Here is a 449,820-nt window from a genome sequence, read left to right on the forward strand (position 1 = left end):
ATCGGCGACACCTTGGGCGTCTCGACGATCGCATCGACCGTTTCGTTGATCAGCATCTGTTGCGCATGGCCCGTCGTCGGAGAGAACCGGACACGCCGCGCCATACGCCCTCCCGTGCTCTCCGAAAGTACGGGGATGCCTTCACGCGATAGAAACTGAGTGGCGAAAATGACGTTCGACTGACCGATGTCGCGCAAATTGTCCGACATCCGCGCCCCACCGAAGACTTTTGCCTCGAGCGCGCCGCGCGACGCACCCGCCTTCAACAGCCCGTTGATGAGAAGCTCCATCAAGTGGATGCCGTATTTGTGCGTTCCGCCGCTCGGATGCTCGCCCGGCAGCAGGAAGTGGTTCATGCCCCCGATGCGCGCCCCGCGATCGCAAAGGCAGACCGCGACGCAAGACCCGAGCAAGGTCGAAATTGTCGCCCGTCGGTCCGAGGAAATCGCGAATTCACCCTGAATGACCGTGATGGATCTCGCCCGTTCGTCTCCAACTGCCGCCATCTAGTGACCTACCCTGCTTGTCGTCACGGCGCAGGCCGCCAACAGCGCCGGGCCGATCCGATCGATCGGCAGCTTCTGCCGCGCGGCGCCCATTTCCCATGCGACGCGGGGCATTCCGTAGACAACCGATGTCGCCTCGTCCTGCACGATCGTCTCCGCCCCCGCCGCAGACAAGGCCTTCAAGCCCACTGCCCCGTCTCGCCCCATCCCTGTCAGCAAGGCCGCCGCGACCCGTCGCCCTCGCGGCACTGCCGATCGGAACAACACGTCAACCGATGGCCTGTGGCCACTGTAATGAGCTCCCGGATCAAGAGCGGTTATGAGCTTTCCTTTCTGCGAGAGCGCGAGGTGCGCCTGATCCCCTGGGGCAAGGTAGATGTGCCCAATCCGCGCCTCTTCACCATCGGTCGCCGCTGTAACCTTGGCAGCGACACTCCGATCGAGAAGGCTGATCAGACTGCTGACGAAGCGGCCGCCGGTATGCTGGACGACAAAAGTCGGCGGACAGCTGACCGGGAACTGACCGAGGACCGTGAGCAGCGCATCGACGCCCCCCGTCGAAGCCCCGATAAGCACGATCGCGCCGTCACGGAAAGTGGGCGTGCGTGATCGCGGTTCCGCCGGCATTGTCGCCTCGGTAACAGGAAGCCGCACTGTGCCCTCGCGCCCGAACCGCGGCAGGGGCCGCGAGGCTGCCGCCCTCACCCCGACGACCAACTCTTCAGCATCGGCTGCCTCATTCAGCGAGGGCAGACCGTCGGTGAGCGGAGAGACCGGCCGGACGTCGTTATCCCCCTCGAGCAGGATGCAAGCGACATGAAGCGCAGAGAACAGCGCACGCATGACCTCGAACTCGGGCGCGGAGGCCATCTCGCGCGACAACAGAACCACGTCTGGAACGAGGTGCTCTACTGCCGTGTAGAGCTCCGTCAGATTGCAGGCGACGGCCAGCAGATCAAGCCGATCGACACGTTCGAACCGCGCCGACAGCTTGGCCCGCCGAATGGGGTTCTGATGGGCGAGCACTAGTCTCAATGGTCACCTGTCGCCTTGGCGGTCCAAAATCTGACTGCTTGGGTTCCCCGCCGCCCCGCACAGGGCGACGGCTCAGAAGTTCTGCCAGACATCGCTGGAATCCGCGGCCGTGACGGGTGCCGGAGCCGGATAGCTTCGAGTCGTTTCGCCTACTGCCATGGGAAGCGGCGTCCGAATGCTGACATCGTCGCCTGCACGGACGCGGAAGCGAGCCACGACGTCCGAAAGCTCACGTGCCTCTTGGGACAGGGAGTGCGCCGCAGCGGTGCTCTGTTCCACCATCGCCGCGTTCTGCTGGGTCACCTGGTCGAGGTTGGTGACACCGGTGTTGATCTCGGCCAGACCTGTCGCCTGCTCCACTGTGCCGCGGGTGATTTCAGTCACAAGGTCGGAGATGTGATTTACCCGTTCGACGATCGAGACCAACGCCTCACCAGCCTTGCCGACGAGCGTCACGCCCTCCTCCACCTGATGAGAAGACCCTGAAATCAGGGACTTGATCTCTTTCGCTGCGTCGCTCGACCGCTGCGCGAGCGCCCGGACTTCGGATGCGACGACCGCAAAGCCCTTACCCGCCTCCCCAGCCCGGGCGGCTTCGACCCCTGCGTTAAGCGCGAGAAGGTTCGTCTGGAACGCGATATCGTCGATCACACCGATAATCTGCGAAATCTGTTCCGAACTCTTTTCGATCTCCGTCATCGCGGAAACTGCCGACTGAACGACAACACCGCTCGCCTCGGCATGTGTTTTGGCATCGTTGACGATCGTCTCGACTTCCCGCGCGCCGTCCGCTGCGGAGTTGACCGAACTCGTCAGCTCATCGAGCGCCGCCGCCGTCTCTTCAAGTGTCGCAGCCTGGGTTTCGGTCCGCCGGGAGAGGTCGTCGGACGCCTGGCTGATTTCGCCTGCGCCCGTGTTGATGCGCGAAGCATTCTCGACCACCGTCTCGATCATCTGGCGCAGTGTCTGAATCGTCTCGTTGAAGTCTGCGCGAAGCTGTTCATATTCTTCTGGAAACGCAGACTCGAGCTTTCTGGTCAGATCACCGTCCGCGAGATTGCGCAGTGAAACACTAAGCTGTTCGACTACTGCCTTCTGGTTCTCCTGAGCCGAGAGCCGTGCTTTCTCCACTTCGTCGGATTTGATCAGCTTGTCGCGGAATTTCATCAGTGCTTTAGCGATGTCACCGATCTCGTCTTCGCGGTCAGACGCGCGGAGGTTCAGATCATATTCTCCATCGGCGACCTTGTTCATTCCGTCGCGCACTCGCGCCAGCGGAATTGTAATCGTACGCGCAACCGCAAGCGAAATGAAGAGTACGATCATCACACAGATCGCAATCTGGATGACCAGCATCAATTCAATCCGCCTTGCAGAGGCCACGATTTCCGACATGTCTCGCTCGACAATCAGGGACATCTTGGTCCCTAGGAACTCCAGTGGGGCGCTGACGGCAGCAACAGTCTGGCCGTTCAAACCTGGAATGCCGCTGCCATCGAAACTCTCGCCACTCGCACCGGCGCGAACTTGTGGTAGATCAGGCAGTTGATCGAGGATTCCAATATCCTCGACAAAGCGTGAAGGTGTCCGTGTCCGGCCATCGGTGCCGATCAGATAGGCGTCGCCCGTCTCCCCAAGACCGGTATCGGTCGAGACCACCTCCATCAGGCGTTCGACAGGCATCTGATATGCCAGAACGCCGACAAACTCCCCGTCGCCGTCTTGCACAGGTGCGGCGATGAAGCTCGTCGGGGCGTTCATACTGGGCGCGTAGGCTTCGAAATCGACGAAATGAACCTGTCCCGGACCGCCATCGCGCGCCGCCCGAAACGCACGACCGAGCCCCGTCGTAGCGTAAGCGCCACGTTCCAAGTTGGTCGCGTAATCCGCCTCCTTGTAGACGGTGTAGATCACCGTACCTTCCGGATTGATGAGAAAGACGTCATAGTAGCCAAATGTCTCCATGAGGTCTCTGAAGTAGGGGTGATATTGACCGTGAATTACCGAGTAGGCACTCGTGTCATCCGCTCGCTCAAGGAGATGTTTCGCCCCCGTCTCATTCGGATTATTGTCGATATAAAGGGACTGGAGTGTATCCTTGATATCGCCCTCGAGTTGACTCGCCGCCGCGGTGAAACGCGAAATGGCAAATGCCGTTTGGGGGCTGCTGGCCTGGCTCAGCAGCTCTTGCCGGATGTTGTCCAGCGACGCCTCCAGGCTTCGCTGATGGCTTTCTGCGACGTCCGATAGCGACGTCAGCGCATCGCGGATCAGAACTTGACGGAACTGGAAGAAGCCGACCCCTGCATTACCAGTTGCGACGAGAATGCTGAGCAGAACGAGCATCGCAGGTAGCTTTACCGAAAGCCGAATATTGTCGAATTTGCGCATCTGATTGTCCTTGACTGCGCCCCGCGATGTGCGGGCGGGCTTCATCATTACTACTTTGGAGCATTGGGAGTTAATTTGTGGCTAAGGCGGAGCAGAATTCTTCAGAGAGTTTGTTTTTACACCAAACCCCTAGAATAGAGTGATCTCTGCGCAGTCGGCTTCAAGATCACTGGATGGCCCCACACCCCTGAGACGCTCTTTCATGGCGGCGAGCCTCACGAGCTGCAAGGCTGGTGCGAGATCGACATGAGCGCCACCTTGATCGTACAATTCCGCCAATTTTACCAAGAAGCGCCTGAGTTCGATCACTGATTGGACAAGCAAGTCCATTTTCTGAAGGTCAGCCTGTAGCGCTTTATCGTCATTGCCGGACTCACCGTCCCGCAAGATCGCCGCCTCCAGGATCGAAAGGTCGCGAGCGATCTCGCCAAGCTCGTCCGCGACTCGACCGATCACCGGTCCGGGACTTTCACTTTCAGGCGCTGTCGTCATAGCCGCCCGACGACCCGTTCAATGCAGGTCCGCATTGAGTCTGTGGTGAACGGTTTCTTGATCATATTGTTCAATCCAAGCGTCTGGGCCTTCTGAATCAGTTCACGGTTGGGACTCCCGGTCACAAGAATAAATCCAATCTTTTGAGTGGATTTGGTCTGACGTAGTGCAGCAAGGAATTGCAGCCCGTCCATGTTCGGCATGTTGAGATCCGACAAGACCAGGTGGACCGGGCTTGCGGCGAGTTTGGCCAGACCGGCTCGTGCGTCGCTTTCGGCCTGAACATGCCAAATACCGATCTCTTCCAGCGCTTGCGTGATGAGGCCGCGGCTCGTGGACATGTCATCAACTACCATCACTCGAAGGGTTTCCTTGAGGCTCATCTGGTCACCTGTTTCGTGGAGGATCGGCGGTAGGACGTGATACCTGCGCTTTGAAGGTCGGACGATGCCGGGCCAGTGATCCGCTCGGAGTGTCCGATGAACAGCAGGGCCCCGGGTTCCAGCACCGGTACGAACCTCGACCACAACTGCATCTGTGTATCCTTGCCGAAGTAGATCGCCACGTTGCGACAGAAGATCGCCTGGAACGGGCCACTGATCGGCCACTCCCGGACGAGGTTCAATTCCGCGAAACTGATCAACTCCTTGACGGCACCGGAGATGGCATATCGCTCGCCGGTAGCCCTGCAGGTATATTGCTTGCGAAAACGGTCCTTCAGACTCTGAATTTCGTCCTCACCATAATCACCTTGGCGGGCTCGCGCGAGGATCGTCGGATCGACATCGGTCGCAAGAATTTTGATGTCATAGTCAGCGGCATCGGGCATTGCATCTAATAACGAGAATGCAATCGAGTATGGCTCCTGCCCAGCGCTGCAGCCGGCTGACCAGAAGCGAACTCGGCCACCTTGTTTTGCGCGCGCTATCGCGTTTGGCAGAACCTCTTTACGGAATTGCTCAAAGTGATGATCTTCGCGAAAGAAATGTGTTACGTTCGTTGTCAGCGCGGAAAGCATTTCCATCTGTTCCACTTCGCTGCCGGGCTTGTCGAGCAGCGAAAGATATTGCGAGAAACTGCCAAGTTTCAGAGCTCGCAGCCGGCGTGACAAACGCGAATAGACGAGCGGGCGCTTCGCAGGTTGTAGATCGAGACCGAAATTGCGGCGCGCGAGGTCCGCGATCGCCGCGAATTCGCTGTCCTTCAGCATGAACTCTTCCCCCGGTGGTCGGGTGGTCGCCATTGTCATGCGGCACCTTCACCTGCTGCCAGGACGATGCGGCTAAGGTCAATGACGCGGGTCATGCCATCTTCGACCGGAATCACGCCGAGAATGCAGGACGTCGTGTCGTCCTGACGGACGTTGGGCGTTTCCTGAACCGCATCGGTTCGGACGCTGAGAATTTCGGAGACGGAATCCACGAGCAGGCCAACGGTCTGACCTCGAACCGCGGCGATGATGATGACATGGCGTCCAGTCGGCGAGATGCGCCCCAGACCCAGTTTTGCGGCGAGGTCGAAGATGGGGATTACGGCGCCGCGCAGGTTGATGACGCCAAGGACATGTTCGGGACTGTGAGGAAGGATCGTCACCGGGGACCAACGGCGGATCTCGCGGATCTGGGTAATCTCGATGCAGAAGCTCTGCTCGCCCGCGACAAAGGTCACGAACTCGATGAATTCGCTGTCTGCAAGCTCTGCCGTGTCAGCCATTTGCGACGTCCTTTTCTTGCCAGGTTTCAGTGAGTCTCCGATGCACCGCGTTGCCGGAGGCTGCGACGGTATCGGGGTCGATGATCAGGGCGATCTTGCCGTCACCCAGAATGGTCGCGGCGGAGACGCCGGGAATGTTGCCGTAGTTGCCCTCAAGGCTCTTGATGACCACCTGCCGCTGGTCGGAGATCCCGTCGACGGCCAGAGCGCAATGCTGCGCGCGTTCTGTCTGGATCAGGAGGAGAACCTGGTCATTGACCTCGGCGAGGGCGCTGGTCTGGCCGAGCGACGACGCCACATCGACGATGGGGACGTAGCTCCCTCGAATGGACAGCAGCCAGCCGCCGACACCGAAACGATGAAGGTCGCCGGGGCCGGGTCGGATCGTCTCGACGATTGAAGCGATCGGCACCACCATCGTCTGGCCGGCCACGTTGACGACCATGCCGTCCATCACCGCGAGCGTCAGCGGAAGGACGATTGAAAAGGTGGTGCCTTCGCCCTGCACGGTGGAGATCGTGACGCGACCGCCGAGCGAATGGATTGCGGTTTTCACCACATCCATGCCGACACCCCTGCCGGAAAGGGCCGAGACCTCGGCGGCCGTCGAGAATCCGGGCATGAAAAGCAGGTCGTCGATCTCTGCCGGGGCGAGATCGGCATCGGGCGGGATCAGGCCCTTGGAAACAGCCGTCTCGAAGATCCGCTCCCGGTTGAGGCCTGCGCCATCGTCGGACACCTCGATCAGGACGGAGCCGGAGCGGTGAAAGGCGGCAAGGCGGATCGTGCCCGTTGCGTCCTTGCCGGCAGTCTTGCGACTCTCCGGGGATTCCAGGCCATGGTCGATGGCGTTGCGGATCATATGGGTCAGCGGATCGGCGAGACGTTCGACGACGGTCTTGTCGACCTCTGTGCCTTCCCCCTCTGTCACCAGTCTTGCGGTCTTGCCCGTCGCCTCGGCCGCTTCCCGGACGATGCGGGACATCCGCTGGAACAGCGGTTTGACGGGCTGGGCGCGAATGGCCATCACGCCTTCCTGGATTTCGCGGGCGAGAAGTTTGTAGTCTTCCAGCTCAGTGGACAGGCCGGAGCCGGACGGCAGGCCCATCTCTTCGATCCGCTGCGAAATAACAGCCTGGTTGATGATGAGTTCGCCCACCGTATTGATGAGGCGGTCGACGCGGTCGAGATCGACGCGCAGCGTCGGCTTCGGACCGGCCGGGGCGGACTTGTCCACCGGTTTCCGTTCCTCGGAGACCGCTTTGGGAACGACCTCTGCGACGGAGGCGACCGGATCCGGCTCGGGCGCCATTGTCGGCGGCAGATCGTCGACGGGGCCGATGTGGAGATCACACAGACCTTCGACGAACTCGAAGACTTCGTGGATTACATGCTCAGGCTCTGACGTCTGCAGGGTCAGCGTCCAGTCAAAGGCGGGCGCTTCCCAGTCAAGCTGGTCAAAGTCACCGAGTGCGGTGAGGTTCGCCGTGACATCGAGCGTGCCGAGCTGGGCGAGCGCCTCGAACAGGAGGATCGGTTCATGGCCGTTGGCATAGAGACCGCGAGCCGGCCTGAAGGTCAGGCGATATGTCTTCGCGACCTCTTCGACCGGCGGCGTATCGAGCTCGATCGTGAGAGCCTCGAACACGAACTCTTCTTCGGGTGGGGACGCCTCCGCCGCCGTCTCTTCGATACCAAGGAAGCGGTTCAGCTCTGCCAGCAACGTCGCGGACGCCTCCCGGTCGTACTCCGCGTCGAGCCGGTTGGCCTCGACGATATCGGTCAGATGATCGCCGGCGCGTTGCAGCACGCGCATCAGGTCGGGTTCGATCGGCAGTTCGTCGGAGCGAACGCGGTCGAGCACGGTTTCGAACCGGTGCGCGAAGTTCACGAGGTCGTCGAGCCCGAAGGCCCCGGCGCCGCCCTTGATCGAATGGACCGCGCGGAAGACAGCGTGGACTGTCTCATCATCATGAGTGCCGGCGGACATGGCCGACAGCCCCTCGACCAGGGCGTCGAGGAGATCTTCGCATTCCTCGAAGAACGTGTCGCGGATCGACCCAGACATCGCTCAGACCCCCGTCACGCGTTTGAGCACGTTGACGAGCGAGGTGTCGTCGAACGGCTTCACGATCCAGCCGGTGGCGCCGGCATCGCGGGCGCGGGCCTTGAGCTCCGGCGCGCTTTCGGTGGTGAGCACGAGGATCGGCACCGAGCGGTTCACATCGCCCTTCCGGATCGAATCGATGACACCGAAGCCGTCAAGCTTGGGCATGTTGATGTCCGTGATCACCACGTCGGGTGCGACATCGGGAAACTGTGCCACGCCATCGACACCGTCGACGGCCGAGCTGACGTCGAACCCCGCATTCTCGAGGCAGGCGCGCAGAAGCTCCCGGATGGTACGGGAATCGTCGATCGCGAGAACCCTGGGCTTCATTGCGCATCCTCCGTTTGGAGGACTGCGGACGTGAGGCCAAGCGTCGCGAGACCGCTTGCGAACGCCTCCGACGGAGTTGCGACCTCGAACGGATGACCGTCACGCGCCCATTGTCGCCGCGCAGTGGCGACAAGCAGGGCCAGCCGCGTGCTGGTCCGGGTGACCTTGTCGGCGGCGAGGGTCACGGGCTGCCCCCGTGCGGCGACGAGGAAGTCGTGAACCTGCGCGCAGGCATCATGTGTCGCGGTCGGCGGCAAGTCGAACGACTGGCGCTGGCTGTCCATCGGGCGCTCCTTCAATCAGTCAGAACCGGCCCGCGCCACATCCGACGGCGCGCCGTTTCAAAGCTGACTAAGGGGCGGACCTTAATAATCCGTTTTTACCGGACATCCGTTTCTGCGCTTTTCGCGTCCGCAGACGAAAACGGCCCGCCGAAAAGGGCGGGCCGCACGTTGAATTCAAAGGGAATTCAGTCCTTGTTCATCCTGTTGTCGATCAGGTCATCGACGACCGACGGATCGGCCAGCGTCGAGGTGTCGCCGAGCGCGCCATAGTCATTCTCGGCGATCTTGCGCAGGATGCGGCGCATGATCTTGCCCGAACGGGTCTTCGGCAGGCCGGGCGCCCACTGGATGTGGTCGGGTTTGGCGATGGGGCCGATTTCGGTGCGGACCCACTTCTCCAGGTCCTTCTTCAGCTCGTCCGTCGGCTCCACCCCGTTCATCAGGGTCACGTAGCAGTAAATGCCCTGACCCTTGATATCGTGGGGGAAGCCGACGACCGCGGCCTCTGCCACGTCGGCATGGGCGACGAGGGCGGACTCGACCTCCGCAGTGCCCATCCGGTGACCGGAGACGTTGATGACGTCGTCAACGCGCCCGGTGATCCAGTAATAGCCATCCTCATCCCGGCGGCAGCCGTCGCCGGAGAAGTAATAGCCCTTGTATTGCTGGAAATAGGTCGACTCGAACCGCTCGTGATCGCCCCAGACGGTGCGCATCTGACCGGGCCAGCTGTCGGCGATGGCGAGCACACCCTCGGCCGGGTCGCTCTCCACGATCTTGCCGCTCTCAGGCTCGAGAACCACGGGCTTCACGCCGAAGAACGGCAGCGTGGCCGACCCCGGCTTGGTCGCGACGGCACCCGGCAACGGGGTGATCATGTGGCCCCCCGTCTCCGTCTGCCACCATGTGTCGACGATCGGCAGGCGGCCCTTGCCGATGTTGTCGTTGTACCAGTTCCAGGCCTCCGGGTTGATCGGCTCACCCACGGTGCCGAGCACCTTGAGCGAGGACAGATCGCACTTCGCCGGGAACTCCGTCCCCTGCCCCATCAGCGCGCGGATCGCGGTCGGCGCGGTGTAGAACTGGTTGACCTTGTGCTTCTCGATCACCTGCCAGAACCGGCCGGCGTCGGGCCAGGTCGGCACGCCTTCGAACATCAGCGTGGTCGCGCCGTTGGCGAGCGGGCCGTAGAGAATATAGGTGTGGCCGGTGACCCAGCCGACGTCGGCGCCGCACCAGAAGACGTCCCCATCGTGATAGTCGAAGGTGAACTTCTGGGTCATCGCGGCATAGACGAGGTAGCCGCCCGAGGTGTGGACGACGCCCTTCGGCTTGCCGGTCGAGCCGGAGGTATAGAGGATGAACAGCGGATCCTCGGCGCCCATCGGCCGCACGGGACAGTCTGGCGCGACGTCCGCCATCATCGCCTTCACGTCGACATCGCGACCGTCGATCCACGTGGTCTGGTCGCCGGTATGCTTCACCACGAGGCAACGCACCTTGTCGGAGCAATGCAGCAGGGCGGCATCGGCGTTCGACTTGAGCGCGGTGCGCTTGCCGCCACGCGGCGCGGTATCGGCGGTGACGACGACCTTGGCGCCGCAATCGTTGATCCGGTTGGCCAGCGCGTCAGGGCTGAACCCGGCAAAGACGACCGAGTGGATCGCCCCAATCCGCGCACAGGCGAGCATCGCATAGGCGGCCTCGGGGATCATCGGCAGGTAGATGATGACCCGGTCGCCGCGCATCACGCCCTGCGCAAGCAGAACGTTGGCCATGCGGCAGACCTTCTCGTGCAGCTCCCGGTAGGAGATGTGCAGCGTCTCGTCCGCGGGATCGTCCGGTTCCCAGATGATCGCGGTCTGGTCGCCGCGCGTCTCGAGATGGCGGTCGATGCAGTTCGCGGCGACGTTCAGCTTGCCGTCCTCGAACCACTTGATCGACACCTTGCCGAACTCGAAGGAGGTGTCCTTCACGCGGGTGTAGGGCTCGATCCAGTCGAGGCGCTTGCCCTCTTCGGCCCAGAACCCCTCGGGGTCGGAGATGGAGCGATCGTACATCTCCTTGTAGCGGGCGGCATCGACATGGGCGCCGCCGGTGAAGTCGGCGCTCGGCGGATAGACGGCAGGCTCTGTCTTGACGTCGGTGTTCATCGTCTCCCCCCTTGTGGTTTCGGGCCTCGGCTGTGCGGGTCGGCCCCTCCTCCGGGGCTGTTCGGACCGTCACCTCCGACGGCAGGCAATAGAGACCTGCCGTGAAAAAATGTATACAAGCGCCCGTTTTCGCAAGGTTATCCTGTAAACGCTTTTTCTCGCGGAAGCAGAAAACCGTAAAGCATTTTACCGAACGCCCCGATACCCTTGAAATAGCAGGAAGTTCGGCGCCGTCCAACGGGGCCGACTGCCCAATTCCTCAGCAACCGACCCGTCAGAAGCAACTTCCCGCATGTCACGCATTGTCAGCCGACGTTCGGCTGCTAAGGTCAATGACATGAATGACCGAGAACCGTTCGACGAAATGTGGGGCAGTGGCGAGGGGTTGCGAAGCCCCTACGGCACTTTCAGCAACTGGTTTGAGGGCGAAGACGCTGCCCGATTGCGCGCGAAACAGCGCGAGGCGGACGAGTTGTTCCGCCTCTCGGGCATTACCTTCAACGTCTACGGCAAGAAGGAAGCCGAGGAACGGCTGATCCCCTTCGACATCGTGCCGCGCATCATTTCGGGCCGGGAATGGCAGAAGCTGTCCCGTGGCATCGACCAGAGGGTGCGGGCGCTCAATGCCTTCCTGCACGACATCTACCACCGGCAGGAAATCGTTAAGGCCGGCCGTCTCCCGCAGGAGATGCTGGCCAAGAACGAGGCGTTCCTGCCCCAGATGATCGGCATGACGCCGCCCGGCGGGGTCTACACCCACATCGTCGGCATCGACCTCGTCCGCACCGGCGACGACCAGTTCTACGTGCTCGAGGACAATGCCCGCACGCCCTCAGGCGTCAGCTACATGCTGGAGAACCGCGAGACGATGCTCCAGATGTTCCCGGAGCTGTTCTCCAAGACCCGCGTACAGCCAGTGTCGGACTACCCGCGCAACCTGCGCCGCTCCCTCGCCGCCTGCGCGCCGCCGCAGACGCGGGGCGAACCGACGGTCGCGATCCTGACGCCCGGCATCTACAACTCCGCCTACTTTGAACATGCGTTCCTCGCCGACCAGATGGGCGTCGACCTCGTCGAGGGGCACGACCTGCGGGTGATCGACGGCCGGGTCGCGATGCGCACGACCAAGGGCTACAAGCCGATCGACGTGCTCTACCGTCGCGTCGACGACGACTTTCTCGACCCTCTGAACTTCAACCCCGACTCCACGCTCGGCATTCCCGGCATCATGGACGTCTACCGCGCTGGCGGCATCACCATCGCCAACGCGCCGGGCACCGGCATCGCCGACGACAAGGCGATCTACAGCTACATGCCCGACATCGTGGAGTTCTACACCGGCGAGAAGGCGATCCTGCAGAACGTGCCGACGTGGCGCTGTAACGATCCCGACTCGCTGAAGTACGTGCTCGACAACCTGTCGGAGCTGGTGGTGAAGGAAGTCCACGGCTCGGGCGGCTACGGCATGCTCGTCGGCCCGGCCGCCTCCAAGAAAGAGATCGCGGCCTTCCGCGCCAAGCTGGAAGCCCGGCCGAACAATTACATCGCCCAGCCGACCCTGTCGCTCTCGACGGTGCCGATCTTCACGCAGAAAGGCCTGTCGCCGCGCCACGTCGACCTGCGCCCCTTCGTGCTGGTCAGCCCGGAGGGGATCAAGATCACCCCCGGTGGCCTCACGCGCGTCGCGCTGAAGAAGGGCTCGCTGGTGGTAAACTCCAGCCAGGGCGGCGGCACAAAAGACACCTGGGTACTCGAGGACTGACGAATGCTGGGCAAGACGGCAAACGGCCTGTTCTGGATGTATCGCAACCTTGAACGGGCAGAGAACACCTCCCGACTGGTGGAAACGGGTGAGCGGATCGCGCTGACCCGGTCGGGCGATCATGACGATGAATGGGGGTCCATCCTCCAGACGACCGCCACCAAGGGCGCCTACCTCCAACAGCGCGACGAGGTGACGAAGGACTACGTGGTCGACTGGTTGCTGCGTTCGCCGGACAATCCCTCGTCGGTGATGTCCTGCATTTCCGCCGCGCGACAGAACGCGCGGATGACACGCACCGCCCTGACGGGCGAGACGTGGGAGGCGATGAACGGCTGCTACATGGCGCTCAAGGAAGCGCTCGCCCGCAAGGTGACCGAACGCGACCTGCCCGCCGTGCTGAAGCTGATCCGCCAGCGCACCGCACTGGTGCGTGGTGCGACCCACGGCACGATGCTGCGCAACGACGTCTATGACTTCGTGCGGATCGGGACGTTCCTCGAACGCGCCGACAACACCGCGCGGATCCTCGACGTGAAGTACTACGTGCTGCTGCCCTCGTCCTTCGCGGTCGGATCCAGCCTCGACAACGTGCAATGGGAGACGATCCTGCGCTCAGTGTCGGCGCGCGGCGGCTACCGGATGGTGCATGGCGACACGGTGACGCCTCGCGACATCGCCCAGTTCCTAATCCTCGACAAACGCATGCCGCGGAGCCTCAACTTCTGCTGCTCCAAGATGCGCGACAACCTGAACTACCTCGTGTCCGACTACGGCTTCCGGCCCGAATGCTGGGGCCAGATCGACATGCTGGTCCGGCGGTTCCTGACCCACAAGGTCGATGCCATCTTCGATTATGGCCTGCATGAGTATATCCAGACGGTGCTGACCTCGCTCAGCGAGTTCAGCCGCCAGATTGAAATCGACTACAGGTTCTACGAGTGACCATGCGCCTGAAGATCAGCCATACGACGCGCTACGCCTTCGAGCGCCCGGTCTCCTACGGGTTCCAGCAACTGCGCATCACGCCCAAGCCGGTGCGCGCGCAGTCGGTGCTGCACTGGACCACGACGATCTTCGGCGGAACGAAGGAACTGGCCTACGAGGATTACAACAACAACCGGGTGGAGCTCATCAGCTTCGACCGCCATGTCGAGGAACTGACGATCCGCGCAGAGGGCGAGGTCGAGATCGCCGAGACCCACGGCGTCGTCGGCCCCCACTTCGGTCCGGCGCCGCTCTGGCTCTACCAGCGCACGACGAAGCGGACCCGCGCCGGCGCCGGCTGCCGCGCGCTGCTGAAACAGGTCGAGGGCGACACCTTGTTGTCGCGTCTGCACTTCCTTTCCGCGCTTATCCTGGATGAAGTCGCCTACGAGACGGGATCGTCGACCTCTGACTCCTCTGCCGAAGATGCGATCACCGAGGGCAAGGGCGTGTGCCAGGACCATGCCCACATCATGATCGCCTGCGCGCGCGAGATGAAATTGCCCGCCCGCTATGTCTCGGGCTACCTCATGCTCGACGATCGCACGGCGCAGGAAGCGACCCACGCCTGGGCCGAAGCCTACCTCGAAGGTCTCGGTTGGGTCGGATTTGATGTATCTAACGGCATTTCGCCGGATATTCGCTACGTGCGTGTCGCAACTGGTATGGACTATGCCGAGGCGGCCCCAATAACTGGAACACGAGTCGGCGGAGAGGGTGAGTCTCTCTCGGTCGAAATAGAAGTGGCACAGCAGTAAGAGCCCTGAAATGACCTATTGTGTAGGCCTGTTCCTCGACCGGGGGCTGGTCTTCATGTCCGACACGCGCACCAACGCGGGTGTCGACAACATCTCCACCTTCCGGAAGATGTTCACGTGGGAGAAGCCGGGCGACCGGTTCATCTGCCTGATGAACTCCGGCAACCTTGCCACGACCCAGGCCGTCGTCAGCTTGCTGGAAGAACGGACGAAGCCGCACAACGACCGCGCGCCGACCCTGTTCGCCGCGCCCTCGATGTTCCAGGTCGCACGGCTGGTGGCCGACACTCTGAAAGAGGTCATCTCCAACCACGCCCAGACCGGGCAGCGCGCCGACAGCACCTTCAACGCAACGCTGATCCTCGGCGGCCAGGTCGCGGGTGGCCCGCCTCGCCTGTTCCTGATCTATCCCGAAGGAAACTTCGTCGAGGCCGGCGAGGATACGCCCTTCTTCCAGATCGGCGAGACGAAGTATGGCCGCCCGATCCTCGTCCGCTCCTTCGATCCCGCGATGAGCTTCGAGGCGGCGGTGAAGCTGCTTCTCGTCAGCTTCGACTCGACGGTGAAGGCCAACCTTTCCGTCGGGCTGCCGTTCGACCTTCAGGTCTACGAGAGCGACAGCCTCCGCGCCGGCAGCTCCACCCGGATCGAGGCGAACGATCCCTACTACCAGGCGATCTCCGACGGCTGGGGCGAAGCACTCAAGAGCGCGTTCGACAGCCTGCCCGACTTCACCTTCGACTCCGATCCCGACTAGGCCCGCCCGCCGCCGCCCCCTTGTGATCGCCGCCGCGCCGTCCCACAAACGGCGGGTGGAACGAGGAGAGTGCGCATGACGATCCGGATCACCCGCATGGGCGCCGAGGGGCTGCTCCTCGACGCTGCGGGGGGCAGTTTCTCCGAACAGGTGCAATCCCGCATCTTCGCCGTCGCAGCCGCGCTCCGCGACCGGCCCGGCGTGTCCGAGATCGTGCCGGGCATGAACAACCTGATGATCGAGGCCGACGCGACCCGCCTGCCCGGCGACGCTGCAGAAGCGCTGCTGCAGGAGCTCTGGACCGACGCGCCCGAAGCCACGACCGGCGGGGCGGAGATCGAGATCCCCGTCACCTACGGCGGCGAGATCGCCGAGGATCTCGACCTTTGGGCCGATCACGCCGGCATGACCCGCGACGAGGCGATCCGCCTCCATTCCGAGGCGACCTATTCGGTCGCCGCCGTCGGCGCGATGCCGGGGTTCGGCTATCTCTCGGGTCTCGATCCGCGCCTCGCGATGCGACGTCGCAAGGTGCCGCGCGGCAAGCTGCACGAGGGCTCCGTCATCATCGGCGGTGCGCAGGCCGGGGTCATGCCGACGACCGCGCCGTCCGGCTGGCACGTCATCGGCTTCACCGAGGTCCGCCTCTTCGACCCGCACGCCGACGATCCCTGCCTGTTCCACCCCGGCGACCGGGTTCGCTTCACCGTCAAGGACATCCTGCCGTGATCGAGATCCTGAAGAGCGGCCCCGCCAACGCCATCCACGACCTCGGCCGTCCCGGCCTGCTGCATCTCGGCATCAGCCGTGCCGGTGCGATGGACCGCCTCGCCTTCGCGCTCGGCAACGCGCTGCTCGGCAACCCGCCCGGCGCGGCGGCGATCGAGGTAGCGATGTTCCCCTTCCGCGTCCGATTCGAGGCCGACACCTGCATCGCGCTCACCGGCGCCGACGCAGAGGCGAGCCTCGACGGTCGCCGCCTGCCCCCCGCCTGGGTGCTGCCGGTCAAGGCCGGGCAGGAGCTGACGCTCGGCGGCACCGACATAGGCGCACGCGCCTACATCTCAATTGCAGGCGGGATCGATGTGCCCGAGGTGCTCGGCTCCCGCTCCACCGACCTCAAGTCCGGGTTCGGTGGGCTCGACGGGCGCGGCCTCGCCAAGGGCGACCGGCTGCCCATCGGCGCGAGCGACCTCGCCCTGCCCGCCTCCGGCCACGGTCCGCTGCTGCCCGATGACGTGGCTGCCTTCTGGCAATCCGGCGCGACCACCGCAGAGGTCCGCATGATCCCCGCCGCCGAACATGACGACTTCACCGAAGACTCGCGCTCGGCCTTCTTCGAGACCGACTGGCTCATCACGAACGAGGCGAACCGCATGGGCTATCGCCTCGAGGGGCCCGACCTGACGACAACCGAGGATATCGAGCTGTTCTCTCACGGACTGCTGCCCGGAACCGTACAGGTGCCCAGATCCGGACAGCCGATCGTGCAGCTCGCCGATGCCAACACCTGCGGCGGTTATTGCAAGATCGGCGTGGTGATTGCCGAGGACCTCTGGAAGTTCGCACAGTTCCGCCCCGGCGGCACGCTGCGGTTCCGGACCTGTTCCGTGGACGAAGCCCTCGAAGCCCGCACTGCGCGCATGGCGTGGCTCGACGGCATCCGCGCTCAGTCGAGCGCGACCACGGCGGCGGCGTAACCCACCAGCGCCCCGTCCTCGCCCAGGACCTCGGCCACGGTGCCGCTCGTCTCCGCGACGACGGGCACCAGCTGCCCCGCCGCTTCGACGAAAGCCACGTAGTCACCGGCCTCGACCCGGTCGCCGACCGAAACCTCCGGCGCGGACCGTTGCGGATGCACCAGTCGCAGGACGCCGAACTCCGCCGTCTTCACGACCGTCCGCTCCGGCACCTCGGCCACCGGCGCCGCAGCAGGCGCGGCAACCGCGCCGCCCCGCTTCAACAACACCCGGATGCCGCCCGTCTCGCGCTCGATCTCCGCAAGCCCGTCATCCGACAGGCGTGCCGCCAGGGCCTCGATCTCCTCAAGCGTCATCGTCTGTCCCCCAGAGCGTCCCGGCCTCGATGATCGCCTCGAGGTGATGAATGTCGAAGCCCCCCTCGGCGAAGCCCGGCTCGTCCATCAGCCGCATCTGCAAGGCGGCGTTCGTCACCAGCTCCCCGCTGTCGAGCTCCGCCAACACGCCCTTCATCCGCGCGATTGCTTCCGCCCGGTCGCGGCCGTGCGCGATCACCTTGGCGACCAGAGAGTCGTAATGCGGCGGCACTTCGTAGCCGGGGTACAGATGGCTTTCGACCCGGATGCCCGGCCCGCCCGGCGGCACCCATTGGTCCGCAACGCCCGGCGCGGGGGCGAAACTGCGCGGGTCCTCGGCATTGATCCGGCACTCCACCGCGTGGCCGTCGAAGGTGATGTCGCCCTGCTCGAATGGCAGCGGATGGCCCTGCGCGACCCGGATGCCCTCGGCGACGATGTCGACGCCGCTCACCATCTCGGTCACGGGATGTTCGACCTGCACCCGGGTGTTCATCTCGATGAAGAAGAAGTCGCCGTCCTCGTAGAGGAACTCGAACGTGCCCGCCCCGACATAGCCGATTTCGCGGCAGGCGGCGGCGCAGCGCTCGCCGATCTCCGCCACGACCTCGCGCGGGATGCCGGGCGCGGGGGCCTCCTCGATCACCTTCTGGTGGCGGCGCTGCATGGAGCAGTCCCGCTCGCCCAGCCAGACGGCGTTGCCGTGGGTATCGGCCAGCACCTGTATCTCGACATGGCGCGGATGTTCGAGGAAGCGCTCGGCATAGACCTCCGGGTTGCCGAAGGCGCGGCCGGCCTCCGCCCGCGTGGTCGACACCGCCCCGGCCAGATCACCGGCGGAGCGCACGATCCGCATGCCACGTCCGCCACCGCCACCGGCGGCCTTCACGATCAGGGGAAAGCCGATGTCCTCCCCGATCCGCGCGATCTCGTCCGGGTCCTTCGGCAACGCCCCGTCGGAGCCCGGCACGCAGGGAACCCCGGCCTCCGTCATCGCGCGTTTCGCGGCGACCTTGTCGCCCATCGTGCGGATCACGCCCGACGGCGGACCGATGAAGGTCAGCCCCGCCCGCTCCACCGCCTCGGCGAAGTCCGCGTTTTCCGACAGGAAACCGTAACCCGGATGGATCGCGTCCGCCCCGGTCAGCTCCGCCGCCCGGATGAGGCGTGGAATGGACAGGTAGCTCTCCGCCGAGGCCGCAGGCCCGATGCAGAGCGACCGATCCGCCAGCGCGACATGCCTGAGCGACGCATCCGCTTCCGAGTGTACAGCGACCGTCGACAGCCCCAGTTCCCGGCAGGCCCGCAGGATACGCAGGGCGATCTCACCCCGGTTCGCGATCAGAACGGTGGAGACCATCAGCCCGCCCCGAGCGTGAACAGCAGGTCACCCTTGGCGACCATCTTGCCGTTCTCCACGTGGATCGTTTCGACCACACCGGCCTGCTCGGTTTCCACTTCGGTGAACATCTTCATCGCCTCGAGCAGCCCGAGCGTCTGCCCCGCCTCGACCTTGCTGCCCTCCTCGACAAAAGCCGGCTCCTCCGGCGAGGGCGCACGATAGAAGCAGCCGGGCATCGCCGCGCGCACTTCGATCCCCGACGACGCGGGGGCCTCGGGCGCAGCCGCCTCGACCGGCGACGTGGTGGCAGGCACGGACGCGGTCGCCCCGCCGAGGACGAGCCGGATGCGCTCGCCCTCCGCCTCGTATTCCAGTTCCGACAGGCCCTGCCGTTTCATCAGCGCGATCAGCCCGTCGATGAAGTCACGATCCATGAGACACTCCGTTATCCGCGCCATCCTGTCCCTGACCGGCGGGCTCCGCAAGGCACCCTTCCGCCCGGCATCCCGATGTGGTCTGCTGCGCCCGAACGCCCTGCCCCAAGACGGAGGACCCCATGAGCAGAACCCTGAGCGTCGACCTCAACTCCGACATGGGCGAAGGCTTTGGCACCTGGAAGAAGGGCGACGACGCCGCGATCCTGAAGATCGTGAGCTCCGCCAACGTCGCCTGCGGCCTGCATGCCGGTGACCCGGAGATCATGGTCGAGACCTTCCGCATGGCCAAGGAGAACGGCGTCGCCATCGGCGCGCATCCGGGCTTTCCGGACCTCTGGGGCTTCGGCCGCCGCCCGATGCCCTACACGCCGGGCGAGATCGAACGCCTCGTCGCCTACCAGATCGGCGCGGCGCAGGCGCTAGCGTCCTACGCGGGACATGAGATCACCTACGTCAAACCGCACGGTGCGCTCGGCAACATGGCCGGCGCGGATCGCAAGATCGGCGACGCCGTGACCCGCGCAATCCTCGGTGTCGACCGCTCGCTCGTCTCGCTGTCGATCGCAATGGGGGCGCAGGATGTCTCCGCCCGCGAGGCCGGGCTCACCGTCGCGTCCGAGATCTTCGCCGACCGCGCCTATACCGAGGAGGGGCTGCTGGTCTCCCGCTCCGAGCCCGGCGCGGTGATCCACGATGCCGAGGCCGCCGCCGCCCGCGCGGTACGCATGGTCAGGAACGGCGCGATCGAGACGGTCTCGGGCCAGCGGCTCGAGACGCCGATCGACTCGATCTGCGTCCACAGCGACACGCCGACCGCGGTCGCCATCGCGGCCGGGGTCCGCGAGGGGCTCGAGGCAGCCGGGATCGCGGTCAAGAGCTTCATCGAGGGAGCGCGCGCATGAAACTCGATTTCCTTGTGGGCAGCTATTCCAAGGCCCCCGACGGGGGCATTTTCCGCGTCGAGGCCGACACCGACGACCTCGCCTCCGCAACTGTCACGCTCGCCGCGCCCGCCGATGAACCCTCGTGGATCACCTGGACGCCGGAGCGCACGCACCTGATCGCGGTCGAGGAACGGCTGCTGGAGGACGCGCCGAAAATCCACGCCTTCTCCGCCACCGGAAACGCGCTGACCCCGACCGGCACGGCGCCACTGCCGGGAATGCAGGCCTGCCACATCGGCGTCCACCCGCATCACCCGCTCGCGGTGAGCTGCCACTACGGCGACGGGTCCTTCGCGCTCTGGCAGGTGGCGGGCGACGGTCTGCCGCGCCAGCGACAGTCGCTGCGGCAGGAGGGCTCCGGCCCGAACCGCGACCGGCAGGACGGGCCGCACGCCCACTTCTGCGCCTTCATAGATGGCGGAGACGGTTTCCTCGTTGCCGATCTCGGCTCCGACGCGATTCACCATTACCGGCTGGGCGATCCCGCGACCGATCCGGCGGCGAGCTACGTCGGCAGCATCGCCCTGCCCCCCGGCTGCGGCCCGCGACATTTCACGGTCGAAGGCGAGGGTGCCCGCCTGACGGTCGCCTGCGAGCTGGACGAGACCTTGCGGATCTACACCCGCGACGGCGACGGCTGGACCGCCGCGGGCACGGTTGAGCCGTTCGGCCCATGCGATGTCGAAGGAGCGATCTCCGCGATCCGGCTCAGCGAGGATGGTAAGTTCCTCTACGTGGCCGGGCGCCGCCAGCGCGAGGTCGCGGTGCTCGCCACCGGTCCCGGCCTGCCGGAGGTCGTCGCCCGCACGGAGGTCGGCGGCCGCACGCCGCGCGACATGGTGATCGCCCCGACAGGCAGCCTGCTGATCGTCGCCAATCAGGACAGCTCCGCTCTGACCTTCTTCGCCCGCGATCCCGACAAAGGCACCCTGACCCGCATCGGCGGAGACGTTGCTGTGCCGACCCCTTCCTGCATCCTGTTCTGAAAGGACCCGCCATGCCGACTCTCATCGACGCCATCGACCGCCTCGACGCCGGGGACTGGGACGGAGCCCACGACATCGCGCAGGACGACGACAGCAAGGACGGCGCGTGGCTGCACGCTCACATCCACCGGGTGGAAGGCGATCAGGGCAACGCCGCCTACTGGTATTCCCGCGCAGGCCGCGCGCCCTTCACCGGCACGTTCGAGGAAGAGCGTGCCGAGATGCGCCACGCCTTCACCGGCTGAGCCGCTCCCTCATCTGGCCCGAAATACTCCCGCCGGAGGCATCGCTCAGGTCGCCTGCTGCCATTCCGGCAGCGGGAAAAGACGGTCGTAGAGCCAGTTGAAGCCGAACGCGTAGACCACGTAGAACAGCGCAAACGACACATCCATCACCAGCGCCTGCCACAGCGTCACGCCGAGATACCAGGCGATGAAGGGCATCAGCACGAGCAGCAATCCCAGCTCGAACAGCAGGGCATGTGCGACGCGGACGCGCGGGCTCTTCAGCGTGGTGCCCGTCAGGCTCTTCAGCACGATGTCGAAGCCGAAATTGTAGGCGAGGTTCCAGACCGTCGCGAGCGTCGCGCTGACGACCCCGACGACACCGATGTCATGGACCGGCATGTCAAAGACCACAGCGCCAAGCGGCACGACGAGGATGAGCGCGATCAGCTCGAAACTGAGGGCATGACGAAGACGGTCGAGGGGGGAGCGCATGCGGCGACCTCACGTTGGCTGCCGGGTCGTCCCGGCCTCTGGTCCATGATGGGGAGGTCGTCCTCGCTTCTGGGCCATATGGGACAGGCACCCGACGGGGGCAAGTCCGCACAAGACAAAACGCCCCCGGATCGCTCCGGGGGCGCTTTGACGTCAGGCTTGGCCGATCATTCCGGCAGGGCGTAAGCCACCATGTAGTCGCCGATCGGCGTCTCCATGAAGTGATGCCCCGTCGCGGCGATCATCACGTACTGGCGGCCGTCGATCTCGTAGGTGATCGGGTTGGCCTGCCCGCCTGCGGGCAGCACGTCGGACCAGACCGTCTCACCCGTCTCGATGTCGATGGCACGGATCAGGTTGTCCGTCGCGGCGCCGATGAAGACGAGGCCACCGGCGGTGATGACCGCGCCACCGTTGTTCGGCGTGCCGATGTTGAACGGCATGTAGGACGGGATGCCGAACGGGCCGTTGCGGCGCGCTGTGCCGAGCGGACGGTCCCAGACGGTCTCGCCCGTTTCGATGTCGATCGCGCGGATGCCACCGTAGGGAGGACGCACGCAGGGCATGCCGGTGTACTCGTTCCGCCAGCCGGCGTTCACGTTGATGCCGTAGGGCGATCCGGCCTGCGGATCGGCGGCCCCTTCGGCACCCGCGCTGCCTTCACCTGCCTGCTGCTCGTTGATCGGAACGGACGTCACTTCGTCCCGCGGCACCAGCCGGTTGTAGTTCGGCACATCGTTGTAGTTGGCGATGATGAGCCCGCGCTCGGGATCGACCGCGACGGAACCCCAGTCGGACCCGCCGTTGTAGCCGGGGTACTGGATCCACGGCTGGTCGGAGGACGGCGGCGTCAGGTAGCCGTCGTAGTTCGCGCGGCGGAACTGGATGCGGCACCAGAGCTGGTCGATCGGCGTGAAGCCCCAGGCGTCCCGCTCCTCGAGCGGCTCCATCCGCAGCGTGTGCCATGCGGAAACCGGCTGCGTCTCGGAGATGAAGTCCGGCTCGATCTCGCCGAGCGAGGGGGCCTCCACTTCGTCCACCGGCGTCAGAGGTTCACCCGTCGCGCGGTCGAGGATGTAGATGTCGCCCTGCTTGGACGGCAGAATGATCGCCGGCGTTCCCTGATAGTCGATCAGCGTCGACTGGCTGCCGAGGTCGTAGTCCCAGACGTCGTGGCGCACGGTCTGGAAGCTCCACTCCACCTCGCCCGTGGCCGCGTTCAGCGCGACCAGCGACGTGGCAAACTCGTTCTCGGCCTCGGTCCGGTTGGAGCCGTAATAGTCGACCGAAGAGTTGCCCATCGGCAGGTAGACCATGTCGAGCTCTTCATCGCCCACGGCTGCGGTCCACATGTTCGGCGTACCGCGCGTGTAGACTTCGCCCTCGGCCGGGCCGTCGGAATTGTCCGGGTTGGCGAGGTCCCAGGCCCACTGGAATTCGCCGGTCAGCACGTCGTAGCCCCGGATCACGCCGGATGGCGCATCCTCGGCCTGCCCGTCCTTCACCTGCGCGCCAGTGATGAGCACGCCGTTCACGACGACGGGCGGCGCGGTCACGGCATACCAGCCGGGAACGCGTTCGCCGATGTCCTGCCAGAGGTCGACGGTGCCATTCTCGCCGAAGTCCTCGCACGGCGCGCCGGTGGCGGCGTCGACCGCGACGAGTTTCGCATCGAGCGTTCCCTCGATCACGCGGGTGGCACAGATGTCACCCTCGGCGGCCTCGGGGTTGGTGTAGGCGGTCACGCCCCGGCAGGACGCGGAATAGGGGATCGCCTCGTCCGGCACGCCGGGATCGAAGCGCCAGTTTTCCTCGCCAGTGGCGCCGTCGATGGAAATCAGGATGTTCTTCGCGGAGCAGAGCAGCAGGTCGTTGCCGAGCTTCAGCGGAGTCGTCTCGGCGGCATACTTGCCGTCGGCGGCTTCGCTCGGCATGTCGCCGGTGCGGAAGACGAAGGCCTGCTCGAGCTCGCCGACGTTCTCGGCGGTGATCTGGTCGAGCGGCGAGAAGCGGGTCGCAGCGGCATCGCCACCGTAGAACGGCCAGTCAGCACCGACATCGGGCAGAACCGACGCCATGGACGCGTCGGGTGCCGCATCGGCCTCCTCCGGCGCCTCGGCGGTATCGGCATCTTCGGCTGTGGAGTCTTCGGTTGCAGCCTCTTCGGAAGCGTCTGCTTCCGTTGCGTCTTCGGCTTCGGGTTCGTCTTCGGCCTCAGGCGCGGAGTCCATTTCGGCTGCCGGCTCTTCGGCTTCGGGCGCCGCGTCTTCAGCGGGCTCCTCGGCCTCTGCGGCGGCGGGTTCTTCGGCCTCCGGTGCAGCGTCGTCTTCGGCCTCGGGAGCATCTTCGGTCGCGGCGTCCGCTTCCGGAGCGTCCTCGGTCACCGCGTCGCTCTCGGCCGCGTCGGTTTCCGTGGCTTCGGTCTCGGGGGCCTCTTCGTCGTCGACGACCTCCTCGAGCGGCTCGGCCGCGTCTTCGGTGGGTTCGACCGCCTCGGCGGCGGGCGCGTCCTCGGTGGCGGCGTCGGGCGCGACCTCGTCCGTGTCAGGCGCGGCGTCGGTCGCGGGGGCTTCTGTTGTTGTGTCGTCGGCGGGTTCGTCCTGCGCCATCAGCACCGCCGGCGGAGCGGCGAGCGTGGCGACGAGGGCGATCATCGATACTGAGCGATAGGACATCGGCGTGACTTTCAGTTCGGGAATGTTCAGCGGCGGCGGGCGAGTGCGGGAATGCAGAGCAGCACGAGCACCAGGATCAGGGTCGGCGCGACGAGGCGGGGCAGCTGTGCCCACCAGTCCATGCCGACTTCCCAGAACGCCCAGACCACGGTGCCGCCCCACGTCAGCAGGAAGACCCAGACCGCAGCCATGCTGCGCATGTTCAACAGAACGCCCGTCACGACGAGGCCAGCCCCGGCGAGGCCATAGTACCAGCTGCCACCAAGCGCGATGAGCCAGACGCCAAGCGCGAAGATGATTGCGCCGAGCAGGATGCAGATCCACCCGAGCAGCGTGACGGCCCAGCCGCCGCCTCGGGTTGAGTGGGAGGTAATGTCAGTCATGGGCGCCTCTTGAATTCGGACATCGGCGGCACTCCGCCGGTTCCACGGAGTGTCCGATGACTTAACGGAGAGGTCAGGGAACCGTTCCGTCCTGCGACAGAAAGTCTTGCGGAAAGGTCCGTTTATCCGACGAGACGGATGATGAGGGTGATCCCGCCAGCGATAAAGAAGAATGCGAACAGCGCGAACAACCCGTCCCGAACCAGCAACGAGAGCGAGAACAGGACCACCGCCGCGCCGATGATGGACGACGAGAAGGGCACGAATTCCAGCAGCGGCATGACCGATCCGCAGATCAGACAGGCAAGCTCGGTGATCCAGTTGAACGGCTTCTTCACCAGGAACGACAGCCGTTCCTTCGTCCAGCGGTCGAGGAAATCCGCCGGCTTCTTCATGTAGCCGATGCCCTTGGTGAGCTTCTCGGTCTCGACCGTGCGGCGCATCAACCAGTCCGGCAGCCACAGGTGATCGCGGTTCAGCAACATTTGCACCGAGACGAGCGCGATCAGCAGGCCACAGAGCGACGAGAACAGCGGGATGCCGGACAACGGGGTGACAACCGCCAGCGCGGGCGCCATCAGCACGGGCACGAAAGAGGCCTCGCCGAGGCTTTCGACCACTTCGCGCATACTGGTCTTTTCGCCGGTCGCCGCCCGCTCGAGGCTGTCGACGACGCCCCGTACGGAATCGATGGCACCGTCGTTCGCTTGATCTGGCGTTTTCATTCTTGCGAAACCTCGTCGCCTTCCGCCGGTTCCAAGCTGGCGAACCACGCGGCGAGCGCGTCGATCTCCTCGTCCGTCAGCTCCTCGGCGGCGATGGTCATCTTCTCCGACCCGGTCCTTCCGCCGTCCCGCCAGAGGCGGAGCTGCGTCGCGAGGTAAGCTTCGTCCTGTCCCGAGAGCGACGGGAAGCGCTGCGCCTCCGTCTGGCCGGGTCCGTGGCAGGCCGTGCAGGCGGGCACATCGTTGCTGCCGCGCGTGGCGAGCGTCTCTCCCTCGGCGGAGCCTTCGCCCGCCGGGCGCTCGATCGGCGTCTGCGCGAAATACTCGGCGAGATCGAGGTGGGCGGTCTGCGGCACGTCCGTCGCGGCCTGCTCCATGATCCCGCTTTCGCGGTCGCCCGCGTGGTAGGCCTGAAGCTCCGCCGCGATGTAGTCCGCCGACAGGATGTCGAGGCGCGGCACGTGGCTGTCGACGTCGATGTGGCAGCCCGCGCAATAGCCGGCCCCGGCCGGTCCGTCCTCGCCGACTTCGGTCAGGGCGCGCTGTGCCTCGGGCTCGATGCCCTCTTGCACGGCGACAAGGTAGGCCACGACGGGCCAGACTTCCTCTTCCCGGCCGACGCCGGGCCAGGCGGGCATGCCGCTCATCTTGATGCCGTTGTAGACGATCCAGTGAAGCTCGTTCGGCTCCCAATCTTCGACCGCGTCGTAGATGTGGGGCGGCGCGGGCAGCATCGCGCGCATTGTCGCTGTACGCTCTTCTCCGGGGACGGAGTGGCAGTCGGCGCAGGCACTGTCATAGTGCCGCGCGCCGAGTTCGATCATCGCCGGATCGGACAGGTTGTCCGGCACCTCGTCCTCGGGCATCGCCCGCAGCCCGACGGAGTTGCGGAAGGTCGAGTGCAGCACCCAGCTGACGCCCGGCCAGTGCCCCACCTGCGCGGACACGTTGTAGAGGCCGAAGCCCACGACGGCGCCGCCGCCGATGGCGCCGAGCAGGGCGAGCACGCCAAGGGTGCGCAGGACCATCTTCATGCCGTGGCCTCCTCCTCCGACAGGGCGCGCGAGGTCAGCCAGAGCCCCGCCACAAGATAGACCGGCGTGCCGACCGCCAGCATGATCATGCCGCCGAACTGCTGCGCGGAGACGTTCGGCTCCGTGCCGCAGAAGGCATAGTAGAGGTCACGCGGCGCGAGGATCAGCAAGGCGCCGAGCAACGTCATGTGCATCGACGTCAGCAACAGCCCCCCTGCCCCGGCGAGCGGATGCGTCGCCCGAAGGCACCCGGCCCAGACCAGCAGACCGACGACGAGAAAACTCGCCTGTTCGGCGACGAAGGCCGCATTTTCCGTCCGGGCGGCGCCGTGCAGGCGCGGCAGGTGCCAGCCCCAGACGACCGCGAACTCGAGCACCGCCGCCATCAGCGGCGCAATGGCCAGCAGCGCGCTGACCTTCGGCAGGCCGAGCACCAGCAGCGGCGCGACGATCGCGACCAGAGCCATGTGACGGATCATGTGGACCGGGAAGCCGGGCCACCACGTCTCCATCGGCAGCAGCCAGACCATCGCCAGCAGCATGATGCCGATCATCAGGAAGCCGGGCCGAACGCTCATGTGCAGCCTCGCAGCAGCACGAGCGGCATCGTCACGTAGACCACGCCGATGAAACTGATGATGGCCAGCAGGAACGCCGCGTGCCCGAGGAACTGGTGCCGGTCTTCCGCCTCGCCCTCGGGGTTGGAGAAGTCGCCGGTGTTGGTCACGTCCCACTGCCGGAACGACCGGAAACCGACCCACGCGATGCTGGCCAGCGCCACCACCGACATGAGGATCAGCGCGAGGCGCACGCCATCGGTGCCGCCCGCCTTCTCGCAGGCGATGGCGATGGTGCAGTAGCAGACGAGGAAATGCGCCGCCCAGATCACCGGCGCGGCGGTGATGCGGATCAGGCTCTCGGCCTCCTCGCGGAACTCGGCGCGCTCCTCGTCGCGGCGGGGCTGGCGTTCCTCGGTCATGACAGCACCATCGGCGCGAGGCCCATCACGCCGCCGGCGACGAGAACCGAGATCGCGTGGAAGTGCAGGAACAGCGTGACGTTCCAGATGTCGGCGTCATGGCGCGGGGTCATCTTGCCGAAGACACTCCCCGCCAAACAGTAGAGCTGCATCACCACTGCAACGGCAGCGTGCGCGACGATCCAGATGGTGATCGCGCTCATCACGGCAGGGTAGACGTGTTCCTTGCCGTCGAGGTGCAGCACGGAGAAGACGAGCGACGCGCCGCCGATCGCCGTCGCCACCGCCGCGACGCCGAGCGCGATGCGCGTGGTCGACAGGTCGCCGGCGCGGTTGCGGTTACGGGCCAGCAGGCTCAGCGCCCAGCCGGCAAGGATACCGACAACCGCGAGCAGCACCAGCCACCCGGTCGGGCCCGCCGCACCCTCGGGCGGGAAGTCCTCCTTCGCGGTCCAGTAGAAGAAGAAGCCGAAAATCACGCTGGAAAAGGCCGTGGCATCGCCGAGCATGGTGATCCACATCGCCCACCAGCCGACCGATTTCGGCCCCGACGCGTAGGTCGGCAGCCGGAGGCCGAGGCCGGCATCCTTCATCTCTTCCTTCGGCGGCCACGCCGTATCGGACCAGAGCCACCAGATGATGAAGCAGGCCGCGATGATGCCGCAGGCGACCGCCGGCTCATAGAAGCCGAAGGTGGGGAAGATGAAGCAGCCGCCGGTGAAGCCCGCGGCCCACAGAGTCTTCCACGTCGGGCCGGTGACTGTCTGGATATAGAGCGGTTCCGCGTCGATCACGCTGGTGATGATCGTCTCGCGCGTCTCTTCGCTCGCGTCGGGCAGGTAGTAGCGGCCCGCGTCCATCCGCTCGACCAGCTTGGGCTGGTCCCACAGCGGGTAGCGCGAGGTGATGTGCGGGATCGATCGCACGCCCCACGCCTCTTCCGGGACGTCGTGGCTCCATTCCAGCGTGCCGCCGCCCCACGGGTTGCGCGGGATCTGAGGCTGCTTCGTCTTGGGCCGGATCAGGTCGAAGACGAAGACCGCGAAGCCCGCCGCGATGACGAAGGAGGCCACGGTCGACAGCATGTTCAGCCAGTCCCAGCCGAGCCCGCCGGGATAGGCATAGATCCGGCGCGGCATGCCGAGCAGGCCGGTCAGGTGCATCGGCAGGAAGGTCATGTTGAAGCCGATGAAGATCAGCCAGAAGGCCCATTTGCCGAGCTTCTCCGACAGCATCTTCTTCCGGATGAAGGGGAAGAAGTAATAGACCCCCGCGATGATCGGGAAGACCATGCCGCCGAACAGCGTGTAGTGCAGGTGCGCAACGACGAAGTAGCTGTCGTGCGCCTGGAAATCGAACGGCGCGATGGCGAGCATCACACCCGTCAGGCCGCCCGCCGTGAAGATGGCGAGGCCGCCCGCGATCCAGAGCATCGGCAGGTTCACCTTCACCCGGCCCACCATCAGCGTGGCGAGGAAGGCGAAGATCTGGATGCCCGTCGGGATCACCACCGCCTGCGACGCCGCCGAGAAGAAGCCGAGCGAGATGTTCGGCAAGCCCGTCGTGAACATGTGGTGGACCCAGAGCCCGAAGCTCAGGAAGCCGGTGCCGACGGCGGACAGCACGATCCACGAATAGCCCAGGATCGGACGCCGCGCGACGGTCGGCACCACCATCGCCGCGATGGCAATCGAAGGCAGGAAGACGATGTAGACCTCGGGGTGGCCGAAAATCCAGAAGAGGTGCTGCCACAGCATCGGGTCGCCGCCCCGCGTCGGATCGAAGAACGGCCAGTCGAGCGAGCGTTCGAGTTCGAACAGGAAGTCGCCCGCGATCAGCGGCGGGAAGGCGAACAGGATCATGCCGCCCACGACCATCACGTACCATGCGTAAAGCGGCATGATGTTCACCCGCATCCCCGGCGGGCGACACTTGAGCGAGCCGACGATCAGCTCGACCGCCGCGGCGATCGAGGCGACCTCGATGAAGGACAGCCCGAGAAGCCAGATATCGCTACCCGGCCCCGGGTCCTCGGTCGCGAGGGGCGGATACATGAACCAGCCCGCGCGCGGCGCGATGTCGAAGAAGATCGAGGAAATGACGAAGATGCCGCCGATCAGGAAGCACCAGTAGCCGAAGGCCGAGAGCCTCGGGAACGGCATGTCCCGCGCACCGAGCAGCGCCGGCAGGATCAGGATCGAGATCGCTTCGAAGATCGGAACGGCGAAGAGGAACATCATCGCCGAGCCGTGCATGGTGAACAGCTGGTTGAAGCGGTCCGCCGAGACGAGGTCATTCTCCGGCACCGCGAGTTGCAGGCGGATCAGCAGCGCCATCAGCCCCGCCAGCAGCATGAAGCAGAGCGCGGTGAGCGAGTACCAGACGCCGACCTCGGTGTTGTTCACTGCCGACCAGTAACGCCAGCCCTTCGGCGTCTCCCACGCCTTCTTCAGCCGCGCCGTCTGTGCAGCAGAAAGGGCGGGATCGACCGGTTCGGCCAGCATCGCCTCGGTCGGCGGGTAGGGTCCGACGGGCGCGCGCTGGTCGGGTTCCTTGCCGGAGGGGGGCGGGGTTTCTTCGCGATCAGTCATTCGAGGGCCACCAGGTATTCGGCGAGCGCCTGCGCGTCCTCGTCCGAGAGATAGTCGTAGGACGGCATGTCGACCTCCGGCTTCAGGTCGCCGGTATGGCGCACCCAGAGGTCCATGTTCTCGAGCGAGGCCCCCATGCGGCCGGCGCCGATGGTCTGGCGGGTGCCCACGTGGGTGAGGTCCGGGCCGACCTGACCGACATGCTCCGTCCCGCGCACCTGGTGACAGGCGCCGCAGCCCTCGCGGTCGAAGATCGCGGCACCGGGAAGCGTCGCCGCCTCGGCCACCGCGTCGCCCTGCTCGGCCTCGAGCCAGGCGTCGAAATCGTCAGGCTCCATCGCCACGGCCTCGAACGCCATCCAGGCGTGGCTTGCGCCGCAGAACTCTGCGCACTGGCCGCGGTAGGTTCCGGGCAGTTCGGCGCGGAGCGACATCCGGGTCTCGCGGCCGGGGAACATGTCCATCTTGCCACCGAGCGAGGGGATCCAGAACGAGTGGATCACCCGGTCGCTGTCGAGCAGGAACTCGACCCGCTCACCGACCGGCATTCGGATCTCGTTGGCGGCGATGATCGGCTCTTCCGCGCCCTCGGGCCAGTATTCGATGCGCCACCACCATTGCTCACCCCGGACGCGGACGGTCAGCCCGTCCCCCTCCTGCCGCTGGTCGGGAAGGATCGACAGGCCCCACGCGAGCAGGATGCCGATCAGCACCGTCGGCATCAGGATACCGCAGACGATGACCATGCCGTTCGCCAGCCGGGCCTTCATCGACCCGGTATAAAGCCGTGTGACGTAGAAGAACGCGCCGTTCAGCAGCAGCCAGAGGATGACCGCCGCGACGAGCATGACAATGAATAGTGTGAAGAGGACAGAAGCGTCCTCACCCCCGCGCGAGAGGGCGCTCTGCGGCCCGGAACAGCCCGAGATCGCAAGTGCTGCGATCCCCGTGGTCAGCCGCCCCGTGGCGCGTCGTCTTGATGTCATGTTGGGGCGACCCCTCGTCCCGGCATCCTTTATCGTGATGCCAACATCCGACGGGTCGCTCCGGTTCCCGAAAATTTACGCCAACCGATTGATCGGCAAATGTTTCGCGCGCGAAACATCCTGAGGTTGTGCGCCCCTGACGCCCGCGTCAGAGCTCGATCTGGATCTTCACGTCCGTCGGCTTCGCCTCGACCGCGCGATCGAAGGCCGTGATGCTGTCCTCGAACGCGTAGGTCGCGGTGATCAGCGGTTTGAGGTCGACCTTGCCGGAGGCGATCAGCGCGATGGCGCGGTCGTACACGTTGGCATAGCGGAAAACCGTTTCGAGCCGGAGTTCCTTGGCCTGCAGGCCCACGATGTCCATCGGCACCGGTTCGACCGGCATGCCGACCATGACCGCCGCCCCACCCGGCCGGGCGAGGTTCGGCACGTCCAGAACCGCCGGCGCGGCGCCGGAGCATTCGAAGACGATATCGGCACCCCAGCCGTCGGTCAGCGCCGCCACGGCCTCCTTCGCGGTGGTGTCGCCGAGGTTGGCGGTCGTGATGCCGTCGTACTTGCCGATGATGTCGAGCTTGGGTTGCGCGAAATCCACGACGAGCACCTGCGCGCAGCCTCCCGCAAGCGCGGCGAGCGCGGTCATCATGCCGATCGGCCCGGCGCCGAGCACGACGGCGATGTCGCCGGGCCGGATGCCGGCGCGCAGCGAGGCCTGCATGCCGATGGCGAAGGGTTCGACCATCGCGGCCTCGGCGAAAGTGACCTGATCGGGCAGTTTGTAGGTGTAGCTCCCCGGGTGCACGACCTCCGGCGCGAGGCAGCCGTGGATCGGCGGCGTCGCCCAGAAGCGCACGGCGGGGTCGACGTTGTAGATGCCGAGCTTGCTGGCGCGGCTGTTCGGATCGGGGATGCCCGGCTCCATGCAGACGCGGTCGCCCGGCTTGAGGTGGGAGACGTTCGCGCCGACCTCGGCCACCGTGCCGGAGGCCTCGTGGCCCAGCACCATCGGCTCGTTCACCACGAAGTGGCCGATCTTGCCGTGGGTGTAGTAGTGCACGTCGGACCCGCAGACGCCGACCGTATGGATCGCGATACGCACGTCGTCGGGGCCGAGCTCGTGCGGCATCTCGATGTCCCGCAGGGCGAGACGTCCCTTCTCCTCGAGTACCAGCGCGCGCATGTCCATGACCTCCCCGTTTGATGTCGCCCCCGGAGTGCGACCCCGGCGCGGAAAGGTCAATGCCTCCGAACGATCAGACGGCGAGGACGACGGGCCCGTTGGCGACCGTCTCCACCGCGACCTCGGTGTCGTAGAGGCGGGACAGGATGTGCGGACGCATGATCTCCTTCGTCGGCCCCTCGGCGGCGAGGCGGCCGTCCTTCAACGCGATGACGTGGTCGGCATAGCGGGCCGCGACGGTGAGGTCGTGCAGCACGATGACCACAGTGCGCCCGGCGTCCGTCTCTTCCCGCGCAAGGCGCATGACGCTGCGGGCATGGGCCGGGTCGAGATTGTTCAACGGCTCGTCCAGCAGGATCACCGGCGTCTGCTGTGCCAGCACCATAGCCAACAGCGCGCGTTGGCGCTGGCCGCCCGACAGGGTGTCGAGATGGCGATCGGCGACCGCGCCGAGTGTCAGCCTCTCCACCGCGCGGGCGACGATGCGCGCGTCCTCCGCCGTGCGCCGCCCCTGGCTGTGGGGGTAGCGGCCGAACTGAACGAGCTCCTCCACCGTGAGGCGGGGGGCGATGTGGGTGTCCTGCCGCAGGATCGACAGCGTCAGCGCGAGCTCGCGGTGCGCGTAACTCGCAATCGACTTCCCTCCGATAGACACTGTGCCCGCCTGCACAGGCTCCAGCCGGCCGAGCGCGGCGAGCAGCGTCGACTTGCCAGCACCGTTCGGCCCGACGAGCGCGGTGAGCCGACCTTTCGGCACGGTGGTCGTGATGTCCTTCAACACGGGCGACCCGGAGAGGGAAACCCGCAGACCTTCCACGTCGATCATCGCACGCTCCGTCTGAAGATGAGGTAAAGAAACGTCAGCCCGCCGAGCGCCTCGATCACCACCGCGACGGAGGTCTGCAGCCCGAGAATCCGCTCGAACAGCGTCTGGCTGCCGACCAGCAGCGTCGACGCGATCAGGGCGGAGACGGGCAGCAGAACCGCGTGACGGTAGGTGCCCGCGACCTGCCGCGCGATCGCGGCGGCGAGCAGGCCGAAGAAGACCACGGGCCCGACCAGCGCCGTCGACACGGAGACGAGCAACGCGATGGCGGCCAGCAATCGCCGCGCCTCCCGGTCGTAGTCGAGGCCGAGCGACAGGCTCTTGTCCCGGCCGAGCGAGATGACGTCGAGCCGCCGGTGCCGGGCGAGCAGCCAGCCGCCGACCGCCAGCGTCATCGCCGCCGCAACCCACGTCAGAGCGGGCTCGACCACGTTGAAGCTGGCGTAGCTCGCAGACTGCGCGATGGCATATTCCGACGGGTCGATCATCCGCGCTAAAAGCGCGGTGAGGCTGCGGAACATGATGCCGAGGATCAGCCCCGTCAGCACCATCCGGGCGAGGTCGCGGGCGTCCTTCAGCAGCGCTCCGAACAGCAGCATCGCCGCGCCGGTCATCACCGCTGTTTCCGCCGCGAACTTCACGAACGGGTCGAGCGTCGCGAAGCCGAGGCCCGAGAGCGTGAAGACCAGCCCGGTCTGGATCAGCAGGTAAAGCGCGTCGAACCCCATAACAGAGGGCGTCAGGATGCCGTTGCCCGACAATGTCTGGAAGGCGACGGTCGACAGTGCGATGGCAGTTGCGACGGTCAGCAGCGCGACCAGCTTCGTGCCCCGAAAGCCGAGCACGAAGCCCCAGTCGCCACGCGCCCCGACGGACAGGTAGGCCGCCGTCACCGCCAGCAGCGCGATGCCCGCCATCGCGAGCGTGCGGTCAGTTGCGGGACGGGCGAGCATGAAGCATCCAGAGGAAAAGCGCCGCGCCAACCACGCCGAGAACGGTGCCGACCGGGATTTCGAAGGGGAACCGGATCAGCCGCCCGATGATGTCGCAGGCGAGCACCAGACCCGCCCCTGCAGCCGCCACCAGAGGCAGCGTGGTGCGCAGATTCTCTCCGACCATGCGGGCGACGAGGTTCGGCACGACGAGGCCGACGAAGGGGATCATGCCAACCGTCACGACGGTCAGCGCCGTGATGACCGACACGATGGCGAGGCCAAGCGCCATGACACGCTTGTAGTCGAGCCCGAGGCTCTGCGCTGTCGCTTCGCCCATGCCGACGATCGTGAAGCGGTCCGCGAAAAGGTAGGCCGCGATGCAGAGGATCGCGCTGAACCAGAGGAACTCGTAGCGCCCGATCATCACGCCGGACAGTTCGCCACCCGTCCAGATGCCGATCAGCTGCAGGAGGTCGCGCTCATAGGCGAGGAACGTCGTCAGCGCGCCGAGGATGCCACCGTAGACGATGCCGGTGAGCGGCACGAGCAACGGGTCCGCCGGCGGCAGACGCCGTACGAGCGCGAGAAACCCGGCGGTGCCGATCAGCGCGGTGATCGTGGCGGCCAGCATCTTGAGCGGGATCGAAGCACCCGGCGCGGCCAGCGTGACGAGCAGCAGGCCGAGCGCCGCCGCCTGTGCCGTACCCGCAGTCGCCGGTTCGACGAAGCGGTTGCGGGCGAGCATCTGCATGATGACGCCCCCGACGGCGAGCCCCGCCCCCGCCAGCATCGCCGCCGCCGTGCGCGGCAGGCGGCTCGCGAAGACGAGCCAGGGCTCCGCGCTCAACGACGCGACGCCTGTCAGGACGCTGGCGATTGCCAGCGCCCCGAGCAGGCCTAGAGTGGTCGCAAGTTTCACGAATTGCTGCCGAAGGCGCTCCGGATGGTTTCGAGCGTGTTCAGCGTGGACTGCGCGCCACCTCCGGTGATGTAGAGTTCGGCGGAGTTCAGATAGATCACCTGCCCGGTTTCCCACGCCGTCGTCTCGCGCACGAGCGCGTTGTCGAGCGTGGCCTCGGCGCTCGGCCCTTCCTGGCCGATGGCCGCGCCGCGGTCGATCACGAAGAGCCAGTCGGGGTCGATCTCGCGGATGAACTCGAAGGAGATGGCCTCGCCGTGGGTCGTGTCGTCGATGTCCGACGAGGCTTCGGGCAGTCCGGTCGCCGTGTGCAGCCAGCCGAAACGCGAGGCGGCGCCATAGGCGGAGACATTGGTGCCGTTGGTCATGACGATCAGCATGTCCCCCTTGTCGGCTACGGCATCCGCCGTCGCGTCGAGCGCGGAGTCGAGCTCGTCCCGCAGGTCCGCGGCGGCGTCCCGAAGGCCGAAGATCTCGCCGTACGTGTCGATCCGCGCGAGGATCGTGTCGAGCTGGCCTTCGGTCGGGATCGTCATGTCGAGCGTCGTCGCGAAGTCCGACAGCTGCGGCACAACCGCAGAGGACCGCCCGCCAGCGATGATGAGGTCGGGCGAGAGCGCGTTCAGCGCCTCGAAGTCCGGCTCGAACAGGGTGCCGATGTCGCCTTCATACTGCGACAGCCGCTCGAGGTAGGTGTTGTTGATGGACGCCGTGACCTCCACCCCCAGTGCATCCAGCGTGTCGAGCGCGGCGAGGTCGTAGACGGCGACGCTGCCCACTGGCGTCTCGACCTCGACGGGACCAGTGGCGGTGTCCACGGTCACGGTGTCGGCAAAGGCGGGACAGGCCAGCCCGGCGAGGGCGAGCGTAAGAAGGGGACGATTCATGAGGGTCTCCGACGGACGTTCCAGTTGAGTCGAGTATTTTGGTAAGTTATTGCTCCGGAGGGGTCCAGAGCGTTTCTTATAAAAATAGTCGGATTATATTTATGTCCTGATTTCCAGGTCTTGCCCGTCGATACCAAACAGCACATGCGACCTGCAGCGGCGGCGCGAGCACGTCTCGCACAAAGTCGACGCGCAATATTCGGCGCGCGCCGGGTGGGCCGCGCTGCCAGCTTGGGCATCGGTCCTGCGCGGCTGGGACGACGCTCGAAGTCGAAGTGAGCGCTGGATCAGGCAGGGCTCGACCGGGCGAAGGCAATCCGTCGACGACCATCCGAAGCGTTTCGCCTACCGAGAGAGGGCGAGGTGATGCCCCGACAGAGCTGAGCTTTCCCGCGCTGTCCGACGGCTGTCCGGAACCGGACACCTGACGCGTCGACCGGTCCGGTTGTCGGATCGCTGCCGGGACGGCTAGCGAAGCGCATGAGGTTTCCCCCTGCCCGCCCGCACGCCGGATGACGGCCATAGATCACGTTCCACGGCGCGGCCGTGCCGCCGCGCGGGGCATGGTGTGGAGCCTCGGGCAGAATGCCCTTACCACTTTGGTGACCCTGCTGGTCTTCGCCGTCACCTCTCGCACTCTGGGGGCGGAGGCGTTCGGGCGCGTGGCGCTCGCGACGAGCCTTATGACCTTCGCCCTTGCCGCCGCCCCGGTGGCCTTTGCCGAAGCGCTCGTTCAGGCCGACCGCCTGACAGACCGCCAGCTCGACGCGCTGTTCTGGTGCGCGGGGGCGGCCGGGATGGTCCTGTACCTGGCGGTCTGCGCGGTCGCGATGGTGGTGGCCGACCGGACGACCCTGCCGGAGATCGCGTGGCTGACGCCGGTGATCGCGTCGCGGGTGCTGTTCGAATGCTTCGCCATCGTGCCGACCGGCCTTCTGCAACGGCGCATGGCGTTCCGGACCTTGGCGCTGCGGCAGCTGGCGGGGGTGCTGGCGGGAAACGGTCTGTGCCTGCTGCTGGTCCTTGGTGGTGGCGGCATATGGGCGCTGGCGCTGAACGGGCCGGCGACCTCGCTCGCCGGGCTGCTGGTTCTGGCCGCCGGCGCTGGCTGGCGTCCGTCAGGGCTTGCCAGTCCCGGTCACCTCAAGTCGGTCGCGCGCTTCGGCGGCTTTGCCTCGGCAGTGCGGGCATTGTCGATCCTGCGACTCGATCAGTTGGTGCTGGGCCTATTCGCGGGGCCGGTCGCGCTTGGGGCGTTCTACTTCGCCAACCGCATCGTCCAGATCGGCAGCGGACCGGCGTGGGGCGCGCTCGGCCCTGTGACGCATGCGCTGCTGTCACGCTGTCGCGGCTCGCCCCCACAGCTGAGGGAGGGCTACTTGTCCGCTGCCTTCGCCGCGACCACGCTGGCGGTGCCGCTGTTCGGCGGGCTGTGGCTGGTCGCGCCCATCGCGGTGCCCAATCTGTTCGGGACACAGTGGAGCGAAGCCGTGCCGGTCCTGCGGGCGCTGTGCCTGACCGGAGCACTCGGGTGTTTCGGCGCGGTCAACGGCGCGTCACTGTCCGCCCAGGGGCGGGTCGGCGCGTGGTTCGCCTACCAGTCGGCGCTACAGGCCCTGCGCCTTGTCGTCCTCGTCCTGCTGCTGCCGCAGGGGATCGGGACCGCGACGATGGGCTACGCGCTCGCCGGGGCGGTGCTGTGGCCCGTCGCAACCACCCTTGCCGCGCGCGCCTGCGGCGTGAGCATCAGTCGGTTGTTCAAGGCCGTCGCCGCACCGCTACTGGCCGGGGCGGCCGCCCTTCTCATGTCGTCGGTGGGGGTCGCTGCCGCAGCCGTCGCCTTCGTAACCGTGCTGACCGTCGCCGGCTGGCCTAGACTGGGGGAGATGCTGCGATCACTGCGGTCTCAGGGATAGATCAGATCGCGCAGCGCCCGCGCCGTGTCGATGCCGCGCTGCCGGTTGGTGGGCTGGTCGTAGTGGATTCCGTCCGTCTCGAACGTCGCGCCGGCGGGGCGCGGGACGTAGGCGCAACGGCTGAACTCCAGCGGTTCGCCCGAGCCGGTGGCGAGCCCCTGTTGAAGGGCAACGAGCGCGGCGAGTTCGGTATCGACGACCGGATCGCCGCCGATTTCGGAGATCACGACCGGTACATCGCCCCATCCGGGCTCTGCGCGGCAGGCTTCGATCAGGGCCGGCGCGGCAATCGACCACTCGGCGCGCTTGCCCGCACCGGTGTCGCTCTCCCCCTGGCAGAAGACGATGCCGCCCATCACCGACCCGGCTGGTGCATCGGTCCAGACCTTGCGGGTCTGCAGCCAGAAGTTGTCGACCGCGTCGGGCGTGAGGCTGTCAGCACGCCATGCGGCGTAGTCGCCACCGAAGCCTCCGCCGGCATGGCCCGTGGCCACGAAGACGATCGTGTAGTCCGCCGGCACGACCTTGCGCAGCTCGCGCAGGAAGGCGCCGCTCGGCCCGCCGCCGGCGTTGATCGTATGGTGCACGATGGGGTCGACGGCCAGCATCGGCTCTCCGCAGCCCGCCCCGTCGAGGCTCGCACCGTAACTCGCGTTCGCAAGGCTCGGGATAACGACGCATCCTGGCACCGGCGTGTCGAAGTCCGGGTCCGCCGTCGCCGCCGCGCCGACCCAGTTCGACTGGGCGATGCAGGTCACGATGAACCACTTCTGGGCCAGAAGCGCGGTCAGGTCAGTCATGTGGATCGCCTCGACAGTGCCCGAGGTCGCGGGATTGAAGGTCACGACCCCCCGGACGGCCGCGCCGGACGCCGTTGTGACACAGCCCTGCCGCCACCCGGTCAGCGCCTTTGCATTGGCGTTCGTAGCTCCTTCGGAGCTGTCGATGCCCGCCTTGCCTCCCGACAGCGCGGAGATCAACGCGAGGATCGACACTCGGTGCCCCGCCGCGACTGTAGTCGGGGTCAGCGGCCCGACTCCGCGGACCCTGGTGTTGGTTCCGTCGCAAATGGCCTGACCGCCCGAGACGGTGATCGCCGGCTCGTCCTCCTCGACCGCCCAACTGTTGGTATCGTCCGCCTCTGCCTGCGCCGGCGCGAGGAGCGTGCCGGGGAAGTTCGTGGGCGGCACGGCCGGCATGGTGAATCCGAAGAGGCCGGGTGGTGGCGGCGGTGCCTCCGTCCCTCCTGTTGCCAATGTGCCCGATACGCCCAGCCCGATCGACAGCATTCCGACCCTCCACTCATCCGGGGATTGCAATTGATACAATCCGACATTAGCCATGAGTGCGTTAACAAGTGCCGCCCGCCTCGGGCGTTGCGCCGTAGTGTTCGGGCTTGAAGAGTTGGACTGGCTGCCGCAGATCGACAGACTTGCCGCTCTGCGGCGCCGCTTCTCTGACCGGCCGGCCGTGCGCTATCAGGTGCTGGGCGAGCGCTGTTCTGGGACCAATTTCCTCGACCGTCTGATCGCCGAGAACCTGCCGGTCGCCCCCGCCCATGCCGTGCGCTGGAAACACGGGTTCCCGGATTTCATCGCCGCCCCGGCCGACGTGGTCTTCGTGGTTATCTTCCGAGAGGCCTTGGGCTGGATTTCAAGCCTTTATTCAAAGCCTTGGCATGCAGACCCGCAACTTCGCCGGCACGGGTTTTCCGAGTTCATCCGGGCGAAGTGGCGCTCGAGTGTCGACGACCACCGCCATTTCAGGCTGTGGCGAGGCGATTCCCGGGTGGGCCAGCCGCTGAATGCCGACCTGCACCCGCTGACGGGTCAGCCCTTCAACTCCGTTTTCGAACTGCGCGCGGCGAAGATGGCCGCGCACCTGTCTCTGCCCCATCGCGGCGCGCGCGTCGTGTTCACCACGCTTGCCGAGGCTACCGCCGACCCCGCCGGCGTCATCAAGGCTGTTGCGGCAGCCTGCAACATCGCTCCACCCGGTGAGGTGAAGGTACCGGAGGGCCATTTCGGCTGGACCTGGGAAGAGCGGCGCGTCACGCCTGAGCGCAAGACCGACATCATCACCCCCGAAGAGCGCGCTTACATCCTGTCCCGTCTCGACTTGGCGCAGGAACGCCGCGCCGGGCTCCATTATCCCGTGCTATCGTCGGTTTCGTAGAACTTTCGCGATTTGTCCCGCCAGTGCCGCGGTCCGGCCCGGATGCGCGCCCCACAGCGCTGTGATCCTCGCCCCTGCAGCAGCGGGAGCGCGAGATGGAGCATTGGATTTCACCGCAGGCCATTACGGTCGGGCAGCTTGGACAGCCGTGGACGGAGCGTGACTGGCTGGCCGCGACCTGGGGAAAGTCGCCCCTCATGGATTGGAGCGCAGACAATGTCGAACTCGCGGATATCGGCCTGACGCTCCTCCTCGATCAGTCGATCGACGGCGGTGCGCCGTTTGAAGGCGCCGAAATTCAGTCCCGCGCCGTCGCCACGACCGGGACCTGGAGCTGGCTGGCGCAGGTGCCGGAGATGGTCGATGGCGCGGTCTTCGGCATGTTCGTGTTCAAGGCGGACTGGCGCAACGATCCATGGATCGAGTTCGATTTCGAGTTCGTGGGCGCGCGGACCGACGCCGTACAACTGACCGTCCACATGGAGAACGCGTCCGGAACGCATGTCACCAACCTCTCACCAGTGGTGATCCCGCTCGGCTTCGACGCCTCCGCCGCGCCGCATCTCTACGAGATCGACGTGGGCACGGGCGTGACCCGCTTCCTGGTCGACGGGCGCGAAATCCACAGCTTTTCGGCCGGCGACATGCCCGGCGACCTGTGGTCGACTGGTGATCTGCGCGCCTTCACAAGCCTCTGGGCGGCGCAGCCATCGCTTTCTGACTGGACGGGGGATTGGGCCTGGCCGGGATCGCCGCTCGCTGCCCAAGTCGAAGGGGTCTGGACGCCGGCATCTCCATTTTCGCTGTCGTTCGAAGAGCTTACGCCGACGCAATCTGCGGCCACCACCGGGGGGCGCCTTCGCGGCGGGGGCGGCGCCGACGTCTTGGCGGGCTCGGGGGATAGGGACATCGTGGACGGCTTCTCCGGCGCGGATGCGCTCGGCGGGGGCCCGGGTGACGATCATTTGCGGGGCGGCGACGGCGACGACTGGCTCGACGGTGGCGAGGGTGATGACCGACTGTTCGCCGGTCACGGCGACGATCTGCTGACCGCAGGCGACGGCCGGGACGTGCTTCGCGGCGATGCCGGACGGGACCTGCTTCGCGCCGGCGCCGGCGATGACCGGCTGTTCGGTGGCGACGGAGACGATCAGATGTCCGGCGGCGCTGGCCGGGATGTCCTCAAGGGTGGCGACGGCGACGATTTGCTGGAGGGCGGCGCGGGTCATGATGTTCTCTGGGGGAACGACGGTGCGGATGTGTTCCGGCTCGACGGGGATGCATCTGACCGGATACGCGATTTTTCCATCACGGGCGGGGACTTGCTCGACCTCCGCTCGCTTCGGGCCGAAGCCGACCAACTGGAGCTCGCAGGCCGGGGCGAATGGCACCGGCTGCTGCTTCACTCGGACGGTGAGGTCAGCGAACTGGCAACCTTCGATATCGAGGACGCGGGTCGGATAAGTCTGGCCGAGCTGATCGAGGCGGATTGTCTGCTACTTTGAGGCAACTTTTCAGTAACTGGATTTCGCTAAGATTGTCGCATGTCATCGCGCAGCCCGGATCTTGTCTCCGTCATCATGGCGAACCGCAACGGTATGCCTTGGCTGCCGGACGCGGTCGACAGCGTCCTTAGTCAAAGCCACGCCTCGATGGAGCTCGTCGTTGGCGACGATGCGTCGGATGATGCCAGCGTCGAGTACCTCGAACGGCGGAGGATTTCGGACAATCGTCTGAGAATAGTCAGACTGCCGGAGCCGGGTGGCCCTTCGGCCGCACGCAATGCAGCAATTGCCGCATCAGTTGGTGACTGGATCGCGATTTGCGACTCCGACGACCTGATGGTGCCCGATCGGCTGGAGGGTCTTCTTCGCCATGCTGCGGCCTCGGGCGCGGACATGGTCGCGGACGACATGGTTCATTTTTCAGCCAGTCCGATGCGCAGGGCAGCGACCGTCCTCGGTGAGCTGGCCATCCCGTCGAACAGGCTTATCGGGACAGGGGATTTGCTCAACCAGGATCGCCTTGGCTACCTCAAGCCACTGATCCGGAGAGAAATTGTCCCGCGATCCACTTATGATCCGGCATTGTCGATCGGGGAGGATTATCACCTGTATCTTCGGCTCTTGGTCGACGGCGCAAAGTTCGAAATCGTACCGGGATCGGGATATCTTTACCGGCGCCACGCAGCGTCGTTATCTCATCGGAGCCGGCCGGATCAGCTTCGAAAGCTGGCGTCGGCACTAAGCGAGATTGAGGTGGGCGAGGATCAGGCGAGCCTGGCTAGACGGGTTCGGGACCTTCGGCGGGCGGCAGACGTGGAGCAATTCGCTATTGGCGTGCGCGACCAAGATTTTGGTGCCGCCTTCTTCAGCCTTCGGCAATCACCCTTGGCGTGTGTCGGTTGGATAACAGGCCAAGTCGGGCACCGTTTGAGCCAGACTTTTCCAGCATCGATACGACCGCCCTTGGAGCTGTCGATCTGTGAAGGGCGGCCGGTAGATCGAAACCGCATGATCCAACTTCCACCGAAGGAACCCGGCCGAGCAAGACTTGCAGCTTACCTCTGTTTTGAAGCCTCTCGCCGGCGTCTGACCCTGTCGCCGACAACCGACAAATGCGAGACATTCTGTCGATTGGTCCCGATGGCGAAGGTCATCCCGACTGGTCAGACCGACCAGTCCGCGAACTCTTGCCTGGTCAAAGCCCTGAATTGCGCCGCGTCGGCGCGAACGCCCTGAGCGATCTTTTCCCTCAAATCCGTATCGACTTCTGGAACTTTCGAAGAATTCGATGCGAGCGCGGCCTTCAATCGTATCTTCGCGTCATGAGGAACCCAGCGCCTCGCAAGCCGCCCCACCCCTGTTTTCCGAAACGAGAAGAACCAATCCGGAATACCGGCAAGTTCGGCTGTAGAATTGGCTTTACTCGGTGGCATCCAATTATCTTCGACACCCAGAAAACTGGCGAGCCTCGCTCGTTCTTCTCCTTCATTTCCGAAGAGTCGCACTTGATCCAGAACCATGAATCGTTCGATCGGAAAGCACTCAAGCCAGGCACGAAGCTGCAACGCATAGCTGGACACTTCGATCAGGTGAGAGATGTCAGGCACTTCGCCAGCCGCGTCGGAGCGCGTTGCATGGTGGTGCTGAGATACCGCTCTATTCACCGGATCGCGTACGAGATAGATGAATCGGCAAGCCGGGGCGACAGTTGCAACCCGCTCCGGCACAAATGGAAAACTGAGGCATTTCGAGTAATTGGGCGACACCTCGACCCTGAGTAGGTCGTGGTCGGAGAACCGCCTCCGATACCATCGCTCCCCTTTTTCCCAGACGTCTCCGCCAAGAAAGAAATCGACCTCCTTCTCATTCGGCACCGCGATCTGATCGTGCGCGGTGAACATGCGATGGAGGCTTGTCGTGCCGGCCCGCATCGCGCCGATCACGATCACATCGACCGGATCTCGTTGCTGCATCGGCACATCCTCCACGAACGAGGGATATCTTGCGGTTATTAAACCTCCCTTAACGCGCGATCTGTATCGAGGGCTCATCAACACGGGGCCAAGCATGCAGAACACGCCGACGAACCCGGCAGACGGTCGCGAAATCATCGATCTCGGCGCTTTGCTTGCAATGGTCTGGCGCGGCTTCGCGGTGATCCTCTTCTTCGGCGCAGTCGGCTTCGGGCTAGCCCTGACCTATGCAAAGGGCCTGACGACACCGTTATTTGCTGCGACGGCCGAACTCGTGCTCGAGACGAGAGACGAGAAGATCGTCGATATAGAACAGGTGCTTGGCCGAATCTCCACCGACGAGGAGGCGATCCTGACCGAGGTTCACATCCTGGCGGGTCGCGAGCTTGCCGCGCAGGTCGTGGATGAACTCGAGCTTGCTGACGATGTCGAATTCAACGGCGAGTCACCTCAGTCCGGCCTTGCTGATTTCCTCGCTAGCCTGAGATCGAGAGGAGAAACCGGCACTCTGCCGGACCCCGAGGTGTTACGCGAACACGCAATCGAAACACTGCGTGCGAGGACGGAGGTCCGCAATGTTCCCGGCACCTACGCCTTCTCGATCGAGGTGCTGTCAGCGGACCCGTCCAAGGCCGCTGAAATCGCAAACTCCTACGCGATGATCTACCTCGAAAATCAGCGTGCTGAGTTGTTCCGGGCGACCGAACAGGCGTCCGATTGGCTGGCGGTCCGGGTGGCGGACCTCGCCGCGGATGTTGCCCGGGCCGAAACCGCTGTCACGTCTCTCAAGTCAGAAGCGAGTTTTGCAGACGAGGCGCACCTTCAAGGCCTGGAGAGGCGGCTCCTGCGTCTGAGAGAAACGCTGATCGAGCGACGCGCTGCGCTCGAGGCGAAACAACGGCAACTGGATATCCTGCAAGAGCCCGACCGGCTTGCAGCAGGCGCGCAGGTACTCGTGGTGTCGGGGCTGGATCGGGATCAGGCGCTCGCGCAGGTGCGCTCGGAAAGGGCCGAACTCTCGGCGCAGACCGCCGCCATCGAGACTTCGGTTGGCGATCTGCAGCGGCAGATCCTCCTGCAGACGGAGGCTCTGACCCGCCTGGACAGCGCCCAGAGGGATCTGGAGTCGAGCAGGCTGCTCTACGAGAACTTTCGCGATCGATTACGCGAAACGGCTGTTCAGCAGGGCATCCATCAACCGGACAGCCGGATCATCGAGTACGCAGTGGCCCAGCGCTTTCCGGTTGTTCCCAACCTGCCCTACAGCCTCGGTGTGGGGGCAGTCGTCGGGGCGCTTATTGGTGGAGCGTTGACGATCGGATGGCAAATCAGCGTGTCCCGCATTCGATCCAGCGGGCAGGTCGCGACGCTGACCGGTGCCCCTGTCCTCGCGCAGATGTCCAGGTTGCCCAAGGACCTCGACGACTTGAAACCCGGCACGCCGGCAGGAGAAGAGTTGCGGAATCTGCGAACCTCTCTGCTTCTGCGACGTGAGACGGCACAAGTCATTCTCGTCGCATCGGCCGAGAGCGGCGATGGCAAGACAACCATCTCGGCTGCATTGGCCAAGAGCTTTGCCGAGGTCGGGCGCCGCACGTTGCTTGTCGATTGCGACCTTCGTCGCCGCCAGGCGTCCGCCAAGTACGGGCGTCGTGGGATCATGGGCGGCTTCGCTGATGTCATCCTTGGTCGGACCAGCCTCGACCAGTCGGTGATACGAAGCTCGATGGAAGGCGTCGATCTGCTACAGGCGGGCGGCTCCGGCTATGCGGCGGCAGACGTGCTGAGCCGGGGCAACGTTGCCGATGTTCTGACCCAGGCGCGCGGCAGGTGGGATACGATCATCCTCGACACGCCGCCGATCCTTGCCGTGCCCGACGCTCGGTTGCTGGCTGGGCACGTGGACTCCCTTCTCCTCGTCGTTCGGTGGAATCGCACGCGGCGCAGGACGCTGGCGACCTGCCTTGATCGGCTCCGGCAAAGCGGCCACGGCCCGGATGCGATCGTCATGTCGCGGATGGGCGGTCGCCATGGGGTGCGCGGACCTTATCGCCAGACGATCCGGCGATATGCGGTTGCCTGACATCGCTCGCCCACCTCCAGGTGGCCGCAATCATGAATGTCGACGTGTTGTGAAGGCTGAACAATGCCGGCTCGGCGAGGCCGGAAACCGCGAAGAGACAGACAAGAAACAGGAAAAATGCGCTCGTGACAGTGCCGTCGCGGCGGAACCAGCTGATGCAACGTTTCAATGTCGCCAGGATCAGGACGAAAGCCGGAACGGTTCCAAGCAGTCCGACGCCAACGAGGAGCTCGAGGTAAGCATTATGAAAGATATTCAGGCGATGATCGACGGCGAACTGAAGCAGGGTCCGCTCGTCCGATGGCACAGTCCAGAACGCTCCGTAGCCCATCCCCCCGATCAGCCTTGATCGGGCCAACTCGATCGCCTGCAGCCAGATGGAAGTCCGGCCAGTGAGAGTTTCGTCCTTTCCCAAGGCAGTGAGGGTAATGCCGACGACGTCAGTTTTGGCAAGAAGGAGCCAACCGACCGCCAGGATTGGAACGAGGATCGCCACGACTGGCAGAAGGTTCCGCGTTGTCGGCGAGCGACGGATGGCCAGAAGCAGAAGGAGACATGGCAACGATGCATAAAGCAGCAGGCCGCTGGCGCTATGGGCCAGTCGAATCATCGGAAGAAGAGCGAGGGCGAGGATCAAGCCAAGCGGCATCACGCGCCAGTAGGCGCCGAGGGTGATGCAGGCGAGTGCTGCCAGCACGAGGCTGAGCGCGAGCGGGTTCTTGTGAATGAAGGGGCCGATCAGGCTCCCCTCCGAAATCGCGGGGGGACCGAAGCCGGTCGTGAACATGAGGAACGTCAGAATGGCTCCGGAAATCCACAGACCACAGGCCAGAAGCATCACGCGCCAAGGCGGCAGAAGTTCGGCGAGCAGAAGTCCCATGACCATGGTGCCGGCCAGTTGCAGAGACCGATACGCGGTCTCCGGCGGATTGACGCTCCAGAGCGTCGTGAGGAGCGCGAACATCGGCAGGAGGAGAACCGGCCAACCCGTGCCCATGAACCGGAGCGAAGAGGCCCGATCGCGGACCAGCAGGGCCGCAGTCCAGACGTAGAGCACCAAGAGCAAGTAGGGTTGCAGGCCGAAGCGATGCGTAAGGCCGGACCCGATCAGGAGGAGCAGAAGTGCATACCAGTCTCGCCATCGTTCCGGTGTCCGATCGGGCGGCCGATAGAGAGAGTTGTCGTTTCCGCCAGTCTGCATTCGTCGATCCGGGGCCGACTGAATTTTGGGAGAGAGCTCTTTTGCGTCAACGCCCCGAGGCATTTCACAGTCCATCGACGGCGGCCTTGGTGGCGACGCTCTTGGAAATTCGCGGCATACGCACAGCGGCACGGCAGCGAGCAGATGAAGGGATGGCATCCATTCGTTCATTCGTAGATCCGGATACCAGATGATGCAACTTAAGGATGTATCATCAAAAAACTTCAGCCTTGCGTTGCATGGCGCGCGTGGGCTCTTCAGCCTGATGGTCCTGCTCTATCATCTCTGGAATTCCGGGCTTTCGACGTGGGTGATGCCTGCTCCGATCAACGAGCTGCTTTATGCGTTCCGGTTTGGCGTCGAGCTGTTCTTCGCGGTAAGCGGCTACGTCATCGTGCGTTCGGTCGCGCGGGCGGCGTCGCCCGCAGCGTTCCTGCGGGACAGGGCGACGCGGATCTATCCGGTGCTGTGGGTCGCGGTTCTGGTGTTCCTGCCACTCGGCATTCTGGACAGTCGCGAGGAAATCCTGCGGGTCCTGGAACCTCCCGCGCTTTTGGTTCTGGCGACGGTCGGGAACATGTTGGCGCTGCCGCCTGTATTGCCAGTTCCGCTGTTCTATCCCCCGGCATGGACGTTGGGGTTGGAGGCGGCGTTCTACGCATGTTGCGCGGCATGGCTCGCGCTGCGGCCGGGCGTGGGGAGAATGCTGGTCCTGGTGGTCGGGCTCTGCTTGATCTGGTGGCACCCGCGCGCGGCGTTTTTCCTGTGCGGCGTTGCGGTGGCCCTTTTTCCGCGAACATCGGGACGCCATTGGACGTTGCTTTGGCTGCTGGTGTTTCTGTGGGCTTGGTCCGGGCCCTTGCCGCCGGGGCTGGTCGAAGTCAGGCTCGCGGATTGGTCTTCGGACGACTGGCTACGTGGTCTGATCGCGGCGGGGGCCGTGACCATCATGATCGGCGGCATCGTCAACGGGTCGGGCCCGCTTTCGACGTGGCTGCGGCGACCGACGATGATGTGGCTCGGAACCGTGAGTTACAGCCTGTACCTGTGGCACCCGATCGTCCTCGGTGTGGTAAAGGAGGCGATGTATCGCACCGGACTTGCGAGTTTCGCGGGGCCGGCCGCGATGCTGGTGCTGGCGATCGTGGTCGTGCCTGTTAGCCTCGTCGTTGCCGAGGTCAGCCATCGCCTCCTCGAAGTACGGTTGACGCGCTGGCTGCGGCGATCGTCGCTCACGCCGTGGCGGGCTGCAGAGTGAGGCGGCGGTCGCGGGCGGCGATGGCCACGGCGACGAAGCGGTCCAGCTCATTCGTTTCGGCGAACAAGCGGGACGGCAGGGAGAGGACGTGACGGCGACAGGCGTGCAACCTGTCGGCCGTCAGTGAGTCGATAAGTGTCAGCAGGGCATCCGGGGAGGCGTCGTCGATGGACCACCCCTGCCCCGTTGCGCTGATCCGGCGGGCGGTTTCTGTGCCGGAAACGGCGATCAGGGGGCAGCCGTGCCAGCCAGCCTCGTAGACGCGGTTGGGCAAGAGCAGATCGGAGTTGCCGCCACGTTGCCAGAGATCCTGCGCCCAGACGACATCGCACTCGGCATAGGCGGCTGGAAGGCCGTGCGGATAATCGTAGGGACCCGTGGCAATGACATTCGGCAGCGCGTTGATGCGCGCGTCGAAATCGGGAAGCGCGTGTCGGTGGACTTTGCCTGTGATGCGCAGCTCGATCTCCGGACGCGCGGTGGCGACCGACAGAAGCAGATCGAGGGATGCGGGACAACGTATCGAACCGATCCAGCCGAGGCGGAGTGGACCGGATCGCGGCGGTCCAGACGGAGGGCGGCTGGCGCCCGAAGGAAGGCAAAGCTTGTTCTCGAGCAGGTGCCACGGGCCGGCGTGGCGCTGAACCGGCCAGAACCAGCGGTGATAGAACGCGGGCGACGACAGGCAGAGGAGGTCCACCCGGCGCAGCGCGGCGCGTTCGGCGGCTCGCGCCAGACGTGCGCGACGGGAGGTGCCCTCGAACAGCCCATGAATGTCGAGGACCTCGTAGACGAGGCTCGCCGCCGGCGCGTGACGCATGAGCGCGCGGCCGAGCGCGAGCATATCGAAGTTTCGTGCGAGGATGATGTCGGCGGCCCGGGCCTCTGCCACGAGGGAGGGCCACGACCGCGCCGACCTCAGCAGTAGGTGCAGGGCGCGTCGGCAAAGCTGGTTCTGAGGGATAGGACCGAGGTCGATGTTGGGCCAGTCGATCTTTGGCGCCGGCCCCTTGCGCAGCGAGGCGGATCGGACGTCATGCCCGCCATCGGCCAGTCCGCGGAGACGGCGGAGTTGGGCCGCATCGCGGAGGTCGGGGACCAGCGCGAGAATACGGGCCATCAGCCGCGCCGCGGGAGGGCCGCCCCGACGGCTGCGCCGGCGTGAAGCAGGCCTCGCAGCAGCCAGAAGTTCCGGCGGGTCGCGAAGGTCACGCCCAGCGCAGCGCGCAGCCCGCAGTAGATGGCCTTCGGGACGGCGGAGGCCACAAGGGCGAGGCGTTCGACCGGGCGGCGTGCACCGATCGCGTGGCTGCGCCCCATGCGGAAGCGGCGCCGGGCGAGCCAGCGGAAGCTGAGGCGGGACGAGGCGACGGGCTCCAGCAACTCGGCTTCGGGGCAGATGGCGAAGCTGGCGCCCCTGCGGGAGAGCTCGAAGAACCAGGCAGTATCCTCACCCCCCGTGGTGCCGAGCGCAGGATCGAAGTCGATGTCCTGCCACGCTGTTCCGGCGAAGCGCACCAGCGCATTGGACGTATGCGCGGTTTGGAGCGTGGCGCCGGCGCGCAGGACAGGACGGTTCGAGTGCAGATCGAGGTCGCGCATCCAGTCGGACGCCTCGGGCGGGTATAGCGCGCGCGCGGGACCCGAGACGACATCGGCGCCGGTGGCACGCGCCGTCGCCATCAGCTGGCAGAGCCAGTCGGGTTGGGCGATCTCGTCGTCGTCAATGAAAGCCAGCCAGTCCGCCCGCAGTGTGCGGGCCGTCGCGAGGCCGGCCGTTCGCGCGACGGAAATGTTGTGCGCCGGGGCGTGCCGATACTTCACCGGCCAGCTGCGCGTTGCCCCACGGATGAGGTCGCGGGCCGACGGGGTACGGTCATTGTCGATGACGACGATGGTGATCTCGCATCCCTCGGGGGCCCTGAGCCGAGAGAGTGACGTGAGGGTGCGCAGGACCGAGTGGCGCCGGTGCGTGCAGAGGCAGACGAGGACGCGCTCGACCATCAGGCCGCATCCTCTTTCGGGCGCGGCCCCACGAGCAGAGTCATCGCGATGCCCCTTCCCGTTCCGAGCAGGAAGCCGATCGCCCAGCCGAAATGGATCGCGCAGAGTGCGGGGCCCGCCCAGAGGCCGTCAGGTCCGATCCGCAGCGCGCTGACTATTGCGGCCCCGGAGACCACAAGAATGTAGAGTGCTGGCCATGCGAGTGCGGGTGGCCAGACCGTCGCAAGGGTCAGCGTGGCGAGCATCAGCAGCAGGTTCACCACCGGTAGCATCTGACGCAGGCGGGGGCGGATGCGGTGCTTGGCGACGGTGGCGGCGCGACCGCGACCGTAGTTGAAATATTGACGGCACAGGCCGCTCAGCCTTGCGCGGGGGTGATAGGTCATGCGGATCGCGCCATCGAGCCAGATGCGCCCGCCAGCCGCGGCGAGGCGGAGGTCGAACTCGGCATCTTCATTCTGGGCGAATGCCGCGTCGTAGCCGCCGATCCGCCGGAACCAGTCGAGGTCCATCGCCGCGTGGTGGCCGTGATCGACGTAGCCGGACGCGGTGCCACCGCGATGGGCGGCGCCGCCCGAGCCAAGGGGCGTGTCGAGGATGAACGCCGCGCCGCGGGCGAAACCGGTCTGGCCGAGCGAGTCCATCGGCACGACGACCGAGGCGCAGTCCCGCTCTCTCAGGCGGTCGACGAGGCGGGAGACGTAGCCCGGTGGATATTCGGCGTGAGCATCACAGCGGACGAGGACAGTGCGCCCGGAGCCGAAGCGCGCGACCGCGCGATTGATCCCGGCCGACTGGACGCGCGCCGGGTTGTGCAGCAGGCGGACCTGCCCGGCGGGACGGCTGTTGGCGATGCGGCTGACGATGTCGCAGGTGCGATCGGTGCTGCCGCCATCCGCGACGATGAGCATTCCGCCACCCGCGGCAGGCGGGATACCAAACACCTGCTCGTCGGCGAGGAGCCGCAGGACGCAGCTTTCTATCGTGTCGGCCTCGTTCAGGGTCGGGATGACGACGAGGACTCGGTCGAGACTGTCAGAGGCTGTCTCCGTCTCGAAGAAGGGATTTGACCCGTCGGGCATGGTTGTCCGCGCTCCTTCCGCCTGTGCAGGGCCGGGGCACGAATGTGCCGGGGGCCGTTGCGACGGGCTTCAGGATAGGGAAACCGGGCCGAATGGGCGGACGTGTTGGGGGACGATCGTCAGGTAGCGGACAGGTGTCGGCCAGCGGGCAAGCCAGGGCGCGACGGAAGGAAATAATACCTTGGAAACAGACACCTACGCGGCATCAAGGTTAACACCTCGGCAACGGCAATGAAGCGAGTGCTGACCGCTGATTAACGGTTCGGCAACGGACCTCAAATGGGCACGCAACTGGTGCGGGCCCCTGGTCTGGGAACAAGAAAAAGCCGCCCGGGAGGGCTCCCGGACGGCTGTCTCAATTCGCTTTGCGAGTCGCCTCAGGCGGCGCGGCCGCGACGCGGCCGGCGGCGCTTGGCGCTGGCCGGTTTGGAGGCCGGTTTCGCAGCCGCGGCGGGCTTCTTGCCGCCACCGCCACTACCACCCCGACGACGCTGACCGCCGCTCGGCCCGCGACGATTGCTGCGCTCGCCCGCGCCACGCTCGGGGCGGGAGCCGCTGGCGACCGGGATCTCGATCTTCATCAGCTTCTCGATCTGGTAGAGCAGATCTCCCTCGTCCGAGGCGCAGAAGGCAATTGCCTCGCCCTCGCGGCCGGCACGGGCGGTGCGGCCGATGCGGTGGACGTAGTTGTCGGCAACCTCGGGCAGGTCGTAGTTCACCACGTAGGAAACGCCGGGAATGTCGATGCCGCGCGCGGCGACATCGGTGGCGACGAGCGTGGTGATCGTGCCATCGCGGAACGCCTTGATGGCGCGGTCACGCTGGCCCTGGCTCTTGTTGCCGTGGATCGAGGCGGCGTTGTAGCCGTCCGCCACGAGGCCCTTCATCAGCTTCTCTGCACCGTGCTTGGTGCGGGCGAAGACGAGGGTCAGGGCGTCGGGGTCGCGGGACAGAACTTCGCGCAGCTTGCTCGGCTTGGCGGGTTTCTCGACGAAGTGCACCGACTGGGTGATCTTGTCGGCGGCCTTGCCGGGGGGCGAGACCTGCACCTTGCGCGGGTTGGTGAGGTAGGCGCTGCTCAGCTCTTCCATCTGCTTGGGCATGGTGGCGGAGAAGAGCATCGTCTGGCGCGGCGTGCCGAGCTTCGGCGCGATGCGGCGCAGCGCGTGGATGAAGCCGAGGTCGAGCATCTGGTCGGCCTCGTCGAGGACGAGGTGCTTCACCGTGCGCAGGTCGACGGAGCCGCGATCCATCAGGTCGATCAGCCGGCCCGGGGTGGCGACGAGGATGTCGGTACCGCGCGACAGCATGTTGATCTGACGGCCGATGGACTGGCCGCCGACGACAGTGACGACACGGATCGGCGTGCCGTCCGTGAGGGTGCGCAGGCTGTCGGCGATCTGGTTCACCAGTTCCCGGGTGGGTGCGAGGATCAGCGCCTTGGCGGTCTTCGGCTCCGGCTTGCCGCGCGCGGCGAGCAGGTGGTCGATCAGCGGCAGCCCGAACGCGAGCGTCTTGCCGGTGCCGGTCTGGGCGAGGCCGAGGATGTCGTGACCTTCGAGCGCCAGCGGAATGGCCTGGTTCTGGATCGGGGTCGGCTCGGAGAAGCCGGTGCGCTTGAGCGCGTCGTTGAGTGCCGGCTGGAGGCCGAGCATATCGAAATCGAACAAGTCTTGTCCTTTCGTCCGCGCAGCCGTTCCAGCGCGCGGCGGAGTCCGGGGCGCGTACATCGCGACCCGTCGAGGGTGGCGCGCGGCCTTCAGTCCAATGCGGGCTTATCCCGCGCGGCCTGGCCGTCGCGTCGAGAACCCTGCGTGATGGGGAACCGGAGATTGGGGGCGCTGGTGGATCGAAAAGCGATCCGGCATGCTCACGCGGCAGCGCAGCGTCAGGAGGCACATGCGCCTCCTGACAGTGCAAGTCAAGCCTTTGTCGGATCAGTCGAGCGCGATCACCTCGTGCGCGCGTTCGGGATCGGGCGGCAGCACGGCGTTCTTGAGCGCCAGGGAATAGGGGTGCTGCGGGTTGTCGAGCACCTCGCGGGCATCGCCCTGCTCGACCACTTCGCCGGACTTCATGATGATGAGCCGGTCGGCGATGTAGTAGGCCGTCGCGAGGTCGTGGGTGATGTAGATGATCGTCACGCCCAGCCGGTCGCGCAGGTCGCGGAACAGGTTCACGATCGACATGCGCAGGCTGGCGTCCACCATCGACACGGGTTCGTCCGCAACGATCAGGTCCGGCTTCGGGATCAGCGCGCGGGCGACCGCGATCCGCTGAAGCTGCCCGCCGGACAGTTCGTGGCTGTAGCGCCCGCGCACCTCCGCGATGGACAGGCCGACCTGCTGCATCGCCTCGTCGGCGATCGCCTCTTCCTCCTTCCGATTCTTTGCCTTGCGGAAGCGGCGGGCGGTCGCGAACAGGTAGGAATCGATGCGGGTCAGCGGGTTGAACGCCTCGAACGGGTTCTGGAAGATCGGCTGCACCCGCGACATGAAGGCGATCCGCTCCTTGTTGCTGCGCTTGTTCGACATGTCCTCGCCATGCACGCGGATGGTGCCCGACGAGGGCTCCTCGCTGCCGAGGATCATGTTGGCGAGCGTCGACTTGCCGCTGCCGGACTGGCCGACGATGGCGAAGACCTCCGGATTGTCGTCGTCGAGGGTGAAGCTGACGTCCCGCACCGCGTGGACGATACGGTTCGAGAACAGCCCGCCGCTGCGAAACTGCTTGGACACGTGGTCGAGTTCGAGAACCTGGGTCATGCGATCTTGGCCTCCCCCGCACGCCAGCAGGCGACGCGGTTTTCTCCGTGGCGCCCCTCAAGCGGTGGCGCCTCCTTGCGGCAGCGGTCGATGGCGAGCGGACAGCGCGGGTGAAAGCGGCAGCCGCTCGGCGGGTCGGCGAGGTTCGGCGGCCGTCCCGGCAGGCTGGTGCGCGCGCTCTTGTCGCCGATCCGCGGCAGGGACGAGATCAGGTGCACCGTGTAGGGGTGCTGCGGATCCCGGAAAAGCTGCGTCGTCGGCCCCTCCTCCACGATGCGTCCGGCATAGACGATGCCGATCCGGTCGGCGATCGTGGCGTGAACGGACATGTCGTGCGTGACGAAGACGATGGAACTGTCCTGCTGGCGCTGGACCTCCTTGATCATCTTCAACACGTCGCGCTGCACGATCACGTCGAGCGCAGTCGTCGGCTCGTCGGCGATGATGAACTCCGGCTTGCAGACGGTGGCGAGCGCGATGGTCGTGCGCTGGCGCATCCCCCCCGACAGCTGGTGCGGGTAGGCATCAAGGATCGCCGGGTCGAGCTGCAGCTTCTTAAGGTGGGTTTCCACCGCCTCCCAGAACTGCGCCTTGGGCATGTTCATGTGACGGTAGGCGAAGTCGAGGAACGACCGCCGCACCCGGCGCACCGGGTTCAGCACGCTCATCGAGCCCTGCATGATGTAGCTCAGGTGGCGCCAGCGCAGCGACTGGTGATTCACCGACTTGTCGTAGATGTCGACCGTCTCACCGCCGAACTGGTAGCGGACCGATCCGTCGACGATCTTGAGCGGCGGCCGGATGGCCCCGGCGATCGCCTTCACCAGCGTCGTCTTGCCGGACCCGGATTCCCCGGCGAGGCCGTAGACCTCCCCCTTGCGGACCCGCAGGGTGGCGCCGTCGACGGCGCGCACCTCGCGGGTGATGCCGTAGCCGTCGACCATGAAGTAGGCCTTGAGATCGTCCACGGTGAGGACGTCGCCCTCGGCCACGGGCCTGTTGCGCATCTCTATCACGCGACACCTCCCATCCGGTCGAGCCGGCTGCGCGGGTCGACATATTCATTGACCGACATCGCAAGCATGAAGAGCCCGAGGAACAGGATCACGATGGAGAGGATCGGGAACGCGATCCACCACCAGATGCCGGAGATGATCGCCTGGTGCTGGTTCGCCCAGTAGATCATGCCGCCGATGCTGGGGCGGTTGATGTCCGTGAAGCCGAGCACCGACAGCGTGACCTCGAGGCTGATCGCCCAGATCAGGTTGTTCATCGCGGTGAAGAACACGATCGGCAGGACGTAAGGCAGATGTTCGCGCACCAGGATGCGCCACGTGCTCATGCCCGAGAAGACGCCGTGGCGCGTGAACTCCCGGCTGCGCAGGCTGAGCGAGACGGAGCGGATCAGCCGGCTGTCATAGGTCCATCCCAGGAGCGCGGCGCAGACGGCGAGCAGCGGCCAGGTCATCTCTTCGCGCAGGACGAAGTAGACCAGCAGCAGGATCGGGATGTTGGGCAGCGCAATGAAGGTGTCGTTGATGGACATGAGGATGCGGTCCGCCCGGCCACCGAGGTAGCCCGACACCATGCCGACCGAGATCGCGATGACCCGGCTCAGGATGGTGACGGTCAGGCCGAAGGCCATGGTGTTCCAGACCGCCTCGGACAGTTGCCAGAGGACATCCTGACCGCGCGAGGTGGTGCCGAACCAGTATTCCGTCGAGGGCGGCATGTCGGGCGGCAGGAGGTAGAGGTTGTAGCCCGGGTAGGGCGTCCAGAAGTGCGCCGAGGCGAACACGAGGACCAGCAGCGTCAGCGTGAAGCCGGCGAGGAACTCGGTGTTGTAGCGCAGAAGGTCGCGGATGACTTTGAACATGTTGGATTATCCCAGCTTCACGCGCGGATCGATGAGCGGATAGAGGATGTCGATCAGCAGGACCGCCACGGCGACGGCGAAGATCGAGATCGTGGTGACGCCGAGCACGAGGCTGTAGTCGCCCCGGTAGATGCCCTGGATCAGCAGCCGGCCCATGCCGGGGTAGTTGAACAGGAACTCCACGATCACGGTGCCGCCGAAGATCTGGCCGAGCTGCATGGCAAGGCCGGTCATCTGGGGCAGCATCGCGTTGCGTGCGACGTACTGGCTGAAGATCGTGCTGCGGCGGACGCCGCCGAGCTCGGCGTAGATGACGTGGTCGTCGGTCACGATGTTGGAGACCAGCGAGCGCATCCCGATGAACCACCCGCCCAGGCCGGCGAGAACCAGCGACAGCGCCGGCAGGAACCCGTGATAGAGAACCGAGCCGATGTAGCTGAGGTTCAGGCCGATATCCATGTTCATCCGGGCGCCGCCCGAGATCGGAAAGATCGGGAAGATGTAGCCCAGCAGGATCAGCAGGATCAGGCCGAGGAAGTAGTGCGGGATCGGGTTGATCGTCATGATCGCCATGCCCAGCACCTTCAGCGCGCGGTTGTGGCGGAAGTAGCCCGCCAGCGCGCCGACCACGTTGCCGATCACGAAGGTGATGAGGATCGAAGTGACCAGCAGCCCGACCGTCCAGGGCGCGGCGTTGGCGATCAGCTTAGAGACGGGGGTCGGGAAGGCGGACAGCGAGGGGCCGAAGTCGGCCCGCAGCACGCGTCCCCAGAAATTCAGGTACTGTTCGAACAGGTTGCCCTGCAGGCCGTAGAGTTCGGCCAGGGCCTCCCGCATCATCTCGACGGCGCGGGGATCGCTGGCGCCGAAGCTCGTAAGCTGGGTCAGCGACTGCTCGACCGGGTCGACCGGTGATAGGTTGGTGATGAGAAACGCCAGCGTCACGCCCGTGAAGATCACGAAGACGAACTGCATGAAACGCTTCAGGATATAGGCTGTCAGACTGCTCATCTCTCGCGTGCCGCCCTGCGCTTTGTGTCCCGGAGGGAGAGGCGGCGCCCCGTGGCGCCGCCTCCCGTTGGTTCAGGTCGTCAGGCCACCGTTACTCGGAGCCTGCGGGCTCCAGCTCGACAACCATGTACCGGATGTTCGACCAGAAGGGGCCGGACGCGGAGTACGGGTCTTCGATGCTCGGGTAGCCAGTCCAGTAGGTCGTGTCGAACGGCGCGAACTTGTTGTAGGCCATCAGCGGGATGAACGGCATCTCGTCGACGGCGAGCTTCAGGTACTCCATGCCGAGTTCGGCGACCCTCGGGCTGTCGAAGGGAACGGTACGGTTCTCCTCGATGATCTCGTCGAGCTGCTCGTTCGCCCAGCGGTTCAGGTTCCGCGGGGGCTGGCTTTCGCCGAGCGGGACGAGGAAGTCCGAGTGGTAGCTTTCGAGGAAGAAGCTCAGGTCGGGATGCCCGCCCCAGGTTTCGACGGTCCAGAAGATCGCCGCCTCGTAGTCCCCCACGTCGAGCCGCTGGGTGTGGGTCGGACCCGCCACCACGACTTCGGTCGGGATGCCGTTCAGGCTCCACTGCTGGGCGATGATCGTGCCGGCACGGGCCAGCGTCGGGATGTTGTCGCCCTCGACCTGGAGCTTCATCTCGAACGGCTCGCCGTCGGGCGTGAGCCATCCGTCACCCTGCTCGGTGAAGCCGGCGGAGCGCAGAAGCTGGGCTGCTGCCTCCGGATCCTGCTGCCACCAGCCGAAGCCGAACATCTCCTTGCGGAGTTCCGGGTCCTCGGGGATCGAGTCGCCCCACTGCGGCCCGACGAGCTCGGCGATCTGCTGGGCGATGTCGGGGTTGTAGGGCTGGACTGTGCCTTCGCCGGTGTCGAGTTCGTAGTCGGCGAGCCAATCCTGCATCGGTTCGTAGTAGTCCGGGATCGCCGAGCCGGTAGGCGGCACGGACAGCGCCGCGATGTTGGCCGCGCCCCGGTAGGAGCCCATGGAAACCGCCCGGATGTCGATGAGCAGCGCGAGCGCCCAGCGCACCTTGGGATCGGACAGCTTGTCGAGCTGGTTGTTCAGCAGCACCGACGGCAGCGTCGGGTCGGGGTGCGCGAACGGGAAGCCGGGGAGCCACTGGGTCGTGCTGTCGGCGGCGTCGCGGGCGATCGTGAACATCCCCTCGGGCGCGATATCGTTGATGACGTCGAGGTTGTGGTTCAACTGTTCGATGACCCGGGCGTCCGGGTTACCGGCGGTGCGGTAGACCACGTACTTGACGGCCGGGGCCTCATCCAGCGTCATGCCGATCGACGTGCGCTCCCAGTCGTCGCGGAGCCGCCAGATCGCCCACTGCCCGTTCGAGTCGTAGTTCTCGAGCACGTAGGCCGAGAGCGACACGGGCGGGTTGAACGTATGGCTGAGCGGATCCTCGACATCGGCGAAGACGTGCTCGGGCATGATCCACGCCGCGTTCCAGCGCACGGTAAAGAGCGTGTGGAAGCGCGAGTTCGGCGCCTTGAGGTTGAAGACGACGGTGTGGTCGTCCGTGGCCTCGACCGACTCCACGTTGATGGTGAACGGCGCCGACCAGTTCATGCCGGGGTTGTCGATCTGGGTCTGAACCGTGAAGACGAGGTCGTCGGCCGTGAAGGGCTCGCCGTCACTCCAGAAGATGCCGTCCTTCAGTTCGACCGTCATCTGGGTGAAGTCGTCGTTGTACTGCGGGCGCGACGCGGCGAGCGCGTTCTGCCAGGCACTGTCCCCCGACCCTTCCGGGTTGATGAACCAGAGCGTGTCGGCCGACAGCTGCTGGTTCCCGTTCGGGTTGGCGCCGCCACCGGGCGCCCAGAGGTTGAACCAGTCCGCGTTCTGCGCCGCCGGGCCCTGGATGATCAGGGTTTCTTCCCGTGGCAGACCGGCGATGAAGTCTTGCGCGGCAACGGGTGCGGCCCATGCCAGGGCCCCGATTGTCGCCAATAGCAACCTGCGAAGTCTCATGTTTCCTCCCTAAAGGCCCCCTCCCTGCATGGTCCGCAGCGACCGGCCTCCTCCTTTGGTGCGTGCGAAGCGTGTCTCGCAGGGCATTTATTGACAATACATTGCGTTCAGACAACGGATTTTATGAGCCATTCAGACTAGACGCTTGTTTTTGCTTATAAGAAATTTTTCAGCACTGTTAACAATGCATGTGATTGTTGACAATGTTGGTCGTCTCGTCGAAGAACAAACGGACGCCGCCCGGAAGTCGCGGCACCACGGGAATCGCGCGCTCCGAGGAACGGGCCGCACCAAGGAGGAGGACATCTCATGCCCGGACAGGGACAGGTCACGATGCAGGTGGACGCGAGCTCGAAGCAGGGCAGCTACCACCCGATGTGGAACTGGTTTGGCTACGACGAGCCGAACTATACCTACACAGACGACGGCAAGAAGCTGTTGCGCGATCTCGCCGCCGCGTCGGGCACCGCGCCGCACATCCGGACGCACAACCTGCTGACCTCCGGTGACGGCGAAGCCTCGCTGAAGTGGGGCTCCACCAACGCCTATACCGAAGATGCCGATGGCAACCCGGTCTACGACTGGACGATCATGGACCGGATCTTCGACGCCTACGTCGAAGCGAACACCACGCCCTTCGTGCAGGTCGCCTTCACGCCGGAGGCGCTGTCCGACGATCCCGGCCCCTACCGCCACTCGTGGTCGTTGGAAGACACCTATTCGACCATCATGACAGGCTGGGCCGCCCCGCCGAACGACCTCGACAAGTGGTATGGCCTCGTGAAGGCGTGGGCCGAGCACTTGGTCGAGCGTTACGGCCGCGAGAAAGTCGTGACCTGGCCGTGGGAATGCTGGAACGAGCCGGACGGTCACTACTGGAAAGGCACGATCCCGGAATATTGCGAGATGTTCGCCGCCACGGTTCGCGCGGTAAAGGACGTGCTGCCCGAAGCGCGGGTCGGCGGGCCGCACACCTGCGGCGCGCACGACAACCCCAAGGCGCAGACCTTCCTGCGCGGCGTGCTCGACTACGTGACCGAGCACGAGGTGCCGATCGACTTCATCGCCTTCCACGCCAAGGGCCAGCCCAAGCTGAAGGACGGCGAAGTGCGGATGGGCGTCGCGAAGCACCTGCTCGACATTCGCGGCAACCTCGAGATCATCGCCGAGTATCCGCCGCTCGCGAAGCTGCCGGTCATCATCGGCGAATCCGATCCCGAGGGCTGCGCCGCCTGTTCCGCCCGCGTTCATCCGCAGAACGCCTACCGCAACGGGCCGCTCTACGGTGTCTACGTGGTCGAGAGCATGATGCGCACCTACGAGTTGTCGCGGAATTCCGGCATCCATATCGAGGGCGCGGTGACGTGGGCCTTCATGTTCGATGGCCAGCCGTGGTTCGACGGCTTCCGCGATCTCGCCACCAATGGTGTCTGCAAGGCGGTGCTGAACGCGTTCCGGCTCATGGGCAAGCTCGACGGCGACTGGATCGCGGCGGAGAGTGACGGCGCGCTGCCGCTCGATCAGATCCTCGACCAGGGGGTGCGCCGGGCGCCGGACCTGAACTGCGTCGCGACGCGCGACGACACGGGCGTCAGCGTCCTGTTCTGGAACTACCACGATGACAATGTGGTCAACGACGGCGACACCGCCGAAATCACGCTCGACCTCTCGGGCCTGCCGGATGGCACCCTGACGCTGCGCGAGTTCCGGATGGACGCGGACCACGGCAACGCCTTCGGCGTGTGGCAGGACATGGGATCGCCGCAGGATCCGTCGGCCGAACAGCTGGAGAAGCTCCACGCTGCGTCCGAACTGCCGGTCATCGCCGAGGCGAGCGAGACTGCGCACAGCGGCAAGCTGACATACGGAACCTCCCTCCCGCGGCAGGGGGTCGGTCTCTTGCGGATCGACTTCTGAAGCGGGCCGACGGGGCCGGGCGGTCAGTCCCGGCCCCGTCCGGAGGTTCACGGCCAGTTGCGCCCGGGCGCGGCAACCGGCACAGATAACCCATGAAGGACGGCAAGATGGCGAAGGATCTCGGCAACGAGGAAGAGGCGGTCGCGCGCGCGATCGAACACGACATCATCTTCGGCCGCCTCGGACCCGGTGAACGCCTGCGGGAAGAGACGATTTCCCGGGAGAAGGACGCCTCGCGCCACCACGTGCGGCAGGCGCTGATGATCCTCGAGAGATCGGGGATCGTCTCGCGCGAGCGGAACAAGGGGGCCCATGTCCGCGCCTATTCCGCCGACGAGGTCCGCCAGCTTTACGACGTACGCGAGATGCTGACCCGGCAGGCCGCGCTCAAGATCGACCTGCCCGCCAGCGCCACCGACATCGCCGAGATGCAGGCGCTCCAGGCGCGGTACGAAGCGGCGATCGAAAGCAACACGCTGCCCGAGATCCACGCGACGAACGATGCCTTCCACGTCGGGTTCTTCTCGCTTTGCCGGAACCCATACCTCGTCAACATGCTGAAGCGGGCGATGGACATGACCTATGTCATCCGCGCCGCGAACATGGGCAATCCGGACCAGCTCGCCTCGGCCCGGGCGGAGCACCGGGCGATGATCGCGCTGCTTGCGGGGACGGATTCCTGGGCCCTGTCAGAACTTTGCGTTCAGCACCTCCGGCCCAGCAAGAGCCACTACCTCAAGCGGCTCGAGGCGGAGGAGAGTGAAAGCCGGACATCGCGTAGGCCTGCTCGACAAGCGCAAGAGACCTGAGATTGTCTTCGACCTGGGCGCGGAAATGATCGGCCCCCTGCCCTGTCGCGACCGCCTCCACGAAGGCCGCGATCGCGTCACGATAGGCAGCCGTGTAGTTCGCGGCGAGGTCGGGGCGATCCTCGGCAAGCGTCTCGTCCCTACGGAACAGGGTCAGGCGGTCGCCCTCGAGCCGGATCGCGCCGTCAGTGCCCTGGAGTTCCAGCTCGTCCGACAGGCCACCGGGTTGCCCGTGCGTGCGGAAGTCGCCGATCAGCGTGACGGCGGCGCCCGAGTTGGTCCGCAGCAACATGGTCGCGCGGTCCTCGCCCTGCAATTCGGCGGTGTCGTTGCCAAGGACTGCGGCCAGCAGCTCCATCTCACCGACGATGGAGCGCACGGTATCCACATGGTGGATCAGCACTTCCATCAGCAGCATCCGCGACAGGCCCGCCAGCATAGGCTGCCGTGTCAGTGCGGGCAGCGCGCCGGTTTCGTCCGGCAGGAAGCCCGAGGTGCGCGCCAGCAGCGTCGCCTGGCGGAGCCGGCCGATCCGACCTTCGGCGACCCACTCGCGAATCCGGGCGAAATGGGGGCGGTAGCGCCAGTTCTCGTGAACCATAAGCCGTGCGTCGTGTGGAAGCCGGTCGACCAGCGCACGCGCTTCCTCCCACGTGGGGGCCAGCGGTTTCTGACAGAGCACAGGAAGGCCGGCGGCGACCGCACGCTCAACCGAGGCCGCGTGGTGTTCGCGCGGATTGGCGACGTCGACCGCGTCGACCTCGACCGCCGCCAGCATCTCGGCATCCGAGGCGAAGGTCCGTGGCACGCCCCAGCGCTCTGCACGGTCTGCCCGGACGGTCGGATCGGGATCGGCGAGGGCCGTCACCTCGACCCGGTCTCCGAGCTCGCCATAGGCGCGAAGGTGATGTTCAGTGACCCATCCGGCCCCGACGAGGGCGATCCGCAGCGGCTGCATTGGCGACAATTCCCTTTATCATTGTCAACACAATCCTGCTATTTTGCCCGTATGCAGAAATCAACTGGTCATTTTGTTGACAAAACCAAAGTGAGCCGACAATCTTGAGGCAAGACACGGAGGGAGGAGATACCATGCATTGCACCGGCCTGTGGCCCCCGGCGGCAACCCCGTTCCGCGCCGACCTGAGCGTCGACACGGCGGCTTTGGTGCGCCACTGCGAGACGCTTCTGGCGGATGGCGCGAGCGGCCTCGCCCCCCTCGGCACGACGAGCGAGGCCAACAGCCTGACGCTGGAGGAACGCCGCGAGGTGCTCGACGCGCTTCTCGCCGCGATCCCGGCGAAGAAGCTGATGCCGGGCACCGGCGCGTGCGCCCTTGGCGATGCGATTGCGCTCAGCGGCCATGCCGCACGCGCAGGCTGCGCAGGTGTGCTCCTGCTGCCGCCGTTCTTCTACAAGGGCGTCGGCGATGACGGGCTGTACGAGTACGTCGCGCGGGTGATCGACGGCGTGTCCGACGACCGGCTGCGCGTCTATCTCTACCATATTCCGCAGATGGCGGGTGTCGGCTGGTCGCTCGACCTGATCGCGCGGCTGCGCACGGATTTTCCCGACATCGTGGTGGGGCTCAAGGACAGTTCGGGCGACTGGGACAACACGAGCGCGATCATCGAGGCGAACCCCGGCTTCGCCGTCTTCCCCGCGAACGAGGCGCACCTGTCTGACGCCATTCCGCTCGGCGCGGCAGGCTGCATCTCGGCCACCGCGAACGTGAACGCAGGAGGTATTTCCAGCCTGATCGCGGCGTTGCAGTCGGGCAAGGACGCGACCGAGTTGCAGAAGGACGCGACGCACAAGCGGCTGGCCGTCACCGCCGGGCCGCTGATCCCGGGGATCAAGGCACTGCTGGGCCTGAGCTATAGCGATGCCGACTGGTCCATTGTCCGGCCACCGCTGACGGCGATGGGGCGCGCGGATGCCGAGGCGCTCCAAGCCAAGATGTCGACCGAAGCGATGACCTCGTGATGAGCGGCAAGGGAACGGGACTGGCCGGACGGCTCACGGCCTACGGCGACGAGGGCTTCGCGAAGTTCCTGCGCGAGACCTTCCTGCTGGCGCGGGGCTACGGGGCCGACGACCTCGACCGGCCGGTGGTGGCGATCTGCGACACAGGATCGGACTTCAACCCCTGCCACGCCACCGCGCCGCAACTGGTCGAGGCGATCTCGCGCGGGGTGTCGATGGCCGGCGGGCTGCCGCTGGTCTTTCCGACGATCTCCCTCCACGAGAGCTTTGCCCATCCGACCTCGATGTTCCTGCGCAACCTCATGTCGATGGACACCGAGGAGATGCTGAAGGCGCTGCCGCTCGATTCCGCGGTGCTGATCGGCGGCTGCGACAAGACGATCCCGGCACAATTGATGGGCGCGATCAGTGCCGACGTGCCGACCCTGTCGGTCACGGTGGGGCCGATGCTGACCGGCAGCAATGAGGGCACGCGGCTTGGGGCCTGTACAGATTGCCGGCGGCTCTGGACGGAGCATCGCGCGGGCGCGATGAGCGACACTGAACTGCGCACCGCGCAGTCGCAGCTGATGGCGTCGCACGGCACCTGCATGGTGATGGGCACCGCCAGCACGATGGCCTGCATCGCCGAGACGCTGGGCTTCATGCTTCCCGGGGGCGCAAGCATCCCGGCTGTCCATTCCGAGCGTCTGCGCCATGCCGAGGCCTCTGGCCGCCGCGCGGTCGAGATGGCGCGCGGCGCAGGGCCCCTGCCCTCTTCCCTCGTCACCAAGGCCAGCGCGCGCAACGCGGCGGTGGCGCTCCAGGCGCTTGGCGGGTCCACCAACGTGACGATCCACCTCGCCGCGATCCTCGGCCGCGCCGGGGTGACGCTGGATCTCGAGGAATTGGACGAGATCGGGCGCAAGACGCCAATCCTCTGCGATCTGAAGCCGGTCGGGCGGCTCTACATGCAGGACTTCCACGCGGCGGGCGGCTTCCCTGCCCTGCTGCGCGAGCTGGCCGAGGCCGGGCATTTCGACGCCGACACGACGAGCGCCGACGGGCGGCAATGGTCCGAAGTGCTGGACGACTGGCCAGCGTGGAGCGACACGACCATCATCCGCAAGGCCGCCGACCCGGTGGTCGAAGGCAGCGCGATCGCGGTGCTGCGCGGCAGCCTCGTCCCCGGCGGGGCGATCCTGAAACAGGCCGCGATGAGTGCGCATCTGCGACAGCACGAAGGGCCTGCACTGGTGTTCGACGGGCTGGAGGATCTGGCTGCCCGCATCGACGATCCCGATCTCGAGGTGACGCCCGACCACGTGCTGGTGCTGCGCAACATCGGCCCCGTCGGCGCGCCGGGCATGCCGGAAGCAGGGTCGATCCCGATCCCGCTGAAGCTGGCCCGCGAGGGGGTGCGCGACATGGTGCGGATCTCGGACGCCCGGATGTCCGGCACTGCATATGGTGCGGTTGTCCTGCACGCGTCGCCGGAAGCCGCCGTCGGTGGACCTCTGGCGCTGGTCCGGGACGGCGACCGCATCCGGCTCGATACGGAGGCGCGGATGCTCGACCTGTTGGTCGACGAGGATGAACTGGAGCGGCGGCGCGCCGAATGGTCTGCGCCCGAGGTGCCCGCGCGGGGCTATGCCAAGCTGTTCGTCGAGAGCGTCCAGCAGGCCGAGCATGGCTGCGACTTCGATTTCCTCGTCGGCACGGACGGCGCTCGGGATGAGTGACACCGGCTGGGACTGTCATGTCCACGTGATCGGCGACCGGCGGCAGTTTCCCTTGTCGCCGACGCGCGGCTACGAACCGCCGCACGCCCCGCTCGATGACCTTCTCGGCCACCTTGACAGGCTGTCGATCGCGCGCGCCGTGATCGTCCACCCGAGCGTCTACGGCTTCGACAATTCCTGCCTGATCAACGCCTTGGTCGGATCGAACGGGCGCTGTCGGGGGATCGCCGTGCCGGACCCGGAGAGCACACAGGACGATCTGTCAGTGATGGACCGCGCCGGCGTGCGGGGGCTGCGGTGCAACCTGGTCAATCCGGGCGGGCTGACGCTCGACCAGACACGGGGCTGGTGGGACTGGATGCGAGGGGCCGGATGGCACCTTCAGTTGCAGATCGACGCCACGAAGACCGACATTGCTTCGCTGCTGAATGAGCCGGGACTACCGCCGGTCGTAATCGACCATATGGGCTATCCGCCGCGCGGCACCGGTCCCGAGGGGATCGCCCCCTTGGTCGATGCCGTGAAACAGGGCCGTGTCCACGTGAAACTGTCGGCGCCCTATCGGATCTCCGCCGAGCCCGCACCACATCGGGACGCGTTGGCGCTCGCTGCCGCATTGCTCGACGCGGACCCCGAACGGTGCCTTTTCGCGACGGACTGGCCGCACACCGAACTGGCGGAGCCGCCGATGCCGGACGCAGACTGGCTCTCCGAAATCCGGACGCTGGCCGGCGACCGATGGCAAGCGATGCAGAATGCCGCCGAGGCGCTCTACGGCCGCTAGATCCGTTCCCCTTCGTCGAGGGCTTTCAGGATCTCGGCGGCGGAGGACAAAGCCCCGTCTCGCTTCTCCTCCGACATCCGCTCCCACGTTCGATACATCTGGGCCATCCGGGGGTTTCCGTCGAACTGGTCGCGGTTGCGGTGCAGGAAATCCCAGTAGAGCGGGTTGAACGGACAGGCCCCCTCGCCGTGGCGTGTCTTCACGTCGTAGACGCAGCCGCGGCAGTAATCCGACATCTTGTCGATGTAGTTGCCCGAGGCCGCATAGGGCTTCGACCCGACGAGCCCGCCGTCGGCGAACTGGCTCATCCCGATCACGTTCGGCGCCTCGACCCATTCATAGGCATCGGCGTAAATTTCGAGGTACCATTCGTGAACCTGATGCGGGTCGATACCGGCGAGGAGCGCGAACGTGCCAGTGACCATCAGGCGCTGGATGTGGTGGGCATAGGCCTCCTCCAGCGTCTGGCCGATGGCGGCGGACATGCAGGCCATGTCGGTCTCCGCCGTCCAGTAGAAGCCGGGCAAGTCGCGCTTTGCCTTCAGATGGTTGCGCGACGTGTAGTCCGGCCCTTCGAGGTCGTAGATACCGCGCACGAATTCGCGCCAGCCGAGGATCTGGCGGATGTAACCCTCGGTGGCGTTCAGGGGGGCGTTGCCGTCGCGGTATTGCGCTTGCGCCTGTTCGCAGATCTCCAGCGGGTCGAGGAAGCCGACGTTCATGTAGATCGACAGGATCGAATGGTACAGGAACGGCTCGTCCTGCAGCATCGCGTCCTGGTAGTCACCGAATGAGGGCAGCGCCTCCTTCATGAACTTGGACGCGGCGCGCTTCGCCGCGGTCGCGTCGGTTGCGAACCAGAAGGGGCGCAGGGTGCCGGGGTTGTCCGCGAATTCGCGCTCCACGAGGTCGAGCACCTCTTCCGTCACCGCGTCCGGTTCATGCTTCATGGGCGCGGGCATCAGCAGGTCGCGTTTGGCGGGCTTGCGGTTCTCCTTGTCATAGTTCCATTCGCCGCCCTCAGGGTCGTCGCCGTCCATCAACAGGCCGGTCTTGCGGCGCATCTCGCGATAGAAGAACTCCATCCGCAGGCTCTTTCGACCCTCGGCCCAGTCTCGGAACATGCCCTGAGGCGTGATGAAGCGGTCGTCCGGCAGCGTCTCGATCGACAGCGGACAATCGTCCAGCGCCTGCCGCAGCCGCCATTCGCCGCATATCGTCGCGATGACGCCATCGGCGTCGTATTCCTTGTGGCGGCGCATCAACTCGCCGCAGATCGAACGCGCGGTGTCCGCGTCGTCGTACCGGCCGTAGGCGACGGTCCAGCCATCCTCTTCCAGCGCGGCGGCGAACTTGCGCATGGAAGCAAAGATCAGGGCGATCTTCTTCTTGTGGTGATTGACGTAGGTCGCCTCGTCCCGGACCTCGGCCATCACGACGACGTCGCGCGTCCGATCGCCCTCGCGCAGGGCAGAGAGCGTCGGTGTCAGCTGATCGCCGAGCACCAGGATCAGACGCGGTGCTACCATTCGATGCGACTTCCGTCCCATGCGAAGAAGCCGCCGGTGTCTTCGGGCCTGCGGTCGGCGATGACCTTCAGCAGGTTCCGGGCCGCCTCGTCCGGTGTGACGGAGGGATGACGGCCGAGGTACTTCTCGGTCAGCGGTGTCGCCACGGTGCCCGGATGCAGGGCCAGCACGATGGCTTCGGGGCGCTTGCGCGCGATCTCGACGGAGGCCGAACGCACGATCTGGTTCAGCGCAGCCTTCGAGGCGCGGTAGCCGTACCAGCCCCCCAACCGGTTGTCGCCGATGGAACCGACGCGGGCGGAGAGCGTCGCGAACACTGCCCTGCCCTCGCGCGCCAGCTTCGGGGCGAAATGCTTGAGCAACAGCGCGGGGCCGATCGTGTTGACGGCGAACTGCCGCGCCATCGCCTCGGGGTCGATGTCGTCGAGCGATTTCTCCGGGCCCTGCCCGTCGATCTCGAGCGCGCCTGTCACGTCGAGGATCAGCTCGAACGGGCCCTCGATCCGGTCGGCCGCGTCACGGATCGACGCCTCGTCCGTGAGATCGAGCCCGTCCTGCGAGCGGCTGAGCGTTGTGAGGTCCGCCTCGCCGAGCGCCTCGACCAGCGCGGACCCGATGCCCCCACTCGCGCCGATCAGCAGGGTTTTTCCAATGTCTGTCGTCATGTGGCGGAGTTAGTCCGCCGCGCGGGGGCTTCCAATTAGAGCGGACGAATTCAGGCTCCCTTGGAGCTGATCGCGCCACCCCTCAGGCACTGCGCACCGCCTCCAACTCCATCGACGCGGTGGCGCTGTCGTCTTCAGCGGTGAAGAGCGGCAGGCGAAGCAGGAAGGTGCTCCCCTGTCCCAGCTTGCTGACGACAGAGACGGAGCCGTCCTGCAGGGATGCGAGCTCCTTGGCGATGCTCAGGCCGAGGCCCGTGCCGCCGGCCTTGCGGGTGGCCGTGCTGTCGACCTGATGGAACGGCTCGAAGATCCGGTCCAGCTCGTTCGAGGCGATGCCGGGACCGTCATCGGTCACTGCGATGTCGACGTGGGAGTCGGTCGTGGTCATTACGACCGACACCACGCCGCTTTCGGAGAACTTCACGGCGTTGCCGACGAGATTGAACAGGATCTGCTGGCTGCGATGCGTGTCGGCAAGCAAGGTGCAGTCCGCAAGCTGGACCTGCAGGTCGATACCCTTCTGCGCGGCGACGCTTTCCATCTGGTCGGTCACCGTCGACACCATCCGGGCGCCGTCGCAGGCTTCGAGGTCCATCGCCAGCGTGCCGGACGACAGTTTGGAGAAGTCCAGCATCTCGTTGATGAGGAACAGGAGATGCCGGCCCGATTGATCGATCCGCATCATGCGGGCAGCGACGTCGTCGAACAGACCTTCGACCTGATCGCCCGACTGCCGCCAGACGATCTCGTTCCGCTTGAGCGCGGTCACGAGTTGCCGCGCCTTCGAGGATTCCGCGAACTTCATGCCGAGGCCCGAGTAGCCGAGAATGACGGTGAGCGGCGTCCTGAGCTCGTGGCTCAGCACGTTCATGAAGTCGGTCTTCGCCTTGTTCGCGCTTTCGGCCGCCTCCTGCGCCTGCTTGACGGCGGTGACATCAACCCGGATGCCGACAAGCATGCCATCCTCGGAGCGGCTTTCGGAGACGTGATACCAGCGCCCGTTGGAGAGCTGCTGTTCGAAATCGGAATTCTCGGACAGGTGGGCCTTCATGCGCCGCTCGAACCATTCTTCCTCGCGGCCCACGGCCTCGGGATACTGGCCGACCGAGAGGCCGTGGCGCAAGATGTCCTCGAACCGGACACCGGGGCGGATCACGTCCCGGCATTTGTCGTACATGCGGTAGAAGCTGCTGTTGTAGACGACGAGCCGGTCTTCGGCGTCATACATCGCGAAGCCGCCATCCAGCGCCTCGATCGCGCGGCTGAGCTTGGCCTGCGCCAGTTGGCGGGTCCGGCCGAGATGCAGGATGTACCATGTCGCGGCCAGCGCCAGGAGGCAGGTCATCAGGATGACGAGATTGTTCGGCTCGACGGGCGAATTGCTGGCCCAGCCGCCCTTGGGCGTCGCCAGCATTGACCATGCGCTGCCCGCGTAGTCGAAGTCGATCTGAACTGGGTCTTGAAGGGAGGACGCGGCGCTGTTGCCGAACAGGCGCAGACGCAAGCCATCCTGATCGGGCTGGCCGATGACGACGATGTCATAGTTCTCGAAGCTCGCGTCGAGGCCGGACGCCTCGAAAGCCGCCGTATGATCCAGGACGATCGAGATGATGCCCCAGAGCTGCCGTTCGCCGTCGGCCCCGTCCAGAAAGACGGCCTGGCGGAGGATGGAGCCGACATTGCCCTGCACGAGCGAGATCGGCCCGAAAAGCCGGGTCTCCCCGGAATCGATCGTCTCGAGCACACCGGGATACTGCTGGGCGCTCGTGGTATAGTCGAAGCCGCGGACCGCCTCGTTGCCCTCGACCGGGTAGAACATGTCTACCCGGAGGTCCGGCGCGAGCGCGATGTTGACGATACTCTCGTCGCCCTGGCGCAGCAGCGCGCCGAGGTCGTCGACGTCGTCTTGCGTGAAATCCGGATTCTCGCGGACGGCGGCGATGAACTGGGCAAGGATGACGACCTTGTCGAAGATGCTCTCCTCGATCTGCTCGCGGACTCCGATCATCTCCTGCGTCGTCGCGAGGCGCTGCTGTTGCAGCTCCTCCTGGTGGGACAGGCTGGAGAGCTTGAGGCCGACGAGGCAGACGATCACGGTCGCCGTCGCCATCAGGGCGAACAAATCGCGCGTGAACAGCCATTCGACCCAGGCAAGAAGCCGGCGCGCGCCTGTCGGCCGAGGGTGTTTACGCGTCACAAGGGTTACCTTTCACCTGTTCCGTCCGGGCTTCTTCAGACCCGAGCCGCGTTAAGATTTCATGCCGATTGATGGCCACCGTGGCGCAAGGATCTGTTCTTTTCTTGGCAGTGCGAGCGAAATTGTGCCTTTTCGATGCATCTTTCGCTGCAGTGGCACGATCGCGCTACAGTTGCAGGCTAAGACAGATCCTCGCGCCGCCCCTACGTCCCGATGAAGTCCGAGCGGCGTTCGAGGAGGGCGGCGCAGAGGTAGTCGACGAACAGGCGGATGCGGCGGACACGGCGGAGGTCGGAGTGGAGGAGCACCCAGATCGACCGCCGCTCGTCGAGGACCGTGCCCGGCAGGCGCTGGAGTTCCGGGAAACGGGTCTGCACCCATGCCGCCAGAAGCGCCATGCCGGCCCCGGCGCGAGCGAGGTGGAGGTGCATCTCCGGGTCGGGGATGGAGTGGCGGATGCGGGCCTCGGGGAACGGAGAATTCTGGATGATGGACAAGAGCTCCGGCACCGGGCCGTATCCGATCCAGTCCAGTCCACTGCCTCTTGGACCCGCCTTCGGCAGCATTCGGTCGATGTAGTCCCGGGAAGCAAAGATGCCGATCGACGCGGGGAAGAGCTTTCGGCCGACGACATCCTCGTCAACCTCAGCGACGCTGCGGACAGAGACGTCGGTTTCCAGCCGGGAGATGGAGTCGATCCCGTAGGACAGCTGAAGTTCGATCTCGATTTCGGGATAGAGCGCCGCGAAGTCGGCGAGCACCGGGGCGAGCATGAAATGCGCGGTCATCGGATCGGCAGAGAGCCGGATCAGGCCGGAGGCCTCCCGATCGAGCCCCTGAACGGCGTTGAAGCCCTGCAGCAGCGATTGCTCCGCCTCGAGCGCCTGGGGCAGAAGCGTGCGCCCGGCGGCGGTCAGGTGAAAGCCGTCGGCGCCGCGGCGGAACAGCTGCACGCCGAGTTGCGCCTCGAGCGCTTCGATCTGGCGGCGGACCGTCGCATGGGTCGCGCCCTGCTGGTCTGCGGCCGCACGAAGCGAACCGTGGCGCGCCACGGCGAGGAACGCGGGGAGAGATTTCCAATCCATCATGGGTGGAACATTTTCGATCCACTATGGGCCATTTCTGGCAATTCTCGTAAATTTTGTGATCCGCTATGTCAGCCTCGTCAACCCGAGAAAGGACGAAGACGATGCAGCACGAGACCCAGACCCTGAAAGCTTGGAAAGTCACCCGCTACGGCGGTCCCGAGATCCTCGCCCCCGTCACCCTTCCGATGCCGACACCAGGCGCGTCCGAGGTCCTGATCCGCGTCCGGGCCTCTGCCGTCAGCCGGGCCGACGGGCTGATGCGGGCGGGGCTGCCGCGGTTCGCGCGGCTCTTCCTCGGGCTCCGCCGCCCGCGTCACGATCTCGTCGGCACCTGTCTCTCCGGCGAGGTGGTCGCCGTTGGCGCGGCCGTCAGCCGGTTCTCCGTCGGGGACGTGGTCTATGGCATGTCGGGTCTGAGCTTCGCCGCCAACGCGACGCATATCGTCATGCCGGAGGACGGGGTGCTGATGCACAAGCCCGACACGCTGAGCCACGAGGAAGCCGCGGTGATGAGTGACGGCGCTGTTACGTCATTCAACTTCCTGACGGAGATCGCGCAGCTGCGCCGGGGTGAGAAGGTGCTCATCCTCGGCGCCGCCGGCAGCGTCGGTTCCGCCGCCGTTCAGATCGCAGCCGCTATGGGGGCCGAGGTTTCGGGCACCTGCAGCGCGCGGAATGCCGGGCTGATCGCATCCCTCGGGGCGACGCGTGTCATCGACTACGCCACGGAGGATTTCACCCGGGCGGCAGAGCGTTACGACGTGATCTACGACACGCTCGGCGTCAGCTCATACCGGCAGGCGAAAAGAGCGCTCACGCCGGATGGGCGCTATGTCTGCCCGGTTCTGGACGTCGTGCTGTTGGTTGCCGTGCTGCGCACGATGCGCTCGACAGCCCGAAAGGCGCGGTTCTCCGCCACCGGTATGCTCAAGTCCGACAGGCTGCGGGCGATGCACCGTCAGCTTCTCGACCTCGTCGAAGCGGACAAGTTCGCGCCGGTGATGGACCGGACCTATCCGCTGGACGAACTCGTCGAGGCACATCGCTACGTCGACGGCGGACACAAGCAGGGGAACGTGGTGGTGGTGTAAAGGCCTTCATCTCAGGCCTTGCAATGTAAAACGATCGTTTTACCTGTTGCTCAGGACCCGCCAAGGAGGCCGAGATGGACAAGACCGCCACCCTTATCACTGCAGCCGAAAAGCTCTTCGATCGGCACGGATACATGGCGACCGGCATGGACCGGCTGACCGAAGCCGCGCAGATGTCGAGCCGGACACTCTACAAGCACGCCGGCAGCAAGGCGGAGCTCATGGCAACGGTGCTTCGGGAGCGCGACAGGCGATTCATGGCGCAGCTTGACGTAGCGAGTGTCGATGCGCTGTTCGCCGCGCTGGCCGACTGGATCGAGACAGAGGGCGCGCGAGGCTGCTTCTTCCTCCGCTCTCGCGCGGAGACGGGCGGTGACACGCCGGAAATCGCGGACGCCGTGGCGGCGCACAAGACCACGTTCCGCCACCGGGTGGGAGAGATCGTGTCGGCCGAGCTTGGCCGGGACGATCCCGATCTGACAGAGCAGATCATCGTCCTGATCGAGGGTGCGACCCATGCCGCGGTCTATCGCGGTGCGGTATCGGTGAGGGCCGCGCGGGCCGCGGCCGCAGTCCTGATGGATGGAGCACGGACATGAGTCCCGCCATCCGGATCGGAACCGTCGGCTTCGGCCTCATCGCCGTCTGTTACGGCTTCGCCCGCTTCGCGTTCGGCCTGTTCCTGCCGCAGATCGACGCCGAACTCGGGCTCGGTCCGGCGCTCAGCGGCATCATCTCCGGCGGGGCTTTCGCCGGCTATTGCGTCACCATACTCCTCTCCGCCGCACTGACCGAACGGATCGGGGCCCGGCCTGTGGCTGTGAGCGCGGCCCTCGTCGCGGCCGTTGGCATGGCGGGGATCGCGCTCGCGCCGACGCCGCTGACCCTCGCAGTCGCGGTGGTGGTGGCGGGATCGAGCACCGGCCTCGCCTCTCCGCCCATGGCGGCAGCCGTCGCGGGCGCGGTGGCGAAGGGCCGGCAGGACCTGACGAACACCGTCATCAATGCGGGCACCAGCGCGGGGGTCGCCCTGTCGGGGCCGATCGCGCTTGCCATCGCGGGGCAGTGGCGGCTGGCGTTCGGAGCCTTCGCGGTTGTCGCACTTGTGCTGGCCGTCGCCGCCGCGCGCTTGCTCCCGGGCGCACGCGGGGAGACCGGCGCTGCGGGCCTGCCGCATCTGTCGGGCGCGGTGCAGCGCCTGATTGCGGCGTCGTTCCTGATGGGCGCGGCAAGCACGGCGCTCTGGTCCTTCGGCGGGCAGCTCGTGTCGGAACATCTCGACTGGGGAGCGACCGGAACCGGCATCCTGTGGAGCCTCATCGGCGCCGGCGGTCTCGCCGGCGCGTGGGCCGGCGCACTCGTGGCGCGCTACGGGCTGGACCGGGTCCATTGGGCGTTTCTCGGACTCATGGCCCTGTCGATCCTCGTCGTCGGCTCGGGTCAGTCTCCGGTCCTGACGCTCGCAAGCGGAGCGATGTTCGGCGCTGCCTACGTCATGCTGACAGGGGTTTACCTGGTCTGGGGCGTGCGCGCCCTGCCCGACCGTCCCGCGACGGGGCTGATGGTCGGGTTCCTGACCATCGCCGTCGGTCAGACCGCTGGCGCGCCGCTGTTCGGCCTTGTCATGGAGCGGTCGGGACCAGCTACCGCCGTCTGGACATTTGCCGCGATCTCGATCCTCGCGGGCGTCTTTCGCGCGCAACGGATCACCTCCGCCGCATCTGCGTGAACGACGTCGGCAACCTTGCTAGCCGACCTTGCCGTCGAGCTCGTCCGTGATGTGGATGCGGATGATGTCGTCGAAGGAGGCGTCGGCGCGGAAACCGAGAGACTCGGCGCGCTTCGCCTCGAACCCCTCCGGCCAGCCGGCGACGATCCCGGCGATCGTCTCGTCCGGCTCCCGCCGGATCAGCGAGGTCGCCTTGTCTCCTGCGACGCGGCCCAGCGCCTCGATCTGTTCGCCCACGGAGGCCATGATGCCCGGCATCGAAAGGCACCGGCGCGGGCCGAGTTGTTCGGTGTGGAGCGCCGCCGCGTGGACGAGGAAATCGACCGCGGTGCGAGGGCTGGCGAACCAGTGCCGCACGGTGTCCGCGACCGGCAGGACTGCTTCCTGCCCGACGAGCGGTTCGCGCAGGATGCTGGAGAAGAAGCCGGAGGCCGCCTTGTTCGGGAGGCCGGGACGGATGCAGATCGTGGGCAGGCGAATGCCGATCCCGTCGACCAGCCCACGGCGGGAATAGTCGTTCAGCAGCAGCTCGCAGATCGCCTTCTGGGTGCCGTAGCTGGTCAGCGGCGCGCGGACGAATTCGTCCCCGATCGGTGTCGGGAACGGGGCGCCGAAGACTGCGATGGAAGAGGCGAACACGAACCGCGGGCGATAGCCGTCGCGCTCGTGTTCCGCGCGGATCGCTTCGAGCAGGAGCCGCGTGCCGTCGAGATTGACGGCGTAGCCCTTCTCGAAATCCGCTTCCGCCTCGCCGGAGACGATGGCGGCGAGATGAATGATGATGTCGGGCTTCCGGCCGATCATGGCCACGACGTCCGCCGGATCGCAGAGATCGAACGTCACTGTCTCTACCGGGAAGGCCGCCTCCGGGCCCTCCGGCGCGACCGTGTCGGCGAGTGTCAGACGATCGATGTTCTTGCCGTCGATCTCGCCCGTCGCAGCCAGCCGCTGCGAAAGCTTGCGGCCGATCATTCCGGCCGCCCCCAGTACCATCACGTGCATGTCGTCTCCTCCTCGCGCCATGTGGCCCGAAGGCGGAACGGGTTACAACATCGGACTGGCCGGTGCGGTCATTCCTTGTTCAGGTTGTATTTCATGATCCGACCGTGCCGGCCGTCCCGGTCCCGTTCGACGTCGTAGACATCGCCGTCCACCACCCCGTGCGCTGCAATGGCGGCCTCGATCCGGGCGCGGTCCTCGTCATCGAGTTTCACGTCGAACAGACGCGCGTGCCGGTCGAGGTGCCCGCCGTGGCGCACACCGACGATGATGCCGGAGACCGACGGATCGTCGAGCATAGCCCGCATCGCGACCGACGCGATGTCGGTGTCGTGCTTGTCCGCGATCTCTCGCAGTAACCGGAGGAACGACTGGAACACCGACCAGCCGCCGATGTCGTCGATGATGAGCTTGTACTTCGTCAGCGACCGGTTCTCGAGCTCGCCCTCCGGTTCCGCCACGCCGAGCCAGCGGTCCGACAGGAAACCGCCCGCGACCGTGCCGTAGCAGAGCACGCCGATGTTGCGCTCGGCGCAGAGGTCGAGCATCCGCTTCACCGGGCGGCGGTCGATCAGCGAATATTGCATCTGGATCGAGGTGACGTCGAAGCCGCTGTCGGCGAGTTCCGCCATGCAGGTGCTGTTGAAGTTCGTCGTGCCGAGCCGGTCGATCTTGCCCGCATCGCGGAAGTCGCTGAGCCATGATGCCACCTCGAGGTAGCGCGGCACCGCGAGGTCCCACCAGTGGAACTGGACGAGGTCCAGCCGCTCCGCCCCAAGCCGGGAGAGCGAGCGGTCTATCGTTTCCTGTACGTCGGCCTTCGTGAGGCCGGACAGCCGTCCGAGATCGGGCACGCACTTGGTGTGGACCTTCAGCCGGTCGAGCAGGTCCGTCCGTCCCGCCGCCCTGGCGTCGCGTCGGAAGGCACCGATCAGCTCTTCGACGCCGGTGTAGATGTCGGCGCAATCGAAGGTCGTGATCCCCGCCTCCATGTAATCATACATCTCGCGCACGGCCTGGTCGCGGTCGATCTCCCCATGCCCGCCGGCGAGGTGCCAGCCCCCCTTGATAAGGCGGCTGATCTCGTAGCCGTCGGCGAGGGTGGTGCGTTCGATTTCGGTCATTTGTCGTCCTTCAGGTCGTCTGGAAGCGGCACGGCGGTCGTGTCGGCATGGCTGAAGCGGCGCTTGCCGATCCGGGTGATCCGCAGGCGCGTGGGGCAGTTCGGATCCGGACAGGCACAGGCGGCGTCGGTGCTCATCCAGTCGTTCGGGTGCGTTTCGCGCTGCTTGGCCGCCAGCAGAGGCAGCACGGCGGCGAGCGAGTAAATCGAGAAGCCCTGTCCATCAGGCAGGTGCAGCATCTCGCCACGCAGTTCGAAATAGTCGCCCTCCTCGCCACAGTAGATGCGACCGGGACCGGCGCGGACGACTTCGACGCGGAGGTCGTAAAGTTCGAACTCGTCGCTCATCCGGCTGGTCTCAGCTTTGGACGGACGGCCTCGATCGCGTCGAGCATCGACGCGCCGAGCCGGGCACAGCGGTCTGGGCTCCAGCCCATGTCGGGGTCGGGGTCGCGGTGGCAATCCTTGAAGGGCATTTCCAGCAGGATCGACAGGCAGTCGAACTCCTCCGCGATGGAATTCCACGCCATGCGCATGTCCGCCTCCGCCGGCGGGCCGCCGGGATAGGGGTCGGACAGGCTGTAGGCCGGTGTCGCCTTGCCCAGTGCCGTCGCGAAGTCCCTGAACAATCGGGCCAGCCGGTCGGAGCGCGACGGGATCTCGAGCGGGCCGCCGAGGAAAATGTAGGGCAGTTCCTCGTCGCCGTGCGCGTCGAGGCAGAAGTCCACGCCCTCTGCCCGCATCCGTTCCCGCAGCGCCGCGACCTCGGGCGCCGTCTCCGGATCCGTCTCCCGCCACGCGCGGTTCAGGTTCATGCCGCGCGCGTTCATCCGGGTGTTGCCCCTCAGGCAGCCGTCCGGGTTCACCGTCGGCACGACGAAGATGTCGAGCGTCTCGCAGAGGTGCCGGCCAAGCCCGTCCGCCGGGTCGAGCAGCCGTTTGAGAAGACCCTCGGCGAAGAAGCCAGCCATCGTCTCCGACGGGTGCTGGCGGCCGATGATCCAGGCCTTCGGCTTGCCCTCCCCCGACGTGCCGATGCGCAGCAGGTCGATGTCGTTGCCGTCGGGCGTCGTGGTGAGCGTTTCCAGCCGACAGCGCGGGTCGTTCACCGCGCGGGCGATCATCGCATCGTGCCGGGCCATCGGAAACGGCGGATAATAGGCGATCCAGACGGTATCGCCGACAGGTTGCGGGAACATGGTGAAGGTCCCGTCGGAATAGCTTGCATCGGACCGCCGCCAGTTGGCGAGGTCGTCGGACACGAAGGGGCGGTAACCGGTCCAGCAGTCCGGCACCTCCTCCCGCCCGGCAAGGCGGGACAGGTCCGACGCGTTCTCGATCGAAACTTTCAGGTCCCGCCCCCGGACGCCCGAGACCCGCAGGTAGAACCAGTTGAAATCGGGCGAGTCACCGTCCGGCCGGAGCCGAATGCGGACGTGATCGCCGTCGATCCCGGTCAGGATGGCGCTGCCGCCTTCGAAGCCGGTGCTGACGATGATGGGCGTTGTCATGGTTAGGGCCTTCTGCGTCTGCGATGCGTGGTCTGCGCTTGGGGCCGACGTTAGGGGACCTCGGCAGCGAGCGGAAGGTCGGCACGCCCGGCTTTCGCAGGGTCAGGCAACAGTGCTTTTCCACCCTGCCCTGCGGCCAACAACGAGGGAGGCGTGATGACATCGCGGCGGCTGATCGGCAGGCACCGTCTTTAAGTCGTGCCTTGCCTGGCGCTGGATACCCGGCCCTGCGGGGCACGGAACTTGGAGACGCGAAAGGTCGTGCCTGGACCATCGGACCAATCGCATGCGATGTCACGCCGGGGTTTCCTGTCCTGCGTGGCTCGCACCGCCGCGAAGGAGCGCGATCCCGACGGCGATGAACCAGGCGATGGCGCCAAGACCGAACACGGCGCCGGCAACCTCTCCCAGCGGCGGCAGGATCGTCAGCAACCCCGCGGCCCCACTGATCGCGCCGATGCCGGCGGTGAGGCGGCCGAAGATACCGCTCGCCAGCGCGGCGAGGCTGACCGCAAGGATCCACGCGCCGCCGGCGATCTCGTTGCCGCCACCGAAGCCCAGTTCGACCGCGTGAAGAGTCTGCCACAGAGAGGCGGCTGCCTCGGGGTCGGCGGCGAGAGCGTAGGTCTGTTCGACGGCGACGTTGGCGATCATCCCGGCACCAAGGACGAGTGTCGCCCAGATCACGCCGAGCGTTCCGGTCAGCACTGCGGCATCGGGCCGCGAGACGGCGATCTGCTGGCGCAACGCGACGACCAGCACCGCAAGCGCCAGGGCGTTCACGACGTAGATCGCGGTATTCCACGCGATCATCACGCCCGGGCGGTCCGCGATGAAGGCGACGACGGCGGCCGTGTCGATGTCGCCGGTGCCGAAGCCCAGAGGCGCGAACACGGTCACGACCATGGCGAAGCCGACAAGGTAGGTCGCGGCACAGGTCAGGGCGGCGAGGCCGCCGGCTTTCAGAAGAGTCATGAACGTAGTCCTTTCGATGTGTGTGCCGCTTCGGCGGCAAGAGTTGCAAAATGGTCGGTGAGACGCCGCGTCCCGAAACGGGGCGCGACCATATCCATCCCGAGCGCGGTCAGGAAAAAGCTTGCGGGGCCGCTCACCCGGCGGGGCAGGATCGGCAGGGTGGCGAGCGCGATGCGCCGCAGGGCGTCCGGCAGATGGGTGATGCGCGGCTCGGACCCGAGGGCGGCGAAGGCGGCGCGGGCGATCTTGTCCTGCGTCATCACGTCGGGGCCACCGATCTCCGCGCTGCCAAGCCCGGCCTCCGTCGCGTCGGCGATGGCCGTGGCGAGGTCGGCACCGTGAATGGGGTTGAGACGCTGCGACCCGTCGCCGAACAGCCAGACACGGCCCCGTCGCGCCATCGTCAGGACTTCGCCCATGTCCGAGAAATAGCCGGTCGGCGCGATCACCGTTGCGGGCATGTCGGAGGCAAGCAGCGCATCGACGAAGGCGGACTTGGCCTCGACGAGGGGCACGCCCGACATCGCCGAAGCGTTCAGGACATGCACATAGGCGAAACGCCCGACGCCGGCCGCTTCGGCCTCGCGCAGCAGGTTCAGGTTGGCCTGGTAATCGACCTCCCGGTAGCCGAGCCCGTCGGTCTGTCGGGTGATGCCGAGCGATGAGACGACGAGATCGACGCCGTCCATGATCCCGCGCAGCGTCTCGGGCCGTGTGGCCTCCGCCTCGACGAGTACATCGGCGAGCCCCTCGCCCCGGGCGGTGTCACGAACCAACGCGGTGACATGGTGCCCGCGCCGCGCGTATTCGGCGCAGAGGAAGCGCCCGAGATAGCCGGTCGCGCCGGCAACGAGAACGTTCATGGCTTGTCTCCCGTGGTCAGGACAGGCCCACGCCAAGCGCGGCGACGGCCATGAGGAAAAGGACCGGCGTCCAGAGCAGGCGCTCCGGGCGGGACGGGCTTGCGGCGTTGGCGGCCAGCGACAGGAGCGTCAGCGCGACCGCGGGCCAGAAGATCGGCGTCAGCTGCGCCGCGCCGATCCCGGCCCGGGCGAGCACTGCTCCGGCCATGGTGCAGAGCAGCGCGGCCTGAACCATCGCCAGCGCCCGCCAGGCGGGCGGCAGACGGCCGGGAAAGCGGCCGCCGACCGTCAGCCGGCCGAGCGGCGCACCGGCGGCGTTGGCGAGATGCATCAGCAACGGCAACGCCGCCAGCCCGGCATAGGCGAAGGCGAGAACCTGGATCATCGGCCTCTCTCACCACCACCGGGAGAGGCGGACAGGCAAGGAGCGGCGCACCGAGCGCGTCGTTCCCTCAGCTAGGCCCACGTCGCCCCAAAGGCGCCGTGGCGGATAGGTGCTTCGCCATGCGGGCTGGCGCGGCCCACCGGTCAACAGGTGATGCAGACCGGTCATTCGGGTTTGGATGTCGTTCATCGCGCCCTCACTCAGTTGACGACCGCGTGGCCGCGGCCGCGCAGGCAGTTCAGGACAATGGTTTCACGGGTATCGCTGGCCTCGGACAGGCCCATCGCCGTGCCGGCCAACGCGCCGGCAACAGCGCCGCCGAGCGCATCGCCTTCGTCATCGACCTCGCCCAGTATCCCGCCGATCCCGGCGCCCATGGCTGCCGCCGCCATCGTCTCGTGGTTCAGCTGCGACTGGCTGCGCGCAAGATTGCGGCATGCGGAAAGGTCGCTCTGGAACTGCATGGTCGGCGGCCCGTCGAGGATCGGGTCCACATCAGTTCCCATCTCCGCGCAGGCGCCCAGCAGGGCTGTCAGGCAGAGCGGCGCGATCATTATCGGTTTCATGTCGTGTCTCCTTCGACTGTCGGTCTTGTCGAGGGAGTGCCTAGCCGTCAGACCCCGGCAGCGGCATGACCGCAGAGATCAGCGGATTGACCTACGGCATCATTCGTTCATCCAAGCCGTCGGGCTCGACCCGGTCCAGCGCCGGAACGCCCGCACGAAGGCCGAGGCCTCGGAAAAGCCCAGGAGGTAGGCGGTCTCACCCACCGACACCTTGCGCGTGCCGAGGTAGTCTATCGCCATCCGGCGGCGCAGCTCGTCGTGAACCTCCGCGAACGTGACGCCTTCCTCCTTCAGGCGGCGGTAAAGCGTCTGGCGGCTCATGCCGAGGTCCCGGGCGATCCGGTCCATCGACATCGAACCTTCGTGCAGGTCGGAGAGCATCCGCGACTCTACGGAAGAGCGCACGGTGTCGTTGGTCGCGAGGTCCTGGAGCAGCGCGTCGGCGTGGCGAGTGAAGACGCCGAAGACGTAGTCCTTGCCGCCATCGAAAGCTTCGTCGAGCCAGACCGGATTGATCCGCAGCGCATTGCGTGCCGCCCGGAACGTCACCGGCACGCGGAACAGCTCGGGGTAGCGGTTCGCGTGCGGCGGCGGGGCATAGGTGACCTCGAGCGCCTGCTCGAACGGGTATTCCGGCGCGGAGCGGCGGAATTCGGAAATGAACCGCGCGAAGCTCGCCTCGATCGCCATCCAGTCGCCGTCGCTGGGGCTGTTGTCCACCAGCCAGACAGCGTCCGCCTCCCGGACCAGCTCGAACCGGTCGCGGCCGCCCGGGATCGGTACGTCCGCCATGAGCCTTGCATACCGGTTGAGCTGGCCGAGGCTGTGCGGAAAAGAGGTCGAGGCATGAACGATCTGGCCGACGATCGACATCGTCTCCAACCGGGTCTCCAGCACGTGGCGCAGCAGAAGCGAGGTGTCGCCCGTCGTCTCGATCCCGGCGGCGATGAGCGCATGGTACGCCGCGACCGGGATGCGCGCATCCTGATCCGCAAGGTCGTTCTCCGCCAGACCCGAGGCCGCCAGCAGTCCGTCGCGCGGCGCACCTTCACTCACCGCATAGTCGAGGAAGGCAGCCGCGAAACCGGCGGCCATGGTCTGATCGGACATGCGGTAGTCCTCCGGGGTCAGGATCGTGATGCACCCGGTCATGTCGTCACCGAACCGGTGCCGGCAGAATGTCAGAAGACATGACGTTAGGACACCCCAATGCTGGCTGGCATAGTTGCGGTGCCCTAATTCCGGACCACTGGTCGCCAAGCTCTCGCGCCGCGGGAATACGATCGAGCCTGCAGAAATCTCCGTAGACCGCGTCAGTTCAACAGCGTCAGGATCACCGTGAGCTGCCGATCAGGTGGAGGGACTGAAGAAGAAGCGGAGCATCTCGGCGCTCGCATCGGGACCTTTCGGATCGGTGTAGCTTCCCGCGGACTGTCCGCCGGACCATGCGTGCCCCAGGCCCTCCACGATCCAATGCTCGACCGCTTCGGAACCGGTCTCGTCATAGGTCGTGCAGCGTCGGTAAGATCGCCCGCCAGCGGTGCCCGAGGTCTCGCTCTGAACGCTCTGCCCCGGGCCGCCCTCCAGCGCCTGCCGGACGATCTGTTCGCCGTTCGTGGGATGAACCGTGTGATCGGCATCGCCATGAAAGACGATGGTGCGCGTGCTCGCCGTGCGCGGGGCACTGTCCGCCCCGCGTCCGGCCATGGCCGCAAAGGCAGTGGGTATGTCCTTCGCCGCGCCGGCGGGCAGACCGGAATGGGCACCAACTGCCTTGAACAGGTCCGGATAGGTTCCGCCAAGGATGACGGCCATGGCCGCCCCTGCCGACAGGCCCGCGACGAAGACGAAGTCCTCCGGCACGGCATGTCGTGCGATGACCTCTCGCGCCAGACCGGCAAGGATGGCGGGCTCGCCGCGGTCGCGCCTCTGGTCGCCACGGCTGAACCAGTTCCAGCAGGACTGCGCGTTGTCGCCGCGCGACTGCTGCGGATAGACGACGACGAAGCGATGCTGCTCGGCGAGGGCGTTCATGCCTGTGCCGGCGGCGAAGTCTTCGGGCGTCTGCGTGCAGCCATGAAGCATGACCACGAGGCCGGTAACCCCGTCTTGCGCCGAAGCAGGCACATATGTGCGATAGCGGCGCGTGCCGGCGGCACAGGAGAAGCTGTCCTCGTCAAAGCGCGCCCCGTCGGGAAGGTCGGCGGTCTGCGTTGCGGGCCGGCCTTCAGGCTGAAGGCGGGACATCAGCCCGGACAGCGCCGAGGTCAGCGTTTCACTTCCGCTGATGGGCGGCACGGATGCCGGTCCGGCCGTCAGACCGTGCTGGGCAAGCGTGCGTGTGACGAGGTCATTGGCCGAGTCAAATTGCGCGGCGCGCGTTTGCCCGGTCGCCGCGCGCCATGCGCCGGCGTTGAAGTTGATCATCTGTTCCGTCCTTGTGAGGGCCGCCGCTACTGAATGCGGTCGGCCAGGGCCTTCTTGATGTCCGGGGAAGCCTGAAGGCTGCCGAGAACGGTGATCGAGCCGATGGTCGCCCGGGCGAGGTCGGGCGTGACGTCTGCGTGGATGCGGGCAAGCCCCACCACCTTGATATGCAGAATCTCGCCGGCCGCGCGGAGCTGCTCAAGCTCTGCCCGGCCGAAGTCCCGAAGACCGAGCTCCATCGTGTGGCGCTCGATGGAGCGGTCGACGGCCTCTCCATGCGTGTCGAGTTGCTTGCGTATCGCGGTGCGGATAAAATCGCTGCGGTTCGAGTAGAACCCCTCCTGCACCAGAAGATCGACGCGACCGAGGTCGACGAAGCCGAGATTGATCGTGATTTTCTCGTTGTCGGGTTGCCTGTCCCGGAGCTGTCTCACCTCGGCCATTCTTCTATCTCCATCCACATGGATGGTATATGGATGATTTGACTGGCGCCACAAGACCGACTGTCGAGTTTGCTTCGAATTTCCTCAACACTCCTCCCGGAGTACGTCTTCGGAAAGGTGTCTCATGGTCCGGGCACAGCGGTGCTCGAGCTCGGGATCGGCTCGATCCAGTAAGTTCTGATCGGGTCGGTATTGGTTCCCGCGGCATACTCTGCTCTCAAAGCGCTTTGAGGCACCAAGGGCGGAATAGCGGGCATGAAACACCTTACGATAGACGAGCTGACAGGCCTTCTTACCCGGATCCTGGCGGCTCACGGCGCTGCACCTGGCGTGGCGGAGGTGCTGGCCCAACGCTGCGCCGCCTGTGAGCGGGACGGCGCAATCAGTCACGGTGTGTTCCGCATCCCCGGCATCGCACGCACTCTGGCCGCCGGCGACGTCCATGGAGAGCTTCGCCACGAGGTAGAAGACCCTGCCCCGGGCGTGCTGCGCGCCGATGCGAAGGGCGGCTTTGCCCAGCCGGTCTTCGAGGCCCTGCGACCGCGCTTTGTCCAGAAGGTGCGCGACACCGGCATCGCGGTGCTTGCGATCCGGAACGCGCATCACACCAGCGCGCTTTGGCCGGACGTGGAGCCGCTGGCGGAAGAGGGGATGATCGCGTTGGCAGCCGTCAATTGCTTTGCTTGCTCGCTTCCGTTCGGGGCGAAGAGCCCGGTGTTCGGAACAAATCCCTTCGGCTTTTCGGCACCACGGGCGGACGGGCCGCCGATCACCTTCGACATGGCGACGACAGCGATGTCGCATGGCGACATCCAGCTGGCCGCGCGAGACGGACGGGCCGTGCCAGAGGAGACAGGCACCGGGCGGGATGGCCTGCCGACCACCGATCCTCAGGTGATCCTCGACGGCGGCGCACTGTTGCCGTTCGGCGGCCACAAGGGCGCGGCGATCAGCATGATGGTCGAGCTTCTGTGTGCCGGGCTCGGCGGCGGGGCACTATCTCTCGAGACCGGATCGAGCTCTCACGAGGGGGTGTTTCCGTCGATCACGGGTCTGACGGTGATAGCGATTGATAGCCGCCATTCTGCAGGCGGCTCGTTTGCACAGCGCGCCGCGGACCTCGTTCATCTGATGGAGGATGCAGGCATCAGCCGACTGCCGGGACAGAAAAGGCATGACGCCCGCGCGACGGCAGCGGCGCACGGCATTCCGTTGACCGACGAGACATGGTTAAGCCTCCTGGCCCTCGAAGACGGCCGCCGGGGCAGCTAGCACTTCAACGCCTTTGCCACAGGCCAAGTGACGGCATCTGACGCAAGTCGTTCAAACGGGTGGAGTCTTGCCTCGAATTGCTGATATATCTATCGGATAGACGTGGCGCGGGACGCCAAGGCAATCGACGGGTTCATCATGAGTGACAGTGGGACAAAACGACAGACCGGCGCCGCGGCGGCCCGCAAGACGGGCAACCGACCTGCCCGCAACCCGTCGCTGACCGAAACAGTCTACCAGAAGCTGCGCTCGGACATCCTGTCCTGTCGACTTGAGCCGGGACAGGAAATCATCGAGGCCGAGCTCGCCGAACAGTTTCAGGTCTCGAAGACCCCGGTGCGCGAAGCGCTTGCCACGCTGCGGCAGGAGCGGCTGGTGCGGACCTTCCCCCGCCGTGGCTACCAGATCGCACCGATCACTTTTGGCGACATGAACGAGCTGTTCGATCTGCGCACCATCCTCGAGGCCGGCGCGGCAGAACTCGCCTGTGACCGGATCACCGATGACGAGCTGGACGAGCTGCGCGCGCTGGCGACCACCGATTACGACCAGGATGCCGAGCCGACGATTGAGGCCTTCATCGCCGCGAACCGGGAATTCCACCTCGGCATCGCACATGCCGCGCGCAACGAACGGCTGATGTCCTTTCTCACCCGCCAGATGTCCGAGCTTGAGCGTTTCTTCTATCTCGGTGCGCAGCTGCGGGACGTGAACAGCGAAACCAACACCGAGCATCTCGAGATCGTCGAGGCGCTGGCCCGTCGCGACCGGCAGGCCGCGCACGAATTGATGGTCAGGCACAACAATGCCACGCGACAGGGGCTGTTCCAGTCGCTCGCGACGTCGCACCAGATGGGCAAGATCGGCATCTGACATCGCCGCCTCACGGCAACGACCAGACTAGGGCCCCGGCTGAGCAAGCCGGGGCCCTTTTGCTTTTCAGGGTGCTGTTAGAGCACTCACGCCCACGCCGAACTGCCAGTAATTTACCCACCCCACGAATATTAGCATGATTGACAGCGTGAAATATCAATTACAACATTACAGCAACTACACACGAGATATCTGACTGTTCCCATGACCCTGAAAACTGAAGCAACCCTGATCGTCCATGGCCCTCCCGGCAGCGCTCCGCCCGTGATGGCCGACGCCCTGCGACGTGCTCAGGCCGAAGTCCTGCCAGAGCATCCACCGCTGTCATTGCGCCCGATGGGGGACGATCCGGGCGTTGACAGCATGGAGTTCATGGCCACCAAGACAGGTCAGACCGACCTTATCTCGACCTGCACCCCGGTCTTCATCCAAGCGCCACTTCTGCGGGGCATGGAGCTGACGCACCGCGACCTGACCCCTATCGCACGGCTGGTCGCCGATCGCTTCTTTCTGGTCGTCCGCACCGATTCGGGTTGGGACGACATCGGTGCCTTCCTTGATCATATCAGGGCGAATACCACCCGCACGGGCGGCTATTTTCTCGGCGGGATCAACCACCTTCTCTCCCTGGCCATAGCCGACCAGACAAAGGCCGATGTTGAGTTTATCGTCACCGAGAGCGAACCGGCCGTCTGGAACGCGATGATCGAAGGTCGCATCGACTGGGGTGTCGGCGTCGCCGCCGAGATACTCCCCCACGTCGAGGCCGGCACGATGAAGGTCCTCGCAGTCTTCGATGAGAACCGCCGCCCGGCCTTTCCGAACACACCGACACTTGCCGAGGCCGGCGTCCCGGTGACGTTCCAGCTGTGGCGCGGCCTGATGGCGCCCGGCGGCCTAAGCGAAGAGGCGCAGGCCGACTGGCACGAACACTTCGCGACCCTTCGCGATAGCGCGGCCTGGCGCGACTACCTGACGCGCAACGGCCAGGAGGACGCCTGGCTTCCCGGAGAGCCATTTCGCGATTTCCTGGAAGCAGAGTGGGATTGGTACGAGCGGCACCTCGGTCTCGCCGGACTGCTCCCGAATACCTGACGCCACCCCCGGACCCTGAGAGAAGGAACCTACGGAATGTCGAAGACCATACTGATGACGACCGCGGCCGCGACCGCGGCACTGCTCGCGGCACCATTGCAGGCGCAGGATGACGCCAGCTCCGCGTTCGAAGAGGCGATAGGCGCACCGCAGCCGGTCACCAACTACCCGGACCCCTGGCCCTTGCAGAACCTGATCGAGGACGGGGTCCTCACAGTCGGCACGACCGGGTCGTCCCCGCCGCGGACCTTCGTTGATCCGAACTCCGGCGAGCTGACCGGTTCCTACGTCGAGCTGTTCGAGAAGTTGGCCGAAGACCTGGGTCTCGAGATCGAATTCGTCCAGTTGGACTGGGCCGGCATTCTGCCCGGCCTCGCCGCCAACCGGTTCGACCTGGCCTGTGATGGCGCCAGCTGGAACCCCGAGCGTCTCGGTTCCGATCAGTTCCTGATGACCTCGCCCACCGGTCTGAACGCCACCGTGGGGATCACGACCTCCGACACCGGGCTGACCAGCTTCGACGACGTCGCCTCGGGCACGATCGGCGGCGTGCGCGGCGAGATCTACTTCGAAGGCGCGCAGGAAGCCCTGCCCGACGCCGAGGCGGTCGACTTTCCGGGCCTTCAGGAATCCCTGCTCGGCCTTATGAACGGCCAGGCTGAAGTCATCGTGATGAACCTGTCGAACGCGCTGAGCGTGATGGAGGATTCGCCGATGGCCGAAGACCTTGTGCTGGTGGGCCCCGCGCTCGAGGTGTTTCCGCAGTCGCTGTGCGTCAACCCGAACGAGCCGGACCTGCTGGTCGCGGTAAACACGCTGCTCGGCAACTACCGCGCGGACGGGACGCTATCGGAATTGATCGGCAAGTACGCAACGTCGACCGCGGAAGTCGATCTCCTGAACCGCATCGGCTACTGATCGACGTCGGCCTTGGACTTCAGTTCCATACCACAGGCGATGCCAGCGCTCCTCAAGGGGGCGCTGGTGACGCTGCAACTGACGGGTGCAGCGCTTCTGCTCGCGACTCCACTCGGTGTCGTGCTCGCCCTGCTTCGCAGCGCGCCCTCGGCAACGGTCCGGGGCACGGTCGCGGGACTGAGCTGGATCTTCCGGGGCATTCCCCCGCTCCTCTTGTTGTTCTTCTCGTTCTTCGGTCTGCCAATCCTCGGCCTGACCCTGGATCCGATGGCGGCCGCGATCCTCGCGATGACCGCCTACACCTCCTTCTATTTCGCAGAGGCGTTCGCCTCGGGTTTGCGGAGCGTGCCGCCGGGACAATGGCAGGCCGCCGCGGCTCTCGGGCTGTCGCCCGGGCGGACGCTGATCCGTATCATCCTGCCGCAGACCATCCCCGCCGCGCTGCCGCCTTACATCTCGCATGCAACCGAAGTGCTGAAGGGCACAGCGCTGGCCGCCGCCGTCGCAGTGCCCGAACTGACCTCCGCCGCGCGAAAGGTCTTCGTCGTCAACTACCGTCCCCTCGAGGTGCTGATCGTCGCCGCGGCAATCTACGCGGTGATGGATGGCCTTCTCGTTGTGCTTCAGATCATGGGCGAGCGCTGGTCCGCGCGTCGCCGTGGACGGGGATGATCCGATGACATGGTCGATCATAGAACCCTATCTGCCCGACCTCTGGGAGGGCTTCGTCACGACCATCTGGCTGTCGGTGCTGACGCTGGGCGCTGCAACGCCGATCGCATTGGCAATTGCGCTGGCGCGCCACCTTGGGCCGCGTTGGCTGTCGGTAGTGCTGGGCATCTTCGTGAACCTTGTCCGGCTACTGCCAGCACTGATCGTGCTGTACCTCGTGTTCTACGGCTCACCGCAACTGGGCGTCCGGTTTCAGCCGCTCACAGCGGCAGCGATCGGGCTGATCGCGATGGGCGCGGCCTACATGAGCGAGGATATCCGCGGCGGCCTGGCCGCCGTGCCACAGGGGCCGCTGACCGCCGCCGCCGCGATCGGCCTGTCCCGCACCCACACGATCCGGCGCATCCTGCTGCCGATCGCCCTGCCGCTGACGATCCCACCCTACATGACCCGCGCGATCATCATGGTGAAAGGCACGTCGCTGGCGTCGCTCGTTTCGGTCTCGGACCTGACGGCCGAGGCGACGAGAGCCTCTTCGATCACGTACCAGCCCTATGCCTTCGTGGTGATCGCAGGGGCGCTCTACCTCGCCATCAACGGGGTGCTCGCCATCGTCCAGATCCTGGCCGAGCGGCACTTCCGGCGTCGCTATAGAATGGCTTTGTGAATGCCCCAACAGATGATCTCCGCCCGCAATCTCGTGAAACGGTTCGGCGACTTCACCGCGCTGGACGATGTCTCGATAGACGTTCCCGAGGGGCGAGTCTGTGCCGTGATCGGCGCGTCCGGGTCGGGCAAGTCGACACTTTTGCGCTGCATTAACCAGCTGGAGCCGACCGAGTCGGGCGAAGTCCTGGTCGACGGCAAGCGGATCGGCTGGACCGAAGGCCGCAACGGCCCGCACCGCGCGAGCGAGCGCGACCTGCGACTCCAGCGCGCTGACATCGGGATGGTGTTCCAGCATTTCAATCTCTTCCCGCATTTCAGCGTGATGCAAAACCTGATCGAGGCCCCGATGGCCGTTCGCGGCCTGTCCCGCGCAGAAGCGCGCGAGCGCGCCTCCAATCTGCTGGCAGAGGTTGGGCTGGAAGGGCGCGAGGATGCCTTTCCTTCCGAGCTCTCAGGCGGTCAGCAGCAGCGCGTCGCGATCGCGCGGGCACTGTGCATGGAACCCAAGGTGATGCTGTTCGACGAACCGACCTCCGCACTCGACCCCGAGCTGGTGGGCGAGGTGCTGCGGGTCATGGAACGGCTGGTGAAGAAAGGAATGACCATGATGGTCGTGACTCACGAGATGGACTTTGCGCGTGACGCCGCCGACCGGATCGTCTTTTTCGACCAGGGCAAGATCGTGGAAAGCGGCTCGCCGGGCCAGGTTCTCGACTCGCCCGAGCACCCCCGAACGCAGGCTTTCCTCAGCCGCCTTCTGCGAGTGCGGACATGACCGGTGCCATCCTGACCCCGGACGAGCGTCGCACGCTCGAGGCGCTGCACGATCGCCTTTTCCCCACGTCGGACCCGACCGAGACAACGGCCGCGCAGATCGGCACGGTCGCCTATGTCGAGTCGGCGCTCGGCGATGCCTACGCGAGGCATGCGCCGCTGTATCGCCAGACCCTCGCTGCGCTCGACCAGAGCGCGAGTGGCAATTTCGCGGAGCTGCCCGCGGCCGAGAAGGACCGGCTGATCGCACTGCTCGAGGCGGACGAGCTTCCAGGACTGCCAACACCCGACGGACACAGCGCCTTCGACTTGGTCTGGCGGCACCTGCGTGAAGGGCTGTTTTCTGACCCGGCCCACGGCGGCAATCACGGGATGGCCGGCTGGGACGAAATCGGCTTTCCCGGCGCCCAATTCGGCTACACCGAGGCGGAACAGACGTTCGGCCGGCCGGTGACACGCAAGCCGCAGCCGATGGCCGAACTGTCGCGGGACGCCCGGCTCGACTCTGCACCACCGACACAACCGGCCGGAGCGCCGATCGAGGAGGCCGACGTCGTCATCATCGGCGGCGGCTTCACTGGCAGCTTCATGGCGCATCGGCTGGTGAAGTCGGGCCTGAAGGTCGTCATCCTCGAAGCCGGTTCGCCCCGGCACGGCCGCGAACACGCGATGGACGAGCTTTCGGCGACCGCATTCCGCAATGAGGGCGGCGCCGAGAAGTTCAACTCCGAGGTCCCGACCTGGCGGCTATCGCCGGACACGCCAGCGCGTCCCGCCTCGATGAGCCAAGGGCTCGAGACCCGCCTCGGCGGCAACTCCGTCGCCTGGGGCGCCGTGGCGATGCGCTTTTACGAAGATGATTTCGAGGTCCGCTCGAAAACCGTCGCCCGCTACGGCGAAGACCGGATCCCCGAGGGCGCCGCGCTGGCCGACTGGCCACTGTCCTATGCCGACCTCGCGCCCTACTACGACGCGGCGGAGGACCTCTTGGGCGTCAGTGGCCATGCCGGGGGCAGCCGCGACGCGGGACGCAACCGGGGCAACCCGTTCGAGGGGCCACGCTCGAAACCCTACGACATGCCGGCGCTTCGGCGTTCGGGTCTCGGGGCGAAGTTCGCGGAGGCCGCCGAGGGGCTCGGCTATCATCCGTTTCCGCTGCCGGCCGCTATCCTCACCGCGCCCTACAAGGGGCGGCATGCCTGCACCTACTGCAGCTTCTGCTCGCGTTTCGGCTGTCACGTCGACGCCAAGGCCTCGGCCCAGAACACGGTCCTGCCCGAGGCGATGGCCTCCGGCCTGCTGACTATCGTGACCGGCGCCCGGGTGACCGAGATCGTCACCGAGAACGGCCGGGCCATCGGCGCCCGCTACCTTGATGCCCGGGGGCAGGACCATATCCAGCGCGGCCAGCAGGTGATCCTTGCGACCTATGCTTTCGAGAACGTGCGCCTGCTGCTGCTGTCGCGGGACGCAGAGCATCCGGACGGACTTGGCAACAACCGCGGCCAGGTCGGACGCTATTACATGACCCGCCAGCAGCCGTCGGTCTTCGCACAGTTCGAGGGCACACCGATCAACCGCTTCATCGGACCGACGGCCCAGGCGCAGGCGATCGCGGATCTGTCGTGCGATCACTTCGACCACGGCGACCTCGACTTCATCCGGGGCGGTCGGATCGCTGTGTTCAATCAGTTCCTGCCGATCGAGGCCTCGGCCGTCCTGCCTCCGGACGTGCCCCGCTGGGGCCGCGCGTGGCGCGAGTTCTTCACCAGAAACTACAACTCGATCTCCATGCTTTTCATCGACCCGGAGATCCTGCCAAGCGACAACAATCGACTGGATCTGGACGACACTCGGACCGACGACCTTGGCCGTCCCGTGGTCAGGATCACCTTCGACATCGGCGAGAACGAGAAGAAAATGATCCCGTGGCTGCAGGACCGCGCGGAAGAAATCGCGACCAAGATGGGAGCGACCCGGACCTGGCGCCGTCCGGCGCTGACCGGGCCAATCTCGACCCACGACACCGGCGGAACGCGGATGGGTCACACCGCAGACGGCTCGGTCACCGACGGATTCGGGCGGGTTCACGACACGCCGGGCCTCACGGTCGTCGGCGGGTCGTCCTTCGTGTCGCTGCCGCCGGTTAACCCTGCGCTGACCATTCTGGCGCTGTCGTTGCGCGCAGCTGATGCGATCGTCGAGGACCTCGCCAAGCACCGCATGGAGGAGACGACATGACCCAGCACGACGTTATCGTTCTGGGCGCCGGCGTGATCGGAGGTTTCATCGCTTGGAACCTTGCGCAGCAGGGGGCCGCGGTCGCCGTAGCGGACCCGGCCGGGCCCGCCGCGCGTCCCTCTGCCAGCTGGGCCAGTGCCGGTGGACTGCGGTCGCAGGGGCGGCACGACGCGGACCGGCCCGTCACCCTGCGCGCGTCCGAGCTTTGGGCCACGATGTCAGACAGACTGGGTGCCGAGCTCGAGATCTCGTTCGGTGGGCACCTCCACCTCGCCGAGACCGAGGACCAGGTGCCGGACATTGAGGCGAGGATCGCCGCGGACAGTTCCAAGAATATCGCGATCGAACGGCTGAACGGCCGACAGATCGCCGAGATCGCGCCGATTCTGGCGCCCGGTATGGCCGCCGGCGCCTTTACCCCCGGCGATGGTCAGGCCCATCCCGGCCGCGTTGCGGAGGCGCTGTCCCGTGCGCTCGGTGAATTGGGCGTCGAGCGCCATTTCGGCCAGCTCGCCAGTCTCGTGACCGAGGGCGAACGCGTTGTCGGGGTAGATATCAAGGGCGGGCCTGCCCTCCGGGCGCCGGTCACGGTCGTCGCCTGCGGCGCCTGGTCGGCCAAGCTGATCGAACCGCTGGGCCTGCAGCTGCCGGTGCGTGCGCGCGGGCTGCAGATGGTCCTCTCGGACATCGACTCTGCCGGGCGTCTCGCTCCGACTGTCACCGCTGTCGGCCGCAACCTGTCGCTGAAACAAGTCCGCTCGGGCGCGTACATGCTGGGCGGGCGCTGGTTCGGACGACCGACGGGGCGCGGCCTCGAGACCGAACCGCTGGATGCCCACGTCGCCGCCCAGTGGGCCGGCGCGGCAGCGCTCCTGCCACGATTGTCGAGACACCGGATCGCCCATGCTTGGGCCGGTACCGAAGCGCAGTCGATAGATGGCAACCCCTTCATCGGGCGGCACGGCCCGCCGGGGCTCTACCTGGCATTCGGCTTCTCGAACCACGGTTTCCAGATCAGCCCCGCAATCGGAGAGCTGATCGCCGGCGACATCACCGGGGACCGCGACGAGCCGCTTCTGGCCCCTTTCAGCCCCGCGCGACCCGGACCGGGCCCAGCGGCAGTTTCCACGTTCCAAAACGAATCAATCTTGCAGACGGCCTGACCAGATGCCCGACTTCCCCACCCTCCTGAGCCCGATCACTCTTGGCGGATGCGAGATCCGAAACCGGGTCTGCCTGACCGGCCACGGCACCGGGATGCCGACGGACGGCACCCCGAACGACCAGATGATCGACTATTACGAGGAACGGGCGAAGGGCGAGGTCGGGCTGATCATGCTCGGATCGCAGCAGGTGCACCCTTCGTCTCCCGGGATTACAGGGCTGCTTTGCAACTACGACGACGCGATCATTCCCGGCCTCTCGCGATTGGCGACGCGCGTTCAGCAGCATGGCACGAAGGTCTTCGGCTACCTGTCGCACATGGGGTTCGCGACATCCGCGCGGCCGGTGCCGCTCTGGTCAGCGTCTGCCGACTACGAGGCAAAGTACGGCGAAGTCGCGCACGAGATGACCGTTCAGGAAATCGCCGAGGTGGTCACCGCACATGCCGACGCGGCCGCGCGCTGCGTCGAGGCCGGGCTGGACGGAATCGAGGTTCATTGCGGGCACGGGCTTCTCGTTCAGCAGTTCCTGTCACCACTCACGAACCACCGGACCGACGCCTACGGCGGGTCCGAGGAAAACCGGAGCCGCTTTGCCGCCGAGATCCTCTCGGCCGTACGGCGACGGATCGGTCCCGATGTCCCGCTGGGCATCCGCTGTTCGGGGGACGAGCTCGTGCCCGGTGGCCTGACTGGCGTCGACATGGCACGCATCGTGCCTCGGCTCGTCGCCGCGGGCGCACTCGACTATGTCGATGTCAGTGCCGGGACGGATGGCAACCTCGTCTCGAACATGCTGCACGAACCTCCGATGGGTCTGCCGCCGGGGCCGTTCCGCTCTCTATCGCGGCAGTTGAAAGAGTCGCTCGACATCCCGGTCATCCACGGCACCCGCATCCACACGGCAGAGTTCGCCGAAGACATGCTGGCGCGCGGGGACGCCGACATGGCGGGGTTCGCGCGCGCCCTGATCGCCGATCCGTATCTGCCCAGGAAAGCGCGCGAGGGCGCGGCCGGGCGCATCACGCCCTGCATCGCTTGTGAGCAGGCATGTTTCGGCCGGCTATACCGAGGGCGCGCGATCAGCTGCATCGGCACACCTGCGACAGGGCGCGAGGCACGTATGGCTGCCCCTTCACTGGCCCAGGCACGACGGCGCGTGATTGTCGTCGGCGCAGGCCCGGCGGGGCTTGAAGCGGGGCTGGTCGCGGCACGGCGCGGACACGACGTGACAGTACTCGACGCTGCAGAGGTTCCGGGCGGAATGCTCGACCTCGCTCGCCGACCGGTCGGGCGCAGCGAATGGTCCCGCCTGATCGAGCACAAGGTCGAAGAACTGAAGGCTACCGGCGGCACGCTGCACCTTGGCAGGCGCGCCGATGCCGAAGGCCTCGCCAAGGCTGGAGCCGATCACGTGATCCTCGCCAGCGGCGCGCGGCCCCGGGCCTGGAAACTCCCCGGCGCAAGCGAAAACACGGTGCTGTCCCTCGAAGAGGCCGTGCGGGACTGGTCCGAAGGGGGCGACCGCATCGGCCGGCGCGTGCTGATAGCCGACGAGATGAATCGTGCGCCGGGCCTTGCCCTCGCGCTGAGCCTTGCCCGATCGGGCCACGAGGTCTCGCTCTCCACCCCGGCATTCCATGCCGGTCAGAACCTCGAGATCCAGAACCTCACTTATTTTCAACGTGAATGCCTGACAGCCGGAGTCACCTTCTTTCCGACCGTGGTGCCGATCCGGATGGAGGGAGACGAGGTCGTGTTGCACAACCTGATGACCCGAACCGAGACGATGCGCCTTGCGTCGGACACTGTGGTGGCCGTTGTACCGGGCCTGCCTGACACACACCTCGGAAGCGCGCTGACCGAGGCCGGGATCTCGAACCGGACAATCGGCGACGCCTACGCGCCGCGCGATGCAGAAGCAGCAATCCTTGAGGGTCACGAAGCCGGGCTCGCGTCATGAGCGAAATCGGCTCTCTTTGGGAACAGATCGCCCCGGCGGGGCCGGCATGCCCGCCGCTGGATGGTGATCGCAAGGCCGACCTCGTCGTTATCGGCGGTGGATTCCTTGGTCTCTCGACCGCCCTTCATGCCGCCAAGGCGGGGCTCGACACCGTCCTTCTGGAAGCGCAGGAGGCCGGTTTCGGCGCATCCGGGCGCAACACCGGCTTCGTCGTGCCCTCGCTGAAGAGCGCCCTTGGGCCGGCCGAGGTCACGCGTCTCATGGGGAAGGAACACGCCGAACGGCTGCTGCGGCTGGTCGCGGGGTCCGGCCGGACCGTGTTCGACCTGATCGAACAGCATGGCATGGACGTCCCCAGGGCGCAGAACGGCTGGCTGCAGCCGGGTCACTCGGCGGCGGCGGACAAGATGCTGAAAGGCCGCCTGCCGGCCCTTCTCGAGGCCGGCGTCGATGCGGATTACCTCGACCGGGACCAGATGCAGACCCTTTCCGGGATTCCAGGGCTGCATGGCGGACTGAGGGTTAAGTCTGGCGGCCAAATCAATCCGCTGGCCTATGCACGGGGCCTTGCGCGCGCGGCGCAGGCGGCGGGCGCGACGATCCATGCAGGATCTGCGGCGACGGCGCTGACCGAGGACGGCGCGGGTTGGCGCGTGACGACGCCCGGTGGCACCGTCGAGGCTCGGCAGGTTTTGCTTGCCACGAACGCGATGACCGGCAACCTGTCTCGCCCCATGCGAAACGGGATCGTTCCGGTGACGATCTTCCAGGTCGCCACACAGGTCCTGCCTGACGAGGTCCGGGCGCGTATCCTGCCGGCGATGGCTCCGGTGGCCGACACCCGCCGCCACACATTCGCGCTGCGATGGTCCGAGGACGGGCGCTTGATCACCGGCGGTATGGTCGTGCCATTCGGCAACCGGATGGAGCGGGCCCGGCGAGGCTTCCTGTCGCGCATCCGCCAGTTCTGTCCTGACCTCCCGCCACTGCGCGCCGCAGCCTCCTGGACCGGAACGATCGCGGCGACGATCGACGCGCTGCCGCGGATGGTCCGGTTCGGGCCCGGCCTGTACGGCGCAATCGGCTGCAACGGACGCGGCGTGGCGCTGACCTCTGCTCTCGGGGCAGAGATCGCGGTCCTGATGACCGGTCGCACGACAGAGGCCGACTTTGCCCTGCCGGTCACCGATCCGAGACCGCTGCCGCTACCGCAACTCAACGGCCTCGCGCCCCATCTTTGGCTGCCTTGGAGCAGCCTGCTCGACCGGATCGAGGCCGGGCGCAGCGCCACCACACATCAAGACAAGAAGGAACTCTGAACATGAGCGAGAACGGAAAGATTCAATGGTCGCGCCAGGAAGACGTGGACCTGACTTGGGTGCACGAGGGCAAGGAATTCAGCCACCGGCTGATCACCCAGAAACTGCACGGCGCGCCGATGTCGTTCCACATCACGACTTACATGCCGCATTTCGAGGTCATGGTCGAAGGTGACGGCCTGCACGAGGTGGTGCTTTACTGCTTGCACGGCTGGTCGACCCAGACGGTCGAGGACACCGGCGAGACCCGCGAATTCAAGCAGGGGGACGCCGTCTACCTCCCGAAAATCTACCGATACCGCCACGTGATCGGAGAAGCGGGGCTGGTCGTGGCGGTCTGCTCGGTCCCGTCCAAAGAAGCGGGCGACATGTAGGCCGATGCCGGCTCGTTTCCTGACTGACCCGGCTGAGGCGGGCCGCGCGCCGGACATCGTCGTGGCAGGGGGTGGCATCGTCGGGCTCGCCACCGCCTTCTTCCTGTCCCGCGCAGGCCTGCGTCCTCTCGTGATCGAGCGGCTGCCCGCCCTCGCGATGCTGGCCTCGCGCCGATCGGGCGAAGGCGTGCGAGCGCAATGGGAGCTGCCATCGAACATCGAGCTGGCGCGGGCCTCGATCGACATCTACGCCGGGTTCGAGGCGCTGACCGGCCACACTGCCGGTTATCGCCCGATCGGCTATCTCTACGGCAGCCGTACCGAAGCGGGCGCCGGACGGCTGGCCGCCCGGGTCGACCGCCAGCGGGAGGCCGGCCTCGACGACGTCGAATGGCTGACTCCAGAGGCGGCGCGCGACCGTGTTCCGACCTTGTCGCCCGAGGTCACGGGGGCCGCCTTCCGCGCGGGGGACGGGGTGATCGACATAGGGTCGATTATCACCGGTTACCTGGCGGGCATGAACGCCGACATCGTGACGGACTGCGACTTGCTTCATATCCGCGAGCGGGTCGGGGGCGTCACGCTCGAAACGAACCGCGGCGCGATCGACACTGGGTCGCTGGTGCTGGCTAACGCCGTCCGCTGCCCAGGCATCCTCGCGTCGCTGGGCGTCGCGCTGAAGTTGCGGCTGTCCCGCTCTGCCATCCAGTACGTGACGCTCGACCGGGTGCCGGCGGACCACCCGGCCGTGGTGGACGCCGACCTCGGATCATTTTGGCGGCCCGACACGAACGGCGCGCGGATGACCGCCTCGTTCCGCTCGACGCTGTTTCTCGACAGGCTGACCGACGACCCGCCCGTCGGCGCCGACTATCTTCAGCACGCCATCCGGACCGTCTCGCCGCTCACGCCCTTCTGGGGCGAGCGCGCGGCGGAGATCAGCGGTGGCCACCTGCGGAGCGGCAGCTTGCTTGTCACTGCCGACGGGGGCCCCCTGGTCGGTCGGCTGACTGGGCACGACAGGATCTTCGTCAACACCGGCTACGGCGGGCACGGCGTGATGATGAGCCCCGAGGCCGCCCGCCTTCTTGCGGACGAAGCGACGGGCGGAGCGGCATCCCGCTGGTCGCCCGCCCGCTTCGACGACGGTTTCATGCCACCGGCAGAGCCGATGACCGTGAACCTCGCATCAAACAGGGACTAGGAAAGACATGACCACCCACATCGGTGTCGTCACGACGGGCCACGGCCCTCGTGACGAATACCTGCATTACCACCGCATGTTCCTCGAGACGCTTGGCGCCGATGTCCGAGTCACAGTGCGTCACATCTACGAGGACCTGACGCTCGACGACCTCACGCCACACGAGGTCGACAAGAGCGTTCCGAACCTGGGCGCGCACGTCCATGTCCCCGGCGCAGTTGGCAACCACATGGGCGACGGCTGGGAGCACCGCTTCTTCGACCTCGATTTCGCAACCGACCTGGTACAGCTGACCATCGACCGGCTGGAGGAGGAGGACGGTGTCGACATCGTCCTGCTCGCCTGCGCCGCCGAATTTCCGACGGGCCGGATCTCCGCCGGGACGCTGCTGATACACCCGCGTGAGATCATGTTCGGGATCGCCGAGGGCATCGCTCACGGAACCCGCCGCAAGCCCCGGATCGGTGTCATCGTCGACGCCGAGCACGCCGACCATGACCGTGCCGACTGGAATAGTCGTCCCTTCGCCGACCAGATCGAGCTTGTCGTTGCGCCGATCGATGGCGCGTGGATCGACGCGGCCCGTCAACTTGGCGCAGCGAACGTCGAGTTCGCCTTCTTCTTCGGCTACGGCGTCGGGCTCGCCCCCTTCGACGCGCGGGACGAGATCCCGGCACTCGAGACGGCGATCGGCGCACCGCTGATCCTGCCGCACAGGGCCACCGTCCTGCACATGCGCAACCTTGTCGGGCCGGCGATGGCCGACCTCGATCACCTTCCCCAAGGATGGAACAAATCATGACCGATCAGACACCGCGTCACTACGCGCCCCGCCACCTTATCTGGTCCGAACTCACCCGCGCGGAGCTGGCCGAAGCCCGGGACAAGGGCGCCATCGTTCTGATCCCTACTGGCTCGATCGAGCAGCACGCCGATCACCTGCCGGTCGAGACTGACGCCATGCTCGCCGCCGCCGTCGCCGAGATGGCTGCCGCCCGGATGACCGACACTCCAGTGATCGTCGCGCCTGCCGTCAGCTTCGGCTTCACTCCGCACCACTTGAGCTTTGCCGGGACGATCTCGCTGCGGCTCGAGACCTATGTCGCCATGCTGACCGACGTCGCGAAATCGATCATCGACAGCGGTTTTCCCCGCGCGATGTTCATCAACGGGCACGGCGGCAACTCGGCGCCGCTGCGGTCTATCTGCGGCCAGCTGACAACCGATGGCTACCCGGTCGGGATGGTCGATTACACCGCGCCCTCCGATCCGGCGTTCCGCGAATTCATGAAGGGCGGCCTGTCCCGGCAGGGCCACGCCTGCGAACACGAGACCGCGATGATGATGGACCTCGCCGGCGAAGAAACCGCGGCGTTGGTCGAGACGCGGCTCGACGGTCTGCCGGCGCGGCTGATCCAGCCCTGGATCGCGCCGGGTCATCCTGACGACCCGATCACCGATTACGGCGCCGGTTGGGCTGCAATCTTCCAGTCGGACGATTGTGGTTACTGGGGCGATCCCGGCGTGGCGACGCGCGAAACCGGCGCGTCGCTGACGGAGGTCACCGTCGCCAGCCTGGCCGAATTCTTGGAGAAGTTCGCCCGCACGCCACTTCGCGCCGGGGTCGCACGCGATCCGGCGAAGCCAGGGATCGCCCAGCCGACGGTTGGCGGGGCGTCGAAACCATGACCGGAACCGATGTCCTAGTCACCGGGGCCGGGGCTGTCGGTGGTTACGCGGTGGAGTTTCTCGCGCGGCGACCGGAAGTGCGCAGCATCGTCATCCTCGACCGGGACGGCGATCGGGCAACCGGTGTGGCGTGGCGGGCCACCCTCGGCGCTCTGCAGGAGGGCAAGCATGTCAGCATCAATGGCGTCGCCGTCGATCTTGCCGATCGTGACGCGACCGCCGAGGTCATCGCACGCTTCGCCCCCCGGGTCATCTTCCACGCCGCGACCCTGATCACGGTGCCCGAGATGGCGCGCGGCCTGCCGCCCGACGATTTCGCCAGAGTGCGGGCGTCGGGAATGGCCGGCTTCCTTGCCGCGCATCTCGTGCTTGGACTGTCGGTGCAGGCGGCGATTGCCGAGACAAGTCTGAACACCTCCCTCATCACCGCCCCGTTCCCGGACTTCGCGAACCAGGTGCTCGCCCGGACCGGGCACGCACCGCTGACGGGGATCGGCAACGTCGACAACATGGCGGCGGAGCTTCAGGCCGCGGTTGCGCGTAAGCTGGGTATCTCTGCCCTGTCGGTGCAGCCATTGATCGTGGCGCACCACAGCGTCGCGGAGTGGTTCCAGCGCTCGGGCTCGGCCGGCGCGGCGCCTTGGCATGCGCGCGTCAGCGTCGATGGGGTCGACATCTCGGAGCAGCTGGATCTCGACGGGTTGATGGCCGAGAGCTCGGCACGCATTCGGCCTGTCCCGCAGGAGAGCCGCACCGCGGCCTCCGGCGTCAAAGCGGTACTCGCGGCACTGCGTGACGACGGGACTTTCCTGCACGGCGCCGGTCCCGCCGGTCTGCCGGGGGGCTGGCCGATCCGGCTCTGGGCCGACCGGGTCGAGGTCCTGCCGGTGCCCGGCATAGATCGGCAGGCCGGGATCGAGACCGCGTTGGCGGGGCAGCGGAAGGGCGGCATCGAACAGATCGAAGAGGACGGCACACTCATCGCCACCGAGACCTGTGCGGCGATGATGTCCGACCTGTTTGGCGTCGATGTCTCGCGCATCACGCCCGCCGAGATTCCCGAGACCGCCATGGCCCTTCGCCGCGCGCTCTCGGCGCGGATCGCGGCCTGACATCGTAAAGCAGGACGACGAGAATGACCGGTCCGCGACTGGCAGACTGATTTCAGTTTTGCCGGTCAGGCGTGCAATGCCCGACCCTAACCGAGCGCCTCGAATGACAGGCGGCGCTCCACCCAATACTGGAAACGGATCAACGCTCCGTTGAGGATCAGGTAGACAATTGCGATCACGGTCAGCACCTCGAAGGGGCGATATGTGGTCGAGATTATCGCCATGCCCGCGCCGGTCAGTTCGGTCACCGCGACCAGGCCGGCCAGCGAGCTGCCCTTCACGATCAGCGTCAAGTTTGAGGTCAGCGGCGGCATGATTGTTCGGATCGCCTGGGGAACGATAATGCGCCTCAGTATCATCGCGGGTGGCATGCCGAGGGCGCGCGCGGCCTCTTTCTGGGTCGCCGGGACGGCACGCAGACCCGCGCGAATGTACTCGAGGTTGTAACCGGTTGCCGACAGGGTCAGGCCGGCGATCGCGGCGGGAACCGCATTCATGTAGATGCCGACCTGCGGCAGACCGTAGTAGCTGAGAAACAGCAGTGTCAGGGCCGGTGTGGCGCGCATCGCCCAGCTGAAGCCGGCGGTGACCCGGCGCAGCCAGACCACATTGCTGTCGCGCATCACGGCGAGCGGGAAAGCGAAGGCGACCGAGAGCACGATCGTCGCCCCGGCCACCCAGATGGTGGTCAGGCCGGCGCGCCACAGCATGCCGGCGTTATCGATGATAATGGTCCAGTCCATCATGAGCCTCCGGTCGGTGGGCCGTAACGCCGGCGCATCCACCCGCTGAGCAGGGTTTCACCAACCATCACGGCACTGGCGATCGTGGCGTAGACCACGCCGGCGAAGAGTATCAGCGTCAGCGGGTCCTGCGAGATGGCAAGGCTCTGTCGGGTGACCATCATCACCTCTCCGACCGAGATCGCCGAGGCGAGCGACAGCATCTTCACGTTTCCCGCAAGGAAGGTCGCCCAAGGCGTCACGGCGATCCGGGCCATCTGAGGCAGAACCACGCGGCGCAGCGCCAGACCGCGCCCCATGCCCAACGCCCGGCTGGCTTCCCGAAGACGGGGATCGATCGACCGCAGCGAGGCCCGGAAGATCTCCGCATGAAAGGCGATACCGATCAGCACGAAGGCCAGCAACGCCGATCCGATGGATCCAAGATCGACGCCCAAATAGGGCAGCGCGAGGTAGCAGAACAGAAGGACGACTAGCTCGGGCAGCCCCCGGAACACCCAGGTGTAGACCGACAAGAGACGCGCGCGTCGGCCCTCGGTCAGGACGGCGAGTGTCAGGCCCAGGGCTGTGGCGATGGCCGTGATGAGTAGGAACATCCAGATCGTTAACCAGATCGCCCCAAGAAACCGGGGGAATTGCGAGGCCAGGACATCCATCAGTCGGACACGCGCTCGACGAATTGGCGAAGCTCGGGGGTTTCGGGATTGGCCAAGACGACCTTGGGATCACCACTTTCGCAGACAAGGCCCTTGTGCATGAAGATCACCCGGTCGGCGACCTGCCGGACGAAACCCATCTCGTGACTGACGGAAATCGTCGTCATGCCTTCCGAGGCAAGCTGGCGCATCACCGACAGGACCTCGCCTTTCAGTTCGGGGTCGAGCGCCGAGGTGACCTCGTCGAAAAGGAGCGCCTCGGGCCGCATGGCGAGCGCCCGGGCAATCGCGACGCGCTGCTGTTCACCGCCTGACATTTGATGCGGATAGGCCGCCTCACGGTGCGACAGGCGCACCTTCGTCAATAGCTCGCGCGCCTCTGTCGTAGCCTCGGCCCGGTCGCGGCCCAAAACCATCACCGGCGCTTCGATGATGTTCTCGAGAGCAGTCATGTGGGGAAACAGGTTGAAGCTCTGGAAGACCATCGACACTTCGGTCCGGTACTTCAGCAATGCCTTCTCGGGCAACTTGGTGCGGACGCCGTTGCGGTCGACCCAGCCAACCTCCTTGCCCTTCCAGTAGATCCGACCGCCGTCAGGCACGATCAGCAAGTTGAGACAGCGCAGCAGGGTCGACTTGCCCGACCCCGATGCGCCGATGATGGCCACGACCTCGCCCCGGCGGACCGAGAAATCGATGCCCTTCAGGACATCCTGATCTCCCAGCCGCTTGGTGAGGCCGCGGACATCGAGGAGCACCTCAGCTTCTGACATGGATCCGCTCGGGCCACGCAGGCGTCATGAGCATGCGCGCGTTGAACACGTTCAGCACGTTCGGCGTCACGGTCGGGCAACCAAGCCGCTCCGAGATATCTGCCAGCAGCGTCTCGGGATCATGCGGCGCGAGGCCGTCGCCGTAGCCCCAGATCAGGGCAAGGTCGAAGGGGCCCTCGGGGGCGAGCTGGTCAAGCGCCTTGCCATCGGCGATACCGATGCCGAAATGGCTTTCGACCTTGTCCATCCAGGGCTGCGACGTCCAGGTCGCACGGTCCTGGTCAATGTGCCACTCGGTTGGCAGGAGCAGGGCCAGCTTCAGCCCACCGCGAACCTCGGCCTGGCGCCGAACCAGGTCAAACATGAGCTGGTAGGGCAGCAACAACGGCACCGGGCAGCTTAGGGCGCCTTCCGGATACATCTCCGCGCAACACATAAGCACCATATCGACGCCTTCGGCCACGTGGGCATCGATGCAAGCCTGCGCCCGTTCGAGATACCAGGTCTGGCCCACGAAGATCTCTTCCCAGCCAGCGCCCATGCGTCGGTCATCGGGCGTATCGTTGTGAACGTAGCAGCCGATGCCGAGCCCGTCCGAGGGGCTGATCTCGTGCTCGGCGATCTGCTCTCGCGTGAGGCCATCGAGACAGGCTTTTTCGGTTACGGTCACCTCGACACCCATCGCGGCTAGCGCGTTCTCGTGAAAGCTGACGTACTCGTTGCGGGGGCTTTGGCCGGTGGTGATGATGCCGATCTTGAGTGGCATGTCGGTTCCTTCTGACTTGGAGAGTGTCGGCGAGAGTTGCGTCCCGCCGACAGAGGGGGCTGCCGATCAGCTTGGATCAGGCGGCATCTGGGTGAAGTCGACGGGCTGACCGAAATACTGCTCGATCAGCGCGTTGAGGGTACCGTCCTCACGGTACTGAGCGAGCAGAGGCTCGATCGCCTCGGCCAGCGCCGGGTCGTTCGGGGAAACGGCGATGGACTGCGTCTTGGGTGAGCGCACCTCGGGAAGGACGGTAATCTGCTCATCGTTGGCGGCGAGGTAATTCGGCCCGAGGTAGTCCATGCCGATCCAGTCGATGCGACCGTTCTTCAGGTCGAGCGACAACTCGGTCCAGCCCGGATACTCGGCGACCGTTCCGAGGCAGTCCTCGTCCAGCGACGCGCGGATCAGGTCGATCTCGGCAGAACCGCGGACCACGCCGACGGCCAGGCCGCAGATATCGTCCCATCCCTGGATCTCTTCGTTCGAGGTAAGCTTGGTCACGGCGACGCCGTTGATGATGTAGGGCGACAACATGATCAGGTCGTCGGACGCGAGGCGATCAGCAGTTCGGGTCACGCCCGAAGATACGACATCGAAACGGTCGGCCACGAGGCCGGGCAGCAGGCCCGACCAGTCGAGTTGCCGGAATTCAACCTCGACCCCGAGGTCCTCGGCGACCTTCTCCATTACCGCTATGTCGAAGCCGTCGAGCTCGCCGTCGCTACCGATCATCGTAAAGGGCGGGGCAGAGCCGGTCGTGCCGACTACGATCGTGCCCTCTTCCATCAACTGGTCCTGGAATTGTGCTTGGGCGGGGCCGCTGATCAGCGCGCCGATCACCGCTGCAATCGCGAGCTTGGTCTTGTCAGTCATTCGAGCCTCCATGGTTTGTGATATATTTGTGAAATATCCCAAATAGGAAGGCAATTATTTCTGCGATTGTCGGGGGGAACTTTCGCTCCCCCGATCAAATTTTCAGCGGTTCGCCTGTCAGAGGTTCTTCAGGAGTCCGCCGTCTGCCCGGATCATCGATCCGGTGACGTAGGAGGCGCGCGTCGACGCCAGGAAGGCCACCACGGCGGCGAACTCTGCCGGGTCACCGTAGCGCCCGGTGGGAATCGTGGCGCGCGACGCGGCGGCGACGTCTTCGGCGCTCTTGCCCTGGGCCCTCGCCTTTCCCGCATCCAGTTCGGCGACACGGTCGGTACCGATCCGGCCGGGCAAGACCATGTTCACGGTAACCCCCAGCCCAGCGACCTCCGATGCCAGCGTCTTGGACCAGCCGGCCATCATGCCGCGCACACCGTTCGAAAGGGCGAGGTTCGGGATCGGCGACTCGATACCGGAGGACCCGATGGTCACGACCCGGCCGAAACCGCGTTCAGTCATACCGGGGACAAGTGCGTTGGCGATCGTTACGATCGGCAGGGCCATCGACTCCCAGGCTGCCTGCCAGTCTTCCACCGGTCGGCCGAGGGCCGGTCCCGCCTTCGGCCCACCGCAATTCGCGACAAGCACGTCGATTTCCGTGGCTTTCATTCGCTCGCACAAGGCGGCGACGGATTGGGGGGAAGAAAGGTCAAGCTCGACCGGGATGACCCGGCCCTCGGGCAGGTCGGCAGCCCAGTCCGAGATCGCACCGGTATTGCGCGCAGCGGCATGGACTTGCGCGCCCTCGAGCGCGAGCTCACGGGCGCAGGCCGCCCCGAGGCCCCGGCTGGCCCCGAGCACGAGTGCAGTCTTGTCAGCGAGTCCCAGATCCATCAGCCCAGCTCCTTAAGTCGTTTTTCCTGGCGATCGATCAGGCGATCGACCTCGGCGGCGGATGCCGCGTCCAGCATCGCGCCCGGCTTGCGCAGCGCGGGGCTTGCGATGACGCCGCGACGGGCAAGCACGTGCTTGCGCACTGCCAGCCCGAGACCCGGCTGGCTTTCGTAGCGGACAAGCGGCAAATAGGCGTCGAAGACGTCCTGCGCCCTATCCATGTCACCTGCCTTGGCGAGGCGCGTGACCTCGACCATCATCTTCGGGAAGCCGAAACCGGTCATCGCGCCGTCGGCACCGCGCGCCACCTCCTCGGGCAGGAACAGGCCAGCGTTCCCGCAGAGGATCGACAGCCGCCGCTGGCCGGCGGCCTCGTCGGCGCGGATTCGGGCGATCTTGGCAAGCCCCGGCCAGTCCTCGTGCTTCAGCATCTTGATCGATGGCATGTCACGGATGATCCGGGACATGACGTCGTCGCTGATCTTCACGGACGTCGCGAGCGGGAAATCCTGGAGCACGACGGGGGTGTCGTCGCCAAGCGCCTCAATCACCTGGCCATAGTAGGCGTGGATCTGCGGATCGGTCTTCAGGCTGGACGGCGGCGCGACCATCGCGCCGGCAGCGCCCATGTCCATCACTGCCCGCGACAGGTCGCGGATTGCCGCGAGGCCGGGCGCCGAGACGCCGACCACGACGGGGCGCCCCTCGGCTCGTGTGATGACGCGGCGCGCGATCTCGACCGCCTCGGGCTGGGTCATCTTGGGCGCTTCGCCCATCATCCCGAGGATGGCGAGGCCGTCAGCCCCGTCCTCGAAGTAGCTGTCAGTGACCCGATCGAGGCTCTCCCAGTCGATCTCTCCATCTGGATGGAATGGCGTCGCCGATATCACGAAGACGCCCGAACTGTTCTCATTGATGAGGCTCATGCCAGATTTCTCCTTTCGGCGTACCAGCCCCCGGTCGCGCGCTTCACGACGCGGCCTGCACCGGGAGAGTTGACGATGGTGCTGCCGTCCCAACCCGGCGCGCCCCGCAAATAGGTGGCGACGACGCGAACCGAGAAGGTCTCCCCGTGGAACGGGCTCCAGTTCAGGCCGTCGTGGGCTTCGGCCTCATCCCATTCGGTCTCTTCCTCGGCGAGCACGGCGAGATCGGCCTCGAGCCCAACACGGATGGACCCCTTCCGATCGGCGATCCCGAAGAACCGGGCTGGCCGGGCGCAGAGGAAGTCGGCCGTCATGCGTGGCGCGTCGTGGCCCCGTTTACGCGCCAGGGTGAAGAAAGAAGGCAACAGCGTCTCGAGACCTGGAATCCCGGCACCCGCGTCGAAAATCGACTCGGTGAGCTTGTTGTCGATCGGCCAGGATGAATGGTCGGACGAGACAAAGGCGACTTTGCCGGTCTCGAGCGCGCGCCAAAGCCCCTCGATGGCACCGGGCCGGATTGGCGGGTTCACCTTCATGCGCGCCCCCAACCGCTCGCCATCTGCGGCGGCGTCGAACCAAAGGTAATGAACGCAGATTTCGCCCGTTGCGCGGGCTCCCATTGCCGCGAAACCGTTGGTTAGCTCGAACCCGTCCGCGAGCGTGATGTGGACGGGGTGGGCATGAGCCCCGACAGCCTGTCCCAGCGCGTAGAATTGCGCGGTTGCCGCAAGCTCGGCAGCCGGCGGGCGCGACGTCGAATGCGCCTCGATGCCCTCGATACCGGCCTCGCGAGCCCGCGCCATACGGGCATGCACGATCTCCTGATCCTCATTGTGAAGCCCAAGCGGCAGGTCGCTGGCAGCCAGGGCCTCGAAAAGATCGAGGGTCAGATCTTCGCCGATCCGGGGGAAACGGGTCGGGCTGCTTTCGAAGGAGGAAATCTTGAAGGCGACGGCGCCGCGCTGGATCAGATCCCTGACGTTGTCGACCCCCGCCTCGCGGGTGACCGTCGCATAGAGCGCCATGTCCGCGTGCGCATAGGTGCCGACGGCATCAGCTTTCTCATCGAAGCGCTCGATGCGGTCGAGCGGGACGGGATTGTCGTAGGGCATATCAACGAGCGTCGTGACGCCTCCCGCGATGGCCGAGCGTGTCGTGTCTTCGATGCCTGGCAGACCCTTGTAGCTGGTGGCATGGGTCTGGCCGTCGACGACACCGGGCAGGATCAGCGCCCGACCGTGGTCGTCGATCTCTGCGGCGGCCGGCGCGCGCCCCTGCCCGATCGCGGCGATACGGCCGTCCAAGATGGCGATCCAGCCGTTCTCGATCGTCGCGTCCTCGGCGACGACGGTTCCCTTCACGATACGATCAAACATGGGGTTGCGGCCTCACCCAGCCGATATCGAGTGCAGCCACGGCATCGGCCACCGCGGCCTGAACGGGATCTATGACGATGCAACCGGTTTCCTCCTGAAGGCGCTCGCGCTGCTCGCCCATGCCGGCGCAGCCGAGCACGAGCACATCGGCGCCGTCCTCTTCCCGGAGCTGGCGACCGACCGCGGCGATCCGCGACGCTGCCCGGTCTGCATCGTTCGCCTCGGCGACCGACATCTCCACCGCACGATCACCGCCGAGGCGGGACAGGATGCCCATACGCTCGATCATGGCGCGGTGCCGCGAGATCGAGGACTGACCGAGTGAGATCACTCCGAACCGCTGTCCCAGAACCAGCGTCCGTCCGTAGGCCGACTCTGCGATGCCGAAGACAGGCTTGCCGGCCACCTCGCGCGCTTCGGTCAGCCCAGGGTCCGAGAAGCAGGCAATGACGCAGGCATCGGCCTCGACCGAGCGGACCCAGTCCGCTGCCTTGGGTGCAACCGCGCGGACATCTTCGTCGGTCTCAATACCCTTAGGGGCGGACGTCAGGGTGTGACAGTCGATCTGGTGATCGGTCAGAGCGACCTGACGCTCGAGGCAACGCGCCATCGAACGCGTGACCGCCTCGGATGAATTGGGATTGAGAACCGCGATTCTCATTGAAGGCACCTCCAGCCCATCGGGCATATCAACTATTGTTCTCGTGATATTTTACACGACAGATCACGTCAACCAATGAGGGCGGCTGCTTGCGTCACAATGACGAATGCGCTCGCACGAGCCTATTGATGAGGCACGCAACTGGCAGATACATACCCGGCCTTCTGTAGAACCTGCCGTAGTTACAAGCCATCGAGGCCGCACAAAAAATTGGCGACCGCCGGTCAATTCGCAAAAACTTCTCGCAACATTGCTGATTGTTCGCCTACAATCTTGGTGATCGACCGTCAGATATATCATAAGCCGACTCGAGTCGCATTCAAAGAGGGAGACTTTTCCATGACCGTACCGAACCGTGTCACCGCTGTCCTGATGACCGCGTTGCTTGCCGGGCCCGTGGCCGCGCAAGGCACCGCAGAAGACGGCGTGGTCAACTTCGCAGCCGACTTCGCCGCTGCGCCGAACCAGTTCATTCGCACGGATGGCGAGATGGACGGCCTGAACGTCGACATGTGCGGCGCCGTCGCAGAGAAGATGGGCGACGAGATCGAATGGACAAACCTCGCCTTCCCCGGCCTCGTGCCCGGCCTGCAGGCCAACCGGTTCGACGCTATCTGCACTGCGATCTTCATCAATCCCGAGCGGCTTCAGATCATGAACATGATCTCCTACGTTCAGTGGGGCGAAGGCCTGATGGTGCCCGAGGGTAACCCGGCCGGAATCTCCTGCGAGGCCGAGATCGGCACTCCGGAAAGCTACGAAGCCTGTTTCGACGGGCTGGCCGGAATGACGGTGTCCGTCGCCGCCGGTGGCACGACCAACACTCACTTGGTCGAGCAGAGCGACCGCATGGAAGAGGCGGGCCTTGATCCGATCGACATCCGCGCGTTCGACAGCAACTCCGAAACAATTCAAGCCGTGACGGCAGGCCAGGCCGACGCCGGCTATCTGAACGACCCGCAGGCTGCGTACTTCATCTCCAGTTCGGGCGCGCCGTTCGAAATGGCCTTCACCGGCTTCGCCGCGAACCAGCTGGCGATCGCCACGCTCAAGGACAACACTGAGCTCGCCGATCGCATCCTTGCCGCGCTCGAAGAGCTTCGAGCCGACGGCAGCTATGACGAGATCGTCGAGACTTGGGGCGTCGCCGCCGTGCCCGAGTTCGTGCTGAACCCCAGCGAATGAAGCGATGGGCCGGCCCCGGCCAGATCCGGCGCCGGCCCTGACCTGCAGACGACCCGGGACCATCGATGGACTTCTCGACCGACATATTCCTCGACTACCTCACCCGCCCCGAGTTCCTCTCGGCAGCGGGCGTGACCCTTGCAGTAGCGGTCGCCGCCCAGCTGATCGGCATTGCAGTGGGGCTGGTGCTCGCACTGTTCGGAATGTCCCGCTACGCACCGCTGCGCTGGTTCACCCACGGCTACATCTGGCTGATCCGTGGCACGCCACCGCTCGTGCAACTGATGCTGCTCTATTTCGGCCTGCCGCAGCTTGGCATCCGGTTGACGGTGCTTCAGGCGGGCTTGATCGGCCTCGGGGCCTATGCCGGCGCCTTCATGGCCGAGATCATCCGCTCGGGACTGGCGTCCGTCTCGTCTGACCAGATGCAGGCGGCGCGCTCCATGGGCTTCTCGCGCCTTCAGTCGATCCGCTACGTCGTGATGCCCCAGGCGCTTCGCGTGATGCTGCCGCCGTTCGGCAACGAGTTCGCGTCGATGATGCGGACGACGTCGCTACTGTCGGTGATCTCGTTCGAAGAGCTGCTGCGTGTGACCCGGATGGCGATCAACGAGACCTACCGCGTGATCGAGCTCTACTCCGTCGCGGCGGTCTACTACCTCGCGATGTATTCGCTCTGGCTGTTCGTGCAGGCCTACCTCGAAAAGGCGGCCCGTCGCGGCGTAACCGCCCGGCCCGCGACCGCCCCCACGGAAATCAAAGGCGCCCAGTAGCGCCGAATTCTCCAGGACAGACATGTACAATATCATCCTCTTCGGCTGCGGCGCGCTAGGAACCCGGCTGCTTCGCGTGCTCGAGAACGACTATGCCGCGCTGAACGTTGTCGGAGCCATCGACACAGCGCCAAACCTCGCGGGCAGCACGCTTGGCTCGGCCTGCAACTCTGGCCGTTTCGCGGACGTGACGATCTCGCCCGACCTGGACAGCTGCCTTGCGGGACTGGAGACGACACCCGCTGCCTTCATCCACATGACCGAGTCGAAGCCGGCTCGGATCGAGGCTCAACTGCATAACGCGCTCGACCGCGGTATGAACGTGATCTCGGCCGCCGAGTCGATGTTCTATCCCGGCCTCCGCTTCCCCGATTTCTCGGCCCGTCTCGACGCACGCGCGAAAGAGCTTGGCCTGACTGTGACCGGCATGGGCATCAACCCGGGCTTTTCCTATGACACTGTGCCGCTTCTGCTGGCCCGCAGCACCAGCGCGATCAGCGCCATTCGGATCAAGCGTACGATCGATGTGACCGGCACCGGACCCGGCGACATCGAACATGTCGGCTATGGCCTCACGCCCGAAGATTTCCGCGCCGGAGTCGAGCGCGGCGACATCGTCGGCCACATGGGCGCGCCGGAATCTCTCGCCCTGCTGGCCGAGTACCTCGACATGGAGCTCGACCTTGTGACCGAGAGCTGGGACCTGCAGACCGCCGAGATGGATGTCGACAGCGGCGATCCGACGCTCGGCATCCTGCCGCCCGGTCGGGTCGTGGGGATCACACAGCACGCGAAGGGCCATGCGGACGGCAAGGTCGTCCTGCAGACCAGCCTGTCGATGTTCTATCGCCCCGAGACCTTCGGCCTCACAGAGTGCGACGAGATCGAGATCGACGGCAACATGCCGGTCCGAATGCGGATCGAGCCAGCCCTCGAGTCGCTGTTCGGCGCATCGAACGTCCTTGCGAGCACAATCGTTCCCGCGATCGAGGCAGCACCCGGCCTGCTGTGCGGCCTCGACCTTCCGGTCGCGACGCACCGTTCTGACGGGCGCTATGCCGTCGACTCGTCCCGGGATCTGAAGCCGGGTCACGTGCCGCTGACCCGCACCAGAGGCTGATCGCGATGCAGGGCTTCGATCTCCAGGCCTTCCTGGGCTTCGTCTCCTCGCCGCTGATGGCGAAGGCGGCGTGGGTGACCATTTGGGTCGCGGTCGCGGCCCAGACGATCGGAACAGTGCTTGGAACCGGCCTGGGGGTCGCACTGACCTCTGGCCGACCCTGGCTGACCTGGCCGGCCCGGACCTACCTGTGGGTCTTCAAGGGAACGCCACTGCTGGCGCAAATCCTGTTCTTCTACTCGGCCCTGCCGCAGCTGGGTCTGCCGCTGGGCCTCATCGCAACCGGCCTGCTCGGCCTCGGCCTCAACGAAGCGGCACGCATGGCGGACATCGTGCGTTCGGGATTGATGGCAGTGCCGGACACCCAGCGAGAAGCGGCAGCCTCGCTTGGCCTTCGCCCCTCGGTCGCGTTCCGCAAGGTGATCCTTCCGCAGGCGGTTCGGACCATCCTGCCGCCGCTCGGCAACAACTTCGCCTACATGATCAAGGCGACATCGCTGCTTGCAACCATTTCGTTCGCCGAGCTCTTGCGCATGTCTCAGCAACTGGCCCAGTCGACGGCCCGCCCGCTCGAGGCCTATCTCGGCGCGAGTGTCTGGTACCTGGTGCTGATCTCTGTCTGGACAGTCATCCAGAAGTACCTCGAACGTCACTTCGCCCTGAAGGAGTCGATGGAGGCCAGCGACGACACGGGCCGCGCGATGCGCGCCCCGACCGGCAAGGTCGAAGCTCGCGTCGAGGTGCCCCGGTCCTCTGCCGAGGTTGTCATCGAGGCCACCGGCGTCAGTAAGAGCTTCTCGGGGCACATGGCGCTACACCCCACCGATCTTGAAGTTCGACGCGGCGAGGTGGTTGTCGTGCTTGGACCTTCCGGTTCCGGCAAGAGCACCCTGCTGAGAACGCTAAACTGGATCGAGGCGGCCGATGACGGCGATGTCTGGATCGAGGGCAAGAGCCTGGCCTGGACTGAGGGGCGCAACGGCCGGCGGCGCCGTCCGGAGCGCGAGATAGACCGAATTCGCCAGAGGATCGGCATGGTCTTTCAGAACTTCGCGCTGTTCCCGACCTATACCGCCCGCCAGAACGTCGCGCTTGGCCTGATGCGCCTGCGCGGCGTGAAGCGGGCCGAGGCCCTGTCACGCGCTGACGACCTGCTCGCGCGCGTCTCGCTCGGCGACAAGACCGAGGCCTTCCCGATCGAGCTTTCCGGTGGCCAGCGACAGCGCGTGGCGATCGCCCGCGCCATGTCGATGGAGCCCGTCGCGCTTCTCTTCGACGAACCGACCTCCGCCCTCGACCCCGAAACGGTCGGCGAAGTCCTGACCAGCATGACCGATCTCGCGAAGGCCGGCGCCACGATGGTCATCGTCACGCATGAGCTCGGGTTCGCGAAGAAGGCCGCAGACCGGATCGTCTTCATGGAAGACGGGCACAAGATCATGGACCTGCCGGTCGACCGCGCCTTCGCCCCGGACGCCCCGCCCCGCTTCCGCGCGTTCCTCGAGCTGGTCGACGCAAAACCACAGTCCGCCTGAACCGTGGGCGGGTGCTCGGGATGTCTTGCTTAACCTGGGGGGCTCTCGTCGCTTGGGAACTGCCCGCCCAAAAACTGCAGGATCAGCAATAGGACGCGACGGCGGCTCGGCCCACCGCAGGGAGGAACCCTTGTTCGCGGAGCGTCCCCGCGAACCGACGCAACACCTTCCGTGCCGAGGTGGTCCGGGCAGTACGGGAGCTAGACCCACTTGCCCCCCCCCTACCCTCACACAGCGGAATTCGGCGAAATACTCCGCTGCCAAACTCCAGCCAAACAGTGGGACCATTAGCGGGCCCAGATTTACGGTGGTCGTCACTTTTCAGGACATAATGGCGGAGGGGATGGGCCTCAAATCCAACCTTCTCCACCCAGAAACCCAATAATTGCTACCCAACCGTGACGCCAAACACCGCTCCCACCGCTGCTGTCGCAGCCATTGCGAGAGCGCCCCAGAGGGTGACCCGCGCGGCGCCCCGAACGACACCAGCGCCGCCGGCGGAGGCGCCCAGACCGCCGAGGACCGCAAGGCCGACGATCGTCGATGCCGCCACGAACAGCGCGATCGACGTTTCGGGCGCCAATAGAACGACGATCAGCGGAACGACCGCACCCAGGGCGAATGTTAGAGCCGAGACCAGCGCCGCCTGGATCGGGCGTGCCGTCACGGTCTCGGAGATGCCGAGTTCGTCGCGGGCATGCGATCCGAGCGCGTCGCGTTCGGTCAGCTGGTGGGCCACCTTCTCCGCCAGGTCGCGATCCAGCCCCCGGTCAACGTAGATCCGGGTGAGCTCCTCGAGCTCTGCCTCAGGCGTTTCCGCCAGCTCGCGGGTCTCGCGGGCAAGATCGGCTTGTTCCGCATCGGTCAGGGAACTGACCGAGACGTATTCTCCTGCCGCCATGGACATCGCACCGGCCACGAGGCCAGCCAGCCCCGCGATCAGGACCTCCGGCTTTCCCGATCCTGCCGCGGCGACGCCGACAACGAGGCTCGCAGTCGACACCAGTCCGTCGTTGGCTCCGAGAACGGCGGCCCGCAGCCAGCCGATGCGATGCACCATGTGGATTTCGGAATGCGAGAGGCGGCTCATGGCGTGGCTCCTTGCGCGATGTCGGCCTGCCCGGAGGAGACAGCCTTTGGATTCGGGATAGTGGGCTCATGGGGCGCGATGCGCAGCGCGCGCAGGGCGTTCAGGATCACGGCGACGTCGATGATCTCCTGCAGGAGCGCCCCCTGCACCGGAGTGAGATAGCCGAAAGCCGCGGCGATCATGCCCATGACCGACAGCCCGATCCCGGCGACAACGCTTTCGACAGCGATGCGGCGCGCACCGCGCGCAATCTCGATCCCCGGCCCGAGCCGGTCGATACGGTCGACGAGCAGCACGACGTCTGCCGCCTCCGCCGATGCAGCGGCTCCGCGTGCGCCCATCGCGACACCCACATCGGCCGCTGCGAGAGCCGGCGCGTCGTTGACGCCGTCGCCCACCATCATCACGGGCCCGCGCTTGCGCTCGGAGAGAACCAGCAGAACCTTCTGGTCGGGCGTGAGCCCGGCGCGCAGCCCGTCGAGGCCAAGCCCCTCGGTCACGCGCTCAGCCACGTCCGCGCGGTCGCCGGTGGCGAGCAGGATACGCGCGATGCCCTCGCGGCGCAGACCGTCGAGCATGGCGCCCGCACCCTCGCGCAGCGGATCGGACATCACGAGGTGCCCTGCCATTTGCCCGTCGACGGCGACGGCGACGAGAACCGAACCGGCGGCAATGGCGGAATGATCGCCCGGCTGGCGCCCCACGCGCGCGGCCACGAAGCCGTCGCCACCGACGATGACCTTCCGGCCCTCGACATGGCCCACGACGCCTTCACCCGGGATCTCAGCCACGTCCGACGGAACCGGCAGCGTGAAGCCGCGCGCCTTCGCGGCCGCAACGATGGCCTGCGCCACGGGGTGCTTGGACGCCTGGTCGAGCGCTGCAGCGAGGCGCAGTATGTCGTCCTCCGCCATCCCGTCGTGGCTATCGATCGAGACGATCTGCGGCCGGCCGTCCGTCAGCGTGCCGGTCTTGTCGAGGATCAGCGTTCGGATGCGCGCCATCGTCTCGAGCGGTCCCGCGCCCTTGATCAGCACCCCGAAATGCGCGGCACGCGACAGCCCGGCCACCAGCGCCACCGGCACGGCGAGGATCAGCGGACAGGGCGTGGCGACAACGAGCACGGCGACGGCCCGGATCGGATCGCCGGTGAACCACCAGGCCGCGAAGGCGATGCTGACCGTGACCGCGAGAAAGCCCAGCGACCAGCGGTCGGCCAGCCGCGACATCGGCGCCTTCGAGGCCTGCGCCTCCTCGACCAGCCGGACGATCCCGGCATAAGTGCTGTCCTTGGTTTCTCTCGTCGCCGTCAGATCGAACGCCTCGCCTGCGTTTGTGGAGCCGCTCATGGCTTCGGCGCCGTGGGCGAGGCGCACTGGCAGGGACTCGCCCGTCAGCGCTGAGGTGTCGACGAAGGCCGTCTCCGAGGCCACCGTGCCGTCCACCGGCACCACGTCGCCCTGACGTATCAGGAGGCGGTCGCCGGGCGCGATGTGGTCGAGCGGGATCTCCTCCAGCCCGCCGTTGCGGTGCCGGGTCGCGGTCCGCGGCACGCGGGAGAGGAGGTCGTGCATCTCGCGCCGGGCGCGGCCTTCGGCGAAGGCTTCGAGGAATGTGCCGCCGGAATACATCACCGCGACCACCGCCGCGGCGAGGGTCTCGCCGAAGACGAGCGCCGCCGACATCGACAGCGCTGCGACGATATCGAGGCCCACCTCGCCGGAGCGCAGGCTGCGCAGGATCTCGACCACGAGCGCGGCGAGCGCTGGAACGACGCCGGCGATCCAGATCAGGTTCGCAGCGTTGGGTCGGCCGGAAAAGTAGAAGACAAGTCCCGCAAACAGGCCGGTCGCGGCAATGAGCAGGATAGCGGTCTTGAAGCGGTCAGTCCTTGTCGTCTCCATGCGGCCTATCTCCCCTCTGCAGGGGTAATCGCCGCTGGCTCTTCGGAAAAAAGTCGTCCGACTCCCACGCCCCTCACGCTCCCGCAATCTTCGCGCAAGAGGAACAGGGCGTCGAGCCCTTCTTTTCTTGCGAGTTCGGCCCCTTTGCCGAGACCGAGCACCATGGGCGCCGTCGTGCAGAACGGCTTCGTCGAGAGCTTCAATGGCCGACTGCGGGACGAGTGCCTCAATGAGCACCTGTTCTCCAGCCTGACCCAAGCCCGCCAGTTGATTGAGGCCTGGCGCGAAGACTACAATCACCACCGCCCGCACACGAGCCTCGAAGGACTCACCCCGCGGGAATACTTCAACAGGTCAGAAAAGGACCAAACCCGGAACAGAGCTAACTTCTGAACGAGGACATAAAGGGGAGCATGTATAAACTGCCTTCCCCTGCAAGTGATTTGTCGATGCGCCGCTGACCCTGCTTCTATGTATTCGGTCTTTCTTCGGGGCCGGTCGATTTGCCCCTGACCAAGATGGGAAGTCGCGCGTCCTGTGTCTCGTTAGCTCATCGGCACTTCAGGGGCCATGCTCCCCATCAGACTGACAAGACGCCGATCGGTCGTTGGTCCATCTCCTCCTCGCTCGCAGATTCCTTTGTCCAGTTGCGCGTTTGCCCGACTACAGGCCGCTCATGGCATTCGGCCGATATCTCTCACCCTTCGTCAGAACAGCCCAGGCAATACGCGCCATCTTGTTGGCCATGGCGACCGCCGCGACGTTCACGTGCGCTCGCTCCTTCAGACCGTCTGCCCAAGCCGTTATTGGCGACGTCCTGTCGCGCACGAGATGCAGCACCGTCCGGGCTCCGTGGATGAAGAGCTTGCGCAAATATCGATTGCCATGCTTCGAGATGCCAATCAGCTTGGCTTTGCCGCCTGTCGTGATCTGCCGCGGCACCAAGCCGAGCCATGCGGCGAGATCACGCCCCTTGCCAAAGCTGCTACCCGTGCCGACGGCTGCAACAAGTGCCGTCGCGATCGTGGGACCTATGCCGGGGATTTCCATCAGCCTCTGCATATCAGCATCCGTCCTGGCCAGCGCCTTGATCTCGGCATCGATGGCCGCGACCCGATCATTGATCACGCCCAGTTCGGACGCCATGTCGGTCACAAGCAGGAGCATTCGGGGTGAAAGATCGGCAGTGCCCTCTGCGGCCAATCTGGCCAGTTCCTTTTGGAAGACATGGCGCCCTGTTCCTACCCGGATGCCGCGCTCCATAAGGAAACCGCGGCCCTGGTTGATCAAGCGCGTCCTGTCCGACACGAGACGCTCCCGCGCACGGTGCAAAGCCTGAAGGTCGAGCTGTTCTTCCGATTTGATTGCAACAAATGACATCGTTGGACGCGTCGCGGCTTCGGCAATGGCTTCAGCATCACGGTCATCGTTCTTGTGAACCTTCACATAAGGCCGGACATACAGAGGCGACATCAACCGAGGGTCATGCCCCTTTTGAAGGCAGAAGCGCCCGATGTGATGCGCCCCGCCGCAGGCTTCCATCGCAACGACGCACGGCGGAAGCGTGTCAAGAAAGTCCAGCAGCCGATGCCGCTGGAGACGTTTGCGAAACACGACCGCTCCCGCTTCATCCAGCCCGGCAAGACTGCAAACGGTCTTGCCCAAATCTATGCCCAGAACCTTGATGTCCATCAGATGCTCCTCTCTCCACCTATGCCCGCCACGGTAGCAACGGGTTGGTGGGAAGGCAGTTCATCCCATTAGGTCACTTCATCTTCGCTGTCCGCACCCCGAACGGGCGCAAACCCACCAACCACCGCCTCGTTCTTGATGGAATTTTCTGGATTGCCCGAACCGGGGCACCATGGCGCGATCTTCCCGGGGAGTTCGGCAAATGGTCGAGCGTCTATCGGCAATTCCGGCGCTGGACGTTGGCAGGGCTCTGGGAGGACATCATGGAGGCCCTGAACCAGAGCGGATCCGTGCCAAGTGCCCTGCAGATGATCGACAGCACCGTGATCCGCGCCCACCATCAGGCAGCGGGCGCTAAAGGGGGACTCCGCGACAGGGTTTCGGCCGTTCTCGAGGTGGCTTTACGACCAAGATCCACCTCCTCGTCAATGCACACGGGCTTCCCATGAGGACAGAGATTACGCCAGGCCAGACGTCAGACTATCTCGGCTTCGATCTGGTGATGGCGGATAATCTGCCCCGCCCGAGTGTGCTGCTCGCGGATCGCGGCTACGATGCAGACAAGATCAGAGACGGCATGGAGGGGCGCAACGTCCTGCCCGTGATACCGATGCGCAAGTCTCGCAAGAAGCGGATTGGTGTCGATCGCTCCCTGTATCGCCTGCGTAATCTGGTCGAACGCTGCTTCAACAAACTCAAAAACGCCAGGCGTGTCGCGACCCGCTACGACAAAACCGCGGAAAGCTTCCTCGGCTTCATTGACATCACGTCGATCCGTCTCTGGATTCGCCATTTGTCAACATGACCTAGGCTACATCAGCCCCATGGAGTTCGAAGCCCGCGCTATGCTAGCTTAACCCGATGTCCACGAAACCGGCAGCAGCTCATGATGAAGCATAACGACGCCACGCTTTGATCGCAGCTCTATGTAAGCCATGTCAAAGGGCCAAGCTGTTCATCAGCCGTGGTGTGGCTGAAACCGCGCCTTGCCAGACGCAGGCCGAATCTCTTGCAGCCCTTGCCCCCGGCCCGCTCGAGCTGCGGCAAGAGCCTGACCGCAATCACCTGAACTTGGTGTTGGACCTCGCCGACCCTGACAAACCGCCGGGTTGGCGCCCTGCCGATATGGTCGCAGACAGCTAGGCCGCCTCAACCTCCCGCGATCTGGCCGCTGGCAAAGGCCAGCATCGCGGCCGATGATCGGATGGCATGACGCGCCTCGACCTCGGCGATCTGCGCATCATAGAGCAGGCGCAGCGCCGTATCGACCTCGCGCACTGTCAGCAACCCCTGATCGGCCATCGAGCGTGCGGCGTCATAGGTCACACGCGAGGTGCGGACCAGATCACCCGCCGCCTGATTGGCGGCCAAAGCCGCCTTCAGCGCCTCATAGGCGGCGATGATTTCACCCTCTGCGCTGCTGCGCAGGTATTCGGCCTGCGCCAGAGCGGCATTGTGGTCGGCCTGCGCCGCCTCAAGCCGCATGGCGCGGGCATTGCCGTCCCAGATCGGGATGTTCACGCCGACAAAGACCCCGCCGAAATCGCGGTCGCTGGCATGGTCCAGCCCGACCGGCACCCGGTCATCGCTCAGTTGCCCCGAGGTCCAGCGATGGCCGAGCGCGGCGCTGGCGACGATCTGCGGCCGGAACGAAGCCTCGACCAAGGCCACATTCGCCTCGCTGGCGCGGGCGCGGGCAAAGGCGGCCTGCAGATCGGGGCGGCGCGAGAGCGTATCGGCAAGGAAGCGGTCCAGCTCGGCCGGGGGCCGCGCGGGCAGGGCCAGCGTGTCGCCCGGATTGATGCCGATGCGTGTCGCGGGCGACAGTCCGGTCAGGGTGGCCAGCCGGACGTTGGCGGCGGCGGTTTCCGCCTCGGCGCGGGTCAGGTCAAAGCGCGCCTGCGAGACCAGTTGCCCGGCCTGCGCCTCTTCGGTGACGGTCGCCAGCTCCTGCGCGCGCCGCGCCTGCGCCATGGCGGCGATCTCGTGCGCGGCGCTCAGACGGGCGCGCTGGATGCCCTCGCGCGCCTGCGCCGCCTGCAGGTCGTAATAGGCCTGCGTGACATTGTGGATCAGAAGTTGATGCACGCCGGTGAAGGCGACATTGGCGGCAAAGGACAGCTCTTCGGCCCCGGCGCGGGCAGCATCGCGGCGGCCAAAGTCGAACAAAAGCCAGCGGACCGAGACCGATGCCGTGGTCACTCCGATATCGCCGGTGACATTGCCCTGCGGCAAAAGCCCCAGCCCGTCCTCGATCCCCGCCCCTTCGGCACGCTGCCAGCCGGTGAGGATCTGCGCCGAGATCTGCGGCAGATAGCTCGCCTCGACCAGCCCGACCGCGGCGGCGGCCTGCCGCGTCCGCTCCCATGCGGCGCGGGTCTCGGGATTGTTGCGCTGCGCCATATCGATCAATGTCGCCAAGGCATAGGTCTGGCCGGGCTGCGCGCTTGGGCGCGGCGCGGCATCGGCCATGACCCGGCTGTCCGGGGCTAGCAGGAACCCGCTCTGCCCCGGCGGCGGCGCATCAGGCGAGGCCGGGGCCAGCGACGCGGTATCCGGCGGCGCGCAGGCTGTCAGCATGACCAGCCCGCAGGCCAGAAGGGCATTATGCGGCTTGGACATGATCGCCCTCCTTCGCGTGGCTCTGTCTGAGATAAAAGTGCAGCTGAGCCGTGGCCTCGGCAAGTTCCTGCGCCAGCCCCGGTTGCCGCTCAAGGACGGCCAGCCCGGCCAGTCGCCGCGCGCGGGCCAGAGGTTCGCGCAGCCGCGCCACTTCACGGCCATTGGTGGCGGGCGGGTTTGATGCGAGGGCCGCAGACAATTCCGCCAAAGCCGCCTGCGCATCATCGCGCGCATGGACCGGCCAAAGTGCGGTGAAGACAAACCAGACAACCGCGCTGCCGAACAGGATGCCGATGATCCGGCTCAGGCTCGCGTCGATACTCGCCGGGGGTGAGAACCCGGCCAGCACTACCAGATAGAAGCAAAGCGCCATCTGCCATCCGGCATAGGACACCCGCTCGCCGCCCAAGGCGATCCAGGCTGCGACGAAGGTGACGGCGCCGGTGACGATCAGCAAATGGCCGATATCGGTCATCCACGGCATCAAAAGCGTCATCACCAGAATTCCGGCGACCGCGCCGATCAGGCAACCGATCAGCCGCAGGGCCAGCCGGTGATGCGTCTCGCCGCGCGAGCCGAGGGCCACATAGAACACAGTGATCATCGCCGTATGGATCGAAAAGAGGTTGAAGGCCGCGTAAAAGCCATAGGTGATCAGGACGGCGACAAGGCACTTCAGTGCGAAGCGCAGGTGGCGCGGATCGCTGAAGGCATCTGGCCGGAAGAGCGGCGCCTTCTCGGGCGCTGACGACCCGGAGGATGCGCGGGGAGCGGCACCCGCCTCGGCCAGAGCCAGCCGGAAGTAGCTGTCGTCATCGGCGCGGGCGAGAGCCTCGGCATCGGCCCCCCGTGCCGCGCCAAGGATGCGGGCGAACTTCAACCACTCGTCGCTGCGCGCCAGCCCCTCGTCCAGAAGCCTCTGCGCCTCGGGCGTATGGGGCACGTCACTGGCGGCCTCTCGCCGTGCGATCTGGCGGCGCAACAGCACTTCGGGCCGGACACCGGCCAAAGCTGCCCAGACCGCCATCAGCCCCAGTGGCAGGACCAGCACCACCCACATCCAGCGCATCGCCTGCGACATGAGTTCTGGCACCGGGATCAGATCGACCAGCGTCAGCATGAAGGCAAAGACAAATCCCGCCGTCGCCGCCAGGGGACCAAGCCGGCTGGCCTGCGACAGGAACATGCCGAGAAAGGCAAAGCCGGCGATGGCGGCCAGCCGCAGCATCGGATCGCCCATCACCGCATTCAAGAGGGGGATCGCCAGGAGGATCGCCAAAGTCGCGGCGGCGCTCAGCCGGACAGCGGTCATGATGCTGTCACCTGCGTTGTCGCGGTGGGCGAAGAACAGGATATAGCAGGAGAGCGCCGCCTCGGGCACCCGCATCGCCATGGCGAGAAACACCGTCACCATCACCAGCCCGGTCAGGGTCAATGCCCCGCGCAGCCGATCCGCCCGATCCTCGCGCGCGATGCGTTCTGCGAATGTCTCGGGCGGGGTGGTGATGGCAGGGGCAATGGCGGTGGCAACGCTCATTGGCCGGTGCCGCTTTCCCCGACCGCGCCTTCCTCTGGCCCGATGATGCGGACCGAGACCGAAGCGCCCAGCCGCACCAGCCCTTCCGGCGGATGCTCCAGCTCGATCTCGACCGGAAAGCGGCGGGCGGCGCGCACCCAGTCCAGCTTGCTGGCGACCAAGGGCAGGCCCAAAAGCTGCGCCTCTTCCGAGGACCGCACGCCCCAGCCGATGCCACCGACCACGCCCTCGATCATCAGATCCGGCGCGGCCAGCAGGAACACCCGCGCCCGGTCGCCGATGCGGATGTTCGGCAGGTCGGTTTCGCGGAACAAGGCGCTTACCCGCCAATGGCTGTCGTCGATCAGCGAGAACAGCGTGACGCCCGAGACCACGAATTCGCCCGCCGTGAGCGTCATCCCCGCCAGCACACCGTCGGTCGGGGCACGCACCTCGGTGCTGCGCAGGTTGCGCTCGGCCAAAGCAACCGAGGCGCGGGCGACATCGACCTGTGCGCGGCGGGTGTCCAGCGTGCCGACAAAGGCGTCTGTCCCCTGCGCATGGCTTTGCGACTGCGCCAAGGTGACCGTGGCATCGCGCAAGGCGGTCCGCGCGGCATCGACCTCTTGCGCAGTGACATAGCCCTGCGCCAGCAAGGGTTCGAGCCGGTTCAAGGTCTGCTGCGCCAGTTCCAGATTGGCGGTGGCGCGCTCGATCTGGCTGTTGGCGACATCGGCGTTGGATTGTTGCAGCGCCAGATTGCCCTCGCCCTGCCGCAGCTCGGACTCTGCCGCGGCCAATGCCGCGCGCGCCTGATCGAGTTCCAGTTGATAGGGCTCGGGGTCGATGCGGAACAGCAGATCACCTGCGGCGACCCTGGCGCTTTCGCTGACGGCGACCTCGATCACCAGACCGGGCACGATGGCGGAAATGCCGGTGACCGGGGCACTGATCTCAGCGGCATCGGTCGAGGGGTGGCTGGCCGATTGCCGCCATGCCCAGACGGCGGCAGCGGCGGCGGCGAGAGCCGTCACGAGGACCACAAGGCGAAGGATAGCGCCGACCCAGGGGCGCGGAACTGGCGAAGGCGTCTCCGACCGTGACGGCGTGACCTCCGCCGATTGAGACGGCGAAGCCCGGCCATCATCCTGATCCGTCGATACGGCAGGACCGGCACTGACCTCGGGCGGGTGCTCCACGGGGTCCGGAAGTGCAGTGCCGGCAACACCCTTGCTATCAGCTGTGGCATTTGCCTCCGGCACCGGAGCGGTGACCTGCGGCTTGGGCTCGTCCTGCGCGGCGCTCATCCATAGCTCCCGATCCAGAGGTAATTCATGCCGATACCGGCCAAGAGGGCCACGGCGGGATAGAAGACGGCGGCGGCTGGCAGATGCCGCGACAGGCCAGTCAGCACGAGGGTCTCGCGCAGGATCAGCGCCACACCGACCCCGGCCAGCGCCGCAAAGATCCAGACCGGAAAGGACGAGCCGAACAGGCCGATGATGGTCGCGCGCGGGGTCATCTGGCACCTCCAAACATGGTCTTAGCCGTTGTCCGTCGTCGAATGATTTGGAACAGCCGCGCTGATTTTGTAGCGGATGGCTTGGGCTCATCGGTTTCAGGCTATGCCACTTGACGCTGGTGGCTCAAGCGGCGGTTTTGGATGGTCTGCTGTTTGATGCGCCTCCTTTCAGCCAAGATGGTTTCACCGCGACCAAAGTAGACGTCAGCTGGGGTTAGGTTGCTGATGCTCTCGTGGTAGCGATTGTTGTTGTAGTGATCGATGAAGGCGGCGATGGCTGCTTCGAGTTCGCCCTCGAGGAAGTAGTTTTCCAGCAAGATGCGGTTCTTCAGGGTCTGGTGCCATCTTTCGATCTTTCCCTGTGTCTGGGGGTGCATTGGTGCGCCGCGAATGTGCTTCATGCCTTTGTCTTCGAGATATTCTGCCAGATCAGCAGCGATGTAAGACGAGCCATTATCGCTGAGCAGCCTGGGTTTGTGCAGAACCTTGGCGCTGACGCAGCCTGACGCTGCCAAAGCGATGTCGAGCGTGTCGGTGACATCCACGGCCCGCATGTTGCCGCATAGCTTCCAGCCGATGACATAGCGGGAGTAGTCGTCGAGGATCGTGGACAGGTAGAACCAGCCCCAGCCGACGACTTTCAGATAGGTGAAGTCAGTCTGCCACATCTGGTTTGGCGCCGTAGTCTTGTCTTTGAACTCATCGGCCGCCTTGATGACGATGTAGGCCGGGCTGGTGATGAGGTCGTGCGATTTGAGCAGCCGGTAGACAGAAGCCTCTGAGACAAAATACTTTTCTGTGTCAGTGAACCGGACCGCCAGTTCGCGCGGCGACAGCTCGGGCTCCTCAAGCGCCAGCGCCACGATCCGATCCCGAACCGCATCGGGGATGCGGTTCCAGACCCGGGAAGGGGAAGATGGCCTGTCCTCCAACCCCTCGGGCCCATGTTCGACGAAGCGATCATACCACCGGTAAAACGTGGTGGGTGGGATGCCGATCTTGGCTAGGACGTGTTGACAAAAGGGATTCACATCGGGCTTTGATCATGATTCAAGCTGGTATCTGCGATGGAGGCCAGTTTGGCACGAGCCCTTATGTCGGACGAGGAATGGGCGTTCTTTGAGCGCTTCATCTTCGCTGTCCGCGCCCCGAACGGGCGCAAACCCACCAACCACCGCCTCGTTCTTGATGGAATTTTCTGGATTGCCCGAACCGGGGCACCATGGCGCGATCTTCCCGGGGAGTTCGGCAAATGGTCGAGCGTCTATCGGCAATTCCGGCGCTGGACGTTGGCAGGGCTCTGGGAGGACATCATGGAGGCCCTGAACCAGAGCGGATCCGTGCCAAGTGCCCTGCAGATGATCGACAGCACCGTGATCCGCGCCCACCATCAGGCAGCGGGCGCTAAAGGGGGACTCCGCGACAGGGTTTCGGCCGTTCTCGAGGTGGCTTTACGACCAAGATCCACCTCCTCGTCAATGCACACGGGCTTCCCATGAGGACAGAGATTACGCCAGGCCAGACGTCAGACTATCTCGGCTTCGATCTGGTGATGGCGGATAATCTGCCCCGCCCGAGTGTGCTGCTCGCGGATCGCGGCTACGATGCAGACAAGATCAGAGACGGCATGGAGGGGCGCAACGTCCTGCCCGTGATACCGATGCGCAAGTCTCGCAAGAAGCGGATTGGTGTCGATCGCTCCCTGTATCGCCTGCGTAATCTGGTCGAACGCTGCTTCAACAAACTCAAAAACGCCAGGCGTGTCGCGACCCGCTACGACAAAACCGCGGAAAGCTTCCTCGGCTTCAATGACATCACGTCGATCCGTCTCTGGATTCGCCATTTGTCAACATGACCTAGAACCAGCAGCTTCAAGGGGTTTGAACACTATGATGCCAGTTTGACTTCAATCCCAAGCCCTCGGGGCGGCGGCTGCGGCATCTCGGGCGCGGCGTTGCTCCAGCGTGCAGGGCGAGGTGGCTATCGCGAGGCGGAACTGGCCCGGATGGACTGACCTGCCATCGTCGAACTGCAGCGAATACTTGCCGCTCGTTGATAGCGTGGATCAGTGAACCGGGTCCGGCTATAAGCCGCGGCCGAGGCGTCTGGCGCTTCCTCAAGGGTGTCGTTCGGTCCAGGTTTCAGCGGCACGCCCGTGCCTGATCGCGCAACACGGCATAATCGCCCAGCATCCGCGCAATCACAGAGCCCTCTGGCGTCGCCGTAACCTCCACTGCCGCTCGCTCCTGTTCAGCATGGCTGTACTCTACCACCGGCGGACAAGGTCCCGCCGCCTCAGAACCGCCCATCGCGCAGGCGGTGAGCCAGAGCATCCCGATCAGCAGGGCGGTTGGCCGCGGCGTCAAGCATTTGCCGATTGATCGCATCGTTTCTCTCCCGTGTCTCAAGTTGCTCAAAAGCACGCCCGGCGCGCTCGCCTGCGCGGCGAAGGTTAAAGGTGAACAGGGCGACGGTGAGTGTCGCGAGCGCGACTCCCACCAGGCGTCGCGTTGCTGGCCGGGCGAGGCGCGCGGCCAAAATCTCGGCACCCATCAGCGCCGCCCCCGCTTCCAGTCATCGAGCCGCGCCCAGACCGCGACCGCGATGCCGCCGAGAGCCACCGCGATGAACACCCAGCGGAGCGTATCGAGATACGGGACCAGCGGCAGGATTGCGGTCTGAGTTTCGGCCAAGACGCTTTGCGCAACCTCGACCCCCGCTGCGCCCAGCGTCGCGACGCCTGCCGCGCCACCGCCTTTCATCGTGCGGCTGTCGACCAGTGCCTCGCGAGCGAGCGGGGTTTCCGCCGCGAACGCCGTCGCCCGGACCGGGAACCGCTCGCCCCATTGCCGTGCCGGGCCGAGGTCGACATGGATGAACCCCGAGCGCGGATAGAAGCCGAAGCCGAGGAACCCCACCTCGCGCGCCGCAGCCTCGAAGGCTGCCGGGTTGTGGTTTGACATGGCGATGTCGAAGGCAGCGCCGTCGAGGTGTTTCGAGCGGGTCGCGCCGCCGACGGCGCTGTTGTGTTCAGGGCTGCGATAAGCGGACCGGACAATGAGCGGCTTGCCCAGCCGGTCGCGCAGCGCCTGCAGCTTGTCGAGCGCCGGCTCGTTGATCAGCAGCTTACCGGTGCCCCTGCAGGCGATCTCGGCGGGGGAGAAGTTCGGCCAGCGCCAGGCGCTCTCCGGCACGTCGCGCCAGTGGCGGTGGAAGGTAGTAGTCATGGGGGTCCTCCGAAAACGAAAAACCCGCCTCGAAGGCGGGTCATTGCGGGCTGATGAATGGGGATAGGGAGCGGCTACGGGCTACCGCCGAAGATCTTGAGCTTGATCGCGATCCCGGCCAGCAGCGCCAGCATGACGGCGGTGGTGATCATGCGGACGGCGGTCTGCATGGCGGTGCGGCGCACCAGGCGGATGCAGTCCACCAGCGAGCGCAGATCGCGGATGTCGAGCGCGGCCTCGTCGCCGTCGAGGCCGACATCGGCGAGAGCGCGCTTCGCGCCTTCCTCTGCCGCCCGCGTCAGGATCGCCTCGAGCTCGGCGTCGGGCATGCGGACGTAGCCCTCGGATCGGGGTGGGTTCATCAGGGTCCTCCTTCCGCCGCTCAGCCGATCTTGCAGCCCCAGAAGGACGTGTGATCGGCGGCGAACTAACCGTCCGCTACCAGGAAATACCTCTGCAGCTCGACGGTATCGCCCGCCGTCAGCGGGACCATGGTCTGATGCCAGATCGCGGTGGCGAGCGAGACGTGGGTGGCGGAGATTTCACCAAGGGAGCCGCGGATTTCGGTCGTGCCGTTCAGGACGAGCTGCCCGCAAATTCAGGCAGTCGTGCTGGCGTTGACCTTGTAGAGCAGCGTTGCGCCGAAGAGGTAGGTGCCGTCGACCGGGCGCCACGAAATGGTTGTTCGCGGCGTCGAAGGCCCCCTGAGCGTTATGGTCAGTGTTGTTGAGGCCGATCTTCGTCCAGGTCCCGACGCCGACATAGTTGTCGTAGCTGGTGTACGTCTTGACGCGCGGCAGCCGGGGCTGATCGACGATCCCGTTAGCGTTGTCGACGCTGAGCCAGTCGAAAAGGTGCTGACGTCGGCCGAGCCACTCAGCTGATCCTCCCCAACAGATTACGGACGTTCGACACATGCCACTTCCCGCCTCGTCTGGTTCGCATGCCTCGAGCGTTCAACTCGTCGGCAAGGGCCCGCAGGGACGTGTGACCGGCCTGTTGAATGGCGCGTACGATGGGGGACAGCGCCATGGCGAAGTCATTTGCATTGCCCGCCACAGTGACCCTCAGCGCTTCTCCGCCCTTGGCCGCCCGCCTGAGCGCCGCGGCCCCGTTCGGGTTGCCAAGCTTGACCCCGCGCGCCTTGGCCGCCGCCAGCGCTTCCTTGGTGCGCCGCGAGATCGCTTCGCGCTCCTGCTCCGCCACCAGCGCCATGATCCCGACCGTCAGGTTGTTGGCCTCCGGCATGTCGCAGGCGACGAACCGGACGCCACTGTCGCGGAGGGTGAGCAGCAAGGCGGCGTTGCGGCTCAGACGGTCGAGTTTGGCGATGACCAGCGTTGCGCCGGTGAGACGGGCCAGGTGGAGCGCCTTCTCCAGTTCGGGCCGGTCGTTCTTCCGTCCGCTTTCGACTTCGGTAAAGCGGCTCAGGATCAAAGCCCCCTGCCCTGACGCATAATCGTCGATCGCCTTTCGCTGCGCCTCGAGCCCCAGGCCCGACCTGCCCTGCCTGGCCGTCGAGACCCGCTCGTAGGCAATGAGCCGGAGGATCGGGGCAGTATCGTTGACCATGTACACACCTGCCTGACGTTGGTTGCGCAGGTGTGTACATCGCTCCGATGCCGCCGATCTCGTAGTCGTTTCTGCTCTCAGAGGCGCTCGCAATCCGCATCGAGCGTCAGCCCGGCCGGCTTGTCCTCGACAGGTTTGCCGTCCTTGTCCCGCAGCGTGCCGTCAGGCCCCCGCCAGACCAGTTCGATCCGGTTCAAGGTCGCCGTGCCATCTTCCGCCATCACATCGGACAGGCGCGTCCGGGAGGTCGGCGTGATCCCGAGCTCCGCCATGTAGCGCCCCATCAGCTCGAGCTGCTTGTTGGCGATCGCGATCCAGGGCGACTGCTGAACGTAGCCCGAAGGTGTCTTGATCAGCCTGGGGGTCTCTCGTTGTTTGCGGACCGCCTCGGCCCAGAGACTGTAGGATTGGCAATAGGCGGCGAAGGCAGCGCGGTCCGCCACGGTGAGGATGCCCGCCTCGTGGAGCGTGCGCGCGAGCCGACGCCACTCCTTGCGCGCATCCGCGTCGAGGTGGTCCGGACAGCGCGGCACGCCACCCTCCTTGAGCCGCGGCGACATCGACGGCTTGAGCTTTGGCCCGCGTCTCATGTCGTGCGGTCCGGCGCCTCGACGCCGATCCTCTGTTTGCGCTCTGCAATCTGGTCGAGCAACTTCGCCAGCGCGTCCGTGGCCTGGCCCTTGTGCGTTACGCTCGTCTCGCCGGAATGCTCGATGCCGGACGTCTCCTGCCAGCCCGCCTGTGTCTTGAGATAGAAGATCGACGAGGTGGTGCAGCCGGCACGGGCCTTCTGGAGCAGACCGTGGGCCACGTGCGCGATGGCCTTCGCCTTGCCCCTTTTGTAGTGCGCAAGAACTTCCGGGTCGCGCTCACAGATGGCACGGAAGGTATTGCGGGCGATGCCGAAGTAATCGGCGATCTGCTCCTGGTTCAGCAAGGCGGCGAGCGTCTCGACCTCGGAGCGCTGATGATCGTCGAGGGTGATCGGCGGCCGCCCCATCTCACGCTCCCTTTGCCGTGCAGCGGTCGAACAGGCGCCGCAGCGCGTAGCTGCGCACCAGCGATACCGCCGTGAAGGCGAGGCCCGTCAGCACCATTTGCCGGTGTTGAGCTTCAATGCCGACCAGGGGGAACACGGCGAACTGCGTCGCAAGCGCGACGCCGTAGCCGATCACGACGTTCGCGATCGCCTCAACGAGAGACATCCGGCGCTGCTGGCTCATGCCACCGCCTCCCCGCGTCGCCCGATCGCGGTCTCGGTGAACGTCGCTCCTCCGGACAGTACAGCATCCTGACCGGTGAAGGCCTGCCACCGCATCACGGCGACATCGACATAGGCCGGGTCCAGTTCCATAGCATAGCAGACCCTGCCAGCCGTCGCCGCCGCGATGAGGCTGCTGCCCGACCCGGAGAACGGTTCGTAGACCGCCTGCCCCGGGCTCGAGTTGTTCAACATCGGCCGGCGCATGCACTCCACCGGCTTCTGCGTGCCGTGAACGGTGACGGCATCCTGGTCCCGGTTCGGGATGGTCCACAACGTGGATTGCTTGCGGTCGCCGGACCAGTGCCCTTTGCCGCGGACAGCATACCAGGCCGGTTCGTGCTGCCAGTGATAATGGCCGCGGCTCAGGACGTGTCGGTCCTTGGCCCAGATGATCTGGCTGCGGATATCGAAGCCGGTGGCCACAAGACTGTCCGCCACGGTGGTCGCATGCAGCGCGCCATGCCAGACGTAGGCGACATCGCCGGGGAACAACGCCCAGGCCTCACGCCAGTCGGCGCGGTCATCATTGGCGACTTTGCCTGTGCGCTTGGTCTTCGATGCGCCGGTCTCGTTCCGCCAGGCCGGATCGTAGTTCACGCCGTAGGGCGGGTCGGTCACCATGAGATGCGGCGTGACGCCATCGAGCAACCGATCGACGTCAGTCTTGCTGGTGGCATCCCCGCAGAGCAGCCGGTGCTGGCCCAACATCCAGAGATCGCCCGGTCGGCTGACAGGATTGGTCGGCGGGTCCGGCGTTACCTCCTCGCCATCCTGAGCCTGTCCACTCGCCAGCAGCGCATCCAGCTCCGCCCCGTCGAAGCCGAGACTGCCAAGGTCCACGCCGAGGTCTCCGAGGTCAGCGAGTTCGAGGCCGAGCAACTCCCGGTCCCATCCCGCCTGCTCCGCCAGACGGTTGTCGGCCAGGATGTAGGCCCGCTTCTGCGCCTCCGTCAGATGCGCCAGTTCGATCACCGGGACGCTCGGGAGCCCCAGCTTCCGCGCGGCCAGCACGCGGCCATGCCCTGCGATGATGCCGCTGTCGCCATCGACCAGCACCGGGTTGTTGAACCCGAACTCCCGGATCGACCCGGCGATCAGCGCGACCTGCGCCTCGCTGTGCGTGCGGGCGTTGTTGGCATAAGGAACCAGGTCCGCGACCGGCCGATGTTCGATCGACTGGGCTCCGATCGGCCCGCCTACCCGCTCTGCCAGTGCCTGCGCCATACCCCCGCTCCGGTAACTCTCGGCTGTTTGCCTGCCTCTCTCGGAGATCATATCATGGCGCCTAAACCCCTGTCACCGTGACGAAAAACGACAATGAACGACATGAGAAGACAAGGCGGAAGAAAATGGAGTTGAAAGCGCAGAGCTCCAAAACGTCAATAATGATGACCTTATTCGGACTTCCACCCAGAAAGCGGACCGAGCGCAACTTCGATTTCGGCGCGCGCTACACCGACATCCCGATCGAGCCAAAGAGCCGTCTGCCAAGATCGCCCCCGGCCGGATCTCCGGTAGGCTGCCGATTTAAGCGACATTCCCCTATATATGTTATAAGGAATTTGTCGCTTAAATCCTGCTCTTTCGAACGCCTTTTGAGCCTGCTTCTCGTTGTCGAAGAGGTGCGGATGCAGAGCTACTGCATCGGCTGGGCTGTCCACGGCAACGCCAGCGAGCAGCATGCGCTGCACGATGTCCGGCTTCACGCTGTCCCAGTTTACGACGCTGTCATGGACGAGCGGCAGCGCCACGTCGGCCAAGACGTGCACCTCCAGCGGATCTGCTTCCGTCCTATTGACCCCGCGGCCTCGACCGATGTCTTGGATCAACTCGTCGTCACAGATCGCAGCGCGGACGATCTCGGCGACCTCATCGTCATGCCTCAGGACCCGGACGGCCCGGCTGGACCCGTCGCGCATCCGTACCGCACTGGTCTGCCAGCGGTACTCTCCGTCGGCCACGAGGTCGAAGAGTGCGGCACAGGGCGCAGGCAACTGACTGTCCCTGGGCAAAGGCCGGCCGATGATGAAGATGCCCCGGACGTCCCTGAAGCCGTCGAGCCCTGCCAGCGCGTTGAAGTGCCCGGTGACCACGCCCGGGATGTCCGAAAAGGCGTCCTCGATCGCCTTGTAGGTCACGACCAGGATCGTCCCGGGTGCCAGCCGGCGGGTATGCCAGCGAACCTGATCGACGCAATCGGAGAGGTTGCGGCCACGTCGAGCGTTCTCGTCGGGCGCCGCTCGATCGTCGGGCACGATGGCCGACTTGCCGAACCGGCCGGTCACGAGATGCAGGCTCATGTGCGGCGCAGCGGCCTCGATGATCCTCGTCTTGAGTCCTGGCAAAAGTCGCGTGGCGATGTCGTCGCGCAACGTGGCGTCGAGGTGCAAGACCGGCTTGTCGACAAGATCGTCGTCGATCGCAACAGCACCGATCATCTTGATGCTGTGGCTCTCGCCGTCCAGCTCAACGCGCAACTGTGCAGACGCCTCTCCGCCGCTGTCGAGAAGGTTCGCCGCCAGTTGCCAAGCCCGCGCGAGGGACCGCAGCCGTTCGTTACGGGCTGCGGCAGCAAACGCAGCGCCGCGCGCTGCCCCTGTCAGGCACGGGATCAATCCCGGATCGGACATCATCGACAATTCCATCCGGATTGCCTCGATGCAATCCCGCGACGAAAGACCCGCCTCGACAAGGCAGTCATGACGCACCGGTCCAGTTCCGCTGAGACCCAAGGCTCGCTGCAGCTTTTGACGCAGTGCAAGATGATCGGCCCGTCGAATAGCAGCCCGGCGCTTCTCCATCCCCACTCCAAGACGAGGGAGAAGGTCGATCGTCAGTGCCTCGACATTCAGGGAGGTCGTGGTCCGAACGGCCCGAGCCCAGCAGCCCTCGTCCACGATGATTGCAGCGATCGTGGACGCATCCACCGCAAAGCCCGTATAGAGCGCATCGTAGGGGGCCACGACCACGTCCGCTGCCCGGACCTCGTCGCGGTTGCTCTGCTTGAGCCAGTCGTGGAAATGGCTGCAGGTCAAACCGCCCTGCCCTGCGCAGACCGTGGTCTGCGGATCGGCGCCCGCATTCAGGGCCGCCCGCATGGCTTCGGTGTCCCGGCACATCGGCGCTTTCAGCACCGGGTGCATGCGTTCGTGCCCTCGCAGGACGGCCGCTCTCAGGCCAAGCTCGCGCCAGGCCTCCGCGGTCTCTTCAGCCAGTGCGTGGGACGGCGCAAAGACGAGGAACCGATGGGGTAAACCGAGCGCTTCGAGTTTGCCACGCAGTTCCATGAACTGCCGCCGCGCAATGGTGCTCTTCCCAAGCCCGGTCGTGGCCCGGAGGCCGATCGGGACCGGCTCGACCGGGCTCTCTGCAGAATGATGATCGAGAACTGTCCTGCAGAATGCGGCGATCTCGGTCTCGAGCGTGGCCCGCGCCTGGTCGGCGCTCAACGAGGGTGCGACGTAGTCCGCCTCGATACTCGCCGATTGCCGCGGCGGCAGGACCCCCCGCGCCTGAAGCCGCAGTTTCTCGCAGACCTTCTTGAGAGCATCTCCAAAGGACCACGCGCGTCCTCCATCCTGGCGCGGCCGTGACAGGTCGGTGGAGGCCAGGAAGCGCTCCCAGACCGTTTCGGCAATCCGATCTGGCCCAAGATCGTCGTCACGGTCGAGGGCGTCGTGGACAGCGTGGTAGGCAATTCGCGAGAGCCAATCGTCCCGGCCATCGACGACCTTGCCCGCCCCGTCTCGAACGATGCCGCTGGCTCGAGCGCCACCGGATCGGCCGGTCTTGCGACCGCTGCCCGACCGTGCCCCCGGTCGCGACATCTCGGGAATGAACGCCCGGGCCTCTGCGACGAAGGCGGTCATTCCGTCCTGGTCGACACCTGGCAGCTCGTCGAGCGGGACATCGAGCGGTGTCTCACCGAGCGGCCAGCCATACGGCCTGCCGGTGCCGGGGTGCTGACCGAACGCCACGAATTGCTGTCCGGCGCCGAGGACCTCGAGCGGCTTCACGTCGATCTTCGGAAACGGCTGCTCCGTACGGTAGAGCAGCAGTCGCTTTGGCCATTGCCCGACACGGATGAGCGTGGTGCCGAGGCGCTCAAAGGCCAGAGTCTGCGCCTGGTGCGCAAGATCGGGGTCGAGGATGTCGATGTCCAACCCGACGAGTGTGCCGGTGCGGAGCCCTATTCCGCAGGCAGGATAATCCCGGGCCCATTGCTCCACCCGGGCCGCATCTATTGTCACCTGCGACCAGCGCGAGACTGCCGGCGCCTTCTGACCGCGTCGGATCGGAAGTGGCTCGTAGCCTTGCTCCAGGAGTGCCGGCGCATGGGTCTCGAACCAGCGCATGCCAAGCGGGCCGCCACTGGCAGCCTGCCCGGTTTTCCCCATGTTCGGCGGATCGGAGCGGCCTCCGTCCACCGCGCTCTCCTAGCCCGGCTCGCGCTGGCGACGCTCATACGCCAGCACCTCGTCACGCGGGTAGAGGATGCGCCCGCCAATCCGCAGCCAGCGCGGCCCGAATCCCTCGGCCCGCCAGCGCTGCAAGGTTCGCGTCGTCACGCGCCAGTGCTCCGAGAGTTCCCGTTCGGTCAGGCGAGGTGGGAGTTCAGCCTGATCTGGCGACGTCATGACCAGCTCCCCAGAAAGTCGCGGAGGGTATCGCGCTCCGCCTCCTCGATGTCCTTCAGGCGTTCGAGCTCAGCAAGCGGCAGGCGGCGCTCGATTGCCTCCCTCACAAGCGCGCGCAGGTCGTCCGGCGGGATCGCATCCAGCTCCGCTGCAATGTCATGCGGCCAGCGCCGGTCGGCCGGGGACTTTCGTTTGGGCGGACGGGTGGGCAGCGAGAGGTCCCTGACCTGTCCGAGGTTGAGCCCGAGATGTTCGAACGCGACCTCGACATCCATCTCCTCGGCGAACCGTTCGACCTTGCTCTGGAGCGACCGACATGCGTCCTGGCCGGCTCGGTCGAAGTCGTAGAGCGCGAGGATCACGAGCCGCTGACCGGTGCCCCGCTGCATTTCGACCGCCTCGTAGGCAAATGTCTCGGACGTGAAGCCGACCGTGCACATGAGGGGCACGTCGTACTCGGCGGTCACCGGATATATGACGCCGGCAAGCGCGGACTTCTCCAGCCAGACCTCCACCGTCTCGTGCTGATCGGCCCAGAGGCTCTTGCGATAGAGGCGCACGGTGTCGGACAGCGCCTCCTCCCAGCCATCGAAAGTCCGGGGCTTGCGCATGTAGCGCGTCGCGTCCGAGATCGCGCTGTAGGGCATGCGCCCGGCCTGGCGCAGCTTCAGCACCTGCGACTGGACCTTCCGGTATCCGTTCTCGGTCTTCTCGATCCCCGGAAGCGCGGCGACCTCGGCCTGGTAATAGAGGCCGCGAACCGTCACCGGTGCATGCGCGGTGGCGTAGCTCACGAGAAACGCCTCGCGCTCGGCCATCTCGGCCTTCGTCGCCCGGCTTTTTATCGTGCTGGCACCATAAACAGGATCGGCGGCGCTCATGACGACGCTCCCGATCGGGCCGCTGGCCTGCGGAACACCATGTAGAGCGCCTGACCGTCATCCGTGCGCCCGCCGTCCTCGACCAGGTAGGTTCGTCCATCCTCGAGCAGCATGCCGAAATCCCAGGCCCCGAAGAGCCCGGGAAGTCGCTCGAAATCGTCCTCGATGATCCGGATATCCATTGATCCGTTCCCGCAGCAACGCGTGCCCGCTGCACGCTCAAATGGGAAAAGCCGGAGGGAGGTCGGGATTGGGACATCTCACTCGGACATCCTTTTGAGCCGGACGAGCGCGCGCTGGCAGCGCTTGCGGATCGCGTCGTGGCTGACACCGAGATGGTCGGCCACCTCCTTCTGGCTGTAGCCGGCCAGGTGGACCGCTGCGAGCAGCGCCCCGTCCTTGCCATGGCTCGCGATCATCGCATCGATCACGACGTCCGCGCTGACCTCGTCGTCTGAAATCAGATCGGGCACGACGTCGAGATCCACGGCAGACCGTGTTCGGCCGCTGTCGTCCGACCAGTCACGCCGGATGTCCCGCTCGACGTTCCGGAGCAATGTCGCCGCGACCCTGCGAACACCCCCGGGGTCAGCGTTGCGAATGGCGATTGCCAGGCGCCCGACCAGGTCCGCGTCGATCACGTCGTCGCGTGCAAAGCGAAGAAGGCGGCTTCGGATGGCGGTCAATCCCGGCCAGAGCGCGAGGATCATGATCTCCGTCGCGACGGTGCCGTCGCCGGCGTCGAAAACCGCGCGACGCAGTAGGTCCCGCAGTACGTCGTTCTTCTCGTCGGGCGGGGCGTCGCTGCCGTGAAGCCAGCCGAGAAGATGACCCGGGTCGCGGAACCCGTCGAGCGGGCCGCCTTCCTGGGCCAGCTTGTGGAAATTGACGATGTTGGAGTGCCGGGTCACGGACCGGGCGAGCTGCGCGTGGAGCGCGGACCAGTTTGAGGACACGAGATGCCTGGGCTATGGCCGGGCATCTCGCGCCTCTCATCGGGCCTTGGTTCGGGCGTCGTGCGCCTCTGCAGATTGTCGGTGGTCTTGGTGGCGTCAGGCCGCCGCGGCAGCCCGGGCCCGGTTCAGCGGGTGGCGTCAGGCCGCCGCGGCGGCAGCGCGAACCCGGTTCAGCGTTCCGCACCCCTTGCAGGTCGCGGACGCCGGCAGGCTCGCCATGTATTCGTGACGCCGCTCGAACCTGATATGGACATCATGTCCGTGGATTCGGCCCAGCAGCCGGCCGCAGCAGTTGCAAAGCCAGTCGTCGCCACGGGGGCGCTGGACCCGCCGCGTCACCGGGACGCCCTGGTTCGTGTAGGTGTGCTCGTTTCGTGCCATGTCGGTTTCCTTCCGTTAGGTCGGAACCTTGGAGCACACCGTTTGTCAGAGGGTCTCAGCAGGCACTTAAGACGAATGTCAGATTAGCTGGCCAGAGGACAGCAGAGCCGCCAATGCCGCGAGGCATGGGATTTCTCAAGGTAGACGTTGTTGATCGACCTCCACAACGCAGCCGGGAACGCATTTTGCGGCGACCTTGAACTCGTCCCGTCCATCAGGTCACGGGTGGGAACATCTGGTCGTCCGGCATTTGCCGCATCAACGAGGCGTCCGAAGATCATAATCTGGTTGAAGGCGGAGAGCGGCAATGGCGGAAGTCCCGGGACGATCACCGTCGCGGAATAAGCTGTGTGACGAATGACTTGGGCCTTTTGCCCCCCGCCAAGCAATGTGCGGTTCGCCCGGAACTCGCGATCTATGATGTCCAAGGTCAGCCGGGTCTCCCCTTCGCCGTCCATCAGCCGATCGAGATGCAGAACGACATTCGGGCCGAGATAAGGCGTCTCGATCTTCGAGGACGTCAGTACGATACCCGGACCAGCCGTGTGTCGGGCTCGGAGCTCGATGTCGACCGTGGTTCGCGGTTTGTCCGTTGAAATGCCGTGCGCAAAGTAGATCGGGTGGAGTTCGTCATCGATGCCCCGGTACCCAAGAAGAAGGAGGTTCTTGTTCTGGGATGCCCGGTCCCTCCTGATCAGCGCTTCATCCACGGACCTGATGATGTCCTCGATCAGCAGGCCGCGGTCGATCCGGTACATCGTGAAGTCCTCGCCCGACACATCGCCGGCGTCCTCGCCGAAACTGCCTTCCAGGCGCACGTGTCCCGGCTTCATGCTGGCGCCGACCTCATGCTCGACATCCTCGATGACGACGATCGACTGCCGAGACTTGCGCTCGAGGATTGCAGCCTCCTTCAATCGCTCGAGGTCGAGGCCGAGAGTTCCGAGGGTAGCATGGCTGATGAGCTCTTCGGGGTATTCCAGCAGGTCCAGCAGTGCCTCGGATTGCCGCCTCACCTCGACGGGTTCCAGTTGCCGGAATCCCTTCTGGATGCCCCAGAACTCCAGCAGGCGCCGCCCGAGATCGCGTTCTTCAGGATCATGTTTGGACCGCACGTTGGAGCGATTGCCTTCGGTGACAATCAGGTTGAGCGATCGATCGGATCGGTCACCATGCAATCGGTATTCCACTGCGATGACGACCCGGCTGAATTGCTTGTGCCGGGCAAATATGTTGCCGTGACCAAGGAAGCGCTCGGCCACGCGCTCGATATCGTCATCGACGCCGACTTTCAGTGACAGGCTTCGGCTCCAGTTTCCCAGCCGAAGATTGACTTCCGTGACGGCGGCGCGACGAACGTCGACCCCGTCCAAGTCCGGCGCAGGCAGGGTGAGCGAAGTCTGGAAGCGGCTGAGGTCATAGTTCTTCCAGGTCAGAGGCTTTTTCGAGAGGTCCTGACCGAGAACGACCTCGGCGAACGTCTCTGCCGTAGTCAGTCGGACGGCCCGGTGATCGGAGCAGATTTCGATCTGCCGCGTTTGCGGCGTGAAGATCATGATCGCCTCTTCAGAGGGACGAAAGAAGCGAGGCTCGCGTCGACCGGACTCGGTGTGGTGGTAAACATTGGAGAGCGGTCCACCAGTCCGCGCGATCAGCAGAACCGACGGGAAATGATCGCGTACCTCTGGAAGGTCCGCGACGGATACAGAGACCTTGGTCCGGAGCGACAACCGCTCTTGCAGGGCTCGAGCAAGCCGCTCCGTGTCCACCGCGTCGCAATCGATGCTCTGAACGGCATCGAGATCGACCTCGAACGCAGAATAGAACCGTCCGTGATCGCGATGACGTCGCGCTCTGTCGAACCCTTCGGCGTCTCGGAACAGTTCGGGATGAGAGGCAAAGACCCATAGGCTCCGAGCCAGCGGCCCGGGCGGCGCGTCTTCGAACACCAAGATCGCCTCGTGATGGAGGCGTTGCTCCACGATGGTCCGGAGCGAATGCTGGCTCTTCTCTCCCGCAAGACCGCGGAGGCGTTTGCACGTCTGATCAATATGTTTCAGCAGATCGGGCGCCAGGTTCTCGATCCACGAGACCAGGCGTGTCTCGGGCTCCTCTCCGCCGGCATTCGCTTGCAGCTCCTCTGGCGGATCTAGTCTTGGCAATTCCGGGTGATCAGTACGCGCGAATAGCGAAATGACCGCGGCACTCGGCACTTCGGAGAGAACCGCTTGGATATCCTCACTCAGGGTTTCTTTTTTTCGTGTCATTGTGTCCGCCACCAATTGAGTGCGTTCACACAGGTTCTCGCCCAAAACTGATTCCGCCAAGTCCGAAAAATCGGACTATTCTCGCTTCGGCCATGTCCCAGTTCATGTCGCCAGGCGGCTTTGGGCTTGTATGAGAAACCCACTCCCACCCCACCACCTTCGGCCTCTCGAACGCCGCTCCGAGCTTTGCCGGCTGCTGGCCCTCGGGCTCGTTCGGCTCCATGCGCGGAACCGGCAACTCTCTGCGGAAAATGGAGAATTTTCGCTACACTCTCCGCCCAACCAGAGCGGTGATGCAACTCCAACCAATCGGAGAGACGCATGACCGATCCCATCCCCGCGCGACTGGCCGCCCTCAAGACCACGCCGACGCCCGACCTGAAGCAGCAGTGGCGCGACCTGTTCGACAGCGAGCCGCCGCCCTTCAATCGCCGCTATCTGGAGAGCCGCCTCGCCTACCGCATCCAGGAACTGGCCTACGGCGGCCTGAAACCCGAGACGATCCGGCGGTTGGAGCGGCTGGGTGAGGACCTGGACGGTGGGGATCGCCACAAACGCTACATCCGTACGGATCGGATGCCCATCGCCGGGACGCGGTTGATCCGGGAGTGGCAGGGCGTGGAACATGTCGTCACCGTCACGAAGGACGGCTTCGAGTGGCAGGGGCGCCCTTATAAATCGCTGTCCGCCATTGCGCGCGGCATTACCGGCACGCGCTGGAATGGCTGGGTGTTCTTCGGCCTCAAGAACCAGAGGGGCCGGACATGACCGAGGTCAAGATCAAGCGCCGCTGCGCCATCTACACCCGCAAGTCCTCCGAGGAAGGGCTGGATCAGGAGTTCAACTCGCTGCACGCCCAACGCGAGGCCTGCGAGGCATACATTGCCAGCCAGCGCTCGGAGGGCTGGGTGCTGGTTCGCGATCAGTATGACGACGGCGGAGTCTCCGGCGGCACGCTGGAGCGCCCCGGCCTGCAGCGCCTGCTGGAGGACATCGAGGATGGGCTGGTCGACGTCGTGGTGGTCTACAAGATCGACCGCCTCAGCCGCTCGCTCGCCGACTTCGCCAAGCTGGTCGAGGTGTTCGACCGCAACGGCGTGACCTTCGTCTCCGTCACGCAATCCTTCAACACCACCACCTCGATGGGGCGGCTGACGCTGAACATCCTGCTCAGCTTCGCCCAGTTCGAGCGGGAGGTCACGGCTGAGCGCATCCGCGACAAGGTCGCCGCCAGTCGGAAGAAGGGCATGTGGATGGGCGGGGTGCCGCCCTACGGCTATCGGGTCAAGAACCGGAAGCTGGTGATCAGTGACGAAGCCGCCGAGCACGTCCGCTGGATCTTCGCCCGCTTCCTCGAAATCGGCTCCGGCACGGAATTGGCGCGCGAGGTTACCAAGCGCGGCATCCGGACGCCACGGGGCAACCAGATCGACAAGAAGTACCTCTACCGGATGCTGAACAACCGAGCCTACATCGGCGAGGCGGTCCACAAGGGCGACAGCTACCCCGGCGAGCACGACGCGATCATCGACCGCGAGACGTGGGACCGCGTCCACGCCATCCTGCAGGAGAGCCCCCGCAAGCGCGCCGCCCGCACACGCGCCGAGACGCCCGCGGTGCTGAAGGGGCTGCTGTTCGGACCCGACGGCGCGGCCTTCTCGCCGACGCACACCCGCAAGGGCGGGAAACTCTATCGCTACTATGTCAGCCAGACGGTGCTGAAGCACGGGGCGGGAGCTTGTCCGGTCGGGCGAGTTCCAGCGGGTGAGATCGAGGCCGCCGTGGTCGACCAGCTCCGTACCGTGTTCCGCCAGCCTGAGATCGTGGCAGGGACGTGGAAGGCGGCCCGGGCGCATCACGGTGATATCGCCGAGACAGACGCGCGCGCGGCGTTGCAGCAACTCGACCCGCTGTGGGTCGAGCTCTTCCCCGCCGAGCAGGCGCGCATTGTCACGCTGCTGGTCGAGCGCGTCGATATCGGCACGAACGGGCTCAACTTCCGGCTCCGGATGGACGGCCTCGGAGGGCTCGCGCGCGAGATGCTGTCTGGCAGCTTCGGAGCAGCGTCATGACCCGCGCGACGGCGGTCCCCGAGACGGTCACAATCCACGTGCCATTCCGCATCGTGAAGCGCGGCGGGCGCAAGGAGATGCAGGTGCCCACCGACACCCGCGCTCATCATCATCCCGACGATGCCTTGATCAAGGCGCTGGCGCGCGCCTTCCGATGGAAGCGCATGCTGGAGTCGGGTGAGTTCGCCACCATCGCCGAACTGGCCGAAAGGGAGGGCATCGCGCCCTCCTACATGACCCGGGTCCTGCGTCTGACGCTGCTTTCGCCCGACATCGTCGAGGCGATCCTGGACGGGAAGCAGGGGCCGGAGGTGACGTTGGCGCGGGTGTTGGAGCCGCTCTCGCTAGAATGGGCGGCGCAGGGTTCGTTGCTTCGACAGGCTGAATTGCCTCCGAACCACTCTGCGGCGAGGTACATTCCGGGGGATTGACCCGCCGTGCGATATAGCATACATAACAAACATGACACAATCACACGCCATTGCCGCCACGCTGCGCGCCATCCGCGCCGAGCTCGACCTTACGCAGGAGCAGCTCGCTGAGCGGCTCGGCGTATCTTTCGCCACGGTCAACCGCTGGGAAGGCGGCGCCAACCTGCCCCAGAAGGCCGCTCGCGCCACCATTGCCGCTCTCGCTGAAGAGGCTGGGGTGGACATGGCGGAAGCAGGATCCGACGACATCGCCGCCGCCGAAAAGGTGACGCGCCGCCGGGCAGGAACACGTTCGGCCACTCCGTCCACGAAGTCCATGGAGCAGATGCTCTGGGATGCCGCCTGCTCGATACGGGGCGAGAAGGACGCAGCCAAGTTCAAGGACTACCTTCTGCCGCTGCTCTTCCTGAAGCGACTGTCCGACGTGTTCGACGACGAGATCGCGCGCCTTGCGGAGGAGTACGGCGACCGGGATACCGCCCTCGAGATTGCCGAGGATGACCACGAACTCCTCCGGTTCTATCTGCCGCCCGAGGCGAGATGGGCCGTGATCAGCGGTCGGCAGCCCTATGAATGGCCCAACGATGACCAGGGCCGCCCCACCCGCCCGAAGGATATCGGAGAGCACCTGACCAAGGCGGTGCGCGCCGTTGTGCGGCAGAACCCGTCCCTGTCCGGCGTCATCGACGTGGTCGACTTCGCTGCGGAGCGGAACGGCGAGCGAGACATCAATCCGGCCAAGCTGCGCGAGGTGGTCGAGACCTTCTCCGACTCGCGCTACCGGCTGGGCCTTGCCGACGTGCAGCCCGATTTCCTCGGCCGCGCCTACGAGTATCTGCTGCGAAAGTTCGCGGAGGGGTCGGGCCAGAGCGCTGGCGAGTTCTTCACGCCGACCGAGGTCGGCTTCCTGATGGCGCACATAATGCGTCCCCGCCCCGGCGAAGAGTGCCACGACTACGCCTGCGGCTCGGCCGGCTTGCTGGTGAAGCTGCAGCTGGTCGCGCGCGAGCTCGATCCCACCAGCAAGGTGCCCGTCAAGCTCTACGGCCAGGAACTGACCGCCGAGAGCTACGCCGTCGCCCAGATGAACGCGATCATCCACGACATGAGCGTCGAAATGGCGCGCGGCGACACGATGATCAATCCGAAGTTCAAGACGCCGGACAGCAAGATCCGCACTTACGACATCGTCGTCGCCAACCCGATGTGGAACCAGCCGTTCAACCCCGACATCTTTGCCGATGACCCGTTCGACCGGTTCCGGACGCAGGGCGGCGCGACCACGGGCAAGGGTGATTGGGCGTGGCTGCAGCACACCATGGCTTGCCTCGGCGACCGTGGCCGGGCGGCGGTGGTGCTCGACACGGGTGCCGTCACCCGCGGTTCGGGCTCGAAGAACGAGGACAAGGAGCGCAACATCCGGAAATGGTTCGTTGACCGCGATCTGATCGATGGCGTGATCCTGCTACCGGACAACCTGTTCTACAACACCAGCGCCGCAGGCGTGATCGTGGTTCTGTCCAATCGCAAGCCCGCCGCGCGCAAGGACAAGATCGTCCTTTTGAACGCCTCGCGGCGCGTGCAGAAGGGGCGGCCGAAGAATTTTATCTCAGAAGACGATATCCGCCCGCTCGCCGCTGCCTATCTGAAGGGTGAGCCAGTGGAAGGCGAGATCGCGGTCATTACGCGCGAGCAGGCGGCGGAAGCGGACTACAACCTCAGCCCCGGTCGCTGGGTTTCCCAAGCGGACGATATCGCGCAGCGGCCGATCAAGGATATCGTAGCCGAACTGCTAAAGCTGGATGACCAGACCAGGGACATCGACGCGTCGCTCGCGAAGATGCTGGTTCGGCTGTGATCAACGAGGCATGGCCCCTTCGCCCCTTGGGCGAACTGTTCGAGATCCGCGCGGGCAAGACAATGTCAGCGGCTGCCCGCGACGGAGCCGAGAAGACGCCGTTTCTGCGGACATCCAACGTCCTGTGGGACGAGATCGACCTGACCAAGGTCGACGAAATGGCGATCCCTCCGCGCGAACTGAGCGGGAAGCTCCTCCGTCCGGGCGACCTTCTGGTATGCGAGGGAGGCGAGATTGGCCGTGCGGCCATCTGGAACGGTGAGCAGGATGTCATGTCGTTCCAAAACCACCTGCACCGCCTCCGCCCGTTGGCGGACGACGTCGATCCCCGGTTCTACGTCTACTTCCTGCAATGCGGCTTCACCCAACTGGGCATCTTTGAGGGCGCAGGGAACAAGACCACGATCCCGAACCTTTCGCGGAACCGCCTTGCCGCGCTTGACGTGCCGCACCCTGACGTTGACGAGCAACGCTACGTCGTTCGCGCGCTGGCGCGCGTGCGGGACGCGATGAAGCTGCACGATCGCAGCACCGGTCTCGCCCAGGACCTCAAGCGCGCGGCGATGCGGGCGCTGTTCACGAAGGGCCTGCGGGGCGAGGCGCAGAAAGAAACCGAGATTGGTACGGTGCCGGAGAGCTGGGACGTTGTGGAGTTCGCTGAAGTCCGGGAGCGCCTGCAGTACGGTACTTCGACACGGTGCACCTATGATCCTACCGGGTATCCCGTGCTGCGGATCCCCAACATAGAGCCTGGGCGTGTCAATGCGGCCGACATCAAGTTCGGAACGCTCCGCAAGGACGAAGCGAAGCGGTACCTGCTCAAGGACGGCGACCTGATCTTCATCCGCACGAATGGCGTCATTGAACGACTTGGGGCCTGCGCCGTCTTCGCGGGTGAGCCAGAGGGCGCGCTCTTTGCGTCGTACCTGATCCGGGCGCAATTGAAACTGGACCGGGTTGATCCGTATTTCGCCGCCCACTTCTACGGGTCCGAACTCGGCACCAGCATTGTCGCGGGGCGTGCGACGCCCGCCGCAGACGGCAAGTACAATCTCAACACGGGCACAATTGATAGCCTACCACTCCCCTTGCCGCCCACGGTAGTTGAACAGCGCGAGATCGTTGCTGTCCTCGACGCCATCGACCGGAAGGTCGACCTGCACCGCCGCAAGCGCGCCGTGCTGGACGAGCTCTTCAAGGCGCTGCTGCACAAGCTGATGACCGGGGAGATCCGCGTCGCCGACCTCGACCTTTCGGCGCTGACCTCGGATCCCGCCCCCGCCCCGAAACCGACCGCCACGGAGGCCGCATGACCAACAGCATGACTGACGCCCTGTCTCCGCTGGCGAGTCGCATGCCGCGGATCGTCCGCGAACACGAGGTGCTGCGCGTCGCCGGGTGGATGCCGGGCGACGACCCCGCGGGTGTTGCCAACGCCGCCATCGGAGAAGTGCTCAGATGGGCGCAGCGGCGCTGTGGCGGCCAGCTGCCGCCGGAAGCCTGGGAGCGCAAGTCCTTCGACTACCTGTCGGGCGGGCGGAACAGCAACTGCGTGCATCTCCAGTCCGGAACGTCCGACCTCTGGGCCATCCGCGCCGACGACCCGGATAAGACCGTCGCCGAACGGGTCTGGACCACCGAGGTGGTCGTTGGCCTGCTGCCCGACCAACCTGCGAAGTTCAGCGCCCGATTGCTGGTCAGCACGCCCGAAGCCGACCTGCAGATCGATCCGCACACGCCAGGTTTCATCCAGCAGGTCGTCGAGAATTGCAGGCTGATCAGCGGCCGGAAACTTCTCTCCGTCGCGCCGGCGGTCCACGAGACCGAGGCGGACGCCGAAGACCTGATCGACCATCTGATCGATCCATCCAGGCAGTTGCCCATCTTCGTGGTGACCCTTGCCGAAGACGGACAGGCCGATCATCCGACACTCGACACGGCCGCCCTCAGTCGCGCCACGCTCGGTGTCGGGCATGTTGCGCTACTTCACCCCGCGGCGACCTGGCGACTGACCGAACGGTTCGGGAAGTTCAAATCGGTTTTCGGCGGCGCGGCGCGGGTCTATCTGCCGGGCTTTTCCGATGATGCCGATCCCTACATACATCGGCTCGTTCTCGCCAATCAGCTGGACACGGCCGAGGGCGCCGAGCGGGCAACTAGCTGGATGCGGCAGCTGGCCGCGCAGGAAAGCATCCTGCGAACGAAACTCGGCCGCGATGTGCTGCCCTTCGCGGCGATCCGCAACGCCAATCTGCAACTGCGCCAGCAAAATCTGCGGAACGAGGATGCCAGCGCCAGCGACCAGCTCGCTGCCGCCAACGACCGGATTGATGCACTTGAAAAGCAAGTCGCTTCGCTGGCCTCGGAACAAGACTATTACATTGCGGAATACGAGAAGGAGCGGGCGCGCGCTGAACTCTCGGAATCCCAGGCACAGAAATCCGCCTACCGCATTCAGCACCTGACAGACCAGCTGAAGGCGAAGGGCGATGATCCCGATCAGGACATTGCCATTCCTGCAAGCTGGCAGGAACTGCCCGCATGGTGTGATGAACGATTGGCAGGCCGACTGGTTCTGACACCTAACGCACATCGTGGTGCACGGAATCCGGTATTCACAGATGTCGAGACAGCCGCGCGATGCCTGCTGTGGCTGGCGTCGGAATGCAGGGACCAACGCATCAACGGCGGGGGCGGATCGATCAACAACGTGACGATCATGGATGGCATCCAGAACGCTTCCTGTGGCGCGGACACCTACGAGTTCGACTGGAACGGTCGCAGGTTCTCAGCCGACTGGCACATCAAGAACGGTGGAAACACACGCGATCCGATCCGTTGCCTGCGCATCTACTACTGCTTCGACCCGCAGACACAGCAGATCGTGGTGTCCGACATGCCTGCGCACCGCCGGACAGGTGCGACATGAGCGAGATCAGGATCAGCGAAGCGGGCACCGTCCAGTTCCCGATGGTGAACCACGCCGCCGGCATCGGCTGGACGCCGATCGCGCCCGAGGTCGCGAAACAGAAGCGCGGCGGCGAGGCCGGCATGATGCTGCGCGACGAGCTGGAAGCGGCTCTGGCCAGGTTCAATCCGTGGATGACGTCTGACGCCATCCGGCAGGTGATCGAAAAGCTGGAGGCGATCCCGCCCACAATCGAGGGCAATCGCGACATGCTCGCGTGGTTGCGCGGCGAACGGCAATGGTACGATGAGGGCGAAAAACGCCACCGCCACGTCCAGCTCATTGATTTTGGGCGTCCGAGCGAGAACGTCTTTCACGTCACTTGGGAATGGAAACTGAAACCGCCGGCGCGCAACGGCAACCGGGCGGATGTGATGTTCGTGATCAATGGCGTGCCCGTCTGCATCGTCGAGCACAAGAACCCCAAGGACGGCGGCGCCATTGATCGGGGCGTGACGCAGCTGAAGCGTTACGAGAAGGAGACGCCCGAGCTGATCGGCACGCCGCAGCTCTTCAACGTCACGCATCTGCTCGACTATTGGTATGGCGTGACCTGGAACGCCAACCGACGCTACATGGCGCGCTGGAAGCAAAAGCCCGAGGAGACCTACAAGTTCGCGGTTCAGGCATTCTTCGAGCCCACCGACTTCCTGCGCACGCTCCGCGACTGGATCCTGTTCTATGTCGAGGACGGCGAGACGCGGAAATCCATCCTGCGTCAGCACCAGCGTGTTGCTGTCGACAAGATCGTCGAGCGGTGTGAGGACAAGGCCAAGAAGCGTGGGCTCGTCTGGCACACACAGGGCTCCGGCAAGACCTTCACCCTGATTACCGCCGCACGCCTCATCCTTGAGGACAAGGCGCGCTTCCAGAACGCCACCGTTATCCTAGTGGTAGATCGCACCGAGCTCGAAGGCCAGCTCAAGGGCTGGGTCGAGAAGCTGCTCGGCGAGATGCAGAGCCAGGATATCCCGGTCTGGCGGGCCAACTCCAAGACCGAGGTGCAGGATCTCCTCAAGACCGACAAACGCGGCCTGATCATCTCGATGATCCACAAGTTCGAGGGAATCGATAAAGGCGCCAACACCCGGGAGAACATCTACATCTTCATAGACGAGGCACACCGCTCGGTCGCCAAGGACCTCGGCACCTACATGATGGCCGCGGTCCCGAACGCGACCATCATCGGCTTTACCGGCACACCGATCGCCAAGACGGCGCAGGGTGAAGGCACATTCAAGATCTTCGGCACCGAAGACGAGCAGGGCTATCTCGACAAATACTCGATCCGCGAGTCGATCGAGGATGAAACCACGCTCCCCATCCGCCACACCATGGCGCCGAGCGAGATGACTGTGCCGGCCGAACGGCTGGACAAGGAGTTCTTCGAGCTCGCCGCCGCAGAGGGCGTGACCGATATCGACGAACTGAACAAGGTGCTCGACCGCGCCGTTGGCCTCCGCACCTTCCTTACTGCGGACGACCGCGTCGAAAAGGTCGCCGCCTTCGTTGCCGAGCACTTCAGGGAGAAAGTTCATCCGCTCGGTTACAAGGCGTTTCTGGTAGGCGTGAACCGCGAGGCCTGCGCCAAATACAAGCGGGCTCTGGACAAGCTGCTGCCGCCCGAGTGGTCAGAGGCCGTGTACACGGACAATGCAGCGGACGTGGTTGACCGCCCACTGGTGGCCGAGGTTCAGCTATCGCCGGAACGCGAAGCCGATGTGCGGCTGCTGTTCAAAAAGCCGAACGAGGATCCGAAGATCCTGATCGTCACCGACAAGCTGCTGACCGGCTACGACGCGCCACTACTCTACTGCATGTATCTCGACAAGCCGATGCGCGACCATGTGCTGCTGCAGGCCATCGCTCGGGTGAACCGGCCCTATGTCGATGCCAATGGTGTGCAGAAGCGGGTGGGCCTCGTCGTCGATTTCGTGGGCGTGTTACGCGAGCTGAAGAAGGCTCTGCAGTTCGACAGCTCCGATGTCAGCGGCGTGATCGAGGATCTGGACCTCCTGCTCCAGGATTTTCTTGGCAGGATCGAGAAGGCGAAGGGCGCCTATCTCGAGGTCGGGGACGAGGGCAGCGCCGACGAGAAGCTGGAGAAGCTGGTCTATGGTCGGTTTCTCGACCCTGAGCCGCGCAAAGCATTTTTCGAGGCATACAAGGAAATCGAAGCCTTGTGGGAGATCCTGTCGCCGTCGCCGGAACTGCGCGACCACATCACGACTTTCAAGCGCCTCGCGCAACTCTATGCCGCCGTGCGGAATGCTTATGCCGACCGAGTAGGCTACCTCGCCGACCTTGCCTACAAGTCGCGCCGCCTTGTCGAGGAAAGCGCGACGCAGGAAGGGCTCGGCAAGCTCACCAAGACCGTGACCTTCGACGTCAAGACGCTGGAAGGCCTGCGCGGCGAGCCTGGCTCAGATGAGGGCAAGGTATTCAATCTCGTGCGCGGGCTCCAGAAGGAGATCGAGGACGAGGCAGATACAGCGCCGGTTCTGCAGTCGCTGAAGGACCGAGCCGAGCGGATCCTGAAGGATCTGGAGAATCGAAACACCACTGGCCTCGCGGCCATGGACATGCTGGCGGCGCTGGCAAAGGAAAAGGAGGAGGCGATCAAGGCCGCCAAGGATAGCGGGCTCTCCGCGCGAGCGTTCGGTGTCTACTGGAACCTCAAGGACGACGAACCTCTGCGTAACGCCGGCATTTCTGCAATGGAGCTGGCGCGCGACGCGGAGACGGAGATGCATCGTTTCCCGAACGCCAGGGTCAATGACGACGAACGTCGGAAGCTGCGCGCTACCCTCTACCGCCCGCTGCTCGGGCTCGGCAAAGAGGATCGCGGTCGGGTTGTGGATGTGGTCCTAGCGATCCTGCTAGACGGCGATCACGATGCGGAATCCTGAAGACCGACGCGCCTATCTCCGTCACCGCGTCGATTACTGGTGCGAGCGTCTGAGAGCGACCCCGCGCATCGTCCGGATCCAACGCATGACGCGCAAGTGGGGATCATGCTCGACCGGCGGCATCATCACGCTTGCCGAGGACCTCGCCGATCAGGAGACTTGCTTCCAAGACTTCGTGATCGCACACGAGTTGCTGCATCTGCGGATTCCCAATCATGGCAAAGTCTTCAAGGCGCTGATGACTGCGCATGTGCCGCAGTGGCGCGACCACGACAAGCACCGCTTGGCCGGTAATCGGTCAGGGGTTTCTCGATGATCGGGCAGCGCCACGCAAGCTCTACTCGAAGACCGAATGCACTTCCCAAATCGCTTTGGCACCCACACAAAGGTTCGATTTCTGTTCCTTCTCGAAAAGTGTCCCTGAAATCGAAGTGCTCAGCAGGTAGCGGATTAAATTACTCTATTTCAATGGCTTAAAAGAAATTCACCAAAACGGCGCAGTCATCAGGTCGGGAGAATATTGGCACAGAGAGAACGCTTCCGGCCCACCTGGCGGCGGGCTCGGTGCTCAGCCTCTGCCGCATAACCCTCGAAAACAACGAGAAAATCCGGTCGCAGCCGGATAGGGAGAACGCTTTCGCGGGGGCAAGTGGCGGAGGAGGTGGGATTCGAACCCACGGGACGCTCTCACGCCCAACGGTTTTCAAGACCGCCGCAATCGACCACTCTGCCACTCCTCCGGACCCGGGGAGGGTTAGCGGCAGAGTCGCGATTCTGAAAGGTGTGACGCGATGAGGGATGGCCGCCAAAAGAGGGGGCCGGTCAGCGCTGGACTCTTTCAAAACAGCTCTGTTGACGCTATGGTCGCGTCAATCGCGGCATTTGAGCACGTGATCCTGAACGAGCAGCAGGTCCGGACAAACAGGGCCGCGCGGCGCAAAGGCCGCAGCATTGAGGGACATCGAGATGACAGGCACCCGATTTACGGCAACCGGTTTCACCCGCTACGGCCTTGTTCTTGCAGCAGGCCTGACGCTCGTCGGCTGTGGCGAGAACGGTCAGCTGAACATGCCCTTCTTCCCGACGCGCTCGGGCGACAGCCTTGACGGGTCCGCCTCCAGCGGCTCCGTCCAGCTTGTCGAGCGGGACGTCGAGGCGCCGGAAGTGTTCCAGGTGACGGAAGCCGGCCTCTGGGACGGTCGCCCGTCGCTCGGCGGGGTCTGGGTCGCGCATCCGGACGTCGACGAGCCGGAACGTGTCATCATCCGCAACCGCAGCAACGGCCAGTTCGTCATCGGTGCGCTGTTCCGGCGTGAGCGGGACAATCCCGGCCCCGAGCTGCAGATCTCGTCCGACGCCGCCGAGGCTCTCGGCGTGCTGGCGGGCGCTCCGACGGAGCTGAACGTGACCGCGCTGCGCCGCGAGGAAGGTGCCGGTGGCGCGGATGCCGCGACGCTGAGTGCCGCGCCGTCCGGCGCCGAGGGTGCGCTGGACGCGCCGAGCTCGGTCGAGACGATGGCGCTCGACCCGATCGCCAATGCCTCCGCCGCAATCGACGCGGGCGAAGCATCGCAGGCCGGCACGGTCGAAGTCGCCGCGGCACCGCCCGCCCCGGAACCTGCGCCGCCTGCCCCCGCTCCGGCGCCGGCCACGTCGAGCTCGCTCGAGAAACCCTACATCCAGATCGGCATCTTCTCGATCGAGGAGAACGCCGACGGCACCGCCGACCGGATGCGCAACGCCGGCATCGTGCCGACCGTGCTGGCACAGGAAAGCCAGGGCCGCGCCTTCTGGCGCGTGGTCGTCGGACCTGCGCGCGATACCGCCGAACGCGCGGAGCTGCTCGAAAAAGTGAAGGCACAGGGGTTTGCCGACGCGTATGCCGTGACAAACTGAGTCCACGCTCGACCGGCCTGCGGGTCGGCGGACCACCAGATCGAAGGAATGTTGTCCCCGCCATGAGACGTCGTCACGCCGCCCGGTTGTTTCTCTCCCTGCTCCTGATCCTCGGCACCGGCCTGTCCGCCGTCGCCCAGAGTTTCGATACGCGGGCACGTGCGGCTTACGTCTTCGACCAGACGACGGGAACGGTCCTGCTGGAGAAAGACGCCGACGTGCCGCTGCCGCCAGCGTCGATGTCCAAGCTGATGACGCTCTACATGGCGTTCGAGGCGATCGCGCAGGGCCGGCTGCAGACGGACGAACGACTGCAGGTGTCCGAGCACGCGATGTCCTACGGCGGCTCGACCATGTTCCTCGACACGACGGACCGGCCGACGGTGGAAGACCTGCTGCGCGGTATCATCGTGCTGTCGGGCAACGATGCCTGCGCGGTGATCGCCGAAGCGCTCTCGCCCGACGGGACCGAAGCCGGCTTCGCCCGGCTGATGACCGAGCGTGGCCGTGAGATGGGTCTCACCAACTCCACCTTCGTGAACTCGAACGGCTGGCCCGCCGCCGGGCACCGCATGTCGGTGCGTGACCTCGGTGTGCTCGCCGACCATATCATCACCGACTACCCGACGTTCTACCCGCTGTTCGCCGAACAGGAGTTCGAGTTCGACGGTCGCGCGCCGACGAACACGCGCAACCGCAACCCGCTCCTGTCGCTGAACATCGGCGCGGACGGCCTGAAAACCGGTCACACTGAGGAAGCCGGCTATGGCCTCGTCGGGTCCGCCAAGCAGGGCGACCGCCGGATCATCTTCGTCATTTCCGGACTGTCCTCGACCGCCGAGCGTGCCGAGGAGAGCGAGCGCATCGTCAACTGGGCATTCCGCCAGTTCGTCCAGCGCGGTGTGACGGAAGCCGGCACCCGCATAGCGGAGGCCGAGGTCTGGATGGGTGCGCAATCGACGGTCGGCCTGACGGTGACCGAAGATGTCGAGCTGCTGATGCCGGTCCTCGATCAGGAAGGCATCACGGCGGAGGTCGTCTACACCGGCCCCCTCGAAGCGCCGATCGAGGAAGGTGCCGAGATCGCCGAGCTGCGCATCACCCGCGAGGGATTGCCGGACGTGAACCTGCCACTGGTCGCCGAGTCCGCCGTCGCGCGGGGCGGCTTCGGCCAACGAGTGCGCGCCGCGGCCTTCGTCCTGTTGCACAAGGTCGCGCCCGAAGCCGACCTCAGCGCTCTGCCCGGTGGCGGAGCCTGAGCCCCGCGCCCCGGGCGAGCGCGGGCGCTTCATCACCTTCGAAGGGATCGACGGCAGCGGAAAGTCGACGCAGGCCCGCCGGCTGGCCGCGTCCATGCCCGACGCGCTGCTGACACGGGAGCCGGGCGGGAGCGCCGGCGCGGAGGAAATCCGCGAGCTGGTGCTGACCGGCGATCCGGGCCGCTGGTCGCCTGAGACGGAGCTGCTTCTGTTCACCGCCGCTCGGCGGGACCATCTCGAGAAGACAATTCGCCCTGCCCTCGCAGACGGACGGACCGTGGTCTGCGACCGCTTCGCCGACAGCACCCGGATTTACCAGGGCGCCACGCGCGGCAATCTCCGTGCGAAGGTGGACCAGCTTCATGCGCTGATGATCGGGACTGAGCCCGACCTGACCTTCATCATCGACATGGACCCCGCGACCGCACTCGCCCGCGGGATCGCGCGTCCCGACGCCGAGAGCCGGTTCGAGGAGTTCGGCCTCGACCTCCAGACCCGCGTACGAGAGGGGTTTCTGGAGCTGGCGGAGCAGTTCTCTGACCGGTGCATCGTCATTGATGGCGGGCGGGACGAGGATAGCGTGGCAGAGGATATCGCCGCGCGGCTCGCCAGCCGCTGACCGAGGGGGCTTTCCCGAAAAGCGCCCCCACAGCCCGATTGCACTTCCCCGGCCAAGGCGCGACAACCGATCCATGAGCGACGCCGCGACCCTCCCAGAACCCGACCGCATCGAAGGCGCGCCGCATCCGCGTGAGACGCCCGAACTCTTCGGTCAGGCCGCGGCCGAGGCCGACTTCCTCGCCGCCTATGGGTCTGGTCGGTTGCATTCGGGATGGCTGCTGACCGGGCCCCACGGCGTGGGGAAAGCGACGCTGGCATGGAAGATCGCCGCCTTTCTGCTGGCAGAACCAGCGGATACGGGCAGCGGCCTCTTCGGTGCGCCGCCGGTGCCGGACCGGCTGGGACTGCCGGACGACCACCCCGACATGCGCCTGATCCTCGCCGGGGCGCACCCTCGCCTGCATTTGGTGCGCCGGGGTCCGAACGATCGGGGCGACCAGCTGTCAGCCGAGATCCGTGCCGACACCGTGCGGGGCATGAAGCGGTTCTTCCAACTCTCTGCGACCGATGGTGGACGGCGCGTCGTGATCGTCGACGCGGCGGACGAAATGAACGTCACCGCCGCGAACTCGCTCCTGAAGGAGCTCGAAGAGCCGCCGGCGCGCACGACGATCCTGCTCGTCTCGCACCAGCCCTCGCGCCTGCTCCCGACGATCCGCTCGCGTTGCCGCGAACTCCGCCTCTCGCCGCTCTCGCCAGAGGACATGGCCAGCGCCCTTGCGCAGGCCGGCGTCGAGACGGAGGAGACGGCCGCCCTCGCCGCTCTCGCCGGCGGGTCGGTCGGTGAGGCGATCCGGCTGGTTCGGCAGGACGGGCTCGCCCGCTACGCCGAGCTTGTGGAGCTGTTCTCCACCCTGCCGCAGTTCGACCGGGCGCGGGCGCTGAAGCTTGCGGACGGCTGTGTCGGCAAGGCCAATGCCCTTCGGTTCGAAATGACTCTCGACCTGATCGACCTGTTCATCGCCCGTGCTGCCCGGACCGGCGTTGCGGGAGAGCCGGCGCTCCAGGGCGCATCGGGAGAAGCACGCCTGCTCACACGCCTCAGCCCGGACGCGCGCGCGGCCCGGGGATGGGCCACCCTGTCGCAGGAGCTGACGGACCGGTCCCGACATGGCCGGGCGGTCAACCTTGACCCTGCCAGCCTGATCCTCGATATGGTCTTCAAGATCGAAGACATGGCGCGCGAAACAGCCGCCACCGAGGCCAGGGCATGAGCACCCAGACACCGCCAGAGATCGTCGACAGCCACTGCCATCTCGACTTCCCCGACTTCGAGGGGGAGCGCGAGGCAATCATCGCGCGCGCCGCCGAGGCGGGCGTGACGCGGATGGTGACGATCTGCACCCGGCTTCGGCAGGAACCGCAGGTCCGCGCCATCGCGGAAGCGAACGACGCGGTCTTCTACGCCGCCGGCACGCACCCGATGAGCGCCGCGGAAGAGCCGCTCGCCACGGTGGATGAACTGGTGAGCCTCGCCAAACATCCGAAGTTCGTGGGGATCGGAGAGACGGGGCTCGATTACCACTACACCGCGGAGAGCGCGGAGATTCAGAAGGACTCTCTGCGTATCCATATCGACGCCGCGCGCGAGACCGGACTGCCCCTCATCATCCATGCCCGCGACGCGGACGAGGACATGGCGCGCATCCTCCGCGAGGGCTACGAGAACGGCCCCTATGCCTGCGTGATGCACTGCTTCTCCTCCGGGGCCGATCTGGCCAAGGCGGCGCTGGAACTTGGCTTCTACCTCTCGATGTCGGGCATCGCGGCCTTCCCGCGCTCGACGGAGTTGCGGGAGATTTTCGCCGCCGCCCCCGTCGACCGCATCCTCGTCGAGACGGACAGCCCCTACCTCGCCCCGCCGCCTCACCGCGGCAAGCGCAACGAACCCGCCTACTCCGCCCATACTGCGGCTATCGGCGCAGAGGTGTTCGGCCTCGATTACCCGGACTTCGCGCGCCAGACCTCCGAGAATTTCGACCGCCTGTTCAGCAAGGCCGCGGCCTGGAGCGGGACCGCCTGATGGCGAAGATGAGCGTCCGCATCCTTGGCTGTGGCTCTTCCGGGGGTGTGCCGAGGCTTGGCGGTCACTGGGGCGACTGCGACCCGAACAATCCCAGGAACCGACGGACACGCTGTTCGCTTCTGGTCACGCGGGAGAGCGACGAAGGCGTGACCCGCGTCCTGATCGACACGCCGCCTGATATGCGCAACCAGTTGCTCGACGCCGGCGTCGGACGGCTCGATGCCGTGATCTACACGCACGCCCACGCGGACCATGTTCACGGGCTCGACGACCTTCGTCAGATCGTCTTCAACACCAAGGTGCGGCTGCCCGTCTGGGCTGACGGCGCTACATCCGACGCCCTTCTGTCGCGCTTCGGCTATGCCTTCGCGGCGCCCGAGGGCTCGCCCTACCCGCCCATTCTCGACCTGCACCATATCGACGGGCCGGTGACGATCAACGGCGCGGGGGGAGCGCTGACCTTCGATCCGTTCGAGGTCGGTCACGGCTCCATCGATGCACTCGGCTTCCGTTTCGACGGCGTGGCCTACCTGCCGGACGTCGCCGAGATCCCGGACGAGAGCTGGCCGAAGCTGAAGGACCTCGACTGCTGGATCGTCGACGCGTTGCGGCGTGAGCCCCATCCGACGCACGCCCATCTCGACCGGGCGCTCGACTGGATCGCGCAGGTTTCGCCCAGACAGGGTGTGCTGACGAACATGCACATCGACCTCGACTACGAGACGGTCGCAGCCGAGACACCAGATCACATCCAGCCCGCCTATGACGGGCTGACGCTCGAGTTCGAGGTGGCTGACTAGGTGGCCGCGCTTCTCAACGTCATCCTGCCGGTCTTCCTTGTCATCGGGTTCGGCTACGTGGCGGTCTGGCGCGGTTACTTCACGGATCAGGGTGTCGACGGGCTGATGAAGTTCAGCCAGAACTTCGCCATCCCCTGCCTGCTGTTCCGGGCGATCTCGACCCTCGACCTTGGCCAGAGCTTCGCCGTTCCGCTGCTGGTGAGCTTCTACGCGGGCGCGGTCGCCGGCTTCGTCTTCGGCATCCTCGGTGGGCGCTTCCTGTTCGGACGGCCGTGGGAGGACAGCGTCGCCTTTGGCTTCACGGGCATGTTCTCGAACTCCGTGCTGCTCGGCCTGCCGATCATGGAGCGGGCCTACGGGGCTGAGTCCCTCGCCAACAACTTCGCCATCATCGCGATACATGCGCCCTTCTGCTACTTCGTCGGCATGACGGTCATGGAGATCGTCCGGTCACGCGGGGCACCGGCACGACACCTGCCGATGAAGGTCCTGAGGGCGATGTTCTCCAACGCGCTGATCGTCGGGATCGCGCTCGGCTTCGTGGTGAACCTCGGAAATATCCCACTGCCCGACGTTTTCCTCGACGCGGTGGACCTGATGGTTCGGGCCTCGCTGCCGACGGCGCTGTTCGGGCTGGGCGGCGTGCTCTACCGATACCGGCCCGCCGGGGATATGCGCGCGATCCTGTTCGTTTGCTCATTGAGCCTGATCCTGCACCCGGCGATCGCCTACCTGATCGGGACCTGGTGGGGACTGGACGACGGGGCCCTGCGCTCGATGGTGGTGACGGCATCGATGGCGCCCGGGGTGAACACGTACCTGTTCGCCAACATCTACGGGGTGAGCCGGAGGGTCGCGGCGTCCGGGGTGCTGATCGGCACGGCGCTGTCGATCCTGACCGTCTGGTGCTGGCTGGCGGTGTTGCCGTAGGCGCGCCCGAAATTGGGACGATTGTCCAGGCTTCGATCACGACCGCCGACCCGCATTAATGATTTCTCAAGACAGCCCCTGTTATCAAATTTTCGGCGAAAATTTGGGGTCGTCGGTCCCCATGTGGGATTGGTCGGCCCTATATGAAAATGGCCGGCTGGGTCTCCCCGCCGGCCAATTCATCGTCGTTCCGCGTCGGTCGGTCAGCCCGGGCTCAGGCCCCGCAGCCGCTCGGACCGGCGGCGCAGCAGCTCCACCGTCGTCAGCAGGATGATCGAGAAGGTCACGAGGATCGTCGCAACGGCGAGGATCGTCGGCGAGATCTGCTCGCGCAGACCGATGAACATCTGCCACGGCAAGGTCTTCTGTGCGGCCGCACCGACGAACAGCACGACGACCACTTCGTCAAACGAGGTGATGAATGCGAACAGGCCGCCCGAGATCACACCCGGCAGGATCAGAGGCATCTGCACGGAGAAGAAGGTCTTCACCGGCCCCGCGCCGAGGTTCGCCGATGCTCGGGTCAGCGACCGGTCGAAACCGACCAGCGTGGCCGTCACCGTGATGATGACGAACGGAATGCCAAGCGCGGCGTGCGCGAGGATGACCTTGATATAGCCCGACAGCGTCTGACTGAACCCGAGGTTCTCTTCCAGCCAGTTCCCCATCGCCGAATAAAAGAAGAACATGCCGGTGGCCGAGATGATGAGTGGCACGATCATCGGCGAGATCAGGATCGCCATGATCGCCTGCCGGCCGGGCACGTGGCTCTGGCTCAGGCCGATGGCGGCGAGCGTGCCGAGCGAAACCGCAATGATCGTCGCAAAGGGCGCGATGATCAGCGAGTTGCGCATGGCCAGCTGCCAGTCGCTGTTGTTGAAGAAGTCCCGGTAGTGGCGGAGCGAATAGCCCTCCGGATCGAAGTTCAGCATCTCCGGCGTGAAGGTGAAGAAGTTCTCCGCGTTGAAGGAGAGCGGGATCACCACGAGGATCGGGGCGATCAGGAAGAAGAAGATCAGCCCGCAGATGAACCGGAACGCATTGTGCCAGAGCACCTGGCCCGAGGTCGAGTAGGGCGGAACGCCGGCGCGGTATTCGCCCGTGGTCAGCCAGAATGCGACCCAAGTCAGGACCGCGCCGATCAGCAGGCCGCTGACGAGGCCGGCGAACATGCCGACGATCAGACCCGCGACGCCGCAGAACGCGATGCCAGCCAAGCGGCCCTGTGTCCGCTTGCCCTCGAAGAAGGTTCCGGCCGCGTAGGCGAAGCCGGCCCCGACGATCGCGCCGAGGATCAGGCCAAGTAGCCCGCTCCCCGCGGCGTTTCCTGCGACGTAGCCGAGGATCGCCCCGAGCGCGCCGGTGATCGGCATTGCGAAGCTGTAGAGGCTCCGGTCGTCCTTGACCATGTTGGCCGGATTGGTGACGTCGGCCATGGCTCAGCCCCCGAGTTTGACGTTGTCGATGCCCACGATCCGGTCGTAGAGCCAGTAAAGCAGCAAGACCACCGCGAGCAGGATCGACCCGAGCGCGGCCGCGAGGCCCCAGTTCAGCGAGGTCGAGATGTGGTAGGCGATCCGGTTCGAGATGAAGACACCCTTGGTGCCCCCGACGATCTCGGGCGTAATGTAGTAGCCGATCGCCATGATGAAGACGAGGATCGACCCCGCGCCGATGCCGGGTACGGACTGCGGGAAATAGACCCGCCAGAACGCGGTCCAGTTGGTGGCGCCCAGCGACTTCGCCGCCCGCAGGTAGCTCGGCGGAATGGTCTTCATCACCGAGTAGAGCGGCAGGATCATGAAGGGCAGCAGGATGTGCGTCATCGCGATGATCGTGCCCGTCTGGTTGTTGATCATCACCAGCCGGTTGGCGTCGGAAATCAGCCCCATCCAGACCAGCAGGTCGTTGATGACCCCCTGCTGTTGCAGCAGGACTTTCCATGCCGAGGTCCGCACCAGAAGTGAGGTCCAGAACGGCAGCAGGACGAGGATCATCAGGACGTTCGCAGAGCGAAGCGGCAGGTTGGCGAGCAGCCACGCGATCGGATAGCCGAGCGCGATACAGCTGAAGGTGATCGCCATCGACATGACCAGCGTCCGGATGAACAGCGTCTGATAGACGGACTCGTTGTCCGGAACGGCTTGAACGCCTTCGGGTGTCAGCCGGTGGTCGGTCGCCGCGACGAAGTAGCCCGAGGTGTAATCAGAGGAGAACGCGTCGATGATCGCCCAGACGCTCGGGTCCATCCAGTCCTCGTCGATTTCCTCGAACGCGGCCTGATAGTCGAACGGCTCCAGACCTTCGGCGACCCCTGCCGCGTCCTCCAGAAGCGAGGCGCTCTCACCCGAGAAGGACGAGACGAGATCGGGGTTCGCGGCAAGGTCTTCGTAGAGAGAGAGATAGACGATGTTCCACGGCTCTTCGTCGGAGGGGCTGTCCTCGTCCTCGGAGCGGATCACGCGGGCGAACTCGCCGTACATGTCCGAAGTACGCGGGAGGGCATCCTCGACACCGTCTGCGAACTTGAAGCGGGGCGGCAGCTCGTCGAAGCCGCGGCCGACCTCTTCACCACGCGCGACCCAGTCGGCGTTCGCGGTCTGCCAGTCTTCACTGTCGAACAGGCTGACCCAGGTGGCCGGCTCTTCCCACAGCTCGTTGGCCTCGACAAAGGCGTCGGTGTAGCCCTCGCCGAAGTCCTCGACATCGCGACCGGCCTGCCGGAAGAGCGAGGACATCCCCGTGCTCTCGTAATTCAGTCGGGTACCGACGCGCGTGTGGTTGCGCATCTCGGAAGCGACGACGAGGTCACGCGTCATCGCTGAATAGGTCGCCGCAGAAGGCAGTTCGCCGCTCTGGCTGTCCCAGTCGTCCAGTGTCTGGATCGTGCGGGGCAGCGTCTCGCCGACGATCTGGTTCTCGACGGAGCGGAACAGCATCTGCGCGATCGGCACCACGAAGGTAATCATGATGAACAGCAGCAGCGGCGCGACCAGCATCAGCGCGCGGATCTTCTGCCGCCGCAGCGCACGGTTCAGGGATTGCTTCAGAGGCGTGCCGTCGGCGGCAAGCATCGGGCCGCTGGAGTCGCTGTCGGCGATACGGAGCCCGTCGTCCGGTGTCGGCGCTACAGTGCCTGTGGTCGCATCGGTCATGTGCTCTCTTTCAACTTCGGTCCACGCGGCTTTGGCGCGGTGTCATCTGTTGCGGCCCTGACGGTCCTCGCGGAGCGGAACGGCGGCATCACCGCCGCTCGGCACCGCGGTCGGCTCAGGTGCCTTCCACCAGCAGCATGTCGCTTTCGGCGTTGTCGATCCGGATCCTCGCGACCTCCTGGTATTCGGGGGAATAGAAGGCCTTTTTCGCAGTCTCGTAGTCGGGAAACTCGACCACGACGTGCCGTTGCTTGAGGCTGCCCTCGGCCACTTCGGACTCGCCACCGCGCACGATGAACTTGCCACCGAACCCTTCGAGGATCGGCGTGTCCCGCGCGACGTACTCCTTGTACGCCTCAGGATTCGTTACCGTGATGTGACCGATGATGTAGCCCTTGGGCATGTCGTGTCCCCGTCCCAGTCGGAAGAGTAACAGGACGGGCCGTAGCCCGTCCTGCCAAAGGTCGCTTACTGCGCGAGCCAAGCCTGGAAGCGTGCGTCCAGGTCGTCGCGGTAGTCAGCCCACCACTCGTAGTTGTAGACGAACGAGTTGGAGGTGTTCTCCGGGTTGGTCGGCATGTGCGGCGCCATGTCGATGCCCAGCTCGGCGTGGGTCGAAACCAGCGGAGCCGAGGATTCACGGGCCGGACCGTAGGAGATGTAGGCAGCCTGATCGGCCAGACGCTGGGTGTCTGTGGCGAACCAGACGAAGTCCAGCACGCGGTTCAGACGCTCTTCGTCGAGGCCTTCCGGAATGATCCAGCCGTCAAGGTCGAACACCTGCGCGTCCCAGAGCATCTCGAAGGGCTGGTCCTGCTCTTCGATCGCGGAGAACCAGCGACCGTTGTAGGAGGTGCCCATCACGACTTCGCCGTCGGCGAGAAGCTGCGGCGGCTCGGCGGCGGCGGACCACCACACGACCTGGTCCTTGATGGTGTCGAGTTTGGCGAAGGCTTGCGCCTGGCCTTCCTCGGTTTCGAGGGTGTCGTAGACTTCTTCGAACGGCACACCGTCACAGATCAGCGCCCACTCGAGGTTGTTGATCGGGCGACGCTCGAGCGTCCGCATGCCCGGATAGGTCTCGGTGTCGAACATCGCACAGATCGAATCCGGAGCCGGCGCGTCTTCCGGCAGCAGGTCCGGACGGTAGGCGGCAGTGGTGGAATAGGCGATCTGAGGGATGAAGCAGTCGGAGACGAGCATGTCGCCGAAGTCATCCTCGGCGGAGGTGCCGTCGGGCGCCGGGGCCATCGTGTCCTCGACGTCGATTTCCATCGCGAGGCCTTCGTCGCAGAGACGGATGGCATCGGAGGCGACGACGTCGACGAGGTCCCACGTGATGTTGTCCGCTTCGGCCATGGCACGCAGGCGCGCAACGGCTTCGGCGGAGCTTTCGTCCCACGTCACGGAGACGTCGGGGTTCATCTCGAGGTAGGGCTCGACATAGGCCTTGAGCTGGCTGTTCTGGTAGGCGCCGCCCCAGCTGACGATCGTCATGCTGTCGGCCATCGGCTCGCCCGCGACGGGGCTTTCGGTGGCTTCCTGTGCAACCGCAGTCCCGGCAGCAAGCGTCAGCGCGCTTGTGGCCATCAGGAACTTGGTGAGTTTCATAGGTATCTCCCGTTTTTTACCCGGATCAGTAGTTCGTTCGATGCGGTGGTCCGGGCAACCGGCGCATCGTTGCACACGCACGCTCGCCGTCAGGCGTCGAGCGCGCGGCAATCTTCGGGGAGCCAGCCGATCTCGATCTGGCTGCCCGGCGTCAGACGCACCTGGTCGGGCGCGTTCCGCGTCTTGATGACGAAATCCTCGTTGCCCGCGACCCGGAGGCGCGTGCGGAAGATGTCGCCCATGTAGATGAACTCGAGGACCTCGGCCTTCAGGGTATGGGCACCCTCTTGAAGCCGTTCCTTGTTGTATTCTACGCGCTCGGGGCGGATCGAGACCTTCGTGCGGTCGCCGACCGACGTGACATTGACCGGCTTGGCGTCGATCACGTCACCGCTGTCGAGCTTCACGACGCAATGTTCGCCACGAAGCTCCTGGATGACACCTTCGAGCGTGTTGTTCTCACCGATGAACTGGGCGACGAAGCTGTTCTCGGGCGCTTCGTAGAGCGTGTCCGGCGCCGCGAGCTGCTGAATGCGGCCGTCGTCGAACACCGCCACGCGGTCGGACATGGTCAGCGCTTCGGTCTGGTCGTGCGTCACGTAGACCACGGTGATGCCGAGTTCGTGGGCAAGGTTCGTGATCTCGAACTGGAGCGTCTCGCGCAGCTGCTTGTCGAGCGCGCCGAGCGGTTCGTCCATGAGCACCAGCTCGGGTTCGAACACCAGAGCGCGGGCAAGCGCGATCCGCTGCTGCTGACCACCCGAAAGCTGGGCGGGGCGACGGCCCGCGAAGGAGCCCATCTGCACCATGTCGAGCGCGCGCTTGATCTTGGCCTCACGGTCGGACTTGCCGATCTTGCGCACTTCCAGCGGGAAGGCGAGATTTTCGGCCACCGTCATGTGCGGGAAAAGCGCGTAGTTCTGGAAGACCATCCCGATCCCGCGCTTGTGCGGCGGGATGTTGTTGATGGGTTTACCGGCCAGCTTGATCTCGCCGTGGGTCGCGGTCTCGAACCCCGCCAGCATCATCAGGCAGGTGGTCTTACCCGACCCCGATGGACCGAGCATCGTTAGAAACTCGCCCTTGGGCATCGAGAGGTTCAGGTCTTTCACGACGAGTGACTCGCCGTCGTAGCTTTTCTGAACACGTTCAAACGCGACGAATGCCGTGTCGCTGGCTGTATCGGCCAAAAGGCGCTCCCTGAAGATTTCCGACGGTTGGTCCGTCTGTATCGGCCATGACTAAAGCGGAGCGGGACAGGCATTGCAACCGGTTCGTCGGAAATCGCTAAAATCGCGGTCAAGTGGCGCGAAATCAGGCACTTGGCAAATCGTCGCCGACCAAAAAATGCCCAATTGTCGCGGTCACGTGATGCTTCGCGACTCGGTGCAAGGGAAAATCCGGCTCGCGCAAAGGATGTGTCGAGGAAACATCATTTCGCCTTTGTGTTGGGTAATAGGAGCCCCGGACCCCGTGACAGCGAACCACGAATTGGACAGGATGTCGGCCAAGGGTTCCGGCAGACGATCCTGGCAAAACTTAAAGTTTGGGGCGCAGTCTCCATGAACAATGTAGCGTCATTTGCGCGCGCTGTGCTGATTGCACTCCTCGGCGCGGTGACCATAGCCACGTACATGATGTCGAGCGAGGCCGCGCGCGATCGCCTCGTGACGTCGTTCGACCAGTCGACCGATCGTGGCCTCGCCACGCTGGAAAGCCGGCTCGCGCAGCATGAACGGGCGCTCTTCGTGACGCGCATGTTCCTCGACAGTTCCGACGATGTCACCGATGCCGACTGGAGCAGCTTCGCCGGGTCGCTGGAGCTTGCCGGACAACTGCCCTCCATCACCGCACTCGCCTATGTTGAAGAGTCCGGGGATGGCCTTTCCATCACGCGCCTCGCGATGGAATCCGGCAGCGATGGCTTCGCGGAGGCTTTGATCGGCAGCCCTGAATTCCGTCAGGCTGCGGAAGCGAGCGCCGAGGAGAACGCGGTGCGCCTCACCCCCCCGATCGACGGTGCGATCGCGATGGTGCTGGCGCGTGCGCCGGCGGACAGCGCGACCGACCCCGGCTGGATCATGGCACGCGTCGATCTCGACGCGCTCTTCGCGTCGATCGGGGAACACCCTTATTACGCCCTCAACATCGTCGACCGTGCCTCCGGCCGCCCGCTTATCGAAGCGGATGGTCTGCCAGTGTCCGAGCCCCTGGTCACGCGATCCATGACCGTCCCGGTGAGTGGCCGGGACTGGCGGATGCATTGGGTCAGCACGGATGCCTTCGAAGCTGATCATCGCGACAATTCTGCGTGGATCGTCCTGGCCGCGTGTCTCTGTGTCTGCGGCCTGATCGGCACCCTTCTCGTCGTGGTCGCCCGGCACGAAATGGCAATCCGCAAGACGGTCGAGCTGCGCACGCGAGAGCTGACAGCGCGCGAGGACCTGAACCGCTCGATCATCGACAACGAGATTTCGGCGATGCTCATCATCGACGACGACGAAGTGGTGATCGGCGGCAACGACGCCGCCGCACAGCTTTTCGGGTTCGAGCGGGACGAGCTGGACGGCATCCCGCTTCGCCGCCTGATTCCGAGCCTCGCCTCGACCGAGCGTCTGTCCGCCTCCATGGTGGAGGGGCGGTCGCGGTCGGGCGACACGTTGTTCCTCGACTTGCAGATCAACTACTGGCGGACATCGGGCGATGTGCCGCGCGCGACCGTGCTGATCCGCGACGTCTCCGAGCAGACCCGTACCTCCCGCAAGCTGACCGAGAACGAGCTCCGCTCAAACCGGGCGTTGCACGAAGGTGAGATCGGCGTCTTCGACATCAACCTGACCACTGGCCGCTCCATCGCGTCTGACAGTTGGTTCGCCCTCATGGACGTTCACCCCGACGAGGTGAAAGTGAACCCGCAGGCCTTCTTCCACGCCCGCATCCATCCCGAAGACCGCCACATCGTCGAGACGGCCGACAAGGATTGCATCGAAAGCCGGACGGAGCGTTCGATCAGCGAATATCGTATCAGGGCATCGGACGGCAGCTGGCGCTGGATGCGCTCCGTCGCATCCGTCGTCGAGCGGGATGCAAACGGCAAGGCGCTGCGCCTCCTTGGCGTCCAGAGCGACATCACCTCGCTGCGTGAGGCGCAGTCCGCGCTCCGCCAGAGCGAAGAGCGGTTCCGCATCTTCCTGTCCCACGCGCCTGTCGGCATGGCGGTCTTCAACCGCGACGGATATTTCGTGGGCTTGAACGAAGCGATGGTGAAGCTGACCGGCTATTCGGAAACGGAGCTTCTGAGCATGCGCTTCCGCGACCTGATGGAAGATTGCGAGGTCGCCTCGATCCTCGACGCAATCGCCAAGCAGCAGCTGAGCCGGACCCAGGGTTACCAGGGCGAACACCGCATCCTCGGCAAGTCGGGCGAAGCCCGGTGGGGCCTCGTGAACATCTCATGGACATTCGACGTGGACCGCACCAGCGATGTCTACATCGTGCAGATCCAGGATATTTCCGAGCGCCACGAGATCGAGCGCCTGAAAAGCCAGTTCGTCGCCACCGTCAGCCACGAGCTGCGCACACCTCTCACGTCGGTGAAGGGTGCCCTCGACCTCATCACCGGCAGCATGTCGGACAAGCTGCCGAAGTCGTCGCTACGCCTGCTCGACATCGCGACGATCAACACCAACCGGCTCATCAATCTCGTGAACGACATCCTCGACCTCGAGAAGATCTCGGCCGGGCGCATCGATTTCCACTTCGAACCGGAGAGCGCGAATCTCCTGGTCGAGTCAGCCGTCAGCCAGACCCGCACCTTCGCGATTCAGCATGATGTCCATCTCAACTGGCGCGCGCAGCCCGACGATTACGAAGTGCTCGCCGACGCCGGACGGCTGAACCAGGTTCTCGTCAACCTGATTTCGAACGCGTGCAAATTCTCCAAGCCCGGCGGCAAGGTCGAGCTGTCCTTCGCGCCCTCGGGCGACATGATCAAGTTCATCGTCCGAGACGAAGGCGTCGGCATTCCTGCCGCAAAGAGCCACCTCATCTTCCGCCCCTTCCAGCAGATCGACGGGTCCGACACGCGCGAACGCGGCGGCAGTGGCCTCGGCCTGAACATCTGCCGCGAGTTGCTCGAACGGATGGGCGGGTCGATCGACTTCGCCAGCAAGGAAGGCCAGGGCACGACGTTCTGGTTCTGCGTCCCGAAAGCCCCGCCGCAAGCGGCGGGCCTGCCCGAGTCTCTTCAAATCTCCGAAGGATCGCTCGAGGAACTGGCGCCAGTTCGCCTTTCCCTGTCCGAGCCGAACAGCGATGAGCCGGCCGAAGGATCACAGCGAATGCGCATCCTGCACGTCGATGCAGACGATCGGTTCACACGGATGGTCAGCCAATGGTTCGACGGGGGCGCCGACGTCACAGCAGCACATTCGCTCGACGTGGCGCTGGAAGAAATCCGTAACGCCTCGTTCGATGTCGTCCTGATCGACCACAATATGGTCGAGAGCACCCCCTCCCCCATCGTCGAGGAGCTCGGCAGCCGTCAGCCGGCTGCGAAGATCGTGCCGCTGAACTGCCAGGGTGGTGACCTCTTCTGCACGGGACCTTCGCCCTATACCGACGGCACGGAAGACATTTCGCGCTCGCTTGATCGGATGCGGACACAGCTGAGGTCGGTGTCCTGAACGCGCTGCCTCATATCCGACCTTTTTCGAGCAAACTGAAACCCAAGTGGGCAATTACCCATATTTCAAGCCAAGGGGCAGCCAGGCAATTATATGTTCGCCGCCCACCTTCTGAGGCCATTTCGGTCCGTTGGCTGCGAGATGGAGATGGGATGAGTCGCAAGCTCACCAGATACGCGCGGGCCATTAGCCCGGTCGCAATCTTGTCGGCCTCGCCGGCGCTGGCAAATGTCGCCGAGCCGGCGTCGATCGCCAACGGGACCTATTGGTATGGCGCATCGATCTTCGCCATTGCAGCCGGAATTTTCGTCGCCCGCTACCGCAAGGACGCCATGCAGCGCAGCCGGACGGAAACGGAACGCGATCTCACCCATCAGGTCGAGGCATTCAACGATCATACGATCGTTCTCGTCGGCGACGAAAACCTATGTATCAGTTACATCAATGATCGCTTCCTGGAGACGACCGGCTACACCCGAACCGAGCTGATCGGACGACCGACCTGCTCCATCTACGTCGAAGAGGATCACCACCAGCACGCCGAGATCGTCGAGGCGCTTCTCGCGGGATCGAGCTGGACTGGCGAGACGCGGCTGCGCTGCAAGGACGGCAGTATACGCTGGACACAGACGACAATCCGCCCGCGGCTTGGCGAAGACGGCAAGCTGAAGGGCACGATCGGCATCCGCACCGACATCACCGAAGTGAAGGAAGCCGCGGTCTCGCAGGACCTCATCACTGCATTGCGGCACCTGACCGACCACGTTGTGATGATCGGCGCATATTCGTCACGGGTGCTCTACCTGAACGACAGCGCGATGGAGCTCTTCGGTTGGGACGAAGAGACCTACAAGCAGAAGTACATGTCGGACATCGAGTTCGACTTCGACCGTCGGGAACTCGCTGTCATCATCAACCGGCTCCGTCGGGGTGAGGCGAGCCATCTCTACTACGAAACGCGGATGCACGACCGCCCATTCCGGGCCACCATCCAGATGTTCGTGCCGACCTCGGGCGAGCCGCGGATCATCGCGCTGCTGCGCGATCTCTCCTACCAGGAGGAAGTCGACAAGGCGAAGAGCGACTTCATCTCGACAGTGAGCCACGAACTCCGCTCGCCCCTGACATCGATCAAGGGCGCCATGGGCCTGGTGCTGTCCGGCGCGACGGGCGAGATGCCGGAGAAATCCCGCCAGCTCGTCGAGATCGCGCATCGCAACGCCAATCGGCTGATCCTGATCGTCAACGACATCCTCGACCTCGAGAAGATCGCGGCCGGGCGCATGGACTTCAACATGAAGCCCCACGATCTGCGCGACCTGCTATGGGAAGCGGTGGAGGCGAATGAATCCTTCGCAGCCCGCTTCGATGTGACCATCCGGCTCGAAGGAGTCGACCACCCGAGCATCGCGTCGTTCGACATGGACCGTATGCTGCAGGTGATGAACAACCTGCTGTCCAACGCCGCCAAATTCTCCCGCCCAGGCGGCGAGATCGTCGCGACGCTGTCACGGCAGGGCCGGCATTTCAGCATTGCGGTGCGCGACAGCGGCGTGGGCATACCGAAAACCGCCCTCAACCGGATCTTCGAACGTTTCCAACAAGGCGGCCATTCCGAACCCCAGGGCCTGCGCGGCTCCGGCCTCGGCCTGAGCATCGTGAAAGCGATTGTTGAGCATCACGGCGGCACAATCGACCTCGAAAGTCAGGAAGGTCTCGGCACTACGGTCAGTTTCACGCTAGAGCCTGCCAAGACCGCAGAGTTGCCAAACACATTGCTGGTCGGCAACAGATAGCGGACCGATTCAGCCGAGGACGGGCATAATGACAATTCGCATTCTTCACGTTGAGGACGACGACGACATCCGCGAGATCGCAAAACTCTCGCTCGAACTCGATCCGGAGTTTGAAGTGAAGCAATGCGCAAGCGGTCCCGACGCGCTTCAGTGTGCGTCGGATTTCGCGCCGGACCTGTTGCTGATGGACGTGATGATGCCGGGGATGAGCGGCGAGCAACTGCTGACCGAGCTACGCCTGCTGCCGGGGTTCGAGACGACACCGGCGATCTTCATGACCGCCCGTGCCCAGCCGAACGAAGTCCAGAGCCTTCGGGAGCGCGGCGCGATCGAAGTGATCGTGAAGCCGTTCGATCCGATGACTCTCGCCGACCAGATCCGCGACTGCTACAATTCCGCAAAGTGATGGGCTGACGCACGGCCTTCAGGCGGCGTCGCCCAAGCGACCCGGCTCAGGCCGCGTCGCAGTGAGTGATCGACAGGTTCAGGAACCATTCGAGCGCACGGGACAATGTCCCTGCGTCCCCGAAACCGGCTTCGCGCGCTTCGAGGAACAGGATCTCCACGTCGCGCGCGGCATCGCCGAGCTCACGTAGCCCAAGCGTGCCGGCTGCACCGGCGATCTTGTGGAGGATGTCCTCGGCCTCGCGTACATCTTCTGAGGTGGCGCGCTTGGACGAGAGCCTGAGGTTCAGTTCCTCGAGACGATCATGACGATCAACATGCACCCGCAGGAACGCGGCTCGCACCCGCTGCATGGCAGGCGAGTCGGGGCCTAGGTCGTTCATGCGCTACGGTCCAGATACCAAACCCCCGTCGGCTTGCGCTGAACCGCTTCGCGTGCGGCCTGCTCTGCCGTTTCGTGAGCTTCGGCGAGGGCGGAGATCGCACGCTCGCCCGCATGCCACGTCAGACGGATCACCTTGCCGGGCGCGACGCGGACATTCAGCGGTTCGCCGTTGCTGAGGTGAAGCTCCATCTCGCGGATCGTGCGGTGCACGTAGTCGAGGAACTTCTTCAGGTCGGGCGACCAGCCCCCTTCAGTCACGCAGACGAACGTACCGTTGCCGACGTAGGAGATCAGGAACTGGTGCGGCTTCATGCAGTCCGACAGCGCCTCTGAGACGTCGACGATCATGCACTGGAAGTCGAAGACCGACAGGTTCTCGTACAGTTCCTCGATCTCGCGGATGGAGAAGCCGAAGACGCTGGAGCCGAACAGGTCCTTGCGCGACAGCTGGGTGACGTAGTTTTCCAGCGCCTGGAACTCGATCACGCCATCGACGTCGCGGATGTCGAACGGCTCGTGCAGCGGCGCACCGGCATGTTCTTCAGTAAGGTCGCGGGCCCGTTCGGTCGCGAACAGCTTGGAGGTCACGCGGCGCCGCTCGTTGACGAGGCCCGCGACGAGGCCGAGCCGCGCACGCACTTCGTTCATCTCGAACGGCTTGTTGAGGTAATCCGTAGCGCCAGCCCCGAAGGCGGCGTCGATGTAGCGCTTCTCCGACATCGCGGTGATCATCAGGATCGGCGACTTGCGATACTCGTCCCGGCTCCGGATCTCGCGGCAAAGTTCGATGCCGTCCATGCGGGGCATCTGGATGTCGAGGAGAAAGCAGTCGAACTCATCACCGTCGCCGATGAGCTCGAGGGCCTCCGCTCCCGATTCAGCCGTTTGCAGGGTGTGTTCGCCGATCGAACCGATCAACTCTCCGAGCAGTTCGAGGATGATCGGATCATCATCAACGGCCAGAATTCGCATATTATTGTCCTTGCGTCGGTTTTCAGCGCTGAGCCCCGAATATCGGATGAGCCGTGCCCTTCTGCGCCTCAAGACCAAGCTGACCCCGAATTCGGGCAAAAGTTGGGAGCCGTTAAGAAATTTGTTAATAGCTCATAAACAACCTAGGGTTGATTTGCTTGGGTCGAAATTCGGAGGGGCTGCTACAGAAATGACAAAATTACCCCATAACTTTGAACGAAATCGAGGGGTCCATCCGGTGAGTCATTCGGCCAGACAACTTCGCGTAGGTTCAACTGATACGAATAATTTACGGTCAAAACGTGCCGCACATTAACTTTTAGACCACTTTGGGGCATTTTGCCGCCACATTGTTCAACTATGGGTTTTTCAGCGTCGGTCTGTTTCTAAACGGGCATTAAAGGCGCCGAAAAAGCAAAACCCAGAATGGGAGAGCAGGCATGAAATTGATAAGCATCGTCCTCGGCGCGTTCGTCGCGGGCATGGCCTCTACGGCAATGGCGCAAGACACCCTTCTGACGGTGGAGAGCGCCACCGGCGAGCAGGTCGAATACACGATCGACGACCTCGAGGCGCTGCCGCAGGTCGAGTATGTCACGATGAACCCCTACATCGATTCGCCGTCGTCGTTCAGCGGTCCCCTTCTGCGCGATCTGGTCGAGGGAGTCGGAGAGGACGAACAGCTTTCACTCGTCGCAATCAACGATTATTCCGTGGAAATTCCGATGGGTGACGCGATCAATTACGACGTCATCGTCGCGACCCGGCTCGACGGTCACCACATGTCGGTCCGCGAGAAGGGGCCACTGTGGGTGATGTATCCCTTCTCCGATCATCCCGAACTCAATGACTCGATCTACAATGCCCGACTGATCTGGCAGCTGGACACCATCGTCACGCCATGATCGCGAAATTGATCCGTTTCAGATGGGTCCTCTTCATGGTGCTCATCCTGGGGCTGCTCTTTTCCGCCGCGAGCCTCGGGACGCTGCGCGGCCGGATGGAGTCGCTCGGGGCGCAGAGCCCGACAGGGCCCGTCTGGTTCGTGACAGGTGTGGAATTCGACCTTCTGCGGTTCGAGCAGTCCGTGTCCTCCTACGTCCTGGGGCAGAATAACGCCGACGAGGTGAACCTGCGCTTCGACATTCTCTGGAGCCGCGTCGACACCGTGCGCTTCGGCGAGGTCGGTCGCAAGCTTCGCGCGATGAACGTCGAAACCGATGATTACACCACGCTTTACGAAGCGCTTCAGTTCCTCGAGGAGCGTGTCGTAAATCTTCCCAACATGTTCGACCCGGCCGACCGGGACCTCGTGGTCGGCATCCTTGAAGAGATCCGCAGGTTCAACGTGCCGATGCGGGACATGTCGCTCGACGTGCTCGAGGCGACGAGCCAGGAAACCAAGGGCTGGCGGGAAACCCTGCTGCAGATCGCCGAGCTCAACTCCATCATCGGCATCGCGATGGCCCTGTCGGTGCTACTTCTGGTCGTGGTCTTCGGGCTCGACAGCGTGCAGTCGCGCCGGACGCTGCGGGAGAAGGAGAGCCTGCTGGCCGAAGCGCAGGCAGCCAACGTCGCCAAGTCGCAGTTCATCTCGGTCATCAACCACGAGCTCCGCACCCCGCTGTCGTCGATCAAGGGCGCGATTTCCCTCATCAACGGCAACGCCGTCGGCGAGGTGCCGGAACGCTTCCGGCGCATGCTCACGCTGGCGGAGCGCAACTGCAATCACCTGATCCAACTGGTGAGCGACCTGCTCGACGCCGAGAAGTTCCGCGCCGGCAAGATGAGCTACAATTTCGAACAACTGGCCCTCGCCCCGTTCATCCGCCAGTGTGTCGCCGCGAACCAGAGCTTCGCCGAAACCTTCGGCGTCCGTATCGAGGCCGGCAAACTGGATGAGAACGTCTGGATCTTCGCTGACGAGAAGCGTCTCAGCCAGGTCATGACCAACCTGCTGTCCAATGCCTCCAAGTTCTCCAACACGCACGGCACGGTCGTGGTGAATGTCCGGTCCGACGAAGGTACCGCCGAAATCAGTGTGCAGGACTTCGGGCGCGGCATCCCGAAGGATTCGATCGGCAAGCTGTTCGAACGGTTCTACCAGGTCGACTCGTCCAACGAGCGGGAGCGCGGCGGCACCGGGCTCGGCCTCAGCATCGTGAAGTCCATCGTCGAGGCGCATCAAGGCACCCTCAAGGTAGAGAGCGAAGTCGGCCTCGGCACCACCTTCAGCATCCGCTTCGAGCAGGTTGAGGCCGCACGGCAACCCCTTGAGGCTATTTCCGCCTGACGTCGCCTGATCCCGGGACATGGGCCCGGATTTGCGGTGATTGTCGGCCCCGTGAAACAACAGGGGCCAACCATGATCCATTCCAGACTTCCGGGGCTGACCGCCCTCCTCCTCGCCGGCGCGACCTGTCTCTCCGCCGAAGAAGTGCGTCCGAACGTCGATTTCGACGGACAGGTCGAAGAGCCGGGCAGCGACCGGGCCGCGATGCAGGACGTCATGTTCGACTTCGCCGCAGCCTGGGCGACCTGTGACGCCAGCTACATGGAGCGGTCTTTCGACGCCGGCGTACAGTTCTCCTACCCGACCACCTCGATCGAAGGGCTCGACGCGATGCTCGCCGATCTCGAGCTGTTCTGCGGACAGGCGACCGACACCAGCTTCTACTTCCCGGCGGATGCCTTCTACATCGACACAGAGACCGGCCGCATCGCCGCCGAGGTCCAGTTCCGCACGATCCAGCGCGGCGCCCGTCAGGTCGTGAACGACGTGTGGGTCGCCACGGTCGAGGACGGCAAGGGAACCATTCTCAAGGAATATCTGGACGGTCGCGTGAAGGACCTGCAGGCGCTCGGCGTTCTTCAATATGAGGAAAGCCCCGAGTTCCTGACCCCATGGCCACCGCGCACGGAAGAGTGGGAAGCCTGCTTCCCCATCGCCCGCGCCGCGCCGATCAACACGTGCCCCCCGACAGAGTGAGGCAAGGCGCCGGGCAGGACCACCCTGCCCGGCCGTCTACCCGGCGAGTGCCGGCGCGGCGGGTCTCAGGCGGCGCCAGACCAGCGCGCCGGTCGCGAAGCAGGTCAGTTCACCCAGGGTTGTGACCAGCCGGAACAGGATTGCGATCAGCACCGCGCTCTCACCCGCCCCGATCGCGCCGAGCAGCGCAACGACCACGGCCTCTCGCGAGCCAAGGCCACCCGGTGCCCCTGGCGTCGCGTAGCCGACGATCCACCCGGTCAGTGCGACCGCGGCCGCCAGCAGCACCGGAGCGCTGCCGACAAGATTCACGATCATCGCGAAGATCAGGCCGAGGAGCAGCATGAAACCGGTCGCGAGCAGCACCGGTGCGGTCAGCGCGGCGAACCGCTTCGCGACCGGGCCGATACGGCTCATAAGCAGCAGCCCACCGATCAGCGCAACCGATCCAACGGCGATCAGGGGCCGCGCCCCGTCGAGCAGCGGCAACCCCTCGAGCCGAGCGAACGGCAGCATCAGAGCGAGCGCGACTACGGCCCCGACCGGCGTGACCAGAAGCTCCAGCCCTGTCGCGCGAGCAATGGCCCCGTCCGTCAGGCGACCGCCCCGCAGCCAGAGCGCCCGTCCGACGATGTGCATGACGTTGCCCGGAATGTAGCGGGCGATCTGCGTCGCGGTGTAGGAGCGATAGGTCCGCTGCCGCCCCTCGGCCCCGAACAGTCCGACGATGCGGTGCCAGCTTTCGGCCAGCAGGAACAGCACCGCGCCGTAGACGACGCCCAGCGTGATGAACGCTCCGACGACTGCCGGTCCCGGCCGCCAAGCCGCGATGGTCGGCCAGTCTTCCGCGAATTGCCGCGCAAGGAACCAGAGCGCAGCAGCGACGACGACGTAACCAGCCGGGCGCGCGAACCGTTTCATAGACGCGAGGCCGCGGGGCATCAGTCGTTCCGGGTCAGCAGCGTCGTCTCGTCCGGGTAGGGCAGTGACGGCGTAAGGCCCCGCAGCACGCGCGAGGCCAGGCCGCTGGCCGCGATGGCACGGCGATAGCGCGCGCGGCCGGTGTTGTCGAAGACGATCATGCCACCGGGGGCCAGGTGGTCCGCCGCGTGCCGCAGACAAGCCGCTCGGGCGCGGCCGTCGATGACGATCACGTCGTATGTCTGGCCGTCGGCGCCGATCGCGCTGGCATAGGCCTCGAAGCTGGTGCCGGCCTCACCTGATTTCTCGGAAATGTAGATCGGGTCGACCGACGCCTCGGCGTCCGGCTCCACCAGGCGCAACTCGACCGGGGCAAGTCCATCGACGCCGGAGAGACGACCACTGACCAACCCGTGCCAGCCGGCGTGATGCTCCACGCTGGTGACGGAACCGGCACGGCGGGCAAGCCAGACCGTACTCGCCCCCGAGCCGTACTCGAACACGCGCGCACCGGGGCGGGCGGCGAGGAAGGCGTCGACCTCATCGATGGCCTTGTAGCTCCACCAGGGAACATCCAGCGCCACGAGACCGTCAATATCATGGATGGCAGCGAGGCTGCGCGCCCAGTGGGCGATCCGCGATTGCTCGCGTTTGCGATCGAGCCAGTCGGCGATCCCGGTCAGGTCGGTCAGACCGCCGTAGATGCGGGCCAGGCGGATGTAGCCGGCTTTGGCGAATGTTGCTGTCGTCATCTGCTCGTCCTCGTTCAATCGTTTCTTGGCGGCCGACAGATTTCGTCGACTCGTTGGGGCGAGAAGCCCTTGGTCTCGGCAAGCCCGTGGCAGTACTCCTCTGACCACGGGGCGAAGAACGTCTCGGCCCGCTCCGGGAACTGCGCCCGATAGGCGCGCGCGGTCCGCTCGTTCGTAACGAAGCCCGCGACCAGCAGGCCGATCATCAGGATACGTCCGGTCGAGGACAATCCTCCGGTCGCGACCCGAGGCGTCAGAGCGGCAATGCCGACGACCGAAAGTACCGCGAGGAAAGGCCACAGGTCCACGTGATAGCGGAGCGTGATGGTCGCATAGGCCAATGTGAGACCGACTGTAGCAACCGTGCCGATCAACAGCCCGGCCACCGGACGCCCGTAGCTCCGCAGCGCGCCGATGCCGAACACGGCGACCGCGACCCAGATCGTCCAGAGAGACAGCAATCCCCCGCCCGGATACTCGATCCGCACGTATCCGACCCGGTCAGTCATGGTCTCACCATGCGCCCGCCGCAGCGTTTCGAATGCGCCGGGGAACAGGATTTCGGAGGGCATCGCCGTGTAGACCAGCAGGTTCGGCAGGATACGGCCAACGTTGAAGCGGCCGTGCTCTATGAAGGTCTGGGGACGTGCCATGTCGGGCGTTTCCCAGCCCCAGTAGGTCGAACCATACTGCACCGCGCCGTCTTCGAACGTGCCGTGGGCCTGCCCCTCCTGTCCGAAGCGGGCATTGTTCAGCTCTAGATAGGAGAGGCCGCTGGCGAACAGGATCATCATCGCGAGAAGCGCCGAACGCAGAGCGGCACGACGCTCTTTCAGCAGGGACCAGCCGGCTGCGAGGCTCGTGGCGAGGTAGAGCCCGATCGCGACGTTGGGACGGGCGTGCAGGCTCAGTGCGGCGAGCAGGGCAATCCAGACGAGCGCGCGCGTCAGCGATCCGCCGTCGAGGGCAGCGCGCACCCAGAGGAACGCGACCCCGGCGCTGATGGCGAAAGCGAGCGCGATAGGTTCGTGGTAGAAGGAATGGTTGGAAACGAGGATCAGCCCCGGTCCGCAGAGCCAGATCGCCGCCGCGAGGATACCGGCAAGGACCGGCGCGCCACGGCCAGACTGGGGCCATGCCCATGCGGCGACCTTGAGGAAGGTTGCGTGCCAAAGCGCCGTGCCGACAGAAGCCCAGAGCCAGATCGACGGCCCGGCCAGCGAGGTGGTGTCGAGATCGACGAAGGGGGCGAACAGCGCCCGCGTGATAAGTGGTGCCAGCCCATGGTAGAATTGCGCGGTGCCGTCGGACGTGTAGTGGCCTTCCAGCCGGATCACCCGCGCCGGCAGGTCGAGATGCCCGTCGAGCAGCGCGAGCCACGCCTGGTCGTAGATGTGAATGCCGAAATTCTGCTGGTCCATCGCGCCGACCATGACTGCCACGACGGCATAGGCGAGCGCCCCGAGCAATGCGCCGATCAGCGAGACCGCGACGACCGGAGACACCGCGGCGACGCGGGGGCGATCGAGGTCAGCGCTCAGCATCAGACTCGCTCGCGATCTGCACATCTGTCGACACGCCGGCCGGGTCGAGGCGGCGCATGCGGATCAGCAACTCCTCCGTCAGGCGGCGGTTCGTGGCGATCGTGTCGCTCAGGAACGCGATGACGATGGTGATATAACCGGCAAGCAACAGGACACCGCCAAGCACGAGTGACTGCACGTGGCCGTCCCCCTGCCCGATGGCGAAGAAATAGAGAAAGCGCAGGATCGGCAGGGCGCCGAGCGCTGCCATCACAAGGCCGACGCTCATGAAGGTGCGCAGCGGGCGATACATCACGCAGCTGCGCAGCATGGTGACGACCTGTCGGGACATGAACTGCTTCGTGGATTTGAAGAGCCGCGACGGACGGGTCGCGGCGTTCACCCGAACCGGCACCGAGGCGACAGTCAGCCCGCGCTGGCCGGCGTGGATCAGGGTTTCGACCGTGTAGGAGAAGCGCGTCATCACGTTGATCGACAGAGCGGCTTCACGACTGTAGGCGCGGAAGCCGGTCACGGCGTCGGGCACCTCGATCTCGGCAAGGTTGCGCACGACGCGGCTGCCGAGCTTCTGGAGCGCCCGCTTGCCACGCGAAAAGTCCCGGTTCTCCCCCGGACGTCGGTCGCCGAGGACGATATCGGCCTGCCCCTCGACCACCGGACGTACAAGGTCGGGGATCGAGCTGCCGCAATATTGGTTGTCGCCATCGGTATTGACGATGATGTCGGCCCCCGCATTCAGGGCGTTGTCGATCCCGGCCTGAAAAGTGCGGGCGAGGCCCTTGTTGCCCTTCTGGACAAGGATATGCTCCACGCCGAGCCGGCGGGCGACTTCGACCGTCGCATCGGTTGAGCCATCGTCGATGACCTGGATTTCGACGGTCGCGATGCCCTCGATCTCACGAGGGATACCGGCGATGACGGAAGGCAGCGTCGCTTCTTCGTTGTAACAGGGGATCTGGACGATCAGCTTCAGTGGCTTCGTCGCGCCCGGGGAAAATTCCCGCGCGGCGCTCGCGCCCTGCCGTTCGAACCTGTCGAATCTGTAAGTCATCGTCTTGCCCAGCCCAGTGTCGTGCGGCGAAATAAGCCGCGCTCAACAGACTGTTTCACAGTGAATGTGGGCGCGAATGTGGTTCTATCTGTGAAATCGGAGGGCCAAATGCGGCAGCTGGTCGGGCTTTGCCTGCTGTCTCGCATGGCCTTGAGTTAGGCTCAGCTTAATCTAAAGGCAGCGAGACGCTCCTTTTTCCAAAGTCAGTTTCAGCAGACAGTGCTCGTGAAGATTACACGCGCTACAGCGCGCCAGATTGAGGAGAAGTACATGTCGGTCGAAAGTGTGGACGTGCTCGTCGTCGGCGGCGGTCAGGCCGGGATCGCGATGAGCGAGCATCTGCACCGCCATGGGATCCCGCACCTTGTCCTCGAGCGTGACCGCATCGCGGAAAGCTGGCGGACCCGTCGATGGGACTCGCTCGTCGCGAACGGGCCAGCGTGGCACGACCGTTTTCCGGGGCTCGAATTTCCTGGCACGCCCGGTGCTTTCGTCCCGAAAGAGGACGTCGCCGATTATTTCGTCGCTTATGCCGAGAAGATCGCCGCCCCTGTCCGGACCGGCGTCGAAGTCCGCGAGCTTCGCCGGATCGATGGCCGGCCGGGCTTTCGCGTCACCACGTCGGAGGGCGTGATCGAGGCGAACCACGTCGTCGCCGCGACTGGCCCGTTTCAGGTGCCGGTCATCCCCGACATCGTGCCGGCGGACTCCGGCGTCACGCAGCTCCACTCGGCCGACTACCGCAACCCCGGGGCTCTGCCCGACGGGGGCGTGCTCGTTGTCGGCGCGGGAGCGTCGGGCGTGCAGATCGCGGAGGAACTGGCGCACTCGGGCCGCAGAGTTCACCTGTCGGTCGGGCCGCACGACCGGCCGCCTCGCAGCTATCGCGGGAAGGATTTCGTCTGGTGGCTTGGTGTGCTGAACAAGTGGGACGCCGAAGCGACGCCGGGGGCGGAGCATGTGACGATCGCGGTCAGCGGTGTAGACGGTGGCCACACCGTCGACTTCCGCCGCCTCGCCGCGCAGGGCGTGACGCTGGTCGGGCGGACGGACGGCTGGGCAGACGGCACGCTCACCTTCGCGCCCGACCTGGCCGCAAACATCGCGAAGGGCGACGCCAATTACCTCGCCGTTCTGGACGAGGCCGACGCCTTCGCCGAGCGCAACGGGCTGGACCTTCCCGAGGAGCCGGAAGCGCGGCGCATCGACCCCGACCCACCCTGCGTGACGAACCCGATCCTGTCGCTCGACCTTGCGGCGGAAGGGATCACCTCTATCATCTGGGCGACCGGCTACCGTCTCGACTACAGCTGGCTGAAGGTCGACACGTTCGACGAGGAGGGAAGGCCCCGCCACACGCGCGGCATCTCGGAAGAGCCCGGCATCTACTTCCTTGGCCTCCCTTGGCAGACGCGGCGCGGCTCTGCCTTCATCTGGGGCGTGTGGTACGATGCCGGTTATGTCGCCGACCACATCTCGAAACAGCGTACCTACATGGCCCTCGCCCCGCTGAAGGCGACCACGGCCGAAAACGCCTGACCCACCCTCAAGACGGAGCGCCAGATGGCCCACACCCGCATCCGCAAATTCAACACGCGGGACACCTACCCCGAGCAGAGCCTCGACAATGATCTCTGTCAGGCCGTCGTGACGCGCGGCGGCAGCACGGTCTGGTTGCGCGGCCAGTGCCCGCAAGACCTCGACACCGCGAAATCCATCGACAGCCACGACCCGGTCGAGCAGACGCACAAGGTGATGCAGAACATCCGGCAACTGCTGGAAGAGGCCGGCGGATCGATGGAGCATCTGGTGAAGGTCGTCGTCTACATCACCGACGTCCGCCACCGGGAGGCCGTCTACCGCACCATGGGCGAATATATCAAAGGTGTGCATCCCGTATCGACAGGCCTCGTCGTGCAGGCCCTCGCCCGGCCGGAGTGGCTGGTCGAGATCGACGGCACCGCCGTTATCCCGGACTGAGGAGGCAGGCACATGACATTCTCCCTCGTCGCCCGCTGTTCGGAGTCCGGCATGTTCGGGATGGCAATCTCCTCCTCGTCGCCCGCCGTCGCCGCGCGCTGTTCTTACGCGCGAGCGGGCGTCGGCGCGGTCGCGTCCCAGAACGTGACCGACCCCACTTTGGGACCGAAGATGCTGGACCTCCTGAAGTCGGGGCTGTCCGCACCGGAGGCCCTTGCCCGGATAACCGCGGAGACGGACTTCATGGAATATCGCCAGTTGCTCGCCGTCGACGGGCAGGGCCGGACCGCGATCCATTCGGGACCGCGCGCGCTCGGCACCTGGAGCGAGGCTCAGGCGACCGACGTCGCCGCTGGTGGCAACCTGCTGGCAACAGGCGATGTGCCACAACAGATGGTCGACGCATTTCTCGCCAGTACCGGGCACATCGGCGACCGGCTGGTTGTGGCCCTTCAGGCCGGACAGAAGGCGGGTGGCGAGGCCGGCCCGGTTCATTCCGCCGGCCTGCTCATCGTCGACAGGGTCGCCTGGCCCGTAGCCGAACTGCGCTGCGACTGGACGGAAGAAGATCCGATCGCCTCCGTCACGCGGGCGTGGGACGTCTACAAGCCGCAGCTCGACGCCTATGTGCAGCGCGCGATCGACCCGCGCGACGCCCCGTCCTACGGCGTGCCGGGCGACGAATAGCCCGCCGTCCTGTCCGAAGGCGCCCAACCTGACGACGTCCGACGAACGAGGATCAGAGACTTCGGATGCCCCTACGCTTCACCCTGCGACAGCTCGAATATCTCGTGGCGGTTGGCGAGTCCGGCTCCATCGCGCGGGCGGCCGAAAAGGTGAACGTGTCGTCCCCATCGATCTCTGCTGCGATCGCCCAGCTCGAAGAAGAGTTCGGCCTGCAATTGTTCGCACGGCGCCATGCGCATGGCCTCACCCTCAGTCAGGCCGGGCGGCGGTTCCTAGAACAGGCCAAAACCGTGATCGCAGAGGCCGAAGCCATGAACCGGCTCGCGGGTGAGATCCGAGGGCAGGTCCGGGGGCCGCTCGACGTTGGCTGCCTGCTCACTTTCGCGCAGATCGTGCTGCCGCATTTGCGACGCAGCTTCTGCGCCCGTTATCCGGAGGTGGAGTTTCGCCAGTTCGAACGGGATCAGCAGGCACTGTTCGCCGGCCTTCGCAATGCCGAGCTCGACATCGCGCTGACCTACGACCTCGACATCCCCGACGACCTCGAGTTCGTGCCGCTGTTCCACCTGCCGCCCTACGCGCTGCTGCCGGACAATCACGAGCTCGCCAACCGGCGCAGCGTTGATGCGACCGAACTTGCCCCCTACCCCATGGTGCTGCTCGACCTGCCGCACTCCGCCCCTTACTTCCTGTCCTTCTTCGCCAACGCCGGCGTGACGCCGAACGTGGTTGAGCGCACGCGCGACATGGAAGTGATGAAGTCGATGGTCGCGAACGGGTTCGGCTACTCGATCGCCAACATACGCCACGCGTCAGAACGGGCGGCGGACGGCAAGAAACTGCGCTTCGTCCCGCTCGAAGGCGAAACACGACCGACGCAGATGGGGCTTGTGATGATGCCGAGCACCGGCAACCTTTTGACAGTCCGGGCGCTGATCGACCATTGCCGCGACACCCTGACCCCGTCCCTGACGCCGGGACTCAAGTTCTGACGAGCCCCGGCCGACAAGGAGAGCGCTCCATGACGACGACAGACCTCCTCGCCCGGCTGGTTGGCTTTCCGACGGTCAGCGCTGACAGCAATCTGCCGCTGATCGACTGGGCTGAGGGCTACCTCGCCGACTGCGGTGCGACCACCTGGCGGCTGCCGGACAGCAGCGGGCAAAAGGCCGGTCTCTTCGCGCGGATCGGACCGGGCGACCGACGGGGCGTCATGCTCTCGGCACATAGCGATGTCGTGCCGGTCGACGGCCAGACGTGGCATGGTGATCCCTTCCGGCTGACCGCGCGGGACGGTCGCCTGTACGGGCGCGGCGCGACGGACATGAAGGGCTTCCTGGCCGCCATGCTGCGTGTCGCCGCCAAGGCGGCGGACCGTGACTTGCGCGAGCCGCTGCTCCTGTCGATCTCCTACGACGAAGAAGTCGGCTGCCGCGGCATTGCCGACATGATCGGAACGCTAGAGACGACCGTCGGCCGGCCGCGCCTCTGTATCGTGGGTGAGCCGACGTCGATGCGGATCGCGCTCGGCCACAAGGGCAAGGCCGCCTATCGCGCCTCCTGCCGCGGAACCGCCGGACATTCCGCCCGCGCCCCGGATTTCACCAATGCGCTTCACCTTGGCGCGGACTTTCTCGGCGAACTGCGCGCCCTTCAGGACCACCTCACCACCTCCGGCGCTCGGGACGAGGCCTACGATATCGCCTTCTCCACCGTCCATGCGGGCCGGATGGCAGGCGGCACGGCGTTGAACATCGTGCCCGACCTCTGCACGCTCGACTACGAGATCCGCCACTTGCCCGCCGACGACCTGCTACGGCTCGAAGACCGGCTGGCGCAGGCGGCGCGCCGGATCGGCGGCGATCGGATCAACATCGACAAGGTAAACGCCTATCCCGGCCTCGATGTCGCGCCATCCCACCCCGCGGTCGCGGAGTTGGCGAACCTTATGGACGATCCTGTGACGACCAAAGTCGGTTATGGCACGGAGGCTGGCCATTTCGACGCCATCGGCGTCCCGACCCTGGTCTGTGGACCCGGCGACATGGCGCAAGGGCACATCGCCGATGAGTTCATCGAGGAAAGTCAGCTCGCCGCCTGCGACCGGATGCTCGACCGGCTGCTAGACAGCCTGACCGCTTAAGGCCGCTCCGCAAACAGGAAGCCGGTGTTTGCGTGAACGGGATTCCTGGCGCGGCGCACCACGAACCCCTCTGACCTCAGGCACGCGATCAGCTCATCGCTTGTGTGGTTGGTGAGCGCCTCGTGGTATTCCAGCGCAATACGGTCGACACGGTGGAGCTGATCCGCCCCATTCAGGATCAGGTCGAACTCTCCGCCTTCACAGTCGATCTTCATGAAATCGCAACGCCTGCCCGGTAGCCTGTCGAGGATCCGTGCAAGGCTCGTCGCTTCGATGCCCTCGCCGGGGCCGAAGACCTGCATCCCGGCGCGCGCCCGGCCCGGCAACAAGGCGCGCGTGCCGTCACGGGCGGCAGCGGCTTCGTTATGGATTGTCGCGGTCGTGATGCCGTTGCGGCGCAGATTGCGGCCAAGCAGAGCGAAGGAGTCCGCGAAGGGTTCGTATGCGTGGACCACGCCATCGGGCGCGAGCGATGCGGCAAGGACAGTGAAATCGCCCAGCCCCGCCCCGATATCGAGGATCCTCCAGTCCGGCGCCGGCTCCGCGAAGTCGCGGAAGTAGTCGCGGTCGAGGCAGGTCTCCTTGACCACCCATGCATCCATCGGTTCGCGCACTTCAAAAGAAAGCCCGGTGCGGCGCAGTGTGATCGTGGTCGGCACCACGCGCGACGGGACCAGAAACAGGGCGATGGTGGACAGCGGCGCGCGCAGACCGGTCAGCAGCGTCACTATGGACCTGCTGTAGTAGCCATACTTGCGGAGCGCGCGCTTCATGGGATCACCTCGCCGAACGGCACGCGGCCGCAAGCCCCTGTCGGGCTTGGACTATCCGCTCTCGAAGGAGAAGAATGGTGCGGTCGAGAAGACTCGAACTTCCACGGGAGTTACCCCACAGCGACCTCAACGCTGCGCGTCTACCAATTCCGCCACGACCGCACTGCCTTGGCTTGGTGCGCGGTTCTCTACCGACTCGGTCGGCGGATGTGAAGCCCTATTTTGCCACTGCGCCACCACGTCAGCATGACGAGTGTCAGACCGGTCGCGATCACCACCCAGCCGAGCCACGTCGCCTCGCCGAAAAGGACGCGTGACATGGTGCGGCCGGGCAGCACGGTGAAGAGCCCACCGATGCCGAGCGCCTGGAAATAAAGGGATTTCATCGCACGTCCGTGCTCTCTGCCCCGCCCGGCGATCAGGTGGCGGATCGCGTCGACAAGACCGCCGAGGACCAGGATCGACAGCAGGTGGATCGGGCCGAAGGGACCGATCACGGCAAGCCCGTTGATGAAAAAGCCCGAGATCGCGAGCGTCGCCATCGACGCGACCCATGCCGCGCCCGCCGTCATGTGAAGCCCGTCCCGACTGCGTCGGAATAGCGCCAGCGGCCCGAGGGCGATCGCCAGCAGCGCTGCGGACACATGGATCTGGATCGCGGGCGGAGCAGCGAGGAGAGGTGTCAGGGTCATGTCTTGCCTCCTTGTCGGGCGAGCTTTGGATTGGCACCTTGCTGGCGAATGCCGCTCCGGCCCCGCAACCGCGCTTGCGCGAACGAAAGGCGAGACGTCGTGAATCACCCCGGTCCGTCACTGGCGCTTCGCGAAGTGCGGGAGCATCTGTCGCAGCCGAAGACCCTGATCGGGATGGTCGGGGTCGCCGTGATCCTCGGAATCAGCGGACCGTTCGAAACCGGGCAATACCCGGTTGCCGGGCGTCTGGCCTACTGGGCCGGCGTCGTCGCCGCGACCTACGCGACCGGCGTGTTCTGCGGTACGCTGCTGGCCCCGCGCCTGTCGCGGTTGGCCAGGCCCGCGCGCGTCGCGCTCATCGGCCTCGCGACCGGCCTTGCCGTCACTCTGGTCGTCGCCGCTGTCAACCTTGTGCTCCTTGGAATGGACGTGCCGACCTTCGCGGAGAGCGCCCGCTTCACCCTGTCCGTCGTCGCGATCTCCATCGCGGTCACTGCAGTGTCGGTCTACCTGTCGTCGGACACCGACCACAAAGCTGGCAGCACGCAGGACGGCCCATTGATCCTGTCGCGCCTGCCGCTTGAAAAACGCGGCCAGCTTCTGTCGCTTTCCGCGGAGGACCATTATGTGAGGGTCCGCACGAACCGGGGAGAGGAACTGCTGCTCATGCGACTGGCCGATGCGATCCGTGAGACGGGACAGACCGAGGGGCTTCAGGTCCACCGGTCCCACTGGGTCGCGACCGACGCGGTTCGGGCCGTGCGCCGCTCTGGCGACCGGGCAATCCTGACGCTCACTGACGGTGCGACGGTCCCCGCGAGCCGCACGAACCTGCCGGCCCTCAGGAACGCCGGCCTGCTGGAACGTCGCTGAGATGGTCGAATGGCTCACCTCTCCCGGCCTCGTCCCTTACGAGATCGCCGAGGCCGAGATGGAAGCCCGCGCGAATGCCATCGCCGCCGGCGAGGCGGGCGAGGCGATCTGGCTGCTGGAACACCCTCCGCTCTATACCGCCGGCACATCGGCGCGCGCCGATGATCTGACCGATCCCGACCGGTTCCCGGTCTACCCGACGAAGCGTGGCGGACAATATACCTATCACGGCCCCGGCCAGCGCGTGGCCTACGTCATGCTCGACCTCACGAAACGGGGCCGCGACGTGCGCCAGTTCGTCCGGCAGCTCGAATCGTGGATCATCGCCACGCTGGCAGAGTTCAACGTCACCGGCGAGCGTCGCGAGGGCCGGGTCGGTGTCTGGGTCGTCCGCAAGGACCGGCCCCTGACGGCCACCGGTCAGCCGCCCGAGGACAAGATCGCCGCGCTCGGCATCAGGCTCCGCAAGTGGGTGTCGTTTCACGGCATTTCGATCAATGTCGAACCGGATCTCGACCATTTCAGCGGCATCGTGCCCTGCGGAATCAGCGAACACGGCGTGACCAGTCTCGTCGATCTCGGCCTGCCGGTGACGATGGAAGACGTCGACGTCGCCCTGAAGAAGACATTCGCCGAGGTGATGGGCTGACGCGACCTATTGCGCCGCGAGCAGCTCCAGCCGGTCCGGCATGGGCGGACAGGCCGAGGCCTCCTCCTCAGGCGTCATTTCCAGCTCCGTCGACACGACGACGGTGAACCGGATGCCGCCGGGGCCGAAGGTCGGCTGCGTGGTGGCGATGGCCGTGGGGCGGAAGCGCGCCTGCCCGCCCAGCGACGGCACCTCGCGGCAAGCGTCACGCCAAAGGTTCAGAAGTGCGCCCCTCAGGACGGGCCGGCCAGCGACGGCCTCCGCCCGCTCCTCGAGTCCTCGGGCGAAAGCGCGGTCGAGGTCGGGTTGCAGCGTTTCGCCGATGTCGATGCCGAGCCCGAGGAAGCCGATCTCAGCTTCTCGGATGCGGGCCCGCCCCGTCGCGTCGAGCGCGATCGTCCAGTCGGGACGAAAGACCGGACGGCTGCGAACCTCCGCCCGCACTTCGAGGTCGATCGTCTCGCTCATCATGATTCCCGCCAGACGGCCACGCATCTCGGCTTCGCCCTGGATCACGGCGGATACGTAGAAGCCCTTGTCCTGCGTCGGCCCGACCGAGAGATCCGTCACCTCCGCCGACCAATCGATGCGGTCGTCACGCAGGCTGTTGGACGGGTTCTGCTCCCGGCCTTCGTAAACGGGGCGGATGTCCTGTTCGATCAGCAGTCGAAGCGCCTCAAACGGCACTTCGAGCGAAGCGGAGACGTGCGTTCCGGGCGAGTCCATCCGCTCCGCAACGGTGTCCGGCGCCGCCGGCGACGCAAGGAGGCAAAGCCCGAGAGCGATCCGTTTCATCAAAAATACCTTTTGCTTCAATGAGACAGGTGTCGCCCGAACTGGCAAGTGACACCGTGACCCCTAAAAAATTCCAACTCTCAGCATTTTTTTCGCGAAATTTGATCTGGATCAAGTTTTGGCCAGATTTGTCGCATTAGGTTCGCCCCGGCGATCAGGTGCAGCCTGCGACCGGAAACGGACCTGCGGCCGCCAGATCGCTGAGGGGACGGCTTAGCCGGATGCTTGGGATTGAGGGGTCTCGAGCGTCCGGCGGCCTATTTCATACCCCTTCTTTTTCACCTGTTCCGTATGCCTGCGCCAAAATGACCGTCGATGGACGCGTTCCCGCAGTTGCCCAAGCACGTCCGAGGCCTTAGAAAGCGGGTCCAAAGACAGGGACGACTCTGCTCCGTCGCTCCCCGGTAACGAGACCATCGGAGACAGCCTAATGGCAGACGCTACGCTTCACGGACACGGGCACGAGGACAACAGGAGTTTCTTCACGCGCTGGTTCATGTCCACGAACCACAAGGACATCGGCATCCTCTACCTGTTCGTGTCGGGCTTGGTCGGTCTTATCGCCGTGCTCTTCACGGTCTACATGCGCATGGAGCTGATGCATCCCGGCGTGCAGTACATGTGCCTCGAAGGCGCGCGGTTCTGGCCCGCCGATCCGGGTGACTGTACCCCGAACGGCCACCTCTGGAACGTGATGATCACGTACCACGGCGTGCTGATGATGTTCTTCGTCGTCATTCCGGCGCTGTTCGGCGGCTTCGGCAACTACCTGATGCCGCTGCAGATCGGCGCGCCGGACATGTCGTTCCCGCGGCTTAACAACCTGTCCTTCTGGCTTTATGTCACCGGTGTCTGCCTCGGCCTCGTCTCGCTGCTGACGCCCGGTGGCGACGGTCAGCTCGGCTCTGGCGTGGGCTGGGTCCTGTATCCGCCGCTCTCGACGTCGGAAACCGGCATGTCCATGGACTTCGCGATCTTCGCGGTCCACGTCTCCGGCGCTTCGTCGATCCTCGGTGCGGTCAACATGATCACCACCTTCCTGAACATGCGCGCGCCCGGCATGACGCTGCACAAGGTGCCGCTGTTCGCCTGGTCGATCTTCGTCACCGCCTGGCTCATCCTGCTGGCGCTGCCCGTGCTCGCCGGCGCGATCACCATGCTGCTGACCGACCGCAACTTCGGAACGAGCTTCTTCCAGCCGGCCGGTGGCGGTGACCCGATCCTCTACCAGCACATCCTGTGGTTCTTCGGTCACCCCGAGGTCTACATCATCATCGTGCCGGCGTTCGGCATCATCTCCCATGTCGTGGCGACCTTCTCCAAGAAGCCGATCTTCGGCTACCTGCCGATGGTCTACGCGATGGTCGCGATCGGCGCGCTCGGCTTCGTCGTGTGGGCGCACCACATGTACACCGTGGGCATGTCGCTGACCCAGCAGAGCTACTTCATGATGGCCACTATGGTCATCGCCGTCCCGACGGGCGTGAAGGTCTTCTCCTGGATCGCGACGATGTGGGGCGGCTCGGTGGAATTCCGGACGCCAATGCTCTGGGCCTTCGGCTTCCTGTTCCTGTTCACCGTGGGCGGCGTCACCGGCGTGGTGCTGTCGCAGGCCGGTGTCGACCGTGCCTACCATGACACCTACTACGTGGTCGCACACTTCCACTACGTGATGTCGCTGGGCGCCGTGTTCGGCATCTTCGCCGGGATCTACTTCTACCTGCCGAAGATGGCGGGCCGGATGATCCCCGAGACGCTTGGCAAGATCCACTTCTGGGCGATGTTCCTCGGCGCCAACCTGACGTTCTTCCCGCAGCACTTCCTCGGCCGTCAGGGCATGCCCCGCCGCTACATCGACTACCCGGAAGCTTTCGCGACCTGGAACCTTGTGTCCTCGATCGGTGCCTTCATCGCCTTCGCGTCCTTCGTGTTCTTCATCGTCGTGCTGTTCAAGACGCTGCTGGCACCGAAGAACTCGACCGCGAACAACCCGTGGAACGAGTGGGCCGACACGCTGGAGTGGACGCTGACGTCGCCGCCGCCGGAGCACACGTTCGAAACGCTCCCCAAGCAGAGCGACTGGGACAAGGGCCACGCGCACTAAGCGCGATCCTTAACCAGGAATGACAAAGGCCCCGGAGGCGATCCGGGGCCTTTTTTTCTTGTCAGGCGGCGCAGCCCGAGGCGGTTGGCACTGATTCCGAGGCGAGGTTCTGGCACCAGCCTTCCACCATGCGGGACAGCTCGCGATGGACCGCCGTGCGCCAAATCCGGGGCCACAGCCCCCCGACCGATGCCTCGACCTGCACACGCGTGCCGCCAGCCACGTCGGAGAGCGACCACAGCACGCGTTCCTGCCGGGTCACGCCGTTGCCGCGCCAGCCGAGCGACGACTCCGGCTCAACCGTGGCGAGGCGCGCACGGATCTGCTGCCCGCCGATCATCAGGTCGAACTGGGTCCCCTGCGCGACCTCGGATTCGATCCAGACGCCCTCCACCCCCGGGCACCACAGGGGCCAGGCCGGGATATCGGACAGGACGGACCAGACTGCCGCACGGGGCGCGGCGACCACGACCTCTGCCCCGGCCCGGACAGGCGCGCGACGGTCGATTTCGAAGATGGACATTCAAGTGACCTCACCGCGTCCCGACGCAGGCCGGACCACCCGGCGCAAGGGGACGCGCGGCAAGCATCTGGGTGCGCCAGGGGTGCGGCGCAAGGCCCCCGGTCTTGACTTCGACGGCGAGAGACCGAGTCTTGGCTGGATTGGCACAGATCGGCTCATGCCCTACGAATGGACCTCTCCTCCCGGTGCCACGGACGCACCCCGGGCCGAGCTTCAGCTCTGGCCGTACCGGTCCCTGCCGCGCCGGGGGATGGTGATTTTCATCGGCATCACGGTCGCGCTCGTCTCGCTGCCGCTTCTGGCCGTCGTCGGCTCGCCCGTACTCTGGGGGCTACTGCCGTTCATCGTCGCGGCGATCGCCGGGCTTTGGTGGGCGATCGAGCGGAGCTACAGCGACGGCAGCGTGCTGGAGACGCTGCTCGTCTGGCCCGACCGCGTCACCCTGACCCGGCGCAATCCGCGCGGCCCCCGGCAGGACTGGGAAGCGAACCCGTACTGGGTTGAGGTCTGCCTGCACGAAGACGGCGGACCGGTGGAAACCTACATCACCCTTCGCGGCGCGGGCCGGGAAGTGGAGATCGGGGCGTTCCTCACGCCGGAAGAACGGAAGGCCCTCTACCCCGAGTTGCGGCGCGCGATGACACGGAACCCGGTCTGATCCAACGGGGCGTGCTGCGTCCCGACCCGTGCGGGCCGGACCAGTCGCGCCGTCTTTCAGGCTGACCGGGCGAGGACCTCGCGCAGAACCTCTTCGGCATCGCGTCCGTCGGGTACGCCGTCGTCGCGCAGCAGGAAATGATAGTAGAGATAGTGCAGGAACCGCTGCCGGAGGTCGACGTCAGGATCGGGCGGCGGCTTTCCCAGCGCCGCGGCAGTGGCGTCCGAACTGCCAGCCCGCTGCACCAGACCTTCGATCCCGTAACAGGCCTCCCCGAGGACCAGCACCGGCTTGCCAACGGCGAGCGCCTCGATCCCGACGGTCGAGTTGATCGTCATCACCCTAGACGCGCCCGCGATGAGCGCCGCCGTGTCGGCCCCGTTGCGGAACAGGACGCGCGGATGCGGCGTGACCCGCGGCTTCACCAGACGCCGCGTGTTGGGATGTTCCTTCACCACGAAAGTTAGAGCGGGCAGGCGATCGGCCAGACGGGCAAGCTCCGCATGAAACGCCATCATGTCCGCAATCCACGGCGATTGCCGGGTGATCTGACTGTCGCTTTCGACCTGGAACGGCACGAAGACGTATGTGCCGGGCAGCGCGTCGACCTCATCCTTCCCGTGCTTGCTCACCCGCACCGAGGGGACGAGGTCCAGAGGTCGCTCGTCCGGCTGGTAGGCGCGGTAGAAATCCGGATCGCGCGGCAGCGTATTGTCGGCGTTGATGCCCTGCGGGTCGGCCTGGACCGTTCCCCGGAAGTAGCCGTTCTCGAGGAAAATGCGGCGGCCCGGCCCCGCGACATCGGCCAGCGCACTGTCGGGCAAGTTGAAGCCGTTATGGACCAGCGCAATCGCGTCCGGCCACGTCTTCCAGATCTCGCGCAGGCGCGCTTCGGCGAGTTGCGCGTGCCGTGCCTTGCTGGCGTGGTAGGCTTGGCGCAGCCAGTCGAGCCGGCCGAGCATCGGGTACTGCGCGACCTTGCGCAGCACGTTACCCTCGGCCTCCGCGAAGTGGTGCGGCTCGGGCGGACCGGGCACCAGCCCCTTGCGCGCCCGATCGGCTGCAACCCAGCGTTTGAGGTCGGAGTGACGGGCGGGCACGACCAGGAGGCGATCGCCAAGCGCCTCGCGAAGCCTGGTGAACTTCATGCGCCCCGTGTCGGCGACGGAGCGGACCATCACGAACTTCGGTCCCTGCGCCGTCATCGTTGACCCGTCATCGGCGGCGCGCCCGGCCCTAGCCGAGCCGCTCTTTCACGCGGGGACCGACTTTGCCGAAATCCATCTGGCCGGTATAGCGCGATTTCAGCGCGCCCATGACCTTGCCCATGTCGCGGATGCTCTCGGCGCCCGTTTCGTCGATCGCGGAGGTGATGGCGGCGTCCGCCTCCTCCTCGCTCAACTGGCGGGGGAGGAATTCCTCGATCACGCGGGCTTCCTGTTGTTCGCGCTCGGCGAGGTCGAGACGACCCCCTTCCTCGTAAGCGCGGGCACTTTCGTTGCGCTGCTTGACCATCTTGCCGAGGATGCCGAGCACTTCCTCGTTGCCAACCACGGCGGGGGCGTTTTCCTCCCCCGTGCGCAGGGCGATCTCGCGATCCTTTATGGCGGCGGTGATCAGCCGGAGAGTGGAAAGCCGCTCGGCCTCTTTCGAACGCATTGCGTCCTTCAGAGCCGCGCTGATCCGGCTACGCATATCCATATGTTCCTAATCCTTCGTGAAGCGCGTGAGTGCGCGCGTCTCAAGCCCCGCACTTTACTCTTCACCGTCGCGGGAGACAACCGCGGCGCGGCCTTGACGGCACGTTCCGACAGTCCTACGAGACCAACGATTTGCCGGCAGCATGGAAGGTTGGAACGATGAGCGAAACGATGACACGTCCCACCGCCTGCCTCGCCCTCGCCGACGGCACGCTGTTCTTCGGCAAAGGCTTCGGGGCGATTGGCCTGACGACCGCCGAACTCTGCTTCAACACCGCGATGACGGGCTACCAGGAGATCATGACCGATCCCTCCTACGCCGGGCAGGTCGTGACCTTCACCTTCCCCCACATCGGCAACGTCGGCGTGAACCCGGAAGATGACGAAACCGCGGACCCGGTGGCCGAGGGCATGGTGGTCAAGTGGGACCCGACGGAGCCCTCGAACTGGCGCGCGGCCGAGTCGCTGACACCGTGGCTCGAACGGCGCGGCCGGATCGGGATCGGCGGCGTCGACACCCGCCGGCTGACTCGGGCGATCCGCCAGCAGGGCGCGCCACATGTCGCGCTCGCGCATGACCCGGATGGCAACTTCGACATCGATGCGCTGGTGAAGGCCGCGCGGTCGTTCAACGGTCTGACCGGACTCGACCTCGCCAAGGACGTGACCTGTGCGCAATCCTACCGCTGGGACCAGACGAAGTGGGCGTGGCCGAACGGCTTCGGCACGCTGACCAACCCACGGCACAAGGTCGTCGCGATCGACTACGGCGCCAAGCGCAACATCCTGCGCAACCTCGCCTCCACCGGCTGTGACGTGACCGTTCTTCCGGCGTCCGCCACGGCGGACGACGTGCTGGCGCTCGCCCCCGACGGGCTGTTCCTGTCCAACGGCCCGGGCGACCCGGCCGCCACGGGTGCCTACGCCGTCCCGATGATCAAGGAAGTGCTCGACCGCTCCGAGATGCCGGTCTTTGGCATCTGCCTCGGCCACCAGATGCTGGCGCTCGCGCTTGGCGCGCGGACCATCAAGATGAACCACGGGCACCACGGCGCCAACCACCCGGTGAAGGATCTCGAGACCGGCAAGGTCGAGATCACCTCGATGAACCATGGCTTTACGGTGGACAGCCAGACCCTGCCGCTTGGCGTGAAGGAGACGCACGTCTCCCTCTTCGACGGGTCGAACTGCGGGATCCGCATGGACGGCCGCCCGGTCTTCTCCGTGCAGTATCACCCGGAGGCGAGCCCCGGCCCGCAGGACAGCGCCTACCTGTTCGAGCGGTTCACCGACGCGATGGTGAAGCGGGCCGAGACCGCTTAAGCTGATCGAAAGACTTCTGGTGCAGGACATCCGGGCTGACCGGAGTGTCCTGCCATGTACCGTGCCCAAAAGTTCGTCGAGACCGAGCTGCCTCCGCTGGAGTGGGGGCAGGATATCGGCTGGCTTCTGGTCGCGGAAGGCTGGCTGAGCGCTGACACGCTCGCAACCCTTCAGGCTGAACGCCTGCGGCGGGATGTCCGACTCGCCGATATGCTGCACATTCGCGCCGGCGTGCCCCGATCCGCCATCGCGGAGGCGGAGGCGCGGCTTGCTAGAACCACGCTGGTGGATCCGGTCGACCTTCCCGCCGATCCCCGACTTCTCCTCGCCGTCGGTCCGGCCTGGTGCGTGCAGAACGGCATCCTGCCATGGCGGCGTTCGGGCGGCGTCACTCTCGTGCTTTCGGCGCGGCCGGACCTGTTTCCGGCGTGCGAGGGGCGGCTTCAGACGGCCCTCGGCCCGGTCCGGATGCTGGTCGCAGACGAAGACCTCCTTCAGCAGGCCATCCGGCAACTGGCAGACCCCGCGCTCGCCTTCCGGGCGGAAACGCTGGTCCCTGACGAGGAAAGTTGCCGCAATTGGCGCGCTGGCGGGGGCGCGGCATGGTTCGGTCTGATCGTTTTGTCGCTGATCATCGCGACCATGCTCTCGCCGGGGCCGGGGCTTGGCCTGTGGATCGGGGCGGCGGCGCTCCTCATGGCGCTGCATACCGCCCTGAAGTTCGCTGCGACCCTTGCGGCGCTGCGCCGTCCGCGCCCGTCGTCCGGCGTCGTGCCGGCCCGATTGCCGACCGTGTCCATCATGGTCCCACTGTTCCGCGAAAAGGAAGTCGCGCGCCAGCTCGTCACCCGGCTCGGCCAACTCGACTACCCGGAGGAGCTGCTGGACATCCTGCTGATCCTGGAAGCCGACGACGACGCAACGCGGCAGATGCTGTCGCACGCCGACCTCCCCGCGAACATGCGGATCATCGAAGTGCCCGACGGCTCGGTTCGGACGAAGCCACGCGCAATGAACTACGCCCTGCCCCATGCGCGTGGCAGCATCATCGGTATCTACGATGCCGAGGATGCGCCGGCACCTGACCAGATACGGACAGTTGTCCGAACTTTCGCGGAACGCGGCCGGCAGGTCGCCTGCCTGCAGGGCGGCCTCGATTTCTACAACAGCGATGCGAACTGGATCGCGCGGTGTTTCGCCATCGAATACGCGACGTGGTTCCGCCTGATCCTACCCGGCCTCGCGCGCCTTGGGCTGGTGGTGCCGCTGGGGGGCACGACCCTGTTCCTGCGGCGCGACGCGCTGGAGGCTCTCGGCGCATGGGACGCGCATAACGTCACCGAAGATGCCGACCTCGGTCTGCGACTGGCCCGCCACGGCTACCGGACAGAGCTCATCGACACCGTGACCCGGGAAGAAGCGAACTGCCACGCCCGGCCCTGGGTCAGGCAGCGGTCGCGCTGGCTCAAGGGCTACGCGATCACCTACCTCGCCCACATGCGTCAGCCGCGGCAGCTTTTCCGCGACCTCGGTCTGCGCGGCGGCCTGTCCGTCCAGCTGATCTTCCTCGGCACTGTGGCGCAGTTCGCGCTCGCGCCCGCGCTGTGGTCGCTCTGGCTGCTGGCGCTTGGTTTCGGTCACCCGGTGGTCGGCGTCATCGGTCCCGGCGCCATGACCTGCCTGATCGCGCTCTGTGTCGTCGCGGAAGCAGTGAACATCGCTCTTGCGCTCGTCGCGACGCGCCGGGCGGGAAAGCCGTCGCTTGGCCTGTGGGCCCCGACGATGATGCTCTATTTTCCGCTGGCGACGCTCGCCGTCTACCGTGCGCTGTTCGAATTGCTGACCCGGCCGTTCTACTGGCACAAGACAGTGCACGGCCTTTCGGACGCGGCGCTCAGCCCTGTGCCTCCGCCGCCCGCGCATCGAGCTTCAGACGTGTTACATAGGCGTTCGAGATATGATCCCGCAGCGCGAGATAGGCCGCGTCTCCGTCACCGGCCGCAATCGCCGTGACGATCGCAGCATGTTCGCGAAGCGTATCCTGCGACCGCCCTTCGGCCGAGATCGAGGTCGTCGCCAAGAGCGCCATGGACCGATGCACGAGGTCGAGCTGCTGGATCAGGAAGCGATTGTGACTTGCGAGGTGGATTTGCCGGTGAAACCGCCGGTTCGCGCGGCTCATCGCGTCCGGATTGCCGATCAGCCCATGATCGGCCTCCAGCATGTCGCGCAACACGCGGACCTCCTCCGGCGTCGCGTGTCGCGCCGCAAGCCGGGCGGCGAGGCCTTCAAGCTCCCCCCGCACGACATAGAGCTCGGACAATTGCGAATGATCGAGGGAGGACACGATCAGCGACCGTCCGTCCCGACGCAGCAACGACTGGGTCTCGAGCCGCTGCAATGCTTCGCGGATCGGGGTGCGGGAGACGCCGAACCGCTCGGCCAGCTCGCTCTCGACCAGCCGGTCGCCGGGTCGATAGACCCCGGTGTCGATCGCTTCGAGGATCAGCTCGTAAGCGTCGCGCTGCTGTATCCGGCTGTCGGCCATCGGCCCTCCCTTCAAGCCCGTGGACCTTACGCCCCCGCAAACATCGACGGCAAGCACGTTGCCCACCCCCGCGAGAGCAGGCATGAGGAGGCCATGACACAAGGTGATTTCGACCACGTCCGTGTGTGGGTCTTCGACCTCGACAACACGCTCTACCCGCCGGCGATCCGGCTCTTCGACCAGATCGAGGTGCTGATGCGCAACTACGTGATGCGCGAGATCGGTCTTGATGAGGCCGCCGCCGATCAGTTGCGCCGGGACTACTGGAAGGACCACGGCACCACGCTCGCCGGGCTGATCGCGGAACATGGCGTCGACCCGGATCCGTACCTCGCCGAGGTTCATGCGATCGACTTCTCCGTCCTGCCCGCCGATCCGGAACTCGCCGCGCGCATCGATCGGCTGCCGGGCCGCAAGATCGTCTACACCAACGGCTCACGCCCCTACGCGCTCGACGTCCTCGCCGCGCGGGGGCTCGGCGACACGTTCGACGCCATCTACGGGATCGAGCACGCGGGCTACCTGCCGAAACCCCAGCAGGCCGCGTTCGAGGCAATCTTCGCGCTCGACGGGCTGTCTGCGACCGAGGGCGCGATGTTCGAGGACGACCCGCGAAACCTGCGGGTGCCGCACATGATGGGAATGCGCACCGTCCATGTTGCGCCGGAGCCGGCGCCGGCCGATCACATCCACCACCACACCGACGATCTGTCGGCCTTCTTGTCGCGGCTGGTCTGACGGGCCTTTCCCGCACCACCGACCCGGCCTAGGTTTCGCGCCATGACAGACCGGTTCGATATCGTGATTTCCGGCGGTGGCGTCGCCGGCCTGACTGCCGCGGCGGCGTTCGGCACCGCAGGCTTCCGCACGCTCTGCGTCGATCCTGCGCCGCCCGTCACGGATGAAAAGACGCCGGGTGCGGATTTGCGCACCACGGCCTTCCTGCAGCCCGCACGCGCAACGCTGGACCGCGCCGGAGTATGGAACCGGCTCGCCCCCTTCGCCAGTGCGCTGCGTGTGATGCGGATCGTCGACGCCGGCGGCACCGATGCAGAGCCGCGGGTCACGCGGGATTTCGCGTCGGACGAGCTTGGCGACGTGCCCTTCGGCTGGAACCTCCCCAACTGGCTGCTGCGCCGTGAATTGCTGGCCCGGCTGGAGGAACTGCCGACCGTCGACTTCCGCCCCGGCACCGGCTTCGCCCGCGCCGTCACCCGCACGGGCGAGGCGATCGTCACGTTGTCCGATGCCACAACGTTGCGGACGGACTTGCTGATCGGCGCGGACGGACGCAATTCGCCGGTCCGCGAGGCCGCCGGGATCGGCGCGCGCACCACGCGCTACGGCCAGAAGGCCGTGACCTTCGCGGTCACGCACGACCTCCCGCACGACGGTGTCTCGACGGAGGTGCACCGCACCGGCGGCCCGTTCACGCTGGTCCCCCTGCCCGACCGCGACGGCCGCCCCTGCTCGGCCGTCGTATGGATGGAAGCTGGGCCGGAGGCGCTTCGTCTCGCCACCATGCCCGAACCCACTTTCGAGGCAGAGGCGACCGAGCGGAGCGCCGGCCTGTTGGGTCCGCTGACCCTGGCCTCGCCGCGCATGGTCTGGCCGATCATCAGCCAACTCGCCGATCGGATGGCGGGCGAGCGGATCGCGCTGATGGCGGAGGCGGCACACGTGATGCCGCCGATCGGGGCACAGGGCCTGAACATGAGCCTCGCCGACCTCACCTGTCTGCTCGACCTCGCCGAAGCCCGGCGCGATGACCTCGGCAGTCGGGCGATGCTCGACACGTACCAGCGGCGCCGGCATCCCGAAGTGCAGTTGCGCCTGCGCGGCATCGACGCCCTGAACCGTGTGTCGATCGCCGGCGGGCCGATGATCAACGACCTGCGCGCCCGCGGGATCGAAGTTCTGCACGGCATCCGGCCCGTGCGGCGGGGCCTGATGCGTCTCGGCCTCGGCGCGTCCTGAACGGCTCTGCACCGGCGCACACTGACCTTGCGTCGCGGCAACGATTTCCCGGTCAGATCCGCCTTTCGGCAAGCTGACCTTAAGGTTAATTGAGCGGCACGAGACTGCGCCCCTCAGCGCAAGTCCGAAGCCAGAGGCGCGCCTGCCAGATGCCAGATACAACGATCCTGCTGAACGGTTTTTCCGTTCTCGACCGCTTCGCGGTGAACACCCGCTCGAATGGCGGCTACCTCGACAAGGGGGTGATGGAGGTCAGCAACGGCCGCCTCGCCTTCGGCGAAGACGCCATCGTCACGATCGACGTGCAGAACGCCGATGCCAACCTCGAGGTAAGCGGCAGCAGCGGCATCACCGGAATCAAGGTCTACGCGAGTGCGGAGGATTACCGCGCCGGCGTCGTCCAGTATTCCTACGGCCCGATGAACCCCGGCCAATCGGCGAACGTGCAGTCTGACGTCAGCGGGCTCGGCGATACCTACATGCGGTTCAACGCCAACGTGCTCGTCTCGTCCGACGCGGGTGCGCCGCGGCTCGACCAGTTGCTTGTCTCGTCCACCGACTTGCGGCCTGCGACCACGGGCGACACCGTGACGTTCGACCGGTACACCGACGTCGATTTCAACGAGAACGGCGAGATCGACGACGGCACGACCGAAGTCGCAAACGGTATCTTCGCGTCCGAGAACAACGAACTCGCCGCGATCTGCTTCGCACGCGGCACGATGATCGTGACGCCGACCGGCGAACGCGCGATCGAAGACCTGTCCCCTGGTGACCTCGTGATGACGCTCGACGAGGGGCCGCAGCCGCTTCGCTGGGTCGGCGCACAAGAGATGCCGGGCACAGGGATGAACGCGCCGATCCGCATCAGGGAAGGTCACCTCGGCACGGCGCGCGATCTCCACGTGTCGCCCAATCACCGCCTGATGATCGAAGGGCACGTCGCCGAGATGCTCTTCGGAGAGACCGAAGTTCTGGTCGCGGCCAAGCACCTGGTGAACGGCACGACGGTGCAGCGCGAGCCACGGGCGTGGGTGTCGTACCACCACGTCATGTTCGATCGGCACCAGGTGATCTTCGCTAACGGCTGCCGCGCCGAAAGCCTGTTCCCCGGTGAGCAGGCGTTCTCCTCGCTCACGCCGGACGCGCGCGCGGAAGTCGAACGGCTGACCGAAGACCGCCCGAAGGCGACTCTGTCACGCTACGCCCTGTCCGGATACGAGGCCGTCGCGCTCGGCCACTAGATCGGGCCGGGCAACCGCTCCTCCGTCAGAAGGACGTTCGCCTCGACATTGCCAACACCGGGCAGCGTCATGATCCGCCGGCGCAGCACGCGCTCGAAATCGGCGAGGTCGCGAGCGATCACGCGCAGCCGGTAGTCGTATAGCCCGAGCATGTGTTCCACCCGCTGGACCTCGGGAATGGCCGTCACCGCACGTTCGAAATCCTCGAGGCTGACGCGCGCCCGTGTCGACAGCTTCACGCCGAGGAACACGGTCACGCCGAAGCCCAGCTTCTCCGGATCCAGCCGCAGCATCTGTCCCGCGATCACGCCCGCATCCTCCAGCCGCCGGATGCGGCGCCACGCGGCAGGCTGGGACAGGCCGACGCGCCGGCCAAGGGCGCTCGCGCTTTGTCGGGCGTCCTGTTTGAGCAGGCGCAGCAGCTTCCGGTCGAGGTCGTCGAGTTCGATCACACCGGCACCTCTTCCTGATGTTTCACGGTCGAGAGCGTCAGCAGCGCCTCGATGTCAGCGACATGGGGCAGCGTGAGGATCCGCTCGCGGTAGACCTGCCGGTAGTGCGCCATGTCCCGCGCGATGACTTCGAGCCTCAGGTCAACGCGACCGAGGAAGGCCTGCAATTCGATCGCCTCGGGGATCGTGCGCGCCTCAGCCATCAGCACGTCGAGCGCCGTCGGCACCGTCTTGTCGACCGTGATCCGCAGCGACACCCGCACATGAAAGCCGAGCGCAGCCCAGTCGATCAGCGCCTCGCGACCCGCAATGATGCCGTCCGCTTCCATCCGCTCGATCCGCCGCGCCGCGCGGGCCGGCGTGGTGCGTGCCCGCTCCGCCAGTTCCTGCACGGACAGGGTCGGTTCGGCCTGCAACTGGCGCAGGAGGCGGCGGTCCACGTCGTCGAGCATGATAGTTCCCGTTTCGGCCAGATCAGCGAATGATATTCGCCGATCTATATCCATTTCACGCGTCGACACCACTCGATTTCACCACAACCGAAGGTATGGTGCGCGCCACAAGAACAAACTTCTAGGAAGGATCGAACCCATGCGCGTCTATTACGATCGCGACTGCGACGTGAACCTCATCAAGGACATGAAGGTCGCCATTCTCGGCTACGGCTCCCAGGGTCACGCACACGCGCTGAACCTGCGCGATTCCGGCGCGAAGAACGTCGCCGTCGCCCTGCGGCACGGCTCCCCGTCCAAGGCGAAGGCCGAGGCCGAGGGCCTTCAGGTCATGGGAATCGCCGAAGCCGCCGCCTGGTGCGACCTGATGATGTTCACAATGCCCGACGAGCTGCAGGCCGCGACCTACAAGCAGTACGTGCATGACAACCTGAAAGAGGGCGCGGCAATCGCCTTCGCGCACGGCCTGAACGTTCACTTCGGCCTGATCGAGCCGAAGCCTGGCGTCGATGTCATCATGATGGCCCCCAAGGGCCCCGGCCACACCGTGCGCGGCGAATACGTCAAGGGCGGCGGCGTTCCCTGCCTCGTCGCCGTCGACAACGACGCGACCGGCAAGGCGATGGAAATCGGCCTGTCCTACTGCTCCGCCATTGGCGGCGGTCGCTCCGGCATCATCGAGACGAACTTCCGCCAGGAATGCGAAACCGACCTCTTCGGCGAGCAGGCGGTGCTCTGCGGCGGCCTCGTCGAACTGATCCGCATGGGTTTCGAAACGCTGGTCGAAGCCGGCTACGAGCCCGAGATGGCCTATTTCGAGTGCCTGCACGAGGTGAAGCTGATCGTGGACCTGATCTACGAAGGCGGCATCGCGAACATGAACTACTCGATCTCCAACACCGCCGAGTATGGCGAGTACGTCTCCGGCCCGCGCATCCTCCCCTACGAGGAAACCAAGAAGCGCATGAAGGACGTTCTCACCGACATCCAGACCGGCAAGTTCGTGCGTGACTTCATGCAGGAAAACGCCGTCGGTCAGCCGATGTTCAAGGCGACCCGCCGCCTGAACGACGAGCACCAGATCGAACAGGTTGGCGAGAAGCTCCGCGCGATGATGCCGTGGATTTCCGCCGGCAAGCTGGTCGACAAGGCCAAGAACTGATCGGACCCGACGGGGTGCGATGGAAGGGGCGTCCGGCAGCGGGCGCCCCTTTTTGCGTCGCGCTGCAACCCGGCCTCCCCGCCCGCGTTCGATCCATGCTATCCCCGTCGCGTTCAAGGAGGAGACCCGCATATGGACTACGAGACGAAGAGCCTGCCCGCCCAGACCTATCTCTACGTGTCGCGGGAGTGTGCCTTCGACGGCGCTTCCATCGCGTCGGCGATGGACAGTGCGATGGAGGAACTCATCAACGGCCTGATCTCGGACGGGATCGCCCCGGCCTCTCCCCCGATCACGGTCTACCACGAGATGGGCGGCGACAAGCTTCGCTTTCAGGCCGGCATCTTCGTGCAGGGAGAGGATGCAGCGAAGGCGACAGCTCCGCTGAAGATCGGTGAACTGCCCGAGGGCGAGGCCGCGACGGCCACGCATGTCGGCTCATACGCCGACCTGAACGGCAGCCACAAGGCGCTCTGGGCCGCGATGGAGCAGGACGGCCACACGCTCGGCTGGCCGGTGTGGGAGCATTACATCGACGACCCGCGCGAGACGGAAGAGGCCTCCCGACGGACGACCCTCTGGCGGATGATCGGCTGAAGCCTGTGCGGATCGTCGTGCTGACCGGTGCGGGCGTCTCTGCCGAAAGCGGCCTTGGCACATTCCGCGACCGCGATGGCCTCTGGAGTCGCTACGCGATCGAGGACGTGGCAACGCCGGACGCCTATGCCCGCGATCCCGCCCTTGTGCATGACTTCTACAACATGCGCCGCCGCGAAGCCGCGCAGGCCCGGTCGAACGCCGCCCATCATGCGCTTGCGCGACTTCAGCAATCGACGCAGCACGAGGTCACGCTCGTCACCCAGAACGTCGATGCCCTGCACGAGGCCGCCGGCGCGACACCGCTTCACATGCACGGCCAGCTCGACCAAGCCCTCTGCGCCGCCTGCGCCCACCGTTGGCCCGCCCCGATGGAGATGTCTCCGGAAACGCCTTGTCCGTCCTGTGGCGGGGCCACCGCGCGCCCGGATGTCGTGTGGTTCGGAGAGATGCCTTACGCGCTCGACGCAATCGACGCTGCGTTGACGTCACCGGACCTCTTCGCAGCGATCGGGACCTCCGGGCAGGTCTATCCCGCCGCCGGCTTCGTCGATGTCGCAGCCGCGAGCGGCGCGGAGACGATCGAGCTCAACCTGGAGCCGACATCGACCCGTTTCGACGATCACCGCCTTGGCCGGGCGACCGAGGTCGTGCCCGCATGGGTCGGCTCACTGGTTCAGTAGAGGTCCCATTCATCCGCCTGCCGCAGCTCACCCGTCGCCTGCCAGGCGACGCGCAGCCGGGCGACGCGCGTGTCGCCCCACGTGCGGAAGACGATCTTGAACCCCTCCCGGGTCACATCCTCCGCCTTGACGTCGGCCCGGATATTGGCGTCGTTCGAGATGTCCCACATCGAGATCGACACCATGACCACCGGCTCAGAACGATAGGATTCGGAGAAGCGGACGTGCGAGGACATCTCGCGCGCGCCCTCACCGGTCCACATCTCTCCGCCATGCTGAAAGTCGGAGAACAGGATCACGTCCCCGTGGTCGAGGCCGATGAGGTGATTTCGTAGTCTTCGCATGCGTTCCGTCCATTCCTCGTCCGAGCTAGTGCGCAATTCGGACAAAACTATGGTCAGCCTCGTACTGTTTCGGCCGCAGCACCAACGTTCTTGCCATTTCTGAGGGCATTGGCCGCTCTTCGGGCGGTTCGCGCCAGCCGGATGCACGGCGCATTGGACAAGACAAGACACGCAGGTGACGATTGGTTCAAGCGATCTGCAACGCCCTGACGAGACACCGGAAAAGGAGCCCTTCATGATCCGTACCATCGCCACCCTGACCCTCGGCCTGCTGCCCGTGGCCGCCCTCGCGCAAGTCACGGAAACGGACGTGACCTTCCAGTCCGACGGTCAGGACGTCATCGCCACCCTCGCGCTGCCCGAGGGGGCGCCGGCGCCGGTTGTCCTGCTGCTGCATGGCTTTTCCGGCAGCCGGGACGAGGTGATGATCGAAAGCGTCGGAGAGGGCATCTTCGAACGCACCGCGCGTCTGCTCGCCGAAGACGGCTACGCAAGCCTGCGCATCGACTTCCGCGGATCGGGCGACAGCATCGCAGACATGAGCTACGCCGAGACGACGTTCGAAACGCAGGTCGCCGACGCGCTGGCGGCGATGGACTACCTGGAGGGGCTGGACGAGGTTTCGGGCGAAGACCTCTACATCATCGGCTGGAGCCAGGGCGGCGCCGTCGCGACCGGCGCGGCCGGGCGCAGCAATACACCCGACGCAGTGGCCCTCTGGGCGGCAGTCGCCGACCCGGTTCCCGTCTATTCCGGCATCCTGGGCACGTCGATGGTCGAGGAAGGCAGGGCGATCGCCGGGGACGAAAATGTCTCGATGACCCTGCCCTGGGGCGCCGAACTGGTGTTGAACGGAACATTCTTCCAGTCGCTCGCCACCTATTCGCCGACGGAGGAGATCGCCGCTTACGACGGGCCTCTCTTCGTCGCGCAAGGCTCGCTCGACACGACGGTTCCGCCGGGCAATGCGGACCTGCTGCTCGAAGCCCACGAGGGCGAGGAAGACTTCTGGGGCGCGGAGATGGACCACGTCTTCAACGCCTTCTCCACCGTCGACACGCTCGACGAGATGGTCGCGGCGACGGCGGCTTATTTCGACGCCCACTGACGACAGCGCCCAACTCGCCCCTCTTCGGGCTGAAAATATTCCCGCCGGAGGCAGACCGCCGACTGTAACGCTCCAGCAGGCCGGGACCGCGCGTGGCCCGTTGCAAGGCGGCCGCAGGAGGCCGGAGGCGCAAGGCGCAGGCCGACAAAAAAAGTGCGGCCCCGGAGGGGGCCGCACCTTGAGGTCACGATGTGAGCGGGATCAGAGGTTGGACTGGTTCGGGCTGAGCCCGATATGTCCACCGATCGCCACCATGTCCGACAGCAGCTTCGCCGCGTCGTCGACCGGGCCGGGCTCGTTCTCGAACGTGTCCTTGGCCTTGTCGTGGGCGCGCTTGGCTTCGGCGACGAGGCGGTCGTAGACCTCCTGCGTCACTTCTTCCCGCGGCAGCGCCTGCTCGGCCAGCACCGAAACGCCCGACGCACCGATCTCGGCAAAGCCGCCGACAACGACATATTCGTCGGTGCCGCCGGAATGCACGGCGCGCAGGATGCCGGGCCGGAGCGTGGTGATCGTCGGCGCATGGTTGGCCATCGCCGTCAGGTCGCCGTCCGCTCCCGGGATCTGCACCTCGGTCGCCTCGAGCCGCGCAAGGCGCCGCTCGGGACTGACGAGGTCGAAGGTGAAGTTCTCAGCCATGAGGCCCCCTTATGCCGCGGATGCGGCCATGCGCTCGGCTTTCGCCACGGCTTCCTTGATGCCGCCGACCATGTAGAAGGCCGCTTCCGGAAGGTGATCGTACTCGCCGGCCACGACGGCCTTGAAGGAGGAGATCGTTTCTTCCAGCGGAACCTGCACACCGTCGGAGCCGGTGAAGACCTTCGCGACGTCGAACGGCTGGGACAGGAAACGCTGGATCTTCCGGGCGCGGGCCACGGTCAGCTTGTCCTCTTCAGACAGTTCGTCCATGCCGAGAATGGCGATGATGTCCTGCAGCGACTTGTAGCGCTGAAGGATCGTCTGCACTTCCCGGGCGACCTGGTAGTGCTCTTCGCCGACGATCTGCGGGTCCATCAGGCGCGAGGAGGAGTCGAGCGGGTCAACGGCCGGGTAGATGCCAAGCTCGGAAATCGCACGGGACAGAACCGTCTGCGCGTCGAGGTGGGCAAAGGTCGTGGCCGGCGCCGGGTCGGTAAGGTCGTCTGCGGGCACGTACACGGCCTGGATCGAGGTGATAGAACCGGACTTGGTCGAGGTGATCCGCTCCTGCATCGCGCCCATGTCGGTGGCCAGCGTCGGCTGGTAGCCCACGGCGGAGGGGATACGGCCCAGAAGCGCCGACATCTCGGAACCCGCCTGCGTAAAGCGGAAGATGTTGTCGACGAAGAACAGAACGTCGGTCCCGGTCGCATCGCGGAACTGCTCGGCCAGCGTCAGGCCGGTCAGCGCGATACGGGCACGGGCGCCCGGCGGTTCGTTCATCTGGCCATAGACCAGCGCGATCTTGGAGTCGGCGAGATTGTCGGGCGTCAGAACGCCGGATTCGATCATCTCGTAGTAGAGGTCGTTGCCCTCGCGGGTCCGCTCCCCCACGCCGGCGAACACGGACAGGCCCGAGTGCACCTTCGCGATGTTGTTGATGAGCTCCTGGATCAGAACCGTCTTGCCCACGCCGGCGCCGCCGAACAGGCCGATCTTGCCGCCCTTGGCGTAGGGGGCGAGCAGGTCGATGACCTTGATGCCGGTGACCAGCACTTCGGCTTCGGTCGACTGCTCGGAGAAGTCGGGGGCCGCGGCGTGGATGGGGCGGAACTCGTCAGCTTCGACGGGACCCTTCTCGTCCACCGGCTCGCCGATGACGTTCAGGATCCGGCCGAGCGTCGCAGTGCCGACCGGCACGGTGATCGGGCCATCGGTGTCGACGACTTCGTGACCGCGGACGAGACCTTCGGTCGAGTCCATGGCGATCGTGCGAACGGTGCTCTCACCGAGGTGCTGCGCGACTTCGAGAACCAGCTTCTTGCCCTGGTTCTGGGTGGTCAGCGCGTTGAGGATCTCGGGCAGGTGATCATCGAACTGCACGTCGACGACGGCGCCGATGACCTGCAGGACCTTGCCTTTTGCGTTTGCCATCTTTGTCTCTCCGGTTCGGTCAGAGCGCCTCGGCGCCCGAAATGATTTCGATCAGCTCGTTGGTGATGACGGCCTGACGGGTGCGGTTGAATTCGATCGTCAGCTTGTCGATCATCTCGCCCGCGTTGCGGGTGGCGTTGTCCATCGCGGACATCTGCGCACCGTTGAACGAGGCGTTGTTCTCCAGCAGGCCGGTGAAGATCTGCGTGGCGACACCGCGCGGCAGCAGGTCGGCAAGGATTTCCTCTTCCGACGGCTCGTAATCGTAGAGCGTCGAGGACCCGTCGTCCCCGTCCTGCTCATCCTCGGGCTTCTCGAACGAGGCCGGGATGATCTGCTTGGCCGTCGGCACCTGGCTGACGACGTTCACGAACTCGCTGTAGAAGATCGTCGCGACGTCGAACTCGCCCTCGTCGAAGCGGTCGAGCACGTCCTTGGCGATCTGCTGCGCGTTCTCGTAGCCGATGCGCTTCACCTCGGAGAGGTCGACGTGACCGACGAAGAGCTGGCCGAAGTCGCGCCGCATGTTGTCGCGCCCCTTCTTGCCGACGGTGAGGATCTTCACCGTCTTACCCTCTGCAAGCAGTTCGCTGGCACGCGTCTTGGCGAGCTTGGCGATGTTGCTGTTGAAGCCACCGCAGAGACCGCGTTCCGCCGTCATGACGACGAGCAGGTGCGTGTCCTCCTTGCCGGTCCCGGTAAGGAGTTTCGGCGCGGTTTCGCTGCCCGCGACGCTGCCGGCGAGGCCGGCCATCACCGCGTTGAACCGCTCGGCATAGGGCCGTGCGGCCTCGGCAGCTTCCTGCGCCCGCCGCAGCTTGGCCGCGGCGACCATCTGCATGGCCTTGGTGATCTTGCGGGTCGATTTGACCGACTCGATCCTGTTCTTCAGGTCCTTGAGACTAGGCATTCTCTAGCTCCTCAGGCGAAGTCTTTGGCGAATTCCTCGATCGCGCCTTTGACCTTCTCTTCCGCGTCACCCTTGATCTTCGGATCCTCGGTCGTGATGAAGTCCAGCACGTCCCTACGGTTGTTGCGCAGGTGCTTGAGCAGGCCGGCCTCGAAGGCGCCGACCTTGTTCACGGCGATCTTGTCGAGGAAGCCGTTCACACCGGCGTAGATCACGCAGACGATCTCGGCGTTGGTCAGCGGCGAATACTGCGGCTGCTTCATCAGCTCGGTCAGGCGCGCACCGCGGTTCAGCAGCTGCTGGGTCGCGGCGTCGAGGTCGGAACCGAACTGCGCGAAGGCGGCCATCTCGCGGTACTGGGCGAGCTCGAGCTTCACCGGGCCGGCGACCGACTTCATCGCGTTGGTCTGGGCGGAGGAGCCCACGCGCGACACGGACAGACCGGTGTTCACGGCCGGGCGGATGCCCTGGAAGAACAGGTCGGTCTCGAGGAAGATCTGGCCGTCGGTGATCGAGATCACGTTGGTCGGAATGAACGCCGACACGTCGCCACCCTGGGTTTCGATGATCGGCAGTGCCGTCAGCGAGCCCGAACCGTGGTCCTCGTTCAGCTTGGCCGAACGCTCCAGCAGGCGCGAGTGCAGGTAGAAAACGTCGCCCGGATAGGCTTCACGCCCCGGCGGACGGCGCAGCAGCAGCGACATCTGGCGGTAGGCGACGGCCTGCTTGGAGAGGTCGTCGTACACGATCAAGGCGTGCATGCCGTTGTCGCGGAAGTACTCGGCCATCGCCGTGGCGGCGTAGGGGGCGAGGTACTGCATCGGCGCCGGCTCGGACGCCGTGGCGGCCACGACGATCGAGTAGTCGATCGCGCCGGAATCCTCGAGACGCTTCACCAGCTGGGCAACCGTGGAACGCTTCTGACCCACGGCGACGTAGATGCAGTAGAGCTTCTTGCCTTCGTCGTCGCCCGCACCGTCGTTGTACGACTTCTGGTTCAGGATGGTGTCGAGCGCGACGGCGGTCTTGCCGGTCTGACGGTCGCCGATGACAAGCTCACGCTGGCCGCGGCCGATCGGGATCATGGCGTCGATGGACTTCAGGCCCGTGGCCATCGGCTCGTGGACCGACTTGCGCGGGATGATGCCCGGCGCCTTCACGTCGGCGACGCGACGCTCGGAGCTGTCGATCGGCCCCTTGCCGTCCAGCGGGTTGCCGAGCGCGTCGACGACGCGGCCGAGGAGACCCTTGCCGGCGGGAACGTCCACGATGGAGTTCGTCCGCTTGACGGTGTCGCCTTCCTTGATGTCCCGGTCGGAGCCGAAGATCACGACGCCGACGTTGTCGCTCTCGAGGTTCAGGGCCATGCCCATGATGCCGCCCGGGAACTCGACCATCTCGCCGGCCTGGATGTTGTCGAGGCCGTAGACGCGGGCGATACCGTCACCCACGCTCAGCACCCGGCCCACTTCGGCGACTTCGGCCTCCTGTCCGAAATTCTTGATCTGGTCCTTGAGGATCGCAGAGATTTCCGCTGCTTGGATCGCCATTACCGGGCCTCTTTCATGGTGTTCTGGAGAGAAGCGAGTTTCGAGGCGATCGAGGTGTCGATCATCTTCGAGCCCACTTTGATGACAAGACCACCGATGAGGCTCTCATCGACGGTCGCATTGATCTTGACGTCCGAACCGACGCTCTGCTTCAGCGTTTCGGCGAGTTTGTCGGACTGCGTCTTGGTCAGCGCCTTGGCCGTCCGCACGTCCGCCGTCACCACACCGTTTTCCTTCGCGATCATGTCGCGCAGGCAAAGCACCATGTGGGGCAGGACGAAGAGGCGGCGCTTCTGCGCCATCAGCGTCAGCGTGTTGCGGAGCGTCTCGGACAGCTCCATCTTGCTCGCGACCGCACCGATCGCCGCCGCCTGGGACTCCCGCGAATAGATGGGAGAGTTGATCAGGTGCCGCAGGTCGTCGCTCTCCGACAGCGCCGCATCGAGCGCGTCGATATCCGCTTCAAGTTTTGCGAGGGCGTTGCCTTCCTTGGCAAGTTCGAAAACGGCCGTAGCATAACGCTGCGCGACGCCGGTTGAGATCGAAGCTGTTTCGGACACATCCACCCTTTCGAAGCTCGGCCCGACCCGCCCCACCATTTTTGGAGCGTCCGGGCATTCGTAGCGACCCGGGCCGGGACCCGGGGCGCAAAATCAGGGCGGAATTAGCAGATGCTTAATGGTGGGGCAACCGCATTGACCCCAACATAGTGTCGTTCGTGTGCGCTTATATTTCGGGTGCATCGACATGGTGCGACTCTTTGCACCCCGTCCCGGCATCCACGAATCTGTCCGTCGCGGCGGCCTTCCTGACAAGTCCCTGAAACGGCCCACATTGTGCCGGATTCGCGGGCGAAATCTTGGTAATTCCAGACACACGACGGAGGGCCGGGCAAGCCGGCCAAGCAGCATGCTGATCAACGGGGTCCTGTTCGCCTTTTTCCTCGCCGCCCTGGCGTTCTTCTTTCACGGCCGGTTCATGGTGAACCGCGGCGCCGTCGCGGCGGAAGGGCTCGATATGCCCGCCCCGACCGAACCGCCGCCCGCCCCGCCGGTCGCCGAACCCGTCGCCTCCGTCGTCGCGCCGGCGATCGTGGAAGACCACCACGAGCCGCTCGACCTCGACATCGCGATCTCCCTGGACGACGAGCTGCCCGAAGTGGAAATCATCGAGCTGCACCATTGCGACGATGTGCTCACGCTGGAATTCGCGGAAGAGCCGAACGCCCACCTCCATGTCGTCAACGGGTCCGCCTCGGCGGCGGTCGATCATGGCACCGCGCAAAGTTCGTGGCTCGACGTCTACCTGTCGCGGGCCGAATGGCTCGACGTGCAGGACCTCGACAGCAGCGGCGAATATCCCCCCGGCCTCGCGACGCACGTGATCCGCATCGACCTCGGCTCCTCGTTGACGAGGTCCGACGGTACGGTGACGGGCAAGATCAACGACAATCCGGAGATCTTCTTCGACCGTGAAGTCGCCTCGGAGACCGAGTTCACGGTCTGACCCCCTACCCCCGCCAGTCCGGACCGTCGAAGCGCGACGGCTCCGGCACGGGAGAGCCGATCCCTTCCAACACCTTCAGCGGTCGCTTCACCGATTCCGGCAGGCCCGGACGCATCGGGTTGGCGACCTGCTTCGTCACTTCGACCATCAGCACGCCACCTGCCTTGAAGACCGGGATGTGACGCCCCGTTCCTTCGATCCAGCTCGCCATCCGCCGCCAGCCGCGCCGCTCCGACGGTGGCTGGAACAGGGAAGAGAACGATTCCTCGACCTGGAAGCGGTGCCGTTCCAGCAGCGCCTCGAGCTGCGAGACCGAATAGGGGCGACCGTGCCCGAAGGGTGTCCGGTCGCTGCGCGACCACATGCCCGCGCGGTTCGGCACGATGAACACCGCCCGCCCGCCCGGGCCGAGGACGCGCCATGCCTCGGTCAGCACCGCCGTCTGCCGCTCGGATGTTTCGAGCCCGTGGAGCATGACCAGCTTGTCGACGCGACCGTTGTCGATCGGCCACAGGGTTTCCTCGCACAGCACACTGACATTCGGCATGCCCGCCGGCCAGTGCATGACGCCCTGCGGTCCCGGCATCAGCCCGATCACCCGCCGGGCCTGCGCGAGATAAGGCCGAAGCAGCGGCACCGCGAAGCCGTAACCGGCCACCGTCTGCCCCTTCGCCTCGGGCCAGAGACGCAGCAATTCATCGCGCAGGACACGCTGCACGGCACGGCCGAGAGCCCTGCGGTAGTAGAACGCCCGCAGATCGGTCACGTCGAGATGCATTGCGCTGCCGTCCTCCCTTCGTCACGCTTGACGAAACCATAACCGGCCACAGGTCAAGTTGCATGCCTTTAGAACTCGTCACTATCCCCTGCCGCACCGACAACTACGCCTTTCTGCTGCACAACGGTGCAAGCGGGGAAACGGCGCTTATCGATGCGCCGGAAGCCGAACCGGTCACCGCTGAACTGTCTCGCCGCGGATGGGAGCTGACAGATCTGCTGATCACGCACCATCACGGCGACCATGTCGACGCGGTCGAAGACCTGCGCAACGGTGGCGTCCGGGTGATCGGCGGCCGTGACGACGAGGGACGACTCCCCCCGCTCGACCTTGCCGTTGGCGAAGGCGACACCTTCACCGTCTGCGGCGAAGAGGTTCACGTGCTGGACGTCTCCGGTCACACCGTCGGCCACATCGCCTTTCACTTTCCCGCCAGCAAGATCGTCTTCACCGCCGACAGCCTGATGGCGCTCGGCTGCGGCCGCCTGTTCGAGGGGACGCCGGCGCAGATGTGGGAGAGCCTGCAGAAGCTGCGCGCACTGCCACCCGAGACGACGGTCTGCTCGGGTCACGAATACACCGCGACGAACGCGCGCTTCGCGATGACCATTGAACCGCGCAACGCGGCGCTTATCTCTCGTGTACGGGCGGTGGACGACGCCCGTGCCGCATCCCAGCCCACCGTCCCCTCGACCCTCAAGGAAGAAATCGAAACGAACCCCTTCCTGCGTGCCGACCAGCCCGATCTCAAAGCAGCGATCGACATGGAAAGCGCTCCCGACGTCGAGGTCTTCGCCGAAATCCGCGCCCGCAAGGACAGATTCTAACTCTGTGTGATTATTCGGCACAGCCTGTTGCGTCGCAGCCCGATCAAACGACGCAACCCGGATTGTGAACGAAATATCTCAAAAAAGTCCTTGAAGGATCGCGATCGAAAGCGAACCTTAAACTTACAAGGCCACGGTCCGGCGGGGGCTCACGGTCCCCGCTCCGACCCAGACAAGAGGAGCACGCATCGTGCCGTCTTTCTCGACAACGCTTGAGCAGTCCATTCACGCGGCGCTGGCCCTCGCCAACGCACGCCGTCACGAACTCGCGACGCTGGAACACCTCCTGCTCGCCCTCATCGACGAACCGGATGCCGCGCGGGTGATGAAAGCCTGCTCGGTCGATCTCGACGAACTGCGCCGTGCACTCGACGAATTCATCGAAGACGACCTGTCCACCCTCGTCACCGAGGTGGAAGGCAGCGAAGCCGTCCCCACCGCCGCATTCCAGCGCGTGATCCAGCGCGCCGCGATCCATGTCCAGTCCTCCGGCCGCACCGAAGTGACCGGCGCCAACGTTCTCGTCGCGATCTTCGCGGAGCGTGAGAGCAACGCCGCCTACTTCCTGCAGGCGCAGGACATGACCCGTTACGATGCCGTCAATTTCATCGCCCACGGCGTGGCGAAGGATCCGGCCTACGGCGAAAGCCGCCCGGTCCAGGGTTCCGCCTCGGACTCGGAGGAAGAAACCGTGAGCAGCGGTGCCGACAGTGAAGAGAAGGAAAGCGCCCTCGGGAAGTACTGCGTCGACCTGAATGCCAAGTCCAAGAAGGGCGATGTCGATCCCCTCATCGGACGCGAGCATGAGGTCGAGCGTTGCGTGCAGGTGCTCTGCCGCCGCCGCAAGAACAACCCGCTCCTCGTCGGCGATCCCGGCGTCGGCAAGACCGCCATCGCCGAAGGTCTCGCCCGCAAGATCGTCAACGGCGAAGTGCCCGAGGTTCTGTCGGGTGCCACGATCTTCTCGCTCGACATGGGCGCGCTGCTTGCCGGCACGCGCTACCGTGGCGACTTCGAAGAGCGTCTGAAGGCCGTCGTGACCGAGCTCGAGGATCACCCCGACGCGGTGCTGTTCATCGACGAGATCCACACCGTCATCGGTGCCGGCGCGACGTCCGGCGGCGCCATGGACGCATCCAACCTCCTGAAGCCCGCGCTTCAGGGCGGCAAGCTGCGCTGCATGGGCTCCACCACCTACAAGGAGTTCCGCCAGCACTTCGAGAAGGATCGCGCCCTGTCCCGTCGTTTTCAGAAGATCGACGTGACCGAGCCCACGGTCGAGGATTCGGTGAAGATCCTTCAGGGCCTCAAGCCCTACTTCGAAGAGCACCACGCGATCCGCTACACCAACGACGCGATCAAGTCGGCGGTTGAGCTGTCCGCACGCTACATCAACGACCGGAAACTGCCCGACAAGGCCATCGACGTGATCGATGAAGCTGGCGCGGCGCAACATCTCGTCGCCGAAAGCAAGCGGCGCAAGACCATCGGCCCGAAAGAGATCGAAGCCGTCGTCGCCAAGATCGCCCGCATCCCGCCGAAGAACGTCTCCAAGGACGACGCCGAAGTGCTGAAGGACCTGGAGAACTCGCTGAAGCGCGTGGTCTTCGGCCAGAACCCGGCGATCGACGCCCTGTCGTCCGCGATCAAGCTGGCCCGTGCCGGCCTGCGTGAACCGGAGAAGCCGATCGGCAACTACCTGTTCGCGGGCCCGACCGGCGTCGGCAAGACCGAGGTGGCCAAACAGCTCTCCTCGATCCTCGGGGTCGAGATGCTGCGCTTCGACATGTCCGAGTACATGGAGAAGCACGCCGTCTCCCGCCTGATCGGTGCACCTCCGGGTTACGTAGGCTTCGACCAGGGTGGTCTTCTGACCGACGGCGTCGACCAGCACCCGCACTGCGTGCTCCTGCTCGACGAGATCGAGAAGGCGCACCCGGATGTCTACAACATCCTTCTGCAGGTGATGGACCACGGCAAGCTGACCGACCACAACGGCCGGACCGTCGACTTCCGGAACGTGATCCTGATCATGACGTCGAACGCCGGTGCCGCAGAACAGGCGAAAGAGGCGATCGGCTTCGGACGGGACCGTCGCGAGGGTGAGGATACCGCCGCCATCGAGCGGACCTTCACGCCGGAGTTCCGCAACCGTCTGGATGCGGTCATCAGCTTCGCGCCGCTGCCCAAGGACACGATCCTTCAGGTGGTCGAGAAGTTCGTGCTTCAGCTCGAAGCGCAGCTCATGGACCGTGGCGTTTCGATCGAACTGACCGACGAAGCCGCCGCCTGGCTTGGTGAGAAGGGATACGACGACAAGATGGGCGCCCGCCCGCTTGGCCGCGTGATCCAGGAATACATCAAGAAGCCGCTGGCCGAGGAGCTGCTGTTCGGCAGGCTGGCCAAGGGCGGTCTGGTGCGCGTCGCCGTGAAGGACAACGAGATCGACCTTCAGGTGCAGGAGCCCGACAAGCCGCGGCTGTCGTCAAAAAAGCCGCCGCTTCTCACCGCTGAATGACAAGATCAGGGGCGCCCCAACCGGGCGCCCCTCTTCGTTTTGGACGCCGCGCGGGACGGCGGGTGGGGCGATACCGAAGGTGAGCGACATCCGGCGTTCACGGGCTGTTTACCGGCGACGAGCGCACTAGATTGAGCGTATCTCTTCAATCAGGAACGCTCCATGTTCAAAGGCATTAACGTCGTCTCCATCCCGGTTCCCGATCTCGCGGCCGCCCGGACCTTCTATTCAGAGACCCTGGGGCTCGGCGAACCGTTGTTCGACCTCCCCGACGATGGCTGGATCGAATTCTCGACCGGCGCACCCGGCAGCAACCTCTCCATCACCACGGCCCCCGACGGCTGGCAACCATCCGACGACACGGTCTGCATCGTCCTGAACGTGGAGGATACGGCCGCCGCCGTGCAGGACCTCACCTCCCGCGGCATCACTTGCTCCGAAGCGGCGACGGTCGAAGGGATGGTGACGTTTGCCAGCTTCCACGACCCGTTCGGCAACAAGCTTCAGATCTGCTCCGCCGCGTGAGGCTGCGCTTCGTCCTCCCGGCGGAGCTGAGTGTCACGCCGCTGGCCGCAGGTCCGCTCTTCGACTAGCGCTCCGTCAGCTTGAGCTCGATCCGGCGGTTGGCGGCGCGGGCCTCCTCGCTGTCACCCGGGACCAGCGGCTGGTACTGGCCGAAGCCGTTCGCGGCGAGCCGATCGGGCGGAATGCCGAGGAAATCCTGCATGTAGCGTACGACCGAAAGCGCGCGTGCCTGGCTAAGTTCCCAGTTGTCGGCGAACTCGCCATTCCCGGACAGCGGGACGTTGTCGGTGTGGCCATCGACCCGGATCACCCAGTCGATCTCGGGCGGGATCTCGTCGCCAATTTCGCGCAAAATCTCGGCAATCCCGGCGATTTCCTGACGACCGGATTCCGACAATTCCGCCGCGCCCGGCTCGAACAGCACCTCTGACGAGAAGACGAACCGGTCGCCCTCGATCCTCACGCGATCCTGCCCTTCGAGCAGTTGCCGGAGCTGGCCGAAGAACTCGGATCGGTACTGCTCGAGGTTCTGAGCCTGCTCGGCAAGGCGCTCCGCCTCTTCCTGCAGGCGCTGGCGTTCGGCCTCTTCCAGTTCCCGGCGGCGCCGTTCCTCCGCCGCGGCACGGGCCAGCGCGGTGTTGAGTTGCGCGCCGAGCGCCTCGAACTGGACCTGCGCCTCGCGGTCTTCTTCTTCCGCGACGTTCAGCAGCGCCTGAAGTGAGCCGACCTGGTTACGCAGGCGAGTCACCTGCTCGTTCAACAGAGCGACTTCGCGCTGCGCATCGGCGGACAGTTCCTCCTGTTCGGCCAACGTCCGGTTGGCGAGCGCCAGCAAGGCGGCCTGTTGTTCGGCTTCGGACGTCTGTTCGCTGGCGGACGCCTGTGCGGCGTCCCGCGCGGCGATGGCGCGGGCGAGCTCCGCCTGCAGCGCCTCCCGCTCTTGCGCCGCTTCCTGTCGCGACGTCTCCATTGCGGCGAGGTCGTCGGAGAGTTGCGACTGCGCCAGCAGCGCCTCGGCGAGCCGTTCCTCCAGGGACTCCGCCTGCGAGGACGCGTCGACCGCTTCGGTCTGCGCAGCTTCGAGTTCGGCCTGCAACGCTTCGCGGGCGAGCACCGCCGTGGCGAGGCGTCGCTCGACTTCAGCGCGGGACTCTTCACCCTCGGCGATCGCGGCTTCCAGAGCGGCCTGCGTCTGGGCAAGGTCGCCTTCGGCTGCGTCCTGGGCCGCCAGCGCGGCGGCAAGCCGCGTTCCAAGGTCCGCAATCCGCGTTTCGGCGTTCTCCAACTCCGTCTCGGTTTCCGCCTCCCCGGCGAGCGCGGCGGCGAGGTTCGCCTCCGCCGTCTGCCGCGCGAGGACCGCTTCGGCAAGACGGGCCTCCAGCGTTTCGGCACTGCCTTCGGTGCGGGCAAGCGCCGCCTCGAAGATCCGGCGCGCTTCGTCGAGGTCGCCGCGTGCCGTCTCTTCTGCGGCCAGCGCGGCCGTCAGTCGGGTGGACAGGCTGGCGCGCGCCTCTTCACTCTCGGCGAGCGACTCCTCGGTCGCGGCCAGTTCTTCCGTGGTCGTCGATTGCAACGCGAGTGCCGCCGCCAGACGGTCGTCGAGCGTGGCCGCACGTGCCTCTGCCTCGGCCAGTTCCTCCTCGGTGGCGTCTCGGGCGGCGGTCAGCGCCGCGACCTGCTCCGCAGCGTTCGACTGGGCGAGCAGCGCGGTGGCGAGCCGACCGTCGAGATCCGACTGTGCGTCCGTCATCCGGGCGATGGTCGCTTCGGCGGCGGCAAGCTCGTCTTCGGTGGAGGAGACGAGTTCAAGCGCGGCGAGCAGGCGCGTATCCACCTCGTCCCGGTTGGCGCTCATCGTGTCGACACGATCCTGCAACTGCTCCTGCAGGAGCAGCGCGGCCGTCAGATCTTCATCGAGTTCATCCCGCGCGGCCTCGGCAGCGGCGAGCAGAGTCAGTGTATCTTCCGCCTCCTGCCGCTGTTCCTCCAGCGACAGTGACATCGCGGTCAGCTCGGCATTGGCATCCTGAAGCTCCGCACGGAGGGCTTCGGCCGCAGCAGCCTCGGCCAGTCGGGCCGCTTCGGCTTCGTCGAGCGCTTCGGCCGACTCCGACCGGGTGGACTCGAGCGCGGCGACCCTGTCGGTGGCTTCGGTCAGCGCGGCGTCGGTCTCGGCGTTGCGATTGCGGAGGTCGGTAATCAGCGCCTCGAACGCCTCACGCCGGGCGGCGGCAAGACGGGCGGCCTCGGCCTGATCGTCGATCTCGCTGCGGGCCTGCGCGAGCGCGAGGTTCATCGCTTCCTGCTCGTCCATCAGCTCCGCCTCGCGGGCGGCGGCCTCTTCCGCATCCTCGGTCAGGGCCGCGATCCGCTCCTGCGCGTCGTCCTGATCGGCGAGAAGTCCGGCGACACGAGCCTCGAATTCCGTGATCTGGCCCTCGGCAGCTTCCAGCGCCGCGGCCTGGTCCTCGCCCGTCTCCTCAAGCGCGGCGATCCGTTCGCGGGCAGCGTCGCGCTGTTCCTGCAGCCCGGCGACCTGCGCCTCGAACCCCGTGATCCGCGACCGCGCCTGCGCCAGCGCGGCGGCGGTGGCGTCGCGCTCATTCTCCAGCGCGGCGATGGCGTCGTTGCGGTCGGCGACATCGGCACTCAGCGTTTCATTCCGGCTCTGCGCGAGGCCGAGCGCGTTTGACAGGTCGTTGACCTCCGCCGTCAGTTCGCTGAGCTGACTTTCCTGCCCGTCGATGGTCTCCCGCAGCGTGAACTGCAGGACCATGAAGATGGTGATGACGAACATGAGGACGAGGAGAAGTCCCGTCATCGCGTCCACGAAGCCCGGCCAGATCGAGGCCTGGAACCGGGCACCCGTTCTACGGCTGAGCGCCATGGATCAGTATCCTTCCCGCTCCGACTGGCCGTGCCGCACGGCACGGCTGAGCGCGGCGATGTCGGTGCGGAGGTCGGACATGACCTCCTGCCGGCCCGCCGCCATTTCTTCGAGGATCCGCAGCAGCTGCACGTCGATGGAGCGCAGTCGCATCCGGCTTTCGGCGTCGATCCCCTCGATCCCGCTGTCCGCGATCACCTTGATGAGCCGCTCCTGACCATCGGCGACCCGGCTGAGCTGGTCGGACAGGTTGGTCCCGGCCTCCATCTTCTCGGCCAGCTGTTCCATCGCGCCGGCAAGGTCGCCGAGCCGCTCGTCCACCGCCGCGCGACCGATGTCGGTCTGGGTGAACATCATCTGCAGGGCTTCCATCTGCTCGGCGAGGTTGTCGATCACCTGCCCCATGATGCCCGCTTCGCCGCCTTCCTCGCCCGAAAGGCCAACGCGCGTGATGGAGGACAGCCACTCTTCGAGCTCGCGGTAGAAGCGGTTCTGACCGTGACCTGCGAACAGCTCCAGCAGGCCGACGACAAGCGATCCGGCAAGGCCGAGCAGCGACGACGCGAAGGCGACGCCCATGCCGCCGAGCTGCGTCTGCAGCCCTTCCTGCAACCGGTTGAAGATGTCCGCGCCGGACTCGCCTTCTTCTGCCGTCAGCGATCCGATGGTCGCGACGAGACCGGGAACCGTGGTCGCCAGACCGTAGAATGTGCCGAGAAGGCCGAGGAAAATCAGCAGGTTGACGATATAGCGCGTAATTTCGCGGTTCTCGTCGATCCGTTGCGCAACGGAATCGAGGATCGACCGGGACGAGGTCGCCGACAGCTGCATCCGCGCCCCCCGCGAGCGCAGCAGGTTGGCCAGCGGCAGCAGCAGCCCCGGCGGCTCGGAGAGGTCGTGCCCCTCCGCCTCGCCCGCGAAACCTTCGATCCAGCGCACCGAGTTGATGAGTTGCGCGACCTGCCAGAAACAGGAGATCACCCCGATCAGGAAGACGAGCGCAATGAAACCGTTGAGGTAAGGGTTGGCGAGGAAGACCGGCCCGACGCGCGGCAAGGCGAACCAGACGCCGACCGCGACAAGCGCAATGACGACCAGCATCGACACGATCTGGCGAAAGGGCTGAGAAAAATGCGGCTCGGCCGCGGGTGCCCGTCTGGCCATTCGTCAGGTGTCCCCGGTCTGCTCAATTGTCGCGATCATAATCGTCGGAGACCTGAAACCCAAACAAAATATAGTGTGAGGTCAGCCACCTGCGGCCTTTATATCGCGCACCCGCGCAACCAGCCAATCCATGTCCGCGTCGTGGATGCCGAGGCCTTCGAGGTGCTCGAACGTGTTGTCGAGATACTCGGAGTTCGGGCCGCGCCCGCCCTGCCCGCGCGCGATCATGGTCGCCTGCGTTTCGAGATCGAACTGGACGTACTGGCGGTGGCCGGTGTCGACGATATAGGCTAGCGCCTCGACATCGCGCCCGTCGGTCAGTGCCAGTGGCACCCGCGCCTCGTAGTAGGCGGAGGAGATGAGTTCCCGCTCGCGCAATTCGGCGAGCACGCGCTCCTCGTCCTCCGGTGCGACACGCAGCGCGAGCCCGGTGCAGGTCGACCCCTCCTGCGCATCGAGGGCGAGCACGAGACCCGGCACCTCCTCCGAGCCGCGGTGATGGATCGAGAGCATGCAGAACGAACGGTGATAGCCGTCGAGCCGGGCGAGCACGGTCTCCGCCGGCGCGAAGCCCGGATTCCAGAGCAGCGATCCATAGCCGAAAACCCACATCGTCATGTTCTCTGGCCCTCCATTCCGTTGCCCTCTAAACACGAGGCGCGACGCAGGCGAAAGGGTCACGATGCGCATACTTATCCTTATCCTGTTGATCGCAGCCGGACTGTATGGCGGATACTGGTATCTCGGCGTCCGGGATGCGCGCGCCGACATGGCCCTGTTCATCGAGGGGCTCGAGGACGCGGGCTGGCGGGTGGAAGAGGACGGCCTGTCAATCGCCGGTTTCCCGTCCCGGATCGACACGACGCTGACGGACCTGTCGGTGACCGCGCCGGACGGCGGCTTCGGCTTCCGCGTCGGGCGGCTCGACATCCTTCGGCTGGTCTACCGGCGGGACCGGGAGATCATCGCCGTCGGCTCGCCGGCGCATGTCATTGTCGGCGGGTTCGACGCCGATGTCGAAAGCGAACGACTGCTGGCATCCATCGACGTTGCCGGATCGGGAGAGCTGGGGGAGGTCGTCGCCACGGCGGACCGGATCACCCTGCCCGAGCTGGATCGCGAGGCGTCCGGCATCATCGCCGCCATTCGCCCCGCAACCGGCGTGTCGGGCGACTACGACGTCTATGTCTCGATCGAGAGCCTGCTGCTGAATGCCGAGGAGATCGGCCCCCTGCTGCTCGAGGCGACGCTGACGACCGACGCGCCGCTGACGCGTGACCTCGCGACGGACATGCCCGCGATCACCGGCTTCGAAATTCGTCAGTTCGAATTCGGCGGAGAAGCGTCCGAAAGCCCCTCGGACGCCGTCGAGACCATATTGCCCGGTCTGCTGGCCGAAGCTCAGCGGCAGTAGGACCCGGAACGGTAGCGCGCAGTATCGAAGTGGAAGTGATCCCGGTGGGCGGCGTTCGCGTCCGGGCCGAGGATCGTGCCGAAGATACCGCAGGCCGACTGGTGCATCTGACGAAGCTGCGCGCCATCACCTGACGAATTCCAGCCGTTCAGCACCGAAATGACCTCGCCGCTCTGCAAGCGGATGCCGGAGATGTCGATCGCGCGTCCGAAGGAATGCTCCGACAGGCGCGCGCCGGCGACGTTGTTGCGCCCCCGGCAGACATAATGCCCGGCGACACGCAGTCCCTGCACACCGCCGCCTTCGCCGCCGATGGCCGGTTTGACGCCGCGTTCGACCCAGGTCTTGAGCGCGGTCGCCGTCCGGCAGTCGATCGTTGCGGGCGTCGACAGCGCCACTCCGGCGACTGACGTCACCCGCACCGCACCCTCGACGCCGCAGGCACCCGGACCGGCGACGGCGCCGATCGCCTCGCCCTGGATCGCGACATCACCGCAAACGGCCCCTCGCCGGCGCTCCTCAGTCAGGCGCGCCGCGGCGATCCGGACCCGGTCCGTCCGCTCCGGCGGGCGCAGCGAGCGCGCGGGGGCGAGGCTGCTGACATCGACATCGTACCAATCGGAACTCGCCTCGGCTTCCGCCTCGCCGGACGGTGAGGCGGTCACTGCTGGCTCCGCTGCCGCCGCCGGAGCCGCGACCGAGTCCGTCGGGCGGGCCTGCGGAAAGAGAGAGGTCTGGGGGGAGTCCGCCATCGCACTACCGGCAACCAGGGCCAGGGCGATGACGAGAGTGCGTTTCACCGCTTCGATCCGGTCCGGCCGAAGTCGGGCGCGGCTGTATCCTGGCCGGCTTCGATGATGCCACGCCGGATGGCGCGGGTACGCGTGAAGTAGGCGTGCAGGTGGTCGCCGTCACCCTTCCGGATGGCCCGCTGCAACGCGAAGAGCTCTTCTGTAAAGCGGCCGAGGATTTCCAGGGTCGCCTCCTTGTTCGTCAGAAACACGTCTCGCCACATAGTGGGATCGGACGCCGCGATCCGCGTGAAGTCCCGGAAACCGGCAGCAGAATACTTGATGACTTCGCTGTCGGTCACGCGGCGCAGATCGTCGGCCACCCCCACCATGGTGTAGGCGATAAGGTGCGGCGTATGGGACGTGACCGCAAGCACCAGGTCGTGGTGCTCGGCATCCATCCGCTCGACAAAGGCGCCAAGCCCTTCCCAGAAGGCCTGAAGCCGGATCACGGCGGCGTCATCCGTGTCGTCGGACGACGGCACGATCAGCACCCAACGGTTGTCGAACAGTTCCGCGAATCCCGCCGTGGGGCCGGACTGCTCCGTCCCGGCGAGCGGGTGCGCCGGCACGAAGTGGACGCCTTCGGGAATGTGCGGGCCGACCGAGTCGATCACTGCCTTCTTCACCGAACCGACGTCGGAGACCGTCGCGCCGGGCTTCAGGTGCGGGCCGATCTCCTCGGCCACCGCGCCCATCACCCCGACCGGAACGCAGAGCACGACGAGGTCGGCGTCCTTCACCGCCTCGATGGCACTGTCGCAGACCGTATCGCAAAGACCGATCTCCCGCGCCGTCGCCCGCGTCTCGGCCGATCGCGCGTAGCCGGAGACCTCGCCGACCGTCCCGGCGCGCTTCATCGCCCAGAACATCGAGGACGCGATGAGGCCGAGCCCGATCAGCGCGACCTTCTCGTACTGCTGGGCCATCAGGACGCCTCCACGAACTCGGCGATGGCGTCTCGCACGCGGTAGCAGTCAGCCTCGGTCCCGATCGTGATCCGCAGCGCCTCGGGCAAACCATACCCCGCGACCTTGCGCACGAGGATGCCCTTGCTGCGCAGGTGCGCCTCGCAGGCTTCGGCCTCCGCCTGCGACGCGAAGCGCGGCAGGATGAAGTTCGTGTAGGACTCGTCGGAGGGCAGCCCGAGCTGGCCGAGCTCCTCGCGCAGCCAGGCGCGCAGGCGCGCATTCTCGGACTGGCACATCGCGACCCAGTCCCGGTCGAGGACCGCCGCTTCCGCCGCCGCGAGCGCCGGAACCGACAGGTTGAACGGCCCGCGCACCCGGTTGAGCACGTCGATGACCTCGGCACTCGCGTAGCCCCAGCCGACGCGCATGCCGCCGAGACCATAGATCTTGGAGAAAGTGCGCAGCATCACGACATTGGCATGCGTGCCGACGAGCGACGCGCCGCCGTCGAACCCGTCCGCGAACTCGGCATAGGCGCCATCCAGCACCAGCAGACAGTCCTCGGGGATGCCGTCGGCGAGCCGCTCAAGCTCCGCCGGAGGGATGAGGGCACAGGTCGGATTTCCCGGATTGGTCAGGAAGACGATCCGGGTCAGCGGGGTGATGCCCGCAAGCACCGCGTCGACCTCGACCTGCCGCTCGGTCTCTTTCACGCTGACCGGCGCCGCGCCGGCGGCGAGCGTGGTGATCCGGTAGATGGAGAACCCGTGCTCGGTATAAAGCACTTCGGTCCCCGGCCCGGCGTAGCACTGGCACAGCAGGTGGATCAGCTCGTCCGAGCCGACACCACAGATGATCCGCTTGGGGTCGAGGCCGTGCACCTCGCCGATCGCAGCGCGCAGCGACGCGTGATCGGTGGGCGGATACCGATGCATCTCCTCGAACGCCTGCCGCGCGGCGGCGACGGCGGAGAGCGGCGGGCCGAACGGGTTCTCGTTCGACGACAGCTTCAGCACGTCGGTCATGCCCGGTATGTGGCTGGCACCGCCCTTGTAGGGCTCGATGTCCATGATGCCGGGTTGAGGTTCGAACTTGCTCATCTGCGTCTTCCCTGAAGTCCGGGCGCCTTCTAACCCCCGCCGGACGCGGAGGGAAGGCTCTTCATCTGGCCGGAAATACTCGCGCCGCAGGCACCGCGCCCCAGGGCGCGGTCCCGATTTTCGGAGAAAATCGGTTCCCTCGTCAGGAAGCGAGCACGTTCCGGAACAGCCAGGGGTCGCTTTCGTCGATGTCCTCGGGGAACAGTTCCCAGCGGTCCTGCAGCGGCGTCCAGTCGGTATAGTGCGCCTCGACCGGGCCAAGGTAGGGGCGTTGCACCTCGAGGCAGCGCTCGTGATCCATCTCGTCCGCCTCGACGATGCCGGCGTTCGGGTTCTCGATCGCCCAGACCATGCCCGCCAGCACGGCCGAGGTCACCTGCAGTCCGGTCGCGTTCTGATCGGGGGCCAGCGCCTTCGTCTCATCGTTGGACAGGCGCGAGCCGTACCACAGCGCGTTCTTCTCGTGGCCGAACAGCAGCACGCCCAGTTCGTCGATCCCCTCGACGATCTCGTCGACCTCGAGGATCTCGTGCACCTCCTGCGTCTTGCCGGAACCGAACATTTCGTGCAGCGACAGCACCGCGTCGTCGCAAGGGTGGTAGGCATAGTGGCAGGTCGGGCGGAACTCCGGCGCGTCCGCCGGGCCGACGGTGTAATAGTCCGAGATCGAGATCGCCTCGTTATGCGTGACGAGGAAGCCGAACTGCGGCCCCGGCGTCGGGCACCAGGTGTGGACGCGGGTGATCGCGCCGGGCCGCTCCAGCCAGATCGCGGCCTGGCAGCCCTTGTCGTAGGAATGACCGTTTTCCGGGAACCAGGTCTCGTGCGTGCCCCAGCCGAGCTCCGCAGGCTGGAAACCCTCGGCGATGAAGCCCTCGACCGACCAGGTGTTCACGAAGACGCCGCGCGGGCGCGGCTTGCGGCGAGCCTGCGTGTCGCGCTCCGCGATATGGACGCCCTTCACGCCGAGCGACTGCATCAGCGCGGCCCAGCCCTCGCGGTCCGCCGGCTTGGTCGAGTCGCGGCCGGTGTCCTTCGCCAGCGTCAGCAGCGCTTCCTTCACGAACCACGACACCATGCCGGGGTTCGCCCCGCAGCAGGAGACGGCCGTGCTGCCGCCCGGATGCGCGGCCTTCTCATCCCGCATCGCCTGCCGCAGCGCGTAGTTCGTGCGCTGCGCATTCTCGGTCGTTTCGAAATAGAAGCCGGCCCACGGTTCGACGACGGTGTCGATGTAGGGCACCTCCATCTCGCGGCAGAAGCGGATGAGGTCGAGCGACGACGTGTCGACGCTGAGGTTCACGCAAAAGCCCCGGCCCTGCTCGAACAGGCCGCCGAGCAGATCGCGGTAATTCTCACGGGTGACCTGCTCGGTCACGCAACGGATGCCGAGCGTCTCCACCATCTTCGCCTTCTCGGCGTTCGGCTCGATCACCACCAGCTTGTCGGCGTCGAACTCGAAATGCCGCTGGATCAGCGGCAGGGTGCCCTGCCCGATCGAGCCGTAGCCGATCATCACGACGGGGCCGTCGATGCGGCCGTAGGTGGGATGGCTGTCGGTCATGTCACGCTCCTCGGGTCCGGTCGAGCCCGGGGATAGGCGAGCGGGCCACCGGGGTCAAATCGCTGCCGCCTCGGGCAAGTGTCGAAAAAGGGACAGCCACAGGCCAGAACCATCGGTCCGGCAGGTCAGGGTCTCCGCTATTGCCAAGCGGGCCCGCGCTCGACCAAGCTCGAGCATTGCCTGACCAATTCGAGTGGACGCCATGCCGACACGATCGCTTTTCAAACCTCTCGCCCTTGCCCTTCTGACGGCCGCCCTGCCGGGCATTGCCCTCGCCACACCGGAGGAGGACTGCCGCGACGCAAGCCTCGCCGCCGAGGACCGAATCTTCGCCTGCAACATGGCCATCGAGCGCGCGGACGACGAAGACAGGTTCTCGCTCCTGATCGAAAGCGGCCGCGCCTATTACGGCGACGGCCGCTACGACGAGGCGGAAGAGGCCGCCCGCGCGGCGATGGCGCTGAAACCGTCGAGCCACCTCGCCCCGCTCGACCTGTCGTGGATCGAACAGGCACGCGGCGAGTCCGAAGCCGCGCTCGCTTGGGTCGAGCAGGCGTTCGAGCTCGCGCCGACGAACCCGTGGGTGCTGGAGCAGTTCATCCTCGTGCTGCGCGACGTCGACCGGATACCGGAGTGCGTGCCTTACGCCGTCACCCTGACCTCGGTCGCGCCCCGCACCGACTTCCACATGTTCGGAACCATCGCGCAGTGCATGCAGGACACCGACCATTTCGAGGAGGCCGTCGTCGCCTACGAAGTCGCGCTGTCACTGGGCGAAGACATCGGCTGGGCCAACGGCAACCTCGCCCGCGCGCTGTGGAGTATCGACCGATACGAGGAGGCCGCCGAGGCCGGCGCGATCGCGGTCGAAGCCGACCCGGGCAATACCTACGCCCTCGCCACGCTGATCGATTCCCTAGCCCGGCTCGGCCGGCTGGACGAGGCGGTGACGGTGTTCGAGGCGCACCGGCCGTCCTACCGGGAGGCCGAGGATGCGGAGGACGTTCACAACTATATCGGCTGGCCGCTCTACCTTGCCGGACGTTTCGACGAAGGGCGCGACGTGATGGAGGAATGGCGTCTTGACCGCCCGTCCGCCGACGAGTGGGAGTTCGCCGCGCTCGACACGCTGGCCCACATCTACGCCGCGCTCGGGGAGCAGACGCGCGCCAGGCGCTACTTCCTCGCGTCGCTCGACTCCGGTGACGAGGCGCAGGAGGCACTCTACCGCGACCGCCTTGCCGCGCTCGGCATCGAGGTCGGTCTGGAGCGGCGTGATCTCGAGGCCGCGATCGGGGATTGCGTGAACATGGGGGCGGAGTGCCGGCTCTATGATCCGGCGACCACGAGCTACCCGTTCTGAAACGAAAAAGCCCGCCGGTCCGTCGACCAGCGGGTTTTCCGAAATCCCGGGGCCCGGCCCTTCCGGGCCGGTCTCCGATCAGTTCTGGGCGTAATATTCGATGACGAGGTGCGGTTCCATCATCACCGGGTACGGCACGTCGCCGTGGCCCGGAGTGCGGACGAAGGTCGCGGTCATCTTGGAGTGGTCGACCTCGAGGTAATCGGGGACGTCACGCTCCGGCAGCTGCGAGGCCTCGAGCACGAGGGCGAGCTGCTTGGATTTCTGGCGAACCTCGATCACGTCACCCTCTTTCACGCGGTAGGAGGGGATGTTCACGCGCTGGCCGTTCACGAGCACGTGGCCGTGGTTCACGAACTGGCGGGCGGCGAAGACGGTCGGCACGAACTTGGCGCGGTAGACGACGGCGTCGAGGCGGCGCTCGAGCAGGCCGATGAGGTTCTCACCGGTGTCGCCCTTGACGCGTTCGGCTTCGACGAAGATGCGCTTGAACTGCTTCTCGGTCAGGTCGCCGTAGTAGCCTTTCAGCTTCTGCTTCGCGCGGAGCTGCAGGCCGAAGTCGGACATCTTGCCCTTGCGGCGCTGGCCGTGCTGGCCGGGGCCGTACTCGCGGCGGTTCACCGGGGACTTCGGGCGGCCCCAGATGTTTTCGCCCATGCGGCGGTCGATCTTGTACTTGGCAGAGGTGCGTTTGGTCACCGTCTGATCTCCTTCAATGTCGGTAGCCGCCCCGGTGGGCGGCGGATGAAGGGCGTTGTCCTTTCCCTTGCGGGCGACAGGCATCCCCTTGCGGGGGCCACCAACACCAGTGAGCGCGCCGCTTACTATCCCCCGCCGACGGAGTCAACAACGCCGGAGGTCCAACGCCGATTGACCCGTTGCGGGCCGGACCTTATGGCCGGAAGTGACAGGAGGAGACGCCATGCCGGACCGGATCATCGACCTCGACACGTGGCCCCGTGCCGCCCAGTACCGCCTGTTCCGCACCTACGACAGGCCGCAATACGCGATCACGACCCGGATCGACGTGACTGCACTGATGGAGCGCCGCAAGCGGGACGGCATCTCTCCCTACCGGGCAACCTGTCATGCGATCGGCGAAGGCATCCACGCCGTGCCCGAGCTGCGCACCCGGTTCCAAGGCGAGACGGTGACCGAGTTCGCGCAGATCGAGCTGTCGATGACCGTTCCCGTCGGCGAGGGCGACTTCCGCTATGGCTATGTCACGCATGACAGCGACTTCGCCCGGTTCGAAGCGAACTTCGAGGCCGCGTCCGAAGCGGCGCGCACCGGCGCCTTCGTCGCCAATACCGGTGAGCGGGTGGACCTCGCCTACCTCTCCTGCCTGCCGTGGATGGATTACACGTCTCTCGACAACGCCCTGCCCGGCCCGGACGACTGCATCCCCCGGATCGGCTGGGGAAAGATCGTGCCGTCCGCCACCGGCGGTCAGGAGATGGCGATGACGCTCCAGTGCCACCACGCGCTCGTCGACGGCTACCAGTGCGGCGTTTTCTTCGATCGGGTGAGGCAGGTGCTCGCCGCCTAGCCGGCGTCGGATGGCTCCTGCCAGCGGCGGCGGTGGAACCGCCGGACCTGCTGGTGCATCCGCGCCATCTCGGGCTCTTCCCTCAGTTCCGCGATCCGGCGGCGGCGGTAGTCGACGCTCGCCGCGTGACAGCGGGCCAGTTCGTCGTCCTTCAGCAGCTCCGCCACCGCGTCGCGCACATCAGAGGCGAAGCTCGACAGGCGCAGGTCCTCGACCGCGTTGGAATCGTAGTCGCGCCAGTAGCGGAACTTCGGCGGCAGGCTCTCGTGGTTGGCGTTGCCCCGGTCGGACTTCATCAGGAAGTCCTCCATGCTCCGCAGCGCATAGTGGTTGAGCTGCACGAGGTCGGCACCGAGATGCGGGTCACCGATACTCTTGATCTGGCCCTTGCGGCCCATGCGCGGCGGGAAGGGCTCTCCCGATCCGTTGACCCAGGTAACGCTGTCGCGCGCACCCTCTTCCAGAAGGGGGCTGTGGTTGCGGATGCGCCGGATCGGCACGCCACGCCGGACGATCGTCTTGGTCCCGCGCTTGCGCGCGCCGTCCGGTCCGGCCTCGCGAACCTCGGCCCGATGGGTGAAGCGCTCGATCACCAGCCGGTCGGGGTCGAAGGTCTGATGCCCCGAACAGCCGAAATCCAGCTGCATGCCCGACACGAGGTCCGCGTCCCCGATCGCACCGAACAGGTCCTCGAGCCGTCCGTTGCCGACGTTGATGCACCAGAACTCGTCCACGTCGAACGAGGCGAACCAGTCCGACCGCCGCAGCCGGGGCGATGCGTCGACATAGGTCATCATCAGGAAATGGTGGTTGGTCGCATCGGTGACGACGGACGGGTTGGGCAGGTGGCGGACCAGGCCCATCTCGTCCAGCCGCTCCAGGATCAGGTCGGTGCCGTCACTGCAATCGTTGGTGAAGATCGTAAAGTCGTTGAACCCGATCAGCCGGTGGTATGCCAGCCACTCGAGGATGAATGGCCCCTCGTTCTTCATCGGGGTGACTGCGCTGATCCTCATCTCGCTCCCGCCCGTGCGCCTGCCATTGCCGTTCAGGCCGCGTCGCCGGCCAGGATGGCGGCTTCCGACGACGACAGCATCCGCCGCGCGAAGGCCCCGTAGGACATCGGGTCCTCCTCCACGCCCGGCAGCCGCTCGAGCAGCCGCGCCCGGTCGCCTGCGGAGAGCCCGTCCAGCCCGACCGAGGCGGGGTGGAAGCTCTCCGTCATCACGCTGTTGGCGAACAGCACCTCGTGCTGGTCGAAGCCGATATGGATGTAGCGCACTTCCCGCAGGCCGCGCTCGACCGTGACAGACGCGCCGTTGACGAGGTCGATGGCCCGCACGAGGACTTCCGCCTCGTTGTACAGCGTGCGCGCCGCGTGGCCGGAGACGAGCAGCCGATGGTCGGGCGAGACGAGAAGCCCGGCGTCCGGCACCTCGATGCCGAGCGAGCCGGCCCGCAGCCGCACCGGCGCGAGGTCGGGGATCGCCTGCAGGCGCGCACCGGTGACGCGCCGGCTGCCGATCCACATTACAGGCTTGCAGCCGTTGTCGCGGGTCTGGATGCGCTCGCCCTCGCGGATCGTCTCGACCGGGCGGGCGCCGGTTTCGGTGCGGATCATCGTGCCGGGCGTGAAGCAGATCACCGACCGCGACGGGGCCTGCGGGTCGTGGGTGAAGCGGGCGCGCTGCTCGACGACCCAGAGCTCGGTGTCCTTGGGAGGCATGTCGCCGTAAAACATGCAGAGCGGCGTTCGCCCCGGGCCAGCGTCGATCAGCGTCACGCACCAGCTGTCGCGGCCATCGCTTACGGTGAAATCGTCCGACGGGGCGAAGTCGGGCGCATCGGTCTCCTCGACACGCTCCGGCTCCCGTATGGCCGCCGTGATGAGTTTGCGCACGCCGGTCGCAGCGCGCCGTCTCAGGTCCGTCGTCCCTTCGGACGGGCCGAGCGGCAGAACGCCGTTCGGTCCATCGACCCTCACGACATCCCCGGACCAGCGCCACGCGGCCCCGGTCCTGAGTGCACGCGACGGAGCGGCAGGGATGCCGTTGATCTCCGTCTGGGTCCAGGAAATGACGAACGTGCCCGAAAGAGCCGTTCCCATGCCTGTCTGCCTGCCTTGCTCAATATCGTTGGCGCCCGGAACTTCTGTATGGTCGGGTCGCGTCATCAGACGTAGCAGCGGCGAGTCGTGGCGATCAAGCATGATGGGGCCTTGTCACATCGATCCGTGACAAAAACGGTTCAGAAGTAGATGTTGAGCTTCACCGATCCGAGCACCTGCCCTTCGGGCTGCTCGTCGAATTCCTCGCTCAGGTAAGTCATCCCGTAGAAGAAGGAGAGGTCGGGCGCCGGTTGCCAATGCACCCCGGCGCGGTAGCGCATCCGCTCCTCGGTCAGCGTCGCGCGGCCGCTCTCGGGCAGGTAGAGGCTGTCGGAGATCCACGTCATGTCGGCGCCCGCGACGAAGGCGAGCCCGCTGACGTCGCCCTCGGTCCCGCGATAGATATGGCCTGTCACGCTGTCGCGCAGCAGCAGGTCGTCCTGCATCATCTCGCCGAAGACGATGTCGCCGCCGACCCTGACGAGGTTTTCGACGCCGGCCTGAAGCTCTGCGTAGGGGCGGAACTGGAGGGCCTCGGTCTGCCGCATCGGCAACGCCACCTCGGCAGTGCCCTGAAGGTGCGTGTTGTCGCCGACCTGGTTGGTCGCCTGATCGACGCGCGGGGCGGAGATCAGCTCGTGAAACCACTCCTGCACATCGTCGATCCGTGTCTGCGGTCCGGTGATGACCAGGTCGCCGCCGAGGCTGTAATCCAGCAGGCCGCGCCGGAAATGGGTGTGCGCGCCGACGGAGAAGATGCCCGCGTAAAGGCGGCTGCGCGAGCCCGTCCCGTTCAGCCGGTCGGGAGCGATGATCTCGGAATGAAAGCGATAGTCGATGAGCGCGCCGAAGCTCTCGGGCCGCTGCCCGGTCCAGCCGGTGCCATGCACCAGCGACCACGTGTAGGACCCGGTTCGCCAGCGGTCCTGGCCGTCGCCGAGCAGGTCGTTGTTGAAGATGCGGCCGAAGCCGAGGATGGCCCTCTCCTGCGCGTGGGCAGGGGCCGCGATCAGCGCGGCGGCGAGTAGAAGGGCGGAACCCAAAAGGCGCATGTCAAATCCTGTCTTCCCCCCGGCTTCCGTCTATACGGTGATGATTCTGTCCAGATAGTGGCAAGGTTTCGCGCCCCGGACGGCTATTGCGTTCGAGTCACAGGGCGCGCCAGCGACCCGATGGCGGAAAACCTGACCCTCGTGTCGGTGGTGCGCCGGCATCGCACTGCCTATCTTGGGAGCGGTGGAAAAGGAGGGGCTGCCATGGGGATCGAGGTTGCCGGGACGGGGCGCGCATTGCCCCGCACGGTCGAACGGTCGGACGACATCGACTGCCGCCTCGGTCGCAGCCCCGGGTCCATGGCGGCCGCAACGGGTGTCACCCAGCGCTACGTCTGCCGCTCCGAAAGCCAGGTCGATCTCGCGGTGGTCGCCGCCGAGGCCGCGCTCGCGGACGCCGGGGTCCGCGCCTCCGACATCGGGCTGGTGCTGTTCGGGGCGTCCGTCCCCTACCAATCGATCCCGGCCACCGCGCCGCTCGTCATGGCCCGCCTCGGCATGGCAGACGGCGCGGCGGCGGGGTTCGACGTCAACAGCACCTGCCTGAGCTTCCTCTCCGCGCTCGACACCGCGGCGCTCTGGCTGTCGGCAGGGCGCGCGGACACGGCCCTCATCGTGTCCGCCGAAGTCGCTTCGCGAGCGCTGCCGTGGGACGACGACCCGGAGGTCGCCGCCCTGTTCGGCGACGGCGCGGCGGCGGCTATCCTGCGGCGCACCGACAGCACCGGCGGCATCCGCGCCACCCTGATGCGCAGCTACCCTTCCGCCTACGAGGCCTGCGGCCTGAAGGCCGGCGGCACGCGCTTCGACTATCACCGCGACCCTGGCGCCTTCGCGGCGAACGCCCGGTTCGGGATGACGGGCAAGGAGCTGTTCCGCCTGAGTTCCCGCCACTTCGGCGGCTTCGTCGAGGAGCTGCTGTCGGATGCCGGCTGGCGGCTCGAGGATGTCGACCTCGTCGTGCCGCATCAGGCCAGCCCCTTCGCGCTGACCCACATGGCGCGGCAGGTCGGCGTGTCGCCCGACCGGCTCGTCGACATCGCGGCGCTGCACGGCAACCAGATCGCGGCGTCCATCCCCTTTGCCTTCGACGTGGCCCGCACGGACGGCCGCGCGGGGGTCGGCAGCCGCGTGCTCATGCTCGGCACCTCCGCCGGCGTGTCGTTCGGCGGCATGGCACTGGAGCTCTGAGGCATGCGCGTGCTCGTCACCGGGGCGACCGGGTTCCTGGGCGGCGCTGTGCTCGCAAGGCTGCGGCACGAGGGCGTCGCGTCGATCGGGCTCGGGCGCGATGCCGGACGGCTCGAGATGCTCCGCGCGGCAGGTCACGAGGTTCTGCGCCACGACATCGCGGACGGCCCGCCCGAGGTGGCGGGCGTGACCGAGGTGGTCCATTGCGCCGCGCTCTCCGCGCCCTTCGGACCCGCCGCCGCGTTCGAGCGCGCCAATGTCGAAGGCACGCGCAACATGGCCGAGTTCGCCGCCCGCGCGGGCGTCCGTCGGTTCGTCCATATCTCCTCCCCCAGCATCTATTTCGACTGGTGCGATCAGGAGGAGGTGCGCGAGGACACCCCCCTTCCTCCGCCAGTCAACGACTATGCCCGCACCAAGGCCGAGGCGGAGCGCATCGTCCTGCACCGAAGCGAGATCCATCCGATCATCCTGCGCCCGCGTGGTATCTACGGTGCCGGCGACACGGCCCTGCTGCCCCGCCTGCTGCGCGTGGCCCGGCGGCGGCGCTTGCCGCTGTTCCGCAACGGCGCCGCGCGGATCGACCTGACCCATGTCGATGACGTGGTCGAGGCGATCGTGACTGCCCTCGCCGCCGACCGGGACTGCGACGGCCCCACCTTCAACATCTCCGGAGGCGAGCCCCTGCCCGTGCGCCGCATCGCGGAGCAGGCCTGCGCCCGCGCCGGGCTGACCACGCGATGGCGACGGATGCCGCTCGGCCTCGCGATGCGGGCGGCGGGGATGGCCGAAGCGGTCGCGCGCCGCCTGCCCGGCCAACCGGAACCGCCGGTGACGCGCTATGGCCTAAGCCTGTTCGCCTACCGCCAGTCGCTCGACCTGTCCCGCGCCCGCGACCGCCTCGGCTGGCAGCCGAAGGTGAGCTTCGCAGAAGGTCTGGACCGCACGTTCAAGGGTGCCGCATGAAACTGCTCTTCGCCAATTCCGCCCATGTCCACGCCAGCGAACGACTTCTCCTGAAAGGCGGCAGAGGCCGGCGGATGGCCCTTCGGGTCCGGTACGGTCTGGTGCGCCACCCGGACCACGGCGCGATCCTGATCGACACGGGCTACACAAAGGCCGCGACGTCCGCGCCGGGGCGCAGCCTTCTGCTTCGCCTCTACGGCAAGCTGCTGAAGCCGACCCTGCTGACCGACGGTCAGCCCGACGCGTTCCTCGCGCGGCAGGGACTGACACCGCAGGACATCTCGACGGTCGTACTCACCCACTTCCACGCCGATCACGTCTCCGGCCTGTCGCTGTTCCCGCAGGCGACGCTCATCACGCCGGGCGCGGCGCTGAAGGCGCTCCGCAACCGGGGGACGCTCGCCAATCTGAGGCACGGCGTCTTTGCCGAGCTCATCCCCGACATGACCACTCAACCGATCGAGGACCGCCCGCTGGTCCGGACCGGCGCCGATCTGCCACCGGCACATGATGTGTTCGGCGATGGCAGCCTTCTCGCCCTCGACCTGCCCGGCCATGCGGAAGGACACGTCGGCCTGCTGTTCCCGAAGCTCGAGACGCCGTTGCTCTACGCCACCGACGCCGCGTGGTTGCTGGACGCGCTGGACCCCGGAAAGGCGCAGGGTCGCCTCGCCGCGCTGATCTCGGACGATCGTCCGGCCGCCGCCGCAAGCGAGGACGTAATTCGTCGGTTCAGGGCAAAAGGCTGGCAAGTGATGCTGTGCCACGACCCGGCCCCGACCGCCTACGACGAGGCAGGCCACTGATGCTGATGGAGGCGGCCCGGTCCTTCCTCACCACGCGGCGCCTGTCGTCGCCCCGGCTCGACCGGGAGACGTTCGAGCAGAAACAGGCGGCCGCCCTGCTGCGCTGGCTGAAGAACGACCTGCCCCGCGCGCCTTTCTACCGCGACCTGCCGCCAAAGCTGGAGGCCCTGCCGATCACCGACAAGGCGACGTTGATGGGTGCGTTCGGCCGCTTCAACATCCGCGGCATCACGCTCGATCAGGCATGGGACGCACAGTCCGGCGATGGCCGCATCGGCGACCTGACCGTCGGGGCCAGCACAGGGACCAGCGGCAATCGCGGCCTGTTCGTCATCGACGACCGGGAGCGGTTCCGCTGGCTCGGCACCATCCTCGCCAAGGCGATCCCCGATCTGCTCTGGCGGCGGCAACGCGTGGCAATCGTCCTGCCGCAAAGCTCCGGTCTTTATGACAGCGCGCGGCGCACCGGGTGGCTGCAGCTGCGCTACTTTGCCCTGACCGACGGGCCCGAAGCTTGGCGCCACGAGTTCGAGGCGTTCGATCCGACCGTCATCGTCGCGCCGCCCAAGATCCTGCGCCACTTCGCCGAGCAGGCTTTCCGGATATCGCCGCTCCGCCTGTTCTCCGCCGCCGAGACGCTGGACCCGGTCGACCGGCGGGTGATCGAGACGACGTACGGACCGGGGCTTCGACAGATCTACATGGCGACCGAGGGGCTCTTCGCGGTCACCTGCGGTCATGGCGGGCTGCACCTCGCCGAGGATTCCGTGCATTTCGAGTTCGAACCCGCACCGGGCGGGCTGGTCCGGCCGCTGGTGACCTGTTTCCGCCGTCAGACGCAGGTCATGGCCCGCTACCGGATGACCGACCTGCTCAGGCTGTCCGATCACGCATGCCCCTGCGGCTCGCCTCTCCGCGTCGTGGCAGAGATCATCGGCCGGGACGACGACGTCTTCCGCTTCCAGGTGGACGGGCGCACCCTGCTCGTCACGCCGGATGTCCTGCGCAATTCGATCCTGAAAGCCGACCGGCGCATCGACGACTTCCGCCTTGTGCAAACGGTGAAGGGCGTCGAGCTGCACCTGTCGCCGATCCTGCCCGAGGACGCCGCCGATGCCGCGCTCCGTCGTGTGCGCGAGCTGCTCACGGGCCGGGGCGTCGATACGCAAGTCTCCCTGGACCGCCGCGCCCTCACGCTCGAGACGGGACGCAAGCTGCGCCGGGTCGAATGCCGTCTGCCGGGGGCATGAGGCACGATCCGGCAATCCTCGCCGCGATGTTCGCCGGGCGCGACAGCCGGACGCTCATCGCCAATCTCGACGCGCAGTGTCTCGCGCTGACCCTCGCGGGTGAGCCGTGGGCCGCGACGCTGTCGGACGGGCCGACCTGCTACATCTGCTCCCCTTCCGTGGCCTATGTCGACTACGCCATCGAGGAGGCGCGCTGGTTGCTGTCTCCCCCGCTTTACCGCGGGATTGCTGCTTTCGCGCGCTCCTGCAGACCGCTTGTCCGGGCGAGCGGCCTCGACCGGCAAGTGCAGCTCAACAACTGGCTGTTCTCGACCAACCCGGTGCCGCCGATCACGCCGGACGCCGCGGCCGAGGTCCGGGACACGCTGATCGCCCGCTATCCTGACCGGGCGATCGTGCTGCGCTCGCTCAACGCACGCTCGGACGCCGTCACCATGACCGCGCTCAGGGAGGCCGGGTTCCGGCTGCTGCCGTCGCGCCAGATCTACCTCTACGATGCGCGGGACGCACTGCCCGCGATGACGCGGGACCTCCGGCGCGACCTGAAGCTGAGCGAGACGACGACGCTGCACTGGGTGGAGAATGCCGGTTTCACCGGGCGCGACTACGCGGATTGCGCAGCGCTCTACGACGGGCTCTACCTCGGGAAATACACGCCGCTGAACCCGCAATACAGCGTCGCCTTCATCGAAGCGATGCACCGGGCCGGAGTTCTGCGGTTGCGGGGCTTGCGGGACGACACCGGCCGGATCGTCGCCTTCGCCGCGATGTTCGAGCAGGCCGGCGTGCTGACCGATCCGATGATTGGCTACGACCTGACCCGCCCCGCGAAGGACGGCCTGTACCGCATGTTGACCTCGTCCGGCATTGCCGAAGCGCGGGCCCGGGGGATGCTGCTGAACATGAGCGCCGGTGCGGCGGGCTTCAAACGCTACCGCGGCGCCGAGGCGGAAGTCGAATATACCGCAGTCTACGTGCGCCATCTCGGTCGGCGACACGTCGCGGCCGTGCGCGCGATGGAGCTCGCGCTCACCCGGATCGGGGTGCCACTGCTGCGGAAGTACGGGCTCTGAGCGATCAGCCCTCGGGACCGTTCCATTCGATGTCGCGGGTCGACGCCGCCTGCAGCGAGATCCCGTTGCGGGCGGCGATCGCAGCGATCTCGGCCAGCGCACGCCATTGCAGCCGACCGGGCCGGGGATCGCCGGGCCAGTCGAGCACATCGGCCGTCTCGCGCCACATCTGCCGGAAGTCCGACAAGCGTCCATGACGCAGCGCGGCAGGACCACCGTAGAGCGCAAGCGCCAGCCGCACCCCAAGGGGGCCGGTGACGTCCGGCGTAGCGAACGCCTGTCCGAGAATGGCCGACAGGACCGCCGCCCCGTCCGAGAAGAAGTGCAGCCCGCTCGTCGCACGTGGATTGCATTCCAGCGGAAGGACCCCACCCTCCGCCGTCTCGATGAAATCGAACGACACTTGTCCGGTCCAGCCAGTGCCAGCCACGAACCGCTCCACAAAGCTGCGCACGGCGGGCACCTCGACCGGTGCGAAACAGACCCCCGCGCCACGACCGGCGCGGAAGGGCACGTGGTAGACGGACAGGGCGGACAGTTGTCCGCCGTTCGCAATGGCGTAGGCGCTGATTTCCCGTCCTGCGAGATAGTCCTGCGCGACCCACGGGGCCGCCTCGGTCGGACGAATCCGCAGCGCCGTCGGTGCGGGCCGGACACGTGTCCGAGTGGCGAAGCGGGACCAGACCGGCTTGAAGACCAGATCGTGCGCCCTGTGCCGCACCGCGTCGAGATCGGCGTCAGACGACAGCAGGACGGTTTCGGGCACCGCCAGGCCGAGTGCCCTCGCCCGCTCGATGAAGCGATACTTGTCGTGGACTTCGCTCAACAGGTGGAGGGGCGGCGCGAACAGCACCGCCGGCATCGCGGTCTCGCTCCACGCGCGGGCGAGGTGCAGCACTTCTTCGCAAGTCGGGATCACGAGGTCGATGCGCTCGCTTGTCAGCAGCTCCGCCAGCGCCACGGCGAAGAGGTCGGGGTCATCGCGCGGCGCTGGAAGCCGGACGTACCGCGCGACGAGGGCACTCGACCCCGAAAGCGGAAACCGCAGGGAGTCGGCAAGGATCACGCGGCAACCGGCGGTGGCCAGAAGTCGTGCGAGGTGCAGCGCGACAGGCGCCCGTGCGCCGGTTATCAGCACGGTCGCCGGCATTGGCGCGCTACTTGAGCTGGCTGTCCTTCGATCCGCGCCGGTTGATGCCGCCGCGCGCGACGTGGCGACCGTCCCGCTCCTGCTGGCAGTCGATACAGAGCTTCACGCCCGGCAAGGCGGCGCGGCGCGCATCCGGGATCGGCTCCTCGCACTCGGCACAATGGGTACGGCTCTCGCCCTGTGCCCGCTTCTGCGCGCGCATCCGCTTGAGCTCATCCTCGATCGAGGCTTCGATCTGTTCGTTCACCGCGCCGTCGCGCGCCCAGCCTCCGGCCATGTCGGACCTCCTACGTCTGAACCATAATCTAGGGTGCCCGGGTCGGTTCGAGAAGACCCCGCGCCGGGCACGACGGGCCTGTCGCGCGCCGGCGTCGGACGCTAGGGAACACCGGAAAGGAGACCGCCATGTCCACGCTTGCCCCCGATGCCCTTGGCCCGACGATCTGCGTCGGCGAAATCCTCGTCGAGATCGTGGCGACCACGGTCGGCGACGGCTTCACCGACGCGCAGCCGCTGGTCGGACCCTATCCGAGCGGTGCCCCGGCGATCTTCATCGACCAGTGCGGCCGCTTCGGTGGCGCGGCGGCCATGATCGGTGCGGTCGGCGACGACGATTTCGGGCGAGTGAACCTCGACCGGCTGAAACGCGACGGTGTCGACGTCTCGGCGATTGCCGTGGACCCCGACTGGCCGACGGGCAGCGCCTTCGTCCGCTACCGTGCCGACGGCTCGCGCGACTTCGTCTATAACATCGCGACGTCGGCAGCGGCACGGTTCGGCTGGACAGCCGAGGTGGAGGCCCTCGCCCGCCGCGCCGGACACCTGCATGTCATGGGGTCCGCACTGTCGATGCCGGAGGCGCGCGAAGTGATCGCCCGCGCGCTGCCCATCGTCCGGGCACGGGGCGGCACCGTCTCGCTCGACCCGAACCTGCGCAAGGAGCTGCGTCAGGGCGCGGAGGCCGGCCAGCTGTTCGCCACGCTCCTGTCGGAATGCGACCTGCTGCTGCCCTCCGGGGAGGAACTGGAGCTCGCGGCCGGAACCGACGGCGAAGCCCGCGCGGTCGGGACGCTGCTGACGGGCGGATGCGGCGAGATCGTCCTGAAGCGCGGTGCGGCGGGAGCGAGCGCCTTCGCGCCCGACGGCAGCCGGGTGGACGCTCTGGCCTTCGAGGTCGAAGAGCTCGATCCGACCGGTGCCGGCGACTGCTTCGGCGGGGCCTATGTCACCGCCCGCAGGCTCGGCCTGCCGACGGAGGCCGCGCTGACCTATGCCTGCGCCGCCGGGGCGCGCAACGTGACGGTGCGCGGCCCGATGGAAGGCGCGGCCACGCGGGCGGAGCTCGATGCCTTCATCGCGGCAACCCCACGCGCGCCGGGGGCCTTCTAACTTCGGGCGCGGGCTGCAATACCTCCTCTGAGAGGGAGGAGAATCGCATGGCGCTCGACCAGTTCAGACTTGACGGGAAAGTGGCCCTCGTCACGGGGGGCAGCCGTGGGATCGGTCTCGCCATCGCCACGCTGTTCGTCGAGGCGGGCGCGCAGGTGATGATCGCAGGACGCACCCGGACCGACGACGTCGACCGGCTCTGCGACAGCGGCGCCTGTGACTGGGTCGCCGGTGACGTGACGGACCCCGACGTGCCCGACCGGCTGGTCGCCGCGACGCTGGAGCGGTTCGGCAAGCTCGATATCCTCGTCAACAATGCCGGGATCGCCGCCGGCGGCGACTTCCACGAGTTCGGCGACGACCGGCTCGCCGCGATCAACGACACGAACTTCATCGCGCCCTTCCGGATCGCCCGCGTGGCCATCGTGCCGATGCTCGAGGCGGGACATGGCACGATCCTCAACATCGGCTCGATCTCCGGCGAGGTCGCCAACAAGCCCCAGCTTCAGGTCGCCTACAACGCGACCAAGGCTGCGGTGCACCAGATGACGAAGGTGATGGCCTTTGAATATGCGGCGCGCGGCATCCGCGTGAACGCGCTCGCCCCGGGCTACGTCGTCAGCGACATGACGGCGGGCGGCCGGGCGAACGAGGACTGGAACCGGGTGTGGACCGAGAACACGCCCATGGGACGCTTCGCCGAGCCCGCGGAGATGGCGAACTGCGCTCTGTTCCTCTGCTCCGACGCGTCGAGCTACGTCACCGGATCGGTCCTCGTGGCCGACGGTGGATACCTGACGCATTGAACTGACGCATCGACCGGCCGGGCCGGACAAGGAGGACTTCAAGAATGGCAAACGAACTTTCCGGCAAGGTGGCCGCGGTCACGGGCGCGGCGTCCGGCATCGGCCTCGCCAGCGTCGAGATGCTGCTCGGCGCGGGGGCGAAGGTCGTCATGGTCGATCGCGACGAGGCGGCGCTCGACTCGCTGGTCGAACGGCTCGGGCCGATGGCCGTGCCGCTGGTCATCGACCTGCTGAGACCCGACAGCTGCGATACTCTGCTCGACGGCATCCTCGAAAAGACCGGGCAACTCGACATCCTGCATGCCAACGCGGGCAGCTACATCGGCGGCGACCTGATCGAGATCACCGATCCGGCCGCGATCGACAGGATGCTCAATCTCAACGTCAACGCGGTGATGAAGAACGTCCACAACGTACTGCCCCACATGCTGGAGCGTGGCACGGGCGACATCGTCATCACTTCGTCCGTCGCCGGGCACTCCGCGATCCCGTGGGAGCCGGTCTATTCCGCGTCGAAATGGGCGATGAACGCGTTCGTGCAGACCATGCGGCGGCAGGTGAACCGCAAGGGCATCCGCGTCGGCTCGGTCTCGCCGGGGCCGGTGGTCTCGGCGCTGCTGGCCGACTGGCCGGAGGAGAACCTGCAGAAGGCGAAGGACAGCGGCTCCCTGATCGAACCGACCGAGGTCGCGGACGCGGTGCTGTTCATGCTGACGCGGCCCCGGAACGTCACCATCCGCGACGTCGTGGTCCTGCCGACGAACTTTGACATCTGAGTGATGGGGCGTGGGGGGGGTGCGCATCGAGCGCGCACCCTACCTGGGGCGTCCGATCATGCCGCGCGCGGGCCTCTCAGGTGCGCATCAAGCGCGCACCCTACCGTTCACGCAGTTCGTCCGGACCCGTAGGGTGCGCGCTCGATGCGCACCCCGCTCAACGGTCATTCCGAAGGCACCCCTCTACCCGCACTTCGAGTACCCGCAGTTCGCGCAGGTCATGCAACCTTCGACCATCCGGAGGTCGTAGCTGCCGCAGGACGAGCAGGATTTCTTCGGACGGCTGTCCATCTGCACCACTTGCGCCTGCGGGTCGGTCTTCAGGCCCGACCCCTCACCGTCTAGGAAGCCGATGGCGACGAGGTGGGTCTCGATCACGCCACCGATCGCGGCGAGCATCGAGGGGATGTACTTGCCCTTGATCCAGGCCCCGCCGCGCGGATCGAACACCGCCTTCAGCTCTTCGACGACGAAGGACACGTCACCGCCGCGGCGGAAGACGGCGGAGATCATCCGCGTCAGCGCCACCGTCCAGGCAAAATGCTCCATGTTCTTGGAGTTGATGAAAATCTCGAACGGGCGCCGCTGGCCGTTCATCAGCAGATCGTTGATCGTGATGTAGATCGCGTGCTCGCTGTCGGGCCACTTCAGCTTGTAGGTGTTCCCCTCGAGCGTCTGCGGCCGGTCGAGCGGTTCGGACATGTAGACGACCTCGGCGCCCTCGCCGGTCTCCTCGACGAGGACCGGTTGCTCGGCCGGGGTGCTCTCGGGCTTTTCGGACACGGAGAGGACGGACCCGGTGACATCGTTCGGACGGTATGTCGTGCAACCTTTGCAGCCGGTCTCGTAGGCTTCCATGTAGACGTCCTTGAAGGCGTCGAAGTCGATGTCGGCGGGCACGTTGATCGTCTTGGAGATCGAGCTGTCGACCCACTTCTGCGCCGCGGCCTGCATCCGGACGTGGTCCATCGGCGCAAGCGTCTGCGCGTTGACGAAATGCTCGGGCAGGTCCGCATCCTCGCCGTATTTCTCGCGGTAGAGCTGGAGCGCGTAATCCACGACTTCCTCTTCCGTGCGCGAGCCGTCCTTCTGCAGCACCTTGCGGCTGTAGGCGAAGGCGAACACGGGCTCGATCCCGGAGGAGACGTTGCCGGCATAGAGAGAGATCGTGCCGGTCGGCGCGACGGAGGTCAGCAGCGCGTTGCGGATGCCCTTCTCGGCGATGGCGGCGCGGACGTCCTCGTCCATCTGCTGCATCGTCCCGGAGGCGAGGTAGGGCTCCGCGTCGAACAGCGGGAAGGCCCCCTTCTCGTCCGCGAGGTCGGCGGAGGCGAGGTAGGCGGAGCGCGCGATGCGCTTCATCCAGGCCTCGGTGACCGTGGCGGCCTCTTCCGAGCCGTAGCGCTCGCCCACCATGAGCAGCGCGTCGGCAAGACCGGTCACGCCGAGACCGATCCGGCGCTTGGCGGCGGCTTCGGCGGCCTGTTCGGGCAGCGGGAAGCGCGAGGCGTCGACCACGTTGTCCATCATCCGCACGGCGGTCGCGACGAGGTCGTCGAGCGCCTCTTCATCCAGCTTCGCACCGGCCTCGAACGGTTCGGCCACAAGACGGGCGAAGTTGATGGAGCCGAGCAGGCACGCGCCGTAGGGCGGCAGGGGCTGCTCGCCGCAGGGATTGGTCGCCGCGATGGTCTCGCAATAGGCGAGGTTGTTCATCTCGTTGATGCGGTCGATGAAGATCACGCCCGGCTCGGCGTAGTCGTAGGTGCTCTTCATGATCCGGTTCCAGAGGTCCCGGGCCTCGACGGTCTTGTAGACCTTGTCGCCGAAGGTCAGCTCCCACGGGCCGTCGGCCTTCACCGCTTCCATGAAGGCGTCCGACACCAGAACGGACATGTTGAACATTCGCAGGCGGGCGGGATCGCTCTTGGCCTCGATGAACTGTTCCACGTCGGGGTGGTCGCAGCGCATCGTCGCCATCATCGCACCGCGGCGCGAGCCGGCGGACATGATGGTACGGCACATCGCGTCCCAGACATCCATGAAGGAGAGCGGGCCGGAGGCGTCCGCCGCAACGCCATGGACGATCGCGCCGCGCGGGCGGATGGTGGAGAAGTCGTAGCCGATCCCGCCACCCTGCTGCATCGTCAGCGCGGCTTCCTTCAGCATGTCGAAGATGCCGGCCATCGTGTCCGGAATGGTGCCCATGACGAAGCAGTTGAACAGCGTCACGCTGCGGTCCGTGCCGGCGCCGGCGGTGATCCGCCCGGCGGGCAGGAAGCGGAAATCCTCAAGCGCGCCGTAGAACTTCTTCTCCCACTTCGCGGGCTCGGCCTCCACCTCGGCGAGCGACTGCGCGATACGGCGCCAAGTCGATTCGACGGTCTCGTCGAGCGCCGTGCCGTCCGCCTGCTTCAGCCGGTACTTCATGTCCCAGATCTGTTCGGCAATGGGCGCGGCGAAGCGAGTCATGGGAGGTCCTTTCGGAAAGGTGAGGGGGAAACCCTAGCAGAATCGGGGTGGGAAATCTAACTTATCCACTACATCTGGGGTGCGAAAGAAGAAAGCGGACGATTGACCCACACACTCAACCTGCAAAAACTGTCAGTCGGCACGGAGAGCCCGCAAGAGCTCGGCGCGTGGCAGGAAACCCGCGCCGCCCGGACGTCCGATGGCCTGCCGCGCCACGTGACACGCATGTGGCCCAAGCGCGAGGCGGAACTGCTCGACGGCGGGTCGATCTATTGGGTCATCAAGGGGCTGGTGCTGTGCCGGCAACGTATCGTGCGGCTGGACGAGGTCGACCGGGGCGACGGAATCCGGCGCTGCGGGATCGTGCTCGAGCCGGGGCTGATCGACGTGACGCCCACCCCGCGCCGCGCCTTCCAGGGCTGGCGGTACCTGAAGACCGAGGACGCGCCGCGCGACCTTCCCGCCAGCCGCGAGGGTGAGACCGGCCTTCCGGCAGAACTGTCCGCCGCCCTTGCCGAGATCGGAGTGCTGTGAGGGCGACCGGCCTCGCCCTGCTGGCGCTGGCCGGCGGGACGCCCGCCTCCGCCGCCTGCATCTGCCTGACCTGCGCGTTCGGGGCCGATCAGATGTATCGCATCGCCTCGACCTCCATGCTGCCGACGCTCGAGCCGGGGAGCTGCGAGACCTTCAAGACGTGGGACCGGTTCACGGATGGTCCGAACCGAGGCGACATCGTCGTCTTCCGGCGCGGAGAGACCGGCCCGGCCTTTGTCTTCCGCGTGATCGGGCTTGGCGGCGACCGCGTGCAGATGCGCGATGGCGTGGTGTGGGTGAACGGCGACGCCTTGGCGCAAGTGGCGACCGGGCGGATGGTTCGAGTGGACGGCGACGGTCACTGCCCCCTGCCCGGAACGGCCAGCGGCCCGGACTGTGTCGCGAGCGAACTGACGGAGACCCTGCCCGGCGGCGAAAGCTACCGGGTGCTCGATTTCCGCGAGGGGACAGGGGATGACACCGCAGAGATCGAGGTGCCGCCCGATCACCTGTTCCTGCTCGGCGACAACCGGGACAATGCGGCGGACAGCCGGATCGGCGCGACGGCCGGCGGGCCGGGTCTTGTGCCGGTGCGGTCCGTTCTTGCCGTCCGCGCGCTTGATCGCGACGCGGCGGAGTGACGGATCCGTGGGGTCGCGGGTCGCGTCGAGTTAACTAACGCGGGCTCATCCACGGCGGGCCAATCTGCACCGCTGCGACGTTGTTTGCCTGTCTCGCGCAAGCCTACCAGACGAGATCCGAACACCTCGCCTCCCCGGCCCGACCTGTCGTCAGCATTTCTCAACCGACTCACCTCAGGGTGGCGGGTGGTAGGGAGGGGGACTCTCGGGCGCCGCGCGTTAATCGTGCAGCAACCTTTACAACCCTCTCAGACGTCGAGCCGGTTGCAGAAGGCCTTGTAGGTCGCGCGGTCCTCGTCGCTCCACTCCGCGTTGCGCGATTTGAAGAGCCGCGCCTGGCTCGAGTGGATCAGACCGTCGGACAGGATCTTCAGACCGTTGGCGCGCAGCGTCTCGCCCGTCGAGGTTATGTCGGAGATCGCCTCCGCCGTCTCGTTCTTCACCGTGCCTTCCGTCGCGCCCTGGCTGTCGACAAGCGCGTAATCGGCAACGCCGTGATCGCGCAGGAATTCCCGCGTCAGACGGTGGTACTTCGTCGCGATGCGGAGCCGGTGGCCGTGGGTTCGCCGGAACTGCGCCGCGGCGGCATCGAGATCGTCGAGCGTATCGACATCGACCCATCCCTGCGGCACCGCGATGACGAGGTCCGCCCCGCCAAAGCCGAGGTCGGACAGTTCGTTCACCTGCAGGTCCCAGTTCGCCAGCCGTTCGCGCACAACGTCCGAACCGGTGACGCCGAGGTGGATGCGGCCCTGCCCCAGCTCACGCGGGATCTCCCCGGCGGAGAGCAGCACCATCTCGATCCCGTCGATCCCTTCGACGGTGGCGGAATATTCGCGCTCGCTCTCGGCCTTGCGCATCGTGATGCCACGCGCCGCGAACCAGTCGAAGGTCTTGTCCATGAGACGGCCCTTGGAGGGCACACCGAGTTTCAACGTCATGCCGCCTCTCCCGCCGAGAGCAGGATGCCGGGGCGGATCACGCCGCCGACCGCCGGGATGCCCCGCCCACGCCCCAGCACCTTGGTCAGCGCATCGTAGCGCCCGCCGGTCGCGACGGGCGGCAGATCGGGCCGGTCGGCGATGGTGAAGCCGAAGACGAACCCGTCGTAATATTCCATCGAGGTGCGGCCGTAGCTGGCCTCGAACTGCAGTTCCTCGACGTCGATGCCACGGTCCGACAACCGGTCGAGCCGTTTCGCCATCTGCCGCACCGCCGGCTCGAGTGTCGGCAGGTCGATGGCGATGTCGCGGAGCGCGGCGAGCACGTTGGGTGCGGTTTCGCGAAGCGCGAGGACCGTGTCTATCATCTCGAGCTCGGCCCCCGAGATGTGCGGCGCGGCGGCATCTTCCCGAAGCGCCTCGATCCGCGCCTCGATCTCCGCACGGGTCCGCTTGCCGGTCATTCCCAGATCGCGCAGCGGGTCCGCCTCCGCCAGAAGCGCGGCACGGGCCTGCGGCACCGGCTGGCGCCCGCCGAACCGATCGAGCATCGCGCGGAACCGGCGGGGTCGCCAGACATGGCGCAGCAGCGCGGCCTTGCGGGCCTCGGTGGTCGAAAGCCCCCGGACGGCGGCCATCAGGATGCCGATGTCGCCGATGGCGGCCCGCAGCCGGCGCGGAGCGAGCGCCTCGGCGATCAGGGCGAAGACTTCGGCATCGGCGGCGGCGGGATCGTCCCCGCCGAACAGTTCCAGCCCGACCTGCAGGTATTCGTTCGGGCGGTCGGGATCGGTTTCCTGCCGGCGGAAGACCTCGCCCGCATAGGTGTAGCGTGCCGGCTCCGCCCCGCCGTCCATGTGCATCTGCACCACGGGCACCGTGAAGTCGGGCCGCAGCATCAGCTCGCCCCGGAGCGGGTCGTTCGTGACGTAGGCCCGGGCGCGGATATCCTCGCCGTAGAGGTCGAGCAGCGTGCCGGCGGGTTGCAGAAGCTCCGTCTCCACCGGCACGGCGCCGGCGGTGCGGAACACCCCCATCAGCCGCTCTGCGCTGTCGCGGGCGGCGCTCTTGGCGTCGGAGCGGATCACGACCGGCTGCCCAGAATCTCGCGGACCTTGGCGACCATCTCGGTCCGCGGCACCTCGAACTGGGAGGGTCGTTCCTTCCACTCCTCGAGCGTGGCGCTCTCGGCGATCTGCGCCCCGAGGATCAGGTCCTTGATCTGCACGACGCCGTTCGCCTTCTCTTCGCCGCCTTCGATGATGGCGACGGGGGAATGCCGGCGGTCGGCGTACTTGAGCTGGTTGCCGAAGTTCTTGGGGTTGCCGAGGTAGACCTCGGCCCGGATGCCGGCGTTGCGCAGTTCGGAAACCATCGCCTGATAGTCGGCCATGCGGTCACGATCCATGACAGTGACGACGACGGGCCCCTCGGCGGAGGAAGTGACACGCCCCTTGGCCCGCAGCGCGGCGAGCAGCCGGTCGACCCCGATCGAGACGCCGGTCGCGGGCACTTCCTGCCCGGTGAAGCGCTTGACGAGGTCGTCGTAGCGCCCGCCCCCGGCGACCGAGCCGAACTGGCGCGGGCGGCCCTTCTCATCGGTGATCTCGAAGGTCAGCTCGGCCTCGAAGACCGGGCCGGTGTAGTAGCCGAGGCCGCGCACGACGGAGGGGTCGAGCTCGATCCGGTCCGATCCGTAGCCCTGCGCCGCCAGAAGCGCCGCGATGGTCCGCAGCTCCTCGACACCTTCGGCGCCGATGGCGGAGCCACCGACGGCGGCACTCAGGTTCTCTAGCGTCTTGTCGGCGCTGTCGGCCTTCGACGTCAGGAATGCGAGCACCGGCTCGGCCTGTTCGTCCGACAGCCCGACGCCGTCGATATATGCGCCCGAGGCGTCCAGCCGGCCCTTGCCGAGCAGTTCGCGCACACCGCGCTCTCCCACCTTGTCGAACTTGTCGATGGTGCGCAGGACGTCGGCCCGCTGAGCGTCGTCGGTGAGGCCCATCGCCTCCAGCACGCCGTTCAGGACCTTCCGGTTGTTCACCCGGATCAGGTAATCGCCGCGCGGGATGCCGACCTCTTCCAGCGTGTCCGCCAGCATCGCGCAGATCTCGGCATCCGCCGCGACGGTCGGCGCGCCGACCGTGTCGGCGTCGCATTGGTAGAACTGCCGGAAGCGGCCCGGACCGGGCTTTTCATTCCGCCAGACCGGCCCCATCGCGTAGCGGCGGTAGGGCGTCGGCAAATCGTTGCGATACTGCGCGTAGACCCGCGCCAGCGGGGCCGTCAGGTCGTACCGCAGCGCCAGCCACGTCGCGTCCTCGTCCTCCTGCCAGGCGAAGACGCCCTCGTTCGGACGGTCCACGTCGGGGAGGAACTTGCCCAGAGCCTCCACCGTTTCGACGGCGGAGCTTTCGAGCGCATCGAACCCGTAGCGATGATAGACCCCGGCGATCTTCGACAGCATCTCGGCACGCTCGGTGACTTCGGCGCCGAAATAGTCGCGGAACCCCTTCGGCGTCTCCGCCTTGGGGCGTGGGGTCTTCTTGGGCTTGGCCATTGGCCCGCTCCTGCCGGTCTGTTTCGCGGCAGCATCTACCGGGCGCGGCCCCTCGGGGCAAGGCGGAGCTCGTGGTCCTCGATCAGGCAGGTGTCGCCGTTCGGGTCGAGCCTTCAGACAGCGTAGATGCCGGCGGAGACGGCCCCGCCCTCCTTGCCCGGGCCACGAGGACCAGCGCCGCTCACTCCATGGCCATCGCCCGTGGTCGGCCACCCCGGATCGTCGCGCTAGCAGCAACGCTTGGCGGAGCCCGCAAAAAGGCCTAGATGCCCGTCATGTCATCGAACCACGCCCTCGAAGAACGTATCGCGCACCTCGAACGGGAGCTGTCGGACCTGTCCGATGTCGTCTCGAGGCAGGAGACCGAGATCTCGACCCTGCTGCGCCGGGTCCGGCTGTTGCTGGAGCGGGAGGCGGAGCGCGAAACGTCGGACGGCGACGGTGTGCCGCTCGCCGATCAGAAGCCGCCGCACTGGTGACGGCCGCGGCCTAGTCGCGCGTGGTGATCGCTGCGACCGCACCGTCGTGCAGAAGGATCTCGGCCCAGCGCTCTCCGCCGCCGAAGCTCTGGTAGGCGCTCAGAAAGATCGTATCGCGTGCAAGCCGGTCGATCCGCTGGCCGCAGGACTGACCGGTCCGGACGCCGCAGACATCGTTCTTGATCCGCTCGTAGGCCTGATCGGTCGCGGTGTTGCTGCGCTGGCCGCGCTCGGCCTGGTAGCGGACGACCTCGTAGGTGCCGACATCGCCGGACAGGACCAGACCGGCGCTGATGGTGCGGGCGCAGCCGTCGGAGAAACCGGTGATGTAGTGCGGGCGCGGTGCGGTCGAATTGGGGATCGTGTCGAACACCTCGAAGCCGGAGCCGGCAGCGACGCGCGTCCCGTACCCGTTGCGCGGACGGTCGCAGACGCGGGCAATCTGGCCGAAACCGACTACGGTGCCGGGCGCCACATCGGTCGAGTCCGGTCCGGTCGCCGGGGCCGGCGTGCCACCGCCGCCGAACAGCGCGCCAAGGCCGCCGCCACGGCGGGCGGGTTCGGGATCGGTGGTCATCGCGGCATCGGTCGGCCCGCTCTGGCGGTCGGCACCGAAGATGGCGAGCAGGCCGCGCGGCGGTGCGTCGCCGCTGGAGGCGCGCGCCTCGGCCACGGCAGCGGCTTCGAGCTCTCCCCCGGCGGCACCGGCGTCCGACAGCAACGGGGACTCTTCACCGGACGAGGCGAGGCTCGGTCCGCCGACCCCGCCATCCACGTCGCTCAACCGGTCCACGTTGCGCAGCGGATCGCCGCAGGATGCCAGCAAAAGGCCGGCTGCCGCCAGAATGAAAAGTCTCATATTTGTCCCGTTCGCCCCAGTTTTGTGGACGTTTCTAGCCGACGGGGTTGCAAAAGGTAAAGAAAGTTTGGGGACGAAGCGGCCTTTCGCTCAGACGTCCTGCACCTCGAGGATGCCCGGAAGCGAGCGCAACGCGCCCTTGATCTGGGGCGACACCGGGAACTCCATCCCGAGGTCGATCTCGACTTCGCCGGGAAGTCCCTGATCCATCAGGCAGAACACGATCGGGCCGCGCCCGCCGCGCTTGTTCTCCTGCCGCGCGCCTTCCAGCACGGCCGCCACGGCCCCGACCGCGTCGGTCGTCTCCACGAAGACCCGCAGGCCCATCGCCCCGGCATCGGCCACGGCGACGTCGATCGGCGAAACCGACCGCGCCAGCAGCTTGAGCTGGTCGCTTTCCATCGTCGCCTCGACCTGGAGCACGACCTGGCTGCCGCTCTCGAGAAAATCGCGGGAGGCTTCCAGCGTGTCGGAGAACATGGTCGTCTCGTACTGTCCCGTCGGATCGGAGAGCTGCACGAAGGCGAAGCGGTTGCCCTTCGCCGACTTCCGCTCCTGCCGCGAGGCAACGGTGCCGGCCATCTTCACGATGCAGGGACCGCGCTCGGCCTTGGCCGTCACCTCGTCCAGCGTCATCACCTGCTTGCGCTTCAGCGCGCCGAGGTAATCGTCGAGCGGGTGACCGGAGAGGTAGAAACCGACCGCCTTGAACTCCTCCGCCAGCCGCTCGGCGGGCAGCCAGTCCGGCACGGCCGACAGGCGCGGTTCGGGCAGGTCGTCGCCGGCATCGCCGAACAGCGAGGACTGGTTGCTCTCGCGTTGCTCGTGGATCGCGCCGGAATAGGCGGTCAGCGCGTCGAGGCTTTCGAGCACCCGGCGCCGGTTCGGGTCGAGTTCGTCGAAGGCGCCGGCGCGCGCCAGCATCTCGAGGCTGCGCTTGCCGATCTTCTTGAGGTCCGCGCGCCGCGCGAAATCATAGAGGTTGGTGAAGGGCCGCCCCTCCTGCTCGCGCGCGTCGACCAGCAGGCGCATCGCGTCGGTGCCGACGTTCTTCAGCGCGCCCAGCGCGTAGATCAGCTTGCCCTCGCGCACGTCGAACGTCGCCATGGAGCGGTTCACGCAGGGCGGCTCCCACGGCAGGGCGAGGCCCTTGCGCAGCTCCTGGAAATAGATGGCGAGCTTGTCGGTAAGGTGGATATCGCAGTTCATCACGCCGGCCATGAACTCGACCGGGTGGTTCGTCTTCAGCCACGCTGTCTGGTAGCTGACCACGGCATAGGCGGCGGCGTGCGACTTGTTGAAGCCGTAGTTGGCGAACTTGTCGAGGAGGTTCCAGACCTCCAGCGCCTTCTTGTCGTCGACGCCGTTCTTCTTCGCACCCTCGATGAACTTCGGCCGTTCGGCGTCCATCGCCTCCTGGATCTTCTTGCCCATCGCGCGGCGCAGAAGGTCGGCCCCGCCGAGGCTGTAGCCCGCCATCTCCTGCGCGATCTGCATCACCTGCTCCTGGTAGACGATGATGCCCTGCGTCTCGTCGAGGATGTGATCCACAGACGGGTGCAGCATGTCGCGATCGGAGATGCCGTTCTTCACCTCGCAATATTTCGGGATGTTCTCCATCGGACCGGGCCGGTAGAGCGCCACGAGGGCGACGATATCCTCGATGCAGGTCGGCTTCATGCGCCGCAGCGCATCCATCATGCCCGAGCTTTCAACCTGGAACACCGCGACGGTCTTGGCCTTCGAGTAGAGCTCGTAGGTCGCCTCGTCGTCGAGCGGGATCAGGTTCATCTGGTTCTCACCGCCCTCCGCGGGCTGGTAGAGCACAGTGCCGTCCGCTGCCTCGTGCAGGTTGCGTCCCGATTTCAGGATCAGGTCGAGCGCGTTCTGGATGACGGTCAGCGTCTTCAGGCCGAGGAAGTCGAACTTCACGAGGCCCGCCTGCTCGACCCATTTCATGTTGAACTGGGTCGCCGGCATGTCGGAGCGCGGATCCTGGTAGAGCGGCACCAGCGCGTCGAGCGGTCGGTCCCCGATCACCACGCCGGCGGCGTGGGTGGAGGCGTTGCGCAGCAGGCCCTCGATCTTCTCGGCGAACTCGAACAGGCGCGCAGCCGGGTTGCGGCGGCCTTCGCGACGGTCCTGCTCCGTCTCGCGGATCTCTTCGCGCAGGCGCGGCTCGTCGGCCAGCGCCTTGCCGATCGACACCGGCTTCACCCCTTCGACGGGGATCATCTTCGACAGCCGGTCGACATGGCCATAGGGCATCTGAAGCACCCGGCCCACGTCGCGCACGGCGGCCTTCGACAGCAGCGCGCCGAAGGTGATGATCTGTCCGACCTTGTCGCGGCCGTACTTCTCCTGGACGTAGCGGATCACCTCTTCCCGGCGGTCCATGCAGAAGTCGATGTCGAAGTCCGGCATCGACACACGTTCAGGGTTCAGGAAGCGTTCGAACAGCAGCGCATAGCGCAGTGGATCGAGGTCGGTGATCGTCAGCGCGTAGGCGACGAGCGAGCCCGCGCCGGACCCCCGCCCCGGCCCGACCGGAATGTCGTGGTCCTTCGCCCACTTGATGAAGTCGGCGACGATCAGGAAGTAGCCGGGAAAGCCCATGCCCTCGATGATGTCGAGCTCGAAATCGAGGCGCTTCTGGTACTCCTCCACCGACGCGGCGTGCGGGATGACGGCAAGCCGCGCCTTCAGGCCCTCGTTCGCCTGCCGCCGCAGTTCGACGACCTCGTCGTCGGCGAAGCGCGGCAGGATCGGGTCGCGCTTGGCGACCTTGAACGCGCAGCGCTTCGCGATCTCGACGGTGTTTTCGAGCGCCTCTGGCAGGTCGGCGAACAGCGCGGCCATCTCCTGCTGGCTCTTGAAGTAATGCTGCGGAGTCAGCCGGCGGCGCGGCTCCTGCTGGTCGACATAGGCACCCTCGGAGATGCAGATCAGCGCGTCATGGGCGTCGTAGATGTCCGACTTCGGGAAGTAGACGTCGTTGGTCGCGACCAGCGGCAGGTCGAGGGCATAGGCCATCTCGACATGACCACGCTCGGAGTCGCGCTCGGCCTGCGGGGCGCCCGACTCACCGGGGTGGCGCTGGAGCTCGACGTAAAGCCGGTCGCCGAAGATCGCCTTCAGCCGCTCCAGCAGCGCCTGTGCCGTCGGCCTCTGCCCGGCGCGCAACAGGCGACCGATCGGCCCGTCGGGACCGCCGGTCAGGCAGATCACGCCCTCTGAATGGGCGGCGAGTTCGTCCATGCGAACCTGCGGCCACTCACCTCGCCCGTCGAGGTAGGCGCAGGAGTTGAGCTTCATTAGGTTCATGTAGCCGGCTTCGGACTGGGCCAGCAGCACGACCGGCGCCGGCGCCTCCGGCCGCTTGCCCGGCTCCACCTCGAGGTAGGTCAGATCGACCTGGCAGCCGATGATCGGCTGAATCCCCGCCTTCGACGCGTATTCCGAGAACTCCAGCCCGCAGAACATGTTGTTCGAGTCGGTCACGGCGACCGCCGGCATGTCCATGTCGGCGGCGATCCCGGGCAGCTTCTTCACGGGCACGGCGCCCTCGAGGAGCGAATACTCGGTATGGACGCGCAGATGGATGAATCGGGGGGAACTGTTCATGGCGGCCACGATATGTGGTATCGCCCGGGTCGAAAAGCACTCCTGTGAAGGCAGGTTTTCCTGACTTTACGCAAGTGTGGAATTGACGATTGATGCCCGTCCATCGGCAGAGAAATCCGGAGGCCGCCCCCTCACGGCCGGACCGGAGGAGAGAAAGACCGAATGCTCGACGACGATTCGAAACGTATGTATTTCGGCGGCGAATCCTTCCAGATCAACAAGTTGATGGCGACGTCGGCTCAGACGGCGTTTCAGATTCTCGGCAACCACGCGCTGTTCGAGAAGATGCAGTTCGGCGGCATGACGGTAGAGCCGACGGTGCTCCATCACGATTTCCGCGAAGGCGGCGTCGCCGAGACCGCCGTGCCCACCGATGCCGACACGACGATCCGCTCCGTCATCCGCTACGAGCAGATCGTCCCCGGCGCGCGCATCATCGCGACCTACAGCCTCTTTCGGAACGATACGCTTCTGTCGCTGTCGCTGGTCGACATCCGCTTTCGCGAGGTCGAGGGCGGTACCCGCGTCGACTACAACGAAAGCGTGCATTTCTACGATCCGCAGGAAAGCGGGTCGCAGCGGCGGGACATGATGCTCTACACGCTCAACGGGCTGGAAACGCTCGCCCGTAACCTGGATGCGGGACTCGTCTGACCGCATGGCTCCCTCAGTCTGCCGGAATTGACGGCACTGCCCGCGCAAGAGGCAGACAAGCCCGGCGCGGGGCTTGCCAATCGCCTCGCGGACCGCTTTCATCGTCCGAACAGGGGGCGCGCGCTCTACGCCGCATCGACCACGCGCCGGACCCGAGGGTGAAAGAGTAAGGCGGCAAAGGTCCTGGATGACCGTTTCATTCTGGCTGAACGGGTCCGCCGTCACGGCAGACACTCCGCCGACGCGAACCCTTCTCGACTGGCTGCGCGAGACACGCGGCCTCAGGGGCACCAAGGAAGGCTGCAACGAGGGCGACTGCGGGGCCTGCACCGTGATGGTGACGGACCGCTCCGGCTCGAAGGCGCTGAACGCCTGCATCCTGCTGCTGCCGCAACTTCACGGGAAGGCCGTTCGCACCGTCGAGGGTCTTTCCGGTCCCGATGGCGCGGAGCATCCGGTCCAGACCGCGATGGTGGAGAAGCACGGCAGCCAGTGCGGCTTCTGCACGCCGGGCTTCGTCGTCGCGATGGCGGTCGGACACCTGAACGGACGCGTCGATCACGACGACATGCTGGCCGGCAACCTCTGCCGCTGCACGGGCTACAAGCCGATTGTCGAGGCCGCGAAGCAGGCCGAAGGGCAGCCGGTCCCCGAATGGATGATGACCGACGCCGGGCTCGTCGCGGACGGGATGGGTGACGAGCACCCATCCTACATCCCCGAAAGTGCCGACGCGCTCGCAAGCTGGTACGAGGCGCACCCGGACGCCACGCTGATCGCCGGCGCGACTGATGTCGGCCTCTGGATCACCAAATCGCTGCGCGACCTGCCGGAGGTCGCGTTCCTTAACCGCTGCGCCGACCTGGCGGACGTCGAGGTGCGCCCGGACTCCCTCAAGCTCGGCGCGATGGTCCCGATGACCGAATTGCACCGCCTCATTGCCGGGCACTACCCGTCCTACGCGGAGATGATCCGCCGCTTCGGGTCGGAGCAGGTGCGCTCCGCCGCCACCATCGGCGGCAACATCGCCAACGGCTCGCCCATCGGCGACAACCCTCCGGCACTGATCGCGCTCGGCGCGGAAGTGGTGCTGCGCAAGGGCGACACCCGCCGCGAGCTGCCGCTGGAGGCATTCTTCCTCGACTACGGCAAGCAGGATCGCCAGCCGGGCGAATTCGTCGAAGCGGTTCTCGTGCCGACCGGCGAGGACGCCTTGCGCTGCTACAAGATCAGCAAGCGCTTCGATCAGGATATCTCCGCCGTGTGCGGCTGCTTCAACATCCGGGTGCACGATGGCCACGTCGTTTCCGCCCGCATCGCCTTTGGCGGCATGGCGGGCGTGCCGAAGCGCGCCGCCGCGGTCGAGGCAGCGCTGACCGGCAAGCCGTGGGCGCCCGATACGACCGACACCGCGATGGCCGCGATGTCCGAGGACTACGCGCCCATGTCCGACATGCGGGCCTCCGCCGGCTACCGGCTCGAAGTCGCGCAGAACCTGCTGTGGCGCTATTATTGCGAGATGGCGGGCGACCCCGTGTCGGTGCTGGAGGTCCGCGCATGAGCGTCGCACGGCCCCTGCCCCACGATGCCGCCCCGCTCCACGTGGCGGGCAAGGCCCGCTACGTCGACGACATACCCGTCCCCGCCGACTGCCTGCATCTCGCCTTCGGGATGGCCGAGGTCGCGAAAGGCACGATCACGGCGATGGACCTCGACGAGGTGCGCGCCCAGCCCGGAGTCGTCGCGGTCCTGACCGCCGACGACCTGCCCTTCGCCAACGATGTCTCGCCGTCCGTCGGGGACGAACCGCTGCTCGCGACGGGAGAGGTGCACTACCTCGGCCAGCCGCTGTTCCTCGTGGTCGCCGACAGCCACCTCGCCGCGCGCAAGGCGGCGCGGAAGGGCAAGATCACCATCGAGGCAGCCGAGCCGATCCTCACCATCGAACAGGCGATCGCGGCCGACAGCCATTTCGGCAATGGCCCGTCCGTCTGGACCAAGGGCGACACCGACGCCGCGCTCGCCGCCGCGCCGAAGCGCCTGTCGGGCAAGCTCGAGGTCGGAGGCCAGGAACACTTCTACCTCGAAGGCCAGGCTGCGCTCGCGCTGCCGCAGGACAACGGGGACATGGCGGTGCACAGCTCCACCCAGCACCCGACGGAGATCCAGCACAAGGTGGCCGAGGCGCTCGGCCTGCACATGCACGCGGTCCGCGTCGAGACGCGCCGCATGGGCGGCGGCTTCGGCGGCAAGGAAAGCCAGGGGAACGCGCTTGCCGTCGCCTGCGCCGTCGCCGCGCAGGCCACCGGCCGGCCCTGCAAGATGCGCTACGACCGCGACGATGACATGACGATCACCGGCAAGCGGCACGACTTCCGCATCGACTGGGACGTCGGCTTCGACGAGGCCGGGCGGCTGATGGCCGTCGACTTCGTGCAATACGCACGTTGCGGCTGGGCACAGGACCTGTCCTTCCCCGTCGCCGACCGGGCGATGCTCCATGCCGACAACGCCTACCTGCATCCCGCGATGCGGATCACCTCGCACCGGCTGAAGACCAACACGCAGAGCGCGACGGCCTTCCGCGGTTTCGGTGGCCCGCAGGGCATGATCGGCATGGAACGGGTGATGGACGCGATCGCCCGTCACCTGAAGCTCGACCCGGTCGAGGTGCGACGGATCAACTACTACAAGCCCGCCGACGGCCATCTGCCAGCGCCGACGCCGCCGGTCCCGCTGGAGGACATCGTCGGCGACGAGCATGACGACCTCGCCTCGCGCGGGGCGCAGGGCGCGGGCATCCGCTTCGACAGCGGCAAGGGCGGCGCCCGGGCCTTCCGCGCCGCCTTCTCGCCCGACCGGCCGGACGCCGAGAACACCACGCCCTACGGGATGGAGGTCACCGATTTCATCCTGCACGGCATCACCGACCGCCTGCTCGAAACCTCGGACTACACCGCCCGCAAGGCCGCGATCCGTGAATGGAACGACAATTCCCGGCTGCTGAAACGGGGCATCGCCTTCTCGCCGGTGAAGTTCGGCATCTCCTTCACGCTGACCCACCTCAACCAGGCGGGGGCGCTGGTGCATGTCTACCAGGACGGCTCGATCCACCTGAACCACGGCGGCACCGAGATGGGACAAGGCCTGTTCCAAAAGGTCGCGCAGGTCGCGGCGGATCGGTTCGGCGTGCCGCTCGACGCGGTGAAGATCACGGCGACCGATACCGCGAAGGTGCCCAACACGTCGGCCACGGCGGCCTCCTCCGGGTCGGACCTCAACGGGATGGCGGCGAAGGCCGCCTGTGACGAAATCCGCGACCGGATGGCCGCCTGCCTCGCCGAGCTGCACCAGACCGACGCCTCCCGCATCGTCTTCGCCGACGGCGAGGTGATCGTCGGGACCGAGCGCATCCCCTTCGCCCGCGCCGCGCAGATCGCCTACGAACAGCGCGTCAGCCTGTCGGCGGCGGGCTACTACCGCACGCCCGACCTCGCCTGGGACCCGGTCGCGGGCCGGGGGCGACCGTTCTTCTACTTCGCCTACGGCGCGGCGGTGACCGAAGTGGCGATCGACACGCTCACCGGTGAGAACCGCATCCTGCGCGCCGACATCCTCCACGACGCGGGCCGTTCGCTGAACCCGGCCATCGACCGGGGACAGATCGAAGGCGGCTACGTGCAGGGCGCCGGCTGGCTGACAACAGAGGAACTCGTCTGGGACGACAAGGGCCGGCTGCGCACGCACGCGCCCTCGACCTACAAGATCCCGGCCTGCTCCGACCGGCCGGACATCTTCAACGTCGACCTTTGGGACGGCGACAATTATTCCGAGACGATCTACCGCTCGAAGGCCGTGGGGGAACCGCCGCTGATGCTCGGCATCTCCGCGTGGCTCGCGCTGGCCGACGCCTGCGCGGCCTGCGGGCCGAACGATCCCTGCCTCGACACGCCCGCGACGGCGGAGCGCGTGCTGGCGGCGGTGAAGCGGGCGCGGGGATGAGCGCGATCCGCGTCACGGTCCTGCGCACCGCCGGATCGGTCCCGCGCGAGGCGGGCACCTCCATGCTCGTCAGCGCCGACACGACCGAAGGCACCATCGGCGGCGGCGCGCTGGAGTGGGAAGCGATGCGCCACGCCCGCGCCATGCTTGCCGAGGGTCGCACCACCGGTGAGCGGACCGTCCCGCTCGGCCCAGCGCTCGGCCAATGCTGTGGCGGGTCGGTGACGCTCGGCTTCCGACAGGCGGAGACGCTCGCCGACACCGACCGCGCCCCGCTCTGGATCTGGGGCGCCGGCCATGTCGGGCGCGCGGTCACGGCAACCGTCGCGCCGCTTCCGAATTTCGCGATCACGCTGATCGACACCGCGGTCGAGCGTTTCCCCGAGGAGATCCACGGCGAGGCGCGGATCGTGGCGGTCCACCCGGACCGGCTGGTGAAGCACGCCCCGCCCGAAGCGCATCACCTCATCATGACCTACAGCCACGAGATCGACCTCGCGCTGTGTCACGCCTTGCTGTCGCACGACTTCGCCAGCGTCGGGCTGATCGGCTCGGCAACAAAATGGGCGCGCTTCCGGTCCCGGCTTTCGGCGCTCGGCCACAGCAACGCACAAATTTCTCGCATTGCCTGTCCGATAGGCGATACAACTCTGGGAAAACATCCGCAGGCGATTGCCGTCGGCGTCGCGGCCGCGCTACTCCGGTCGGCGGACAGGGAAACGGGACGACAAACGGGATGAGCGACACGCTGCTGTCGATAAAGGGGCTGACGAAAGCCTATCCCGGAGTCGTGGCCAACGAGGACGTCTCCTTCGACATCGGCAGGGGCGAGGTTCACGCGCTTCTCGGCGAAAACGGCGCGGGCAAGTCCACGCTGGTCAAGACGATCTACGGGCTGGTGAAACCGGACCGGGGCAGCATGACCCTGAACGGCGAGACCTACGACCCCGCCGAACCGAAGGTCGCCCGCCGCCTCGGCGTGGCGATGGTGTTCCAGCATTTCTCGCTGTTCGACGCGCTGAACGTGGCCGAGAACATCGCGCTCGGGATGGAGAACCCGCCCAAGCAGCGTGACCTCGCCAAGCGCATCCGCGACGTGTCCGAGACCTACGGCCTGCCGCTCGACCCATGGCGGACGGTGGGCGACCTCTCCGCCGGCGAACGCCAGCGGGTGGAGATCATCCGCTGCCTGCTGCAGGACCCCAAGCTGCTCATCATGGACGAGCCGACGTCGGTTCTCACGCCGCAGGAAGTGAAGATCCTGTTCGAGACGCTGCGCAAGCTGTCGTCCGAAGGGACCGCGATCCTCTATATCTCGCACAAGCTGGAAGAGATCCGCACGCTCTGCGAGAACGCCACGATCCTGCGGCTCGGCAAGGTCGTCGGCGGCTGCGACCCGCGCGAGACCTCGGCCCGCGAGATGGCGGAGATGATGGTCGGCGGCACGCTCCACGTGCCGGAGCGCGAGCCGTCCGAAGGTGGTGAGGTGCTGCTGTCCGTCGCTGGCCTGTCGGCCCCCTCGCCCCGCGCCTTCGGCACCTCGCTCAAGGACATCTCGTTCGAAGTGCGGCGCGGCGAAGTGCTCGGCATCGGCGGTGTCGCGGGCAACGGACAGGACGAACTGCTCGCCGCGCTCTCGGGCGAGATGCGCAGCGGTGCGGGCATGGTGACCCTCGATGGCAAGGACATCTCGCGGCTCGGCCCGAATCCGCGCCGCGCGCTCGGCCTGCTGGCCGCGCCGGAAGAACGCATGGGCCACGCCGCCGCGCCGGAGATGAGCCTGACCGAGAACGCGGTGCTGACCGCCACGGTGCGCGAGGACCTGACCTCCAACGGTTTCCTGCGGTGGGGCAAGGCGAAGAGCTTCGCCGCCTCCGTCATCGACAAGTTCGACGTCCGCACGCCGGGGCCCGAAAACCCCGCGATGTCGCTGTCGGGCGGCAACCTGCAGAAGTTCGTCATCGGCCGCGAGATCCTCCAGCGCCCCGAGGTGTTGGTCGTGAACCAGCCGACCTGGGGCGTCGATGCCTCCGCCGCCGCCGCGATCCGGCAGGCGCTGCTCGACCTCGCCGCCGGCGGTGCCGCGCTGATCGTCATCAGCCAGGATCTCGACGAGCTGATGGAGATTTCCGATCGCTTCGCCGCGCTGAACGAGGGCCGCCTGTCCGAGCCGCGCCCGGCCGGCGGGCTGACGGTCGAGCAGATCGGCCTGATGCTCGGCGGCGCCCACGACATGGAGGTCGCGCATGTGGATGCGTAAGGCTGCCTCCGGCGGGAGTATTTCCGGCCAGATGAAAGAGCTTGCCCGATGATCCGGCTGGAGCGTCGCCCCCGCCCGTCCACCACCTGGACCTACGCCACGCCGCTTCTGGCCGTGGCGCTGACCATTCTGTTCGGCGCGGTCCTGTTCGCCATGCTCGGCAAGGACCCGTTCGTCGCGATCCGCACGATCTTCTGGGATCCCCTCTTCTCCGAATTCGCCTCCTTCTACCGCCCGCAACTGCTGGTGAAGGGCGCGCCGCTCGTCCTGATCGCGATCGGGCTGTCCTTCGGCTTCCGGGCCGGCATCTGGAACATTGGCGCGGAGGGGCAGTACATCATCGGCGCGCTCTGCGGCGCGGCGGTCGGCCTCGCCTTCTACCCGATGGAGGCGCGCTGGCTGATCTTCCCGTTGATGATCGTCAGCGGCGCGTTCGGCGGGTTCCTCTGGGCGATGATCCCGGGCCTGCTGAAAGTGAAGTTCGGCACGAACGAGATCCTCGTCTCGCTCATGCTGGTCTACGTCGCCGAGGCCCTGCTCGCCGCCATGGCACTGGGCGCGCTGCGCAATCCGGAGGGCATGGGCTTTCCCGGCAGCCGCAACCTCGCGCAGTGGTCGTCCTCCTCCAACCGCGAGATCTGGGTGCGCACCGGCATCCACTGGGGCGTGATCGCCGCCGTCGTGGCGACCATTGGCGCCTATGTCGCGATGGCGCGGCACATCCTCGGCTTCCAGATCCGCCTGACCGGGCAGAGCCCCCGCGCCGCCGCCTTCTCGGGCGTGAACCCGTCGCGGCTGATCCTGACCTGCCTCGGCCTGTCGGGCGCGCTCGCCGGTCTTGCCGGCATGTTCGAAGTCGCCGGTCCCGCCGGGCAGGTGAGCATCGACTTCAACGTCGGCTACGGCTTCACCGCGATCATCGTCGCCTTCCTCGGCCGGCTGCACCCGGTCGGCATCCTGCTCGCCGGCCTGCTGATGGCGCTGACCTACATCGGCGGCGAGATCGCGCAGAGCCAGCTCCAGCTGCCCGCCGCCGCGATCCAGCTCTTCCAGGGGATGCTGCTGTTCTTCCTGCTCGCCGTCGACGTGCTGACCCACTTCCGCGTGCGCCTCGGGCGGAGGGCGACCGCATGAGCGCCGGCGCCTTCGCCCTCCTGATCCTGCTGCTGGTGGCAGCGCCGCTCGCCTTCTGGCCGCCGGCCGGGATCATGATGATGACCGCCTACGCGACGCAGCCGGTCTGGTCCGTCGCGGTCTCCGCCCTCACCATCGCGGCGGCGATCTTCGCCGACCGCCGCATCGGCGGCCGTGCGCTCGGGGCGCTTGTGCTCGGCATTCATCTCGGCTCTGCCCTCTCGTTCCTGAGATGGGCGAAGCTCATGGCGGCGTAAGGGGCAGGACATGGATTTCGGATCGATCAACCCCACCCTGCTCATCGCCTCGCTGATGGTCGCGGCGACGCCGATCCTGCTCGCCGCGCTCGGCGAGCTGGTTGTCGAGCGCGCGGGCGTGCTGAACCTTGGCGTCGAGGGCATGATGATCACCGGCGCGATCTGCGGCTTCATCGCGGCGGTGACGACCGGCTCGCCGATGCTCGGCTTCCTCGGCGCGGCAGTCGGCAGTGCGCTGCTGTCGCTGCTGTTCGCCGTGCTGACGCAGATCCTGCTGTCGAACCAGGTCGCAACGGGCCTCGCTCTGACGCTGTTCGGGCTCGGCCTGTCCTCGCTGCTCGGCCAGGGCTACGTCGGAATGCGCGCGCCCTCCCTTCCGAAGGTCGACTTCGGCGTGCTGGGCGAAATCCCCTTCTTCGGCCGCGTGATCTTCGGGCACGACCCGATGGTCTACATCTCGCTGCTGCTGGTCGCCTGCGTCTGGGCGTTCCTCAAGTTCAGCAGCGCCGGCCTGATCCTGCGCGCGGTGGGCGAGAACCACACGGCGGCGCACGCACTCGGCTACAACGTCGTGGTGATCCGCATCGCGGCGATCGCCTTCGGCGGCGCCTGCGCCGGACTCGGCGGTGCCTACCTCAGCCTCGTGCGCGTGCCGCAATGGACCGAGGGGATGACCGCCGGGGCCGGCTGGATCGCCCTCGCGATCGTGGTCTTCGCAAGCTGGCGCCCGTGGCGGCTGCTGCTCGGCGCCTACCTGTTCGGCGGGGTCACCGTCCTGCAATTGAACCTGCAGGCGGGCGGCATCGCCATCCCGGTCGAGTACCTGTCGATGTCGCCTTACGTCATCACGATCCTCGTCCTCGTCCTGATGTCCGCGGGCCGCGCCCCCGGCAGCCTCGGCAAGACCTTCCACGCCTCCACCTGAGGCCAATCATAACCAGGGAGATAGCAATGAAACTCAAGCATATCCTGACCGGCACCGCCCTCGCGGCGATGGTCGCGATCCCGGCCTTCGCGCAGGACGACACGACCACCGTCGGCTTCGTCTACGTCGGCCCCGTCGGTGACGGCGGCTGGACCTACGAGCACGAGCAGGGCCGCCTCGCCGTCGAAGAGGAATTCGGCGATTCCGTCGAGACGGTCTATGTCGAGAACGTGCCCGAGGGTCCCGACGCCGTCCGCGTGATGCAGCAGATGGCGCTGAACGGCGCCGACCTGATCTTCACCACGTCCTTCGGCTACATGGACCAGACCATCGAGGTCGCCGAGCAGTTCCCGGACGTGATGTTCGAGCACGCCACCGGCTACAAGCGCGCCGACAACGTCGCGACCTACTCCTCGCGCTTCTATGAAGGCCGCGCGGTGCAGGGCCACATCGCCGGACAGATGACCGAAAGCAACGTCATCGGCTACATCGGCTCCTTCCCGATCCCCGAGGTCATCCGCGGCATCAACTCCGCGTACCTCCACGCCAAGGAAGTGAACCCCGACGTCGAGTTCCGGATCATCTGGGTCTACACTTGGTTCGATCCCGCGAAAGAGGCCGAGGCCGCCCGTGCCCTGATCGACCAGGGCGCCGATGTCGTGCTCCAGCACACCGACTCCACCGCGCCGCAGGCGGCCGCTGCCGAGGCCGGCGGCGTCTTCACCTTCGGCCAGGCGTCCGACATGCTCGAGTTCGCGCCCGAGCCGCGCATCTCCTCCATCATCGACAACTGGTCCCCCTACTACATCGAGCGGGTCCAGATGCTGATGGACGGCGAGTGGGAAAGCACCGACACCTGGGGCGGCATCGGCTCCGGCATGGTCGGCATCGGTGAGATCACCGAGGCGGTCCCGGAAGAGGTCCGCGCCTCCGCCGAGGAGCTCATCGCCTCCATCGGCTCCGGCGAGTACCACCCGTTCACCGGCCCGATCAACCGGCAGGACGGGTCCGAATGGCTGGCCGAAGGCGAGACCGCCGACGACGGCACCCTGCTCGGCATGGACTTCTACGTCGAAGGCATCACCGGCGAGATCCCGCAGTAAGGCTGCCCCGGATCGAGGCAACGCGGCCCGCCCTCACCGGCGGGCCGTTTTCGTCGCAAGGGTTTGATTTGGGACGGAAATTCAGCGCGCCGCCGTTCGGACACCTGTCCGAATTTCCCCGCGGGGAAGGGCCGTTTACCTCACCGGGTGCGCATTGAACGCGCACCCTACGCCAGGTTCGCAGTCCCCCAGGGTCATCCCAGAGCCCGTAGGGTGCGCGCTCGATGCGCACCCCGACCGTGCGACCATACCCACCGGGGACGTCCCTACCGCGCCACCGGGTGCGCATTGAACGCGCACCCTACGCCGGGCCCGCCGTCTCACCGGGTCGGCATCGTATCCATACCCGACCGCACGCCCGTCCCCACCGCTGCGCCCCTACCGCGTCGGCGCCTCGTTCACGCGCGTCATAAGCTCTTCCGCGCTTTCCTTCCGCTCGCTGTAACGATCCGTCAGGTGGGGCGAGATCTCCCGCGTCAGGAGGGTGAACTTCACCAGTTCCTCCATCACGTCGACCACACGGTCATAAAGCGCGGAGGGCTTCATCCGACCGTCCTCGTCGAACTCCTTCCACGCCTTCGGGACGGAGGACTGGTTCGGGATCGTGATCATCCGCATCCAGCGGCCGAGGATGCGCATCTGGCTCACCGCGTTAAAGCTCTGCGATCCGCCCGAGACCTGCATCACCGCCAGCGTGCGGCCCTGCGTCGGGCGGACGGCGCCCATCGACAGCGGGATCCAGTCGATCTGGCTCTTCATCACGCCGGTCATCGCCCCGTGGCGTTCGGGACTGGTCCAGACCATGCCCTCCGACCATTGCGCGAGGTCGCGCAGCTCCTTCACCTTCGGGTGGTCGGCGGGCGCATCGTCGGGCAGCGGCAGCCCGTTGGCATGGAAGACCCGCGTCTCGCAGCCGAAATGGCGCAGCAGCCGCTCGGCCTCCAGCGTCAGGAACCGGCTATAGGACCGCTCCCGCAGCGACCCGTAAAGCAGCAGGATCCGCGGCGGATGGGTGAACCGCTCGGCCGTCAGGCGTTCGATCGAGGGAATGCGCGCGGCATCGGTGAGGTTCGGCATATCGTTCATCGGGTAGCATCCGTCGGGAGGGGAATTTCGGTCAGGCAGAGGCCGGGCGCGCCCCCGCAGCAGTCGTTGACGAGAAAGCCGATCAGATCGGACAGCGTGTCGAAGCGGATGCGGTAGCGTACGAAGCGCCCTTCCCGGTCCGACGTCACGAGTCCCCCCCGTTCGAGGTGGGACAGGTGAAACGCCAGCCGCGAGGAGCTGACCCCGCCGACAGCCTCGCCCAGCAGACCCGCTGTCATCCCCTCCGGCCCCGCGGACACCAGCGCGCGCACGATCTGAAGTCGCGTCTCCTGCGACAGGGCCCCGAAGGCCGATATGGCGGCATGTTCATTCATCGTCTCAACATGTCTTGAGATATTGAGGCGGGTTAGCATAGTCAAGCCGCCCCCTGTATTGCCCGGCGCCGACCCTATATGGTCCGGCAGGCTGCTTAACCGGGAGAGACCCATGACCGCCCTGACATCCGAAGGCCAGAAACTGGCGTCCGACGCCGCCGAGCGTCATGGCGTGAGCGCCGGCGCGGCGGAGGCAGTCCTGACCGCCCTCGCGCAGAGCGGCGGCACGCAGGCGCAGTTCAACCACCCCGAGCTCGGCGGCATGGGCCAGTGGTCGCGCGGCGGCATGCTGATGATCGGCGACATGTTCAACAACGGCCTGAAGGCGAAGGTCGACGCGCTGTGCTCCGACCTTTCCGGCGGCATGCAGGGTGTCGAGGTCACCAAGGGCGGCGGCGCCGGGGGGCCGTGGGGCGGCTGGCCGCAGGAGCTTGGCCGCGCCGGAGCCACCGGTGCGCAGAACGGCGTGCGCTACGCGGTTTTCCCCGAGACGCGACGGCTGGCCATCGACGATGGCGGGCAGATGGCGGTCTACGACACCGGCGAGCATGTGATCGGCGGCGTCTCTCAGCAGCAGGGCTCTGGCAGGACGCTGACCTTCACCAGCCAACTCGGGACCGTCCGGGTCGAGGACCTGACCCGCGTCGCCGGGGTGGAGACGTCGCCCGATGCAACGTCCGGGCCGGATCGGGACACGCCGGTCGAGGCAGCGCTCGCCGACCAGACGCCGGCCCCCGCCGCCGCGAGCGCACAGGCCGGTGACGATCCGATCGCGATGCTGGAGCGGCTGGCGAAGCTGCGGGATGCGGGCATCCTGTCGGCCGAGGAGTTCGACGCCAAGAAGGCCGAACTCCTGTCCCGCATCTGACACTGCTTCGGTCAGCCGGCCCCGAACGGATGGCCGACCGACTCCGCCGCGCTCAGGCCTGATACATTCGCATGCCGGGCGCGGAATTGCGGAACGCCTCGAACCGCTCGGCCAGCAACTGGGTGATCGGCGGGATGTCCCGCAACGAGATCATGCCCACCACCTGCCCGTCCCGCTCGACGGGCAGGTGACGGAAGCGGCCCTTGCTCATCACCAGAAGCGCCTCGGCAAGAGTCGCCTCGGGCGGGGCGGTCACCGGGTCGGGGGTCATGATTTCTTCGGCCGTCGTCTCCGTCAGGCTGGCGTTGGCGCAGATGGCGCGGCGGATGATGTCGCGCTCCGTGACGATTCCGATCAGCTTGCCCGCCGGGTCGAGCACGGCGACCGCGCCGATCTCGTGGTCGTCCATCACCTGCGCGATGACCCGGACGTTGGTGGCCGGGGTCACGGAGTGAAGCGGTCTTTCTCCAATGGCATCAATCAAAGTCTTAGGCATTTCAAATAAATCCGTCTTTCAAACACGGCGACGGTAACATCCGGATGACCGGCTGCGAAGCAGGGATTTCCAGACCGGGACTTCCTTTGGATCGCGGCGCGTGGCAGCTTGCGCGCATGACCCAGACACACACGCTCAGAACCCTGTCCGGCAAGCCGCTCTCGGACCTCACCTTCGGCACGATGCAGTTCGGCGCCGGGGCCGATGAGGCGGAAAGCCGCGCCATGTACGATGCCTGCCGGGCGGCCGGCATCAACCATTTCGATACCGCCGTCGGCTATGCGGAGGGCGAGTCCGAGCGCATCGTCGGCCCCTTCGTGAAAGCGGAGCGGGAGGATGTCTTCCTCGCCACCAAGGTGGCGTTCGCCGGGGGCGCGGGCCGCGACAACATCCGCAAGCAGTTCGACCAGTGCCGCTCTCAGCTCGGCATGGACTCGGTCGATCTGCTCTACATTCACCGCTGGGATGGCGAGACGGCGCTGGAAGAGACGTTCTCGACCCTCGCCGAGATGCAGGAGCAAGGCGCGATCCGTCATATCGGCGTGTCGAACTTCGCCGCGTGGCAGGTGATGAAGGCGCAGGCCGTCGCGCAGACGCTGGGAACGCGGATCGACGCGCTCCAGCCGATGTTCTCGCTGGTGAAGCGGCAGGCCGAGGTCGAGCTGTTCCCGATGGCCAACGACCAGGGCATCGGCATCTTCCCCTATTCGCCGCTCGGCGGCGGCCTTCTGACCGGCAAGTACGCGCGCGGCGAAAGCGGGCGGCTGACCGAGAACGAGATGTATCGCAAGCGCTACGACGTGGACTGGATGCGCAAGGCCGCGGAGTCGCTGTCCGACATCGCAGAAGAGCTTGGCACGCACCCTGCGACGCTTGCCGTGGCGTGGGTCGCGGCGCACCCGAACGGCCCTTCGCCGATCATTTCGGCCCGGTCGATGGCGCAGCTCGAACCGTCGCTAGCGGCATCGGACTTCGCGATGGACGGTGCGCTGTTCGCACGCCTCGCCGCGCTGACGCCGGCACCGCCGCCCGCGACGGACCGGCTGGAGGAAGCATGACCGACTTCCTCGTCGTCGGCGGCGGCATCGCAGGCGCTTCTGCCGGCGCGCGGCTGTCGGAATTCGGCACGGTCACGCTGCTGGAGCGGGAAAGTTCGCTCGGCTACCACGCCTCGGGCCGGTCCGCCGCGCTTTACGAGGCGAATTACGGCCTGCCGACGACCGTCGCGCTGAACGTCGCCAGCCGGGACGAGCTGTGGTCGCGCGAGGTGCTGTCGCCGCGCGGGCTGCTGCTGCTCGGCAAGGCGGACGAGGCGGAGGCGTTCGAGGACGAGCGCCGGAAGATGAAGCTGGAGACGCTCGGCCGCAACGAGGCGCTCGACCTCGTGCCGATCCTTGCCGGTGACGTCGAGCGGTTCGCCTACGATTCCGAGGCCTGGGACATCGACACCGAGAAGTTGCTGCGCGGCTTCGCGCGGGAGATCACCGATGCCGGCGGGACAATCGTCACCGGGGCGACGGTCAGCGGCATCCGCAGGACCGCGACCGGCTGGGCCGTGACGGCGGGCGAGACCTACGAGGCGAAGGTGCTGATCAACGCGGCGGGCGCATGGGTCGACGGGATCGCCCGGATGGCCGGGATCGCGCCGCTCGGCGTGACGCCCTACCGCCGGTCGATGGCGCGCATTCCCGCGCCGGGCGGGCATGACGTGTCGCGCTGGCCGATGACCTTCGGCGCGGGAGAGTCTTGGTATTCCAAGCCCGACGCGGGCGCGCTCATCGTGTCCCCCTGCGAGGAGCACGCGGCGGAACCGCACGACGCCTGGGCCGACGACATGGTGCTGGCCGAGGGGCTGGCCCGCTACGAGGCCTACATGACCGAGCCGGTGACGCGGATGCTGGCGAACTGGGCGGGCTTGCGGACCTTCTCGCCGGACCGAAGCCTCGTGCTCGGCCCTTCGCCGCAGGACCGCAGCTTCGTCTGGAGCGCCTGCCAGGGCGGGTACGGCTTCCAGACCTCGGCAGCGGCGAGCCGGCTGGTGGCGGACCTCGTCGCGGGCCGGGCGCCGGAACTTGACGCTGATGTGGTCGCGGCGCTGGTGCCGGACCGTTTCGAAAAGGCCTTTTCATGAAGATGTTCCGCCGGGCCCTGCTGGCCCTTCCCCTGCTTGCGCTCGTGGCCTGCGGCGGCGCCCGCGCACCCGAGCCGGTAAGCTACCACGGCTCGTTGCGCGGCTACACGGACAACGACCCGCACGACTGGACGCGGTCGCCCTACGGGCTGGAGGTGCACGGCACCGACGCCTCTCGGCACAACGGTCCGATCGACTGGCGCGCGGCGGCGGCGAACGGCATGTCCTTCGTCTGGATCAAGGCGACCGAGGGTGGCGACCGGCTGGACCCGGCGTTTCATCGCAACTGGGAAGGCGCGGCGCAGGCGGGCATTCCGCGCGGCGCCTACCACGTCTTCTACTTCTGCCGCTCGGCCGCCGAACAGGCGGAGTGGTTCATCCGCAACGTGCCGCGCACCCCGGGGGCGATGCCGCCGGTGCTTGACGTGGAGTGGACGCCTCTGTCGCCCACCTGCACGATCCGCCCACCGAAGGAGCAGCTCTGGCCCGAATTGCGGACGTTCCTGCGGATGCTGGAGCAGCACTACGGCACGCGGCCGGTGATCTACACGGTCCCCGACCTGTTCGACGAGCGGGACATGAACCAGTTCGGCGGCTACGAATACTGGCTGCGCTCGACCGCCGCCCACCCGTCGGAGCGCTATCCGGGCACGCCGTGGACCTTCTGGCAATACACCAGCACGGCGGTCGGTCCGGGCTTCCAGAGCGAGCTCGACCTCAACGCGTTCAACGGCAACGCGGCGGGCTTCGCGCAGTGGTTCGCCCGGCGACAGGTGCCCTGAGCGTCGTCACGCAAAGGTTGTGAGCGGGGGGCGCACCGTGCCACTGATCGGGCATGGTGAAGGCCGACCCGCTCATCCCCTACGCGCCCCTCGGGACGCTGAAGCCCTTTGCGCCCGGTCTCTGGACGGCGGATGGCGGCGTGATCCGGATGGCCTACGGCGGTTTCAGCCTGCCCTTCACCACGCGCATGGTCGTCGCGCCGCTCTCGGGCGGGGGCCTGTGGGTATGGTCACCGATCGCGCCGACGGAGCAGTTGCTGGCCGAGGTCGCGCGGCTCGGGCCGGTGCGGCACATCATCTCTCCGAACGCGATCCATTACGCGCATATCCCGGCTTGGGCGGAGGCCTTTCCGGAGGCGAATGTCTGGGCCTCGCCCGGCGTGCGGGAGCGGGCGAAGAGCCAGGGGATCACGGTGCGCTTTTCCGACGACCTCGGCGAGCGGCCACCGGGCACTTGGGCGGAAACGCTGGACCAGACGATCTTCGAGGGGTCGCGGCTGCTGCGTGAAGTCGTCTTCTTCCACCGCGAGAGCCGCACGCTGATCGTCGCCGACCTGATCGAGAACTTCGAGCTGCCGCGCGTCCGGGGCCGGTGGCTGCGGACGCTGATGCGGATCGGCGGTGTCACGGACCCGGACGGGCAGATGCCGCGCGACCTGCGGCTGTCCTACCTCGGTCGCCGCAAGGCCGCGCGCGCCTCGCTGGAGCGTCTGCTCGACTGGGCACCGGAGCGCCTGATCCTCGCCCACGGACGCTGCTACGAGCACGACGCGACCGACGAGCTGCGCCGGGCGTTTCGCTGGTTGCTGTGATCCGGGAGATGGGAGATGGGAGATGGGAGATGCTGCAATCTGATCGAGCGATGAGCTAGCCCCCTGCTCTCAGATAATAAACTCTTGCATCCCTGACCTCACGGCCTTTCCTGGAATCATGGTCAAACTCGTTCTCCTTCACAAAGCCGACTCGATCTACGAGGATGAACCGGACGTCGTCTATGACTTTCCGCTCTCATACTTGAAGGCAGTGAAGGAAGCGGTGGGCGACTGGATCGTCTACTATGAACCAGTGAAGGCCGGGCCGCGTGGCTACTTTGCCGTCGCGAAAATCCAAACAGTGATACCGAAGCCCGGTACTGACGGGCGCTTCCTGGCCATGATTGAGCCGGGTACATTTCTCCCCTTCGACAGGGAGGTCCCGCGTCTGCTTGAAGGACGTCCGATGGAAATGTCGCTGACTGAGCCCGACGGTACTCCCAAAAGAGGGGGAGCTGTTCAGCTTGCAGTGCGGCGACTGCCGGAAGCTGATTTTGCTCGCATCGTTAACGTCGGCCTGCCGCAGGAATTGGAGCAGATCGAGGCGAGTCGGTACGATCCGACCGGTCGCGAATTGCATGAAACACTGGATATCTTCGAGCGGCCAGTGGTCGAACGTCTCATCCGGCGACCGTACCGCGAAGTCGCTTTTCGCCGAAAGGTACGAGAGGCCTATGGCTATCGGTGTGCGATGTCGGGGCTAATGCTTCGCAACGGCGGCGGACGACCGGAAGTTCAGGCGGCTCACATCAGACCAGTGGAAAGCCATGGCAGCGACTCCGTGAGGAATGGACTGGCACTATCGGGAACCCTCCACTGGATGTTCGACCGTGGCCTAATTTCCGTTGCAGACGATTGTGAGACGATACTCGTTTCCCATAATAAGGTACCTGGCGATGTTGTAGAGCGACTTCTGGTTCCGGACCATAAGCTGGTCAAACCTGATCACCGTCGAAATGCACCCCATCCGGACAATCTTCGCTGGCATCGCGAGAACGTATTTGGCCGAGCGCTGACCGGGGACGCTGTTCCCTGGGATTAGGCTCCGAAACCAACTCGCTGATCATATCGCCGAAAATCTGACAACGGCTAAAAGCTGGCAGCTTGCCCGGCTATCGAGAGCACTATCATTCTCGACGACCGGGCAAGAGTGAGCGTTAGGGGCGTCAGCCGTCCTGCCGGATCGTGCGGTTTTCCGGGTCGTAGGGAGAATCCTCGGTGATCTCTGCGTCCCAGAGTTCGTTCAGCATGCGCACCTTGAGCTTCGTGCCTGGCACCGCGAGGTCGGGCGTGACGTAGCCCATGCCGATGCTCTTGCCGAAGGCGACCGAATACCCGCCCGAGGTCAGGCGGCCGACGCGTGTGTCGCCGTCGTAGAGCGCTTCGCGGCCCCAGGGGTCGGCGTCGTCAGGACCGTCGATCAGGAGGGTCACGCACTTGCTGCGGATACCCTTGGCCTCCATCTCCGCCTTGCCGTGGAAGTCCTTCGAGAGGTCGACGAAGCGCGGCAGGTCGGCTTCGAGCGGCGTCGCGTCGCGGCCGAGCTCGTTGCCGAAGGCGCGGTAGGATTTCTCCTGCCTCAGCCAGTTCTGGGCGCGGGCGCCAACGAGCTTGAGGCCGAACTCCTCGCCCGCCTTGGTGAGCAGGTCCCAGAGGTGATTTTGCATCTCGATCGGGTGATGCAGCTCCCAGCCGAGTTCGCCCGTGTAGGCGACACGGATGGCGTTGACCGGGACCATGCCGAGTTCGATCTGCCGGGCGGAGAGCCACGGAAACCGCTTGTTGGACAGGGCGGTGTCGGGGTCGGCGTCCTTGATGACGGACTTCAGCAGGTCGCGGGACTTCGGCCCGGCGACGGCGAAGACGCCCCACTGGGTCGTGACGTCGTAGGCCGAGATCCAGCCGAACTCGCCGCGCTTGTCCTCGATCGCCTTCATCAGGAAGTCGCTGTCGTAGGCCGTCCAGGCGCCGGCTGAGACGAGGTAGTACTTGTCCTCGGCCAGCCGGACGATCGTGTATTCGGTCCGTGTCGTGCCCGCGCCGGTGAGGGCGTAGGTCAGGTTGATGCGGCCGACCTTCGGCAGCCGGTTGCAGGTGAACCAGTCGAGGAAGGCGGTCGCGCCGGGGCCTTCGACGATGTGCTTGGTGAAGGCGGAGGCGTCGATCAGGCCGACCCCCTCGCGGATCGCCTTCGCCTCATCCACCGCATATTGCCACCAGCCGCCGCGGCGGAAGCTGCGGGCGTCGTGGTCGAAAGTTTCGTCCGCATCGAGCGGGCCGTAGTAGTTCGGCCGCTCGAAGCCGTTCACCGTGCCGAACTGCGCGCCGAGCGCCTTCTGGCGGTCGTAGGCGGGCGCGGTGCGCAGCGGGCGGCAGGCGGGGCGTTCCTCGTCCGGGTGGTGCAGGATGTAGACGTGTTCGTAGGCTTCCTCGTTCTTGCGGGCCGCGTACTCGGTCGTCATCCAGCTGCCGTAGCGCTTGGGGTCGAGGCTCGCCATGTCGATCTCCGCCTCGCCCTCGACCATCAGGTCGGCGAGGTACTTGCCCGCGCCGCCGGCGGCGGTAATCCCGAAAGAGAAGCCTTCAGCCAGCCACATGTTGCGCAGCCCCGGTGCCGGGCCGAGCAGCGGGTTGCCGTCGGGCGTGTAGCAGATCGGGCCGTTGTAATCGTCCTTGAGGCCCACCGTCTCGGAGCTGGGGATACGGTGGATCATCGACATGTATTCTTCCTCGATCCGGTCGAGATCGAGCGGGAACAGGTCGGCGCGGAAGCTCTCGGGCACGTCGTATTCGAAGCGGGCGGGCGCGTTGCGCTCATAGGGGCCGAGGATCCAGCCGCCGCGTTCCTCGCGGACGTACCACTTGGCGTCGGCGTCGCGCAGCACGGGGTGCTGATCGTTGGTCTTGCGGTATTCGACGAGGGCCGGGTCGGGTTCGGTGATGATGTACTGGTGCTCCACCGGGATGGCGGGGATCTTGATGCCGAGCAGGCGCGCGGTGCGTTGTGCGTGGTTGCCGGTGGCGGTCACGACATGCTCCGCCTCGATCACGGTCTGCTCGTCGGAGGGGACGAGGTTGCCGCCCTTCTCGACCATCTTGGTGACCGTCACCTTCCAGGAGGAGCCGGTCCATTCGTAGCCGTCGACCTGCCACTTCCGTTCGATCGTCACGCCGCGCTGGCGGGCGCCCTTGGCCATCGCCATCGTGACGTCGGCGGGGTTAATGTAGCCGTCGGTCGGGTGGTAGATCGCGCCTTCGAGGTCGTCGGTGTGGACCAAGGGCCAGCGGTCCTTGATCTGGGCGGGCGTCATCCATTCGAAGGGGACGCCGCAGGTCTCGGCCGTGGTGGCGTAGAGCATGTATTCGTCCATGCGCGCCTTGCTCTGCGCCATGCGCAGGTTGCCGACCACGAAGAAGCCCGCGTTCAGGCCGGTCTCGTCCTCGAGCGTCTTGTAGAACTTGATCGAGTAGTCGTGGATGTGGGTCGTCGCGTAGGACATGTTGAAATAGGGCAGCAGGCCGGCGGCGTGCCAGGTCGAGCCGGAGGTAAGCTCGTCCCGCTCCAGCAACATCACATCGTCCCATCCGGCGCGGGCCAGGTGGTAGGCGATGGATGTTCCGACGGCGCCACCGCCGACGACCAGGGCTTTGACTTGGGTCTTCATGTCGCGCGACTCCCTCGGGCAAATGTGCTGCCTTCATGGCGCATTCGGCGCTGCGCTTGCGAAAGCCTTTCGACCGATCAACGCCGGAAAGCGACACGCGGACAGGAGGTTCGCCCGCGCGGAGCGTGTCAGGTCAGCCCGGCGCGCTGCCGTTGCCCCCCGTCGCGCACCGCACTAGATACGGGGGCGCGCGCGTGCCGAGACAGGGGAGCTCCGCTTGAAGATCTGCCGGACCATCGAGGAGATGCGCGAGACGCTCGCGAACTATCGCCGCGCGGGCGAAAGCATCGGCCTCGTCACCACCATGGGCGCGCTGCACGAGGGGCACATCGCGCTGGTCCATGCCGCACGGGAGCGGCACGCACGTGTCGCGACGACGATCTTCGTCAACCCGACCCAGTTCGGGGAGGCCGCCGACCTCGCCGCATACCCGAGGACCGAGGCGCAGGACCTCGAGATGTTCGAGGCCGCCGGTGTCGATGTCGTGCTGTTGCCGCAGGTCGACGAGATCTATCCCGACGGCGAGGAGACGATCGTCGAGACGACCAGCCTGGGCAACATGCTTCACGGCGCGGTGCGGCCTGGTCATTTCCGGGGCGTGACCACGGTGGTGACGAAGCTCTTCAACATCGTCCGGCCCGATGCCGCCTACTTCGGCGAGAAGGATTACCAGCAACTCGCCGTGATCCGGCGGATGACCGGCGACCTGCTGTTCGGGATCGACATCGTCGGCGTGCCAACGGTGCGCGAGGCGGACGGGCTGGCAATGTCGTCGCGCAATGCGCGCCTGTCGCCCGAGGATCGCGACGCCGCGCCGGTGCTGAACCGCGCGCTTGAGGCGGCACAGGCAATCGCGCTGCCGGGCGTGCCGGTGGAGGAGATCGCCCGCACCATTCGCGACACGGTTGCAGCGGAACCCCGCGCGAGGCTGGAGGGGCTCGACATGGTCGATCCCGCCACCTTCCGCCCCATCATCACCGGCCCGCTCGACGGGCCTGTCGGGATCATGATCTCGGCCCGTTTCGGACAGGGGGACCACGCGGTCCTCCTCATCGACCAGAGGGAGATACACCCATGAGCACCCAGGCCCCCGTCCGCCGCACGACCGTGCCCCAGATCGCCAAGCGCAAGGGCGGCGATCCGATCGTCTCGCTGACCTCCTACCACGCGCACACGGCCGCGATCGTCGACCGGCACGCAGATTTCATTCTCGTCGGCGACTCGCTCGGCATGGTGATGCACGGGATGGAGACGACTGTCGGCGTGCCGCTGGATCTGATGATCATGCACGGCCGCGCCGTGGTGCGCGGCACGCAGCGGGCGCTGATCGTGGTCGACATGCCGTTCGGCACCTACGAGGAAAGCCCGAACGTCGCGTTCCGCAATGCCGCGAAGATCATGAAGGAAACCGGCTGCGGCGCGGTGAAGCTCGAAGGCGGCATGCGGATGGCCGAGACGATCCGCTTCCTCACCGAGCGCGGCATCCCGGTCATGGCCCACACCGGCCTGACCCCGCAATCGAGCCACGTGATGGGGGGCTTCCGCACGCAGGGCCGTGACGAGGACACGTGGGGCGAGCACCTCGAAGACGCGAGAGCGGTGGCCCTGGCCGGGGCCTTCGCCGTCGTGCTCGAAGGGATGGTGGAGCCGCTGGCGGCCAAGATCACCCGCGAGATCGACATCCCCACCATCGGCATCGGTGCGAGTGCGGAGTGCGACGGCCAGATCCTCGTGCTGGAGGACATGCTGGGGCTGAACCCGAACAAACCGCCTAAGTTCGTGAAGGTCTACGGCGAGCTCGGCAGCATGATCGAGAAGGCCGTGTCGGACTATGCCGACGACGTCCGCTCCCGCAGCTTTCCGGGCGAAGACCAGGTCTATCGCTGAGGGGCCGCTCCAAGTCGTTGCAATTTCGAGAATTTCTGCTATTGTTTCCGATACAGACCCCAAAAAATCGGGGCAGTCAGGACGAGCAGTATGTCTGGAAAAACCATCGCAGCGCTTTGCTGCGCAATCATGATGTCCGCATGTGCGGCCACATCTAGCGAAGTCATCTCGAGCCGGAACAACATGTCGCCGGTCTTCGTGGTGAACCCGAACGAGGCGTCGGGGCGCTAGGCGAGGTCACGACGCGAGTCGCACCGCCCCCGCCGTCGCGGCGGGGCTGGTCGGGCTGTGTCCGATCGGCAGTCGGACAACTTTCACCGACACATGAAAAAGGGCGCCGAAGCGCCCTCTTCCGAAATCATGTGACTGCGGCTCAGGCCGCGGTTTTCCAGTTCAGAACCCGATGCTCGCCGAGGTCGGCGGTCTCTTCGGTCATGTTCGCCTTGGCGATCTGGAACGCGAAGCGTACCGGGTTGCCGCTGGTCGCCCAGACGGACGCATCTTCGATGGAAAAGCGTAGAAGACAGACATTGTCGTCTTCCCGGCCATCTTCGAACCATGCCGCCGCGATCGGCGACCACAGCTCGTCGAGCTTGGCCTTGTCGTTGCTCATCTCCATCGTCCCGCGAACGCACGCGTAGTAGTCGTGGTCCTTCCCGGTGAACGTGAAATGTGCGGTCGCGCCCGGTGACAGCGTACGAACGAGGTCCGTTTCTTTCGACGAGATGAACCACAGGTCGCCCGTGTCACGATCGGAGTAGGCGGTCATCGGCTGCATGTGCTGACCGGTGCCGTCCACCCCGAGCATGCCGGCGCGGATGCGGTCCAGCTCATCGAAAAGCTGCCCTTTCGCGTCGTCGAGAATACGGTTGGTATCGGCCATCAGTGACGTTCAATCCATTCGTCGACTTCGCGTTCGGCTTCTTCCTTGGACTTGCCGTAACGCTCCTGAACAAGGCCCGCGAGCTTGGTGCGGTTGCCTTCAGCGACGTCGAGGTCGTCGTCGGTCAGCTTGCCCCACTGGGACTGTGCCTGACCTTTGAGTTGCTTCCAGTTGCCTTGTACCTGATCCCAGTTCATGGCGATCTCCTTTCTTGGTTTAGTCAACGTTCGTAGTCAGTTGCGCAGCACCCGCAGGATCAGCGACCCGACGAACAACACGAGGAACACGAAGAACAGAACCTGTGCGACGCCTGCCGAAGCAGCGGAGACGCTGCCGAAACCGAACAGCGCGGCGATGAGCGCAACCAACAGGAAAGTAAGTGCCCATCCGATCATGACGGGAGTTCCTTTCTTGTAAGTAGCAGCGTTGTCAGAAGAACACGCGGCGGCCTTGGCGGTTCCCGCAGTTCAGGACCGGATCACGCTGTTGGCATCCCTCCGCCGAGGCGGCCGATCGCGGCACCCCGACAACACACCGGCGCCGCCTCACGGGCCGTTGCCGCAGACCTCTTCACCTCGATCCGCAGGTCTGGCACTGTGTCTGCAAGAGGCGCCGACAGAACCGAGCGCTTCGCAAAAAGAGGCAGTTTCGGGAATTCCGAGCATGATCCGTCTGGCAACCCTCGTCGGCGCCCTCGCCCTGTGCGCAACCACGCTTCACGCGCAGGCGCAGGAGATAGGCTCCGCAACACATCTCCCCCTCCCGCGATACGTGTCGCTGAAGGCGAGCGAAGGAAACCTGCGCCGCGGGCCATCGCTGTCGCATCGTATCGACTGGGTGCTGACCCGTCGCAACATGCCGCTTCAGGTGACAGCGGAGTACGGTCACTGGCGCCGCGTCGTCGACCGCGACGGTGTCGGCGGCTGGCTGCATTACTCGCTGATTTCCGGCGTGCGCACTGCGATCGTCGATGACGAGATGCTGACCCTGCACACCCGCGAAGACCCGGATGCGCCGGTCGCCGCGATGCTCGAGCGTGGCGTCGTGGCGAAGATCGACAGCTGCACGCGCGACTGGTGCCGGCTGTCCGCCGGAGGTTACCGGGGCTGGGCGCCCAAGGGTCATTTCTGGGGCGTCGACGAGGACGAAGTCCTCGACTGACTCCCGGCCCGACGCTAAGGGGCTGGCATGGACGAAAAGACTCAGAAGAGACTGAACCTCTCGGCGGGGATCATGTCGTCGTCGGTGGCGATGATCCTTGTCGTCGCCAAGCTCTGGGCGCTCGGCCAGACCTCCGCGCTGTCGATCGCGGCGACACTCGCCGACAGCGCGCTGGACCTGCTGATGTCGCTCGGCGGGCTGGCGGCCATCGCCTATGCCGCGCGTCCGCCCGATGACGACCATGCGTTCGGCCACACCTCGGCCGAGGATCTCGCCGCGCTCGGCCAGTCGGTTCTGATCCTTGTCTCCGCCGCCGTGATCGCGGTCGCCGCGACGCTGCGCCTGCTGTCCGATGCGCCGGCCGAGCTCGCCGCCGAAGGCCAGGGCATCGTGGTGATGATCCTGTCGATCGTGCTGACGGCCGGCCTCGTGCTGTGGCAGGCGCGGGTGGCGCGCCGGACCGGCAACCGCGTCGTGGCCGCCGACCGGCTGCACTATCTCGGCGACCTGATCCCCAACGTCGGCGCGATAATTGCGCTCGCGGCCTCCGGACTGTTCGGGCTCGGCCGGATCGACAGCGTCGTCGCGCTGGGCGCGGCCGCCCTGCTGGCGGTCGGGGCCATCAACATCGGCCGCGAAGCCTGGAACGCGCTGATGGACCGGTCCGCCGACGACGAGACGATCGCGGGGATCGGAGAGATCGCCGCCGCCCACCCGGGTGTCGAGGGCTACCACGACCTCAAGACGCGCGTCGCCGGCAGCCGCATCTTCGTGAACCTTCATATCGAGCTCGACGGCGGCCAGACCCTCGACGAAGCTCACTCGATCGGAGCGGCCCTGCGCCGGGCGATCATCGCGAAATATCCGAGGGCCGATGTGCTGATCCACAAGGACCCGGTCGGTGTCGAACCTCACCCGGACGACCCCCGCCGCTGACCCGGAACGGGAGCGGCAGGCGGCGCGTTCATTTTGCAGCAGGAGACGAGGACATCATGGCCACGACCGATACACTTGAGGGGCGTCTACTCGCCCAGCGGAAACTGCTCGCGCGGATCGTCGCGGCGCTGAAGTCCGACGAGCTCGACAAGTTCCTGTCCGACCGGGATCACTACGACGGACACGAGGAAGACCCGGGCTCCGACCCGGACGGGTCCTACGCGCTCGAGGCCGCGCTCGCCGACGAGCTGCGGTTGCTCTCCGAAGAAGTCGCGCGCCTGCGAAAGGGCTGACCGCCCCTTCTTTGGGCCTTCAAATATTCTCGGGGGTGAATTGGCCGAAGGCCAAGAGGGGGCAGACAGCCCCCTCCTCGCAACAGCCTGGATCCGCTTTACCGGTCGACGGGCCGGCGGGCGGGGCGATGGCGCAGCCGAGCGGCGCCTGCCGGGGCTCAGGCCCCGACCAGCCCCCGCCCCTTGAGAAGGGCCTCGACGCCCGGCATCCGTCCCCGGAACTTAACGTAAAGATCGCTCGCTTCGTCGGAGCCGCCCGCGGACAGGATCGTTTCCTCCAGCTTCTTCGCCGTTTCCGGATCGAAGGCGCCACCGGCTTCCTTGAAGGCGTCGAAGGCGTCGGCATCCATCACTTCCGACCACATGTAGCTGTAGTAGCCGCAGGAATAGCCGTCGCCCGAGAAGACATGCGCGAAGTGCGGAGTCGCGTGGCGCATGGCGATCGCGTGGGGCATGCCCATCTCCGACAGCACTTCCGCCTGGCGCTGCATCGGGTCGGCCGGTGCCTCGCCCATGTGGAACTCGAGGTCCACCATCGCCGAGGCGACGTATTCCACCGTCTGGAAGCCCATGTCGTAGGTCGACGCCTCAAGCACCTTGTCGAGCATCTCCTTGGGCATCGGCTCGCCCGTCTCGGCGTGGGTGGCGAACTCCTCCAGCACTTCCGGCACTTCCAGCCAGTGTTCGTACAGCTGGCTCGGCAGTTCGACGAAGTCCCGCGCGACCGAGGTGCCCGAGATCGACCCGTAGGTGACATCGGACAGCATCTGGTGCAGCGCGTGGCCGAACTCGTGGAACAGCGTGCGCGCGTCGTCGTAGGACAGGAGCGCAGGCTCCCCCTCGCCCGGCTTGGCGAAGTTGCAGACGTTCATCACCAGCGGCCGCACTTCGCCGTCCAGCTTCGACTGGTCGCGCATCGTGGTGCACCACGCGCCCGAGCGTTTCGAGCCGCGGGCGAAATAGTCGCCGATGAACAACGCCATGTGCCGTCCGTCGCGCGTCACGTTCCAGGCCCGGCAGTCCGGGTGGTAGAGCGGCACGTCCGCCGCCTCGAACTCCAGCCCGAACAGGCGGTTGGCGCAGGTGAAGGCGGCCTCGATCATCCGGTCGAGTTGCAGGTACGGCTTCAGCGCGGTGTCATCGAGGTCGTGGTCCGCCTTGCGGCGCTTTTCGGAATAATAGTGCCAGTCCCACGGCTCGAGAGGCCCGGCCTCGCCATCGGCATGGAGCATGGCGGTCAGCCGCACTTCATCCTCGAGCGCGCGCGCCTTGGCGGGCTCCCACACCTTGGTGAGCAACTCGCGAACCGCCGCGGGCGTACCGGCCATCTCCGTCTCGAGCTTGTAGTCGGCGAACGTATCGTAGCCGAGCAGCTCCGCCCGCTCTTCCCGCAGGCCGAGGATCTCGCCCGCGATGTCGCGGTTGTCCGTCTCGCCCCCACGCGCGCCGCGAGAGGTGAAGGCCTCCCACGCGCGCCGCCGCAGATCGCGCAGCGGCGAGAACTGCAGGAACGGCGTGATGAGCGAGCGGGACGTCGTGATGATCGGGCCGTCGACGCCCTTTTCCTTGCCGGCTGACCGCGCGGCCGTGACGAGGTAGGACGGCAGCCCTTCGAGCTCGGCCTCGTCGAGTTCCATGAACCAGCTGCGCTCGTCCGCCAGCAAGTTCTGCGTGAAGGAGGTGCCGAGCACGGAGAGCCGCGACTTGACCTGCCGCAGACGGTCCTCGGTCACGCCTTCGAGCGACGCGCCCGCACGCACGAAGCCACGCCGCGTCAGCATCAGCACCCGAGCCTGCTCATCCGTGAGGTCGAGCTCGTCCCGCTGATCCCACAGCGTCTCGACCCGCGCGAAGAGCTTCTTGTCGGCATAGATGTCGGAGGAATAGGCCGAGAGTTTAGGCGACACGTCCCGCATGAGCGCCTCGCGCTCGGGCGTGCTGTCGGCGGAGGAGATCCCGTAGAAACAGCCGAGCACCGCATCGAGCCGTTTGCCTGCCCGCTCCAGCGCCTCGATCGTGTTGGCGAAGGTCGGCGCCTCGTCCTGACCCGAGATCGCGGCGATCTCGGCACGCCCCTCCTCCATGGCCGCATCGATCGCGGGGCCGAAGTGCGCGTCCTCGATCGTCTCGAAGGGCGGCAGGCCGTAGGGGGTATCCCAGTCCTGAAGCAGGGGGTTGGTCATGTGGGGGTCTCCTTTCGCCGCCGACCCTATGCCTCAAAGGGGCGGAAGGCCATGCCCGGGCGGTGTGGAGGATTTGTGTGACCGTTGGCGAGACTCTTGCTGTGCCTGGGTGGCGGGGGGTGCGCTTTCCCCTCACCCTGCCCTCTCCCCCGGGGGGAGAGGGTTTCTGTTGCGTTTGGGTGGCGGGGGGTGCGTCTTCCCCTCACCCTTCCCTCTCCCCCGGGGGGAGAGGGTTCCTGTTGCGTTTGGGTGGCGGGTTCGCGTCGGGTGCGCGCTCGATGCGCACCCGACCCGACCGCGACACTACCTCGGCAGCTCACCGCTCTGGTAGATCGACACGATATGCCCGTCGGGATCGGTGACCTCGGCCGACCAGCCGCCCGGCGCGTGGCTCACCGGGGTCATCAGCGCCGCACCCTGCGTGAGCAGCCCGTCGAGCACCGCGTCGATGCCCCCGTCGGCGAGGTCGAAAACGATCATCGGACAATTGCCCGCCTTCACCTCGCCCTCGAAGAACAGCAGGTCGACGCCGCCCGCCGTCGGCGCAGTGAGGAAGGCATGTCCGCCATCCTCCACGCGCATGACCTCGAGGCCAACGCCATCGCGCCAGAAAACCTCCGTCCGGTCGAGGTCGGAGACGTAGTAGAAGATGTTCGTGATCTTGTGTTGGCCCAGCATGACTAAACTCCTTTCAGCCGTCCGTACTGTCCTGTTGCCGCGGACTTAGCTGTCGTGAGGCCGCGATGACAAAAACGTGCCCGTCCGGATCGTGACTGGCGAACCGCGCCTCCGGACGGTGGCCGAGGGCGGTCTTCAGCGCCGGCCGCAGCCGGCCGCCGGCGCCGTCGCATCCCCTGGGCCACGGGCGGGCGCCAAGCTCGCGGCGCAGGGCGGCGAGCCGCTGGCGCAGGGCCGTGTCGGAAATGCCGAGCAGCCAGCGCACTTCTTCCCGGCTGGCACCGGCGACGGCGAGCCGGGCGACACGGGCGAGGGCCGGCGGCAGCGGCGGCAGGGCGTCACTCTCGACCTCGTCCGCCGGCCCAACGGGCAGAGACGCCGCTTCCCTCGAATGGCGGCGCGCGGCACTGCGCGCGGCCATCCGGGCGCGATTGCGGATCACGCCGGCGATCCACGGCAGGTCCCCGGCCGAGAGCCGGCCCGCGCCAATCGCGGTGACGAGGGCGTCCTGCAGCAGATCCTCCGCCTCGTCAGGGTCGCGAGACCAGCGCCGCGCGACGCCGAGCAGGCGGGTTCGCGCGGCGGCGGTCAGGGCGCTCACGGATCCCGCCTCAGTCGCCGTTCGAGCCGGCGCAGCAGGATCGACAGGGTGATCGTCATGCAGAGGTAAAGGAAGGCCACAACGTTGTAGGTCTCGAAATACCGGAAGTTGCCGGCTGCCGTGACCTTGCCGAGCTGCGTGATGTCGGTCACGCCGAGCACCGAAACCAGCGAGGAATCCTTGATCATCGCGACGAAATCGTTGCCGAGCGGCGGCAGCACGCGCCGGAAGGCCTGCGGAAAGACGATGTGGCGGAACTTGTGCCAGGGCGTCAAACCGAGCGCTTCCGCGGCCTCGGTCTGGCCCTTGTCAATACTCTGGAGCCCGGCGCGGAAAACCTCCGCGATGAAGGCGGAATAGCCGATGGTGAGCGCGATGATCGCGCGCCACATCAGGCTGAAATCGCGGGTCCGGATCGGCTCGAGCCCGACGGTGTCGAGCACGGTGTTCCACGCCGCGACGAGCGCGGGGGCCAGAACGAAGGCCACGTAGAGCAGCAGCACCAGGATCGGCACGCCGCGCACCACCTCGATGTAGAAGCGTGCGATCTGACGCAGCCAGCGGAACTTCGACAGCGAGGCGACGGCCAGGCCGAGGCCGAGCAGGCTCGCCAGCGTGAAGCCGACCAGCGTGACGAAGATCGTGATCTGCACGCCGCGCGACAGGGTGTCCAGAACCTGGCTGTAGAGGTCGTCCGACAGGATGCGCCAGAGAAACCAGCCGCCCAGAAGGACGACGAGCACCAGCCACCAGGGGAAATCTTTGCGGTCGTCTTCGGCCGTTCTCATGCGGCGCGGACCGGCGGCGGCGCGCCGTCCTCCCCGGTCCGTGCCAGGGCGGGGCGCAGCGCCCCCCGCCCTGTCGACGTGTCACGCAACATTGGTGAACGGTCGGGGATCACTCGCCCATCTTGTAGTCGAGGAACCACTTGGTGTTCAGCGCGTCCAGCGTGCCGTCCGCTTCCATCGCGGCGATCGCGGCATTCATCGGCTCGACGAGGTCGGAGCCCTGCGGGAAGATGAAACCGAAATCCTCGGTGCCGAGCGGCTCGCCGACGATCTTCAGCTCGCCTTCGGAGCTTTCGACGTAGCCTTCACCGGCGGTGCCGTCGGTCAGGACCAGGTCGACATCGCCGGTGCGCAGCGCCTGCACGCCCGCGCCGAAGGTTTCGAACAGGACGATGCGGGGGTTGGCCTCGTCACCATCGAGCATGTCGTAGACCGCAACGTAGAACGGCGTGGTGCCGGGCTGCGCGGCGACGAGCAGGTCCTCGTCGGCGGCGAAGCTCTCGGCATCGGTGAACCGGTCCTCATCGCCACGGACGAGCATGACCATCTCGCTCGTCATGTATCTGTCGGAGAAGTCGACGACCTCGGCCCGGTCCTCGCGGATGGTGATGCCGGTCATGCCCATGTCGTACTGGCCTTCGGAGACGGCCGGGATCATCGCATCCCAGCTCGTGTTCTCGTAGGTGACCTCGATATTCAGGCGCTCGGCGATCTCGGCCATCGCGTCGTATTCCCAGCCGATCGCCTCACCGGACTCGGGGTCGATGAATTGCAGCGGCGGATAGGCGTTCTCGGTCACCACGACGACTTCGCGGCCCTCGAGGTCCGGCAGGTCCTGGGCGACGACGGCAGTGGCGGAAAGCAGCGCGGCGGCCGCGGCGGCGGTGAAGGTAAGACGCATGGGTCAGGCTCCCGTTAGATGCGGACCCGAGTATGGCCACCGCCGCGACGAGGGCAAGCACCATCCAGAAGGTCGCCGCGAGGGCCGGACGCGATCCCTGTCATCTGGCCGGAAATACCTCCGGGGTCCGGGGCAGAGCCCCGGCGTGTCGGCGCGCGCAGCGCGACGACACCGACAAGAGTGTCGCCCCCATCCTCACACGGCGCGACCACCGCACACCGGGCAATCCGCCCGCCGCTTCAGCCCGATGATCCGCGTCTCCCCGTAAAGCGAATCGTAGATCATCAGACGGCCGCGCAGGCTTTCTCCTGCATCGGTCAGCAGTTTCACGGCCTCGACCGCCATCATGGAGCCGACGACCCCCGGCAAGGGCGACAGCACCCCGGCCTCCGCACAGGACGGCGCGAGCGACGGATCGGGCGCCTCCGGGAAGACGCAGGCGTAGCAGGGCGCGCCGGAGGCCGGATCCCAGACGGAGATCTGCCCCTCCCACTGGGTCAGTGCCGCGCCGATCACCGGAATGCCCCGCGCTGCCGCCGTAAGGTTCACCAGATACCGGGTGTCGAAATTGTCCGATCCTTCGAGGATCAGGTCGTAGTCACCGAACAGGTCCCCCGCGATGTCGTCCGTCAGCCTCCGGTTATAGGGCCGGACCGTTACGAAAGGATTGAGGGCGAGCATCGCCTCCTGCGCAGAGAAGACCTTGGCGGTGCCGATGGCCGCGTCGCGGTGGATCACCTGTCGTTGCAGGTTGGAGCTGTCGACGCTGTCATCGTCGATCACGCCGATCGTCCCGACCCCCGCCCCGGCGAGGTAGAGCAGCGCGGGAGAGCCCAGCCCCCCTGCCCCGACGACCAGCACCCGCGACTGTTTCAGCGCCTTCTGGCCGGGACCGCCGATCTCTCGCAGTACCATGTGACGGGCATAGCGGTTCAGCTCGGTCTCGCTGAAGGTGCCGGTCCGTTCGGGCTCGGCAGGCTCGGGCACCTGCGCCTTGGAGCGGACCCAGAGCAGGAAGCGACGGTAGCCCATGACGAGGACGGCGAAGGCGAGCAGCAGCAGCCAGAGTGCCGGCGACCCGCCCGTCGCCTCGCGCAGCGCGTGGCCGTCGGGCAGCGCGACCTGGATCGCGAGCACGGCCACAAGCAGCAGGCCGATCATCGTCCAGCGCGCCGAGCGTGGAGCCTTCATCACGACACCGACGCCCCAGAGCGTGGCCGCCATGACGAGGACGACGATCACGCGCCGCGTCCCGTGGAGCCGAAGCCGCCCTCGCCCCGGACCGTGTCGTCGAGCGTCTCGACGACCCCGAAGCTGCCGCGCACGACCGGTGCGACGACGAACTGCGCGATCCGGTCGCCGTGGTCGATATGGAAGGACTCGGTCCCGGTGTTCAGCAGGATGATCCCGACCGGTCCGCGATAATCGCTGTCGATGGTGCCCGGCGTGTTCGGCAACGTGATGCCGTGTTTCAGCGCGAGGCCGGAGCGCGGACGGACCTGCACTTCGTACCCTTCCGGAATCGCCATCGCGAAACCGGCCGGGATCAGGGCGCGCCCGCCGGCCGGCAGGGTCACGCCGGCGCGCTCGTTCTCGGGGAAGTTGGCGCGGACGTCGGCACCAGCCGCACCCTCGGTCTGGTAGACGGGGAGCGGCACATCGCGATCGGCCCCGTCGAGCCAGCGGATCGAAATCGCCACCATCAGCGCGACACCGGGCCGAGTGCTTCGGCGATCTTCGCGGCAAGCTTTCGGGCGACCTGATCCTTGCCCATGCGGGGCCAGGCGTCGGCGCCGTCGTCGCTGATGAGGGTGACCATGTTCTCCTGTCCGCCCATGATGCCGGTCGCGGGCGAGACGTCGTTGGCGACGATCCAGTCGCAACCTTTCCGCGCCCTCTTTGCCGTGGCGTTGGCGAGCACGTCGTCGGTTTCCGCCGCGAAGCCGACGACGAGGCCGGGGCGACCTTCGCGGAGCGCCGAGACGTCGGCGAGAATGTCCGGGTTCTCCGCGAATTGCAGTGTCGGCAGGCTGTCGGGGGTCTTCTTGATCTTGCCGGTCGCGGGCTGTTCCACACGCCAGTCCGCGACGGCGGCCGCGAAGACGGCGGCATCAGCAGGCAAGGCGTCCATCACCGCGGCGCGCATTTCGGCGGCCGTGTCGACCTTCACCACTTTCACGCCTTTCGGCGGCGGCACTTCGGCCGGGCCGGTGACGAAGATCACCTCCGCCCCCAGTCCCGCCAGCGCATCGCCGAGCGCCGCGCCCTGCGCGCCGGAGGACCGATTGGCGATGTAGCGCACCGGGTCGATCGGCTCGTGCGTGGGGCCGGACGTCACGACGATGCGCCGTCCCGCGAGGGGGCCGGAGGCGAGTGCCTTGCCGATCGCATCGACAATCTCCAGCGGTTCGGCCATGCGGCCGGGACCGTATTCGCCGCAGGCCATGTCGCCTTCGTTCGGGCCGACGGACAGGACACCGTCCGCCGCGAGCGTGCGGATGTTGCGCTGCGTCGCGGGGTGCTCCCACATGCGGACATTCATGGAGGGTGCGATCAGCACCCGCTTGTCGGTCGCCAGCAGGAGCGTCGACGCGAGGTCGTCGGCCTGCCCGGTCGCCATCTTCGCCATCAGGTCCGCCGTCGCAGGTGCAACGACGAGCAGGTCGGCGGCGCGGGACAGCTCGATATGTCCCATCTCCGCTTCCTTGGTGAGATCGAAGAGCTCGGAATAGACCTCGCGCCCGGCCAGCGCCGAGACGGACAACGGCGTCACGAATTGCGAGGCCGCGCGCGTCAACACCGGCGTGACCTCTGCGCCCCGCTCGCGCAGGCGCCGGATCAGGTCCAGCGCCTTGTAGGCGGCGATGCCGCCGCCGATGATCAGCAGGATATGTCGGCCTGAAAGCATGTGCCCGCCTCTGGTGCCTCGTTCCGGCGAAAGCTATTCCGCCGGAGACGGGTTCTCAAGGGACGGGCCGACTTCGGTCAGCCGAGGAAGTGCATCACTTCGCGCGATTCCGTCTCGAGCATCTTGCGCATCTTGCCGAAGGCGGCGGCCTCGAGCTGGCGCACGCGCTCTTTCGACAGGCCAAGCTCGTCACCGAGCGACTCGAGCGTGCGGGGATCGTCGCGCAGCTTGCGCTCGCGGACGATGAAGCGCTCGCGGTCGTTGAGCGCGGTCAGCGCGGTCAACAGCCACTGGCGGAGCGTCTCGGTGTCGTGCGTATGCTCGACCTGCTGGGACGCCTGCTCACCGCTGTCCTCGAGCGCGTCGATCCATTCGCGGCTCTCTTCCTCGCTCGATTGCGGGGCGTTGAGCGAGTAGTCCGAGCCGGAAAGCCGACCTTCCATCATCTCTACATCGTGCAGCGGCACACCGACTTCCGCGGCGATCATGCGGCGGAGTTCCTGCCGGTCGACGACCTGACCGCTCGCGGCGGCTTCGCGCTCCAGCCGGGCCTGCACACGGCGCAGATTGAAGAACAGCGATTTCTGGGAAGAGGTGGAGCCGGTCCGAACCATCGACCAGTTCCGCATCACGTAGTCCTGGATCGACGCCTTGATCCACCAGACCGCGTACGTCGAGAAGCGGACACCCCGGTCGGGGTCGAACTTGTCCGCCGCCTTCATCAGCCCGAGCGACGCTTCCTGGATCAGATCGTTCATCGGGGCGCCGTAGCGGCGGAACTTGCCGGCCATCGAAATCGCGAGCCGCATGTAGGCGGTGATCAGGCGGTGGAGCGCCTGTTCGTCACGGTGATCACGCCAGGCGTAGGCGAGGGAAAGCTCCGTTTCGGCGTCCAGCAGTTCGGCCTGCATCGCCTTGCGGGACATCGTCTGATCTGAGAAAGCTGCGACTGCCATGGAAATCCCCCGGGGTTCATTGGTCTCGCGTATCGGCTCTTATTGAGGAGGATACGTCTTGTTAATGCACTCGGATCACCATTGGTTTCATAGGTCGCCTTGCTAAATCTCACACTTGTTCTAGGCGGCGCCGCCTCCGGCAAGTCTTCACACGCTGAAATGCTGGTCCGCGAGAGTGGCCGTTCGCGGGTCTATCTCGCCACGGCGCAGGCGTTCGACACTGAAATGAAACAGAAAATCGAAGAGCATCGCTTGGCGCGCGGCGACGGCTGGACGACGGTCGAAGAGCCGCTCGAGATCGCGCCGGCCCTTGCCTCGGTCGATGCTGAAAAAATCATCCTTCTCGACTGCGCGACGCTCTGGCTCGGCAATTATCAGCTTGCCGGGAACGACCCGGCGGAGGCCCCGGAGGTCTTCGCCGAGGCACTCGGCCATGCCCGGGCGCCGGTCGTCGTCGTTTCGAACGAGGTCGGCCAGGGTATCGTCCCGGCGGACGCGATGAGCCGCGCCTTCCGCAACGCGCAGGGGCGGCTCAACCAGCGGGTCGCCGCGATGGCCGACCGCGTCGTCTTCGTCACCGCCGGATTGCCGCAGGTTCTGAAGTGAAGCTGTTCTGGGTTCGTCACGGGCCGACCCACCAGAAGGCCTTCACCGGGCATCGCGACGTGCCGGCGGACCTCTCGGATACGGCGAAGGTCGAACGGCTGTCCGCTTTCCTGCCTGCGGAGGCGGTCGTCGTGTCCTCCGACCTGCAGCGCGCGGTGTCGACCGCCGACGCGATCTGCGCCGGGCGGCGGCGGCTGTCACATCGCCCGGCTCTGCGGGAGTTCGACTTCGGTGTCTGGGACGGCCTGACCTTTGATGAGGTCGCGGCCCGCGACCCCGAGCTGTCGCGCCGGTTCTGGGAGGTCCCCGGCGATGCCGCCCCGCCGGGGGGCGAAAGCTGGAACACCCTGCTCGACCGGGTCACGGCGGAAACCGATCGTCTGATCGCCGAAGCCGATGGACGTGACATCGTGATCGTCGCGCATATCGGCGTCATCATGATGGCGATCCAGCGCGCCGCCGCCTGCGCGCCGACCGAGGCGATGTCTCACGAGATCGCCCCCCTGTCGGTGACTGAGACGATGCTGGATGCAGGATGGAGCCTCGGGCGGGTCAATCACCAGCCGTGACAGGGCCCGCCTGCCACGGCCGCGCATCGGTTAACCAAGCTGAAACCAAGCCGCGCTAAGCCGAGCCGAGTCAACTCGGAGGCGGTACATGGTCTCGACGGCCAATACCGTCGCGTTCGTCGGGATCGAGGCGGTCCCTGTGGAGGTTCAGTGCGCGGTCACGGCCGGGATGCCCGCCTTCGCCATCGTCGGCCTGCCGGACAAGGCGGTGTCGGAGGCGCGGGAACGCGTGCGCGCCGCGCTGGAGGCCTTGTCCATCGCGATGCCGCCCCGGCGGATCACCGTGAACCTCTCGCCAGCAGACCTGCCGAAGGTCGGCTCGCATTTCGACTTGCCGATCGCGCTCGCCGTTCTGGCGGAGATCGACATCATCCCGAAGGACGAGGTCGCGGAGTACACGGCACTGGGGGAACTGGCGCTCGACGGGCGGCTGGTGCCGGTGACGGGGGCGCTGCCGGCTGCGCTGACCGCCGCCAGCGAGGATCACGCCCTGCTTTGCCCGGCCGACTGCGGGGCGGAAGCCGCCTGGGTCGGCGGCTGCGACGTCTTTGCACCCGACTCGATCACCGCCGCGATCCGCCACTTCACCGGTGAGGCGCCGCTCGCCGCGGCGACGCCGGGCGAGATCGCAACCACCGGGCACGTGCGTGACCTTGCCGAGGTTAAGGGGCAGGAACGCGCAAAACGCGCGCTCGAAATCGCGGCGGCGGGGCGGCACCACATGCTGATGATCGGCACGCCGGGGTCGGGCAAGTCGATGCTCGCCGCCCGCATTCCCGGCATCCTGCCGCCGCTCTCGGCGGCGGAGGCGCTCGAGACTTCGATGATCCATTCGCTGGCGGGCACCCTCGACAAGGGCGGGATCCGGCGCGAGCGCCCGTTCCGCGAGCCGCATCACACGGCGTCGATGGCCGCGGTCGTCGGCGGCGGCCGCACCGCGCAACCGGGCGAGATCAGCCTCGCCCACAACGGGGTGCTATTTCTCGACGAGTTTCCGGAGTTCCCCCGAACAGTCCTAGAGACGCTGCGTCAGCCGATCGAAACCGGGGAAGTCGTGGTCGCGCGGGCCAACGCCCATGTCCGCTATCCCTGCCGGTTCATGCTCGTCGCTGCCGCCAACCCCTGTCGCTGCGGCTACCTCAGCGATGCCGCGCGGGCCTGCGGCCGTGCGCCGGCCTGCGGCGAGGACTACCTCGGCCGGATCTCGGGGCCGCTGATGGACCGGTTCGATCTGCGGGTCGAGGTGCCGCCGGTGTCCTACGCGGACCTCGATCTGCCTGCGGGGGGCGAGAGTTCCGCCGGCATCGCAGCGCGCGTGGCGGCTGCGCGCGCCGTTCAGGCCGAGCGGTTCGCGAACCATCCAGGGGTCACGGTGAACGCCGACGCGGCCGGCAGCCTGCTGGACGAGATCGCGGCACCAGACGAGGAGGGCCGGGCATTCCTGGCCCGCGTGGCGGAGCGGTTCAGCCTGACCGCGCGCGGCTATCACAGGGTGATGCGCGTGGCGCGGACGATCGCGGACCTCGAAGGAGAGGCGCGCGTCTCGCGGCCTCACGTGGCCGAGGCCGTGTCGTTCAGGTTGCTGTCGGTGAAGGAGGGGTGAGGTGGGAACTGGGCGCACTGCTTCCGTAACCGTATCCTCTTCCCCTCACCCTGCCCTCTCCCCCGAGGGGAGAGGGTTGTTGTGTCGCGGGATGTCGGATGATGTGCTCCGCTCCCACTTCTCGGAACCGAAGCCCTCTTCCCTCGGGGGAGAGGGTTGGGTGAGGGGAAAGAACGCCCGTCAGCTCCCCTGCCCGGCCCTGTACCAGCGCACGATCGCCGCGCGGTCCTCGACCGTCATGTAGGAGTGGCGCGGCGGGGGCATCGCGTCACTGAGACCGGCCTGAAGGTAGATCCGCCGCGCCTGGTTGGCGATCTGCGCGGCGTTCTCGAACTTCACGCCGCGCGGGGCGACCGGGATCGCCTCGAGCCCCGGCTCGGCATTGTGGCACATGGTGCAATGCCCGTTCACGATGTCATGCACCTCGTCGAAGCCGTCTGCGGCCGCGAAACGCTCTCCGGCGCGGGTCATCGCGGTCTCGTCCTCCCAGCTGTCGGCGGGGGGCCACGAGAACCAGACGATCAGGACGAAGAGCGCCGCCGTCACCGCCCAGGTCCACCACAGCATCTCGCCCCGGGCATGCATCGTGTTGAAGAAATGACGGATCGTGACGCCCATCAGGAACACGAGCGCGGCAATGATCCAGTTCCACTCCGACGCGAAGGCCATCGGGTAGTGGTTGGACAGCATCAGGAACAGGACCGGGAGCGTGAGGTAGTTGTTGTGGGTCGAGCGCTGCTTGGCAATCTTGCCGTACTTGGAGTCCGGCGTCCGGCCCGCCTTGAGGTCCGCCACGACGATTTTCTGGTTCGGGATGATGATGAGAAAGACGTTCGCCGACATGATCGTCGCGGTGAAGGCGCCGAGGTGCAGCAGCGCGGCGCGGCCCGAGAAGACCTGCGTGTAGCCCCAAGCCATGATGACGAGGATAACGTAGAGCCCGATCATCAGCCGCGTGTTGTCCTCGCCGAACTTCGATTTGCAGATCAGGTCGTACATCACCCAGCCGAGCCCGAGCGACAGCAGCGAAATGATGACCGCCTGCCAGACGGCGAGATCGGCGACCTCCGGGTCGACGAGATAGAGGTCACCGCCGATGTAATAGACGAGGCACAGCATCGCGAAGCCCGACAGCCAGGTCGCGTAGCTTTCCCATTTGAACCAGGTCAGGTGCTCGGGAAGGTTCTCCGGCGCGACGAGGTATTTCTGGATGTGGTAGAAGCCGCCGCCGTGGACCTGCCATTCCTCACCATCCGCCGGACCGGGAATGTTGCGGTTGAGGCCGAGGTCCAGCGCGATGAAGTAGAAGGACGAGCCGATCCAGGCGATCGCCGTGATGACGTGGACCCAGCGGACCGCGAACTCGACCCAGTGCATCGCGAAGGCCCAGTCGAACATGAATTACTCTCCGTGGTTCAGAGTATCGGGCGGCGACAGCACCGCGTTGCGATGAATGATCCGCGCACCGGCCATCAGCTGCCCCGGTAGGTCGAATAGCTGTAGGGCGAGAGCAGGAGCGGCACGTGGTAGTGCGCCTCCGGATCGGACATGCCGAAGCGGATCGGCACCTGGTCGAGGAACAGCGGCTCGTCTCCGGCAAGCCCGGCGCCGCGCAGGTAGTCCCCGGCCTCGAACAGGATTTCATAGGTGCCCGTCGCGAAGGCGTCCGCCGGCAAGAGCGGCGCATCCGTCCGCCCGTCCGCATTGGTCACTGCTTCGGCCACCCTCGTCCGTCCCTCGCCCTCGATCCGGAAAAGAGTCACCCGCAGGCCCGCCGCCGGAACCCCGCGTGCGGCGTCCAGCACGTGCGTCGTCAAAAATCCGCTCATCTCGCCCCCGTATTAATCCGGCCGCCCAGAAAAGCGGCAAAACAATCGCCCGACCGGTCCCGCACCGGCGGATCGGACATCGCGCTGACTTTCCTGAACTACAGCGCTCCCGCAAGACTGGCAAACGCGGACGACGTCATTCGTGGGGACATGGCGCGCCGTTATCCGGGAGAACGCGAGATGGCTGACACGTCGATCGGCACGCCAGAGCAACTGAGGGATCCGAACTATACGCCGGCACTGCACAAGGCCATTCCGCTCGGCATCCAGCACGTCATGGCGATGTTCATCGCCAACGTGACGCCGGCGATCATCGTGGCCGGCGCGGCGGGCTTCGGGTTCGGGTCGGACTCGGCGGACTTTCCGCAGCTTCTCTACATGATCCAGATGTCGATGCTGTTCGCCGGCATCGCGACGCTGATCCAGACGATCGGGGTCGGACCGGTCGGGGCAAGGCTGCCCATCGTGCAAGGCACGAGCTTCGCCTTCGTGCCGATCATGATCCCGCTGGTCGCGGGCAAGGGCGTCGACGGGCTCGCTGCGCTGTTCACCGGCGTGCTGATCGGGGGCATCTTTCACGGCTGCCTCGGCTTCTTCATCGGTCGCATCCGCTTCGCCCTGCCGCCGCTGGTCACGGGGCTGGTCGTCACGATGATCGGCCTCGCGCTCGTTCAGGTCGGCATCCAGTATTCGGCGGGCGGCGTTCCGGCGATCGGAACGCCGGAATACGGCAGCCTGGCCAACTGGTCGGCGGCGCTGATCGTGATCGTGGTGACGCTGGCGCTCAAGTTCTTCGCGCCGGGCATGTGGTCGATCTCGTCGGTGCTGATCGGCATCGCCGCGGGCTACGTCTGGGCGATCGTCATCGGCATCCTGCCGGTTGGCTCCATCGGGGCGAGCTGGACCAACGCGGCCACCTTCTCGCTGCCCGATCCGTTCCGCTTCGGGTTCGAGTTGAGCTTCGCCGCGATCCTCGGTTTCTGCCTCATGGCTTTCGTGTCGGCGGTGGAGACGGTCGGCGATGTGTCCGGCATCACCAAGGGCGGGGCCGGGCGCGAGGCGACCGAAGAGGAGATCACCGGCGCGACCTTCGCGGATGGTATCGGCACGGCGCTCGCCGGGGCGTTCGGCGCGCTGCCCAACACCTCCTTCAGCCAGAACGTCGGACTGATCGCGATGACCGGCGTGATGAGCCGACACGTCGTCACGGTGGGCGGCATTTTCCTCATCATCTGCGGTCTCATGCCGAAGGTCGGCGGAATCATCCGCACGATTCCGATCGAAGTGCTGGGCGGCGCGGTCGTGGTGATGTTCGGCATGGTCGTCGCCTCGGGCATCTCGATGCTGTCGGACGTGAAGTGGGACCGGCGCAACATGGTGATCTTCGCCATCTCGATCTCGCTCGGCCTCGGCCTGCAGCTGGAACCGGGGGCGCTCGGAAAGCTGCCCGACACGGCGCAGATCCTGCTGACCTCGGGCCTGCTGCCGGCGGCAGGGCTGGCGATCGTGCTGAACCTCGTGCTGCCGCAGCCACTGTCGGACGTGTCTACGGACGAGATTTCGGGCGGCCTGTCGGGACAGGGCACGCCGGCGGAATGACGGAGCCCGGCGGGGCCGCGTGACGGCGGCGGGGCGCGACACGGTCGTGCCTTGCCAGTCCGTGCGGCGGGCCGCAGGATAAGCGCATGCAGAGATATCCCCGCGACACCTATGGATACGGTCCGAACGCGCCCGATCCCCAGTGGCCCGGCGGCGCGAAGGTCGCCGTCCAGCTCGTCCTGAATTACGAGGAAGGCGGCGAGAACTCGCCCCTTCACGGCGACACCCACTCCGAGGCGTTCCTGTCCGACATCGCCGGGGCGCAACCTTGGCCCCGGCGGCACTGGAACATGGAATCGATCTACGATTACGGCGCCCGCGCGGGGTTCTGGCGCTTGCACCGGGCGTTCACCGAACGCGAGCTGCCGATCACGGTCTACGGCGTCGCGACGGCACTTGCCCGCAGCCCCGCGCAGGTCGAGGCGATGCAGCAGGCGGACTGGGAGATCGCGTCCCACGGCTACAAGTGGATCGAGCACAAGGACATGGCGGAGAGCGAGGAGCGCAAGGCCATTGCCGAGGCGATCCGGCTCCATACCGAAGTCGTCGGCGAAGCGCCGCGCGGGTGGTACACCGGGCGCTGTTCGGAAAACACGGTCAGGCTCGTCGCGGAAACGGGGCAGTTCGACTACGTCTCCGACACTTACGACGACGACCTGCCGCACTGGATGGAATTCGGCGACCGCGACCAGCTCATCATTCCCTACACGCTCGAAGCCAACGACATGCGGTTCGCCACTGCCCCCGGCTGGGTGACGGGTCAGGATTTCGGGCAGTACCTCTGCGATGCCTATGACGTGCTTCTTGCCGAGGGCGAGGCGGGCCGGCCGAAGATGATGAGCGTCGGGCTGCACTGCCGCCTGATCGGACGGCCCGGCAAGCTGGCGGGGTTGCTGCGCTTCCTCGACCATGTCGCCGAACGCGGCGGTGGCTGGTTCGCGACCCGTCTCGAGATCGCGGAGCATTGGGCCAGGCTCCATCCCCACACCCGCTTCGAGCGGCCGTCGCGGATGGACCGGGACACATTCGTCGCAGCCTACGGCAGCATCTTCGAACATTCGCCCTGGATCGCGGAGCGGGCGCACGCGCTTGAACTCGGCCCCGCGCACGACACGGCGGTCGGCCTGCACAGCGCGCTGACCCGGATGTTCCGCTCCGCCAGCGAGGACGAGCGGCTCGGCGTGCTGAAGGCGCACCCGGACCTCGCCGGCAAGCTGGCCGCCGCCAAGCGCCTGACGGCGGAGAGCACGTCGGAGCAGGCGAGCGCCGGGCTCGACGCGCTGACGGATGCGGAACGCGCCACCTTCGAGCGGCTGAACGACGCCTACGTCGAGAAGAACGACTTCCCCTTCATCATCGCGGTGCGCGACCACGACAAGGCCGGAATCCTGAAGCAATTCGAGGCCCGCCTTGCCAACGATACCGCAACCGAGTTCAACACGGCCTGCAAGCAGGTCGAGAGAATCGCGCGCCTGCGCCTTGATTCCCTGTTGTCCTGAACTGATTCGAGCCCCGAATGCCGACGATCGAAAGCCTGAACCCCGACGTTCCCCTGTTTGCCCGCACGGGCATCAACCTCGCTTCCGCCGGACTGGGCGCCCTGCCCGTCTCCGCCACGGACGAGTTCTTCGCGCCGCTGTCGCGGATGCTGTCCGACGCGCCGCCGATCTTCATCCCCGACAAGTTCGACGAGAACGGTAAGTGGATGGACGGCTGGGAGACCCGGCGACGCCGCGACGGCGGCCATGACGAGGCGGTGATCCGTCTCGCCGCGCCGGGGCGGATCCTCGGCTTCAACGTGGACACCTCCCACTTCACCGGCAACTTCGCGCCTGCCGTCTCGATCGAGGCCTGCGGCCCGCTCGACGGCGATCCCGGCCCGGATGCGAAGTGGGTGACGATCCTGCCATACAAGCCGCTCGGCGCGTCGGCCCATCACTACTTCAAGTGCCAGAACTTCGATCTCTACAGCCACTTGCGAATCTCGATCTACCCGGACGGCGGCGTTGCCCGGCTGCGCGTCTTCGGCGTGCCCGAACTCGACCAGGAAAACGCCAAGGGCGAGATCGACCTCGCCTCGGCGCTGAACGGCGGTCGGGTGCTCGCCTTCTCGGACGCGCATTACGGCGACTACCAGCGGCTGCTCGCGCCCGGTCGCGGGCTGAACATGGGAGACGGCTGGGAGACCCGTCGCCGCCGGGAGCCCGGCTACGACTGGATCGTCATCGCGCTCGGCGCGCGGGGGCGGATCGTGAAATCGGTGATCGACACCTGCTTCTTCAAGGGCAACTACCCGGACATCGCGTGGATCCAGGCCGCCGACATGGGCCATTTCGGCGATGGCCTCGCCGATGCGCTGGTCACCGACTCGATGTTCTGGAAGGAGCTGCTGCCGCGCCAGAAGCTCAGCCCGGACGCGGAACATTCCTACCGGGACGAGATCAACGACATCGGCCCGGTGACGCACGTCCGCTTCAACATTCAACCCGATGGCGGTGTATCGCGGCTTCGCCTGTTCGGCACGCTGTCGCGATGACCCGGGAGATCGAGCTCCGCCCGCTGACCGCAACGGCGTTCGCGCCGTTCGGCGACGTGCTGGAGCCCGATGGCCAGCCAGACAAGATGATCAACGAGGGCAACTGCGGCCGTTTCCACGACCGCGCGCGCCTGTTCTTCGGGCCGGGCGGAGAAGCCGGGATCTCGATCTTCGACGCGGGGGCGCGAGAGCTGCCCTACCGCTTCGACCTCGTGGAGCGCCACCCGCTCGGCTCGCAGGCGTTCCTGCCGATGGGCGGGACGAGGTCGATCTTCATCGTCTGCCCGGACGAGGACGGCGTGCCGGGCGCGCCGCTCGCCTTCCTCGGCAACGCGGGCCAGGGCGTGAACATCCTCGCCAACACCTGGCACGGCGTCTGCACGCCGCTGGACGATCGCGGCGTCTACGCCGTGGTCGACTGGATCGGGTCGGAACCGAACCTACAGGAATACCGCTTCGACGCGGCCTGGACCGTCGTTGGCTGAGGCGGTCTAGCCCTTCAGCATCCGAAGGCCCTGCGTCGCGTCCGTCCGCACGGCAAGGCGCAGACCGGGTTCGTCCCCTGCCCTGAGCGCTGCGAGGATCAGCTTGTGATTGTAGGGCGGCTCGCTCCGCCGCAGCCGCCCGTAGAGCGCAGCCATCGTGGGCCCGAGCTGCAGCCAGACCGTCTCCGTCATCGCCAGCATCGCGGGGGCCTGCGCGCGAAGATAGAGCGTGCGGTGAAATTCGAGGTTCATCCGGATGTAGCCGGTCGCATCCTTCTTCGCGACCATCTGCGCCACTCCGTCATTGATCGACTGGAGGCGGTCGATCAGCGCGAAGTGGGCGCGTGGCAGGGCGCGCGTCGCCAGTTCCGGCTCCAGCAGCGCACGCAGCGAGGCAAGCTCCTCGATCCGGTCATCGGACAGTTCGGGGGTCGAGACGCGCCCCGAGAAGGACAGCGACAGCGCCCCTTCGGCGACGAGGCGGCGGCATGCTTCCCGCGCAGGTGTCATCGAGGTGCCGTACTCGCGGCCGATGCCGCGCAGGGTGAGCGCCTGCCCGGGCAGGATCTCGCCATGCATGATCCGGGTGCGCAGGGCACGGTAGACCCGGTCATGCGCCGCGCCGGTCGGGGCGGAGCCGGGTTCGTTGCGGGACTGGATCAACATGGTCAGCAGTCCTCCCGGTCAGCCATCGAAGCGCACCCGGTGCAGTTCGGTTCCATGCTCGCGCAGCCACGCGCGGGCGGGCTTGTGATCGGGAAAGAGCCGTTCGGTCAGTTTCCAGAAGCGTGGACCGTGGTTCATCTCGACAAGGTGCGCGACCTCGTGCGCGGCGACGTAGTCGAGGATGCGGGGCGGCGCCATGATGAGGCGCCACGAGAACATCAGATCGCCGTTGGAGGAACACGACCCCCACCGCGAGCGGGTGTCGCGCAGCGTGATCCGCCCGTAGCGCCGACCGATCGCGGCGGCGTGGCGGTCGCAGGCCTCGGTCAGCCGGTCGCGGGCGGCGAGTTTCAGGAACGCGCCGATCCTCACCGGGGCGCGGTCGGGATCGGGCGGGACCAGCAGTTGCCCACCCTCGAGCCGGGGGCTTCGGACGCGGGCGGCGACGATGGGCAGGTCGACGCCTTCGAAGGGCACCGTGCCGCCGGGGACCGGGTGCCGATCGTCGGTCAGCCCGGCGAGGTGGCCGCGCAGCCACGCCTCCCGCTCGAGCGCGAAATCGATGCCCTCCCGCTCGGGCACGCCTTTCGGCAGCGTCAGCGTGATGCGCCCGTCCAGCTGCGACACACGCAGCGAAAGACGCCGCGCCCGGGCGGACCGGCGCAGATTCAATTCGATCGGGGGGTTGCCCAGACGGCGTGTTTCGCCCATATGCGCCTTTCTGCCCGCGGTCGATGCCGCAAGGGTTTTGACACCGCGCGCACCTTATGGCAGGGGAGCGCGATCCGCTGCAAGCCAGACGATGAAGGACAAGGACGAATGCCCAAGGAAGAGTGGGGAACCAAGCGCGTCTGCCCGACCACGGGCAAGCGCTTCTACGACCTGAACGCCAACCCGATTGTCAGCCCCTACACGGGCGAAGTCGTGTCGGTCGACAGCGGCAAGGCCCGCACGATGGTCGCTGACGCCGAGGATTCGCAGTCCAAGAAGCTCGAGACTTCGGAGAAAGAAGAAGAGCTGGTGCTCGACGATGACGACGATGACGACAACGATGTCGATCTCGGCGACGACGTTCTCGAGGATGACGACGACGAAGATACGGTTTCGCTCGACGAGCTGGCCGATGTCTCCGACGACAAGAACGACGACTGACAGTTTTCACCGGGGAGAGATTTTTCACTTGATCTCCCCCCGGCCCGCCGCTTAGAGAGCGGCACGTCGCGGGAACGCGACACAAGGCGGGGCCTTAGCTCAGTTGGGAGAGCGCTTGCATGGCATGCAAGAGGTCAGGGGTTCGACTCCCCTAGGCTCCACCAAATCCCCCTTAGAAAAGCACCGGATAGTCCTGCCTCTCTCGGCAGATGACTTGCATCCGATCACGTAGTTCGTGGCGCGGCGGACGCCGCCACTGGTGCGACGCCCGCTCCCGGCCTGAAGCCCTGCGCCGTGGCGGCGCTTATTCCCCCCAACCGGTCACGTCATGACCGCCGAAGAGCATCTCACGGATCGCAGGAGAGCCGAGCGACGATGTGAAACCGGGGGTCGGGGCGCTGACCTTGTCGAGCCGCTCCTTCTGGTCTTCTGTCAGGCGGAGGCTTGCAGCCGCGATGTTCCCCTTGAGCTGCTTGGCCGTACGCGCACCGATGATGGTCGAGGCCACACCGGGCCGGGACATCGCCCAGGCCAGCGCCGCCTGCGCGGGTTCGCAGCCAAGCTCGTCGGCCACCTCGCGAAGGGTGTCGAGGATGGCCCAGTTGCGATCGGTGAACTTGCTGTCCCCGAACGGATTGGCGCCGCTGAGGCGTCCGGTGTCGGAGGTGTCTTCACGCTTGTATTTGCCGGTCAGGAAACCGCCGGCCAGTGGGCTCCAGGGCATCACGCCCATCCCGCCTTCGCGCGCGACCGGGAAATGCTCGGCCTCCACTTCCCGCATGACCAGCGAATATTCCACCTGCATGGCGATCGGGCCGGGCACACGGCGCTCGGACGCGATCGTCGCGGCCTTCATCGCAACCCAGGCCGGCATGTCGGAGAACGCGTAGTGACGGATCTTGCCGGCGCGCACGAGATCGCCCAGCGTCTGCACGATCTCCTCGACCGGGGTCACGCCATCCCAGATATGCATCCAGTAGAGGTCGATGTAGTCCGTTTCGAGCCGCTTCAGGGACGCGTCCAACGCGCGATGGATGTTCTTCGATCCGGCTCCGCCTGCATGCGGATTGCCACCGCCACCCTGAGAGCTCGTCAAAGGGCTGCTCGAGGCATTGAAGCCGAATTTCGTGCCCAGCACGATCTCGTCCCGCGAACCGGTTTCCCGGATGAACTTGCCGACGAGCTCCTCGCTGGCACCGCCTGAATAGATGTCGGACGTATCGACGAAGTTGCCGCCCGCGTCGCGGTAGGCGGAGAAAATCTCGCGCGAGGCCGCTTCGTCAGCGCCCCATTCGCCGGGGCCGAAGGTCATCGTGCCAAGGCAGAGGGGGCTGACGACGAGCCCGGAGCGCCCGAGAGCGCGGAAATCCGTGAGAGACATGAGGTGTGTTCCCTTATCCCTAGTGATCGTTATGAAACGCCATGTAGGTCTTGAACGCTCACGTCAATGAATTTATTAATGATCGCTATGAAAGAGTCCGTCACACACCGCCGCAAGACCGGCCGCCCCCTGTCCTTCGATAGGGATGCGGCGCTCGAAAAGGCGATGCTCGCGTTCTGGGAAAGCGGCTACGAGACGACCTCGATCAGTGATCTGACCGCGGCCATGGGGGTGACAGCCCCAAGTATCTACGCGGCGTTCGGCGACAAGAAGCGGCTCTTCCTGGAGGCGTTGCGGCGCTACGCCGGCGATCCGGCAGATCTCGAAGACATCTTCGACCGCGCGCCGACGGCACGGGAGGCCGTGTCCCGGATGCTGGAGAACGCGGCGAAGCTGTTCACCGGAGATTTGACGCCGCGAGGGTGCCTGCTGGCCAGCGCCGTGGCCACGGGATCGAAAGACGCCGCCGACGTCCGGGACGCCGCCGCGCAGGAACGGCGTGCCATTCAGCAAATCGTTGCCAGACGTATCACGCGCGATGTCGAACATGGGCTCCTGCCGCAGACAACGCGGGCAGACGTGCTGGCCAACCTCGCCATAACCGTGACGCAGGGCATGTCCGTCCTTGCTCGAGATGGTGCCGACCGGGAAACTCTGCTGGACGTCGCGCGCGCCGCGATGGTGGGGTGGCCGCCTCCGGGGAGCTGACACGCGCCGTGGCGGCCTATGCCCAGCGCGCCCGGCCCTTGCCGCCGACTGCACAGCGGACCACCTTGGGTCGCAGTACCGCCGGAGTCGCCATGCCAATCACCCGCCGTGAGAGCTTTCGGATCGTCGGAGACGTCCAGCACGAAACGTTCCCGCCGTGGATCCTTCGCTACGGCACCAAGCTGGGGCTGGAGGACATCGAAATCGCGCCGGGCGACGGCACTTTGTCCGTCAGCGCGACGGGGCAGCCGGACCTGCTCGACGCGATGGAGCTTGGCTGCAGCCTCGGCCCGATCGACGTCTCGGTGGACGAGATCGACCGCACGATCCTGAACAGCGCCGATTCATGAGCGCTCAATTTCCAGGCTGACCGCCTAGAAAGCGGGCGCCACATCAATTCAGCAGTCCGGCGGGTGCGGCCATGTCGTGCGGAATGCCGCGGGCGGGAATATCCATTGAGGTCGAAACGTGCGGCCGGACGGCCCACTGCCTGATCCGGACCGAATGACGTGACCGACGCTGCCCGCTGGTATCCAGCCGCCCTTTCCGATGACCTGCCGAACGCGGTCGCGATGCCCGCCTGTTGTGGTGACGCCGAAGTCGCCCTCTGGCGAAGCGCCACGGGCAAGGTCGCGGCATGGGAGGATCGCTGCCCACACCGGGGCATGCGCCTATCGCACGGCTTCGTGCGGGGCGAGATGCTGAGCTGCATCTACCACGGCTGGCGCTACGACCAGACCGGCACCTGTCAGAAAATCCCCGCGCACCCCGGCCTCGAGCCGCCGGCCTCGATCAAGGTCCGCAGCTTCACCGCGCTCGAGCAGGATGGCGTGATCTGGCTGTCCGAGGGCGAAATGGCAGAGCCCCCGCCCCCGCTGACCGGCCTGACGCCCCTGCGGTCGGTGACGGTCGACGCGATCACCGTGCTCGACCCGGTGAGCGAAGTGGATGGGATGACCCTTCTCGTTCAGCCGCTGCCCGGCGGGCGCACCGGGCTTCACGCGCTGACAGCCAGCACCGATCCGGGGGAGCGCAAGGCAGCCTCGCGCCGGCTGGAGGTGCTGCGGCGCGATCTCGAAGCGGGAGTTGCGGCATGAGAGATCAGTGGTATCCCGTCGGCATCACCGCCGACCTGACCGAAGCGGGCCGGGAGACGGTCCTGATGGGCGAGACAGTCCGCCTGTCGCTCAGCGACGGGCGACCCGCGGCGGAGACCGCTGACGGCACCACGCTGCCGGTTTGCGAACACTATCACCACATCTGGACCTCGCTCGGAACGCCGGCGAAGCCGCTCTTTGACATTCCCGAGGCGGCGCAGGCGGACCGGACCTTCGTGCCTTGCGGCCGCGTCCGGGTCGCCTGCTCCCCGCTTCGTGCGGTCGAGAACTTTCTCGACATCGCCCACTTCCCGTTCGTGCATACCGACATCCTCGGTTCCGAACCGCACACCGAGGTCGAGCGCTACGAGGTGAAGGTCCACGACGACACGGACGAGGTCTGGGCCACCAAGGTGAAGTTCTTCCAGCCACAGGCGGCGAAGTCCGCCGCAGGCGGGATCACGACCGAATACATGTACCGGGTGCCCGCGCCGACGGTGTCGGTGCTCTACAAGACCTGCCCGCCACGCCCCGGAGAATGGGACGTAATTGCGATCTTCGTCCAACCCGTCTCGGAGACGGTCTGCGATGTCTGGCCGTGGATGGCTCTGTTCGACGAGGACACGCCTTATGGCGATCTCGTCGGGTTCCAGCAGATGATCTTCGTGCAGGACCGCTCGATCCTCGAGAACCAGGTGCCGGCGCTGTTGCCCCTCGATCCGGGGAAGGAGATGCCGACCCGCGCCGACATGACCTCGATCGCCTATCGCCGCTGGCTGAAGAGCCACGGCTACACCTACGGCGCGCAGCTGGTGGCGGCATGATCCTGCATGACTGGGTGCTGAGCCCGAACTGCTACAAGGTGCGGCTGATGGCGGCGCTGACCGGCCAGCCGCTGGAGCAACGGGCGGTGAATTTCTACCCCGGCCGGGAGCATCTTTCGTCGGAGTACCTCGCCCTGAACCCGGCCGGGACGTTGCCGATCCTGCAGGACGGCGACCTGACGCTGACCGAAAGCGGGGCGATGCTGGCCTACCTCGCAGACAAGGCCGACGGCTGGATGGGCGACGGGTCCGCCGCGACGACGGCGCGGATCCAGCAGTGGCTCGCCTTCGCGGAGCGGCTCACGCGGACGGCGGGTGTCGCACGGGCGATCGACATGCTGGACCAGGGCGGTTCTCTGGCCGAGGCGCAGGCGGCGGGGCGCACTTGCCTCCGCGAGCTGGAGGAGCACCTGACCGAGCGTCGCATCGACGGCGGCATCTTTCTGACCGGCGACACGGCGACCATCGCCGACATCGCCTGTTTCCCGCATGTGATGCTGGCGCCGGACGGCGGGCTGCGGCTCGATCCTTACCCCTCGATCCGGCTCTGGACACGGGCCGTTCGTGCGCTGCCGGGCTTCGTCGAGATGCCGGGTATCCACCGGCTGCACGAACTCATGCCCGAGCCGGAAATGGAGCAGCTGGTATGAGCGTCCTGTTCCGCAATGCCGAGGCGATCGTGACCTCCGCGTCCGCCCCGGTGCAGCGCGGTGCTGACCTGCTGACCGACGGCAATCGGATCGCCGCCATCGGCCCCGACCTTGAGGCGCCCGACGGGGTAGAGGTGATCGACGCGACCGGCTGGGTGATCTACCCCGGCCTCGTCAACACGCATCACCACTTCTTCCAGTGCTTCGTGCGCAACCGGGTGGAGCTCGACTGGACGCGGCTGTCGCTGATTGAGTGGCTCGACACGATCTACCCGATTTTCGCCAAGCTGGACGAAGAGTGTTTTCACCACGCCTCGCTCGTCGCGATGGCGGAGCTCATCAAGCACGGCTGCACGACCGCCTTCGACCATCAGTATGCTTTCCCGAAGAACGCGGGCACGCGGCTGGTCGATCGCCAGTTCGAGGCGGCGGAGATATTGGGCATGCGCTTCCATGCCGGGCGCGGTGCGAACACGCTGCCGAAGTCGGAGGGCAGCACCATTCCCGACGCGCTGCTCGAGACGACGGACGGGTTCCTTGCCGACTGCGAGCGGCTGATCGGCGCCTACCACGACCCCTCGCCCTTCGCGATGCGGCAGGTCGCGGTCGCACCGTGCCAGCCGGTGAACTGTTGGGAAGAGACCTTCACCCGCTCCATCGAGCTCGCCCGTGACAAGGGCGTGCGGCTGCACACCCATGTCGGTGAGGGCGAAAGCCCGGTGATCGAGGCGCGCCACGGCAAGCGCACGGTCGCCTACCTCGAAGAGATGGGCTTCGCGGGGACCGACACCTGGTACGCCCACTGCTGGGAGTTGACGCCGGACGAGATCCGCGCGCTCGCCGCGTCGGACACCGGGGTCAGCCACTGTCCTGAGCCGGTCTATCTGGTCGGGGCCGAAGTGACGGACATCCCCGCGATGGCGGCGGCAGGCGTTCGGATCAGCCTCGGCGCGGACGGCGCGGCGTCGAACGACAATTCCAACCTCATGCACTGCATTCACTCCGGCTACATGCTGCAATGCCTCGCCGCTCGGACGCGCGAGTACCCCGTGCCCTTCCCGGCCGACTTCCTGCGCTACGCGACGGAGGGCGGCGCGGAAATGCTGGGCCGGCCCGAGCTGGGGCGACTGGAGCCGGGCATGGCCGCCGACCTCTTCGCCGTGGACACCCGTGCGATGGACTATGTCGGCACCCGGCACGACCCGGTCTCGCTGCCCGCGAAGGTCGGCTTCGGCGCGCCGGTAGAACTGACGATGATCGATGGACGGATCGTCTGGGCGAAGGGCGAATTCCCCGGCCTCGACGAGTTGCAGATGGCCGCACGGGCCGAAGCCGCGATGCACCATGCCCTGAGCCGATAGGCCGCCAATTCATAACAAGATCAAACGCATAACGACTGGAGAGATGAAGATGAAACAGACCCGCCGCACGTTCCTCGGCACGGCCGCGCTCGCCCCGCTGGGCGCGACGCTGCCGAAGGCCGCCTTCGCGCAGGAGGCACTGTCGCTGGCGCTGGTGACCCCGTCGCCCACTGCCGATGTCGGCTGGAGCCATGAACTGGTCGCCGGCTCCGAAGCCGCCGCAGAGGCGGTCGGCGGAGAGCTGCAACTGCTCGAGAACATCATGGAAGGCCCCGACGCCGACCGGATCATGCAACGGGCGGTCGCCGATGGCGCGGGCTTCGTGATCCTCGGCTCCTTCGGCTACATGAACGGCGGGCTGCAGCTCGCCCGGCGCTATCCGGACGTATCGATCCTGCACGCCTCCGGCTACCAGACGGCCGAGAACTTCTCACCCTTCGCGGCGAAATACTGGGAAGGCACCTACCTGATGGGCATGGCCGCCGCCGCGGTGTCGGAGACCGGCAAGATCGGCTCCGTCTCCGCCTTCGCGATCCCGGAACTCATCACGTCGCTCAACGCCTTCATCCTGGGTGCGCAGGCGATAAACCCCGACGTCGAGCTGTCGGTGATCTGGACGAACTCCTGGTTCGACCCCGCATCCGAGCGCGAGGCGGCGCAGGCGCTCATCAGCCAGGGGTGCGACGTGCTGTTCTCCAATGCGCAGGACACGCCGTCGGTCATCTCCGTGGCGGAAGAGGAAGGCGTCTATGCCTTCAACCTGAACTCCTCGATGAAGAGCTACGCCGAGACCAAGTACCTCGGCGTCGTCGGCACCGACTGGGCGCCGTTCTTCACCGCGCAGGCGCAGGCGCATCTCGACGGCACGTTCGAAGGCGCGAACTACTACCTCGGCATCGAGGACGACACGGTCTTCGTCGCGGACTGGAGCCCGGACATCCCCGAGGACGTGATGGCGCAGATCGAAGAGACGCTCGCCTCGATCACCGATGGCTCCTTCAGCCCCTTCGCCGGGCCGCTCACCGATCAGTCGGGCGAAGAGCGCGTCGCGGCCGATGTTGTGATGACCGACCAGGAGCTCCAGTCGATGGACTGGCACGTCGCGGGCGTCACCACGCCGCTGCCGGAATGATTGGTGACGGCTGCCGCTGACATCGCGGAGGAGGGCACGCCCCTCCTCCGCCTCTCGGGCATCGCGAAGTCCTATGGTCCGGTTCAGGCGAACCGGGGCATCGACCTGACCGTCCGACCCAACTCGATTCACGCCATCCTCGGCGAGAACGGGGCCGGCAAGTCGACCCTGATGAAGATGATCTACGGGGTGGAGGCGCCCGATGCCGGCACGATCGCCTGGCGCGGCGCGCCGGTCTCTCCCGCGTCGCCCGCCGACGCGCGCAAGCTGGGCATCGGCATGGTGTTCCAGCATTTCTCCCTGTTCGAAACGCTGACGGTTCTGGAGAATGTCGCGCTCGTCGTGCCGGGCAAGTTGTCGGACCTCGCGTCGCGGATCACCGATCTCGGCCGGGAATACGGGCTCGATGTGAACCCGAACTCGTTGGTCCACGCGCTGTCTGTCGGCGAACGGCAACGGGTGGAGATCCTGCGCTGCCTCATGCTCGACCCGGCGCTGCTCATCCTCGATGAGCCGACGTCGGTTCTGCCGCCGCAGATGGTCGACCGGCTGTTCGTGACGCTGCGTGTGCTGCGCGACCGGGGCGTGTCAATCCTGTTCATCAGCCACAAGCTCGAGGAGATCCGCGCGCTCTGCGACGATGCGACGATCCTTCGGGACGGCACCGTCACCGGACGCGTCGACCCGCGCGAGGCATCGGCCCGCGAGCTTGCCACGATGATGATCGGGCGCGCGATGCCGCCACCGCTGCCGGCTGAGATCGGAACGCCGGGCGCGGCGATGCTGGAGCTCGCCGGGCTCGACTGGGCCGGCCCCGATCCTTTCGCGCCGAGCCTGTCGAACCTGTCGCTGCGGGTTCGCGCGGGCGAGATCGTCGGCATCGCCGGGATCTCGGGCAACGGACAATCCGAACTTGCTGGCCTGATCTCAGGTGAGACCGCCCTGCCCCGGTCGCGGATGGGGGAAATCCTGCTCGGCGACGCGCCGGTGGGCCACCTTGGCGCGGCAGAGCGGCGGCGGAGGGGCCTCGCCTTCGTGCCCGAGGAACGGCTCGGTCATGGCGCGGTGCCGGAGCTGTCGCTCTGGCAGAACGCGATCCTCACGGCGCACGGACGCGGATTGGTCCGGCGCGGGATGGTCGACCGCCGACGCGCGCGGGACTTCGCGAAGGAGTGCATCGCAGACTTCGACGTGCGCACGCCCGGCGACCACGCGGAGGCCGGCGCGCTCTCGGGGGGCAACCTGCAGAAGTTTGTCGTGGGCCGCGAGATCATGCTCGAACCGAAGGTTCTGTTCGTCCAGCAGCCGACGTGGGGCGTCGACGTCGGCGCCGCCGCTGCGATCCGTCGCCGCCTGATCGAGATGCGCAACGCCGGCTGCGCGATCCTCGTCATCTCGGAAGAGATCGAGGAGCTGTTCGAGGTGAGCGACCGCCTCTACGTGCTGCGCTCGGGCAAGCTGTCGCCGCCGCTGGTCACGTCGGACACCACTTACGAGGAAGTCGGCGAGTGGATGATCGGTGCGGCAGAGGGGACAGCCCATGCAGTTTGACCTCGTCCGGCGCGAGCGTGCCTCGGTCCGCATGGCGGTGCTCGCCCCGCTGCTCGCCATCGTCGCGACCGGTGCCGTGGCGTGGCTGATCTTCGCCCTGCTGGGGCGCGACGCGGGCTATGCATTGTGGGTGCTGGCGGTCTCGCCCTTCACCTCCTGGTATGACTTCTCGGAAGTGCTGTTGAAGACCGCGCCGCTGCTGCTCGTCGCGCAGGGACTTGCCATCGGCTTTCGAGCGCGGGTCTTCAACATTGGTGCGGAAGGGCAGCTGGTGCTGGGAGCGATCTTCGCGTCGGCGGTGCCGGTCTATTTCCCGGATGCGACCTCTCCGTTGCTCTGGCCGGCAATGATGCTGCTCGGCATTCTCGGCGGTGCTTTGTGGGCGGCGATCGCGGCGTTCTGGCGGACGGCGCTGAACGCCAACGAGATCCTCGTGACGCTGATGCTGTCGCTGGTCGCGACCCAACTTCTGAACTGGCTGCTGCTCGGGCCGTGGAAGGACCCGGCCGGCTTCAATTTCCCGCAATCGGTGATGTTCCAGTTCGAGGCGATGCTGCCGACGCTGCTGCCGGGCACGCGGGTGAACATCTCGCTGATCTTCGCGGTCGTTGTCAGCCTCGCCGCGTTCGTGCTCATGCAACGCAGCCTGACGGGCTACCGTCTCGTCGTCGGGGGCACCGCGCCGAAGGCGGCAGGCTATGCGGGCTTTTCGGCCAGCCACGCGGTCTGGCTGTCGCTGGTGCTATCGGGCGCCGCGGCGGGGCTCGCGGGGGCGGCGGAAGTCGCCGGCCCGCTGGGCCAGCTCCAACGGTCGGTGAGCCAGGGCTACGGTTTCGCGGCGATCATCGTCGCCTACCTCGGGGGGCTGCACCCGATCGGCATCATGGTGTCGTCGCTGTTGATGGCGGCGATCTACATTGGCGGCGACAACGCGATGGTTTCGGCACAGCTGCCGCAGGCGGCGGTGCGCGTGGTGCAGGGGCTGCTGCTCGTCTTCTACCTGATCGCGGTGACGCTGGTGCGCTACCGCGTGGTTCGCCACCGGAGTGTCACGCCATGACACCGCTCGAGTTCATCCTCGCCGGCACGCTGGCCGCCGCGACCCCGCTGCTGCTCGCCGCGCTCGGCGAACTGGTGGTCGAGAAGTCGGGCGTCCTGAACCTCGGTGTCGAGGGGATGATGGCGCTCGCCGCTGCCGTGTCCTTCATCGTCGCCTACGAAACCGGGAACCATCTGCTCGCTTTCCTGGCCGGAGGGGTCGCGAGCATGGCCGCCGCGCTGGTCTTCGCTCTGCCGGTCCTGTCGTTCCGGGCCAACCAGGTCGCGGCGGGGTTGGCCGTCGGCATCCTCGCCGGGGGCCTCTCGGCACTGGTCGGGCGAAGTTACGAGAGCCTGACCGTCACGGCGTTGCCGAAGTTCTCCATCCCGCTGCTGACGGAGCTTCCGGTGATCGGCGGGGTCTTCCGGCAGGACATCGTCGTCTGGCTGTCGGTCGCGCTGGCGTTCGCGATGGCGTGGACGTTCAAGCGCACGCGGCTCGGCTGGACGATCCGCTCGGTCGGGGAAAACCCGAACGCCGCGCATGCAATCGGCACGTCTGTGCTGGGACTGCGGCTCGCCTGCATCGCCTTCGGCGGGCTGCTGGCGGGGTTCGGCGGGGCCTATGCCTCGACCGTCTACACCCCGCTCTGGGCTGACGGGATGATTGCCGGGCGGGGCTGGATCGCGGTCGCGCTCGTGGTGTTCGGCACGTGGCAGACAGGTCGCGTCGCGGCGGGGGCCATCCTGTTCGGCGCGTTGTCGCTGGGGGAACTCGTGGTGCAGGCGACGGGCGTGAACATCCCCTCGCAGCTCCTGGCTGCGCTGCCCTACCTCGCCACGATCATCGTGCTCGGGCTGATCTCGTCCAACCGGCAGCGGTTGCGGATGTATTCCGTGGCCTCCCTGGGTGAGCCGTTTCGTCGCTAGTGAAAGGCTGTCACCGGGACGGAGCTTGAGGCATCATCACGCCATGACTCACTCTGTGCCGGCACGGCGTGCCGCCGCCGGCCCGTGGGCCGAGCAGACAATCCGAGGAGGAATCGTGTCCCAACATCTTGCTTTTCGTGGCAAAGCCACTCGCCGGCTGACCGCAATCGCGCTCGCCGGCCTTATTCCCGGACTCCTCGCCGCCCAGGATCAGGCGCTCATCGACGAGGGGGAGACCATGTTCCGCCGTTGCATGTCGTGCCACATGATCGGCGACGGCGCGACGAACCGCGTCGGGCCCGAGCTCAACAACGTCATGGGGGAACAGGCCGGTCAGGGTCACGAGGACTACGACTTCTCCGACGCGATGATCGAAGCGGGCGAAAACGGTCTCGTCTGGACCGAGGAGACGCTCGACGCCTACCTCGAGAACCCGCGCGACTACGTCCCCGGCACGAAGATGACCTTCGCCGGCCTGCGACGCGAGGAAGACCGCACAGCGGTCATCGCCTACATCGCCTCGTTCTCGCCGGACTACGACCCCGCCGCCACGGGCGACGGCGACGGCTCCGAGTAAGGGCACTAGCGCATCACTGCAGGGCGCGTCCGGTTGACCGCCCTGCCGTCGGCGGTTGCGGCTCCGCCGGCGGCGGCACATAACGCCATCGACACAACAGGTCCGGTCGACCATCGTCCGCCCCTGCCCGCTTCGGGCCGGCGCGGCACGAGGTAGACCTGGATTGCCGAATTTCATCGGGGTTCCCTTCGACGGACCGAAGGGAGCGGGAGGGCCTTATGCACATCAATCAAATAAAGCTCGGGGCCGCGGCCCTGTCGGTCATCCTCGCGGGCACCGCGACAGTCGCGCAGGACCTCCCCGAGATCGAGGTCGGCGTCCTTTCCTATGGCACCGCGCAGTGGGAAATGAAGGTGATCGAGGACATGGGCCTCGACACGGCGCACGGCGTCGACCTCGTGCTGCGCGACCTCGGCAGCGAGCAGGCGGGAGACGTGGCGCTGCAGTCGGGGGACGTCGATATCATCCTCACCGACTTCATCTGGGTCTCGATCCAGCGCAATGCGGGACGCGAGATCACGCTCGTTCCGCACTCCAAGGCGGTGGGTGCGGTGATGACCAACCCCGCATCAGGGATCGGTTCGCTCGACGATCTGGACGGCGCGACGATCGGTATCGCCGGCGGCCCCGTCGACAAGAGCTGGATCATCCTTCAAGCCTACTGGGCGCAGTCACACGACACGTCGCTTGTCGACCTGGTCGACGCCCGGTTCGGAGCGCCTCCGCTGGTGAATCAGCTGCTGGCCGACGGCGGGCTCGATGCGTCGCTGAACTTCTGGCACTGGAACGCCCGCGCCAAGGCCGCCGGCATGGAAGAGGTGATCTCCGTCACCGACATGCTGGGTGAGCTCGGCGTCTCCGACCAGGCGCCGCTGCTGGGCTGGGCCTTCCGCGACGCCACCGCGGAGGAAAAGCCCGAGGCCGTGCGCGGCTTCATCGACGCGTCCTTTGCCGCGAAGCAGCTGCTGCTCGAGGATGACGAGATCTGGGAAAGCCTGCGCGGGATCATGGGCGCCGAGGATGACGAGGCGATGTTTGCCCAGCTTCGCGACGATTATCGCGCCGGGATCATCACCGAGTTCGATCCGTCCGTGATCGAAGCCGCCGACCAGACCTTCGCGATCATGGTGGAGTTCGGGGGCGAAGCGCTTGTCGGAGAGACACCCACGATGGCCGATGGTACCTTCTGGACCGGATACTGAGGCGGACCACCCAATCCATCGGACCAGTCAGTGACAGCGGAGCAGCGACGGCGACAGAGGCGGCAGGCGGAATGGCTTTCCATTCCGCTGCTTCTTGTCGTCTGGACTGTCGCGGCGCTGCTGGCGCAGGACGAGACGGTGCCGCCGCCGTGGATCGTCGTGGCGGAGATCACGGACCAGCTTGTCCGGGGCAATCTGCTTGCGGACTTCGGCGCGACGCTGACCCGCGTCGCCATCGCCTTCGTCATCGCGATGGGTCTTGGCTCGATGATCGGCGCGCTGCTCGGGCGGTTCCGGCGCGCCGACGGGCTGTTCGCGAGCTGGATCGTCATCGGGTTGAACCTGCCCGCGATCGTCGTCGCCATCATCTGCTACATCTGGATGGGCCTGACGGAGACGGCGCTCATCACCGCGGTCGTCATCAACAAGGTGCCGCTTGTCGCGACGACGATGCGGGAGGGCGTGCGTAACCTGTCGGCCGACTACCGGGAGCTCGCCGCCGTCTATCGCATGTCTGTCTGGCGGCGGTTGCGGCTGGTCGAGGTGCCACAGCTCATGCCCTACCTGCTGACCGCCGCGCGCACCGGGCTGTCGCTGATCTGGAAGATCGTGCTGGTGTTCGAAGTGCTCGGCAGCGATGGCGGTGTCGGCTTCCGGATCGGCATCTTCTTCGGCTTCTGGGACATGGCTGCGATCCTCGCCTACACGCTGACCTTCATCTGCGTGGTCTTCGCTGTCGAATACGGCGCGATGCGCCCGCTCGAGAGGAGGGTCCTCGGATGGCGTCCGGCGCAGCGCTGACGATCGAGATCAGAGAGAAGCGGTTCGACGTTCTGCCCGAGCCGCTGTTTGCGGACTTCGAACTGGAGATCGCGCCGTCGTCGGTCGTCGCGCTGCTCGGCCCGTCGGGGATCGGCAAGTCCACGTTGCTGCGCATGGTCGCCGGCGTGGATACCGATTTCACCGGGCGCATCACGCTCGACGGAGTGGAGGCCGCCGCAGCCGCGCCACCCGGCTTCGTCTTCCAGGATCCACGGCTGCTGCCGTGGCTCGATGCGGTCGGCAACATCCGGGCGGCCGGGCCTTCGGTGACAGAGACACACGCGCGGGAACTCCTCGCCGACATGGGCCTGTCCGGCTTCGAGGGCGCCCTGCCCCACGAACTGTCCGGCGGAATGCAGCGCCGCGTGGGCGTCGCCCGCGCACTTGCGGCGGAGCCGGGGTTGCTGTTGCTCGACGAACCGTTCGTGTCGCTGGACGAGGCGCTGGTGCAAGAGTTGCAGACCCTCGTGCTGAACGTGATCGACCGGCGCAGGCCGACGGTCCTTCTCGTGTCGCACGCGGCGACCGACGCGGCGCGGCTCGGGGACCGCGTCGTAATCCTGTCCCGTGACGGGATCGCCGCGGATATCACACCGGACGTGCCGCGATCCGAGCGAAGCGCCGAAGACCGGGCCCGCATTGCCCAGGATCTCGCGCAGCGGATGGAGGCTTTGCGCTGACGGCAGGCTTCGGCCCCCGAGCATAAGCCGTCGGGGCTTTCCCCCGCCCTCCGGGAATGGTGCAATCGCCCGGCCAACAAGAGAGTGCGCCCGATGTCGAACAGCCTGACCGATCTTCGCCGGCAGTTTCACCGCATCCCCGAACTCGGCTTCGAGGAGAGCCGGACCGCCGACCTCGTCTGCCGCACGCTGGACGAGATCGGCGTGCCCTACGAGCGGGGCATCGGCGGGACCGGGATCGTGGCGACGCTTACGCTCGGCTCGGGGACGGGGTGCATCGGACTGCGGGCCGATATGGACGCGCTACCGATCGAAGAGACGTCGGATGTCGATTGGCGCTCCCGGTATCCGGGGCGGATGCATGCCTGCGGCCACGATGGGCACATGACCATGCTGCTCGGCGCGGCCCGCGAGCTGACACGGCAAGCCGGCTTCGATGGTACGGTTCGCTTCATCTTCCAGCCAGCGGAAGAGCACGGCAAAGGCGCCGTTGCGATGATGAAGGACGGGCTGTTCGACCGCTTTCCGGCGGACGCCGTCTATGGGCTGCACAACATGCCATCGCGTCCAGCCGGGCAAATTGCCATGCGTCGAGGGCCGATAATGGCCGCCGAAGACAATTTCGCGGTCCGGATTACTGGTCGCGGCGGTCACTCCGCCATGCCCCATCTCGGTCAGGATGCGCTGACGATCGGAGCCGCGTTGGTCACCGGCCTGCAGACCATCGTGTCCCGCAGCATCGACCCCGTCGATGGCGCAGTCGTCTCCGCGACCGAGTTCCTGACCGACGGCGCGGTCAACGTCATCCCGACGAACGTTACGATCAAGGGCGACTGTCGCAGCTTCCGGCCAGACATCTCCTCCCTGATCGAGGCGCGCATCCGGACACTGGCCGACGGCATCTGCGCGGCACATGGTGCGACCTCGACGATCACCTACGACCGGGTGTTTCCGCCAACGATCAATTCCGCCGCCGAGACCGCCATTTCGGAGGCCGCCGCCCGGACGGTCTCAGCGGTCGAGGCCGACTGCCCGCCGGTCATGGCGTCGGAAGATTTCGGGGCGATGCTCTTGGAGAAGCCCGGCTGCTACGCGTTGATCGGCAATCGTGGGCCCGATGGCAAAGGCGGCACGGCGCTGCACAATGCCGCCTACGATTTCAACGACGACATCCTGCCGACCGGCGTCGCCTACTGGGTCGCCCTTGCGCGGGCGGCGCTGCCGGCCTGAACTCAGACGGTGAAGGCCGCGCGGAACGCCTCGAGCGCGTCTTCACTCGTGCCGCTGCAGTTGGATTCGAGCGTCACCGTCCCCGCGTAGCCCATCTCCTTCAGCGCGCGGGCGATCCCATTGAAGTTGATCTCTCCCGTGCCCGGCTCGAAACGGCCCGGTACGTCGGCGACCTGCACTTCACCGATCCAGGGAAGAGCCTTGCGACAGGTCTCGATCAGGTTCCCCTCTTCGATCTGCGCATGATAGAGGTCGAGGTTCAGGACGAGGCCCGGCCGGTCGATCTCCGACACCAGCGCGATCGTGTCCTCGGCCCTGTAGAACGGGACACCGGGGTGATCGACGGTGACATTCAGGTTCTCCAGCGCGAAGACGACGTCGAGTTCGTCGGCAAGGTCGGCGATCCGCTGAAGCGTGTCCCTGGCCTTGGTGCGATGCGCGTCGGTCACCTCCGGATACGGCCGGCGCGGGCTGCCGCCGTCGAGCAGGTCCGCCCCGGTCAGGCAGAGCCGGGCACAGTTCAGCCGCTTGCCGACTTCCGCCGTCTCGCGCGCGGTGCGCAGCATCTCGTCCGCACCTTCGTCGTCGACGAGATTGCCACCAAGGAAACCGTTCATGATCGCAAATTCGGCCCCGCTCGCCGCCATCGCGTCGACGTCGTGAGAGGTCCAGTTCCAGAACGCAGCCTGGAAGCCCATTTCCGCGAGCCGGGAACAGCGCCACGGCATCGGCTTGTCGGGCCACAGGAATTCCGCACAGGCGGCGAGCGTGAAATGATCTGGCATCCGGTATCCTCCCTCTTGGATCAAGGGGTAGGCCGGGGCGGCGCGGATGGCCAGTGCGTTCTGGACGCGACGAATCGGGATCGGGACCAACGGCCGCTCGTGGAGCGATCCGCTGCGCTGTGCTCCGGCCGAATGCCCGCGGAGCGACCTTCGGGCCGACCCAGACGCCCTTGATGCACAGCGCCTCCGACCGCCTCAGGCTCCGGCAAGGCGCTTAAAGGATGGGCATGCCGTTGCGGCATTCACGAGCCGCCGGACGCGTGACGGTTGCGTACAAAAATTTTTTAGGTTCTCATCACCTGCATGGCAGACCTCCACTCTTTCCATTCGGACAGGCGTCCGGATTCGACGGACAAGGGGGCAGACGCCAGTACCTTCAACAGGGAGTTCAACTATGAAACTCGGTAACGTTCTCGCATCCGGGGCGGCAGCGCTTGCGCTTTCCGCGGCGGCTGCGGGTGCACAGACACTCGTCTATTGCTCTGAGGGCTCGCCCGAAGGCTTCGACCCGGCGCTCTACACGGCCGGCACGACCTTCGACGCCTCCTCGCACACGATCTACAACCAGCTCGTGGAATTCGTCACCGGCACGACCGAAGTCGTCCCCGGCCTGGCTGAAAGCTACGAGGCCAGCGAAGACGGCATGTCCTACACCTTCACCCTGCGTGAAGGCGTGAAGTTCCACTCCAACGACATGTTCACCCCGTCGCGCGATCTGAACGCCGACGACGTGATCTTCTCGTTCGAGCGCCAGATGGACGAAGAGAACCCCTACTTCGGGTACTCGGGCGAGTACGTCTACTTCAACGCCATGTCGATGGGCAGCCTCGTCGAGTCGATCGAGAAGGTCGACGACATGACGGTCACCTTCAACCTGACGCAGCCGGAAGCGCCGTTCGTCGCGAACATGGCGATGGACTTCGCCTCGATCGTGTCGAAGGAATATGCCGACGCGATGATGGAAGCCGGCACGCCGGAAATGCTGACGCAGGCGCCGATCGGCACCGGTCCGTTCCAGTTCGTCGACTACCAGTCCGACGCCGTGATCCGCTACTCCGCCAACCCCGACTACTGGGTCGAAGGCGTGCCGAAGGTCGAGAACCTCGTGTTCGCGATCACGCCGGAAGCCTCCGTGCGCTACCAGCGCCTGCAGGCCGGCGAGTGCCACGTCATGCCCTACCCGAACCCCGCCGACGTCGAAGCGATGCGGGAGTCCGATGACGTGAACCTCATGGAGCAGGAAGGCCTCAACGTCGGCTACCTCGCCTACAACACGATGATGGAGCCGTTCGACAACCCCGACGTCCGTCGCGCGCTGAACATGGCGATCGACAAGGAAGCCATCATCGACGTCGTGTTCCAAGGCTCCGGCCAGATCGCCAAAAACCCGATCCCGCCGACCATGTGGTCCTACAACGACGCGATCGAAGATGACCCCTACGATCCGGAAGCCGCGCGTGCGATGCTCGAGGAAGCGGGTGTCACCGACCTGTCGATGAAGGTCTGGGCGATGCCGGTGCAGCGTCCCTACAACCCGAACGCGCGCCGCATGGCGGAACTGATCCAGGAAGACTTCGCCGAAGTCGGCGTCGAGGTCGAAATCGTCTCCTACGAGTGGGGTGAGTACCTCGAGCGCGTCCGCGACGAAGAGCGTGACGGTGCCGTTCTGCTCGGCTGGACCGGCGACAACGGCGACCCGGACAACTTCCTGGCCGTTCTGCTCGGCTGTGACGCGGTTGCCTCCGGCAACGCCGCCAACTGGTGCTACGAGCCGTTCGACGACCTCGTGAACGAGGCCAAGACGATCGCCGACCAGGAAGAGCGGACCGCGCTTTATGAAGAAGCCCAGGTTCTCTTCAAGGAGCAGGCGCCGTGGGCGACCATCGCGCACTCCGTCGTCTTCATGCCGATGCGCCCCGAAGTCGAGGGCTACGTGATGCACCCGCTCGGCGGGCACATCTTCGACGAAGTCAGCATCGCCGAATAAGGCGTGCGACCGGGCGGGCGGAGATCACTCCGCCCGCCCGTCTTTCCGGAGCACAATCCGAATGTCCGACAGATTTGCCGAGTTGAGGGCCCTCGCGAAGGGGCTCGGGGTCGATGCCATAGCGCTCGTCCCGGGGCCGAACTTCACGCGCATCCTCGGCGCAGAATTCCACACCAACGAACGCGCGTTCGTGGTGATCGTGCCCGCCAGCGGCACCCCCGTCGCCGTCGTCCCGACTCTTGAGCTCGCCTCCTGGGCGCTCGTCGGGTTCGAGGGCGAGACCTACGACTGGCCCGACCAGACCGGACCCGCCGACGCTTTCGCGAAAGCCGCCGATGCGCTGTCGCTGACCTCGGTCGTCGTCGAGGGACAGGTGATGCGGGTGTTCGTCCATCATCATATGGCCAGGGCCTGGCCGGGTCTGACCATCCTCGACGGTGAAGCCGACATTTCCTCGCTCCGCCTCTGCAAGACCGACGATGAGATCGCGGCGATGTCCGAAGCGATCCGCATCTCCGAGGAATCACTGGAGCAGACGCTCGGTCGCATCGTAGCCGGCATGTCCGAGAAGGAGGTCGAAAGCCTCCTTGTCTCGACCATGTTCTCGCTCGGGGCGGAAGATTTCGCATTCACCCCCATCGTGGTGGCCGCCGACAATTCGGCACGCGCCCACGGCCATGCCCGGGCCGACTATGCGCTGCAGGACGGCGACGCGCTGCTGATCGACTTCGGCGCACGGTGGGGCGGGCTTTGTGCCGACATCACCCGCACGTTCTTCGTCGGCCACGCCGGCGACCTCGCGCAGGAGGTCTACGCGACCGTCCTCGCCGCCAATTCCAAGGGGCACGAGGTGACGAAGGCCGGGATGACCGCGCATGACGTCGACGACGCGGTGATGTCCGTGCTCGAGGCGCGTGACGACCTCGGCTTCAAGATCGGATCGAAGACCGGTCACGGCCTCGGCCGGGCGGTCCACGAGGATCCCTACATGATGCGCGGCAACCACCAGGTGCTGCAGCCGGGGATGGTCTTCACCAACGAGCCGAGCCTCAAGAAGGACGGCGCCTTCGGGATCCGGATCGAGGACGACATACTCGTCACAGGAGACGGGTGCCGGTCACTCACCACTTTCCCGCGAGAATTGAGGATCCTGTAAGTGCTCAAGTTCGCCCTCGCCCGCATCGCGACGTTCATCCCGACCTTCATCGGGGTCACGCTGATTTCCTTCGCGTTCATCCGCGTCCTGCCCGGCGATCCGATCATCGTCATGGCCGGCGAGCGCGGCCTGACCGAGGAACGCTACCAGGAGCTGACGACGCGCTACGGTTTCGACCGTCCGCTGTATGAGCAATTCTGGGACTATCTCACCGGCATTCTGCAAGGCGACCTCGGGACCAGTTTCGTCACCAACCGGGACGTCTGGACGGAGTTCTTCACCCTGTTCCCCGCCACGGTAGAGCTGTCGCTCTGCGCGATCACCTTCGCGATCCTCGTCGGTATCCCGGCGGGCGTGGTCGCGGCGGTGTACCGGGGCAAGTTCTTCGACCGGGCGCTTATGTCGACGGCCCTTGTGGGCTACTCGATGCCGATCTTCTGGTGGGCGCTGCTGCTCATCATCGTCTTCTCCGGCAACCTCGGCTGGACGCCCGTGTCGGGCCGGATCGGGTTGATGTTCTACTTCGATGACGTGACCGGTTTCATGCTGATCGACTCGCTGCTGTCGGGACAGGAGGGCGCGTTCACGTCCGCCGTGCAGCACCTGATCCTGCCGACGATCGTGCTCGGGACGATCCCGCTCGCCATCTTCGCGCGTCAGACGCGGTCGGCGATGCTAGAAGTGCTGTCGGAGGATTATATCCGCACCGCCCGCGCCAAAGGGCTGAAGCCGTCGCGGGTCAACGGTCTCCACGCGCTTCGCAACGCGATGATCCCGATCATTACCGTGATCGGGCTGAACGTCGGCGCGCTTATGGCCGGGGCGATCCTGACCGAGACGATCTTTTCCTGGCCGGGCATCGGCAAGTGGATGGTCGACAGCATTTTCCGCCGTGACTACCCGGTCGTTCAGGGTGGCCTGCTGATGGTCGCGCTGATCGTCATGGTCGTGAACCTGACGGTCGACCTCGCCTACGGCTTCATCAACCCCAAGATCAGGAAGCGCTGATGGCCGACGCATCGTCTCACACCGCCAAAGGCGTGATCGAACACCAGCGGCCCGGCCGCCTGAAGGAGTTCTGGAGCTACTTCAAGGAGAACCGGGGCGCGGTCATCGGGCTCTACGTGTTCTTCTTCTTCGTGCTCATCGCGATCTTCGCCGATCTCATCGCGCCCTACGAATCGTCGACACAGTTCCGGTCGTTCACGCTACAGCCCCCGGTCTGGAGCGGGGGCACCTGGTCCTTCCCGCTGGGAACCGACGCACTCGGCCGGGACATGCTGTCCCGCCTGATCTACGGCGCACGCTACTCCTTCTTCGTGGGGATCGTCGTCGTGGTGGTCGCCGCGACGGGCGGCGTCTTGCTCGGGCTGATCGCGGGCTTTGCGCCGCGCTGGCTCGACACGATCATCATGCGTCTGATGGACATCGTGCTGGCTTTCCCGTCGCTGCTTCTGGCGCTGGTGCTGGTCGCCATCCTCGGGCCGTCCCTGCTGAACGCGATGATCGCGATCGCGCTGGTGCTGCAGCCGCACTATGTGCGCCTGACGCGGGCGAGCGTGATGAACGAGCTGACGAAGGACTACGTGACTTCCGCCCGTGTCGCCGGTGCGAAGCTGCCGCGCCTGATGTTCATCACCGTGCTGCCGAACTGCCTTGCGCCGATCATCGTGCAGGCGGCGCTGTCCTTCTCGACCGCGATCCTCGATGCCGCGGCACTCGGCTTCCTCGGGATGGGGGCGCAGCCGCCGACACCGGAATGGGGCACCATGCTCGCCGACAGCCGCGAGTTCGTGCTGCGCGCCTCGTGGGTCGTGACCCTGCCGGGTCTGGCGATCCTCGTCACGGTGCTGTCGATCAACCTGATGGGCGACGGACTTCGCGACGCGCTCGATCCCAAACTGAAGCGGAGCTGAGCGATGAGCCTGCTGAAAATCCGCAACCTCTCGGTCGAGTTCACGACCTCTGCCGGGCCCTTCCGTGCAGTCGACAGCGTCGACGTCGATGTCGAGGCAGGCGAAATCCTCGCCATCGTCGGCGAGTCGGGCTCGGGCAAGTCCGTCTCGATGCTGGCCGCGATGGGCCTGTTGCCGTGGACCGCGACGGTCACCGCGGACGAACTGCTGTTCGACGGCAAGGACCTGCGCAAGATGTCGGCCAAGCAACGTCGGCGCATCATCGGCAAGGATATGTCGATGATCTTCCAGGAACCGATGTCTTCGCTGAACCCGTGTTTCACGGTCGGCTTCCAGATCAAGGAAGCACTGAAGATCCACATGGACCTCGACCGTGCTGGGCGGCAGCGCCGCGCGGAAGAGCTGTTCGAGATGGTCGGCATCCCCGATCCGAAGAAACGGCTGTCGGCCTTCCCGCACCAGCTTTCGGGCGGGATGAACCAGCGGGTGATGATCGCAATGGCGATCGCCTGCCGGCCGCGCCTGCTGATCGCGGACGAGCCGACGACCGCGCTGGACGTGACGATCCAGGCGCAGATCCTCGATTTGCTGACCGGGCTTCAGTCCGAGACGGGGATGGGGCTGATCCTCATCACCCACGACATGGGTGTCGTCGCCGAGACGGCGGAGCGTGTGGCGGTCCAGTACGCGGGCCAGAAGGTCGAGGATCAACCGGTCGGCGACCTGTTCCGCGAGCCGCACCACCCGTACACCGCCGCCCTGCTCGCCGCGCTTCCCGAACGCGCGACCGAACGGCGGCTTCCGACCATTCCGGGCATGGTGCCCGGCGCCTTCGATCGACCGCAGGGGTGCCTGTTCTCGCCTCGCTGCAAGCTGGCGGACGACCGATGCCGCACCGTCGAGCCGCCGGTCATGGGGCCTGAGCTGGGCCGCGCGCGGTGCCACTACCCGCTGAACGCCAAGGCAGAGGAATCGGCATGAGCCAGACCGTCGTCACCGCCACCGAGCTGTCGCGCGACTACGAGGTCGGCGGCGGCATGTTCAGCAAGCCGAAGATCGTCCGTGCGGTCGCCGGGACCTCGTTCAGCATCGAGGCGGGCAAGACGCTGGCCGTCGTGGGCGAGTCCGGCTGCGGCAAGTCCACGCTCGCCCGTATGGTCACGCTGATCGAGGAGCCGACGAGCGGCAACCTCGTCATCGACGGCAAGCAGGCGACGCCCGACAACTGGGCGAGCCTGCGCACCGACGTACAGATCGTGTTTCAGGACCCCTACGGCTCGCTCAACCTGCGCCAGCGGGTCGGCGCGATCCTGGAGGAGCCGCTGAAGATCAACCGCCCCAAGATGTCCGCCGCCGAGCGGCAGGAGAAGGGACGCGAGATGATGCGCCTCGTCGGGCTGCGGCCGGAGCATTACGAGCGCTATCCCCACATGTTCTCCGGCGGGCAGCGGCAGCGGATCGCCATCGCCCGCGCGATGATGCTGGAGCCGAAGTTGCTGGTGCTGGACGAACCGGTTTCCGCGCTCGACCTGTCGATCCAGTCGTCGATCCTGAACCTGCTGATCGACCTGCAGGAGCGGCTTCAGCTGGCCTACATGTTCATCTCGCACGATTTGTCCGTCGTGCGGCACATGGCCGACGAGGTCGTGGTGATGTACCTTGGCCGGCCGGTCGAACACGGGCCCAAGGACGAAGTTTTCTCGGCGCCGCGCCACCCCTACACCAAGGCCCTGCTGTCGGCGACGCCGGTGGCCGACCCTGCTTCGCAGAAGCAGCGGATCAAGCTGGAAGGCGAGCTTCCCTCGCCGCTCGCCGTACCGCCGGGCTGCGCCTTCGCGCCGCGCTGCTGGAAGGCGCAGGACAAGTGCCGGCAGGAGCGCCCGGTCCTCGAGGGACAGCCGCATCCGGCGGCCTGCTATTTCCCCGAAGCCTGAGTCGATCGGCGGTCCAACGCGATCGCCGGTGCGGCAACTTGTGCTCTTGCAAGACCTTCGGTAAACCCGACCCACGGGCCGCCCTCCCTCCTTCATTCCGACGGCGACCCGTTGGGAGGGCCGTGTCCCTACGGCATAATCTCGATGGCAGATACAACATCGACCGACGTCGGCCCGTCCGACGATCCGTCGGAACGACTGTTCCGGCGCACCAACAAAGTGGGCGGCGGCCTCGGACTCGAGGCGCTGAACCGCATCAACAGGATGATGCTGCGCTATCCGCGCCGGGTCGCGGTCGCCTTCGTGGCGACACTGGTCGCGGTCGCGCTGCAGTTGTCGATCCCGGTCCTGCTGGGCCGCGCGGTGGACGAAACGCAGGCACTGGCCGCGAACCCCGACATGGGGCGGGGCGGACTGGTGACCATCGCGCTCACGCTCCTCTTGGTCAGCATCGGGCGCGGTCTGTTCACGATGGCGCAGAACTACTCGGCGGAGTCGGTGGGCCACGCGCTGGCCCACGACCTGCGGCTGTCGGTCTACAACAAGATCCAGCACCTGCCCTTCTCGTTCCACGACCGCACGCACTCCGGTGATCTGATCACCGTCGGGATGCTCGACCTTGAAGGGGTGCGGATGTATTTTTCCACCGCCCTCGTCCGGACATTGCTGCTGGTGCTGCTGATCGGCGTCGGCGCGGCGATGCTGCTGTCGATGGACTTCGTTCTCGGCCTGCTGGCCCTGTCCTTCGTGCCGTTCGCGGCCTGGCGGTCTTCGGTCACGCAGCTCACCCTGCGCAGCACCTGGATCGAGTTGCAGGAGCGGCTCGCCGTTCTGAGCCGCGTCATGGAAGAGAACCTGGCCGGGATCCGCGTTGTGCGGGCCTTCTCCGCGGCCAATCACGAGCTCGACAAGTTCGACCGGGCATCGAAGACGGCGCTCGACCTGTCGCACGACCGGGTGAAGATCCGTGTGATGAACTCCAGCGCCATGACGCTGGCCTTCTTCACCGCCATGGGCCTCGTCCTCTGGGTCGGCGGGCGCAAGGTCGCGGCCGGCGATATGTCGGTCGGGACGCTCGCGACGTTCCTGACCTTCATGACGATCCTGCAGATGCCGGTGCGCCAGCTCGGCCTCATGGTGAACGCCTATGCCCGTGCATCCACCTGCGGGGCGCGGCTGTTCCTGCTGCTCGACATGAAGGTCGACGTGGACACCAAGCCCGGTGCGCCGGACCTCGAGGTGACCGAAGGAACGCTGAAGCTCGACGACGTGAGCTTCGCCTACGAAAGCGCCGATGGCCACCGTGCCATCGCCAACGTCAGCTTCGAGGCGAAGCGGGGGGAGACCGTCGGCATCGTCGGCGCCCCCGGGTCGGGCAAGACGACGCTGATGCACCTGATCCCGCGGTATTACGACGTGAACCACGGCTCGATCAGCATCGACGGGCAGGACATCCGCGACGTGACGCTGTCGTCGCTGCGCCGGGCTGTCGCCGTCGTGCAGCAGGACAGCTTCCTCTTCACCACGACGATCGAGAACAACATCGCGTACGGCAACCCACGTGCGCAGGACCGCCGCATTCACGGTGTCAGCGAAAGTGCGCAGTTGCACGATTACGTGCTGCGCTTGCCGCAGGGCTATCGCACGGTCGTGGGCGAGCGCGGCGTCTCGCTCTCCGGCGGGCAGCGGCAGCGGCTTTCGATCGCGCGGACGCTGATGCTGGAACCCGCAGTGCTGATCTTCGACGACTCGACCGCAGCGATCGACGCGGGCACCGAGGGGCGGATTCGCTCCGCGATGCGCAACTACGCCGCAGACCGGGTGACGATTATCGTCGCGCATCGGCTGAACAGCCTGATGCATGCCGATCAGATCCTGTTCCTCGAAGAGGGCAAGGTCGTCGAGCAGGGCACTCACGAAGAGCTGCTCGCGCTTGGAGGTCGCTATCGTGCGCTGCATGATCTGCAGATGCGCCCCGAAGGCGACGTGCTGGACGAGATGGAGGCGAACCAATGAGCCCGAACCGCGCCGGCGAACCGCATGACCCCCACAACGACGGACGGCCGCGGCTGAGGGCCGTTGTCGGCTCCCACCGGATCGAGGAAGAGATCTTCGGCCGCGCCTTCGACGGCAAGGTCGTGAAGCGGATCTGGGCGTTCGTCGAACCCTACCGCAAGCAGGTCGCCATCTCCATCGCGGCGGTGCTGACTTTCACCGCGACGCAGCTGTCGATCCCGCTCATCATCCGCTACGCCATCGACAACGGCATGACAGAGGGCAACGTCGATTTCGGCGTTCTCGGCTGGGCCGTCGCGATGTTCGCGGCCGTTATCGCGATCAACTTTGCCGCCTCCTGGACGCAGGAGTCCGTAACCGGGCGGATGGCCGAGAACGTCCTGTTCGACATTCGCCGCAAGATGTTCGCGCACCTCCAGCGTGTCTCTCTGTCGTTCATGGACAAGACCGAGGTCGGCCGCCTGATGAGCCGATTGCAGGGCGACGTGAACTCGATGCAGGAATTCCTCGAGACGTCGGTTCTCTCGGTTGGGGACATCATGCTGCTGTTCGGCATCATCGGGGTGATGCTGTGGCTCGACTGGCAGCTTGGTCTGCTGGTTCTGACGGTGCTGCCGATCCTGTTCGGGGTCCGGGTTCTCTGGCTCAAACGCGCCCGGGCGGCCTTCATGGCCGCGCACGAGGCGAATTCCGTGACCAACGGTGCGCTTGCCGAGGCGATCCACGGCGTTCGCGCGGTCCAGGGGATGGATCGGGCCGATCTGAACCAGTCGCTCTATTCCGATCTGGTTGCCGACAACTACCAGGCGCACCTTCGGGCCTCGCGGATGGCGCAGATCATGGTGCCGATCGTCGACACGCTCACCGGCGTGGCGATGGCGCTCGTCATCGTCATGGGCGGCACGATCGTCGCGTCCGACCGCATCGACGTCGGCGTGATGGTCGCTTTCCTGTTCTATATTCAGCGTTTCTTCGACCCGATCCGGTCGCTGACGATGCAATACTCGGTGATGCAGCGCGCCATGGCGTCCGGTCACCGCCTGACCGAGGTCCTCGACGTTCCGGTCAGCGTCGCCGACAAGCCCGGCGCCCACCCGCTCGACGAAAACGACGACGGGTCCGTGGAGTTCAAGGACGTCACCTTCGGCTACAATCCGAAAGAGCCTGTCCTCAGGGACGTCAATTTCCGCGTCAACTCGGGCGAGACGGTCGCTCTCGTCGGCCCCACGGGTTCTGGCAAGTCGTCGGCGATGGCGCTGGTGCACCGGTTCTACGACGTGCAGTCGGGGACGGTCCTCGTCGGCGGTCGCGACGTACGGGACGTGACTCTGGAAAGCCTCGGCCGTCACATCGCCATGGTGCTGCAGGAGCCCTACCTGTTCACCGGGACCGTGACCGAGAATATCCGCTATTCGACCTATTGGGCCAGCGACGACGCGGTGCGCGAAGCGGCCGAGGCCGTCGGCGCGCATGACTTCATCATGTCCCTGCCTCAGGGGTATGACACCATCCTCGAAGAGCGTGGCGGCAACCTGAGCCTCGGCCAGCGACAGCTTCTGAGCTTCGCCCGGGCGTTGGTGGCCGACGCCAAGATCCTCGTTCTGGACGAGGCGACCGCGAACATCGACAGCTACACCGAGATGCTGATCCAGAAGGCGCTGCAGCGACTGCTTGTCGGACGCACCGGCCTTGTCATCGCGCACCGGCTGGCGACCATCCGCAATGCGGACCGGATCGTCGTGCTGCAGAACGGCGCGCTGATCGAAGAGGGCAACCACGACGCGTTGATCGAGAAGAATGGCTTGTATGCAAAGCTTTACAGCCTGAACTACGCATCGTTCGACGACATCCCGGACGAGCTGACGGATTCGGACCGCGCCCGCGCCAGCTAGTAGCATCGGGGCGGACGGCGCCCCGGGTGCCGGCGGCTGGCCGATGCGGGCAGTACGGTTGGTGGACGACCAAGTCATCCGCTCGTATCGGTCAATGTGAAGTAGAAGGTGGCCCCCTGCCCCGGCGTGGACTCGCACCAGATCCGCCCCCCGTGGCGCTGGACGATTTTCCGGCAAGTGGCGAGGCCAAGGCCCGTCCCGGGCGCGCCGCGCCCGTTTGATCCGCGGCGGAACGGCTCGAAGATGACCTCGTGATGGGCCGGGGGTATGCCGGGGCCATTGTCGGCGACACTCGCCCCGATACCCGCCTTGTTCTGACACACCTCGATCCTGATCTGCGGCGCAATGTCCGACACGTATTTCAACGCGTTGCCGATCAGGTTCTGAAACAGCTGTCTGACCTGCGGGACCAAACAGGAGAACCGGGTTTCTCCCGCTTGGAGATCGACCTTTGCGCCGCACTCCTCGATGTCGGCGCGCAGGGTGGTCAACGCGTCACGGGCGAGTGTTCCGATGTCCGCGACCTCCGGATGGACGAGTTGATCGTGTCGGATGTGAGCGGCGAGGCTGTCGACCAGCGCCGCCATCTGGTCCGACGTCTGGCGCAACTGATGAAGGTCGCCGGCGATATCGGTCCGCACGCCGCTCGACATCGAACCTTCGAGTCGGTCGAGCAACAGGTGAATACCGCGGATCGGTGCCCTGAAATCGTGAACGAGGACTTCGGAAAAGATCGACAGTTCGGCCTGCCGTTCTTTCTGCCGAAAAGCGGCCCGCGCCGTGCGAACCGAGGTTTCGAGCAGGTCTTTCAACATGCCCTCTCCTAGATCGCGCTTCGGCACGTAATCCGTCGCACCTCGCTGGATCGAGGACTTCGCGATGTCCTCGCTTCCCTGGCCCGTCGTGAGGATCAACGCCGCCTTCGGCCATCTCTCGGCGAGCGACGACAGTAGGTGGAGTCCCTCTGATCCCGGAAGACTGTTGTCGAGCAGAACCGCATCCGGATCGACGTTCACCGCGCGCGCCTCCTCGGCTGTCCGCGCCTCCGTCACCTCGAATTGGCCCTCGGCACTATGGAGAAGCCGCCGGATCAGTTTTCGGTCCGCGTCGTCGTCATCGATGACGAGGACGAGGGACGAACGTGTCTCAGGCATTTGCTGCCCTCAGCTTCGGTGTTTCGACAATGTGGCGATAGCTGTCGAAGAGGGCGATCAGATTTTCAAACCCGGAGCCGACCCGGCGCTTCATGATGTAACCGGCCACCTGGTTGTCGTAGGCAGAGGCAAGGTCACGTTCGTCATCGGATGTCGACATGATGAAGATGATCGCACGCCTCAGCTGGTCATCGGCGCGAATGCGGGAGACGAGTTCCAGACCACTCATTCGCGGCATGTTCAGGTCAACCAGCATGATGCACCGGTCGAGGCTGATATCGTTGCGTCGTAGCAGGGCCAGCGCTTCGACACCGTCGACGGCCCTGATGACGCGATCGGCGAAGCCCGATTGCGCCATCGCCCGAGTTAGCGCTTTTGCGTCCCCGTCGTCATCCTCCACCAGGATGATGTTCAGGAAATCGACTTGTCGCAGTATGGTTGCTGAACTCACGCCGCCCGCCTTTCCGTGTCCTGTCCGCCTTTGTTGGTGTTTTTCGCGGGCCAGTGGACCCGAAACGTCGAGCCCCTGACTCCGTCAGACTCGAGCTCCACCCAGCCGCCTGCGACCTCGACATGCCGCTGCACGATGGCGAGCCCCATGCCACTGCCGTCGACCTCATCCCGTGGGCGAAGGGTCTGGAACATCTCAAAAACACGACGATGGTAATCCGCCGGAACGCCCGGGCCATCGTCCGACACAGAGATGACCAACCAGTCGGGGCGCTGATCAACATCGAGGCGAACAACCCCGGTCTTCCTGTCGTGATGCTTCAGCGCGTTGCTTGCGAGGTTGAGCAGAATAAGCTGCATCGGCATGCGCGGCAGATTGATCTCGGCAAATGCGTCCGACACCTCGACCGAGAACCCCTCTGGAATCGAAAGCAGGGCGATCACGTCCGCCACCAGTTCATCGCCCGGCACGTGTTCCATAGCCGCGTCACCGCGTCCGATCCGTGAATGCTGCAGCAAGTCGTCCAGCAGGCGGTCCATCCGCCGGACCCGCCCACGCAACATGGCGAGAGACTCGCGGGTATCGTCATTCAGAAACGGTTCAAGGTCTTCCTCCAGCCACTTCGAAGCATTGTCGATGACCCTGAGCGGGGCGCGAAGATCGTGAGAGGCGACATAGGCGAAACGATCGAGATCCTCGTTGGATGTCTCCAGCGCGCGGACCAGTCGGGCGGTCTTCTCCTCCGCCTCCTTGCGGGCCGACACATCGCGCACCACGCCGACGAGGTGTGGCGAGCCGCCGAAGTTCGCGCGGCTGATCGAGATGTCGAGCGGGATGAGCGAACCGTCCCGCCGCTGCCCGAAGACGTCCTTCTCGCCGCTCATGCGTCGTGTGCCGGGTCCAAGCGTGGATTCCGTGACATACTTCTGATGAGCACGAGCGGCCTCTGGCGGCATCAGCTTCGTGAGCGGCTGGCCGATGAGTTCCGTCGGGAGATAGCCGAACATCTGCGCCACCGCCGGGTTTATGGCCTCGATCACGCCGTCCATCGTGATGGAAACGATGACATCGTCCACGCTGTTGAGGATCGCCCGGCTTCTGTTCGCCTCGCTCGTGGCGGCGGCATTCAAATCGACCAGGGCTTTCGCGAGAAGCGAGGCCTCGTCGGTCCTGTCGCTTGGCAGGTAGTCGAGCGGCTCACCGACCCGGTGCGTCGCGATCCTGTCCGACAGTTCACGCAATGGCCGCATGGCGCGATGGCCGAACCTGTAGCTGAGGTAAGTCACTGCAAGGATCATGAAGGCGGCGAGCGCGAGAACGCCGGCAAACCTCGCGCGCATGGAGGGCCAGAACTCGAGGACATCGACTTCGTCGAAAACCCAGAACACCAGTTCCTCCTCGACTCCGTTGAAGGCCAGCTTGACGTCATACCGCGCCGACCTGCCCTCAAGCACCGGTTCATGCGGCTCCTTCGATAGCTGCCAGTCGTCCGGCACCGGCCTGCGCCAGTCAGCACTTCCAGACATGACGATGCTGCCTTCGGGCCCACCGGGATCGATTTGCAGGTAGTCCAATCCATCCGTCACGAGCGTCACCGGCATCGTGATGGCACTGTCCTGCACGGCGTGTGCGAATAGTGTCTCGGCTTCGGCATTGAAGACGATCGCGCCGAAGATCTCTCCGGCGCTATCGTGAACCGGCCTGACGATCCGGAGCATCGGAGGACCTTCAACCAAACCATGTTCACGGTTCGGACTGATCTGCGCAAAATAGGGTCGCGGCTCGGCAAAACCGTCGACCAGCGGGGCTAGGTACGGCTCATTCTGCTTTTGCTGCAGGTCATCGCGGTCCACAATTTCGATGTCGTCACCGACGCGATTGACCCGGATTAGCTCCCGCCAGCCGTCGGCTCGCCCGATCAGACGGGCCTGCGCATAATGCGGACGGGCGCGGATCAACGTGAAGAGCGACTCCTCCACGACGCTGCGGGCGGCGACATTCCCATCTGCAAACTCTTCCAGCGAGGGCACCACCAATAGCGTTTCCGCGTCAGCCGTCATCAGGTTCATCTGATCCGTAATCGCACGGGCAAAGCTGTCGGCAGAAGGTCGCAGCTGATCGCCGATGTCCTCGCGAGCCTGTATGAACTCGTAGCGCAGCCACAAACCGACCAGGAGCGATGAGGCCACGACCGCGACCAGAACCGCGAACAGCGTGAATTTCGCCCGGATCGACATCAGGAATGAGAGATCAGGGGCACGACCTTCGCGCTGTCCGGCTCGCCCTTTTCGATGATGGTTTCGATCTCTTCGATGAACGCGGCGAGCTCATCACAGGATCGTTCAAGCTCATGCGATCCTTCCAGAATTTCGTCGCGTGTCCGGTCCTCGTCCCGGAGAGTGCCGAGCTGGCCCAGCATCGTGGCGAGGATGCGCCGCATCTCGGGCGCGCAGGCGCGGCTGAAACGTTCCACTGTCTCCTTCATCGCAAGACGCATCGTGCGCTCGCGGCTGAGAGAGGCGAGCAGAAGCCGGCGCTCGATCGCGGCGGTCACCGATTTGCGGATCGAGTCGACGCTGAGCTCTTCCTTGATGATATAGTCCGCGCAACCGCAACGCATCGCTTCGACGACGATGTCGTGGCGCCCGACACCGGCGACCATGATCGCGATCGCATCGTCCTGACGGTCATGGGACGAAATCATCTTGAGCGCTTCGAGGCCGGTATCGAGGCCGAGGTTGTGGTCGATGAAGATGAAATCGTAGCTCCAACGGCCGAGCGCGCGCCTGAGTTCGAGCAGGTCCCCGACCTCCGTAAACGCGAAGGTGAGGCCTGCCTTGCGACAGGTTTCGGCGAGGTGGCTTCGATCGAGCGGATTGTCGTCGATGACGAGCGCGGTGAGTTCCAGCCGACGGGCGGAAAGGGGCGCCGGTTCCGAACCGGGCTGCATCACAAGGGCTTTCATGTCGAACTTCCTTAGTGGATGGCGTGATGCGCCGACCCTACCCGCCGGCCGCCTAATGAAGCGTGAATCGACGTGGCCGCGATTGGGCAAACGGAAGGAAAGTCGCTAAAATGCCAAGCATTTGAGTGGCTTCGCCCGGCCCGGCTTCATGCTCGATTAAGGGCGGACCGTTATTCGTTTCGTGAACCAGGAATGGCACGAAGCGATGACGAGACAGCGAGGGTATCTCAGCGGCGGGGACCGCGCAGACCTGCAATTCGGCAGGCTGGTGCGGCGATCATCGCTCGAGGTGCTCACGCTGGAGCCCGAAACATTGGCGATCAGCTTCGCAAGCGACGGCGTGCGTCAGCGACTGGGGATCGACCTCAGTGCCGGGGTGACTCGCACGCTCTTCAATGTCGCACCGGCGTTGGATCGAAGAGCAGTCTTCGATCTGATCGGTGAGATCGAGCATGGCAGGCAGACCGACACTTATCTGTATACAGAGTTGCGCTTGCCAGACGGCCGATCACGGTCGACCGAATTGAATTTCGCATGGTCTCCGGGGGCTCGACCTGCCGTGCTCGTACTCCTGTCCGATCCGTCCGGCACGCACAGCGCGATGGAGGCCGCGAAGGTCGCGCGAACCCAGCTGCAAGTGGCGATGGGGGCGCTGCCGGACGGGTTCGTGCTGTTCGACGGGAACGACCGGCTTGTCATGTGCAACGAAAGATACCGGGAGTTTTTCTCTAACGCCGTCCAAGACTTGCGGGCAGGCATGTCGTTCGAGGAAATCCACCGGCGCGGCCTGGAGGCCGGACAATTCCCGCAAGCCATCGGCCGGGAAGAAGAGTGGCTGGCCCGCCGCAACGCTTCGCACGATTCCGGTGAAAACGACATGGAGCTTCAGGTTGAAGGCGGGCGATGGATCAGGCTTGTCGAACGTCGCACTCCCGACGGCGGCCGGGTGGGGCTGGGCATCGACATCACTCCGCTCAAGGTGAAGGAGCAGGAGCTGCTGATGGCGGCGCAATCCGATCCGCTGACCGGTCTGCTGAACCGGCGCGGCCTGACCGAAGCGATGAACGAAATCGAACTGCACGGGCCTGAGGACGAGCGTCTTGCGGTCATGCACATCGATCTGGATAAATTCAAATCCGTCAATGACATGCTCGGTCACGACGCAGGGGATCACGTGCTGTCGGCATGCTCCTCTATCCTGCAGCGGCTTACGCGGGACGGCGACTTCTGCGCGCGGGTCGGCGGCGACGAATTCGTGCTTGTCTGTCGCGACGTCGGCATCATCAGTGAATTGTCGGAATTCGCGCGGCGGCTTGTCCACGCGCTGTCCGCGCCGATCCCCTACAGCGACAAGGTCTGTCATGTCGGCGCAAGCATCGGCATTTCGATCTGGGTGCCGGATTTCATCGGTTCAGGTGAGCGCGCCCTCCAGGATGCCGATATCGCACTGAAATTCTCCAAGGAATCGGGACGAGGCAGGCACGTCTTCTTTCGGCCGGAGATGCGGGATGCCGCCCGGATCAGCGCCGAGATCTCGCATGAGATCGTCGAAGGTCTCGAGAATGGGCAGTTCTGCATCTGGCTTCAGCCACAGCTTGAGATCAGCGGTGCCCGCGTTACGGGGTTCGAAGCGCTGATCCGCTGGCAACATCCCCAACGCGGCTTGATCGGCCCGGATCAGTTCCTCGACGCGGCACGGGAAGCGAACCTGATGGAGGCCCTCGATTCAGAGGTCTTGCGGTTGAGTTGTGCGGCGGCGGGGCGGCTCGCCACGATCAACGGGCCCGACGTCCGGGTCAGCATCAACCTGTCCACGTCGCGGCTGAGCGACCCGCGCCTGCTGGAAACGATGAACTGGCATCTGCAATGTCACGACCTCTCACCCGGCAATATCGTGATCGAGATCCTCGAGAGCACCTTGCTGGACGATCGCGCCGCGAACGTGGTCGAGAACGTGCATCGGCTCTCGGACAGCGGATTTTCCGTCGAGCTCGACGATTTCGGCACCGGGCACGCGGCCATCGGCAACCTCCGCCGTTTCCGCGTGGACAGGGTGAAGATCGACCGAAGCCTGGTCGATGGCATCGACCGGGACGACGAACTGCGGATCATCACGACGTCGATCATCGGTCTGTGCCAAGGGCTCGGCATCGAGGTGCTGTGCGAGGGTGTGCAGTGCGAAGCGGAACGCCAAGTGCTAGAGGCCGCCGGCTGTGCCGGGGTTCAGGGGTTCTTCTTTGCCCGCCCCATGCCGCTGGAGGAGCTGGAGCTGTGGCTTTCAGCACGACCAGAATGGAAAGGCGCCAATCTGCAGAGCGCATGACGGCCGAACACCGATGGTCCTTGCAACACCCATCCGAACCTTCTTAGGTCGTGGGGTGCCCGCGACATGCGACCAGTCGCGACGCGGGAGGCGGGAGGGGCTCGAACGGCGCCGGCCCGTCGCGAAACAGGCAAGACCCGAAGGGATACATGATGAGAGAGTGGTGGCGCGACGCAGTGATCTACCAGATCTACCCCCGCAGCTTCCAGGACGAGGACGGTGACGGGATCGGCGATCTGAAGGGCATCACGCGGCGGCTGCCTCATGTCGCGGACCTCGGCGCGACGGCGATCTGGCTCTCTCCGATCTTTACCTCGCCGATGGACGACATGGGCTACGACGTCAGCGATTACACCGATGTCGATCCGCTGTTCGGCACGATCGAAGAGTTCGAAGAACTCATCGCGCGCGCACACGAACTCGGCCTCAAGGTGATCGTCGACCAGGTGCTGAGCCACACGTCGGACAAGCATCCGTGGTTCGAGGAAAGCCGCGCCAGCCGCAGCAACGACAAGGCGGATTGGTACGTCTGGGCCGACCCCAACCCCGACGGCTCGCCGCCCAACAACTGGGCCAGCGTCTTCGGCGGGTCCGCCTGGGAGTTCGAGCCGAGGCGCAAGCAATACTACCTACACAACTTCCTGATCTCGCAGCCGGATCTCAATTTCCACTGCAAGGCGGTGCAGGATGCGCTGCTGGAAACGATGCGCTTCTGGCTCGACCGGGGGCTCGACGGGTTCCGGCTCGACACCGTGAACTACTATTTCCATGACCAGAAGCTGCGCTCGAATCCGCCGGCCGACGGCGGCGGTTGGGAAATGGCGACCGACGTCTACGGGATGCAGAAGCACCTCTACGACAAGACGCGGCCCGAAAACATCGCCTTCCTCGAAAGGCTGCGCAAGCTAACGGACGAGTACGACGACATCATGATGGTCGGCGAAGTGGGCGAGGACGGAGACCGTTCGGTCGAAGTCATGGCGGAATATACCCGCGGCGAACATCGTCTGCACATGTGCTATTCCTTTGCGATGCTGGGCCCGGCCTTCTCTGCCGAGCATTTCCGCAAGGTGATCGAGGGGTTCCAGAGCGGTGCGCCCGACGGGCACCCGAAATGGTCCTTCTCGAACCACGATGTGCCGCGCCACGTGACCCGCTGGAACAAGCACGCCAACGATGGCGACACGCTGGCCAAGCAGGCGATCGCGATGCTCGCGTCTTTCGAGGGCACGATCGGCATCTACCAGGGTGAGGAACTCGGCCAGACCGAGACGGAACTCGTCTACGAGGAACTGACTGACCCGCCTGCGCTCCGCTTCTGGCCCGAGGTGAAGGGGCGCGACGGCTGCCGAACGCCGATGGTCTGGGAGGCAGAGGCGCCGAACGCCGGCTTCACGGACGGAAAGCCCTGGCTGCCCGTCAAGGCGCCGCAGGCCGCGCGGTCGGTCGACCTCCAGGCGCGGCAGAACGACAGCGTGCTGCAGGCCTACAAGGAAACGCTGGCCTTCCGGCACGCGACGCCCTGCCTGACCGTCGGAAAGTCGACGTTCCTCAAGACCGAGGAGCCGATCCTCGCCTTCCGCCGCACAGCCGGGGACGATGCGCTGACCTGCGTCTTCAACCTCTCGCCCGACCCCGTCTCGATGACGATCAGCGGCGGCGCGGAGATTGTCGGCCCGGCGAACGCATCGCTGTCGGGCACTGCGCTGGAGCTTCCGGCGAACGGTCATTGCTACCTGTCGCACACGGGAGAGCTCGACCTGGTTCCTGCCGACGCGGACTGACCCATGACGGACGTTGCGGATGTCGTGATCATCGGCGGCGCGATGATCGGCTCGTCGATCGCCTGGTGGCTGAGCCGGGATTTCGACGGTCGCATCGTCGTGGTCGAGCGTAACCCGAGCTACGAGTGGGCGTCGACCACGCACACCAACAGCTGCATCCGTCAGCAGTTCGGGTCGGAGGTGAACATCCGGCTGAGCCGCTTCACGCTCGACTTCATGCGCGATCTCAAGGGATGGATGGCGGACGATGAGGCGCCGGAGATCGCGCTGCACGACTTCGGTTACCTCTACCTGGCGGCCGACGAGGGGTTCGCCGATGTGCTTCGGCGGGATCAGAAATTGCAGACGAGTCTCGGCGCAGGGACCGTCCTGCTGGAGCGGGACGAGGTTGCCGAACGCTTCCCCTTCATGGTGACGGATGACGTGCGCCTCGCCTCATTCGGTAGCCGGGACGAGGGCTACTTCGACGGCGCGACGCTGTTCGACTGGTTCCGGCGCAAGGCACGCCACGCGGGCGTCACCTACGTGGCGGACGAGGTGGTCGGCATCGATGTCGCCGAAGGCCGGGCAACCGGCGTCCGGCTGGCGTCGGGGCAGGATATTTCAGCCGGGATCGTGGTGAACGCGAGCGGGCCGCGTGCGGCGCTCACCGCGCGGATGGCCGGGCTCGATCTGCCGGTCGAACCGCGCAAGCGCTATTCCTTCGTCTTCGATGCGGCGGAGCCGCTTGACCGGCCACTGCCGCTGACGATCGACCCGTCGGGCGTGCATGTCCGGTCGGAGGGGCGCTATTACCTCGCCGGTTGTCCGCCGTTCGAGGATGGTCCGGTCGCGCCGGATGATTTCGTCGAAGATCACACGCTTTGGGAGGAAAAGGTCTGGCCCGCGATAGCAACTCGCATACCCGCCTTCGAGCGAGTGCGCCTGATGCGAAGCTGGGTCGGGCATTACGCCTACAACACGTTCGACCAGAACGCGATCCTCGGACCGCATCCGGAGTTGCCGAACTTCCTGTTTACAAACGGATTTTCCGGTCACGGGTTGCAGCAGGCCGCCGGTGTCGGACGGGGCATCGCGGAGCTGATCCGCGACGGACAATACACGTCGCTCGACCTGACACCGCTCGGGATCGAGCGGCTGTTCGGCGGCGCGCCGACGCTCGAACGCGCGATCATCTGACTTTCAGAAGTCGATCACGAAGCTCGCACCCGGATCGTTGGGACCAAGCCGGATCGTTGCGCCGTGCGCCTCCAGCATGCGCTTCACGATCGGCAACCCCATACCGGTACCTCCGTCGTCGCGGCGGGTGGTGAAAAACGGATCGAAGACCCGCTCCCGGTTTCCGCGCGACACGCCGGGCCCGTCATCCGTCACCGTCAACCGGCCGGGCGCAGCGTAGAACCGGACCTCGCCCGCGCCGTGCGCGCGCGCGTTTTCGATCAGGTGCCCGAGCACCATGTGCAGACCATCCGCCGCAAGCGGCACCATCCCGTCGGAGACGAGTGACAGGCGGATTTCTCCGATATCGGCGGACATCTCCGTCAGCAGCTCGCCGAGCCGTGTCTCGCCCTCCGCATAGGGCTCCTGGGCGCGTGCCAGTGCGCGCTGCGCGTCGAGGAGCTGAGTCATGCGGTCGGTCGCGCCGCGGATACGTTCGACGAGCCGCTTGCGCTCGCCCTCCGTGAGGTCGTCGCTGTCCAGCAACTCCGCCGCACCGCGCAGGACGGTCAGCGGCGACTTCAATTCGTGCGTCACGTGATCGGCGTAGGAGCGCAGCACGGCCTCCCTCCCCTGCAACACCTTGCCCATGTCGAGCATCGCCTGCCCCAAATCACGCATTTCCGACGTTCCGTAGTGCCGCACCGGATCGAAGGCGGCGATATCGCTCGATTTCGCCATCGCGGCGCGGTTGGCGAGGGCGCGGATCGGCCCGTAGAGCAACCGCCAGAGCAGCCAGCCGAGCACGACGGTCGCCGCCAGTACGATCATTCCGACGAGGATCACCGACTGATTGTAGTCGAGCGCGGGCGACAGGCTGCGCACCGCGACGATCCCTGCAAGCGGCAGGCACAGAACGGCCCCAAGGGTGCCGCCGAGGACGAGGCCCAGCTTCGGACGCCATTTGTTGGTCAGGCGCCCCTGCATGGCCCCATCCGGACGCCGACACCGTGAACGGTCTCGATGGCATCCTCGATCCCGGCTTCGGCCAGCTTTGCCCGGAGATTGCGCAGGTGGCTGTCCATCGTGCGGTCACTGACCACGACATTCAGGCCGTAGACGGAGTCGACGAGGCGCGGGCGGGCGACGACGTGGTCGGGTTTGGCCATCAGCTTCACCAGGATGTCCATCTCGCGCGAGGTCAGCTGCACCGGCTGGCCGGCGACGCGCGTCAGGTGGCGCGTCTCGTCGACTTCCAGCAGGCCGCGTTTCAGCAGCTCGTGGTCGGGCAGCGCGCCACCACTCCGCTTGAGGATCGCCTTGACCCGCGCGACGAGCTCTCGCGGAGAAAACGGTTTGGAGACGTAGTCGTCGCCACCCATCTCGAGGCCGAGGACCCTGTCGATCTCGTCCGACCGCGCGGTCAGGAACAGGACCGGCACGTCACTGTCGCGCCGCAGGTCGCGGCAGACTTCGAGGCCATCCTTCTCGGGCAGTCCGATGTCGAGCACGACGAGGTCAGGCCCTTCCTCTGCGACGGCGCGCAGAGCGGCCTCGCCGTCGGCGGCCTCCACCGTGGTGAACCCCGCCTGACGCAAGGCGATGGACAGAACGTCCCGGATATTGGGGTCGTCATCGACGATGAGAATGGTCTGGCTCATCTTGCTCTCTCCTCTCGTCGCGGGCCACCGGTTCAGGTCGGCGTCGTCGGGCGCGCAGGTCATACGGTCTGCCGCAACGCGGCTGTTCGATGCCGAAACTGCCTCAGGACCGTGCAGAAACAGCGGCGCCACTCGTGCAGATTTCGCACAAATTTCCGCTCATCGGGCTTTTCATCCGACGCAGGCTTGCCGTGCAGTGTCATATTACATGATACTGTCGGCGTGCGCAGCGGTCAGTGCACAAGCAATCAACGTCTAGTTTCATGAACTCCCAGTTGCGAGTATCGGACTTTCTCAAATCCGGCGAGGCCTTTCACCTTGCGCGGGCGTCGATAGATCCACGCCGCCCCAAGGGACTGATCGAGCGTGATTTTCCGATACTCCTGTGGCTTCAGAACGGCCGAATGCGGCTCTATCTCGAAGAGACCCGACTCGACATGGTCGAGGGCGACGTCGTCTTCCTGCGCCAGTCGGATGCCCATGCGCTGCAGGCCCGCGCGGACGAGACACTGGCCGTCATGCTGGTCCTCGACCCAGCGTTGATCGACGGGATCATCCTGCGTCACCCCGGCCTGGAGGCGCGCTACTTCTGGGCGACCTCCCGCGAGCCGGCGATGGTGCACCGCGACATGCGCCAGCTCGCCGCGCTGAACCAGGCCGCGTTGCGGCTGGACCGAAGCCGGCGCGACGCGCACGAGGCGGAGGCCTTCCTTCTGCCGTTCCTCGCCACGCTGCGCGACGGCACCAACCAGCTTCCGCCCGATGCGCCCGACTGGCTGGCGATTGCCTGCGCGGCGTCGGAGGACCCGAAGGTGTTCCGCGAAGGCGCCGCCGGTTTTGCCCGCGCGGCCGGCCGTGCGCACCCTCACGTCAGCCGGACGGCACGGCGCTACCTCGGCAAGAGCCCGTCGGAAATCGTCAATTCCAACCGCATGGCTTATGCGGCGCGGCGCCTGACCAGCACGTCCGACAGCCTCGCCGAGATCGCGGCGGACTGCGGCATCCCGAACCTCAGCCACTTCCACAAGCTGTTCCGGGCGCACCACGGCATGACCCCGCAGCGCTACCGCAAGGCCCACCAGAGAGACCTCGTCCAGCCGGGCTGACGGAGCGTCGTTCCTTGCCAAGCAACGGGCTCCGTGCGACCGTTGGTGCGATTTCTGGAGGTCACTCTTGGATAGTATCGAAAGCCCGCAGGACGTGGCGACGTCGCAGCTGCCGTCCCTGCACGAACCCCGGAACGAGGGGATGCCACTGGACCTCGACTGGGTCCGGTCGGTGCAGGCCAACACCTCCGCGATCGAGCGCCGCGCCGCCACCCTGCCCGGCCGCCGGTCCGTGAAGAAGGAATATCAGGCCGCGTGGCTGGCGAAGGCGATCACGCTGATCGACCTGACGACGCTGGCCGGCGACGATACCGAGGGGCGGGTCCGCCGTCTTTGTGCGAAGGCGAAACAGCCGGTTTCGCCAGCCATCCTCGAGCAGCTCGGCCTGCCCGACCTCACCACCGGCGCGGTCTGCGTCTATCACGACATGGTGCCGACCGCCGTCGAGGCGCTGTCGGGCTCCGGCATTCCGGTCGCTGCAGTCTCGACCGGCTTCCCCGCCGGCCTGTCGCCTTTCCGCCTGCGGATCGCGGAGATCGGCGAGAGCGTCGCCGCGGGGGCCGCCGAGATCGACATCGTCATCACCCGGCGCCACGTGCTGCAGGGCAACTGGCAGGCGCTCTACGACGAGATGGCCGAGATGCGCGCCGCCTGCGGTGAGGCCCACGTGAAGGCGATCCTCGCGACCGGCGAACTCGGAACGTTGCGCAATGTCGCGCGGGCATCGCTGGTCTGCATGATGGCGGGCGCCGACTTCATCAAGACCTCGACCGGCAAGGAGAGCGTGAACGCCACCCTGCCCGTCTCGCTGACGATGATCCGCGCGATCCGCGCTTACCGCGAGCGCACCGGCTTCAACGTCGGCTACAAGCCCGCCGGCGGGATCTCGAAGGCGAAGGACGCGCTGGTCTACCTGTCGCTGATGAAGGAAGAGCTCGGCGACCGCTGGCTGCAGCCCGACATGTTCCGGTTCGGCGCCTCGTCGCTGCTCGGCGACATCGAGCGGCAGCTCGAGCATTTCGTCACCGGGTCCTATTCCGCAAGCTGGCGCCATGCGCTCGCCTGACCCGAAGAGGTAAGACCATGACCGTCAAGGAAATCTTCGAGACGATGGACTACGGCCCCGCCCCCGAGAGCGCGTCCGAAGCGCTCGCCTGGCTCGTCGACATGGGCGACCGGTTCGGCTGTTTCATCGACGGCGCCTTCACTAAACCCGGCAAGACCTTCGAGTCGAAGAACCCGGCCACCGGCAACGTGCTGGCGCATGTCACGCAGGCAACGCAGTCGGATATCGACGCCGCCGTGAAGGCCGCCCGCAAGGCGCAGCCAGCCTGGGCGAAGGACGGTCACGCGCGGGCCCGCGTACTCTACGCCATCGCGCGGCTGCTGCAGAAGCACTCCCGCCTGTTCGCGGTGCTCGAGACGCTCGACAACGGCAAGCCGATCCGTGAAAGCCGGGACATCGACGTGCCGCTGGCCATCCGGCACTTCTACCATCACGCGGGCTATGCCCAGCTGATGGAGGCCGAGCAGCCCGACCGCGAAGCGATCGGCGTTTGCGGACAGATCGTGCCGTGGAATTTCCCGCTGCTGATGCTGTCGTGGAAGATCGCGCCGGCGCTCGCCGCCGGGAACACCGTGGTCCTGAAACCGGCGGAGTACACATCTCTCACCGCGCTGCTGTTCGCCGACATCTGCCGACAGGCCGGCGTGCCGAAGGGCGTCGTCAACATCGTCACCGGCGACGGCGACGTGGGCGAGATGCTGGTCAACGCCGAGGTCGACAAGGTGGCCTTCACCGGCTCCACCGCCGTGGGCCGCCGTATCCGCGAGGCGACGGCAGGCACCGGCAAGTCCCTGACGCTCGAGCTCGGCGGCAAGAGCCCTTACATCGTCTTCGACGACGCCGATATCGACAGCGCGATCGAGGGGCTGGTCGACGCGATCTGGTTCAACGGCGGTCAGGTCTGCTGCGCCGGCTCGCGGCTGCTGGTGCAGGAGGGCATCGCCGAGGCGTTCTACGCCCGCCTGCGCGAACGGATGGACAAACTGCGCATCGGCGATCCGCTCGACAAGTGCATCGATGTCGGCGCCATCGTCGACCTGGTGCAGCTCGACACGATCACACGTCTGGTCGATGGCAACACCGAAGGCGAGACCTACCGCGCCGCCGGGGCCGTACCAGCGAGCGGCTGCTTCTATCCGCCGACGCTGATTACCGGCCTCTCTTCTTCCGCGCGGCTGATGCAGGAAGAGATCTTCGGCCCCGTCCTCGTCGCGACGACGTTCCGGACTCCGGATGAGGCAGTGCAGCTTGCCAACAACACGCGCTATGGGCTCGCCGCGACGCTCTGGTCGGAGAACGTGAACCTGGCGCTCGGCATCGCGCCGCGCCTGACGGCAGGTGTGGTCTGGGTGAACGGCACCAACATGTTCGATGCCGCGGCGCCCTTCGGCGGCGTGCGGGAGTCGGGCTTCGGTCGCGAAGGCGGATGGGAGGGGCTGTCGGCCTACACCCGTCCCAAAGGCTCCACCACGGCGCTGAAGCGAGTGGCTGCATTCGAAGGGGACCCGGCTCCGACCGATCCGCTCGACCGGACGGCGAAGCTCTATATCGGCGGCAAGCAGGCGCGGCCCGACGGCGGTTATTCGACCGCGATCCACGGGCCGAAGGGCAAGCTGCTCGGCCATGTCGGCGCGGCGAACCGCAAGGACATACGCAACGCGGTCGAAGCGATGAACGCGGCGGCGGGCTGGTCGAAGACCACCGGGCATCTGCGCGCGCAGATTCTCTATTACCTCGCCGAGAACCTGTTCGCCCGGGGCGAGGAGTTCGCGGCCCGCATCGACGCGATGTGCGGCAAGGGCGGTGCGAAGGAGGTCGACCTGTCGATCCGGCGGCTGTTCACCTATGCGGCCTGGGCCGACAAGTACGATGGAGTCGCCAAGGGCGTTCCGATCAGGGGCATGGCACTCGCCCTGAAAGAGCCGGTCGGCAAGATCGGCGTGCTCTGCCCCGACGAGGCGCCGCTTCTCGGACTGGTGTCCGTCATGGCGCCGGCGATCGCGATGGGCAACCGGGTGACGCTCGTCGCCTCGGAGCCGTTCCCGCTCGCCGCCACCGACTTCTACCAGCTGCTCGAGACGTCGGACGTGCCGGGGGGCGTGGTGAACATCGTGACCGGCTCGCACGAAGAGCTCGCGCCGACGCTGGCCGATCACCTCGACGTGGACGCGGTGTGGAGCTTCTCCTCCAGTGACCTGTCGGGCGGGATCGAGAAACGCGCCGCCGGCAACCTGAAGCGGACCTGGGTCAACCACGGCAAGGCCCGCGACTGGACGACGGCAGAGGGCGAAGGCGCGGTCTTCCTCGACGCCGCGACCGAGGTGAAGACGGTCTGGGTGCCCTACGGCGAGTAGCGAACCCGACCCACACCCAAGGCGCCGGGGAGGAGGGCGATCATGGGAAAGGACCCCAAGACCCTACGCTCCGCGCGTTGGTTCGCCCCCGATGACCTGCGATCCTTCGGCCATCGCAGCCGGCTGATGCAACTTGGCTACGCGGAGGAAGAGTTCCGCGACAAGCCGGTCATCGGGATCCTGAACACCTGGTCGGAACTGAACAGTTGTCACGGGCATTTCCGCGAACGCGCCTTCGACGTGAAGCGCGGGGTCGCGCAGGCCGGCGGTTTCGCGGTGGAGCTGCCGTCGCTGTCGGTCGACGAGAGCTTCACCAAGCCGACCTCGATGCTCTACCGCAACATGCTGGCGATGGAGACGGAGGAGACGATCCGCTCCCACCCGCTCGACGGTGTCGTGCTCATGGGCGGCTGCGACAAGACCACACCGGGTCTGGTGATGGGGGCGATCAGCGCAGGCGTGCCGATGATCTACCTGCCCGCCGGTCCGATGCTGCGGGGACATTACGCGGGCCGTATCCTCGGCAGCGGGTCGGACGCGTGGAAGTACTGGGACGAGCGGCGCGCGGGCAACATCACCGACGACGAATGGCTGGGATTGCAGGGCGGCATCGCGCGGTCAGCGGGGACCTGCATGACGATGGGCACCGCCTCCACCATGACGGCGATCGCCGATGCGATGGGTCTGACGCTGCCGGGCGCCTCGTCCATTCCGGCGGTCGACTCCGGGCATCAGCGGATGTCGTCGGCCTGCGGACGGCGGATCGTGGAAATGGTGAACGAGGAGCTGACTCCGGATCGCATCATCACCCCCGGGTCCTGCCGGAACGCGGCGATCGTGGCGATGGCCACGGGATGTTCGACCAACGCCGTGGTTCACCTGATCGCAATGGCCCGGCGGGCGGGCGTGCCGATGACGCTGGACGAACTCGACGCGCTCGGCCGGACGACTCCGCTGATCGCCAACGTCCGGCCCTCGGGCAAGGACTACCTGATGGAGGACTTCTTCTACGCCGGTGGCCTGCGCGCGCTGATGAAGCAGATGGAGGACCGGCTCGACATCTCCTGCCTGACGGTGACTGGACGCACACTCGGTGAGAACCTTCAGGGCGCGGAAGTCTTCAACGACGACGTGATCCGCCCGCTGTCGAACCCGGTCTACCACGAGGGCTCGCTCGCCGTGCTGCGCGGCAACCTTTGCCCGCAGGGCGCGGTGATGAAGCCCGCCGCCTGCGATCCGCGCTTCCACGTCCATGAAGGGCCGGCGCTGGTCTTCGACTCCTACCCCGAGATGAAACAGGCGGTGGAGGATGAGACACTCGACATCACACCTGACCACGTGATGGTGCTGCGCAATGCCGGGCCGCTCGGCGGGCCGGGATTTCCCGAGTGGGGCATGTTGCCCATCCCCAAGGCGCTGATCCGTCAGGGTCACCGCGATATGTTGCGGATCTCGGACGCGCGGATGTCGGGCACCTCTTACGGAGCCTGCGTGCTGCACGTCGCGCCGGAGAGCTTCGTCGGCGGACCGCTCGCGCTGCTCAGGACCGGCGACACGATCCGGCTCGACCTGCCGAACCGTCGGCTCGACATGCTGGTCGACGAGGCCGAGATCGCCGCCCGCCGCGCCGTGTGGCAGCCGCCCGAGCCGAGGTTCGAGCGCGGCTGGGGCTACATGTTCTCTCGCCACGTGACGCAGGCCGATGAGGGCTGCGACTTCGACTTCCTGCAGTCCGATTTCGGTCGGACGGCGGGGGAGCCCGACATCTTCTGAGTTCAGCCCCGCTGGTACTCGAACGCGCGGTAGAGGCCGCGCAGTTCGGCCAGCCCTTTGAGACGTCCGACAGCGGGGTAACCCGGCTGCGTCTGGTGGCCGATATCGGTGAGGATGTCCTGCCCGTGGTCCGGACGGAACGGGATCGACCAGTCGGCGCGGCCCTCAGCCTTGCGGCGGGCCTCCTCCGCGACGACCGCGCGGACCATGCCGGCCATGTCGGTATGACCGGACAGATGTTCATCTTCATAGAAGGAGTTCATCACCGCCGTGCCCTCGATCGCGACATTGCGCAGGTGGAGGAAGTGAACCCGATCGGCGAGCTGTCGGAAGATCTCCACCGGATCATTGTCCGGCCGCGCGCCGAGCGACCCCGTGCAGAGCGTCGCCCCGTTCGACGGCAGGTCGACGGCATCCAGCACCTCGCGGTAGTTGGCCCCGGTCGACATGATGCGCGGCAAGCCAAGCAGCGGGAACGGCGGATCATCCGGGTGACAGCAGAGCCGCATCCCGAGGTCCCGCGCGAGCGGCGCGACCTCGGACAGGAAGTCGATCAGGTGTCCGCGAAGCTGGCCTTCGGAGATGTTGTCATATTCGGCGAGGTGGCCGCGCACGTCGTCGAGCGTGAAGTGCTCCGCCGTGCCGGGGAGGCCGAAGACAACGTTGCCCGAAAGCTGCTCTTTCTGCGCGTCGTCCATCTCGGCGAACCGGCCGGCGGCTGCCTCGACCACATCGTCCGGGAAGCTCTGCGCCGCGCCGGGGCGAGCGAGGATGTGGATATCGAAAGCTGCGAAGTCGATCAGGTCGAACCGCATGCAGCGCGCACCGGTCGGGCGTTCCCAGCCGAGGTCGGTGCGGGTCCAGTCGAGCACCGGCATGAAGTTGTAGCAGATCACCTCGATCCCGGCATGGGCGAGGTTGGTCATGGACTCCTTCCAGGCGGCGATGTCCGCCTTCCAGTCACCCTTCTGCTTCTTGATGTTCTCCGACACCGGCAGGGATTCGACGACCGTCCAGGACAGCGTCGACGGCGTGCCGTCGGCCCGCGTCGCGATCTCGGACTTGCGGCGCTCGATCTCTTCGGGCGACCAGGTCGCGCCCGTCGGCAGATGGTGCAAGGCGGATACGACTCCCTCGACCCCGGCCTGCATCATGTGATCGACGCTCACACGGTCTTTTGGCCCGAACCATCGCCAGGTCTGCTGCATCGGTTTCCGTCCTCCCTGCTTGTCCGGGAGAGGTAGCAGGGGGCGGCGATGTTGACTAGTTTCCAACCATGAGCATTCGCGTCGCGCGCCTGTACGCCCCCGGAGACCTTCGGATCGAAGCGGACCTCGCCCCTGAGGCGGGCCCCGGAGAGGTCGTCGTCGCGATCGGCGCGGGCGGGATTTGCGGGTCCGACCTGCACTATTTCCGCCACGGCGGCATCGGCGCGATCAGGGTGCGCGAGCCGATCATCCTCGGCCACGAGGCCGCCGGCACGGTCGAGGCGCTCGGCACGGGCGTGACCGGCCTCGCCATTGGGGACCGGGTCGCGCTGAACCCGTCGAACCCCTGTGGAGGCTGCGACTATTGCCTTGCGGGGGCCGAGCGGCATTGCCTAACGATGCGGTTCCGCGGCTCTGCGATGTACCTGCCACATGAGCAGGGTTTCTTCCGTGACCGGCTCGTCGTCGGGGCGGCGCAGTGTTTTCCGGTGTCAACGGAGGTTCCTATGGCCGAAGCCGCACTGGCGGAGCCGCTGGCCGTCTGCCGACATGCCATGCGACAGGCCGGAGACCTCGCCGGCCGGCGCGTGCTGGTGACGGGCGCGGGTCCGATCGGTGCGCTCTGCGCCGCGCTGGCCCGGCACTACGGCGCGGCGGAGGTTGTGGTGACCGACCTCGAGGATGCCGCGCTCGACGTTGCCGGAAAGGTCGGTGCGACGACGCTGGTCAATGTCGCGACCCGGCCGGACGGGCTGACGACCTATGAAGCCGACAAGGGGCGGTTCGACGTGACCTTCGAGTGCTCGGCCTCCGAAGCCGCGCTCAGGAGCGCCATCGCCTGCACGCGCCCGACGGGCACGATCGTGCAGGTCGGCCTGATGGGCGAGACCCCGATCCCGGTCAATCAACTGGTCGCGAAGGAGTTGCGGCTGGTCGGCACGCACCGCTTCGATGTCGAGTTCGGCGAGGCTGTCGATCTCATCAACACCCGCGCCCTGACGCTCGGCCCCGTGGTCACCCACAGCGTGCCGGTGTCGGACGCGGCCGAAGCGATGGCCCTGGCGGGAGACCGGAGCCGCGTCGTCAAGGTGCAGCTCGCGTTCGGCCTCTCCTAGCGGTCGCGGCGCTTCGGCGGCTGTTTTCCACCCGGCTTGCGGTTCGGACCGGCGGGCTTGCCCGGTTTGCCGGTCGCCTTGTGACGCGGCTTGCGCGGCTTGCCGTCGGCATCCGGCGATCCACCGAAGCTCTTCTTCGGACGTCCGGTGCCGTCGCCTTTCGGGGCGCCGTCTCGGGGCCCGTCGAAGCGCGGTTTGCGCGGTTTACCATCGCGATCAGGTGCTCCGCCGAAGACCCGCTTGGGACGCGCGGCGCCCTCGGCCTTCGGAGCATCGTCGCGCGGCGTGTCGGAACGCGGCTTGCGCGGTCGGTCGTCGTTGTCCTGCCTCGCCTTGAAGGTCTTCTTCTGGCGCGGCGCCGTATCCTCGGCGGGGGCTTCGTCGCGCGGAGCGTCCGGCCTGGGCTTGCGGGGCTTGTAGTCGTCTCGCCGCTGCGGACGGTCGGACGCGCCGTCATGGGGCTTGCCCTCCCGCCGGGGACGAGGCCCGGACGGGCGGTTGTCGGAGGGCTGCGGCCCGCGCGCGAAATCGGGCGCGGAGTCGAGCTTGCGCGCCGTCACGCCTTCTTCAAGCTGACCGTCACCGAGCGCGGCGGTGAAACGCTCGACGGAGGCTTCGGCGATCTCGACGAACGTCTCCCCCTGCTGAACCCGGATCGCGCCGATCGCGCTCTTGTCGATGCGCCCGGCGCGGCAGAGCAGCGGCAGCAGCCAACGAGCCTCGGCCCGCTCTTCACGACCGACAGACAGCGAGAACCACGAACTCGGACCGAAGGGCACCCGCTCTTTGGGAGGCGTACGCACGTCGGGATCGGACAGCTCTTCCGGGGCCGAATGGCGGGTCCGGTAGAGGCGCAGATAGGCGGCGGCGATGGCAGTCGGCGACTGCGCGGCGAGCAGACGCTCGGCGAAGGCTGCTTCCTCTTCCGTCGCCTCGTCGCTCCATGACGGGTCGGAGAGCAGACGCTCCTCGTCACGGCGCAGGATGTCGGCGGCGTCGGGGGCAGTCGTCCATTCGGCGGTGACCTTGGCGAACTTCAGCAGCCGTTCGGCGCGCTTCACCATCTTCGGCGGCACGATCAGCGCGGAGATGCCCTTGCGCCCTGCCCGGCCTGTCCTGCCGGAGCGGTGCAACAGGCCTTCGGCGTTGGTGGGCAGTTCGGCGTGGATCACCAGCTCGAGGTTCGGCAGGTCGATGCCACGCGCGGCGACGTCGGTGGCGACGCAGACCCGCGCCCGACCGTCGCGCATCGCCTGAAGCGCGTGCGTCCGTTCGGACTGGCTGAGCTCACCCGACAGGCAGACGACGGCGAAGCCCCGGTTGGCAAACCGGGCCGTGAGACGGTTCACGGTGGCGCGGGTGTTGGCGAAGACGATGGCGTTCTGCGCCTCGTGGAAGCGCAGGACGTTGATGATTGCGTTCTCGGCGTCGCGGTCCGCGACCTTCATCGCCTGGTAGGCGATATCGGCGTGCTGGCTCTTCTCGGACAGCGTGGTCACTCGAACGGCGTCGCGCTGGTAGCTCTTCGCCAGGGTGGCGATCGACGGCGGCACGGTGGCGGAGAACATCAGTGTGCGCCGATCCTCGGGTGCCTCGCCGAGCATGAACTCGAGGTCCTCGCGGAAGCCGAGGTCGAGCATCTCGTCCGCCTCGTCCAGAACCACGGCGCGCAGGCCGGTCATGTCAAGCGATCCGCGCTGGATGTGGTCGCGCAGGCGACCCGGCGTGCCGACGACGATATGCGCGCCCCGCTCCAGCGCCCGCCGTTCGTCGCGCATGTCCATGCCGCCGACGCAGGTCGCGACGCGTGCCCCGGTCTTCGCATAGAGCCAGCCAAGCTCGCGGCTGACCTGAAAGGCCAGCTCGCGCGTTGGGGCGATGATGAGGGCGAGCGGCGCTTCGGCCAGACCGAGCGTCTCCGCCTCCCCAAGCAGCGTCGACCCGATGGCGAGGCCGAAGCCCACGGTCTTGCCGGACCCGGTCTGTGCCGAAACGAGCAGATCGGCGCTCGCAAGCTCCGGATCGGTCACGGCCTCCTGCACGGGGGTCAGGGTGTCGTAACCACGCTCGGCGAGCGCATCGGAAAGGGTCTGTATCATCGGAGGGGCCGGTCTAATGTAGGGAAAGGACGCCGTCGGCGCGTCCCGGCCAACGTGTCGTCAGGCCGGAAGGCGCTTCACTAGCTCAATCGGAGCTTGCTGTATACGGCTCATTTCGACCTGCGACGGTCGGGCGCGTCAGCGCCGCTTGTCCTTCGACTTCCAAGTGTCGAGCCAGCGGCGCACCCTGCCCCGCCGTTCCGCAACGCGGGCCTGTGCCTGGTCGAAGCGGTCACCGGTCGCGTCGGCGAACGGGTCGAGTGTCCGTTCCCGGAACTGGTGCCACATGGCGCGGACGAAGAAGTAGCCGGCGATCAGGACGAGGAAGACCACGATGTTCACCCACGGGATCGGCCGGAAATCGGGACCCGGCGCGGCACGGATCGAGACCGCGTTCGGATAGACCGACAGGAACGGGATCCGCCAGCCGTAGTGGGTCAGGACGACCCACTCCGGGTTGGCCTGCGTGGAGCGCCGGTCCTCCGCCTCCGTCTGGAGATTGGAGGAATCGAACTTGAAGTACGGCGGGTAGATCCAGCCGGTGTCCTCGTTGCGGTAGACCATCGTCTGATCCCCCGTCCGGATCAGTCCGAACAGGTAGGTCCGTTTGCGCACGGTATTGATGAGGCGCAGGTCCCGGTTGCCGATGTCGCTCGCTCCGGCGTCGGCCTGCGCATAGAAAATCCGGTTCACGGCGGAGAAGTCGGTGCGGATGACCTCGGTGTTGACCACGCGGGCCACGTCCTGCCCCGGCAGCACGTAATAGAGGAACAGCACGGCGATCAGGGTGAGGATCATCCGGAAGACCCGGCGAACGTTGCGCATGTCTCAAGCGTCCCTTCAGTTGATCATGTACATGATCACGCCGACCGCAATGGTCGGCACGACATACACAAGCAGTATCAGTCTCTTGCGGAGCGAGCCGTGATACTCCGCCATCCCTGCCTCGATATAGGCGTCCCGTGCGGCGGCGTCACCCTGCGGATCGGCGTCCCAGCGGTCTTCGAGCTTCTCGCGCCGGACGGAGCGACTGTAGATCGACACGCAGAGATAGACGATCGTCATGATGATGAAGCCGAACACGATCAACCGGACGAACTGCATGGACCTTCTCCTCCTCTAGCGCCGCCGCACCGCGCCCCACGGGCCGACAAGGTCGATCATGTCGGCGGCCGGGGTCTTCGGCTCGTTCTGCGGCTCCTCCATCGGCGCCTCGTGCCCAAACAGTGCCGCCCGCGTTCCCGCCTTGTCCACCTGGTATTCGCGGTCGAGGAAGTCCGCGACATAGGCGCGCTTCTCGTCCGGCCAGGAGGAATAGGCGGCGTAGAACGCCTCCTTGTGACAGATGAACAGCTGCCGGATATCGAGCGGTGACAGCTGCGCCAGCAGCATGTTCACGAGATCGGCGTCCGGAACGTCCGCCGCGCGAAGCGTGTAGAAATAGGCGGGGTGCTCCGACGTGATGCGGGGCCAGGGGCCTCCGTCCTCGACCCAGCGGGCCAGCGCGGCGAGGCCCTGGTATTCCTCGGGCAGCTGATCGGCATAGCGGCGTCCGAGCGCCCGCAAGTCGCGCCGTGTCGCGCCCGAGAGGTTCTCGCCCATCCGGGCGGCGAGTTCGGCGACAACGAAGTCCATCTTCTGGTGCAGGATCGCACCGCCGTCGACGCCGCGCGCCTTCACGATCGGCTCGGCGAGGCCGTTCACCTCAAGGAAGATCGCGATCTCGGTCCGGTCGCGCAGGTCGAAGGTGCTCTCGATCGGCAGCGGACCCAGCGCGGCCTTGTCGCCGGCCGCGATGGCGGCCGGTTCATCGACGCCTCGAAAGATGTAGATCCCGCCGAAATGCGCGGTCCAGAAATTCTGCTGGTCGAAGCTCATCCGGCTGAGGTTCACCGGGTTGCGCACCACATCGCCGGTCTGCTTGGCGAGGCCGATCATCTGGGCGATCAGAACGTCGTCGTACCAGGCGTTGTCCTCGGCCTTGAAGCGGTCGATCAGCTTGCCGAGCTCGGCCGCCGTCGCGACCGTGCGGGCCGTGGTGTCCGCCTCTACCGTGATCCGGCGGATATCGAACAGCTTCGCCGGGCTCTCCACGCTGAAGACCGAGTTCACGAGTTCGCCTGCCACCGCATCTTTCGTCGTCAGTGCGAAGAGCTGCGGTTCGTTCTCGGTGATGAACTGCTTGAGGATGCCACGACTCGTCGAGAATTTCGCGTTCAGCAGCGGGGCCGTCTTCTGCTCCGTCGTCAGCAGGATGAACTGCCGGTTCACGCCGCGCTGGTTGAGGTAGAGCTCATCGCCAAGCTCCGCCCCGATTTCGGGGGAGAACCCCGAGATGTCGATGTGGAAATCGTCGAGCGTCGTCTGCTTGCCCGTCAGGTGCCGGAGCGCTCGGTTGTAACGCTCGACGAGGATCGGCGAGGTCACCCGGACGAGGTTGCCGAACATCAGTCCTTTTTCGATCAGGCGTTTCATATCACCACGTCTCCTCGACCCAGTGCTTCGGCAGACCCGCGACGCTGAGGATCATGATCGGCCCCCATAGCAGGGCGGAGGCGAGGCCGAGGCGGGCGAAATGTACCAGCCCCTCGCGAACGCCGAGGGAGAAGACCTCGGACAGGGACAGACCCTGCAGGATATAGAGCAGCAGGAAGAAGATCATGCCGAGCGCGACCATGATGCAGGTCGACGCGAACGCGAGCAGCAGGAGTGGTTTGACCCCCTCGGGAAAGACGATGGCCAGCAATCGTGGGACCACCCAGCCGATGGCTGCCAGCACGATCGCCGGGATCAGGATTCCGCCCGAGAGAAGGGACGTGTCCATCAGTCCTCCCGGCTTTCGAGGTAACGCCGCTTTGCCTCTTCTTGTCGGCCGTAGTCGCGCACCATCTGGTCGATCGCAGCTTCGTCCGACTTGTCGGCATAGCGGAATTCACTGTCAGCGTAGCGGTTTATTTCCTGTATCACCATCTCGGTCGTGATCGGCTGACGCAGCTCGGAGATCATGTCCCGCTTCGTCTCATAAGGTTTGAACAGGAAGAGCTCCGGGTTTTCCATCCACTCATCGGGCAGTTCGAAGTCCATGGCGCGGACCTTCACCGCATCCGTGATATTCTTGATCGCGCGACCCGTGAAACGCTCGTCCGCCTCCTGGATCGCCTTGAGGTAGGTGCCGAGCTTGGCGATCGTGTCGAGTTCGCCGAGCCGGTCATGGACCCGATCGAAGACCGCGATCAGCCCTTCCTCATGCGGTCGGGCGTGGCTTTCGAAGGACTTCGCGACCGCCGACTTGATCTCCTGGTTGGCATAGAGGTCGTGGTCGCCGAGCCCAATGTCGTGGTTCTTGCCCATCAGCAGGTGAAGGATGTCGATGTAATCCTCCCGCGTCTGCGGTCCGTCGACGAGGAAGCGCGCGCCGGCCCGCTGGCGCAGCGCATCGTCGACGTTCTCGGGGTAGTTCGAGAACATCCCGAACGTGCAGTTCCCGCGCACCACGGTGTTGGCCCCGGCGAAGCTCTCCATCAGGACGGCCGTGATCTCGAGCTGACCGGCGCTCGACTGGCGGTCGCCACGCTTGCCGGCGAGCTGGTCGATGTCGTCGATCGTGCCGAAGCCGATGGCCGAGGGGTCAACGATGTTGTTGATGAAGGCCTTCGCGTTCTGCCCCGACTTGCCCTGGTAGCTGTCGATGTTGTCCGTCGACAGGTTCTGGTAACGGAATGGGTAGCCCGCCACCTGGCAGTAATCGTTGACGAGCCCGGCCATCATCTGGATCAGGGTCGTCTTGCCGGTGCCCGGCTTGCCGTCGCCCATGAATGTGAAGATGAAACCGCCCAGCTCCGCGAACGGGTTCAGGCGCCGGTCGAAGTCGTAGGCCATCAGCATCTTGGCCAGCCGCATCGCCTGGTATTTCGCGATGTGGTTGCCGACGACTTCGTGCGGCTTCTTGAAGGTCATCGTCGGGGTCGAGCCCTTGGCCGCGCGCGCAGGGGCGAAGCCCTGCACGGTGAAGCCCTTTTCCTCAACCCGCCAGCTCGCGGAGGTAAAGGGCTCGAGCCGCCCGGTCGTGGTGGCCCGTACCGACGTCTTTTCCATCACCGCTTCGGCGAAGGCCATGAGGGTCGCCACGATCCGCCCATCCGTCGTGCCATGCGCAGCGAGATCGTGGTCGAGCTCCCATAGGAGGCCGTGGAGCGCGAGCTGGCCGTTCTCGGTCAGCAGTTCCTCGACCTCGCCGATCTCGACATTGTCCTCGCTCGCATGGTCGGCGAGGTGGAAGGCCGTCGCGGAAGCGAAAGTGAAGGCGGTGACAAGGGCCTCACCCGTGAGGAGTTCGCTGAAGTCGGACGACTTGCCGGCCGACAGCGTGCCGTCGAGATTGGCGCGCTTCAGATCGGCGAGCCCGGTGCGATCCGAGTATTGTTCGGCGATCGCTAGCGCGATGGCGAGGGACCGGCGCAGCACGTTGAGCACGGAGGCCTGCAGCGGCGAGATCAGCGCGTCTTCGTCCGCGCCTTCGATCCGCGCGATCAGCTGGACGCCCTCGGTGCGGGCGGTGCGGCGCGTGACGAGGCCGGGAGTCGTGGAGCGGAAGGCACGTCGCGTGCCGATGCCGGAGGAGCGCTCAGGTCGCGGGGCGTCGGTGCCACGGGCGATCCGGGGCGAGTGATCGAACCCTTCGAGCAGCGACAGGGCGGCCGGGTAATGCTTGCGGATGTCTTCTTCGCGAAGCTCCATCTGATCGGACGACAGGCTCATCGAAAATCCTCCCGGTAGAGAACGATAAATTCATGAAAAAGCAGGAAATTCGGACCGGCCGTCCTTAACGAATTTTCAGGAAAATTCGATATAGAATTTTCGACGAAAATTCTCATCGGTAGCTCAGAACTCGGCCGCCGGGGGTGACGACGAACTTGCGGACGTCGGCGAAGCCCGGCGGGGACAATTCGGACAGGGCCTGAAACGGCCTTTCGGGCAGGATGATCGCGCGTTCCGTTCGTGTCGCCCCGGTGTCGGGGCCACGTCCGGCAAATGGGTCCAGCGCGAAGACCTGCCGCTCGACGCGTCCGAACCAGCCTGACGACACCTGCTCTGCCCGTTCTGCCAGCAGGTCCTCCTCGGTCCAGACCAGCGCCCAGTCCTCGCCCTCCGGCGCGCGGGCTGCGGCCAGCACTTCCCGCAGCGGACCGGCCTGCCGGGTGTAGGCGTGCGAATACATCGGCCCGACGTGAAACCGCCGTAGCCGCTTGGGGTGCAGGTCGTCGAAATCCTCGTCGAAGCCCCGTGCGATGGTCAGCAGTTTCAGCCCGCCGACCGCCTGCGCCATGAGATGCTGCTGCACCTCGGGCCAACGCCGCTCATCCTTCGGCAGGCCGATCCGACCGGTGTCCTCGACCTCCATCAGGTAGATCTGCGGCAGGTTCACGACACTGTCGTAGACCGCCCAATGCACGAGAAAACGTCGCCTCGTCCCCTCGTTGCCCAGCCAGATCGCCTGCGGATCGTTGCGCGCCCAGAACAGCTTTCCCTTGACCAGTTCCTCGTAATAGAGCCGCTGGGACAGGGCGAATTGCAGCTTGGTCGGAATTTCCAGATCACCGACGATGCTGCGGATCATCGCGTCCTTCAGCTCATCTGGAGCGCGCATGCCGGCGAGGTGACGTTCCGCCTGCAGCGCATCATTGGCCATCGACATCAGCTCGGAAAACACCGGAAACCCGCTTTCGACGCGATCGAACGTCAGGTTGCCGGCGTGCGCCCAGCGCCCGGCGAAGTGGTACTTGTGAGCAAGCGCCCGGAACGTGATGTTGAGGCCAAGGAGGTAGCGCGCGATGACGTCGACTTCCGTCCGCTCCAGCCGCTTCTCCGCTTCCATGACCCCGGCGACCCGACCGAGATGGCCGGTGATCGCCTTGAACTTGTCGAAGTAGCGCCGGGTGACACGCGTATCTTCGAGCCTGAAGTGGTCCAGCTGGGAGTCCATCGCCATTGCCTAACGCGCCGCGCCGCCGGGCCGGGGACCGGACACGGCGGGGGCTTCGTAGGAGCGTTCGACCATGCCGGCGTCAGGCTCCGTACTGGTTGGAATCGTGCTTCTCCACGATCTTCTGGAAGCGCCGGATGAAGCGTTCGTCGGCGCGGGCTTTCTGCTCCAGTACATCGCGGGCAAAGACCATGTGATCCTCGTGCGCCTCCAGCATGTCGGCCATCCGGGAGTTGGTGGCTGAGCCGATCGCGGCCATCGCCGTCTGCGCCTCCTGGTCGGTCTTCACGCCGATCTCGTTGATCCGGTGCGCGACGTCCTGCTGCTGCGCGGTCTTCAGCGACTTGGTCAGCGCATCGTACAGCACGACACGCTGCTTGGTGTCGGTTTCAAGCTTGTTGATGAGAACCATCTGCGTCGCCGCCTGGTTCTGCAGCGAGTCGATCCAGGTCTTGCCCTTCTCGATGTAGCGCTCGAGCGTCTGGCTCTTGGCGAGCTTCACCTGCTCGTCGCGCACCATCTCGTTGTACCTGGCGTTCATCTCGGCGAGCTGGGTTTCGAGCTTCGTGCGTTCCCCGGCATCCTGTTCGACGGAGATCTTGTTTTCCAGTTCGATGATCTTCGGGTCCATCGCCTGGATCTCGACGCGAACGGCCTCGAGTTCGGCGACCGTCGCCTCGCGCTCCTCGAGCGTGGACTGAAGGTTGCCTTCGACCTTTGTCTTCTGCTCGTTCAGCACGGCGAGCTGGTTCTGCAGGAGCTTGGTGATGATGTCGGACTTGGAAATCAGGTCCTGCAACTTGTCGTCGACGGAGGCGGTGCGGATCCGCTCCTGCCGCATCGAGTCCGACTTCGCCCGGGAGAAGACGCCGACGAAGCTTTCCCAGCCCGTCTTGCCGCGCATCTCGTCGAAATCCTTGGAGAAGGCGGCGGTCACGTCGTCGAGCCCCATGATGAGCTCGGCAATGTTGGCGTTCATCATGTCGGTATGGGCGTGAACCTCCTCGAGCGTGGCATTCTCGATGTCCACCGCGATGTCGCCGCCCTGCTCCATCTTCTGACGCGCGGCCTCGATCCGGCTGGTCAGTTCCGCGATCTTGGTCTGAGCCTCGGCCACCTGGCCCTGGCTTTCCCGGATCTGAGTGTCGAAATCGGCCATCGTCGCTACCTCAAAATGAAACCTGTCCCGCGATATATGTGAAACCTAGCTCCAGTTGTCACTCAGGTGTAGCCGGTTTCGGGGGTCGGGTCTGGAAAACCCGTCCTTCCGGGGTGGCTCGACATTCCGGCGGCGCGAAAGGAACCTGATCTCATGCAAAGCGGTATGCGAAACCTCCTGACCGACGTGCCCGGCCTGCGGGTCGGCAACGCGGGGGATGTCCTCGCGAAGTCGGGCGTGACGGTCGTGACGGCGGACAAACCCTTCGTCGCCGGCGTGCAGGTCATGGGCGGGGCACCCGGCACGCGGGAGACGGACCTCCTCGCCCCGGACAAGAGTGTGTCGGACATCGATGCGATCGTGCTGTCGGGCGGGTCGGCCTTCGGCCTTGCCGCGGCGCAGGGCGTGCAGGACGCGCTGGCGGAGTCCGGGCGTGGCCTCGAAGTCGGGCCGGTGCGGGTGCCGATCGTGCCGGCTGCGATCATCTTCGACCTTCTGGCCGGGGGCAGCGGCGAACGGCCTGACTATCCGGCCCTCGGGCGAGCCGCGTTCGCCGAGGCGGGCGACCACTTCGCGCTCGGCTCCGCCGGCGCCGGTATCGGGGCCACGGTTGCCGGCCTGAAAGGGGGGCTGGGGTCGGCGTCGGTCCGCGTGGGCGACGCGACGGTCGCCGCGCTGGTCGTGGTCAACGCACTCGGAAGCCCGGTTGCAGGGGAATCTGGTCGGTTCTGGGCCGCGCCGTGGGAGCTCGACGGAGAATTCGGCGGCCTCGGCGTGGAGCCAGCACCGTCGCCCGACTGGCCCAACACCAAGCTCGGCCCGCTGGGCAACACCACCATCGCGGTGGTCGCCACCGACGCGCGGCTCGACAAGGCCGGCTGTACCCGTATGGCGACGGCGGCGCATGACGGCATGGCGCGCGCGCTCGTCCCGAGCCACACTCCAATGGACGGGGATCTCGTCTTCGCGCTGTCGACGGGTGCGGTCGAGGCGGATCCGCTCAGGCTCGGGCATGCCGCCGCGGTCTGCCTGTCGCGAGCGATCGCCCGGGGTGTCTATGAGGCAAGCGCAGCCGACGGCGATCCGCTCCCCACGTGGCGGGACCGCTTCGGGGCGTCTGGACGTTGACCCGGCACGGCATAAATGCCGCTTGAGACGAAAAGGAGATCGCGATGCTGGACGAGAAGACCGATATCAAGGGACTGCTGAAGACCCCGTCGCTGCTTTGCGAGAAGGCCTTCGTCGCGGGCGAATGGACGGACGCCGAAAGCGGCGCCACCTTCGACGTGGTGAACCCCGCGCGGGGTGACGTGATCGCCAAGGTGCCCGACCTCAGCCGCGCGGAAGTCGCCAAGGCCATCGATGCCGCCGACAAGGCGCGCCACCACTGGGCCGCGAAGACCGGCAAGGAGCGTGCCAACATCCTGCGCAAATGGTTCGACCTGATGATGCAGCATCAGGAAGACCTCGCGATCATCATGACCGCCGAACAGGGCAAGCCGCTAGCCGAGAGCCGGGGCGAAGTCGCCTACGGCGCGAGCTTTATCGAATGGTTCGGCGAAGAAGCCAAGCGCGTCTACGGAGAGACGATACCCGGCCACCAGTCGGACAAGCGCATCACGGTGATCCGTCAGCCGATCGGCGTCGCAGCCAGCATCACGCCGTGGAACTTCCCGATCGCGATGATTACCCGCAAGGCGGGACCGGCGCTTGCGGCGGGCTGCTCTTTCGTGGGGCGCCCCGCCTCGCAGACGCCGTTGTCGGCGCTCGCGATCGCCAAGCTCGCAGAAGAGGCCGGCGTGCCGAAAGGTGTTCTCAGCATCGTGACGTCCGAGGATGCGTCCGGCGTCGGCAAGGAATTCTGCGAGAACCCGCAGGTCCGGAAACTGACCTTCACCGGCTCGACGCAGGTCGGACGTATCCTGCTGAAGCAGGCTGCCGATCAGGTGATGAAGTGTTCGATGGAGCTGGGCGGCAATGCGCCGTTCATCGTGTTCGACGATGCCGACCTCGACGCGGCCGTCGAAGGCGCGATCCAGTGCAAGTTCCGTAACAACGGGCAGACCTGCGTCTGCGCGAACCGAATCTACGTCCAGTCCGGGGTCTATGACGCGTTCGCAGAAAAACTGAAGGTCGCGGTCGGAAAGCTGAAGGTAGGCGACGGCCTCCAGGATGGCACCGACCTCGGCCCACTGATCGAGCCCAAGGCCAGCGACAAGGTGAAGGAACACCTGAAGGACGCGCTCGACAAGGGGGCCACGTTGCTGCTCGGCGGAGACGAGAACCAACTCGGCGAACAGTTCCTGAACCCGACCATCGTGACTGGCGCCACGCCAGACATGAAGGTCTCGAAGGAGGAGACGTTCGGGCCCTTCGCTCCGCTCTTCAAGTTCGAGACCGAGGACGACGTCATCGCGATGGCCAACGACACGATCTTCGGCCTTGCGTCTTACTTCTACGCCAAGGACCTGAGCCGAGTGGTGAAGGTGCAGGAAGCGCTGGAGTACGGAATCGTCGGCGTGAACACCGGCATCATCTCGACCGAGGTCGCCCCGTTCGGTGGCGTGAAGCAATCCGGCCTTGGCCGCGAAGGCTCCCGTCACGGGATCGAGGATTACCTCGAGATGAAATACATCTGTACGTCGGTCTGACGAGCCTGCGGATCAGGCGGAGGCGGCCATCTTCGGCGCAAAGTCGACGTTGGCCGTCGTCCGGCGCGGACCGCCGATCTCTCCGCTGAGCCATTCGGCTTCCGCCATCAGCGACAGGTACGCCTGCCGCTGCGGGCGGGCGTCGATGCGGGCGGCAAGACCAGCCCGGACATCGCTGACACCGGCGGTGGCGTGGGTATCCGGCAGCAGCCGTGCGGCGCGGGACAGGTCGACGAACAGCGCCTTCAGACGTTCGAGCTCCGCGTCGCGATACTCGACGTCGTCTTCAAGCGCGTGCTCGCCGGGCCGAAGGTCGTAGGCCGTCACGAGGGCGGTGAAGGCGTTGTCGGCCTCGTCCGACGCAGCATTCGCCGACAAAGCCCGGGCGAGCATGATCTGCGCCTGCATCCGCCGGTCGACGAACAACATGGAAAGCGCTGGCCAGATCAGGTTCAGGATCGACTGCAGCATCAGCAGCCCGGCCGACAGCAATGCCACCATCATGAGTACATCCACCGCGACATCGCTCGTTGCGAGCGCCCAGATGCTTATGAGCGTCGTCAGCGCCAATGGAATTGCTGTCATCCTGTCCTCCGACCGTGTCGTCCCTTGGCGCACCGTCGGCCCGAAATCCGGCAGAGGTGAGGCCAGCTTGTGTTTTAGCGGGGCTTTTTGCCTGCGCTCCGCCCACGTTCCCTGCAAAGCGCTGAACTGGCTGAACAAACCGACCGAAATAAATTGACCATACGTCAACCAGCGCCCCGAAACGGTGGCGAACTTGTCCTCGAAACAGGCACATTTCCGACGCTGCCTTTGTGTTTCGTCACTGTGCCAGCCGTTTCTTCAACCACCGCCGGACTCGAGACGGTCGACGATACGTTGCGCGATCCGAACTCTTGCTTTCGACCCAGCCAAAGACTGGTCGATAAAACAGGGCGCCCTGTTACGTTGGCGTCATGAAAGCGCGTCATGGAACGTCCCGGATACTACCGGGAAGGACAGGGACCATGACGATCAAGACAATCCTGCTGGCCAGCTCCGCGCTGACGCTGCTCGCGGGCGCTGCCGCCGCACAGGAGATGAGCTTCAACCGAATCGCGAGCTTCGCGACGACCGGCAACTCGCCCGACGCGGAAGAGACCTCCGCCGAGATCATCGACGTCTCCGACGACGGCATGACACTGATCTACACCGACAGCCCCGCGGGCGTGGTCGGCATGATCGACATCACTGATCCGGCGAACCCGGTCGCGGGTGGCGAAGTCGAGATGGACGGCGGTGAGCCGACCTCCGTCGCCGTCGACGGGATGAGCGCCTTCATCGGCGTGAACACCTCCGAAAGCTACACCGATCCGTCGGGCTTCCTGTTCGAGCTCGACATGGAATCCGGCGAGGAAGTCGCCCGCTGTGACCTCGGCGGCCAGCCCGACTCCGTCGCGATCGCGAAGGACGCCTCCTTCGTGACCGTCGCGATCGAGAACGAGCGTGACGAGGACGCCGGCGACGGCCGGGTCGGCCAGATGCCCGCCGGCTTCGTCGTCATCGTGCCGCTGGCCGATGGCGCGCTGCAATGCGACGCGATCATCACCGCCGATGTGACCGGCCTCGCCGACATCGCCCCCGAGGATCCGGAGCCCGAGTTCGTGGACACGAACGAGGAAGGCGAAATCGTCGTGACGATGCAGGAGAACAACCACATCGTCGTTCTCTCCTCCGAAGGCGAAGTGCTGAACCACTTCTCCGCCGGGACCGTCAGCCTCGACGAGATCGACGCGACCGAAGACGACGCCCTGTCCTTTACCGAGAGCCTCGCCGACATTCCGCGCGAGCCGGATTCGGTGAAGTGGATCGGCGACACCCACTTCGCCACCGCGAACGAAGGCGACATGGATGGCGGCTCCCGCGGGTGGACGATCTTCAGCCAAGCCGGCGAGGTGATCTACGACAGCGGCAACAGCTTCGAGCATGCGCTGATCCAGATCGGCCACTATCCGGAGGGCCGGTCCGAGAACAAGGGCGTCGAGCCCGAGTCGGTGACCTTCGACACTTTCGGTGAAACCCCGATGGTCTTCGTCGGCTCCGAGCGCGGCTCCGCCGTCGGCGTCTACGACGTGACCGACCCGACCGCCCCCGAGCTGACGCAGATCCTGCCGTCGGGCATCGGCCCGGAAGGCTACGTGACGATTCCCGAGCGCAACCTGCTCGTCTCCGCCAACGAGACCGACCTCGGCCCCGACGGCGGCGCGCGGGCGCACGTGATGATCTTCGAATACGGCGAAGGCGCGCCGGCCTATCCGCAACTGACCTCGGAAGGCGCAGACGAGCTGATCGGCTGGGGCGCGATCTCCGGCATGGTCGCGGGTGAGGACGGCATCGTCTACGCGGTCAACGACAGCTTCTACCAGGGCTCGCCGACGATCTACACGATCGACACCACGCAGACGCCGGCCCGGATCACCGATGCGCTGCCGATCCGGTCCGGCGACCACGTGATGGACATGGAAGGCATCACGCTCGACGGCGAGGGTGGCTTCTGGGTCGCGACCGAGGGCAACCTCGAGAACGGCCGCTTCAACGCGCTCTACCACGTCTCCGCCGAGGGCGAGGTTCTGGAAGAGGTCAAGCTGCCGGCAGAACTGGAAGCGGTGCAGACCAACTCCGGCTTCGAAGGTGTGACCATGATCGACGGCGTCCTCTGGGCCGCGCAGCAGCGCCCGTGGTCGGACGATGCGGAGAACACGGTCAAGCTGCTCTCCTACGATCCGGCGTCCGGGGAATGGGGCGCGGTGGCCTACCCGCTCGAAGTGCCCGAGACCGGCTGGATTGGCCTGAGCGAGATCGTCGCCCATGGCGACTACGTCTACCTGATCGAGCGGGACAACCAGATCGGCGAGGCGGTCGCGGTGAAGCACATCACCCGCGTGCCGCTGGCCGAGATGCAGCCCGTCGCCATTGGCGAGGACTACCCCGTCGTTTCGAAAGAGATGGTCTACGACGTTGCACCGGACCTGCTCCAGCTGAACGGCTACGCACAGGACAAGGTCGAGGGCCTCGCCATATTCGAAGACGGCACGGCTTGGGTGTCGACCGATAACGACGGTGTCGACGATCACTCCGGTGAGACGCTGTTTTGGCAGGTCGGACCGTTCTGAATTTCATGACCGCTTTTGCATGACGCGTGGACGGGGGCTTCGGCCCCCGTTCTTTTTTTCCTCTCCCTCACCCAACCCTCTCCCCTCCGGGAGAGGGCTGCGCGGCGCACACCTTGTCCGAAGGTCGGCCTATGGACCCCTGCGCCGCTTCGTGATGGGGTCGCCTGCAGAGTCCGCAGGGAGGCCACCGGTCATGAAGCTCGCCGATCTGGAAATATTCGTCGTCGCGCCCCCGGCCCCCGGGTGGGGCGGACGCTACTGGATCGTGCCGAAACTCACGACGGACACCGGCGTCGTCGGCTATGGCGAATGCTACGCCGCCTCGGTCGGCCCGGAAGCGATGAAGGCCGTCATCGCCGACGTCTTCGCCCGGCACATGGCTGGCGAGGAGGTGGAGAATATCGAGCTGATGTTCCGCCGCGTCCTGTCCTCGGGCTTTACGCAGCGGCCCGACCTGACGGTCATGGGGGCGTGGTCCGGGCTCGAGATCGCCTGCTGGGACATCCTCGGCAAGGATCGCGACAAGCCGGTTCATGCCCTGATCGGCGGCCGCCTGAACGAGCGGGTGCGCTGCTATTCCTACCTCTACCCCGGGGAGGATCACCCCCTTCCCGCTTTCTGGAATTCGCCCGAAATGGCGGGCGAGGCGGCGATCGCGCTGGTGGAACAGGGCTACACGGCGGTGAAGTTCGACCCTGCCGGACCTTATACCATTCGCGGCGGGCACATGCCGGCACTGTCCGACATCTCGCGCTCCATGGCGTTTTGCGAGGCGGTGCGCGACGCGGTCGGGGACAAGGCGGACATCCTGTTCGGAACTCACGGCCAGTTCTCCGTGCCCGGCGCGATCCGGATGGGCCGCGCGATCGAGGCCTATGATCCGCTCTGGTACGAGGAACCGGTCCCGCCTGGCGATCCCCGCGCGATGGCCGAAGTCGCCCGCGCCGTGGGCGTGCCTGTCGCCACCGGCGAACGGCTGGCGACCGCGCAGGAGTTCGCGGACGTGCTCAAGGCCGGCGCTGCACGCATCCTGCAGCCCGCGCTCGGCCGCGCCGGCGGCATCTGGGAGGGGCGCAAGATCGCGGTCCTTGCAGAGCATTTCGGCGCGCAGGTCGCACCCCATCTCTATGCCGGTCCGGTGGAGTGGGCGGCGAACCTCCAGCTGTGCGCGGCGATCCCGAACCTGCTGATGGCCGAGACGATCGAGACCGACTTCCACTCCGCCCTCGTCGGCGGCGCGATCCGGGTCGAAGGCAGCTATGTCGAAGTCAGCAACGCCCCGGGCCTCGGCATAGAGTTCGACGAGGAGCTGGCCCGCGCTCATCCTTACGAGGACGAGGGACTGCACCTGCAGATGCAGGAGGCCCCGATGAGCTACCACGAAGAGAACGTCTTCGAAGGCGGCGCCCCGCCCAAGCCTGTTGACCGGTAGGTCGGGCGGGTCTATGCCATCGCTCATGACCCGTCATGCGATCTCTACCGTCTATTTTACCGGCTCCGAATAGGGCCGGCGGACACGTGTGACAGAACGAAGCCGCCGCAGGGCGGCTTTTTCATGACCAGGATCCCGCTCTGTGGCCTCAGTCCGGGAGCGGACCATGAAAGACCTGATACCACCGCCCATATCGACCGACGCGACCGTGCGGCGGTTCGAATATGCCGATCTTCCGGTGCTCGACCGGATGGTACGCCAGATCGCTGACCATCATGGCGATGTCGCACGCCACACGCCGACCACGCTGTTGCGCGACGTGACGGGATCGGCGCCGCTCGCCAAGGTGCTGATGTCCGTGGTCGACGACAAGCCGCGAGGTTTCGCGGCGACGATGCCGGCGCTGCAACTTCACAACGGCATACGCGGCGTCGAGATTCACCTGCTCTGGGTTGATGACGGCTGGCGCAACCGGGGCCTCGGCCGGCAGTTGATCGAAACCGTCACGACACGTGCCCGCATCGACGGCGCGCACTACGTCCGGGTGAGCGCGCACCGGGGCAATCGTCGTGCGCAGGCCTACTACGAGTCGCTCGGCTTCGAGCGGACCGGCGAGAGCGGCACCAACTACATGAAGCGCCTTTAGACGGTCTCGCGGGAACCGGCGGGTGGTCGCGGTCTTCTTTCCTATGTAACGTGACGTTTCGCCGCGTCCGTTTCTCGGAAAGGAGACAGGATGATCCGCCGCCTCGCGGCCCGCGCCGTCGGGTACGCCATTGTCTTCTTCGCCCAGTTCGTGACGGCCGTCCGAGCCGAATGGCGGGGGATCGAGCCGGTCCGGCGTCAGCGCGTCTATTTCGCCAACCACGTGAGCAACGCCGACATGCCGATGATCTGGTCGGTGCTGCCCCCTGCCCTTCGGCGCGACACGCGCCCGGTGGCGGCGGCGGACTACTGGCTGAAGTCGCGGTTGCGGGCGTTCGTCGGGCCGGAGGTGTTTCGCTGCGTCCTCGTCGACCGCCGGCCCGAACACAGGACATCAGACCCGATGGAGGCCATGATCGCCGCCCTCGACGAGGGCTCGTCGCTGATCATCTTCCCCGAAGGCAATCGCAACATGACGTCGGATCCGCTGCTGCCGTTCAAGGCTGGGCTGTTCAACATCGGGCGGCAGCGGCCCGAGGTCGACCTCGTCCCGACATGGATCGCCAATCTCAACGAGATCATGCCGAAGGGCGAAGTCATCCCCCTGCCTCTGATCTGCACGGTGACCTTCGGTGCGCCGATCCACGTCGGCGAAGCTGAAGACAAGGATGCCTTCCTCGAACGGGCCGCCGCTGCGCTGGTCGACCTCGCCCCCGAGCGCAGTTTGCGCAAGGGCGAGACGGACGTCGCCGCATGAGCGCCACGGTCAACGACATCCTGCTCCTCTCGCTCGGCGTCGTCGCGCTGCTCGCCACGCTGACATTCGTGGGTGAGGTGCTGCGGACGCGGGTGCCCGACGGTGCCACCAACCCGGTGGTCGAGACGTTCGTCACGCGGGTCCATTCCTGGTGGGGGATGGTGATCCTGCTGTCGCTCGCCCTCATCATCGGGCGGACCGGAGTCGTTCTCCTGTTTGCCTTCTGCTCCTTTGCGGCGCTGCGGGAGTTCCTGACCTATACGCGCAAACGGCAGGCGGACCACCTGTCGCTCGCCTTCGCCTTCTTTGTCGTCCTGCCGCTTCAGTACCTGTTCGTCGGGATCGGGCACGAGGGGCTCTTCGGCACATTCATCCCGGTCTACGCCTTCCTGCTGCTGCCGGTCATTTCTGCCCTTCGCGGGGATTCTCAGATGTTCCTTGTCCGTGTGGCCGAGACCCAGTGGGGCCTGATGACCGCGGTCTTCTGCGCCAGCCATGTCCCGGCGCTGATGACGTTGGATATTCCGGGTTACAATCACCGGCTCGCGCTGCTGATCGTATTCTTCGTCATGGTCGTCCAACTTGGCGATCTGCTGGAGTACTTCTTCGGTCGCCGGATCGGCCGCACGCGGATCGCCCCCGGATTGTCGCCGAAAACCTGGGAGGGCGTCGCCTGCGGGCTGGCGTTCGCCGCGCTGATCGGCGGACTTCTGGCCTGGATCACCCCCTTCTCTCCGCTCGCGGCGATGTTCATGGCCGCAGTCTCATTCGCGGCGGGAACGGCCGGCAACCTCGTGTTCACGGCGATCAAGCAGGACAGGGGCGTCAAGGATTGGTCGCACCTGATTCCCGGTCAGGGCGGCTTCATGGAGCAACTCGACAGCGTCATCTTCGCAGCGCCAGTGTTCTTCCATATCACCGGTGCGATCTGGGGGGTGTGATTGGTCTTTTGCACGTCCTGCCCTCTGTCCCGCGCACAAGATCACGCAGCCTTGGGTGGGGGCACGTGCTTCTCACCGGAGAGATCGACCCGGAACTGCGCGACCAGCTCGGTGAGCGATCTGGCATCGGATGACAGAGCATGGGCAGCGGCGGTGCTTTCCTCGACCATCGCGGCGTTCTTCTGGGTGACCTGATCCAGGTTCGTCAGACCGGTGTTGATCTCGCCGAGGCCTGTCGCCTGTTCTACGGTTCCGCGCGTGATTTCGGTTACCAAATCCGAGATGTGGCTGACCCGCTCTACGATGGATTCGAGCGCCTCGCCGGCTTTGCCGACCAGCGTTACCCCATCTTCGACCTGCTGTGACGAGCCGGAGATAAGCGACTTGATTTCCTTGGCGGCTTCGCTGGACCGCTGGGCCAGGGCACGCACCTCCGAGGCGACGACTGCGAAGCCCTTGCCCGCATTTCCGGCGCGGGCAGCCTCTACGCCCGCGTTCAGGGCGAGGAGATTGGTCTGGAACGCGATGTCGTCGATCACACCGATGATCTTCGAAATCTGTTCGGAGCTCTTTTCGATTTCGGTCATCGCGGAGACGGCTGATTGGACCACCTCACCGCTCTGTTCCGCATGACTGCGGGCGGAAATGACGATCGTCTCGACTTCGCGGGCACCTTGTGCCGCAGAGTTGACGGACGTGGTCAGTTGATCGAGCGCCGCCGCAGTCTGCTCCAACGTGGCCGCCTGCGTCTCGGTTCGGCGGGACAGGTCGTCCGACGACCGGCTGATTTCCTCCGCGCCGTCGCGGATGCTCCCAGCGCCGCGACCGACGTCCGCAACGACCTCGCCCATCCGCTCCAGCGCGGCGTTGAAGTCCTGGCGGAGGGACTCGTAATTGCCGGGGAAGGGCTCTGAGAGACGGTGCGTCAGGTCGCCCTCGGCCAAGGCGCGCAAAGCCCCGCGGAGCGTGGCAACGACCTCTTCCTGGCGCTTCTGATCCTGCTCCTGCATTTGCCGGCTTTCGCGGCCCTCGATCAGCCGATGACGGAGTGTTTCGAGGCTTCGAGCAATGCCGCCGATCTCATCCTTCAAGGCAGTAAGCGGCACTTCGGAGGCGTAGTCTCCCTCGGCCACCGACCCTGTGCGGGCGGCAAGCTGCACCAATGGTTTGGACACGACGAGCCGCAGCAGAACCCCATTCAGCGCAAGGAGCACAACGAAAACCCCAAAGGCGATTCCGTAGTTCAGTATCCGGCCTTTCGTGATCTCGCTGAGCATCGCCTCAGGCGACCATACCGCCGCGATCGTCCCGACGAGGCCCCCCTCAGCGCCGAAGGTCGCCGGAACGACGATCATGAGGCCGCCGCTTGACCCGTGGACCAGACCGTCCTGCCCGGTCTCGAGCAGGAGATCCGCGAGAGCCCCCTGCCGTTCGGGCGACAGGCGTCCGTTCTCACCCAGAGCCTCGCCTCGGGAATTGAAAGCCGCCACGTAGGTCAGGTGCTCCCCGAAACGCTCGGCATAGAGGTCCAGCTGTTCGACCACCTGTTCCTGCCGGCCGAATTGTATGGCGCCCGCCGACGCATCGGCGAGCGCGCGCGCGGTCTCGACCGCGAGGGACCGAAGTCCACGCTCCGCGACCTCGCTCGCCTGCCGCGCGCCGAGTATCGAGACGATCAGGACGACGACGAATGTCGTTGCCGTCGTCAGGGCAACACACTTCATGAAGATCGACCGAAAAGGTGCGGACAGGCTCTTCGGCAGGCGAACGGGCGACATGGCAGGCTCTCCCCGCTGGGTTACATCAGCGCTTCTGCGTTCAGCCCGATGGTGATCGCACCGATCGGACTTCCATCTTCAGGATCGACGATGGTGGCCGAGACCTGTCCTTGGAAGATCTGACTGGACTCGTCGAACTCGATCTCGCCGAAGTGAACGGCCAGCGGGCCGACGCCGTAGGTCATGGCATGCTTGTCCTCGTCCCCCTGCCAATAATCGGAGGTCACGTGCGAGGCAGCCACGTTGAGGCCGGACGCATCCATCAGGATGATCTCCGTGATGGTGCCGCCGGAATCGTTCATACGCTCCCGCAGGAAGTCGGAGGTCGAGTTGTTCACGACGGACCGGATTGTCGGCTGTGCGTTGGAGTTCACCTCCGCCCGCCAGCGTTCATCCATCTCTAGGATCTCTTCCGAATCGTAGGTTCCGGTCGTTCGGTTCTGGGCAAGTACAGCGCCCACGATCTCTTCCGACTGGAACCAAGGACGCAGTTCGGTGAGAAGATAGGCCTCCATCGAGGAATCGTACTGACCGGCGATACCGGGGGTCGTAGCCGCGACCAGCGCGGCAGTCAGGCTGAAGCGAAGCATCTGGCAATCCTTTCGATTATGCTTCGCCATCGCCTAAAGCGAAAAAGCTTATGGACCGTTAAGCGTCGAATTGTAGCGATCGGGCCGGCACCGAAGCTGCTGGCCTGAGGCAACGTGCTTTGCTATCCGGTTGCCCAGCGGTCCCTTAGCTCAACTGGATAGAGCAGCTGACTTCTAATCAGCAGGTTCGGGGTTCGAGTCCTCGAGGGATCGCCATAGATAGACCTGCGCACGTCGTCAGCCCAACGACTTGAGCCGAACGCAGAAATCGACAAACGCAGGTCGCGCGTCAGTGCGTCCAGGCACCACGGCGGTTGGTTGCGAAATTCTCGCCATAGCCGCCGGCACGGATGTTTGCGGCGCGGCTGCGAGGTTCGCGGACCTCGGCGTCGATGCCGTGCTCCTTGGCGTAGTCCAGCGCGTCTTCCTTGGTCGCAAAGGTCAGGCGCACCTGCGATTGCGTGTCGGAGGAGGACGTCCAGCCCATGAGCGGATCGACCTCGCGCGAGGTGGCGGGGGCGAAGTCCAGCACCCATTTCCGCGACTTGGCGGTTCCCGACTGCATGGCGTTCCGGGCGGGACGGTAGATTCGTGCGCGCATCTCGATCCTCTTGGTTGCGACCTGACCTATACTTCCAACAGCCGACATTCGGCAAGGCGGCGAACAGGACTGCGCCAGCGGGACGCAACCTCTCCGCTGCTGACGCATCCTGTCAGGAGAGTGCATTGCACGGCGACTCATCAGGGGTCACCATCCCTCTGCCCTTGAACCGTCGCCGCTGCGCGACATTCTAAGGGTATCTGTCCCGAGGATTACCATGCCGTTCGCCAACTCCGACACCACCATGCCGATGATGCAAGCCCCCGCGCCCGACGTGAAGAACCGGGACAAGCTGGAGGGCGGGCATCGCTTCGTCATGCACACGGAATACAGCGCGGCCGGCGACCAGCCGAACGCCATCCGGGAGCTCACCGCCGGGGTCGATGCCGGCGACCGCGACCAGGTGCTGCTTGGCGCGACGGGGACGGGCAAGACCTTCACCATGGCCAGGATCATCGAGGAAACTCAGCGCCCGGCGATCATCCTTGCGCCGAACAAGACGCTGGCCGCCCAGCTCTATGGTGAGTTCAAGAGTTTCTTCCCGGAGAACGCGGTCGAGTATTTCGTCAGCTTCTACGACTACTACCAGCCGGAGGCCTACGTTCCGCGCTCGGACACGTACATCGAGAAGGAATCGATGATCAACGACCAGATCGACCGGATGCGCCACTCGGCGACCCGGGCGCTGCTGGAGCGGGACGACGTGATCATCGTGGCCTCGGTCTCCTGCATCTACGGCATCGGCTCGGTCGAGACCTACGGCGCGATGACCCAGGACCTCGTGACCGGCAAGGAATACGATCAGCGGCAGGTGATGGCCGACCTCATCACCCAGCAATACAAGCGGAACGACCAGGCGTTCCAGCGCGGCACGTTCCGGGTTCGCGGCGACAGCCTGGAGATCTTTCCGGCGCACCTCGAGGACCGGGCCTGGCGGCTGTCGTTCTTCGGCGAGGAACTTGAGAGCATCACCGAGTTCGATCCGCTGACCGGCGAGCGGACCGGCAACTTCGACAGGATCCGCGTCTACGCCAACAGCCACTACGTCACCCCGAAACCGACGCTGAAGCAGGCCGTAATCTCCATCAAGAAGGAGCTGAAGCAGCGGCTCGACCAGTTGGTCGGCGAAGGCAAGCTGCTGGAGGCGCAGCGACTGGAGCAGCGAACCAACTTCGATATCGAGATGATCGAGGCGACGGGCGCCTGCAACGGGATCGAGAACTACTCGCGTTACCTCACGGGACGGGCGCCGGGCGAGCCGCCGCCGACGTTGTTCGAGTTCATTCCCGACAATGCCATCGTCTTCGCGGACGAAAGCCACGTATCCGTTCCGCAGATCGGCGGCATGTACCGGGGTGACTATCGCCGCAAGTTCACGCTGGCCGAGCATGGCTTCCGCCTGCCCTCCTGCATGGACAACCGGCCGCTGAAGTTCGAGGAATGGGACGCGATGCGGCCCCAGTCGGTCTATGTCTCCGCAACGCCCGGCAACTGGGAACTCGACCAGTCGGGCGGCGTGTTCGTGGAACAGGTGATCCGTCCGACCGGCCTTCTCGACCCGCAGGTCGAGATCCGCCCCGTCGAGATGCAGGTCGACGACCTGCTCGACGAAATCCGCAAGGTGACGCAGGACGGCTATCGCACGCTCTGTACCGTTCTGACCAAGCGCATGGCCGAGGACCTGACCGATTACCTGCACGAGCAGGGCATCAAGGTGCGCTACATGCACTCCGACATCGACACGCTGGAGCGGATCGAGATCCTGCGCGACCTGCGGCTCGGCGCGTTCGATGTACTTATCGGGATCAACCTGCTGCGCGAGGGGCTCGATATCCCCGAATGCGGACTGGTCGCGATCCTCGACGCCGACAAGGAAGGGTTTCTACGCTCGGAAACCTCGCTGATCCAGACCATCGGCCGCGCCGCGCGAAACGCTGACGGCCGGGTCATCATGTATGCAGACCGGATCACCGGGTCGATGGAGCGCGCGCTCAAAGAGACCGAGCGTCGCCGGGAAAAGCAGATCGCCTACAACACCGAACACGGGATCACTCCTGAAACGGTGCGCAAAAACGTCTCTGATGTGCTGGCCGGTCTCTACAAGGGCGACACGGACATGTCGCGCGTCACGGCCAAGGTCGATGCGCCGACCGGTGCGAACCTTCAGGCGGTGCTCGACGGGCTCCGCACGGATATGCGCAAGGCAGCCGAGAACCTAGAGTTCGAAGAGGCCGCCCGCCTCCGGGACGAGGTCAAGCGGCTGGAGACGGTCGACCTCGTCGTGAGCGACGACCCGATGGCGCGGCAGCAGGCCGTCGACAAGGCTGTCGAGAGCTCCCGCAAGTCGGAAGGGCGGTCCACCGCCGGCCGCGCCGGTCAGCGGGGCGGGAACGTGCAGCGTCGGAAGAAGCACTAGGGGGCGCGCCCCCTCACCCTGCCCTCTCCCCCGAGGGGAGAGGGTTTCGGCGCATTTTGAGCGGTTCGGAGACTGAACAACGCTTAGACTTGTGCCCCCCATCAACGCCCCGCGCGCCGCATAGCCCTCTCCCCCGAGGGGGAGAGGGTTGGGTGAGGGGTAAATAGTGCCACTTTTAGTTGTATTGCTCTGAGCGATTGCTACGTTAACCAAACATTAATTTTGGTTAACGAGGACACTGTGAAGAAAGCTCTAGTCGGCTGCCTGATGGCAGCAACGTTGCCCCTGCCAACGAGTGCGCAGGACGCTCCGACGTCCCAGCGCGAAAATATCCAGCTCGCCCAAGCATGTGACCCCAACTATTCCGGGGCCTGTGTTCCGATTGCCTCCGACGTCGACTGCGCCGGGGGCTCCGGCAATGGGCCGGCGTACGTGCGCGGGCCAGTCTATGTCATAGGGCGCGATATCTACGACCTCGACCGAAACAATGACGGAGTGGGCTGCGAGTAACGGCACCACTCAAGCCGAAGGTCAGGAATATCGTAATTGCCCGTTCGCCACGGGCGGGCAAACTCCTCGACATTGAAGGCGCCCATCGGCGCACCGATTTTTTCGAGGATCATGAAATGTTCAACCTGGCCGCCGGGCTCATACTCGCCCTGCTCACGTCCGCTATCGTCATCGTCGGCGATTACGTCATCAAGGTCGCCGCCGATGGCGGGCACCCGGTCTCTTCACGCCATGTCGTGTTTGGCGCCGCGCTCTATGCGGTCTCCGCAATCGTCTGGTTTCTCGCGATGCGGCACGTCAGCCTCGGGCAGGCCGCCGTGGCCTACTCGATGTTCACCCTGATCGGACTCTGCGTGATCGGGGCCGTCGCGTTTGACGAGCCGCTCAGCTTTCGGGAAATCGGCGCCATCGGGCTTGCCGTGGCGGCGATGGTACTGATGTCCCGCGCCTAGCCCGCGCCTTGCGAGACGGTGATATAGGCCATTTGGCCGTCGCCCCACGCGAAAACCTGGATGTAGAAATAGCCGTCGCCGTTGACGATCTGCTGCGCGATACCGCTGTATTTCGGCCCGTCAGCATAGAGCGACGGGAGCGACGCACGATGCCCCTGCGAGCCGAACCAGGGGTCTGCGCTGTCCCACTGCTGGCGGACGCCGTAGCGGTGGAAGTTGGCCCGGTCCTGCTGCAGGATCGCACCCGGAGAGGTAAGCCGCGTGCCGCTCGAGTTGTAGAGATCGGCCGCGCCGATGTAGGCGTAATAGCCGCCGATATTCTGCTGGGCGGCGGCCGGGAGCGCCAGTAGGGCCAGCCCCAGGGAGAGAAGAAATTTGCGCATGAAATCAGGATCCCTCTGAAATGACCGCATCGGACGGTGAGTCCTCGCTCTCGTGAGCTTACGTTAACGACGTAACAGGACAAGCGCGGGATAAATCATGTCCAAATCTGCCGTGAACGAGACAAACGAGGAGGCCCGCGAACTGGCGCGCAGGCTACTGCAGGGGGCCGGTCATGCCGCGCTTGCGGTCAACGATCCCGACGGCCCCGCGCCGCTCGCCTCGCGCGTGGCGATCATGGCGGACGAACGCGACGCGCTGATCCTCGTCTCGGACCTGTCGACGCACACGCGAGGATTGCGGTCGGACGGGAACTGCTCGCTGCTCATCGGAGAGCCGGGGCCCAAGGGCGACCCGCTCACGCACCCGCGCATGACCTTCATCGCGGAGGCTTTCGCGACGGACAAGCTGGCCCATCGCGAACGATGGCTCCAGCGGCACCCGCCGGCGAAGCTCTGGTTCGACTTCGCGGATTTCACGATGTTCCGGCTGACGCCCCGGCGCATCCTGCTGAATGGCGGCTTCGGCAAGGCCTATCACCTGATGCCCGAAGACCTCGATCCTCAGTAGGTGCAGTCGATCACGTCCCCGGAAACCGGCATGTCCCGAACGCATTCGATCAGGTCGTCGTAATCGTCGATCAGCGCGGCAGACGCTTCGGCGAGCTCACGATATTCGGCCTGGAGTTCGGCATATCGCGCCTGAAGCGCTTCCATCTGCTCCGCCACCGCGGCGATCTCAGCGGTACACTCGGTCACGTCCGAGCGGCAGGTGAACCCTTCGTGGTCGCACTGGATGCGGTCGAAACAGACCGCATTGTCTGACACGCATTGCCCCAACGCGCTGCAGACCGTTTCCCCCGCCTGAAGACAGACGCCGCTGTCGCCTTCGCTACAGCTGAAGGACTGGGCCTGCGCGAGACTGCCGACGAAACCGAGGAAGGCGATCACGGCGGACAGGCCGAGGGAACGTATCATGCTGAAACTCCATCAGGATCCGGAAGGCACGTTGCCCAGACCGAGCGACGCGAGCATGGCACGAACGCGGCTTTCACTTGTCATTCGCATACCCCCGGCAGGATCGAAGCCGGGCAGAGAGGACGAAGAAGCTTCCGAACAGCTGCCGTGGACCTCCGACACCTCCGTCTCGCGGACGAGCGCGGCGACGTTGTCGGGCGTCACGCCGCCTCCCGGCATGACGGTGATCCGGCCGGCGGCGTGGTCTACCATCTCCGCGATCGCCTTCGCCCCGGCTGGCGCATCCGACGCTCCGCCGGAGGTCAGCACCCGCGCGATGCCGAGGTCGATCGCGATGTCGAGCGCGGCAAGCCGATCTGGCACGAGGTCGATGACCCGGTGGAGCGTGACCTCCAGCCCGTCGGCCGCATCGACCAACTGGGCCAGCCGCTCACCATCGAGCGTGCCGTCCTCCCGCTGAACCCCAATGACGACCCCGGTCAGTCCGGCGTCCCGGGCCGCGTCGATATCGCGCTGCATCACACGCATCTCGGCGGCATCGAAGTAGAAATGCCCGGCCCGCGGTCGGATCATCACCATCGTGGGAATGTCGAGCGCGGCGACCTCGGCCATCAGCCCCACCGAGGGCGTGATCCCGCCCTCCGACAAGGCAGCGCAGAGTTCCAGCCGATGCGCGCCACCGCGCTTCGCCGCCATCGCGCCCGAGATCGTCTCGACGCAGACTTCCAGCTTCATGTCGTCACCCCACTTCTGTCCCTGCCCGTCTGCGCTACATTCCAGTCGCACCGGTCACTGGCAAGGGAGGTTCCGGCAGATGACGGTCACGCTGATCCTCGGCGCCGCTGTCTGGGCGGATGGCCCGTCCCCCACGCTGAAGCGGCGGACCCTCCATGCCGCCCGCCTGTTTCACGATGGCGTCGCATCGCACCTTGTCCCCTGCGGTGGCGTCGGACGCGTCGGCCCGGCCGAGGCAGAGGTCATGCGCGACCTCCTCATATCGGAAGGTGTGCCGCCCGACGCGATCACGCCGGAGGCGCTGTCCACCTCGACCTGGGAGAATATCGGCTTCGCGTGTCCGATCCTCGATCGGTTGCGGACGAAGGACGTGCTGATCGTCTCCGACCGGTATCATCTGCCACGCGCCCGGCTGGCCGCGCGGCGCTTCGGCCTGCGGGCGACGGGCGCACCGACGCCTTGGCAGGGCGCAAATCCGAAAGAGCAACTTCGACAGTCGGTGCGCGAAGTGCCGGCCATCGCGTGGTATCTCGTCCGGCGCACCGATCTTCCCGTGCCGACTTAACCCAGCCTTAACCGAGATTGCGGTAGCTCCGGGCGACATAACCCGGAGGTCAGATGCCGTTCCACGCTCTTGTCATACTGTTCCTGACGTTCGCGACTTCGGCCAATGCCGGCCCGTGGCTCAGGGAGAAGGGCGCGGTCTTCCTGTCGTTCGGGGCCAATGTCGCGATCTCCGACAGCGCGGTGCGGCCGGTGCACTGGGATCCGACAGTGTTCCTCGAATACGGGCTGACGGAGCGGCTGACCGTGGGCTTCGACCTCTACATTGCCAACGGCGACGAAGAGCAGACCGCCGGCGTCTTCGCGCGCTACCCGCTGCGCGAGGGGGATCTGACGTGGCCCGTGTCGGCGACAGTGGGATACGGCCTGCGCCATGACCGGACCGAGGCCACACTGGAGGAAATCCTGCGCTTCGGCGTGTCGACCGGCCGCGGCCTGCCGCGCGGATGGGTGGCCATCGACGCCGCCGCGATCCAGCCGCTCGTCGAGGCGCCACTCGAAGCGAAGCTCGACGTCACGTGGGGGCGCGAGGTTGCGCCGCGCATGACGACGATCCTCCAACTCCAGACCGGTATCGGCACCGCCGGCGATTTCTATGCCAAGGCGGCGCCGTCGGTGCTGCTCTCAGTGAACGAGCGCCTCCGGTTCGAGGTCGGCGCGGTTCAGGCCCTGACCGGCGATCTCGGCACGGGGTTGCGCATCGCGGCATGGCTGGACTTCTGACGGTTCTTGACACTCCGCCCCGTGCAAGCCACATATCGCGCCGTTGGGGCCGTAGCTCAGTTGGGAGAGCGCGTCGTTCGCAATGACGAGGTCAGGGGTTCGATCCCCCTCGGCTCCACCAATTCCCTCCCGAGACAACGACTGCCGCCCCCGCAAAGCGGATGCTCCGGCTTTCGGGCCGTCGACTCTGTTGATGGGGAACGAGGGTGCAGTCTGACGCGCCGGGCGTCCATTCGTCATTGTAGCTGGTCGGGCGCTTCCTTAGCTTCTTCATGCAAGGAGGACGCATCATCATGAGTGACAAACCCCAAGGATTCGACACGCTCGCCGTTCACGCCGGGACAGAGCCCGACCCCGCGACCGGCGCGCGGCAGGTGCCGATCTATCAATCCACGTCCTACGTGTTTCGCGATGCGGACCACGCGGCCCGGCTCTTCAACCTTGAGGAAGTCGGCTACATCTATTCGCGCCTGACGAACCCGACGGTGAACGCGCTGGCGAACCGTGTCGCGGCGCTCGAGGGTGCGGCGGGCGGCATCGGCTGTTCTTCCGGGCACGCCGCTCAGATCATGGCGCTGTTCCCGCTGATGGGACCGGGCTGCAACATCGTGGTGTCCTCGCGGCTCTACGGCGGGACGATCACCCAGTTCAGCCAGACGATCCGCCGGTTCGGCTGGTCGGCGACCTTCGTCGATACCGACGACCTCGACGCCGTGAAAGGCGCCATCGACGACAAGACCCGCGCCGTCTTCTGCGAGACGATCGCCAATCCGGGCGGCTACGTCTCCGACCTCGACGCGCTGGCGAAGATCGCGGACGAGGCGGGTGTCCCGCTGATCGTCGACAACACGACGGCCACGCCGTACCTCTGCAAGCCGATCGATCACGGCGCGACGCTGGTCGTGCATTCGGCGACGAAATACATGACGGGCAACGGCACCGTGACCGGCGGCATCGTGGTCGATTCGGGGAACTTCGACTGGTCCGCTTCGGACAAGTTCCCGTCGCTGTCGCAGCCCGAGCCCGCTTATCATGGTCTGACCTTCCATGCGGCGCTCGGTCCGATGGCCTTCACGTTCCACTCCATCGCTGTCGGCCTCCGCGACCTCGGCATGACGATGAACCCGCAAGGCGCGCACTACACGCTGATGGGGATCGAGACGCTGGGCCTTCGAATGCAGCGCCACATCGAGAACGCCAAGACCGTTGCCGAGTGGCTGGAGAAGGACCCGCGGATCGAAAAGGTGACCTACGCCGGTCTGCCCTCCTCGCCCTATGCCGAGCGTGCCGGGCGGATCGTGCCGAAGGGCGCGGGCGCGCTGTTCACCATGTCGGTGAAGGGCGGCTACGATGCTTGCGTGAAGCTGGTCGACAGCCTGAAGCTGTTCAGCCACGTCGCCAACCTCGGCGACACGCGCAGCCTCATCATCCACCCGGCCTCGACCACGCACCGGCAACTTGAAGAAGAGCAGCAGATCAAGGCGGGCGCCGCGCCCGACGTGGTGCGCCTGTCGATCGGTATCGAGGATGTCGACGACATCATTGCAGACCTCGATCAAGGCCTCGCCACCGCGACGGCCTGAACGAAGAAGGCCGGCCCATCGATGGGCCGGCCTTTCTATTCCATCCCGACTGAGGCGCCTCAGTTCACGTCGAGGCAGACGTACTTCAGATCGGTGAACGCTTCGAGCCCGTGGCGAGAGCCCTCGCGCCCCATCCCCGACTGCTTGATGCCACCGAAGGGGATCGGTGCGCCGGTCAGCTTGGCGCGGTTCACGGCGACCATGCCATATTCCAGCATCTTCGGCAGACGCAGCGCGCGACCGGCGTTCTCGGTGAGCACGTAAGCGACGAGGCCGTACTCGCTGTCGTTGGCGCGCGCGACCACTTCCGCTTCCGTGTCGAACATCGCGATGGGCGCGACGGGGGCGAAGGTTTCTTCCCGCATGATAAGCGCGTCGTCGGGCACATCGGCCAGCGCGACCGGCGCGACCATCAGCTGACCGTCGTCGACGTCGGCCTCCGCGATCAGCCGGGCGCCCTTGGCGAGCGCATCCTCGACATGCGCACGCGCCTTGTCGACGGCACCCTGGTGCATCATCGGGCCGATTTCGTTGACCGGATCCATGCCGTTGCCGACCTTCAGCGCCTCGACCCGTTCGGCGAAGGCTGTGCAGAAAGCATCGTAGACGCCGCGCTGCACGTAGATGCGATTCACCGCCAGGCAGTCCTGCCCGGAGGTCGCGAACTTCGCCGCGATGGCGACGTCGACGGCCTTTTCAATGTCGGCATCGTCGAACACGATGAAGGGCGCGTGACCGCCAAGCTCCAGCAACAGGCGCTTCAGCGTCGGCGCGCATTGGACCGCGATCTTGCGTCCGATCTCGGTGGAGCCGGTGAAGCTGACCACGCGCACGCGACGGTCGGAGGTGAAGACCTCGCCGATTTCTGCCGGATCGCCGGTCAGGACATTGAAGACACCCGCAGGCACGCCGGCACGCTCCGCCAGCTCGGCAAGAGCGAGCGCCGACAGCGGCGCGTGAGAGGCGACGTGCGCCACGACCGTGCAGCCGGCGGCCAGCGCGGCGCCGGCCTTGCGGGCCAGCATGGCGGACGGGAAGTTCCACGGCGTAAACAGCGCGGCGACGCCGAGCGGCTCCCGCGACAGGGCCATGTGCGCCCCGTCGAGGTGCGAGGTCACGGTTTCCACGTTCATGCGCTTCGCCTCTTCGGCGAACCACTCGATGAAGGAAGCACCGTAGCCGATCTCGCCGAGGCTTTCGGCCAGCGGCTTGCCCTGCTCCATCGTCATGATGAGCGCGAGGTCTTCGCGTGCCTCGAGGATCAGGTCGTGCCAGCGGCGCAGGATGAGCGCGCGGTCCTGGGGCAGCATGGCCTTCCATGCCGGCAGCGCGTCGGACGCGGCATCGACCGCCTGACGCGCCTCGTCGCCGCCCAGCGCGGCGACCTTGGCGACGGCGGCCCCGTCGTAGGGGTTGCGGACATCGAAGGAAGCGTCATCCCGGGCATGGACCCAGGCACCGCCGACGTAGGCACTCGTCCGAAGCAGCGCCGTGTCGGCAAGGCTGTTCAGCGGGTCGGCGATCGGTGTTCTGGCGAGCAGCATGGACGTCTCCTGCATGAGTTTGGCCGAGCGGCGCGTGGCCGGGCCACGGTCGTTTCGGCAGAATGATCCGGCGGCGTGGGGCCGGGCGTGTCAGGGGGTTCGAGGGCAGCGGACCGGAGCGCGTGACCCCGTAGCCTTACCCTACACTTTCATGGGCGCAGCTTTTCTGCCAACTTCACAGAAGCTTCGCCGGTTTCTGGCGTCAGGGCGCATCGTCACGCAGGAAGTCGGATGGAACTGGACAAGATCGACATCAGCCTCCTGCGCGAACTCCAGCGCGACAACCGGCTGACGTCGGATCAGCTCAGCGCGGCGGTCAACCTTTCCCCGACAGCGGTTCAACGCAGGCTGAAGCGGCTGCGTTCCGAAGGCGTCATCGAGCGGGACGTCGCCATCGTCTCACCCAAGGCGGTCGGCCGGCCGATCACGATGATCGTGATGGTCACTCTGGAGCGTGAGCGCAGCACGATCATTTCGCGCTTCAAGGAAGCGATCCGCGACGCCCCCGAGATCATGAGCGGCTATTACGTGACGGGGGAGTCCGATTTCATCCTCGTCATCACGTCGCGCAGCATGGACGACTACGAAGCCTTCACCACGCGCTTCTTCTATGAGAACCCCGACATCAAGGGCTTCAAGACACACGTGGTCATGGATCGGGTGAAAAGCGGTTTCGAACTGCCGCTTGACGAGCTCTGATCGCGGTCAGGCCTCGGCCGCGGCGCCCCTGAGGATTGGCAGCGTCCGGGGATGTGCACCGACCGCATCCGCGAGCGAGAACCGGTCGAGCGACTTGTAGAAGGCCATCTTCGCTTCGTTCAGCCCGCGCACCAGACCGCAGCTGCCGAGCAGGATGCAGGTGGAGCAATCCACCATCTGCGTGTCGCCTTCCATGTAACGGGCGAGTTCGCCAACGCGGATTTCTTCCGCCGGACGGGCGAGGCTGATGCCCCCTGACCGGCCGCGTGTGCTTTGCAGGAAGCCGCCGTCCACCAGTTTGCGCACCACCTTCATCAGGTTCGGGTGCGACAGGCGGTGCGCCTTCGAGATCTCGGCGATGTTCACCAGTCTTTCCGGGTGGGCTGCAAGGTAGAGACAGCTCCGGAGAGCGTAATCAGTGAACTTGGTAAGGTGCATCGTAAGGGGCCAATCCAAAAGGACGTTCCAAAAGCTGTCGAAAGTTTGGACTTAGGTCAATAACGGCTTCTGGTGACGCTTAACGAGGCTCGGCGCGCATGTTTTGCACGCAACATCCTCCGCGCAAGCGCTTGGGTCATGTAGGATTGGGCCAAAGGCATCGGACGGACGGCCTGCCCCGCCCCGTAGTTGTAGCAATTGCTGATCTTCACGTTTCCGCAAGGACGCCGGGGATCGTGAACGACCCTGGGCAAGAGCGCCGTCTAGGACGGATGCGCGACACAGTCCGCAGGGCTCGCAGTTCCCAGGACATCGAATCCACCAGACCCCTCCTGATTCGCTGACGGGCCGGTACGGCTGCGAGCGAAGTCGCTCTGACGAGCCCGGCCCCACGCGATGTTGAACCACACACCCTTTAAAACGGCGGGCTTCCGCGCCTTCGGCCGGGGATCCAGAGTTGCCGCGCCCTTGGCCTGCGGGATAGTGTGCCGCGCATGGCTGGGGACATTTCTCGAAGAGCGTTTCTGAGCGCGATCGCGGCGGCTGCCGGACAGGCGGCGCTGGCGGATGCACCGCTCACATCGCTGCGCCCGCAGGGACGACCGTCCGCTGACGGACAAGTGTCGGACTTCGATCCGGGCGCCACTGCGCCGGTCGCGCGTCCGTCGCTCGAACAGATCGTGGCCGACAGCCGGGTGACCGGTAGCGTATCGCTGTCCGTTTCCGACCTGTCGTCGGGCGAAGAACTCGAGTCCCTCGAAGGGGAATCCGGCCTCCCGCCAGCGTCGGTGACCAAGTCGCTCACTGCCGTCTACGCACTCGAGCATCTTGGCCCTGACCACCGGTTCGCGACGCGCCTGCTGGCGACCGCGCCAGTCGTGGACGGCACCCTCGACGGGGACCTGATCCTCGCCGGAAGCGGCAATCCCACCTTGGCGACGGACGACCTGGCGACGCTGGCCGCCGACCTGAAGGCGGCGGGGGTGCTGGAGGTCACGGGGCGTTTCCTCGTCTACGGCAATGCCCTGCCCTACGAGGACGAAATCGATCCCGGTCAGCTCGACCACCTCGGCTACAATCCGGCTGTGTCGGGGCTGAATTTGAATTACAACCGTGTCCACTTCGAATGGGCGCGGCAGGGCAGCGACTACACGGTCGGTCTCGACGCCCGCAGCGATACGCTCCGCCCGACGGTGTCGACCGCGCGGATGACGGTCGTGGACCGGGGGTCGCCCGTCTATACCTACACGACTTCGAACGACATCGATGAATGGACAGTCGCACGCTCTCAGTTGGGCGATGGCGGTTCCCGCTGGCTGCCGGTGCGCCAGCCCGCGCTCTATGCCGGCGACGTGTTCCGGACCCTCGCGCGCAGCCACGGCATCCTGCTGTCCGACGCCCAAAAGGTCATGGAACTGCCCGAGGGCACGGAACTGGCCCGGCACGAGAGCGAGCCACTGGTCGACATCCTCGAAGACATGTTGCGCTGGTCGACCAACCTGACCGCGGAAGTCGTCGGCCTCGCTGCGACTGCCGCCTCCTCCGGTCGCCCTGAGACGATCGAAGCATCCGCGCAGGCGATGAGCGGCTGGCTGGAGCGGTCGTTCGGCGTCGCGAGCAGCTTCGTCGATCACTCCGGCCTCGGCGACGAGAACCGAATCTCCGCAATCGAGATGGTGAAATACCTGACCGCCGACGGCGTGAAGGAGCGGCTCTACCCGATCCTGAAGGTCCACGACCTGAAGGATGACGAAGGCGCGCCGATCCAGAACTATCCGGCCGATGTCCGTGCGAAGACGGGCACGCTGAACTTCGTCAGCGCGCTTGCCGGGTACATCACGACGGCGGAGGGCAACGACCTCGCCTTCGCAATCTTCTGCGGCGATATGGAGCGTCGGGAAGCATCGAAGTTGACCAACGACGAAATTCCCGAAGGCTCCCGGTACTTCAATGGCACCGCAAAGGGGCTGCAGCAGGATCTGCTGCAGCGCTGGGGCCTGATCTATTCAGGCTGAAAACGCTCAGACCTTGGCGCGGTCGCCGCGCGGGCCGAAGATCAGCCAAGCGATGAAGCCAAGCACCGGCAACACTACGATCGCGAGTGTCCAGATCAGCTTCGACAGGGTCGACGCGCTGGACGTCAGCACGTTGAAGATGGCGTAGATGTCGGCGACCAGAACAATGGCGCCGAAGAAGCCCAATTCTGCAGTCATGTGTTTCGTCCTTTCGAAGTCTCAGTCGAAAGGTGAACAACGTCGCCTGACACAAGGTTCCGCGGGCTAGAGCGTCATCCAGCGTGCCCGCGCCCCGCGTTCGATCGCGGCGGCGTGGAGCCGGTCGAGACCCAGCTCATAGCGGATTTCCTCGAGAATGCGCTGCTCGGTCTGGCCGACGACACCGTCCACCGCGGCGACGTCGCAGGCGAGCGCGTAGGCTGTTTCGAACAGTTTTTCCGGCAGCGAGCCGCGAACGAGACCGAACAGAGCGTCGAGCCCGTCTTCCTGTTCCAGCAGGTCGAACACCATCGAGGCCACGCGTTGAAGGTTGTCGGTATCGTAATCGGCGAAGACCGGCAGGTGGTTGATCTGGTTGGTGATCTCGAGAAGTTCCGCCGTGCGGATGTTCTCGTCCGAGGCGGAAGTCACCATCATCACGGCGACAAGGCAGTCCTGGGCCGACAGGGAAGTCGTATCGTCCATGTGAGAAGTCATCCTTTGCTGTCCGGGACTACTTATTGACGCGCTGAGCCTGTCGCAATAGGAGGTCTTCCGCCCTCCTGACCCTTTAGGTGAAACCCATGTCCGATCTGCGTGACGCCGCGATGACTTCCAAAGCCTGGCCCTTCGAAGAAGCGCGCCGGCTGCTCAAGCGCTACGAGTCCGACAAGGAAAAGAAGGGCTACGTGCTGTTCGAGACGGGCTACGGCCCCTCTGGCCTGCCCCACATCGGGACCTTCGGCGAGGTGCTGCGCACCACGATGATCCGCCGCGCGTTCGAGGTGATCTCGGATGTGCCGACGCGGCTCATCTGTTTCTCCGACGACCTCGACGGAATGCGCAAGGTGCCCGAGAACGTCCCGAACCCCGACGCGCTGCGCGAGCATCTGCAGAAGCCGCTGACTTCCGTGCCCGATCCGTTCGGCACGCATGACAGCTTCGGCCACCACAACAACGCGATGCTGCGCCGTTTCCTCGACACTTTCGGGTTCGAGTACGAGTTCTACTCGGCGACCGAGTTCTACGGCGACGGCAAGTTCGACGAGGTGCTGAAGCGCGCCTGTGAACGTTACGACGACGTGATGGCGGTCATGCTGAAGTCGCTGCGCGAAGAGCGGCGGCAGACCTACTCCATCTTCCTGCCGATCCACCCCGAGACCGGCCGCGTCCTGTATGTGCCCATGAAGTCCGTCGATCCGGTGAATCATACCATCACTTTCGACGACGAGGATGGCCGCGAGTGGACCCTGCCTGTCACCGGCGGCAACGTTAAGCTTCAGTGGAAGCCCGACTTCGGCGCCCGCTGGGCCGCGCTCGGCGTCGATTTCGAGATGTACGGCAAGGACCACTCGACCAACACGCCGATCTACGACCGCATCTGCGAGATCCTCGGTGGTCGCAAACCGGAGCATTTCACCTACGAGCTGTTCCTCGACGACAGCGGGCACAAGATCTCCAAGTCCTCCGGCAATGGTCTCTCGATCGACGAGTGGCTGACCTACGCCAGCACCGAGAGCCTGAGTTACTACATGTTCCTCAAGCCGAAGACGGCGAAGCGTCTGCATTTCGACGTGATCCCGAAGGCGGTGGACGAGTATCACCAGCAGCTGCGCGCCTATGCCGATCAGGACGCGACGCAACGGATGGCAAACCCGGTGTTCCACATCCACGGCCACAACGTGCCGGCCTCGACCATGGTTGTCAGTTTCTCGATGCTGCTGAACCTCGCCTCCGTCGCCGGGGCCGAGGACAAGGAGCAGCTCTGGGGCTTCATCCGGCGCTATGCGCCCGAGGCCTCGTCGGAGAACAACCCCGACCTCGACCAGGCCGCGGGCTTTGCCGTGCGCTACTACAACGACTTCGTGAAGCCGACGAAGACCTATCGCCTGCCCGACGACCGGGAGCGTGCCGCGCTCGTCGACCTGCGCGACCGGCTTGCGGTGTGGGACGGCGGGCTCGACGCGGAAGAACTGCAGAGCATGGTCTTCGCCGTCGGCAAGGCGCACGAGTTCGAGCCGCTGCGCGCGTGGTTCTCGACGCTGTACGAAGTGCTGCTCGGCGCGAGCCAAGGGCCGCGCTTCGGCGGGTTCATCGCGCTCTACGGCGTGGACGAGACGGTCGCGCTGATCGACGCCGCACTCGAGGGCAAGCTCGCTCAGGCCGCCTGAGCGTCGCGCAGCTCCCACCAGGTCTGCCAGCGGCCGACGAGCGCTTTGGGCTTGTCGGCCAGCAGCCTCTGCCCCAGGGGCAGGGCGATCGCTTCGAGGCGGTCCCGTTCGTCCGACAACAGCGACGACATGGCCTTGCGGTCCTTGTCGGGCAGCGAAAGCTCTTCGAGGTGCGCGTCCAGCACATCGAGGTCATGCCGGTCGCCCAGTATCCGGGCGAGCTGCTTCGCCGCGCGCTGATGGACGTCAAAGAAGCCGGGCCACGTCGGTGACAGCAGTCGCGCGTGGTAACGGTGGTATTTCACGCGCTTGCGCCACTCATGCAGGGTTTCACCGTTCGGTTCGTCGAGCGCGCGCTTGAGCCCCTTGCGCGCTCGTTTGTAGGTGAGCATCAGTCCCGGCTCCATCGCCTCCCAGCCATCTGCCTCCAGCGTCCAGTCCGGCAGGGCCGAGCGGACGGTTTCAAGCGCGGTGAGCAGAGTCGTGAAGCGGTCCCAGGTTTCCGGATCGGTTAGCAGCAGGCGTCGCCGTTCGACCAGGTCCTTGCGTGCCTCGGTGAGGTCGACGCCGGCCTCGCGGGCGGCGGGTTCTATTCCGTCTAGCGCTTCCAGTACCGCGACCGCGTCACGGTAGTCCGCGACAAGCCGGGTGTTGTCGCGCAAATACCGGTTCTCGGTCTGGTAGCCGGGGAACGACGACCGCACCAGCCGCAGAAGCGCGCGCAGCTTCTTGATCCGCTTGCGGGCGTCATGCACCGCCTCGTCCGGATCATCTTCGGGCATGTCCCGAAGGGCATCTATCGCAGAGCCGACCTGATCGGTCGCGATGCGCCGGAACAGCGTGCCGACGCTGTGGTCGGTGGTTGCGATCTTGTATGTCATGGACAGGCAACCGCGCCGGCCGCCAATCGTTCCGCTGGGTAAATGAAACCATTCCGCGGCGTCATCCGTATCTCCGATGTCAGACAAGGAGACCCCCATGCGAATGTTCCTTACGCTCGTCGTGCTTTGCGTCCTCGCAATGCCCGCCTTCGCCCAGGACGATGAAGCGGAGATCCGGGGCGTCATCACCGACCAGCTACAGGCCTTCAACGATCGGGACATCGACGAGGCATGGACCCATGCCAGCCCTATGATCCAAGGGCTGTTCGGCTCTCCGTCCAACTTCGGGATGATGGTCGAGAACGGCTACCCGATGGTCTGGACAAACCGGGACCCGCGTTTCACCCAGCTCGATGAGCTTGGCGACCGGATGCGGCAGCGGGTCATCATCGAGGATTCTGACGGCGTCATCCACGCGCTGGAATACGTGATGATCGAAACGGAAAGCGGCTGGAAGATCGACGGCGTATCGCTGGTGCCTGCGCCCGACGTCGGCGCCTGAGGCGCAACGCCCGCCGTCACGGTGGGCTCAGGCCGCCTCAACCCTAACCGGTTACCCCTGCCCCGCGCTGAGACAAGCGGGGAAAGGGACCGGAATGAACAAGGCGATCACCGAGGGACTGGTCTTCATGCCGCCGCCCTTCTCGGGCGGGCTCGACGTCTGGTCGGCGGGCGACGGGATCCCCGGCTCCGACACCTATGACATCATCCCCAACGGCATCTACGTCGCCGCGGATTCGACCTTCGCCGGCTGTCTCGAGGTCCTAAAGACGGAGACGGTGGCCAAGGTCCGCTACACCGGGGAGACGCAGATCCTGCCGGGCTGCTACCTTCAGATCCGCGCAAAGGTGAAAGCCGTCAGCGGCCCCCTGCCCGCCGTTCGCATCGCCGGATGGGCCGGCAAGCCGAACGGCGCGCACCTTGGCGGCGTGACCGAGGTGGGCCCTTCGACCCAACTGACAGACTACGGCGAGGTCGTGGAAGTGACGGCCATCGTCGGGACCGGCGACCGGCAGGGGGTCGACATGGTCTGGACCGGCGCGGCCTACGGGCACTTCGGGATCGACATCACCGGCCCGAACTCGGCCGTCGTTCGGGTGGACGACATCGAGATCGAGGATGTCACCGGCTATTTCTTGCGCGACCTCATGGCGATCGTGGACGTGCGCGACTATGGTGCGAAGGGTGACGGGTCGACCGACGACAGCGCCGCGTTCGAGGCGGCGGATGCCGACGCCGGCGACCGCACGGTGCACGTCCCCGCCGGCACATATTTCCTGAACAACCACGTCACGATGGAAAGCCGCGTGTCCTTTGAAGGCACGATCGCCATGCCTGCCGACAAGCGATTTATCCTGCAGAAGAACTTCGATTTCGACGCCTACTACCAGGCCTTCAAGAACGAGGAACTGGCCTTCCGCAAAGCCTACCAGGCGCTGCTGAACGCCGCCGACCATGAAAGCCTTGACCTTTGCGGGCGACGGATTGCGGTGTTCTCGCCCATCGACATGCAGGCGGCCGAAGGAGAGAAGACCAGCTTCGCCCAGCGCAGGGTGATCCGTAACGGCCAGATCCTCGCCGCCTCCACCGGCGACTGGGACGATATCACTGTCACGGCACAGGCGAGCTATTCGGCATCGAACAACCTCAAGCTCACCAACGTGCAGAACATTTCCGCGATCCCGGTCGGCAGTCTCGTCACCGGCAACGGCGTCGGCAGGGAAGTCTATGTTGCCGGGCGCGACATCGCCAACAAAACGCTGACGCTGAACACCCAGCTCTTCGACGCCGCCGGCACGCAGACCTTCACCTTCCGGCGCTTCCGCTACATCCTCGACTTCTCTGGCTACGACAGCCTCAGCCTGTTCTCGCTCGATGATATCGAGTTCCAGTGCCAGGGCCTGTCGAGCGCCATCATGCTGGCGCGGGGTGGGCTGACCTTCCACGTGCGGGACTGCTTCATCACCCGCCCCAAGGACCGGGGCATCACCTCGCCCAGCCGGGGGTGCCAGGGCCTGCAGGTCGACCGGTGCCAGTTCCTGTCCGACGAGAGCGGCAAGACCGTCAGCCAGCGCAAGAGCATCTGCCTGAACGCCGCCGCCAACGACGTGAAGCTGCGCCAGAACCGCGTGGTACATTTCAAGCACTTCGCGATCCTCGGTGGGACCGGCTCGCTCATCGAGGGGAACCACTACTTCCACGGCGACGGCACGACGAACGGGATCCGCAAGGGCGGGATCATCTTCACCTCGCCCAACCTGCAGTCGATCATCACCGGCAACTACATCGACAACAATTTCATCGAGCTCACGAACGAGCACGACGCGACGCCGGACTTCGGCAACCAGTATTCCTTCGGCGGGCTGACGATCACGGGCAACACGTTCGTCGTCATCGACGTCGCTCCGTGGTTCAACTGGCTGGTCATCAAGCCCTACGGCTCGGGTCACTTCATCCACGGGCTGTCGGTCACCGGAAACTCCTTCCGGACACTGAACTGCACGATCGACCGGATCGAGTCGGTGGACACGACTTACGCGGACCTGAACTTCAGCCGGATGCGCAACGTGGAATTCCGGGGCAACACCTATCACGGCGTGACGGACGAGACGCTGAACCCGGTGAGCGTCACACACACTCAGCACACCGCCGCGAGGCACTGGAACGTCGGGGCCTACGACTACCTGCCCTTCGGCGGGCGGCCTCGCGTGATCGAAAGCGTGGTCGCCGAAGACGGGCTGAAGAACGGATCGGGCTCGGAGCGATTTCCGGGCTTCTACGTGCGGCCCGACCACGAACCGTCGAACAAGAAGTTCCGCATCACGTGGAGCGAGAACGTGAAGGGCCGCGTGCGCTGCATGGTCAGGATGGACAACCCGATCTGAGCTCTGACGCCGGGACGGGTGCGCATCGAGCGCGCACCCTACGGAAAACCGCGCCCTCTCCCCTCGAGGGCGAGGCGACCTCACGCCCGGCAACTGCCCGGATTTCGGGCACTTGTCACCGAACCCGGCAACCCGGCACGCCTCTTCTCTGGTATCCTCGTCGCCGCCGGGCCAAGGTCGGGCAAGAAGACGAGGAGCCCGAAGATCTACGCCCGCCGCCCTCCCGTAGCGCCAAGCCGACCACAACCGCCCCGCACTCGGGGCGAAGGCCGCGTGACGGCCCGTGCCGACGGCTCCGGGCGCTCGCGGATTGGCGAACTCTACCAGTCCGGCTCCATGAAACTGCTGTTTCCCCGCCCCTCCGCCACGGCGCTGGAGGCGGTCGCCCTGAATACCTCGGGCGGGCTGACCGGTGGGGACCGGCTGTCGCTGGAGATCGGAACCGAACCCGGTGCGGCGCTGACCTTTTCCACACAAGCGGCCGAGCGCGCCTATGCCAGCACCGGCGATGTGCCGGCGCAGATGACGACATCGATCCACCTCGCTGGAGGCTCCCGCCTCGACTGGCTGCCGCAGGAGACGATCCTGTTCGACCGCGCCCGCCTGTCGCGCCGCCTGACGGTGGAGATGGCGTGCGACGCCCGGCTGACACTGGTCGAGCCCGTCATCCTCGGGCGGGTCGCAATGGGTGAACGCTGCGGCGACGTCGCGTTCCGAGACAGCTGGGACATCCGGCGGGACGGGAAACTGATCTATGCTGACCGCACCCGGCTCGACGGTGACGTCAGCGCCCTGCTCGCCCGCACGGGCGCGGGTGCGGGCGCTTACGCGACGCTGGTTCACGTCGCCCCCGATGCCGAACGCCACCTCGCCCCGCTGCGCGCGACGCTGCCGGCACCGTCCGGCGTTTCGCTCTTGCGCGACGGCGTGCTGGTGGCAAGGTTGTTAACCGAAGACGGGTTCGCCCTGCGCAGCCTCATCGTTCCGGCGATCGAGCGGCTGACGGACGGCCCGGTGCCGAAAGTATGGAGGCTCTGACGACATGCAGCTGACCCCGCGCGAGAAGGACAAGCTCCTCGTCGCAATGGCCGCCGAGGTCGCCCGGAAACGGCGCGAACGCGGCGTGAAGCTCAACCATCCCGAAGCGATCGCGCTGATCACCGATGCCGTCGTCGAAGGCGCTCGGGACGGCCGGACGGTCGCCGAGATGATGCAGGCGGGTGCGGCGGTGCTGACCCGTGCCGACGTGATGGAAGGCGTGGCCGAGATGATCCACGAGGTGCAGGTCGAAGCGACGTTCCCGGACGGAACGAAGCTTGTGACGGTGCACGATCCCATTCGCTGACAAAGACTTGCGCGCCCCGGTAGCGGGCGCAGACGGACGGACAGAGGAAGTATGGCGATGATCCCAGGCGAAATCATTCCCGCGGATGGCGACATCCAGCTGAACCCGGACCGAAAGGCGATCACCCTGATGGTTGCCAACACCGGCGACCGTCCCGTGCAGGTCGGCAGCCACTTCCATTTCCACGAGACGAACCCGGCGCTCGACTTCGACCGGGACGCGGCGCGGGGCATGCGGCTCGACATCGCGGCGGGCACCGCCGTCCGGTTCGAACCCGGCCAGCGGCGCGAAGTGTCGCTGATCCCGCTGGCGGGAGAGCGCAAGGTCTACGGCTTCAACCAGAAGATCATGGGTCCACTCGCGCTGGCGTTCGCGCTGCTGCTCGGCGTGCCGGACGGCTCCGCGGCAGAGGAGCTCGACTGCAGCGACGGCGGTACCACGCAGATGGAGATGAACGCCTGTTCGCAGCGCGACTACGAAGCGGCGGACGTGAAGCTGAACGAGGCGTGGGGCGAGGCGATCGAAACCGCCCGGACTTTTGGCTACGACGACAAATTGCTCACCGCCCAGCGCGCGTGGATCACCTACCGCGACGCGGCGTGCGAGGCCGAGGCGGCGACGTTCGAGGGCGGCTCGATGGCGCCACTCGTCCGCAACAGCTGCCTCGCTCGACTGACCGAAACACGAACGGAAGACCTGACGATTTTCAATGAACTAGACGGATAACCAACCGCAAACCCCGGGGGACCAAGGCCATGTGCAACGCGTGTGTGATCAATAACGTGAAGAGCTCGATGCTATCGCGACGTGATTTCTTCCGGCGCAGCGCGGCGGTCGGCATCGCGGCGACAGCGGCTGGCGCGATTTCGGCGCGTCCGGCGCTTGCGCAGTCGACGGGAACGGTCACCGACCTGACCTGGGCGCTCGACGGCGACTTCCCGACCTTCGACGGCCTGCCCGGCATCATGTTCGAAGAGGACAAGACCTTCGACCCGGACGGTTACAAGATCTGGAAGGTGACCTTCTTCGAGCATTCCGGCACCCATATCGACGCACCGCTGCACTTCTCCGAAGACGGCACATCGGTCGACGAGCTCGACCCGTCCTCGCTGGTCTGCCCGCTCTGCATCATCGACATCAAGTCGAAGGCCGCGGACGACCCGAACGCGATGCTCGAGCCCGAAGACATCGAGGCCTTCATCTCCGCCAACGGCGACATCCCGGAAGGCGCGTGTGTCGCGATGAATTCCGGCTGGGCGGACAAGATGGGTGAAGAAGGCTACCGAAACGACGCCGACGGCAATTTCACCTTCCCCGGGTTCGCGAAGAGCGCGACCGACATGCTGTCGGAGATGGGCGTCGCCGCGATCGGCGTCGATACGCTTTCGCTCGACCCCGGCAACTCGGCCGATTTCGCGGTTCACTATTCCTGGCTGCCCTCGGGGCACTACGGGATCGAGAACCTCGCCAACCTCGATCAGCTTCCGGCGACCGGGGCGACGCTGTTCGTCGGTGCTCCCAAGCACAAGGGCGGCACCGGCGGTCCCGCCCGTATTCTGGCACTGACCTGAACCATGGCGACCGTGCCCCTTCTTTCCGATGAAGAGGCCGGGCCCCGCGCCCGCGCCGTCTTCGAAGCGATCCGCGAGGCGCGAGGCACGGACTACGTGAACAACTTCTGGCGCGCCCTCGCCCATGACGAGGCCGCGCTCGAGGAGACATGGGCGCGCCTCTCCAGGCTGATGGGACCGGGCGCGCTTGATCCACTGGTGAAAGAGCTGATCTACATTGCCGTCTCGACCGCCAACGGGTGCAGTTACTGCGTCCACTCCCACACCGCAGCCGCCAAGGCGAAGGGTATGACGCCCGAGATGCATGCCGAACTCGTCGCGACGATCGCGATGGCGAACCAGACCAACGCGCAGGTCACCGCGCTTCAGGTGCCGGTCGACGACAGGTTCGACGAAGCATGAGACCGACACTCTTCATGTCCCCCGCCGACTGCATCCGGCTTTCGACCGCGTGCTGGCGACTCTGGGTCGACGCGCAATCCGTCGTGGCGCACCGCATGTTCGGGTTCGCGATGCTCGAGCGATCCTCCCCGTCCGAGATCGGACGGATGCTTGCCGAAAAGCCCGCCGCATTCGGTGAGGCCGCGCTGGCCGCGACCCAGGCCGTGATGGCGGGCAAGCGCCCCGACCAGATCGCTCTCGCCGCGATGGCCCCGGTGGAGCGCCGCGCCCACGGCAATGCCCGTCGCCTCGACAAGCGGGGGCGGTCCTGATGGCGGGCCTGCGCACCACACGGCGGGTCCGCTGGACTAGGTGGCTGGCGCTGTCACCCCTCCTGCTGCTGGGGGCCTGCGCGACGGCCCCCGCCGCGACGGAAGGCACACGCGGTTTCTTCTGGGGCCTGATCGACGGGGGCGTCGCCCCGATCGCCTTTGTCATCTCGATCTTCTCGGACAGCGTCGCGATGTACGGCGTTCCGAACTCCGGAGGCTGGTACGATTTCGGCTTCCTGATCGGCCTGTCCTGCATCTGGGGCGGAGGCGGAACGGCCGCCAGCCGGCGCAGAAAACGCAAATGACCGGCCCTTCGACATTGAACAGTGCTTACGGCACAGCGACCCTCCGGGTCCGCGCTGCCGGGACGAACGAAAGGAACAGCTAGATGCCAGCCCGCATTTCCCGCTCCGACTACGCCGCCATGTTCGGCCCGACCGTCGGCGACAAGGTTCGTCTTGCCGACACGGACCTCATCATCGAGGTGGAGCGCGACCTGATCGCCGAGCGGACCGGCGCGGCCACAGGCGGATCGGGGGCGAACGCGCTGACCTATGGCGAAGAGGTGAAGTTCGGCGGCGGCAAGGTCATCCGCGACGGCATGGGCCAGAGCCAGGCGACACGGGCGGACGGTGCCGTGGACACGGTCATCACCAACGCGCTGATCGTGGACTGGACCGGGATCATCAAGGCGGACGTCGGCCTCAAGGACGGACGCATCGCCAAGATCGGCAAGGCCGGTAATCCTGATGTTCAGCCCGGTGTCGACATCATCGTCGGCCCCGGCACCGAAGTCATCGCCGGGGAGGGTCGCATCCTGACCGCGGGCGGGTTCGACAGCCACATCCACTTCATCTGCCCGCAGCAGATCGAGGATGCACTGCACTCCGGCCTGACGACGATGCTCGGCGGCGGCACCGGCCCCGCACACGGCACGCTGGCCACGACCGTGACACCCGGTCCCTGGCACCTGGAACGGATGATCGGCGCAGCGGATGCGTTCCCGATGAACCTCGCCTTCGCCGGCAAGGGCAACGCCTCTCGCCCCGAAGCGCTGATCGAGCAGATCAAGGCAGGTGCCTGCGCGCTGAAGCTGCACGAGGACTGGGGCACGACGCCCGCCGCTATCGACTGCTGCCTGTCCGTCGCAGACGACATGGACGTGCAGGTCATGATTCACACGGATACCCTGAACGAGAGCGGCTTCGTCGAGAACACCGTCGCCGCCATGAAGGGCCGGACGATCCACGCGTTCCACACCGAAGGTGCGGGCGGCGGACACGCGCCCGACATCATCAAGATCTGCGGTGAGGAGTTCGTTCTGCCCTCATCGACCAACCCGACGCGGCCCTTCACCCGGAACACCATCGATGAGCATCTCGACATGCTCATGGTCTGCCACCACCTCGACAAATCGATCCCCGAGGATGTCGCCTTCGCCGAGTCCCGCATCCGGCGCGAGACGATCGCGGCCGAGGACATCCTGCATGACATGGGCGCCTTCTCGATCATCGCGTCGGATTCGCAGGCCATGGGCCGAGTGGGCGAAGTGCTGATCCGCACATGGCAGACCGCCGACAAGATGAAGAAGCAGCGCGGTCGCCTCCCGGAGGAGACGGGCGAGAACGACAACTTCCGTGTCCGCCGCTACATCGCGAAATACACGATCAACCCGGCCATCGCGCACGGCATCGGTCACCAGATCGGGTCGATCGAGGAAGGCAAGCGCGCCGACCTCGTGTTGTGGAACCCCGCCTTCTTCGGCGTGAAGCCCGAAATGGTGCTGCTCGGCGGTGCCATCGCGGCGGCACAGATGGGCGATCCGAACGCGTCCATCCCGACGCCGCAGCCGGTCTACTCCCGGCCGATGTTCGGCGCCTATGGCAAGGCGCGGACGGCCACCTCCGTCGTCTTCACCAGCCAGGCCGCCATCGATGCGGGCATCGTCGAACGCTACGCGACCGACAAGGAGCTGATCGCGGTGAACAACACCCGGAAGATCGGCAAGAAGGACCTGAAGCTGAACGACGCGACGCCCAAGGTCGAGGTGAACCCCGAAACCTACGAAGTGCGTGCGGACGGAGAACTGTTGACCTGCGAGCCGGCCGAGGTGTTGCCGATGGCCCAGCGTTACTTCATGTTCTGATGCATATCGCAGAAAGGATTATGAGTATGGATAGTCTGAAGACAGCATTTCTTCTGGCGGCCGTTGGCGCCACGCCGCTCGCCGCGCAGACTGCCTGCCCGACCGCCGAAGACCTCGGTGCAGGTGTGCAGCTGACGCTGGAAGACGGCACGATCGAGACGTTCCGCCCCCTGACGGCAGACGTGATCCGCGTGACCGGCGGCGACGTCGACGAGGGAGAGACCTACTCTCTCGACCTCGGGAAAGGCGTTTTCACGCTGGTGTTCCAGGACCTCTACGAGGGCGAGCTCGACGCCAGCGCCCGGTCGGTCTACGCCTACCCGGTGCCACCCGGCGAACTGCCGGACATCACACCGAACGCCACGTTCGAATTGCAGCCGGTCGTGCTCGAGTTCGGCGACCTCTACGGCGAGTCAGAGCGGTACGAGACCAGCGCCGCCTACGACCTTCAGATCGGGGACTGCACTTACGAGGCGATCGACATCCTCGTCAGCTACGGCGACGACGACACCTATGTCGATGGCCTGACCTACATTACCGAACTTGGCATCGCCTACCTCGCCTTCTGGGTCGAGTCCGACGAGCGGACCGACACGCCCGCCGCCAACATCACGGTCGTGCAATGACGGACCTCCCCGCCGCCGGATCGGTGCTGCGCGCCGCCGACAGGGCGGGGAAGACGCCGTTCGATCTCGTGCCGCTGACCTACGACGAGCGGATGCTTCGACGCCGCAGGCTTGTCACCGCGCACGACGAGGGGTTTCTCGTCGACCTGCCACAGACGGTGTCCGTCGATCAGGGCGATTGCTTTGCGCTGGCCGACGGACGGCTGGTGGAGGTCATTGCGGCGGAGGAAGAGCTGCTCGAGGTCTCGGCCGGAGTGGAGGCTGTCGCCCGGATCGCCTGGCACATCGGCAACCGTCATGCGCCGGCGCAGATCGAAAGTGGCGAAGGTACACCGCGCATCCTGATCCGTCGTGACCCGGTACTGGCGAAGATGCTGGAACAGCTCGGCGCGACCGTGACGGAGGTGCGCGAACCGTTCCGACCCGAGGGCGGGGCCTATGGCGTCGGCCGCACGATGGGACATTCCCACGGTGACGGTCACTCCCACGCGCATGACCATCACGACCATACGCACGACCACCATCACCGCGATCACTGACCATGCAGGCCGATGCCCGCCTCCTTCTGACGCAATGGACCTCGGCCAGCTTTCCGACCGGGGCTTTCGCGTGGTCGCACGGGCTGGAACAGGCAATCGCCGAAGGCGCCGTTCGGGACGCCGCAAGCCTGACCGACTGGCTTCGCGACCTGCTGCACCACGGAACCGGCCGCAACGATGCCATCCTGATCGCGCTGGCGTTTCATGCCGAAGACCCCGCTCCCGTCGCCGCACTCGCCGATGCCCTGTCGCCCTCCGTCGAGCGGCGGAAGGAAGCGCTCGGCACCGGTGGCGCCCTTGCCCGCACGCTGCGCGACGCCTGGGACCTGCCCGTGCCCGACATGCCCTACCCCGTCGCGCTCGGCCATGCGGCGCAACTTGCAGGCCTTCCGGTGGCGGACGTGATCGCCCAGCACCTGCAGGCGTTCCTGACGAACCTCGTGCAATGTGCTTTGCGGCTCATGCCACTTGGCCAGACGGGCGGACAGCGCGTGCTCCGCGCCCTGCTCGACGACATACCGTCGCTGGCGGAGGCTCTCGCCCACGCGACCGAAGACGACCTCGGCAGCGCGGCCTTCGCCATCGACACAGCCTCGATGCGGCACGAAACCCTCGAACCCCGGCTTTTCCGTTCGTGACGGGCCGGGACAACCGAAAGGACTGGACATGACCTCCTCCAACGGCCCCCTTCGAGTCGGCATCGGCGGACCTGTCGGTGCGGGCAAGACGACCCTGACCGCCCGCCTCGCCGAGCGACTGAAGGACAGGCTGAGCATCGCGGTCATCACCAACGACATCTACACGCAGGAGGATGCCGAGGCGCTGATGCGGATGCAGATCCTGCCCGGCGACCGTATCCTCGGGGTCGAGACGGGCGGTTGCCCGCATACCGCGATCCGCGAGGATGCCTCGATCAACCTCGCCGCCGTGGACGAGTTGCGCGGCCGGCATCCCGACCTCGACGTGATCCTGATCGAGTCCGGCGGCGACAACCTGTCGGCCACCTTCTCGCCGGAGCTCGCGGACGTCACGATCTACGTGATCGACGTCGCCGCGGGTGAGGAGATCCCGCGAAAAGGCGGTCCCGCGATCACCCGGTCGGACGTGCTGGTCATCAACAAGACGGACCTCGCGCCACATGTCGGCGCGTCGCTGGAGGTGATGGAGCGTGACGCCGCCCGAATGCGCGGCAGCCGTCCGACGGTCTTCACGAGCCTGCGCAAGGGCGATGGCATCGACGCGGTGATCGCCCACCTCGCCGAAGTCGGCGGCCTGCCCCTCGTTTCGACCGCAGCCGAGTAGGCTCAGACGGCCTGCGGCAGGGGGCGTCCCTCGGCCCAGGCCTTCGCGTTGTCGACGGCCATCATGCCCATCGCGACGCGCGTTTCGTAAGTCGCGCTGCCGAGGTGGGGCAGCAGAACGCAGTTCTCCAGCGCGCGCAGGCGCTCGGGCACGTGGGGCTCGTTCTCGTAGACGTCGAGCCCGGCTCCCGCGATGGTTCCAGCCTCCAGCGCGTCGATCAGCGCGGCCTCATCCACGACCTCGCCCCGCGCGATGTTGACGAAGATACCCTCGGGACGCATCGCGGCGAGCGCCTCCGCATCGATCAGGTGCGTGGTCGCCGGCCCGCCGGGCACGGTGACGACGACGATGTCGGCGCGATGCATCAGGTCGTGCAGGCTGTCGACCTGCTCTGCCGGGACGGGCGCGTCCTTCCTGGACCGGTTGTGGTAGATCACCTTCATGTCGAAACCGTGGTGGCACTTCCGCGCGACCGCAGCGCCGATCCGGCCCATGCCGACGATGCCGACCGTCTTTCCGGTGACATGCGTGCCGAGCATCGACTTCGGCCCGAAGCCGCCCCACGCGCCGGAGCGCAGCAACCGCTCCCCCTCACCCGCGCGGCGGCAGGTCGACAGGATCAGCGTCATGCCGATGTCCGCCGTCGCATCCGTCAGGACGTCCGGCGTGTTGGATACGACGAGGCCTGCAGCTTTCGCCGCATCGACGTCGATGTGGTTGTAGCCCACGCCGAAGTTGGCGAGCACCTTGCAGCGAATGTCTCCGGCGGCCGCGAAGGTTTCCGCGCCGAAGTCGTCGCCGAGCGTGGGGATCATCGCGTCGTAATCCTGCAACGCGGTGGCGGCGGCGGCACGGTCCAGCGCCTCGGTCCCGATGGTCACATCGAACATCTCTCGCGCGGCTTCGATCACGGGCGGCAGCGGCTCACGGCTGATGAACAGCGTCTTCAATGCAGGCGACCTCCGACCGGGACTGTCTTGTCAGGTGCGACGAGAACGATGGCGCCCTCTTCATCCGGCACGCCGAGGACGAGGACTTCGGACATGAACTTGCCGATCTGGCGGGGCGGGAAGTTGACGACCGCCATCACCCGGCGCCCGATCAGCGTTTCCGGCGTGTAATGCACGGTGATCTGTGCCGAGGTCTTCTTCTCCCCGATCTCGTCGCCGAAACTGATCCACATCTTGATCGCGGGCTTGCGCGCCTCGGGGAAGGGCTCGGCGTGGGTGATCTCACCCACGCGGATATCGACCGCGAGGAAGTCGTCGAAGGTGATCTCAGCCACGGGACAATTCCTTCGAGCGTTCGGCGGCGGCCTTTACGGCGCGGCGCAGCAGGGCGGGGAAGCCGTTCGTTTCATCCATCAGAACCTCGAGCGCGGCCTGCGTCGTGCCGTTGGGCGAGGTGACGTTGCGACGAAGCTGATCCGGTGCCTCGTCCGCGTCCTCGGCCAACTGGCCGGCACCGCCCACAGTCGCCTTGGCGAGCGCCATGGCGAGGTCCGGCGGCAGCCCTTCGGCCTCCCCCGCTGCGGCGAGCGTTTCGACAAGGTGGAAGACGTAGGCCGGGCCAGAGCCCGACACGGCGGTTACCGCGTCCATCTGGTGTTCGCCCTCAAGGCGAACGACTTGCCCGACCGAGGTCAGCAGCGCTTCGGCAAGCGAAAGGTGATCTTCGCCGACGTTCGCGTTTCCGGCGATCGCGGTGATGCCTCGACCAATGGCGGCGGGAGTGTTCGGCATGGCGCGGATGATGGGGGCGGAGTCGCCGAACGCCGCTTCGTAGCGGGACAATGGTGTACCGGCAGCGACAGACAGGATCAGCGTCTTTCCGGAGCCGAATGTCTCACGCCCCGCGAGCGCCTCGTCCATGATCTGAGGCTTCACGGCAACCAGAAGGATCGCCGGATCGGCGGGGAGAGGCTCATTGATGTGAACCCCCTGCGCCTGAAGCCAGTCTGAGGGGTTCGGATCGGCGACGTGGACGGACCCGGGCGGCAGACCGCCTTTCAGCCATCCGGCGAGCATCGCCGATCCCATCTTTCCACAGCCAAGCAGCACGAGGCCGCGGGCAGTTACGTCATCCATGTTCATGGCGCGCACTTTCGCCACGCGGCCGCGTGGATGCAAGCCGTTAGGCGATGATCAGATCTCGCCTTCGGCGTACCAGTCGCCCATCTTCACTTCGGTCGCATCGCCGGCAAGCTCGGCGAATTCGGCCGGATCCTGCGTGCCGCCATCCTGACCGCGGTAGTGATAGGGATAGACGTAGGTCGGCGTGAAGCTCTGGACCGCTTCGGCCGCCTGCTCGGCAGTCATGGTGTAGGGGAGGTTCATGCAGAGGAAGGCCAGGTCGATGTCCTCGAGCGCCATCATCTCTTCCGTCGGCTCCGTGTCGCCGGAGATGTAGACCCGGAAGTCTTCGAAGCTGAGCACGTAACCGTTGTCCCGGCCCGGCGGGTGATAGTTCAGCCGGTCCTCGGTCGTGTTGTGGGCCGGAATAGCGTCGATCGTCAGACCGTTCCACGTGGTCGAGCCACCGTTTTCCAGTGTCTCCGCCGTCTCCATCATGTCTGTGGGCAGCATGCCATGGACGTTGGGGTTGGTGATCAGGTGCGTCTCGTCCCCCATCAGCGCGGTAAGCGTGTCGGCGTTGAAGTGGTCGCCATGTTCGTGCGTGATAAGGATCAGGTCGGGCGCCGGGTAGTCGGCGTAGGCGTCGGCCTCACCCACCGGGTCGCAATAGATCGTGCCAAGTGGCGTCTCCATCACGAAGGAGGCGTGTTCGATCGGGTGTACGATGATGTCCCCGGCGCTTGTCTCGAATGTATCGGACATTTGGTCCTGCGCCTTTGCGGCGAACGGCAGGACCGTGATGGCCCCGGCGGACGCGGTTGCTGTCTTGAGAAATGCGCGACGCGTCTGTGTCATGGGTCTCTCCTGTCGGGTTGGTTGCCGATAGGTAATCCGCGCTACTGGCTCGGCAATCACGTTCCGGTCATTTCGACCATCGCCGCGGAGGGCGCGATGACCGGGCCGAAGGATCGCGCGTTGAGCCGGTAGCTCCACCAGATGATGTGCCGCGACGGCGAAGGTGAGCGACCCGCACAGAACGATGGAAAAAGCGAACGGACCGCTGACATGTTCGGCGACGACAACCAGCACCGGCATGTGAAGCAGGTACAGCCCGAAGGAGTAGCGGCCAACCCACCGCAGGACGGGCGCAGAGAGGGGGCGCGTGATGTTGGCGCGAGAGGTGGTCGCCAGGATGATGACGGCCGCCAGCGCGAGGGCCACAGGGTCCTTGTAGGTCGCCGTGACAGGGAGGCCGAGCGCGTCACGGATCACAGGCGGCGTCAGCAGAAGAAGGGGAAGAAGCCAGATGCCCAGCCAGCGCCCGGATGGCAATTTCGCGATGACGCAACCGATGAGGAAAGCATGAAGCCAGTGGGCGATGTCGGACGTGTCCGGATTGCCGGATGCCTTGCCGGCTAACAGCAGGGCCCCTTGAAGAGCCAGCAGTGCGACAAGTCCGGTGCGGAACCGCCCGTAACTGTCTGCCAGCCAGAGCAACAGGAACAGCGTGTAGAACTGAACCTCGACCGGGATCGACCACAGGACGCCGGGCGCGTCGATCAGCATCGCTGCGCGCCAGAAATCGCCGGCCGTCTCAACCTCGTACCCGGGGAGGACGGGCGACAGGATCAGCACCACCAAGAACAGCGGCAGAACCCGCGCGCCCCGCTTCAGGGCGAATTCACCGGCCGTAGTCGGAGTGCAGGCACGTCCCGACGCCAGCCGCATCATCAGGCAGCCGCTCAGGCCGTAGAACAGCAGGACCCCGAACTCACCGAAGCCATGACCGAGCACCGCCGGCAGAAGCCCGTGGTTCGCCGAATGGGACAGGACAACGATCAGCGCGGCGACGGCGCGAAGGCCGTCGAGTTCCCCGACATGTGACTTCGGCTTCACTTGCTGCATCCAAGATCACCTTCCTCGACCGTTCGATGATGCGATCGGCGGAGTCGGGCAACAAGGAAATAGGACGTATTTTACGGACCGAGCGCAGGGCCCAATGAAAAAGGCGCCCCGAAAAGGGACGCCTTTTAGGATAATTCGAGGTGCTGAGTGTCAGCCGCGCTCTTCGACGATCTCGACGAGGTGCGGAATCGACTCGACCATGCCACGCACGGAAGGCGTATCTTCCAGTTCGCGGGTCTTGTGCATTTTGTTCAGGCCCAGGCCAACCAGCGTGGCACGCTGCTTGGACGGGCGGCGGATCGGGGAGCCGATCTGCTTGACGACGATGGTCTTGGCCATGGTTTATGCGTCCTCCGCGACTTGAGAGGACTCCTCGGGAGCCTCGTCACGCTTGGGCAGGATGTCCGCGACCTTCTTGCCACGACGCTGAGCGACAGCGCGGGGCGACTGGGCCTGCACGAGGCCTTCGAGCGTGGCACGGATCATGTTGTAGGGGTTCTGCGAACCGATCGACTTGGCGACGACGTCCTGGACGCCGAGCATTTCGAAGACAGCACGCATCGGACCACCGGCGATGATACCGGTACCGTGCGGGGCGGTGCGCATGACGACGCGGCCGGCGCCGTGGCGGCCTTCCATGTCGTGGTGCAGCGTCCGGCCTTCACGGAGCGGAACGCGGATCATCTGGCGCTTCGCCTGCTCGGTGGCCTTGCGGATGGCCTCGGGGACCTCCTTGGCCTTGCCTTTGCCGAAGCCGACGCGGCCTTTCTGGTCGCCGACGACGACGAGCGCGGCGAAGCCGAAACGCTTACCGCCCTTGACCGTCTTGGACACGCGGTTGATCGCGACGAGACGATCGGCGAACTCGGGCGTCTGCTCCTCGCGATCGCGGCGGCCGCGGCCACCACCGTCACGGTTGTTGCCACGGTTGTTGGGTTCTCTGGCCATGAGGCCTCCTGAAATTCGTGGCGCGGGAGCGCGCCTGGTCTGTCCAATCGAAGTGACCCTCTCGGGTCCCCGATCATCGAGGGCTTACGCCCTTCCGAAATGGTGTGGAGGGTGCGCATCGAGCGCGCACCCTACGGTCACCGGTGACCGATCCCCGGAGGGATCAGATCTTCAGGCCGCCCTCCCGGGCGGCGTCCGCGAGGGCCTTGATCTTCCCGTGGTACAGGAAGCCGCCGCGGTCGAACTGGGCCTCGGTCACACCGGCGGCCTTGGCACGCTCGGCGATCGCGGAGCCAACCTTGGCCGCCGCTTCGAGGTTGTTCGTTCCGACGATCCCGAGGTCCTTCTCCAGCGAGGAGGCCGCGGCCAGGGTCTTGCCCTGAACGTCGTCGATCAGCTGAACGCTGATGTTCTTGTTGCTCCGGTGAACGGAGAGCCGGGGAACCCCGGTGTTCACCTTGCGGAGTTTGTTCCGGACGCGCAGGCGGCGCTTGAGGAACAAGGTGCGCTTGTTGGTAGCCATTCCTGTCGTCCTTACTTACGCTTGCCTTCCTTACGGAAGATATATTCGTCCACGTACTTGATGCCCTTGCCCTTGTAGGGCTCCGGCGGGCGCCATTCGCGAATGTTCGCCGCGACCTGACCGACCATCTGCTGGTCGGCACCCTCGACGATGATCTGCGTCGGCTTCGGCGCGTTGATCGTCACGCCGTCCGGCACGATGAAATCGACGTCGTGGCTGTAGCCGAGGTTCAGCTTCAGGGTGTTGCCCTGCATCTGAGCGCGGTAGCCGACGCCGTTGATCTCGAGCTCTTTCTTGAAGCCGTCGGTCACGCCCTGAACGAGGTTCGCGACCATCGTGCGGGACATGCCCCACTGCTGGCGCGCACGCTTGGACTTGCCGCGCGGCGTGACGCTGACACTGTTGTCCTCGACGGACAGAGTGACATCGTCGGTGGCGGTGAAGCTGCGGGTGCCTTTCGGCCCCTTCACTTCGATCGTCTGGCCGGACACCGAGGCGCTTACGCCCGACGGCAGCTCGACCGGTTTTTTCCCAATACGAGACATCGTCCGCTCCTCAGAATACCGTGCAAAGCACCTCGCCGCCAACATTGGCGGTGCGTGCATTTGCGTCCGACATCACACCTTTGGAGGTGGAGACAATCGACACCCCGAGGCCCTGGCGGACCGACGGGACGTCATTACACGCCATGTAGACGCGACGACCGGGTTTGGAGACCCGCTTCAGTTCGCGAATGACGGGCGTGCCCTCATAGTACTTCAGGCTGATCTCGAAGGCCGGGTGCCCGTTGGCACCGGTGGCCTTGTCGTAACCCCGGATGTAGCCTTCGTCCGCGAGCACGTCGAGAACCCAACCACGCAGCTTGGATGCGGGGGTGAGAACCGTCGACTTGCCGCGCATCTGGCCGTTCCGGATACGGGTCAGCATATCGCCGATAGGATCGTTCATCGCTGTCCCTCCCTTACCAGCTGGACTTCACGAGGCCGGGAACCTGACCGTTCGAGCCAAGCTCGCGCAGCATGATCCGGCTGACTTTCAGCTTGCGGTAGTAGGCGTGCGGACGCCCCGTAAGCTGGCAGCGGTTGTGAAGACGGGTCGGAGAGGAGTTGCGGGGCAGTTTCGCCAGTTTCAGGCGAGCCTTGAACCGCTCTTCCATCGGTTTGGATTCGTCGTTCGCGATCTCTTTGAGCTCGGCGCGCTTGGCAGCGTATTGTTCCACCAGCCGCTGACGCTTCTTCTCGCGTTCGATCATGGATTTCTTTGCCATGGTCCTATGATCCCCTTAGCTGTTGAACGGCATGTTGAAATGCTTCAACAGCGCCTTGGCTTCCGCGTCGGTTGCCGCGGTGGTGCAGATGACGACGTCGATCCCCCAGACTTCATCGACCTGGTCGAAGTTGATCTCGGGGAAGACGATGTGTTCCTTGATGCCCATGGCATAGTTGCCACGACCGTCAAAGCTCTTGCCCGGGACGCCGCGGAAGTCGCGGACGCGGGGCATGGCGATGGTGATCAGGCGATCGAGGAACTCGTACATACGTTCGCCACGGAGCGTCACCTTCGCGCCGAGCGGCATGTCCTCGCGAACGCGGAAGCCGGCGATCGACTTCTTCGCTTTCGTGACGACGGCCTGCTGACCGGCGATCTTGGTGAGGTCGTCAGCGGCCGTCTTGGCCTTCTTGCTGTCCTTCACCGCTTCCGAGCCAGCGCCGATGTTCAGGACGATCTTGTCCAGGCGCGGGATCTGCATGTCGTTCTTGTAGCCGAACTCTTCCTTCATCGCGGGACGGATCGTCTCGCGGTAGACGGAGCGGAGCCGGGGCGTGTAGTTCGCTGTGTCGAGCATCAGATCACGTCTCCCGTGGTCTTGGCGAAGCGGACCTTCTTGCCGTCTTCCATGCGGAAGCCGACGCGGGTTGCCTTGCCGTTGCCGTCGACGACGGCAATGTTGGAGAGGTCCAGCGGCATCGCCTTGGGCGTGCGACCGCCCTGGCTCGTCTGGGACTGCTTCTGGTGACGCACGGCCATGTTCACGCCATCGACGACGGCCTTGCCGGCCTTCGGATCGACGGAGTTCACTTCGCCGGTCTTGCCCTTGTCCTTGCCGGCAAGGACGACGACCTTGTCACCTTTGCGGATCTTGGCGGCCATCAGAGCACCTCCGGAGCGAGCGAGATGATCTTCATGAAGTTCTTCGCGCGCAGCTCACGAACCACCGGCCCGAAGATACGGGTGCCGACCGGCTCGTTGTTGTTGTTCAGGATGACGGCGGCATTGCGGTCGAAGCGGATCGCGGTCCCGTCTTCACGGCGGACTTCCTTGGCGGTGCGAACGACGACGGCCTTGCGGACGTCACCTTTCTTCACACGACCACGCGGAATGGCCTCTTTGACGGAAACGACGATGATGTCGCCGACCGATGCGTAACGGCGGTGGGAGCCGCCGAGGACCTTGATGCACTGCACCCGGCGAGCGCCGGAGTTGTCAGCGACATCCAGATTGGTCTGCATCTGGATCATTTAGGTTTCTCCCGACCTATGGGACCACCCGCCGTTGGCGGGACGTGGACCCCAGGGTTTCGTTCAAACCGGGATGTGATGCCTCAGGAGGCAATCACCTCCCAGCGCTTGGTCTTCGACTTCGGTGCACATTCCTGGATGCGGACAATGTCACCAACGTTGAATTGCTCGGTCTCGTCGTGAGCCCGGTATTTCTTCGACTTCCGGACGGTCTTCTTCAGCAGCGGGTGCTTGAAGCGACGCTCGATCGAAACGGTCACGGTCTGGGCGTTCTGCGTGGAGGTCACGGTGCCTTGGAGGATACGTTTGGGCATCTATCAGGCCTCCGATGCGGCGCCGGCCGCTTTTTCGTTGAGGATGGTCTGCACGCGAGCCACGTCACGGCGGACGGACTTCATGCGCGCGGTATTCTCGAGTTGGCCGGTGGCCTGCTGAAAGCGCAGGTTGAAGGCCTCTTTCTTCAGGTTGACAAGCTGGTCGCGGAGCTCGTCCGCGGTCTTGTCACGCAGGTCGCTGGCGGTCATGTCGCCGGTTCCTTCTTGGTTTCAACATCACCGGAGGGCCCCTGCCCGTTAAGTGCGGGGTCACCCTGATTCCCGGTGGAGGATGGATGAGCGCCGCCTATAGCCGTCATGAGGCCGTTACGCAACTCTGAATCGGCAGAGAACCCGCTCGCTACGCTGCCTTCAGCCTTTCGGGGAAGGCGTCGATCAACGCCTGCCGCGAGGAGGCGACACCGTCGGCGTAGCCGAGGGCAGAGATGGATCGAACCGATTTCTCGGCATCGACGATGTCCGCGAAGCCGATCGGCGCCTGGTACGTCCGGCCGACAGACAGGAAATAGTCGAGGAACTTGAAGGAGGCGGTCGAGTGGATTTCCCGCCCCGCGACCCAGGTGTTCGGTACGCCGAAGGCATCGGCGATAATGAGCCCGTGCAGTGACGCCGAAAAGACATGCCGACAGGCCTGGATCTGGTCCGCGACGTCGAGCGGATCGTCGTTGCGCGGATCGATGAGCACGAAATCATCGCTCCAGGGCAGAGCCGCGATCTGCCCTTTGGTCTGCGGGTCCTTGAAGTCCCCATGGTGCGGAATCACCCCGACCCTGTCGCCCCGCTCCACTTCTGTCTTGGCGAGCTCTGACAGGATCAACCCGGGATCGCCGAACGGCAGCTGGCCGAGCCCCAGCAGCGAGGCCGTGATCGGACCACGGACCGCGGCGAAATCGACGTTATCGACGAAGTCCGTCTTGTGCGGTCCCATCATGCCGGTGCCCCAGATCGTGGGACGGTTTTCCTGTGGCTGATTGTAGCCACGACGAGCCCGGATCATGATCGAGCCGACGGCGAACAGGTCGACTTCCGACCGGTCGCCGAGGATCACTTCCCGGCCCGAGACGTGGGACACGACGAGCGGGCTCAGCGCATCACCGAAGTTCGGACGTCCGCTCCACCAGCTCAGCCTCAGCGGCTCCTGCTTCGCCATCGACAATACCCTCGTTCTGCATCGCAATGATCGGCAGCCTAACGAAACGCGTTGCGCCGAGATACCAATCTGGTCGGCTGGGCCAAACTCCGAGCCGAAGCTATGCCGCGCTACCCTTCCGAGGCGACCTTCATCTCTTCGGCGAACTGCTTGCGCAGTTTCTTGCGCAAGCCCGCGGCACGTTTGCGGCGGTCTTCGGTTTCGGTCAGCACCGCCAGTTCGGGGACTTCGGCCGGCTTGCCGTCGTCGTCCACGGCCACCATCGTGAAATAGCAGGAGTTGGTGTGGCGCGTCCGGCCCGATGTGATGTCCTGCGCCTCGACGCGGATGCCGACTTCCATCGAAGTGCGGCCCGCGTGGTTCACCGAGGCTCGGAAAGTCACCAGCTCTCCGACATTGATCGGCTCCTTGAAGACGACCTGGTCGACCGACAACGTCACCGCGTAGCGATGGGAGAAGCGGGAGGCGCAGGAAAAGGCCACCCGGTCCAGCAGGTTCAGCAGCGCCCCGCCGTGCACCTTGCCGCTGAAGTTCGCCATGTCGGGCGTCATCAGAACCGTCATCTCGAGCTTGCGCGCATCCATCCGCTCAGCCCCAGGCGTAATTGAAGGAGACCGAGATCCGGTCTTCCTCGGCCATGTTCATCGGCACTTCATGGCGCAGCCAGCTTTCCCAGAGCAGTACATCGCCCACTTCAGTCGGGACGGAGTGAAAGGTCTTCAACTCTTCCCGGACACCTGTCTTCCGGATCGGCGCGGCCATCATGAAGGGCAGTCGCGGGTCCTCGAGCTTCAGGGCGGACGTCCCCTCCGGCATTGCGACGTAGGTCGTTCCGGAGATGACAGAATGCGGGTGGATGTGGCTACCGTGGACACCGCCCTCGGGCAGGATGTTGATCCAGATGTCCTCGAGCTTCAGCTCCTTGTCGCCGAGGTCGAACTCGAGGTCCTCGGCGAAGGCCGCGACATGCGCATCGAGCGACTTCACGACGTCGGCGAATATCGGAAAGCGCCAAGGCAGGTCCGTGAGCGAGGCATAGGAGGTGTAGCCGGGATAGCCGTGCTCTTCGCACCAGTCCTGTCCCGCGTCATCGTCCTGCGCGATCGAGTAGCAGGAATTGGCCAACTCGTCCGGGTCGATCGCCGGTCCGTGCTCGGACAGCGGCGCATGGTAGAGGCGTGTGGCGAAAAGGGACTTGAGCTTGGGCATGTCGAACTCCGGTTATCCGCGCCGGTTTCGCACCGGCGGCGGGGGAACGGCAAGCGAATCTCAACCTTTGCCACCGATGACGGTCCGAACTGAGGATATGGGGTCCGCGAATGGCGAGGTGGCAGTTCTTTTGCGCGGCATTGGTCGCGCTGATGTCAGGCGTCGTGCCGGCCTTCGCGCAACGCGCGTCGATCCTCGACACTGCGGCGGCCCCTCTGATCGCGGCCGACCGAAGCGGCGTCGCCGGGGTGGGCCGCAACGGCAGCCTCTTCGTCGACCGGGCCGTCACTGGGTATTTTGCACCTGTTGTCGTCTCTGCCTCGCGGTCGGCGGAGAGGTTCAGTTCCGCCAGCCAACTCGATCGTCTGATGGACCTTATTGCAACGGCGGAGGCCGGAGCGGACGGATATGACGCAGTCCAGTACGGGGCGCGGGTGCGCCCTCCCCGCCCCCCGACGCAGATGCGGCTGGGCGAGATCACGGCCTGGATCGCAGCGACTCCTGGTCAGCCCCATGCGATAGGGCGTTATCAGTTCATACCCACAACCTTGGCCCGGTTGGCGGAACAGGTCGGCGTGCGCGCGGATGAGCTGTTCTCGCCGGCTCTGCAAGATCGACTGGCCGTCGAGCTGTTGCGCGAGGCCGGCCTGACGAAATTCCAGTCGGGCGACCTGGACCGGGAGAGCTTCATGAACAACCTCGCCCGAGTCTGGGCGGGACTGCCGACTTCGTCGGGGCGCTCCTATTACCACGGCCACGCCGGGAATGCCGCGACGATGACGTGGGTCACGTTCGAGCAGGAGATGGCAGCGATTTATCCGGAGAACGACGCCTAACGTCCGACGGGGCCTCTCGTGTCGCCTGCGCAGCGTGCGCTTTCAATGCGCACCCGGAACGACCCGCAACTCGATGCGCATCCGTCCTTGGCGCCTTCATCGGGTGCATCTTGGATGCATATGTGCCGGATGCGCATCGAGCGCGCATCCTACGCATGAAAAACGCCCCGGCCTTTCGGCAGGGGCGTTTTCAGATCTCATGGTCCGGGGCGGCGCCCCGCGAACCTTACCAGTCCTCGCGGACCACGGTGCGGGTCTTGATCGGCAGCTTCATCGCGGCGAGGCGCAGGGCCTCACGTGCGGTGGCTTCGTTCACGCCGTCGATCTCGAACATCACGCGGCCCGGCTTGACCTTGGCGGTCCAGCGGTCGACGGAACCCTTACCTTTACCCATGCGAACCTCGATCGGCTTCGCGGTGACCGGAAGGTCCGGGAAGATACGGATCCAGACACGGCCCTGACGCTTCATGTGACGCGTCATGGCACGACGGGCGGCTTCGATCTGACGAGCAGTAACCCGCTCCGGCTCAAGGGCTTTGAGGCCGTAGGTGCCGAAGTTGAGGTCCGATCCGCCTTTAGCGAGGCCGTGGATACGGCCCTTGTGCTGCTTGCGGAATTTCGTGCGTTTCGGTTGAAGCATGACTTACTCCTTACCGGCCACGGGGACCGCGGGGAGCGGGGCCGTCTTGCAGCTCCTGCGCCTTGCGGTCACGTGCCTGGGGATCGTGCTCCATGATCTCGCCTTTGAAGATCCAGACCTTGATCCCGATGATGCCATACGGCGTTACGGCTTCGCTGTGCGCGTAGTCGATGTCGGCGCGAAGGGTGTGCAGGGGCACGCGGCCCTCGCGGTACCATTCGGTCCGGGCGATCTCGGCACCGCCGAGGCGGCCCGCGACGTTGACCCGGATGCCGAGCGCACCCATCCGCATGGCGTTCTGAACGGCACGCTTCATGGCACGACGGAAGGACACACGGCGCTCGAGCTGCTGGGCGATGCTCTCACCCACCAGCGCGGCGTCGAGCTCGGGCTTGCGGACCTCGACGATGTTGAGGTGCAGCTCGGAGTCCGTCATCTTGGCGAGCTTCTTGCGAAGCACCTCGATGTCGGCGCCTTTCTTGCCGATGATCACGCCCGGACGCGCAGTGTGAATGGTCACACGGCACTTCTTGTGCGGACGCTCGATAATCACGCGGGAAACACCGGCCTGCTTGCACTCGGTCTTGATGAACTCGCGGATCTTCACGTCTTCCAGGAGAAGATCACCGTAGTCCTTCGTGTCGGCGTACCAGCGGCTGTCCCAGGTGCGGTTGACCTGGAGGCGCATCCCGATCGGATTGACCTTGTTACCCATTAGGCTTGCTCCTCGACCTGGCGGACCTTGATGGTGATTTCCGAGAACGGCTTCATGATCCGGCCGAAACGGCCACGACCACGGGGCCGGCCACGCTTCATCACCAGGTTCTTGCCGACGTAAGCCTCGGCGACGACCAGTTCGTCGACGTCCAGGTTGTGGTTGTTCTCGGCGTTGGCGATCGCGGACTGAAGGCACTTCTTCACGTCCTGCGCGATCCGGCGCTTGGAGAAGGTCAGGTCCGTGAGGGCCTTGTCCACCTTCTTGCCGCGGATCATGCCGGCGACGAGGTTGAGTTTCTGCGGAGACGTGCGAAGCATGCGCAGTTTTGCCATCGCTTCGTTGTCTGCCACGCGGCGGGGGTTCTTTTCCTTGCCCATGACTTACTTCCGCTTCGCTTTCTTGTCGGCTGCGTGACCGTAGTAGGTCCGCGTCGGCGAGTATTCACCGAACTTCTGGCCGATCATGTCCTCGGACACGTTGACGGGAACGTGCTTCTGGCCGTTGTAGACGCCGAACGTCAGGCCCACGAACTGGGGCAGGATCGTCGAGCGACGGGACCAGATTTTGATAACGTCGTTCCGACCGGACTCGCGGGCCTTCTCGGCCTTCTTGAGCACGTAGGAATCGACGAACGGGCCTTTCCAAACAGAACGGGTCATGGATTACCGCCCTTTCTTCTTGGCGTGACGCGAGCGGATGATCAGCTTCTGCGACGCCTTGTTCTTGTTCCGGGTGCGCGCACCCTTCGTCGGCTTGCCCCACGGGGTAACCGGGTGACGGCCACCAGAGGTCCGGCCTTCACCACCACCGTGCGGGTGGTCGATCGGGTTCATGACGACACCGCGGACGCTGGGACGCTTGCCGTAATGGCGGTTGCGGCCGGCTTTACCGATGTTCTGGTTGCTGTTGTCGGGGTTCGACACGGCACCGACGGTCGCGATGCATTCCTGGCGAACCATCCGCAGCTCGCCCGACGACAGGCGGATCTGCGCGTAGCCACCGTCACGGCCGACGAACTGGGCGTAGGTGCCCGCGGCGCGTGCGATCTGGCCGCCCTTGCCGGGCTTCAGTTCGATGTTGTGAACGATCGTGCCGATCGGCATGCCGGAGAACGGCATCGCGTTGCCCGGCTTGATGTCGACCTTGGTGCCCGCGACGATCTTGTCGCCGACGGCGATCCGCTGGGGCGCGAGGATATAGGCCTGCTCACCGTCCGTGTACTGGATCAGGGCGATGAAGGCGGTGCGGTTCGGGTCGTATTCGATGCGGACGACGACGGCTTCGACGTCGTGCTTGTTCCGCTTGAAATCGACCACGCGGTAGAGGCGCTTTGCCCCACCGCCGCGACGACGCATGGTGATCCGTCCGGTATTGTTCCGGCCGCCCGACTTCGTCAGACCCTCGGTGAGGGACTTGACAGGACGTCCTTTCCAAAGCTCCGAACGGTCGATCAGAACCAGCCCACGCTGGCCAGGCGTCGTCGGCTTATACGACTTGAGTGCCATGTTTACTGTCTTTCCGTTGCTTTGCGGATCGCAAGCGACCCGGCTGTTTAAGGGCCCCAAAGGTCCCCGGTCGAATGTCCATTCAGGACAACAGCAAAGCCCCGGACGAATCCGGGGCTTTGCGGATGGGCGCTTTTAGGAATGTCAGGTCCCGGCGTCAAGCCTGATAGCCCATGAACCGCCCGACCCGGGCCAGTTCACGGGCCCACGGCACCGGAACGCCTTAAGCGGTTGCACGCCCGCTCTCCCCGCGCAAGAACCGGATCGATGTCACAGCGGACAAGGTGAAGAAATGAAGCTCAACGTCTATCTCGCCGGTGAAATCCACAGCGCATGGCGCGATGAAGTCATCGCAGCCTGCGACGGGCTCGAGATCGACTGGATGGGACCGGTGACCGATCATGCCGCTTCGGATGATTGCGGTGTCGAGATCTTCGGCGCGGAAGAGGACAAGTTCTGGCACGACCGCAAGGGCGCGCTGCTGAACGCTGTGCGGACCCGTACGGCGCTGGACCGGTGCGACGTGCTGGTCGTGTGCTTCGGTGAGAAGTACAAGCAGTGGAACGCCGCGTTCGACGCTGGCTATGCCGCGGCGAGGGGCAAGGCGATCATCGTGCTTCAGCCCCCGGAACATGACCATGCGCTCAAGGAAGTCGACGCCGCCGCAAATGCCGTGGCGCGGAGCCCGCAGGAGGTCGCGCGTGCGCTTCGCTACGTCACGACCATGACGCTCTAGGACAAGCCGGATGCATCAATAAGCGAAAGGGCCCCCGGCGCGAACCGGGGGCCCTTTTCAGTCGACGGGTCCGTGGCTCAGAGGCCGGTGGAAACGTCGATCGTGTTGCCCTCTTCGAGGGTCACGTAGGCTTTCTTGACGTCCTTCCGACGGCCAAGCTGGCCGCGGAAACGCTTCTGCTTGCCCTTGGTGATGGTCGTGTTCACGGCCTTCACCTTCACACCGAAGAGGCTTTCGACGGCCTCCTTGATCTGGGGCTTGGAGCTGTCGATCGCCACTTCGAACACCACACCATTGGCCTCGGAGGTCATGGTGGATTTCTCGGTGATGACCGGCTTGACGATGACGTCGTAATGCTCGGGCTTCACGGTCATTTTAGTCGGGCCTCCAGGGCTTCGACACCCGCCTTCGTGATCACGAGCGTGTCACTCTTGAGGATGTCGTAGACGTTGGCGCCCACGGAGGGGAGCACGTCAACGGTTTGCAGGTTGCGGGCCGCGGTGGCGAAGTTCTCGTTCAGCTCGGCGCCGTCAATGATCAGCGCGCGCTTCCAGCCGAGGTTCTTCACCTGCTTGGCCAGGGCCGAGGTCTTGGCTTCGGACAGTTCCGCCGACTCGATGACGACCAGTTCGCCCGCTTTCAGCTTGGCGGACAGCGCGTGGCGCAGGCCCAGCTTGCGGAACTTCTTGGTCAGGTCATGGCCGTGGCTGCGCGGAGTCGGACCCTTGTAGATACCACCCTTGCGGAAGATCGGCGCGTTGCGGTCGCCGTGGCGTGCGCCACCGGTGCCCTTCTGGCGATAGATCTTCTTGGTCGAGTAGGAGGTCTCGCTCCGGGTCTTGACCTTGTGGGTGCCCTGCTGCGCGTTGTTGCGCTGCCAGCGGACCACACGGTGAAGGATGTCGGCGCGGGGCTCGAGCCCGAAGAGGCCCTCGTCCAGATCGACCGATCCGGCCTTCCCGCCGTCCAGTTTGATCACGTCGAGTTTCATTCCTCGCCTTCCTTCTTCTCGCTGTCAGCGTTCGCTTCGGCGTCCTTGTCCGCTTCGATGTCGGCCTCGGCTTCCTGCAGCGCAGCTTCCTGCGCGGCGGCTTCCTCGGCGAGACGGGCCTCTTCGGCCAGGCGGGCTTCTTCCTCGGCGGCGGCGGCGGCTTCTTCAGCAGCCTTTTTCGCTTCCTCGGCAGCGGACTTCAGCGCGGCGGGGTAGATGACGCCATCGGGGATCGGCTTCTTCACCGCATCCTTGATGGTGACCCAGCCACCCTTGGAGCCCGGCACAGCGCCCTTGACCATGATGATGCCGCGCTCGGCATCGGTCTGGACGATCTGCAGGTTCTGGGTGGTGATACGGGCAGCACCCATATGACCGGCCATTTTCTTGCCTTTGAAGACCTTGCCCGGATCCTGACACTGCCCCGTGGAGCCGTGCGACCGGTGGGAGATCGACACACCGTGGGTGGCGCGCAGGCCGCCGAAGTTGTGCCGCTTCATGGCACCGGCGAAACCTTTACCGATCGACGTGCCGGACACGTCGACAAACTGACCCGCGAAGTAGTGGTCAGCGGTGATTTCCTCACCCACTTCGATGAGGTTTTCCGGCGCGACGCGGAATTCCGCGATCTTCCGTTTCGGTTCGACATTGGCCTTCGAGAAGACGCCACGCATCGGCGCGGAGGTCCGCTTGGCCTTGGCAGTGCCACAGCCGAGCTGAACGGCGGTATAGCCGTCACGGTCCGCGGTCCGCTGAGCGACGACCTGCAGCTTGTCGAGCTGAAGGACGGTCACGGGGACCTGCTTGCCGTCTTCCTGGAAGATACGGGTCATCCCGACCTTCTTGGCGATGATTCCAGAGCGCAACATGTTCGGTAGCCCTCCTTACACCTTGATTTCGACGTCGACGCCAGCGGCGAGGTCGAGCTTCATCAGCGCGTCCACGGTCTGGGGCGTCGGGTCCACGATGTCGAGAAGACGCTTGTGCGTGCGGATCTCGAACTGGTCGCGGGATTTCTTGTCGACGTGCGGGCCACGGAGAACCGTGAACTTCTCGATCTTGTTCGGAAGCGGAATCGGGCCCCGGACGGAAGCGCCGGTGCGCTTCGCGGTCTGGACGATCTCCTGCGTGCTGGCGTCCAGCACGCGGTAATCGAAGGCCTTCAGCCGGATCCGGATATTCTGGCTCTGGATTGCCATTGTCTCTCAGCCTTTCGCGGCGTTTTCCCAAAGAGGTGGACCGACGGTATTGGCGGCCCACGTAAGGGTCTTTTTTGGGGTTTGGGTGCGCGTCGAGCGCGCACCCTACGGGTTGCCCCGCTCTTATTCGACGATCTTGGAGACGACGCCGGAGCCGACGGTGCGGCCACCTTCACGGATGGCGAAGCGCAGGCGCTCTTCCATCGCGATCGGCGCGATCAGCTCGACCGAGAACGACACGTTGTCGCCCGGCATCACCATCTCCGTACCTTCCGCCAGCGACACAGTCCCGGTCACGTCCGTCGTGCGGAAGTAGAACTGCGGGCGGTAGTTCGTGAAGAACGGCGTGTGACGGCCACCTTCGTCCTTCGTCAGGATGTAGGCTTCCGCTTCGAACTTCGTGTGCGGCTTCACCGAACCCGGCTTGCAGAGAACCTGGCCACGCTCAACCGCTTCGCGGTCGATACCACGCAGCAGCGCGCCGATGTTGTCGCCGGCTTCCCCGCGATCGAGCAGCTTGCGGAACATCTCGACGCCCGTGCAGGTCGTCTTCTTGGTGTCCTTGATGCCGACGATCTCGAGTTCGTCGCCAACGTTCACGACGCCACGCTCGACGCGGCCGGTCACGACCGTACCACGACCGGAGATCGAGAAGACGTCCTCGATCGGCATCAGGAACGGCTGGTCGACAGCGCGCTCGGGCTGCGGGATGTACTCGTCCACGGCCGCCATCAGCTCGCGGATCTTGTTCTCGCCGATCGCTTCGTCACGGCCTTCCAGAGCGGCAAGCGCGGAGCCCGCCACGATCGGAATGTCGTCGCCCGGGAACTCGTACTCGGACAGAAGTTCGCGAACTTCCATCTCGACCAGCTCCAGCAGCTCCTCGTCGTCGACCTGGTCGACCTTGTTGAGGAACACCACCATCGCCGGGATACCGACCTGACGGCCGAGCAGGATGTGCTCGCGCGTCTGCGGCATCGGGCCGTCGGCCGCGTTCACCACGAGGATCGCGCCGTCCATCTGCGCGGCACCGGTGATCATGTTCTTCACGTAGTCGGCGTGGCCGGGGCAGTCGACGTGCGCGTAGTGACGGTTCTCCGTCTCGTACTCGACGTGCGCCGTCGAGATCGTGATCCCGCGGGCCTTCTCTTCGGGCGCGCCGTCAATCTGGTCATACGCACGGAACTCGCCGAAAAACTTCGTGATCGCCGCCGTCAGCGTCGTCTTGCCGTGGTCAACGTGACCGATCGTGCCGATGTTGCAGTGCGGCTTGCTGCGTTCAAACTTTTCCTTGGCCATTGGAGGCTCCTTTGTCTGTCGTTCGGTGCGCTGCGGGGGCGCACCCTACGGGTGGGTGTAGGGTGCGCCGCGAGGGCGCACCGAAGGTCATGCGTACTTGGACTGGATCTCGTCGGAGATGTTCTGCGGCACCGGCTCGTAGTGATCGAAGAGCATGGTGAACACGGCACGACCCGAGGACATCGAGCGCAGCGTGTTGATGTAGCCGAACATGTTGGCCAGCGGCACGAAGGAGTCGATGACGATCGCGTTGCCGCGGGTGTCCTGACCCTGAACCATACCGCGCCGCGAGGTGAGGTCGCCGATGATGCCACCGGTGTATTCCTCGGGCGTCACGACCTCGACCCGCATGATCGGCTCGAGCAGCTTGGCGCCGGCCTTGCGGAGACCTTCGCGCATGGCCATCCGCGACGCGATTTCGAACGCCAGGACGCTCGAGTCCACGTCGTGGAACTTGCCGTCCACGAGGGCGACCTTGAAGTCGATGACCGGGAAACCGGCAAGCGGACCGGAGTCCATGACCGACTTGATGCCCTTCTCGACGCCGGGGATGTATTCCTTCGGCACGGCACCACCAACGATGCGGGACTCGAAGGAGTAGCCTTCGCCCGGCTCTGTCGGCGAGATGATGAGCTTGACCTCGGCGAACTGGCCCGAACCACCCGACTGTTTCTTGTGGGTGTAGGTGTGCTCGATCTCGTGACCGATGGTCTCGCGATAGGCCACCTGCGGCGCACCGATGTTCGCCTCGACCTTGAACTCCCGCTTGAGGCGGTCGACCATGATGTCGAGGTGAAGTTCGCCCATGCCCTTCAGGATGGTCTGGCCGCTCTCGAAGTCGGTCTCGACCTTGAAGGACGGGTCCTCGGCGGCGAGCCGCTGAAGGCCGGCGGACATCTTCTCCTGGTCGGCCTTGGTCTTCGGCTCGACGGCGATTTCGATCACCGGCTCCGGGTAGGTCATCGTCTCGAGCACGACCTGCTTGTTGGAGTCGCAGAGCGTGTCACCGGTGGTCGTGTCCTTGAGGCCGGCGATGGCGATGATGTCGCCCGAACCCGCCCAGTCGATCTCTTCCCGGGAGTTCGAGTGCATCATCATCATACGACCGATGCGCTCTTTCTTGCCCTTGGTCGAGTTCATGACCGAGCTGCCCTTCTCGAGCAGGCCCGAGTAAATGCGGGTGAAGGTCAGCGAGCCGACGAACGGGTCGTTCATGATCTTGAACGCGAGGCCGGCGAAGGGCTGCTCGTCACCGGGGCGACGCTCGATGTTGCGGGTTTCCGTCTCGTCGTCCGGGGAGAAGCCCATGTAGGGCGGAACGTCGAGGGGACCCGGCAGGTAGTCGATGACCGCGTTGAGCATGGGCTGCACGCCCTTGTTCTTGAACGCGGAGCCCGCGAGGACCGGAACGAAGGAGAGCGACAGCGTGCCCTTGCGGATCAGGGACCGAAGGGTCGGCAGGTCGGGCTCGTTGCCTTCGAGGTAGGCTTCCATCGCGTCATCGTCCTGCTCGACGGCAAGCTCGACGAGTTCGGCGCGCATGGACTCGGCCTTTTCCTTCAGCTCGTCACGGATCTCGGTGATGACCCAGGACGCGCCGAGGTCTTCGCCTTTCCAGACCCACTCCTTCATCGTGACGAGGTCGACGATGCCTTCGAGCTGGTCTTCCGCGCCGATCGGGAACTGGATCGGGGCCGGGATGGCACCGGTGCGGTCCTTGATCATCTTGACGCAGTTGTCGAAGTCCGCGCCGATCTTGTCCATCTTGTTGACGTAGACGATCCGCGGAACCTTGTAGCGGTCGGCCTGGCGCCAGACGGTTTCGGTCTGGGGCTCGACACCGGCGTTGGCGTCGAGCACGCAGACGGCACCGTCGAGCACGGCGAGCGAACGCTCGACTTCGATGGTGAAGTCAACGTGGCCGGGGGTGTCGATGATGTTGAACCGGAAGCGGGCTTCGTCCGGCGTGTCACCGTAGATGCCGGTCGGATTCTTGCCGTCCTCGGTGCGGAACCAGAAAGTGGTCGTCGCAGCGGAGGTAATGGTAATCCCGCGTTCCTGCTCCTGCTCCATCCAGTCCATCGTGGCGGCGCCGTCGTGGACTTCGCCGATCTTGTGGGACTTGCCGGTGTAGTAAAGGATCCGCTCCGTGGTCGTGGTCTTGCCGGCGTCGATGTGCGCCATGATCCCGAAGTTACGGTAGCGGTCGAGGGTGTATTCGCGGGCCATTGGAAAGGGTCCTTAAAGCCTGAGCTTGGGTCGAAGCGGAGCTGCCGACCGAGTTACCAGCGGTAGTGGCTGAACGCGCGGTTGGCGTCGGCCATCTTGTGGGTGTCTTCACGCTTCTTGACGGCGGTGCCGCGGCCCTGGACCGCATCGACCAGCTCGCCTGCGAGGCGCTCTTCCATCGTGTTCTCGTTGCGCGACTTCGCGGCGGCGATGAGCCAGCGGATCGCGAGCGCTTCACGACGCTCGGGGCGGACTTCGACCGGCACCTGGTAGGTGGCGCCGCCGACCCGGCGGGAGCGAACCTCGACGGAGGGCTTCACGTTGTCGAGCGCTTCGTGGAACACTTCGACCGGAGCCTTCTTGAGACGACCCTCAACGCGATCGAACGCGTTGTAGACGATCTTCTCTGCGACCGACTTCTTGCCGTCGATCATGAGGTTGTTCATGAACTTGGTGAGCACACGATCGCCGAACTTGGCGTCGGGGAGAACTTCGCGCTTCTCTGCAGCGTGACGACGGGACATCTGTAATTCCTCTTACTTCGGACGCTTCGCGCCGTACTTGGAGCGGCGCTGTTTACGGTCCTTGACACCCTGGGTGTCGAGGACGCCGCGAAGGATGTGGTAACGGACACCGGGAAGGTCTTTCACACGGCCGCCACGGATCAGGACAACGGAGTGCTCCTGAAGGTTGTGGCTCTCGCCCGGAATGTAGCTGATGACCTCGTAGCCGTTGGTGAGACGCACCTTGGCCACCTTACGCATAGCCGAGTTCGGCTTCTTCGGCGTGGTGGTGTAGACCCGGGTACAGACGCCGCGCTTCTGCGGGCACTGTTCCAGGTGCATGGACTTGGAGCGTTTGACTTTCGGCTGCCGCGGCTTGCGGATCAGCTGTTGGATCGTTGGCATTGGGCGTTCTTCCCCGATTCCTGACACATGTGTTGCGGACCCGAGGGGCCGCGGATTTCGACTACACGCTTCGCGCGTCCGCAAAGCGCAAACACCCGCAGACGACCCCATTCAGGATCGGTGCGGTGGGTATCCAGAGGATCGGGGCACAGGCCCGGATCGTGACCACTTCAACTCTGATTTCAGGAGCGTCAGGGCATAACCCCGGTCCCGAGTGGCCGCTCTTTAGGGGGAATCGGGGGGGTTGTCAACGCTTCCGCAAGAGTGTGTCGAGCGCCGTCTCCATCCCCGGCAGATCGATGCCGAACGATTCAGCGAGCAACGTCCTGAGGTCGTCCGGTTCGGCCTTCCAGGTTTCGATCCGGTCCCAGCGACGGTCGATCTCGCTCTCGTTGACCTCGTGGCTTCCACGCACGTACATCGGTGGGAACGGCATCGTCAACTGAGGCATGCCCTTCCACAGCCTTGTATGAAGGGCGTCGAGCAGGCTCATCTGGTCGTCTGGCGCCCGATAGGTGATGAGCGCCGGCGTCCAGTGCTGTGCGATCACCGGGCGCAGGACCACCCCATCCCCCGTCGCGCGCAGCACGACGCCGCGGCAGAAATCGACCGTCACTCGCGGGCGCATGTCGAAGAGCTGCCGGACGTGACGGAAGACCAGCCTTGCGCGCTCGACAAAGATCTCCGCGACAGCATCGTCGTCGTCGAGCCTGAACTCCGCGACGGCCTTGGCGTCCGGGTTCCGGTGCGCCAGCATCGCACGGCGGCAGGCGAAGCGGTGCTGCTCTCCCTCCGGCATGATCTCGAGCTTCGCCTGCGGCACATCGGCCAGCAGCGCCTCCAGCCGGGCGCGGTACGGTGCCGGCAAGTGATCCCCGGCGAGAACCACCAGAGTGAAGTCGGGATCGGTCTGGCGACGCATGCTCGGCAGCGCGACATGCTCGAACCAGAGGAAGCGAAGCTCCAGGCGCGACGGCTCGTAGAGCTTCGCACGGACGGCATCCATGTCCATCGCGTGATCTTCGAAACCGCCCGGGGCCGAGGGGTAGGAAAACCTGCAAAGCCCAAGGACCTGGATAGCCGACATCTTTTCTCCCTGCCTCGTTCGCGGGACCCTATGGCAGCGCGGTGCGCCGCTCAAGCGGATCAGCGCGGAGGCACGTTGGGGCGAGGAATGCCACGGCGTGGAATTGCCAGCCGCCGCTCGCGCCAGAAGGCGAACAGGCCGGAGCCGACGACGATCGCGCTGCCGATCCACGTGAGAGCGTCGGGGAAGTCGCCGAAGATCACCAGCCCGGCGATGATCGCGACAACCAGTCCGGTGTAGCGGAACGGCGCGACGAAGGCGATTTCGCCCACCCTTACGGCCATGATGATCGTCAGGTAAGCCGCCAGCACCAGCAACGCCGCCAACCCGATGAGGCCGAGCTGGCCGGCACTCGGTCGAACCCATTCCTGCCCGAAGCCGACGACAAGAGCGAACAGCGTGACGATCAGCGCGGTCCAGAAGGTCACGTTCATCGTGTGGACCTCCTTCGAGAGTCTGCGCGTCGCGAGATCGCGCACCGTGGCGCAGAGCACGGTCGCCACGCCGTAGACCGAGTAGATGCTGAAGACGTCGCTGCCGGGGCGGACGATCAGCAGAACGCCAAGGAAGCCGGCGAGGATCGCGCTCATCCGGCGCCAGCCGACCGGCTCCTTGAAGACCAGCGCACTTCCGAGCGTCACGGCGAGCGGCAGTGCCTGCAGGATCGCCGTCAGATCGCCGAGCGGCATGTGGAACAGCGCTGTCAGGAAGAACCACGCTGCGCCGGCCTCGGCGACGCAACGTAGGACGATCAGGCCCTTGTCGTGGCGGCTCACCGGCACACTGAACGCGCCGAGCTTCCATGCCGCGATGGCAAGCAGGGTCGAGGTGACGATCCCGCGCATGAAGATCGCCTGCATCGCCGACATCCCGTCGGACAAAGACTTGAGACACGCATCGTTGAGCGTGAAGCAGGTCATCGCGGCGACCATCAGAAGCGCACCGCGCATGTTGTCCGACAGTGTCATGGGCGAGCCGGTATCAGTGCCCCGTGCCCGCCGCCAGATCCATTCAGCGAGTCAGAGGTGGCGCACCTCTGCCGGAGCAGCCCACCAATTGTCGTGCAGCCCGTCGCAATGCGTGACGGGAGCACTGGCAAGGTCCGTGGGGTCGATGTCGTCGAATGCAGCGACGCTGATCGCCACATGATCCACCGGATTCCAGTCAGTCGCTGTGACCCTCGCGAAGGTCAGGACGCCGCATCTGGCGCATCGGCCCGGCGTGAGGGACCCGGACTTCGCGACGTTCGGAGACGCGATTTCCCTAAAGCGGTCCGGAAAAACGCTCAGGCTCCAGTAGCGGTTCTTGAAACAGTAGGTGCAGTTGCACTTGGTGGTGCCGGCAGAGAGGTCGACATCCGCTTCGAAGCGGACGTCGCCGCAATGGCAGCTTGCGTGGTAGGTGGTGTAGGGCATGGGGTGATCCTCGGCTGATATGCCTGACGATACCCCTGCCCTGCTGCCAGTTTCCGTCAGGCGCCGAGCGTCTCGCGGATCTCGAACCCCGAGATGTTCTGCGGCTCCGTGTCGACGGCGATAACGTGCTCCACCTGGCTGGCGGCGGGGCCGCTGTAGAGGTGGCGCTTCATCTCGGCGAGCGCGGCTGCGCTGCCTTCGAAGTGGGCGACAACGCTGCCGTCGCCATGATTGCGAACCCAGCCGGACAGACCGGCCTTCTCCGCCTCGGATTTGGTCCAGGCGCGGTAGGATACCCCCTGCACGCGCCCGGTTACTCTTACGTCCATTGCATTCATGTCAGCTTCCTCCCGAAGGACAACTTTCGTGATGCCTGCAAGGTTTCGGATACAGCAGATCATCGGCTCGAAGGGTGTCGCAGGACATGAGAAGGGCGCGGAAGTTGCCTCCCGCGCCCCTCGATCTCTCAACCGGCAGAAGTCCGCTTTATTCGCGGCTTTCCGGCGTATCCACGACCAGCGTGTCGAAGTCGTCCCCGCCGATCACATCGTCGGCTTCGGGCGCTGCAAGGGCAGCGGCCTGTTCGGCCTCGTGCCGCTTGGCATCCAGCACCTTCTTGTCGCGATCCATCGCAACCTTGCGGATGCGGGTGGTCGCGCCACCGGTGCCGGCCGGGATCAGGCGGCCCACAAGGATGTTCTCCTTGAGACCGATGAGCCGGTCGCGCTTGCCCATGACGGATGCCTCGGTCAGCACGCGCGTCGTCTCCTGGAAGGAGGCGGCGGACATGAAGGACCGGGTCTGCAGCGACGCCTTCGTGATGCCGAGCAGGACCGGCTGACCCTGTGCGGGACGACCGTTGCGGAGCGCGGCCTTCTCGTTGGCCTCGTCCAGTTCCGGCTTCTCGACATGCTCGCCCTTCAGAAGCGTCGTGTCCCCGGAGTCCGAGATCTCGTACTTCTTCAGCATCTGGCGAACGATGACCTCGATGTGCTTGTCGTTAATCTTAACGCCTTGCAGCCGGTACACGTCCTGAACCTCGTCAACCATGTAGTTGGCGAGCGCCTCGACACCCATGATCGCGAGGATGTCGTGCGGGGCGGGGTTGCCGTCCATGATGTAGTCGCCCTTCTGGACGTAATCACCTTCCTGGACCGGAATGTGCTTACCCTTGGGCACCATGTACTCGACCTTGTCGAGGGAGTCGTCGGCCGGTTCGATCGCGATGCGGCGCTTGTTCTTGTAGTCCTTGCCGAAGCGAACGTAGCCGTCGATCTCTGCGATGATGGCGTGGTCCTTCGGACGACGGGCTTCGAACAGTTCCGCGACGCGCGGCAGACCACCGGTGATGTCCTTGGTCTTGGCGCCTTCACGCGGGATCCGCGCGATAACGTCACCCGCCATAACCGTCTGGCCGTCATCGACCGAAAGAATGGCGTCCACGGACATCTGGTAGGTCACCGGGTTGCCGAGTTCGTTGCGCACCGCTTCGCCATCCTCACCGAGGATGAGAATTTCCGGCTTCAGCTCGTTGCCTTTCGGCACCGACCGCCAGTCCGACACGATCTTCTGCGTCATACCGGTCGCATCGTCCGTCTCTTCCCGCACGGCGATGCCGTTGACGAGGTCGACGTAACGGGCCGTACCCGACTTCTCGGCGATGATCGGCAGGGTATAGGGGTCCCATTCGAACATCTTGGTGCCGCGAGTGATCTCCTCGCCGTCCTTGACGAAGACCTTGGTACCGTAGCCGATCTTGTGGCTGGCACGTTCGGCGCCCGTGTCCGGGTCCATGATGCCAAGCACCATGTTCCGGCCGACGACGATCTGTTCGCCGCGCTCGTTCTCGAGGATCTGGGCGTTGCGGAACTCCACCTTGCCGTCTTGCGACGTCTCGAGGAAGGACTGCTGGCCACCCTGCGCAACGCCGCCGATGTGGAACGTCCGCATCGTCAGCTGCGTGCCGGGTTCACCGATGGACTGCGCGGCGATGATGCCGACAGCCTCGCCGATGTTGACCATCGTACCGCGGGCCAGGTCGCGACCGTAGCACATGGCGCAGACGCCGTCCTCGGCCTCGCAGGTCAGCGGGGACCGGATACGGACCGTCTGAAGCGCGTTGGTCTCGATCAGGTCGGCCTTGCGCTCGTCGATCAGTTCGCCGTGCTTCACCAGAACCTCGTCGGTGCCGGGGATGATGACGTCCTCCGCAGCGACACGGCCAAGGATACGCTCGCCGATCGAGGCGACGACTTCACCATCGCTGATCGCCGGCTCGGCGGTGATGGCGAGGTCGGTGCCACAGTCGGCCTGACGCACGATGCAGTCCTGCGCCACGTCAACCAGACGACGGGTCAGGTAGCCCGAGTTCGCCGTCTTCAGAGCGGTGTCCGACAGACCCTTCCGCGCGCCGTGGGTGGAGTTGAAGTACTCCAGCACGGTCAGGCCTTCCTTGAAGTTCGAGATGATCGGCGTCTCGATGATCTCGCCGGACGGCTTGGCCATCAGGCCCCGCATACCGCCGAGCTGCTTCATCTGAGTGACCGAGCCCCGGGCACCGGAGTGGGCCATCATGTAGACGCTGTTCGGCTCTTCCTCGGCGCCGGTGTCGTCGGATTTCTTCGCGGAAATCGTGGACATCATCGCTTCGGTGACGCGGTCGTTACACTTCGACCAGGCATCGACGACCTTGTTGTACTTCTCACCCTGGGTGATCAGGCCGTCCATGTACTGCTGTTCGAAGTCCTTGACCTGCTCACGCGTCTCGTCGACCAGCGTCCACTTGTTGTCGGGCACGACCATGTCGGCCTTGCCGAACGAGATGCCGGCCTTGAACGCCTCGCGGAAGCCCATGGTCATGATCTGGTCGCAGAAGATGACCGACTCCTTCTGACCGCAATAGCGGTAGACGGTGTCGATGACGCGCTGGACGTCTTTCTTCCGGAGCAGACCGTTGATCAGGTCGAACGGAGCCTTGGCATTCAGAGGCAGCAGCGCGCCGAGGCGGACCCGGCCGGGCGTCGTCTCGTAACGCTTGAAGACTTCCTGGCCCTCGTCGTCGATCTGCTTGACCCGGCACTCGATCTTGGCGTGCATGTGCACTTCGCCGGCGGTGAGCGCGTGCTCGACCTCTTCGACGGAGCCGAACTTCATGCCCTCGCCCTTCATGCCGTCCCGCATGATAGTGACGTAGTAGAGACCGAGGATCATGTCCTGCGACGGCACGATGATCGGCGCGCCGTTGGCGGGCGACAGAACGTTGTTCGTGGACATCATCAGAACGCGCGCTTCCAGCTGGGCTTCCAGCGAGAGCGGCACGTGAACGGCCATCTGGTCACCGTCGAAGTCAGCGTTGAACGCCGAACAGACGAGCGGGTGCAGCTGGATCGCCTTGCCTTCGATGAGCGTCGGTTCGAACGCCTGGATACCGAGACGGTGCAGCGTGGGCGCACGGTTCAGCAGAACCGGATGCTCACGGATGACCTCGTCGAGGATGTCCCAGACTTCGGGACGCTCTTTCTCGACCAGCTTCTTCGCCTGCTTGACGGTCGAGGACAGGCCCTTCGCTTCGAGCCGCGAGTAGATGAACGGCTTGAACAGCTCTAGCGCCATTTTCTTCGGCAGGCCGCACTGGTGCAGCTTCAGCTCGGGACCGGTCACGATGACAGACCGGCCGGAGAAGTCGACGCGCTTGCCGAGAAGGTTCTGACGGAAGCGACCCTGCTTGCCTTTCAGCATGTCGGACAGCGACTTCAGCGGGCGCTTGTTGGCACCGGTGATGACGCGGCCGCGGCGGCCGTTGTCGAACAGGGCGTCGACGGATTCCTGAAGCATCCGCTTCTCGTTCCGGACGATGATGTCCGGCGCGCGCAGCTCGATGAGCCGCTTGAGGCGGTTGTTCCGGTTGATCACCCGGCGATACAGGTCGTTGAGGTCGGAAGTCGCGAAGCGGCCGCCGTCCAGCGGAACAAGCGGACGCAGTTCCGGCGGAATGACCGGAACGACGGTCATGATCATCCACTCCGGGCGGTTGCCGGATTCGATGAAGTTCTCGACGATCTTCAGCCGCTTGATGATCTTCTTCGGCTTCAGTTCGCCAGTGGCTTCCTTGAGCTCCTCGCGCAGTTTCTCGGCCTCGCCCTCGAGGTCGATCATGCTGAGCATCTCACGGATGGCCTCGGCACCGATGTTCGCCTGGAAGGCGTCCGCGCCGTAGGCGTCCTGAGCGTCGTTGAACTCTTCCTCGGTCATCAGCTGACCGTAGTTGAGGTCGGTCAGGCCCGGCTCGATGACGACGTAGTTCTCGAAGTAGAGAATACGCTCGAGGTCGCGGAGCGTCATGTCGAGCATGAGGCCGATCCGGGACGGAAGCGACTTCAGGAACCAGATGTGCGCGACGGGGGCGGCCAGTTCGATGTGGCCCATACGCTCGCGACGCACTTTCTGGAGGGTGACTTCTACGCCGCACTTCTCGCAGACGACGCCGCGGTACTTCATGCGCTTGTACTTGCCGCACAGGCACTCGTAGTCCTTGATCGGGCCGAAGATACGCGCGCAGAAGAGACCGTCACGCTCGGGCTTGAACGTACGATAGTTGATCGTCTCGGGCTTCTTGATCTCGCCGAAGGACCAGCTGAGGATCCGCTCCGGCGACGCGAGCGAGACCTTGATCTCGTCGAACGTCTTGGCCGGCGTAAGCGGGTTGAACGGGTTGTTGGTCAGTTCCTGGTTCATCAGGTCACCTTTCTAGGCATTTGCGAAGGGAGGGAAGAGAGGGGCGTAGGGTGCGCGCTCGAGGCGCACCCCGCGCCGGGAGACCGATCACTCGGCATCCTCCTCCTCTTCTTCTTCCCCGATCTCCGCATCCAGGAGTTCCATATTGAGGCCGAGACCCCGAACCTCCTTGACGAGAACGTTGAACGATTCCGGCACGCCGGCCTCGAAGTTGTCCTCGCCCTTGACGATGCTTTCGTAGACCTTGGTCCGGCCCGCGACGTCATCCGACTTCACGGTGAGCATCTCCTGAAGCGTGTAGGCTGCGCCGTACGCCTCGAGAGCCCAGACCTCCATCTCGCCGAAGCGCTGGCCGCCGAACTGCGCCTTACCACCAAGCGGCTGCTGGGTGACGAGCGAGTACGGACCGGTCGAACGGGCGTGGATCTTGTCGTCGACGAGGTGGTGCAGCTTCAGCAGGTACTTCACCCCGACGGTGACCTTCCGGCTGAATTGTTCGCCCGTGCGACCGTCGAACAGGATCGACTGCGCGCTCTCGTCGAAGCCGGCGCGCCGCAGCGCGTCGTCCACGTCGTTCTCCTTGGCGCCGTCGAAGACCGGCGTCGCGATCGGGACACCCCGGGTCACGTTACCGGCGGCCTCGACCAGCATATCTTCCGACATGCTCTCGATGCCCTCTTCGTAGACGTCGTCGCCGTAGGCCAGCTTCATCGCTTCACGCACCGGCGTCAGATCGCCGGACCGGCGGTACTCCTGAATCGCATCGTCGATCTGGATGCCGAGGCCACGCGAGGCCCAGCCCATGTGCGTCTCGAGGATCTGGCCGACGTTCATCCGCGACGGCACGCCGAGCGGGTTCAGAACGAAGTCGACCGGCGTGCCGTCCTGAAGGAACGGCATGTCCTCGGACGGGACCACGCGAGAGATGACGCCCTTGTTGCCGTGACGGCCGGCCATCTTGTCGCCCGGCTGAAGCTTGCGCTTCACGGCCACGAAGACCTTGACCATCTTCATGACGCCCGGAGGCAGATCGTCGCCGCGGCGGACCTTCTCGACCTTGTCCTCGAACCGCGCGTCCAGCTGGCGCTTCTGCGCCTCGTACTGGTCGTTGAGCGCTTCGACGTGGCTCGCGTCGCCCTCTTCCTTCAGCGCCAGCTGCCACCAGTGACTGCGGGGCATCCCGTCGAGGATTTCGGCGTCGATGGTCGTCCCGGCCTTGATGCCTTTCGGACCCTTGGCCACTTCTTTGCCCTCGAGCATGGAGCGGAGACGCGCGTAGATGTTGCGGTCGAGAATGGCGAGCTCGTCGTCCCGGTCACGGGACAGGCGCTCGACCTCTTCACGCTCGATCTGCAGCGCACGTTCGTCCTTTTCGACACCGTGGCGGTTGAAGACGCGGACCTCGACGATCGTGCCGAAGTCGCCCGGCGGCAGGCGCAGGGACGTGTCACGCACGTCGGACGCCTTTTCCCCGAAGATGGCGCGGAGGAGCTTCTCTTCCGGCGTCATCGGGCTTTCGCCCTTCGGAGTGATCTTGCCGACCAGGATGTCGCCCGGACCCACTTCTGCACCGATGTAGACGATGCCGGCCTCGTCGAGGTTGCGCAGGGCTTCCTCGCCGACGTTCGGGATGTCGCGGGTGATCTCTTCCGGACCCAGCTTGGTATCGCGGGCGGCCACTTCGAACTCTTCGATGTGGATCGAGGTGAAGACGTCGTCCTTCACGATCCGCTCGGAGATGAGGATCGAGTCCTCGTAGTTGTAGCCGTTCCACGGCATGAAGGCGACGACCACGTTCTTGCCGAGGGACAGTTCGCCCATATCCGTGGACGGACCGTCGGCGATGACCTCACCCTTCTGAACCGTGTCACCCACCTTCACCAGCGGGCGCTGGTTGATGCAGGTGTTCTGGTTCGACCGCTGGAACTTGCGCATCCGGTAGATGTCGACACCGGCGTCGCCGAGCTCGAGATCCTCGGTGGCACGGACAACGATCCGCATCGCGTCGACCTGGTCGATGATGCCGCCGCGCTTCGCCATGATGGCCGCGCCGGAGTCACGGGCGACGACGCCCTCGATCCCGGTACCGACCAGCGGAGCTTCGGCCTGCAGGAGAGGCACGGCCTGCTTCTGCATGTTCGAGCCCATGAGCGCGCGGTTCGCGTCGTCGTTCTCGAGGAACGGGATCAGCGATGCGGCCACGGAGACCAGCTGCTTCGGCGACACGTCGATGAGGTCCACGCTTTCGCGGGGCGTCAGCGTGTATTCACCGGCACGGCGGGTCGAGACCAGCTCGTTGAGGAAGTTGCCCTCATCGTCCAGCGTCGCGTTGGCCTGCGCCACCACGTGCCGCATCTCTTCGGTCGCGGACATGTACTGGACTTCGTCGGTGACCTGAGCGTCCTGCACACGGCGATACGGAGTCTCGATGAAGCCGTACTTGTTCACCCGCGCGAAGGTCGCGAGGTTGTTGATGAGACCGATGTTCGGGCCTTCCGGCGTCTCGATCGGGCACATCCGGCCGTAGTGGGTGATGTGGACGTCACGCACCTCGAAGCCGGCACGCTCACGCGTCAGGCCACCCGGGCCAAGCGCCGAAAGGCGACGCTTGTGGGAGACTTCCGACAGCGGGTTCGTCTGGTCCATGAACTGCGACAGCTGCGAGGAGCCGAAGAATTCACGCACCGCAGCCGCGGCCGGCTTGGCGTTGATGAGGTCCTGCGGCATGACCGTGTCGATCTCGACGGAGGACATGCGCTCCTTGATGGCGCGCTCCATGCGGAGCAGGCCAACGCGGTACTGGTTCTCCATCAGCTCGCCGACAGAGCGGACGCGGCGGTTGCCGAGGTGGTCGATGTCGTCCACTTCGCCTTTGCCGTCGCGCAGTTCGACCAGCGCCTTGATGCAGGAGACGATGTCTTCCTTGCGGAGCGTGCGCTGCGTGTCCTCGGCGTCGAGCGCGAGGCGCATGTTCATCTTCACGCGACCGACCGCAGAGAGGTCGTAGCGCTCGGAGTCGAAGAACAGGCTGTCGAACAGGGTGGAAGCGGCTTCGACGGTCGGCGGCTCACCCGGACGCATGACGCGGTAGATGTCCATGAGCGCGGTGTCGCGGTTCATGTTCTTGTCCTGCGCCATCGTGTTCCGCATGTACGGACCGACGGAGATGTTATCGATGTCGAGCACGGGAATGCTCGTCACGCCGGCATCCAGCAGCTCCTTCACGGTGCCGCCGATGATCTCGCCTTCCTTGTCGCGCTCGATCGTCAACTCGTCACCGGCTTCGACGTAGATCGCACCGGTTTCCTCGTTGATGATGTCGTTGGCGACGTATTTGCCCGCGATGTGCGAGTGCGGGACCAGCAGGTCGGTGACGGACCCCTCGTCCAGCAGCTTCTTCACCTGGCGCGGGGTGACCTTGTCGCCGGCCTTCGCGATGACTTCACCGGTGGCGGCATCGACGAGGTCATGCGACGGCCGGGTGCCGCGCACGCGCTCGGGGAAGAACTTGGTGACCCAGCCCTTGTTCTTCTCGAAGGTGTAATCGACGGTCCGGTAGTAGGCATTCATGATGCCTTCCTGATCCATGCCGAGGGCATAGAGCAGCGTCGTCACCGGCAGTTTCCGGCGGCGGTCGATGCGCGCGTAGACGAGATCCTTGGCGTCGAACTCGAAGTCCAGCCAGGAACCGCGGTACGGAATGATACGGCAGGCGAACAGCAGCTTGCCGGAGGAGTGCGTCTTGCCTTTGTCGTGGTCGAAGAAGACGCCCGGCGACCGGTGCATCTGGGAGACGATCACGCGCTCGGTGCCGTTCACGATGAACGTCCCGTTCGGGGTCATCAGGGGCATGTCGCCCATGAAGACGTCCTGTTCCTTGATGTCCTTCACGGACTTCGCGCCGGTATCTTCGTCGACATCGAACACGATCAGGCGCAGCGTCACCTTGAGCGGCGCGCTGTAGGTCATGTCGCGCTGCTGGCACTCGTCGACGTCGTACTTCGGACGCTCGAGTTCGTAGCGGACGAATTCGAGAACGGCGGTCTCGTTGAAGTCCTTGATCGGGAACACCGACTGGAAGACACCCTTGATGCCTTCGCCGTCGAGCGGCTCTTCCGCGTCACCGGATTTGAGGAACAGGTCGTAGGAGGATTTCTGAACCTCGATGAGGTTCGGCATTTCCAGGACTTCCCGGATTTTGCCGTAGTATTTGCGCAAGCGTTTCTGGCCGAGGTAGGATTGAGCCATGTGGAGCGTCACCTTGTCTGTCTCTGCGAAGCACGTCACCGGTGGGCCACGGCGAGGCGCCTCTTACGAGAGGGGATGTCACGGGGTCCATACTGGCTGCCATCCCACCGGCAACCGCCCGACCCGGGTGACCTGCCCGAGGGAAGGCTTTCTCGAAAGCCTTCCCTGAGACAGGTTAGGCCGGGACCGGATTTCTCCGCTCCCAGCCCATGATTTCGTCGGCGACAGTGGGGTTCGTCGCCGTATCGGCAGGCCTTAGGCCAGCTCGACCTCGGCGCCAGCGGCTTCCAGCTTCGACTTGATGTCTTCGGCTTCGGCCTTGTCCACGCCTTCTTTGATCTTGCCGCCGGCTTCGACCAGGTCCTTGGCTTCTTTCAGGCCAAGACCGGTGATGCCGCGAACTTCCTTGATCACGTTGATCTTCTGAGCGCCGGCGTTCTTCAGAACGACGTCAAACTCGGTCTTTTCCTCTTCGGCAGCGCCAGCGTCGCCGCCAGCCGGGCCGGCCATCATGACAGCGCCACCAGCGGCGGGCTCGATGCCGTATTCGTCCTTGAGGATGGTTTTCAGTTCCTGTGCCTCGAGAAGGGTCAGACCAACGATCTCTTCGGCGAGTTTTTTCAGATCAGCCATTTCGTGCTTTCCGTTCGATTATGTGTGTTCCAACGCGTGCGGGTTCAACCCCACGACGGTCTGTCGGGTATGCCTTATGCCGCCTCGGCCTTCTCTTCGATGGTCGAGAGGATGCTCGCGATGTTGCTTGCAGGCGCGCCGATCGCACCGGCGATGTTGCTCGCGGGGGCTCCGATGCAGCCGACGATGGAAGCGATAAGCTCCTCGCGGGACGGCATTTCGGAAACCGCGGTCACACCGGCGGAATCAAGAGCGGTCTCACCCATCGAGCCGCCAAGGATCTGAAGCTTTTCATTTTCCTTGGCGTACTTCACGACCACCTTGGCAGCTGCCACGGGGTCTTCCGAATAGGAGAGCACGGTCATGCCCGTCAGGTAATCGGCGATGGACTCGCAGGGTTTACCTTCCAGGGCGATCTTGGCGAGCTTGTTCTTGGCAACGCGAACGGAGCCGCCGGCATCGCGCATGCGCGCCCGGAGGTCCTGCATTTCGGCAACCGTGAGACCTTCGTAGTGGGCAACCACCACGACGCCAGAGCTTTCGAAGATTTGGCCGAGCTCGTCGACCAGCTTTTCTTTCTGGGCTCTATCCACAGTTCACTCCAAGTTTGGAGGGGTGACCCTCCGGCTCATTTCAGCCGGGACGCGAGGCCCCGGCAGTCGGGTCCTTACGGGTCCGTCCAATTTCGCCCCGGCACCATGGCGGTAACCGAAGAAATCTGGTCCTTTCCCGTCTCAGGCAGGACTTATGGCCTCCGGAATTCCTCGGGCCGCCCACCGTCTCGGACGAATCGCGAAATGGTTCCCACGCGGGTCACCACGTCGCAGGAGGCTGCTCTTACACCCCGCCTGATGCTTTGCCAACCCGGCAGATGCGAATATTCTTGACAGCCGCGTGATTGGCTGAACTCCGCCCGGCCAATCGTCGGCATCACGACAAAATCCACGCGTGCATGGACGATTGTCCAGCCGCATGCAAAAGGGCGGCCCGACAGGACCGCCCTCCGCGAATTCAACGGTGTGCCGCGGCTCAGGCCGGGGCGTTGCCGGTGGCCGAGACGACGTCGATGGAGACGCCGGGACCCATGGTCGAGCTGATGGCGACCTTCTTCATGTAGGTGCCCTTGGCACCGGCCGGCTTCGCTTTCTGAACGGCGTCGACGAAGGCGAGGATGTTGGCCTCGATCTTGTCGGCGTCGAAGGACGCTTTGCCGACACCAGCGTGCACGACGCCGGCTTTCTCGACCTTGAACTGCACTTCACCGCCCTTGGCGGCTTCGACGGCGTCCTTGACGTCCATCGTGACCGTGCCGACCTTCGGGTTCGGCATCAGGTTACGCGGGCCGAGGATTTTGCCGAGACGGCCGACGATCGGCATCATGTCCGGCGTTGCGATGCAACGGTCGAAGTTGATGTTGCCGCTCTGGACCTGTTCCATCAGGTCTTCGGCGCCGACGACATCGGCACCGGCAGCTTTCGCCTCGTCGGCCTTGTCGCCACGGGCGAAGACCGCGACGCGGACTTCCTTGCCGGTGCCGTTGGGCAGGCTGACCTTGCCGCGGACCATCTGGTCGGCGTGGCGCGGGTCGACGCCGAGGTTGACCGAGATCTCGATCGTCTCGTCGAACTTGGCCTTGGCATTGCCCTTCACCAGCGCGACGGCGTCGGTGACGGACAGGTTTTCCTTGCCCTCGAAGGCTTCGCGGGCGGTGCGGGTACGTTTACCGAGCTTTGCCATTACTTCACCTCGATGCCCATGGAGCGGGCGGAGCCCAGGATGATCTGCATCGCGGACTCGACGTCGTTCGCGTTCAGATCCTTCATCTTCGCTTCGGCGATCTCTTTCACCTGGGCGACGGTTACCGAACCTGCGGTCGACTTGCCCGGGGTCTTGGAGCCCGACTTCAGCTTCGCGGCCTTCTTCAGGAAGTAGGACGCCGGCGGCGTCTTGATGTCCATCGTGAAGGACTTGTCCTGGTAGTAGGTGATCACGGTCGGGCACGGCGCGCCGGGCTCCATCTCCTGCGTGCGCGCGTTGAACGCCTTGCAGAATTCCATGATGTTGATGCCGCGCTGACCGAGCGCGGGGCCGACCGGCGGGGACGGGTTTGCCTGACCGGCAGGCACTTGCAGCTTCATGCTGCCGACGAGTTTCTTGGCCATGGGGCCTCTCCTTTCCATCGCACCGGCGACGCGTCGTCCAGTGCAGTCTCGTGGCGTGGTCCGGTCTGGCCATCGCGATGGCCGCGCCTCCCACGTGCATCGTCCGATTCCACGGAGTCGGGCGATGAAGCTCGCGCGCTATAGGATTTCCGCTTTCGGCGCAAGTGTTCAGGCGGGCTCCGGGACGTCTCCTACACCGGCGGATCGACCTGGTTGAGCGCGTAGATCAGCACCGTATCGTTCACCGCCCGCCCCGTGCCGCCGGCGTCCACCGCAAGCGCAGTCGTTGCGTAGGAGACGTGGCAACAGGGCAAACCGGTGCCCCCGACAATCGGCGGTGCCGCCGGAATGCGCCGCGCTTCGGCGGGCGGATCGTCGAGCAGGTCGAGCACCCGCGCATAACTGCCGCTCGCCAACTGCTTTTGCTCATCGACAACCGGGCTATCGTAGAAGGTGCCGTCGGCGTTCCCTTCCACCGTGCGGACCAGCATGTCGTCGGCGTAGAGCCGCGTGCATTGAGTGGGGTAGAGATTGTCGCCTGCCGTGCAGTGCGAGACGTAGGCCAGCCCCGGACGCTCGAGTTCTTGCGGCACGCAGGCGGCGACTAATGCGATCAGCAGAATGAGAAACGCGCGATGCAACATGCCGGGAGCATACCGCAATCGCGCGATCAGACCTAACGTCAACTTACCGCCAGGCGGCAGTCACGATCAGCCCTGCTTGGAAACCTGCGTGAAGTCGAGCTCGACCGGGGTCGCACGACCGAAGATCGACACCGACACCTTGAGCTTCTGGTTGTCGTCGTCGACCTCTTCGACCATGCCGTCGAAATCCTCGAACGGCCCATCGTTGACCTTCACCTTCTCGCCGATCTCGAAGTGGATCAGCGTGCGCGGCGCTTCCTCGCCTTCCGCGACGCGGCCGAGGATCGCCTGCACTTCTGCATCGCGCATCGGCATCGGGCGGCCTTGCGGACCAAGGAAGCCGGTCACGCGGTTGATCGAGTTCACGAGGTGATAGCCTTCGTCGGACATCTCCATGTGAACAAGGACGTAGCCCGGCATGAAGCGGCGCTCGGTCGAAACCTTCTTGCCCCGGCGCACCTCGATCACTTCCTCGGTTGGAACGAGAACCTCGTCGATCTGGTCCTCAAGTCCCTTTTCCGCGACGGACGTGCGGATCTGCTCGGCGATCTTCTTCTCGAAGTTCGAAAGAACGCTTACCGAATACCAACGCTTCGCCATGCTGTCTCGACACCTTCAGGTCTTGAATCCGACTCCCGAAAATTAAAGCGGCGCGCAACTCGATTCGCCGCGCGCCATTTCCGGGAAATGCGGTGCCTTTATACGGACCGTTTCGGGGTTGCAAGCCTCGGGCCTTGGCAGCGCCCGGCGGTCAGACCTGCGGAGGCGGCGCAGAGACGATCTGTTTGCGCGCGCGGATCCGGTCGATCGGACTGCCGGGTAAGACGGAATCGCCGGCGGGCGACGTTGCCTGTATCGGTTCCGCCACCTGGGTCCGTCGCTTCACAAGCGATACGTCCAGCCGGTTGCGGGCGACCTGCCGGAACGCCAATTTGCCGCCGCCCAGAATGCAAAGCAGCGCGGCGACGCCGAACATGTATGGCATCCATCCCACGTTCGCGGCCGCCATGGCACGAAGCCCGGCCTCGCGTCCGTCGAGGAATGGTGCGAAACGGAAACCGTCCGGTGCAAGCCCGTGACCCTTGCCGACCAGATAGACCGCTTCCGGACCGCCCTGCGGCAGAGCACCGTCAATCATGCCATGCAGTTCGATGACCGGGCCAACGGCGCCGTAGCTCACCACTCGATCCATCAGCCATGCGGCGGCCTTGTCTCGCTCGCTCCAAGGCACGGTGAGCAGACCACTGACGGCAGGTGGCGTCCGGGTCGCGTCCTCGTCGATCAGCACCCAGAGCGCCGCCCGGTCGCCGCGCTCATCCACCAGATTGCCGGACAGGCCGAGGTCGAGCTGCGCAGTCAGGACGGTCTCCGCCGGCTGATCACCGGCCGGCGCGAGGGAGGAGATCGCCACGGCTGCCGGAACCGGCGTCTCCAGCACCTCGTCGACGCTTCCGGGCAGGACGCGGGTCAGCTGGGCACCGCCCACAAGAAGCGCGGCCAACAGGAAGTACGACCACCACGGCAGGCGCAACACGAGAAGGAAAGGGTTCACGACGGTCACTCGCGGCAGGTTTCACACCCGGCAAATGAACCACGCGAAAGAGGACGATAAATGGACGCGAACCGAACTATTTTCGGTTCATGCAGGTCGGCTCAGGAGCCGAACATCGTCAGCACACCAGTCAGACCGGTGCGGATCAGCAGATCGACGAGGAAGAAGAACACGGCCGCGAAAGTCGCCAGCAGGAAAACCATGATGGTCGTCAACGTCACCTCGCGACGGGTCGGCCAGGTGACCTTGCCAACTTCCGTGCGGACTTCGGAGATGAACTTGACTGGATTGGTGCGGGCCATTCGGGGCTTCCTTGTCGACGTCAGCGGGTCAGATACGCGGTTCCCGGCCCCGTTTCAACCCGCATCGGGCTCAAGCTGCCGGACACCGGGCAGCGCCCGCATCGCAGCGACCTCCTGCTCGTAGAATTCGGCGGACAGGGCGAGCGTCTCGTCGTCGATCGGCCGGAAACGCTCATGCCCGTCACTGACGAGGTATTGCGCACGCGCGGCCTTCGCGGCGAGCGCCCGTTCCGGACCCGACGGCGCGCGCAGGGCTGCCTCGACCGCTTTCTTCGACAGGCCGACGTGAGACGCTTGGTGCGACAGCCAGGCCGGATCGGCCACCCGGCCGGACGCCATGCGGTTGATGACCTTCGACCCCACCGCTGGATAATCCTCGAGCTTCCAGAACCGCAGGCTCGCGACGCCCTCGACATTCGCGATCGCCGCGGCAAGGTCGGCCCAGCGGATCTTGTCGATCGACATCCGCGCCATGAAATCCGCGAAATCCCCACCGTATCCGCCGAGCAGCGACTGGGAATAGGCCGACAAGACGTAGGAGGCCGGATCGCGGATCGAGAGGAACAGCACGGGCTTCACCGGCGCCACTGCCCGCACCACGGCCGAGATGCGCCGCGCCGCATGAGGATAGAGCGCGCCGAGGAACTGCCCGCTGGGCGTAATCAACTGCCCGAGCACATTCTCTTCGCTAATGATGAGTGTCTTGCGCCCCTTCGCCGCGGCGGGGAGCAACTCCGGCGTCCAGTTGTCCCGCTTGCCGCCCTTGAAGGCGATTCCCAGCATCTCGGCGAGGCCGGGCGCGGGACGCAGATCGGGCGGCGTGTAGATCGTGCAGCCCGCCTCTTCGAGCGTGGCCTGTCCGGCGCGAAGGCCCTGCTGGAAGTGAGTCGTGCCGGTCTTGTGGGCACCGACATGCAGGATCAGGCGTTCAGGAAGGTTCACGAGGGGACGACGCTCACGGTTCGGACTTGCTCCACCGGGCGGCCTTGGCAGGGGCAGAGGGACTCGAACCCACGACCCTCGGTTTTGGAGACCGATGCTCTACCAACTGAGCTATACCCCTAAGGCCGGTGTGCCGGATAGCGCCTTACCGCGTCCCGTGCAATAGCAGCCTTGCCCTTGTCTGCGGAATGCGGTTGGCAGGTGGCCTCTGAACCGGAGAAATGGCGACGTGACGTTTCGGAAAGAGCTCAAACCCGTTAACCTGCTCGCCCGGCTGCTGGGCGGCGCCGTGGCGCTCTGGGGGCGGTTCTGCCTCGCGACCAGCCGCTGGACGGCCGAGGGCGAGGCGGAGCTGCAAGGCGTCCTGGCCGAGGGCCCGGCGATCGTCGTGATGTGGCATTCACGCATCCTGCTCGGTCCCGCCTTCCTGATGCGGCAGGGCGCGCCGTTCATCGCAATCCGTGACCCCTCCCCTGCCGGGCGACTCGGCGGGGCCGTACAGGCGTCGTTCGGGATGGAGCCGGTGCCGATGAGCACTCGCCGCCCGAGCCGCGCGGCGACACGGACCGTGATCCAGGGCGTCCGATCGGGCAAGAGCCTTGGCATCGCCACGGATGGCCCGGAAGGACCGGCGCACCAGTCGAAGAGCGCTGCGATCGACTGGGCTCGCGCGTCGGGCGCAACCATCGTGCTGTTCGCCTTTTCGACCCGGCGGCAGGTGAGGCTCGGGACGTGGGACCGGATGCTGCTCCCCCTGCCCTTCACGCGTGGCGTCTACGGCTTCCGCACGTGGCGGCAGGAGATCACCCGTCAGTCCGACCGCGAGGTGTTGCTGGCCGAGCTGGATGCGGCGATCACCGCCCACCAGCATGAGATCGACGTGAAGGCCGGGGTGCCGGCCGGTCCGTAGGCTGCGTGGTTGATGTGTATCGGGCCTGCCCCCTCACCCAACCCTCTCCCCCTCGGGGAGAGGGCTCTTGCGGCGCGCGGAATTGATAGGTTCCGCGTAGGGTGCGCGCTCGATGCGCACCCGGAACCAACCGCTCTCAACTTCTTTCAGAAAACCAAGGCCGCGCGCCCAACCAATGCCATCCACCCACAAAGGAAAGGGCGGCACCCTCGCGGGTACCGCCCCATCAATTTCCCTGAACCCCGGACGCTTGTTGCGCCCGGCGCCCGCTCTTATTCGACGATCTTGGAGACGACGCCGGAGCCGACGGTGCGGCCACCTTCACGGATGGCGAAGCGCAGGCGCTCTTCCATCGCGATCGGCGCGATCAGCTCCACCGAGAACGACACGTTGTCGCCCGGCATCACCATCTCCGTACCTTCCGCCAGCGACACAGTCCCGGTCACGTCCGTCGTGCGGAAGTAGAACTGCGGGCGGTAGTTCGTGAAGAACGGCGTGTGACGGCCACCTTCGTCCTTCGTCAGGATGTAGGCTTCCGCTTCGAACTTCGTGTGCGGCTTCACCGAACCCGGCTTGCAGAGAACCTGGCCACGCTCAACCGCTTCGCGGTCGATACCACGCAGCAGCGCGCCGATATTGTCGCCGGCTTCCCCGCGATCGAGCAGCTTGCGGAACATCTCGACGCCCGTGCAGGTCGTCTTCTTGGTGTCCTTGATGCCGACGATCTCGAGTTCGTCGCCAACGTTCACGACGCCACGCTCGACGCGGCCGGTCACGACCGTACCACGACCGGAGATCGAGAAGACGTCCTCGATCGGCATCAGGAACGGCTGGTCGACAGCGCGCTCGGGCTGCGGGATGTACTCGTCCACGGCCGCCATCAGCTCGCGGATCTTGTTCTCGCCGATCGCTTCGTCACGGCCTTCCAGAGCGGCAAGCGCGGAGCCCGCCACGATCGGAATGTCGTCGCCCGGGAACTCGTACTCGGACAGAAGTTCGCGAACTTCCATCTCGACCAGCTCCAGCAGCTCCTCGTCGTCGACCTGGTCGACCTTGTTGAGGAACACCACCATCGCCGGGATACCGACCTGACGGCCGAGCAGGATGTGCTCGCGCGTCTGCGGCATCGGGCCGTCGGCCGCGTTCACCACGAGGATCGCGCCGTCCATCTGCGCGGCACCGGTGATCATGTTCTTCACGTAGTCGGCGTGGCCGGGGCAGTCGACGTGCGCGTAGTGACGGTTCTCCGTCTCGTACTCGACGTGCGCCGTCGAGATCGTGATCCCGCGGGCCTTCTCTTCCGGCGCGCCGTCAATCTGGTCGTACGCACGGAACTCGCCGAAAAACTTCGTGATCGCCGCCGTCAGCGTCGTCTTGCCGTGGTCAACGTGACCGATCGTGCCGATGTTGCAGTGCGGCTTGCTGCGTTCAAACTTTTCCTTGGCCATCGCCGTCTCGCTCTACTTGATCAGGGGAGCAGGCACAGAGCCTGCCGACTTACATCGCCGCGCGAAATAAGTGGAAATCGGGGCGTATTCAAGGGCAGATCTGACCGCGCCGGTACAAGTCTCCGCGGGGGCGTCCTCAGCCGGTGAAGCGGTTGTCGCGCGGGAAGCCGCGCGGCGCCATGCGGCCCGCCCCGGCACGGGCCCCGATCCACTCCGCCAGTTCGTCCGCCGACACGGTCCGCGTCCGCCCCGCGGGGTCCGACCAGCTGAGGCCGTCTGCGAGGGTGAACGTCCGCGCGTCCGACAGCCCGCCGTCCTTGTATTTCTGGAGCCGGACACCCTTGCCGCGCCCCATCTCGGGGAGTTGGTCCAGCGGGAAGACAAGCAGCTTGCGGTTCTCGCCGACAACGGCGAGATGGTCGCCCTCCACGCGGCGGCAGATCATCGCCTCGGCCGGAGCCCGCACGTTCAGCACCTGCTTGCCGGCGCGGGTCTGGGCAACGACTTCCTCCTCGGGAACGACGAAACCGTCGCCCGCGCTGGAGGCGAGCAGCATCCTCGCGCCGGGGCGATGGATCAGCAGGTCGATGATCTCAGCCTCGTTCGGCACGTCGACCATCAGCCGGACGGGTTCGCCCATCCCGCGCCCGCCGGGCAGGTTGCTGGCGGAGATCGTGTAGAAGCGTCCGTTCGAGGCGAACAGAAGCAGGCGGTCGGTCGTCTCGGCGTGGAAGATGAAGCGCGGGCCGTCACCGTCCTTGAACTTCAGCTCGCGGGTCAGGTCCACATGGCCCGAGAGCGCACGAATCCAGCCCATCTGGCTGCAAACAACCGTGATCGGTTCCTTGTCGATCATCGCCTCGAGCGGCACATCCTCGACCTCGCCCGCCTCGGCAAAGCCGGTGCGACGGGCGCCGCCGGGTGCCTTGGCCCCGAACTGCGCCCGGACCTCGCGAAGCTGGTCGGCGATGGTCGACCATTGCAGGCTTTCGGTCTCGAGCAGGTCCTCGAGGCCGGCGCGTTCTTCCATCAGGCGGTCGCGTTCCGAGACGAGCTCGAGCTCTTCAAGACGCCGCAAGGACCGCAGACGCATGTTGAGGATGGCCTCGGCCTGAACGTCCGAAAGACCTTCCTCCCGGCCCGCGAAGCGGCGGGGCACGCCGCTCGGCGCGTCGTCGCCGAGCTCCGATGGCGCGGTTGCGGACGGGTCGGCCTCCAGAACCAGCGAGGCGCGGTCGATCCCCTCCAGCGGAGAGACGTAGTCGGATTCGTCGGTCGCCCGGACGATCGTGTCCTGGTGCGGCTTCGACCAGTCCTCGTACATCAGCGCCGCCTTCGGGTCGCTGTCGTAGCGGATGATGTCGATCACCCGGTCGAGGTTCAGGAACGCGACGATCAGGCCCTCGAGAACCTCGAGACGGTGGTCGATCTTCGCCATCCGGTGCTTCGAGCGCCGCAGCAGCACCTCGCGCCGATGGTCGAGGAAGGCCCGCAGCACTTCCTTGAGCGAGCAGACCTTCGGCGTCACCCCGTCGATCAGCACGTTCATGTTCAGCGAGAACCGCGTCTCGAGATCGGAGTTGCGATAGAGCATCCCCATCATCACCTCGGCATCGACGTTCTTCGAACGCGGCTCGAGCACGATGCGGATGTCCTCGGCGCTTTCGTCACGGACATCGGCGAGGATCGGGACCTTCTTGGTTTGGATCACTTCGGCCAGCCGCTCGATCAGCTTGGACTTCTGGACCTGGTAGGGAATCTCGGTGACGACGACCTGCCACTGGCCGCGTCCAAGGTCCTCGATCTCCCACCGGCTGCGCAGGCGGAAGAAGCCACGGCCCGTCCGATAGGTCTCGGCGATGCTTTCCTTCGGCTCAACGACGACACCGCCGGTCGGGAAATCGGGGCCGGGAATGTAGTTCAGCAGCGTCTCGTCGCGGGCATCGGGCGTCTTGATGAGGTGCAGACATGCCTGCACCAACTCGTCGATGTTGTGCGGCGGTATGTTCGTTGCCATGCCGACCGCGATACCGCTCGCGCCGTTGGCGAGAAGGTTCGGAAACGCCGCCGGCAGCACGACCGGCTCGGTCAGGGTGCCGTCGTAATTCGTCTTGAAGTCGACCGCGTCCTCGGAGAGCCCGTCGAGCAGCGCTTCCGCGGCGGCGGTCATCCGCGCCTCGGTATAACGGGCCGCGGCCGGGTTATCGCCGTCGATGTTGCCGAAGTTCCCCTGCCCGTCCACCAGCGGATAGCGCACGGCGAAATGCTGGGCGAGACGCGCCATCGCGTCGTAGATCGCGCTGTCGCCGTGCGGGTGGTAGTTGCCCATCACGTCGCCGCTGATCTTGGCCGACTTGCGGAAACCGCCAGTCGAGGACAACCGCAGTTCGCGCATCGCGTAGAGGATGCGGCGGTGCACCGGCTTCAGACCGTCCCGCGCGTCCGGCAGTGCCCGGTTCATGATCGTCGACAGCGCGTAGGTCAGGTAGCGCTCGCCGATCGCCCGGCGCAGCGGTTCACTGAAATCCTTCGGGGCGTTTTCGGGATCGGTCGGGTCGGACATGCCGGGTCGTTACACTGCACAGGCGGCACGGTCTAGCGGTCCGTGGGAACCCGATCACCCGAATTGGGGTTAGGGTGTCGAATATGCAGCGTGGCCAAGCGCGCGTGACCCGTCGTCATTTTGCAGTGACAGAATCGCGGGGCGATCGTGTAAACTCCGTTCACTGCTGCTGCGGCGACACACGAAAATCCGGGGGGATTTCGTCTTGAAACGGTTTATTCTGCTCACGTTCGGTTTCCTGGCGTGGGGCTACTGGGAAATGTCGGGCGGCTCCGACTTCGTGCCTGAAACGCGTATGGCGGCGACCCTCAGCACGAGCACACCGACGGCTGCCTCGTCGGACGAAGACATCCCGGAATTCGTGACCCGTGCCCGCGTCAGCCCTGTCGACGACATTTCGGGCCCCTCGACTGCCGACGCCGGCGATGACGTGGTCCTCGCCTCCGCCCCCGCAGACGCGGGGGTCGAGACGATGGCCGAAGACGACGGCCCGAAGTGGGTCAGCGCCGCCGATGCGATCGAAGACGCGATCGTTCTCGCCAACTCCGCGACCGAGGCGCCGCCCCGCGTCGAAGAGGCCGAGATGCGCACCGTCAGCGTTGCCGGCAGCCGCGTGAACATGCGGATGGGTCCGGGCACCGATTACTCGGTTGTGACGACGCTGAACCAGGGCACCGAAGCCGAAGTGATCGAATCCCGCAATGGCTGGGCCCGCCTTCAGGTTCTGGACTCCGGCCAGACCGGCTGGATGGCGGAACGGCTGCTCGACGGCATCTGATCCAGACCTGCTGACTTGACCCGTTCGATCCTGATCACCGGATGCTCTTCCGGCATCGGCCACGACGCCGCGCACGAGCTCCATAAACAGGGTTGGACGGTCGTGGCTTCGGCCAGGAAGGCCGAGGATGTCGCGCGGCTGCGTGACGAAGGCCTTCTGGCAGTGCGGATCGATTACGAAGACCCGGACAGCATCGCCTCGGGCTTCGAGGCGGCGCTTGAGCACACCGGCGGCACGCTCGACGCGCTTTTCAACAACGGCGCCTACGCGATCCCCGGCCCTCTTGAAGACATTCCGTCAGAGGCCCTCTCGGCGATCTTTCAGGCCAATCTCATCGGTTGGCACGACCTCACCCGCCGGGCGATTTCCGTGATGCGTCCGGTAGGTCGCGGGCGGATCATCAATTGCTCTTCCGTGCTTGGCATCGTCGGCGGTCGCTGGCGTGGCGCCTACGTCGCGACGAAATTCGCGCTGGAAGGCATGACCGACGTACTGCGGATGGAGATGGACGGCACCGGGATAGAGGTCGTCCTGATCCAGCCTGGCCCGATCACCACGCGATTCCGACAGAACGCAATCCGGCAGTTCGAACGCTGGGTGGACTGGGAATCGTCACCCCGGGCGGATGACTACCGCGCCTCCCTCCTCGACCAGCTCTATCAGGGATCGAGTGGGCCCTCGTGGCCGGCCTCGGCCGTCACGGCCAAGCTGATCCGCGCTCTGGAGGCCCGCAACCCTCGCGCACGCTACCGGGTTACGCCGCATACCTCGGTCGCCGAAGCTATGCGCCGCCTGCTTCCGGCGAAGATCGTCGATCGCATCATGCGGCGAAGCTGACACTTGGCAGGCGGCGCCCGGCTGCTACATCGGGGGCCAACGAAGGGGAGGTCCGCCATGGGTCGCGATCCGTTATTCATCGTCGCAGCAATTGCCGTGATCGCCGTCGCCGCGATCCTGTTCGCCGGCATCGGCAACTTCGGGATCGGCGGCGATCCGAAGCGGTCCAACAAGCTGATGCAATGGCGGATCATCGCACAATTCGCCGCCGTCGGACTGGTGTTGTTGTTTGTCGCCGTGGCCGGGGGGAGGAACTGAGATGGTCGTTCTCAACAAGATTTACACGCGGACCGGCGACGCCGGCGAGACGGCACTCGGCAACGGAAGCCGGGTTCCAAAGCACGCGCTGCGGGTCGAGGCGTACGGGACCGTGGACGAGGCGAACGCCGCGATCGGCGTCGCGCGCCTCCAGTCCGACGGCACGCTGGACGACCGGCTCGCCGCAATTCAGAACGACATGTTCGACCTCGGTGCCGATCTCTGCCGGCCCGACCTAGCCAAGGACGCCGAAGCGGAGTATCCGCCGCTGCGGCTCGCATCGAGCCAGGTCGACCGCCTCGAGGCAGAGATCGACGAGATGAACAAGGCGCTGGAACCTCTGCGCAGCTTTATCCTGCCGGGCGGCTCGCCGCTCTCGGCGCAGCTTCACGTCTGCCGCACCGTGACCCGCAGGGCGGAACGCCTCGCGACGGCGCTTGCCGGCGAGGAAGAGGTGAACGCCGCCGCCGTGAAGTTCCTGAACCGCCTGTCGGACTGGTTCTTCGTCGCGGCCCGCGTCGCCAATGACGACGGCCGGGCCGATGTCCTCTGGACCCCGGGCAAGAACCGCTGATCAGGGCGACCTAACCCTCCAGCGGTATCCAGACGGCCACGCCGCCCGGTGTCGCAGGGTCGTAACCTTCTTCGTAAAGCTCGAACTCGGGGCCGGTGCCGACCTTCACGGTCGCCTTCGGCGCCCAGTCCGAGAATATGCCGTCCCAAAGCGCCGCGATGCCCGAGACGTGGCCAGCGTGGTCGAAGACCGCGTAGGTCGCACCGGGCAGTCGGAACCGGCCCAGCCCGTCCGGCGGAGTCTCGCACGGGAACCCGATGAAGTAGCCGAACCGGCCATCTTCCTGGAAGTCGTGGCAGATGCCGTAGGTCTCTTCCTTGGACATCAGATGCTCCCATTCTTCGATCATCGCATCCCAGTAGCCGGGAATTTCGCCCCGCGTTTCCATCGACACCTCCCACGACTTTCCGGCAAGCGTGACGGGGGGCGAGGTGACGATCCGCGGATCGAGGTCGGTGATCGGGGCGAGTGTCATGGTCAGAGGCTCCTGAAGGGGTAGGTTGTCGAGGTCGGAGGGCGACCGGATCGAGGAAGGCGCAACGCCGGCCCAAGCCCGGAACGCGCGGGAAAAGCCTTCCGAGCTATCGTAGCCGGCGAGCAATCCCGCGCCGGTCACGTTCTCCCTTCCGGAAGCGAGCGCGCGGGCCGCCAGCGTCAGGCGCCGCGCGCGGACGTAGCGCATTGGCGGTTGTCCTGCGCGCAGCGTGAAGGCGCGGGTCAGATGGAACCGGCTGACGCCCACGCTGGCCGCAAGCGCGCCGAGATCCGTCACGCGGTCGAGGTCCGTCTCCACCTGCCAGAGCGCGCGGACCACCGGGTCCTTCATGTCCAGTCGTTCCTTCATGTCCAGGCTCTACCTCTGCGCGCCCCCGTCCGCCTGACCGTTCTTGCTGTCGCCCAAAATACTGGAAACGCGACGTAGCCTGTCAGAAAGGTGACGATTTTGACCTGTTTCCCCAGCCGGTGGCAGGGTAACACCGCCCCGAGAGAACAAGGAGTTTTACGCGATGAAGGTGCTTGTGCCCGTCAAGCGCGTGATCGACTACAACGTGAAGGTTCGCGTGAAGGCGGACGGTTCCGGGGTCGATCTCGCCAACGTCAAGATGTCGATGAACCCCTTCGACGAGATCGCCGTCGAAGAGGCGATCCGCCTTAAGGAAGCCGGCAAGGCGGACGAGGTCATCGCCGTCTCCATCGGGGTCAAGCAGGCGCAGGAAACCCTGCGGACCGCGCTCGCCATGGGGGCCGACCGGGCGATCCTGATCGTCGCGACCGAGGACGTGCACACGGACATCGAGCCCCTCGCGGTGGCCAAAATCCTCAAGGGCGTGATGGACGCCGAAGAGCCCGGCCTCGTGATCTGCGGCAAGCAGGCGATCGACAACGACATGAACGCCACCGGCCAGATGCTGGCCGCGCTGCTCGGCTGGAGCCAGGCGACCTTCGCCTCCAAGCTCGAGATCGAAGGCGACAGCGCCACCGTGACCCGCGAAGTCGACGGCGGCCTGCAGACTATCAAGGTTAAGATGCCGGCGATCGTTTCGGTCGACCTGCGCCTGAACGAGCCGCGCTATGCCTCGCTGCCGAACATCATGAAGGCCAAGAAGAAGCCGCTCGAAGAGAAGACCCCGGACGAGTACGGCGTCGACGTCACGCCGCGCCTCGAAGTGCTGAAGACCGAAGAGCCGCCCGTCCGGCAGGCCGGTCAGATGGTCGGCTCCGTCGATGAGCTGGTCGAGAAACTCAAGGAAGCGGGAGTCGTGAAATGAGCGTTCTTCTTCTTGCGGAAATCACCGACGGCACTCTCAGTGTCGATGCCACCGGCAAGGCGCTGGCGGCAGTATCGTCGCTCGGCGAGGTTCACTTGCTGTGCGCCGGCGGCACCGCCGCCGATGCCGCCGCCGAAGCGGCCAAGCTCGGCGCGGCCAAGGTCCTGCTGGCCGAGGATGCGTCGCTCGATCACCGACTTGCCGAAGCGACGGCCGACCTGATCGTGTCCCTCGCGGGCGACTACGACCACATCGCCGCCCCGGCGACGACGGACGCCAAGAACATCATGCCCCGCGTCGCGGCGCTGCTTGATGTCATGGTGATCTCCGACGTGTCCGGCATCGTGGACGGCGACACATTCGAACGTCCGATCTATGCCGGCAACGCGGTCCAGACCGTGAAATCCTCGGACCCGAAGAAGGTGTTCACGATCCGCACCTCATCCTTTGATGCCGCAGAGGCCTCCGGCGACGCGCCGGTCGAAACGGTGACGGTCCCCGGAGCCACAGGCCTGTCCGAGTGGGTCGAGGACAAGGTCGCCGAATCCGACCGCCCCGAGCTGACCTCCGCCGGGATCGTCGTCTCCGGTGGTCGCGGGATCGGATCGGAAGAGAACTTCGAACTGATCGAGAAGCTGGCCGACAAGCTCGGCGCGGCTGTCGGTGCCTCTCGTGCCGCCGTCGACTCCGGCTATGCCCCGAACGATTGGCAGGTCGGTCAGACCGGCAAGGTCGTCGCCCCCGAGCTTTATATCGCCGTCGGCATCTCCGGCGCGATCCAGCACCTCGCGGGCATGAAGGACAGCAAGATCATCGTCGCGATCAACAAGGACGAAGAGGCGCCGATCTTCCAGGTCGCCGACTACGGCCTTGTCGCCGACCTGTTCGAAGCCATTCCGGACCTGACAGAGAAGCTCTGACCTTTCGGGGGCCCGCCTCACGCGGCGGGCCTCCCCCTCAGTGCCGCCTGTGCAAGGATCGGCACCAGGGCCCGCGCCGCCGTCTCGTGGATCGCCGGCCCCAGCATCTCCGCCGCCGCAGCCCGTTCCGCCGGGCCGAAGACCATCCGGAACTGTCCGTCGGCACGTGCCCGGTCCGTCACGTCGACCCTGACGATCCCTGCGGCCAGCGGGGCGATCTCGGCCATCAAGGCGTCCGTGACGAGCAGCGGATCGGGCCCGGCCCCGCCCACGTCCGTCGTGTCGCGGTACCACAGCAGAACCGGGGGCGCCGGCAGCTCCGCGATGAAGTCGCGCATCCGGTCCAGCCAGACGCGCCGCAGCTCCCGCCGAACGAGGCGAAACCGTGTGGGGCTGATGTGGCAAAGCACCGACAACAGATGGCGCGTGAAGGTGAAATCGGCAAAGTCGACCTCATCGTAGATTTCCCGCAGCAGCGGAGTTGCCTTCAGGAACCGGTCGTTGCGCCGCGGATGAACCTTGTAGAAGCGGTTCGAGATATTGTGTGCGCCCGTCACCTCGATCACCGTGAGAACGGCATCGTGGCAGGCGGCAAGCACCGCCGCATCGTCGGCAAAGGCGCCGATCCCGGCATTCACACAGCCGAAGTTTGCGCAGGAGACGCCCGACAGCCGCTCCGCAATAGCCGGCAGCGGCTCCTGCATGAACTTCCCGAACGTCTCCGTCCCGCCGACGAAAGCGGCGTATCGACCGGCCAGCGGGTGCCTCGGCCCGCGGAACGCCAGCCGCGACAGCCCGTAATTGCATTGTCGATAGTCGAGCGCCCCACGCCCGACAGTGTCCTGTCTCATGGTCCCACCACATTTCTTACTCACCACCGACCGGATTGCCTCACAGGTCTTTCCATTCGCTTAAACCGGGGAGTTGAGACGACTTGTCTGCATTTCGCTGCCTTGCAGCGAACCGCCGTGGCGCCGTAGTCTGCCGCCAGCAACAACCGGAGTCGGCACATGGATATCAAGCGGGTCGGCGTCATCGGCGCCGGACAGATGGGCAGCGGGATCGCCCATGTCTTCGCTCTCTCAGGCTACGATGTCCTGATGACCGATATCAGCGAGGACGCGCTCAAAACGGCACGCGGCGTGGTGGAAAAGAACCTCGACCGGCAGGTCAAAGGCGAGAAGATCAGCGACAGCGACAAGGCGGCCGCCCTCGACCGTATCTCCTCGACGCTGACGCTGGCCGACCTCGGCAAGACCGACCTCGTCATCGAGGCCGCCACCGAACGGGAAGAAGTTAAGACGAAGATCTTCGAAGACCTCGTGCCGCATCTCGGGCCGGACACGATCCTCACGTCGAACACGTCGTCGATCTCGATCACCCGGCTCGCGTCCCGCACCGACCGACCCGAAAAGTTCATGGGCTTCCACTTCATGAACCCGGTCCCGGTGATGCAGCTGGTCGAACTCATCAGCGGCATCGCCACGGACAAGGCGACGTTCGAGACACTGAAGGGCGTGGTCGACAGCCTCGGCAAGACAGCGGCGACGGCGGAGGACTTCCCCGCCTTCATCGTGAACCGCATCCTGATCCCGATGATCAACGAGGCGATCTACGCGCTGTTCGAGGGCGTCGGCTCGGTCGAGTCGATCGACACGTCCATGCGGCTCGGTGCGAACCACCCGATGGGGCCGCTGGAGCTTGCCGATTTCATCGGCCTCGACACCTGCCTGTCGATCATGAACGTCCTGCACGATGGGCTGGCCGACACCAAGTACCGGCCCTGCCCGCTGCTGGTGAAGTATGTCGAGGCTGGCTGGCTCGGTCGCAAGACCAAGCGGGGCTTCTACGACTATAGCGGCGACACGCCCAAGCCGACCCGCTAGGGCCAGGTGCGCGCGGCCTCATGGGCCGCGTTCACCAACATCGGCCTGACCACTTCGGGCAGCTCCGGGTCGCCGAGTTCCCACAGCCGGTGCGTGGCGCACAGAAGGCCGATCCGCCGGTGATCGAGGGCGCGGCCCGACAGGCGTTCGTACCGCGCCACGAGGCGGATCACGAAATCCGTCGAGATGAGGCTTGGCGCGACGAAGTCGCGATGCAGCGGCCCCCGCCCGGCGTCGCCAAAATCGTAGATGCCGTTCAGCCGGCCGGCGTCGAAGTCGAACGCCATGTTCCAGCCGTGGAGATCGAAGTGAGAGAAGACCTCCCCCTCCGGATCGGGGCCGAGCGCGGCGTAGTCGGCCAAGACCCGTTCGGCCCACGGCCGTAAGTCGTCCGGCAGGTTCAGTCGTGTGCGGATCACCTCCACGTCGTCCCACGGCTCGAGAGGATCAATCTGGACCTTCAGCCCGTGCAGTTCGACCATGCCGGCGGCGAGCGTCTCTGCCAGCTCGTCGCGGCTCCGGTCGGAGAGGTCGGGGTAGCGCTCGGGCGGGAGCACTTCGCCCGGTATCAGCCGGTGGCGTGTCATGACCGGGTTATCGAACAGCTGTAGCGCAGGGATCGCGACGGCCTGCAGCTGACCGATCTCGGACATCAGTGCGGCTTCGCTGCGAAGGTAGCGCTCGAACTGCGGCTGCCGTGGAATACGCCACAGATCGTGGCCGGCGATGACCGCCACGGAGTTGAACCCGGCTGTCAGTACGCGAACCGGCCCGCTCACATCAGGCTGATGCCTGCGGATCAGCGACAGCAGGGCCGCCGTTTCGGGCGTGTTCAAGTCTCTTTCAGCGCCAGCGTCCGCTCACGCAGCCACATAGCGAAGCCGCGCTGGTCGGAGGCGCGCTCTTCCCACTCCGACGGCGGGATCGGTTTGCCGATGATCGGCGCCTGCGGGCGGTCGAAGGCGTGCACCACTTCGTGCAACAGAAGACCCTGCCGCATCGTGGGGGAGATCTTGTTGGCGATCTGGTAGGCGCGGGAGTTCGAGCCGGGGAAGAAGCAGGGCACCACCGTCGCGTTCGACCGGCGGATCATCTTCGCGGTGAACAGGTTCCACTCCGCCTCAATCGCCGGGCCGAACATGGTCTGCGCAGAAGCGACGACGCCTGAGGGAAACAGCGCGATCATGCCATCCTTGGACAGGTGATCCATTGCGGTCGCGCGCATCTCGACCATGCGGCGCTGCGAGTCGGGCTCATGCGGGAACGGCACCGGGATCATGTAGGACGACGCGCTCTCGTCCAGGCCGGTCAGGATGGAGCGGCTCAGGATGCGGTAGTCGTTGCGGCGGCGGCCGATGATCTCGGCCAGCACCATGCCGTCGACGAGGCCGTGCGGATGATTGGCGACGAGGACGACCGGGCCTTCGGCCGGGATGTTCCGGATCTGCTCATCGGGGGTCAGGATGTCGATCCCCATGATCTTCATCGCGGCCGCCCAGAAGGACTGTCCCTTGACGGTGCCGGACTTCTCGAACTGGCGGACACGGCGGATGATGGTGATCTTGCCGGTCATCCACTCGATCGTCCTGATGGCGATCCGCTTGGCCCGGTTGTCGAAAGTCTCGGAATAGGTCAGCGCGCGGCGGTCGTAGATCCGAGGCGCCCGCGCTCCCCCGAGCGGTCCGCTGGCGATGTTCCGGCTACTTGTATCAGTCAAGGCGCCCCGTCCTCTCGATCGCCTTTTCAATCCCCTTCGCCAAACCGGTTGGCGACGAGCGCCTCGATCGCATCGGCGAGTTTGTCTGCTTCGGCGCCGCGGGTTTCAACCTCAATAGTTGTTCCCATTGAGGCTGCCAACATCAAAAGTCCCATGATGCTGTCGCCCGACGCGTCCAGCCCATCCCGGCGGACGGTGGCGTCGGCATCGTGGTTTTCCACCACTTCCGCCAGTTTCGCGGAGGCCCTCGCGTGGAGGCCCTTCACGTTCACGATCTTCAGTTGACGAGTCACCTGTTCGGTCATGGTTGGCCGGTTTCCTCGCCAATCGCCATGCTGTCAATATACTTCCGGCCCGCGGCGAGCGCGGCATCCACCGCATCCGGCACCGTGCGGCGGCGTGATTTCGCCAGCTTGATGAGCATGGGAAGGTTCGCTCCGTACAGGATCCGGCGGTTCGCCGGGGAGCAGGCGCGCAGCGAAAGATTGGATGGAGAGCCGCCGAACATGTCGGTCACGATCACGACACCGTTGCCTTCGTCCACCGCATCGGCCGCATCGCAGATTTCGGCCTGCTTGGCGGCGCGGTCGACTTCCGGGCCGATGGCGATGGCGACGATGCCGTCCTGCGGGCCGACGACATGCTCGACCGCCGAGAGATACTCCCGGGCAAGACCCCCATGAGCGACGATCACGATGCCGATCATGGTCTGTTCTGGCTCCCAACCGACGGCTCGTGGCGCGGGACTTCGGCGCGCCGTTCCAACTCCCTGTGACGACTAGACACCTGCCACCCGGCGGCTGCAAGGGCTGCGGCGAGCCTTTCCGTTACGGCGACCGAGCGGTGTTGCCCCCCGGTACATCCGAACCCGACGGAGAGATGGCTTTTGCCTTCCTCGCGGTAGGCCGGAAGCAGGGACACGATCAGGTCGCGAACCCGCTCGAAGAAATCGTCGAACCTCGCGTCCTTGGCGACGTACTCGTCAACCGGACCGTCCCGCCCGGTGAGCCCGCGCAGCGACGGCTCCCAGTGCGGATTGCGCAGGAAGCGACAGTCGAACACGAGGTCGAGGCCGCGCGGCAGACCGCGCTTGTAGCTGAACGAGGTGACGCTCACCCCCATGCCGGAGCTCTGATCGGTCGCGTACCAGCCTTCGATCTCGTCGCGGAGGTCGTGGGGGCTGAGCGTCGAGGTATCGATGAGCACGTCCGCCCTGCCCCGGATCGGCACCAGCAGGTCCCGCTCACGCAGAATGCCGGTCAACGGGGGATCGTTCGGGGCAAGCGGGTGGCGGCGGCGCGTCTCGGAGTAGCGGCGGACCAGCGTGTCCTCGTCCGCATCGACATAGAGCACCTGCGCGTCGAGATCGGGTCGTCCGAAGAGGTTGTCGATCAGCTCATGGAACGCATCGGTGCTGAAATCGCGATTGCGCACGTCCACGCCCAGCGCGAGCGGACGCGACAGCGGCGGACCGTCCAGCAGCCGCGGCAGAAGGCCGATCGGCAGGTTGTCGATCACCTCGTAGCCGAGATCCTCGAGAACATTGATACAGGTCGACCGTCCGGCCCCCGAGGGGCCGGTGACGAGGACGAGCCTCTGGATATGTTTCACACTATCGGTCATCTGTGTCGTGCGGCCTTCAGGTATTGAAGGATCGCGGGTGCGAAATGTCTGCCTTCCACGCGGAATATCAAGGGGATCTCAACGTCCAGCCACGCTATTGTGCGTTGTGGTGGCAGGCGCTCCGTCTCCTTCCGGTCGAGATCGACCGCCAGCGCGACCTTCGCCCCTGAAACCGACGCGGCGTAAAGCAGTCCGACACCGCGGGCCTCGATCAGCCCGCGCACCGGGCCCGCCGGTGCTGCCGTCAGGGTCCGGCCCGTCCGGGTCAGGCGCGTGCTGTCGTCCGCCACCAGCAATGCGCCGTAGGCCATCAGCTCGAGCGCGGTCGCGGACTTCCCCGATCCCGCGCGCCCGGTCAGGACGACGGCCCGGTTTGCTACCGTGACCGTCGTGGCGTGGAGGGTTGTGGTTGCCGCTCCCGCCATCGGGCGCGTCAGACGGGGAGGCCGACGACGAACCGTGCGCCGAGTGGCTCGGAGGTCGGGTCGGCCTCGGTCGGGCGAATGTTCTCCGCCCAGATGACGCCGCCGTGCGCTTCGACGATCTGCTTGGAGATCGCGAGGCCAAGGCCTGAGTTGTTGCCGAAGTGCGTCGCCGGACGCTCCGAGTAGAAGCGCTTGAAGATCTTGGTCAGCGCACCGTCGGGGATGCCGGGGCCGGTATCCTCGACAACGACCAGCACGCGGTTTTCGCGGCGGCGGGCCCAGAGCCGGATCGCATCACCATCCTCGCAGAAGGAAATGGCGTTCGTGATGAGGTTGACGAAGACCTGCGCCAGCCGCCCCTCGAGCCCGAGGATGTCGATCGAGCCGGACGGCAGGTCCGTGATGAACTCGACCCCCTTGCTGTCCGCCTCGCGCCCCAGATGCTCACTGAGGTTGTTGAGCATGATTACGAGGTCGAAGCTCTCTTCCTCTTCCTTGACCAGTTCGGCGTCGAGGCGTGAGGCGTTGGAAATGTCGCTGACCAGCCGGTCGAGGCGCCGCACGTCGTGGTCGATCACGTCGAGCAGCTTGGTCCGCTGGTCGTCGCGTTTTACCACGCGCAGCGTACCGACTGCGGAACGCAGTGAGGCGAGCGGGTTCTTGATCTCGTGCGCCACGTCGGCGGCGAATTGTTCGTTCCCTTCGATCCGGCCGTAGAGCGCGGAAACCATGCCGCGCAGCGCGCCGGACAACCGGCCGATTTCATCCGGTCGTGCGGTAAGATCGGGGATGCGGACCCGTCGGGGTGACATCTTGCGGGCGTTCTTGTCGCGGCCAAGCTCCGCCGCGGCGGCAAGGTCGGCGATCGGGTTGGCGATGGTCGAGGCGAGCATCAGCGACAGGCCGACGGAGACGACCATGCCGACGATGAACATCTGCAGAAGCTGCTCCCGCTCCCGCCGGACAAGCGCATCGATCTCGCCGGCGGCAGAGACGACGGCCAGCACGCCGATGGCCTGCCCACCCTGCATGATCGGGGTCGTGGCGACGTAGGAGGTCCGGCCAGACGGGTCATCATGCGCGCCCACGATGGTCTTGCCGGTCAGCGCCTCGTCGAGGTCCTCGCGCGCGACATCTTCCAGCGACTCTGGCGTCGACGTCATGTCCTGCGGCGACAGGAGGCCCGATATCGCGTTCCAGATGCGCGACAGAGTATCGGTGACGAAGGTGTTGCCGACGCTTTCGTCGAGGCCGACCACTTCCCGCTCTGGCGGGGGCGGCGTATCGAAGGTCGTCGCGACGAGCGTCTGGTCGGCATCGAAGACCAGAACCTCGACACCGTCGCGGCGGGAAATCGCGACGAGTGTTTCCTGCGCGTCCTGCCCCTCGTTCGCGGCGAGGTTTGGAATCTGGTCCTGCGGCAGCTGAACCTCAAAGAGGTTCGCCATCAGCTCGACGTCGCTGACGAGGCTCTGCGAGCGCTGGTAACCGAGGTTGTCGCGGGAGGGGTTCAGATACATCACCCCGGCGACCATGATGATCAGCGCCAGAAGGTTGAACGTGATGATCTTCCGCGCAAGGGGCGAATCCTTGAGCGCTAGGAAACCGCGCCGACGGCGGCTTTCCTGGAGTTCCTTTTCCGCCGTCGCGTCGGGGACGATCCAGTCATCCCCGAGCACGACATTCTCGGCCTCCCGCGCCGCACGGCGGACGGAGCCAAGATCGCGGACGTCGACATTCGAAGCCACGGTCACCGCCAGCTTCCCAAGGAATTATTCCTCGTTGTAACGATAACCGATGCCGTAGAGCGTCTCGATCGCGGAAAACTCGTCATCCACCATCCGCATCTTCTTGCGAAGGCGCTTGATGTGGCTGTCGATGGTGCGATCGTCGACATAGACCTGATCGTCGTAGGCCACGTCCATCAGCTGATCGCGGGATTTCACGAAACCGGGGCGCTGTGCGAGAGCCTGAAGCAGCAGGAATTCCGTCACGGTCAGCGCGACGTCCTTGCCCTTCCACTTCACGGCGTGCCGCAGCGGGTCCATCGTCAGATGGCCGCGGGTCATGATCTTGTGCTCTTCCGTCTCTTCCGGAATGTCGCCCGAGATCGCGTCCTGACGGCGAAGCAGCGCGCGGATACGCTCGACCAGGAGGCGCTGGCTGAACGGCTTCTTGACGTAATCGTCGGCGCCCATGCGAAGGCCGAGCACTTCGTCGATCTCGTCATCCTTGGACGTCAGGAAGATGACCGGCATCGCGGACTTCTGGCGAAGACGCTGCAGCAGGTCCATTCCGTCCATCCGCGGCATCTTGATATCGAGCACGGCCATGTCGGGCATGCGCTTGTTGAAGGCGTCGAGCGCGGACTGGCCGTCGTTGTAGGTTTCGACCTCGAAGCCTTCAGCCTCGAGCGTCATGGAGACAGACGTCAGGATGTTCCTGTCGTCGTCAACAAGGGCGA

Annotated in this window: 441 protein-coding genes, 6 tRNA genes and 4 pseudogenes (2 of these 451 only partly in view); 206 read left to right on the plus strand and 245 right to left on the minus strand. The window is 65.7% G+C overall.

Going from position 1 to position 449,820, the window contains the following annotated elements:
• From I8N54_RS13915 to acs, 11 genes are all read right to left on the minus strand, one after another.
• On the minus strand, positions 1-356 hold the 5' portion of the coding sequence (locus tag I8N54_RS13915) for a chemotaxis protein CheD (RefSeq protein ID WP_231592775.1). 25 nt of this gene lie to the left of the window's left edge; the window shows 356 of its 381 coding nt (coding positions 1-356); it begins with the start codon at positions 354-356; its stop codon lies beyond the left edge, outside the window.
• A 150-nt stretch (positions 357-506) separates the two neighbouring features.
• The gene (locus I8N54_RS13920) at positions 507-1,532 is read right to left on the minus strand and encodes a CheB methylesterase domain-containing protein (RefSeq protein ID WP_140197467.1); all 1,026 of its coding nucleotides are present in this window, start codon (positions 1,530-1,532) and stop codon (positions 507-509) included.
• Between the two features lie 81 nt (positions 1,533-1,613).
• Entirely contained in the window at positions 1,614-3,932 is a 2,319-nt protein-coding gene (locus I8N54_RS13925) for a methyl-accepting chemotaxis protein (protein WP_197097690.1), read from the minus strand.
• A gap of 129 nt (positions 3,933-4,061) precedes the next feature.
• Positions 4,062-4,424 (minus strand): hypothetical protein, encoded by a 363-nt coding sequence (locus I8N54_RS13930; protein WP_140197465.1) that lies wholly within the window; start codon positions 4,422-4,424, stop codon positions 4,062-4,064.
• Positions 4,421-4,807 carry a response regulator gene (locus I8N54_RS13935; RefSeq protein ID WP_140197464.1) on the minus strand — a complete coding sequence of 129 codons (387 nt, stop codon included), beginning with the start codon at positions 4,805-4,807 and terminating at the stop codon, positions 4,421-4,423. The genes I8N54_RS13930 and I8N54_RS13935 overlap by 4 nt, the downstream gene beginning before the upstream one ends.
• Positions 4,804-5,634, minus strand: coding sequence for a CheR family methyltransferase (locus I8N54_RS13940; protein ID WP_231592774.1), 831 nt, complete (start codon positions 5,632-5,634; stop codon positions 4,804-4,806). Before I8N54_RS13940 ends, I8N54_RS13935 begins: the two co-directional genes overlap by 4 nt.
• Before the next feature lie 35 nt (positions 5,635-5,669).
• Complete coding sequence (locus I8N54_RS13945; protein ID WP_140197462.1) at positions 5,670-6,137, minus strand: chemotaxis protein CheW; 468 nt, start codon at positions 6,135-6,137, stop codon at positions 5,670-5,672.
• The gene (locus I8N54_RS13950; RefSeq protein WP_140197461.1) at positions 6,130-8,205 is read right to left on the minus strand and encodes a chemotaxis protein CheA; all 2,076 of its coding nucleotides are present in this window, start codon (positions 8,203-8,205) and stop codon (positions 6,130-6,132) included. Before I8N54_RS13950 ends, I8N54_RS13945 begins: the two co-directional genes overlap by 8 nt.
• A 3-nt stretch (positions 8,206-8,208) precedes the next feature.
• A complete protein-coding gene (locus I8N54_RS13955) occupies positions 8,209-8,577 on the minus strand; it encodes a response regulator (protein WP_140197460.1) in 369 nt (122 codons plus the stop codon).
• On the minus strand, positions 8,574-8,861 hold the full coding sequence (locus tag I8N54_RS13960; RefSeq protein ID WP_140197459.1) for an STAS domain-containing protein: 288 nt from the start codon (positions 8,859-8,861) through the stop codon (positions 8,574-8,576). The genes I8N54_RS13955 and I8N54_RS13960 overlap by 4 nt, the downstream gene beginning before the upstream one ends.
• 185 nt (positions 8,862-9,046) lie before the next feature.
• The gene (gene acs, locus I8N54_RS13965; protein ID WP_140197458.1) at positions 9,047-11,014 is read right to left on the minus strand and encodes an acetate--CoA ligase; all 1,968 of its coding nucleotides are present in this window, start codon (positions 11,012-11,014) and stop codon (positions 9,047-9,049) included.
• Between the two features lie 337 nt (positions 11,015-11,351).
• Between acs and I8N54_RS13970 the strand changes: the two genes are divergently transcribed.
• The 6 genes from I8N54_RS13970 (at position 11,352) to I8N54_RS13995 (ending at position 16,978) form a co-directional block, all read left to right on the plus strand.
• Complete coding sequence (locus I8N54_RS13970) at positions 11,352-12,776, plus strand: circularly permuted type 2 ATP-grasp protein (protein ID WP_140197457.1); 1,425 nt, start codon at positions 11,352-11,354, stop codon at positions 12,774-12,776.
• A 3-nt stretch (positions 12,777-12,779) separates the two neighbouring features.
• Positions 12,780-13,721, plus strand: coding sequence for an alpha-E domain-containing protein (locus I8N54_RS13975; protein ID WP_140197456.1), 942 nt, complete (start codon positions 12,780-12,782; stop codon positions 13,719-13,721).
• A gap of 2 nt (positions 13,722-13,723) precedes the next feature.
• The gene (locus I8N54_RS13980) at positions 13,724-14,521 is read left to right on the plus strand and encodes a transglutaminase family protein (RefSeq protein ID WP_140197455.1); all 798 of its coding nucleotides are present in this window, start codon (positions 13,724-13,726) and stop codon (positions 14,519-14,521) included.
• A gap of 10 nt (positions 14,522-14,531) precedes the next feature.
• Positions 14,532-15,278: a proteasome-type protease gene (locus tag I8N54_RS13985; protein ID WP_140197454.1), complete on the plus strand. Its 747-nt coding sequence runs from the start codon at positions 14,532-14,534 to the stop codon at positions 15,276-15,278.
• Positions 15,279-15,353: 75 nt separating this feature from the next.
• The gene (gene pxpB / locus I8N54_RS13990) at positions 15,354-16,007 is read left to right on the plus strand and encodes a 5-oxoprolinase subunit PxpB (protein ID WP_140197453.1); all 654 of its coding nucleotides are present in this window, start codon (positions 15,354-15,356) and stop codon (positions 16,005-16,007) included.
• Positions 16,004-16,978: a 5-oxoprolinase subunit C family protein gene (locus tag I8N54_RS13995; protein ID WP_140197452.1), complete on the plus strand. Its 975-nt coding sequence runs from the start codon at positions 16,004-16,006 to the stop codon at positions 16,976-16,978. Before pxpB ends, I8N54_RS13995 begins: the two co-directional genes overlap by 4 nt.
• On the opposite strand, the gene I8N54_RS14000 is transcribed toward I8N54_RS13995, so the two are convergent.
• From I8N54_RS14000 to I8N54_RS14010, 3 genes are read right to left on the minus strand one after another with little or no spacing between them, the layout of a single operon-like run.
• Entirely contained in the window at positions 16,948-17,334 is a 387-nt protein-coding gene (locus tag I8N54_RS14000; RefSeq protein ID WP_140197451.1) for a biotin/lipoyl-containing protein, read from the minus strand. The genes I8N54_RS13995 and I8N54_RS14000 overlap by 31 nt on opposite strands.
• Complete coding sequence (gene accC, locus I8N54_RS14005) at positions 17,324-18,694, minus strand: acetyl-CoA carboxylase biotin carboxylase subunit (protein WP_140197450.1); 1,371 nt, start codon at positions 18,692-18,694, stop codon at positions 17,324-17,326. The genes I8N54_RS14000 and accC overlap by 11 nt, the downstream gene beginning before the upstream one ends.
• Positions 18,694-19,110, minus strand: a complete 417-nt coding sequence (locus tag I8N54_RS14010) for an acetyl-CoA carboxylase (protein ID WP_197097688.1) — start codon at positions 19,108-19,110, stop codon at positions 18,694-18,696. The genes accC and I8N54_RS14010 overlap by 1 nt, the downstream gene beginning before the upstream one ends.
• 122 nt (positions 19,111-19,232) lie before the next feature.
• Here I8N54_RS14010 and I8N54_RS14015 point away from each other — a divergent pair, with 122 nt between their 5' ends.
• Genes I8N54_RS14015 through I8N54_RS14025 form a run of 3 tightly spaced genes read left to right on the plus strand, consistent with a single transcriptional unit; the run spans position 19,233 to position 21,288 of the window.
• Complete coding sequence (locus I8N54_RS14015; RefSeq protein ID WP_140197448.1) at positions 19,233-20,015, plus strand: LamB/YcsF family protein; 783 nt, start codon at positions 19,233-19,235, stop codon at positions 20,013-20,015.
• Positions 20,012-21,043 carry a lactonase family protein gene (locus I8N54_RS14020; protein WP_140197447.1) on the plus strand — a complete coding sequence of 344 codons (1,032 nt, stop codon included), beginning with the start codon at positions 20,012-20,014 and terminating at the stop codon, positions 21,041-21,043. The genes I8N54_RS14015 and I8N54_RS14020 overlap by 4 nt, the downstream gene beginning before the upstream one ends.
• A gap of 11 nt (positions 21,044-21,054) precedes the next feature.
• Positions 21,055-21,288: a hypothetical protein gene (locus tag I8N54_RS14025; protein WP_140197446.1), complete on the plus strand. Its 234-nt coding sequence runs from the start codon at positions 21,055-21,057 to the stop codon at positions 21,286-21,288.
• 45 nt (positions 21,289-21,333) lie between these two features.
• On the opposite strand, the gene I8N54_RS14030 is transcribed toward I8N54_RS14025, so the two are convergent.
• The 14 genes from I8N54_RS14030 to I8N54_RS14095 form a co-directional block, all read right to left on the minus strand.
• Positions 21,334-21,762 (minus strand): PACE efflux transporter, encoded by a 429-nt coding sequence (locus tag I8N54_RS14030; RefSeq protein ID WP_140197445.1) that lies wholly within the window; start codon positions 21,760-21,762, stop codon positions 21,334-21,336.
• 167 nt (positions 21,763-21,929) lie between these two features.
• Positions 21,930-24,437 (minus strand): pyrroloquinoline quinone-dependent dehydrogenase, encoded by a 2,508-nt coding sequence (locus I8N54_RS14035; protein ID WP_231592773.1) that lies wholly within the window; start codon positions 24,435-24,437, stop codon positions 21,930-21,932.
• Positions 24,438-24,463: 26 nt separating this feature from the next.
• The gene (locus I8N54_RS14040) at positions 24,464-24,820 is read right to left on the minus strand and encodes a glucose dehydrogenase (RefSeq protein ID WP_140197444.1); all 357 of its coding nucleotides are present in this window, start codon (positions 24,818-24,820) and stop codon (positions 24,464-24,466) included.
• Positions 24,821-24,942: 122 nt separating this feature from the next.
• Positions 24,943-25,545, minus strand: coding sequence for an exopolysaccharide biosynthesis protein (locus tag I8N54_RS14045; RefSeq protein WP_140197443.1), 603 nt, complete (start codon positions 25,543-25,545; stop codon positions 24,943-24,945).
• The gene (locus tag I8N54_RS14050; RefSeq protein ID WP_140197442.1) at positions 25,542-26,579 is read right to left on the minus strand and encodes a c-type cytochrome; all 1,038 of its coding nucleotides are present in this window, start codon (positions 26,577-26,579) and stop codon (positions 25,542-25,544) included. Before I8N54_RS14050 ends, I8N54_RS14045 begins: the two co-directional genes overlap by 4 nt.
• Positions 26,576-27,157, minus strand: coding sequence for a cytochrome c oxidase assembly protein (locus I8N54_RS14055; protein ID WP_197097687.1), 582 nt, complete (start codon positions 27,155-27,157; stop codon positions 26,576-26,578). Before I8N54_RS14055 ends, I8N54_RS14050 begins: the two co-directional genes overlap by 4 nt.
• Positions 27,154-27,558, minus strand: a complete 405-nt coding sequence (locus tag I8N54_RS14060) for a hypothetical protein (protein WP_140197441.1) — start codon at positions 27,556-27,558, stop codon at positions 27,154-27,156. Before I8N54_RS14060 ends, I8N54_RS14055 begins: the two co-directional genes overlap by 4 nt.
• On the minus strand, positions 27,555-30,149 hold the full coding sequence (gene ctaD, locus I8N54_RS14065; RefSeq protein ID WP_140197440.1) for a cytochrome c oxidase subunit I: 2,595 nt from the start codon (positions 30,147-30,149) through the stop codon (positions 27,555-27,557). The genes I8N54_RS14060 and ctaD (I8N54_RS14065) overlap by 4 nt, the downstream gene beginning before the upstream one ends.
• Positions 30,146-31,135 (minus strand): cytochrome c oxidase subunit II, encoded by a 990-nt coding sequence (coxB, locus tag I8N54_RS14070; RefSeq protein ID WP_140197439.1) that lies wholly within the window; start codon positions 31,133-31,135, stop codon positions 30,146-30,148. Before coxB ends, ctaD (I8N54_RS14065) begins: the two co-directional genes overlap by 4 nt.
• Positions 31,136-31,283: 148 nt before the next feature.
• A complete protein-coding gene (locus I8N54_RS14075) occupies positions 31,284-32,315 on the minus strand; it encodes an NAD(P)-dependent alcohol dehydrogenase (RefSeq protein WP_140197438.1) in 1,032 nt (343 codons plus the stop codon).
• 73 nt (positions 32,316-32,388) lie between these two features.
• On the minus strand, positions 32,389-33,141 hold the full coding sequence (locus I8N54_RS14080; protein WP_140197437.1) for an iron ABC transporter ATP-binding protein: 753 nt from the start codon (positions 33,139-33,141) through the stop codon (positions 32,389-32,391).
• A complete protein-coding gene (locus tag I8N54_RS14085) occupies positions 33,138-34,094 on the minus strand; it encodes an iron chelate uptake ABC transporter family permease subunit (protein WP_231592772.1) in 957 nt (318 codons plus the stop codon). Before I8N54_RS14085 ends, I8N54_RS14080 begins: the two co-directional genes overlap by 4 nt.
• Positions 34,072-34,995: an ABC transporter permease gene (locus I8N54_RS14090; RefSeq protein WP_140197436.1), complete on the minus strand. Its 924-nt coding sequence runs from the start codon at positions 34,993-34,995 to the stop codon at positions 34,072-34,074. Before I8N54_RS14090 ends, I8N54_RS14085 begins: the two co-directional genes overlap by 23 nt.
• The gene (locus I8N54_RS14095) at positions 34,992-35,882 is read right to left on the minus strand and encodes a siderophore ABC transporter substrate-binding protein (protein WP_140197435.1); all 891 of its coding nucleotides are present in this window, start codon (positions 35,880-35,882) and stop codon (positions 34,992-34,994) included. Before I8N54_RS14095 ends, I8N54_RS14090 begins: the two co-directional genes overlap by 4 nt.
• Before the next feature lie 512 nt (positions 35,883-36,394).
• Here I8N54_RS14095 and I8N54_RS14100 point away from each other — a divergent pair.
• Complete coding sequence (locus tag I8N54_RS14100; protein WP_140197434.1) at positions 36,395-37,798, plus strand: oligosaccharide flippase family protein; 1,404 nt, start codon at positions 36,395-36,397, stop codon at positions 37,796-37,798.
• On the opposite strand, the gene I8N54_RS14105 is transcribed toward I8N54_RS14100, so the two are convergent.
• A complete protein-coding gene (locus tag I8N54_RS14105) occupies positions 37,789-39,087 on the minus strand; it encodes a sialate O-acetylesterase (RefSeq protein ID WP_197097686.1) in 1,299 nt (432 codons plus the stop codon). The two genes, I8N54_RS14100 and I8N54_RS14105, sit on opposite strands and share 10 nt — an antisense overlap.
• Positions 39,088-39,202: 115 nt before the next feature.
• Here I8N54_RS14105 and I8N54_RS14110 point away from each other — a divergent pair, with 115 nt between their 5' ends.
• The 3 genes from I8N54_RS14110 to I8N54_RS14120 all read left to right on the plus strand — a co-directional run bounded on the left by I8N54_RS14110 (position 39,203) and on the right by I8N54_RS14120 (position 42,714).
• Positions 39,203-39,973 carry a hypothetical protein gene (locus tag I8N54_RS14110; protein ID WP_140197432.1) on the plus strand — a complete coding sequence of 257 codons (771 nt, stop codon included), beginning with the start codon at positions 39,203-39,205 and terminating at the stop codon, positions 39,971-39,973.
• Between the two features lie 95 nt (positions 39,974-40,068).
• On the plus strand, positions 40,069-41,478 hold the full coding sequence (locus tag I8N54_RS14115; RefSeq protein ID WP_140197431.1) for a family 16 glycosylhydrolase: 1,410 nt from the start codon (positions 40,069-40,071) through the stop codon (positions 41,476-41,478).
• Positions 41,479-41,517: 39 nt separating this feature from the next.
• Positions 41,518-42,714, plus strand: coding sequence for a glycosyltransferase family 2 protein (locus I8N54_RS14120; protein ID WP_140197430.1), 1,197 nt, complete (start codon positions 41,518-41,520; stop codon positions 42,712-42,714).
• Here I8N54_RS14120 and I8N54_RS14125 read toward each other — a convergent pair.
• Positions 42,642-43,451, minus strand: a complete 810-nt coding sequence (locus I8N54_RS14125) for a sulfotransferase family protein (RefSeq protein ID WP_197097684.1) — start codon at positions 43,449-43,451, stop codon at positions 42,642-42,644. The two genes, I8N54_RS14120 and I8N54_RS14125, sit on opposite strands and share 73 nt — an antisense overlap.
• Before the next feature lie 94 nt (positions 43,452-43,545).
• Here I8N54_RS14125 and I8N54_RS14130 point away from each other — a divergent pair, with 94 nt between their 5' ends.
• Entirely contained in the window at positions 43,546-45,534 is a 1,989-nt protein-coding gene (locus I8N54_RS14130; protein ID WP_197097683.1) for a GumC family protein, read from the plus strand.
• On the opposite strand, the gene I8N54_RS14135 is transcribed toward I8N54_RS14130, so the two are convergent.
• Positions 45,458-46,906 (minus strand): O-antigen ligase family protein, encoded by a 1,449-nt coding sequence (locus I8N54_RS14135; protein WP_140197427.1) that lies wholly within the window; start codon positions 46,904-46,906, stop codon positions 45,458-45,460. The two genes, I8N54_RS14130 and I8N54_RS14135, sit on opposite strands and share 77 nt — an antisense overlap.
• A gap of 19 nt (positions 46,907-46,925) precedes the next feature.
• On the opposite strand from I8N54_RS14135, the gene I8N54_RS14140 reads away from it, so the two are divergent.
• Positions 46,926-47,993, plus strand: coding sequence for an acyltransferase family protein (locus I8N54_RS14140; RefSeq protein WP_140197426.1), 1,068 nt, complete (start codon positions 46,926-46,928; stop codon positions 47,991-47,993).
• Here I8N54_RS14140 and I8N54_RS14145 read toward each other — a convergent pair.
• The 9 genes from I8N54_RS14145 to I8N54_RS14185 form a co-directional block, all read right to left on the minus strand.
• Positions 47,968-49,113 (minus strand): glycosyltransferase family protein, encoded by a 1,146-nt coding sequence (locus tag I8N54_RS14145; protein ID WP_140197425.1) that lies wholly within the window; start codon positions 49,111-49,113, stop codon positions 47,968-47,970. The two genes, I8N54_RS14140 and I8N54_RS14145, sit on opposite strands and share 26 nt — an antisense overlap.
• On the minus strand, positions 49,113-49,997 hold the full coding sequence (locus tag I8N54_RS14150; protein WP_140197424.1) for a glycosyltransferase family 2 protein: 885 nt from the start codon (positions 49,995-49,997) through the stop codon (positions 49,113-49,115). The genes I8N54_RS14145 and I8N54_RS14150 overlap by 1 nt, the downstream gene beginning before the upstream one ends.
• Positions 49,997-51,079: a glycosyltransferase family 2 protein gene (locus I8N54_RS14155; RefSeq protein WP_140197423.1), complete on the minus strand. Its 1,083-nt coding sequence runs from the start codon at positions 51,077-51,079 to the stop codon at positions 49,997-49,999. The genes I8N54_RS14150 and I8N54_RS14155 overlap by 1 nt, the downstream gene beginning before the upstream one ends.
• A 377-nt stretch (positions 51,080-51,456) precedes the next feature.
• Positions 51,457-52,749, minus strand: coding sequence for a DEAD/DEAH box helicase (locus I8N54_RS14160; RefSeq protein WP_140197422.1), 1,293 nt, complete (start codon positions 52,747-52,749; stop codon positions 51,457-51,459).
• A 267-nt stretch (positions 52,750-53,016) separates the two neighbouring features.
• Positions 53,017-53,844: an ABC transporter ATP-binding protein gene (locus I8N54_RS14165; RefSeq protein WP_140197421.1), complete on the minus strand. Its 828-nt coding sequence runs from the start codon at positions 53,842-53,844 to the stop codon at positions 53,017-53,019.
• The gene (locus I8N54_RS14170) at positions 53,841-54,851 is read right to left on the minus strand and encodes an ABC transporter ATP-binding protein (protein ID WP_140197420.1); all 1,011 of its coding nucleotides are present in this window, start codon (positions 54,849-54,851) and stop codon (positions 53,841-53,843) included. The genes I8N54_RS14165 and I8N54_RS14170 overlap by 4 nt, the downstream gene beginning before the upstream one ends.
• A 5-nt stretch (positions 54,852-54,856) precedes the next feature.
• Positions 54,857-55,720 (minus strand): ABC transporter permease, encoded by an 864-nt coding sequence (locus tag I8N54_RS14175; protein ID WP_140197419.1) that lies wholly within the window; start codon positions 55,718-55,720, stop codon positions 54,857-54,859.
• Between the two features lie 6 nt (positions 55,721-55,726).
• A complete protein-coding gene (locus I8N54_RS14180) occupies positions 55,727-56,731 on the minus strand; it encodes an ABC transporter permease (protein WP_140197418.1) in 1,005 nt (334 codons plus the stop codon).
• A 91-nt stretch (positions 56,732-56,822) separates the two neighbouring features.
• The gene (locus I8N54_RS14185) at positions 56,823-58,718 is read right to left on the minus strand and encodes an ABC transporter substrate-binding protein (RefSeq protein WP_140197417.1); all 1,896 of its coding nucleotides are present in this window, start codon (positions 58,716-58,718) and stop codon (positions 56,823-56,825) included.
• Positions 58,719-59,027: 309 nt separating this feature from the next.
• On the opposite strand from I8N54_RS14185, the gene I8N54_RS14190 reads away from it, so the two are divergent.
• A complete protein-coding gene (locus I8N54_RS14190) occupies positions 59,028-60,635 on the plus strand; it encodes a GH39 family glycosyl hydrolase (RefSeq protein WP_140197416.1) in 1,608 nt (535 codons plus the stop codon).
• 107 nt (positions 60,636-60,742) lie between these two features.
• Complete coding sequence (locus I8N54_RS14195) at positions 60,743-61,444, plus strand: GntR family transcriptional regulator (protein ID WP_232790400.1); 702 nt, start codon at positions 60,743-60,745, stop codon at positions 61,442-61,444.
• Here I8N54_RS14195 and I8N54_RS14200 read toward each other — a convergent pair.
• Positions 61,371-62,402, minus strand: coding sequence for a Gfo/Idh/MocA family protein (locus I8N54_RS14200; RefSeq protein ID WP_140197414.1), 1,032 nt, complete (start codon positions 62,400-62,402; stop codon positions 61,371-61,373). The two genes, I8N54_RS14195 and I8N54_RS14200, sit on opposite strands and share 74 nt — an antisense overlap.
• Before the next feature lie 134 nt (positions 62,403-62,536).
• Between I8N54_RS14200 and I8N54_RS14205 the strand changes: the two genes are divergently transcribed.
• Genes I8N54_RS14205 through I8N54_RS14215 form a run of 3 tightly spaced genes read left to right on the plus strand, consistent with a single transcriptional unit; the run spans position 62,537 to position 65,935 of the window.
• Positions 62,537-63,430 carry a dihydrodipicolinate synthase family protein gene (locus I8N54_RS14205; protein ID WP_140197413.1) on the plus strand — a complete coding sequence of 298 codons (894 nt, stop codon included), beginning with the start codon at positions 62,537-62,539 and terminating at the stop codon, positions 63,428-63,430.
• Positions 63,430-65,151, plus strand: a complete 1,722-nt coding sequence (locus tag I8N54_RS14210) for a dihydroxy-acid dehydratase (protein WP_140197412.1) — start codon at positions 63,430-63,432, stop codon at positions 65,149-65,151. Before I8N54_RS14205 ends, I8N54_RS14210 begins: the two co-directional genes overlap by 1 nt.
• Positions 65,144-65,935, plus strand: coding sequence for an amidohydrolase family protein (locus tag I8N54_RS14215; RefSeq protein WP_197097682.1), 792 nt, complete (start codon positions 65,144-65,146; stop codon positions 65,933-65,935). The genes I8N54_RS14210 and I8N54_RS14215 overlap by 8 nt, the downstream gene beginning before the upstream one ends.
• Here the strand turns inward: I8N54_RS14215 and I8N54_RS14220 are convergent.
• The 4 genes from I8N54_RS14220 to I8N54_RS14235 all read right to left on the minus strand — a co-directional run bounded on the left by I8N54_RS14220 (position 65,932) and on the right by I8N54_RS14235 (position 71,414).
• Complete coding sequence (locus I8N54_RS14220; protein ID WP_140197410.1) at positions 65,932-67,464, minus strand: cryptochrome/photolyase family protein; 1,533 nt, start codon at positions 67,462-67,464, stop codon at positions 65,932-65,934. The genes I8N54_RS14215 and I8N54_RS14220 overlap by 4 nt on opposite strands.
• Positions 67,458-68,129: an SDR family NAD(P)-dependent oxidoreductase gene (locus I8N54_RS14225; protein ID WP_140197409.1), complete on the minus strand. Its 672-nt coding sequence runs from the start codon at positions 68,127-68,129 to the stop codon at positions 67,458-67,460. The genes I8N54_RS14220 and I8N54_RS14225 overlap by 7 nt, the downstream gene beginning before the upstream one ends.
• An 82-nt stretch (positions 68,130-68,211) precedes the next feature.
• On the minus strand, positions 68,212-70,326 hold the full coding sequence (locus I8N54_RS14230; RefSeq protein ID WP_232790401.1) for an ATP-binding protein: 2,115 nt from the start codon (positions 70,324-70,326) through the stop codon (positions 68,212-68,214).
• A 203-nt stretch (positions 70,327-70,529) separates the two neighbouring features.
• The gene (locus I8N54_RS14235; protein ID WP_140197407.1) at positions 70,530-71,414 is read right to left on the minus strand and encodes a LysR family transcriptional regulator; all 885 of its coding nucleotides are present in this window, start codon (positions 71,412-71,414) and stop codon (positions 70,530-70,532) included.
• A gap of 101 nt (positions 71,415-71,515) precedes the next feature.
• Between I8N54_RS14235 and I8N54_RS14240 the strand changes: the two genes are divergently transcribed.
• The 3 genes from I8N54_RS14240 to I8N54_RS14250 all read left to right on the plus strand — a co-directional run bounded on the left by I8N54_RS14240 (position 71,516) and on the right by I8N54_RS14250 (position 74,234).
• On the plus strand, positions 71,516-72,505 hold the full coding sequence (locus I8N54_RS14240; protein ID WP_140197406.1) for an NAD(P)-dependent alcohol dehydrogenase: 990 nt from the start codon (positions 71,516-71,518) through the stop codon (positions 72,503-72,505).
• Between the two features lie 74 nt (positions 72,506-72,579).
• The gene (locus I8N54_RS14245) at positions 72,580-73,104 is read left to right on the plus strand and encodes a TetR/AcrR family transcriptional regulator (protein ID WP_140197405.1); all 525 of its coding nucleotides are present in this window, start codon (positions 72,580-72,582) and stop codon (positions 73,102-73,104) included.
• Positions 73,101-74,234: an MFS transporter gene (locus tag I8N54_RS14250; protein ID WP_140197404.1), complete on the plus strand. Its 1,134-nt coding sequence runs from the start codon at positions 73,101-73,103 to the stop codon at positions 74,232-74,234. The genes I8N54_RS14245 and I8N54_RS14250 overlap by 4 nt, the downstream gene beginning before the upstream one ends.
• Before the next feature lie 18 nt (positions 74,235-74,252).
• Here the strand turns inward: I8N54_RS14250 and denD are convergent, their stop codons facing one another.
• The 11 genes from denD to I8N54_RS14305 all read right to left on the minus strand — a co-directional run bounded on the left by denD (position 74,253) and on the right by I8N54_RS14305 (position 83,526).
• A complete protein-coding gene (denD, locus tag I8N54_RS14255; protein ID WP_140197403.1) occupies positions 74,253-75,236 on the minus strand; it encodes a D-erythronate dehydrogenase in 984 nt (327 codons plus the stop codon).
• A gap of 68 nt (positions 75,237-75,304) precedes the next feature.
• Positions 75,305-76,357: an aldo/keto reductase gene (locus I8N54_RS14260; RefSeq protein ID WP_197097681.1), complete on the minus strand. Its 1,053-nt coding sequence runs from the start codon at positions 76,355-76,357 to the stop codon at positions 75,305-75,307.
• On the minus strand, positions 76,354-76,704 hold the full coding sequence (locus I8N54_RS14265) for a TIGR04076 family protein (protein ID WP_140197402.1): 351 nt from the start codon (positions 76,702-76,704) through the stop codon (positions 76,354-76,356). Before I8N54_RS14265 ends, I8N54_RS14260 begins: the two co-directional genes overlap by 4 nt.
• A complete protein-coding gene (locus tag I8N54_RS14270) occupies positions 76,701-77,867 on the minus strand; it encodes a M14 family metallopeptidase (protein ID WP_140197401.1) in 1,167 nt (388 codons plus the stop codon). The genes I8N54_RS14265 and I8N54_RS14270 overlap by 4 nt, the downstream gene beginning before the upstream one ends.
• 294 nt (positions 77,868-78,161) lie before the next feature.
• Positions 78,162-78,842 carry a hypothetical protein gene (locus I8N54_RS14275; RefSeq protein ID WP_140197400.1) on the minus strand — a complete coding sequence of 227 codons (681 nt, stop codon included), beginning with the start codon at positions 78,840-78,842 and terminating at the stop codon, positions 78,162-78,164.
• The gene (locus tag I8N54_RS14280) at positions 78,839-79,705 is read right to left on the minus strand and encodes an SDR family oxidoreductase (RefSeq protein WP_140197399.1); all 867 of its coding nucleotides are present in this window, start codon (positions 79,703-79,705) and stop codon (positions 78,839-78,841) included. The genes I8N54_RS14275 and I8N54_RS14280 overlap by 4 nt, the downstream gene beginning before the upstream one ends.
• 16 nt (positions 79,706-79,721) lie before the next feature.
• Positions 79,722-80,090 carry a hypothetical protein gene (locus I8N54_RS14285; protein WP_140197398.1) on the minus strand — a complete coding sequence of 123 codons (369 nt, stop codon included), beginning with the start codon at positions 80,088-80,090 and terminating at the stop codon, positions 79,722-79,724.
• A 200-nt stretch (positions 80,091-80,290) separates the two neighbouring features.
• Positions 80,291-80,644: a glycine zipper family protein gene (locus tag I8N54_RS14290; RefSeq protein ID WP_231592768.1), complete on the minus strand. Its 354-nt coding sequence runs from the start codon at positions 80,642-80,644 to the stop codon at positions 80,291-80,293.
• Between the two features lie 111 nt (positions 80,645-80,755).
• On the minus strand, positions 80,756-81,766 hold the full coding sequence (locus tag I8N54_RS14295; protein ID WP_140197570.1) for an AraC family transcriptional regulator: 1,011 nt from the start codon (positions 81,764-81,766) through the stop codon (positions 80,756-80,758).
• 240 nt (positions 81,767-82,006) lie between these two features.
• Positions 82,007-83,083 (minus strand): extracellular catalytic domain type 1 short-chain-length polyhydroxyalkanoate depolymerase, encoded by a 1,077-nt coding sequence (locus I8N54_RS14300; protein WP_140197396.1) that lies wholly within the window; start codon positions 83,081-83,083, stop codon positions 82,007-82,009.
• Between the two features lie 26 nt (positions 83,084-83,109).
• Complete coding sequence (locus tag I8N54_RS14305; RefSeq protein WP_140197395.1) at positions 83,110-83,526, minus strand: CopG family transcriptional regulator; 417 nt, start codon at positions 83,524-83,526, stop codon at positions 83,110-83,112.
• A 255-nt stretch (positions 83,527-83,781) separates the two neighbouring features.
• Between I8N54_RS14305 and I8N54_RS14310 the strand changes: the two genes are divergently transcribed.
• The 16 genes from I8N54_RS14310 to I8N54_RS14385 all read left to right on the plus strand — a co-directional run bounded on the left by I8N54_RS14310 (position 83,782) and on the right by I8N54_RS14385 (position 100,864).
• The gene (locus I8N54_RS14310; RefSeq protein WP_140197394.1) at positions 83,782-84,798 is read left to right on the plus strand and encodes an Ldh family oxidoreductase; all 1,017 of its coding nucleotides are present in this window, start codon (positions 83,782-83,784) and stop codon (positions 84,796-84,798) included.
• A 138-nt stretch (positions 84,799-84,936) separates the two neighbouring features.
• A complete protein-coding gene (locus I8N54_RS14315; RefSeq protein WP_140197393.1) occupies positions 84,937-85,671 on the plus strand; it encodes a GntR family transcriptional regulator in 735 nt (244 codons plus the stop codon).
• Positions 85,672-85,875: 204 nt separating this feature from the next.
• On the plus strand, positions 85,876-86,766 hold the full coding sequence (locus tag I8N54_RS14320) for a tripartite tricarboxylate transporter substrate binding protein (RefSeq protein WP_140197392.1): 891 nt from the start codon (positions 85,876-85,878) through the stop codon (positions 86,764-86,766).
• Between the two features lie 36 nt (positions 86,767-86,802).
• Positions 86,803-87,684: a substrate-binding periplasmic protein gene (locus tag I8N54_RS14325; protein ID WP_140197391.1), complete on the plus strand. Its 882-nt coding sequence runs from the start codon at positions 86,803-86,805 to the stop codon at positions 87,682-87,684.
• A 39-nt stretch (positions 87,685-87,723) separates the two neighbouring features.
• The gene (locus I8N54_RS14330) at positions 87,724-88,356 is read left to right on the plus strand and encodes an amino acid ABC transporter permease (RefSeq protein ID WP_140197390.1); all 633 of its coding nucleotides are present in this window, start codon (positions 87,724-87,726) and stop codon (positions 88,354-88,356) included.
• Positions 88,357-88,360: 4 nt separating this feature from the next.
• Positions 88,361-89,023, plus strand: a complete 663-nt coding sequence (locus I8N54_RS14335) for an amino acid ABC transporter permease (protein ID WP_197097680.1) — start codon at positions 88,361-88,363, stop codon at positions 89,021-89,023.
• Positions 89,024-89,800: an amino acid ABC transporter ATP-binding protein gene (locus tag I8N54_RS14340; RefSeq protein ID WP_269434077.1), complete on the plus strand. Its 777-nt coding sequence runs from the start codon at positions 89,024-89,026 to the stop codon at positions 89,798-89,800.
• Positions 89,797-92,040 (plus strand): GMC family oxidoreductase, encoded by a 2,244-nt coding sequence (locus I8N54_RS14345; RefSeq protein ID WP_140197388.1) that lies wholly within the window; start codon positions 89,797-89,799, stop codon positions 92,038-92,040. The genes I8N54_RS14340 and I8N54_RS14345 overlap by 4 nt, the downstream gene beginning before the upstream one ends.
• Positions 92,037-93,203 (plus strand): NAD(P)/FAD-dependent oxidoreductase, encoded by a 1,167-nt coding sequence (locus tag I8N54_RS14350; RefSeq protein ID WP_140197387.1) that lies wholly within the window; start codon positions 92,037-92,039, stop codon positions 93,201-93,203. The genes I8N54_RS14345 and I8N54_RS14350 overlap by 4 nt, the downstream gene beginning before the upstream one ends.
• A 4-nt stretch (positions 93,204-93,207) precedes the next feature.
• Positions 93,208-95,166: an oxidoreductase gene (locus I8N54_RS14355; RefSeq protein WP_140197386.1), complete on the plus strand. Its 1,959-nt coding sequence runs from the start codon at positions 93,208-93,210 to the stop codon at positions 95,164-95,166.
• Positions 95,163-96,485, plus strand: a complete 1,323-nt coding sequence (locus tag I8N54_RS14360) for an NAD(P)/FAD-dependent oxidoreductase (protein ID WP_140197385.1) — start codon at positions 95,163-95,165, stop codon at positions 96,483-96,485. Before I8N54_RS14355 ends, I8N54_RS14360 begins: the two co-directional genes overlap by 4 nt.
• 2 nt (positions 96,486-96,487) lie before the next feature.
• Positions 96,488-96,859, plus strand: coding sequence for a hypothetical protein (locus I8N54_RS14365; RefSeq protein ID WP_140197384.1), 372 nt, complete (start codon positions 96,488-96,490; stop codon positions 96,857-96,859).
• Positions 96,860-96,863: 4 nt separating this feature from the next.
• Positions 96,864-98,063, plus strand: coding sequence for an NAD(P)/FAD-dependent oxidoreductase (locus I8N54_RS14370; protein WP_140197383.1), 1,200 nt, complete (start codon positions 96,864-96,866; stop codon positions 98,061-98,063).
• A 7-nt stretch (positions 98,064-98,070) separates the two neighbouring features.
• Positions 98,071-98,865, plus strand: coding sequence for an AroM family protein (locus tag I8N54_RS14375; protein WP_140197382.1), 795 nt, complete (start codon positions 98,071-98,073; stop codon positions 98,863-98,865).
• Complete coding sequence (locus I8N54_RS14380; protein WP_140197381.1) at positions 98,862-99,752, plus strand: creatininase family protein; 891 nt, start codon at positions 98,862-98,864, stop codon at positions 99,750-99,752. Before I8N54_RS14375 ends, I8N54_RS14380 begins: the two co-directional genes overlap by 4 nt.
• Positions 99,749-100,864 (plus strand): NAD-dependent epimerase/dehydratase family protein, encoded by a 1,116-nt coding sequence (locus I8N54_RS14385; RefSeq protein WP_140197380.1) that lies wholly within the window; start codon positions 99,749-99,751, stop codon positions 100,862-100,864. The genes I8N54_RS14380 and I8N54_RS14385 overlap by 4 nt, the downstream gene beginning before the upstream one ends.
• A gap of 86 nt (positions 100,865-100,950) precedes the next feature.
• On the opposite strand, the gene I8N54_RS14390 is transcribed toward I8N54_RS14385, so the two are convergent.
• The 9 genes from I8N54_RS14390 to I8N54_RS14430 form a co-directional block, all read right to left on the minus strand.
• Complete coding sequence (locus I8N54_RS14390) at positions 100,951-101,607, minus strand: amino acid ABC transporter permease (protein WP_197097679.1); 657 nt, start codon at positions 101,605-101,607, stop codon at positions 100,951-100,953.
• Positions 101,607-102,263 (minus strand): amino acid ABC transporter permease, encoded by a 657-nt coding sequence (locus tag I8N54_RS14395; RefSeq protein WP_140197378.1) that lies wholly within the window; start codon positions 102,261-102,263, stop codon positions 101,607-101,609. The genes I8N54_RS14390 and I8N54_RS14395 overlap by 1 nt, the downstream gene beginning before the upstream one ends.
• The gene (locus tag I8N54_RS14400; RefSeq protein WP_140197377.1) at positions 102,263-103,036 is read right to left on the minus strand and encodes an amino acid ABC transporter ATP-binding protein; all 774 of its coding nucleotides are present in this window, start codon (positions 103,034-103,036) and stop codon (positions 102,263-102,265) included. The genes I8N54_RS14395 and I8N54_RS14400 overlap by 1 nt, the downstream gene beginning before the upstream one ends.
• On the minus strand, positions 103,023-103,802 hold the full coding sequence (locus I8N54_RS14405) for an AroM family protein (RefSeq protein WP_140197376.1): 780 nt from the start codon (positions 103,800-103,802) through the stop codon (positions 103,023-103,025). Before I8N54_RS14405 ends, I8N54_RS14400 begins: the two co-directional genes overlap by 14 nt.
• Positions 103,803-103,868: 66 nt before the next feature.
• Positions 103,869-104,678, minus strand: a complete 810-nt coding sequence (locus I8N54_RS14410) for a substrate-binding periplasmic protein (RefSeq protein ID WP_197097677.1) — start codon at positions 104,676-104,678, stop codon at positions 103,869-103,871.
• A gap of 117 nt (positions 104,679-104,795) precedes the next feature.
• Positions 104,796-105,569: an SDR family oxidoreductase gene (locus tag I8N54_RS14415; RefSeq protein WP_140197374.1), complete on the minus strand. Its 774-nt coding sequence runs from the start codon at positions 105,567-105,569 to the stop codon at positions 104,796-104,798.
• Entirely contained in the window at positions 105,569-106,495 is a 927-nt protein-coding gene (locus I8N54_RS14420; RefSeq protein WP_140197373.1) for a dihydrodipicolinate synthase family protein, read from the minus strand. Before I8N54_RS14420 ends, I8N54_RS14415 begins: the two co-directional genes overlap by 1 nt.
• Positions 106,492-107,871, minus strand: a complete 1,380-nt coding sequence (locus I8N54_RS14425; protein WP_140197372.1) for a dihydroorotase — start codon at positions 107,869-107,871, stop codon at positions 106,492-106,494. Before I8N54_RS14425 ends, I8N54_RS14420 begins: the two co-directional genes overlap by 4 nt.
• Positions 107,864-108,532, minus strand: coding sequence for an aspartate/glutamate racemase family protein (locus I8N54_RS14430; RefSeq protein WP_140197371.1), 669 nt, complete (start codon positions 108,530-108,532; stop codon positions 107,864-107,866). The genes I8N54_RS14425 and I8N54_RS14430 overlap by 8 nt, the downstream gene beginning before the upstream one ends.
• Before the next feature lie 339 nt (positions 108,533-108,871).
• Between I8N54_RS14430 and I8N54_RS14435 the strand changes: the two genes are divergently transcribed.
• The 4 genes from I8N54_RS14435 (at position 108,872) to I8N54_RS14450 (ending at position 113,145) form a co-directional block, all read left to right on the plus strand.
• A complete protein-coding gene (locus tag I8N54_RS14435; protein ID WP_140197370.1) occupies positions 108,872-109,717 on the plus strand; it encodes an ABC transporter substrate-binding protein in 846 nt (281 codons plus the stop codon).
• A gap of 65 nt (positions 109,718-109,782) precedes the next feature.
• The gene (locus I8N54_RS14440; protein WP_140197369.1) at positions 109,783-110,490 is read left to right on the plus strand and encodes an amino acid ABC transporter permease; all 708 of its coding nucleotides are present in this window, start codon (positions 109,783-109,785) and stop codon (positions 110,488-110,490) included.
• Between the two features lie 22 nt (positions 110,491-110,512).
• On the plus strand, positions 110,513-111,610 hold the full coding sequence (locus tag I8N54_RS14445) for an NAD(P)H-dependent amine dehydrogenase family protein (RefSeq protein WP_140197368.1): 1,098 nt from the start codon (positions 110,513-110,515) through the stop codon (positions 111,608-111,610).
• Between the two features lie 5 nt (positions 111,611-111,615).
• Positions 111,616-113,145 (plus strand): amino acid ABC transporter permease/ATP-binding protein, encoded by a 1,530-nt coding sequence (locus I8N54_RS14450; protein ID WP_140197367.1) that lies wholly within the window; start codon positions 111,616-111,618, stop codon positions 113,143-113,145.
• A gap of 388 nt (positions 113,146-113,533) precedes the next feature.
• On the opposite strand, the gene I8N54_RS14455 is transcribed toward I8N54_RS14450, so the two are convergent.
• A complete protein-coding gene (locus I8N54_RS14455; protein ID WP_140197366.1) occupies positions 113,534-114,235 on the minus strand; it encodes a VIT1/CCC1 transporter family protein in 702 nt (233 codons plus the stop codon).
• Positions 114,232-116,139, minus strand: coding sequence for a heavy metal translocating P-type ATPase (locus I8N54_RS14460; protein ID WP_140197365.1), 1,908 nt, complete (start codon positions 116,137-116,139; stop codon positions 114,232-114,234). The genes I8N54_RS14455 and I8N54_RS14460 overlap by 4 nt, the downstream gene beginning before the upstream one ends.
• 165 nt (positions 116,140-116,304) lie before the next feature.
• Here I8N54_RS14460 and I8N54_RS14465 point away from each other — a divergent pair.
• Positions 116,305-116,532, plus strand: a pseudogene (locus tag I8N54_RS14465) (integrase core domain-containing protein); the annotation flags it as partial.
• 270 nt (positions 116,533-116,802) lie between these two features.
• Here I8N54_RS14465 and I8N54_RS14470 read toward each other — a convergent pair.
• Entirely contained in the window at positions 116,803-117,831 is a 1,029-nt protein-coding gene (locus tag I8N54_RS14470) for an IS110 family RNA-guided transposase (protein WP_140197364.1), read from the minus strand.
• Between the two features lie 44 nt (positions 117,832-117,875).
• Here I8N54_RS14470 and I8N54_RS14475 point away from each other — a divergent pair.
• Positions 117,876-118,636 (plus strand): IS5 family transposase gene (locus tag I8N54_RS14475; protein WP_140197363.1). Its coding sequence is split into 2 segments (ribosomal slippage): positions 117,876-118,188 and positions 118,188-118,636, totalling 762 coding nucleotides; the frame shifts between segments, so codons are not numbered across the junction.
• Between the two features lie 344 nt (positions 118,637-118,980).
• Here the strand turns inward: I8N54_RS14475 and I8N54_RS14480 are convergent.
• The 5 genes and pseudogenes from I8N54_RS14480 to I8N54_RS14500 all read right to left on the minus strand — a co-directional run.
• On the minus strand, positions 118,981-120,453 hold the full coding sequence (locus I8N54_RS14480; RefSeq protein WP_197097676.1) for a TolC family protein: 1,473 nt from the start codon (positions 120,451-120,453) through the stop codon (positions 118,981-118,983).
• Entirely contained in the window at positions 120,437-121,990 is a 1,554-nt protein-coding gene (locus I8N54_RS14485) for an FUSC family protein (protein WP_140197361.1), read from the minus strand. The genes I8N54_RS14480 and I8N54_RS14485 overlap by 17 nt, the downstream gene beginning before the upstream one ends.
• Positions 121,987-123,276, minus strand: a complete 1,290-nt coding sequence (locus I8N54_RS14490; protein WP_058249587.1) for an HlyD family efflux transporter periplasmic adaptor subunit — start codon at positions 123,274-123,276, stop codon at positions 121,987-121,989. Before I8N54_RS14490 ends, I8N54_RS14485 begins: the two co-directional genes overlap by 4 nt.
• Positions 123,273-123,491 carry a hypothetical protein gene (locus I8N54_RS14495; RefSeq protein ID WP_140197360.1) on the minus strand — a complete coding sequence of 73 codons (219 nt, stop codon included), beginning with the start codon at positions 123,489-123,491 and terminating at the stop codon, positions 123,273-123,275. Before I8N54_RS14495 ends, I8N54_RS14490 begins: the two co-directional genes overlap by 4 nt.
• 101 nt (positions 123,492-123,592) lie before the next feature.
• A pseudogene (locus I8N54_RS14500) lies at positions 123,593-124,498 on the minus strand (IS3 family transposase); the annotation flags it as partial.
• A gap of 60 nt (positions 124,499-124,558) precedes the next feature.
• On the opposite strand from I8N54_RS14500, the gene I8N54_RS14505 reads away from it, so the two are divergent.
• Positions 124,559-125,346 (plus strand): IS5 family transposase gene (locus tag I8N54_RS14505; protein ID WP_140197359.1). Its coding sequence is split into 2 segments (ribosomal slippage): positions 124,559-124,898 and positions 124,898-125,346, totalling 789 coding nucleotides; the frame shifts between segments, so codons are not numbered across the junction.
• A gap of 440 nt (positions 125,347-125,786) precedes the next feature.
• Here I8N54_RS14505 and I8N54_RS14510 read toward each other — a convergent pair.
• From I8N54_RS14510 to I8N54_RS14580, 15 genes are all read right to left on the minus strand, one after another.
• Positions 125,787-126,044, minus strand: a complete 258-nt coding sequence (locus I8N54_RS14510; protein ID WP_140197358.1) for a hypothetical protein — start codon at positions 126,042-126,044, stop codon at positions 125,787-125,789.
• The gene (locus I8N54_RS14515) at positions 126,044-126,718 is read right to left on the minus strand and encodes a YcbK family protein (RefSeq protein ID WP_140197357.1); all 675 of its coding nucleotides are present in this window, start codon (positions 126,716-126,718) and stop codon (positions 126,044-126,046) included. The genes I8N54_RS14510 and I8N54_RS14515 overlap by 1 nt, the downstream gene beginning before the upstream one ends.
• Positions 126,719-126,792: 74 nt before the next feature.
• Positions 126,793-127,080: a DUF6127 family protein gene (locus tag I8N54_RS14520; protein WP_140197356.1), complete on the minus strand. Its 288-nt coding sequence runs from the start codon at positions 127,078-127,080 to the stop codon at positions 126,793-126,795.
• Between the two features lie 514 nt (positions 127,081-127,594).
• Positions 127,595-128,290, minus strand: coding sequence for a recombinase family protein (locus I8N54_RS14525; protein WP_198571729.1), 696 nt, complete (start codon positions 128,288-128,290; stop codon positions 127,595-127,597).
• Positions 128,291-128,367: 77 nt separating this feature from the next.
• On the minus strand, positions 128,368-128,880 hold the full coding sequence (locus I8N54_RS14530) for a phage terminase small subunit P27 family (protein ID WP_140197676.1): 513 nt from the start codon (positions 128,878-128,880) through the stop codon (positions 128,368-128,370).
• Positions 128,877-129,290, minus strand: a complete 414-nt coding sequence (locus I8N54_RS14535) for a hypothetical protein (RefSeq protein ID WP_140195771.1) — start codon at positions 129,288-129,290, stop codon at positions 128,877-128,879. Before I8N54_RS14535 ends, I8N54_RS14530 begins: the two co-directional genes overlap by 4 nt.
• Before the next feature lies 1 nt (position 129,291).
• Entirely contained in the window at positions 129,292-129,513 is a 222-nt protein-coding gene (locus I8N54_RS14540) for a DUF7220 family protein (protein WP_140195773.1), read from the minus strand.
• On the minus strand, positions 129,510-130,778 hold the full coding sequence (locus tag I8N54_RS14545) for a site-specific DNA-methyltransferase (RefSeq protein WP_140195774.1): 1,269 nt from the start codon (positions 130,776-130,778) through the stop codon (positions 129,510-129,512). Before I8N54_RS14545 ends, I8N54_RS14540 begins: the two co-directional genes overlap by 4 nt.
• Before the next feature lie 170 nt (positions 130,779-130,948).
• Positions 130,949-133,909: a bifunctional DNA primase/polymerase gene (locus I8N54_RS14550; RefSeq protein WP_232790403.1), complete on the minus strand. Its 2,961-nt coding sequence runs from the start codon at positions 133,907-133,909 to the stop codon at positions 130,949-130,951.
• A gap of 81 nt (positions 133,910-133,990) precedes the next feature.
• Complete coding sequence (locus I8N54_RS20300) at positions 133,991-134,191, minus strand: helix-turn-helix domain-containing protein (protein WP_140195778.1); 201 nt, start codon at positions 134,189-134,191, stop codon at positions 133,991-133,993.
• Complete coding sequence (locus tag I8N54_RS14560; RefSeq protein ID WP_231592686.1) at positions 134,188-135,072, minus strand: hypothetical protein; 885 nt, start codon at positions 135,070-135,072, stop codon at positions 134,188-134,190. The genes I8N54_RS20300 and I8N54_RS14560 overlap by 4 nt, the downstream gene beginning before the upstream one ends.
• The gene (locus I8N54_RS14565; RefSeq protein ID WP_140195780.1) at positions 135,069-135,254 is read right to left on the minus strand and encodes a hypothetical protein; all 186 of its coding nucleotides are present in this window, start codon (positions 135,252-135,254) and stop codon (positions 135,069-135,071) included. The genes I8N54_RS14560 and I8N54_RS14565 overlap by 4 nt, the downstream gene beginning before the upstream one ends.
• 78 nt (positions 135,255-135,332) lie before the next feature.
• Positions 135,333-135,983: a sigma factor-like helix-turn-helix DNA-binding protein gene (locus tag I8N54_RS14570; RefSeq protein ID WP_140195782.1), complete on the minus strand. Its 651-nt coding sequence runs from the start codon at positions 135,981-135,983 to the stop codon at positions 135,333-135,335.
• Between the two features lie 183 nt (positions 135,984-136,166).
• On the minus strand, positions 136,167-136,409 hold the full coding sequence (locus tag I8N54_RS14575) for a hypothetical protein (protein WP_140195784.1): 243 nt from the start codon (positions 136,407-136,409) through the stop codon (positions 136,167-136,169).
• Positions 136,410-136,492: 83 nt separating this feature from the next.
• On the minus strand, positions 136,493-138,721 hold the full coding sequence (locus I8N54_RS14580) for a hypothetical protein (RefSeq protein WP_197097616.1): 2,229 nt from the start codon (positions 138,719-138,721) through the stop codon (positions 136,493-136,495).
• A gap of 276 nt (positions 138,722-138,997) precedes the next feature.
• Between I8N54_RS14580 and I8N54_RS14585 the strand changes: the two genes are divergently transcribed.
• The 8 genes from I8N54_RS14585 to I8N54_RS14620 are packed head-to-tail and all read left to right on the plus strand — an operon-like array spanning position 138,998 to position 149,230.
• Positions 138,998-139,444, plus strand: coding sequence for a DUF2924 domain-containing protein (locus tag I8N54_RS14585; RefSeq protein ID WP_140195790.1), 447 nt, complete (start codon positions 138,998-139,000; stop codon positions 139,442-139,444).
• Positions 139,441-140,748: a recombinase family protein gene (locus I8N54_RS14590; protein ID WP_140195792.1), complete on the plus strand. Its 1,308-nt coding sequence runs from the start codon at positions 139,441-139,443 to the stop codon at positions 140,746-140,748. Before I8N54_RS14585 ends, I8N54_RS14590 begins: the two co-directional genes overlap by 4 nt.
• Complete coding sequence (locus I8N54_RS14595; protein WP_140195794.1) at positions 140,745-141,179, plus strand: hypothetical protein; 435 nt, start codon at positions 140,745-140,747, stop codon at positions 141,177-141,179. The genes I8N54_RS14590 and I8N54_RS14595 overlap by 4 nt, the downstream gene beginning before the upstream one ends.
• Positions 141,180-141,210: 31 nt before the next feature.
• A complete protein-coding gene (locus I8N54_RS14600) occupies positions 141,211-143,037 on the plus strand; it encodes an N-6 DNA methylase (RefSeq protein ID WP_140195796.1) in 1,827 nt (608 codons plus the stop codon).
• Positions 143,034-144,350: a restriction endonuclease subunit S gene (locus I8N54_RS14605; protein WP_198571730.1), complete on the plus strand. Its 1,317-nt coding sequence runs from the start codon at positions 143,034-143,036 to the stop codon at positions 144,348-144,350. Before I8N54_RS14600 ends, I8N54_RS14605 begins: the two co-directional genes overlap by 4 nt.
• Positions 144,347-145,966, plus strand: a complete 1,620-nt coding sequence (locus I8N54_RS14610) for a hypothetical protein (RefSeq protein WP_140195798.1) — start codon at positions 144,347-144,349, stop codon at positions 145,964-145,966. The genes I8N54_RS14605 and I8N54_RS14610 overlap by 4 nt, the downstream gene beginning before the upstream one ends.
• Positions 145,963-148,914, plus strand: coding sequence for a type I restriction endonuclease subunit R (locus I8N54_RS14615; RefSeq protein ID WP_140195800.1), 2,952 nt, complete (start codon positions 145,963-145,965; stop codon positions 148,912-148,914). Before I8N54_RS14610 ends, I8N54_RS14615 begins: the two co-directional genes overlap by 4 nt.
• On the plus strand, positions 148,901-149,230 hold the full coding sequence (locus I8N54_RS14620) for a M48 metallopeptidase family protein (RefSeq protein WP_140195802.1): 330 nt from the start codon (positions 148,901-148,903) through the stop codon (positions 149,228-149,230). Before I8N54_RS14615 ends, I8N54_RS14620 begins: the two co-directional genes overlap by 14 nt.
• A gap of 334 nt (positions 149,231-149,564) precedes the next feature.
• On the opposite strand, the gene I8N54_RS14625 is transcribed toward I8N54_RS14620, so the two are convergent.
• Positions 149,565-149,654, minus strand: a tRNA-Ser gene (locus I8N54_RS14625).
• 226 nt (positions 149,655-149,880) lie between these two features.
• Here I8N54_RS14625 and I8N54_RS14630 point away from each other — a divergent pair.
• The 7 genes from I8N54_RS14630 (at position 149,881) to I8N54_RS14660 (ending at position 156,446) form a co-directional block, all read left to right on the plus strand.
• A complete protein-coding gene (locus I8N54_RS14630) occupies positions 149,881-150,810 on the plus strand; it encodes an SPOR domain-containing protein (protein WP_140195804.1) in 930 nt (309 codons plus the stop codon).
• Between the two features lie 62 nt (positions 150,811-150,872).
• Entirely contained in the window at positions 150,873-152,069 is a 1,197-nt protein-coding gene (locus I8N54_RS14635; protein WP_140195806.1) for a D-alanyl-D-alanine carboxypeptidase family protein, read from the plus strand.
• Complete coding sequence (tmk, locus tag I8N54_RS14640) at positions 152,056-152,688, plus strand: dTMP kinase (protein WP_140195808.1); 633 nt, start codon at positions 152,056-152,058, stop codon at positions 152,686-152,688. Before I8N54_RS14635 ends, tmk begins: the two co-directional genes overlap by 14 nt.
• A 73-nt stretch (positions 152,689-152,761) precedes the next feature.
• A complete protein-coding gene (locus tag I8N54_RS14645) occupies positions 152,762-153,904 on the plus strand; it encodes a DNA polymerase III subunit delta' (RefSeq protein ID WP_140195810.1) in 1,143 nt (380 codons plus the stop codon).
• Positions 153,901-154,713: a TatD family hydrolase gene (locus I8N54_RS14650; RefSeq protein ID WP_140195812.1), complete on the plus strand. Its 813-nt coding sequence runs from the start codon at positions 153,901-153,903 to the stop codon at positions 154,711-154,713. The genes I8N54_RS14645 and I8N54_RS14650 overlap by 4 nt, the downstream gene beginning before the upstream one ends.
• Positions 154,713-155,516 (plus strand): MBL fold metallo-hydrolase, encoded by an 804-nt coding sequence (locus I8N54_RS14655; RefSeq protein WP_140195814.1) that lies wholly within the window; start codon positions 154,713-154,715, stop codon positions 155,514-155,516. Before I8N54_RS14650 ends, I8N54_RS14655 begins: the two co-directional genes overlap by 1 nt.
• Positions 155,517-156,446, plus strand: a complete 930-nt coding sequence (locus tag I8N54_RS14660) for an AEC family transporter (protein WP_140195816.1) — start codon at positions 155,517-155,519, stop codon at positions 156,444-156,446.
• A gap of 203 nt (positions 156,447-156,649) precedes the next feature.
• Here the strand turns inward: I8N54_RS14660 and I8N54_RS14665 are convergent, their stop codons facing one another.
• From I8N54_RS14665 to I8N54_RS14685, 5 genes are all read right to left on the minus strand, one after another.
• The gene (locus I8N54_RS14665; RefSeq protein WP_408635304.1) at positions 156,650-157,882 is read right to left on the minus strand and encodes an ABC transporter permease; all 1,233 of its coding nucleotides are present in this window, start codon (positions 157,880-157,882) and stop codon (positions 156,650-156,652) included.
• Between the two features lie 3 nt (positions 157,883-157,885).
• Positions 157,886-159,601 (minus strand): ABC transporter permease, encoded by a 1,716-nt coding sequence (locus tag I8N54_RS14670; RefSeq protein WP_197097618.1) that lies wholly within the window; start codon positions 159,599-159,601, stop codon positions 157,886-157,888.
• Positions 159,602-159,716: 115 nt separating this feature from the next.
• A complete protein-coding gene (locus I8N54_RS14675) occupies positions 159,717-160,004 on the minus strand; it encodes a DUF1330 domain-containing protein (RefSeq protein ID WP_140195818.1) in 288 nt (95 codons plus the stop codon).
• Between the two features lie 65 nt (positions 160,005-160,069).
• Positions 160,070-161,212 carry an extracellular solute-binding protein gene (locus tag I8N54_RS14680; RefSeq protein WP_140195820.1) on the minus strand — a complete coding sequence of 381 codons (1,143 nt, stop codon included), beginning with the start codon at positions 161,210-161,212 and terminating at the stop codon, positions 160,070-160,072.
• An 89-nt stretch (positions 161,213-161,301) separates the two neighbouring features.
• Positions 161,302-162,402 (minus strand): ABC transporter ATP-binding protein, encoded by a 1,101-nt coding sequence (locus I8N54_RS14685; protein WP_140195822.1) that lies wholly within the window; start codon positions 162,400-162,402, stop codon positions 161,302-161,304.
• Positions 162,403-162,804: 402 nt separating this feature from the next.
• Here I8N54_RS14685 and I8N54_RS14690 point away from each other — a divergent pair, with 402 nt between their 5' ends.
• From I8N54_RS14690 to I8N54_RS14700, 3 genes are all read left to right on the plus strand, one after another.
• Positions 162,805-165,897 carry a PAS domain S-box protein gene (locus tag I8N54_RS14690; protein WP_198571731.1) on the plus strand — a complete coding sequence of 1,031 codons (3,093 nt, stop codon included), beginning with the start codon at positions 162,805-162,807 and terminating at the stop codon, positions 165,895-165,897.
• A 152-nt stretch (positions 165,898-166,049) separates the two neighbouring features.
• Complete coding sequence (locus I8N54_RS14695; protein WP_140195826.1) at positions 166,050-167,693, plus strand: ATP-binding protein; 1,644 nt, start codon at positions 166,050-166,052, stop codon at positions 167,691-167,693.
• Positions 167,694-167,721: 28 nt separating this feature from the next.
• Entirely contained in the window at positions 167,722-168,099 is a 378-nt protein-coding gene (locus I8N54_RS14700; protein WP_140195827.1) for a response regulator, read from the plus strand.
• A gap of 46 nt (positions 168,100-168,145) precedes the next feature.
• Here I8N54_RS14700 and I8N54_RS14705 read toward each other — a convergent pair whose 3' ends face one another.
• Together I8N54_RS14705 and I8N54_RS14710 are read right to left on the minus strand one after the other, a co-directional pair.
• Entirely contained in the window at positions 168,146-168,481 is a 336-nt protein-coding gene (locus I8N54_RS14705) for an Hpt domain-containing protein (RefSeq protein WP_140195830.1), read from the minus strand.
• A complete protein-coding gene (locus I8N54_RS14710) occupies positions 168,478-169,455 on the minus strand; it encodes a response regulator (RefSeq protein ID WP_140195832.1) in 978 nt (325 codons plus the stop codon). Before I8N54_RS14710 ends, I8N54_RS14705 begins: the two co-directional genes overlap by 4 nt.
• A gap of 440 nt (positions 169,456-169,895) precedes the next feature.
• Here I8N54_RS14710 and I8N54_RS14715 point away from each other — a divergent pair, with 440 nt between their 5' ends.
• From I8N54_RS14715 to I8N54_RS14725, 3 genes are all read left to right on the plus strand, one after another.
• On the plus strand, positions 169,896-170,360 hold the full coding sequence (locus I8N54_RS14715) for a hypothetical protein (protein WP_140195834.1): 465 nt from the start codon (positions 169,896-169,898) through the stop codon (positions 170,358-170,360).
• Between the two features lie 35 nt (positions 170,361-170,395).
• Complete coding sequence (locus tag I8N54_RS14720) at positions 170,396-171,748, plus strand: sensor histidine kinase (protein ID WP_140195836.1); 1,353 nt, start codon at positions 170,396-170,398, stop codon at positions 171,746-171,748.
• A gap of 72 nt (positions 171,749-171,820) precedes the next feature.
• Positions 171,821-172,444, plus strand: a complete 624-nt coding sequence (locus I8N54_RS14725; protein WP_140195838.1) for a nuclear transport factor 2 family protein — start codon at positions 171,821-171,823, stop codon at positions 172,442-172,444.
• 36 nt (positions 172,445-172,480) lie between these two features.
• On the opposite strand, the gene I8N54_RS14730 is transcribed toward I8N54_RS14725, so the two are convergent.
• Genes I8N54_RS14730 through I8N54_RS14745 form a run of 4 tightly spaced genes read right to left on the minus strand, consistent with a single transcriptional unit; the run spans position 172,481 to position 176,712 of the window.
• Entirely contained in the window at positions 172,481-173,365 is an 885-nt protein-coding gene (locus I8N54_RS14730; RefSeq protein WP_140195839.1) for a hypothetical protein, read from the minus strand.
• Between the two features lie 20 nt (positions 173,366-173,385).
• Positions 173,386-174,117, minus strand: coding sequence for a class I SAM-dependent methyltransferase (locus I8N54_RS14735; RefSeq protein ID WP_140195841.1), 732 nt, complete (start codon positions 174,115-174,117; stop codon positions 173,386-173,388).
• A 14-nt stretch (positions 174,118-174,131) separates the two neighbouring features.
• The gene (locus I8N54_RS14740) at positions 174,132-175,661 is read right to left on the minus strand and encodes a hypothetical protein (protein ID WP_140195843.1); all 1,530 of its coding nucleotides are present in this window, start codon (positions 175,659-175,661) and stop codon (positions 174,132-174,134) included.
• The gene (locus I8N54_RS14745) at positions 175,648-176,712 is read right to left on the minus strand and encodes a glycosyltransferase family 2 protein (protein ID WP_197097622.1); all 1,065 of its coding nucleotides are present in this window, start codon (positions 176,710-176,712) and stop codon (positions 175,648-175,650) included. The genes I8N54_RS14740 and I8N54_RS14745 overlap by 14 nt, the downstream gene beginning before the upstream one ends.
• 270 nt (positions 176,713-176,982) lie before the next feature.
• On the opposite strand from I8N54_RS14745, the gene I8N54_RS14750 reads away from it, so the two are divergent.
• From I8N54_RS14750 to argE, 5 genes are all read left to right on the plus strand, one after another.
• Positions 176,983-178,251 (plus strand): flavin-containing monooxygenase, encoded by a 1,269-nt coding sequence (locus I8N54_RS14750; protein ID WP_140195845.1) that lies wholly within the window; start codon positions 176,983-176,985, stop codon positions 178,249-178,251.
• 24 nt (positions 178,252-178,275) lie between these two features.
• Positions 178,276-178,692, plus strand: coding sequence for a RidA family protein (locus I8N54_RS14755; RefSeq protein ID WP_140195847.1), 417 nt, complete (start codon positions 178,276-178,278; stop codon positions 178,690-178,692).
• Between the two features lie 12 nt (positions 178,693-178,704).
• The gene (locus tag I8N54_RS14760) at positions 178,705-179,379 is read left to right on the plus strand and encodes a DUF1028 domain-containing protein (protein WP_140195849.1); all 675 of its coding nucleotides are present in this window, start codon (positions 178,705-178,707) and stop codon (positions 179,377-179,379) included.
• A gap of 65 nt (positions 179,380-179,444) precedes the next feature.
• Positions 179,445-180,371 (plus strand): LysR family transcriptional regulator, encoded by a 927-nt coding sequence (locus tag I8N54_RS14765; protein ID WP_140195851.1) that lies wholly within the window; start codon positions 179,445-179,447, stop codon positions 180,369-180,371.
• A 29-nt stretch (positions 180,372-180,400) separates the two neighbouring features.
• Entirely contained in the window at positions 180,401-181,522 is a 1,122-nt protein-coding gene (gene argE / locus I8N54_RS14770) for an acetylornithine deacetylase (protein WP_140195853.1), read from the plus strand.
• Here argE and I8N54_RS14775 read toward each other — a convergent pair.
• From I8N54_RS14775 to I8N54_RS14785, 3 genes are all read right to left on the minus strand, one after another.
• The gene (locus I8N54_RS14775) at positions 181,519-182,295 is read right to left on the minus strand and encodes an FkbM family methyltransferase (protein ID WP_140195855.1); all 777 of its coding nucleotides are present in this window, start codon (positions 182,293-182,295) and stop codon (positions 181,519-181,521) included. The two genes, argE and I8N54_RS14775, sit on opposite strands and share 4 nt — an antisense overlap.
• Positions 182,296-182,370: 75 nt before the next feature.
• A tRNA-Leu gene (locus I8N54_RS14780) sits at positions 182,371-182,457 on the minus strand.
• A 26-nt stretch (positions 182,458-182,483) separates the two neighbouring features.
• Entirely contained in the window at positions 182,484-182,987 is a 504-nt protein-coding gene (locus tag I8N54_RS14785) for a DUF2306 domain-containing protein (protein ID WP_140195857.1), read from the minus strand.
• 99 nt (positions 182,988-183,086) lie between these two features.
• Here I8N54_RS14785 and I8N54_RS14790 point away from each other — a divergent pair, with 99 nt between their 5' ends.
• Together I8N54_RS14790 and lipB are read left to right on the plus strand one after the other, a co-directional pair.
• Positions 183,087-183,860 carry a LytTR family DNA-binding domain-containing protein gene (locus tag I8N54_RS14790; RefSeq protein WP_197097624.1) on the plus strand — a complete coding sequence of 258 codons (774 nt, stop codon included), beginning with the start codon at positions 183,087-183,089 and terminating at the stop codon, positions 183,858-183,860.
• Position 183,861: 1 nt separating this feature from the next.
• On the plus strand, positions 183,862-184,509 hold the full coding sequence (gene lipB, locus I8N54_RS14795; RefSeq protein WP_140195861.1) for a lipoyl(octanoyl) transferase LipB: 648 nt from the start codon (positions 183,862-183,864) through the stop codon (positions 184,507-184,509).
• A 6-nt stretch (positions 184,510-184,515) separates the two neighbouring features.
• Here lipB and I8N54_RS14800 read toward each other — a convergent pair whose 3' ends face one another.
• Positions 184,516-185,304 carry a DUF4403 family protein gene (locus I8N54_RS14800; RefSeq protein ID WP_140195863.1) on the minus strand — a complete coding sequence of 263 codons (789 nt, stop codon included), beginning with the start codon at positions 185,302-185,304 and terminating at the stop codon, positions 184,516-184,518.
• Positions 185,305-185,734: 430 nt separating this feature from the next.
• Between I8N54_RS14800 and ctaD (I8N54_RS14805) the strand changes: the two genes are divergently transcribed.
• Positions 185,735-187,408, plus strand: coding sequence for a cytochrome c oxidase subunit I (ctaD, locus tag I8N54_RS14805; RefSeq protein WP_140195865.1), 1,674 nt, complete (start codon positions 185,735-185,737; stop codon positions 187,406-187,408).
• A gap of 61 nt (positions 187,409-187,469) precedes the next feature.
• Here the strand turns inward: ctaD (I8N54_RS14805) and I8N54_RS14810 are convergent, their stop codons facing one another.
• Positions 187,470-187,931, minus strand: a complete 462-nt coding sequence (locus tag I8N54_RS14810) for an SRPBCC family protein (protein ID WP_140195866.1) — start codon at positions 187,929-187,931, stop codon at positions 187,470-187,472.
• A 157-nt stretch (positions 187,932-188,088) separates the two neighbouring features.
• Here I8N54_RS14810 and I8N54_RS14815 point away from each other — a divergent pair, with 157 nt between their 5' ends.
• Positions 188,089-188,589: a DUF2244 domain-containing protein gene (locus tag I8N54_RS14815; RefSeq protein WP_140195868.1), complete on the plus strand. Its 501-nt coding sequence runs from the start codon at positions 188,089-188,091 to the stop codon at positions 188,587-188,589.
• A 56-nt stretch (positions 188,590-188,645) separates the two neighbouring features.
• On the opposite strand, the gene I8N54_RS14820 is transcribed toward I8N54_RS14815, so the two are convergent.
• Positions 188,646-189,794 carry a capsular polysaccharide export protein, LipB/KpsS family gene (locus I8N54_RS14820; RefSeq protein ID WP_140195870.1) on the minus strand — a complete coding sequence of 383 codons (1,149 nt, stop codon included), beginning with the start codon at positions 189,792-189,794 and terminating at the stop codon, positions 188,646-188,648.
• Between the two features lie 31 nt (positions 189,795-189,825).
• Positions 189,826-190,290, minus strand: a complete 465-nt coding sequence (locus I8N54_RS14825) for a GatB/YqeY domain-containing protein (protein ID WP_140195872.1) — start codon at positions 190,288-190,290, stop codon at positions 189,826-189,828.
• A gap of 170 nt (positions 190,291-190,460) precedes the next feature.
• On the opposite strand from I8N54_RS14825, the gene carA reads away from it, so the two are divergent.
• Positions 190,461-191,612 (plus strand): glutamine-hydrolyzing carbamoyl-phosphate synthase small subunit, encoded by a 1,152-nt coding sequence (carA, locus tag I8N54_RS14830; protein WP_197097625.1) that lies wholly within the window; start codon positions 190,461-190,463, stop codon positions 191,610-191,612.
• 54 nt (positions 191,613-191,666) lie between these two features.
• The gene (locus I8N54_RS14835) at positions 191,667-193,625 is read left to right on the plus strand and encodes a glycosyltransferase (protein WP_140195876.1); all 1,959 of its coding nucleotides are present in this window, start codon (positions 191,667-191,669) and stop codon (positions 193,623-193,625) included.
• Here I8N54_RS14835 and I8N54_RS14840 read toward each other — a convergent pair.
• A complete protein-coding gene (locus tag I8N54_RS14840) occupies positions 193,507-194,160 on the minus strand; it encodes a GntR family transcriptional regulator (RefSeq protein ID WP_140195878.1) in 654 nt (217 codons plus the stop codon). The two genes, I8N54_RS14835 and I8N54_RS14840, sit on opposite strands and share 119 nt — an antisense overlap.
• A 93-nt stretch (positions 194,161-194,253) precedes the next feature.
• On the opposite strand from I8N54_RS14840, the gene I8N54_RS14845 reads away from it, so the two are divergent.
• The 3 genes from I8N54_RS14845 (at position 194,254) to I8N54_RS14855 (ending at position 197,381) form a co-directional block, all read left to right on the plus strand.
• On the plus strand, positions 194,254-194,898 hold the full coding sequence (locus I8N54_RS14845) for a pyrimidine 5'-nucleotidase (protein ID WP_140195879.1): 645 nt from the start codon (positions 194,254-194,256) through the stop codon (positions 194,896-194,898).
• 42 nt (positions 194,899-194,940) lie between these two features.
• Positions 194,941-196,137, plus strand: coding sequence for a UbiH/UbiF family hydroxylase (locus I8N54_RS14850; protein WP_140195881.1), 1,197 nt, complete (start codon positions 194,941-194,943; stop codon positions 196,135-196,137).
• Between the two features lie 149 nt (positions 196,138-196,286).
• The gene (locus I8N54_RS14855; protein WP_140195883.1) at positions 196,287-197,381 is read left to right on the plus strand and encodes a Hint domain-containing protein; all 1,095 of its coding nucleotides are present in this window, start codon (positions 196,287-196,289) and stop codon (positions 197,379-197,381) included.
• Here the strand turns inward: I8N54_RS14855 and I8N54_RS14860 are convergent.
• Positions 197,378-197,833: an Lrp/AsnC family transcriptional regulator gene (locus I8N54_RS14860; RefSeq protein WP_140195886.1), complete on the minus strand. Its 456-nt coding sequence runs from the start codon at positions 197,831-197,833 to the stop codon at positions 197,378-197,380. The two genes, I8N54_RS14855 and I8N54_RS14860, sit on opposite strands and share 4 nt — an antisense overlap.
• Positions 197,830-198,285 (minus strand): Lrp/AsnC family transcriptional regulator, encoded by a 456-nt coding sequence (locus tag I8N54_RS14865; RefSeq protein ID WP_140195888.1) that lies wholly within the window; start codon positions 198,283-198,285, stop codon positions 197,830-197,832. Before I8N54_RS14865 ends, I8N54_RS14860 begins: the two co-directional genes overlap by 4 nt.
• Before the next feature lie 139 nt (positions 198,286-198,424).
• Here I8N54_RS14865 and ilvC point away from each other — a divergent pair, with 139 nt between their 5' ends.
• The 3 genes from ilvC (at position 198,425) to I8N54_RS14880 (ending at position 200,727) form a co-directional block, all read left to right on the plus strand.
• Positions 198,425-199,447, plus strand: a complete 1,023-nt coding sequence (gene ilvC, locus I8N54_RS14870) for a ketol-acid reductoisomerase (protein WP_140195890.1) — start codon at positions 198,425-198,427, stop codon at positions 199,445-199,447.
• Positions 199,448-199,579: 132 nt separating this feature from the next.
• On the plus strand, positions 199,580-200,044 hold the full coding sequence (locus I8N54_RS14875) for a GyrI-like domain-containing protein (RefSeq protein ID WP_140195892.1): 465 nt from the start codon (positions 199,580-199,582) through the stop codon (positions 200,042-200,044).
• A gap of 5 nt (positions 200,045-200,049) precedes the next feature.
• A complete protein-coding gene (locus I8N54_RS14880) occupies positions 200,050-200,727 on the plus strand; it encodes an NAD-dependent deacylase (RefSeq protein ID WP_408635305.1) in 678 nt (225 codons plus the stop codon).
• Here I8N54_RS14880 and I8N54_RS14885 read toward each other — a convergent pair.
• Positions 200,721-201,071, minus strand: a complete 351-nt coding sequence (locus I8N54_RS14885) for an H-type lectin domain-containing protein (protein WP_140195894.1) — start codon at positions 201,069-201,071, stop codon at positions 200,721-200,723. The two genes, I8N54_RS14880 and I8N54_RS14885, sit on opposite strands and share 7 nt — an antisense overlap.
• A gap of 235 nt (positions 201,072-201,306) precedes the next feature.
• Between I8N54_RS14885 and I8N54_RS14890 the strand changes: the two genes are divergently transcribed.
• Positions 201,307-202,179: an alpha/beta hydrolase family protein gene (locus tag I8N54_RS14890; protein WP_140195896.1), complete on the plus strand. Its 873-nt coding sequence runs from the start codon at positions 201,307-201,309 to the stop codon at positions 202,177-202,179.
• A 201-nt stretch (positions 202,180-202,380) separates the two neighbouring features.
• On the opposite strand, the gene I8N54_RS14895 is transcribed toward I8N54_RS14890, so the two are convergent.
• Genes I8N54_RS14895 through I8N54_RS14915 form a run of 5 tightly spaced genes read right to left on the minus strand, consistent with a single transcriptional unit; the run spans position 202,381 to position 207,278 of the window.
• Positions 202,381-202,818 carry a F0F1 ATP synthase subunit epsilon gene (locus tag I8N54_RS14895; RefSeq protein ID WP_140195898.1) on the minus strand — a complete coding sequence of 146 codons (438 nt, stop codon included), beginning with the start codon at positions 202,816-202,818 and terminating at the stop codon, positions 202,381-202,383.
• A gap of 9 nt (positions 202,819-202,827) precedes the next feature.
• Complete coding sequence (gene atpD / locus I8N54_RS14900; RefSeq protein WP_140195900.1) at positions 202,828-204,252, minus strand: F0F1 ATP synthase subunit beta; 1,425 nt, start codon at positions 204,250-204,252, stop codon at positions 202,828-202,830.
• Positions 204,253-204,271: 19 nt separating this feature from the next.
• On the minus strand, positions 204,272-205,162 hold the full coding sequence (locus tag I8N54_RS14905; protein WP_140195902.1) for a F0F1 ATP synthase subunit gamma: 891 nt from the start codon (positions 205,160-205,162) through the stop codon (positions 204,272-204,274).
• Between the two features lie 11 nt (positions 205,163-205,173).
• Complete coding sequence (gene atpA / locus I8N54_RS14910; RefSeq protein ID WP_140195904.1) at positions 205,174-206,712, minus strand: F0F1 ATP synthase subunit alpha; 1,539 nt, start codon at positions 206,710-206,712, stop codon at positions 205,174-205,176.
• Complete coding sequence (locus I8N54_RS14915; RefSeq protein ID WP_140196874.1) at positions 206,712-207,278, minus strand: F0F1 ATP synthase subunit delta; 567 nt, start codon at positions 207,276-207,278, stop codon at positions 206,712-206,714. The genes atpA and I8N54_RS14915 overlap by 1 nt, the downstream gene beginning before the upstream one ends.
• 343 nt (positions 207,279-207,621) lie before the next feature.
• Here I8N54_RS14915 and I8N54_RS14920 point away from each other — a divergent pair, with 343 nt between their 5' ends.
• Complete coding sequence (locus I8N54_RS14920; RefSeq protein ID WP_140195906.1) at positions 207,622-208,218, plus strand: hypothetical protein; 597 nt, start codon at positions 207,622-207,624, stop codon at positions 208,216-208,218.
• A 4-nt stretch (positions 208,219-208,222) separates the two neighbouring features.
• Here I8N54_RS14920 and I8N54_RS14925 read toward each other — a convergent pair whose 3' ends face one another.
• Positions 208,223-208,996: a class I SAM-dependent methyltransferase gene (locus tag I8N54_RS14925; protein WP_140195908.1), complete on the minus strand. Its 774-nt coding sequence runs from the start codon at positions 208,994-208,996 to the stop codon at positions 208,223-208,225.
• Positions 208,997-209,058: 62 nt separating this feature from the next.
• Between I8N54_RS14925 and gloB the strand changes: the two genes are divergently transcribed.
• The 3 genes from gloB to I8N54_RS14940 all read left to right on the plus strand — a co-directional run bounded on the left by gloB (position 209,059) and on the right by I8N54_RS14940 (position 212,866).
• Positions 209,059-209,823, plus strand: a complete 765-nt coding sequence (gene gloB / locus I8N54_RS14930) for a hydroxyacylglutathione hydrolase (protein WP_140195910.1) — start codon at positions 209,059-209,061, stop codon at positions 209,821-209,823.
• 190 nt (positions 209,824-210,013) lie between these two features.
• A complete protein-coding gene (clpA, locus tag I8N54_RS14935; RefSeq protein ID WP_140195912.1) occupies positions 210,014-212,341 on the plus strand; it encodes an ATP-dependent Clp protease ATP-binding subunit ClpA in 2,328 nt (775 codons plus the stop codon).
• 162 nt (positions 212,342-212,503) lie between these two features.
• Positions 212,504-212,866: a VOC family protein gene (locus I8N54_RS14940; RefSeq protein WP_140195914.1), complete on the plus strand. Its 363-nt coding sequence runs from the start codon at positions 212,504-212,506 to the stop codon at positions 212,864-212,866.
• A gap of 64 nt (positions 212,867-212,930) precedes the next feature.
• Here I8N54_RS14940 and I8N54_RS14945 read toward each other — a convergent pair whose 3' ends face one another.
• From I8N54_RS14945 to I8N54_RS14955, 3 genes are all read right to left on the minus strand, one after another.
• The gene (locus I8N54_RS14945) at positions 212,931-215,753 is read right to left on the minus strand and encodes a peptidoglycan -binding protein (protein ID WP_140195916.1); all 2,823 of its coding nucleotides are present in this window, start codon (positions 215,751-215,753) and stop codon (positions 212,931-212,933) included.
• Between the two features lie 3 nt (positions 215,754-215,756).
• Entirely contained in the window at positions 215,757-216,917 is a 1,161-nt protein-coding gene (locus tag I8N54_RS14950) for an AAA family ATPase (RefSeq protein WP_140195918.1), read from the minus strand.
• An 81-nt stretch (positions 216,918-216,998) separates the two neighbouring features.
• Positions 216,999-217,535, minus strand: a complete 537-nt coding sequence (locus tag I8N54_RS14955) for a gamma-glutamylcyclotransferase (protein WP_140195920.1) — start codon at positions 217,533-217,535, stop codon at positions 216,999-217,001.
• A 64-nt stretch (positions 217,536-217,599) separates the two neighbouring features.
• Here I8N54_RS14955 and I8N54_RS14960 point away from each other — a divergent pair, with 64 nt between their 5' ends.
• Positions 217,600-218,331 carry a DUF2125 domain-containing protein gene (locus I8N54_RS14960; protein ID WP_197097626.1) on the plus strand — a complete coding sequence of 244 codons (732 nt, stop codon included), beginning with the start codon at positions 217,600-217,602 and terminating at the stop codon, positions 218,329-218,331.
• On the opposite strand, the gene I8N54_RS14965 is transcribed toward I8N54_RS14960, so the two are convergent.
• From I8N54_RS14965 to I8N54_RS14980, 4 genes are all read right to left on the minus strand, one after another.
• Positions 218,319-219,131: an extensin-like domain-containing protein gene (locus tag I8N54_RS14965; RefSeq protein WP_231592687.1), complete on the minus strand. Its 813-nt coding sequence runs from the start codon at positions 219,129-219,131 to the stop codon at positions 218,319-218,321. The genes I8N54_RS14960 and I8N54_RS14965 overlap by 13 nt on opposite strands.
• The gene (locus I8N54_RS14970; RefSeq protein WP_140195924.1) at positions 219,128-220,051 is read right to left on the minus strand and encodes a prephenate/arogenate dehydrogenase family protein; all 924 of its coding nucleotides are present in this window, start codon (positions 220,049-220,051) and stop codon (positions 219,128-219,130) included. Before I8N54_RS14970 ends, I8N54_RS14965 begins: the two co-directional genes overlap by 4 nt.
• Positions 220,051-221,133: a histidinol-phosphate transaminase gene (gene hisC, locus I8N54_RS14975; protein ID WP_140195926.1), complete on the minus strand. Its 1,083-nt coding sequence runs from the start codon at positions 221,131-221,133 to the stop codon at positions 220,051-220,053. Before hisC ends, I8N54_RS14970 begins: the two co-directional genes overlap by 1 nt.
• A gap of 142 nt (positions 221,134-221,275) precedes the next feature.
• Positions 221,276-222,697, minus strand: coding sequence for a homospermidine synthase (locus tag I8N54_RS14980; RefSeq protein ID WP_140195928.1), 1,422 nt, complete (start codon positions 222,695-222,697; stop codon positions 221,276-221,278).
• Positions 222,698-222,899: 202 nt separating this feature from the next.
• On the opposite strand from I8N54_RS14980, the gene I8N54_RS14985 reads away from it, so the two are divergent.
• Positions 222,900-224,060, plus strand: a complete 1,161-nt coding sequence (locus I8N54_RS14985; protein ID WP_140195930.1) for a tetratricopeptide repeat protein — start codon at positions 222,900-222,902, stop codon at positions 224,058-224,060.
• 78 nt (positions 224,061-224,138) lie between these two features.
• Here the strand turns inward: I8N54_RS14985 and rpsD are convergent, their stop codons facing one another.
• Positions 224,139-224,759: a 30S ribosomal protein S4 gene (rpsD, locus tag I8N54_RS14990; protein WP_140195932.1), complete on the minus strand. Its 621-nt coding sequence runs from the start codon at positions 224,757-224,759 to the stop codon at positions 224,139-224,141.
• Between the two features lie 223 nt (positions 224,760-224,982).
• Here rpsD and I8N54_RS14995 point away from each other — a divergent pair, with 223 nt between their 5' ends.
• A complete protein-coding gene (locus tag I8N54_RS14995; RefSeq protein WP_140195934.1) occupies positions 224,983-225,609 on the plus strand; it encodes a CatA-like O-acetyltransferase in 627 nt (208 codons plus the stop codon).
• Here I8N54_RS14995 and I8N54_RS15000 read toward each other — a convergent pair.
• The 3 genes from I8N54_RS15000 to I8N54_RS15010 form a co-directional block, all read right to left on the minus strand.
• Positions 225,606-226,625 (minus strand): glycosyltransferase family 2 protein, encoded by a 1,020-nt coding sequence (locus I8N54_RS15000; protein ID WP_140195936.1) that lies wholly within the window; start codon positions 226,623-226,625, stop codon positions 225,606-225,608. The genes I8N54_RS14995 and I8N54_RS15000 overlap by 4 nt on opposite strands.
• A gap of 32 nt (positions 226,626-226,657) precedes the next feature.
• The gene (locus I8N54_RS15005; RefSeq protein ID WP_140195938.1) at positions 226,658-227,716 is read right to left on the minus strand and encodes a Hint domain-containing protein; all 1,059 of its coding nucleotides are present in this window, start codon (positions 227,714-227,716) and stop codon (positions 226,658-226,660) included.
• Positions 227,717-227,856: 140 nt separating this feature from the next.
• Positions 227,857-228,768 (minus strand): lipid A-modifier LpxR family protein, encoded by a 912-nt coding sequence (locus I8N54_RS15010; RefSeq protein ID WP_140195940.1) that lies wholly within the window; start codon positions 228,766-228,768, stop codon positions 227,857-227,859.
• A gap of 204 nt (positions 228,769-228,972) precedes the next feature.
• Between I8N54_RS15010 and I8N54_RS15015 the strand changes: the two genes are divergently transcribed.
• From I8N54_RS15015 to I8N54_RS15035, 5 genes are read left to right on the plus strand one after another with little or no spacing between them, the layout of a single operon-like run.
• Positions 228,973-229,959, plus strand: coding sequence for a 3-oxoacyl-[acyl-carrier-protein] synthase III C-terminal domain-containing protein (locus I8N54_RS15015; protein WP_140195941.1), 987 nt, complete (start codon positions 228,973-228,975; stop codon positions 229,957-229,959).
• Positions 229,960-229,962: 3 nt separating this feature from the next.
• Positions 229,963-230,925, plus strand: a complete 963-nt coding sequence (locus I8N54_RS15020) for an NAD-dependent epimerase/dehydratase family protein (RefSeq protein WP_140195943.1) — start codon at positions 229,963-229,965, stop codon at positions 230,923-230,925.
• Positions 230,922-231,731: an MBL fold metallo-hydrolase gene (locus tag I8N54_RS15025; RefSeq protein ID WP_140195945.1), complete on the plus strand. Its 810-nt coding sequence runs from the start codon at positions 230,922-230,924 to the stop codon at positions 231,729-231,731. Before I8N54_RS15020 ends, I8N54_RS15025 begins: the two co-directional genes overlap by 4 nt.
• Complete coding sequence (locus I8N54_RS15030; protein ID WP_140195947.1) at positions 231,731-232,981, plus strand: CoF synthetase; 1,251 nt, start codon at positions 231,731-231,733, stop codon at positions 232,979-232,981. The genes I8N54_RS15025 and I8N54_RS15030 overlap by 1 nt, the downstream gene beginning before the upstream one ends.
• Positions 232,978-234,054, plus strand: coding sequence for a GNAT family N-acetyltransferase (locus I8N54_RS15035; RefSeq protein ID WP_140195949.1), 1,077 nt, complete (start codon positions 232,978-232,980; stop codon positions 234,052-234,054). The genes I8N54_RS15030 and I8N54_RS15035 overlap by 4 nt, the downstream gene beginning before the upstream one ends.
• A 4-nt stretch (positions 234,055-234,058) precedes the next feature.
• Here I8N54_RS15035 and I8N54_RS15040 read toward each other — a convergent pair whose 3' ends face one another.
• Entirely contained in the window at positions 234,059-235,204 is a 1,146-nt protein-coding gene (locus I8N54_RS15040) for an ATP-grasp domain-containing protein (protein ID WP_140195951.1), read from the minus strand.
• A 7-nt stretch (positions 235,205-235,211) separates the two neighbouring features.
• Entirely contained in the window at positions 235,212-235,481 is a 270-nt protein-coding gene (locus I8N54_RS15045) for a DksA/TraR family C4-type zinc finger protein (RefSeq protein WP_140195953.1), read from the minus strand.
• 128 nt (positions 235,482-235,609) lie between these two features.
• Between I8N54_RS15045 and I8N54_RS15050 the strand changes: the two genes are divergently transcribed.
• The 3 genes from I8N54_RS15050 to I8N54_RS15060 are packed head-to-tail and all read left to right on the plus strand — an operon-like array spanning position 235,610 to position 238,175.
• Positions 235,610-236,593: a tagatose kinase gene (locus I8N54_RS15050; protein WP_140195954.1), complete on the plus strand. Its 984-nt coding sequence runs from the start codon at positions 235,610-235,612 to the stop codon at positions 236,591-236,593.
• Between the two features lie 47 nt (positions 236,594-236,640).
• Complete coding sequence (locus I8N54_RS15055) at positions 236,641-237,399, plus strand: SDR family NAD(P)-dependent oxidoreductase (RefSeq protein WP_140195955.1); 759 nt, start codon at positions 236,641-236,643, stop codon at positions 237,397-237,399.
• Between the two features lie 44 nt (positions 237,400-237,443).
• Positions 237,444-238,175: an SDR family oxidoreductase gene (locus tag I8N54_RS15060; RefSeq protein WP_140195957.1), complete on the plus strand. Its 732-nt coding sequence runs from the start codon at positions 237,444-237,446 to the stop codon at positions 238,173-238,175.
• 183 nt (positions 238,176-238,358) lie between these two features.
• Here the strand turns inward: I8N54_RS15060 and I8N54_RS15065 are convergent, their stop codons facing one another.
• Positions 238,359-240,647 carry an adenosylcobalamin-dependent ribonucleoside-diphosphate reductase gene (locus tag I8N54_RS15065; protein ID WP_140195959.1) on the minus strand — a complete coding sequence of 763 codons (2,289 nt, stop codon included), beginning with the start codon at positions 240,645-240,647 and terminating at the stop codon, positions 238,359-238,361.
• 102 nt (positions 240,648-240,749) lie between these two features.
• Here I8N54_RS15065 and I8N54_RS15070 point away from each other — a divergent pair, with 102 nt between their 5' ends.
• The gene (locus I8N54_RS15070) at positions 240,750-241,181 is read left to right on the plus strand and encodes a DUF1489 family protein (RefSeq protein ID WP_140195961.1); all 432 of its coding nucleotides are present in this window, start codon (positions 240,750-240,752) and stop codon (positions 241,179-241,181) included.
• On the plus strand, positions 241,178-241,822 hold the full coding sequence (lepB, locus tag I8N54_RS15075; protein WP_140195963.1) for a signal peptidase I: 645 nt from the start codon (positions 241,178-241,180) through the stop codon (positions 241,820-241,822). Before I8N54_RS15070 ends, lepB begins: the two co-directional genes overlap by 4 nt.
• Positions 241,823-242,070: 248 nt before the next feature.
• On the opposite strand, the gene hisG is transcribed toward lepB, so the two are convergent.
• Genes hisG through hisS form a run of 3 tightly spaced genes read right to left on the minus strand, consistent with a single transcriptional unit; the run spans position 242,071 to position 245,323 of the window.
• Entirely contained in the window at positions 242,071-242,763 is a 693-nt protein-coding gene (gene hisG / locus I8N54_RS15080; protein WP_140195965.1) for an ATP phosphoribosyltransferase, read from the minus strand.
• Positions 242,760-243,851, minus strand: coding sequence for an ATP phosphoribosyltransferase regulatory subunit (locus I8N54_RS15085; RefSeq protein WP_140195967.1), 1,092 nt, complete (start codon positions 243,849-243,851; stop codon positions 242,760-242,762). Before I8N54_RS15085 ends, hisG begins: the two co-directional genes overlap by 4 nt.
• Positions 243,848-245,323 (minus strand): histidine--tRNA ligase, encoded by a 1,476-nt coding sequence (gene hisS / locus I8N54_RS15090; protein WP_140195969.1) that lies wholly within the window; start codon positions 245,321-245,323, stop codon positions 243,848-243,850. Before hisS ends, I8N54_RS15085 begins: the two co-directional genes overlap by 4 nt.
• Positions 245,324-245,589: 266 nt before the next feature.
• On the opposite strand from hisS, the gene I8N54_RS15095 reads away from it, so the two are divergent.
• Positions 245,590-245,802, plus strand: a complete 213-nt coding sequence (locus I8N54_RS15095; RefSeq protein WP_231592689.1) for a SlyX family protein — start codon at positions 245,590-245,592, stop codon at positions 245,800-245,802.
• Positions 245,803-245,812: 10 nt separating this feature from the next.
• Here the strand turns inward: I8N54_RS15095 and I8N54_RS15100 are convergent, their stop codons facing one another.
• Entirely contained in the window at positions 245,813-246,661 is an 849-nt protein-coding gene (locus I8N54_RS15100; protein WP_140195973.1) for a hypothetical protein, read from the minus strand.
• A 90-nt stretch (positions 246,662-246,751) separates the two neighbouring features.
• Entirely contained in the window at positions 246,752-250,285 is a 3,534-nt protein-coding gene (gene dnaE, locus I8N54_RS15105) for a DNA polymerase III subunit alpha (protein WP_140195975.1), read from the minus strand.
• Between the two features lie 162 nt (positions 250,286-250,447).
• On the opposite strand from dnaE, the gene I8N54_RS15110 reads away from it, so the two are divergent.
• From I8N54_RS15110 to I8N54_RS15150, 9 genes are all read left to right on the plus strand, one after another.
• Complete coding sequence (locus I8N54_RS15110) at positions 250,448-250,939, plus strand: SRPBCC domain-containing protein (protein ID WP_140195977.1); 492 nt, start codon at positions 250,448-250,450, stop codon at positions 250,937-250,939.
• Positions 250,940-251,126: 187 nt separating this feature from the next.
• Entirely contained in the window at positions 251,127-252,500 is a 1,374-nt protein-coding gene (gene xdhA / locus I8N54_RS15115; RefSeq protein WP_140195979.1) for a xanthine dehydrogenase small subunit, read from the plus strand.
• On the plus strand, positions 252,497-254,941 hold the full coding sequence (gene xdhB / locus I8N54_RS15120) for a xanthine dehydrogenase molybdopterin binding subunit (protein ID WP_140195981.1): 2,445 nt from the start codon (positions 252,497-252,499) through the stop codon (positions 254,939-254,941). Before xdhA ends, xdhB begins: the two co-directional genes overlap by 4 nt.
• A complete protein-coding gene (gene xdhC, locus I8N54_RS15125) occupies positions 254,938-255,681 on the plus strand; it encodes a xanthine dehydrogenase accessory protein XdhC (protein WP_140195983.1) in 744 nt (247 codons plus the stop codon). The genes xdhB and xdhC overlap by 4 nt, the downstream gene beginning before the upstream one ends.
• Positions 255,678-257,201, plus strand: a complete 1,524-nt coding sequence (locus I8N54_RS15130) for an ABC transporter ATP-binding protein (protein WP_140195985.1) — start codon at positions 255,678-255,680, stop codon at positions 257,199-257,201. The genes xdhC and I8N54_RS15130 overlap by 4 nt, the downstream gene beginning before the upstream one ends.
• Positions 257,202-257,249: 48 nt before the next feature.
• Entirely contained in the window at positions 257,250-258,335 is a 1,086-nt protein-coding gene (locus I8N54_RS15135; protein WP_140195987.1) for an ABC transporter permease, read from the plus strand.
• Positions 258,332-258,592, plus strand: a complete 261-nt coding sequence (locus I8N54_RS15140) for a hypothetical protein (RefSeq protein ID WP_140195989.1) — start codon at positions 258,332-258,334, stop codon at positions 258,590-258,592. Before I8N54_RS15135 ends, I8N54_RS15140 begins: the two co-directional genes overlap by 4 nt.
• Before the next feature lie 10 nt (positions 258,593-258,602).
• Positions 258,603-259,517, plus strand: a complete 915-nt coding sequence (locus I8N54_RS15145) for an ABC transporter permease (protein ID WP_140195991.1) — start codon at positions 258,603-258,605, stop codon at positions 259,515-259,517.
• Positions 259,518-259,543: 26 nt separating this feature from the next.
• Positions 259,544-260,620, plus strand: coding sequence for a BMP family ABC transporter substrate-binding protein (locus I8N54_RS15150; protein WP_140195993.1), 1,077 nt, complete (start codon positions 259,544-259,546; stop codon positions 260,618-260,620).
• A 378-nt stretch (positions 260,621-260,998) separates the two neighbouring features.
• On the opposite strand, the gene arsH is transcribed toward I8N54_RS15150, so the two are convergent.
• Together arsH and I8N54_RS15160 are read right to left on the minus strand one after the other, a co-directional pair.
• A complete protein-coding gene (arsH, locus tag I8N54_RS15155; RefSeq protein ID WP_140195995.1) occupies positions 260,999-261,706 on the minus strand; it encodes an arsenical resistance protein ArsH in 708 nt (235 codons plus the stop codon).
• Complete coding sequence (locus tag I8N54_RS15160; protein ID WP_140195997.1) at positions 261,703-262,041, minus strand: ArsR/SmtB family transcription factor; 339 nt, start codon at positions 262,039-262,041, stop codon at positions 261,703-261,705. The genes arsH and I8N54_RS15160 overlap by 4 nt, the downstream gene beginning before the upstream one ends.
• 112 nt (positions 262,042-262,153) lie before the next feature.
• On the opposite strand from I8N54_RS15160, the gene I8N54_RS15165 reads away from it, so the two are divergent.
• The gene (locus I8N54_RS15165) at positions 262,154-262,909 is read left to right on the plus strand and encodes an SHOCT domain-containing protein (RefSeq protein WP_140195999.1); all 756 of its coding nucleotides are present in this window, start codon (positions 262,154-262,156) and stop codon (positions 262,907-262,909) included.
• Positions 262,910-262,961: 52 nt separating this feature from the next.
• Here I8N54_RS15165 and I8N54_RS15170 read toward each other — a convergent pair whose 3' ends face one another.
• Positions 262,962-263,405, minus strand: coding sequence for a CBS domain-containing protein (locus tag I8N54_RS15170; RefSeq protein ID WP_140196001.1), 444 nt, complete (start codon positions 263,403-263,405; stop codon positions 262,962-262,964).
• Positions 263,406-263,521: 116 nt separating this feature from the next.
• On the opposite strand from I8N54_RS15170, the gene I8N54_RS15175 reads away from it, so the two are divergent.
• The 5 genes from I8N54_RS15175 to I8N54_RS15195 all read left to right on the plus strand — a co-directional run bounded on the left by I8N54_RS15175 (position 263,522) and on the right by I8N54_RS15195 (position 268,172).
• Entirely contained in the window at positions 263,522-264,463 is a 942-nt protein-coding gene (locus I8N54_RS15175) for an aldo/keto reductase (protein ID WP_140196003.1), read from the plus strand.
• On the plus strand, positions 264,460-265,536 hold the full coding sequence (locus tag I8N54_RS15180; RefSeq protein ID WP_140196005.1) for an NAD(P)/FAD-dependent oxidoreductase: 1,077 nt from the start codon (positions 264,460-264,462) through the stop codon (positions 265,534-265,536). Before I8N54_RS15175 ends, I8N54_RS15180 begins: the two co-directional genes overlap by 4 nt.
• Positions 265,533-266,318 carry a glycoside hydrolase family 25 protein gene (locus tag I8N54_RS15185; RefSeq protein WP_231592690.1) on the plus strand — a complete coding sequence of 262 codons (786 nt, stop codon included), beginning with the start codon at positions 265,533-265,535 and terminating at the stop codon, positions 266,316-266,318. The genes I8N54_RS15180 and I8N54_RS15185 overlap by 4 nt, the downstream gene beginning before the upstream one ends.
• 53 nt (positions 266,319-266,371) lie before the next feature.
• A complete protein-coding gene (locus I8N54_RS15190) occupies positions 266,372-267,130 on the plus strand; it encodes a DUF4336 domain-containing protein (RefSeq protein ID WP_140196007.1) in 759 nt (252 codons plus the stop codon).
• A 118-nt stretch (positions 267,131-267,248) separates the two neighbouring features.
• On the plus strand, positions 267,249-268,172 hold the full coding sequence (locus I8N54_RS15195; protein ID WP_140196009.1) for an HNH endonuclease: 924 nt from the start codon (positions 267,249-267,251) through the stop codon (positions 268,170-268,172).
• A gap of 124 nt (positions 268,173-268,296) precedes the next feature.
• On the opposite strand, the gene I8N54_RS15200 is transcribed toward I8N54_RS15195, so the two are convergent.
• Complete coding sequence (locus I8N54_RS15200; protein ID WP_140196011.1) at positions 268,297-270,795, minus strand: GcvT family protein; 2,499 nt, start codon at positions 270,793-270,795, stop codon at positions 268,297-268,299.
• A gap of 217 nt (positions 270,796-271,012) precedes the next feature.
• On the opposite strand from I8N54_RS15200, the gene panC reads away from it, so the two are divergent.
• Complete coding sequence (gene panC / locus I8N54_RS15205; RefSeq protein WP_140196013.1) at positions 271,013-271,873, plus strand: pantoate--beta-alanine ligase; 861 nt, start codon at positions 271,013-271,015, stop codon at positions 271,871-271,873.
• A complete protein-coding gene (gene panB / locus I8N54_RS15210) occupies positions 271,870-272,682 on the plus strand; it encodes a 3-methyl-2-oxobutanoate hydroxymethyltransferase (RefSeq protein ID WP_140196015.1) in 813 nt (270 codons plus the stop codon). Before panC ends, panB begins: the two co-directional genes overlap by 4 nt.
• Before the next feature lie 373 nt (positions 272,683-273,055).
• Here the strand turns inward: panB and I8N54_RS15215 are convergent, their stop codons facing one another.
• From I8N54_RS15215 to I8N54_RS15225, 3 genes are read right to left on the minus strand one after another with little or no spacing between them, the layout of a single operon-like run.
• Positions 273,056-273,565, minus strand: coding sequence for a pyridoxamine 5'-phosphate oxidase family protein (locus tag I8N54_RS15215; RefSeq protein ID WP_140196016.1), 510 nt, complete (start codon positions 273,563-273,565; stop codon positions 273,056-273,058).
• Positions 273,565-273,762, minus strand: a complete 198-nt coding sequence (locus I8N54_RS15220; RefSeq protein WP_140196019.1) for a CsbD family protein — start codon at positions 273,760-273,762, stop codon at positions 273,565-273,567. The genes I8N54_RS15215 and I8N54_RS15220 overlap by 1 nt, the downstream gene beginning before the upstream one ends.
• A 36-nt stretch (positions 273,763-273,798) precedes the next feature.
• Positions 273,799-273,960 (minus strand): DUF1328 domain-containing protein, encoded by a 162-nt coding sequence (locus I8N54_RS15225; protein WP_140196021.1) that lies wholly within the window; start codon positions 273,958-273,960, stop codon positions 273,799-273,801.
• 268 nt (positions 273,961-274,228) lie between these two features.
• Here I8N54_RS15225 and I8N54_RS15230 point away from each other — a divergent pair, with 268 nt between their 5' ends.
• From I8N54_RS15230 to I8N54_RS15240, 3 genes are read left to right on the plus strand one after another with little or no spacing between them, the layout of a single operon-like run.
• Positions 274,229-274,726 (plus strand): SH3 domain-containing protein, encoded by a 498-nt coding sequence (locus tag I8N54_RS15230; protein ID WP_140196023.1) that lies wholly within the window; start codon positions 274,229-274,231, stop codon positions 274,724-274,726.
• 27 nt (positions 274,727-274,753) lie between these two features.
• Complete coding sequence (locus I8N54_RS15235) at positions 274,754-275,662, plus strand: cation diffusion facilitator family transporter (protein ID WP_140196025.1); 909 nt, start codon at positions 274,754-274,756, stop codon at positions 275,660-275,662.
• 56 nt (positions 275,663-275,718) lie between these two features.
• Entirely contained in the window at positions 275,719-275,955 is a 237-nt protein-coding gene (locus I8N54_RS15240; RefSeq protein ID WP_140196027.1) for a hypothetical protein, read from the plus strand.
• Positions 275,956-276,113: 158 nt separating this feature from the next.
• Here I8N54_RS15240 and I8N54_RS15245 read toward each other — a convergent pair whose 3' ends face one another.
• The 9 genes from I8N54_RS15245 to I8N54_RS15285 all read right to left on the minus strand — a co-directional run bounded on the left by I8N54_RS15245 (position 276,114) and on the right by I8N54_RS15285 (position 284,970).
• Positions 276,114-278,138, minus strand: a complete 2,025-nt coding sequence (locus I8N54_RS15245) for a M3 family metallopeptidase (RefSeq protein ID WP_140196029.1) — start codon at positions 278,136-278,138, stop codon at positions 276,114-276,116.
• 303 nt (positions 278,139-278,441) lie between these two features.
• Positions 278,442-278,816, minus strand: a complete 375-nt coding sequence (locus I8N54_RS15250; protein WP_140196031.1) for a VOC family protein — start codon at positions 278,814-278,816, stop codon at positions 278,442-278,444.
• 13 nt (positions 278,817-278,829) lie between these two features.
• A complete protein-coding gene (locus tag I8N54_RS15255) occupies positions 278,830-279,417 on the minus strand; it encodes a sigma factor (RefSeq protein WP_197097628.1) in 588 nt (195 codons plus the stop codon).
• Complete coding sequence (locus I8N54_RS15260; protein ID WP_140196035.1) at positions 279,414-280,205, minus strand: amino acid ABC transporter permease; 792 nt, start codon at positions 280,203-280,205, stop codon at positions 279,414-279,416. The genes I8N54_RS15255 and I8N54_RS15260 overlap by 4 nt, the downstream gene beginning before the upstream one ends.
• 109 nt (positions 280,206-280,314) lie before the next feature.
• Positions 280,315-281,106 carry a transporter substrate-binding domain-containing protein gene (locus tag I8N54_RS15265; RefSeq protein WP_140196037.1) on the minus strand — a complete coding sequence of 264 codons (792 nt, stop codon included), beginning with the start codon at positions 281,104-281,106 and terminating at the stop codon, positions 280,315-280,317.
• Between the two features lie 195 nt (positions 281,107-281,301).
• Positions 281,302-282,348 (minus strand): HesA/MoeB/ThiF family protein, encoded by a 1,047-nt coding sequence (locus I8N54_RS15270; RefSeq protein WP_140196039.1) that lies wholly within the window; start codon positions 282,346-282,348, stop codon positions 281,302-281,304.
• Positions 282,345-282,809 carry a dUTP diphosphatase gene (dut, locus tag I8N54_RS15275; protein ID WP_140196041.1) on the minus strand — a complete coding sequence of 155 codons (465 nt, stop codon included), beginning with the start codon at positions 282,807-282,809 and terminating at the stop codon, positions 282,345-282,347. The genes I8N54_RS15270 and dut overlap by 4 nt, the downstream gene beginning before the upstream one ends.
• Entirely contained in the window at positions 282,809-284,014 is a 1,206-nt protein-coding gene (gene coaBC / locus I8N54_RS15280) for a bifunctional phosphopantothenoylcysteine decarboxylase/phosphopantothenate--cysteine ligase CoaBC (protein WP_140196043.1), read from the minus strand. The genes dut and coaBC overlap by 1 nt, the downstream gene beginning before the upstream one ends.
• Before the next feature lie 77 nt (positions 284,015-284,091).
• The gene (locus I8N54_RS15285; protein WP_140196045.1) at positions 284,092-284,970 is read right to left on the minus strand and encodes an RNA polymerase factor sigma-32; all 879 of its coding nucleotides are present in this window, start codon (positions 284,968-284,970) and stop codon (positions 284,092-284,094) included.
• 99 nt (positions 284,971-285,069) lie between these two features.
• Between I8N54_RS15285 and cobU the strand changes: the two genes are divergently transcribed.
• The 3 genes from cobU (at position 285,070) to I8N54_RS15300 (ending at position 287,748) form a co-directional block, all read left to right on the plus strand.
• Positions 285,070-285,576 (plus strand): bifunctional adenosylcobinamide kinase/adenosylcobinamide-phosphate guanylyltransferase, encoded by a 507-nt coding sequence (cobU, locus tag I8N54_RS15290; protein ID WP_140196047.1) that lies wholly within the window; start codon positions 285,070-285,072, stop codon positions 285,574-285,576.
• Positions 285,573-286,145, plus strand: a complete 573-nt coding sequence (locus tag I8N54_RS15295; protein ID WP_140196049.1) for a histidine phosphatase family protein — start codon at positions 285,573-285,575, stop codon at positions 286,143-286,145. The genes cobU and I8N54_RS15295 overlap by 4 nt, the downstream gene beginning before the upstream one ends.
• An 88-nt stretch (positions 286,146-286,233) precedes the next feature.
• Positions 286,234-287,748: a YifB family Mg chelatase-like AAA ATPase gene (locus I8N54_RS15300; RefSeq protein WP_140196051.1), complete on the plus strand. Its 1,515-nt coding sequence runs from the start codon at positions 286,234-286,236 to the stop codon at positions 287,746-287,748.
• Positions 287,749-287,928: 180 nt separating this feature from the next.
• Here I8N54_RS15300 and I8N54_RS15305 read toward each other — a convergent pair whose 3' ends face one another.
• Positions 287,929-289,146, minus strand: a complete 1,218-nt coding sequence (locus tag I8N54_RS15305; RefSeq protein ID WP_140196053.1) for a urate hydroxylase PuuD — start codon at positions 289,144-289,146, stop codon at positions 287,929-287,931.
• 74 nt (positions 289,147-289,220) lie between these two features.
• Positions 289,221-289,577 carry a hydroxyisourate hydrolase gene (gene uraH, locus I8N54_RS15310; RefSeq protein WP_140196055.1) on the minus strand — a complete coding sequence of 119 codons (357 nt, stop codon included), beginning with the start codon at positions 289,575-289,577 and terminating at the stop codon, positions 289,221-289,223.
• Positions 289,578-289,757: 180 nt separating this feature from the next.
• Here uraH and I8N54_RS15315 point away from each other — a divergent pair, with 180 nt between their 5' ends.
• The 4 genes from I8N54_RS15315 to I8N54_RS15330 all read left to right on the plus strand — a co-directional run bounded on the left by I8N54_RS15315 (position 289,758) and on the right by I8N54_RS15330 (position 294,197).
• Complete coding sequence (locus tag I8N54_RS15315) at positions 289,758-291,176, plus strand: uracil-xanthine permease family protein (protein WP_140196057.1); 1,419 nt, start codon at positions 289,758-289,760, stop codon at positions 291,174-291,176.
• A gap of 86 nt (positions 291,177-291,262) precedes the next feature.
• Positions 291,263-292,675: an allantoinase PuuE gene (gene puuE / locus I8N54_RS15320; RefSeq protein ID WP_140196059.1), complete on the plus strand. Its 1,413-nt coding sequence runs from the start codon at positions 291,263-291,265 to the stop codon at positions 292,673-292,675.
• 17 nt (positions 292,676-292,692) lie between these two features.
• Positions 292,693-293,712 carry an allantoicase gene (alc, locus tag I8N54_RS15325; protein ID WP_140196061.1) on the plus strand — a complete coding sequence of 340 codons (1,020 nt, stop codon included), beginning with the start codon at positions 292,693-292,695 and terminating at the stop codon, positions 293,710-293,712.
• The gene (locus tag I8N54_RS15330; RefSeq protein ID WP_140196063.1) at positions 293,709-294,197 is read left to right on the plus strand and encodes an ureidoglycolate lyase; all 489 of its coding nucleotides are present in this window, start codon (positions 293,709-293,711) and stop codon (positions 294,195-294,197) included. The genes alc and I8N54_RS15330 overlap by 4 nt, the downstream gene beginning before the upstream one ends.
• A 6-nt stretch (positions 294,198-294,203) precedes the next feature.
• Here I8N54_RS15330 and I8N54_RS15335 read toward each other — a convergent pair whose 3' ends face one another.
• A complete protein-coding gene (locus I8N54_RS15335) occupies positions 294,204-294,863 on the minus strand; it encodes a GntR family transcriptional regulator (protein WP_140196065.1) in 660 nt (219 codons plus the stop codon).
• A gap of 18 nt (positions 294,864-294,881) precedes the next feature.
• Positions 294,882-295,574, minus strand: a complete 693-nt coding sequence (locus I8N54_RS15340) for a M48 family metallopeptidase (protein ID WP_140196067.1) — start codon at positions 295,572-295,574, stop codon at positions 294,882-294,884.
• Positions 295,575-295,682: 108 nt separating this feature from the next.
• On the opposite strand from I8N54_RS15340, the gene I8N54_RS15345 reads away from it, so the two are divergent.
• The gene (locus I8N54_RS15345; RefSeq protein WP_140196069.1) at positions 295,683-296,015 is read left to right on the plus strand and encodes a TIGR02300 family protein; all 333 of its coding nucleotides are present in this window, start codon (positions 295,683-295,685) and stop codon (positions 296,013-296,015) included.
• Positions 296,016-296,103: 88 nt separating this feature from the next.
• Positions 296,104-296,179 (plus strand) — tRNA-Ala (locus I8N54_RS15350).
• A gap of 140 nt (positions 296,180-296,319) precedes the next feature.
• Here the strand turns inward: I8N54_RS15350 and I8N54_RS15355 are convergent.
• On the minus strand, positions 296,320-297,396 hold the full coding sequence (locus I8N54_RS15355; RefSeq protein WP_140196071.1) for an aldo/keto reductase: 1,077 nt from the start codon (positions 297,394-297,396) through the stop codon (positions 296,320-296,322).
• Between the two features lie 78 nt (positions 297,397-297,474).
• Here I8N54_RS15355 and I8N54_RS15360 point away from each other — a divergent pair, with 78 nt between their 5' ends.
• From I8N54_RS15360 to I8N54_RS15430, 15 genes are all read left to right on the plus strand, one after another.
• Positions 297,475-298,104 (plus strand): TetR/AcrR family transcriptional regulator, encoded by a 630-nt coding sequence (locus I8N54_RS15360; RefSeq protein WP_197097629.1) that lies wholly within the window; start codon positions 297,475-297,477, stop codon positions 298,102-298,104.
• A gap of 92 nt (positions 298,105-298,196) precedes the next feature.
• On the plus strand, positions 298,197-298,454 hold the full coding sequence (locus I8N54_RS15365; RefSeq protein WP_140196073.1) for an acylphosphatase: 258 nt from the start codon (positions 298,197-298,199) through the stop codon (positions 298,452-298,454).
• Between the two features lie 159 nt (positions 298,455-298,613).
• Entirely contained in the window at positions 298,614-299,201 is a 588-nt protein-coding gene (locus I8N54_RS15370) for a Rieske (2Fe-2S) protein (RefSeq protein WP_197097630.1), read from the plus strand.
• Entirely contained in the window at positions 299,198-300,025 is an 828-nt protein-coding gene (locus I8N54_RS15375; RefSeq protein ID WP_140196075.1) for an aromatic ring-hydroxylating dioxygenase subunit alpha, read from the plus strand. The genes I8N54_RS15370 and I8N54_RS15375 overlap by 4 nt, the downstream gene beginning before the upstream one ends.
• Positions 300,022-300,675, plus strand: coding sequence for a glutathione S-transferase family protein (locus I8N54_RS15380; protein WP_140196077.1), 654 nt, complete (start codon positions 300,022-300,024; stop codon positions 300,673-300,675). Before I8N54_RS15375 ends, I8N54_RS15380 begins: the two co-directional genes overlap by 4 nt.
• Positions 300,672-302,036 (plus strand): amidohydrolase, encoded by a 1,365-nt coding sequence (locus I8N54_RS15385; RefSeq protein WP_140196079.1) that lies wholly within the window; start codon positions 300,672-300,674, stop codon positions 302,034-302,036. The genes I8N54_RS15380 and I8N54_RS15385 overlap by 4 nt, the downstream gene beginning before the upstream one ends.
• Before the next feature lie 49 nt (positions 302,037-302,085).
• The gene (locus tag I8N54_RS15390; RefSeq protein WP_140196081.1) at positions 302,086-303,168 is read left to right on the plus strand and encodes a BMP family ABC transporter substrate-binding protein; all 1,083 of its coding nucleotides are present in this window, start codon (positions 302,086-302,088) and stop codon (positions 303,166-303,168) included.
• Between the two features lie 3 nt (positions 303,169-303,171).
• Positions 303,172-304,719 (plus strand): ABC transporter ATP-binding protein, encoded by a 1,548-nt coding sequence (locus I8N54_RS15395; protein WP_231592691.1) that lies wholly within the window; start codon positions 303,172-303,174, stop codon positions 304,717-304,719.
• The gene (locus I8N54_RS15400) at positions 304,709-305,779 is read left to right on the plus strand and encodes an ABC transporter permease (protein ID WP_140196082.1); all 1,071 of its coding nucleotides are present in this window, start codon (positions 304,709-304,711) and stop codon (positions 305,777-305,779) included. The genes I8N54_RS15395 and I8N54_RS15400 overlap by 11 nt, the downstream gene beginning before the upstream one ends.
• The gene (locus I8N54_RS15405; protein ID WP_140196084.1) at positions 305,776-306,687 is read left to right on the plus strand and encodes an ABC transporter permease; all 912 of its coding nucleotides are present in this window, start codon (positions 305,776-305,778) and stop codon (positions 306,685-306,687) included. The genes I8N54_RS15400 and I8N54_RS15405 overlap by 4 nt, the downstream gene beginning before the upstream one ends.
• A gap of 115 nt (positions 306,688-306,802) precedes the next feature.
• A complete protein-coding gene (locus I8N54_RS15410; protein WP_231592692.1) occupies positions 306,803-307,264 on the plus strand; it encodes a c-type cytochrome in 462 nt (153 codons plus the stop codon).
• A gap of 218 nt (positions 307,265-307,482) precedes the next feature.
• Positions 307,483-308,466, plus strand: a complete 984-nt coding sequence (locus tag I8N54_RS15415) for an ABC transporter substrate-binding protein (RefSeq protein ID WP_140196088.1) — start codon at positions 307,483-307,485, stop codon at positions 308,464-308,466.
• Between the two features lie 30 nt (positions 308,467-308,496).
• Positions 308,497-309,267: an ABC transporter permease gene (locus tag I8N54_RS15420; RefSeq protein ID WP_140196090.1), complete on the plus strand. Its 771-nt coding sequence runs from the start codon at positions 308,497-308,499 to the stop codon at positions 309,265-309,267.
• Positions 309,246-309,968, plus strand: coding sequence for an ABC transporter ATP-binding protein (locus I8N54_RS15425; RefSeq protein ID WP_140196092.1), 723 nt, complete (start codon positions 309,246-309,248; stop codon positions 309,966-309,968). Before I8N54_RS15420 ends, I8N54_RS15425 begins: the two co-directional genes overlap by 22 nt.
• Positions 309,969-310,061: 93 nt before the next feature.
• On the plus strand, positions 310,062-311,198 hold the full coding sequence (locus I8N54_RS15430) for a M20 aminoacylase family protein (protein ID WP_140196094.1): 1,137 nt from the start codon (positions 310,062-310,064) through the stop codon (positions 311,196-311,198).
• A gap of 2 nt (positions 311,199-311,200) precedes the next feature.
• Here I8N54_RS15430 and I8N54_RS15435 read toward each other — a convergent pair whose 3' ends face one another.
• Positions 311,201-311,983 carry a TIM barrel protein gene (locus I8N54_RS15435; protein WP_140196096.1) on the minus strand — a complete coding sequence of 261 codons (783 nt, stop codon included), beginning with the start codon at positions 311,981-311,983 and terminating at the stop codon, positions 311,201-311,203.
• Between the two features lie 394 nt (positions 311,984-312,377).
• Here I8N54_RS15435 and I8N54_RS15440 point away from each other — a divergent pair, with 394 nt between their 5' ends.
• From I8N54_RS15440 to I8N54_RS15475, 8 genes are all read left to right on the plus strand, one after another.
• Positions 312,378-313,970, plus strand: coding sequence for an ABC transporter substrate-binding protein (locus I8N54_RS15440; protein WP_140196098.1), 1,593 nt, complete (start codon positions 312,378-312,380; stop codon positions 313,968-313,970).
• A gap of 61 nt (positions 313,971-314,031) precedes the next feature.
• Positions 314,032-315,126, plus strand: a complete 1,095-nt coding sequence (locus I8N54_RS15445) for a M24 family metallopeptidase (RefSeq protein ID WP_140196100.1) — start codon at positions 314,032-314,034, stop codon at positions 315,124-315,126.
• Entirely contained in the window at positions 315,127-316,134 is a 1,008-nt protein-coding gene (locus I8N54_RS15450; RefSeq protein ID WP_140196102.1) for an ABC transporter permease subunit, read from the plus strand. It abuts the gene before it with no gap.
• Entirely contained in the window at positions 316,134-317,042 is a 909-nt protein-coding gene (locus tag I8N54_RS15455; RefSeq protein WP_140196104.1) for an ABC transporter permease subunit, read from the plus strand. Before I8N54_RS15450 ends, I8N54_RS15455 begins: the two co-directional genes overlap by 1 nt.
• 3 nt (positions 317,043-317,045) lie before the next feature.
• Complete coding sequence (locus I8N54_RS15460) at positions 317,046-318,023, plus strand: ABC transporter ATP-binding protein (RefSeq protein WP_140196106.1); 978 nt, start codon at positions 317,046-317,048, stop codon at positions 318,021-318,023.
• Positions 318,020-318,976: an ABC transporter ATP-binding protein gene (locus I8N54_RS15465; protein WP_140196108.1), complete on the plus strand. Its 957-nt coding sequence runs from the start codon at positions 318,020-318,022 to the stop codon at positions 318,974-318,976. Before I8N54_RS15460 ends, I8N54_RS15465 begins: the two co-directional genes overlap by 4 nt.
• A gap of 144 nt (positions 318,977-319,120) precedes the next feature.
• Positions 319,121-320,992, plus strand: coding sequence for an ABC transporter ATP-binding protein (locus I8N54_RS15470; RefSeq protein WP_140196110.1), 1,872 nt, complete (start codon positions 319,121-319,123; stop codon positions 320,990-320,992).
• A complete protein-coding gene (locus I8N54_RS15475; RefSeq protein ID WP_140196112.1) occupies positions 320,989-322,884 on the plus strand; it encodes an ABC transporter ATP-binding protein in 1,896 nt (631 codons plus the stop codon). The genes I8N54_RS15470 and I8N54_RS15475 overlap by 4 nt, the downstream gene beginning before the upstream one ends.
• A gap of 74 nt (positions 322,885-322,958) precedes the next feature.
• On the opposite strand, the gene I8N54_RS15480 is transcribed toward I8N54_RS15475, so the two are convergent.
• Genes I8N54_RS15480 through I8N54_RS15495 form a run of 4 tightly spaced genes read right to left on the minus strand, consistent with a single transcriptional unit; the run spans position 322,959 to position 327,454 of the window.
• Entirely contained in the window at positions 322,959-324,038 is a 1,080-nt protein-coding gene (locus I8N54_RS15480; protein WP_140196113.1) for a sensor histidine kinase, read from the minus strand.
• Positions 324,031-324,489 carry a response regulator gene (locus tag I8N54_RS15485; protein ID WP_232790405.1) on the minus strand — a complete coding sequence of 153 codons (459 nt, stop codon included), beginning with the start codon at positions 324,487-324,489 and terminating at the stop codon, positions 324,031-324,033. Before I8N54_RS15485 ends, I8N54_RS15480 begins: the two co-directional genes overlap by 8 nt.
• Positions 324,486-326,726 (minus strand): sensor histidine kinase, encoded by a 2,241-nt coding sequence (locus I8N54_RS15490; protein WP_140196115.1) that lies wholly within the window; start codon positions 326,724-326,726, stop codon positions 324,486-324,488. The genes I8N54_RS15485 and I8N54_RS15490 overlap by 4 nt, the downstream gene beginning before the upstream one ends.
• Entirely contained in the window at positions 326,726-327,454 is a 729-nt protein-coding gene (locus I8N54_RS15495) for a response regulator (protein WP_140196117.1), read from the minus strand. The genes I8N54_RS15490 and I8N54_RS15495 overlap by 1 nt, the downstream gene beginning before the upstream one ends.
• 181 nt (positions 327,455-327,635) lie before the next feature.
• Here I8N54_RS15495 and I8N54_RS15500 point away from each other — a divergent pair, with 181 nt between their 5' ends.
• The 3 genes from I8N54_RS15500 (at position 327,636) to I8N54_RS15510 (ending at position 332,740) form a co-directional block, all read left to right on the plus strand.
• Complete coding sequence (locus I8N54_RS15500) at positions 327,636-329,777, plus strand: putative bifunctional diguanylate cyclase/phosphodiesterase (protein ID WP_140196119.1); 2,142 nt, start codon at positions 327,636-327,638, stop codon at positions 329,775-329,777.
• 152 nt (positions 329,778-329,929) lie between these two features.
• A complete protein-coding gene (locus tag I8N54_RS15505; protein ID WP_140196888.1) occupies positions 329,930-331,561 on the plus strand; it encodes an alpha-glucosidase in 1,632 nt (543 codons plus the stop codon).
• Positions 331,562-331,564: 3 nt separating this feature from the next.
• A complete protein-coding gene (locus tag I8N54_RS15510) occupies positions 331,565-332,740 on the plus strand; it encodes an NAD(P)/FAD-dependent oxidoreductase (protein WP_140196121.1) in 1,176 nt (391 codons plus the stop codon).
• Between the two features lie 3 nt (positions 332,741-332,743).
• Here I8N54_RS15510 and I8N54_RS15515 read toward each other — a convergent pair whose 3' ends face one another.
• Both I8N54_RS15515 and I8N54_RS15520 read right to left on the minus strand, forming a co-directional pair.
• Complete coding sequence (locus tag I8N54_RS15515) at positions 332,744-333,706, minus strand: sensor histidine kinase (protein WP_140196122.1); 963 nt, start codon at positions 333,704-333,706, stop codon at positions 332,744-332,746.
• The gene (locus tag I8N54_RS15520; protein ID WP_140196124.1) at positions 333,691-334,380 is read right to left on the minus strand and encodes a response regulator transcription factor; all 690 of its coding nucleotides are present in this window, start codon (positions 334,378-334,380) and stop codon (positions 333,691-333,693) included. The genes I8N54_RS15515 and I8N54_RS15520 overlap by 16 nt, the downstream gene beginning before the upstream one ends.
• Positions 334,381-334,784: 404 nt before the next feature.
• Here I8N54_RS15520 and I8N54_RS15525 point away from each other — a divergent pair, with 404 nt between their 5' ends.
• The 4 genes from I8N54_RS15525 (at position 334,785) to araD (ending at position 340,679) form a co-directional block, all read left to right on the plus strand.
• On the plus strand, positions 334,785-335,486 hold the full coding sequence (locus tag I8N54_RS15525) for a helix-turn-helix transcriptional regulator (RefSeq protein WP_231592694.1): 702 nt from the start codon (positions 334,785-334,787) through the stop codon (positions 335,484-335,486).
• Between the two features lie 67 nt (positions 335,487-335,553).
• On the plus strand, positions 335,554-336,552 hold the full coding sequence (gene deoC / locus I8N54_RS15530; protein WP_231592695.1) for a deoxyribose-phosphate aldolase: 999 nt from the start codon (positions 335,554-335,556) through the stop codon (positions 336,550-336,552).
• A gap of 17 nt (positions 336,553-336,569) precedes the next feature.
• Positions 336,570-338,906, plus strand: coding sequence for an aldehyde dehydrogenase family protein (locus I8N54_RS15535; protein WP_140196128.1), 2,337 nt, complete (start codon positions 336,570-336,572; stop codon positions 338,904-338,906).
• A gap of 42 nt (positions 338,907-338,948) precedes the next feature.
• A complete protein-coding gene (gene araD, locus I8N54_RS15540) occupies positions 338,949-340,679 on the plus strand; it encodes an L-arabinonate dehydratase (protein WP_140196130.1) in 1,731 nt (576 codons plus the stop codon).
• 2 nt (positions 340,680-340,681) lie between these two features.
• Here the strand turns inward: araD and uxuA are convergent, their stop codons facing one another.
• The gene (gene uxuA / locus I8N54_RS15545) at positions 340,682-341,887 is read right to left on the minus strand and encodes a mannonate dehydratase (RefSeq protein ID WP_140196132.1); all 1,206 of its coding nucleotides are present in this window, start codon (positions 341,885-341,887) and stop codon (positions 340,682-340,684) included.
• A 68-nt stretch (positions 341,888-341,955) separates the two neighbouring features.
• On the opposite strand from uxuA, the gene I8N54_RS15550 reads away from it, so the two are divergent.
• Complete coding sequence (locus tag I8N54_RS15550; RefSeq protein WP_140196134.1) at positions 341,956-343,002, plus strand: L-idonate 5-dehydrogenase; 1,047 nt, start codon at positions 341,956-341,958, stop codon at positions 343,000-343,002.
• On the opposite strand, the gene I8N54_RS15555 is transcribed toward I8N54_RS15550, so the two are convergent.
• From I8N54_RS15555 to I8N54_RS15590, 8 genes are all read right to left on the minus strand, one after another.
• Positions 342,999-345,101: a DEAD/DEAH box helicase gene (locus I8N54_RS15555; protein ID WP_140196136.1), complete on the minus strand. Its 2,103-nt coding sequence runs from the start codon at positions 345,099-345,101 to the stop codon at positions 342,999-343,001. The genes I8N54_RS15550 and I8N54_RS15555 overlap by 4 nt on opposite strands.
• Before the next feature lie 138 nt (positions 345,102-345,239).
• Complete coding sequence (locus I8N54_RS15560) at positions 345,240-345,926, minus strand: DUF1523 family protein (RefSeq protein WP_140196138.1); 687 nt, start codon at positions 345,924-345,926, stop codon at positions 345,240-345,242.
• 15 nt (positions 345,927-345,941) lie between these two features.
• Entirely contained in the window at positions 345,942-346,205 is a 264-nt protein-coding gene (locus I8N54_RS15565; protein ID WP_140196140.1) for a hypothetical protein, read from the minus strand.
• A 15-nt stretch (positions 346,206-346,220) separates the two neighbouring features.
• Positions 346,221-347,576, minus strand: a complete 1,356-nt coding sequence (locus I8N54_RS15570; protein ID WP_140196142.1) for a DUF6638 family protein — start codon at positions 347,574-347,576, stop codon at positions 346,221-346,223.
• A gap of 1 nt (position 347,577) precedes the next feature.
• On the minus strand, positions 347,578-347,925 hold the full coding sequence (locus tag I8N54_RS15575; protein WP_140196144.1) for a hypothetical protein: 348 nt from the start codon (positions 347,923-347,925) through the stop codon (positions 347,578-347,580).
• Complete coding sequence (locus I8N54_RS15580) at positions 347,925-349,859, minus strand: AAA family ATPase (protein ID WP_140196146.1); 1,935 nt, start codon at positions 349,857-349,859, stop codon at positions 347,925-347,927. Before I8N54_RS15580 ends, I8N54_RS15575 begins: the two co-directional genes overlap by 1 nt.
• A 112-nt stretch (positions 349,860-349,971) precedes the next feature.
• Positions 349,972-351,084, minus strand: coding sequence for a hypothetical protein (locus I8N54_RS15585; protein WP_140196147.1), 1,113 nt, complete (start codon positions 351,082-351,084; stop codon positions 349,972-349,974).
• An 82-nt stretch (positions 351,085-351,166) separates the two neighbouring features.
• Positions 351,167-352,243: a coiled-coil domain-containing protein gene (locus I8N54_RS15590; protein WP_140196149.1), complete on the minus strand. Its 1,077-nt coding sequence runs from the start codon at positions 352,241-352,243 to the stop codon at positions 351,167-351,169.
• Positions 352,244-352,396: 153 nt separating this feature from the next.
• Here I8N54_RS15590 and I8N54_RS15595 point away from each other — a divergent pair, with 153 nt between their 5' ends.
• Both I8N54_RS15595 and I8N54_RS15600 read left to right on the plus strand, forming a co-directional pair.
• Positions 352,397-353,371 carry a P1 family peptidase gene (locus I8N54_RS15595; protein ID WP_140196151.1) on the plus strand — a complete coding sequence of 325 codons (975 nt, stop codon included), beginning with the start codon at positions 352,397-352,399 and terminating at the stop codon, positions 353,369-353,371.
• Positions 353,372-353,415: 44 nt separating this feature from the next.
• Entirely contained in the window at positions 353,416-354,894 is a 1,479-nt protein-coding gene (locus I8N54_RS15600) for an NAD-dependent succinate-semialdehyde dehydrogenase (RefSeq protein WP_140196153.1), read from the plus strand.
• Positions 354,895-354,906: 12 nt separating this feature from the next.
• Here the strand turns inward: I8N54_RS15600 and I8N54_RS15605 are convergent, their stop codons facing one another.
• Positions 354,907-355,479 carry a hypothetical protein gene (locus I8N54_RS15605; RefSeq protein ID WP_140196155.1) on the minus strand — a complete coding sequence of 191 codons (573 nt, stop codon included), beginning with the start codon at positions 355,477-355,479 and terminating at the stop codon, positions 354,907-354,909.
• Between the two features lie 422 nt (positions 355,480-355,901).
• On the opposite strand from I8N54_RS15605, the gene I8N54_RS15610 reads away from it, so the two are divergent.
• The 5 genes from I8N54_RS15610 to I8N54_RS15630 all read left to right on the plus strand — a co-directional run bounded on the left by I8N54_RS15610 (position 355,902) and on the right by I8N54_RS15630 (position 361,821).
• Positions 355,902-358,046 (plus strand): esterase-like activity of phytase family protein, encoded by a 2,145-nt coding sequence (locus I8N54_RS15610; protein WP_140196157.1) that lies wholly within the window; start codon positions 355,902-355,904, stop codon positions 358,044-358,046.
• 193 nt (positions 358,047-358,239) lie between these two features.
• Positions 358,240-359,478, plus strand: coding sequence for a mandelate racemase/muconate lactonizing enzyme family protein (locus I8N54_RS15615; protein ID WP_140196158.1), 1,239 nt, complete (start codon positions 358,240-358,242; stop codon positions 359,476-359,478).
• A 166-nt stretch (positions 359,479-359,644) separates the two neighbouring features.
• Positions 359,645-360,124 carry a GNAT family N-acetyltransferase gene (locus I8N54_RS15620; RefSeq protein ID WP_140196161.1) on the plus strand — a complete coding sequence of 160 codons (480 nt, stop codon included), beginning with the start codon at positions 359,645-359,647 and terminating at the stop codon, positions 360,122-360,124.
• A 90-nt stretch (positions 360,125-360,214) separates the two neighbouring features.
• A complete protein-coding gene (locus tag I8N54_RS15625; RefSeq protein WP_140196163.1) occupies positions 360,215-360,880 on the plus strand; it encodes a lysophospholipid acyltransferase family protein in 666 nt (221 codons plus the stop codon).
• Positions 360,877-361,821, plus strand: a complete 945-nt coding sequence (locus tag I8N54_RS15630) for a phosphatidate cytidylyltransferase (RefSeq protein ID WP_140196165.1) — start codon at positions 360,877-360,879, stop codon at positions 361,819-361,821. The genes I8N54_RS15625 and I8N54_RS15630 overlap by 4 nt, the downstream gene beginning before the upstream one ends.
• A 41-nt stretch (positions 361,822-361,862) precedes the next feature.
• Here the strand turns inward: I8N54_RS15630 and I8N54_RS15635 are convergent, their stop codons facing one another.
• Both I8N54_RS15635 and I8N54_RS15640 read right to left on the minus strand, forming a co-directional pair.
• Positions 361,863-363,599, minus strand: a complete 1,737-nt coding sequence (locus I8N54_RS15635) for a methyl-accepting chemotaxis protein (RefSeq protein ID WP_231592696.1) — start codon at positions 363,597-363,599, stop codon at positions 361,863-361,865.
• Between the two features lie 20 nt (positions 363,600-363,619).
• Complete coding sequence (locus tag I8N54_RS15640; protein ID WP_140196167.1) at positions 363,620-364,189, minus strand: hypothetical protein; 570 nt, start codon at positions 364,187-364,189, stop codon at positions 363,620-363,622.
• 139 nt (positions 364,190-364,328) lie between these two features.
• On the opposite strand from I8N54_RS15640, the gene I8N54_RS15645 reads away from it, so the two are divergent.
• A tRNA-Arg gene (locus I8N54_RS15645) sits at positions 364,329-364,405 on the plus strand.
• A gap of 73 nt (positions 364,406-364,478) precedes the next feature.
• Here I8N54_RS15645 and I8N54_RS15650 read toward each other — a convergent pair.
• Positions 364,479-364,790, minus strand: coding sequence for an ETC complex I subunit (locus tag I8N54_RS15650; protein WP_140196169.1), 312 nt, complete (start codon positions 364,788-364,790; stop codon positions 364,479-364,481).
• A gap of 217 nt (positions 364,791-365,007) precedes the next feature.
• Between I8N54_RS15650 and uvrB the strand changes: the two genes are divergently transcribed.
• Together uvrB and I8N54_RS15660 are read left to right on the plus strand one after the other, a co-directional pair.
• Complete coding sequence (gene uvrB / locus I8N54_RS15655) at positions 365,008-367,206, plus strand: excinuclease ABC subunit UvrB (protein WP_140196171.1); 2,199 nt, start codon at positions 365,008-365,010, stop codon at positions 367,204-367,206.
• Positions 367,207-367,832: 626 nt separating this feature from the next.
• Positions 367,833-368,168, plus strand: coding sequence for a hypothetical protein (locus I8N54_RS15660; protein WP_140196173.1), 336 nt, complete (start codon positions 367,833-367,835; stop codon positions 368,166-368,168).
• Here the strand turns inward: I8N54_RS15660 and I8N54_RS15665 are convergent.
• Entirely contained in the window at positions 368,165-368,551 is a 387-nt protein-coding gene (locus tag I8N54_RS15665; RefSeq protein WP_140196175.1) for a hypothetical protein, read from the minus strand. The two genes, I8N54_RS15660 and I8N54_RS15665, sit on opposite strands and share 4 nt — an antisense overlap.
• A 97-nt stretch (positions 368,552-368,648) precedes the next feature.
• On the opposite strand from I8N54_RS15665, the gene I8N54_RS15670 reads away from it, so the two are divergent.
• Complete coding sequence (locus I8N54_RS15670; RefSeq protein WP_140196177.1) at positions 368,649-369,119, plus strand: HugZ family pyridoxamine 5'-phosphate oxidase; 471 nt, start codon at positions 368,649-368,651, stop codon at positions 369,117-369,119.
• On the opposite strand, the gene I8N54_RS15675 is transcribed toward I8N54_RS15670, so the two are convergent.
• A complete protein-coding gene (locus tag I8N54_RS15675) occupies positions 369,113-369,526 on the minus strand; it encodes a hypothetical protein (protein WP_140196179.1) in 414 nt (137 codons plus the stop codon). The two genes, I8N54_RS15670 and I8N54_RS15675, sit on opposite strands and share 7 nt — an antisense overlap.
• A gap of 12 nt (positions 369,527-369,538) precedes the next feature.
• Positions 369,539-370,261, minus strand: coding sequence for a copper homeostasis protein CutC (locus I8N54_RS15680; protein ID WP_140196181.1), 723 nt, complete (start codon positions 370,259-370,261; stop codon positions 369,539-369,541).
• Positions 370,262-370,340: 79 nt separating this feature from the next.
• On the opposite strand from I8N54_RS15680, the gene I8N54_RS15685 reads away from it, so the two are divergent.
• The 4 genes from I8N54_RS15685 (at position 370,341) to I8N54_RS15700 (ending at position 373,131) form a co-directional block, all read left to right on the plus strand.
• On the plus strand, positions 370,341-370,826 hold the full coding sequence (locus tag I8N54_RS15685) for a YdcF family protein (RefSeq protein WP_140196183.1): 486 nt from the start codon (positions 370,341-370,343) through the stop codon (positions 370,824-370,826).
• Positions 370,827-370,879: 53 nt separating this feature from the next.
• Entirely contained in the window at positions 370,880-371,548 is a 669-nt protein-coding gene (locus I8N54_RS15690; RefSeq protein WP_140196184.1) for a hypothetical protein, read from the plus strand.
• A 45-nt stretch (positions 371,549-371,593) separates the two neighbouring features.
• Positions 371,594-371,669 (plus strand) — tRNA-Ala (locus I8N54_RS15695).
• 172 nt (positions 371,670-371,841) lie between these two features.
• The gene (locus I8N54_RS15700; protein WP_197097632.1) at positions 371,842-373,131 is read left to right on the plus strand and encodes an O-acetylhomoserine aminocarboxypropyltransferase/cysteine synthase family protein; all 1,290 of its coding nucleotides are present in this window, start codon (positions 371,842-371,844) and stop codon (positions 373,129-373,131) included.
• Positions 373,132-373,190: 59 nt separating this feature from the next.
• Here the strand turns inward: I8N54_RS15700 and I8N54_RS15705 are convergent, their stop codons facing one another.
• Positions 373,191-374,675, minus strand: coding sequence for an NAD-dependent succinate-semialdehyde dehydrogenase (locus tag I8N54_RS15705; protein WP_140196185.1), 1,485 nt, complete (start codon positions 374,673-374,675; stop codon positions 373,191-373,193).
• A gap of 231 nt (positions 374,676-374,906) precedes the next feature.
• On the opposite strand from I8N54_RS15705, the gene I8N54_RS15710 reads away from it, so the two are divergent.
• Entirely contained in the window at positions 374,907-375,374 is a 468-nt protein-coding gene (locus I8N54_RS15710; RefSeq protein ID WP_140196186.1) for an Lrp/AsnC family transcriptional regulator, read from the plus strand.
• Positions 375,375-375,380: 6 nt separating this feature from the next.
• Here the strand turns inward: I8N54_RS15710 and I8N54_RS15715 are convergent, their stop codons facing one another.
• Positions 375,381-375,812 carry an RrF2 family transcriptional regulator gene (locus tag I8N54_RS15715; protein WP_140196187.1) on the minus strand — a complete coding sequence of 144 codons (432 nt, stop codon included), beginning with the start codon at positions 375,810-375,812 and terminating at the stop codon, positions 375,381-375,383.
• Between the two features lie 494 nt (positions 375,813-376,306).
• On the opposite strand from I8N54_RS15715, the gene dacB reads away from it, so the two are divergent.
• Entirely contained in the window at positions 376,307-377,827 is a 1,521-nt protein-coding gene (dacB, locus tag I8N54_RS15720) for a D-alanyl-D-alanine carboxypeptidase/D-alanyl-D-alanine endopeptidase (RefSeq protein WP_140196188.1), read from the plus strand.
• A gap of 6 nt (positions 377,828-377,833) precedes the next feature.
• Here the strand turns inward: dacB and I8N54_RS15725 are convergent, their stop codons facing one another.
• Together I8N54_RS15725 and I8N54_RS15730 are read right to left on the minus strand one after the other, a co-directional pair.
• Positions 377,834-378,025 carry a PLDc N-terminal domain-containing protein gene (locus I8N54_RS15725; protein ID WP_140196189.1) on the minus strand — a complete coding sequence of 64 codons (192 nt, stop codon included), beginning with the start codon at positions 378,023-378,025 and terminating at the stop codon, positions 377,834-377,836.
• A gap of 66 nt (positions 378,026-378,091) precedes the next feature.
• Positions 378,092-378,511 carry a tellurite resistance TerB family protein gene (locus I8N54_RS15730; protein ID WP_140196190.1) on the minus strand — a complete coding sequence of 140 codons (420 nt, stop codon included), beginning with the start codon at positions 378,509-378,511 and terminating at the stop codon, positions 378,092-378,094.
• Between the two features lie 98 nt (positions 378,512-378,609).
• Here I8N54_RS15730 and I8N54_RS15735 point away from each other — a divergent pair, with 98 nt between their 5' ends.
• Positions 378,610-380,196 carry a lysine--tRNA ligase gene (locus I8N54_RS15735; RefSeq protein ID WP_140196191.1) on the plus strand — a complete coding sequence of 529 codons (1,587 nt, stop codon included), beginning with the start codon at positions 378,610-378,612 and terminating at the stop codon, positions 380,194-380,196.
• Here I8N54_RS15735 and I8N54_RS15740 read toward each other — a convergent pair.
• A complete protein-coding gene (locus I8N54_RS15740; protein ID WP_197097634.1) occupies positions 380,184-381,077 on the minus strand; it encodes a CHAD domain-containing protein in 894 nt (297 codons plus the stop codon). The genes I8N54_RS15735 and I8N54_RS15740 overlap by 13 nt on opposite strands.
• Before the next feature lie 97 nt (positions 381,078-381,174).
• Here I8N54_RS15740 and I8N54_RS15745 point away from each other — a divergent pair, with 97 nt between their 5' ends.
• The 15 genes and pseudogenes from I8N54_RS15745 (at position 381,175) to ureG (ending at position 392,204) form a co-directional block, all read left to right on the plus strand.
• The gene (locus I8N54_RS15745) at positions 381,175-381,579 is read left to right on the plus strand and encodes a DUF4864 domain-containing protein (protein ID WP_140196193.1); all 405 of its coding nucleotides are present in this window, start codon (positions 381,175-381,177) and stop codon (positions 381,577-381,579) included.
• Between the two features lie 94 nt (positions 381,580-381,673).
• A complete protein-coding gene (locus I8N54_RS15750; RefSeq protein WP_140196194.1) occupies positions 381,674-383,962 on the plus strand; it encodes a glycosyl hydrolase family 28-related protein in 2,289 nt (762 codons plus the stop codon).
• A 273-nt stretch (positions 383,963-384,235) separates the two neighbouring features.
• Complete coding sequence (locus I8N54_RS15755; protein ID WP_231592697.1) at positions 384,236-385,000, plus strand: urease accessory protein UreD; 765 nt, start codon at positions 384,236-384,238, stop codon at positions 384,998-385,000.
• A 4-nt stretch (positions 385,001-385,004) separates the two neighbouring features.
• A complete protein-coding gene (locus I8N54_RS15760) occupies positions 385,005-385,307 on the plus strand; it encodes an urease subunit gamma (RefSeq protein ID WP_140196195.1) in 303 nt (100 codons plus the stop codon).
• Between the two features lie 57 nt (positions 385,308-385,364).
• Positions 385,365-385,667 (plus strand): annotated as a pseudogene (locus I8N54_RS20225) (urease subunit beta); the annotation flags it as partial.
• Positions 385,656-386,033: a lysozyme inhibitor LprI family protein gene (locus I8N54_RS20230; RefSeq protein WP_269434073.1), complete on the plus strand. Its 378-nt coding sequence runs from the start codon at positions 385,656-385,658 to the stop codon at positions 386,031-386,033. The pseudogene I8N54_RS20225 and the gene I8N54_RS20230, both read left to right, overlap by 12 nt.
• 29 nt (positions 386,034-386,062) lie before the next feature.
• Positions 386,063-386,878, plus strand: coding sequence for a cyclase family protein (locus I8N54_RS15770; protein ID WP_140196196.1), 816 nt, complete (start codon positions 386,063-386,065; stop codon positions 386,876-386,878).
• A 3-nt stretch (positions 386,879-386,881) separates the two neighbouring features.
• Positions 386,882-387,280, plus strand: a complete 399-nt coding sequence (locus tag I8N54_RS15775) for a carboxymuconolactone decarboxylase family protein (RefSeq protein WP_140196197.1) — start codon at positions 386,882-386,884, stop codon at positions 387,278-387,280.
• Positions 387,277-387,591, plus strand: coding sequence for an antifreeze protein (locus I8N54_RS15780; RefSeq protein ID WP_140196198.1), 315 nt, complete (start codon positions 387,277-387,279; stop codon positions 387,589-387,591). Before I8N54_RS15775 ends, I8N54_RS15780 begins: the two co-directional genes overlap by 4 nt.
• Positions 387,591-387,896 carry a hypothetical protein gene (locus I8N54_RS15785; protein ID WP_197097636.1) on the plus strand — a complete coding sequence of 102 codons (306 nt, stop codon included), beginning with the start codon at positions 387,591-387,593 and terminating at the stop codon, positions 387,894-387,896. The genes I8N54_RS15780 and I8N54_RS15785 overlap by 1 nt, the downstream gene beginning before the upstream one ends.
• A gap of 83 nt (positions 387,897-387,979) precedes the next feature.
• A complete protein-coding gene (gene ureC, locus I8N54_RS15790) occupies positions 387,980-389,737 on the plus strand; it encodes an urease subunit alpha (protein WP_140196199.1) in 1,758 nt (585 codons plus the stop codon).
• Between the two features lie 26 nt (positions 389,738-389,763).
• Positions 389,764-390,363 carry a hypothetical protein gene (locus I8N54_RS15795; RefSeq protein WP_140196200.1) on the plus strand — a complete coding sequence of 200 codons (600 nt, stop codon included), beginning with the start codon at positions 389,764-389,766 and terminating at the stop codon, positions 390,361-390,363.
• Positions 390,360-390,902, plus strand: a complete 543-nt coding sequence (locus tag I8N54_RS15800; protein WP_140196201.1) for an urease accessory protein UreE — start codon at positions 390,360-390,362, stop codon at positions 390,900-390,902. Before I8N54_RS15795 ends, I8N54_RS15800 begins: the two co-directional genes overlap by 4 nt.
• A gap of 2 nt (positions 390,903-390,904) precedes the next feature.
• Positions 390,905-391,540 (plus strand): urease accessory protein UreF, encoded by a 636-nt coding sequence (locus I8N54_RS15805; RefSeq protein ID WP_140196202.1) that lies wholly within the window; start codon positions 390,905-390,907, stop codon positions 391,538-391,540.
• A 28-nt stretch (positions 391,541-391,568) separates the two neighbouring features.
• Positions 391,569-392,204 carry an urease accessory protein UreG gene (gene ureG, locus I8N54_RS15810; RefSeq protein WP_140196203.1) on the plus strand — a complete coding sequence of 212 codons (636 nt, stop codon included), beginning with the start codon at positions 391,569-391,571 and terminating at the stop codon, positions 392,202-392,204.
• Between the two features lie 2 nt (positions 392,205-392,206).
• On the opposite strand, the gene I8N54_RS15815 is transcribed toward ureG, so the two are convergent.
• From I8N54_RS15815 to I8N54_RS15900, 19 genes and pseudogenes are all read right to left on the minus strand, one after another.
• Positions 392,207-393,154 (minus strand): 2-hydroxyacid dehydrogenase, encoded by a 948-nt coding sequence (locus I8N54_RS15815; protein WP_140196204.1) that lies wholly within the window; start codon positions 393,152-393,154, stop codon positions 392,207-392,209.
• Positions 393,151-393,489: a tRNA-binding protein gene (locus tag I8N54_RS15820; protein WP_140196205.1), complete on the minus strand. Its 339-nt coding sequence runs from the start codon at positions 393,487-393,489 to the stop codon at positions 393,151-393,153. The genes I8N54_RS15815 and I8N54_RS15820 overlap by 4 nt, the downstream gene beginning before the upstream one ends.
• Positions 393,482-394,297 carry a pyrroline-5-carboxylate reductase gene (gene proC, locus I8N54_RS15825; protein ID WP_140196206.1) on the minus strand — a complete coding sequence of 272 codons (816 nt, stop codon included), beginning with the start codon at positions 394,295-394,297 and terminating at the stop codon, positions 393,482-393,484. Before proC ends, I8N54_RS15820 begins: the two co-directional genes overlap by 8 nt.
• A gap of 51 nt (positions 394,298-394,348) precedes the next feature.
• Complete coding sequence (locus I8N54_RS20235) at positions 394,349-395,134, minus strand: MBL fold metallo-hydrolase (RefSeq protein WP_231592724.1); 786 nt, start codon at positions 395,132-395,134, stop codon at positions 394,349-394,351.
• Positions 395,135-395,296: 162 nt separating this feature from the next.
• A pseudogene (locus I8N54_RS20240) lies at positions 395,297-396,184 on the minus strand (acyltransferase family protein); the annotation flags it as partial.
• Positions 396,185-396,334: 150 nt separating this feature from the next.
• A complete protein-coding gene (gene rpmD / locus I8N54_RS15835) occupies positions 396,335-396,523 on the minus strand; it encodes a 50S ribosomal protein L30 (RefSeq protein WP_140196208.1) in 189 nt (62 codons plus the stop codon).
• Between the two features lie 3 nt (positions 396,524-396,526).
• Positions 396,527-397,132 carry a 30S ribosomal protein S5 gene (gene rpsE, locus I8N54_RS15840; protein WP_140196209.1) on the minus strand — a complete coding sequence of 202 codons (606 nt, stop codon included), beginning with the start codon at positions 397,130-397,132 and terminating at the stop codon, positions 396,527-396,529.
• A gap of 163 nt (positions 397,133-397,295) precedes the next feature.
• Entirely contained in the window at positions 397,296-397,655 is a 360-nt protein-coding gene (gene rplR / locus I8N54_RS15845; RefSeq protein WP_140196210.1) for a 50S ribosomal protein L18, read from the minus strand.
• Positions 397,656-397,666: 11 nt separating this feature from the next.
• Positions 397,667-398,200 (minus strand): 50S ribosomal protein L6, encoded by a 534-nt coding sequence (gene rplF, locus I8N54_RS15850; RefSeq protein ID WP_140196211.1) that lies wholly within the window; start codon positions 398,198-398,200, stop codon positions 397,667-397,669.
• A 10-nt stretch (positions 398,201-398,210) separates the two neighbouring features.
• Positions 398,211-398,603: a 30S ribosomal protein S8 gene (rpsH, locus tag I8N54_RS15855; protein WP_140196212.1), complete on the minus strand. Its 393-nt coding sequence runs from the start codon at positions 398,601-398,603 to the stop codon at positions 398,211-398,213.
• A gap of 13 nt (positions 398,604-398,616) precedes the next feature.
• Positions 398,617-398,922 (minus strand): 30S ribosomal protein S14, encoded by a 306-nt coding sequence (gene rpsN / locus I8N54_RS15860; protein WP_140196213.1) that lies wholly within the window; start codon positions 398,920-398,922, stop codon positions 398,617-398,619.
• Positions 398,923-398,937: 15 nt separating this feature from the next.
• Positions 398,938-399,501: a 50S ribosomal protein L5 gene (rplE, locus tag I8N54_RS15865; protein WP_140196214.1), complete on the minus strand. Its 564-nt coding sequence runs from the start codon at positions 399,499-399,501 to the stop codon at positions 398,938-398,940.
• The gene (rplX, locus tag I8N54_RS15870; protein WP_140196215.1) at positions 399,501-399,806 is read right to left on the minus strand and encodes a 50S ribosomal protein L24; all 306 of its coding nucleotides are present in this window, start codon (positions 399,804-399,806) and stop codon (positions 399,501-399,503) included. Before rplX ends, rplE begins: the two co-directional genes overlap by 1 nt.
• Complete coding sequence (rplN, locus tag I8N54_RS15875; protein ID WP_009574016.1) at positions 399,806-400,174, minus strand: 50S ribosomal protein L14; 369 nt, start codon at positions 400,172-400,174, stop codon at positions 399,806-399,808. The genes rplX and rplN overlap by 1 nt, the downstream gene beginning before the upstream one ends.
• Before the next feature lie 83 nt (positions 400,175-400,257).
• Positions 400,258-400,488, minus strand: a complete 231-nt coding sequence (gene rpsQ / locus I8N54_RS15880; protein ID WP_140196216.1) for a 30S ribosomal protein S17 — start codon at positions 400,486-400,488, stop codon at positions 400,258-400,260.
• 3 nt (positions 400,489-400,491) lie between these two features.
• Positions 400,492-400,698 carry a 50S ribosomal protein L29 gene (gene rpmC / locus I8N54_RS15885; RefSeq protein ID WP_140196217.1) on the minus strand — a complete coding sequence of 69 codons (207 nt, stop codon included), beginning with the start codon at positions 400,696-400,698 and terminating at the stop codon, positions 400,492-400,494.
• A gap of 151 nt (positions 400,699-400,849) precedes the next feature.
• Positions 400,850-401,659, minus strand: a complete 810-nt coding sequence (locus I8N54_RS15890) for a polysaccharide pyruvyl transferase family protein (RefSeq protein WP_140196219.1) — start codon at positions 401,657-401,659, stop codon at positions 400,850-400,852.
• A gap of 110 nt (positions 401,660-401,769) precedes the next feature.
• A complete protein-coding gene (locus I8N54_RS15895; RefSeq protein WP_140196221.1) occupies positions 401,770-402,243 on the minus strand; it encodes an acyl-CoA thioesterase in 474 nt (157 codons plus the stop codon).
• A gap of 4 nt (positions 402,244-402,247) precedes the next feature.
• The gene (locus I8N54_RS15900; protein WP_140196223.1) at positions 402,248-402,868 is read right to left on the minus strand and encodes a TIGR02466 family protein; all 621 of its coding nucleotides are present in this window, start codon (positions 402,866-402,868) and stop codon (positions 402,248-402,250) included.
• 140 nt (positions 402,869-403,008) lie between these two features.
• Between I8N54_RS15900 and I8N54_RS15905 the strand changes: the two genes are divergently transcribed.
• On the plus strand, positions 403,009-403,704 hold the full coding sequence (locus I8N54_RS15905; RefSeq protein WP_231592699.1) for a lysozyme family protein: 696 nt from the start codon (positions 403,009-403,011) through the stop codon (positions 403,702-403,704).
• Positions 403,705-403,930: 226 nt separating this feature from the next.
• Here the strand turns inward: I8N54_RS15905 and rplP are convergent, their stop codons facing one another.
• Genes rplP through rplB form a run of 5 tightly spaced genes read right to left on the minus strand, consistent with a single transcriptional unit; the run spans position 403,931 to position 406,567 of the window.
• Complete coding sequence (rplP, locus tag I8N54_RS15910) at positions 403,931-404,344, minus strand: 50S ribosomal protein L16 (protein WP_140196227.1); 414 nt, start codon at positions 404,342-404,344, stop codon at positions 403,931-403,933.
• Positions 404,345-404,354: 10 nt separating this feature from the next.
• The gene (rpsC, locus tag I8N54_RS15915; RefSeq protein WP_140196229.1) at positions 404,355-405,059 is read right to left on the minus strand and encodes a 30S ribosomal protein S3; all 705 of its coding nucleotides are present in this window, start codon (positions 405,057-405,059) and stop codon (positions 404,355-404,357) included.
• The gene (gene rplV / locus I8N54_RS15920; protein ID WP_140196231.1) at positions 405,059-405,439 is read right to left on the minus strand and encodes a 50S ribosomal protein L22; all 381 of its coding nucleotides are present in this window, start codon (positions 405,437-405,439) and stop codon (positions 405,059-405,061) included. The genes rpsC and rplV overlap by 1 nt, the downstream gene beginning before the upstream one ends.
• A gap of 3 nt (positions 405,440-405,442) precedes the next feature.
• A complete protein-coding gene (rpsS, locus tag I8N54_RS15925) occupies positions 405,443-405,721 on the minus strand; it encodes a 30S ribosomal protein S19 (protein WP_140196233.1) in 279 nt (92 codons plus the stop codon).
• Between the two features lie 3 nt (positions 405,722-405,724).
• Positions 405,725-406,567 (minus strand): 50S ribosomal protein L2, encoded by an 843-nt coding sequence (rplB, locus tag I8N54_RS15930; RefSeq protein WP_140196235.1) that lies wholly within the window; start codon positions 406,565-406,567, stop codon positions 405,725-405,727.
• 292 nt (positions 406,568-406,859) lie between these two features.
• Between rplB and I8N54_RS15935 the strand changes: the two genes are divergently transcribed.
• Complete coding sequence (locus I8N54_RS15935) at positions 406,860-407,303, plus strand: YtoQ family protein (protein WP_140196237.1); 444 nt, start codon at positions 406,860-406,862, stop codon at positions 407,301-407,303.
• 77 nt (positions 407,304-407,380) lie between these two features.
• Here the strand turns inward: I8N54_RS15935 and I8N54_RS15940 are convergent, their stop codons facing one another.
• The 24 genes from I8N54_RS15940 to I8N54_RS16055 all read right to left on the minus strand — a co-directional run bounded on the left by I8N54_RS15940 (position 407,381) and on the right by I8N54_RS16055 (position 431,769).
• A complete protein-coding gene (locus I8N54_RS15940) occupies positions 407,381-407,677 on the minus strand; it encodes a 50S ribosomal protein L23 (RefSeq protein WP_140196239.1) in 297 nt (98 codons plus the stop codon).
• Positions 407,674-408,294 carry a 50S ribosomal protein L4 gene (gene rplD / locus I8N54_RS15945; RefSeq protein ID WP_140196241.1) on the minus strand — a complete coding sequence of 207 codons (621 nt, stop codon included), beginning with the start codon at positions 408,292-408,294 and terminating at the stop codon, positions 407,674-407,676. Before rplD ends, I8N54_RS15940 begins: the two co-directional genes overlap by 4 nt.
• A complete protein-coding gene (rplC, locus tag I8N54_RS15950) occupies positions 408,291-409,163 on the minus strand; it encodes a 50S ribosomal protein L3 (protein ID WP_140196243.1) in 873 nt (290 codons plus the stop codon). Before rplC ends, rplD begins: the two co-directional genes overlap by 4 nt.
• Before the next feature lie 15 nt (positions 409,164-409,178).
• Positions 409,179-409,487 (minus strand): 30S ribosomal protein S10, encoded by a 309-nt coding sequence (gene rpsJ / locus I8N54_RS15955; protein WP_140196902.1) that lies wholly within the window; start codon positions 409,485-409,487, stop codon positions 409,179-409,181.
• A 129-nt stretch (positions 409,488-409,616) separates the two neighbouring features.
• Complete coding sequence (gene tuf, locus I8N54_RS15960) at positions 409,617-410,792, minus strand: elongation factor Tu (RefSeq protein ID WP_140196245.1); 1,176 nt, start codon at positions 410,790-410,792, stop codon at positions 409,617-409,619.
• Between the two features lie 87 nt (positions 410,793-410,879).
• Positions 410,880-413,021 carry an elongation factor G gene (fusA, locus tag I8N54_RS15965; protein WP_140196247.1) on the minus strand — a complete coding sequence of 714 codons (2,142 nt, stop codon included), beginning with the start codon at positions 413,019-413,021 and terminating at the stop codon, positions 410,880-410,882.
• A gap of 53 nt (positions 413,022-413,074) precedes the next feature.
• Entirely contained in the window at positions 413,075-413,545 is a 471-nt protein-coding gene (rpsG, locus tag I8N54_RS15970) for a 30S ribosomal protein S7 (protein ID WP_140196249.1), read from the minus strand.
• Between the two features lie 12 nt (positions 413,546-413,557).
• Positions 413,558-413,929 (minus strand): 30S ribosomal protein S12, encoded by a 372-nt coding sequence (rpsL, locus tag I8N54_RS15975; protein WP_005980675.1) that lies wholly within the window; start codon positions 413,927-413,929, stop codon positions 413,558-413,560.
• A 247-nt stretch (positions 413,930-414,176) separates the two neighbouring features.
• Positions 414,177-415,016 carry a glycosyltransferase gene (locus I8N54_RS15980; RefSeq protein ID WP_140196251.1) on the minus strand — a complete coding sequence of 280 codons (840 nt, stop codon included), beginning with the start codon at positions 415,014-415,016 and terminating at the stop codon, positions 414,177-414,179.
• Positions 415,017-415,075: 59 nt separating this feature from the next.
• The gene (locus tag I8N54_RS15985; protein ID WP_140196253.1) at positions 415,076-415,984 is read right to left on the minus strand and encodes a DMT family transporter; all 909 of its coding nucleotides are present in this window, start codon (positions 415,982-415,984) and stop codon (positions 415,076-415,078) included.
• A gap of 51 nt (positions 415,985-416,035) precedes the next feature.
• On the minus strand, positions 416,036-416,431 hold the full coding sequence (locus tag I8N54_RS15990; protein ID WP_140196255.1) for a GFA family protein: 396 nt from the start codon (positions 416,429-416,431) through the stop codon (positions 416,036-416,038).
• A 56-nt stretch (positions 416,432-416,487) separates the two neighbouring features.
• Positions 416,488-416,760: an acylphosphatase gene (locus tag I8N54_RS15995; RefSeq protein ID WP_332872144.1), complete on the minus strand. Its 273-nt coding sequence runs from the start codon at positions 416,758-416,760 to the stop codon at positions 416,488-416,490.
• Positions 416,761-416,917: 157 nt separating this feature from the next.
• Positions 416,918-421,165, minus strand: a complete 4,248-nt coding sequence (gene rpoC, locus I8N54_RS16000; RefSeq protein ID WP_140196259.1) for a DNA-directed RNA polymerase subunit beta' — start codon at positions 421,163-421,165, stop codon at positions 416,918-416,920.
• 87 nt (positions 421,166-421,252) lie between these two features.
• A complete protein-coding gene (rpoB, locus tag I8N54_RS16005; RefSeq protein ID WP_140196261.1) occupies positions 421,253-425,413 on the minus strand; it encodes a DNA-directed RNA polymerase subunit beta in 4,161 nt (1,386 codons plus the stop codon).
• 255 nt (positions 425,414-425,668) lie between these two features.
• Positions 425,669-426,046 carry a 50S ribosomal protein L7/L12 gene (rplL, locus tag I8N54_RS16010; protein ID WP_140196263.1) on the minus strand — a complete coding sequence of 126 codons (378 nt, stop codon included), beginning with the start codon at positions 426,044-426,046 and terminating at the stop codon, positions 425,669-425,671.
• A 74-nt stretch (positions 426,047-426,120) separates the two neighbouring features.
• Positions 426,121-426,639: a 50S ribosomal protein L10 gene (rplJ, locus tag I8N54_RS16015; protein ID WP_140196265.1), complete on the minus strand. Its 519-nt coding sequence runs from the start codon at positions 426,637-426,639 to the stop codon at positions 426,121-426,123.
• Positions 426,640-427,075: 436 nt separating this feature from the next.
• Positions 427,076-427,783 carry a 50S ribosomal protein L1 gene (rplA, locus tag I8N54_RS16020; protein WP_140196267.1) on the minus strand — a complete coding sequence of 236 codons (708 nt, stop codon included), beginning with the start codon at positions 427,781-427,783 and terminating at the stop codon, positions 427,076-427,078.
• Entirely contained in the window at positions 427,783-428,208 is a 426-nt protein-coding gene (rplK, locus tag I8N54_RS16025; RefSeq protein ID WP_140196269.1) for a 50S ribosomal protein L11, read from the minus strand. Before rplK ends, rplA begins: the two co-directional genes overlap by 1 nt.
• A gap of 191 nt (positions 428,209-428,399) precedes the next feature.
• Positions 428,400-428,852 (minus strand): hypothetical protein, encoded by a 453-nt coding sequence (locus I8N54_RS16030; protein WP_140196271.1) that lies wholly within the window; start codon positions 428,850-428,852, stop codon positions 428,400-428,402.
• Positions 428,853-428,918: 66 nt separating this feature from the next.
• Positions 428,919-429,452 carry a transcription termination/antitermination protein NusG gene (gene nusG / locus I8N54_RS16035; RefSeq protein WP_140196273.1) on the minus strand — a complete coding sequence of 178 codons (534 nt, stop codon included), beginning with the start codon at positions 429,450-429,452 and terminating at the stop codon, positions 428,919-428,921.
• Between the two features lie 151 nt (positions 429,453-429,603).
• Positions 429,604-430,413, minus strand: a complete 810-nt coding sequence (locus tag I8N54_RS16040) for a hypothetical protein (RefSeq protein WP_140196275.1) — start codon at positions 430,411-430,413, stop codon at positions 429,604-429,606.
• 92 nt (positions 430,414-430,505) lie between these two features.
• Positions 430,506-430,706: a preprotein translocase subunit SecE gene (gene secE / locus I8N54_RS16045; RefSeq protein ID WP_140196277.1), complete on the minus strand. Its 201-nt coding sequence runs from the start codon at positions 430,704-430,706 to the stop codon at positions 430,506-430,508.
• A gap of 54 nt (positions 430,707-430,760) precedes the next feature.
• A complete protein-coding gene (locus I8N54_RS16050) occupies positions 430,761-431,648 on the minus strand; it encodes a hypothetical protein (RefSeq protein WP_140196279.1) in 888 nt (295 codons plus the stop codon).
• Between the two features lie 45 nt (positions 431,649-431,693).
• Positions 431,694-431,769, minus strand: a tRNA-Trp gene (locus I8N54_RS16055).
• Positions 431,770-431,877: 108 nt separating this feature from the next.
• On the opposite strand from I8N54_RS16055, the gene I8N54_RS16060 reads away from it, so the two are divergent.
• Positions 431,878-432,558, plus strand: coding sequence for a lysophospholipid acyltransferase family protein (locus I8N54_RS16060; protein WP_140196281.1), 681 nt, complete (start codon positions 431,878-431,880; stop codon positions 432,556-432,558).
• A gap of 272 nt (positions 432,559-432,830) precedes the next feature.
• Here I8N54_RS16060 and tuf (I8N54_RS16065) read toward each other — a convergent pair whose 3' ends face one another.
• Both tuf (I8N54_RS16065) and I8N54_RS16070 read right to left on the minus strand, forming a co-directional pair.
• Positions 432,831-434,006: an elongation factor Tu gene (tuf, locus tag I8N54_RS16065; protein ID WP_140196245.1), complete on the minus strand. Its 1,176-nt coding sequence runs from the start codon at positions 434,004-434,006 to the stop codon at positions 432,831-432,833.
• 136 nt (positions 434,007-434,142) lie between these two features.
• Positions 434,143-436,569, minus strand: coding sequence for a DNA topoisomerase IV subunit A (locus tag I8N54_RS16070; protein WP_140196285.1), 2,427 nt, complete (start codon positions 436,567-436,569; stop codon positions 434,143-434,145).
• 205 nt (positions 436,570-436,774) lie between these two features.
• On the opposite strand from I8N54_RS16070, the gene I8N54_RS16075 reads away from it, so the two are divergent.
• From I8N54_RS16075 to I8N54_RS16090, 4 genes are read left to right on the plus strand one after another with little or no spacing between them, the layout of a single operon-like run.
• Positions 436,775-437,347, plus strand: a complete 573-nt coding sequence (locus I8N54_RS16075; protein WP_140196287.1) for an SH3 domain-containing protein — start codon at positions 436,775-436,777, stop codon at positions 437,345-437,347.
• A 15-nt stretch (positions 437,348-437,362) separates the two neighbouring features.
• Positions 437,363-438,184, plus strand: a complete 822-nt coding sequence (locus I8N54_RS16080; RefSeq protein WP_140196289.1) for an SDR family NAD(P)-dependent oxidoreductase — start codon at positions 437,363-437,365, stop codon at positions 438,182-438,184.
• 57 nt (positions 438,185-438,241) lie between these two features.
• Positions 438,242-438,442: a twin transmembrane helix small protein gene (locus tag I8N54_RS16085; protein WP_140196291.1), complete on the plus strand. Its 201-nt coding sequence runs from the start codon at positions 438,242-438,244 to the stop codon at positions 438,440-438,442.
• 1 nt (position 438,443) lies between these two features.
• Positions 438,444-439,016: a cob(I)yrinic acid a,c-diamide adenosyltransferase gene (locus I8N54_RS16090; RefSeq protein WP_140196293.1), complete on the plus strand. Its 573-nt coding sequence runs from the start codon at positions 438,444-438,446 to the stop codon at positions 439,014-439,016.
• Between the two features lie 10 nt (positions 439,017-439,026).
• On the opposite strand, the gene I8N54_RS16095 is transcribed toward I8N54_RS16090, so the two are convergent.
• A complete protein-coding gene (locus tag I8N54_RS16095; protein ID WP_140196295.1) occupies positions 439,027-439,860 on the minus strand; it encodes an AraC family transcriptional regulator in 834 nt (277 codons plus the stop codon).
• Positions 439,861-440,023: 163 nt separating this feature from the next.
• Here I8N54_RS16095 and I8N54_RS16100 point away from each other — a divergent pair, with 163 nt between their 5' ends.
• Both I8N54_RS16100 and I8N54_RS16105 read left to right on the plus strand, forming a co-directional pair.
• A complete protein-coding gene (locus I8N54_RS16100; RefSeq protein ID WP_140196297.1) occupies positions 440,024-440,785 on the plus strand; it encodes an electron transfer flavoprotein subunit beta/FixA family protein in 762 nt (253 codons plus the stop codon).
• A complete protein-coding gene (locus I8N54_RS16105) occupies positions 440,782-441,705 on the plus strand; it encodes an electron transfer flavoprotein subunit alpha/FixB family protein (RefSeq protein ID WP_140196299.1) in 924 nt (307 codons plus the stop codon). The genes I8N54_RS16100 and I8N54_RS16105 overlap by 4 nt, the downstream gene beginning before the upstream one ends.
• A 17-nt stretch (positions 441,706-441,722) precedes the next feature.
• Here I8N54_RS16105 and I8N54_RS16110 read toward each other — a convergent pair whose 3' ends face one another.
• On the minus strand, positions 441,723-442,556 hold the full coding sequence (locus tag I8N54_RS16110) for a DUF6473 family protein (RefSeq protein ID WP_140196301.1): 834 nt from the start codon (positions 442,554-442,556) through the stop codon (positions 441,723-441,725).
• Positions 442,557-442,715: 159 nt separating this feature from the next.
• Between I8N54_RS16110 and I8N54_RS16115 the strand changes: the two genes are divergently transcribed.
• The gene (locus I8N54_RS16115) at positions 442,716-443,591 is read left to right on the plus strand and encodes a 3-hydroxybutyryl-CoA dehydrogenase (RefSeq protein WP_140196302.1); all 876 of its coding nucleotides are present in this window, start codon (positions 442,716-442,718) and stop codon (positions 443,589-443,591) included.
• Here the strand turns inward: I8N54_RS16115 and I8N54_RS16120 are convergent.
• The 8 genes in view from I8N54_RS16120 to I8N54_RS16155 are tightly spaced (at most 26 nt apart) and all read right to left on the minus strand, a layout consistent with a single transcriptional unit that may run on beyond the window.
• Complete coding sequence (locus I8N54_RS16120) at positions 443,588-444,427, minus strand: phosphotransferase family protein (RefSeq protein WP_140196304.1); 840 nt, start codon at positions 444,425-444,427, stop codon at positions 443,588-443,590. The genes I8N54_RS16115 and I8N54_RS16120 overlap by 4 nt on opposite strands.
• A complete protein-coding gene (locus I8N54_RS16125) occupies positions 444,424-445,308 on the minus strand; it encodes a lysophospholipid acyltransferase family protein (RefSeq protein ID WP_140196306.1) in 885 nt (294 codons plus the stop codon). The genes I8N54_RS16120 and I8N54_RS16125 overlap by 4 nt, the downstream gene beginning before the upstream one ends.
• 26 nt (positions 445,309-445,334) lie before the next feature.
• On the minus strand, positions 445,335-445,613 hold the full coding sequence (locus tag I8N54_RS16130; RefSeq protein ID WP_140196308.1) for an HPr family phosphocarrier protein: 279 nt from the start codon (positions 445,611-445,613) through the stop codon (positions 445,335-445,337).
• Positions 445,610-446,014 carry a PTS sugar transporter subunit IIA gene (locus I8N54_RS16135; protein ID WP_140196310.1) on the minus strand — a complete coding sequence of 135 codons (405 nt, stop codon included), beginning with the start codon at positions 446,012-446,014 and terminating at the stop codon, positions 445,610-445,612. The genes I8N54_RS16130 and I8N54_RS16135 overlap by 4 nt, the downstream gene beginning before the upstream one ends.
• On the minus strand, positions 446,011-446,931 hold the full coding sequence (gene rapZ / locus I8N54_RS16140; RefSeq protein ID WP_140196312.1) for an RNase adapter RapZ: 921 nt from the start codon (positions 446,929-446,931) through the stop codon (positions 446,011-446,013). Before rapZ ends, I8N54_RS16135 begins: the two co-directional genes overlap by 4 nt.
• Positions 446,928-447,356: an HPr kinase/phosphorylase gene (locus I8N54_RS16145; RefSeq protein WP_140196314.1), complete on the minus strand. Its 429-nt coding sequence runs from the start codon at positions 447,354-447,356 to the stop codon at positions 446,928-446,930. The genes rapZ and I8N54_RS16145 overlap by 4 nt, the downstream gene beginning before the upstream one ends.
• An 8-nt stretch (positions 447,357-447,364) precedes the next feature.
• The gene (locus I8N54_RS16150; protein ID WP_140196316.1) at positions 447,365-449,110 is read right to left on the minus strand and encodes a sensor histidine kinase; all 1,746 of its coding nucleotides are present in this window, start codon (positions 449,108-449,110) and stop codon (positions 447,365-447,367) included.
• Positions 449,111-449,128: 18 nt separating this feature from the next.
• Positions 449,129-449,820: the 3' portion of a response regulator transcription factor gene (locus I8N54_RS16155; RefSeq protein ID WP_140196318.1), read on the minus strand. 10 nt of this gene lie beyond the right edge of the window; only the last 692 of its 702 coding nucleotides appear in the window; its start codon lies off the right edge, out of view; its stop codon occupies positions 449,129-449,131.

This window comes from Pelagovum pacificum (assembly GCF_016134045.1).
In the GTDB taxonomy this organism is placed as follows: Bacteria; Pseudomonadota; Alphaproteobacteria; order Rhodobacterales; family Rhodobacteraceae; genus Oceanicola; species Oceanicola pacificus_A.

Bases quoted from the DNA above. Each gene is read 5' to 3' on its own strand.
- I8N54_RS14725 (WP_140195838.1), top strand. From the start codon at position 171,821: ATGATCCATTCCAGACTTCCGGGGCTGACCGCCCTCCTCCTCGCCGGC.
- I8N54_RS15250 (WP_140196031.1), bottom strand. From the start codon at position 278,816: ATGCTGGGCCAACACAAGATCACGAACATCTTCTACTACGTCTCCGAC.
- I8N54_RS15405 (WP_140196084.1), top strand. From the start codon at position 305,776: ATGACACCGCTCGAGTTCATCCTCGCCGGCACGCTGGCCGCCGCGACC.
- I8N54_RS16110 (WP_140196301.1), bottom strand. From the start codon at position 442,556: ATGAGACAGGACACTGTCGGGCGTGGGGCGCTCGACTATCGACAATGC.
- rpoB (WP_140196261.1), bottom strand. From the start codon at position 425,413: ATGGCTCAATCCTACCTCGGCCAGAAACGCTTGCGCAAATACTACGGC.
- I8N54_RS15190 (WP_140196007.1), top strand. From the start codon at position 266,372: ATGGTGAAGGCCGACCCGCTCATCCCCTACGCGCCCCTCGGGACGCTG.
- I8N54_RS14270 (WP_140197401.1), bottom strand. From the start codon at position 77,867: ATGACAACGCCCATCATCGTCAGCACCGGCTTCGAAGGCGGCAGCGCC.
- I8N54_RS16090 (WP_140196293.1), top strand. From the start codon at position 438,444: ATGGTCGTTCTCAACAAGATTTACACGCGGACCGGCGACGCCGGCGAG.
- I8N54_RS14895 (WP_140195898.1), bottom strand. From the start codon at position 202,818: ATGGCTGAGAACTTCACCTTCGACCTCGTCAGTCCCGAGCGGCGCCTT.
- I8N54_RS15625 (WP_140196163.1), top strand. From the start codon at position 360,215: ATGATCCGCCGCCTCGCGGCCCGCGCCGTCGGGTACGCCATTGTCTTC.
- I8N54_RS15380 (WP_140196077.1), top strand. From the start codon at position 300,022: ATGATCCTGCATGACTGGGTGCTGAGCCCGAACTGCTACAAGGTGCGG.
- I8N54_RS15560 (WP_140196138.1), bottom strand. From the start codon at position 345,926: ATGCGCAACGTTCGCCGGGTCTTCCGGATGATCCTCACCCTGATCGCC.
- I8N54_RS14025 (WP_140197446.1), top strand. From the start codon at position 21,055: ATGCCGACTCTCATCGACGCCATCGACCGCCTCGACGCCGGGGACTGG.
- I8N54_RS15345 (WP_140196069.1), top strand. From the start codon at position 295,683: ATGCCCAAGGAAGAGTGGGGAACCAAGCGCGTCTGCCCGACCACGGGC.
- I8N54_RS14245 (WP_140197405.1), top strand. From the start codon at position 72,580: ATGGACAAGACCGCCACCCTTATCACTGCAGCCGAAAAGCTCTTCGAT.
- I8N54_RS14620 (WP_140195802.1), top strand. From the start codon at position 148,901: ATGCGGAATCCTGAAGACCGACGCGCCTATCTCCGTCACCGCGTCGAT.
- rplP (WP_140196227.1), bottom strand. From the start codon at position 404,344: ATGCTTCAACCGAAACGCACGAAATTCCGCAAGCAGCACAAGGGCCGT.
- I8N54_RS14445 (WP_140197368.1), top strand. From the start codon at position 110,513: ATGTACAATATCATCCTCTTCGGCTGCGGCGCGCTAGGAACCCGGCTG.
- I8N54_RS15175 (WP_140196003.1), top strand. From the start codon at position 263,522: ATGACCCAGACACACACGCTCAGAACCCTGTCCGGCAAGCCGCTCTCG.
- I8N54_RS14815 (WP_140195868.1), top strand. From the start codon at position 188,089: ATGCCCTACGAATGGACCTCTCCTCCCGGTGCCACGGACGCACCCCGG.
- I8N54_RS14050 (WP_140197442.1), bottom strand. From the start codon at position 26,579: ATGAAGATGGTCCTGCGCACCCTTGGCGTGCTCGCCCTGCTCGGCGCC.
- I8N54_RS14395 (WP_140197378.1), bottom strand. From the start codon at position 102,263: ATGGATGTCCTGGCCTCGCAATTCCCCCGGTTTCTTGGGGCGATCTGG.
- I8N54_RS13940 (WP_231592774.1), bottom strand. From the start codon at position 5,634: ATGCTGAAGGACAGCGAATTCGCGGCGATCGCGGACCTCGCGCGCCGC.
- I8N54_RS14785 (WP_140195857.1), bottom strand. From the start codon at position 182,987: ATGACCCTGACACCTCTCCTCGCTGCTCCGCCCGCGATCCAGATCCAT.
- I8N54_RS15005 (WP_140195938.1), bottom strand. From the start codon at position 227,716: ATGGGAACGGCTCTTTCGGGCACGTTCGTCATTTCCTGGACCCAGACG.
- I8N54_RS14205 (WP_140197413.1), top strand. From the start codon at position 62,537: ATGCATTGCACCGGCCTGTGGCCCCCGGCGGCAACCCCGTTCCGCGCC.
- I8N54_RS14135 (WP_140197427.1), bottom strand. From the start codon at position 46,906: ATGAACGAATGGATGCCATCCCTTCATCTGCTCGCTGCCGTGCCGCTG.
- I8N54_RS15640 (WP_140196167.1), bottom strand. From the start codon at position 364,189: ATGCTTCGCTTCAGCCTGACTGCCGCGCTGGTCGCGGCTACGACCCCC.
- I8N54_RS14175 (WP_140197419.1), bottom strand. From the start codon at position 55,720: ATGTTCAAAGTCATCCGCGACCTTCTGCGCTACAACACCGAGTTCCTC.
- I8N54_RS15700 (WP_197097632.1), top strand. From the start codon at position 371,842: ATGAGTGACAAACCCCAAGGATTCGACACGCTCGCCGTTCACGCCGGG.
- I8N54_RS14420 (WP_140197373.1), bottom strand. From the start codon at position 106,495: ATGAGCCTCATCAATGAGAACAGTTCGGGCGTCTTCGTGATATCGGCG.
- tuf (WP_140196245.1), bottom strand. From the start codon at position 410,792: ATGGCCAAGGAAAAGTTTGAACGCAGCAAGCCGCACTGCAACATCGGC.
- I8N54_RS15890 (WP_140196219.1), bottom strand. From the start codon at position 401,659: ATGGCGAAGCAGGAGCCGCTGAGGCTGAGCTGGTGGAGCGGACGTCCG.
- I8N54_RS14695 (WP_140195826.1), top strand. From the start codon at position 166,050: ATGAGTCGCAAGCTCACCAGATACGCGCGGGCCATTAGCCCGGTCGCA.
- I8N54_RS14220 (WP_140197410.1), bottom strand. From the start codon at position 67,464: ATGGTAGCACCGCGTCTGATCCTGGTGCTCGGCGATCAGCTGACACCG.
- rpmC (WP_140196217.1), bottom strand. From the start codon at position 400,698: ATGACCGCCAGCGACCTGCGTGACAAGACCGCGGACGAGCTCCGCGAC.
- I8N54_RS15265 (WP_140196037.1), bottom strand. From the start codon at position 281,106: ATGCGTCTTACCTTCACCGCCGCCGCGGCCGCCGCGCTGCTTTCCGCC.
- coaBC (WP_140196043.1), bottom strand. From the start codon at position 284,014: ATGCTTTCAGGCCGACATATCCTGCTGATCATCGGCGGCGGCATCGCC.
- I8N54_RS15650 (WP_140196169.1), bottom strand. From the start codon at position 364,790: ATGCGCGCACGAATCTACCGTCCCGCCCGGAACGCCATGCAGTCGGGA.
- I8N54_RS15990 (WP_140196255.1), bottom strand. From the start codon at position 416,431: ATGCCCTACACCACCTACCACGCAAGCTGCCATTGCGGCGACGTCCGC.
- rplE (WP_140196214.1), bottom strand. From the start codon at position 399,501: ATGCTCGACACAGCGAACTACACGCCCCGGCTCCGCTCCGTCTACCGC.
- I8N54_RS15615 (WP_140196158.1), top strand. From the start codon at position 358,240: ATGAAGCTCGCCGATCTGGAAATATTCGTCGTCGCGCCCCCGGCCCCC.
- I8N54_RS14740 (WP_140195843.1), bottom strand. From the start codon at position 175,661: ATGCTGAGCGCTGACCTCGATCGCCCCCGCGTCGCCGCGGTGTCTCCG.
- I8N54_RS14560 (WP_231592686.1), bottom strand. From the start codon at position 135,072: ATGAGCGCCGCCGATCCTGTTTATGGTGCCAGCACGATAAAAAGCCGG.
- hisG (WP_140195965.1), bottom strand. From the start codon at position 242,763: ATGACGTTGAAACTCGGTGTGCCCTCCAAGGGCCGTCTCATGGACAAG.
- I8N54_RS14375 (WP_140197382.1), top strand. From the start codon at position 98,071: ATGACCACCCACATCGGTGTCGTCACGACGGGCCACGGCCCTCGTGAC.
- ctaD (WP_140195865.1), top strand. From the start codon at position 185,735: ATGGCAGACGCTACGCTTCACGGACACGGGCACGAGGACAACAGGAGT.
- argE (WP_140195853.1), top strand. From the start codon at position 180,401: ATGACGACGACAGACCTCCTCGCCCGGCTGGTTGGCTTTCCGACGGTC.
- I8N54_RS15035 (WP_140195949.1), top strand. From the start codon at position 232,978: ATGAGGCACGATCCGGCAATCCTCGCCGCGATGTTCGCCGGGCGCGAC.
- I8N54_RS14735 (WP_140195841.1), bottom strand. From the start codon at position 174,117: ATGACGACAGCAACATTCGCCAAAGCCGGCTACATCCGCCTGGCCCGC.
- nusG (WP_140196273.1), bottom strand. From the start codon at position 429,452: ATGGCGAAGCGTTGGTATTCGGTAAGCGTTCTTTCGAACTTCGAGAAG.
- I8N54_RS15435 (WP_140196096.1), bottom strand. From the start codon at position 311,983: ATGCCAGATCATTTCACGCTCGCCGCCTGTGCGGAATTCCTGTGGCCC.
- I8N54_RS15495 (WP_140196117.1), bottom strand. From the start codon at position 327,454: ATGAAAGCCCTTGTGATGCAGCCCGGTTCGGAACCGGCGCCCCTTTCC.
- I8N54_RS14655 (WP_140195814.1), top strand. From the start codon at position 154,713: ATGGCGAAGATGAGCGTCCGCATCCTTGGCTGTGGCTCTTCCGGGGGT.
- I8N54_RS15285 (WP_140196045.1), bottom strand. From the start codon at position 284,970: ATGGCAGTCGCAGCTTTCTCAGATCAGACGATGTCCCGCAAGGCGATG.
- I8N54_RS14845 (WP_140195879.1), top strand. From the start codon at position 194,254: ATGACACAAGGTGATTTCGACCACGTCCGTGTGTGGGTCTTCGACCTC.
- I8N54_RS15445 (WP_140196100.1), top strand. From the start codon at position 314,032: ATGTCCGACAGATTTGCCGAGTTGAGGGCCCTCGCGAAGGGGCTCGGG.
- I8N54_RS15785 (WP_197097636.1), top strand. From the start codon at position 387,591: ATGGCGGGCCTGCGCACCACACGGCGGGTCCGCTGGACTAGGTGGCTG.
- I8N54_RS15235 (WP_140196025.1), top strand. From the start codon at position 274,754: ATGGACGAAAAGACTCAGAAGAGACTGAACCTCTCGGCGGGGATCATG.
- I8N54_RS15095 (WP_231592689.1), top strand. From the start codon at position 245,590: ATGCCCGTCATGTCATCGAACCACGCCCTCGAAGAACGTATCGCGCAC.
- I8N54_RS15045 (WP_140195953.1), bottom strand. From the start codon at position 235,481: ATGGCCGGAGGCTGGGCGCGCGACGGCGCGGTGAACGAACAGATCGAA.
- dacB (WP_140196188.1), top strand. From the start codon at position 376,307: ATGGCTGGGGACATTTCTCGAAGAGCGTTTCTGAGCGCGATCGCGGCG.
- I8N54_RS14755 (WP_140195847.1), top strand. From the start codon at position 178,276: ATGGCCCACACCCGCATCCGCAAATTCAACACGCGGGACACCTACCCC.
- I8N54_RS15690 (WP_140196184.1), top strand. From the start codon at position 370,880: ATGCCGTTCCACGCTCTTGTCATACTGTTCCTGACGTTCGCGACTTCG.
- I8N54_RS14400 (WP_140197377.1), bottom strand. From the start codon at position 103,036: ATGTCAGAAGCTGAGGTGCTCCTCGATGTCCGCGGCCTCACCAAGCGG.
- rpsQ (WP_140196216.1), bottom strand. From the start codon at position 400,488: ATGCCCAAACGTATCCTCCAAGGCACCGTGACCTCCACGCAGAACGCC.
- ureC (WP_140196199.1), top strand. From the start codon at position 387,980: ATGCCAGCCCGCATTTCCCGCTCCGACTACGCCGCCATGTTCGGCCCG.
- I8N54_RS15680 (WP_140196181.1), bottom strand. From the start codon at position 370,261: ATGAAGCTGGAAGTCTGCGTCGAGACGATCTCGGGCGCGATGGCGGCG.
- I8N54_RS15330 (WP_140196063.1), top strand. From the start codon at position 293,709: ATGACCCGGGAGATCGAGCTCCGCCCGCTGACCGCAACGGCGTTCGCG.
- I8N54_RS14150 (WP_140197424.1), bottom strand. From the start codon at position 49,997: ATGGTCGAGCGCGTCCTCGTCTGCCTCTGCACGCACCGGCGCCACTCG.
- I8N54_RS14165 (WP_140197421.1), bottom strand. From the start codon at position 53,844: ATGACCCAGGTTCTCGAACTCGACCACGTGTCCAAGCAGTTTCGCAGC.
- I8N54_RS14485 (WP_140197361.1), bottom strand. From the start codon at position 121,990: ATGAGCGTTGCCACCGCCATTGCCCCTGCCATCACCACCCCGCCCGAG.
- I8N54_RS14585 (WP_140195790.1), top strand. From the start codon at position 138,998: ATGACCGATCCCATCCCCGCGCGACTGGCCGCCCTCAAGACCACGCCG.
- I8N54_RS15550 (WP_140196134.1), top strand. From the start codon at position 341,956: ATGAGCATTCGCGTCGCGCGCCTGTACGCCCCCGGAGACCTTCGGATC.
- I8N54_RS14440 (WP_140197369.1), top strand. From the start codon at position 109,783: ATGGACTTCTCGACCGACATATTCCTCGACTACCTCACCCGCCCCGAG.
- I8N54_RS14840 (WP_140195878.1), bottom strand. From the start codon at position 194,160: ATGGCCGACAGCCGGATACAGCAGCGCGACGCTTACGAGCTGATCCTC.
- I8N54_RS15620 (WP_140196161.1), top strand. From the start codon at position 359,645: ATGAAAGACCTGATACCACCGCCCATATCGACCGACGCGACCGTGCGG.
- I8N54_RS16145 (WP_140196314.1), bottom strand. From the start codon at position 447,356: ATGGCGGGAGCGGCAACCACAACCCTCCACGCCACGACGGTCACGGTA.
- I8N54_RS15935 (WP_140196237.1), top strand. From the start codon at position 406,860: ATGAAGCTCAACGTCTATCTCGCCGGTGAAATCCACAGCGCATGGCGC.
- I8N54_RS14325 (WP_140197391.1), top strand. From the start codon at position 86,803: ATGTCGAAGACCATACTGATGACGACCGCGGCCGCGACCGCGGCACTG.
- I8N54_RS14980 (WP_140195928.1), bottom strand. From the start codon at position 222,697: ATGACCGACAGCCATCCCACCTACGGCCGCATCGACGGCCCCGTCGTG.
- I8N54_RS15025 (WP_140195945.1), top strand. From the start codon at position 230,922: ATGAAACTGCTCTTCGCCAATTCCGCCCATGTCCACGCCAGCGAACGA.
- I8N54_RS14250 (WP_140197404.1), top strand. From the start codon at position 73,101: ATGAGTCCCGCCATCCGGATCGGAACCGTCGGCTTCGGCCTCATCGCC.
- I8N54_RS15735 (WP_140196191.1), top strand. From the start codon at position 378,610: ATGTCCGATCTGCGTGACGCCGCGATGACTTCCAAAGCCTGGCCCTTC.
- rpsS (WP_140196233.1), bottom strand. From the start codon at position 405,721: ATGACCCGTTCTGTTTGGAAAGGCCCGTTCGTCGATTCCTACGTGCTC.
- I8N54_RS15740 (WP_197097634.1), bottom strand. From the start codon at position 381,077: ATGACATACAAGATCGCAACCACCGACCACAGCGTCGGCACGCTGTTC.
- I8N54_RS14030 (WP_140197445.1), bottom strand. From the start codon at position 21,762: ATGCGCTCCCCCCTCGACCGTCTTCGTCATGCCCTCAGTTTCGAGCTG.
- I8N54_RS14240 (WP_140197406.1), top strand. From the start codon at position 71,516: ATGCAGCACGAGACCCAGACCCTGAAAGCTTGGAAAGTCACCCGCTAC.
- ctaD (WP_140197440.1), bottom strand. From the start codon at position 30,149: ATGACTGATCGCGAAGAAACCCCGCCCCCCTCCGGCAAGGAACCCGAC.
- rpsG (WP_140196249.1), bottom strand. From the start codon at position 413,545: ATGTCCCGTCGTCACGCTGCAGAGAAGCGCGAAGTTCTCCCCGACGCC.
- I8N54_RS15050 (WP_140195954.1), top strand. From the start codon at position 235,610: ATGTCCACGCTTGCCCCCGATGCCCTTGGCCCGACGATCTGCGTCGGC.
- atpD (WP_140195900.1), bottom strand. From the start codon at position 204,252: ATGGCAAACGCAAAAGGCAAGGTCCTGCAGGTCATCGGCGCCGTCGTC.
- I8N54_RS14405 (WP_140197376.1), bottom strand. From the start codon at position 103,802: ATGCCACTCAAGATCGGCATCATCACCACCGGCCAAAGCCCCCGCAAC.
- ilvC (WP_140195890.1), top strand. From the start codon at position 198,425: ATGCGCGTCTATTACGATCGCGACTGCGACGTGAACCTCATCAAGGAC.
- I8N54_RS15055 (WP_140195955.1), top strand. From the start codon at position 236,641: ATGGCGCTCGACCAGTTCAGACTTGACGGGAAAGTGGCCCTCGTCACG.
- I8N54_RS15525 (WP_231592694.1), top strand. From the start codon at position 334,785: ATGCGGCTCTATCTCGAAGAGACCCGACTCGACATGGTCGAGGGCGAC.
- I8N54_RS14115 (WP_140197431.1), top strand. From the start codon at position 40,069: ATGGAGCATTGGATTTCACCGCAGGCCATTACGGTCGGGCAGCTTGGA.
- I8N54_RS15805 (WP_140196202.1), top strand. From the start codon at position 390,905: ATGCAGGCCGATGCCCGCCTCCTTCTGACGCAATGGACCTCGGCCAGC.
- I8N54_RS14280 (WP_140197399.1), bottom strand. From the start codon at position 79,705: ATGAACGTTCTCGTTGCCGGCGCGACCGGCTATCTCGGGCGCTTCCTC.
- I8N54_RS15215 (WP_140196016.1), bottom strand. From the start codon at position 273,565: ATGGCCGATACCAACCGTATTCTCGACGACGCGAAAGGGCAGCTTTTC.
- I8N54_RS13930 (WP_140197465.1), bottom strand. From the start codon at position 4,424: ATGACGACAGCGCCTGAAAGTGAAAGTCCCGGACCGGTGATCGGTCGA.
- I8N54_RS14055 (WP_197097687.1), bottom strand. From the start codon at position 27,157: ATGAGCGTTCGGCCCGGCTTCCTGATGATCGGCATCATGCTGCTGGCG.
- I8N54_RS14905 (WP_140195902.1), bottom strand. From the start codon at position 205,162: ATGCCTAGTCTCAAGGACCTGAAGAACAGGATCGAGTCGGTCAAATCG.
- I8N54_RS14550 (WP_232790403.1), bottom strand. From the start codon at position 133,909: ATGCGCTGGTTCGAGACCCATGCGCCGGCACTCCTGGAGCAAGGCTAC.
- I8N54_RS14340 (WP_269434077.1), top strand. From the start codon at position 89,024: ATGCCCCAACAGATGATCTCCGCCCGCAATCTCGTGAAACGGTTCGGC.
- I8N54_RS16100 (WP_140196297.1), top strand. From the start codon at position 440,024: ATGAAGGTGCTTGTGCCCGTCAAGCGCGTGATCGACTACAACGTGAAG.
- I8N54_RS14425 (WP_140197372.1), bottom strand. From the start codon at position 107,871: ATGTTTGATCGTATCGTGAAGGGAACCGTCGTCGCCGAGGACGCGACG.
- I8N54_RS14630 (WP_140195804.1), top strand. From the start codon at position 149,881: ATGACAGGCACCCGATTTACGGCAACCGGTTTCACCCGCTACGGCCTT.
- atpA (WP_140195904.1), bottom strand. From the start codon at position 206,712: ATGGCGATCCAAGCAGCGGAAATCTCTGCGATCCTCAAGGACCAGATC.
- I8N54_RS14020 (WP_140197447.1), top strand. From the start codon at position 20,012: ATGAAACTCGATTTCCTTGTGGGCAGCTATTCCAAGGCCCCCGACGGG.
- I8N54_RS14530 (WP_140197676.1), bottom strand. From the start codon at position 128,880: ATGAGACGCGGGCCAAAGCTCAAGCCGTCGATGTCGCCGCGGCTCAAG.
- I8N54_RS14010 (WP_197097688.1), bottom strand. From the start codon at position 19,110: ATGGATCGTGACTTCATCGACGGGCTGATCGCGCTGATGAAACGGCAG.
- I8N54_RS15470 (WP_140196110.1), top strand. From the start codon at position 319,121: ATGGCAGATACAACATCGACCGACGTCGGCCCGTCCGACGATCCGTCG.
- rpoC (WP_140196259.1), bottom strand. From the start codon at position 421,165: ATGAACCAGGAACTGACCAACAACCCGTTCAACCCGCTTACGCCGGCC.
- I8N54_RS15300 (WP_140196051.1), top strand. From the start codon at position 286,234: ATGGTCTCGACGGCCAATACCGTCGCGTTCGTCGGGATCGAGGCGGTC.
- I8N54_RS15940 (WP_140196239.1), bottom strand. From the start codon at position 407,677: ATGACCGTGAAGCCCGAGCATTACGACGTCATCGTCAAGCCGGTCATC.
- I8N54_RS15390 (WP_140196081.1), top strand. From the start codon at position 302,086: ATGAAACAGACCCGCCGCACGTTCCTCGGCACGGCCGCGCTCGCCCCG.
- I8N54_RS15170 (WP_140196001.1), bottom strand. From the start codon at position 263,405: ATGCCTAAGACTTTGATTGATGCCATTGGAGAAAGACCGCTTCACTCC.
- I8N54_RS15585 (WP_140196147.1), bottom strand. From the start codon at position 351,084: ATGGACTCCCAGCTGGACCACTTCAGGCTCGAAGATACGCGTGTCACC.
- I8N54_RS14595 (WP_140195794.1), top strand. From the start codon at position 140,745: ATGACCCGCGCGACGGCGGTCCCCGAGACGGTCACAATCCACGTGCCA.
- I8N54_RS14765 (WP_140195851.1), top strand. From the start codon at position 179,445: ATGCCCCTACGCTTCACCCTGCGACAGCTCGAATATCTCGTGGCGGTT.
- I8N54_RS15800 (WP_140196201.1), top strand. From the start codon at position 390,360: ATGACGGACCTCCCCGCCGCCGGATCGGTGCTGCGCGCCGCCGACAGG.
- I8N54_RS14210 (WP_140197412.1), top strand. From the start codon at position 63,430: ATGAGCGGCAAGGGAACGGGACTGGCCGGACGGCTCACGGCCTACGGC.
- I8N54_RS14355 (WP_140197386.1), top strand. From the start codon at position 93,208: ATGCCCGACTTCCCCACCCTCCTGAGCCCGATCACTCTTGGCGGATGC.
- I8N54_RS15705 (WP_140196185.1), bottom strand. From the start codon at position 374,675: ATGCTGCTCGCCAGAACACCGATCGCCGACCCGCTGAACAGCCTTGCC.
- I8N54_RS16030 (WP_140196271.1), bottom strand. From the start codon at position 428,852: ATGTTGCATCGCGCGTTTCTCATTCTGCTGATCGCATTAGTCGCCGCC.
- I8N54_RS14035 (WP_231592773.1), bottom strand. From the start codon at position 24,437: ATGTCCTATCGCTCAGTATCGATGATCGCCCTCGTCGCCACGCTCGCC.
- I8N54_RS14345 (WP_140197388.1), top strand. From the start codon at position 89,797: ATGACCGGTGCCATCCTGACCCCGGACGAGCGTCGCACGCTCGAGGCG.
- I8N54_RS14700 (WP_140195827.1), top strand. From the start codon at position 167,722: ATGACAATTCGCATTCTTCACGTTGAGGACGACGACGACATCCGCGAG.
- I8N54_RS15355 (WP_140196071.1), bottom strand. From the start codon at position 297,396: ATGTCTCTCACGGATTTCCGCGCTCTCGGGCGCTCCGGGCTCGTCGTC.
- I8N54_RS15745 (WP_140196193.1), top strand. From the start codon at position 381,175: ATGCGAATGTTCCTTACGCTCGTCGTGCTTTGCGTCCTCGCAATGCCC.
- I8N54_RS14590 (WP_140195792.1), top strand. From the start codon at position 139,441: ATGACCGAGGTCAAGATCAAGCGCCGCTGCGCCATCTACACCCGCAAG.
- acs (WP_140197458.1), bottom strand. From the start codon at position 11,014: ATGAACACCGACGTCAAGACAGAGCCTGCCGTCTATCCGCCGAGCGCC.
- I8N54_RS14600 (WP_140195796.1), top strand. From the start codon at position 141,211: ATGACACAATCACACGCCATTGCCGCCACGCTGCGCGCCATCCGCGCC.
- I8N54_RS14615 (WP_140195800.1), top strand. From the start codon at position 145,963: ATGAGCGAGATCAGGATCAGCGAAGCGGGCACCGTCCAGTTCCCGATG.
- I8N54_RS14970 (WP_140195924.1), bottom strand. From the start codon at position 220,051: ATGGCCCAGCAGTACGAGAAGGTCGCGCTGATCGGGCTCGGCCTCATC.
- I8N54_RS14450 (WP_140197367.1), top strand. From the start codon at position 111,616: ATGCAGGGCTTCGATCTCCAGGCCTTCCTGGGCTTCGTCTCCTCGCCG.
- I8N54_RS14095 (WP_140197435.1), bottom strand. From the start codon at position 35,882: ATGAATCGTCCCCTTCTTACGCTCGCCCTCGCCGGGCTGGCCTGTCCC.
- I8N54_RS14950 (WP_140195918.1), bottom strand. From the start codon at position 216,917: ATGGCCAGACGGGCACCCGCGGCCGAGCCGCATTTTTCTCAGCCCTTT.
- I8N54_RS15455 (WP_140196104.1), top strand. From the start codon at position 316,134: ATGGCCGACGCATCGTCTCACACCGCCAAAGGCGTGATCGAACACCAG.
- rpsN (WP_140196213.1), bottom strand. From the start codon at position 398,922: ATGGCAAAGAAATCCATGATCGAACGCGAGAAGAAGCGTCAGCGGCTG.
- I8N54_RS15010 (WP_140195940.1), bottom strand. From the start codon at position 228,768: ATGCGCCTTTTGGGTTCCGCCCTTCTACTCGCCGCCGCGCTGATCGCG.
- I8N54_RS14535 (WP_140195771.1), bottom strand. From the start codon at position 129,290: ATGGGGCGGCCGCCGATCACCCTCGACGATCATCAGCGCTCCGAGGTC.
- I8N54_RS15360 (WP_197097629.1), top strand. From the start codon at position 297,475: ATGATCGCTATGAAAGAGTCCGTCACACACCGCCGCAAGACCGGCCGC.
- denD (WP_140197403.1), bottom strand. From the start codon at position 75,236: ATGCACGTGATGGTACTGGGGGCGGCCGGAATGATCGGCCGCAAGCTT.
- I8N54_RS14185 (WP_140197417.1), bottom strand. From the start codon at position 58,718: ATGAGACTTCGCAGGTTGCTATTGGCGACAATCGGGGCCCTGGCATGG.
- I8N54_RS15685 (WP_140196183.1), top strand. From the start codon at position 370,341: ATGACGGTCACGCTGATCCTCGGCGCCGCTGTCTGGGCGGATGGCCCG.
- I8N54_RS14825 (WP_140195872.1), bottom strand. From the start codon at position 190,290: ATGGATATGCGTAGCCGGATCAGCGCGGCTCTGAAGGACGCAATGCGT.
- I8N54_RS14300 (WP_140197396.1), bottom strand. From the start codon at position 83,083: ATGATCAACTTCAACGCCGGCGCATGGCGCGCGGCGACCGGGCAAACG.
- I8N54_RS14515 (WP_140197357.1), bottom strand. From the start codon at position 126,718: ATGACTACTACCTTCCACCGCCACTGGCGCGACGTGCCGGAGAGCGCC.
- rplA (WP_140196267.1), bottom strand. From the start codon at position 427,783: ATGGCAAAGCTCGGTAAACGTACCCGCACCGCCCGCGAAGCCTTCGAG.
- I8N54_RS14525 (WP_198571729.1), bottom strand. From the start codon at position 128,290: ATGGTCAACGATACTGCCCCGATCCTCCGGCTCATTGCCTACGAGCGG.
- I8N54_RS14190 (WP_140197416.1), top strand. From the start codon at position 59,028: ATGCCCGGACAGGGACAGGTCACGATGCAGGTGGACGCGAGCTCGAAG.
- rplB (WP_140196235.1), bottom strand. From the start codon at position 406,567: ATGGCACTCAAGTCGTATAAGCCGACGACGCCTGGCCAGCGTGGGCTG.
- I8N54_RS14075 (WP_140197438.1), bottom strand. From the start codon at position 32,315: ATGCGCGCGCTGGTACTCGAGGAGAAGGGACGTCTCGCCCTGCGGGAC.
- rplV (WP_140196231.1), bottom strand. From the start codon at position 405,439: ATGGGCAAGGAAAAGAACCCCCGCCGCGTGGCAGACAACGAAGCGATG.
- I8N54_RS14470 (WP_140197364.1), bottom strand. From the start codon at position 117,831: ATGGACATCAAGGTTCTGGGCATAGATTTGGGCAAGACCGTTTGCAGT.
- I8N54_RS13975 (WP_140197456.1), top strand. From the start codon at position 12,780: ATGCTGGGCAAGACGGCAAACGGCCTGTTCTGGATGTATCGCAACCTT.
- I8N54_RS15600 (WP_140196153.1), top strand. From the start codon at position 353,416: ATGCTGGACGAGAAGACCGATATCAAGGGACTGCTGAAGACCCCGTCG.
- I8N54_RS14130 (WP_197097683.1), top strand. From the start codon at position 43,546: ATGCAGAACACGCCGACGAACCCGGCAGACGGTCGCGAAATCATCGAT.
- rapZ (WP_140196312.1), bottom strand. From the start codon at position 446,931: ATGACCGATAGTGTGAAACATATCCAGAGGCTCGTCCTCGTCACCGGC.
- I8N54_RS16085 (WP_140196291.1), top strand. From the start codon at position 438,242: ATGGGTCGCGATCCGTTATTCATCGTCGCAGCAATTGCCGTGATCGCC.
- I8N54_RS14265 (WP_140197402.1), bottom strand. From the start codon at position 76,704: ATGAGCGACGAGTTCGAACTTTACGACCTCCGCGTCGAAGTCGTCCGC.
- I8N54_RS14885 (WP_140195894.1), bottom strand. From the start codon at position 201,071: ATGCGAAGACTACGAAATCACCTCATCGGCCTCGACCACGGGGACGTG.
- I8N54_RS13985 (WP_140197454.1), top strand. From the start codon at position 14,532: ATGACCTATTGTGTAGGCCTGTTCCTCGACCGGGGGCTGGTCTTCATG.
- I8N54_RS14750 (WP_140195845.1), top strand. From the start codon at position 176,983: ATGTCGGTCGAAAGTGTGGACGTGCTCGTCGTCGGCGGCGGTCAGGCC.
- I8N54_RS15895 (WP_140196221.1), bottom strand. From the start codon at position 402,243: ATGGATGCGCGCAAGCTCGAGATGACGGTTCTGATGACGCCCGACATG.
- I8N54_RS14145 (WP_140197425.1), bottom strand. From the start codon at position 49,113: ATGGCCCGTATTCTCGCGCTGGTCCCCGACCTCCGCGATGCGGCCCAA.
- I8N54_RS14715 (WP_140195834.1), top strand. From the start codon at position 169,896: ATGAAATTGATAAGCATCGTCCTCGGCGCGTTCGTCGCGGGCATGGCC.
- I8N54_RS14955 (WP_140195920.1), bottom strand. From the start codon at position 217,535: ATGACGATGTGGGTTTTCGGCTATGGATCGCTGCTCTGGAATCCGGGC.
- I8N54_RS15595 (WP_140196151.1), top strand. From the start codon at position 352,397: ATGCAAAGCGGTATGCGAAACCTCCTGACCGACGTGCCCGGCCTGCGG.
- I8N54_RS15900 (WP_140196223.1), bottom strand. From the start codon at position 402,868: ATGCCCAAGCTCAAGTCCCTTTTCGCCACACGCCTCTACCATGCGCCG.
- I8N54_RS14495 (WP_140197360.1), bottom strand. From the start codon at position 123,491: ATGACCCCGCGCGCGACCATCATCGGCCTGTTCGGCTCGTCCTTTCCG.
- I8N54_RS15030 (WP_140195947.1), top strand. From the start codon at position 231,731: ATGCTGATGGAGGCGGCCCGGTCCTTCCTCACCACGCGGCGCCTGTCG.
- I8N54_RS15100 (WP_140195973.1), bottom strand. From the start codon at position 246,661: ATGAGACTTTTCATTCTGGCGGCAGCCGGCCTTTTGCTGGCATCCTGC.
- I8N54_RS16105 (WP_140196299.1), top strand. From the start codon at position 440,782: ATGAGCGTTCTTCTTCTTGCGGAAATCACCGACGGCACTCTCAGTGTC.
- rpmD (WP_140196208.1), bottom strand. From the start codon at position 396,523: ATGGCCAAGACCATCGTCGTCAAGCAGATCGGCTCCCCGATCCGCCGC.
- I8N54_RS14170 (WP_140197420.1), bottom strand. From the start codon at position 54,851: ATGCGCAACAGGCCCGTGGCCGAGGGCGACGTCCTCACCGTGGACGAT.
- uvrB (WP_140196171.1), top strand. From the start codon at position 365,008: ATGCCGTTCGCCAACTCCGACACCACCATGCCGATGATGCAAGCCCCC.
- rplC (WP_140196243.1), bottom strand. From the start codon at position 409,163: ATGTTGCGCTCTGGAATCATCGCCAAGAAGGTCGGGATGACCCGTATC.
- I8N54_RS14295 (WP_140197570.1), bottom strand. From the start codon at position 81,766: ATGTCCGATCAGACCATGGCCGCCGGTTTCGCGGCTGCCTTCCTCGAC.
- I8N54_RS15020 (WP_140195943.1), top strand. From the start codon at position 229,963: ATGCGCGTGCTCGTCACCGGGGCGACCGGGTTCCTGGGCGGCGCTGTG.
- I8N54_RS15995 (WP_332872144.1), bottom strand. From the start codon at position 416,760: ATGGACGTAAGAGTAACCGGGCGCGTGCAGGGGGTATCCTACCGCGCC.
- rpsE (WP_140196209.1), bottom strand. From the start codon at position 397,132: ATGGCCAGAGAACCCAACAACCGTGGCAACAACCGTGACGGTGGTGGC.
- I8N54_RS14720 (WP_140195836.1), top strand. From the start codon at position 170,396: ATGGTGCTCATCCTGGGGCTGCTCTTTTCCGCCGCGAGCCTCGGGACG.
- I8N54_RS15225 (WP_140196021.1), bottom strand. From the start codon at position 273,960: ATGATCGGATGGGCACTTACTTTCCTGTTGGTTGCGCTCATCGCCGCG.
- I8N54_RS15305 (WP_140196053.1), bottom strand. From the start codon at position 289,146: ATGTTCGACTGGGCCTTCGCGATGCACTGGGTCGAGTTCGCGGTCCGC.
- I8N54_RS14365 (WP_140197384.1), top strand. From the start codon at position 96,488: ATGAGCGAGAACGGAAAGATTCAATGGTCGCGCCAGGAAGACGTGGAC.
- I8N54_RS14290 (WP_231592768.1), bottom strand. From the start codon at position 80,644: ATGATCGCGCCGCTCTGCCTGACAGCCCTGCTGGGCGCCTGCGCGGAG.
- I8N54_RS20300 (WP_140195778.1), bottom strand. From the start codon at position 134,191: ATGACGTCGCCAGATCAGGCTGAACTCCCACCTCGCCTGACCGAACGG.
- I8N54_RS20230 (WP_269434073.1), top strand. From the start codon at position 385,656: ATGGGTCCACTCGCGCTGGCGTTCGCGCTGCTGCTCGGCGTGCCGGAC.
- I8N54_RS14105 (WP_197097686.1), bottom strand. From the start codon at position 39,087: ATGCTGTCGATCGGGCTGGGCGTATCGGGCACATTGGCAACAGGAGGG.
- I8N54_RS14140 (WP_140197426.1), top strand. From the start codon at position 46,926: ATGATGCAACTTAAGGATGTATCATCAAAAAACTTCAGCCTTGCGTTG.
- I8N54_RS15555 (WP_140196136.1), bottom strand. From the start codon at position 345,101: ATGATACAGACCCTTTCCGATGCGCTCGCCGAGCGTGGTTACGACACC.
- I8N54_RS15150 (WP_140195993.1), top strand. From the start codon at position 259,544: ATGAAACTCAAGCATATCCTGACCGGCACCGCCCTCGCGGCGATGGTC.
- I8N54_RS15795 (WP_140196200.1), top strand. From the start codon at position 389,764: ATGGATAGTCTGAAGACAGCATTTCTTCTGGCGGCCGTTGGCGCCACG.
- I8N54_RS15750 (WP_140196194.1), top strand. From the start codon at position 381,674: ATGAACAAGGCGATCACCGAGGGACTGGTCTTCATGCCGCCGCCCTTC.
- rplN (WP_009574016.1), bottom strand. From the start codon at position 400,174: ATGATCCAGATGCAGACCAATCTGGATGTCGCTGACAACTCCGGCGCT.
- I8N54_RS14925 (WP_140195908.1), bottom strand. From the start codon at position 208,996: ATGCATCTCGACGTGACCGATCTGCGGGCGTTCTACTACCGCAGGGCT.
- I8N54_RS14985 (WP_140195930.1), top strand. From the start codon at position 222,900: ATGCCGACACGATCGCTTTTCAAACCTCTCGCCCTTGCCCTTCTGACG.
- I8N54_RS15505 (WP_140196888.1), top strand. From the start codon at position 329,930: ATGAGAGAGTGGTGGCGCGACGCAGTGATCTACCAGATCTACCCCCGC.
- I8N54_RS15480 (WP_140196113.1), bottom strand. From the start codon at position 324,038: ATGCCTGAGACACGTTCGTCCCTCGTCCTCGTCATCGATGACGACGAC.
- rpsL (WP_005980675.1), bottom strand. From the start codon at position 413,929: ATGCCAACGATCCAACAGCTGATCCGCAAGCCGCGGCAGCCGAAAGTC.
- I8N54_RS14360 (WP_140197385.1), top strand. From the start codon at position 95,163: ATGAGCGAAATCGGCTCTCTTTGGGAACAGATCGCCCCGGCGGGGCCG.
- I8N54_RS15185 (WP_231592690.1), top strand. From the start codon at position 265,533: ATGAAGATGTTCCGCCGGGCCCTGCTGGCCCTTCCCCTGCTTGCGCTC.
- I8N54_RS15565 (WP_140196140.1), bottom strand. From the start codon at position 346,205: ATGCAGTTCGTCCGGTTGATCGTGTTCGGCTTCATCATCATGACGATC.
- I8N54_RS15230 (WP_140196023.1), top strand. From the start codon at position 274,229: ATGATCCGTCTGGCAACCCTCGTCGGCGCCCTCGCCCTGTGCGCAACC.
- I8N54_RS14085 (WP_231592772.1), bottom strand. From the start codon at position 34,094: ATGCTCGCCCGTCCCGCAACTGACCGCACGCTCGCGATGGCGGGCATC.
- I8N54_RS14760 (WP_140195849.1), top strand. From the start codon at position 178,705: ATGACATTCTCCCTCGTCGCCCGCTGTTCGGAGTCCGGCATGTTCGGG.
- hisS (WP_140195969.1), bottom strand. From the start codon at position 245,323: ATGGCCAAGCCCAAGAAGACCCCACGCCCCAAGGCGGAGACGCCGAAG.
- I8N54_RS14060 (WP_140197441.1), bottom strand. From the start codon at position 27,558: ATGACCGAGGAACGCCAGCCCCGCCGCGACGAGGAGCGCGCCGAGTTC.
- I8N54_RS14320 (WP_140197392.1), top strand. From the start codon at position 85,876: ATGACCCTGAAAACTGAAGCAACCCTGATCGTCCATGGCCCTCCCGGC.
- I8N54_RS14635 (WP_140195806.1), top strand. From the start codon at position 150,873: ATGAGACGTCGTCACGCCGCCCGGTTGTTTCTCTCCCTGCTCCTGATC.
- I8N54_RS14610 (WP_140195798.1), top strand. From the start codon at position 144,347: ATGACCAACAGCATGACTGACGCCCTGTCTCCGCTGGCGAGTCGCATG.
- I8N54_RS14195 (WP_232790400.1), top strand. From the start codon at position 60,743: ATGGCGAAGGATCTCGGCAACGAGGAAGAGGCGGTCGCGCGCGCGATC.
- I8N54_RS15630 (WP_140196165.1), top strand. From the start codon at position 360,877: ATGAGCGCCACGGTCAACGACATCCTGCTCCTCTCGCTCGGCGTCGTC.
- I8N54_RS15520 (WP_140196124.1), bottom strand. From the start codon at position 334,380: ATGAGCCAGACCATTCTCATCGTCGATGACGACCCCAATATCCGGGAC.
- I8N54_RS15375 (WP_140196075.1), top strand. From the start codon at position 299,198: ATGAGAGATCAGTGGTATCCCGTCGGCATCACCGCCGACCTGACCGAA.
- I8N54_RS15780 (WP_140196198.1), top strand. From the start codon at position 387,277: ATGAGACCGACACTCTTCATGTCCCCCGCCGACTGCATCCGGCTTTCG.
- I8N54_RS13925 (WP_197097690.1), bottom strand. From the start codon at position 3,932: ATGCGCAAATTCGACAATATTCGGCTTTCGGTAAAGCTACCTGCGATG.
- I8N54_RS14945 (WP_140195916.1), bottom strand. From the start codon at position 215,753: ATGGCGCTCAGCCGTAGAACGGGTGCCCGGTTCCAGGCCTCGATCTGG.
- I8N54_RS15180 (WP_140196005.1), top strand. From the start codon at position 264,460: ATGACCGACTTCCTCGTCGTCGGCGGCGGCATCGCAGGCGCTTCTGCC.
- proC (WP_140196206.1), bottom strand. From the start codon at position 394,297: ATGAACATGGATGACGTAACTGCCCGCGGCCTCGTGCTGCTTGGCTGT.
- I8N54_RS15000 (WP_140195936.1), bottom strand. From the start codon at position 226,625: ATGAGGATCAGCGCAGTCACCCCGATGAAGAACGAGGGGCCATTCATC.
- I8N54_RS15490 (WP_140196115.1), bottom strand. From the start codon at position 326,726: ATGTCGATCCGGGCGAAATTCACGCTGTTCGCGGTTCTGGTCGCGGTC.
- I8N54_RS15385 (WP_140196079.1), top strand. From the start codon at position 300,672: ATGAGCGTCCTGTTCCGCAATGCCGAGGCGATCGTGACCTCCGCGTCC.
- I8N54_RS13935 (WP_140197464.1), bottom strand. From the start codon at position 4,807: ATGAGCCTCAAGGAAACCCTTCGAGTGATGGTAGTTGATGACATGTCC.
- I8N54_RS14435 (WP_140197370.1), top strand. From the start codon at position 108,872: ATGACCGTACCGAACCGTGTCACCGCTGTCCTGATGACCGCGTTGCTT.
- uxuA (WP_140196132.1), bottom strand. From the start codon at position 341,887: ATGCAGCAGACCTGGCGATGGTTCGGGCCAAAAGACCGTGTGAGCGTC.
- I8N54_RS14155 (WP_140197423.1), bottom strand. From the start codon at position 51,079: ATGCCCGACGGGTCAAATCCCTTCTTCGAGACGGAGACAGCCTCTGAC.
- secE (WP_140196277.1), bottom strand. From the start codon at position 430,706: ATGGCCCGCACCAATCCAGTCAAGTTCATCTCCGAAGTCCGCACGGAA.
- I8N54_RS14820 (WP_140195870.1), bottom strand. From the start codon at position 189,794: ATGACGGCGCAGGGACCGAAGTTCGTGATGGTCCGCTCCGTCGCCGAC.
- I8N54_RS16070 (WP_140196285.1), bottom strand. From the start codon at position 436,569: ATGTCCGACCCGACCGATCCCGAAAACGCCCCGAAGGATTTCAGTGAA.
- ureG (WP_140196203.1), top strand. From the start codon at position 391,569: ATGACCTCCTCCAACGGCCCCCTTCGAGTCGGCATCGGCGGACCTGTC.
- I8N54_RS15715 (WP_140196187.1), bottom strand. From the start codon at position 375,812: ATGCACCTTACCAAGTTCACTGATTACGCTCTCCGGAGCTGTCTCTAC.
- I8N54_RS15140 (WP_140195989.1), top strand. From the start codon at position 258,332: ATGAGCGCCGGCGCCTTCGCCCTCCTGATCCTGCTGCTGGTGGCAGCG.
- tuf (WP_140196245.1), bottom strand. From the start codon at position 434,006: ATGGCCAAGGAAAAGTTTGAACGCAGCAAGCCGCACTGCAACATCGGC.
- I8N54_RS14200 (WP_140197414.1), bottom strand. From the start codon at position 62,402: ATGCAGCCGCTGCGGATCGCCCTCGTCGGGGCCGGATGGGTCACTGAA.
- I8N54_RS15060 (WP_140195957.1), top strand. From the start codon at position 237,444: ATGGCAAACGAACTTTCCGGCAAGGTGGCCGCGGTCACGGGCGCGGCG.
- I8N54_RS15980 (WP_140196251.1), bottom strand. From the start codon at position 415,016: ATGTCGGCTATCCAGGTCCTTGGGCTTTGCAGGTTTTCCTACCCCTCG.
- I8N54_RS14415 (WP_140197374.1), bottom strand. From the start codon at position 105,569: ATGGATCTGGGACTCGCTGACAAGACTGCACTCGTGCTCGGGGCCAGC.
- I8N54_RS14235 (WP_140197407.1), bottom strand. From the start codon at position 71,414: ATGATGGATTGGAAATCTCTCCCCGCGTTCCTCGCCGTGGCGCGCCAC.
- I8N54_RS14000 (WP_140197451.1), bottom strand. From the start codon at position 17,334: ATGACGCTTGAGGAGATCGAGGCCCTGGCGGCACGCCTGTCGGATGAC.
- I8N54_RS14460 (WP_140197365.1), bottom strand. From the start codon at position 116,139: ATGGAGACGACAAGGACTGACCGCTTCAAGACCGCTATCCTGCTCATT.
- I8N54_RS13950 (WP_140197461.1), bottom strand. From the start codon at position 8,205: ATGTCTGGGTCGATCCGCGACACGTTCTTCGAGGAATGCGAAGATCTC.
- I8N54_RS14215 (WP_197097682.1), top strand. From the start codon at position 65,144: ATGAGTGACACCGGCTGGGACTGTCATGTCCACGTGATCGGCGACCGG.
- I8N54_RS15145 (WP_140195991.1), top strand. From the start codon at position 258,603: ATGGATTTCGGATCGATCAACCCCACCCTGCTCATCGCCTCGCTGATG.
- coxB (WP_140197439.1), bottom strand. From the start codon at position 31,135: ATGACATCAAGACGACGCGCCACGGGGCGGCTGACCACGGGGATCGCA.
- I8N54_RS14520 (WP_140197356.1), bottom strand. From the start codon at position 127,080: ATGAACCCACCCCGATCCGAGGGCTACGTCCGCATGCCCGACGCCGAG.
- I8N54_RS15710 (WP_140196186.1), top strand. From the start codon at position 374,907: ATGGAACTGGACAAGATCGACATCAGCCTCCTGCGCGAACTCCAGCGC.
- xdhA (WP_140195979.1), top strand. From the start codon at position 251,127: ATGACCGTTTCATTCTGGCTGAACGGGTCCGCCGTCACGGCAGACACT.
- rplF (WP_140196211.1), bottom strand. From the start codon at position 398,200: ATGTCTCGTATTGGGAAAAAACCGGTCGAGCTGCCGTCGGGCGTAAGC.
- I8N54_RS15670 (WP_140196177.1), top strand. From the start codon at position 368,649: ATGTCCAAATCTGCCGTGAACGAGACAAACGAGGAGGCCCGCGAACTG.
- I8N54_RS15200 (WP_140196011.1), bottom strand. From the start codon at position 270,795: ATGAAGACCCAAGTCAAAGCCCTGGTCGTCGGCGGTGGCGCCGTCGGA.
- I8N54_RS14920 (WP_140195906.1), top strand. From the start codon at position 207,622: ATGCTGATCAACGGGGTCCTGTTCGCCTTTTTCCTCGCCGCCCTGGCG.
- I8N54_RS14490 (WP_058249587.1), bottom strand. From the start codon at position 123,276: ATGAGCGCCGCGCAGGACGAGCCCAAGCCGCAGGTCACCGCTCCGGTG.
- I8N54_RS14305 (WP_140197395.1), bottom strand. From the start codon at position 83,526: ATGGCCGAGGTGAGACAGCTCCGGGACAGGCAACCCGACAACGAGAAA.
- I8N54_RS15460 (WP_140196106.1), top strand. From the start codon at position 317,046: ATGAGCCTGCTGAAAATCCGCAACCTCTCGGTCGAGTTCACGACCTCT.
- I8N54_RS15635 (WP_231592696.1), bottom strand. From the start codon at position 363,599: ATGTCGCCCGTTCGCCTGCCGAAGAGCCTGTCCGCACCTTTTCGGTCG.
- I8N54_RS14675 (WP_140195818.1), bottom strand. From the start codon at position 160,004: ATGCCCAAGGGCTACATCATCGGTCACATCACGGTAACGAATCCTGAG.
- I8N54_RS14260 (WP_197097681.1), bottom strand. From the start codon at position 76,357: ATGACCGAAATCGAACGCACCACCCTCGCCGACGGCTACGAGATCAGC.
- I8N54_RS15260 (WP_140196035.1), bottom strand. From the start codon at position 280,205: ATGAGAACGGCCGAAGACGACCGCAAAGATTTCCCCTGGTGGCTGGTG.
- I8N54_RS14665 (WP_408635304.1), bottom strand. From the start codon at position 157,882: ATGGCCGACGTCACCAATCCGGCCAACATGGTCAAGGACGACCGGAGC.
- I8N54_RS14575 (WP_140195784.1), bottom strand. From the start codon at position 136,409: ATGGCACGAAACGAGCACACCTACACGAACCAGGGCGTCCCGGTGACG.
- I8N54_RS15365 (WP_140196073.1), top strand. From the start codon at position 298,197: ATGCCAATCACCCGCCGTGAGAGCTTTCGGATCGTCGGAGACGTCCAG.
- I8N54_RS15245 (WP_140196029.1), bottom strand. From the start codon at position 278,138: ATGACCAACCCCCTGCTTCAGGACTGGGATACCCCCTACGGCCTGCCG.
- I8N54_RS16130 (WP_140196308.1), bottom strand. From the start codon at position 445,613: ATGACCGAACAGGTGACTCGTCAACTGAAGATCGTGAACGTGAAGGGC.
- panB (WP_140196015.1), top strand. From the start codon at position 271,870: ATGAGCACCCAGGCCCCCGTCCGCCGCACGACCGTGCCCCAGATCGCC.
- I8N54_RS14650 (WP_140195812.1), top strand. From the start codon at position 153,901: ATGAGCACCCAGACACCGCCAGAGATCGTCGACAGCCACTGCCATCTC.
- I8N54_RS13955 (WP_140197460.1), bottom strand. From the start codon at position 8,577: ATGAAGCCCAGGGTTCTCGCGATCGACGATTCCCGTACCATCCGGGAG.
- arsH (WP_140195995.1), bottom strand. From the start codon at position 261,706: ATGAACGATATGCCGAACCTCACCGATGCCGCGCGCATTCCCTCGATC.
- I8N54_RS15220 (WP_140196019.1), bottom strand. From the start codon at position 273,762: ATGAACTGGGATCAGGTACAAGGCAACTGGAAGCAACTCAAAGGTCAG.
- I8N54_RS14670 (WP_197097618.1), bottom strand. From the start codon at position 159,601: ATGACCGATGCGACCACAGGCACTGTAGCGCCGACACCGGACGACGGG.
- I8N54_RS15400 (WP_140196082.1), top strand. From the start codon at position 304,709: ATGCAGTTTGACCTCGTCCGGCGCGAGCGTGCCTCGGTCCGCATGGCG.
- I8N54_RS15775 (WP_140196197.1), top strand. From the start codon at position 386,882: ATGGCGACCGTGCCCCTTCTTTCCGATGAAGAGGCCGGGCCCCGCGCC.
- I8N54_RS14890 (WP_140195896.1), top strand. From the start codon at position 201,307: ATGATCCGTACCATCGCCACCCTGACCCTCGGCCTGCTGCCCGTGGCC.
- rplK (WP_140196269.1), bottom strand. From the start codon at position 428,208: ATGGCCAAGAAACTCGTCGGCAGCATGAAGCTGCAAGTGCCTGCCGGT.
- fusA (WP_140196247.1), bottom strand. From the start codon at position 413,021: ATGGCCCGCGAATACACCCTCGACCGCTACCGTAACTTCGGGATCATG.
- I8N54_RS14385 (WP_140197380.1), top strand. From the start codon at position 99,749: ATGACCGGAACCGATGTCCTAGTCACCGGGGCCGGGGCTGTCGGTGGT.
- I8N54_RS15610 (WP_140196157.1), top strand. From the start codon at position 355,902: ATGACGATCAAGACAATCCTGCTGGCCAGCTCCGCGCTGACGCTGCTC.
- I8N54_RS15430 (WP_140196094.1), top strand. From the start codon at position 310,062: ATGTCGAACAGCCTGACCGATCTTCGCCGGCAGTTTCACCGCATCCCC.
- rpsH (WP_140196212.1), bottom strand. From the start codon at position 398,603: ATGAACGATCCTATCGGCGATATGCTGACCCGTATCCGGAACGGCCAG.
- I8N54_RS14850 (WP_140195881.1), top strand. From the start codon at position 194,941: ATGACAGACCGGTTCGATATCGTGATTTCCGGCGGTGGCGTCGCCGGC.
- I8N54_RS15440 (WP_140196098.1), top strand. From the start codon at position 312,378: ATGAAACTCGGTAACGTTCTCGCATCCGGGGCGGCAGCGCTTGCGCTT.
- I8N54_RS14705 (WP_140195830.1), bottom strand. From the start codon at position 168,481: ATGAACGACCTAGGCCCCGACTCGCCTGCCATGCAGCGGGTGCGAGCC.
- I8N54_RS15575 (WP_140196144.1), bottom strand. From the start codon at position 347,925: ATGGACACGTCCCTTCTCTCGGGCGGAATCCTGATCCCGGCGATCGTG.
- rpsC (WP_140196229.1), bottom strand. From the start codon at position 405,059: ATGGGTAACAAGGTCAATCCGATCGGGATGCGCCTCCAGGTCAACCGC.
- I8N54_RS14730 (WP_140195839.1), bottom strand. From the start codon at position 173,365: ATGAAACGGTTCGCGCGCCCGGCTGGTTACGTCGTCGTCGCTGCTGCG.
- I8N54_RS14180 (WP_140197418.1), bottom strand. From the start codon at position 56,731: ATGAGCAGTCTGACAGCCTATATCCTGAAGCGTTTCATGCAGTTCGTC.
- I8N54_RS15590 (WP_140196149.1), bottom strand. From the start codon at position 352,243: ATGGCCGATTTCGACACTCAGATCCGGGAAAGCCAGGGCCAGGTGGCC.
- I8N54_RS14480 (WP_197097676.1), bottom strand. From the start codon at position 120,453: ATGTCCAAGCCGCATAATGCCCTTCTGGCCTGCGGGCTGGTCATGCTG.
- uraH (WP_140196055.1), bottom strand. From the start codon at position 289,577: ATGAGCGGATTTTTGACGACGCACGTGCTGGACGCCGCACGCGGGGTT.
- I8N54_RS15510 (WP_140196121.1), top strand. From the start codon at position 331,565: ATGACGGACGTTGCGGATGTCGTGATCATCGGCGGCGCGATGATCGGC.
- I8N54_RS14285 (WP_140197398.1), bottom strand. From the start codon at position 80,090: ATGATCCAGGTTCTCGCCTTCGCCTATGCCGGGCTGGCGGCGTTGCCG.
- I8N54_RS14855 (WP_140195883.1), top strand. From the start codon at position 196,287: ATGCCAGATACAACGATCCTGCTGAACGGTTTTTCCGTTCTCGACCGC.
- I8N54_RS13960 (WP_140197459.1), bottom strand. From the start codon at position 8,861: ATGGACAGCCAGCGCCAGTCGTTCGACTTGCCGCCGACCGCGACACAT.
- I8N54_RS14565 (WP_140195780.1), bottom strand. From the start codon at position 135,254: ATGGATATCCGGATCATCGAGGACGATTTCGAGCGACTTCCCGGGCTC.
- I8N54_RS14225 (WP_140197409.1), bottom strand. From the start codon at position 68,129: ATGACGACAGACATTGGAAAAACCCTGCTGATCGGCGCGAGTGGGGGC.
- hisC (WP_140195926.1), bottom strand. From the start codon at position 221,133: ATGAGCAAGTTCGAACCTCAACCCGGCATCATGGACATCGAGCCCTAC.
- I8N54_RS15465 (WP_140196108.1), top strand. From the start codon at position 318,020: ATGAGCCAGACCGTCGTCACCGCCACCGAGCTGTCGCGCGACTACGAG.
- puuE (WP_140196059.1), top strand. From the start codon at position 291,263: ATGCAGAGATATCCCCGCGACACCTATGGATACGGTCCGAACGCGCCC.
- I8N54_RS14380 (WP_140197381.1), top strand. From the start codon at position 98,862: ATGACCGATCAGACACCGCGTCACTACGCGCCCCGCCACCTTATCTGG.
- I8N54_RS14875 (WP_140195892.1), top strand. From the start codon at position 199,580: ATGGACTACGAGACGAAGAGCCTGCCCGCCCAGACCTATCTCTACGTG.
- I8N54_RS15535 (WP_140196128.1), top strand. From the start codon at position 336,570: ATGACCGTCAAGGAAATCTTCGAGACGATGGACTACGGCCCCGCCCCC.
- I8N54_RS15425 (WP_140196092.1), top strand. From the start codon at position 309,246: ATGGCGTCCGGCGCAGCGCTGACGATCGAGATCAGAGAGAAGCGGTTC.
- I8N54_RS15165 (WP_140195999.1), top strand. From the start codon at position 262,154: ATGACCGCCCTGACATCCGAAGGCCAGAAACTGGCGTCCGACGCCGCC.
- dnaE (WP_140195975.1), bottom strand. From the start codon at position 250,285: ATGAACAGTTCCCCCCGATTCATCCATCTGCGCGTCCATACCGAGTAT.
- I8N54_RS14080 (WP_140197437.1), bottom strand. From the start codon at position 33,141: ATGATCGACGTGGAAGGTCTGCGGGTTTCCCTCTCCGGGTCGCCCGTG.
- I8N54_RS14645 (WP_140195810.1), top strand. From the start codon at position 152,762: ATGAGCGACGCCGCGACCCTCCCAGAACCCGACCGCATCGAAGGCGCG.
- I8N54_RS14040 (WP_140197444.1), bottom strand. From the start codon at position 24,820: ATGACTGACATTACCTCCCACTCAACCCGAGGCGGCGGCTGGGCCGTC.
- I8N54_RS14800 (WP_140195863.1), bottom strand. From the start codon at position 185,304: ATGAAACGGATCGCTCTCGGGCTTTGCCTCCTTGCGTCGCCGGCGGCG.
- I8N54_RS14015 (WP_140197448.1), top strand. From the start codon at position 19,233: ATGAGCAGAACCCTGAGCGTCGACCTCAACTCCGACATGGGCGAAGGC.
- I8N54_RS14960 (WP_197097626.1), top strand. From the start codon at position 217,600: ATGCGCATACTTATCCTTATCCTGTTGATCGCAGCCGGACTGTATGGC.
- I8N54_RS15665 (WP_140196175.1), bottom strand. From the start codon at position 368,551: ATGCGCAAATTTCTTCTCTCCCTGGGGCTGGCCCTACTGGCGCTCCCG.
- lipB (WP_140195861.1), top strand. From the start codon at position 183,862: ATGGTCGAATGGCTCACCTCTCCCGGCCTCGTCCCTTACGAGATCGCC.
- I8N54_RS14330 (WP_140197390.1), top strand. From the start codon at position 87,724: ATGCCAGCGCTCCTCAAGGGGGCGCTGGTGACGCTGCAACTGACGGGT.
- rplD (WP_140196241.1), bottom strand. From the start codon at position 408,294: ATGAAACTCGACGTGATCAAACTGGACGGCGGGAAGGCCGGATCGGTC.
- I8N54_RS16095 (WP_140196295.1), bottom strand. From the start codon at position 439,860: ATGAAGGAACGACTGGACATGAAGGACCCGGTGGTCCGCGCGCTCTGG.
- I8N54_RS14540 (WP_140195773.1), bottom strand. From the start codon at position 129,513: ATGAGCCAGCAGCGCCGGATGTCTCTCGTTGAGGCGATCGCGAACGTC.
- I8N54_RS14835 (WP_140195876.1), top strand. From the start codon at position 191,667: ATGTACCGTGCCCAAAAGTTCGTCGAGACCGAGCTGCCTCCGCTGGAG.
- I8N54_RS15580 (WP_140196146.1), bottom strand. From the start codon at position 349,859: ATGAGCCTGTCGTCCGATCAGATGGAGCTTCGCGAAGAAGACATCCGC.
- I8N54_RS15760 (WP_140196195.1), top strand. From the start codon at position 385,005: ATGCAGCTGACCCCGCGCGAGAAGGACAAGCTCCTCGTCGCAATGGCC.
- araD (WP_140196130.1), top strand. From the start codon at position 338,949: ATGGGAAAGGACCCCAAGACCCTACGCTCCGCGCGTTGGTTCGCCCCC.
- I8N54_RS13980 (WP_140197455.1), top strand. From the start codon at position 13,724: ATGCGCCTGAAGATCAGCCATACGACGCGCTACGCCTTCGAGCGCCCG.
- I8N54_RS14810 (WP_140195866.1), bottom strand. From the start codon at position 187,931: ATGTCCATCTTCGAAATCGACCGTCGCGCGCCTGTCCGGGCCGGGGCA.
- I8N54_RS16135 (WP_140196310.1), bottom strand. From the start codon at position 446,014: ATGATCGGCATCGTGATCGTCGCTCATGGGGGTCTTGCCCGGGAGTAT.
- I8N54_RS14370 (WP_140197383.1), top strand. From the start codon at position 96,864: ATGCCGGCTCGTTTCCTGACTGACCCGGCTGAGGCGGGCCGCGCGCCG.
- I8N54_RS14120 (WP_140197430.1), top strand. From the start codon at position 41,518: ATGTCATCGCGCAGCCCGGATCTTGTCTCCGTCATCATGGCGAACCGC.
- I8N54_RS16115 (WP_140196302.1), top strand. From the start codon at position 442,716: ATGGATATCAAGCGGGTCGGCGTCATCGGCGCCGGACAGATGGGCAGC.
- I8N54_RS15570 (WP_140196142.1), bottom strand. From the start codon at position 347,576: ATGAAACGCCTGATCGAAAAAGGACTGATGTTCGGCAACCTCGTCCGG.
- xdhC (WP_140195983.1), top strand. From the start codon at position 254,938: ATGAGCGCGATCCGCGTCACGGTCCTGCGCACCGCCGGATCGGTCCCG.
- I8N54_RS14940 (WP_140195914.1), top strand. From the start codon at position 212,504: ATGTTCAAAGGCATTAACGTCGTCTCCATCCCGGTTCCCGATCTCGCG.
- I8N54_RS15130 (WP_140195985.1), top strand. From the start codon at position 255,678: ATGAGCGACACGCTGCTGTCGATAAAGGGGCTGACGAAAGCCTATCCC.
- I8N54_RS14545 (WP_140195774.1), bottom strand. From the start codon at position 130,778: ATGGCGCAGGCACTGGCAGAGCGGGTAGGCGGGCCGATCGGAGCCCAG.
- I8N54_RS13945 (WP_140197462.1), bottom strand. From the start codon at position 6,137: ATGGCTGACACGGCAGAGCTTGCAGACAGCGAATTCATCGAGTTCGTG.
- I8N54_RS14680 (WP_140195820.1), bottom strand. From the start codon at position 161,212: ATGAAACTCACCAAGTTCCTGATGGCCACAAGCGCGCTGACGCTTGCT.
- I8N54_RS14430 (WP_140197371.1), bottom strand. From the start codon at position 108,532: ATGAGAATCGCGGTTCTCAATCCCAATTCATCCGAGGCGGTCACGCGT.
- I8N54_RS14455 (WP_140197366.1), bottom strand. From the start codon at position 114,235: ATGAGCCGCCTCTCGCATTCCGAAATCCACATGGTGCATCGCATCGGC.
- I8N54_RS15985 (WP_140196253.1), bottom strand. From the start codon at position 415,984: ATGACACTGTCGGACAACATGCGCGGTGCGCTTCTGATGGTCGCCGCG.
- I8N54_RS14310 (WP_140197394.1), top strand. From the start codon at position 83,782: ATGAAACACCTTACGATAGACGAGCTGACAGGCCTTCTTACCCGGATC.
- I8N54_RS14350 (WP_140197387.1), top strand. From the start codon at position 92,037: ATGACCCAGCACGACGTTATCGTTCTGGGCGCCGGCGTGATCGGAGGT.
- dut (WP_140196041.1), bottom strand. From the start codon at position 282,809: ATGGTGGCGATTTCGATCCGCTGGCTCGACGGGGCCGATCGCGATGTG.
- I8N54_RS14865 (WP_140195888.1), bottom strand. From the start codon at position 198,285: ATGCTCGACGACGTGGACCGCCGCCTCCTGCGCCAGTTGCAGGCCGAA.
- I8N54_RS14335 (WP_197097680.1), top strand. From the start codon at position 88,361: ATGACATGGTCGATCATAGAACCCTATCTGCCCGACCTCTGGGAGGGC.
- I8N54_RS14390 (WP_197097679.1), bottom strand. From the start codon at position 101,607: ATGGACTGGACCATTATCATCGATAACGCCGGCATGCTGTGGCGCGCC.
- I8N54_RS15110 (WP_140195977.1), top strand. From the start codon at position 250,448: ATGCTCGACGACGATTCGAAACGTATGTATTTCGGCGGCGAATCCTTC.
- I8N54_RS15675 (WP_140196179.1), bottom strand. From the start codon at position 369,526: ATGATACGTTCCCTCGGCCTGTCCGCCGTGATCGCCTTCCTCGGTTTC.
- rplX (WP_140196215.1), bottom strand. From the start codon at position 399,806: ATGGCCGCCAAGATCCGCAAAGGTGACAAGGTCGTCGTCCTTGCCGGC.
- I8N54_RS15660 (WP_140196173.1), top strand. From the start codon at position 367,833: ATGTTCAACCTGGCCGCCGGGCTCATACTCGCCCTGCTCACGTCCGCT.
- I8N54_RS15340 (WP_140196067.1), bottom strand. From the start codon at position 295,574: ATGGGCGAAACACGCCGTCTGGGCAACCCCCCGATCGAATTGAATCTG.
- pxpB (WP_140197453.1), top strand. From the start codon at position 15,354: ATGACGATCCGGATCACCCGCATGGGCGCCGAGGGGCTGCTCCTCGAC.
- I8N54_RS15315 (WP_140196057.1), top strand. From the start codon at position 289,758: ATGGCTGACACGTCGATCGGCACGCCAGAGCAACTGAGGGATCCGAAC.
- I8N54_RS15335 (WP_140196065.1), bottom strand. From the start codon at position 294,863: ATGTTGATCCAGTCCCGCAACGAACCCGGCTCCGCCCCGACCGGCGCG.
- I8N54_RS13970 (WP_140197457.1), top strand. From the start codon at position 11,352: ATGAATGACCGAGAACCGTTCGACGAAATGTGGGGCAGTGGCGAGGGG.
- I8N54_RS14710 (WP_140195832.1), bottom strand. From the start codon at position 169,455: ATGCGAATTCTGGCCGTTGATGATGATCCGATCATCCTCGAACTGCTC.
- I8N54_RS15605 (WP_140196155.1), bottom strand. From the start codon at position 355,479: ATGACAGCAATTCCATTGGCGCTGACGACGCTCATAAGCATCTGGGCG.
- I8N54_RS15065 (WP_140195959.1), bottom strand. From the start codon at position 240,647: ATGACTCGCTTCGCCGCGCCCATTGCCGAACAGATCTGGGACATGAAG.
- I8N54_RS14410 (WP_197097677.1), bottom strand. From the start codon at position 104,678: ATGACTGACAAGACCAAGCTCGCGATTGCAGCGGTGATCGGCGCGCTG.
- I8N54_RS15015 (WP_140195941.1), top strand. From the start codon at position 228,973: ATGGGGATCGAGGTTGCCGGGACGGGGCGCGCATTGCCCCGCACGGTC.
- I8N54_RS14100 (WP_140197434.1), top strand. From the start codon at position 36,395: ATGACGGCCATAGATCACGTTCCACGGCGCGGCCGTGCCGCCGCGCGG.
- I8N54_RS14510 (WP_140197358.1), bottom strand. From the start codon at position 126,044: ATGGGTGCCGAGATTTTGGCCGCGCGCCTCGCCCGGCCAGCAACGCGA.
- accC (WP_140197450.1), bottom strand. From the start codon at position 18,694: ATGGTCTCCACCGTTCTGATCGCGAACCGGGGTGAGATCGCCCTGCGT.
- alc (WP_140196061.1), top strand. From the start codon at position 292,693: ATGCCGACGATCGAAAGCCTGAACCCCGACGTTCCCCTGTTTGCCCGC.
- I8N54_RS15195 (WP_140196009.1), top strand. From the start codon at position 267,249: ATGGTCAAACTCGTTCTCCTTCACAAAGCCGACTCGATCTACGAGGAT.
- carA (WP_197097625.1), top strand. From the start codon at position 190,461: ATGACACGTCCCACCGCCTGCCTCGCCCTCGCCGACGGCACGCTGTTC.
- I8N54_RS15040 (WP_140195951.1), bottom strand. From the start codon at position 235,204: ATGCCGGCGACCGTGCTGATAACCGGCGCACGGGCGCCTGTCGCGCTG.
- I8N54_RS15240 (WP_140196027.1), top strand. From the start codon at position 275,719: ATGGCCACGACCGATACACTTGAGGGGCGTCTACTCGCCCAGCGGAAA.
- I8N54_RS14775 (WP_140195855.1), bottom strand. From the start codon at position 182,295: ATGAAGCGCGCGCTCCGCAAGTATGGCTACTACAGCAGGTCCATAGTG.
- I8N54_RS15730 (WP_140196190.1), bottom strand. From the start codon at position 378,511: ATGGACGATACGACTTCCCTGTCGGCCCAGGACTGCCTTGTCGCCGTG.
- I8N54_RS15770 (WP_140196196.1), top strand. From the start codon at position 386,063: ATGTGCAACGCGTGTGTGATCAATAACGTGAAGAGCTCGATGCTATCG.
- I8N54_RS14125 (WP_197097684.1), bottom strand. From the start codon at position 43,451: ATGCAGCAACGAGATCCGGTCGATGTGATCGTGATCGGCGCGATGCGG.
- I8N54_RS15725 (WP_140196189.1), bottom strand. From the start codon at position 378,025: ATGACTGCAGAATTGGGCTTCTTCGGCGCCATTGTTCTGGTCGCCGAC.
- I8N54_RS15135 (WP_140195987.1), top strand. From the start codon at position 257,250: ATGATCCGGCTGGAGCGTCGCCCCCGCCCGTCCACCACCTGGACCTAC.
- I8N54_RS14315 (WP_140197393.1), top strand. From the start codon at position 84,937: ATGAGTGACAGTGGGACAAAACGACAGACCGGCGCCGCGGCGGCCCGC.
- I8N54_RS14745 (WP_197097622.1), bottom strand. From the start codon at position 176,712: ATGACTTACAGATTCGACAGGTTCGAACGGCAGGGCGCGAGCGCCGCG.
- rplL (WP_140196263.1), bottom strand. From the start codon at position 426,046: ATGGCTGATCTGAAAAAACTCGCCGAAGAGATCGTTGGTCTGACCCTT.
- I8N54_RS14995 (WP_140195934.1), top strand. From the start codon at position 224,983: ATGCCGGACCGGATCATCGACCTCGACACGTGGCCCCGTGCCGCCCAG.
- gloB (WP_140195910.1), top strand. From the start codon at position 209,059: ATGCCTTTAGAACTCGTCACTATCCCCTGCCGCACCGACAACTACGCC.
- xdhB (WP_140195981.1), top strand. From the start codon at position 252,497: ATGAGCGTCGCACGGCCCCTGCCCCACGATGCCGCCCCGCTCCACGTG.
- I8N54_RS14275 (WP_140197400.1), bottom strand. From the start codon at position 78,842: ATGACTCTTCTGAAAGCCGGCGGCCTCGCCGCCCTGACCTGTGCCGCG.
- I8N54_RS15475 (WP_140196112.1), top strand. From the start codon at position 320,989: ATGAGCCCGAACCGCGCCGGCGAACCGCATGACCCCCACAACGACGGA.
- I8N54_RS15160 (WP_140195997.1), bottom strand. From the start codon at position 262,041: ATGAATGAACATGCCGCCATATCGGCCTTCGGGGCCCTGTCGCAGGAG.
- I8N54_RS20235 (WP_231592724.1), bottom strand. From the start codon at position 395,134: ATGACACAGACGCGTCGCGCATTTCTCAAGACAGCAACCGCGTCCGCC.
- I8N54_RS14045 (WP_140197443.1), bottom strand. From the start codon at position 25,545: ATGAAAACGCCAGATCAAGCGAACGACGGTGCCATCGATTCCGTACGG.
- I8N54_RS15515 (WP_140196122.1), bottom strand. From the start codon at position 333,706: ATGCAGGGGCGCCTGACCAACAAATGGCGTCCGAAGCTGGGCCTCGTC.
- I8N54_RS15415 (WP_140196088.1), top strand. From the start codon at position 307,483: ATGCACATCAATCAAATAAAGCTCGGGGCCGCGGCCCTGTCGGTCATC.
- rplR (WP_140196210.1), bottom strand. From the start codon at position 397,655: ATGGCTACCAACAAGCGCACCTTGTTCCTCAAGCGCCGCCTGCGCGTC.